At 58.7% G+C, this 461,373-nt stretch carries 410 protein-coding genes, 3 tRNA genes, 1 pseudogene and 1 riboswitch (1 of these 415 cut by a window edge); of the genes and pseudogenes, 186 read left to right on the top strand and 228 right to left on the bottom strand.

Features of this window, described 5'->3' with window-relative positions:
- Positions 1 to 50 carry the final stretch of an adenine nucleotide alpha hydrolase gene (locus I6L46_RS03160; RefSeq protein ID WP_216977379.1) on the top strand. It extends 607 nt beyond the left edge of the window, so 50 of the gene's 657 nt are visible here — the last part of the coding sequence; its start codon lies off the left edge, out of view; it ends in the stop codon at positions 48 to 50.
- Positions 51 to 188: 138 nt separating this feature from the next.
- On the opposite strand, the gene I6L46_RS03155 is transcribed toward I6L46_RS03160, so the two are convergent.
- On the bottom strand, positions 189 to 1,328 hold the full coding sequence (locus I6L46_RS03155) for a M20 family metallopeptidase (RefSeq protein ID WP_216977378.1): 1,140 nt from the start codon (positions 1,326 to 1,328) through the stop codon (positions 189 to 191).
- 134 nt (positions 1,329 to 1,462) lie between these two features.
- A complete protein-coding gene (gene dcuC / locus I6L46_RS03150; RefSeq protein WP_103250482.1) occupies positions 1,463 to 2,839 on the bottom strand; it encodes a C4-dicarboxylate transporter DcuC in 1,377 nt (458 codons plus the stop codon).
- 285 nt (positions 2,840 to 3,124) lie between these two features.
- On the opposite strand from dcuC, the gene I6L46_RS03145 reads away from it, so the two are divergent.
- The 8 genes from I6L46_RS03145 to I6L46_RS03110 all read left to right on the top strand — a co-directional run bounded on the left by I6L46_RS03145 (position 3,125) and on the right by I6L46_RS03110 (position 10,484).
- On the top strand, positions 3,125 to 3,439 hold the full coding sequence (locus I6L46_RS03145; protein ID WP_005337929.1) for a hypothetical protein: 315 nt from the start codon (positions 3,125 to 3,127) through the stop codon (positions 3,437 to 3,439).
- A gap of 319 nt (positions 3,440 to 3,758) precedes the next feature.
- On the top strand, positions 3,759 to 4,109 hold the full coding sequence (locus I6L46_RS03140; protein ID WP_005337930.1) for an ArsC family reductase: 351 nt from the start codon (positions 3,759 to 3,761) through the stop codon (positions 4,107 to 4,109).
- Positions 4,110 to 4,128: 19 nt separating this feature from the next.
- A complete protein-coding gene (gene dapE, locus I6L46_RS03135) occupies positions 4,129 to 5,256 on the top strand; it encodes a succinyl-diaminopimelate desuccinylase (protein WP_216977377.1) in 1,128 nt (375 codons plus the stop codon).
- Entirely contained in the window at positions 5,253 to 5,957 is a 705-nt protein-coding gene (locus tag I6L46_RS03130) for a M15 family metallopeptidase (RefSeq protein WP_185227425.1), read from the top strand. Before dapE ends, I6L46_RS03130 begins: the two co-directional genes overlap by 4 nt.
- Complete coding sequence (locus I6L46_RS03125; protein ID WP_104015276.1) at positions 5,954 to 6,100, top strand: hypothetical protein; 147 nt, start codon at positions 5,954 to 5,956, stop codon at positions 6,098 to 6,100. Before I6L46_RS03130 ends, I6L46_RS03125 begins: the two co-directional genes overlap by 4 nt.
- Before the next feature lie 267 nt (positions 6,101 to 6,367).
- Positions 6,368 to 8,095, top strand: coding sequence for a potassium/proton antiporter (locus I6L46_RS03120; protein ID WP_041208372.1), 1,728 nt, complete (start codon positions 6,368 to 6,370; stop codon positions 8,093 to 8,095).
- 44 nt (positions 8,096 to 8,139) lie between these two features.
- Entirely contained in the window at positions 8,140 to 9,243 is a 1,104-nt protein-coding gene (locus I6L46_RS03115) for a beta-N-acetylglucosaminidase domain-containing protein (RefSeq protein WP_216977376.1), read from the top strand.
- A gap of 32 nt (positions 9,244 to 9,275) precedes the next feature.
- Entirely contained in the window at positions 9,276 to 10,484 is a 1,209-nt protein-coding gene (locus I6L46_RS03110; RefSeq protein ID WP_216977375.1) for a sodium:proton antiporter, read from the top strand.
- A 73-nt stretch (positions 10,485 to 10,557) separates the two neighbouring features.
- On the opposite strand, the gene I6L46_RS03105 is transcribed toward I6L46_RS03110, so the two are convergent.
- A complete protein-coding gene (locus I6L46_RS03105) occupies positions 10,558 to 11,190 on the bottom strand; it encodes a LysE family translocator (protein WP_216977374.1) in 633 nt (210 codons plus the stop codon).
- A gap of 232 nt (positions 11,191 to 11,422) precedes the next feature.
- Between I6L46_RS03105 and I6L46_RS03100 the strand changes: the two genes are divergently transcribed.
- The 3 genes from I6L46_RS03100 (at position 11,423) to I6L46_RS03090 (ending at position 14,044) form a co-directional block, all read left to right on the top strand.
- Positions 11,423 to 13,045, top strand: coding sequence for a methyl-accepting chemotaxis protein (locus I6L46_RS03100; RefSeq protein ID WP_216977373.1), 1,623 nt, complete (start codon positions 11,423 to 11,425; stop codon positions 13,043 to 13,045).
- 175 nt (positions 13,046 to 13,220) lie between these two features.
- Complete coding sequence (locus I6L46_RS03095; protein ID WP_005337948.1) at positions 13,221 to 13,751, top strand: DUF1523 family protein; 531 nt, start codon at positions 13,221 to 13,223, stop codon at positions 13,749 to 13,751.
- Complete coding sequence (locus tag I6L46_RS03090) at positions 13,751 to 14,044, top strand: helix-turn-helix domain-containing protein (protein ID WP_204827381.1); 294 nt, start codon at positions 13,751 to 13,753, stop codon at positions 14,042 to 14,044. Before I6L46_RS03095 ends, I6L46_RS03090 begins: the two co-directional genes overlap by 1 nt.
- 186 nt (positions 14,045 to 14,230) lie before the next feature.
- Here the strand turns inward: I6L46_RS03090 and I6L46_RS03085 are convergent, their stop codons facing one another.
- Together I6L46_RS03085 and rihA are read right to left on the bottom strand one after the other, a co-directional pair.
- Positions 14,231 to 14,698, bottom strand: a complete 468-nt coding sequence (locus I6L46_RS03085; RefSeq protein WP_005337958.1) for a hypothetical protein — start codon at positions 14,696 to 14,698, stop codon at positions 14,231 to 14,233.
- 33 nt (positions 14,699 to 14,731) lie between these two features.
- A complete protein-coding gene (gene rihA, locus I6L46_RS03080; RefSeq protein WP_216977372.1) occupies positions 14,732 to 15,667 on the bottom strand; it encodes a pyrimidine-specific ribonucleoside hydrolase RihA in 936 nt (311 codons plus the stop codon).
- A 239-nt stretch (positions 15,668 to 15,906) separates the two neighbouring features.
- Between rihA and I6L46_RS03075 the strand changes: the two genes are divergently transcribed.
- Positions 15,907 to 16,602, top strand: a complete 696-nt coding sequence (locus I6L46_RS03075) for an RluA family pseudouridine synthase (RefSeq protein ID WP_216978001.1) — start codon at positions 15,907 to 15,909, stop codon at positions 16,600 to 16,602.
- 167 nt (positions 16,603 to 16,769) lie between these two features.
- Here the strand turns inward: I6L46_RS03075 and udp are convergent, their stop codons facing one another.
- Positions 16,770 to 17,525 (bottom strand): uridine phosphorylase, encoded by a 756-nt coding sequence (udp, locus tag I6L46_RS03070; RefSeq protein ID WP_005337975.1) that lies wholly within the window; start codon positions 17,523 to 17,525, stop codon positions 16,770 to 16,772.
- 382 nt (positions 17,526 to 17,907) lie between these two features.
- On the opposite strand from udp, the gene yiaY reads away from it, so the two are divergent.
- A complete protein-coding gene (yiaY, locus tag I6L46_RS03065) occupies positions 17,908 to 19,059 on the top strand; it encodes an L-threonine dehydrogenase (RefSeq protein WP_216977371.1) in 1,152 nt (383 codons plus the stop codon).
- A 49-nt stretch (positions 19,060 to 19,108) separates the two neighbouring features.
- Here the strand turns inward: yiaY and I6L46_RS03060 are convergent, their stop codons facing one another.
- From I6L46_RS03060 to I6L46_RS03000, 13 genes are read right to left on the bottom strand one after another with little or no spacing between them, the layout of a single operon-like run.
- The gene (locus I6L46_RS03060; RefSeq protein ID WP_216977370.1) at positions 19,109 to 20,491 is read right to left on the bottom strand and encodes a vWA domain-containing protein; all 1,383 of its coding nucleotides are present in this window, start codon (positions 20,489 to 20,491) and stop codon (positions 19,109 to 19,111) included.
- Positions 20,491 to 20,982 carry a hypothetical protein gene (locus I6L46_RS03055; protein ID WP_042053982.1) on the bottom strand — a complete coding sequence of 164 codons (492 nt, stop codon included), beginning with the start codon at positions 20,980 to 20,982 and terminating at the stop codon, positions 20,491 to 20,493. Before I6L46_RS03055 ends, I6L46_RS03060 begins: the two co-directional genes overlap by 1 nt.
- Positions 20,979 to 21,452: a TadE/TadG family type IV pilus assembly protein gene (locus I6L46_RS03050; protein ID WP_124929812.1), complete on the bottom strand. Its 474-nt coding sequence runs from the start codon at positions 21,450 to 21,452 to the stop codon at positions 20,979 to 20,981. Before I6L46_RS03050 ends, I6L46_RS03055 begins: the two co-directional genes overlap by 4 nt.
- Positions 21,449 to 22,207: a lipopolysaccharide assembly protein LapB gene (locus tag I6L46_RS03045; RefSeq protein ID WP_216977369.1), complete on the bottom strand. Its 759-nt coding sequence runs from the start codon at positions 22,205 to 22,207 to the stop codon at positions 21,449 to 21,451. The genes I6L46_RS03050 and I6L46_RS03045 overlap by 4 nt, the downstream gene beginning before the upstream one ends.
- Before the next feature lie 19 nt (positions 22,208 to 22,226).
- On the bottom strand, positions 22,227 to 23,111 hold the full coding sequence (locus tag I6L46_RS03040; protein WP_216963705.1) for a type II secretion system F family protein: 885 nt from the start codon (positions 23,109 to 23,111) through the stop codon (positions 22,227 to 22,229).
- A 3-nt stretch (positions 23,112 to 23,114) separates the two neighbouring features.
- Complete coding sequence (locus I6L46_RS03035) at positions 23,115 to 23,999, bottom strand: type II secretion system F family protein (protein WP_216963708.1); 885 nt, start codon at positions 23,997 to 23,999, stop codon at positions 23,115 to 23,117.
- Positions 23,996 to 25,309 (bottom strand): CpaF family protein, encoded by a 1,314-nt coding sequence (locus I6L46_RS03030; RefSeq protein WP_216977368.1) that lies wholly within the window; start codon positions 25,307 to 25,309, stop codon positions 23,996 to 23,998. The genes I6L46_RS03035 and I6L46_RS03030 overlap by 4 nt, the downstream gene beginning before the upstream one ends.
- The gene (locus I6L46_RS03025; RefSeq protein ID WP_216977367.1) at positions 25,309 to 26,442 is read right to left on the bottom strand and encodes a P-loop NTPase; all 1,134 of its coding nucleotides are present in this window, start codon (positions 26,440 to 26,442) and stop codon (positions 25,309 to 25,311) included. Before I6L46_RS03025 ends, I6L46_RS03030 begins: the two co-directional genes overlap by 1 nt.
- 3 nt (positions 26,443 to 26,445) lie before the next feature.
- Entirely contained in the window at positions 26,446 to 26,994 is a 549-nt protein-coding gene (locus I6L46_RS03020) for a pilus assembly protein FlpD (protein WP_216977366.1), read from the bottom strand.
- Positions 26,995 to 27,005: 11 nt separating this feature from the next.
- Positions 27,006 to 28,403 carry a type II and III secretion system protein family protein gene (locus I6L46_RS03015; protein ID WP_216977365.1) on the bottom strand — a complete coding sequence of 466 codons (1,398 nt, stop codon included), beginning with the start codon at positions 28,401 to 28,403 and terminating at the stop codon, positions 27,006 to 27,008.
- 19 nt (positions 28,404 to 28,422) lie between these two features.
- Positions 28,423 to 29,313, bottom strand: a complete 891-nt coding sequence (gene cpaB / locus I6L46_RS03010) for a Flp pilus assembly protein CpaB (RefSeq protein WP_216977364.1) — start codon at positions 29,311 to 29,313, stop codon at positions 28,423 to 28,425.
- Positions 29,314 to 29,322: 9 nt separating this feature from the next.
- Positions 29,323 to 29,736 (bottom strand): prepilin peptidase, encoded by a 414-nt coding sequence (locus I6L46_RS03005; RefSeq protein WP_216977363.1) that lies wholly within the window; start codon positions 29,734 to 29,736, stop codon positions 29,323 to 29,325.
- Positions 29,736 to 29,939, bottom strand: a complete 204-nt coding sequence (locus I6L46_RS03000) for a Flp family type IVb pilin (protein WP_139472945.1) — start codon at positions 29,937 to 29,939, stop codon at positions 29,736 to 29,738. Before I6L46_RS03000 ends, I6L46_RS03005 begins: the two co-directional genes overlap by 1 nt.
- Before the next feature lie 221 nt (positions 29,940 to 30,160).
- Here I6L46_RS03000 and I6L46_RS02995 point away from each other — a divergent pair, with 221 nt between their 5' ends.
- The 4 genes from I6L46_RS02995 to I6L46_RS02980 all read left to right on the top strand — a co-directional run bounded on the left by I6L46_RS02995 (position 30,161) and on the right by I6L46_RS02980 (position 35,137).
- Positions 30,161 to 33,166 carry a DUF1566 domain-containing protein gene (locus tag I6L46_RS02995; RefSeq protein ID WP_216977362.1) on the top strand — a complete coding sequence of 1,002 codons (3,006 nt, stop codon included), beginning with the start codon at positions 30,161 to 30,163 and terminating at the stop codon, positions 33,164 to 33,166.
- 1 nt (position 33,167) lies between these two features.
- Positions 33,168 to 33,872, top strand: coding sequence for a DUF1566 domain-containing protein (locus I6L46_RS02990; protein ID WP_216977361.1), 705 nt, complete (start codon positions 33,168 to 33,170; stop codon positions 33,870 to 33,872).
- Between the two features lie 125 nt (positions 33,873 to 33,997).
- Positions 33,998 to 34,336, top strand: a complete 339-nt coding sequence (gene bamE, locus I6L46_RS02985) for an outer membrane protein assembly factor BamE (protein WP_005337980.1) — start codon at positions 33,998 to 34,000, stop codon at positions 34,334 to 34,336.
- A gap of 171 nt (positions 34,337 to 34,507) precedes the next feature.
- Positions 34,508 to 35,137 carry an NAD(P)H-binding protein gene (locus I6L46_RS02980; RefSeq protein WP_216977360.1) on the top strand — a complete coding sequence of 210 codons (630 nt, stop codon included), beginning with the start codon at positions 34,508 to 34,510 and terminating at the stop codon, positions 35,135 to 35,137.
- 146 nt (positions 35,138 to 35,283) lie between these two features.
- On the opposite strand, the gene I6L46_RS02975 is transcribed toward I6L46_RS02980, so the two are convergent.
- Both I6L46_RS02975 and I6L46_RS02970 read right to left on the bottom strand, forming a co-directional pair.
- Positions 35,284 to 36,978, bottom strand: a complete 1,695-nt coding sequence (locus I6L46_RS02975; protein ID WP_216977359.1) for a pyridoxal-dependent decarboxylase — start codon at positions 36,976 to 36,978, stop codon at positions 35,284 to 35,286.
- A gap of 223 nt (positions 36,979 to 37,201) precedes the next feature.
- Positions 37,202 to 38,218, bottom strand: a complete 1,017-nt coding sequence (locus tag I6L46_RS02970; RefSeq protein WP_216977358.1) for a lipoate--protein ligase A — start codon at positions 38,216 to 38,218, stop codon at positions 37,202 to 37,204.
- A gap of 478 nt (positions 38,219 to 38,696) precedes the next feature.
- Here I6L46_RS02970 and I6L46_RS02965 point away from each other — a divergent pair, with 478 nt between their 5' ends.
- Positions 38,697 to 41,111: a diguanylate cyclase gene (locus tag I6L46_RS02965; protein ID WP_254203151.1), complete on the top strand. Its 2,415-nt coding sequence runs from the start codon at positions 38,697 to 38,699 to the stop codon at positions 41,109 to 41,111.
- Positions 41,112 to 41,161: 50 nt separating this feature from the next.
- Here the strand turns inward: I6L46_RS02965 and I6L46_RS02960 are convergent, their stop codons facing one another.
- The 9 genes from I6L46_RS02960 to I6L46_RS02920 are packed head-to-tail and all read right to left on the bottom strand — an operon-like array spanning position 41,162 to position 50,887.
- Positions 41,162 to 42,361: an ABC transporter permease gene (locus I6L46_RS02960; protein WP_042080309.1), complete on the bottom strand. Its 1,200-nt coding sequence runs from the start codon at positions 42,359 to 42,361 to the stop codon at positions 41,162 to 41,164.
- The gene (locus I6L46_RS02955) at positions 42,361 to 43,575 is read right to left on the bottom strand and encodes an ABC transporter permease (RefSeq protein WP_216977356.1); all 1,215 of its coding nucleotides are present in this window, start codon (positions 43,573 to 43,575) and stop codon (positions 42,361 to 42,363) included. The genes I6L46_RS02960 and I6L46_RS02955 overlap by 1 nt, the downstream gene beginning before the upstream one ends.
- The gene (locus I6L46_RS02950) at positions 43,576 to 44,265 is read right to left on the bottom strand and encodes an ABC transporter ATP-binding protein (RefSeq protein WP_069554752.1); all 690 of its coding nucleotides are present in this window, start codon (positions 44,263 to 44,265) and stop codon (positions 43,576 to 43,578) included. It lies immediately after the preceding gene.
- Positions 44,258 to 45,397 carry an efflux RND transporter periplasmic adaptor subunit gene (locus I6L46_RS02945; protein WP_216977355.1) on the bottom strand — a complete coding sequence of 380 codons (1,140 nt, stop codon included), beginning with the start codon at positions 45,395 to 45,397 and terminating at the stop codon, positions 44,258 to 44,260. Before I6L46_RS02945 ends, I6L46_RS02950 begins: the two co-directional genes overlap by 8 nt.
- Before the next feature lie 27 nt (positions 45,398 to 45,424).
- A complete protein-coding gene (locus I6L46_RS02940; RefSeq protein ID WP_216977354.1) occupies positions 45,425 to 48,601 on the bottom strand; it encodes an efflux RND transporter permease subunit in 3,177 nt (1,058 codons plus the stop codon).
- Positions 48,594 to 49,634 (bottom strand): efflux RND transporter periplasmic adaptor subunit, encoded by a 1,041-nt coding sequence (locus I6L46_RS02935; RefSeq protein ID WP_216978000.1) that lies wholly within the window; start codon positions 49,632 to 49,634, stop codon positions 48,594 to 48,596. The genes I6L46_RS02940 and I6L46_RS02935 overlap by 8 nt, the downstream gene beginning before the upstream one ends.
- 41 nt (positions 49,635 to 49,675) lie before the next feature.
- Positions 49,676 to 50,146, bottom strand: a complete 471-nt coding sequence (locus I6L46_RS02930; protein WP_179214454.1) for a YeeE/YedE family protein — start codon at positions 50,144 to 50,146, stop codon at positions 49,676 to 49,678.
- 13 nt (positions 50,147 to 50,159) lie between these two features.
- Complete coding sequence (locus I6L46_RS02925) at positions 50,160 to 50,573, bottom strand: YeeE/YedE family protein (protein WP_216977353.1); 414 nt, start codon at positions 50,571 to 50,573, stop codon at positions 50,160 to 50,162.
- A complete protein-coding gene (locus I6L46_RS02920) occupies positions 50,573 to 50,887 on the bottom strand; it encodes a helix-turn-helix transcriptional regulator (protein ID WP_005338008.1) in 315 nt (104 codons plus the stop codon). Before I6L46_RS02920 ends, I6L46_RS02925 begins: the two co-directional genes overlap by 1 nt.
- Positions 50,888 to 50,975: 88 nt before the next feature.
- Between I6L46_RS02920 and I6L46_RS02915 the strand changes: the two genes are divergently transcribed.
- The 4 genes from I6L46_RS02915 to I6L46_RS02900 all read left to right on the top strand — a co-directional run bounded on the left by I6L46_RS02915 (position 50,976) and on the right by I6L46_RS02900 (position 54,217).
- On the top strand, positions 50,976 to 51,161 hold the full coding sequence (locus tag I6L46_RS02915) for a DUF2892 domain-containing protein (protein WP_100654141.1): 186 nt from the start codon (positions 50,976 to 50,978) through the stop codon (positions 51,159 to 51,161).
- Between the two features lie 55 nt (positions 51,162 to 51,216).
- Positions 51,217 to 52,488 carry an NAD(P)/FAD-dependent oxidoreductase gene (locus I6L46_RS02910; RefSeq protein WP_216977352.1) on the top strand — a complete coding sequence of 424 codons (1,272 nt, stop codon included), beginning with the start codon at positions 51,217 to 51,219 and terminating at the stop codon, positions 52,486 to 52,488.
- Between the two features lie 377 nt (positions 52,489 to 52,865).
- Complete coding sequence (locus I6L46_RS02905) at positions 52,866 to 53,270, top strand: hypothetical protein (protein WP_216977351.1); 405 nt, start codon at positions 52,866 to 52,868, stop codon at positions 53,268 to 53,270.
- Positions 53,271 to 53,488: 218 nt separating this feature from the next.
- Complete coding sequence (locus tag I6L46_RS02900; RefSeq protein ID WP_123173429.1) at positions 53,489 to 54,217, top strand: MgtC/SapB family protein; 729 nt, start codon at positions 53,489 to 53,491, stop codon at positions 54,215 to 54,217.
- A 90-nt stretch (positions 54,218 to 54,307) separates the two neighbouring features.
- Here I6L46_RS02900 and I6L46_RS02895 read toward each other — a convergent pair whose 3' ends face one another.
- The 8 genes from I6L46_RS02895 to grpE form a co-directional block, all read right to left on the bottom strand.
- Positions 54,308 to 55,318: a LacI family DNA-binding transcriptional regulator gene (locus tag I6L46_RS02895; RefSeq protein ID WP_216977350.1), complete on the bottom strand. Its 1,011-nt coding sequence runs from the start codon at positions 55,316 to 55,318 to the stop codon at positions 54,308 to 54,310.
- 27 nt (positions 55,319 to 55,345) lie between these two features.
- Complete coding sequence (locus tag I6L46_RS02890; RefSeq protein ID WP_216977349.1) at positions 55,346 to 56,761, bottom strand: sucrose-6-phosphate hydrolase; 1,416 nt, start codon at positions 56,759 to 56,761, stop codon at positions 55,346 to 55,348.
- Positions 56,761 to 58,125: a sucrose-specific PTS transporter subunit IIBC gene (locus I6L46_RS02885; RefSeq protein WP_216977348.1), complete on the bottom strand. Its 1,365-nt coding sequence runs from the start codon at positions 58,123 to 58,125 to the stop codon at positions 56,761 to 56,763. The genes I6L46_RS02890 and I6L46_RS02885 overlap by 1 nt, the downstream gene beginning before the upstream one ends.
- An 83-nt stretch (positions 58,126 to 58,208) precedes the next feature.
- The gene (locus I6L46_RS02880) at positions 58,209 to 59,165 is read right to left on the bottom strand and encodes an aminoimidazole riboside kinase (protein ID WP_216977999.1); all 957 of its coding nucleotides are present in this window, start codon (positions 59,163 to 59,165) and stop codon (positions 58,209 to 58,211) included.
- A gap of 115 nt (positions 59,166 to 59,280) precedes the next feature.
- Complete coding sequence (locus I6L46_RS02875; protein ID WP_216977347.1) at positions 59,281 to 60,786, bottom strand: carbohydrate porin; 1,506 nt, start codon at positions 60,784 to 60,786, stop codon at positions 59,281 to 59,283.
- Positions 60,787 to 61,048: 262 nt separating this feature from the next.
- Positions 61,049 to 62,191, bottom strand: a complete 1,143-nt coding sequence (dnaJ, locus tag I6L46_RS02870) for a molecular chaperone DnaJ (RefSeq protein ID WP_005338032.1) — start codon at positions 62,189 to 62,191, stop codon at positions 61,049 to 61,051.
- Between the two features lie 101 nt (positions 62,192 to 62,292).
- On the bottom strand, positions 62,293 to 64,221 hold the full coding sequence (dnaK, locus tag I6L46_RS02865) for a molecular chaperone DnaK (protein WP_216977346.1): 1,929 nt from the start codon (positions 64,219 to 64,221) through the stop codon (positions 62,293 to 62,295).
- Positions 64,222 to 64,519: 298 nt separating this feature from the next.
- The gene (grpE, locus tag I6L46_RS02860; RefSeq protein WP_005338036.1) at positions 64,520 to 65,095 is read right to left on the bottom strand and encodes a nucleotide exchange factor GrpE; all 576 of its coding nucleotides are present in this window, start codon (positions 65,093 to 65,095) and stop codon (positions 64,520 to 64,522) included.
- A 291-nt stretch (positions 65,096 to 65,386) separates the two neighbouring features.
- On the opposite strand from grpE, the gene nadK reads away from it, so the two are divergent.
- From nadK to I6L46_RS02830, 6 genes are all read left to right on the top strand, one after another.
- Entirely contained in the window at positions 65,387 to 66,271 is an 885-nt protein-coding gene (gene nadK / locus I6L46_RS02855) for an NAD(+) kinase (protein ID WP_005338038.1), read from the top strand.
- A gap of 250 nt (positions 66,272 to 66,521) precedes the next feature.
- Positions 66,522 to 68,186: a DNA repair protein RecN gene (recN, locus tag I6L46_RS02850; RefSeq protein WP_216977345.1), complete on the top strand. Its 1,665-nt coding sequence runs from the start codon at positions 66,522 to 66,524 to the stop codon at positions 68,184 to 68,186.
- A gap of 321 nt (positions 68,187 to 68,507) precedes the next feature.
- Positions 68,508 to 69,398 carry a manganese-dependent inorganic pyrophosphatase gene (locus I6L46_RS02845; RefSeq protein ID WP_216977344.1) on the top strand — a complete coding sequence of 297 codons (891 nt, stop codon included), beginning with the start codon at positions 68,508 to 68,510 and terminating at the stop codon, positions 69,396 to 69,398.
- 250 nt (positions 69,399 to 69,648) lie between these two features.
- On the top strand, positions 69,649 to 70,812 hold the full coding sequence (gene macA / locus I6L46_RS02840) for a macrolide transporter subunit MacA (protein ID WP_216977343.1): 1,164 nt from the start codon (positions 69,649 to 69,651) through the stop codon (positions 70,810 to 70,812).
- Complete coding sequence (locus I6L46_RS02835) at positions 70,809 to 72,788, top strand: MacB family efflux pump subunit (RefSeq protein ID WP_216977342.1); 1,980 nt, start codon at positions 70,809 to 70,811, stop codon at positions 72,786 to 72,788. The genes macA and I6L46_RS02835 overlap by 4 nt, the downstream gene beginning before the upstream one ends.
- A 2-nt stretch (positions 72,789 to 72,790) precedes the next feature.
- Positions 72,791 to 74,155: an efflux transporter outer membrane subunit gene (locus tag I6L46_RS02830; RefSeq protein WP_216977341.1), complete on the top strand. Its 1,365-nt coding sequence runs from the start codon at positions 72,791 to 72,793 to the stop codon at positions 74,153 to 74,155.
- A 537-nt stretch (positions 74,156 to 74,692) separates the two neighbouring features.
- On the opposite strand, the gene I6L46_RS02825 is transcribed toward I6L46_RS02830, so the two are convergent.
- From I6L46_RS02825 to I6L46_RS02690, 28 genes are all read right to left on the bottom strand, one after another.
- Positions 74,693 to 75,103 carry an H-NS family nucleoid-associated regulatory protein gene (locus tag I6L46_RS02825; protein WP_005344269.1) on the bottom strand — a complete coding sequence of 137 codons (411 nt, stop codon included), beginning with the start codon at positions 75,101 to 75,103 and terminating at the stop codon, positions 74,693 to 74,695.
- Between the two features lie 606 nt (positions 75,104 to 75,709).
- Positions 75,710 to 77,449: a PglL family O-oligosaccharyltransferase gene (locus I6L46_RS02820; RefSeq protein WP_216977998.1), complete on the bottom strand. Its 1,740-nt coding sequence runs from the start codon at positions 77,447 to 77,449 to the stop codon at positions 75,710 to 75,712.
- Positions 77,450 to 77,570: 121 nt separating this feature from the next.
- Positions 77,571 to 79,646, bottom strand: coding sequence for a YjbH domain-containing protein (locus I6L46_RS02815; protein WP_216977340.1), 2,076 nt, complete (start codon positions 79,644 to 79,646; stop codon positions 77,571 to 77,573).
- Positions 79,646 to 80,392, bottom strand: coding sequence for a capsule biosynthesis GfcC family protein (locus I6L46_RS02810; RefSeq protein ID WP_216977339.1), 747 nt, complete (start codon positions 80,390 to 80,392; stop codon positions 79,646 to 79,648). The genes I6L46_RS02815 and I6L46_RS02810 overlap by 1 nt, the downstream gene beginning before the upstream one ends.
- The gene (locus I6L46_RS02805) at positions 80,389 to 81,060 is read right to left on the bottom strand and encodes a YjbF family lipoprotein (RefSeq protein WP_216977338.1); all 672 of its coding nucleotides are present in this window, start codon (positions 81,058 to 81,060) and stop codon (positions 80,389 to 80,391) included. The genes I6L46_RS02810 and I6L46_RS02805 overlap by 4 nt, the downstream gene beginning before the upstream one ends.
- 90 nt (positions 81,061 to 81,150) lie before the next feature.
- Positions 81,151 to 81,390, bottom strand: a complete 240-nt coding sequence (locus tag I6L46_RS02800; protein ID WP_108613095.1) for a hypothetical protein — start codon at positions 81,388 to 81,390, stop codon at positions 81,151 to 81,153.
- Between the two features lie 96 nt (positions 81,391 to 81,486).
- Positions 81,487 to 82,452: a Wzz/FepE/Etk N-terminal domain-containing protein gene (locus I6L46_RS02795; protein WP_216977337.1), complete on the bottom strand. Its 966-nt coding sequence runs from the start codon at positions 82,450 to 82,452 to the stop codon at positions 81,487 to 81,489.
- 73 nt (positions 82,453 to 82,525) lie between these two features.
- The gene (locus tag I6L46_RS02790) at positions 82,526 to 85,150 is read right to left on the bottom strand and encodes an SLBB domain-containing protein (RefSeq protein WP_216977336.1); all 2,625 of its coding nucleotides are present in this window, start codon (positions 85,148 to 85,150) and stop codon (positions 82,526 to 82,528) included.
- Positions 85,151 to 85,287: 137 nt separating this feature from the next.
- Positions 85,288 to 86,376 carry an LPS O-antigen chain length determinant protein WzzB gene (locus I6L46_RS02785; RefSeq protein WP_216977335.1) on the bottom strand — a complete coding sequence of 363 codons (1,089 nt, stop codon included), beginning with the start codon at positions 86,374 to 86,376 and terminating at the stop codon, positions 85,288 to 85,290.
- Positions 86,377 to 86,429: 53 nt separating this feature from the next.
- The gene (gene rfbC / locus I6L46_RS02780; RefSeq protein WP_216977334.1) at positions 86,430 to 86,969 is read right to left on the bottom strand and encodes a dTDP-4-dehydrorhamnose 3,5-epimerase; all 540 of its coding nucleotides are present in this window, start codon (positions 86,967 to 86,969) and stop codon (positions 86,430 to 86,432) included.
- Between the two features lie 16 nt (positions 86,970 to 86,985).
- Complete coding sequence (locus I6L46_RS02775; RefSeq protein WP_216977333.1) at positions 86,986 to 87,801, bottom strand: sugar phosphate nucleotidyltransferase; 816 nt, start codon at positions 87,799 to 87,801, stop codon at positions 86,986 to 86,988.
- Positions 87,798 to 88,685, bottom strand: coding sequence for a dTDP-4-dehydrorhamnose reductase (gene rfbD / locus I6L46_RS02770; protein ID WP_216977332.1), 888 nt, complete (start codon positions 88,683 to 88,685; stop codon positions 87,798 to 87,800). The genes I6L46_RS02775 and rfbD overlap by 4 nt, the downstream gene beginning before the upstream one ends.
- Positions 88,672 to 89,838, bottom strand: a complete 1,167-nt coding sequence (gene wecA / locus I6L46_RS02765) for a UDP-N-acetylglucosamine--undecaprenyl-phosphate N-acetylglucosaminephosphotransferase (RefSeq protein WP_254203121.1) — start codon at positions 89,836 to 89,838, stop codon at positions 88,672 to 88,674. The genes rfbD and wecA overlap by 14 nt, the downstream gene beginning before the upstream one ends.
- A gap of 64 nt (positions 89,839 to 89,902) precedes the next feature.
- A complete protein-coding gene (locus tag I6L46_RS02760; RefSeq protein WP_216977331.1) occupies positions 89,903 to 90,307 on the bottom strand; it encodes a WbuC family cupin fold metalloprotein in 405 nt (134 codons plus the stop codon).
- A gap of 12 nt (positions 90,308 to 90,319) precedes the next feature.
- Positions 90,320 to 91,468, bottom strand: a complete 1,149-nt coding sequence (locus tag I6L46_RS02755; protein WP_216977330.1) for a glycosyltransferase family 4 protein — start codon at positions 91,466 to 91,468, stop codon at positions 90,320 to 90,322.
- A 56-nt stretch (positions 91,469 to 91,524) separates the two neighbouring features.
- Positions 91,525 to 92,658 carry a non-hydrolyzing UDP-N-acetylglucosamine 2-epimerase gene (gene wecB, locus I6L46_RS02750; protein ID WP_216977329.1) on the bottom strand — a complete coding sequence of 378 codons (1,134 nt, stop codon included), beginning with the start codon at positions 92,656 to 92,658 and terminating at the stop codon, positions 91,525 to 91,527.
- Positions 92,646 to 93,527 carry an SDR family oxidoreductase gene (locus I6L46_RS02745; protein WP_216977328.1) on the bottom strand — a complete coding sequence of 294 codons (882 nt, stop codon included), beginning with the start codon at positions 93,525 to 93,527 and terminating at the stop codon, positions 92,646 to 92,648. Before I6L46_RS02745 ends, wecB begins: the two co-directional genes overlap by 13 nt.
- Positions 93,528 to 93,529: 2 nt before the next feature.
- Positions 93,530 to 94,567 (bottom strand): polysaccharide biosynthesis protein, encoded by a 1,038-nt coding sequence (locus tag I6L46_RS02740; protein ID WP_216977327.1) that lies wholly within the window; start codon positions 94,565 to 94,567, stop codon positions 93,530 to 93,532.
- A 23-nt stretch (positions 94,568 to 94,590) separates the two neighbouring features.
- Positions 94,591 to 95,676: a glycosyltransferase gene (locus I6L46_RS02735; RefSeq protein WP_216977326.1), complete on the bottom strand. Its 1,086-nt coding sequence runs from the start codon at positions 95,674 to 95,676 to the stop codon at positions 94,591 to 94,593.
- A complete protein-coding gene (gene wzy, locus I6L46_RS02730) occupies positions 95,657 to 96,952 on the bottom strand; it encodes an oligosaccharide repeat unit polymerase (protein WP_216977325.1) in 1,296 nt (431 codons plus the stop codon). The genes I6L46_RS02735 and wzy overlap by 20 nt, the downstream gene beginning before the upstream one ends.
- Positions 96,953 to 97,942: a glycosyltransferase gene (locus I6L46_RS02725; RefSeq protein ID WP_216977324.1), complete on the bottom strand. Its 990-nt coding sequence runs from the start codon at positions 97,940 to 97,942 to the stop codon at positions 96,953 to 96,955.
- Positions 97,943 to 97,979: 37 nt separating this feature from the next.
- Positions 97,980 to 98,549: an acyltransferase gene (locus I6L46_RS02720; RefSeq protein ID WP_216977323.1), complete on the bottom strand. Its 570-nt coding sequence runs from the start codon at positions 98,547 to 98,549 to the stop codon at positions 97,980 to 97,982.
- A 3-nt stretch (positions 98,550 to 98,552) separates the two neighbouring features.
- Entirely contained in the window at positions 98,553 to 99,662 is a 1,110-nt protein-coding gene (gene vioA, locus I6L46_RS02715; protein WP_216977322.1) for a dTDP-4-amino-4,6-dideoxy-D-glucose aminotransferase VioA, read from the bottom strand.
- Between the two features lie 32 nt (positions 99,663 to 99,694).
- Positions 99,695 to 101,122 (bottom strand): lipopolysaccharide biosynthesis protein, encoded by a 1,428-nt coding sequence (locus I6L46_RS02710; RefSeq protein ID WP_216977321.1) that lies wholly within the window; start codon positions 101,120 to 101,122, stop codon positions 99,695 to 99,697.
- The gene (gene rfbA / locus I6L46_RS02705) at positions 101,106 to 101,996 is read right to left on the bottom strand and encodes a glucose-1-phosphate thymidylyltransferase RfbA (protein ID WP_216977320.1); all 891 of its coding nucleotides are present in this window, start codon (positions 101,994 to 101,996) and stop codon (positions 101,106 to 101,108) included. Before rfbA ends, I6L46_RS02710 begins: the two co-directional genes overlap by 17 nt.
- Entirely contained in the window at positions 101,996 to 103,081 is a 1,086-nt protein-coding gene (gene rfbB, locus I6L46_RS02700) for a dTDP-glucose 4,6-dehydratase (protein WP_216977319.1), read from the bottom strand. The genes rfbA and rfbB overlap by 1 nt, the downstream gene beginning before the upstream one ends.
- A 584-nt stretch (positions 103,082 to 103,665) precedes the next feature.
- A complete protein-coding gene (locus tag I6L46_RS02695; RefSeq protein ID WP_216977318.1) occupies positions 103,666 to 106,815 on the bottom strand; it encodes an efflux RND transporter permease subunit in 3,150 nt (1,049 codons plus the stop codon).
- Between the two features lie 17 nt (positions 106,816 to 106,832).
- Positions 106,833 to 108,026 carry an efflux RND transporter periplasmic adaptor subunit gene (locus I6L46_RS02690; protein ID WP_021231193.1) on the bottom strand — a complete coding sequence of 398 codons (1,194 nt, stop codon included), beginning with the start codon at positions 108,024 to 108,026 and terminating at the stop codon, positions 106,833 to 106,835.
- Positions 108,027 to 108,166: 140 nt separating this feature from the next.
- Between I6L46_RS02690 and I6L46_RS02685 the strand changes: the two genes are divergently transcribed.
- The 6 genes from I6L46_RS02685 (at position 108,167) to I6L46_RS02660 (ending at position 112,181) form a co-directional block, all read left to right on the top strand.
- Complete coding sequence (locus I6L46_RS02685) at positions 108,167 to 108,805, top strand: TetR family transcriptional regulator (protein WP_216977317.1); 639 nt, start codon at positions 108,167 to 108,169, stop codon at positions 108,803 to 108,805.
- A gap of 105 nt (positions 108,806 to 108,910) precedes the next feature.
- Positions 108,911 to 109,462, top strand: coding sequence for a class I SAM-dependent methyltransferase (locus I6L46_RS02680; RefSeq protein WP_216977316.1), 552 nt, complete (start codon positions 108,911 to 108,913; stop codon positions 109,460 to 109,462).
- Positions 109,463 to 109,654: 192 nt separating this feature from the next.
- Positions 109,655 to 110,836, top strand: coding sequence for a dicarboxylate/amino acid:cation symporter (locus I6L46_RS02675; RefSeq protein WP_005359180.1), 1,182 nt, complete (start codon positions 109,655 to 109,657; stop codon positions 110,834 to 110,836).
- A gap of 224 nt (positions 110,837 to 111,060) precedes the next feature.
- Positions 111,061 to 111,375: a DUF134 domain-containing protein gene (locus I6L46_RS02670; protein WP_005338107.1), complete on the top strand. Its 315-nt coding sequence runs from the start codon at positions 111,061 to 111,063 to the stop codon at positions 111,373 to 111,375.
- Positions 111,372 to 111,953 carry a NifB/NifX family molybdenum-iron cluster-binding protein gene (locus I6L46_RS02665; RefSeq protein ID WP_216977315.1) on the top strand — a complete coding sequence of 194 codons (582 nt, stop codon included), beginning with the start codon at positions 111,372 to 111,374 and terminating at the stop codon, positions 111,951 to 111,953. Before I6L46_RS02670 ends, I6L46_RS02665 begins: the two co-directional genes overlap by 4 nt.
- Before the next feature lie 42 nt (positions 111,954 to 111,995).
- Complete coding sequence (locus tag I6L46_RS02660; RefSeq protein ID WP_139740605.1) at positions 111,996 to 112,181, top strand: hypothetical protein; 186 nt, start codon at positions 111,996 to 111,998, stop codon at positions 112,179 to 112,181.
- A 164-nt stretch (positions 112,182 to 112,345) separates the two neighbouring features.
- Here I6L46_RS02660 and I6L46_RS02655 read toward each other — a convergent pair whose 3' ends face one another.
- Positions 112,346 to 113,470: an HD-GYP domain-containing protein gene (locus I6L46_RS02655; protein ID WP_216977314.1), complete on the bottom strand. Its 1,125-nt coding sequence runs from the start codon at positions 113,468 to 113,470 to the stop codon at positions 112,346 to 112,348.
- A gap of 292 nt (positions 113,471 to 113,762) precedes the next feature.
- Here I6L46_RS02655 and rimO point away from each other — a divergent pair, with 292 nt between their 5' ends.
- A complete protein-coding gene (rimO, locus tag I6L46_RS02650) occupies positions 113,763 to 115,091 on the top strand; it encodes a 30S ribosomal protein S12 methylthiotransferase RimO (protein ID WP_021231199.1) in 1,329 nt (442 codons plus the stop codon).
- An 80-nt stretch (positions 115,092 to 115,171) separates the two neighbouring features.
- On the opposite strand, the gene I6L46_RS02645 is transcribed toward rimO, so the two are convergent.
- Both I6L46_RS02645 and I6L46_RS02640 read right to left on the bottom strand, forming a co-directional pair.
- Positions 115,172 to 115,753, bottom strand: a complete 582-nt coding sequence (locus I6L46_RS02645) for a DUF1349 domain-containing protein (protein ID WP_216977313.1) — start codon at positions 115,751 to 115,753, stop codon at positions 115,172 to 115,174.
- A 225-nt stretch (positions 115,754 to 115,978) separates the two neighbouring features.
- Entirely contained in the window at positions 115,979 to 116,356 is a 378-nt protein-coding gene (locus tag I6L46_RS02640) for a hypothetical protein (protein ID WP_216977312.1), read from the bottom strand.
- Between the two features lie 624 nt (positions 116,357 to 116,980).
- On the opposite strand from I6L46_RS02640, the gene I6L46_RS02635 reads away from it, so the two are divergent.
- Positions 116,981 to 119,368 (top strand): AAA family ATPase, encoded by a 2,388-nt coding sequence (locus tag I6L46_RS02635; protein WP_216977311.1) that lies wholly within the window; start codon positions 116,981 to 116,983, stop codon positions 119,366 to 119,368.
- Positions 119,369 to 119,577: 209 nt separating this feature from the next.
- Here the strand turns inward: I6L46_RS02635 and thrC are convergent, their stop codons facing one another.
- The 4 genes from thrC to I6L46_RS02615 form a co-directional block, all read right to left on the bottom strand.
- A complete protein-coding gene (gene thrC, locus I6L46_RS02630; protein ID WP_216977310.1) occupies positions 119,578 to 120,852 on the bottom strand; it encodes a threonine synthase in 1,275 nt (424 codons plus the stop codon).
- Positions 120,849 to 121,844 carry a homoserine kinase gene (gene thrB / locus I6L46_RS02625; RefSeq protein ID WP_216977309.1) on the bottom strand — a complete coding sequence of 332 codons (996 nt, stop codon included), beginning with the start codon at positions 121,842 to 121,844 and terminating at the stop codon, positions 120,849 to 120,851. The genes thrC and thrB overlap by 4 nt, the downstream gene beginning before the upstream one ends.
- 2 nt (positions 121,845 to 121,846) lie before the next feature.
- Positions 121,847 to 124,306, bottom strand: a complete 2,460-nt coding sequence (gene thrA, locus I6L46_RS02620; protein ID WP_216977308.1) for a bifunctional aspartate kinase/homoserine dehydrogenase I — start codon at positions 124,304 to 124,306, stop codon at positions 121,847 to 121,849.
- Between the two features lie 250 nt (positions 124,307 to 124,556).
- Positions 124,557 to 125,264, bottom strand: a complete 708-nt coding sequence (locus I6L46_RS02615; protein WP_157161155.1) for a tRNA/rRNA methyltransferase — start codon at positions 125,262 to 125,264, stop codon at positions 124,557 to 124,559.
- Between the two features lie 206 nt (positions 125,265 to 125,470).
- On the opposite strand from I6L46_RS02615, the gene aceK reads away from it, so the two are divergent.
- Positions 125,471 to 127,198 carry a bifunctional isocitrate dehydrogenase kinase/phosphatase gene (gene aceK / locus I6L46_RS02610; protein ID WP_216977307.1) on the top strand — a complete coding sequence of 576 codons (1,728 nt, stop codon included), beginning with the start codon at positions 125,471 to 125,473 and terminating at the stop codon, positions 127,196 to 127,198.
- Positions 127,199 to 127,276: 78 nt separating this feature from the next.
- Here aceK and tesB read toward each other — a convergent pair whose 3' ends face one another.
- The gene (gene tesB / locus I6L46_RS02605) at positions 127,277 to 128,143 is read right to left on the bottom strand and encodes an acyl-CoA thioesterase II (protein WP_005338122.1); all 867 of its coding nucleotides are present in this window, start codon (positions 128,141 to 128,143) and stop codon (positions 127,277 to 127,279) included.
- A gap of 190 nt (positions 128,144 to 128,333) precedes the next feature.
- On the opposite strand from tesB, the gene I6L46_RS02600 reads away from it, so the two are divergent.
- Entirely contained in the window at positions 128,334 to 129,062 is a 729-nt protein-coding gene (locus I6L46_RS02600; protein ID WP_216977306.1) for a transporter substrate-binding domain-containing protein, read from the top strand.
- A gap of 155 nt (positions 129,063 to 129,217) precedes the next feature.
- Here I6L46_RS02600 and rluB read toward each other — a convergent pair whose 3' ends face one another.
- From rluB to I6L46_RS02575, 5 genes are all read right to left on the bottom strand, one after another.
- Positions 129,218 to 130,141 carry a 23S rRNA pseudouridine(2605) synthase RluB gene (gene rluB / locus I6L46_RS02595; protein WP_005347347.1) on the bottom strand — a complete coding sequence of 308 codons (924 nt, stop codon included), beginning with the start codon at positions 130,139 to 130,141 and terminating at the stop codon, positions 129,218 to 129,220.
- A gap of 134 nt (positions 130,142 to 130,275) precedes the next feature.
- The gene (gene scpB, locus I6L46_RS02590) at positions 130,276 to 130,848 is read right to left on the bottom strand and encodes an SMC-Scp complex subunit ScpB (RefSeq protein WP_005338125.1); all 573 of its coding nucleotides are present in this window, start codon (positions 130,846 to 130,848) and stop codon (positions 130,276 to 130,278) included.
- Positions 130,832 to 131,701: a ScpA family protein gene (locus tag I6L46_RS02585; RefSeq protein ID WP_216977305.1), complete on the bottom strand. Its 870-nt coding sequence runs from the start codon at positions 131,699 to 131,701 to the stop codon at positions 130,832 to 130,834. The genes scpB and I6L46_RS02585 overlap by 17 nt, the downstream gene beginning before the upstream one ends.
- Positions 131,694 to 132,314 carry an L-threonylcarbamoyladenylate synthase gene (locus tag I6L46_RS02580; RefSeq protein WP_005338129.1) on the bottom strand — a complete coding sequence of 207 codons (621 nt, stop codon included), beginning with the start codon at positions 132,312 to 132,314 and terminating at the stop codon, positions 131,694 to 131,696. The genes I6L46_RS02585 and I6L46_RS02580 overlap by 8 nt, the downstream gene beginning before the upstream one ends.
- Positions 132,315 to 132,539: 225 nt before the next feature.
- On the bottom strand, positions 132,540 to 133,421 hold the full coding sequence (locus I6L46_RS02575; protein WP_216977304.1) for a PHP domain-containing protein: 882 nt from the start codon (positions 133,419 to 133,421) through the stop codon (positions 132,540 to 132,542).
- A 436-nt stretch (positions 133,422 to 133,857) separates the two neighbouring features.
- Between I6L46_RS02575 and I6L46_RS02570 the strand changes: the two genes are divergently transcribed.
- From I6L46_RS02570 to trpA, 6 genes are read left to right on the top strand one after another with little or no spacing between them, the layout of a single operon-like run.
- A complete protein-coding gene (locus I6L46_RS02570) occupies positions 133,858 to 135,492 on the top strand; it encodes an anthranilate synthase component 1 (protein WP_216977303.1) in 1,635 nt (544 codons plus the stop codon).
- On the top strand, positions 135,485 to 136,084 hold the full coding sequence (locus tag I6L46_RS02565; protein WP_005359135.1) for an aminodeoxychorismate/anthranilate synthase component II: 600 nt from the start codon (positions 135,485 to 135,487) through the stop codon (positions 136,082 to 136,084). Before I6L46_RS02570 ends, I6L46_RS02565 begins: the two co-directional genes overlap by 8 nt.
- Positions 136,085 to 136,099: 15 nt before the next feature.
- Entirely contained in the window at positions 136,100 to 137,128 is a 1,029-nt protein-coding gene (gene trpD / locus I6L46_RS02560; protein ID WP_216977302.1) for an anthranilate phosphoribosyltransferase, read from the top strand.
- Positions 137,128 to 138,624, top strand: a complete 1,497-nt coding sequence (gene trpCF, locus I6L46_RS02555; protein WP_216977301.1) for a bifunctional indole-3-glycerol-phosphate synthase TrpC/phosphoribosylanthranilate isomerase TrpF — start codon at positions 137,128 to 137,130, stop codon at positions 138,622 to 138,624. Before trpD ends, trpCF begins: the two co-directional genes overlap by 1 nt.
- A 47-nt stretch (positions 138,625 to 138,671) precedes the next feature.
- The gene (gene trpB / locus I6L46_RS02550; protein WP_005347359.1) at positions 138,672 to 139,865 is read left to right on the top strand and encodes a tryptophan synthase subunit beta; all 1,194 of its coding nucleotides are present in this window, start codon (positions 138,672 to 138,674) and stop codon (positions 139,863 to 139,865) included.
- The gene (trpA, locus tag I6L46_RS02545; protein ID WP_043851420.1) at positions 139,862 to 140,668 is read left to right on the top strand and encodes a tryptophan synthase subunit alpha; all 807 of its coding nucleotides are present in this window, start codon (positions 139,862 to 139,864) and stop codon (positions 140,666 to 140,668) included. Before trpB ends, trpA begins: the two co-directional genes overlap by 4 nt.
- On the opposite strand, the gene I6L46_RS02540 is transcribed toward trpA, so the two are convergent.
- The gene (locus I6L46_RS02540) at positions 140,665 to 140,823 is read right to left on the bottom strand and encodes a hypothetical protein (protein WP_216977300.1); all 159 of its coding nucleotides are present in this window, start codon (positions 140,821 to 140,823) and stop codon (positions 140,665 to 140,667) included. The two genes, trpA and I6L46_RS02540, sit on opposite strands and share 4 nt — an antisense overlap.
- 115 nt (positions 140,824 to 140,938) lie before the next feature.
- On the opposite strand from I6L46_RS02540, the gene I6L46_RS02535 reads away from it, so the two are divergent.
- Positions 140,939 to 142,402 (top strand): ATP-binding protein, encoded by a 1,464-nt coding sequence (locus I6L46_RS02535; RefSeq protein WP_216977299.1) that lies wholly within the window; start codon positions 140,939 to 140,941, stop codon positions 142,400 to 142,402.
- Positions 142,403 to 142,836: 434 nt separating this feature from the next.
- Here I6L46_RS02535 and I6L46_RS02530 read toward each other — a convergent pair whose 3' ends face one another.
- On the bottom strand, positions 142,837 to 143,379 hold the full coding sequence (locus I6L46_RS02530; RefSeq protein WP_216977298.1) for a metal-dependent hydrolase: 543 nt from the start codon (positions 143,377 to 143,379) through the stop codon (positions 142,837 to 142,839).
- A gap of 216 nt (positions 143,380 to 143,595) precedes the next feature.
- Here I6L46_RS02530 and I6L46_RS02525 point away from each other — a divergent pair, with 216 nt between their 5' ends.
- Positions 143,596 to 144,372 carry a BPL-N domain-containing protein gene (locus tag I6L46_RS02525; protein ID WP_216977297.1) on the top strand — a complete coding sequence of 259 codons (777 nt, stop codon included), beginning with the start codon at positions 143,596 to 143,598 and terminating at the stop codon, positions 144,370 to 144,372.
- A 183-nt stretch (positions 144,373 to 144,555) separates the two neighbouring features.
- On the opposite strand, the gene I6L46_RS02520 is transcribed toward I6L46_RS02525, so the two are convergent.
- Complete coding sequence (locus I6L46_RS02520) at positions 144,556 to 144,705, bottom strand: hypothetical protein (protein WP_005338159.1); 150 nt, start codon at positions 144,703 to 144,705, stop codon at positions 144,556 to 144,558.
- A gap of 443 nt (positions 144,706 to 145,148) precedes the next feature.
- Between I6L46_RS02520 and I6L46_RS02515 the strand changes: the two genes are divergently transcribed.
- Positions 145,149 to 147,248, top strand: a complete 2,100-nt coding sequence (locus I6L46_RS02515) for a hypothetical protein (protein WP_216977296.1) — start codon at positions 145,149 to 145,151, stop codon at positions 147,246 to 147,248.
- A gap of 78 nt (positions 147,249 to 147,326) precedes the next feature.
- Here I6L46_RS02515 and I6L46_RS02510 read toward each other — a convergent pair whose 3' ends face one another.
- From I6L46_RS02510 to I6L46_RS02480, 7 genes are all read right to left on the bottom strand, one after another.
- The gene (locus I6L46_RS02510) at positions 147,327 to 148,535 is read right to left on the bottom strand and encodes a NupC/NupG family nucleoside CNT transporter (RefSeq protein ID WP_110302751.1); all 1,209 of its coding nucleotides are present in this window, start codon (positions 148,533 to 148,535) and stop codon (positions 147,327 to 147,329) included.
- A 358-nt stretch (positions 148,536 to 148,893) separates the two neighbouring features.
- Positions 148,894 to 149,319, bottom strand: coding sequence for a glutaredoxin-dependent arsenate reductase (gene arsC, locus I6L46_RS02505; protein WP_216977295.1), 426 nt, complete (start codon positions 149,317 to 149,319; stop codon positions 148,894 to 148,896).
- A gap of 75 nt (positions 149,320 to 149,394) precedes the next feature.
- Positions 149,395 to 150,459 (bottom strand): ACR3 family arsenite efflux transporter, encoded by a 1,065-nt coding sequence (gene arsB, locus I6L46_RS02500; RefSeq protein WP_123173495.1) that lies wholly within the window; start codon positions 150,457 to 150,459, stop codon positions 149,395 to 149,397.
- A 109-nt stretch (positions 150,460 to 150,568) separates the two neighbouring features.
- On the bottom strand, positions 150,569 to 152,332 hold the full coding sequence (arsA, locus tag I6L46_RS02495; RefSeq protein ID WP_216977294.1) for an arsenical pump-driving ATPase: 1,764 nt from the start codon (positions 152,330 to 152,332) through the stop codon (positions 150,569 to 150,571).
- A gap of 27 nt (positions 152,333 to 152,359) precedes the next feature.
- The gene (gene arsD / locus I6L46_RS02490) at positions 152,360 to 152,728 is read right to left on the bottom strand and encodes an arsenite efflux transporter metallochaperone ArsD (protein ID WP_123173497.1); all 369 of its coding nucleotides are present in this window, start codon (positions 152,726 to 152,728) and stop codon (positions 152,360 to 152,362) included.
- A gap of 4 nt (positions 152,729 to 152,732) precedes the next feature.
- Positions 152,733 to 153,101, bottom strand: a complete 369-nt coding sequence (locus I6L46_RS02485) for a helix-turn-helix transcriptional regulator (RefSeq protein WP_005338181.1) — start codon at positions 153,099 to 153,101, stop codon at positions 152,733 to 152,735.
- Positions 153,102 to 153,342: 241 nt separating this feature from the next.
- Positions 153,343 to 153,741: an META domain-containing protein gene (locus I6L46_RS02480; protein ID WP_005359119.1), complete on the bottom strand. Its 399-nt coding sequence runs from the start codon at positions 153,739 to 153,741 to the stop codon at positions 153,343 to 153,345.
- A 157-nt stretch (positions 153,742 to 153,898) separates the two neighbouring features.
- On the opposite strand from I6L46_RS02480, the gene I6L46_RS02475 reads away from it, so the two are divergent.
- Complete coding sequence (locus tag I6L46_RS02475; protein WP_120415110.1) at positions 153,899 to 154,378, top strand: hypothetical protein; 480 nt, start codon at positions 153,899 to 153,901, stop codon at positions 154,376 to 154,378.
- Position 154,379: 1 nt separating this feature from the next.
- Here I6L46_RS02475 and I6L46_RS02470 read toward each other — a convergent pair whose 3' ends face one another.
- Together I6L46_RS02470 and I6L46_RS02465 are read right to left on the bottom strand one after the other, a co-directional pair.
- Entirely contained in the window at positions 154,380 to 154,859 is a 480-nt protein-coding gene (locus I6L46_RS02470; RefSeq protein WP_005338188.1) for a putative 4-hydroxy-4-methyl-2-oxoglutarate aldolase, read from the bottom strand.
- A 42-nt stretch (positions 154,860 to 154,901) separates the two neighbouring features.
- Positions 154,902 to 155,309: a DUF3293 domain-containing protein gene (locus I6L46_RS02465; protein WP_216977293.1), complete on the bottom strand. Its 408-nt coding sequence runs from the start codon at positions 155,307 to 155,309 to the stop codon at positions 154,902 to 154,904.
- A 396-nt stretch (positions 155,310 to 155,705) separates the two neighbouring features.
- Here I6L46_RS02465 and arcA point away from each other — a divergent pair, with 396 nt between their 5' ends.
- Entirely contained in the window at positions 155,706 to 156,425 is a 720-nt protein-coding gene (gene arcA, locus I6L46_RS02460) for a two-component system response regulator ArcA (protein ID WP_005338193.1), read from the top strand.
- Between the two features lie 162 nt (positions 156,426 to 156,587).
- On the opposite strand, the gene I6L46_RS02455 is transcribed toward arcA, so the two are convergent.
- Positions 156,588 to 156,662, bottom strand: a tRNA-Gly gene (locus tag I6L46_RS02455).
- Between the two features lie 15 nt (positions 156,663 to 156,677).
- Positions 156,678 to 156,751: transfer RNA gene (locus I6L46_RS02450), tRNA-Gly, on the bottom strand.
- A 201-nt stretch (positions 156,752 to 156,952) separates the two neighbouring features.
- On the opposite strand from I6L46_RS02450, the gene cydD reads away from it, so the two are divergent.
- The 4 genes from cydD (at position 156,953) to I6L46_RS02430 (ending at position 161,376) form a co-directional block, all read left to right on the top strand.
- Positions 156,953 to 158,722 (top strand): cysteine/glutathione ABC transporter permease/ATP-binding protein CydD, encoded by a 1,770-nt coding sequence (gene cydD, locus I6L46_RS02445; protein ID WP_216977292.1) that lies wholly within the window; start codon positions 156,953 to 156,955, stop codon positions 158,720 to 158,722.
- Positions 158,715 to 160,445, top strand: coding sequence for a cysteine/glutathione ABC transporter ATP-binding protein/permease CydC (gene cydC, locus I6L46_RS02440; RefSeq protein WP_216977291.1), 1,731 nt, complete (start codon positions 158,715 to 158,717; stop codon positions 160,443 to 160,445). Before cydD ends, cydC begins: the two co-directional genes overlap by 8 nt.
- Before the next feature lie 163 nt (positions 160,446 to 160,608).
- The gene (gene rcsF / locus I6L46_RS02435) at positions 160,609 to 160,980 is read left to right on the top strand and encodes an Rcs stress response system protein RcsF (RefSeq protein WP_101529794.1); all 372 of its coding nucleotides are present in this window, start codon (positions 160,609 to 160,611) and stop codon (positions 160,978 to 160,980) included.
- A 9-nt stretch (positions 160,981 to 160,989) separates the two neighbouring features.
- Complete coding sequence (locus I6L46_RS02430) at positions 160,990 to 161,376, top strand: DUF488 domain-containing protein (RefSeq protein WP_058057756.1); 387 nt, start codon at positions 160,990 to 160,992, stop codon at positions 161,374 to 161,376.
- 162 nt (positions 161,377 to 161,538) lie between these two features.
- On the opposite strand, the gene I6L46_RS02425 is transcribed toward I6L46_RS02430, so the two are convergent.
- Positions 161,539 to 162,534: an NAD-dependent epimerase/dehydratase family protein gene (locus I6L46_RS02425; protein WP_216977290.1), complete on the bottom strand. Its 996-nt coding sequence runs from the start codon at positions 162,532 to 162,534 to the stop codon at positions 161,539 to 161,541.
- A gap of 211 nt (positions 162,535 to 162,745) precedes the next feature.
- On the opposite strand from I6L46_RS02425, the gene tsaA reads away from it, so the two are divergent.
- Positions 162,746 to 163,450 (top strand): tRNA (N6-threonylcarbamoyladenosine(37)-N6)-methyltransferase TrmO, encoded by a 705-nt coding sequence (gene tsaA / locus I6L46_RS02420; RefSeq protein ID WP_139428836.1) that lies wholly within the window; start codon positions 162,746 to 162,748, stop codon positions 163,448 to 163,450.
- Between the two features lie 288 nt (positions 163,451 to 163,738).
- Positions 163,739 to 164,287, top strand: a complete 549-nt coding sequence (locus tag I6L46_RS02415; protein WP_216977289.1) for a cytochrome b — start codon at positions 163,739 to 163,741, stop codon at positions 164,285 to 164,287.
- An 87-nt stretch (positions 164,288 to 164,374) separates the two neighbouring features.
- Here I6L46_RS02415 and I6L46_RS02410 read toward each other — a convergent pair whose 3' ends face one another.
- Positions 164,375 to 165,055: a polymer-forming cytoskeletal protein gene (locus I6L46_RS02410; RefSeq protein ID WP_216977288.1), complete on the bottom strand. Its 681-nt coding sequence runs from the start codon at positions 165,053 to 165,055 to the stop codon at positions 164,375 to 164,377.
- A gap of 199 nt (positions 165,056 to 165,254) precedes the next feature.
- On the opposite strand from I6L46_RS02410, the gene I6L46_RS02405 reads away from it, so the two are divergent.
- The 5 genes from I6L46_RS02405 to I6L46_RS02385 all read left to right on the top strand — a co-directional run bounded on the left by I6L46_RS02405 (position 165,255) and on the right by I6L46_RS02385 (position 168,861).
- Complete coding sequence (locus I6L46_RS02405; RefSeq protein ID WP_041201856.1) at positions 165,255 to 165,929, top strand: response regulator transcription factor; 675 nt, start codon at positions 165,255 to 165,257, stop codon at positions 165,927 to 165,929.
- A complete protein-coding gene (locus tag I6L46_RS02400; protein WP_216977287.1) occupies positions 165,929 to 167,314 on the top strand; it encodes an ATP-binding protein in 1,386 nt (461 codons plus the stop codon). The genes I6L46_RS02405 and I6L46_RS02400 overlap by 1 nt, the downstream gene beginning before the upstream one ends.
- Before the next feature lie 183 nt (positions 167,315 to 167,497).
- Positions 167,498 to 167,986, top strand: a complete 489-nt coding sequence (locus I6L46_RS02395) for a TIGR00645 family protein (protein ID WP_040065876.1) — start codon at positions 167,498 to 167,500, stop codon at positions 167,984 to 167,986.
- An 85-nt stretch (positions 167,987 to 168,071) separates the two neighbouring features.
- On the top strand, positions 168,072 to 168,500 hold the full coding sequence (locus I6L46_RS02390) for an N-acetyltransferase (RefSeq protein WP_158112885.1): 429 nt from the start codon (positions 168,072 to 168,074) through the stop codon (positions 168,498 to 168,500).
- Between the two features lie 112 nt (positions 168,501 to 168,612).
- Complete coding sequence (locus tag I6L46_RS02385; protein ID WP_005338226.1) at positions 168,613 to 168,861, top strand: DUF3297 family protein; 249 nt, start codon at positions 168,613 to 168,615, stop codon at positions 168,859 to 168,861.
- 124 nt (positions 168,862 to 168,985) lie between these two features.
- Here I6L46_RS02385 and I6L46_RS02380 read toward each other — a convergent pair whose 3' ends face one another.
- Together I6L46_RS02380 and puuR are read right to left on the bottom strand one after the other, a co-directional pair.
- A complete protein-coding gene (locus I6L46_RS02380; protein WP_216977286.1) occupies positions 168,986 to 170,263 on the bottom strand; it encodes an FAD-binding oxidoreductase in 1,278 nt (425 codons plus the stop codon).
- A 45-nt stretch (positions 170,264 to 170,308) separates the two neighbouring features.
- On the bottom strand, positions 170,309 to 170,911 hold the full coding sequence (gene puuR / locus I6L46_RS02375; protein WP_216977285.1) for an HTH-type transcriptional regulator PuuR: 603 nt from the start codon (positions 170,909 to 170,911) through the stop codon (positions 170,309 to 170,311).
- Positions 170,912 to 171,327: 416 nt separating this feature from the next.
- Between puuR and I6L46_RS02370 the strand changes: the two genes are divergently transcribed.
- From I6L46_RS02370 to I6L46_RS02350, 5 genes are all read left to right on the top strand, one after another.
- The gene (locus tag I6L46_RS02370; RefSeq protein ID WP_202000731.1) at positions 171,328 to 172,791 is read left to right on the top strand and encodes an NAD-dependent succinate-semialdehyde dehydrogenase; all 1,464 of its coding nucleotides are present in this window, start codon (positions 171,328 to 171,330) and stop codon (positions 172,789 to 172,791) included.
- A 124-nt stretch (positions 172,792 to 172,915) separates the two neighbouring features.
- Positions 172,916 to 174,205, top strand: a complete 1,290-nt coding sequence (gabT, locus tag I6L46_RS02365) for a 4-aminobutyrate--2-oxoglutarate transaminase (protein ID WP_118854129.1) — start codon at positions 172,916 to 172,918, stop codon at positions 174,203 to 174,205.
- 366 nt (positions 174,206 to 174,571) lie between these two features.
- The gene (locus I6L46_RS02360) at positions 174,572 to 175,921 is read left to right on the top strand and encodes an APC family permease (protein WP_005359067.1); all 1,350 of its coding nucleotides are present in this window, start codon (positions 174,572 to 174,574) and stop codon (positions 175,919 to 175,921) included.
- 537 nt (positions 175,922 to 176,458) lie between these two features.
- Positions 176,459 to 176,725 carry a hypothetical protein gene (locus tag I6L46_RS02355; RefSeq protein ID WP_021230505.1) on the top strand — a complete coding sequence of 89 codons (267 nt, stop codon included), beginning with the start codon at positions 176,459 to 176,461 and terminating at the stop codon, positions 176,723 to 176,725.
- Entirely contained in the window at positions 176,725 to 178,071 is a 1,347-nt protein-coding gene (locus I6L46_RS02350; protein ID WP_216977284.1) for an APC family permease, read from the top strand. Before I6L46_RS02355 ends, I6L46_RS02350 begins: the two co-directional genes overlap by 1 nt.
- A 94-nt stretch (positions 178,072 to 178,165) precedes the next feature.
- On the opposite strand, the gene I6L46_RS02345 is transcribed toward I6L46_RS02350, so the two are convergent.
- Positions 178,166 to 178,540, bottom strand: coding sequence for a hypothetical protein (locus tag I6L46_RS02345; protein WP_005359057.1), 375 nt, complete (start codon positions 178,538 to 178,540; stop codon positions 178,166 to 178,168).
- A gap of 249 nt (positions 178,541 to 178,789) precedes the next feature.
- On the opposite strand from I6L46_RS02345, the gene I6L46_RS02340 reads away from it, so the two are divergent.
- Both I6L46_RS02340 and I6L46_RS02335 read left to right on the top strand, forming a co-directional pair.
- Positions 178,790 to 179,938 carry a sodium:phosphate symporter gene (locus tag I6L46_RS02340; protein WP_005338243.1) on the top strand — a complete coding sequence of 383 codons (1,149 nt, stop codon included), beginning with the start codon at positions 178,790 to 178,792 and terminating at the stop codon, positions 179,936 to 179,938.
- Between the two features lie 174 nt (positions 179,939 to 180,112).
- Complete coding sequence (locus I6L46_RS02335; protein WP_005338245.1) at positions 180,113 to 180,583, top strand: FKBP-type peptidyl-prolyl cis-trans isomerase; 471 nt, start codon at positions 180,113 to 180,115, stop codon at positions 180,581 to 180,583.
- Between the two features lie 54 nt (positions 180,584 to 180,637).
- Here the strand turns inward: I6L46_RS02335 and ggt are convergent, their stop codons facing one another.
- Both ggt and rdgC read right to left on the bottom strand, forming a co-directional pair.
- Positions 180,638 to 182,419: a gamma-glutamyltransferase gene (gene ggt / locus I6L46_RS02330; protein ID WP_216977283.1), complete on the bottom strand. Its 1,782-nt coding sequence runs from the start codon at positions 182,417 to 182,419 to the stop codon at positions 180,638 to 180,640.
- A 191-nt stretch (positions 182,420 to 182,610) separates the two neighbouring features.
- Positions 182,611 to 183,522: a recombination-associated protein RdgC gene (rdgC, locus tag I6L46_RS02325; protein WP_216977282.1), complete on the bottom strand. Its 912-nt coding sequence runs from the start codon at positions 183,520 to 183,522 to the stop codon at positions 182,611 to 182,613.
- 177 nt (positions 183,523 to 183,699) lie between these two features.
- On the opposite strand from rdgC, the gene I6L46_RS02320 reads away from it, so the two are divergent.
- The 3 genes from I6L46_RS02320 to I6L46_RS02310 all read left to right on the top strand — a co-directional run bounded on the left by I6L46_RS02320 (position 183,700) and on the right by I6L46_RS02310 (position 189,213).
- Positions 183,700 to 184,128, top strand: coding sequence for a GNAT family N-acetyltransferase (locus tag I6L46_RS02320; RefSeq protein WP_005338252.1), 429 nt, complete (start codon positions 183,700 to 183,702; stop codon positions 184,126 to 184,128).
- Between the two features lie 103 nt (positions 184,129 to 184,231).
- On the top strand, positions 184,232 to 185,458 hold the full coding sequence (locus I6L46_RS02315) for an exonuclease SbcCD subunit D C-terminal domain-containing protein (RefSeq protein WP_216977281.1): 1,227 nt from the start codon (positions 184,232 to 184,234) through the stop codon (positions 185,456 to 185,458).
- Positions 185,455 to 189,213 (top strand): AAA family ATPase, encoded by a 3,759-nt coding sequence (locus tag I6L46_RS02310; RefSeq protein ID WP_216977280.1) that lies wholly within the window; start codon positions 185,455 to 185,457, stop codon positions 189,211 to 189,213. Before I6L46_RS02315 ends, I6L46_RS02310 begins: the two co-directional genes overlap by 4 nt.
- 93 nt (positions 189,214 to 189,306) lie before the next feature.
- On the opposite strand, the gene I6L46_RS02305 is transcribed toward I6L46_RS02310, so the two are convergent.
- Complete coding sequence (locus tag I6L46_RS02305) at positions 189,307 to 190,071, bottom strand: class III extradiol ring-cleavage dioxygenase (protein ID WP_216977279.1); 765 nt, start codon at positions 190,069 to 190,071, stop codon at positions 189,307 to 189,309.
- Positions 190,072 to 190,238: 167 nt separating this feature from the next.
- Positions 190,239 to 190,478 carry a hypothetical protein gene (locus I6L46_RS02300; protein ID WP_201991704.1) on the bottom strand — a complete coding sequence of 80 codons (240 nt, stop codon included), beginning with the start codon at positions 190,476 to 190,478 and terminating at the stop codon, positions 190,239 to 190,241.
- 308 nt (positions 190,479 to 190,786) lie between these two features.
- Here I6L46_RS02300 and pykF point away from each other — a divergent pair, with 308 nt between their 5' ends.
- From pykF to I6L46_RS02275, 5 genes are all read left to right on the top strand, one after another.
- Positions 190,787 to 192,199, top strand: a complete 1,413-nt coding sequence (gene pykF / locus I6L46_RS02295) for a pyruvate kinase PykF (protein ID WP_031227651.1) — start codon at positions 190,787 to 190,789, stop codon at positions 192,197 to 192,199.
- A gap of 150 nt (positions 192,200 to 192,349) precedes the next feature.
- Positions 192,350 to 195,679, top strand: coding sequence for a mechanosensitive channel MscK (gene mscK, locus I6L46_RS02290; protein WP_136501503.1), 3,330 nt, complete (start codon positions 192,350 to 192,352; stop codon positions 195,677 to 195,679).
- A gap of 407 nt (positions 195,680 to 196,086) precedes the next feature.
- Positions 196,087 to 196,491, top strand: coding sequence for a hypothetical protein (locus I6L46_RS02285; protein WP_042083678.1), 405 nt, complete (start codon positions 196,087 to 196,089; stop codon positions 196,489 to 196,491).
- A gap of 54 nt (positions 196,492 to 196,545) precedes the next feature.
- Positions 196,546 to 198,576, top strand: a complete 2,031-nt coding sequence (locus I6L46_RS02280; RefSeq protein ID WP_216977278.1) for a M13 family metallopeptidase — start codon at positions 196,546 to 196,548, stop codon at positions 198,574 to 198,576.
- Between the two features lie 340 nt (positions 198,577 to 198,916).
- Complete coding sequence (locus I6L46_RS02275; RefSeq protein WP_139429278.1) at positions 198,917 to 199,849, top strand: GGDEF domain-containing protein; 933 nt, start codon at positions 198,917 to 198,919, stop codon at positions 199,847 to 199,849.
- A 98-nt stretch (positions 199,850 to 199,947) separates the two neighbouring features.
- On the opposite strand, the gene crr is transcribed toward I6L46_RS02275, so the two are convergent.
- From crr to cysK, 4 genes are all read right to left on the bottom strand, one after another.
- Positions 199,948 to 200,457 carry a PTS glucose transporter subunit IIA gene (gene crr, locus I6L46_RS02270; RefSeq protein WP_005338264.1) on the bottom strand — a complete coding sequence of 170 codons (510 nt, stop codon included), beginning with the start codon at positions 200,455 to 200,457 and terminating at the stop codon, positions 199,948 to 199,950.
- 42 nt (positions 200,458 to 200,499) lie between these two features.
- Positions 200,500 to 202,227, bottom strand: coding sequence for a phosphoenolpyruvate-protein phosphotransferase PtsI (gene ptsI, locus I6L46_RS02265; protein WP_005359034.1), 1,728 nt, complete (start codon positions 202,225 to 202,227; stop codon positions 200,500 to 200,502).
- A 46-nt stretch (positions 202,228 to 202,273) separates the two neighbouring features.
- Positions 202,274 to 202,531, bottom strand: a complete 258-nt coding sequence (locus tag I6L46_RS02260) for an HPr family phosphocarrier protein (protein ID WP_005338266.1) — start codon at positions 202,529 to 202,531, stop codon at positions 202,274 to 202,276.
- A gap of 440 nt (positions 202,532 to 202,971) precedes the next feature.
- Entirely contained in the window at positions 202,972 to 203,940 is a 969-nt protein-coding gene (gene cysK, locus I6L46_RS02255) for a cysteine synthase A (protein WP_181269038.1), read from the bottom strand.
- Between the two features lie 159 nt (positions 203,941 to 204,099).
- Between cysK and I6L46_RS02250 the strand changes: the two genes are divergently transcribed.
- The 18 genes and pseudogenes from I6L46_RS02250 to exeN all read left to right on the top strand — a co-directional run bounded on the left by I6L46_RS02250 (position 204,100) and on the right by exeN (position 223,030).
- A complete protein-coding gene (locus I6L46_RS02250; RefSeq protein WP_216977277.1) occupies positions 204,100 to 204,942 on the top strand; it encodes a MoxR family ATPase in 843 nt (280 codons plus the stop codon).
- A gap of 3 nt (positions 204,943 to 204,945) precedes the next feature.
- A complete protein-coding gene (locus I6L46_RS02245; protein WP_216977276.1) occupies positions 204,946 to 206,109 on the top strand; it encodes a VWA domain-containing protein in 1,164 nt (387 codons plus the stop codon).
- Positions 206,110 to 206,163: 54 nt separating this feature from the next.
- A complete protein-coding gene (locus I6L46_RS02240) occupies positions 206,164 to 207,285 on the top strand; it encodes a beta-ketoacyl-ACP synthase III (protein WP_139459968.1) in 1,122 nt (373 codons plus the stop codon).
- A 49-nt stretch (positions 207,286 to 207,334) separates the two neighbouring features.
- On the top strand, positions 207,335 to 208,780 hold the full coding sequence (locus I6L46_RS02235; RefSeq protein WP_216977275.1) for an HD domain-containing phosphohydrolase: 1,446 nt from the start codon (positions 207,335 to 207,337) through the stop codon (positions 208,778 to 208,780).
- A 327-nt stretch (positions 208,781 to 209,107) separates the two neighbouring features.
- Complete coding sequence (locus I6L46_RS02230) at positions 209,108 to 210,676, top strand: ExeA family protein (RefSeq protein WP_216977274.1); 1,569 nt, start codon at positions 209,108 to 209,110, stop codon at positions 210,674 to 210,676.
- Positions 210,676 to 211,368: a GspB family T2SS assembly factor variant ExeB gene (gene exeB, locus I6L46_RS02225; protein WP_216977273.1), complete on the top strand. Its 693-nt coding sequence runs from the start codon at positions 210,676 to 210,678 to the stop codon at positions 211,366 to 211,368. Before I6L46_RS02230 ends, exeB begins: the two co-directional genes overlap by 1 nt.
- 227 nt (positions 211,369 to 211,595) lie before the next feature.
- Positions 211,596 to 212,429, top strand: coding sequence for a GspC family type II secretion system variant ExeC (gene exeC / locus I6L46_RS02220; protein WP_279490970.1), 834 nt, complete (start codon positions 211,596 to 211,598; stop codon positions 212,427 to 212,429).
- 21 nt (positions 212,430 to 212,450) lie between these two features.
- Positions 212,451 to 214,490, top strand: coding sequence for a GspD family T2SS secretin variant ExeD (gene exeD, locus I6L46_RS02215; protein ID WP_201990811.1), 2,040 nt, complete (start codon positions 212,451 to 212,453; stop codon positions 214,488 to 214,490).
- Positions 214,490 to 215,995: a GspE family T2SS ATPase variant ExeE gene (gene exeE, locus I6L46_RS02210; protein ID WP_216977271.1), complete on the top strand. Its 1,506-nt coding sequence runs from the start codon at positions 214,490 to 214,492 to the stop codon at positions 215,993 to 215,995. Before exeD ends, exeE begins: the two co-directional genes overlap by 1 nt.
- Before the next feature lies 1 nt (position 215,996).
- Complete coding sequence (gene exeF, locus I6L46_RS02205; protein WP_005338296.1) at positions 215,997 to 217,217, top strand: GspF family T2SS innner membrane protein variant ExeF; 1,221 nt, start codon at positions 215,997 to 215,999, stop codon at positions 217,215 to 217,217.
- A 97-nt stretch (positions 217,218 to 217,314) separates the two neighbouring features.
- On the top strand, positions 217,315 to 217,746 hold the full coding sequence (exeG, locus tag I6L46_RS02200) for a GspG family T2SS major pseudopilin variant ExeG (RefSeq protein ID WP_216977270.1): 432 nt from the start codon (positions 217,315 to 217,317) through the stop codon (positions 217,744 to 217,746).
- A gap of 38 nt (positions 217,747 to 217,784) precedes the next feature.
- Positions 217,785 to 218,357: a GspH family T2SS minor pseudopilin variant ExeH gene (gene exeH, locus I6L46_RS02195; RefSeq protein ID WP_216977269.1), complete on the top strand. Its 573-nt coding sequence runs from the start codon at positions 217,785 to 217,787 to the stop codon at positions 218,355 to 218,357.
- Positions 218,354 to 218,713 (top strand): GspI family T2SS minor pseudopilin variant ExeI, encoded by a 360-nt coding sequence (gene exeI / locus I6L46_RS02190; RefSeq protein WP_005338301.1) that lies wholly within the window; start codon positions 218,354 to 218,356, stop codon positions 218,711 to 218,713. Before exeH ends, exeI begins: the two co-directional genes overlap by 4 nt.
- A pseudogene (gene gspJ / locus I6L46_RS02185) lies at positions 218,710 to 219,357 on the top strand (type II secretion system minor pseudopilin GspJ); the annotation flags it as partial. The gene exeI and the pseudogene gspJ, both read left to right, overlap by 4 nt.
- A 112-nt stretch (positions 219,358 to 219,469) precedes the next feature.
- The gene (gene exeK, locus I6L46_RS02180; protein ID WP_216977268.1) at positions 219,470 to 220,471 is read left to right on the top strand and encodes a GspK family T2SS minor pseudopilin variant ExeK; all 1,002 of its coding nucleotides are present in this window, start codon (positions 219,470 to 219,472) and stop codon (positions 220,469 to 220,471) included.
- A gap of 122 nt (positions 220,472 to 220,593) precedes the next feature.
- The gene (gene exeL / locus I6L46_RS02175) at positions 220,594 to 221,778 is read left to right on the top strand and encodes a GspL family type II secretion system protein ExeL (protein ID WP_216977267.1); all 1,185 of its coding nucleotides are present in this window, start codon (positions 220,594 to 220,596) and stop codon (positions 221,776 to 221,778) included.
- Positions 221,775 to 222,266 (top strand): GspM family type II secretion system protein ExeM, encoded by a 492-nt coding sequence (gene exeM, locus I6L46_RS02170; protein ID WP_216977266.1) that lies wholly within the window; start codon positions 221,775 to 221,777, stop codon positions 222,264 to 222,266. The genes exeL and exeM overlap by 4 nt, the downstream gene beginning before the upstream one ends.
- Positions 222,263 to 223,030, top strand: coding sequence for a GspN family type II secretion system protein ExeN (gene exeN / locus I6L46_RS02165; protein ID WP_216977265.1), 768 nt, complete (start codon positions 222,263 to 222,265; stop codon positions 223,028 to 223,030). The genes exeM and exeN overlap by 4 nt, the downstream gene beginning before the upstream one ends.
- Before the next feature lie 63 nt (positions 223,031 to 223,093).
- On the opposite strand, the gene I6L46_RS02160 is transcribed toward exeN, so the two are convergent.
- The 4 genes from I6L46_RS02160 to I6L46_RS02145 all read right to left on the bottom strand — a co-directional run bounded on the left by I6L46_RS02160 (position 223,094) and on the right by I6L46_RS02145 (position 226,869).
- Positions 223,094 to 223,738, bottom strand: a complete 645-nt coding sequence (locus I6L46_RS02160) for a 3-keto-L-gulonate-6-phosphate decarboxylase UlaD (RefSeq protein ID WP_216977264.1) — start codon at positions 223,736 to 223,738, stop codon at positions 223,094 to 223,096.
- A gap of 125 nt (positions 223,739 to 223,863) precedes the next feature.
- Positions 223,864 to 224,556, bottom strand: a complete 693-nt coding sequence (locus I6L46_RS02155) for an L-ribulose-5-phosphate 4-epimerase (protein ID WP_216977263.1) — start codon at positions 224,554 to 224,556, stop codon at positions 223,864 to 223,866.
- A 40-nt stretch (positions 224,557 to 224,596) separates the two neighbouring features.
- Positions 224,597 to 225,073 (bottom strand): PTS sugar transporter subunit IIA, encoded by a 477-nt coding sequence (locus I6L46_RS02150; protein WP_071912067.1) that lies wholly within the window; start codon positions 225,071 to 225,073, stop codon positions 224,597 to 224,599.
- 44 nt (positions 225,074 to 225,117) lie between these two features.
- Positions 225,118 to 226,869, bottom strand: a complete 1,752-nt coding sequence (locus tag I6L46_RS02145; RefSeq protein ID WP_216977262.1) for a PTS ascorbate-specific subunit IIBC — start codon at positions 226,867 to 226,869, stop codon at positions 225,118 to 225,120.
- Positions 226,870 to 227,381: 512 nt separating this feature from the next.
- On the opposite strand from I6L46_RS02145, the gene ulaG reads away from it, so the two are divergent.
- The 4 genes from ulaG (at position 227,382) to ulaR (ending at position 231,136) form a co-directional block, all read left to right on the top strand.
- Entirely contained in the window at positions 227,382 to 228,449 is a 1,068-nt protein-coding gene (ulaG, locus tag I6L46_RS02140) for an L-ascorbate 6-phosphate lactonase (protein ID WP_021229099.1), read from the top strand.
- 119 nt (positions 228,450 to 228,568) lie between these two features.
- Entirely contained in the window at positions 228,569 to 229,393 is an 825-nt protein-coding gene (locus I6L46_RS02135; protein ID WP_216977261.1) for a Cof-type HAD-IIB family hydrolase, read from the top strand.
- A 14-nt stretch (positions 229,394 to 229,407) separates the two neighbouring features.
- Complete coding sequence (locus I6L46_RS02130) at positions 229,408 to 230,280, top strand: L-ribulose-5-phosphate 3-epimerase (protein WP_216977260.1); 873 nt, start codon at positions 229,408 to 229,410, stop codon at positions 230,278 to 230,280.
- A 97-nt stretch (positions 230,281 to 230,377) separates the two neighbouring features.
- Entirely contained in the window at positions 230,378 to 231,136 is a 759-nt protein-coding gene (gene ulaR, locus I6L46_RS02125; RefSeq protein ID WP_216977259.1) for an HTH-type transcriptional regulator UlaR, read from the top strand.
- A gap of 114 nt (positions 231,137 to 231,250) precedes the next feature.
- Here the strand turns inward: ulaR and I6L46_RS02120 are convergent.
- A tRNA-Ser gene (locus I6L46_RS02120) sits at positions 231,251 to 231,338 on the bottom strand.
- A 208-nt stretch (positions 231,339 to 231,546) separates the two neighbouring features.
- On the opposite strand from I6L46_RS02120, the gene I6L46_RS02115 reads away from it, so the two are divergent.
- From I6L46_RS02115 to I6L46_RS02105, 3 genes are all read left to right on the top strand, one after another.
- The gene (locus I6L46_RS02115; protein WP_042009855.1) at positions 231,547 to 232,203 is read left to right on the top strand and encodes a Bax inhibitor-1/YccA family protein; all 657 of its coding nucleotides are present in this window, start codon (positions 231,547 to 231,549) and stop codon (positions 232,201 to 232,203) included.
- Positions 232,204 to 232,367: 164 nt separating this feature from the next.
- Positions 232,368 to 234,533 carry a YccS family putative transporter gene (yccS, locus tag I6L46_RS02110; RefSeq protein WP_216977258.1) on the top strand — a complete coding sequence of 722 codons (2,166 nt, stop codon included), beginning with the start codon at positions 232,368 to 232,370 and terminating at the stop codon, positions 234,531 to 234,533.
- Positions 234,534 to 234,557: 24 nt separating this feature from the next.
- Positions 234,558 to 234,908: a TusE/DsrC/DsvC family sulfur relay protein gene (locus I6L46_RS02105; RefSeq protein ID WP_019446869.1), complete on the top strand. Its 351-nt coding sequence runs from the start codon at positions 234,558 to 234,560 to the stop codon at positions 234,906 to 234,908.
- A gap of 111 nt (positions 234,909 to 235,019) precedes the next feature.
- On the opposite strand, the gene I6L46_RS02100 is transcribed toward I6L46_RS02105, so the two are convergent.
- The 3 genes from I6L46_RS02100 to I6L46_RS02090 all read right to left on the bottom strand — a co-directional run bounded on the left by I6L46_RS02100 (position 235,020) and on the right by I6L46_RS02090 (position 237,518).
- Entirely contained in the window at positions 235,020 to 235,934 is a 915-nt protein-coding gene (locus I6L46_RS02100; protein ID WP_111900387.1) for a Gfo/Idh/MocA family protein, read from the bottom strand.
- A 128-nt stretch (positions 235,935 to 236,062) separates the two neighbouring features.
- On the bottom strand, positions 236,063 to 236,314 hold the full coding sequence (locus I6L46_RS02095) for a hypothetical protein (protein ID WP_227342210.1): 252 nt from the start codon (positions 236,312 to 236,314) through the stop codon (positions 236,063 to 236,065).
- A 274-nt stretch (positions 236,315 to 236,588) separates the two neighbouring features.
- Positions 236,589 to 237,518, bottom strand: a complete 930-nt coding sequence (locus I6L46_RS02090) for a transposase (protein WP_216977257.1) — start codon at positions 237,516 to 237,518, stop codon at positions 236,589 to 236,591.
- Between the two features lie 276 nt (positions 237,519 to 237,794).
- Between I6L46_RS02090 and I6L46_RS02085 the strand changes: the two genes are divergently transcribed.
- Both I6L46_RS02085 and I6L46_RS02080 read left to right on the top strand, forming a co-directional pair.
- The gene (locus tag I6L46_RS02085) at positions 237,795 to 239,294 is read left to right on the top strand and encodes a histidine-type phosphatase (RefSeq protein ID WP_216977256.1); all 1,500 of its coding nucleotides are present in this window, start codon (positions 237,795 to 237,797) and stop codon (positions 239,292 to 239,294) included.
- A gap of 587 nt (positions 239,295 to 239,881) precedes the next feature.
- Positions 239,882 to 241,648, top strand: coding sequence for a retron Ec67 family RNA-directed DNA polymerase/endonuclease (locus tag I6L46_RS02080; protein ID WP_216977255.1), 1,767 nt, complete (start codon positions 239,882 to 239,884; stop codon positions 241,646 to 241,648).
- A gap of 64 nt (positions 241,649 to 241,712) precedes the next feature.
- Here the strand turns inward: I6L46_RS02080 and I6L46_RS02075 are convergent, their stop codons facing one another.
- The 3 genes from I6L46_RS02075 to I6L46_RS02065 all read right to left on the bottom strand — a co-directional run bounded on the left by I6L46_RS02075 (position 241,713) and on the right by I6L46_RS02065 (position 248,383).
- Complete coding sequence (locus I6L46_RS02075; protein ID WP_216977254.1) at positions 241,713 to 244,043, bottom strand: YgiQ family radical SAM protein; 2,331 nt, start codon at positions 244,041 to 244,043, stop codon at positions 241,713 to 241,715.
- A 174-nt stretch (positions 244,044 to 244,217) separates the two neighbouring features.
- Positions 244,218 to 247,334: an efflux RND transporter permease subunit gene (locus I6L46_RS02070; RefSeq protein WP_216977253.1), complete on the bottom strand. Its 3,117-nt coding sequence runs from the start codon at positions 247,332 to 247,334 to the stop codon at positions 244,218 to 244,220.
- Positions 247,334 to 248,383: an efflux RND transporter periplasmic adaptor subunit gene (locus tag I6L46_RS02065; RefSeq protein ID WP_069554558.1), complete on the bottom strand. Its 1,050-nt coding sequence runs from the start codon at positions 248,381 to 248,383 to the stop codon at positions 247,334 to 247,336. The genes I6L46_RS02070 and I6L46_RS02065 overlap by 1 nt, the downstream gene beginning before the upstream one ends.
- A gap of 197 nt (positions 248,384 to 248,580) precedes the next feature.
- Here I6L46_RS02065 and I6L46_RS02060 point away from each other — a divergent pair, with 197 nt between their 5' ends.
- Both I6L46_RS02060 and I6L46_RS02055 read left to right on the top strand, forming a co-directional pair.
- Positions 248,581 to 250,119, top strand: coding sequence for a sensor domain-containing diguanylate cyclase (locus tag I6L46_RS02060; RefSeq protein ID WP_216977252.1), 1,539 nt, complete (start codon positions 248,581 to 248,583; stop codon positions 250,117 to 250,119).
- A 46-nt stretch (positions 250,120 to 250,165) separates the two neighbouring features.
- The gene (locus I6L46_RS02055) at positions 250,166 to 251,041 is read left to right on the top strand and encodes a patatin-like phospholipase family protein (protein WP_005338362.1); all 876 of its coding nucleotides are present in this window, start codon (positions 250,166 to 250,168) and stop codon (positions 251,039 to 251,041) included.
- A 72-nt stretch (positions 251,042 to 251,113) separates the two neighbouring features.
- Here I6L46_RS02055 and I6L46_RS02050 read toward each other — a convergent pair whose 3' ends face one another.
- Together I6L46_RS02050 and I6L46_RS02045 are read right to left on the bottom strand one after the other, a co-directional pair.
- Positions 251,114 to 252,454 (bottom strand): APC family permease, encoded by a 1,341-nt coding sequence (locus I6L46_RS02050; protein WP_005338365.1) that lies wholly within the window; start codon positions 252,452 to 252,454, stop codon positions 251,114 to 251,116.
- A gap of 199 nt (positions 252,455 to 252,653) precedes the next feature.
- Positions 252,654 to 252,920, bottom strand: coding sequence for a DNA-binding transcriptional regulator (locus I6L46_RS02045; RefSeq protein ID WP_005338367.1), 267 nt, complete (start codon positions 252,918 to 252,920; stop codon positions 252,654 to 252,656).
- Between the two features lie 258 nt (positions 252,921 to 253,178).
- Here I6L46_RS02045 and I6L46_RS02040 point away from each other — a divergent pair, with 258 nt between their 5' ends.
- From I6L46_RS02040 to I6L46_RS02020, 5 genes are all read left to right on the top strand, one after another.
- Positions 253,179 to 253,775, top strand: a complete 597-nt coding sequence (locus I6L46_RS02040; protein WP_216977251.1) for a hypothetical protein — start codon at positions 253,179 to 253,181, stop codon at positions 253,773 to 253,775.
- Positions 253,776 to 254,083: 308 nt separating this feature from the next.
- A complete protein-coding gene (ompA, locus tag I6L46_RS02035) occupies positions 254,084 to 255,103 on the top strand; it encodes a porin OmpA (RefSeq protein WP_013723997.1) in 1,020 nt (339 codons plus the stop codon).
- Between the two features lie 114 nt (positions 255,104 to 255,217).
- Positions 255,218 to 256,437, top strand: a protein-coding gene (locus I6L46_RS02030) for an IS3 family transposase (protein WP_216975913.1) whose coding sequence is annotated in 2 segments (ribosomal slippage) — positions 255,218 to 255,566 and positions 255,566 to 256,437 — 1,221 coding nt in all. Because the reading frame shifts where the segments join, the coding sequence is not laid out codon by codon here.
- Between the two features lie 298 nt (positions 256,438 to 256,735).
- Entirely contained in the window at positions 256,736 to 257,728 is a 993-nt protein-coding gene (gene ompA / locus I6L46_RS02025; RefSeq protein ID WP_216977250.1) for a porin OmpA, read from the top strand.
- 232 nt (positions 257,729 to 257,960) lie between these two features.
- Complete coding sequence (locus tag I6L46_RS02020; protein WP_216977249.1) at positions 257,961 to 258,998, top strand: OmpA family protein; 1,038 nt, start codon at positions 257,961 to 257,963, stop codon at positions 258,996 to 258,998.
- A gap of 92 nt (positions 258,999 to 259,090) precedes the next feature.
- Here the strand turns inward: I6L46_RS02020 and I6L46_RS02015 are convergent, their stop codons facing one another.
- Together I6L46_RS02015 and I6L46_RS02010 are read right to left on the bottom strand one after the other, a co-directional pair.
- Positions 259,091 to 260,785, bottom strand: a complete 1,695-nt coding sequence (locus I6L46_RS02015) for an NAD-dependent malic enzyme (RefSeq protein WP_216951826.1) — start codon at positions 260,783 to 260,785, stop codon at positions 259,091 to 259,093.
- A 69-nt stretch (positions 260,786 to 260,854) separates the two neighbouring features.
- Positions 260,855 to 261,712 carry an AraC family transcriptional regulator gene (locus I6L46_RS02010; protein WP_005338380.1) on the bottom strand — a complete coding sequence of 286 codons (858 nt, stop codon included), beginning with the start codon at positions 261,710 to 261,712 and terminating at the stop codon, positions 260,855 to 260,857.
- A 120-nt stretch (positions 261,713 to 261,832) separates the two neighbouring features.
- Between I6L46_RS02010 and I6L46_RS02005 the strand changes: the two genes are divergently transcribed.
- Together I6L46_RS02005 and I6L46_RS02000 are read left to right on the top strand one after the other, a co-directional pair.
- Positions 261,833 to 263,212 carry an MATE family efflux transporter gene (locus I6L46_RS02005; protein WP_047435970.1) on the top strand — a complete coding sequence of 460 codons (1,380 nt, stop codon included), beginning with the start codon at positions 261,833 to 261,835 and terminating at the stop codon, positions 263,210 to 263,212.
- A gap of 123 nt (positions 263,213 to 263,335) precedes the next feature.
- Positions 263,336 to 263,584 (top strand): YciN family protein, encoded by a 249-nt coding sequence (locus I6L46_RS02000; protein WP_005338382.1) that lies wholly within the window; start codon positions 263,336 to 263,338, stop codon positions 263,582 to 263,584.
- A 33-nt stretch (positions 263,585 to 263,617) separates the two neighbouring features.
- Here I6L46_RS02000 and I6L46_RS01995 read toward each other — a convergent pair whose 3' ends face one another.
- The gene (locus I6L46_RS01995; protein ID WP_005349944.1) at positions 263,618 to 264,739 is read right to left on the bottom strand and encodes a GGDEF domain-containing protein; all 1,122 of its coding nucleotides are present in this window, start codon (positions 264,737 to 264,739) and stop codon (positions 263,618 to 263,620) included.
- Between the two features lie 246 nt (positions 264,740 to 264,985).
- Between I6L46_RS01995 and I6L46_RS01990 the strand changes: the two genes are divergently transcribed.
- The gene (locus tag I6L46_RS01990; protein ID WP_139443252.1) at positions 264,986 to 266,383 is read left to right on the top strand and encodes a nucleobase:cation symporter-2 family protein; all 1,398 of its coding nucleotides are present in this window, start codon (positions 264,986 to 264,988) and stop codon (positions 266,381 to 266,383) included.
- Between the two features lie 99 nt (positions 266,384 to 266,482).
- Entirely contained in the window at positions 266,483 to 267,199 is a 717-nt protein-coding gene (locus tag I6L46_RS01985; protein ID WP_216977248.1) for a protein ligase, read from the top strand.
- A gap of 114 nt (positions 267,200 to 267,313) precedes the next feature.
- Here the strand turns inward: I6L46_RS01985 and I6L46_RS01980 are convergent, their stop codons facing one another.
- Positions 267,314 to 268,690 carry a sodium:alanine symporter family protein gene (locus I6L46_RS01980; protein WP_021229128.1) on the bottom strand — a complete coding sequence of 459 codons (1,377 nt, stop codon included), beginning with the start codon at positions 268,688 to 268,690 and terminating at the stop codon, positions 267,314 to 267,316.
- A gap of 106 nt (positions 268,691 to 268,796) precedes the next feature.
- A riboswitch (glycine riboswitch) is annotated at positions 268,797 to 268,912 on the bottom strand.
- Between the two features lie 507 nt (positions 268,913 to 269,419).
- On the opposite strand from I6L46_RS01980, the gene I6L46_RS01975 reads away from it, so the two are divergent.
- Positions 269,420 to 270,586 (top strand): type III PLP-dependent enzyme, encoded by a 1,167-nt coding sequence (locus I6L46_RS01975; RefSeq protein ID WP_216977247.1) that lies wholly within the window; start codon positions 269,420 to 269,422, stop codon positions 270,584 to 270,586.
- Between the two features lie 84 nt (positions 270,587 to 270,670).
- On the opposite strand, the gene I6L46_RS01970 is transcribed toward I6L46_RS01975, so the two are convergent.
- Positions 270,671 to 271,639 carry a calcium/sodium antiporter gene (locus I6L46_RS01970; protein ID WP_043818872.1) on the bottom strand — a complete coding sequence of 323 codons (969 nt, stop codon included), beginning with the start codon at positions 271,637 to 271,639 and terminating at the stop codon, positions 270,671 to 270,673.
- Between the two features lie 126 nt (positions 271,640 to 271,765).
- The gene (locus I6L46_RS01965; RefSeq protein WP_216977246.1) at positions 271,766 to 272,239 is read right to left on the bottom strand and encodes a peroxiredoxin; all 474 of its coding nucleotides are present in this window, start codon (positions 272,237 to 272,239) and stop codon (positions 271,766 to 271,768) included.
- A 155-nt stretch (positions 272,240 to 272,394) separates the two neighbouring features.
- Here I6L46_RS01965 and I6L46_RS01960 point away from each other — a divergent pair, with 155 nt between their 5' ends.
- Complete coding sequence (locus I6L46_RS01960) at positions 272,395 to 273,321, top strand: phenylacetate--CoA ligase family protein (RefSeq protein ID WP_216977245.1); 927 nt, start codon at positions 272,395 to 272,397, stop codon at positions 273,319 to 273,321.
- 83 nt (positions 273,322 to 273,404) lie between these two features.
- Here I6L46_RS01960 and yfcD read toward each other — a convergent pair whose 3' ends face one another.
- A complete protein-coding gene (yfcD, locus tag I6L46_RS01955) occupies positions 273,405 to 273,887 on the bottom strand; it encodes an NUDIX hydrolase YfcD (protein WP_139399531.1) in 483 nt (160 codons plus the stop codon).
- A gap of 203 nt (positions 273,888 to 274,090) precedes the next feature.
- Between yfcD and I6L46_RS01950 the strand changes: the two genes are divergently transcribed.
- Positions 274,091 to 274,309, top strand: coding sequence for a DUF1107 family protein (locus I6L46_RS01950; RefSeq protein ID WP_005338403.1), 219 nt, complete (start codon positions 274,091 to 274,093; stop codon positions 274,307 to 274,309).
- A gap of 52 nt (positions 274,310 to 274,361) precedes the next feature.
- Here the strand turns inward: I6L46_RS01950 and I6L46_RS01945 are convergent, their stop codons facing one another.
- The 12 genes from I6L46_RS01945 to I6L46_RS01890 form a co-directional block, all read right to left on the bottom strand.
- Positions 274,362 to 274,676, bottom strand: a complete 315-nt coding sequence (locus tag I6L46_RS01945; RefSeq protein WP_069526295.1) for a DUF2845 domain-containing protein — start codon at positions 274,674 to 274,676, stop codon at positions 274,362 to 274,364.
- A 188-nt stretch (positions 274,677 to 274,864) separates the two neighbouring features.
- The gene (locus I6L46_RS01940) at positions 274,865 to 275,476 is read right to left on the bottom strand and encodes an FKBP-type peptidyl-prolyl cis-trans isomerase (RefSeq protein ID WP_216977244.1); all 612 of its coding nucleotides are present in this window, start codon (positions 275,474 to 275,476) and stop codon (positions 274,865 to 274,867) included.
- 150 nt (positions 275,477 to 275,626) lie between these two features.
- Positions 275,627 to 276,352, bottom strand: coding sequence for a copper homeostasis protein CutC (locus tag I6L46_RS01935; RefSeq protein ID WP_216977243.1), 726 nt, complete (start codon positions 276,350 to 276,352; stop codon positions 275,627 to 275,629).
- Positions 276,353 to 276,393: 41 nt separating this feature from the next.
- Positions 276,394 to 277,296: an ROK family protein gene (locus I6L46_RS01930; protein WP_216977242.1), complete on the bottom strand. Its 903-nt coding sequence runs from the start codon at positions 277,294 to 277,296 to the stop codon at positions 276,394 to 276,396.
- A gap of 108 nt (positions 277,297 to 277,404) precedes the next feature.
- Complete coding sequence (locus I6L46_RS01925) at positions 277,405 to 277,911, bottom strand: GNAT family N-acetyltransferase (RefSeq protein ID WP_216977241.1); 507 nt, start codon at positions 277,909 to 277,911, stop codon at positions 277,405 to 277,407.
- Positions 277,899 to 278,705 carry a M48 family metallopeptidase gene (locus I6L46_RS01920; protein ID WP_005358873.1) on the bottom strand — a complete coding sequence of 269 codons (807 nt, stop codon included), beginning with the start codon at positions 278,703 to 278,705 and terminating at the stop codon, positions 277,899 to 277,901. Before I6L46_RS01920 ends, I6L46_RS01925 begins: the two co-directional genes overlap by 13 nt.
- A 181-nt stretch (positions 278,706 to 278,886) precedes the next feature.
- Positions 278,887 to 279,861, bottom strand: a complete 975-nt coding sequence (locus I6L46_RS01915) for a PstS family phosphate ABC transporter substrate-binding protein (RefSeq protein ID WP_005338411.1) — start codon at positions 279,859 to 279,861, stop codon at positions 278,887 to 278,889.
- A gap of 178 nt (positions 279,862 to 280,039) precedes the next feature.
- On the bottom strand, positions 280,040 to 281,335 hold the full coding sequence (gene phoR, locus I6L46_RS01910) for a phosphate regulon sensor histidine kinase PhoR (protein WP_216977240.1): 1,296 nt from the start codon (positions 281,333 to 281,335) through the stop codon (positions 280,040 to 280,042).
- Between the two features lie 8 nt (positions 281,336 to 281,343).
- Positions 281,344 to 282,033, bottom strand: a complete 690-nt coding sequence (gene phoB, locus I6L46_RS01905; RefSeq protein WP_005338414.1) for a phosphate regulon transcriptional regulator PhoB — start codon at positions 282,031 to 282,033, stop codon at positions 281,344 to 281,346.
- 101 nt (positions 282,034 to 282,134) lie between these two features.
- Entirely contained in the window at positions 282,135 to 282,545 is a 411-nt protein-coding gene (locus I6L46_RS01900) for a VOC family protein (protein WP_162511757.1), read from the bottom strand.
- A 63-nt stretch (positions 282,546 to 282,608) separates the two neighbouring features.
- A complete protein-coding gene (locus I6L46_RS01895) occupies positions 282,609 to 283,889 on the bottom strand; it encodes a GGDEF domain-containing protein (RefSeq protein ID WP_042055267.1) in 1,281 nt (426 codons plus the stop codon).
- Between the two features lie 127 nt (positions 283,890 to 284,016).
- The gene (locus I6L46_RS01890; RefSeq protein WP_216977239.1) at positions 284,017 to 284,841 is read right to left on the bottom strand and encodes a helix-turn-helix domain-containing protein; all 825 of its coding nucleotides are present in this window, start codon (positions 284,839 to 284,841) and stop codon (positions 284,017 to 284,019) included.
- 233 nt (positions 284,842 to 285,074) lie between these two features.
- Here I6L46_RS01890 and I6L46_RS01885 point away from each other — a divergent pair, with 233 nt between their 5' ends.
- Positions 285,075 to 285,974: a DMT family transporter gene (locus I6L46_RS01885; RefSeq protein ID WP_216977238.1), complete on the top strand. Its 900-nt coding sequence runs from the start codon at positions 285,075 to 285,077 to the stop codon at positions 285,972 to 285,974.
- Positions 285,975 to 286,050: 76 nt separating this feature from the next.
- Here the strand turns inward: I6L46_RS01885 and I6L46_RS01880 are convergent, their stop codons facing one another.
- The 5 genes from I6L46_RS01880 to I6L46_RS01860 all read right to left on the bottom strand — a co-directional run bounded on the left by I6L46_RS01880 (position 286,051) and on the right by I6L46_RS01860 (position 291,915).
- Positions 286,051 to 286,746, bottom strand: coding sequence for a response regulator (locus I6L46_RS01880; RefSeq protein ID WP_064337037.1), 696 nt, complete (start codon positions 286,744 to 286,746; stop codon positions 286,051 to 286,053).
- 3 nt (positions 286,747 to 286,749) lie between these two features.
- Entirely contained in the window at positions 286,750 to 288,318 is a 1,569-nt protein-coding gene (locus tag I6L46_RS01875; protein ID WP_021229142.1) for a sensor histidine kinase, read from the bottom strand.
- A gap of 17 nt (positions 288,319 to 288,335) precedes the next feature.
- Complete coding sequence (locus I6L46_RS01870) at positions 288,336 to 289,886, bottom strand: NAD-dependent malic enzyme (RefSeq protein WP_216977237.1); 1,551 nt, start codon at positions 289,884 to 289,886, stop codon at positions 288,336 to 288,338.
- 23 nt (positions 289,887 to 289,909) lie between these two features.
- Positions 289,910 to 291,226 (bottom strand): 2-hydroxycarboxylate transporter family protein, encoded by a 1,317-nt coding sequence (locus I6L46_RS01865; protein ID WP_013724001.1) that lies wholly within the window; start codon positions 291,224 to 291,226, stop codon positions 289,910 to 289,912.
- 518 nt (positions 291,227 to 291,744) lie between these two features.
- A complete protein-coding gene (locus tag I6L46_RS01860) occupies positions 291,745 to 291,915 on the bottom strand; it encodes a hypothetical protein (RefSeq protein WP_162838752.1) in 171 nt (56 codons plus the stop codon).
- A gap of 298 nt (positions 291,916 to 292,213) precedes the next feature.
- On the opposite strand from I6L46_RS01860, the gene I6L46_RS01855 reads away from it, so the two are divergent.
- The 5 genes from I6L46_RS01855 to I6L46_RS01835 all read left to right on the top strand — a co-directional run bounded on the left by I6L46_RS01855 (position 292,214) and on the right by I6L46_RS01835 (position 296,313).
- Positions 292,214 to 292,726 (top strand): MarR family transcriptional regulator, encoded by a 513-nt coding sequence (locus I6L46_RS01855; protein ID WP_005349886.1) that lies wholly within the window; start codon positions 292,214 to 292,216, stop codon positions 292,724 to 292,726.
- 1 nt (position 292,727) lies between these two features.
- Positions 292,728 to 293,783, top strand: coding sequence for an HlyD family secretion protein (locus tag I6L46_RS01850; protein ID WP_216977236.1), 1,056 nt, complete (start codon positions 292,728 to 292,730; stop codon positions 293,781 to 293,783).
- Positions 293,773 to 294,870 carry a DUF2955 domain-containing protein gene (locus I6L46_RS01845; protein ID WP_216977235.1) on the top strand — a complete coding sequence of 366 codons (1,098 nt, stop codon included), beginning with the start codon at positions 293,773 to 293,775 and terminating at the stop codon, positions 294,868 to 294,870. The genes I6L46_RS01850 and I6L46_RS01845 overlap by 11 nt, the downstream gene beginning before the upstream one ends.
- Positions 294,871 to 295,042: 172 nt before the next feature.
- Positions 295,043 to 295,807 (top strand): ABC transporter substrate-binding protein, encoded by a 765-nt coding sequence (locus I6L46_RS01840; protein ID WP_216977234.1) that lies wholly within the window; start codon positions 295,043 to 295,045, stop codon positions 295,805 to 295,807.
- Between the two features lie 149 nt (positions 295,808 to 295,956).
- Positions 295,957 to 296,313, top strand: a complete 357-nt coding sequence (locus I6L46_RS01835) for an MliC family protein (RefSeq protein WP_204481207.1) — start codon at positions 295,957 to 295,959, stop codon at positions 296,311 to 296,313.
- A 56-nt stretch (positions 296,314 to 296,369) separates the two neighbouring features.
- Here I6L46_RS01835 and I6L46_RS01830 read toward each other — a convergent pair whose 3' ends face one another.
- From I6L46_RS01830 to nrdD, 4 genes are all read right to left on the bottom strand, one after another.
- Positions 296,370 to 296,762, bottom strand: a complete 393-nt coding sequence (locus tag I6L46_RS01830; protein ID WP_005358848.1) for a TonB family protein — start codon at positions 296,760 to 296,762, stop codon at positions 296,370 to 296,372.
- A gap of 172 nt (positions 296,763 to 296,934) precedes the next feature.
- Positions 296,935 to 297,105 carry a YqaE/Pmp3 family membrane protein gene (locus tag I6L46_RS01825; protein ID WP_005338440.1) on the bottom strand — a complete coding sequence of 57 codons (171 nt, stop codon included), beginning with the start codon at positions 297,103 to 297,105 and terminating at the stop codon, positions 296,935 to 296,937.
- Positions 297,106 to 297,169: 64 nt separating this feature from the next.
- Positions 297,170 to 297,679 (bottom strand): anaerobic ribonucleoside-triphosphate reductase-activating protein, encoded by a 510-nt coding sequence (gene nrdG, locus I6L46_RS01820; protein ID WP_179903342.1) that lies wholly within the window; start codon positions 297,677 to 297,679, stop codon positions 297,170 to 297,172.
- 100 nt (positions 297,680 to 297,779) lie between these two features.
- Positions 297,780 to 299,897 (bottom strand): anaerobic ribonucleoside-triphosphate reductase, encoded by a 2,118-nt coding sequence (gene nrdD / locus I6L46_RS01815; protein ID WP_216977233.1) that lies wholly within the window; start codon positions 299,895 to 299,897, stop codon positions 297,780 to 297,782.
- Positions 299,898 to 300,343: 446 nt separating this feature from the next.
- Here nrdD and I6L46_RS01810 point away from each other — a divergent pair, with 446 nt between their 5' ends.
- Positions 300,344 to 301,318 (top strand): ABC transporter substrate-binding protein, encoded by a 975-nt coding sequence (locus I6L46_RS01810; RefSeq protein WP_216977232.1) that lies wholly within the window; start codon positions 300,344 to 300,346, stop codon positions 301,316 to 301,318.
- A gap of 83 nt (positions 301,319 to 301,401) precedes the next feature.
- Here I6L46_RS01810 and ligA read toward each other — a convergent pair whose 3' ends face one another.
- The 3 genes from ligA to I6L46_RS01795 form a co-directional block, all read right to left on the bottom strand.
- Positions 301,402 to 303,408 (bottom strand): NAD-dependent DNA ligase LigA, encoded by a 2,007-nt coding sequence (gene ligA / locus I6L46_RS01805; protein WP_216977231.1) that lies wholly within the window; start codon positions 303,406 to 303,408, stop codon positions 301,402 to 301,404.
- Between the two features lie 99 nt (positions 303,409 to 303,507).
- Positions 303,508 to 304,677, bottom strand: a complete 1,170-nt coding sequence (gene zipA / locus I6L46_RS01800; protein WP_040066671.1) for a cell division protein ZipA — start codon at positions 304,675 to 304,677, stop codon at positions 303,508 to 303,510.
- A 15-nt stretch (positions 304,678 to 304,692) separates the two neighbouring features.
- Positions 304,693 to 308,067 carry an AAA family ATPase gene (locus I6L46_RS01795; RefSeq protein ID WP_216977230.1) on the bottom strand — a complete coding sequence of 1,125 codons (3,375 nt, stop codon included), beginning with the start codon at positions 308,065 to 308,067 and terminating at the stop codon, positions 304,693 to 304,695.
- A gap of 213 nt (positions 308,068 to 308,280) precedes the next feature.
- On the opposite strand from I6L46_RS01795, the gene cysZ reads away from it, so the two are divergent.
- Both cysZ and I6L46_RS01785 read left to right on the top strand, forming a co-directional pair.
- On the top strand, positions 308,281 to 309,045 hold the full coding sequence (cysZ, locus tag I6L46_RS01790) for a sulfate transporter CysZ (RefSeq protein WP_005338455.1): 765 nt from the start codon (positions 308,281 to 308,283) through the stop codon (positions 309,043 to 309,045).
- 147 nt (positions 309,046 to 309,192) lie between these two features.
- A complete protein-coding gene (locus I6L46_RS01785) occupies positions 309,193 to 309,807 on the top strand; it encodes a trimeric intracellular cation channel family protein (RefSeq protein ID WP_005338456.1) in 615 nt (204 codons plus the stop codon).
- Positions 309,808 to 309,892: 85 nt separating this feature from the next.
- Here the strand turns inward: I6L46_RS01785 and I6L46_RS01780 are convergent, their stop codons facing one another.
- The 4 genes from I6L46_RS01780 to I6L46_RS01765 all read right to left on the bottom strand — a co-directional run bounded on the left by I6L46_RS01780 (position 309,893) and on the right by I6L46_RS01765 (position 313,243).
- Positions 309,893 to 310,144 (bottom strand): lipoprotein, encoded by a 252-nt coding sequence (locus I6L46_RS01780; protein ID WP_043818905.1) that lies wholly within the window; start codon positions 310,142 to 310,144, stop codon positions 309,893 to 309,895.
- Positions 310,145 to 310,191: 47 nt separating this feature from the next.
- Positions 310,192 to 310,737, bottom strand: a complete 546-nt coding sequence (locus I6L46_RS01775; RefSeq protein ID WP_005338458.1) for a DUF882 domain-containing protein — start codon at positions 310,735 to 310,737, stop codon at positions 310,192 to 310,194.
- Between the two features lie 164 nt (positions 310,738 to 310,901).
- Complete coding sequence (locus I6L46_RS01770) at positions 310,902 to 312,386, bottom strand: murein L,D-transpeptidase (protein ID WP_040066667.1); 1,485 nt, start codon at positions 312,384 to 312,386, stop codon at positions 310,902 to 310,904.
- 92 nt (positions 312,387 to 312,478) lie between these two features.
- Entirely contained in the window at positions 312,479 to 313,243 is a 765-nt protein-coding gene (locus tag I6L46_RS01765) for an ABC transporter substrate-binding protein (protein WP_216977229.1), read from the bottom strand.
- 316 nt (positions 313,244 to 313,559) lie between these two features.
- Here I6L46_RS01765 and I6L46_RS01760 point away from each other — a divergent pair, with 316 nt between their 5' ends.
- The 5 genes from I6L46_RS01760 to I6L46_RS01740 all read left to right on the top strand — a co-directional run bounded on the left by I6L46_RS01760 (position 313,560) and on the right by I6L46_RS01740 (position 319,054).
- On the top strand, positions 313,560 to 314,105 hold the full coding sequence (locus tag I6L46_RS01760) for a hypothetical protein (RefSeq protein WP_041202288.1): 546 nt from the start codon (positions 313,560 to 313,562) through the stop codon (positions 314,103 to 314,105).
- A 55-nt stretch (positions 314,106 to 314,160) separates the two neighbouring features.
- Positions 314,161 to 315,180 carry a glycosyltransferase family 2 protein gene (locus tag I6L46_RS01755; protein WP_021229161.1) on the top strand — a complete coding sequence of 340 codons (1,020 nt, stop codon included), beginning with the start codon at positions 314,161 to 314,163 and terminating at the stop codon, positions 315,178 to 315,180.
- Positions 315,177 to 315,548 carry a GtrA family protein gene (locus I6L46_RS01750; protein ID WP_005338463.1) on the top strand — a complete coding sequence of 124 codons (372 nt, stop codon included), beginning with the start codon at positions 315,177 to 315,179 and terminating at the stop codon, positions 315,546 to 315,548. The genes I6L46_RS01755 and I6L46_RS01750 overlap by 4 nt, the downstream gene beginning before the upstream one ends.
- On the top strand, positions 315,548 to 316,714 hold the full coding sequence (locus I6L46_RS01745; protein ID WP_040066657.1) for a hypothetical protein: 1,167 nt from the start codon (positions 315,548 to 315,550) through the stop codon (positions 316,712 to 316,714). The genes I6L46_RS01750 and I6L46_RS01745 overlap by 1 nt, the downstream gene beginning before the upstream one ends.
- Positions 316,715 to 316,942: 228 nt before the next feature.
- A complete protein-coding gene (locus tag I6L46_RS01740; protein WP_216977228.1) occupies positions 316,943 to 319,054 on the top strand; it encodes an alpha-amylase in 2,112 nt (703 codons plus the stop codon).
- 75 nt (positions 319,055 to 319,129) lie between these two features.
- Here I6L46_RS01740 and I6L46_RS01735 read toward each other — a convergent pair whose 3' ends face one another.
- A complete protein-coding gene (locus tag I6L46_RS01735; RefSeq protein WP_216977227.1) occupies positions 319,130 to 319,756 on the bottom strand; it encodes a glutathione S-transferase in 627 nt (208 codons plus the stop codon).
- A 171-nt stretch (positions 319,757 to 319,927) separates the two neighbouring features.
- Between I6L46_RS01735 and I6L46_RS01730 the strand changes: the two genes are divergently transcribed.
- The 4 genes from I6L46_RS01730 to I6L46_RS01715 all read left to right on the top strand — a co-directional run bounded on the left by I6L46_RS01730 (position 319,928) and on the right by I6L46_RS01715 (position 323,501).
- Positions 319,928 to 320,572, top strand: a complete 645-nt coding sequence (locus tag I6L46_RS01730; protein ID WP_005347836.1) for a response regulator transcription factor — start codon at positions 319,928 to 319,930, stop codon at positions 320,570 to 320,572.
- 113 nt (positions 320,573 to 320,685) lie between these two features.
- Positions 320,686 to 321,282 carry a TetR/AcrR family transcriptional regulator gene (locus I6L46_RS01725; protein ID WP_216954997.1) on the top strand — a complete coding sequence of 199 codons (597 nt, stop codon included), beginning with the start codon at positions 320,686 to 320,688 and terminating at the stop codon, positions 321,280 to 321,282.
- 82 nt (positions 321,283 to 321,364) lie between these two features.
- Entirely contained in the window at positions 321,365 to 322,243 is an 879-nt protein-coding gene (locus tag I6L46_RS01720) for an alpha/beta hydrolase (protein WP_216977226.1), read from the top strand.
- Positions 322,244 to 322,355: 112 nt separating this feature from the next.
- Complete coding sequence (locus I6L46_RS01715; protein ID WP_005347843.1) at positions 322,356 to 323,501, top strand: patatin-like phospholipase family protein; 1,146 nt, start codon at positions 322,356 to 322,358, stop codon at positions 323,499 to 323,501.
- A 28-nt stretch (positions 323,502 to 323,529) separates the two neighbouring features.
- Here I6L46_RS01715 and I6L46_RS01710 read toward each other — a convergent pair whose 3' ends face one another.
- Positions 323,530 to 325,482 carry a monovalent cation:proton antiporter family protein gene (locus tag I6L46_RS01710; RefSeq protein ID WP_216977225.1) on the bottom strand — a complete coding sequence of 651 codons (1,953 nt, stop codon included), beginning with the start codon at positions 325,480 to 325,482 and terminating at the stop codon, positions 323,530 to 323,532.
- Positions 325,483 to 325,600: 118 nt separating this feature from the next.
- Here I6L46_RS01710 and I6L46_RS01705 point away from each other — a divergent pair, with 118 nt between their 5' ends.
- The gene (locus tag I6L46_RS01705) at positions 325,601 to 326,503 is read left to right on the top strand and encodes a GGDEF domain-containing protein (protein WP_216977224.1); all 903 of its coding nucleotides are present in this window, start codon (positions 325,601 to 325,603) and stop codon (positions 326,501 to 326,503) included.
- An 80-nt stretch (positions 326,504 to 326,583) separates the two neighbouring features.
- Here the strand turns inward: I6L46_RS01705 and tilS are convergent, their stop codons facing one another.
- On the bottom strand, positions 326,584 to 327,942 hold the full coding sequence (gene tilS / locus I6L46_RS01700) for a tRNA lysidine(34) synthetase TilS (protein WP_216977223.1): 1,359 nt from the start codon (positions 327,940 to 327,942) through the stop codon (positions 326,584 to 326,586).
- A gap of 180 nt (positions 327,943 to 328,122) precedes the next feature.
- Between tilS and I6L46_RS01695 the strand changes: the two genes are divergently transcribed.
- Positions 328,123 to 330,156: a M13 family metallopeptidase gene (locus tag I6L46_RS01695; protein WP_216977222.1), complete on the top strand. Its 2,034-nt coding sequence runs from the start codon at positions 328,123 to 328,125 to the stop codon at positions 330,154 to 330,156.
- A 58-nt stretch (positions 330,157 to 330,214) separates the two neighbouring features.
- Positions 330,215 to 330,652, top strand: coding sequence for a PliI family lysozyme inhibitor of I-type lysozyme (locus I6L46_RS01690; RefSeq protein WP_058059044.1), 438 nt, complete (start codon positions 330,215 to 330,217; stop codon positions 330,650 to 330,652).
- Between the two features lie 76 nt (positions 330,653 to 330,728).
- Here I6L46_RS01690 and pdxY read toward each other — a convergent pair whose 3' ends face one another.
- The 6 genes from pdxY to I6L46_RS01660 all read right to left on the bottom strand — a co-directional run bounded on the left by pdxY (position 330,729) and on the right by I6L46_RS01660 (position 340,244).
- Positions 330,729 to 331,589, bottom strand: coding sequence for a pyridoxal kinase PdxY (gene pdxY, locus I6L46_RS01685; protein ID WP_216977221.1), 861 nt, complete (start codon positions 331,587 to 331,589; stop codon positions 330,729 to 330,731).
- A gap of 71 nt (positions 331,590 to 331,660) precedes the next feature.
- On the bottom strand, positions 331,661 to 333,793 hold the full coding sequence (locus tag I6L46_RS01680; protein WP_043849356.1) for a lysine decarboxylase CadA: 2,133 nt from the start codon (positions 333,791 to 333,793) through the stop codon (positions 331,661 to 331,663).
- Positions 333,794 to 333,870: 77 nt separating this feature from the next.
- Positions 333,871 to 335,205 (bottom strand): cadaverine/lysine antiporter, encoded by a 1,335-nt coding sequence (gene cadB, locus I6L46_RS01675; RefSeq protein WP_041208134.1) that lies wholly within the window; start codon positions 335,203 to 335,205, stop codon positions 333,871 to 333,873.
- A gap of 817 nt (positions 335,206 to 336,022) precedes the next feature.
- Positions 336,023 to 337,570 (bottom strand): lysine decarboxylation/transport transcriptional activator CadC, encoded by a 1,548-nt coding sequence (cadC, locus tag I6L46_RS01670; RefSeq protein WP_216977220.1) that lies wholly within the window; start codon positions 337,568 to 337,570, stop codon positions 336,023 to 336,025.
- A 392-nt stretch (positions 337,571 to 337,962) separates the two neighbouring features.
- The gene (gene yjeH / locus I6L46_RS01665; RefSeq protein ID WP_216977219.1) at positions 337,963 to 339,243 is read right to left on the bottom strand and encodes an L-methionine/branched-chain amino acid transporter; all 1,281 of its coding nucleotides are present in this window, start codon (positions 339,241 to 339,243) and stop codon (positions 337,963 to 337,965) included.
- A 101-nt stretch (positions 339,244 to 339,344) separates the two neighbouring features.
- Positions 339,345 to 340,244, bottom strand: coding sequence for a LysR family transcriptional regulator (locus I6L46_RS01660; protein WP_216977218.1), 900 nt, complete (start codon positions 340,242 to 340,244; stop codon positions 339,345 to 339,347).
- 155 nt (positions 340,245 to 340,399) lie between these two features.
- On the opposite strand from I6L46_RS01660, the gene I6L46_RS01655 reads away from it, so the two are divergent.
- The gene (locus tag I6L46_RS01655; RefSeq protein WP_203118244.1) at positions 340,400 to 341,416 is read left to right on the top strand and encodes an MBL fold metallo-hydrolase; all 1,017 of its coding nucleotides are present in this window, start codon (positions 340,400 to 340,402) and stop codon (positions 341,414 to 341,416) included.
- Between the two features lie 90 nt (positions 341,417 to 341,506).
- A complete protein-coding gene (locus I6L46_RS01650; protein WP_216977217.1) occupies positions 341,507 to 342,226 on the top strand; it encodes an ABC transporter substrate-binding protein in 720 nt (239 codons plus the stop codon).
- Positions 342,227 to 342,317: 91 nt separating this feature from the next.
- On the opposite strand, the gene I6L46_RS01645 is transcribed toward I6L46_RS01650, so the two are convergent.
- Positions 342,318 to 343,610, bottom strand: coding sequence for an HAAAP family serine/threonine permease (locus I6L46_RS01645; RefSeq protein ID WP_005338498.1), 1,293 nt, complete (start codon positions 343,608 to 343,610; stop codon positions 342,318 to 342,320).
- 498 nt (positions 343,611 to 344,108) lie between these two features.
- On the opposite strand from I6L46_RS01645, the gene I6L46_RS01640 reads away from it, so the two are divergent.
- Both I6L46_RS01640 and I6L46_RS01635 read left to right on the top strand, forming a co-directional pair.
- Positions 344,109 to 345,047 (top strand): LysR family transcriptional regulator, encoded by a 939-nt coding sequence (locus I6L46_RS01640; protein ID WP_042055187.1) that lies wholly within the window; start codon positions 344,109 to 344,111, stop codon positions 345,045 to 345,047.
- Between the two features lie 73 nt (positions 345,048 to 345,120).
- On the top strand, positions 345,121 to 346,533 hold the full coding sequence (locus I6L46_RS01635; protein WP_139746490.1) for an MATE family efflux transporter: 1,413 nt from the start codon (positions 345,121 to 345,123) through the stop codon (positions 346,531 to 346,533).
- Positions 346,534 to 346,649: 116 nt separating this feature from the next.
- Here the strand turns inward: I6L46_RS01635 and alsS are convergent, their stop codons facing one another.
- Entirely contained in the window at positions 346,650 to 348,320 is a 1,671-nt protein-coding gene (gene alsS, locus I6L46_RS01630; protein WP_216977216.1) for an acetolactate synthase AlsS, read from the bottom strand.
- A gap of 18 nt (positions 348,321 to 348,338) precedes the next feature.
- Positions 348,339 to 349,133, bottom strand: a complete 795-nt coding sequence (gene budA / locus I6L46_RS01625; RefSeq protein WP_005338506.1) for an acetolactate decarboxylase — start codon at positions 349,131 to 349,133, stop codon at positions 348,339 to 348,341.
- Between the two features lie 108 nt (positions 349,134 to 349,241).
- On the opposite strand from budA, the gene I6L46_RS01620 reads away from it, so the two are divergent.
- On the top strand, positions 349,242 to 350,177 hold the full coding sequence (locus I6L46_RS01620; protein WP_042055179.1) for a LysR family transcriptional regulator: 936 nt from the start codon (positions 349,242 to 349,244) through the stop codon (positions 350,175 to 350,177).
- A 25-nt stretch (positions 350,178 to 350,202) separates the two neighbouring features.
- Here I6L46_RS01620 and tyrS read toward each other — a convergent pair whose 3' ends face one another.
- Positions 350,203 to 351,402: a tyrosine--tRNA ligase gene (gene tyrS / locus I6L46_RS01615; RefSeq protein WP_005347884.1), complete on the bottom strand. Its 1,200-nt coding sequence runs from the start codon at positions 351,400 to 351,402 to the stop codon at positions 350,203 to 350,205.
- A 109-nt stretch (positions 351,403 to 351,511) separates the two neighbouring features.
- Between tyrS and I6L46_RS01610 the strand changes: the two genes are divergently transcribed.
- Positions 351,512 to 352,837: a peptidoglycan DD-metalloendopeptidase family protein gene (locus I6L46_RS01610; protein ID WP_216977215.1), complete on the top strand. Its 1,326-nt coding sequence runs from the start codon at positions 351,512 to 351,514 to the stop codon at positions 352,835 to 352,837.
- Between the two features lie 313 nt (positions 352,838 to 353,150).
- On the top strand, positions 353,151 to 354,272 hold the full coding sequence (locus I6L46_RS01605) for an anhydro-N-acetylmuramic acid kinase (RefSeq protein WP_216977214.1): 1,122 nt from the start codon (positions 353,151 to 353,153) through the stop codon (positions 354,270 to 354,272).
- Positions 354,273 to 354,294: 22 nt separating this feature from the next.
- On the opposite strand, the gene I6L46_RS01600 is transcribed toward I6L46_RS01605, so the two are convergent.
- Positions 354,295 to 355,167, bottom strand: coding sequence for a hypothetical protein (locus I6L46_RS01600; RefSeq protein ID WP_005338512.1), 873 nt, complete (start codon positions 355,165 to 355,167; stop codon positions 354,295 to 354,297).
- Between the two features lie 1,163 nt (positions 355,168 to 356,330).
- Between I6L46_RS01600 and I6L46_RS01595 the strand changes: the two genes are divergently transcribed.
- Complete coding sequence (locus tag I6L46_RS01595; protein ID WP_216977213.1) at positions 356,331 to 357,596, top strand: RidA family protein; 1,266 nt, start codon at positions 356,331 to 356,333, stop codon at positions 357,594 to 357,596.
- Positions 357,597 to 357,667: 71 nt separating this feature from the next.
- Here I6L46_RS01595 and I6L46_RS01590 read toward each other — a convergent pair whose 3' ends face one another.
- The 3 genes from I6L46_RS01590 to I6L46_RS01580 all read right to left on the bottom strand — a co-directional run bounded on the left by I6L46_RS01590 (position 357,668) and on the right by I6L46_RS01580 (position 360,268).
- The gene (locus tag I6L46_RS01590) at positions 357,668 to 358,390 is read right to left on the bottom strand and encodes a PA1136 family autoinducer-binding transcriptional regulator (RefSeq protein ID WP_216977212.1); all 723 of its coding nucleotides are present in this window, start codon (positions 358,388 to 358,390) and stop codon (positions 357,668 to 357,670) included.
- A complete protein-coding gene (gene hchA / locus I6L46_RS01585) occupies positions 358,387 to 359,250 on the bottom strand; it encodes a glyoxalase III HchA (RefSeq protein ID WP_104015454.1) in 864 nt (287 codons plus the stop codon). Before hchA ends, I6L46_RS01590 begins: the two co-directional genes overlap by 4 nt.
- 145 nt (positions 359,251 to 359,395) lie before the next feature.
- The gene (locus tag I6L46_RS01580; protein ID WP_216977211.1) at positions 359,396 to 360,268 is read right to left on the bottom strand and encodes a LysR family transcriptional regulator; all 873 of its coding nucleotides are present in this window, start codon (positions 360,266 to 360,268) and stop codon (positions 359,396 to 359,398) included.
- 135 nt (positions 360,269 to 360,403) lie between these two features.
- Between I6L46_RS01580 and I6L46_RS01575 the strand changes: the two genes are divergently transcribed.
- Complete coding sequence (locus tag I6L46_RS01575) at positions 360,404 to 361,432, top strand: NAD(P)H-quinone oxidoreductase (RefSeq protein WP_005358734.1); 1,029 nt, start codon at positions 360,404 to 360,406, stop codon at positions 361,430 to 361,432.
- A 233-nt stretch (positions 361,433 to 361,665) separates the two neighbouring features.
- On the opposite strand, the gene I6L46_RS01570 is transcribed toward I6L46_RS01575, so the two are convergent.
- Both I6L46_RS01570 and tkt read right to left on the bottom strand, forming a co-directional pair.
- Positions 361,666 to 362,340 (bottom strand): hypothetical protein, encoded by a 675-nt coding sequence (locus I6L46_RS01570; RefSeq protein WP_100654322.1) that lies wholly within the window; start codon positions 362,338 to 362,340, stop codon positions 361,666 to 361,668.
- 192 nt (positions 362,341 to 362,532) lie between these two features.
- Positions 362,533 to 364,524, bottom strand: a complete 1,992-nt coding sequence (gene tkt, locus I6L46_RS01565; protein ID WP_005338517.1) for a transketolase — start codon at positions 364,522 to 364,524, stop codon at positions 362,533 to 362,535.
- 349 nt (positions 364,525 to 364,873) lie between these two features.
- Here tkt and metK point away from each other — a divergent pair, with 349 nt between their 5' ends.
- From metK to ruvX, 7 genes are all read left to right on the top strand, one after another.
- Positions 364,874 to 366,025 carry a methionine adenosyltransferase gene (metK, locus tag I6L46_RS01560; RefSeq protein WP_005338519.1) on the top strand — a complete coding sequence of 384 codons (1,152 nt, stop codon included), beginning with the start codon at positions 364,874 to 364,876 and terminating at the stop codon, positions 366,023 to 366,025.
- A gap of 68 nt (positions 366,026 to 366,093) precedes the next feature.
- Positions 366,094 to 366,621, top strand: coding sequence for a SprT family zinc-dependent metalloprotease (locus I6L46_RS01555; RefSeq protein WP_216977210.1), 528 nt, complete (start codon positions 366,094 to 366,096; stop codon positions 366,619 to 366,621).
- A gap of 73 nt (positions 366,622 to 366,694) precedes the next feature.
- Positions 366,695 to 367,399 carry an endonuclease gene (locus tag I6L46_RS01550; protein WP_216977209.1) on the top strand — a complete coding sequence of 235 codons (705 nt, stop codon included), beginning with the start codon at positions 366,695 to 366,697 and terminating at the stop codon, positions 367,397 to 367,399.
- 119 nt (positions 367,400 to 367,518) lie between these two features.
- Positions 367,519 to 368,250, top strand: coding sequence for a 16S rRNA (uracil(1498)-N(3))-methyltransferase (gene rsmE / locus I6L46_RS01545; protein WP_216977208.1), 732 nt, complete (start codon positions 367,519 to 367,521; stop codon positions 368,248 to 368,250).
- 114 nt (positions 368,251 to 368,364) lie between these two features.
- Positions 368,365 to 369,315, top strand: coding sequence for a glutathione synthase (gshB, locus tag I6L46_RS01540; protein WP_047435649.1), 951 nt, complete (start codon positions 368,365 to 368,367; stop codon positions 369,313 to 369,315).
- 200 nt (positions 369,316 to 369,515) lie between these two features.
- Entirely contained in the window at positions 369,516 to 370,070 is a 555-nt protein-coding gene (locus tag I6L46_RS01535) for a YqgE/AlgH family protein (RefSeq protein WP_005349793.1), read from the top strand.
- 43 nt (positions 370,071 to 370,113) lie between these two features.
- A complete protein-coding gene (gene ruvX, locus I6L46_RS01530; RefSeq protein WP_005343821.1) occupies positions 370,114 to 370,536 on the top strand; it encodes a Holliday junction resolvase RuvX in 423 nt (140 codons plus the stop codon).
- 57 nt (positions 370,537 to 370,593) lie between these two features.
- Here the strand turns inward: ruvX and dtpB are convergent, their stop codons facing one another.
- From dtpB to I6L46_RS01515, 3 genes are all read right to left on the bottom strand, one after another.
- Positions 370,594 to 372,099 carry a dipeptide/tripeptide permease DtpB gene (dtpB, locus tag I6L46_RS01525; RefSeq protein ID WP_216977207.1) on the bottom strand — a complete coding sequence of 502 codons (1,506 nt, stop codon included), beginning with the start codon at positions 372,097 to 372,099 and terminating at the stop codon, positions 370,594 to 370,596.
- A 717-nt stretch (positions 372,100 to 372,816) separates the two neighbouring features.
- Complete coding sequence (gene yidZ / locus I6L46_RS01520) at positions 372,817 to 373,779, bottom strand: HTH-type transcriptional regulator YidZ (RefSeq protein WP_216977206.1); 963 nt, start codon at positions 373,777 to 373,779, stop codon at positions 372,817 to 372,819.
- An 18-nt stretch (positions 373,780 to 373,797) separates the two neighbouring features.
- Positions 373,798 to 374,970 carry an MFS transporter gene (locus tag I6L46_RS01515; RefSeq protein ID WP_216977205.1) on the bottom strand — a complete coding sequence of 391 codons (1,173 nt, stop codon included), beginning with the start codon at positions 374,968 to 374,970 and terminating at the stop codon, positions 373,798 to 373,800.
- Positions 374,971 to 375,336: 366 nt separating this feature from the next.
- On the opposite strand from I6L46_RS01515, the gene I6L46_RS01510 reads away from it, so the two are divergent.
- The 3 genes from I6L46_RS01510 to I6L46_RS01500 are packed head-to-tail and all read left to right on the top strand — an operon-like array spanning position 375,337 to position 379,254.
- The gene (locus tag I6L46_RS01510) at positions 375,337 to 376,257 is read left to right on the top strand and encodes a MoxR family ATPase (protein ID WP_216977996.1); all 921 of its coding nucleotides are present in this window, start codon (positions 375,337 to 375,339) and stop codon (positions 376,255 to 376,257) included.
- On the top strand, positions 376,257 to 377,252 hold the full coding sequence (locus tag I6L46_RS01505) for a DUF58 domain-containing protein (RefSeq protein ID WP_216977204.1): 996 nt from the start codon (positions 376,257 to 376,259) through the stop codon (positions 377,250 to 377,252). The genes I6L46_RS01510 and I6L46_RS01505 overlap by 1 nt, the downstream gene beginning before the upstream one ends.
- Positions 377,239 to 379,254, top strand: a complete 2,016-nt coding sequence (locus tag I6L46_RS01500; protein WP_216977203.1) for a DUF3488 and transglutaminase-like domain-containing protein — start codon at positions 377,239 to 377,241, stop codon at positions 379,252 to 379,254. Before I6L46_RS01505 ends, I6L46_RS01500 begins: the two co-directional genes overlap by 14 nt.
- A gap of 62 nt (positions 379,255 to 379,316) precedes the next feature.
- On the opposite strand, the gene I6L46_RS01495 is transcribed toward I6L46_RS01500, so the two are convergent.
- Complete coding sequence (locus I6L46_RS01495; protein WP_128815675.1) at positions 379,317 to 380,747, bottom strand: sodium:alanine symporter family protein; 1,431 nt, start codon at positions 380,745 to 380,747, stop codon at positions 379,317 to 379,319.
- 700 nt (positions 380,748 to 381,447) lie between these two features.
- On the opposite strand from I6L46_RS01495, the gene tal reads away from it, so the two are divergent.
- A complete protein-coding gene (gene tal / locus I6L46_RS01490) occupies positions 381,448 to 382,398 on the top strand; it encodes a transaldolase (RefSeq protein WP_147746084.1) in 951 nt (316 codons plus the stop codon).
- Positions 382,399 to 382,557: 159 nt separating this feature from the next.
- Complete coding sequence (locus tag I6L46_RS01485; protein WP_005338547.1) at positions 382,558 to 382,740, top strand: DUF3545 family protein; 183 nt, start codon at positions 382,558 to 382,560, stop codon at positions 382,738 to 382,740.
- 286 nt (positions 382,741 to 383,026) lie between these two features.
- Here I6L46_RS01485 and accA read toward each other — a convergent pair whose 3' ends face one another.
- From accA to rpsB, 17 genes are all read right to left on the bottom strand, one after another.
- A complete protein-coding gene (gene accA / locus I6L46_RS01480) occupies positions 383,027 to 383,977 on the bottom strand; it encodes an acetyl-CoA carboxylase carboxyl transferase subunit alpha (protein WP_005338549.1) in 951 nt (316 codons plus the stop codon).
- 15 nt (positions 383,978 to 383,992) lie between these two features.
- Positions 383,993 to 387,472, bottom strand: coding sequence for a DNA polymerase III subunit alpha (gene dnaE, locus I6L46_RS01475; RefSeq protein WP_216977202.1), 3,480 nt, complete (start codon positions 387,470 to 387,472; stop codon positions 383,993 to 383,995).
- A gap of 38 nt (positions 387,473 to 387,510) precedes the next feature.
- Positions 387,511 to 388,101, bottom strand: a complete 591-nt coding sequence (gene rnhB, locus I6L46_RS01470; protein WP_216977201.1) for a ribonuclease HII — start codon at positions 388,099 to 388,101, stop codon at positions 387,511 to 387,513.
- A gap of 119 nt (positions 388,102 to 388,220) precedes the next feature.
- Positions 388,221 to 389,360 (bottom strand): lipid-A-disaccharide synthase, encoded by a 1,140-nt coding sequence (gene lpxB, locus I6L46_RS01465; protein ID WP_216977200.1) that lies wholly within the window; start codon positions 389,358 to 389,360, stop codon positions 388,221 to 388,223.
- Positions 389,353 to 390,144: an acyl-ACP--UDP-N-acetylglucosamine O-acyltransferase gene (lpxA, locus tag I6L46_RS01460; RefSeq protein WP_005338557.1), complete on the bottom strand. Its 792-nt coding sequence runs from the start codon at positions 390,142 to 390,144 to the stop codon at positions 389,353 to 389,355. Before lpxA ends, lpxB begins: the two co-directional genes overlap by 8 nt.
- Positions 390,145 to 390,149: 5 nt before the next feature.
- Positions 390,150 to 390,611 carry a 3-hydroxyacyl-ACP dehydratase FabZ gene (gene fabZ / locus I6L46_RS01455; protein WP_005338559.1) on the bottom strand — a complete coding sequence of 154 codons (462 nt, stop codon included), beginning with the start codon at positions 390,609 to 390,611 and terminating at the stop codon, positions 390,150 to 390,152.
- A 24-nt stretch (positions 390,612 to 390,635) separates the two neighbouring features.
- Positions 390,636 to 391,655 (bottom strand): UDP-3-O-(3-hydroxymyristoyl)glucosamine N-acyltransferase, encoded by a 1,020-nt coding sequence (gene lpxD, locus I6L46_RS01450; protein ID WP_005338561.1) that lies wholly within the window; start codon positions 391,653 to 391,655, stop codon positions 390,636 to 390,638.
- 3 nt (positions 391,656 to 391,658) lie between these two features.
- Positions 391,659 to 392,171: an OmpH family outer membrane protein gene (locus I6L46_RS01445; RefSeq protein ID WP_005338563.1), complete on the bottom strand. Its 513-nt coding sequence runs from the start codon at positions 392,169 to 392,171 to the stop codon at positions 391,659 to 391,661.
- 149 nt (positions 392,172 to 392,320) lie between these two features.
- Positions 392,321 to 394,858 (bottom strand): outer membrane protein assembly factor BamA, encoded by a 2,538-nt coding sequence (gene bamA / locus I6L46_RS01440; protein ID WP_216977199.1) that lies wholly within the window; start codon positions 394,856 to 394,858, stop codon positions 392,321 to 392,323.
- A 34-nt stretch (positions 394,859 to 394,892) separates the two neighbouring features.
- Complete coding sequence (gene rseP / locus I6L46_RS01435; RefSeq protein ID WP_005338567.1) at positions 394,893 to 396,245, bottom strand: sigma E protease regulator RseP; 1,353 nt, start codon at positions 396,243 to 396,245, stop codon at positions 394,893 to 394,895.
- Entirely contained in the window at positions 396,245 to 397,441 is a 1,197-nt protein-coding gene (ispC, locus tag I6L46_RS01430; protein ID WP_216977198.1) for a 1-deoxy-D-xylulose-5-phosphate reductoisomerase, read from the bottom strand. The genes rseP and ispC overlap by 1 nt, the downstream gene beginning before the upstream one ends.
- Positions 397,441 to 398,298: a phosphatidate cytidylyltransferase gene (locus I6L46_RS01425; RefSeq protein WP_026034918.1), complete on the bottom strand. Its 858-nt coding sequence runs from the start codon at positions 398,296 to 398,298 to the stop codon at positions 397,441 to 397,443. The genes ispC and I6L46_RS01425 overlap by 1 nt, the downstream gene beginning before the upstream one ends.
- Positions 398,299 to 398,325: 27 nt before the next feature.
- The gene (uppS, locus tag I6L46_RS01420; protein ID WP_005338574.1) at positions 398,326 to 399,102 is read right to left on the bottom strand and encodes a polyprenyl diphosphate synthase; all 777 of its coding nucleotides are present in this window, start codon (positions 399,100 to 399,102) and stop codon (positions 398,326 to 398,328) included.
- Between the two features lie 72 nt (positions 399,103 to 399,174).
- On the bottom strand, positions 399,175 to 399,732 hold the full coding sequence (gene frr, locus I6L46_RS01415) for a ribosome recycling factor (RefSeq protein WP_005338576.1): 558 nt from the start codon (positions 399,730 to 399,732) through the stop codon (positions 399,175 to 399,177).
- Positions 399,733 to 399,833: 101 nt separating this feature from the next.
- Positions 399,834 to 400,568 (bottom strand): UMP kinase, encoded by a 735-nt coding sequence (gene pyrH, locus I6L46_RS01410; RefSeq protein ID WP_005338577.1) that lies wholly within the window; start codon positions 400,566 to 400,568, stop codon positions 399,834 to 399,836.
- Between the two features lie 71 nt (positions 400,569 to 400,639).
- The gene (gene tsf, locus I6L46_RS01405) at positions 400,640 to 401,521 is read right to left on the bottom strand and encodes a translation elongation factor Ts (protein ID WP_041208076.1); all 882 of its coding nucleotides are present in this window, start codon (positions 401,519 to 401,521) and stop codon (positions 400,640 to 400,642) included.
- Positions 401,522 to 401,625: 104 nt separating this feature from the next.
- Positions 401,626 to 402,354, bottom strand: a complete 729-nt coding sequence (rpsB, locus tag I6L46_RS01400) for a 30S ribosomal protein S2 (RefSeq protein WP_005303470.1) — start codon at positions 402,352 to 402,354, stop codon at positions 401,626 to 401,628.
- 371 nt (positions 402,355 to 402,725) lie between these two features.
- Between rpsB and map the strand changes: the two genes are divergently transcribed.
- From map to I6L46_RS01380, 4 genes are all read left to right on the top strand, one after another.
- Positions 402,726 to 403,514 (top strand): type I methionyl aminopeptidase, encoded by a 789-nt coding sequence (gene map / locus I6L46_RS01395; RefSeq protein WP_216977197.1) that lies wholly within the window; start codon positions 402,726 to 402,728, stop codon positions 403,512 to 403,514.
- A gap of 85 nt (positions 403,515 to 403,599) precedes the next feature.
- Positions 403,600 to 406,236 (top strand): bifunctional uridylyltransferase/uridylyl-removing protein GlnD, encoded by a 2,637-nt coding sequence (glnD, locus tag I6L46_RS01390; protein ID WP_216977196.1) that lies wholly within the window; start codon positions 403,600 to 403,602, stop codon positions 406,234 to 406,236.
- Between the two features lie 174 nt (positions 406,237 to 406,410).
- Entirely contained in the window at positions 406,411 to 407,238 is an 828-nt protein-coding gene (dapD, locus tag I6L46_RS01385; RefSeq protein ID WP_005338581.1) for a 2,3,4,5-tetrahydropyridine-2,6-dicarboxylate N-succinyltransferase, read from the top strand.
- A gap of 126 nt (positions 407,239 to 407,364) precedes the next feature.
- Positions 407,365 to 407,748 (top strand): DUF3461 family protein, encoded by a 384-nt coding sequence (locus I6L46_RS01380; RefSeq protein WP_005338583.1) that lies wholly within the window; start codon positions 407,365 to 407,367, stop codon positions 407,746 to 407,748.
- A 271-nt stretch (positions 407,749 to 408,019) separates the two neighbouring features.
- Here I6L46_RS01380 and ptsG read toward each other — a convergent pair whose 3' ends face one another.
- The 6 genes from ptsG to I6L46_RS01350 all read right to left on the bottom strand — a co-directional run bounded on the left by ptsG (position 408,020) and on the right by I6L46_RS01350 (position 414,435).
- Positions 408,020 to 409,450, bottom strand: a complete 1,431-nt coding sequence (gene ptsG / locus I6L46_RS01375; RefSeq protein WP_005338586.1) for a PTS glucose transporter subunit IIBC — start codon at positions 409,448 to 409,450, stop codon at positions 408,020 to 408,022.
- Between the two features lie 423 nt (positions 409,451 to 409,873).
- Positions 409,874 to 410,845, bottom strand: a complete 972-nt coding sequence (locus I6L46_RS01370; RefSeq protein WP_216977195.1) for a MalM family protein — start codon at positions 410,843 to 410,845, stop codon at positions 409,874 to 409,876.
- Positions 410,846 to 410,936: 91 nt separating this feature from the next.
- Entirely contained in the window at positions 410,937 to 412,256 is a 1,320-nt protein-coding gene (locus tag I6L46_RS01365) for a maltoporin (RefSeq protein WP_302054294.1), read from the bottom strand.
- 542 nt (positions 412,257 to 412,798) lie between these two features.
- Positions 412,799 to 413,239 (bottom strand): flavodoxin, encoded by a 441-nt coding sequence (locus I6L46_RS01360; RefSeq protein WP_040068416.1) that lies wholly within the window; start codon positions 413,237 to 413,239, stop codon positions 412,799 to 412,801.
- Positions 413,240 to 413,329: 90 nt separating this feature from the next.
- Entirely contained in the window at positions 413,330 to 414,103 is a 774-nt protein-coding gene (truC, locus tag I6L46_RS01355; protein WP_115521382.1) for a tRNA pseudouridine(65) synthase TruC, read from the bottom strand.
- Positions 414,100 to 414,435 carry a YqcC family protein gene (locus tag I6L46_RS01350; RefSeq protein WP_005338596.1) on the bottom strand — a complete coding sequence of 112 codons (336 nt, stop codon included), beginning with the start codon at positions 414,433 to 414,435 and terminating at the stop codon, positions 414,100 to 414,102. Before I6L46_RS01350 ends, truC begins: the two co-directional genes overlap by 4 nt.
- 276 nt (positions 414,436 to 414,711) lie before the next feature.
- Here I6L46_RS01350 and I6L46_RS01345 point away from each other — a divergent pair, with 276 nt between their 5' ends.
- From I6L46_RS01345 to I6L46_RS01325, 5 genes are all read left to right on the top strand, one after another.
- Entirely contained in the window at positions 414,712 to 415,752 is a 1,041-nt protein-coding gene (locus tag I6L46_RS01345; protein WP_040067970.1) for a DUF3549 family protein, read from the top strand.
- Between the two features lie 111 nt (positions 415,753 to 415,863).
- A complete protein-coding gene (locus I6L46_RS01340) occupies positions 415,864 to 416,163 on the top strand; it encodes a DUF3301 domain-containing protein (RefSeq protein ID WP_151286734.1) in 300 nt (99 codons plus the stop codon).
- A 74-nt stretch (positions 416,164 to 416,237) separates the two neighbouring features.
- Positions 416,238 to 416,474: a DUF2789 family protein gene (locus tag I6L46_RS01335; protein ID WP_005338602.1), complete on the top strand. Its 237-nt coding sequence runs from the start codon at positions 416,238 to 416,240 to the stop codon at positions 416,472 to 416,474.
- An 84-nt stretch (positions 416,475 to 416,558) separates the two neighbouring features.
- Positions 416,559 to 416,855, top strand: coding sequence for a hypothetical protein (locus tag I6L46_RS01330; protein ID WP_216977193.1), 297 nt, complete (start codon positions 416,559 to 416,561; stop codon positions 416,853 to 416,855).
- Positions 416,856 to 416,858: 3 nt separating this feature from the next.
- Positions 416,859 to 417,644, top strand: coding sequence for a Zn-ribbon-containing protein (locus I6L46_RS01325; protein ID WP_216977192.1), 786 nt, complete (start codon positions 416,859 to 416,861; stop codon positions 417,642 to 417,644).
- A 91-nt stretch (positions 417,645 to 417,735) separates the two neighbouring features.
- Here the strand turns inward: I6L46_RS01325 and syd are convergent, their stop codons facing one another.
- Entirely contained in the window at positions 417,736 to 418,284 is a 549-nt protein-coding gene (syd, locus tag I6L46_RS01320) for a SecY-interacting protein (protein WP_139732945.1), read from the bottom strand.
- A 204-nt stretch (positions 418,285 to 418,488) separates the two neighbouring features.
- Here syd and queF point away from each other — a divergent pair, with 204 nt between their 5' ends.
- The 7 genes from queF to I6L46_RS01285 all read left to right on the top strand — a co-directional run bounded on the left by queF (position 418,489) and on the right by I6L46_RS01285 (position 427,701).
- Positions 418,489 to 419,337 (top strand): NADPH-dependent 7-cyano-7-deazaguanine reductase QueF, encoded by an 849-nt coding sequence (gene queF / locus I6L46_RS01315; protein ID WP_164537984.1) that lies wholly within the window; start codon positions 418,489 to 418,491, stop codon positions 419,335 to 419,337.
- Positions 419,338 to 419,547: 210 nt separating this feature from the next.
- Positions 419,548 to 421,830: a hypothetical protein gene (locus I6L46_RS01310; protein ID WP_110303305.1), complete on the top strand. Its 2,283-nt coding sequence runs from the start codon at positions 419,548 to 419,550 to the stop codon at positions 421,828 to 421,830.
- 83 nt (positions 421,831 to 421,913) lie between these two features.
- Positions 421,914 to 423,518: a diguanylate cyclase gene (locus tag I6L46_RS01305; RefSeq protein ID WP_216977191.1), complete on the top strand. Its 1,605-nt coding sequence runs from the start codon at positions 421,914 to 421,916 to the stop codon at positions 423,516 to 423,518.
- 148 nt (positions 423,519 to 423,666) lie between these two features.
- Positions 423,667 to 425,022, top strand: a complete 1,356-nt coding sequence (ppnN, locus tag I6L46_RS01300; RefSeq protein WP_216977190.1) for a nucleotide 5'-monophosphate nucleosidase PpnN — start codon at positions 423,667 to 423,669, stop codon at positions 425,020 to 425,022.
- Positions 425,023 to 425,157: 135 nt separating this feature from the next.
- Positions 425,158 to 425,958: a flap endonuclease Xni gene (gene xni, locus I6L46_RS01295; protein ID WP_216977189.1), complete on the top strand. Its 801-nt coding sequence runs from the start codon at positions 425,158 to 425,160 to the stop codon at positions 425,956 to 425,958.
- Positions 425,959 to 426,117: 159 nt separating this feature from the next.
- Entirely contained in the window at positions 426,118 to 427,125 is a 1,008-nt protein-coding gene (locus I6L46_RS01290) for an isocitrate dehydrogenase (protein WP_216977188.1), read from the top strand.
- A gap of 117 nt (positions 427,126 to 427,242) precedes the next feature.
- On the top strand, positions 427,243 to 427,701 hold the full coding sequence (locus I6L46_RS01285) for a hypothetical protein (protein WP_216977187.1): 459 nt from the start codon (positions 427,243 to 427,245) through the stop codon (positions 427,699 to 427,701).
- An 82-nt stretch (positions 427,702 to 427,783) separates the two neighbouring features.
- Here I6L46_RS01285 and rlmM read toward each other — a convergent pair whose 3' ends face one another.
- From rlmM to dinB, 6 genes are all read right to left on the bottom strand, one after another.
- Positions 427,784 to 428,878 (bottom strand): 23S rRNA (cytidine(2498)-2'-O)-methyltransferase RlmM, encoded by a 1,095-nt coding sequence (gene rlmM, locus I6L46_RS01280; RefSeq protein WP_216977186.1) that lies wholly within the window; start codon positions 428,876 to 428,878, stop codon positions 427,784 to 427,786.
- On the bottom strand, positions 428,871 to 429,257 hold the full coding sequence (locus tag I6L46_RS01275; RefSeq protein WP_216977185.1) for a DUF423 domain-containing protein: 387 nt from the start codon (positions 429,255 to 429,257) through the stop codon (positions 428,871 to 428,873). The genes rlmM and I6L46_RS01275 overlap by 8 nt, the downstream gene beginning before the upstream one ends.
- A gap of 51 nt (positions 429,258 to 429,308) precedes the next feature.
- Entirely contained in the window at positions 429,309 to 429,938 is a 630-nt protein-coding gene (locus I6L46_RS01270; RefSeq protein ID WP_216977184.1) for an alpha/beta family hydrolase, read from the bottom strand.
- Positions 429,931 to 430,851, bottom strand: coding sequence for a transcriptional regulator GcvA (locus tag I6L46_RS01265; RefSeq protein WP_005338622.1), 921 nt, complete (start codon positions 430,849 to 430,851; stop codon positions 429,931 to 429,933). Before I6L46_RS01265 ends, I6L46_RS01270 begins: the two co-directional genes overlap by 8 nt.
- Positions 430,852 to 431,135: 284 nt before the next feature.
- Positions 431,136 to 433,277 (bottom strand): methyl-accepting chemotaxis protein, encoded by a 2,142-nt coding sequence (locus I6L46_RS01260; RefSeq protein WP_069529615.1) that lies wholly within the window; start codon positions 433,275 to 433,277, stop codon positions 431,136 to 431,138.
- Positions 433,278 to 433,343: 66 nt separating this feature from the next.
- Entirely contained in the window at positions 433,344 to 434,399 is a 1,056-nt protein-coding gene (gene dinB, locus I6L46_RS01255) for a DNA polymerase IV (RefSeq protein ID WP_031227617.1), read from the bottom strand.
- Positions 434,400 to 434,530: 131 nt separating this feature from the next.
- On the opposite strand from dinB, the gene I6L46_RS01250 reads away from it, so the two are divergent.
- On the top strand, positions 434,531 to 434,737 hold the full coding sequence (locus I6L46_RS01250) for a hypothetical protein (protein WP_005338629.1): 207 nt from the start codon (positions 434,531 to 434,533) through the stop codon (positions 434,735 to 434,737).
- Between the two features lie 111 nt (positions 434,738 to 434,848).
- Here I6L46_RS01250 and I6L46_RS01245 read toward each other — a convergent pair whose 3' ends face one another.
- Both I6L46_RS01245 and I6L46_RS01240 read right to left on the bottom strand, forming a co-directional pair.
- The gene (locus I6L46_RS01245; RefSeq protein ID WP_216977183.1) at positions 434,849 to 435,409 is read right to left on the bottom strand and encodes a DJ-1 family glyoxalase III; all 561 of its coding nucleotides are present in this window, start codon (positions 435,407 to 435,409) and stop codon (positions 434,849 to 434,851) included.
- Between the two features lie 37 nt (positions 435,410 to 435,446).
- Positions 435,447 to 436,400, bottom strand: coding sequence for a ketopantoate reductase family protein (locus I6L46_RS01240; protein WP_216977182.1), 954 nt, complete (start codon positions 436,398 to 436,400; stop codon positions 435,447 to 435,449).
- 200 nt (positions 436,401 to 436,600) lie between these two features.
- Between I6L46_RS01240 and I6L46_RS01235 the strand changes: the two genes are divergently transcribed.
- Positions 436,601 to 437,083: a YajQ family cyclic di-GMP-binding protein gene (locus tag I6L46_RS01235; RefSeq protein WP_005338634.1), complete on the top strand. Its 483-nt coding sequence runs from the start codon at positions 436,601 to 436,603 to the stop codon at positions 437,081 to 437,083.
- A gap of 107 nt (positions 437,084 to 437,190) precedes the next feature.
- On the opposite strand, the gene I6L46_RS01230 is transcribed toward I6L46_RS01235, so the two are convergent.
- From I6L46_RS01230 to I6L46_RS01210, 5 genes are all read right to left on the bottom strand, one after another.
- Positions 437,191 to 438,039: an outer membrane protein OmpK gene (locus I6L46_RS01230; RefSeq protein WP_111899935.1), complete on the bottom strand. Its 849-nt coding sequence runs from the start codon at positions 438,037 to 438,039 to the stop codon at positions 437,191 to 437,193.
- A gap of 156 nt (positions 438,040 to 438,195) precedes the next feature.
- Complete coding sequence (locus tag I6L46_RS01225) at positions 438,196 to 439,575, bottom strand: MFS transporter (protein ID WP_129504581.1); 1,380 nt, start codon at positions 439,573 to 439,575, stop codon at positions 438,196 to 438,198.
- A gap of 172 nt (positions 439,576 to 439,747) precedes the next feature.
- Complete coding sequence (locus I6L46_RS01220; protein WP_042053243.1) at positions 439,748 to 440,335, bottom strand: peptidylprolyl isomerase; 588 nt, start codon at positions 440,333 to 440,335, stop codon at positions 439,748 to 439,750.
- Positions 440,336 to 440,337: 2 nt separating this feature from the next.
- The gene (locus I6L46_RS01215; protein WP_216977181.1) at positions 440,338 to 440,922 is read right to left on the bottom strand and encodes a YajG family lipoprotein; all 585 of its coding nucleotides are present in this window, start codon (positions 440,920 to 440,922) and stop codon (positions 440,338 to 440,340) included.
- Positions 440,923 to 440,939: 17 nt separating this feature from the next.
- Positions 440,940 to 442,073: a methyltransferase gene (locus tag I6L46_RS01210; protein ID WP_216977180.1), complete on the bottom strand. Its 1,134-nt coding sequence runs from the start codon at positions 442,071 to 442,073 to the stop codon at positions 440,940 to 440,942.
- A gap of 204 nt (positions 442,074 to 442,277) precedes the next feature.
- Between I6L46_RS01210 and I6L46_RS01205 the strand changes: the two genes are divergently transcribed.
- The 9 genes from I6L46_RS01205 (at position 442,278) to nqrM (ending at position 450,137) form a co-directional block, all read left to right on the top strand.
- Positions 442,278 to 442,592: a BolA family transcriptional regulator gene (locus I6L46_RS01205; RefSeq protein ID WP_162517600.1), complete on the top strand. Its 315-nt coding sequence runs from the start codon at positions 442,278 to 442,280 to the stop codon at positions 442,590 to 442,592.
- Positions 442,593 to 443,026: 434 nt separating this feature from the next.
- Positions 443,027 to 444,370 (top strand): Na(+)-translocating NADH-quinone reductase subunit A, encoded by a 1,344-nt coding sequence (locus I6L46_RS01200; protein WP_041202293.1) that lies wholly within the window; start codon positions 443,027 to 443,029, stop codon positions 444,368 to 444,370.
- A gap of 3 nt (positions 444,371 to 444,373) precedes the next feature.
- Positions 444,374 to 445,603, top strand: a complete 1,230-nt coding sequence (locus I6L46_RS01195) for an NADH:ubiquinone reductase (Na(+)-transporting) subunit B (protein WP_005338642.1) — start codon at positions 444,374 to 444,376, stop codon at positions 445,601 to 445,603.
- The gene (locus I6L46_RS01190; RefSeq protein WP_005338643.1) at positions 445,593 to 446,381 is read left to right on the top strand and encodes a Na(+)-translocating NADH-quinone reductase subunit C; all 789 of its coding nucleotides are present in this window, start codon (positions 445,593 to 445,595) and stop codon (positions 446,379 to 446,381) included. The genes I6L46_RS01195 and I6L46_RS01190 overlap by 11 nt, the downstream gene beginning before the upstream one ends.
- On the top strand, positions 446,374 to 447,006 hold the full coding sequence (locus I6L46_RS01185; RefSeq protein WP_005338644.1) for an NADH:ubiquinone reductase (Na(+)-transporting) subunit D: 633 nt from the start codon (positions 446,374 to 446,376) through the stop codon (positions 447,004 to 447,006). Before I6L46_RS01190 ends, I6L46_RS01185 begins: the two co-directional genes overlap by 8 nt.
- A 3-nt stretch (positions 447,007 to 447,009) precedes the next feature.
- Positions 447,010 to 447,606, top strand: coding sequence for an NADH:ubiquinone reductase (Na(+)-transporting) subunit E (nqrE, locus tag I6L46_RS01180; RefSeq protein WP_005338645.1), 597 nt, complete (start codon positions 447,010 to 447,012; stop codon positions 447,604 to 447,606).
- 32 nt (positions 447,607 to 447,638) lie between these two features.
- Complete coding sequence (nqrF, locus tag I6L46_RS01175) at positions 447,639 to 448,862, top strand: NADH:ubiquinone reductase (Na(+)-transporting) subunit F (RefSeq protein ID WP_005338656.1); 1,224 nt, start codon at positions 447,639 to 447,641, stop codon at positions 448,860 to 448,862.
- A gap of 3 nt (positions 448,863 to 448,865) precedes the next feature.
- Positions 448,866 to 449,903 (top strand): FAD:protein FMN transferase, encoded by a 1,038-nt coding sequence (locus I6L46_RS01170; RefSeq protein WP_216977179.1) that lies wholly within the window; start codon positions 448,866 to 448,868, stop codon positions 449,901 to 449,903.
- 9 nt (positions 449,904 to 449,912) lie between these two features.
- A complete protein-coding gene (nqrM, locus tag I6L46_RS01165) occupies positions 449,913 to 450,137 on the top strand; it encodes a (Na+)-NQR maturation NqrM (RefSeq protein WP_005338668.1) in 225 nt (74 codons plus the stop codon).
- A 73-nt stretch (positions 450,138 to 450,210) separates the two neighbouring features.
- Here the strand turns inward: nqrM and I6L46_RS01160 are convergent, their stop codons facing one another.
- The 14 genes from I6L46_RS01160 to I6L46_RS01095 form a co-directional block, all read right to left on the bottom strand.
- On the bottom strand, positions 450,211 to 450,750 hold the full coding sequence (locus tag I6L46_RS01160; RefSeq protein ID WP_216977178.1) for a DUF3833 domain-containing protein: 540 nt from the start codon (positions 450,748 to 450,750) through the stop codon (positions 450,211 to 450,213).
- Positions 450,751 to 450,764: 14 nt separating this feature from the next.
- The gene (locus tag I6L46_RS01155; protein WP_216977176.1) at positions 450,765 to 451,307 is read right to left on the bottom strand and encodes a chalcone isomerase family protein; all 543 of its coding nucleotides are present in this window, start codon (positions 451,305 to 451,307) and stop codon (positions 450,765 to 450,767) included.
- Positions 451,264 to 451,485, bottom strand: coding sequence for a TIGR02450 family Trp-rich protein (locus I6L46_RS01150; protein ID WP_005338671.1), 222 nt, complete (start codon positions 451,483 to 451,485; stop codon positions 451,264 to 451,266). Before I6L46_RS01150 ends, I6L46_RS01155 begins: the two co-directional genes overlap by 44 nt.
- Positions 451,482 to 451,958, bottom strand: coding sequence for a DUF2878 domain-containing protein (locus I6L46_RS01145; RefSeq protein ID WP_101530809.1), 477 nt, complete (start codon positions 451,956 to 451,958; stop codon positions 451,482 to 451,484). The genes I6L46_RS01150 and I6L46_RS01145 overlap by 4 nt, the downstream gene beginning before the upstream one ends.
- Before the next feature lie 2 nt (positions 451,959 to 451,960).
- On the bottom strand, positions 451,961 to 453,217 hold the full coding sequence (locus tag I6L46_RS01140) for a cyclopropane-fatty-acyl-phospholipid synthase family protein (RefSeq protein ID WP_042054420.1): 1,257 nt from the start codon (positions 453,215 to 453,217) through the stop codon (positions 451,961 to 451,963).
- Complete coding sequence (locus I6L46_RS01135; protein WP_042054419.1) at positions 453,217 to 453,999, bottom strand: DUF1365 domain-containing protein; 783 nt, start codon at positions 453,997 to 453,999, stop codon at positions 453,217 to 453,219. The genes I6L46_RS01140 and I6L46_RS01135 overlap by 1 nt, the downstream gene beginning before the upstream one ends.
- Entirely contained in the window at positions 453,996 to 455,255 is a 1,260-nt protein-coding gene (locus I6L46_RS01130; RefSeq protein ID WP_216977174.1) for an NAD(P)/FAD-dependent oxidoreductase, read from the bottom strand. The genes I6L46_RS01135 and I6L46_RS01130 overlap by 4 nt, the downstream gene beginning before the upstream one ends.
- The gene (locus tag I6L46_RS01125; protein WP_042054415.1) at positions 455,252 to 455,986 is read right to left on the bottom strand and encodes an SDR family NAD(P)-dependent oxidoreductase; all 735 of its coding nucleotides are present in this window, start codon (positions 455,984 to 455,986) and stop codon (positions 455,252 to 455,254) included. The genes I6L46_RS01130 and I6L46_RS01125 overlap by 4 nt, the downstream gene beginning before the upstream one ends.
- On the bottom strand, positions 455,983 to 456,411 hold the full coding sequence (locus I6L46_RS01120) for a nuclear transport factor 2 family protein (RefSeq protein ID WP_040096496.1): 429 nt from the start codon (positions 456,409 to 456,411) through the stop codon (positions 455,983 to 455,985). The genes I6L46_RS01125 and I6L46_RS01120 overlap by 4 nt, the downstream gene beginning before the upstream one ends.
- A gap of 1 nt (position 456,412) precedes the next feature.
- Positions 456,413 to 457,834, bottom strand: a complete 1,422-nt coding sequence (phrB, locus tag I6L46_RS01115; protein WP_216977172.1) for a deoxyribodipyrimidine photo-lyase — start codon at positions 457,832 to 457,834, stop codon at positions 456,413 to 456,415.
- Positions 457,831 to 458,718 carry a MerR family transcriptional regulator gene (locus I6L46_RS01110; RefSeq protein WP_216977170.1) on the bottom strand — a complete coding sequence of 296 codons (888 nt, stop codon included), beginning with the start codon at positions 458,716 to 458,718 and terminating at the stop codon, positions 457,831 to 457,833. The genes phrB and I6L46_RS01110 overlap by 4 nt, the downstream gene beginning before the upstream one ends.
- 68 nt (positions 458,719 to 458,786) lie before the next feature.
- Positions 458,787 to 459,734, bottom strand: coding sequence for a DUF523 and DUF1722 domain-containing protein (locus I6L46_RS01105; protein ID WP_005343644.1), 948 nt, complete (start codon positions 459,732 to 459,734; stop codon positions 458,787 to 458,789).
- Positions 459,735 to 459,914: 180 nt separating this feature from the next.
- Positions 459,915 to 460,556: an autotransporter gene (locus tag I6L46_RS01100; RefSeq protein WP_042080712.1), complete on the bottom strand. Its 642-nt coding sequence runs from the start codon at positions 460,554 to 460,556 to the stop codon at positions 459,915 to 459,917.
- Between the two features lie 189 nt (positions 460,557 to 460,745).
- Entirely contained in the window at positions 460,746 to 461,318 is a 573-nt protein-coding gene (locus I6L46_RS01095; protein ID WP_216977168.1) for a DUF3157 family protein, read from the bottom strand.
- Positions 461,319 to 461,373: the final 55 nt, after the last annotated feature.

Here is a 461,373-nt window from a genome sequence, read left to right as displayed (position 1 = left end):
AGGTGGCGCGGCAGGATCATCTGGCCTATCTGGCCGAGCCACAGGGGTAACGGCCTCAAGCCATCTGGCCCGCTCACTCAGCGCGCGAAAAATCGAGATAAAAAAACGGGAGGCAACAGCCTCCCGTTTGGATTTGAGCGGACCAGTTTTGAGCGGGCCATGACGACCCGAACAAGGGATAAACCGGCTTATTTCGCCAGCTTGCCCAGCACCCGCTGCAACAGGCGGATGCGTGGTTCGATGCTCTCCAGCAGCAGGAATTCCGCCTCCGAGTGGAAACCACCGCCCATGGGGCCGAAGCCATCCAGCGACGGCACACCCGCGGCGGCGGTGAAGTTGGCATCCGAGCCGCCACCGGCCTCCAGCCAGTTGAAGGGGATCCCCTCCTCGTTGGCTGCCTCCTCTACCAGCGCCATCAGCGCCTCGGTGTCACCGCTCGGGCGCATCGCCGGCTTGAAGGTCTGGCGATCCACCTCGACCCGACAACCCGCGAGGAAGGGGTTGTTGGCCATAAAGGTGAGCCGGTCGTGTACCGCAGCGGCCTCTTCGTTGCTCCAGAAGCGCAAATCCACGATCGCCTCGGCAAAGTCCGGCACCACGTTGACGCCGGTGCCGCCCTGTACCACGCCGACGTTCATGGTGGTGCCCGTGGTCATGTTGACCTGCTCGTTGATGGCCAGCACCCAGTGCGCCAGCTCGGTGATAGCAGAGACACCTTCGGTCAGGGCCGAACCGGCGTGGGACGCCTTGCCGTGGAAGGTGATGCGGTACTTGGCATTGCCCTTGCGGGCGCTGATGAGATCGCCACTCGGGCGAGCAGCTTCAGCCACCAGCACGCAGCCGCTCTGTTTGGCCTTCTCCACCAGCCAATCTTTCGACCAGGGGGAGCCAATCTCTTCGTCGCAGTTGCAGCAGACCAGCACCTTGAGCTTGGCATGCAATGCCGGATCCATCTCTTTGAGGGCATAACAGATAGAGAGCAGGCCGCTCTTCATGTCCGAGACGCCGGGGCCAAAGGCTTGATTGCCTTCGATTTTCAGCGGGCGCTTGGCCGCCGTCCCCTCGGGGAAGACGGTATCCATGTGGCCGCACAGCATCACGTCGTAGTGATCGGCACCCGGCGCATTGGTGATCTCGAGGCAGGGGCCGCACTCTGCAGCGAACTGGTGGCGGGTCACCTGCCAGCCGATGGCCTCATATTTCTCGGTCATGATGTCGGCCACTTTCGCTACCCCGGCCGGGGTGCGAGTACTGCAATCGAGGTTGATGAGCGGGGCCAGATCGGCCAGATAGCTATCGAGGGAAAACGGGCTCTTTACAACTGTCATTATCTTCTCCATGCAACAATCAGCGTTGATGGCCGATCGTCTATTGCAACAATGCGACACAGTGAGAAAAAGGCGGGCAGCCATGCCACCCGCCCGACCGGTAAATTCCAAACACCACTACATAACCCACATCACTACATGAACAGCAGATAATTGAGGGTCAGCGCCGTCACCAGCGCCCCCGCCATCGGCACGCTGGTGCGCTTGACCACGGTAAAGGGCGATACCTTGGCAATCCCCGCACAGGCGATCAGCACAGCCGCGATGGGAGAGACGGTACGGCCGATACTGGAAGCGAGCTGCATCGGCAGCAGCATGGTCACCGCCGGTACGCCAAACTTGGCTGCTACCGCCGGTGCCAGGGTCGAGAAGCTGAGGAACGCCGCGTTGCCGGAGCCCATGATGACCGCCGCTACCATGATCAGCGCCACCATCACCAGCGTCATCAGACCACTGCCGATACCGGCATTGCTGGCAGAGTGCAGCAGGGTATCAATGGCGCCGATGGCCTTGAGGGATTCGGCAAACAGCTCGGCACAGACGATAAGCGCCACCACGGGGCCAAACACCTTGCCCATGCCATCAAGGAAGCTGGAGAGCCCGGCAAAGGCGGTGCGCACCGAGCGGCTACGCAGCAGCTCGCACAGCATGCCGATAAAGACTGACAGCAGCATGGCCACCTCCACGCTCATCTTGATGTCGCTCACCAGCAGCTTGGAGAAGGTCATCATCAGCACGAAGGGGATGATGGGCAGCAGGGCATACCAGGTGGGGGCCTGCACGCTCTCGGTGCCCTGCTCGTCCAGCTCGGCGTGATCGCCACGATGGAGCGCCGGATCCCAGCCATCCTTGCGATCGCAGTGACGCTGCCAGAAGAAGTGCAGCACCATAGTCACCAGCAGCATGGGGGCCACCAGCCAGATCTGGTAGTCAACGAAATAGCTAGTCGGATCCATGCCGGATTGACCGGCGGAGAAGATGGCGTTGGTCTGGGTCGGGCCAATCTCGAACGCCTGGGAGGTGGCGATGACGCCACAAGCGGAGGCCGGGCTGATGCCGAGGTTGCGCATCACCGGATACATGGTGACCATCAACAGCAGACCAAGGCCGGTGGCGGAGGTGACGAACAGGGAGACGAATACCGCCACCAGATAGCAGATGGAGAGCATCAGGTAGCTGGACTGAATGCCTGCCACCGGTTTGACCGCCACCCGCACCAGCGCCTGGGAGGCACCGATATGGGACATGTAGGTGGCAAAGCCGGCCACCGCCATGATGGTGAGGCCGAGGCCCGCCGCACGGTAGGAGAAGATCCCCTTGAACACTTCGAACAGATCGAACAGGGCGAAGCCGGTGCTCTTGTCAGCGGGCAGAATGGGGTGCAATCCCAGCCAGTAGGCCAGGGTGAAAATGGCCATGCCCGCCAGCGCCAGCACCGCCTGCGGGTTGTAATCCTTGATGATGCCGTAGACCACGGCGACCAGAACGAGCAAGACGAATAAAAGTTCCAATATTCACTCCTGATAAATTTATCGAAGAGCGAAATCTAGTGATCTGACCACTGTTTGCCTTTGATCCCTATCAATAAAGGTGCCGTCACCGTGATTCATTAGCATAATATGTCGGCCATGTAACAATTTTTCGTTATTTCAACTACCGAAAAACCTTTATCACCCCATATCCGGGAATTGTGTGACGCGACTCCCCTCTTTTTTGCGTTGGATCAACATATGACGGCGCCGAACTGGCGAAGATGCGCTTCGACATATAGCGACCATTTCGCGCCGGAGAGAGTTATGACAAGCCAAGCCACCGCAGGTGCTTCGACCTGCGACTACAAGCTGTGGGACATCCTCGTCGAGTCTGCAAAGGAACGCACTACCATTCGTTACTCCAAACTGGCCAAGCAGGCCGGGCTGGAGCAGTGCCAGGATGAACTGCGCACCCTGCTGCAACGCATCCGCATGTACTGCACCGAAAACAACCTGCCGATCCTCTCCGCCATCGTGGTGGATGACGTGGGCAAATACACTGGCCTCTCTTCCAGCCTGCCTGATGCACCCTGGGAACGGGCCCGGGTCTTTGACCATGAGTGGACCACCCTGCACTGATTGAGGTGCTTGATGATGCCGACCAAAACGCGCCCGCTGGCGCGTTTTGGCTATCTGGCGTTTGCCCCCTTCTCTTTTTCTCCTGCAATAGTCGATCTTCTCCCGCAATACCCAACCCCATCGGGCACACCAGCCCCACAGCTTCTGACCTTGTGCTCAAAATCGCCGTTCAGGTGTGACCAGTTCCGGTAAAACCCGCGAGCCGGACCATCGGCGTTGCCATGGGATTGCCACAATGCCAGAATCGGGCCCTTGCACTGCGTTGATTCGGATTTTCGGGCGCGGCCCACGGCCAGCGCCCACAAGAGAAGGACTCCCCATGGCCATCACCCTCTATGGCATCAAGAACTGCGACACCATCAAGAAAGCCCGCAAGTGGCTGGATGAGGCCGGTATCGACTACCGCTTTCACGACCACCGCGCCGACGGCCTGAACCCGGACGATCTGGACAGCTGGCTGGCAAAACTCGGCTGGGAAGCCCTGCTCAACAGCCGCGGCACCACTTTCCGTGCCCTGCCGGACGAGGCCAAACAGGGGCTCGACACCGCCAAGGCGCGCGCCCTGTTGCTGGAGCACCCGGCGATGATCAAGCGCCCGCTGCTGGATCGTGACGGCGAACTGACCCTGGGTTTCAAGGCCGATCACTACCAATCCCTCTTCTCCCGTTAAGGACAACTAAGGACAACTGATGTCGGATGTCATCGCACTGGCCAAGGATCTGATCCGCCGCCCCTCCGTTACCCCGCTGGATGAAGGGTGCCAGACCCTGATGGCGGAGCGCCTCGCCAAACTCGGCTTTGTTATCGAGCCCATGGTCTTTGAGGACACCACCAACCTCTGGGCCCGCCGTGGCAGCGAGGGGCCGCTGTTCTGCTTCGCTGGTCACACCGACGTGGTGCCTGCCGGCCCGCTGGAGAAATGGCACTCCCCGCCGTTCGAGCCGACCATCAGGGATGGCGTGCTCTACGGCCGTGGTGCCGCCGACATGAAGGGCTCGCTGGCCGCCATGGTGGTGGCGGTCGAGCGCTTTGTGGCCGAGCATCCGGATCACGCCGGGTCGATCGCCTTCCTTATCACCTCCGATGAGGAGGGGCCCTTTATCAATGGCACCACCCGGGTGATCGACACTCTGGAAGCGCGCCACGAGAAGATCACCTGGTGCATCGTCGGCGAGCCCTCCTCCACCGCCGTGGTCGGGGATGTGGTGAAAAATGGCCGCCGCGGCTCCATCACCGGCGATCTGCTGGTGCGCGGGGTGCAGGGGCATGTCGCCTACCCCCATCTGGCGGACAACCCCATTCATAAAGCAGCGCCAGCGCTTGCGGAACTCGCCGCCACCGTGTGGGATGAGGGCAACGCCTACTTCCCGCCCACCAGCTTCCAGATTGCCAACATTCAGGCGGGCACCGGCGCCTCCAACGTCATTCCGGGCGAACTGCACGTCCAGTTCAACTTCCGCTTCAGCACTGAACTGACCGACCTGGATATCCGCGAGCGGGTCGAGGAGTTGCTGGATAGACACGGTCTCGATTACCAGCTGAACTGGACCCTCTCCGGCCAGCCGTTCCTCACCGATACCGGCAAACTGCTGGCGGCGGCGGTCTCTGCCATCGAGGCGGTCAATGGCCAGCAGCCAGCCCTGCTCACCACCGGCGGCACCTCGGACGGGCGCTTTATCGCCCCCACCGGCGCCGAAGTGATTGAGCTTGGCCCGGTCAACGCCACCATCCACAAGGTGAACGAGTGCGTGAAGGCAGACGATCTGGATCTGCTGGCCGACATGTATCAAGGGGTGCTGGAGCGACTGCTGGCATGACGCAGGAACAACTGATGGGGCTCGACGAGAGCCACCTTATTGTGGTGGGGCGCGGCCCCCACCGCCTGACCCCGGCGGCGGCAGCCTCCTTCAACGACATGCAGGTGGCCGCCGCCCACGCCGGTTTCAACCTGCAACCGGCGTCCAGCTGGCGCGGTTTTGATCGCCAGCTCGCCATCTGGAATGGCAAATGGCGCGGCGAGCGGCCACTGCTCGATGCCAACAGCCAGCCCATTGATGCCTTGCAGCTGAGCGATGAAGAGCGGCTACACGCCATTTTGCGCTGGAGCGCCCTGCCCGGCACCAGCCGTCACCACTGGGGCACCGATCTCGACATCTACGACCCGGACTGCCTGCCTGCCGACACCAAACTGGCGCTGGAGCCCTGGGAGTATGAAGCCGGGGGCTGGTTTGCCGACTTGAGCGAGTGGCTCACCGACCATATGGGGGATTTCGGTTTCTTCCTGCCCTATGCCAAGCCGGTTGGAGCAGGCAGTGGCGTCGCCTACGAGCCGTGGCACATCAGCTTCGCCCCCGAAGCGGGCGAGCAACAGCTCGACCCGGCGGCGCTGGCACTTTGCCTGCAACAGGCGGATATTGAAGGCAAGGCGACCATTCTGGCCAATCTGGACAAGATCCTGGCCCGTTACGTCACCTTGCCATCCACTGAATTGCCCTGCGATGAAAGGAGTAGCACATGAATCTCTGGCTCTGGATAGGGCTGCCACTGCTCTTTCTGCTCGGGCTGTTTCTCAATGCCATCAAAGACATGAAACGGCTGGAGAAGCAGTTGCCCAAATACAAGGACAAGATCCGTGAAGTGAAGGACGATGACGACGACTGAGTCGTGCCATCCGGGGAGCATCAGTGTGCTCCCTTCTCTTTTTCTCCTGTTTATCTCTCCCCCTTGCCTCTACGCCCCCGGCATCAGGTTTCCATCTGACCATCACTGCCAACATCCCCTCTCACCCACTCTGAGGGGTCAGAAGATGGCGCGCGAGTGGTGAAAAAATGTCAAAAGATGCAAATTAATGCACGATTAAACCACACAAGGGGGTCTTAACTGCATATAATGCGCCTACTTTTCCGTTAGTCAGAAAGGAGTTCGCCCTTGGATGCAGTGACCATCAACAGTTTCTTTTTTGTCGGTGCCCTGTTGGTTGGAGCCAGTGTCCTGCTAAGTGCGCTCTCTTCCCGTCTCGGTATTCCCATTCTGGTCATCTTCCTCGCCGTCGGTATGCTGGCGGGGGAAGATGGCCCCGGCGGCATCCACTTCGCCGACTACTCCATCGCCTATCTGGTGGGCAACCTGGCGCTGGCCATCATCCTGCTCGACGGCGGCATGCGCACCCGGGTCTCCTCGTTCCGGGTGGCGCTCTGGCCAGCCCTGTCGCTGGCGACGGTCGGGGTAGCCATCACCACCGGCCTGACGGGGCTCGCCGCCGCCTGGCTGTTTGACCTCAACCTGATGCAGGGGATGCTGATCGGCGCCATCGTCGGCTCCACCGATGCGGCAGCGGTCTTCTCCCTGCTCGGCGGGCGCAGCCTCAACGAGCGGGTGAGCGCGACGCTGGAGATAGAGTCGGGCAGCAACGATCCCATGGCGGTCTTTCTCACCGTCACCCTGATCGAGGTGCTGGCCAGCAGCCAGCAGGATCTCAACGCCGGTTTTCTGCTGCTGCAGCTCATCAAACAGTTCGGCCTTGGTGCCGGGATCGGCCTTGCCGGTGGCTGGCTGCTATGGCGGCTGATCAACACCGCCCGCCTGGCACCGGGTCTCTACCCGCTGCTCACCGTGAGCGGCGGCCTGCTCATCTTCGCCCTCACCACGGCGGTCGGTGGCAGCGGCATCCTTGCCATCTATCTCACAGGTCTGTTGCTCGGCAACCTCTCCCTGCGCAGTCGCAGCACCACCTTGTCGGTGCTGGACGGCCTGACCTGGCTCAGCCAGATCGGCATGTTTCTGGTGCTGGGGCTGCTCGCCTCGCCCCACAAGCTGCTGCCCATCGCCCTGCCAGCGCTGGCGCTGGCGATGTGGATGATCCTGTTTGCCCGCCCCATCTCGGTCTGGATCGGGCTGCTGCCGTTCAAGAACTTCGCCCCGCGCGAACGCTGGTTTATCTCCTGGGTTGGCCTGCGCGGCGCGGTGCCCATCATTCTGGCGGTCTTCCCCATGATGGCGGGGCTGCCCAACGCCCAGCTCTACTTCAACGTCGCCTTCTTCGTGGTGCTGGTCTCGCTGATTTTGCAGGGCAGCTCGCTGCCGCTGGCCTCAAAACTGGCGCGGGTCGAAGTACCGGCACCGCCGTCCCCCATCAATCGCTCGGGGCTCGAGATCGATCTCGACAGCCAGTGGGAGACCTTCGTCTACCAGCTGGGGGAAGAGAAGTGGTGCATCGGCTCGCCGCTGCGGGATCTGCGCATGCCTGCCGGCACCCGGGTCAGCGCCCTGTTTCGCGGCCGCGAGCTGCTCCACCCCTCGGGCAGTACCTGCCTGCAGGCGGACGATATCCTCTGCGTCATCGGCCACGAGCGCGATCTGCCTGCCCTTGGCCAGCTCTTTAGCCAAGCGCCGGAGCAGGATCTCGGCCCGCGCTTCTTCGGTGACTTCCAGCTGGATGCCGCGGCGCGACTGGTGGATCTCGCCCCTATCTACGGGCTGGATGTGAGCGAGGTGGCGGATCAGACACTGGGCGATTTTATTGCCAGCCAGCTTGGCGATAATCTGGTAGTCGGTGACAACATCGAGTGGCAGGGCCTGATCTGGACCGTGGCCGAAATGGATGAGAGCATTCCCGTCAAGATCGGGGTTCGTTTTCAGGAAGAGGATCCGGTCTAGACGACCGGCCCGTATCAAGTCCCCCAGCAAGAAGGGAGAGAGTTATGCCATATCAGAGTTTGCAGTCCGGTCTGCTGCCCCCCTCTGCCAATCTGGGGGTGATCGAGGGCTTTTTTGGCAAGGGATGGAGCTGGCAGGCCCGTGCCCGCTACGCCCAGTGGCTGCCGCGCCACGGCTACGGCTTCTATATCTACGCCCCGAAAGAGGATGGCTATCTGCGCAAACACTGGGCCCTCCCCTGGCCCGAGCAGCAGTTGGCGGATCTCGCCGAACTGGCGCGCCAGTGCCGCGCCAACGGCCTCGCCTTCGGGGTGGGCTTGAGCCCCATGGGGGCGCATCACGACTATGATCGCAAGCGCCCGGCGCTGCTCGAGAAGGTGCGCCTTATCGACGAAGTGCTGCAACCCGACATTCTGGCAGTGCTGTTTGACGACATGAAGGGGGATACCCCGGACCTGGCCCGGCACCAGCTCACCATCGCCCACGACATTGCGGCCCACAGCAAGGCGAGCCGCCTCATCTTCTGCCCCAGCTACTACTCGACCGATCCGGTGCTGGAGAAGGTGTTCGGCGCCATGCCACCGCGCTATCTGGAGGAGATTGGCGAGCAGCTCGACCGCCGCTTCGAGATCTTCTGGACCGGCCCCAAGGTCTGCTCGACCGAGTATCCGGCGGTACACCTCAAGCAGGTGACCGAGCTGCTCGGCCGCAAGCCCTTCCTGTGGGACAACTACCCGGTCAACGATGGCAGCAAGGCGAGCAGCTATCTCTATCTGCGTGCCTTCGAGAACCGCCCCGCCGAGCTGGCGGAGCTGCTCTCCGGCCACGCGGTCAACCCGATGAAGCAGGCGGCGCTCTCCGCCCTGCCGCTCGCCACCCTGCCGATGAGCTACAAGCTCGGCAAGCAGTATGATCCCGACAAGGCGCTGCACGCCTCCCTCAACGCCACCTGTGGCCCGCAGATCTCGGCGATGATTGAGGCCGACCTGCCGCTGTTTCAGGATCTGGGGCTGGCCCAGCTCACTCCCGAGCAGATTGCCGCCCTCAAGGCGCGCTACCTGCCGTTTCGCGATCAGACATGCGTCGATGAAATCGTGCGCTGGCTGGACGGCGAGTATGTGTTCGACCCGGACTGCCTGACCGATTAAACCGCCCCTGCGGGGGGCAGAAAGGAGGTTGTATGGATGCACACCAGCTTTACCAGAATCTGGCGGTGATCGCCGCCTTCTTGCTGATCTACAGTCTGATCGCGGGGCGCTTCGAGTCAAAGCTGGTCAACGGCCCTCTGCTATTTCTGCTGACCGGCTGGCTACTGGGGCCGGGAGGGCTTGAGCTGCTCTCCCTCTCCATCGACAGCGCCGGCATCAAGCTGCTGGCCGAGCTGACGCTGGTCATCGTGCTGTTCAACGATGCCGCCAACACCAACTGGCAGGTATTGCTGACCAACCGCCAACTCCCCATCCGGCTGCTGCTGATTGGCCTGCCCCTCACCCTGCTCTGTGGCGCCCTGTTTGGCCACTGGATCTTCCCCGACTTGCCACTGCTGGAGATGGCCATCCTCTCCACCATTCTTGCCCCCACCGATGCGGCGCTCGGCAAGGCGGTGGTAAGCAACCCCGCGGTGCCGGCACCGGTGCGTGAAGGGCTCAATCAGGAGAGCGGCCTCAACGACGGCATCTGCGTACCGGTGCTGCTTCTGCTGCTGGCCCTTATCGCCCCCACCGAGCAGCACGCAGGCACAGCGACGCTGGCCATCACCCTGATGCTGGAGGAGATCGGCATTGGCCTGCTGGTCGCCTTTGTACTGACCAGCCTCACCATACGGCTACTGAAAATCTCCTATCTCAACGGCTGGCAACTGCCGCTCTGGCGCCAGCTCACCATGCCGGGGCTGGCCCTGCTCTGCTTTGCGCTGGCACAAACCCTGGGGGGCAGCGGCTTTATCGCCGCCTTTGTCGGTGGCCTCTTTATCGGCCACCGCCTCGGCGAGCACAAGCACGCCTATATGGACAGCTGCGAAGGCTACGGCGACCTGCTCTCCGTGGTGATCTGGATGGTATTTGGCGCGACCCTGATGCCCATTCTGCCCGAGCTGCTGCACTGGCAATACTGGCTCTATGCCACCGCCAGCCTTACCCTGCTGCGGATGGTGCCGGTTTGGCTGAGCCTCATCGGCACCGGCCTCAAGCCCGAACTCAAGCTCTTTATCGGCTGGTTCGGGCCGCGGGGCCTTGCCAGCATCGTCTTTGCGGTGATGGTGCTGCAAAACGAGCCTGCCCTGATTGGCCAGCGCCCCATCATCGCCACCGTGCTCTGCACCATCATATTGAGCGTCATCCTGCACGGCCTCACCGCCAACCCCTGGGTCGAGCGTTTCAAGCCTCGCTGAGCCACCCTGCGCCCATTAAAAATGCCACCGACCGGTGGCATTTTTCTTTTGTGGCGAGAGTCACTGACAGCTCTTACCCGAGCGCCAGCCAGACCCCCACCCCCAGCATCAGGGTACCGGCGATGCGGTTCATCAGGGTGACATTGCCGCTCTTGGCAAGGAAGTGGCGCAGGGTGCGGCCACCGCTGGCGTAGAGCAGCAGACAGGAGAACTCGATGACCAGGATCAGCGCCACCAGCGCGCTGATCTGCGGCGCCATCGGCTTGTCGGCAGAGATAAAGGGGGGCAGCAGGGAGATCATGAAGGCCCACCCCTTGGGATTGGCGATGGCGGTGACAAAGCCCTGCAGCGCCAGCCCCATGGCGCTGGTCTGCTGACCGGCCGAGAGATCCGCCGGAATGGCCATCTTCCCCTTGGCCTGCCACATCTGGATGCCGAGCCACACCAGATAAGCGCCCCCCACATATTTGAAGGCGGCGAAGATCTCCGGATAGTTGAGCATGATGGCAGCCACCCCGATCACCGACAGCACCGAGACCAGCCCGACCCCGATCAGCTCCCCCCACATCATGTGCAGGGTTCGGCGCACCCCCAGGCTCATCCCCAGGGTCATCGACAGGGTCATGCACATGCCGGGGGTCACCGAGACAAAGAAAAAGGTCGGGATAAACAGAGCCAGAATGGCCGGATCGATCCAGCTGGACACAACACACCTCCATATGACGAGAGCGGGAAATCACGAAAACGGGACAGGATTGACACAATCCAGCCAGTTGTACCACATATTCAGGGGATAAAGCGCTCAATCATGCCTAAATGGCTCCTTTCTCACAAGAAAAAACCTTTTCTTCAGCACATTTCAGCAATAAAAGCCTGTGACAGCTCCTGACGTGCATGTGTAATATGTCGGCTCCTCCAATTCCGGATTAGAGCCATTTATGTCATTGAATAATCTATCAATACGTGTCCAGGTCTTGATACCTTTGCTGCTGGCCAGCCTGCTGATGATGGTGATGATCGCCATCAGCAAACAGGGTCTGGATGAAGCCATCAATGACATAGATGAGACGACCCAGACCGTGGTCCAGCACAAGGACGATATTGCCAAACTGATCCACGCCACCTACCGGCTGCGCACCAGCGCCATCTATGGCCTCTACGATGCCAAGCTGTTTGCCGCACTGCCCGCAAACCTCAACAGCGCCGAGCAGGAGATCAACGCCATCCTCGGCCGTCTGGTGCTTCCCGGTGCCGAGCAGAATAACCGTCAGGTCGCTGCCGCTCTGCAGGCCTACCTCAACCATACCCGCAGCAACATGCTGCCGCTGCTGGCGCAAAAACATCAGGGTGGCGGCGATCCGGTCGCCTACGAGGCGGCTCGCCTCCATTTCCGCGAGCTGGGTGAACAGCTGATCAAGCAGATCGACAGCATGTCCGCCCACATCAACCAGCTGATCCAGCAAGAGCTGGCCGAAGAGCAGGCCCACTACGACGCCACCCTGCTGCGTACCCTGCTGCTCACCGCCGGTACCCTGCTGGCGGCGCTGATCTGCGGCTGGGTCCTCTCCGGTCGCATCGTCAGCCCCATCGGTCAGTTGCAAGAGGTGATGCACGCCGTGGCGCAAGGGCGCTTCAACGTTCGCGCCAAAGCGGAGGGCAACAACGAGCTGACCCGTCTGGCCAAAGATATCAACCTCACTCTGGGGCAACTTGGTAGCACCATCGAGAACCTGACCGGGATCAGCAACAGCGTCGCCTCCGCCGCTACCGAGCTGGCCGCCGTGATGACCCAGTCCGAGGTCAATGCAAAGCAGCAGCACAGCGAGATCGAACAGGTCGCCTCCGCCGTAACCGAACTCTCCAGCACCGCTGACAACGTCAACCACAATGCAGCCATCGCCGACGAGCTGGCGCGGGATGCCAATGGCCGGGTCGAACAGGGGCTCGCCCTCTTTACCGAAAGCATCGCCGCCAACAGCCGGATGGCGGGCAGTCTGGAAGATGCCGCCGCCATCGTGGCCCAGCTCAAATCCCAGTCCGAGCAGATCGGCAAGGTAATTGAAGTGATTCAGGGGATCTCCGAGCAGACCAACCTGCTGGCGCTCAATGCCGCCATCGAAGCGGCCCGTGCCGGTGAAACGGGTCGTGGTTTTGCGGTGGTGGCCGACGAAGTGAGAATGCTGGCGGCCCGTACCCAGGACTCCACCAAGGAGATCCAGGCCATCATCGAGCGGCTGCAGAGCCAGTCCCAATCCGCCAACAACGGCGTACAGGAGACGCTGGAGATCCTCAGCCATAACCAGCGCTTGTCGGCTCAGGTGCAGGATCTGCTAAGCGGCATTACCGGTGCCGTGCGCCAGATCAACGACGCCAACGCCCAGGTCGCTACCGCCGCCGAGGAGCAGTCCTGCGTTACCGCCGACATCAACCGCAATATCACCAATATTCACGAGATCGTGAGCCAGAGCTCCGCTGGCATCAGCCAGAGCGCCAGTGCCAGCAACGAACTCTCCCAGCTCGCCGAGCAGCAACGCAAACAGCTGGCCCAATTCCAGCTGTAAGCGCACAAAGTGAACCAGACAAAAAGGCCCGCAAGGGCCTTTCTTGTTGATGGAGCAATGGCTTTGTCTCTGTTTTAAACGCCATTTTTTGGCCGTTGGTGCCATAAGGGGCTGGGCTGAGGGGGCAAATGTGAGTATGGTAGAGGCACGTCACTCCCCCTCACGTGAGAACACCATGAGCCTGAGATTCAAGAAACCCGCTTTTATCGCCTTGGGGCTCATCGCCCTCATTTCCGCCGCCTGGCTCGACTACTACCTGCCGGAGCACACCATCGCCACCATCACCGGGGTCGAGGTGAAGCGTACCGACAAGGATGGCCCTATCAGCCAGAAGAACCCGGCTGACGGCCCCACCACCGACGTCTATTACATCTACACCGAGCGCCCCGGCGAGAAGATCCGGGTGTTTCGCAATGAAGATACCGAGTGGGGCTGGCCCTTCTACTTCAAGTTCAACGCCGCCGACGTCCAGGCCAAGGCCAAGTCGATGGAGTTCGAGAAACGCCTGGCCATCATCACCTCCTACGGCTGGCGCGTGAACATGTTCTCCATGTTCCCCAACGTCACCAAGATCGAGAGCACAGAGCCTGACGCCTCCACCTGGAGCTTCTTCCGCTGGTTCTGGTTCGGCCTCTGGGCACTGGTGATGGGCAAGGCAGCCATCGCAACCTGGCGCTACTTCGATCGTCTTGAGGATGAGATCTGATGGAGCCGAGCAAGACCCGCACCAGTTTCTACCGCCGCCTCTACGTGGCCTGGCTGATCAGCCAGGGCACGGATACGGTACCTGCCATCATGGAGGCGACCGGCATGCCGCGCCGCACCGCGCAAGATACCTTGAGCGCGCTGGCCGAACTCGATATCAGCTGCGCCTTCGAGCAGACCGAGGGGGCTCGCCACCTGCAGGGGCACTACCGCATCAGCGACTGGGGGCCCATCAACCCAGCGTGGATCAAGGCTCAACTGCCGCTTATCAAAGAGACGTTGAGCTATCCCTGAAATGATGTCGAGTCAGGCCTGCGACTGGGGAACCTATTGCAATCCGGCATGGATCAAGGCCCAGCTGCCTCTTATCAAGGAGACGCTGAGCTATCCCTGATTAGGGCGCTAAGCAACAATAAAAAAGAGGGGCCAGCCGACAAGACTGTCCCCTCTTTTTTCAGGCCGATGGCGTGACAGGTGGCCCTACTCGGGCATGGCCGAATCCTCAAGCTCCCCGTCTGACTCACCGCGGGTGCAGTCGATGATGGAGCGCTTGGGGTTGTTGGGATCGCGCAGCAGCAGGGGCGCCAACCCCTCGTCATGCTTCTGCTCGTCGCCAAACTCGCTGCCGTAGGCGTTGTGGGTCAACCGGCGGGCATTGGCGATGGGAGTATCGACAAAGAGAGCATGCACTTCGAAGCTGGAAGCGGGCACGATAAAGCCGACCACCGGCAAGCCGTGTAGCTCCTCGTGCACCTTGTACCAGGCAAAGCCGTCGCTCACCTTGTAGGGGGTGTAGTTGGCCAGTTGTAGATTGGCGGGCCTGCCCGTCTCATCTACATAGAGATCGGTAAATTCACAGGTCGCCAGCCCCTGCCACATCCGCTCGAATGGCGTCGCACAGCCTGTCAGTTGCAACCCGGCCAGCAGCACCAAGCCTCTCTTCCACATTCCCCGCCCCTTCTTGCAAAAATGAACCGGCGCTCAGTCAAACGCCCGCAGTCGCGTCACCAGCAGATCGATAAAGCCCGGACGATCCAGCCCCAGCAGCACCAGCGCATTGGCTGGCTTGCCAGTCAGGCCATAACGATCCACCACCGTCATCCCCACGGTATGCCCCCCTCTGGTCTCGATATCGACCCGGCACTCGACCCCGTGGAACAACTCGGGAGCCAGCAACCAGGCAATGGTACAGGGGTCGTGGAGCGGCGCACCAGCAAATCCCCACTTGGGATCCCGATGGTAGATCATGAAAAAGTCGAGCAACCCGGCCACGCACTGGGCCACCGGGTTGGTGATGGCGCGCACCCGTTCGATATCCTCATCCATCACCAGCGCCTCGTGGGTCACATCGAGGCCGCACATGGTAATTGGGATGCCCGACTTGAACACCATATCGGCCGCTTCCGGGTCCACATAAATATTGAATTCCGCCGCCGGCGTCCAGTTGCCAGCCCCTGCGGCGCCCCCCATCAATACGATGCGGGCGATCTTGCCCTTTAGTTCCGGGTGAGCCGCCAGCAGCAGGGCGATATTGGTGAGCGGGCCGGTCGGCACCAGAGTCACGGGCTCCGCGCTCTCGCGCAGACATTTGGCCATCAGCTCGATCCCCGTCATCCCCTGCGGTGCAAAGGCGGGATCCGGCAACTTGGGGCCATCGAGGCCCGACTCGCCATGGACGTTGTCGGCGATGATCAGCTCGCGGGCCAGCGGTTTCGGCGCCCCCGCCGCCACCGGAATATCGTCCCGCCCCAGCAAGGTGAGGATGCGCAGGGCATTGTTGAGGGTCTTGTCCGGCGTCTGGTTGCCCGCGCTGGTGGTAACTGCCAACACGTCAAGTTCTGGGCTGGCCAGCGCCAGAATAAGGGCGATGGCGTCGTCGTGGCCGGGATCACAATCGAGAATAACGGGCAGTGCCATGGAGAGACTCCTTACAACATCAAAGGGAGCCCTACCTTAGCAAGCTCGCAGCGGCTGAACTCGGGAGGGGGTCACAAAACGGTTCCTGATTTTTTTCAATCAGTTACCTTCGCACTGTCACGGCTCGCCAGTAGCAGGTCGCAATGAGGGGATGGTGTGGCGAGCGTATCCGCTACGCCGATTCGCGCCTTACCCGCCACTTGGGTATGATGACCCCCCGTTTTCTGCCTGTGCCCCCTATGTCCGTTATCGTCGACACCTTTATCGCCCCGCCCTGCAATGCCGCCATCGAGACCCTGTTCGAAGATGAGCACCTGCTGCTCATCAACAAGCCGAGCGGCCTGCTGAGCCTCTCGGGCAAGAATCCGCAGAACCTCGACTCGGTGCATTATCGACTGGTACAGGATTTCCCTGGCTGCACCCTGGTGCATCGCCTAGATTTTGGCACCTCAGGCATCATGGTGGTGGCCAGAAACAAGGCCATCAATGCCCTGCTCTGCCAGCAGTTCAGCCAGCGGGCGGTGAGCAAGGTCTACAGCGCCCTGCTCTGCGGTCATTTGATTGACGACGAAGGGGTTATCGACGCCCCCATCGCCAAGGATCCGGCCCTCTTTCCGCTGATGAAGATCTGCGCCGCCAGCGGCAAACCCGCCCGCTCCCGCTATCGGGTGATTGAGCGGCTGGAGTTGCAGATGCAGGGACAGACCGTGCCACTGACTCGGGTAAGGCTGGTGCCGGAGACCGGCCGCACCCATCAGCTGCGCATTCACAGCCAGCTGCTGGGCCACCCCATTCTCGGCTGCGATCTCTATGGCGGCCTGCTGCAACCCGGCTGCGAACAGGCGCCGCGGCTGATGCTGCATGCCAGCGAGCTGGATTTTGCTCATCCGGTGAGCGGCGAGCCGATGCAGATCCGCTGTGCCGCGCCTTTTTAGGGGCAATAGGTAGAGGCAGCCCGCAGAGACAACTAGCGCGAGTGCGGCGGGATCAGTGAAAGGCGTGACGAGAGAGGAAAGGCGGTAAACGGCGGATAAAGATAGGGGCCGCGCTTTCGCGACGGCCCCCACCCCCCACTCGGTACTCTTTGTTACAAAGAGGGCTATCAGATCAGCTTGCGGGCAGCGCCCAGTACGATCTTGATGGCATCAGATTCGGTCTTCGCCATGGTTTCGGCGTTCGGGATCTCTTGCTGGGTACGGTTGACGATAACGCCAGCCACCATACCGGCACGCAGGCCCTGGCTGGAGCACATGGTCAGCAGGGTTGCAGATTCCATCTCATAGTTCAGCACGCCCATGGCTTGCCACTCTTTCATGGAACCCTGGAAACGGCTCACTACGCGGCCGGATACGGTGTCGTAACGCTCCTGACCCGGGTAGAAGGTGTCGGAGGAGGCAGTCACACCGATGTGCAGCTTGGAGCCCATCTCTTTGGCGGTGTTGACCAGCGCGGTGGTGCAGTCGAAGTCGGCAACAGCCGGGAACTCCATCGGTGCGAAGTGCAGGCTGGCACCGTCGAGGCGCACGGAGCCTGTGGTCACGATCACGTCACCCACGTTCAGGTGCGGCTGGATGGCGCCGGTGGTGCCGATGCGCAGGAAGGTGCGGATACCCAGCTGGGCCAGCTCTTCCACTGCGATGGAGGTGGACGGGCCACCGATACCGGTAGAGCAGATGATCACGGCCTTGCCGTCCATCTCGCCACGCCAGGTAGTGAATTCACGATGGCTGGCCAGGTGTACCGGGTTATCCAACAGCTCTGCGATACGCTTTACACGCTCGGGGTCACCGGGGACGATCGCCAGGGTGGCGCCTTGCAGATCCGCTTTCTTCAAACCCAAGTGAAATACATCAGACATATTGGACTCCTGGTTGCCCCCTGCCAGCATGGTCAGGACGCAAATTAAGATGATTCTTTATGATACTTTCAAGCCTTTACCCCCCTCTTCGGGGAGGCGCCAACTATGGTCGAAAGCGCTTTCCAATTCCTTGAAGCGCCTCACACTTCCACGCATTGACAACATCAAAGAGCAGGCAAAACGTTTTCTAACCTGATGAATTAATTGAAAAACGTTTTTCAGGGAATCGGGATGTAACAGGGAAAGTCAAGCCCGGTTCAACGCTTAATTAATGTCCCGTGATCGCCCCCGTAAAGTTGCAAAACAGATGCTTTTGCATCCCCCGCAAGATGGTAACGTGGCAGCCAATTACCACTTAATGGCTAACTATAGGGAGTCCATCATGGCTACATTCAAGTTCTATATTCCTGCAATCAACCTGATGGGTGCCGGCTGTCTGCAAGAGGCCGCCGCCGATATCAAGGGTTACGGCTATCGCAAGGCGCTGATCGTCACCGACAAAATCCTCAACCAGATCGGCGTGGTCGCCAAGCTCACCACCCTGCTGGCTGAACATGGCATTGAAAGCGTTGTTTTCGATGAGACCAAACCCAACCCCACTACCAGCAACGTCGAAGCGGGTCTGACCATGATCAAGACCAACGGCTGCGACTGCGTCATCTCGCTGGGTGGCGGCTCGCCTCACGACTGCGCCAAGGGCATTGCGCTGGTCGCCGCCAACGGTGGCAGCATCAAGGATTACGAAGGGGTGGATCGATCCGCCAAGCCGCAGTTGCCGCTTATCGCCATCAACACCACCGCCGGTACCGCCTCCGAGATGACCCGCTTCTGCATCATCACCGACGAAGCGCGCCATGTGAAAATGGCCATCATCGACAAGCATGTTACCCCGCTGATGTCGGTCAACGATCCCGAGCTGATGCTGGCCAAGCCGGCCGGCCTCACCGCTGCCACCGGTATGGATGCTCTGACCCACGCCATCGAAGCCTATGTCTCCACCATCGCCACCCCGGTGACCGATGCCAGCGCCGTGATGGCCATCGAGCTGATCGCCAAGCACCTGCGCACCGCCGTTCACCACGGCGATGATCTGCACGCCCGCGAGCAGATGGCCTATGCCCAGTTCCTGGCCGGCATGGCCTTCAACAACGCAAGCCTGGGCTATGTGCACGCCATGGCCCACCAGCTGGGCGGCTTCTATGACCTGCCCCACGGTGTCTGCAACGCCGTGCTGCTGCCCCACGTTCAGGCGTTCAACGCCCAGGTGAGCGCGGCTCGTCTGAAGGATGTCGCCCGCTACATGGGGGTGGATGTGAGCGCCATGAACGACGAGCAGGGCGCCGCCGCTGCCATTGCTGCCATCAAGCAGCTGGCGCTGGATGTGAAGATCCCGGTCGGTCTGGAGCAGCTCGGCGTCAAGGCCGATGACTTCGATACCCTGGCCAGCAACGCCCTGAAAGATGCCTGCGGCTTCACCAACCCGAAACAGGCGAGCCACGAAGAGATCGTCGCCATCTTCCGCGCGGCGATGTGACCCTGTTAACACCTTGAATAGCGAGGGGCCGATCAGGCCCCTCTTTGCATTATTTCGTCAACACGACATCGTTGATGGAGCTCGCCAACCGGGTCAGTACAGTACGAATATTGCTTTTGGTTGCTTTGAAGGCCAGGGAGCGATCACTGGCACACTGGGCCACGAAACGGGTATCCCCTTCGAACGCCACCGTGTAGATCTGGATCCCCTTGCGTTTCATCTCCCGGCATAACAGCAACTGCTTGCGATCCCGCAATGCCGCTTCGGTCATGTGTTCCCCATCGGAAAACAGCACCATGATCTTGCGGTTATCCTGTAACCCATATGGGCGCGGCAAAGCTGCCGCCCCCTGCCGCCAGCGCCCCTGCCACTCTGGTGAAAGCAGCCGCCAACCCCACATCACCCCCTCTGCCGTGTTGGTATTGAATGCGGCATAGAGGGTATCAAGCGCCTGACGATAGTCGGCACGGGTCGACAGGTGCGCCTGAATGGGGCTCACCCCGCAATCAGGATCATCGAAGATGCCGAGCTTGTCACGGCGGTTCTCCAGATAGCGATCCAGCGGATTTTCTTTTGGCGCAAAGGCCAGCAAGGGCGTCCCATCGCCATAACTGGCAATGGGGGGAGGCTTGGTGCTGTAAAAAAGATGGGGCCGCAGTTCATCCCGCGGGGCCTGCTCCAGTTTGCGGATCCAGCCGGGTGTGACTTCTGCCACCCGATCGATACCATCAACATGTTCCGGCAATCTGGCACAGAATGCCTTGCGTTGACGCCCTGGCACCTCTCGCGACAACAGATTGAGCCAACCACGCTCCTCTGCCAGCGTCCGCAACCCGAAGGGAATTTCGATGCTTTCGGGATGAAACAGCTCGGGATGATCGCCGATATTGACCAACCCGGTGGCGGGAATGATGCTGACCACCCGATCCTGATTGCGCCGCTCGCGACCAAACAGCACCTCGCCAAACTCGACAAGGCCCTGCTTGATCGCCTTCATGGGTGCACCTGACATGGAATCGGAAATATCCAGCACCAGCGCGACTTCGATCCGGCTTCGTGCACTGCTGGCACGCGCAGCCGCCGCAATCGGCATCCCCTCCTCCCCTTCATCTATCGCCGAGAGATCCATCAGAGCGGGCACTTTTCCCTGCAAGATCACTTGCGCCCCCTGCTCTCCCTGGTTCAGGCGGGGAGTAGCCACCTGCAGGTTACGCCCGCTCAGATTGGCCTGCATCAGCGCCTGGGCATCTTGCAAGGCTGTATCGCTATCTGCCGCAGAGTAGATGACTGCATCGGCAGCGGCGCTGAGCAGACTCTGGCCGTTGTAACCGCGCACCAGCTCGATGGCGACCCCGGTCAGCGCCAATACCCCGACCAGCATCAATGCGAATGCCGGAGATAAGCCGCCACGCTGTTCAGACAATAGTGGCATCAGTGGATCTCCTGAATAAAGTGGGTGGTCAACGCACGATCGCCCCACAGGCGGCGAAACATGCCCCCCCCTTCCAAATCCGGACGATAGCAAAGGGTCACCCGCATCAAGGTGCCAACCCGCAGCGGCGGCCAATTGCCCTGCCCGGCACAGCCACTTCCCTGCAACAGCGGCAACAGTTCACCACTGGCGCTGTTGTACTGCTCTATGGTCAACGCCGCTTGCCCACCATGCAGAGCCGCCAGTTGCTGCTGCACAAATCCTTGATAAAACGCCAGCTGGGAAACTGCCGCCGCATCCTGCGTGACCCCTTGCTGGGTCACGATCTGAGTCACGTTATAGGCCACATTGTGCAACCGCTGTTCAAGGCGCAGCAGTTGCAATGCCTCGTTGCCAAAACTGAGCAGGGCCAACAGCGCGGGGATAAACAGCATCGCCTCGATGCTGATGCTCCCTCTGTTTTGTGCGGGTCGAGAGATGGTTCTGCTCATCCAGCACCACCCGCCGGCAACCGGTCAGTCAGCAACAACAAGGTGCTCTGATAACCCAGCTGGCGATCGGCCACCAGCCAGCTCGGGGTCAGCAGCAAACGGGGGCGAAGTCTGGCAGTCACCTCCAGCACGGGATCGGCAGGCGCACGGGTGTCACTGCCCGGATCCTGCCCTCCCTCTTGTTGCCCCAACATGGCTGCAAGTGACACATGATGCCTGACAGTCACCTCCACCCCGGCCAATTCACCGTGCCCTTGCTTGAGTAACCGCTCCCGAATAGCGCCAGCCAAGGGGATACGCCCAGCGGCCGACTCGGCCTGCAGCTCCCGCAATGCAGCGCGCAGGCCATACTCCAGGGTGCTGTATTGCAGCTGTATCCGCAGCACATCCACCACCAGCAACAACAACGCCAGCAGCAGTGGCAAGATGATCACCAGTTCGATGCTGGCCACGCCACGCTGATGATTCACACAGACTGCCCTCTGAGTTGCGCCTTGAGCAGCCGGATATCGTGTTCCAGCTGGCTGGCACTGAGAAAGCGCGACAGGATGAGGCGAGCCTGAGGTTCATTGCCCTCGGCCAGCAGCAGCAGGGCGTAGTTCATCTCCACCTGGGGTGGCAGGCTCTGATAATGCAGCAGCGGCTCGAAGGCCTGACGAGCTGCGACCCGGTTACCCTCCATCAACCAGCCCAATGCCAGATTGCCGCGATAGTCAGGCTCATCCGGAGCAGCGGCGACCGCCGCCTCAAACAGCGCTCGCCCTTTGGCAAACGCCCCCTGCCGCAGACTGGCTACCCCCAGCCCGTTGCTGAGCCGGGCCCGTGCCAACGGTGTCAGCTCCGGCAAAGCGAGTCCTTGACGATAAGCGGTTGCGGCCTCCTCCGTGCGCCCATCATCGAGCAGGAACTTGCCCAGATAATTGGCCGCCTCCGGTGCCTGCTTGCCAGCGCGGTCGAGCAGCTGTTGCAGGCCATCGCGCGCGGCCTGCTTTTTATCTTGCTGATAACGGGTTCGCGCCAGCATCAGCTGCGCCTCTTCCAGCGAGGCATCACTGCTCAAGAGCGCCAGATAGAGGCGTTCAGCCTTCTCATACTGGGCAGAATCAAAAGCGGCCTTGGCCACCGCCATGCCATTGCTTTGACTCTGTGCCGATACATCACCATGGCTGCTGCATCCCGCCAGCAGAAGCAGCGAGATAAAAATGAGGTAATAGCTTGATTTCATATCCGATTCCATCACCTGCTCAACGCAGGCTGTTGATCAACAAATTGAGGGTGGGGGCAATGATCAGCACCAGCATGGGCAACATGATGAGCGCCATCTGGATGAGGGTGATCTTGCCCGGCAGGGAGCCTGCCTGCTCCTCCAGTGCCAGTCGTCGCATCTGGCGCGCCTCCTGACTGATGGTGCGCATGGTCTCGGCCAATGGCGACCCGTACTGCTGAGCCATCTGCAAGGTGTTGGCGAGACGATCCAGCTCGGGCAAACCGGTCCGCCAGGCAAGCCGTGCCAGACAGCTGGCCTGATCGCCGCGCATCTGGATCTCGGCATGGGTACGCAAGAATTGCCGGGCAAGCCCCGGCTCCAGCGCCTCCAGATAGTGACCTACTCGCAGCAACGCCCGATCCAGCGCAAGCCCCGCCTCGACACTGATCACCAGCAGGTCGATGGCATCAGGCACCACCTTCTGCTGAGCCGCCTTGACCTTGCGGGCCCGCCATTGCAGCCAGCGCTCCGGCAAACCGGCCCCTACTACATAGGCCATCAGTACCCACATCAGGGTGAATCCATCGGCCGGGGCAACCAGCAGGCGCCATGTCAGCACCATGATGGCCAACCCCAGCCCCCCCAGCAGCTTGGCACCCCGTAACCGGTCAAAACCCTGGCTGGCAAAGACCCCGGCTTGCGCCAGTAACTGCTGCAAACGTGCCTGCTCGCGGCCGCCCACCGGATAACCGCGGCCGCACCACGCCAGCCACTCACGCCCCGGCACCTTTGCCGCGGCAAGAGTGGCATAACGGCGACACTGTTGTTGCCACTGTTGTTGTTGCCGGTAACCGTACCAGCCCGTCACAGCGGCAAGCGCAAGCGACAGCAGTGCCAATCCGAATAGTTGGGTAACAGCCATGACCTACCCCTGCAGACGCGTGAGCCGGCGGATAAGCCAGAGCCCCACCGCCACGCTGATTGAGACATACCCCATCACCCACTGGCCGCTGGCCGTGGTCATCAGATAGGTAAAGTGCTCCCGCCCGGTACTGAACAGCACCAGCAGGATGATGACAGGCAGAGCGGCCAATACCTTGGCAGAGTTGCGACTCTCGGCGGTGATGGTCTGGATGCTGGCCGCCAGGGTCTGACGGGCACGCAGGGTTTCGACCAGTTGTGCCAGCACGTCGGAGAGGCGACCACCGGTCTCTTGCTGCAGGCTGAGCACTATGGTCAGAAACTGGAACTCGGCCACCGTGACCCTGCTTGCCGCCTGTCGCATCACCTGCGCTACCGGTTGCCCCACCTGCAACTCGTCGTGCATCTGGGCAAACAGCCGTGACATCAAGCCGCGCTGCTGCCGTGCCACTTGCTGGAAAATATCGGCCAGCGGCGCCCCCACCCGCAGCGCCCGGATCATCCCGTCTATCACCTCGGGCAAGCCAGTGCGAAACTGCTCCAGCGCCCGCTGTTGCAGCTGTTGATAGAGCAGCAGACCAAACAGCAGCGCTCCACCAACCGCCAGCAACAACGCCAGCCAAAGCGGCATGCCATTGGCGACCAGCAAGATGCAGGCAAGTGCAGCGCCTGCCGGCCCCTGCCAGCACCAGCGTGTCAGTTGTTCCTGCCCCACCATGGTCACCATCTGCTGATACCACTGGGGCAAGGGACGCGCCGCCTCCCGGGATTCCGGTTGCCCGCCATAACGCTGGCTCTGTTGCAGCCAGGCTTCACGCCGACTCTGCCACTGCCAGAGCAGCAGACAAGCCGCCCCCCAGCCAAGGCAGACGGATAACAGCATACTCATGCGCCCTCCTCCCCATCTTCATCCATGCACGCCTGCAACTCGGCTAGCAGGCCCGCCTGACGAGCCTTTTCTTGTACCCCGGCCGAGAGCGGATGGGCCATGAAGCGCCCCTGCAACTTGCCATGCAGCTCGGACTCCAGCACGAAACGAAACAACGGTTGCATCCTGATCTGGCCTCCCTCCAGCGCCGTGATTTCACTGATGGCAGTGATGCGGCGCTGACCATCGCGCATTCGCTCCAGTTGCACCACCAGATCCACCGCGCTGGCGATCTGGGCCTGAATGATCTGCTCGGAGAGGCGCTCCGCCCCCATCTGCAACATGTTGGTCAGGCGCAGCAGCGCATCTTCCGGGGTGTTGGCGTGCAGGGTGCAGAGTGAACCGTCATGGCCGGTATTCATCGCCTGCAGCATGTCGAACGCCTCGGCGCCGCGCACTTCCCCCAAGATGATCCGGTCCGGCCGCATCCGCAGCGCATTGCGCACCAGCGCCCGCACGCTCACCTCCCCCTTGCCTTCGGCACTCTCGTTGCGCGTCTCCAGCGGTACCCAGTGCGGCTGTTCAAGAGAGAGCTCGGCAGCATCTTCAATGGTGATGATCCGCTCGTCGTCGTTGATGTGCTTGCTCAGGGCGTTGAGCAGGGTGGTCTTGCCCGACCCCGTCCCCCCCGAGATCAACACGTTGAAACGACTGCGAGCAGCCAGACCGAGAAAGCGGGCCATGGCATCCGACAAGGCACCTTTATCCACCAGATGAGCCAACGTCAGGCGGCTACTCGGGAATTTGCGAATAGAGATGGAGGTGCCGCACAGGGCGATCGGCGGTGCAATGACGTTGACCCGGCTGCCATCGGCCAGACGGGCATCCACCATGGGGGTGGACTCATCCACCCGCCGTCCCACCGCGTTGACGATCCGCTGCGCCACATTGAACACATGCTGACGGTCGCGAAAGCGCACCCCTGATAACACCAGCTTGCCGTGCCGCTCCACATAGACCTTGTCCGGACCATTGACCAGAATGTCCGACACCTCGGGATCATCGAGCAGGGGTTGCAGCGGCCCGACCCCCACCATCTCGTCCACCAGTTGCTGCCCCAGCAGGAGCAACTCCTGACGGTTGTAAGGGAGCATGCGGCGGCTCGAGAGCTGATCGAGAGCATTGGCGACCCGCTCCAGCAATGCATCACGGGGCAAGGTGGCGGCCACCGAGGGCTCCACCAGCTCGTAAAACGCCTCGCGCGCGGCCTCAGACATGGTCAGCAGCGCCCCTTGTACCGACGGCTGCCGATTGCTGGCTTGTCCGAACATCAGCGCAATCCTCCCCGGCGGCGTCCCGCAGGTTGAGTGCCAACCAGCTCGGCTGCCAGCCACTTGATTGCTCGGGCCAGTTTGCTTTTTTGCTTGATAAGCGCCATACCGGCCCGCTCGGCTCGCACAAAGGCGCCGTGGTCATAAGGCAATACGGCTGCATGAGGTTGACCACAGACCCGCTCCAGCTCTGCGGCGGGCACTCGCCCCTCCTTGCCGCGGCAATGGTTGCCTACCAGCAGGTGACGTTGAGCCTGCCCCCCTTTGGGCAAGTTTCCCAGCAGTCGCAATGCCCCCAGACTGAAATCGTGCAACCAGATCACCACATCTGCCTCTTGCAGCAAGGCGCGTAACCCATGGCTGCGCAGGTCCGGCACATCGATAATGAGGGTGCTGTAGTGCTCCGCCATCACATTGACCCCGGCCACCAACTGCTCGGCGCCGAGCACCAGCTCAGCGCCCTGGTCATAGAAAAGGAACAACCGTGACCCGAGTTGATGAGCGGTGTGGGCCAGCAGGGTGCCATCTAACCGATCGGTCGCCTGCCACCACTGCTCGCCGGGCGGGGCATAGTCGCTGCCCAGCAAAATAGGGTGACGGCTGTGATAAAGATTGAGATCCAGCAGGGCCACCTGACGGTGATGCTGCTCTGCCAGCTCCAGTGCCAGATTGGCGCAGACTGTACTGGTGCCCACGCCACCCGCGGCCCCCACGACACAGATCACTCTCCCTTTACGCAAGGAGGTCACCAGCGGCACCCCCAGCAGCCGCAACAGACCTGCACGAAGCGCATCAGGATCCAGCGGCGCCGGGTAGTAATCATCCACCCCCACCGAGATCAACCAGCGAAACAGAGCAACATCTCCCCGCTCCCCCAGCAGCACCAGCCGCATCTGGGGTGGACAACATTCGGCAAGCGCCGCCAGATCGGCCGCCAGCGTCTGCTGATTTTCCACTTCCACCAGCAGGATATCGGGCGCCCCGTGAGCCAGACAGTGCGCTCTGGCCTCCGCCAGAGAGCCCGTCAGTTGCAGGTGCTCCACATCGCTCAATCCGGCCATCACCCGCTCTACCCCGGCACTCAAGGCAGGCTGGCGCGTCACGGCCACCAGCCGTTTGGCTTGTTCACTCATGACTTACTCCCCGGTCGTCTGCTGTTTCTTGGCCGACTTGGCCTTGCCCTGATAGAGGCGCTGTACCGCGCCGGCATCGAGGGCGCTACCACTGCCGTCATAACGGGCACCACGAGCCCAGTGCTCGCCATGGCTTTGGGTACGATATTGATTGCGCAGCACCAGACAGGCGCTGGCAGGGGCTGACACCCCGCCTCTGGCATAACGGCAGCTATCCGGCTGCAAGGTGGCATCGAGTTGCACCTGATAGTCACCTTGCCCGGTCGGGGTGAAGATGAGCCGGGTATCGAGCGCCAGCCACTGAGCCAGCTGCTGGCGCAGCGCCTCCGGCGTTGGCGCATTGCTTGCTGGCTGCGGCCCGCTGATCTGCAGCGTGACGGTGCCTGCCTCCAGCCGATTGGCGATAGGGGCAAGTTGCCATTGCAGTTGCTGCTGCAATTGCGACGGGGCAACCCGGAATTGCAACTGATCCTTGAGAGGGGCAACCGGAGGTGGGGTGGTACAAGCCAGTAACGGCAACGTCATGGCCAGCAACAGTGTCTGTTTCAACATGGTCATCCTCCTCAGTAGCTGTAGCCATAGTTGCCGAACAGGCGGGTCGTCTGCGACGCTGGCAATTGGGTTGACCCCATGTCGGTGAAGAACAGCCGTTCGAAACGGCTCGGTGCCCGATAGTGATCCAGCGGCGTCGACAGAGAGAGGGGATCGCTGGTGGGCTGCACCAGACGGGCGGTGGCGATGATCACCAGCTCGCTCTCCTGATTTTTGAAGCTGTTGCTGCCAAAAAAGGGGGCCAGCCCGGGGATCTCTCCCAGGAAGGGAAGCGCTTCGTTATTCTGGTTGCGATGGCTGCGCACCAGACCTGCCAGCGCAAAGCTCTGGCCGTCAGCCAGCTCGATGGTGGTGGTGGTACGACGCGTCTCGATGCCCGGTACCACGACCCCGGCAATGGTGACGCTGTTCTCCCGGCTCAGGGTCGATACTTCCGGGGAGACCGTCAGGCTGATGCGATTGTTGTCCAGCAGGGTCGGCGTCAGCTCCAGCGAGATACCGAACTTCTTGAACTCAATCTCGGGCCCGTTATCCCCGTTGCCAACCGGAAAGGGGAACTCACCGCCGGACATAAAGGTCGCAGCCTCTCCCGATTTGGCCGTCAGGTTGGGCTCGGCCAGTACATTGACCAGGCTGTTTTCCACCAGCGCATCGATGATGGCGTTGATGTAGACCACATCTTTCTTGCCGGTCCAGCTGCCTCGCTCCAGCGGCTTCGGGAAACGGTTACCCGGCGAGACACCCAACTGCAGATACTCACCCATCGCACTCCAGCGCAGCCCCAGCTGTTCACTGGTAGTACGCTGCATCTCGACGATGCGCACCGATATATTGATTTGATCCGATCCGGCCAGTCGCAGCTGGTTGATGACATTGGCGTACTGACCGCTGCCCCCACCGACAACAGCTGCACCTTCATCCTGGTTACCCGCCGGAGGCGAAGGGGCCATCACTGTACTCTGGGCGACGGATTGCGGTTGCAGTCCCTTGGCAAAGCCTTCCACCATGCTGAGGATTTCGTGCGCCTGCAGCGGGCTGGTCACCTCTCCTGCCACTACGATGGCACCGCCCGACTCGCTAAAGGTGAGTCGACTCTGGGGGAAATGCTGACGGGCCAGCTGTTCAAGCGGTGCGAGATCAGCGACGACAGTTACCCGATAGTGGCCCAGGGTTCGACCATCGAGGGCGGTCACCACCAGATCGGTGTTGCCCACCTTGCGGCCATAGATCAGCAATTGCTGATCAGAGGGGCTGTGTACTCTGACCAACTCCGAATTGGCCACAAAGGCATCCAGCACAGGTTCATCAAAATTGAGCAGAGTGGATTGCTCGGGAGTGAGCGTCAGGCTCTCGGCGGCTGCGGCCCAGAGCGGCAGCATGGCGAGCAATATGGCAAATGTTCGCAACATCATTTCCTTTCTGTGTTGATTAGGGTTGACGGGTTCGGTCGTTACCGTCGCCATAACTGATCTTGACCCCATGACCTGGAATGGCTCTCGGGTTCTGGCCGCGAGCGACCTGTTCAGCCCATATCAGACTCCCCTCCGGCAGCGCCATCGCAGGGTTGCCCGCCGGTGCGCTTTGTGCCGAACGCAGTACCAGAGCCAGCTCTCCCAAGCGATGTGCCAGCAACAAGCGTGCTGCCGCCCGAGGGGGTAACTCGAAGGTCACGGCGACCTGGTCGAAGTTATCCTGTGCCGCAGGATTGCCGTTGAGCGCGGCGATATCGGTCACCTGGGCGTCGATGGCCAGCAGTTTGATATCGGTCAGAATGATCTCGGCCGACTGATTGCTGGTTACCTCTGCCCCTTGGGCATTGTGCTGACGCGCATGCTTGCTGGTGAGGATCACATCCACCCGGTTACCGGGCCGGATCAGGCCGTGGCTGGCCGCCTCCCTCCCCAACGCCAGCGTCACCGCTCGCATGCCCGGCGCCATCATGGCGGAGAGATAGTGACTCTGCTCGGGACGAACCAGATCATCGGCAGAGACTATCTGGCCCGCCTCCAGCGTGCGGGTCACCAGACTCCCCTTGAGGACCTTGGTATCGGTAAAACCAAACAGAAAGAGACCCGGCAGGTTCCTCTCTTCGGCTTCGGGAAGGGCTTGCCAGTGCAGATCTTCGGGATGGATGAAAGAACCGGCCTGCACCCGATGGGCGGCAACCAGTACTTGGGCCACCCGATCCGGCGCTAACGATTCTGCGGGCTGATCCCGTGGGGATGCACCGCTCTGCGGCGCAGGTTCAGCTGGCCACAAGGTAGCCAGCATCGCCGCCAGCACCAGCAGTGCAGCGATAAGCAAAAAGAGTTTCTTCATAAGGTGTGACTACATAAATAGAGGTGTGGTCAGAGCTGCCGCCCAGAGGATGGCAACCCCATAAGGCACAGTAGTTGGATTGGGTGAAGGGCGCAGGCGGCTATGGATCAAACACACCAGGCTGAGCAGGCCACCGGAGAACGCCATCAACAGCAATAATTCGGGCCATTGCTCGCCTGCCCCATAGAGGCAGACCGCCAGCAATTTGCTGTCCCCGGCGCCACACCAGCCTCGGTGATAGGCAACCAGCCCCAACAGCAAGGTCAGTATGGCCAACACCAGTGACAGCGGATTGAACGGCAACAACCAGCCAACCCAGAGGGCCAGTACCAGCACCGCAAGATTGGGGATTCGCCGTTCGAACAAATCACTGACCAGACACCAGCAGGCCATCAATGTGGCGAGCCATTGCCCCCACGCCATCACTTACCAGCCGCGTCCATATTCAACCCGGCAACAATGGCGGTGAACTTCTCTTTCAACGCCGTGATGAAGATCCCGTCCGAGCCAAATATGGCCAGGATCCCGGCCGCCAATCCTGCAGCCAGGATGCCGTACTCAATGGCTGTGGCACCGCTTTCATCCTTCATGTAGTCACGAAGGTAATCCCAAACTCGCATCGTCATTTTTTGTCCCTGTTTTTTTATGCCTGAAATTAAACAACGACAAGATGATATTGAGATCACAAACAAGAATCAATATCATTATCACCAAATGAAATAATTCGCAGAGTGAATTTGACAATTTAACGAATTTAACAGCAAAAGCATCTGCAATGGATTTCATTTACGCGCTAAAAACCGGACTTGGCAGATTAATAATCTAAACAACAATAACGGAGTCGAACGTGTTCAGGACAACGAAACCACTGCTGTTGCTCCTTTGCTGTGCCACATTGCTGGCATGCAAGGCAGAGCTGGGCAGCCCCGATCAGGCGGGAAATAACGCAAGCAACAGCGGAGGAAGCGGTAGCAACCAGCAACCCACCACACCGGATAGCGGAAGTGGCAACAACCCGGGCACAGCTGGAGGTACTGCCAGCGGAGGAAGCACCAGCAGTAGCAGCGGAGGGAGCTCAGGTAGCGGCTCGGGAACAACGTCACCAGACCAATCTGGCCAACCAACAACGGGGACAACACAGCCCGCCCCACCCACCTCGCTGGATCTGGCCGGCGCACTGCCGCTGACTCACGAACAGGGTGGGCAATTTGATATTCAGCTCTGTGCCGACAAGGTCTGCGTCACCCAGAGCGCTCAGGCTGATGGCAGTTTCGGCTTCAAACTGAAATTGAGCCAATGGCCACAAGACAAGGCGCTGCACCTTGTCGCCAGCCACCGTCAGAACAGCGCGCTATCCCTCAGCAGTGAATTGCCTACGCTGACACAACTGCTCAAACAGGATCAAAACGGGGATGGCATCATCACCGAGCAAGAGAGTCCTCGTCTGCACCTTTCCCCCATGCCGCTGGCATATCAGAGCATCATGGCGGCGCTGCAAAAGCAGGAGGGAAAACAGGATGTCTCTGGCCAGCTCTTCAGTGACCCTCATCTCAATCACCGTTTTGCCCGAGATCTCACCGCCTTGCTGCAGTTGACCCTGAACGGCGATATGCCGAACCCGGCCCGGCAGCTCGGTGAGTTGGCAACTGCACTGGTCAACCAGCAACAGTCCAACCCGACATCCACCCTGTTTGAACACCTGACGACACTTGCCACCAGCCAAGGCACAACATTACCTGACGACGCCGAAACCCGGCTTAACGATGCCCTCGCTGCCATGGAGAAACTGGATACCCGCACAGCGACCTACCAGCTGCTCACCACCTTCTATCCACAGCGCAAACTGACCTTGCTGGGACAATTCCCCTCTCGTCTGAGCGAAGCATCGGTATCGGTAGAGATCGGTGCCAAACCCAACCACGATGGGCTCAATGCCCACTATTTCAAACCCGAACGCCCCATTCGGCCACAACGGCTTGCGGTAATGGCCCAGAGTGGTCAGATGCAAGAGTCTCTTCCCATCAAGCAGGGCAACCAGTACAGCATCACTCTCACGCTCGCTGACCTCAACAACAGCTTCGCCAGTTGCAAACCGGGCAGCAGCGAGACCAGTGATGATCTGATGGAAGACACCCTGACCCTGGTGGTACAGGATGCCAAGAGTGAGGTGGAACTGCGCTCGGTGCTCGGCTCTTTCTGCGAGCTGGTCAAGCGCGATGAAAATCGCGATGGCATGCTCGGCGCCAACGAATACCCGCGCCTCAATGTGGGCTATACCACCACGGCGCAGTGGGCTCTGCTGCTCAAAACCACCCTCAGTGCCGGCATGGGCTCTTTCCTGGACTGGCAAGCCTGGACCCTGGCGGAGCTGGATCAAAAACTCAAGGCACTACCGAGGCATCAGGTTGAGCTACTGGCAGCCATGGTTGCCCTGCAGACCGAGGGGGAGCTCTGGCAGCAACCTGTCAACCTGATCGAGGGCACTGATTTTCGCCAGCAACTGCTGAGCTGGCTGGAGATCAACATGGCCAATGAATATTCAACCGTGTCCCGCAACAATCAGATACCGGACCTGTTCAAACTGGAAACCACCATCGCCGACAATAGCGGGCTGGGCCCCCTGTTGAATGCCAATCCAGACAAGAACATCTCCCACATCATCAAGGCGGCGACCGGTCTGATCCGCAACTCGGAAAGCGATGCTCTTCTCTATCCCGGAACCAGCACAGCGGGTAGCTGGCTCACCCCCTACCCCAACAGCCCCATATCCCCTGTCTGTCAGCGTGAGGTGTTGTCAGATCAAGTGATCGGCCTGGCTATTCTGGGTCAGGGCCGTGATCAGGATGGCAGCCACTGGGTCACCCTCGGCTGGCAACCCCAGGAGGGGGTGAGTCAGTATCGAATTGGCTGGGGGAAAACCCCGTTTGAACATATTGAAAACGCCGAACAGCAAAACATCAGCCAGCAGACTCGCATCACCCTCAAGGGTCTCCCTCACTATCAGGACTACCAGATAAGAGTGATGAGCGAGGGTGGCACCATCAGTGCCCCACTGACCTATCGAGCCGGGCAGTTGCATGTGGCCGATACCCGCATCACCCACAGCATGGGGCTGGATGATGGCAAGCGTGGCCGGGACCTGGATAGCCGCTGCGATCCCTTGAGTGGACAAGCGGTCAACAGCAATCTGGATGGAGTGCTCGGCGCTCGCTACATCAAGCTGGACAACCGGGGAGAGCCGCTACCACGCCAGGATCTCTCCTACAAACAGATGCCGTTTGCCTGCGTGGTCGATGCCCTGAGCGGGCTGGTGTGGGAGACCAAGGTACAACACAAAGATGGCGAATCTTCCCTGCACGATGACAAAAGCCTGTTTGCCTATGACGATATCCAGAGCAACAACGCCTTCAACGGCAGCTGCTATGACCCGCAAAGTGGTGCTCTGGCCAGTGACCGCAGCCGCTGCAACCTGAAACGCCAGATAAGCCAGGTCAACCAGAGCAAGCTATGCGGCCTCTCCAACTGGCGCGCCCCCAGCCAGCAGGAGTTCTACGGCCTCATGACCCTGACCCGGGATAACTCCATTGCCCTCGATACCCGCTACTTCCCGCTCAATTCGGGTCTGCAATTCACCCATGGAAAATCGCAGGAGCTGGAGGGGATTTTCCACGGCTTCTGGACCTCGGATGTGATGCCGGTCAGTCGCCCCATCGGCACCTGGAAGAAAGATGACGGCGGACCAGATGCTTACCAGGTTCGCCCAAATACCCAGCTACGTGGCAACATTGCACGCCAGTATCAACCTCACTACGTCATGCTGGTGAGCGATGGCTTCAAGGTCACAGGAGAATAAAATGCACCACTCTCTCTTCACCCTATTACTAGCTGCGGCCCTGTTGCCACTAGCAAGCCAGGCCCGTATATGCCTGCCAGGCTATCAGGACGATGATACCCGTTTCGTTAGCGAACTGATCGACACGGCCGAAGGCAAGCTGCAGGTGGTCAACGACAGAGCCACCGGTCTGCAATGGCTCTACTGCCCCTACGGCCAACAAGTCAGTGATAATGGCTCTGGCTGCGAGGGCATGCCTGAGGTGATCAACAGCAGAGCAAACCCGAGTGACAACCCCTTGATGACCATAATCATGCAGGCCAACGACCGACTGAACACCCCTGCACACCCTTGGCGGGCCCCAGACATCAAGGAGCTGTTTACCCTCTACAACCCTCAGTGCCAACCTGGTACCTACAGCGCAGTGGGCTTTCCAGACCCTCAGCTGGCCGCAGATACTGAAAACCTCAAACAGCGTGCGTGTGAAGCCAGATCTGATCCGGTGACCCATAAATATATTAAGCCGACTAAAGAGCAGGAACAGGCTTGCAACAAGCTAACCCGGCAAAGCTATGCCTTAACCAGGCTCCAGTTTATTTCAGACAGCGCCTCTGGAGATGGATACAACTACCTGCAGTTCGAACCATCACATGAAGTGTTTCATGAAGGCGGTTACAGTGCACCTATGCTTAGGCTCGTCAGGCCAATCCCGAACCACAGTGAATGACGCCGTGCTGGCCAAAGGGGGTTAACTCCCTTTGGCTATTTTTGCCTTGGCTTTTTACTTCCGCCAAGGGAGTAGGTATGATTCGGCCAGCGTAAAAAGACTTGAATGGATGATCTGAACTCGATATGCGGATGAAACACCTGATTGCCGCGGCTTTGACCGCCCTCACCCTCTCCGGTTGCAGCCTGGTCTATCGTATCGATATTCCTCAGGGCAACTATGTGGAACAAAAACAGGTCGACAAACTGCGCCAGGGGATGACCCGCGAGCAGGTCAGCTATGTGCTGGGGACCCCCATGCTGCGTGACGGCTTTGACCCCAACACCTGGTACTACCTCTATGAATTTCAGCCGGGCCACGGCGACAAGGAGCGCAAAGAGCTCACTGTCACCTTCGCCAACGACAGGCTGACCACAGTGACGGGTGACTTCCCGCTGCCAGCAGCTTTCAATACCCCGCTCTGATATCCCGCAAAACCGGCCTCGCGCCGGTTTTGTTTTATCCAGCCCCACGTAATTCATCCTGCCCGACAACACTGAGTCATTCCTCGCCATTGCAGCTGCTCGCAAATTGCCTGATGCTGATGAGCAGCCACCATGGCATCAACACCATCGAATGACACAGGGAGAATCCCCATGAGCCGGATCCTGATTGCCGGAGCCAGCGGCCTGATCGGTCGCGAACTGGTGCAGCAACTGCCTGCCGAACATGAACTGACCCTGCTCTGTCGCAAGCCGGGCAAGGAGGCGCACCACTGGCTGCCGGTCAATTTTGATAATCTGGCCAGCGTCACCCTCTCCCGCCCGGTCGATATCGCCTTCTGTGCCCTTGGTACCACCCGCAAGGAGGCGGGCTCTGCCGAGGCGTTTCGCCGGGTCGATCTCGACTATGTGGTCGCCTTTGCCGAGCTGGCCCGCCGCCACGGTTGTCAACGGCTGATCGTGGTCTCGAGCATGGGGGCCAGCGCATCGTCCCCGGCTCTCTATCCGCGTACCAAGGGAGAGATGGAGCAGGCCCTGCTGGCCCAATCCTGGCCACGGCTCGCCATCGTACGCCCCGCCATGCTGCTCGGAGATCGCCAGCCACCGCGCCTCTCCGAGCAGATCTTTCAGACCATCTACCCGCTGTTTCGGCCACTGCTGGTGGGCAAGCTCGCCCGCTGGCGCGCCATCGAGGCCCGTCAGGTGGCCCACGCCATGATCGCCCTCTCGAAACTGCCCGCCGGGTGCGAGATTGTCGAGAACGAGCAACTGCTGGCCCTCTGAGCCCGATCTTCCCCACTACTTAAGCTCTATGCCGTAAAAACAGCAGGGCAAGCCAACCGGCTTGCCCTTTGTCTATCTGTTGGCGTGATACACCCCAACCACCTCTTGCCACCATTGACCGCGCTCGGCAGTCAGGGCAACCGCCATCAACCGCGAATATGGTCGATAAAGGCGTCAATCTGCTCGCGAGTGCAGGCAGGATTCATAAAGACTGCCTTCTCCCCGGCGATATAGGAGTATTTGCCGCGGGCGTCGTAGTCGGAGTGGGCCACCGCCTCCACCCAGTTGGTGTAGAGCCCCACCTTGCCGCGCCCCTTGAACAGGCTGCGGTGGTAATCGGTATTGCGCTGCAGTCGCGCCTTGTAGGCGGGATCGCTGGAGCGGGCCAGCTCGAAGGCAAATTCGGCTTCCGGGTCACTCACCCACTCGGGGTTGTAGACCTTGAAGCCGACGCTCGGCCCCTGATTCTCCTGCGCCACCAGCTTGACGTTGTCCAGCTGGCTTAACCGGAAGCGGAAGTAATTGGCATTTTGCAGGCAGTGGGCCAGCACGGTGCGATACCCCTCCACCCCCATATAGTTGAGCGCCGCATAGGCACCGAACAGGCCACTCGCGCCGCGGGAGCACTCGATGGTGGATTGCAGGTGGGTCTGGCCCTGAATGTCCCGCTCGAAGTAGGAGAAGTTCTCCGGGTCATTCTCCATCGCCTTGAGGTCATCCTGCTCCTTGATCATCACCAGACTGGAGGTGTAGGGCACATAGCCCCACTTCTGGAAGTCGACGGTGAAGGAGTCGGCATATTTGAGCTCGGCAAAGCGTGCCACGTTGCGCTCGATCCCCGCCAGGGTGGCGCTGTTGATGGCGAGCGGGTTGGCGGCAAAGTCGTAACCCAGGAAGAAGATCATCGACCAGCCGATAGCTGCGTCGACGTGGATATGGGGCTTGACCGCCACCTCGAACTGCTCGCAGAGGCGATTGCGCAGCTCGAACACGGGTTTCACCTGATCCACCCCGAAGGTGTCGGTGGTGCCCATGGTGAGCATGATGGTGGGCACCACGTGTTTCAGGGCAAAACAGGCGGTCAGGGTGCGTTCGAGGTGGTCGAGATCGATGTCGTTGTTCTCGCCGACCTGAATGCGGATAGTCTTGTTCTCGATATCGACCCCGAGCAGGGAGAGGTTGGTGATGTTGGAGTAGTGACCGCCCTGGGAGTTGATGATGCGGTAATCCTGATAGTGGCCGAGCCCCTTGTGCTTGGCCTCCGGCAAGGTTTTGCGAATGCCGAGCAAGTAGCCATAGAGGTTACAGAAGGTCCCCCCCTGGGTGAAGATGCCGGTGGCCCGCTCGGGGTCATAGCCTGCCAGCAGCGCAATCTGGCGCACCACCTTCTTCTCCAGCTCCTCGGCCACTCCGGCGTATTCGGAGTAGACCAGATTGGGGTTGGCCAGAATGCCCAGCTGGGCGCCGTAGATGGCGGGATCCGCTGACATAGTGATGACGTTCTCGACGCTGGAGGGGTTCTCCCAATCCTTCGATAGAGCGGCGGCAAACAGCAGCTCGGCCATCGGCTCGCCCGGGGTGCGCATGGTGGCGGGCACCGGCATGGTCTCGCAGAGATCGGCCAGGCGGGCGCGGCCATCAGGCCAGGCATTCAAACGGGCATCGGGAGCCAGGCCACGGGCCCGAAATTCGTTGAGGGTGGCAAATCCGGGTTCGCGAAAAACGGGCCAGAGATCGGGATTGCGCGAGAAAAAGTTGGCTTTGACGGTGGCGAAACGGGCGGAGAAATCGGGATGGACGGCATTGACGCTTTCGTCTTGCAGATAAACTAAGTCACTCATTTTTATACCATTAGTACAGCAAATGTGCGGCCGTTATACCCCTGTACCAGCGGGGCCGACAGTGACAATATCTAATGGCCTACCCTACTTTTTGTCATGTATCAGCCATCACAAGGGCTGGCAAAAAGGCGCCTTTGAGGCGCCTCTTTATATTTCGTGATCTTGCTCCCATCCTGGCTGACAGAGTCCTTACTACCAGACCACCATCAGCGCAGCGTCCACCTCAACGCAGGGAGGCCAACAGCCACTCGGCAAACTCCGCCAGCTCGCTCTGCTGCTGCGGGAAGGCCGCCAGCCAGGGCTGCAGGCGCGCGGCAACCGCGTCCGGCCGATAGCCGCAACCCGCCAGTTCGGCCGCCAGCAGATCAAACGGGGCCGGCTCCAGAGTATCGCTAAAGAGCTGCGCCCGGGTGATGACCCCTTTCTCCACATCAAAGTGCAGCTCCACCCCGCCCCAGCTGAACCGCTCCTCCAGCAGATGGCTGAACGCCGGGGCATGGCCATAGTTCCACTCCCAGCTGCGCTGGCGGGCGAAGGTCTCGGCACAGCCCGGCAGATCCGGCATCTGCTCCGGGGAGATATGCTCGGGCTCAACTCGCGCGCCGTAATGGTGGAAGAAGGCCTCCTGCAGCGCCTCGCTCACCTGTTGATGGTCGATCCCCGGCAGCAGTTCGCACAGATTGGCCACCCGGCTGCGCACCGAGGTGATCCCCTTGGCCGCCAGCTTCTTGGGGTCGGGGTTGAGATAGTTGGCAAGGCGGCCGAGATCGGCATCCAGCAGCAGGGTGCCGTGGTGAAAACCGCGATCCAGAGTCTCCCGATAGGCCGACCCCGATACCTTGCGCTCCCCGTCCGGGGTGGCCACCAGCAGATCGTTGCGACCGGAGGCAAAGGCCTCGATCCCCAATCGTTTGAGCCCGTCCAGCACAATGGCGGTGGAGACGCTCTTGTCATACTCCGGCTTGCCCGCCATGAAGGTGAAGCAGCTGTTGCCAAGATCGTGGAACACGGCGCCACCGCCACTGCTGCGACGCGCCAGGGTGACCCCGTCCTCTTCCATGCGGCGGGTGTTGCACTCCTTCCACGGATTCTGGGCACGGCCAATCACCACGGTATTGGCATTGCGCCAAAGGAACAGCACCCGCTGACCGGGGTCCATCTGGCGGAAGATGCACTCCTCAACGGCCAGATTGAACAGGGGATCGTGAGAGTCGGAGACAAGCAGACGCAAGCGGGACATAAAAAGACCTTATCCGGAACTGGGGGCAGCATGATAACACTGACGGGGTACCATCACTGAGCTGTCGCATATTAACCGGTGCGCAGCAGCCGCGATACATTTGCGTCACACCTGACCGCCCCCTAAAAGTATCTATTGATATAACGACACAGCTTGACGTGCAACCATGGAAAAAGTGCAGTTTAGCCACAATGATAACGATAAAAACGGGAAAAAGTGGCTAGAATGCGACCACTTCGATAGGCCATATGACTCTCTTATTGGTCACATAACTTGCAAAAAAACGGCATGTATCCATCCCGTGTGATGAACGACACAAAAATGACTTTCCAACCCCCCTATACCCCATTGCAAACGCCTTTTCTCCCCTTGCAGGTGACACAAAATTGCTTGAATCTAGCCTAGACACCGCTCCCGAGAGAAACGTTGTATGACGGAGAACGCAGCCCCCCGCCAGCCCTTCAGCTGGTTTATGCCAATGCTGGTCGGTATGGTCATCGCGACCCTGACCTCTTCCCCCGTGCGAGCCGGCGAGCAGGTCATCGTCCAGTTGCCGTGGCAGCACCAGTTCCAGTTTGCCGGTTACTACGCGGCCATCGCCAAAGGGTTTTATCGGGAGGCCGGTCTGCATGTCACCTTGCGTGAAGCGGACTCCCGCACCGATGTGGTCAGCGAGGTGATCTCGGGAAAGGCCCAGTTTGGCATCAGCGGCAGTGATCTGCTGCTGGATCGGGCTGCCGGTCGTCCGGTGGTGGTGCTCGCCGCCCTGCTGCAGCACTCGCCGCTGGTTCTGCTCACGCTGGATAGGCCAGATATTCGCAACCCGGCCGATCTGGCCAACAAGCGACTGATGCTGGAGCCTGGCTCCAACGAGCTGCTGACCTACCTTTCTCACCAGACCCGCAGCCGCGACTGGGTCACCCTCCCATACAAACAGGGGATACAGGCACTGCTGGCGGGCAAGGTGGATGCCATCAGTGCCTACAGCACTACCGAGCCCTTCTATCTGCAGCAAAGAGGCATCCCCTATCGGGTCTTCAGCCCGCGCACCATCGACTTTGACTTCTACGGCGACAACCTGTTTACCTCCGAGCGGGAGCTGATCACCCGACAGGATCGGGTCTACGCCTTCCAGCAGGCCAGCCTCAAGGGGTGGCGCTATGCGATGGACCACCCCGACGAGATGATCAACCTGATCATGGAGCAGTACCCGACCGGGGCTGGCCGTGAACAGCTGGAGTTCGAGGCTCGCGAAACCAGAGAGCTGATGCAGCCGGATCTGATCGAACCTGGCTACATGCAGCAGGAGCGCTGGCTGCAGATCGCCAAAACCTATCTGGAGGCGGGCATGCTCACGGTATTGCCCAACCTCGACCGCTTTATCTACGACCCGGCGCAGGAGCGGCTGCGCCAGCAACGGCAACTGCTCGACAAGAGCGTGGCGGTGGCCATGCTCATCACCTTTACCCTGATGACCCTGCTCGGCATCTTCTTGCACCTCTATCTGCGCCTGCGCCAGGAGGCGCGGGATCGCCAGCGGCTGACCCGTGAACTGGCCCAGAGCGAGCAACACTATCGCTTCGTGGCGGAGAACAGCGCCGATGTGATCTGGACCATGGATGCCGCCAGCTTGCGCTTTCGCTACGTCAGCCCGGCCATCACTCCTCTGAGCGGCTACGAGGCCCCCGAGCTGTTTGCCCTGCCCCTCAAACAGCTGCTGCCGGATGCCTCAAGGCAGCTGCTGCGCGAGGAGATCTCCGCCACCCTGGAGGCCTGGCAGCGGGGGGAACATGACCAGACCCGCCGGGTCATTCGCACCCAGCTGCGCCACAAGGATGGCCATCTGGTGGCGACCGAGACCATCACCACCCTCCATGGCAACCACAATGCCCAGCCGGAGGCGATCCTCGGGGTCACCCGGGATATCACCGAGCGGGCAGCGCGAGAGGAGATGATGCGCCGCCTCGCCTTCTACGACCCCCTCACCGGGCTGCCCAATCGCCGCTTGCTGCAGCAACGGCTCAAGGAGCTGATGGAGCAGGAGGTGCCCCGTCCGCTGGCATTGATGTTTATCGATCTCGATCACTTCAAGCCGATCAACGACACCTTCGGCCATGAGACCGGGGATATTCTGCTCAATATGGTGGCCGAGCGGATGAGCCACTGCGTGCGCAAACAGGATCTGGTGGCGCGGCTGGGGGGCGACGAGTTCGTTATATTGCTGCCGGAGAGTGGCGACGAAGTGCTGGCGGTGGCCGACAAGCTGCACCAGCAGCTGCGCCATCCGTTCCAGCTGGAGGGGCAGGAGCTGCTCATCTCAAGCAGTATCGGGCTGGCGCTCTATCCCGAGCACGGGGAGGATGCCAAAACCCTGATGCACCACGCCGATCAGGCCATGTATCAGGCGAAGAATCGCGGCCGCGGCCGGGTCTGCCTCTATACCGAAGGCCTTGATCCCGAGCAGGGCGCCCTGCTGTGGCAACCCGGCCACGAGTGCGGTCACCCGCGCATCGATGCCGAGCATCGCCAGCTCTTCGTACTGACCAACCGGCTGCTGGAGCGGATGAAAGATCAGCGCGAGGATCCGGCCCCGTTTCTGGAGAGTCTGGAGAGTCTGTTCGAAATGGCCCGCCACCACTTCGCCTTTGAAGAGCAGATGCTGGCGGAGATCGACTATCGGGAACTCGTCAGCCACCGTCAGGATCACCAGCGCCTGCTCAACAAAGCAAGCCAACTACTGCACGCTGCCAAAGCGGGGACATTGGGCAACGACGAGCTGCTCAACTTCATCATTCAGGAGCTGGTAGTCGGCCATATGAGTCAGGCGGATCGCCGCTACTTCCCCCTATTCAGATCTGAGCGCAGCGTGCCGGTTGCAGAGGGGGTCACCTAGTCCCCCCTGTTCAGACCCGAGCGTAACGCGCCTCTTGCGAAAGGAGCGACCTAATCACCGCGCAGGGCAACTACTGGGTCGAGACGTACTGCCCGCAAGGCAGGTGCGACCCCGGCCAGCAGACCCACCAGGGCGCTGCAACCGAGCGCCAGCAGCAGATAGAGAGGATGGAGGGTGAGCGGCAAGCCAGCCGCCAGCAGGGTGAGCAGCAGCTTGAGCCCGCCGAGCAGGGCCAGCCCCATGGCCCCGCCCAGCAGCGCCAGCACCACGGCTTCGAGCAGGAACAACAATAGAATGCGCCGCCGTGGGCAGCCCAGCGCCATCAGCAAACCCACCTCGGGGATCCGCTCCTGCTGGGCGATGCTCATGATGCTGAAGATGCCGACTGCCCCGATCAGCAGCGAGATGATGCCGAGCCCGCCGACCGCCAGCTTGATGATAGAGAGGATCTTGTCGAGGCTGGTCAGCATGTCCTGCTGGGAGGTGAGGGTGAAGTCCTCGGCGCCGTGGCGGGCGATCAGCACCCGCCGGATCTGGGCGGTGATATCGGCTTCCGTCTGTCCGGCGCGATAGATGACATCGATCTCCTGCAGCCCCTCCTTGTTGAACAGCGCCTGGGCGTGGGCGGCGGGAAGATAGATCATGTCGTCCAGATCAAAGCCGAGAAATTGCCCCTTGGGGGCCAGCACCCCGGCCACCCGAAAACGGCGATCACCGGCACGCAGCAAACTGCCTGGTGCATCGCCACCGGGAAACAGCTCCGCCGCCACCTTGGCCCCCAGCACCGCATAGGCACGGGGCATGGCACTGTCATCCGCAGGCAGAAAACGCCCCTGCACCAGGGTGAGTCGCCAGCCGGAGAGCGCCGCCGGACCTGTGCCCAGAATGGCGGTGCTGCGGGTCAGCCCACGGCTGCGCACCTCCCCCTGCCCCTGCACCACAGGGAGCGCCGCCTCTACCCCTGCCAATCTGGCGAGGGCATCGGCGTCCTCCAGCAGCAGGGGACGACTGCTGGAGAGGATGCCGGGCGGGCCGCCGGCGGTTTCGGTCTTGCCCGGGGTCACGGCGATCAGCCGGGTGCCAAATTGGGAGAAGCTGTCGAGCAGATAGAGCCTGAGCCCCTCGCCGATGCCGGTGAGCAGGGTCACCGAGGCGATCCCGATGGCGATACCCAGCGCCGACAGCAGGCTGCGACTGCGCCCCGCCAGCAAGGCGCGCCAGAGCCAGAACAGCAGATCGGCGGCGCGCATCAGCCACCGCTCCATTGCCCGCTGCGCAGGCTGCTGACCGGATCTTGCCGTGCCGCCAGGGAGGCAGGTAGCCAGCTAAAGAACAGCCCGGTCAGCAGGGCTGCCGGTATGGTGCAGAAAGTAGCGAGCAGAGGGACCGCCGCCGGAAATCCGGGCCAGATCAGCGCGGCAAGGGCCACCAGGGCATAGCCCAACACAGTGCCAAACAGCGCGCCACTGCCGCTCAGCAGCAGCGCCTCCCACAAAAACAGCTGGCGGATCTGGCGACTGTCGGCCCCCAGCGCCTTGAGCAGGCCGATCTCGCCGGTGCGCTGGCGGGTGCTGATCAGCGCCAGATTCATCATCATGATGCCGGAGACCAGCAGGCTGATGGCGCCGATGCCGGCAACTGCCAGGGTGAGAGTCGAGAGAATGGTGGAGAAGGTGGCCAGCATGGCGTCGCGGCGCACCACGGTCACATCGAGCCCCCCGTGGCGCGCCTGCATCAGCTGCTCCAGTCGCTTGACCAGCGGAGGCACCGCTTGCCCCGCCAGCGGCTGGATCAGCAGGCGAAACAGCCCCTCGGTATTGAACAGCCGCATGGCGCTACCGACCGGGATCAGCGCGGCCTCGGCCATATCCATCCCCAGATTGCTGCTCTGGCTGGTGAAGACCCCCACCACCCGAAAGCGGCGATTGTCAAAACGCAGCCACTGTCCGACCGGATCGACCTGACCGAACAGCTCACGGGCCACCTTGGCCCCGAGCAGGACGGCCGGTCGATCCTCTGCGGCATCCCCCGGCAGCCAGCGGCCGGAGAGCAGTTCCAGCCCGTGGGTATCGCGCAGCCCGTTGCTGCTGCCAAGCAGCATGGTCTGGCGCAGCCGCGCCCCCTGTTTGGCCTCGGCAAAGCCCATCACCAGCGGCACCAACCGCACGTTTGGCTGGTGCTGGCCAAGGTAGTGCATATCATCGAGAGTGATCTGCCGCAGACTGTTGCCGGTGACCGGCGGCAGTCCGCCGGTGGTCTCCTTGCGGCCGGGGAACATCACCAACAGATCCTTGCCAAGAGAGCTGAACTGGTCGGCCACATAGCGCCTCGCCCCCTCCCCCAGCGCGGTGAGCAGCAGCACCGAGGTGACGCTCAGACTCACCGCCAGGATCAAGACCAGCGCCCGTGAACGCTGACGCAATAACGCCACGGCGGCAAAGCGGATCACATCGGGGCGCCGCATTCAGCCACCGCCGCTATCAATGTTGATGCGGCCATCGTTCATCAGGATCCGCCTGCCCGCCCGATCACCGAGGCGCGGGTCGTGGGTTACCACCACCAGCGTGATCCCCTGCTCCCGGTTGAGCTCCTCCAGCAGGGTAATCACCTCCTCCCCGGAGCGGGAGTCGAGATTGCCGGTGGGCTCGTCGGCCAGGATCAGCCGCGGCGCCATTGCCATGGCCCGAGCGATGGCCACCCGCTGACGCTGACCGCCGGAAAGCTCGGCAGGGCGGTGTCCGGCCCGGTTTTCCAACCCCAGCTCCCCCAGCAACTGCTGGCTGCGGCGATGGCGCTCGGCGGGGGCGATCCCGCACAGCATCAGCGGCAGCTCGACGTTTTCACGGGCGGTGAGGCGGGAGATAAGGTGAAACGACTGGAACACAAAGCCGATGCGATGGCCGCGCAGCTGGGCCAGCGCAGGTTCTGACAGGGTGGCGGTGTCCTCTCCCCCCAGCCAGTAGCGCCCCTCGTCGGGCCGATCCAGCAGCCCCAGCACATTGAGCAGAGTCGATTTGCCGGAGCCCGAGGGGCCCATCACCGCCAGATACTCCCCCTCGGCAACCCGCAGGGATACGCGATCGAGGGCGGCCACTTCGCTCCCCCCCAGAGTGAAACGACGGCTGACGGCATCAAGGCGAATGAGATCACTCATCCGTCTGCTCCGTGGCGGCGCTGAAAGGGCCCTCCCCGACAATCTGTCCGGGCTGAGCTGCCAGCCGATCACCGGCGGCGAGCCCCTCGGCGACTTCAATCCAGTTCCAGTTCTCCACGCCCCAACGGGGCACCACCCGCACCAGCTTATCCCCTTCCAGCCGCAGTACGCTGCCATCGTCGGCCCGGCTGCTGGCCGCTACCCGCAGCGCATCGGTGGCGCGGGTCACTTCGACCTCAAGGTCAGCGCTGTAGCCAATAAGCAGGGGGACATCGGTGGGCAGGGCAGTGAGCGCCGCCTCCACCTCCACGGTGCGGGCCTGCTTCTCCAGCTCCTTCACATAGGGGGCGATGCGGGTGACGGTGGCGGCAAAATCGCGCCCGGGCATGGCATCGAGCAGTACCCGGGCAGACTGGCCCACCTTGAGGCGGGCGGCATCCACCTCATCGATGGGGGCTGAGACATACAGACAGCGATCGTCGATGAGATCGATAACCGGAGGCATGGCTACTCCGGGCGGTGAGGGGGTCATGTATTCACCCAACTTGCTGTTGACCTCAGCCACCACTCCGGCAAACGGCGCCAGCAGGCGGCGCTCGCTCAAGCGTGCCTCCACCTGGGCGACCTGCGCCTCGTCGACCCGCTCCTGCTGGCGGGATGCCTGACAGATATAGCGGCGGGTATCGGCCAGATTCTGGGCCTGCTCGGCGAGGGTGCGGGAGGTGAGGTTTTTGGCCAGCAAGGTGGCCAGCCTGTTGGCCTCCCGCTCGTAGTAGGCCGCCTCGCTGCAACGCTCCTCGCGCTGGGTCTTGCCAAGGGCCTGCTGGGCGCGGGCCCGGGCGAGATCGGCGTGAATATCGTCACTCCAGAGGGTCAGCAGCAGATCTCCCCGGGCTACCCGCTCCCCGGCCTTGACGGCGATCTGCTCCACCACGCCGCCACCGGGCAGACTGAGTCCGGCTCGCTGACACGATTTGATGGTGCCGGCCCGGGTATTGACCACGGTGACCAGCACATCCCCCCGCCCGACCTCTGCCAGCCTGATCGGCGTCGGCTGCGGTCGCCACCACCATGCCACAGCAGCCACCGCCACCACAACGCCACTTCCCCACCACAACCAACCTCTCTTCATCGCGCATCCTTTCGCTAGTGACTCCCGTCATGTGCGTCGGGAGAGCAGGGCATAATAGAGCAAGGGTATCACCACCAGGGTGAGCAAAGTGGAGACCAGGATCCCGAAAATCAGGCTTATAGCCAGTCCGTTGAAGATGGGATCATCAAGGATAAACAGGGCTCCGATCATCGCCGCCAACGCCGTCAGCATGATGGGTTTGGCCCGCACCTGCGCCGCTTCGATCACCGCCTGCTCGAACGCCACCCCGGCGCTGCGCTGCTGCTCGATAAAGTCCACCAGCAGGATGCTGTTGCGTACGATGATCCCGGCCAGGGCGATCATCCCGATCATCGAGGTAGCGGTAAACTGGGCCCCCAGCAGGGCGTGGCCCGGCATCACCCCTATGATGGTGAGCGGAATGGGAGCCATGATGATGAGTGGCACCAGATAGGAGCGGAACTGGGCCACCACCAGCAGATAGATGAGGATCATCCCCACCCCGTAGGCTAGCCCCATGTCGCGGAAGGTCTCGTAGGTGATCTTCCACTCCCCGTCCCACAACAGCGCCACCTCCCCCAGCTTGTCGGGCTGCTGCACGTAATACTGGGGCAGATCGATGTCGGCACCGGCGGCAAACATGCCGTAGAGCGGGCTGTCGGTATGGCCACCCATGTCGGCCACCACCATCACCATGGGCTGCATGTTCTTGTGCATGATATAGCTGGGGGCCACCTCATCACGGCGACTCACCAGCTCGGAGACCCGCACCAGCTGGCCGCTCTGGCTGCGCACCTTGAGGGCCAGTACGCCCGCCAGATCCCGTTTGTCACCGGGAGCCAGTTCGATGCGGATCGGCACCGGATACTTGGCGCCGTGACCCTGCAGCCAGCTGGCATCCTGATAACCCACCCCGCCATTGAGGGTGTTCACCAGATCCCCGAGATCGACCCCGAGCAGGGCCGCCTTGCTGCGATCCACCACCAGCCGCCACTTGGGCTGCGGGTCGGTCAGATAGATATCCACATCCACCAGATCCGCCGTGGCCACAAAACGGGCCTGTACGGCGCGAGCGGCCGCTTCGCGGGCGGCCTGAGTCGGGCCATAAATTTCGGCAACGATGGGGGACCAGACCGGCGGGCCGGGCGGCACCTCAACGACTTTCAGGTTGCCCCCTGCCGCACTGGCGATGGCCTGCAGCGGCTCCCGAACCGACTGGGCAATCTGGTGGCTACTGCGATCCCGCTCATGCTTGTCCACCAGATTGACCTGAATATCCCCCACGTTGGCGCCGCTGCGGATAAAGTAGTGGCGCACCAGCCCGTTGAAATTGATGGGGGCGGCGGTGCCGGCGTAGACCTGGTAATCCTTCACCTCCTCCACCTTGGCAAGCTCCCGCCCAACCGCCAGCAGGGTGCGCTCGGTCTGCTCCAGGGTCGCCCCCTCCGGCATATCGAGCACCAGCTGAAATTCAGATTTGTTGTCAAAGGGAAGCATCTTGAGCACCACCCACTGCACCACCGGCATGGCGGTAGCCGCCCCGACCAGCAGCAACACCGCCAGCCAGAGCTTGCGTCTGGCGCGCTTGGCGCCATCACCGATCAGGAAAGGGGTCATCAGCCGGTGAAAAAGACCCACCTTGGCCTCGCCGTGGGCACCGTGCACCGAATCCTTGAGCAAATGGCTCGCCAGCCAGGGGGAGAAGATGAAGGCCACCAGCAGGGAGATAAGCATCCCCATGCTGGCATTGATGGGGATGGGGCTCATGTAGGGGCCCATCAGGCCGCTGACAAAGGCCATCGGCAACAGGGCCGCGATCACGGTCAGGGTCGCCAGTATGGTCGGCCCCCCCACCTCGTCCACCGCCCCCGGAATAAGCTCCTTGAGCGACCCCTTGCCCAAACCGCGATGGCGGTGGATGTTCTCCACCACCACGATAGCGTCATCCACCAGAATGCCGATGGAGAAGATCAGCGCAAACAGCGACACCCGGTTGAGGGTAAAGCCCCAGGCCCAGCTGGCAAACAGGGTCAGTGCCAGGGTGATGACGATGGCAACGCCCACCACCAGCGCCTCGCGCCAGCCCATGCTCACCAGCACCAGCAGCACCACCGCCGTGGTGGCAAAAATCAGCTTGCCGATCAAGGTGTTGGATTTGGTCTCGGCGGTGACGCCGTAGTCCCGGGTCACCGTCACCTCGACCCCGGCAGGGATAAGCCGGTTCTGCAAACTTTCGACCCGCGCCTCCACCCGCTTAGCCACATCGACCGCGTTCTGGCCCGGCTGCTTGCCGATGGCCAGGGTCACCGCCGGATAACTGGCCTGTCCCAGCCCCATCCAGCTGCGCTTGGTCGGGGTCTCCTGACCCAGAGAGACCCTGGCCACCTCCCCCAGATAGACCGGCTTGCCGTCGTGCAGCCCCACTACCAGCTCGCGGGCCTCCTGCTCGTTTTGCAGGAACTGCCCCACCTGCACCTTAATCTCACTGTTGTCTTGCTCGATGGCCTGTGTGGTGCCCACCTGATTGGCGGCCGCAAGGCGCTGACTCAGCTCGCCCCAGCTGATGCCGTGGGCGCTGAGGGCCGCCGGATCCGGCATCACCCGCAACACGGCACTCTGGCTGCCCAGCGTGTAAATATCGCGGGTACCGGGAATGCGCTTGAGCTCGGTCTCCAACTCATGGGCGACCCGGGTCAGCTCGGGTGCCCCCAGTTGCTTGCTCCCCTCTTTGCTCCACTCTTTGCTCCATAAGGTCAAACTGACGATGGGGACATCATCGATCCCCCGGGGTTTTACCAGTGGCTGACCGACTCCGATCCCCTGTGGCAGCCAATCGCGGTTGGAGTCGAGCTGGTTGTTGAGATCGACGATGGCCTGCTCACGGCTCACCCCTACCTTGAACACCACCACCAGCAGGGCGCCATCGGGTTGTGAGAAGGAGTAGAGAGTATCAATCCCCTTTATCTGGGAGACCACCTGCTCGGCAGGGGTGGTGACGAGAGAGGCCACTTCAGCCGGGCTGGCTCCCGGGAAGGGAATGTAGACATCGGCGAAGGTGACATCGATCTGCGGCTCCTCCTCCTTGGGGGTCACCAGCACCGCAAACAGGCCGAGCAACAGCCCCACCAGCGCCAGCAGCGGCGTGATGGCCGAGCCCTGAAACAGCGCAGCCAGCCGACCGGCAGGCCCCAGCCTCTCCTTGTTGCCGTTCAGCTCGCTACTCATGGGCCACCTCCTGCTGCTGCGCCCAGGCATCGGGAGCCAGCTTGTCACCGGCTTGCAGCCCGGCCAGGATCTCGCACTGCCCTTCAAAGCAATGGCCGACCCGCACCGGCGTCAGGGCCCAGCCAGCAGGCTGCTGCAGATAGACGCCGTTGAACTCCCCTTGCCGCAGCAGGGCGCGTACCGGCACCTGCAACACCTGACGCTCACCCTGCTTGAGCTGCACCTTGAGCCACATGCCGGGCAATACCCCGGCGGTTTGCGGCGGCAAGTCGAGGCGCAACTTGAAGGCGTGGCTCTGGCTGTCGGCATAGTTGAAGCGGGTCAATTTGACCGGGGTAACAGACTTGCCATCGGGCAGCAGCACCTGCACATCCGCAGGCTCACAAGCCAGCGTCAGGGCGGATTGGGGCAACTCGACCTCCACCCGCAAGGTGTCGAGAGAGAAGCCGGAGAGCAGTGGGGTACCGGGGGCGACAGTCTCCCCCAGCTCTACCAGCCTCTTGGTCACTACCCCGGCATAGGGAGCCAGAATGCGGGTATAACCGTAGGCCTCGCGGGCCTGAGTGAGAGCCGCATCGGCAGCATTCACCTCGGCGCGGGCGGCGCGATCCGTCGCCTGGGCATTATCGAGCTGGGCGCGGGTGATCACCCCCTTGGCAATCAGCGCCTGAAAGCGGGCGAGCTGGCGCTCGGCTTCCACTTGCTGGGCCTGCGCCCGCGCCAGCCGCGCCTGCGCCCCCGTGACGGCGGCAAACTGCTCTTTGCCGCTGATCTCCAGCAGCGGCTGCCCCGCCTGCACCTGATCGTTCACATCCACCAGCATGCGGGAGACCCGGCCGCTGGTCTGGGCCGCCACCGTCCCCTGATTGATGGCACTGACGGTGCCATCCAGCGTCAGCCAGTCGGTCACCGGCTGTGGCGCCACTGTCAACAAGGGCTCTGGCTCCCCGTCCGCGGCAAGGGCCCGGGGGGATGTCATGGCCTGCGATGTCATCACCAACATGGTGATCCCCAGCAACCGGATCTTTTCCATCATTACACTCCTTCCCTGGCGTAATCTGTCACTTCACGGGATCAGGCGGTATGGGACTGGCGCACCTTATCCACTCCCCGAGCTGGCGCCTTGGTCAGCACCCTGGCCAGCCCTCTGTCAAACAGCAAGATCCCGGCCACCATGGCCGCTATAAACAACATTATCATGGGCTGCCCGCTGGAAATGAGACTCAGAGCAGGCCCCGGGCAGATACCCACCAATCCCCAGCCGATACCGAACAGCGCCGCCCCGCCGATCAGCCTGCGCTCCAGCCGAGGGGCTGGTACGGCGGCGATGGGCTCCCCCAGCACACTCTGGCGACGGGGTTTCACCAGCAAGAAGTAACCCGGCATAAAGACCAGCAGGGCGCCTCCCATCACGAAGGCGAGGCTGGGATCCCAGGCGCCAGCCAGATCGAGAAAACCGGTGACCCGAGCGGGATCCACCATGCCGGAGATGGCCATCCCCAGTCCGAACAACACACCCGCAAACAAACTTGTCAGCAACTTCATGGCGATCAGCCCCTTACAGCAGATGATGAGTGACGAAGACGGTGATAAAGCCTGCCGCCATAAAGGTCAGGGTGGCGACGATGGAGCGCAGGGAGAGCCGCCCCATGCCACAGATGCCGTGGCCGCTGGTGCAGCCATTGCCAAGACGGGTACCGACCCCGACCAGCAGACCGGCCAGTAGCACAACGGGCCAGCCGGGCAGCGTGGTGAATGCAGGCATGGTGGCCCAGCCCAGGGTCAGCGCCAACCAGGCACCCGCCCCGAGCCCCAGCAGAAACAGCACCCGCCACGGCGCACGGTGTTGCAGCGCACCGGCCAGAATACCGCTGATCCCGGCCACCCGGCCGTTGAACAACATCAGGAGCAGGGCCGACAGCCCCGCCAGCATGCCACCGCCCAAAGAGAGCAGCCATTGGCTTTCCATCATCAAGATTCCTTATTTTCTGAGTGACAAAAATGGGTTTGCAGCGCGCCCAACACATCGGCGGCCGCCTCGCTCACCAGCGAGTAGTAGATCTGCTGGGAGACCTTGCGCGAACGGATCAGGCCGTAGCGCTTCAATACCGAAAGTTGCTGGGAGAAGGCCGACTGCCCGAGTTGGCTATGGGCCAGCAGCTCCCCGACCCCCTTCTCCCCCTCCACCAGCTGGCAGAGCACCATCAGGCGTTCGGGATGAGCCAACGCCTTGAGCAGGGAGGCGGCGGCTGTCGCATGTCTGTTCATCTCGTCGAATTGGCTCATAAGAGTAAATTAGCAATTGCTGATATTTGTTCTATTGTATAAAACAACACTAAATTAGCAATATCTAAAGTAGATAAGGAGAAGGACCATGACAGTAGATAACGGAGTCAGAATCGTCGCGGGTTGCATGTTGCTGCTCTCGCTGATCCTTACCAGCTGGGTTCATCCGGGCTTTGTCTGGTTGAGTGCCTTTGTCGGGGTCAACCTGATCCAGAGCGCATTCACCGGTTTCTGCCCGGCAGCGATGATCCTCAAACGGATAGGATTTAAATAACAGGGTCGGATGACCTAGGCTCATATGAGCGTGTAATAAACGCAGGAGGCTGAACATGGCAACGGTAATCGTCATCGGCGCGGGTCTGGGGGGCATGTCTGCCGCCTACGAACTCAAGGCTGAACTGGGCAAGCAGCATGAGGTGATCCTCATTAATGACAAGCCGGACTTTGAATTTACCCCCTCCAACCCCTGGATTGCCGTCCAGTGGCGGGAGCGCAAGGAGACCTCGATCCCCATCGAACCCCATGTGAAGAAAAAGGGGATCCGCTTTATCCATGCCGCCCTGACCGAGCTGCAACCGGCGGCGCAGCAGCTCACCCTCTCCGATGGCCAGACCCTGCGTTACGACTTTCTGGCGATCTGCACCGGCCCGGCCCTCGCCTTTGACGAGGTGACGGGGGCTGGCCCCGAATCCGGTGGCACCACCAGCGTCTGTACCCTCTCCCACGCCGAAGAGTGCCGCCACAGTGTCAGTGCCCTGGTCGATGAGCCCGGCCCTGTGATTGTCGGCGCCATGCCGGGCGCCTCCTGCTTCGGTCCCGCCTACGAGTATGCGTTCATCCTCGATCGCCACCTGCGCGACAAGAAGGTGAGGAAAAATGTGCCCATGACCTTTGTCACCAGCGAGCCCTACATCGGCCATCTGGGTCTCAACGGCGTGGGCGACTCCAAGGGAATGCTGGAGAGCGAACTGCGGATGCGCGACGTGCAGTGGATCTGCAATGCCCGCACCGTGGCGGCGCAAGATGGCCAGATGACGGTGGAGGAGCTGGACGATGAGGGCAACATCAAGCGCACCCACACTCTGCCCTACAAACACGCCATGATGCTGCCCGCCTTTGTCGGCATTGCGCCGCTGCGGGGTATCGAGGGGCTGGTCAATCCCCGCGGCTTTGTCATCGTCGACGAACACCAGCGCAACCCCGCCTTCCCGCAGATTTACGCCGCCGGGGTCTGCATCGCCATTGCACCTCCACACAAGACGCCGGTACCAACCGGGGTGCCCAAGACCGGCTATATGATTGAGGCGATGGTGCGCACCCTGAGCCACAACATCAAGGCGGAGCTCAGCGGCCAGCCGCCGGTGACCAAGGCAGTGTGGAATGCCATCTGTCTGGCAGACATAGGGGACACCGGCGCCGCTTTCGTCGCCATGCCGCAGATCCCGCCGCGCAACGTCGCCTGGTTCAAGAAAGGAAAGTGGGTCCATCTGGCCAAGATCGCCTTCGAGAAATACTTCCTGCACAAGATGCAGGTGGGCGATACCGAGCCCATCTACGAGAAACTGATGCTCAAATACCTTGGCATCGACAAGACCGAATGACCCCGCAGACTCGGCCCTCGCCGGGTCTGCTTTTGGCGGCCCTGCGCGGCAAAAACGGGGCTTTCGATTATGTTTCAAGATGTTGCTGCGGGCAGCGCGGGGTTTACCCTGCCTGCCGCCTCGGCTATCATTCGAGCCTCTTATCAATAGCGGAGACCATCAGTGGGCAACTCATCAAGTGACAGTTGTAGACCGACCCTCATCGTCGGTACCAAGGTCGCGAGCTAGCCGCAGGTCTTTCTCTGCCGCCACTCGCAACCCTGCGAGAAGCGGAAATCCACTCCCCTCTTCTCTTTATTTCACACTTGACGTCAGGTGATCTGGCTTTGCCATGGCACCTTGCCTGCATAGTTTCTGCTTCCCACAAGGAGGCTGCTATGCGTTTTATCTCAATCAAACCGGCTGCGGATCGCGCGGTCGCAACAGGTTCTGTTGCTACCCGGGCCCACCCCCTGTTGAGCCGGCTCGGCAGTGGCATGTTGCTACGCTGGCTGGTCGGCAAACAGCGTCAACACCACTACCGGCTGCAGATCCGCTGCGAGGATCGCGCCGATATGGAGCAGGTGCTGGATCTGGTGAACCACACCCTGCAACCGGCCGGGCTGCAACCGATGCAATCGATGAAGCCGGGTCGCGGCGGCGGGCGAGAGCTGGTGCTCAACCTGCAGTGCACCCCGCCCCAGCGACGCTATCTGGTGCAGTTCGTTCATCAGGTCGGAGTAGCACATCCGGTGCGCTGGCAACTGCGCCCACGCATCGACTGCGATCCCAAGCTCAACTGACCGCACACCTGCGTTAACCACTGTGCAGGGGGCCAGCCACGCTGGCCCCCCCTTGTTGCGTCCTCTCCGAGCGTCAGGGCATCTGATGATGCTCGCGCCCCGGGACGCCGCGTTTTGTTTGTCTGCTGGCCATCCGCGCAATCATCCCCTGATCCATCCGCCTCCCGGCGTTTCATCGTGGATTGCACCAAGCCAGCGCTTATCAGAAGGAGTACGCCATGAAGATGTGGCAACAAATTGACATGATCTCCCTGCTCGACACCCTGGCCAGCCTGCTGCTCGCCTTTGTGCTCGGCAGTCTGGTCGGGCTGGAGCGCCAGTACCGCCAGCGTACCGCGGGTCTTCGCACCAACGTGCTGGTCGCCGTAGGGGCCGCCCTGTTCGTCAGTCTGGCCCAGCGTATCTATGACCTGCACGGCGGCAACTACAACGTGGTCCATGTGGTGGCCTATATCGTCTCCGGCATCGGCTTTCTCGGCGCCGGCGTCATCATGCGTGAATCGGGCAATATCCGCGGCATCAACACCGCCGCCACCCTCTGGGGCGTAGCTGCGGTCGGCGCCGCCTGTGGCGCAGGGCTCGCCATGGAGGCAATTCTGGGCGCCCTGTTCGTGCTGGCCGCCAACACCCTACTGCGACCGCTGGTCAACCAGATCAACCGTCGCCCAGTGGACAACACCGACACCGAAGTGACCTACAAGGTGACGGCCCTGACCCAGCGCGAGCATCAAAAAGAGGTGCTGCACTGGCTCGAGGAGATGCTGGAGCAGGCCAACTACCCCCTGAGCGAGCTCGATATCGAGCCGTTTGGCGCAGGGGATCTGGAGATCTCTGCTGTGCTGCTGGCTACCTCCATCGATGGCGACGAGCTGGATGCCCTGATGGTGAAACTCGGCATCCACCCCCATATCAAGCAGGTGTTCTGGCGCACCAGTACCACCGATTGAGCCGTTGGTCAGAGGAACGAACCATCCGCCCGCAGCAAAAAGCCCCGCCAGCAATGGCGGGGCTTTCTCATATGGGATGGGGAAGAGTGGCTAGCGGCGACTGCGCCAGCGCACCCTGGGGGTGATCACCTGGGCAGTCTGCGCCGGGGGATTGCCCGCAATCAGTTGCTGCATCAGCTCGAAAGCGGCGAGGGCCAGCGCCGGACAATCCTGCGCCACCGAGTCGATGCGCATGGGAATGCAGTCGAGCAGGTCGTGATCATCGAAGGTACACAGCCGCATCCCTGTCTCCATCAACCCCGCCTCGTTGAGGTAGCGCAGCACCCCTTCCAGCAGGGTAAAAGAGGCAGTAAAGAGCCCCCTGGGAGGCGCTCCCAGCTCAGCCACCAGCTCAGCCATCAGCTGATAACCGGAGCTCGGCTGGTAGTCGCGATGGCGCACCCGGGCGGCATCGGCTTCAAAACCGGCGCGATGAAGCCCCAGCTCATAGCCCGCCAGCCGGTGACGGCTGGGGGAGAGATCCAGCAAACCGCCGAAGTAGTAGATCTCCTCGCCGCACTCGCTGGCCATGTCCCGCACCAACTCGGCGGTCGCCTTGCAGGCATCGGAGATCACCATGGGCAGGCGCGACTCGCCGATATGGCGGTCGAGCTGCACCACCGGCAGGCGGTCGTGGATGCGGGCATAGATGTCATCGCTGTGGCCGCTGGAGGCGACAATCAGCCCATCCACCTGACGGCTGATGAGGTTGTCCACCACCCGCTGCTCGAGGGCGGGATCATCCTCGGAGCAGGCGATCAGCAGCTGGATGCCCGCCTCCCGGCAGTGCGCCTCGAGGGCGCGGGCGATGCGGGCAAAACCGAAGTTGGTGAGATCGGGGATAACCAACCCCCAGGTGTAGCTGCGGGTCTCGCGCAGGGAGCGGGCATGAAAGCTCGGCAGGTAGTGACACTCCTCCGCCACCGCCTGAATGCGCTTGCAGGTATCGTCGGCAATCCGGTACTCCGCACTCTTCCCGTTGAGCACCAGACTGGCGGTCGCCTTGGACACCCCCGCCAGTTCGGCGATCTGGGCAATCGTGATCCGTTTCTTCTTCTCCACCTGGCCTCCCGGCTGACTAGAACCGGGCTATTGTACTAGGCACGCCGACAGCGGCCAGTGATTGAGGCAAATTTTGCAGCCATCATCGCCGTTACCTGATGAAAGTTGCGGCTTGTCCCCAGGGAAGTAGCGCGCCGACAGGCTGTGTCGCCCCTCATCGATGAAACACTCCAGACTGGAGCGATCGCACAGCACGGTGATCCGCCCGCCAGCCCATGGGCTGCTGCGGGTCTCCCACGCTCCGCTCTGCCAGTTCTGGCGCCGCAAGGTGAGGCGCCCCGGGTGCCACACCAGCTCGGCCACGGCACCGAACCAGAGGCTCCCCTCACCGCAGAGATCCAGATCGAGCCAGGCCGAGTCGATGGCCAGCCCCGGAAATTCGCCAAGCGTCCCCTCGAAACGGGTCAACTCTCCCTTCAATGCCGCGAGCTCGGCCACCGGCCGCTGGCAGAGCCACTCATCCTGCCAGAACAGCTCCCGCGGGCAGCTCATCTGGTGGAGCCAGCCGTGAGCGATCGTAGGCTGGCTCATCTCGTTCTCCTCCGGCAGCCCCAGCCAACCGAACAAGAGGCGGCGCCCCTGACTGTCTCGGGTGGTTTGCGGCGCATAGAACTCGAAGCCCCGATCCAGCTCGTGAAAAGCTCCGTGCTCGAAGCGCTCGCCGTCGAAGTTGCCCGCCAGCCAGCCGCACTGGTAGAGGTTGCGATAATCCTCGCCTGCCGGGGCAATCCCCTGCGGGCAGCTGATCAACACATGGCGCTCCCCCAGCGGGAAGAGATCCGGGCACTCCCACATATAGCCAAACTCACCCAGCCCCCCTCGCCCGCTACCGGCGATGGGGCCCACCCGCTGCCAGCTTTGCAGGGTGTCGCCGCGATAGAGCAGCACTTCGCCCTTGTCATCCAGGGTGCGGGCCCCCAGCACCATCAGCCACTGCTGGCCGTCATGCCACACCTTGGGGTCGCGCACGTGGCCGCTGTAGCCTTCGGGCAGATCCAGCACAGGCCCCAGCTTGGCAAAACTACCCTCACCGTCGGCGCGGGCCAGACACTGATAGGCGGTGCGACTGCCATCCGAGTATTTGACATTGCCGGTGTAGATAAGGGTCAGGCGCCCCTGCTCGTCGCTCACCGCCGAGCCCGAATAGCAGCCGTGGCTCTCATAGGCTTCGGTGGGCAACAGCGCCACCGGCTCGTGCTGCCAATGCAGCAGATCGGTGGAGGTGACATGGCCCCAGCCCTTGTTGCGGTGCTCGCAGCCCAGCGGATTCCACTGGTAGAAAAGGTGGTAGCGCCCGTCGTGCTCGATAAAGCCGTTGGGATCGTTAAGCAGCCCCACCGGGGCTGCCAGATGCCAGCGGGGCCGATGGGGATCGGCCGCCGCCTTGAGCTGTCCGGCCAGCAACGACCGGACAATCTGGTTGAGAAGATCGCTTTCCTTCATCACTCCACCTTGTACTTGAGCAGGTAGGAAACGGCGAAGGCGGCACCAAAGGCGATCACCAGCCCGATGATGTAGTGAATAAGGCTCATGGGCTGGACGATGGCCATGCCGGGAATACCGGTCAGCCCTACCGCCGTCATCCCCACCTTGGCCGCCACCACGTAGGCGCCGCCGCAGGCCCCGCCAAACAGACCGGCGAGGAAGGGTTTGATGTAGCGCAGGTTGACGCCAAAGATGGCCGCTTCCGTGATACCCAGCAGGCAGGACATGGCAGCCGGCACGGTAATGGCCTTGATCTTCACATCACGAGTCTTGAAGTAGACCGCGAGGCAAGCCCCACCCTGTGCCACGTTGGCCATGGCCCAGATGGGCAGCAGGAAGTTGACGCCAATTTGCGGATTGGCCAGCAGCCCCGCCTCGATGGCGTGGAAGCTGTGATGGATGCCGGTGATGACGATAAGCGAGTAAGTGCCGCCAAACACCAGCCCCGCCAACCAGCCCGCCTGCTCATAGAGGGCACTCAGACCGAACGAGATGCCATCCCCCAGCACCCGACCCGCCGGGCCGATAAAGAGCAGCGCCACGAAACCGGTGATGATGACGGTGAGGAACGGCGTGAGGATCAGATCCAGCGCATCCGGAATGCGCTTGCGCAGCTGTTTCTCCAGATGGGACATAAACCAGACTGCCAAGAGCACCGGGAAGACGGTGCCCTGATAGCCGATCATCGCTACATCCAGCCCGAAAAAGTCCATGGTCTTGAAGCCACCGGCCACGCCCCAGGCGTTGGTTAGCGCCGGGTGGGTGAGAATGCCGCCAAGGGTCGCCCCGAGGTACGGATTGCCGCCAAACTCCCGCGCCGCCGTAAAGCCGATGAGGATCGGCAATATGATAAAGGCCGCCGAGCTGAACATGTCGAGCATCACAAACAGAGCGCTGTCGGCATTGGCCCAGCCGTAGGTGCGCACCATGCCGAGCAGCCCCATCAGCAGGCCCGAGGCGACGATGGCCGGAATGATCGGCACGAAGATGTTGGAGAGGGTTCGCGCCAACCGTTGGGCCACGTTGAGCTTGGCCGCCGCCATGTCGGTCAGCTCCGCCTTGCTGGCGGTGCCGGTACCGGTCAGCGCCACAAACTCCGCATAGACCTTGTTGACCAGACCGGTGCCGAAGATCACCTGAATTTGGCCCGCGTTGCTAAAGCACCCCTTGACCCCCTCCAGCTTGTCGATGGCGGCCTTGTTTACCTTGCTGTCATCGGCCAGCACCAACCGCAGCCGGGTGGCGCAGTGGGCAGCGCTGACGATATTCTCCTTGCCCCCGAGCAGGGGCACCAGATCCTTGGCTATCGCACTGATATTCATATTCTTCCTCTTATGACCCGCCACGCTGGCGGGCCCTTGTCACATGAGAGTAGGGGCTGTCGAACCGGGCTTCTAGCCGCAGATCAACAGCCGCTTGCGCTTGATCGCAAAAAGGCATCCAGTTCGGAGCGGGTCGGCAGCGCCGTCATCGCCCCCTTGGCGGTGGTGGCGAGCGCCCCGCAGCCGTGGGCCTGAGCCAGGATGGCGGGTAGCTCGGCCAGAGTCGGCAGCAACGAGCGCCCGGCCAGCGCCACCAGCAGACCGGCGACGAAGGCATCCCCCGCCCCCGTGGTGTCGATGGGCGTCACTTTCTGCCCCACCCACTCCAGCAGCTCGCCACCCAAACGGGCCACCACACCGGCCGCCCCCCGGGTCACCAGCACCAGCGCCGGGCCAGAGAGAGTTGCAAGCCCGGCGACCAGATCGTCCTCACCGCTCAGCAGTTGCAGCTCCTCAATGGAGAGCTTGACCACATCCGCCTGCGCAATGGCATGACGCACCAACGGCAGCATCTCGGCGGGGTTGCCCCACACCTCGGGGCGCAGGTTGGGGTCGAAGCAAACCCGCCCGCCTGCCGTCTTGATGGCCGCCATGGCCTGCAGGCAGCTGGTGCGCACCGGCTCGTTGGCGAGCGCGATGGAGCAGGTGAGCAACCACTGACCGGCATCGAAGTGGGGCAAATCATCCGGGGTGAGGAACTGGTCGGCACTGGGGCGCACCATAAAGGTGAAGCTGCGCTCCCCCTCGTCATCCAGTGCCACCAGCACGGTAGAGGTGCGATGGTCTGGATCGAGCCGCAGCGCACCGATATCCACCCCCTCCCCGCTCAGGGTCTCGGCCATAAAGCGGCCGAACGGATCGGCACCGACCCGGCCGATAAAGGCCGCATCGCCGCCCAGCCGTGCCACGCCAACCGCCACATTGGCGGGTGCGCCACCCGGACACTTGAGGTAGTGCAACGCCCCTTCCGGGATCAAGTCCACCACCGCATCCCCCATTACCCACACACGATTCGTCACCTTGCTACTCCACTGCTGCATCGGATCGACTGTCAAACCCGAACTCTGTTCTGTTGGTCGGCATTATCAGCTAAACCGTTTTAGCAAACCAACAGATCTCGGTACCAGCTGCCATTTTTGTGATCGGGATAACGAACTAGAACCAGGTTTCCATCTGGACGCCAAAGTTCCACTCGCCACCGGCGGTGAAGTTGCTCTGGCCCATGGCATCGTCGCTGGCGTAGTTGTCGAGCTCGGAGGACCAGTCCATCCAGCTGGCGAACACCCGCAGTTCGGGCCGCTCGAAGAATCCGGCGGTCTGCGCCTTGAAGGTGGGGGCGAAAGTGAGCTTGGTGAAGTTGCCGTTCACCGCCTGGCGTCCCTTGTAGCCCTTGGGATCAAGGTCCATGTACTGCCAAGCCGCCTCGTAGACCAGCTCGACGTTCTGGCTCAGCACCTGCGCCACCCGGGTATTGAAGGTAAGCCAGCGGTACTCGTCCCCTTTCACGTAGCGATCCTGACTCTGCTCGGCCAGCAGGGCCGGGGCAAAACGCCAGCGCGAGTTGAGATCGGTGGCGCCAAACACGGCGACCCGCACCGCATCGGCGTCCGGCAACAGCTCGCTGTCAGAGCCCAGCCCCTTGACCTCGGCCCCCAGCCCATGACCATACAACACCGCCGCCTTGGCAAAACCGGGGTTGATGCCGAAGAAGCTCTCGCCATGGTAGGCCAGCAGGGTGTGTGCCCCCTTGTCCGCCGCCTCGCTGCCCGCCCCCTTGTCATTGATGCGGGCGTCATTGTCCTTGGCCGAGAGGCCGTTTACCATCCACTGCCAGTTGCCGACGCGGTTGTTCATAGTGAGGATGTAGCTCTCGATATCGGAGAGACCGCTGGCGCTGATGTCGCCGTAATCGCGGCCATAGAGGGAGAAGTTGGCCTTCCAGCTGTCGGCCAGCTGCACGTCGTAGACGCCGCCGCCGGTACCGGCCAGGAACACCACGTCGGAATCGAGCCAGTGGATGTCGAAGTTGTCGCGGTCAAAGCGCTTGCCCGCCCACAGCACCGCATTCTTGAAGGGGCCGTCGAAGCTCGCCAGATTGCCGATCTCGGCAAACACCTGACGGGTATTGAGGCTCGAATCGCTGGCGGTCCAGTCGTTGCTGGTCTCCACCCCGTCAGCCAGCATCAGCTTGTAGCGGGCCCAGCTGCCATCCTCGAAGGTCTGGGTTTTCAGCAGGTTGGCCTCCATGTAGGTGTCATCCTCGTTGCCAAGGCGACCGACAGCCCCGCCCACCGAACCGGCTGGCGTGATGTAGGGGCCGCCGCGCCCACCGTTGCCATTGCTGTTTACCAACAGGCCCGAGCGAGCGTAACCGTGAAACTCGAAGCCCTGGGCACCAGCGGTCTTCTCATCCACCTTCTGGCTGCGGTTGTTGGCCACCTGCGCCTGTTCGCTCGCCGCGCTCGCCTTCACTTCCGCCTGACTGGCACGGCTCTCTGCCGCCTCGGCTCTCGCTTCAGCCGCCTGTACCCGCGCCTCCAGCGCCGCCAGTCTGGCTTCGACACTCTCACCTGCGACACTCGCCTGCGCCGCCCACAGCGGGCTGCTCATCCCCAGTCCCAGCGCTACCGCCAGCGCCAACTTGCTCTTGAACATCATCATCTTCCTCACCTGTCATCTGTGGCCCGGACGGGCGCTGTTGTTATCGACAGCCAGAGCATAGCTAAACCAGTTTAGCTAACTCAATACGACAACTAAACCGTTTCAGCAACAGTGTGAGCGGGATAACATTTGTACAGCAGGAATTGGCGGGAGTTGTGAGGAGGATCCCTCATCAGGATCCACTCAATAGGGCGGATCCTGGCGAAATACGGGCAAAAAAGAGCCGGCACAAGGCCGGCTCTGTTTATTCGGGTCGCTGAAATCAGCTGGTCAGATCGTCGAAGAAGCGTTTCACCCCTTCGAAGAAGCCTTCCGATTTCGGCTTGTGGGTCTTGGCAGCGGCACCGCTAAACGATTCGTCCAGCTGGCGCAGCAGCTCTTTCTGCTGCTCGGTGAGGTTGACCGGAGTCTCGATCACCACCTTGCACATCAGATCCCCTACCTGGCCGGAGCGTACTGACTTCACGCCCTTGCCGCGCATGCGGAACATCTTGCCGGTCTGGGTCTCCGGAGTGACCTTGAGCTTGACGCGACCATCCAGGGTCGGCACTTCAATCTCGCCACCGAGGGCGGCTGCGGTGAAGCTGATGGGCACTTCGCAGTAGAGGTTGTTGCCGTCACGCACGAAGATCTCGTGCTCTTTGACGTGTACCTGTACGTAGAGATCACCTGCCGGAGCCCCCGCTTCCCCCGCTTCCCCTTCACCGGAGAGACGGATGCGATCGCCGGTATCGACGCCCGCCGGGATTTTCACCGACAGGGTCTTGGTACGCTGGTAGCGACCTTCACCGTGACACTTGCGGCACGGATCCTTGATGATCTTGCCGCGACCGTGACAGTGCGGGCACGCCTGCTGCACCGCGAAGAAGCCCTGACGCATCTGCACCTGGCCGGAGCCGTGGCAGGTCGGGCAGGTCTGGGCACTGCTGCCGGTGTGGGCACCGGAGCCGTTACAGACTTCACAGTGAACCAGGGTCGGCACCTTGATCTCCTTGGAGACCCCGCGTACCGCCTCTTCCAGCGTCAGCTCCATGGTGTAACGCAGGTCGGAGCCACGGGCCGGGCCACGACGGGCACCACCACGGCCACCGCCGAAGATGTCACCGAATACGTCACCAAACATGTCGGCGAAGTCGGCACCGCCGCCAAAGCCACCGTGGCCACCACCACCCTGGCTCGGGTCGACACCGGCATGGCCGTACTGGTCGTAACGGGCACGCAGGTTGGCATCGGTCAGGACCTCGTAGGCTTCCTTGACCTCTTTGAACTTCTCTTCGGATGCGGCATCACCCTGGTTACGATCCGGGTGATACTTCATGGCCAGGCGCTTGTACGCCTTCTTGATCTCGCGATCGTCGGCATCTTTCGCCACACCCAGTACTTCGTAGAAATCGCGCTTCGACATACTCATCCTGTGGTTACGCAGACGGGCGTTGGTTACCCAACGCCCGTGAATTCATTGACCAAGCCGATGGGCGAAGCGGACTCCGCCCATCTGGGTAGGGCTTACTTCTTGTCGTCTTTCACTTCTTCGAACTCGGCGTCGACTACGTCGTCGTCAGCCTTGGCAGAAGAGGAGGACTGACCGGCATCAGCACCGGCTGCACCCTGGGCCTGAGCCTGCTGCTGGGCAATCTCCATCAGCTTCTGGGACGCTTCCAGCAGAGCCTGCTGTTTGGCTTCGATAGCAGCCTTGTCGTCACCCTTGATGGCCGCTTCCAGCTCGCTCAGAGCGGCTTCGATCTTGGCCTTGTCGTCGGCAGGCAGGGCTTCACCGGCTTCGGTGATCTGCTTGCGTACGGAGTGGACCAGACCATCAGCCTGGTTGCGAGCCTGTACCAGCTCTTCAAACTTCTTGTCCTCGGCTGCGTTGGCTTCGGCTTCGCGTACCATGCGCTCGATCTCGTCATCAGACAGACCAGAGGAGGCCTGGATGGTGATCTTCTGCTCTTTGTTGGTCTCTTTGTCTTTCGCAGAGACGTGCAGGATACCGTTGGCATCGATGTCGAAGGTCACTTCGATCTGCGGCAGACCACGCGGTGCCGGACGGATGCCTTCCAGGTTGAACTGGCCGAGAGACTTGTTGTCACTGGCGCGCTTGCGCTCACCCTGCAGCACGTGAATGGTCACGGCAGACTGGTTGTCTTCGGCAGTGGAGAACACCTGGGACTTCTTGGTCGGAATGGTGGTGTTCTTCTCGATCAGCGCAGTCATCACGCTACCCATGGTTTCGATACCCAGGGAGAGCGGGGTAACGTCCAGCAGCAGAACGTCGGTCTTGTCACCGGACAGTACGGCGCCCTGGATGGCAGCACCCATGGCCACTGCTTCGTCCGGGTTGACGTCTTTACGCGGCTCTTTGCCAAAGAACTCGGCAACGGTCTTCTGAACCAGCGGCATACGGGTCTGACCACCAACCAGAATCACGTCGTCGATCTCGCCAACTGCCAGACCGGAGTCTTTCAGGGCGACACGAACCGGCTCCAGAGAGTCCTTCACCATGTCTTCCACCAGGGATTCCAGCTTGGCGCGGGTTACCTTGATGTTCATGTGCTTCGGACCGGTGGCATCGGCAGTGATGTACGGCAGGTTGACGTCGGTCTGCTGGGCAGAAGAGAGCTCGATCTTGGCTTTCTCGGCGGCATCTTTCAGACGCTGCAGAGCCAGCTGGTCGTTGCGCAGGTCGATGCCCTGCTCACGCTTGAACTCGTCTACCAGATAGTTGATGACGCGGTTGTCGAAGTCTTCACCACCCAGGTGGGTGTTACCGTTGGTCGCCAGTACTTCGAAGGTGGTTTCGCCTTCCACTTCGTCGATCTCGATGATGGAGATATCGAAAGTACCGCCACCCAGGTCATATACGGCAACCTTGCGCTCGCCCTTGACCTTGTTCACGCCGTAAGCGAAAGCAGCAGCTGTCGGCTCGTTGATGATGCGTTTTACATCCAGACCGGCGATGCGACCGGCATCCTTGGTAGCCTGACGCTGGGCGTCGTTGAAGTAGGCCGGAACAGTGATAACGGCTTCGGTTACCGGCTCACCCAGATAGTCTTCGGCGGTCTTTTTCATCTTTTTCAGCACTTCAGCAGAGATCTGCGGCGGTGCCATTTTCTTGCCCTTCACTTCAACCCAGGCGTCGCCGTTGTCAGCTTTGGCTATGGCGTACGGCATGATTTTCAGGTCACGCTGCACTTCTTCATCTTCAAAACGACGACCGATCAGACGCTTGATGGCGAACAGGGTGTTTTTCGGGTTGGTGATGGCCTGACGCTTGGCCGGCTGACCAACCAGGATCTCGCCATCATCGGCATAGGCAATGATGGACGGAGTAGTACGATCGCCTTCTGCGTTCTCGATCACGCGAGCAGTGTCGCCATCCAGAATAGCGACGCAGGAGTTGGTAGTACCCAGGTCAATACCGATGATTTTACCCATTTGACGAATCTCCAAATACTTTGAATAAACTGGCGAGGAACTCGCCTTAATGCGTTAACGGCTAGGTGGGGGCTGCCAATCTGGCTTTCAAGCTCCCGGCATCAAATTTTTTGTGCCGCCGCGGCCTTGCTACCTATATGGGGTCGCCAGACGCAGCTTCAAGCCCCAACCCTAAAAAACCACACCCTTTGTCATGGTTGCGCGGTCACGTTGAGCCGTAAAACCGGGCAAGATGAGCAGGTGCTGCACTGCGAAACAAAAAGCCCGCCACAGGGCGGGCTCGGGCACCCACAGCCAATCAGTCGACCGCTTTGGCGATCATCACCATGGCAGGACGGATCACCCGACCGTTGAGGTCATAGCCCTTCTGCATCACTGCAATGACGGTGTTCGGGGCCACATCGGCACTCGGTACCATGCTCATCGCCTGATGGGCGTTGGGGTCAAACGGCTGGTTGATCGGGTCGAGCGCTACCAGACCAAACTTGGCCACGCCGCTCTGCATGGATTTCAGGGTCAGCTCGACACCTTCGATCATTGGCTTGAGGGCTTCGTTCTCCTTGTCGGCCAGTTCGATGGCACGCTCAAGGTTGTCCAGCACCGGCAACAGTTCATTGGCGAACTTCTCCAGCGCGAATTTGTGCGCCTTCTCCACATCCAGCTCGGTACGACGGCGCAGGTTCTCCATCTCGGCGGCGGTACGCAGGGCGCGTTCACGCTCTTCCGCCGCTTTTTGGATGGCGGTTTCCAGCTGCGCTTCCAGTTCGGCAATGCGGGCCTGCTCGGCTGTCACTTCACTGTCTACATCGGTCGGCTCGACTGGCTGGGCTTCCACTTGCTCCATCGCTTCAACCTTTTGCTCTTCGTGGTTCATGACATCTCCAATTCCGGGGTTACTTATGAGGGCCCTGACGTCTGGTTGAGCGACCGGACGACAACAGACCGACTATGCTGGCGCTATTATGGGGATGCATCCCCGGCTTTCAAGGGGTAAAGGACAATCAGGGTTGCTGAATAGCCGCAACCGTCGGTTTATCCGGGTTACCGCTCACCGTTTAACCAGTAGCCTCAAGGGGATAGCCGGCCCCGTCACACGGGAGAGCGTCACAAGCGGAGCAAAGCACTGTATACTGGCCCGCAATACCCATCCCAGATCTGACTGACTATGGATTCTCCGTTCAAAACCATCGCCCTGATTGGCAAACCCCACCATGAGGGGGCCAACCAGACGCTGACCGGCCTGCATCAATACCTGACCGCCCGCGGCTTTCGGGTACTGGTGGAGAGCCGGGTCGCCCAGACCCTGAGCATCCTCGATGAAAACGTGATGGATCTGGTGCAACTGGGCCAGCAGGCCGATCTCGCCATCGTGGTCGGCGGCGACGGCAACATGCTGGGGGCGGCGCGGGTGCTGTCACGCTTCGATGTAGCAGTGATCGGGGTCAACCGGGGTAACCTCGGCTTTCTGACCGATCTCTCGCCGCAGGATTACCTGCTGCCACTGGAGCAGGTGCTCTCCGGCCACTACAAGAGCGAACACCGCTTCCTGCTGGAAGCCTCGGTCTATCGCCACGGCGAGCGCAAGTCGAGCAATCTGGCGGTCAACGAGGCGGTACTGCACCCGGGCAAGATTGCCCATATGATCGAGTTCGAGGTCTATATCGATGGCAGCTTTATGTATAGCCAGCGCTCGGATGGCATCATTGTCGCCACACCGACGGGCTCGACCGCCTACTCCCTGTCGGCGGGCGGCGCCATCCTCACCCCCAAGCTCAATGCCATCACGCTGGTGCCCATGTTCCCGCATACCCTGAGCAGTCGCCCCATTGTACTCGATGCCGACAGCGAAGTGCGGCTGCTGGTCTCGCCGGACAATCAGGACGATGCCATGCAGGTGAGTTGTGACGGTCAGGTGACGCTTGCTGTCCACCCGGGGGACGAGATCCTCATCAAGAAGAGCCACCATCAGCTTCATCTGGTGCATCCGCTCGACTACAGCTACTTCCACGTGCTGCGCAACAAGCTCGGCTGGGGCAGCAAGCTGTTTTAATCGGCGCAGACCGACAACGGTATTGCCACAGAGGGCGCCTGAATTGGCGCCCTTCTCTTTTCTTTTGTGGCAACGTCCCCTGCACTCTCCTATCAGTACCGCGCGCCAATAGTCAGCACAGCATTCTCATAGCTATACCGCACTGGCGCGGCTTTCCTTTGTTAAAAATAACGGAGCCCTCTTTACTGTATATAAGACCAGTATATACTGGATACATACACAGTAATGTTGACCTATACAGGATGAGACCATGCTGACCCAGCTGACCGTCAACAACTTCGCCATCGTCAAGTTTCTCGAACTCGATCTGCAACCGGGCATGACCTGCATCACAGGTGAGACCGGCGCCGGTAAATCCATCGCCATCGACGCTCTCGGTCTCTGCCTTGGAGAGCGGGCCGAAGCGGGCATGGTGCGACCCGATAGCGACAAAAGCGAGGTCAGCGCCCGCTTCCTGCTGGACAACAACCCGGCCGCCCGCGCCTGGCTCGCCACCAACGAGCTGGAAAACGAAGGTGAGTGTATCGTCCGGCGAGTCATCTCAGCCGAGGGGCGTTCACGCAGCTATATCAACGGCGTGCCCGTCCCCCTCACCCAGCTCAAGAATCTGGGCCAGCTGCTGGTCAACGTACACGGTCAGCATGCCCACCAGATGCTGCTCAAACCCGACTACCAGCTCGCTCTGCTCGACGGTTATGCCGGTCACCATCTGCTGCTCGACGAGGTGCGCCAGCACTATCAGCAGTGGCGCCAACTGCAAAACGAGCTGAACCGGCTCAAGGCCGAGCAGCAGCAGCGGGAGGCCCGTCGCCAACTGATCGAGTATCAGGTGCAGGAGCTGGACGAATTCGCCCTGCAGCCGGGGGAGTTTGAAGAGATAGAGGAGGAGCACCAGCGTCTCGCCAACGGCACCGAGCTGATGCAGGAGTGCGGCGCTTGCCTCGATCTGCTCTATGACAACGAAGAGACCACTATCGCAGGGCTGCTGCAATCGGCCGTCGATCGGGCCGAGGGGCTGGTCAGCATGGACAGCCGCCTCAACCCGGTACTGGAGATGCTGAATGAAGCGCTGATCGGGGTGCAGGAGAGCCACAGCGAACTTCGCAGCTACCTCGATCGGCTGGAGCTGGATCCCGAGCGTTTTAACGAGCTGGAGGCCCGCCTCTCCAAGGCGATCAATCTGGCCCGCAAGCACCATGTCAAACCGGCAGATCTGGCCCAGCACCATCAGGAGCTGGCCTCTGATCTTGCTCGCCTCAACTCCGATGAAGAACGGTTAGAGGGGATGGAAGATGAGCTGGCCGAGGCCCGTCAGGCTTTTGTCCAGGCCGCCGAAGCCCTGAGTCAGAGCCGTCAGCGTTACGCCCAGGAGCTGGGCGCCAAGGTGACCAGCAGCATGCACGAACTGGCGATGCCCGATGGCCGCTTTGCCATCGAAGTGCGCCCCGATGCCCAGAGCAGCCTGTCACCACTGGGTATCGATCGGGTCGAATTTATGGTCACCACCAACCCGGGTCAGCCCATCCAGCCGCTTGGCAAGGTTGCATCGGGTGGCGAGCTGTCGCGTATCAGCCTTGCCATCGTGGTGATCAGTGCTCGTAAGGTCTCCACCCCGACCCTGATTTTCGACGAAGTGGATGTGGGGATCAGCGGCCCGACTGCCGCCGTGGTGGGTCGCCTGCTGCGCCAGCTCGGCGAGTCCACTCAGGTGATGGTGGTCACTCACTTGCCTCAGGTGGCAGGCAACGGCCACCAGCATATGGTGGTGAGCAAGCATACCGATGGCAAAACCACCGAAACCCAAATGAGTGCCCTTGATGAGACCGCCCGTCTCAACGAGCTGGCACGCCTGCTCGGTGGCGACCAGATCACCGACAACACCTTGGCCAATGCCCGCGAGCTGCTGCGTCGATGAATCAGGTGATAAAGCCAATTTGCAGCGATGGCGACTGATAGCGCTGACCGAACATGCTGACTGCGCAGGCACAGGCGAGAGCTATGGCCTGCGCAGCCAGTAATAGCCAATAGCCAATAGCCAATAGCCAATAGCCAATAGCCAATAGCCAATAGCCAACTGTGATAACTGAACTCGCGTCAGGATTACCGACCCAGATCAATAAAATGGCGAGTTAGGCGAAGCTGGCAGCAACATGGGCGTGGATCCGGTTGCCTTCATGTGGCGGATTTCGCATAGTGTTGCCCCCCTTTATGGGTATCCAATTGTGAGGCTTTGTCTATGATCCACGTTTTTGGTCACAAGAATCCTGATAGCGACAGTATCTGCAGTGCGCTGGTTATCACCGACTGGCTCAATGGCCAGGGCCGTCAGGCCACCCCATGGCGTCTGGGTGACCTGCGCACTGAAACCCGTTTTATTCTGGAGCAGGCTGGCGTCAGCGAACCCGAGTTGCTGACCAAAGATCTGACCGGTGAAGATGTCTGGCTGGTGGATTTCAGTGATCTGGAGCAGGGCCCCGCTACCCTCTCCCAGGCCAATGTACTGGGACTGGTGGATCACCACCGTCTCGGTACCCTGGTCACCCAGTCTCCGCTGGATGCGTGGATCCGGGCCGTCGGCTGTACCTGCACCATCGCCTTCGATCTGCTGAGCCAGCAAGGTACCGTGACCCGCAGCCAGGCTCGCCTGATGCTGGGTGCCATCATGAGCGACACCCTCTGTCTCACCTCACCGACCACCACCGAGCAGGACAAGATCGCTTGTGAGCGTCTGGCACCGCTGGCAGAAGTATCGCTGGCCGAATTCGGCCAACAGTTGCTGATGGCGAAAACCGACCTGAGCGGCCTGACTCCGGCTCAACTGCTGCAGCAGGATGAGAAAGCGTTCCAGGCGGAAGGTTGCAGCTTCATCATGAGCCAGATCGAAGTGGGCAGCGAACAGCAGCTGGCCGAGCACCTGCCAGCCCTGCAGCAGGAGATGGCCCAGCGCGTGGCGAGCGAAGGGCTCGACTTCTTCGTGTTGATGGTGACTGACCTGACTGCGGCTGCCAGCCGTATCTACTTTACCGAGCACGCCAAAGTACCGGCCGAGTCCAGCTACCACCCGGGCTTTGTCAGCCGCAAGAAGCAGGGTCTGCCCTGGGTGATGGATCTGCTGGCCAAGGCCTGATCCTCCCTCGCCATCACCTATTCCAAAGCCCTGCCTCTGCGCAGGGCTTTTTCATCGCCACCGCCAGCCGCACTCCCCATCCTTTTGCTGATCATCTTGCTCACCACTGCGGTCTCTCGCTTACTCCTTTCACGGCTTATTGACAGTTAACGCCATAACTTTGCTTACATATTTGCGGCTGTTATTTATCAGGGCTTTGCTGCAGGATATTCGCCGCGCACAACCTTTTCCGTTTCCATTCAGGTGATCGATGAACATAACCCCCAAGCAGAGAACACTGGCCATCACCATGCTGATCGCCGTGGTGCTCCTCGGCTGGCTGCTCTGGCCCAGTCAACCACCCAAGGCGATGCTGACCGCTCAAGTGACCCGCGAGGATATTGCCCAAACTGTACTGGCCAGTGGTGTGCTGCAGGCCGTGGAGCAGGTGGATGTGGGGGCCCAGGTCTCCGGTCAGGTTACCAAGCTGGCCGTCGAGGCTGGTGATCAGGTCAAGCAGGGAGACCTGCTGGCCGAGATCGATCCCCTGATTGCCCAGAACAACCTCAAGACGGCCGAGGCGGAGCTTGCCAGCAACCGCGCCCAGCTCAAGATCAAGCAGGCACAACTCAAACAGAACGAGCTCGCCTGGCGGCGCCAGCAACAGATGTTCAAGCAGGAGGCGAGCTCACGGGCCGATCTGGAGAGTGCCGAGGCACTGCTGGCTGTCACCCGCGCCGAACTGCAAAACAGCCAGGCCAATATCGACAACGCCCTGATCAAGGTTGATCGGGCCAAGACCGAGCTGGGCTACACCAAGATCCTGGCGCCGATGGATGGCACCGTCATCAGCATTGTGACCCGTCAGGGCCAGACCCTGGCTGCCAGCCAGACGGTGCCGACCGTACTCAAGCTGGCTAACCTCGAGACCATGACGGTCAAGGCGCAGATCTCCGAAGCCGATGTCACCAAGGTCAAAGCCGGCATGCCGGTCTATTTCACCCTGATTGGCGATCCGGACACCCGCTATCAGGGTACGCTTCGCGCCGTGGAGTTAGCGCCTACCAACATCAACGATCAGGCTACCACAGGCACCACCACCAACAATGCGGCCGTTTACTACTACGCCCTGTTCGATGTGCCCAATCCCGACCATACCTTGCGGGTTGCAATGACCACCCAGGTGACCATAGTGCTCGGCGAGCGCAAGCAGGTGCTCACTGTGCCGCAAACCGCTCTCGGCAAGTCGCTGGGTGACAACGAGTATGAAGTCACCGTGATCAAGGACGATGAAACAACCGACACCCGCCATATCAAGACAGGTATGAAGGATGAGATCCGCATTGAGGTGATCAGCGGGCTGAGTGAGAAGGAGGAGGTACAGCTCAATCACGGAGCCCCCGCCGACAATGATGAGATGGCGGTGATGCTATGAGTGAGCCCCTGAACCAGCTGCCGTTGATCCAGCTGAAAGGGGTCGAGCGACGCTACCAGAGCGGCGACAGCGAAGTCACCGTGCTCCACCCTCTTGACCTCACCATCACGGCAGGAGAGATGATCGCCATTGTCGGCGCGTCCGGCTCCGGCAAGTCGACCCTGATGAACCTGTTGGGTTGTCTCGATAGCCCAAGCAGCGGCCAGTATCTGTTTCGCGGTCAGGACACCGCCACCATGGATGTGTTGGCGCTGGCCCGGCTGCGCTGCCACCACTTCGGTTTTATCTTTCAACGCTACCACCTGCTGCCCCACCTCGATGCCGCCGCCAACGTGGAGATCCCAGCCGTCTATGCCGGCACCAGTCGCCCGGATCGCCAGGCACGTGCACGTCAGCTGCTGGGCAGACTGGGTCTGGCCGATCGCAGCCACCATACCCCGGGTCAGCTCTCCGGCGGTCAACAGCAGCGGGTCAGTATCGCCCGGGCGCTGGCCAATGGTGGCGAAGTGATCCTCGCCGATGAACCGACCGGCGCACTGGATAGCCAGAGCGGCAAGGAGGTGATGGCGATCCTCAAGGAGCTGCACGCTCAGGGCCATACCATCATTCTGGTCACCCACGATATGAACGTGGCCAGCCATGCCGACCGTATCATCACTCTCAAAGATGGTCAGATTGAACAAGATAGCGGCCCCTGCCAAACGGCCGTGTTGGCTCCAACCACCGCCACAACCACAGCCCCTCAAAAAATAGTGCCCACTAAAGGTGCCATGGGCCACGACTGGGATCGCTATCGGGAAGCGGGACGGATGGCGATCCATGCCATGCTCGCCCACCGGATGCGCACCTTCCTCACCATGCTCGGCATCATCATCGGCATCGCCGCCGTGGTGAGCGTGGTCGCTCTTGGTCAGGGGGCGCGCGCCAAGGTGATCGACCAGATCAATGCGATGGGCACCAACACCATCGAGATCTTCCCGGGTAAAGGATGGGGCGATGAGAAGATGGCCAGCATCCAGACCCTCAACAAGGGGGACCTCGATGCCCTGTTGGGGCAACCCTATCTTGCGGGCGCCAGCCCCGAGATCGGCAGCTCAGGGCAGTTGCGCTACCGCAACAAGACCAACAGCGGCAACGTGACCGGGGTCGGTAACGACTATTTCAAGGTGAAAGGGATGACGCTGGTCAGTGGTCGCTTACTGGAGTGGCAAGATATCCAGCAGCGTGCCGCCGTCGCCGTGGTGGACAAGAAGAGCATCACCAGCCTGCTTGGCAAGGAGGATCCTGTAGGCAAGGTAGTACTGGTCGGCACCTTGCCGGTGCGGATTGTCGGTGTAGTTTCGCAGGAGACCGGCTTCGGCCCCACCAGCCAGTCGGTCAATATCTGGCTGCCCTACAGCGCGGTGATGAGTCGTCTCATCTCGCAGCACCACTTCAGCCAGATCACCATCCGGGTCAAGGACGGGGTACAACCGGCACTGGCCGAGCAGGCGGTGATCGAGCTGATCACCAAGCGCCACGGGGTGAAGGATTTCTTCACCTTCAGCAGCGACAGCATCATCAAATCGGTGGAGAAAACCACCGCCACCATGACCCTGATGGTCTCGGCCATCGCAGTGATCTCGCTGATCGTCGGCGGAGTGGGCGTGATGAACATCATGCTGGTGTCGGTGGTGGAGCGTACCCGCGAGATCGGCATTCGCATGGCCGTGGGCGCCCGCCAGTCAGATATTTTGCAGCAATTCCTGATTGAGGCTGTGATGGTGAGCCTGCTGGGGGGGATATTTGGCGTTGGCCTCTCGCTAGGCATTGGCGCGCTCTTTTCACTGCTGGTGGACTCCATCAAGATGCAGTTCTCGCTCTTCTCCATCCTGATGGCCTTTGGCTGCTCGTCACTCATCGGGATCCTGTTTGGTTACCTGCCGGCACGCAATGCGGCGCGGCTCGACCCTGTTGTTGCACTGGCGAGGGAATAACAATGCACAAACTCTCCTGGCTGGCTCTCTCTATGGCCCTCAGCGGCTGCAGTCAGCACAGCACCTATCAAAGACCCGAGCTGGCGATCGCCCCCACATGGCAACAAGCAGAGGGCGCCCAACTGGCTGCGCAAGCCAGCCCTTGGTGGCGGGAATTTCATGATCCCCAGCTCGACAAATTGGTCGAGGCGGTTCTGGCCGCTAACCCGGACATGCATGTGGCGGCCCTCAAGCTCAAAAACGCCAGACTGGGCGCCGAGCAGGCCGATACCAACCTCACCCCCTCGGTCAATGGCACTATCGCAGCCAGTGGCAACAAGGATCTGAAAACCGGCAAAGACACCAACAGTCTGGGCCCCTCGTTGAGCCTCAGTTACGAAGTGGATTTGTGGGGCAAGCTTGCCTCGGTGCGAGATCAGGCAAGCTGGGAGGCGGCGGCAAGCGAGCAGGATCTCGCCAGCACCCGACTGCTGCTGATCGGCAATACCCTGGAGCAGTATTGGCAGCTTGGCTATCTCGGCTCTGCCATCGCGCTCGGAGAACAGCAGTTGGCCAACCTGACCCGAACCGAGCAACTGACCCAGACCAAATACCAGGCAGGAGCCATCACCCGGCTCGATCTGGCGCAGGCACGCCAACTGTTGGCAGGAAAACAGGCTGAACTGGCCTCACTCAAGGCGCAGCGGGAGCAGGCTCGCAATGCCCTGCGTCTGTTGCTGGGCCGCAGCAGCGGGCCGCTGGAGTATGCACCCGCTTCCCTTGCAAAGCAGAGCATTCCTGAACTTGCGGTGGGTATTCCAGCCGATGTGCTGGCTCGCCGCCCCGATGTCAAAGCGGCCGAATTGCGGCTGCGCAAGACGCTGGCAAAGGGGGACGAGATCCGCACCAGCTTCTACCCCAGCCTGACCCTGACCGGCAGCGCCAGCACCGCATCCGATAGATTGGCGCAGGTGCTGCAAAATCCGGTAGGTACGCTGGGAGCCAGCCTCGCCCTCCCCTTCCTTGAATACAACCGCACCCAGCTCGCCATCGAAAGCTCAGAGCTGGATTACCAGATTGCTGAAACCGAGTTTCGCAAACAGCTCTACACCGCACTGGTGGAGGTGGAAGACAATCTGGCCGCACGCCACTATGGCCAGCAGCGACTCGATTATCTGCAGGAACAACTGAGTTATGCCCAGGAGGCCGAACGACTGGCCAAGGCTCGCTTCCAGGCGGGTGCGACCGGCGTGCAAGCCTGGCTTGATGAGCAGAACCGACTGTGGGATGCCCAGCAGAGCCTGCTGGCCCAGCAAAAAGAGCAGCTCACCACCACAGCCAAAATCTATCGCGCCCTGGGTGGCAGCGATAGTGTGACGCCCCGATAGCGCTTCACCTGGCTATTCCCCACTCTGCCTACAGAGTGGGGAATATCATCGCCATAGACCATACCGAATTTCCTCTCCCACACTGCTGCCGAACTTCATTACCCATTATCAGGGGCAGTCATGGCAGCGCAGCCAATTACATGCATCGGCGACCCTGAATATCCCGGCCATACTTTGCGACTCTCTCTATCCCTCACGCCCCCTGATCGGAGATAACGGTTACCGGATATTCCATCAGCAGAGAGCTCGGCTCTTGCCAAGCGGCGCCCCGTGAATCATGAGAGACATATCCGAAGCGCATATCTGCACGACGCATACAAAAAGCGATATCACGCAGTTAATCCTGCACGACAAAATTAATCGCAAACAATGAGTGATATTGAGCAAAGTAACAGTGCTGTGAAACGACGGTAAAAAGGATACAAGCGAGGATGTTGATAACAGTTGGATGGAGAGGCGGATTGGATAACCACGAGTGAAAAGGCAAAAAATAATGCCGCCCAAGGGCGGCATTATTCAATCTCTGAACCTGACGAATTAGATCAGGAAATCGTTCAGGTCTTTACCCAGTGCTACTTGAGCAGCAATGGCTTTCGGCATACGGCCTTGACCGGTCCAGGTTTTTTCCTGACCATCTTCTTCGTACTTGTATTTAGCCGGACGCGGAGCACGCTTGCTCTTGGCAGCGCCAGTCGCAGCAGCCGGAGCAGCGGCAGTCGCCAGCAGCTCGCGAGGATCAATACCAGCCTGCTGCAGCATTTCGGTGAATTCATTCAGCTTGCGCTGACGCTCTTCCTGTTCAGCACGCTCCTGTTCAACAGAATCGGCGCGCTCTTGGTAAACCAGATCAAACTTCTCTTTAGCTTCCAGCAGTTGCTCAAACGGCAGCTCACGAATAGCCGCACGCAGACTGCGAATGTTCAGCAGAACTTTCAGAAACTCGTTCATTATTTCCTCACAAAAAAGTCGGTTACAGGGATACCGTTTCAGAATAGCATGGACAATTCGCGAGAACATACAGTTTTTCTATATTAACGTTCTTTTTTTCTTAAATTTCACCATCAAGATCGAATGCTTGCCACTATCAATAACAAACTGGCTGGAATGCAGATCTTCTGGGTAGAGAGGTGATTACCATCTTGTGTTCAAGAAACATCGGTATTTCAAGACTCATTAATTTCCAGTTCAGCATCCAACAAAACTAACTCGGTAACCTAACTTATAAGCCTGAACGCACACTTCTACCATACGTTCAACATCATGTGACAAGACTACGCCTATCTGTTTAGCAATGAACATGTCTAGATCCTGTCCCGTCCCCCGATGATGAGGGGATATCCCAACTGACTATCAACCCATTCGGCACCACCAATAAAATTACATATTAATCAATTAGTTGAGAACAACGCATGACATTTCAAATATGCTTTTCATAGCCCGTTTGACAGACGTGTGCGTTCGAAAACAGACTGTTCGGATACTGGCAGTCCAGAAGGTAAACAATAAAAAAGCCAGCCGTTTTTAAGGGCTGGCTTTCTATGTAGCCAAATAGCACTATTTATTTTTGGTTATATTCTTGCCTGATTGATCAACACCGGTAATCACTGCCTGTGAAGCAGACCCAGTTAAAAGGGGCTCGGTTGGATAGAGCTTAAGTGCTTCTGCCCGCATCGCATTGGCTTCCTCTGTACGACCCAATGCATTAAGCGCGATCACCATATTGGCGTATATGTTGGCACGCGGTGTATGGCGTACGAATGCCCGCCCCCACTCCAGATAAGCTGCCAGTTCTGTCTTGTTGTTTGTCTGCAGACCCACCATCAGACGAACCGAGTTCACATCAAACTCGACTCGGGTCAACCAAGCCATGGGATTGATGATCTCAAGTAGCAAGGTCGGCTCTTTATACCCACCTCTTTCGTACTTGGTGACTACCCATGCGGTGTGAATTGCTGTGAGCATAAAGGGAACAACCAGCAGCGGGATAGCGATCGCCATAAATCGCAGTAACAGCCATGGGCGGCATTCCATATCCCACCATGATGAGAAACCCTGACTCGCCAGGTTGGTCTCCTCAATTTCGGTATCGATGATATAAATCAGCGTCAGCAACAGCCACCACAACACGATCGCATGGTAGAGCGGGTATTCCGTCTGGGTATGAAGCAATATCGGTGTAACCAGAGCAAGCAGTCCCATGGCATTTACCCAACGCACACTCGCCAGACGCCATAATAATGCTCCCCCCATGATCACCATGCCGACCATGGGTGCAATACCGCCCTCAACAGCCCAATAGAGAAACTCGTTGTGGGGGTGGTCAAGATTGTACTCAATCTGCACCATGGACGGATTCAGCGCTTTATCAGCCATATAGTGATGGAGAAAAACAGATTCAAAACTGCCGTATCCCCAACCGCTCCAGGGAGCCTGTGCAATCAGTTTGGCAGCATAGGGCCAGTAAATAGAGCGCATACCACCGGACTGGTAGATCTCTAATCCGCGCTTTGCTCCAGCCAGCCAATATTGTGATAACAGACCAATCGCTACAGCCAAAATAACCAGACCCAATATCCGCCATAGCAGTCGCTGTCGATAAAGCTGAGGCATCAGTAAAAACAGTGCTAGCAGACTGCCTAACTGCCCAACTCTAGATTGCAAAACAATGAGCAGCAGTGTTGCAGATAGAATGACGCCATAGCGCAACGCCATCAGAAATCGACCACCCTCTTGGCGTAATTCCAGCCAGATAGCAAGGGCAAGGCCAGTTGCCATAAACGTCGCCATCACGTTTGGCTGTTGAAAGATCCCGTATGGGCGATTGGCCTTGGTGTCATAACCAATCCAGTTACCTGGCGTTAAGAGGTAGAACTGAACCAGACCCAGCAATGCCTCCATCGCGATCGCAGTCAGGATGAGATAGAGCAAGCGATCACGCTGCGCCTTATCAAAGCGCCATTGATAGAGTACAAACAAAAACAGCAGACCAGCAAAAAGTCCCAGCAATCGGGGAATGGCATAATCCTTGAGTGCAAAGCCGGGATAGAGCATTGGCAGCAGCAGCAAGAGAGCCCCTATCCATAGAGCTGCTTGTAATGGAGAAGAGAGCAGACGGTGGCGTAAGGTCACCTGCCAAAGCCCCAATCCAATAACCAGCGAGGCAAACACCCATCCCCATGCGTTAAATGGCAAATACAGCCCTGCGCCTCCCGGGTTGTGCATAAAAAAATGCATGCCCAACAACCAATAAGCGATAAAAAGTACGCCAAACAAAACACGTAAGTATTTAATCATCATGCATTCCTAGCATAATTCTGCAGATTGCCATATCTCTTGGGTAGGTAATAAAAGGGCGAGCAGTTTACAACTGCTCGCCCTTTTTGATGAAAAAAGATTAGCTCTATGCAACTTTTTATTACTGCAACTCAGTCAAGCCGTAAAGACCATTCTTGCGGCTCAACATCTGGCCTCCATCCCGTGTCAAAGGAACCCATCCAATGCTTCCTTTCGCGGTTGTTGGCTTGAGCAACATCAAATCAAACGGTATCGTGACATAAATTCCTTTGGTAAAGCTACCTTCACCATACTCGTCTGCAGAAACATTGGTAAATGTTGCATACCCCCCCAAGACAACACCCGAATCAAACCGTTTTGAGAAATCGAATGTAGCACCTTTGTCACCAGCCAAATACTGACCTACGGAGACTTTAGCGGTGACATTACTCATGAATGGTAACTGCCAATATGCAGTAACATGTCCGGTCATCACATCGTAATCAGCCATTTTCAGGGTGTTGTTCCAGTCTCGCTGTTTCACCCAGTTTGCATCAACACCAATAGCCCAAGTCTTACCATATGGACGATAAAGCACCTCACTCCCGACCCCGGCATACATCATCTCCAAATATCCACCATAAGCTTGCCCGTACCAATCTTGAGCAAGTGGTTGCATATGGGTTAACTGCAAGTTGTTGAGTAATACATTAGAAGAATCGACATACTCACGAATCCACGTCCGAACCCGTGGTAAGGCAGCGCCATCTGGAGGAGGAGCTTTATAATTGAACTCATCGTAGTTATTAACCAGATTAACAAACAGCGTACTTTGCAAACTGTTGTTTTCATTTATACGCCAATTAGCATTTGCATTAATGCCTAACTGATACATATAGAAAGACTCAGCACCACCAAATGATTGCGTTAGGTCTGGGTCAAAAGAGTATGAAAATGACTTGCGCTCAGATGAGTAGATAGATTCTCCCTGAATTTTTCCTGCAGCCTGAACCATCGATTTTTCATGTTGTTCTTCTCCCAACACCTGTACCACATTGGCACGACGAACAGATGGGAGATCGATGCGGGTTTCTTGCAACTGGAAGTTCGCCTTACGTTCAACAACATTCAGCTCATCGACCGTACCCGGCAAATAATTTGCGGCTAACAAAGAGGTTCTCTTCATCGCCTCATTCTGATCGCGATACTTGCTCTGCGTGCCGATGACAGTCACAGAATTGGTGGTTGTGTAAAATTCTGTATCCTGCCAACCAGCGTTCTCTTTCAAATCGTCAGTTAGCGCCTTCCACTTCACATCAGTCATAGTGGCTGGAACTTGGTCAGGCTGATAAATGGGTCTCGGCTGATCAATATGAACGGGTTTCATATCATTAAAGTTAGTCCGAAAAGTCACCCCCCACATCAAGGTGTTTCCTCTCTGCCAGCTTAGATGGCTATCCATATTCTCGAAAACTCGGTACACAGCCCCGACATTCCAAGGTGAATCTTGATATATATGGCCAGCGAACTCCTTGCTATAATCATTGCCATCATATTCCAGCTTCAACCTGAGTGGCTGCCATGGTGTTTGATACTCAACACCGCCAAAGAGTGCTGCTGGCCCATGAAACAAGCTATCAAACTCAAACTTACCACCATTACCAGAGAAGCTATTATTTCTTTGACACCAGCTATCTTTATACTCACAAAATGGGTTTTTAATATTATCACTTTCGGCCATATTTCCCCAGCCGATACCGATAGTAAAATCAAAAGGGCCATAGCGTTTGCTAGCCGTCACAAATTCACTATCAAAGAGACCAGTCCCCATTAGATCTCTAAAGCCCAGTGACACCTGTGGCAGATAGTTGGATTCTTGCCAAAGGCGGAACTTGAAATCCATCCCTTTATCTTTATAAGTTTGATCACCACTAAAATCTTCGTAGGGACTGTACTTTTTTGTTCTTACATCGGTATATCTCAGTGTTGCTTCAAACCAGTCAAATGGCTGCGCAGAGATAGACCATCGACGATATTGGTCATTATCAACATAGTTGGCACTGAACTCACCTGTTTTAGCCATTCGTGCGGTAGGCATTTGAAGCAGACCCACACCACCGAAATCACCTTGTGAAGGACCATAAGGATCAATAACAGACTCTGCAGCACAAACAGCTCCTGAAACAAAGATCGCAATATATTTCAATTTAGGCAGCATTATTCTGGTACTCGATTAGCAAGCAGACTGGCAATACGAATATTGATATCTTTATATTGCTCTGGAAGGATTTGGGGATCAAAACCGACAAAGAGCGTAGCACCCGCCATAGGTTCACGATGCAGTTTGTTCCAATTCGCAACAGGAACCTGGCTGATAGAACCGTCAGGCTGGATCAGAAATGCTTCATACTGCGCAGCGCCAGCCAACAAGCGGTAATCCTGCCAATAGCTTGCCAAACTGGCACCAGGCTGAAGTGGCTGTTTACTGCGACCGTTAATCAGTCCCACGAAGTAGATAAAATCGGGCCTTGAAGCAAGGAAAAGGGTGTACTGCCCTTTTAATAGTGGATTACCATGCGGGTCAATTCTGGACTTGGCAGGATCTAATGCGATTGACAAACGGCCACTGACAGGAACTTTGTCCAGCTCTTGTAGTAACTGTTGCGTTGACTGGATCAATGAACCCTTGTCACCTGCTCGCATCCAAAGTACTTGAAGTGCTTTAATATCCTTGAGCAATTGCTCTTTAGTCATCTGAAATTCCGCTATGGTCTTTTCATTCGCAATTTGTGCAGTACGCCAATAGATATCATCTGGTAATTGAACATTAAATAACAGGTCTGCAAGTCTGGAACCATCATGCAACTCAATCTTCGCTGTAGCATGACGCTCAAAAATCACGTTTACATCAGCTTGAGCCAAAGCAAAAAATGGTATGAGACCGATCGTCAGATATCTTTTCATAATGCGTACGGCTTTAATATTGTCATTTCAATCACCGGCAATTCCGGCCCCAATTGCTGCAGGCTTTTTAATACTCTGCCTGTACTAGGCTCAAACCAATAGTAATTATGCCAAGAGTTCTGGTCATGTCCAACACTGACTAACTCGTCAATCAACATAACATCATGTGACTTATCAAGGATTAACAACTTTTCTGGAACAGCAGATATAAACTTAGCCCGCATGTTATATCCACTCACATAATCATTTTCCCATTCTGCAGTATACTGCCAAGACATAGCATCCAGGTTCAAAGATATATCGGGTAAATTTACCATTTTTTGTAATGGATCAGGCCAGGATGATGCCACTAAATAGAGATCATTTTCCAAACCCACCGTCTTGTGCAGTCGACCTGATTTGGTAACAAAAAGCTTATTATCAGAGCTCACCCAGCTCAATGAACCATCAGGATCTGCAAACGCAAGCACTATCAATGCCTGTGGATTATCACCCACTCGCAGATAGGCACTCGCATAAGGTAATTTACGTATTTTTTCAGACGTAACCTCCACATCATCCAGTCCCAAAAGGGCATAGCGGAGAGTTGCATAGGTATCTGAACTGGTGGCGGAACAGCCACTCAAGAGTAATAACCCCAAAGACATAAACAAACGAAGAGAAAACATAGATGGGTTACTCAGTGGAATGGGAAAATAATTGCAAAGCGACAAAAATAAGGCTGCCAATGTGGCAGCCTTATTACAATATCAAACAACTTATTTAGTAGCAGTTGTTGTGTTAGTGCTGGTACTGGTGGAGTCGTCATTGGCATTAGCAACAACAACAGCAGCCAGAGCCGCAGCACCAACGCCCACAGCAACCAGAGTGGTAGTACCTACAGCGGCAGTACCTGCTACGCCAGTGGAACCAGCCGCAGTACCTGCAACTTCTTCAGCTGCAAATGCATTTGAAGAGAGAACCAACATAGCAGCCAGAGTCAACGCTGATTTTTTCATTACAAATTTCCTTATTTAAACATGACTTAAAGTACTAACAGGATATCTTGAAACAGAGCAATTAGCCAGTGTGAGTCGCTCAGATGAGCCCTCTTATCAATGATGAGGTGAACGACCGATTCCATGGCGAACCAATACAATCATAACGCCTAGCATTCCGCCAAGCAGCGTCCCCAATACTACAATCAACGCACGTTTGGGTTTTGCCTTTTCCTCGGCAACCACGGCAGGATCAAGGGTTTTAAAAACGTACTCTTGATTCACTTCAGTCAACATCAAGGTTTTGGTCTGATCCTCTATCAGTTGATAGAACACCTTCTGCATATCTGCGACCGGAGTTTTCTCAAGCTGTGCTTTGAGATAGGTAATGTTACGCGTCGCATCAACTTGATCACGCAGCTTCATGGCCTCGTTGAGGTCGGCCACTAACCAGTCAACCCATTGCTTCGCAGACTCGGGGGAGTAGTACTCTACCGCCACCGTCACCAACCCTGATTTGGCATCCTTATTAATACTGGCAAGTTCACGAAATGCCTTAACCAGCTCCCAATCTGTTGGTTCCACGGACTTGCCAAGAGGCATTTCACGCACCCACTTTTTGCCGGCGACATCGTAGACACCTTCATCAATCACCAATTTACCGGTCGCCTTGTCTGTTTTGGTAACAGCCATCAACGGCACTTCCAACTGATGTTGGCGGATAAAGTGACTTAAGAATTGGCGGGATTTCCCAATTTCGACCGCAATAGCCGTCTTGTCCTGACCACCGCCACCACTGAGATTGACACCAGCCAAGCTAGCAAGACCGCCAAATTGGGCAGCCATTGCAGCAAGTCCACCTCCTTGCTGCTCCGTAGATGGGGCAAGCAAAGCCTCTGAACGATAAATATTTGGCAGAGAGAGTGCAAAAATGACAGCAATAACCGCACCAACCAAGGTACTGGCGACTACCCACCACTTACCACGCCAAAGCGCCGCGAATAATTCACGCAAATCGATTTCATCTTCCTTCCCTCCGTTCATTGCCAAGGTTAAAGGAGGATATTCTTTTACTTGTGCCATAACAAACCAGATCTCAGAAGAGTCAGGTGACCTTCACCACCTGACTGAATGGGTGACCAAATAAACGATGCAATTACTTGATTGCACTCCACGCGACACCCAGTTGATAGAGGACCTGTGTTGCAGAGGTCATGATACTCAGGTTATCCAGATAATCAGAATCAACCGGTACCACTATGGTATCCCCTGGCTCTAGGCCTTTGCGACTACCAAACCAGCTATCACCAGGCAGCATTACACTACCATTTGCTTTGATCACGTAGATACGGTCGGTATCAGCCTGTTTCTTGGTTCCCCCGGCACGGCTCAAGTAATCATTAACACTCAGGTTACCGTCGTAAACGTGCGAGGAGGGGAATTGCACCATCCCCTGAATAGAGACCACATTTTGTAACGCAGGCACATACAGCTTGTCACCATCTTGCAGCATCACGTCAGCCTGCTTGTCTCCAGACAAAATCGCCGGCATATCGATGGTCATGCGACCGACAGCCTTGCTGTTTTCCAGTTGATTAACCACCGTCATCGCCTCTGCAGGCGAGCTGTTGTAGTTAGCGATACTGGATTGACGACGCAGTGTCATCGTCGCGATCTCTTGCTTTAGCTCATCACGCAGCAACGCGATTCGTTCTGCTTCCTGTTTACGCAGTGCTTCACGGGCAAAGACAGAACCATTCGGATTGGCATAGGGGGTAATACCACCAACACGCTGGATCAAATCATGCAAACTTTCTCCACGACGAACCGTATAAGTTCCCGGATACTTCACCTCGCCAAACATCTGTACAGTTGCTTCTTCACGCCACTGAGGATGAGGCAATACGTTCAAACTGTCTTTTGATTGCACCAATGGCGAACCGGTTACCCGATTTGCAGTTGCCAAATCCAGACGTTGATTTTCAATTGCAATATCATTCCCTCGCTCACTCACGCGAGATAACTCAATCACATTTGCCTGTTCGTTAAACCCGCCAGCAGCCATGATCAAATCATGAGTTCGACTATAGGACGTTAAGGGATAAACCCCCGGATATTTAACCTCACCACGCACTTCAGCAATCTGTACCGGTTTACCTTGTGCTGCTTGAGCTTTCAAACGTTCAATAACCGGAGCGAGCAAAGCTTGACGAGAGGCACCAACTAACGCCCCAGTCTTGGTCGTATTAGACACACTAGCCAAAGTCATCTTATCTTCTTTAGTCAGTTGAGCACGACTAACATCGGCACCTGTACTGTCGTCTACAGCGTTGACTTGTTGCTCCATGCGTTGGTTAGCCTGATTGTCAATACTTGTCGACGAACTCTGAGTGCTCGCCAGCTGCTTCAGTCGATCGGTTGCATCATTGCTGAAAATAAGCACCTGATCCCTCGGCTGCAAACGAATGTCGTCTTCCCCACCCGGCATTTGCAACACTCGGCCCAGATTGAATTGCAGCACCTCGATATTACGTTGCGCATCCACCTCACGCACAACCAAGGCATAATTCAAGTCAGTGACCGATGTCAGATCGCGGTCAGCACTTTGCAACACACGACTTATCCGCATTCCCGGCTGGAAGCTGAAAACACCTTCACGAACTACGGCACCTTTTACCACAATCGCTTGACTATATTCGGTGCTGCTCGGCTTGACCGTGACCTTGTCACCATCACGCACGACAAACTGGCGATCATGCTGATTTGACAAGTTCAGGTTAAATACCCGCATCCCGGTTTCGCCATATCGGGTCACCGAAACCTCTTTGAGTGCAGCAGCCTTCATGCCGCCCGCCAACCCAAGCACATTAACCAGGGCTGCGGGACTACTCAATTCATAAATAGCAGGACGTTTAACCAAACCATCGATACTCACTTCACTACCTTTAGCAGGGATAAACACAGTATCACCGGAACGCAAACGGATATCCTGGCTGGTATCGCCCCAGACCAACATTTTGTAGAGGTCGACATCGATCACTTTTTGCCCTGCACGCTTGACCTGGATCTTGCGCAGCGACCCCACAGTATCGATACCACCCGCAGCCTGCAGAGCCTGGGTCACGGTAGCCATTCCATTGACGTTATAGGCGCCGGGGCGATAGGCATCGCCCATCACAAAAACTTGCATGGTCCGTAGAGCACCAAAACTGATAAACGCTTCTACACCGATTTTTTGCTCTTTGATCCGGTTTTCCAGTTCACTGCGTAGTTGCTGGAAAGTCTGCCCACTGGCGGCAATAGGGCCCAGGGAAGGGAAATCGATAAATCCCTCACGGCCAATCGCCAGGGTATAACTCGTATTCTCCTTGCCATAGAGTTGAACACGGATCTCATCACCTGGGCCCATGACATAATCGTCCGCAACCGGCATATCCACTACGGGCGCATCGGTGAGCGGTTCCCCGGCAAAAACGCTATAACCAAAAGGCTGCAACACACCCTCTTGTGCCACGCCTGCAACCAAAGGCCGCTGAGACTCTTGGCTGTAATCCACTTCGCGTGGAGCAGCTACAGGAGCAGTTTTGACCGGAGTGACAATGCTTTGGCTGGTACTCCCTCCCAATTGGGACGAGTCGATACCATACTGAGCAGCCAGCGCCTGCTGCTGGGCAGGAGATAATTGTTTAAATTTTGCCATCATCTCAGGCGTGATTTGTGGTGCAGCCATAACTGGCAAGCCCATCAAAGCCAGTGAGAGAAGCAATCCCTTTTGTTTCATTTTAGTTATTCCACCCAATACCCATAAAAATAAACACCATGATAACCATGAGCAAAAACGGCGGCATGGTAGCATTAAGCACTAACGAAGTCATATCCAAGTGAATAGCATTCAAACTCTATGCTCAAACAAAAACATCATGCCCCTTCTGGTCGATGAAAGGCATGCCGTACCAGCACAATCGCAACGCCTAACATGCCCCCCAGCAGGGTTGCCAATACAATAATTAGAGGACGTTTTGGGTTGTCACGGGTAAACGGTTCTTCCGGTGAGTCGATCATGTTAAACGATGCAAACTCAACATTTTGAAGTTTCAATGCCTTTAAACTACTTAATTGCAGACGAATCTTCCCTAATTCAGGGTTAAGCAGTTCAGGGTCTTTAATCTCATTCAATATGCTCAACTTTTCAGCTAACCCTTTAGCACCTAGCTGAATATTGAAAATTTCTTGGCTATCGATCCGTTCAAGAGGCACATCTACACCGGCCGCCTTACTGATACGCAAACTATATCTAACCCGCTGAAGCTCTTCCTGCCTTTTCAACAAGGTATCAGTTTTGACACTGTCATATTGTGCAGCCAGCGTTTTTATTCTATTCTGCCATATGGATTGTAATTCTGCATTTTTGCGTTTGAGTTGCTGTTGTTGAACAAATTCAATATATTTTTTCAGTCGCTGCAGAGCAAGCGCAGGAGTTTCAGCAGAGACATTTAAAGTTATATCTTGGCTTGTTTTATCCAGAGCCTTAGCAGATATGGAATCAGCTAGCTCACTCATTAACACAAGTTCACTGCGCTTATCAGATACGCCTGCTCTCTCTATTTCGGCCGCGTAGACACCTTCTTGTGTCAAAAATTCCCGCTTATTATTCATGCTATTAAATGCTGAAATAAAACTTTTATAAATAGCGCCTTGCTCAAGCGAGGAAAATACGGCTGCCGATGGAGGGTGCCCGTAGCTGGACATTATTGTTTGTATTTTATCCACAGCCAATTGTAGTGCCGCTACTTGAGATATTGACGGCTCCGAAATAAGGGCATGACTAGTCCATACCTGACGCGCAGTCATGGCGTAAAAAATACCCGCAACAGCAAACGCACCGGTTACCAACAATATCAATGCTTTTTGACGCCACAGCACCAGCAGCAGCTCTCGCAGATCGATCTCGTCTGATGCGGGTGCTTGCACCCATTGGCTAGGAATAACCGGTGTTTTCTCACTCATTTTTTCTCTCTCTCGAATATCTATATTAAAATGACTGACAACTGTAAATAGTACTAAGGCATATCGATGAAATCGGTCGCCAGGCGATCTTTATCAGATAGCAGCAAGGGAAATTGATCAGATAACGGCCATGTTATCGCCAGATGTTCGCTATCCCATCGAATAGTCGCTTCATCACCCGGCAGATAATAATCGGTGCATTTATAAAAAACATCTGCGCAGGTGCTGAGCACATAAAAACCATGGGCAAACCCGGGTGGTATCCACATAAGTTCGCCCGAGGCGGCATCCAGAATATGACCCACCCAATGGCCATAGGTTGGCGAGGTCGGACGCATATCCACTGCTACATCAAAGATACAACCATTGAGTGCCTGCACCAATTTCCCTTGGGGATGAGTCCGTTGATAATGCAGGCCGCGTAAGGTGCCGCCCAGTGAATGGCTCATATTGTCCTGGACAAAATGATAGTGGCCGCAATGATATTCAAACTCGGCTTGACGAAAACACTCACGAAAATAACCGCGCTGATCAAACCATGTTTCTGGCATCAATATCATCACCTCTGCCAGTGCAGTAGGGCGAAATTTCATGGGCAGACTCCTGTCATTACAATTCACCTAAGGAGGATTGGTTGACATTAGTTATAGCAACGCGAGGGATCCAGAAGCGCAGAAAATATTGTCCATAATCACTTTTTGCCAACATCTGAGCCAGCCCGTACAATTGCTCATTATGAAGCCAGACTTGACGCCAGGTAATGGCCAATTTTAGCCCCTGCCATTTTTCTAGGGTCTGAATAAACTGCCCAGCCTCTTGCAAACTACCCGGCGTGCCGGTATCCAACCACACACAATCCTGGCCTAAAAAGGCCACTTGCAGTTGCACCTGCGCACAATAACCATGGTTGATATCGGTTATCTCCAGCTCGCTCCGGGCTGAGGGGGTTAGTTGCTTAGCAAATTCAACGACATTCGCATCAAAGAAATAGAGGTCAGTCACCGCATAATAGCTGGCCGGCTGGGCAGGCGTCTCGATGATCGCCAAGGTCTTGCTCTGCTCATCCGTCATCGCCTGACGTAACTGCATAGGCAATACGGCACCATAAAGCAGATTGTCACTCAGGACCAAACAGACCGGCTCCTCCGCGAGAAAAGGCTCGGCATAAGGGAACATTAACCACCATTGACTTACATCCCCAAACAACTGGCGAAAACGGTGGAGAGCGGCGAGCGTACAAATGACTAGGACATCGCGGATCCGAGCCAATATCAGCACTGACAAGGAGTAATAGCTCATCGGTTTGTCATAGACGGGGAACAACTTTTTACTCACGGCCAGCGTGGTGGGATAAAGGCGTGTCGCAGTTCCCACCACTAAAATAACTCCTTTGCGAGAGACCTTGTTATATAAAAAAGGCATCATGGCTGTTCCTCACATAATGCCTGCAACGTTGTGCTAACCCCCACTCGCCAATCTGGCAAGTGCACGCCAAAACGCTGTGAAAACAGCTGCGTATCTAGCCGAGAATTAAGGGGGCGATTGACCACACCGCCATAATCCACACTAGTGATAGGCTTGAGCCGTGGCACTTTATCTATCAGCCCCAACCGGTATGCCTCACTAAAAATGAAGCGGGCATAATCGAGCCAACAGACGGCACCTGATGCAGCCACATGATAGAGGCCCATCAGTTCCGGCTCATCCAAGATCCTGTCGATGGCTGCCACAGTAACCTCTGCCAACATCATTGCCGAGGTGGGGGCTCCGACTTGATCGCACACCACAGACAACTCATCATGATGTTCCGCAAGCCGCAGCATGGTTTTGAGGAAATTATCGCGCCATGGGCTATGTAGCCAGCTGGTGCGAATGATCAGATAACGGCAACCACTGGCGATGATCGCCTGCTCCCCCGCCCATTTACTCTGACCATAAGCATTTAAAGGGGCCGGGAGATCTGATTCTCGCCAAGGGCAATTGCCAGAGCCATCAAAGACGTAGTCCGTCGAGAAATGCACTAGCAAGGCATCATGCTGCTTAGCCAAAACAGCCAGCTGTGCGACCCCATCACAATTAACCCGCATCGCCTGCGCAGGGGCAAGCTCGGCCCCTTTCACATCCGTGTATGCGGCGGCGTTAAGGATGACGTCAGGGGGTAGATGTGATGCCTGAGAGATAGGCGTCTCAGCCAAAACAATACGCATAGGTGTCACTTTGTACCGATGTCGGTGCGAGGTGAATATTTTTTCAAATCCTTGACCAAGTTGACCACTCGCCCCATAAAAAAATAGGTTAAGTGACCTCATGGGATGAAACTATTCCACGTTTGCGCAACCAAGCCAATATACGCCAGATGGCATTCAGTGCTGAAAAATACAGAAAGAAAACCACCATAAACAATAATAAACTAATTATTTCAGGAATATTAATTGCCTCAATAATTATCCCGCCGGCAGCAAGCAATACCGCTAAAAGACAGATAAACAAGAGGGTTTGACGAGAGGACAACCCGGCCTTCATACAGATATGGTGAAGATGCTCACGGTCTGGTTTAAAGGGTGAGTGCCCCTTACGAACACGACGAACCATAATGGTAACCATATCCATCAAGGGTATAGCAATAAGCCACAGCGCGGTAACAGGATACATCTGGGCTTTTGGGCCCTGAGTACCTTGTAACAAGACCCATATCACAGTAAAGCCGATTAACATACTTCCTGCATCCCCCATAAAGACCTTGCGACGAACATCAAAGGGGAAACCAAGATTAAGAATGATATAGGGAATAACAACAATCATCATCAGCAAACAAAAACGCGCTAATAATAATTGCTGGTCAATATAATTGATATAGGCCAAACCACCAAAAGTAGCAAGGGTCAACCCACCAAGTAGGCCATCAATCCCGTCTACCATATTAAACGCATTGATCGCGCCCAATACAGCAAATACAGTGAAAATATAGCCGAGAGGCCCCAAAACAACCTCGTGACCAAAAGCCAATCCCCCCAAACTTTTTAACGATAACCCAGCACCAAAAATCATAGTGCAAGAAATCAAGATCTGAATAACCAACCGGATACGGTAGTCAACATCATATTTATCATCGATGGCCCCCGTTAATACCAACACAGATGCACACAATACATAAATATCAGAATTAACTAATATATCAGGTTTAATCCATAATACCAACATCAGCGTACAGTAAATTGAAATACCTCCAACCAACGGAATAGCACCTTGGTGGAGCTTACGTTCATTAGGACGGTCTACCAAATTAAATTTTTTCGCAGCCTTTCTGAATAAGAATAAGAACAAAAATGCTAAAGCAAAAAAAATAATATATTCCATTTTATTAATCCGACACAAAGGGGTAATGAAAAGGTAATGAACACCACCTCGAACAAACAATTCAGCAGAGATATAAACTCCATTACCATATACATCCATAGACATGTAGCCTGCTGGCAGCCATAGATAAATACAGCAAGTATATATATTTCACTAGGAGCACATAACTTTAAAGTAATAAAAAACTTTTTGATGTGCGCGCATCAAAAGGTCCCTCTTTTATCTCTAAAAGTAAAGCATAATCTGACAAACATTCCACACTATGTATTTCATTTGGTAAAAATTCAACTAGTGGTAGTGGATCCTGCGCATTAATTATTAATTCATGACGCACATCTCCATTACTTTCATATAAACACACTCTAATCACACCAGATATTAAAGTGAACATCTCCCATTGATGGGGAAACTGATGAAAATGCGGCTCTACATAACTACCTTTCACCATAGCGATCAGCAGCCGCTGCACTTTTTCTGTATGAGATGCATGTAATAAATAGTGCGTACGAAGCCTTTCGGAGGCTGCAGCATCACGATACAGCTGCATCAATAATTGCGATTCTAAAAGCTTCATATTGCGCCTTATCTACAATTTATCAGAGTTCAAGGTTTGCAAAATAGTCTCTGCCGCAGCAGAAACTGAAAATTGTTGCTGCAACAACTGATTGGCATTCTGGCCTGCTCTTTGGCGATATTCCACATCATTCAGTAACTGCTCAGCCGCGGCATGCAAGCCAATATCATCACCATTTACTTTAATAACTCCAGCACCATGTTCATTAACCAATTCCATCAAATCATTACCGTTATTCACACTTCCAAGAATTGGTATGTTTTGCACCATGTACCCGAGTAGTTTTCCTGGAAAGTTATGGCTAGTATGATCAGCAGAAAGAGAAAATAAACCAATATCAACTTCAGCAAGCAGCAGTTTAAACTCCATCTGATTAATCGACGGCAAATAGGTAAAATTGGACAAATTCCACTCACTGGCTAATCGATTGATCAGAGCAACTTCATCTCCTTGACCAACATATAAAAAATGTGCATGGGGATGCCGACTCATAGTCTTGGTCAAACGCATCAAATTGGCCATGTCTTGTGCATGACCAATATTCCCGCCATAAAAAAAGATCACTTTATCTTGCAGGTTTAGGCGCTGGCGAAACGGCATATAATCAGCTGGAAATTGAGTTACAGGTGTGAGAGCGGCCCAATTTCTCAGCATCTCAGTGGGATATGTATTACCCTCTGCTTCAAAAATATTGATGTTGCTATCTGACATCAAGCCAATCATCTTAGCCTGACGATAACTCACATGTTCAAAAAAACGAAAATAGCGGGCAATGAAGGAGCGTTCACCAATCATACCGGCATCAATCGCCCAGCGTGGGAATAGGTCTCGCAACACTAAATAGGCGGGGCATTGGCAGCGCTGGCAAAGCCAGCGCACTAAACCACCGAAAAAAATAGATGGGGAGTAATACACCACTCCATCAAAGCTATGCTTAGTGATATTTGATCTCACAGCCCACCAAGCGCGCAGCGACAACAAACTTTCGTTAATCGCGCGCTTTACTTTTCCAACATTTTTAATTTCGCCACTTTTAAAGCGTAAAATGCTCACCCCATCGAGCTCATCACACACCAGCTTGGTTGCTTGATGAATGTCAGGGGTAATCACCGTGACTTGGTGACCTTGCTGCGTTAAATACACTGCCAACTCGTGAAACATCTTTGAGCCAACTCGCGTGCTATTAGGCAAGTAATCATCAATGATCAGAGCTAACCTCACAGCGACTTTCTCCAAATCACTCGATTGACATAATCGGTATAGCTTAGGATTGTGCGTAGGACTTTGTCAGAAACGTTAGGCGCAATATAATCCGGCACCTTATTTATCAAACGAACAGTACCTCTAGGTTGCTTTTCTAGAATTTCAATGGCTTGTAAAATCCGCTCAAAACTCATACCAGTAAACATCACCGCCCCCTCTTCAAATCCCTCTGGACGCTCTTGGGCTTCTCGGATATTGACCGCAGGAAAGTTCAATATGGAAGACTCTTCTGTAATAGTACCACTATCACTCAACACCACTTTGGCATCCATTTGCAGTCGCACATAATCGCTAAAACCAAGGGGCTTTAACAAATCAACCAAAGGATGGAATCTTAAATTTAACGCTTCAATTTTTTTGCGAGTACGCGGATGAGTCGAAACAATAATCGGATATTGATATTTTTCAGCTAGTTTATTTAAAACTTGCACATAGCTGTGAATATTTTTTTCAGAATCCACATTCTCTTCACGGTGCACACTAACCAAAAAATATTCTTCCTTGGTCAGTGACAGCCGCGATACTACATCAGCAGCGTGAATTTTGTCCTGATAAAAAGCCAGCACCTCATCCATTGGGCTACCGGTCTTAACGATTAAATCAGGTTTAATCCCCTCGTTTAAAAGATATTCACGTGCAATATCGCTATAGGGCATATTCACATCAGAAATATGATCCACAATTTTACGGTTGATCTCTTCTGGTACGCGTAAATCAAAGCAACGATTACCCGCTTCCATATGGAAGATCGGGATTTTTTTACGCTTGGCAGAAATAGCAGCCAAGGCACTGTTTGTATCCCCCAGAATAAGGAGTGCATCCGGCTTTAACTCGGCAAACACCTTATCTGACTTGCTGATCACTTGCGCCATGGTTTCAGCAGCACTGCCACCGGCACACTCTAAAAACACATCTGGCGCACGGATACCTAAGTCATCAAAAAATATTTGATTGAGCTCATAATCATAATTTTGACCGGTATGAACCAAGGTATGGTCACAAAATTCATCCAACTTGGCGATAGTACGCGACAGCCGAATAATTTCTGGGCGCGTACCAACTATGGTCATCACTTTTAGTTTTTGCATGGCACATACCTTATCAAATAATCGTTATGCATAAATTCAATCAACTCACGCCAACTTGGCACAGTCAAATCCAGCGCTTGGCGCAAGCAGCTAGAATCGAGCGAACGGTCGATCACCAATTGGGCTGACTCATTAATCTCAATATTCTTGCCATAAATTTCGGCCACTAATGAGATCAAACTGTGCTTATCAATCGGTTCCGCCGACAGGTGATACAAACCGCAGAGATCAGGCTTGTTCAGAATGTTGTCGGCCAACAGCTTGGCAATATAACAAGTTGGCAAACCAGAAAATATCGCCTTAGAAAAACCCTTCACCGCACCACGTTGGCTTAAAAACCAATCAACCAAGCTCACAGCGGAATCCAGCTCATGACCAATGATCGAGGTACGCAAGGTTAAGTGGCGGCCATAGTTAACCTCACCCAAGCATTTGGATTTGCCGTAGAGATCAGTCGCGGTGGGTAAATCAGCTTCCTGATACATGCCTTGTTTGCCATCAAACACACAATCGGTCGAAAAATGGATCAACCGTGAAGCATATTGGTCGCAAAGGGCAGCCAACTGATGTGGTAATAGTGCATTGATTTCAATCGCCGCCACATGCTGTTTAGCAATATCGTGCTGCTTAATCAACCCTATACAGTTGAACACCACATCAGGCTTGGCTTCTATAATAGCCTGCTCAATGCTAGCAATATCCGTTACATCAATTCCGAGTAATAACTTATCTTGATACTTTTCAAAAAATTCCTGCTTTCCGTCTATATTACGCACAGTACCTTTTACGGTTAACTCTGCATAATCTGCCAGATTGCTAAACAAGCTGTACCCCAACATCCCCGTAGCACCAAGGATCAACACATTCACAGCTATACTCCTTCTGGCACAATGATATTGCCAGCTTCAATTTCTCGAATGAAATCGAGTTTACGAAGGAGTGCTTTCATTCCTTCAACATCGAGACGTTCAGTATTGTGAGAATTATAATCTTCAACCTTAGACAGATCTTGCTCACCTTGTTCGAAATACTTTGAGTAATTAAGGTCGCGATTATCTGCCGGCACTCGATAATATTGACCTTGTTCCTGCGCAACAAACATTTCTTCGCGACTACAAAGTGCTTCAAATTGTTTTTCACCATGGCGTGTACCAATAACATTTACTGGATGTTCAGGCTTATTCATGATCCCCAGTAACGCTTTAACCAATACATCGATGGTCGCAGCTGGTGCTTTTTGTACGAAAATATCGCCGTTTTTTCCTTGCTCAAAGGCATGCAATACCAGATCGACGGCATCATCAAGGGTCATCATAAAGCGGGTCATATTAGGGTCAGTGATAGTAATAGCATCGCCATTGACGACCTGACGAATAAACAACGGGATCACTGAACCACGGGAAGCCATCACATTACCATAACGGGTACAGCAAATGGTGGTCTTGGTGTGCTCCAAATTACGGCTCTTGGCTACAATCACCTTTTCCATCATTGCCTTGGAAATTCCCATCGCGTTGATCGGGTACACCGCCTTATCGGTACTTAAGCAGACAACGCGTTCAACCCCATGAGTGATGGCGGCTTCGAGCACATTTTCCGTACCAAGCACGTTTGTTTTTACAGCTTCTAAAGGATAGAACTCGCAAGACGGCACCTGTTTTAATGCTGCTGCATGGTAAACATAATCCACTCCGCGCATAGCATTGGCAACACTTTGGTAGTCGCGTACATCACCAATATAAAATTTTAATTTATCCGATTGAAAATGCTTACGCATATCATCTTGTTTTTTCTCATCACGGGAGAAAATGCGAATTTCTTTTATATCTGTATTTAAAAATCGGCGCAGCACGGCATTGCCAAACGACCCTGTACCACCGGTGATTAAAAGTATTTTATTGTTAAACATTCCAACCTCAACACAATTAAAATTTAAATAAAATCAAAAAAATCTTTCCATGTTACACGCTGTGCAAATGACAAAGGTGAAAACTGCAATACAATTTTTTGCCCTATAACACATTCCATTTCATCTGCCCATTCAGCTGCATCATGATAATTCAAGAAGCTCGCACCTTGGTAACCTCTCAATACATCCCTAGAATAAGGCAAATCTGCACAGATGATTTTTTTACCTAACACCCCCGCCTCTGCAAGTGGTAAGCCAAAGGTTTCTATATAGCTGGGAAATAACACGGCGTCGGCTGAAATATAATTTTCAATCACATGCTCATAGGGTATTACACCTAAATAGACCACATTTTCATTTAGTCCCAACCGCTCTACTATTTTATCAAATGTAGGGTAATCACCAACGGATAATGTAACCGAGAAACAGACTTTCTTATTTAGCTGTCTGGTTTTAAGCAACGATAACGCATTCAAAATCAATAAGTGATTTTTATAAAACAACGATGATGCTGGATAAAAAAAAGTAATTTGCTCGGTAGTTAACCGGTGCTTTTGTTCTAGGCTTTGAGTTAGATGAGCGTCTGGTAACTTGATATCCGGCGTAAATACTGAAATATTGCCTTCAAACACACCACTTTGCGCTAATGCAGCCTTCATCCACTGCGTTTGAACTACAAAACGCGTCTCTTTGCTGACAAATAAAAAAATAAAAAATTTATAAAACCATTTATATAAAAAAAATTTTACAGTCTCTTTGTTAAAAGAATATTTTACATCTGAAAAAGGGAGAGGCTGATGTAAGTAGATCAATTGTTGACAGCCAACATTCATCGACGTATTTTGCAATGAAATAAATAGCTCAAACTCGAAGTTATGTTGCTTGATATAGCGTTTCAACCCGAAACTATCCCACCAAATCCGTTTCAACCAAGATTTAGTATCCACTTCAATGTACGTAATATTGGCAAAAGCATCGAGTTGCACCCCAACAGGGGAAAATATAATATAATTCTTATCAGTTAATGCCGCATGGGCAATAAATTGCCGAAGAATAGTCAGTGCACCGCCAGAAGATAATGCAGTAGCGTTAACTGCGATTTGTTTCATTATTTTCATTCCGATATTCGCATATTGCTTTATTAAAAGAAATTCCGGACCTAACTCTAAGGAAAAAACATACGATAATCAATGCCTGCATATATAACAAATAAGCATTAAACCAACCATTCATTAGGTATAGGAAGACAAAAAACCATGTTAAAGATTGCACTTCATGCGAGCCTGTCTTTTTTGAAAGATATATAGAAGAAAAAATCAACAACAATATATAAGAAAGATATATAATACTAGTGCCTATATCAAAAAACAACCATGAAACAAAGCCAGTCTGCAATGTTGTTTCTGTAAAATATTTATCATTAACAAAATAACTGTAAAGAAAAAGATGAATATCTTCTCCCGGAGTAATATTGATTAACTTGGAAATTAATTGTGGAAATAGCCCCTCGAAATAAAACATGGCCACTCGATCACTTTGCAAAAAATCCCTAATAATATTTAAATTATCGTATACAAAAACCACATTTGAAAAATGTTGCAACCTAAAGAATAAGGCATCAAAAAAACTCAAAAACACAAAGTTAAAATCTAATTCATTTATAATTCCATATAAAACCGAGAGATCTTGCAAGCTCAAAGCATCACGCATTGCTACTTTTAAATAAACCAACAATGGGAACAGTCCGAGTACTGGGATAAATAATATATATATATAAAATCTTTTTAATTTTAGCCTTATATTACCATCATTTCTTTTAAGCCAGAAACATAATTCGACATATATAAAAACCAAAAGCCAACCGAGCCATCCACGACTTAATTGAGATAAAGCAAAAATAAATAGATTAAATTTAACAAGTTTTGATTTACTGGTTCGTGCAAAAACATAGTAAATATAAAAAATATAATCCACTGGAAGGATTAACCATAAAAATCTAACGACCCCTTCTGGATTTGATGCTCCAGCATAATTAGACCCAGTTGTAAAGTTATAGATAAAATATAGTATCTGTAAAAATAAAACTGACCAGCCAAAATATAGCAACCTATTGACTGAACACATTTTTGGAAATGACGCTTTTATTTTTATACCAAAATTGTAAATCGGGCCGCATACAACGTAATAAGAAAACAAAACCATCAGCAATATAAGAAGCAATGGCATCTTTGTATTTAACGAAAAAGAGTAGTCACCAACATAACGTTCGATATCAACCATCGTTAAATAAGCATATATATTTGCGACTACATAAAGAACTAAGAATAGAATACGAGCCCGACTAGTTGAACTAAAAAAGTCACTCTTTTTTGACCTTGTCGCCAATTAAAAAATTCCTTTTAAAAAACTTTTAAGTAAATTCTTGGTAAGGAAAATTATCTTTACTAAAAGTAAATTGCTCCGACAATAGAACAATGCTCTATGAAATAAGTCATACCAAACAATAGTATATGAATCATTTATATGTCTCTTAAATAAGTCATAATTACCTTCATAAAAATAACCTTGTGCGCATGCATATTCCGCGTGAGCTATTTTGATTCTTATAGACTTTTCATTTTCTGGCATTAATGAAACCAACTTGTTAAGTGATAGTATATTTTTTAGGTAGGTTTTCACAATCTTACCTCCTTTACCCTCACCGGTTAAATTAATTGACCACGAATTATCTGCATCTAATCTATAAACTGACATATATTCATTTATACATGCACACCCATCCATTTTTGATGCAAATACTTCAATATAGTAATCGCCTACTGGCGCTTCACTAAACCAATCAGGGATACTATTAATTATTTCTTTCTTGAAAAAATATGAACTAGTAGGTGCATACTGTCCTTTAGCAGAAAGAATAAATTCTAATTGGTTACTTTTTTGACATGCCCATTCAATTTCTTTATTAAGGCGATTGATTAACACTCTAGCGGGGTGAACAACAAATGAACACCTATGCGTTTCAATGTAATTAAACTGCTTTTGCAATTTATATGTATCACACCAATAATCATCCCCCTCACAAACAGCAATAAAATCTCCCTTGGCAGAGTTAAATACTCTTAAAAGATTGGCATTCGCACCAACGTTATGTTCTGATGTAATTATTTTTATAATATTAGGATAATGTTCTTTATACTCGGTTAAAATTGCTAACGTTCCATCACCGCCACAATCTTCACCAATGACAATCTCAAATGGGAAAGTGGTTTTTTGTATTAAAAAACTTTCAATTGCTTGAGCTATATATTTCTCTTGTTTATAAGTAATACAACAGACACTGACACGAATGGGTTCATTCACTGTCCAGCTAGCCATAATTTCAGCTTCAGTTAAATGAAACACAATATTGACCTTAATTATTAATGGTGGTGAGCAAACGAGCCTCATAGGCGAGTAAATCCCGCTTGCGGTTTTTAATTTTTTTAGCTGGTGCACCTACATACACACCAAAGGCTTCACAGTCTTTCGTGATCATACATAATGATCCGACAGAGACTCCTTCATGCAGGGTGATGCCAGGCAATAAAACAGAGCCTGAGCCTATAATCACATGTTTAGCCAAGGTGACATCTGCATGAGTTACATTGGTATATTCCGCAGGTACCATGGGGTTTGTCATATATTCACCGCTGTAATCATCATTACTAGAGTAAATGGATACTTTAGATGAAATATTTACAAAATCAGCCAACGTTATCTTACCGGCCCCAATTAATGAACTATATACAGCGATATGAATATAACAGCCAATTTCAATCCCCCCTTCACCTGCCGACAGCACACAAAAATCATCGATGCGGACATTGCTACCAATCTTAATGCGGCTAGCACCATAAATAGAGGCTTTATCAGAGATCAAAACATTTCTGCCCAGTTCGGCAAAGCCTATGGCACTTAATTGTTGCTCAGTAAGAAATGCCATTTGTTAATTCCCTTTAATTAGCGTAATAACATGTTTCAGCTGTTCAACCGTTAGCTCATGAAAAATCGGCAAACATAATACTTTTTCAGCTAAGGCATTGGCCTCTGGCAAATGTGAGGTATCGGCACTAGGCAACGCCCGATACATCGGCATATTGCTGATCAAGGGATAAAAATAACGGCGGGATAAAACGCTATTGGCTTTGAGTTTGTCATATAACTCATCACGACTGAGTGGGTAATCTGGCTCAACCAAAATAGGGAAGTAAGAAAAGTTGCTATTAGCATTTCTGTCATGCTGATACAGGGTAATACCGATTACATCTGCCAGTTCGGCGCGGTAACGCGCATCGACAGCTTGGCGTAGCGCCATGGCGTCATCGATATGTTTAAGCTGTACTAAACCAAAGGCCGCATTGATTTCACTCATTTTGCCGTTAATACCAGGGGCAGTGACGGTGAGTTCATCGGCGATGCCAAAGTTTTTTAAGCGATCAATACGCTGCTTAGTTTTGGCATCTGGGCTGATAATTGCACCACCTTCGAAAGTGTTAAATACCTTGGTAGCGTGAAAGCTTAAAATCGACAGGTCACCCCATTTAAGTAAACTCTCACCTTTATATTTCACCCCAAAAGCATGGGCCGCATCATAAATCACCTTCAAACCATAGTTATCAGCAATTTTTTGAATGGCTTCTACATCGCAAGGATTGGAGTAGCAATGCACCGGCATAATAGCGGTTGTGCGTGGGGTAATAGCTGCCTCTATCTTGGCAGGATCAATATTAAAAGTGGTTGGATCAATATCGACAAACACTGGCTCTAAACTATTCCACATGATCGAATGGCTGGTTGCCACAAACGAATAGGGAGTGGTAATCACCTCGCCGTGAATGCGCATAGCCTGCAAAGCAGTAATGAGCGCAATGGTGGCATTATTGAATAAAGAGACATGCTCAACACCCAAATATTCAGCCAACTTTGCTTCTAATTCTTGATGAAACGGGCCATTGTTGGTCAGCCAACGATTATTCCAAATTTTTTCAAGATAAGGTACAAATTCGTCTAATCCTGGCAAAAATGGCTGGGTGACTGGGATTGTTTTATTCGTCATGTTTACATCCAAAGTAATAAATAATTAAACCATTAGCGGCGTAAGGTACTGCGCAGTTGCAACAGCAGTGGCTTTTGTACCAACACTAAATACATACCATAGACAAATAAGGCTACGCTCAAGTTAATCGCTATTTGCAACCAAGCTTGCGGGAAATATAAACCAGCGCCATATCCAACGACAGCAGCAAAAATCACGGCAAACCAAATAGGTAAAATATCTTTACATTGTTGCCATTGACTCAAATGCGTTAACTTGGCGGTGTAATAGGTGTTTAGTAGCAGGGCTAAATAGGACGTCAAGGTAAAACCAAGACACATTGCCAACACGCCATAAGGAATGCTCAACAGCAGCACAGTCACACCAATGACTTTTTTCATAACCTCAAGTTTTAGAAACAGATCGCTGCGACCAGTGACTTGCAACAAATTCAAATTTAGGGAATGAATTGGGTATAACATATAACCCAAACACAACACCGTGAGCAACACCGCAGCCCCCTGCCACTGCTCACCTAATAGACTAGTTAACAATGGCTCGGCAATCAAACCCAAAGCAACTATCAATGGGAAGATCACTAGCGCCGACAATTTTAAGGTTTGTCGATAGGCGTTGGCCATTCGTTCCGGTTCGTCTTGCAGCTGGCTAAATAACGGAAACGTTACCCGCTGAATAATGCTAGTTAACGTCATCGCTGGGAGACTAGTTAATTGATTAGCTTGGCTAAACTGGCCTACCTCAATAGGGCTAAATTTTTTACCTATGATAATTTGATAGAGATTATTGTAAGTCACATCCAGTAAACCAGATAACAATAACTTACTACCGTAACCAAACAAATAATTAAAAGAATTTCTCGTGATGAGACCACGAGGTAACCAAGGCGCAAACAGATTGAATAATAAGGCAGCACAACTAGCATTGAGCAAGGTTTGCGCCACCAACGCCCATACGCCATAGCCATTAATTGCTAATATTATCGCTGTTGGCCCACTGATCAGCACACTCAGTACCGATATTTTGGCTTGAGTTTTAAAATCCATCGTAACATTAAGTTTAACGCGAGGAATTAACGTAAATGCGTTAATCAACACAGCTAAGCCTAATATCCGCAGCAGGGCTTGCAGGTCGGCTTGCAGATAAAAATCGGCAACAAAAGGCGCACTGATATACAAAGCAAAGTAGCACAAACCAGCCATGGCAATGTTGTAATAAAAGGCGGTTACTAAATCACTTTCTGTACGATCTGTTTTACGAATTAACGCCGAAGTGAAGCCACTATCGACAAACACATTGGCGATGGCAATAAACACTGTCAGCATGCCCACTAAGCCAAAGGCGGTTGGCCCCAATATTCTCGCCAAATATAAGGTAATGGCAAGTTGAATACATTGGGTAAGAAGGCGCTCGATAGCGCTCCATTGCAGGCCTTTTTTGGTTTTGCTAGCAAGATTGGTCATAGGGATTAGCCAAGGTTAACAGATATTGGCCATAACTATTTTTACTCATCAATTCACCGCGAGCCATTAATTGACATTCATTTAGCCAACGTTGTAAATAAGCGATCTCCTCTAAACAGGCAATTTTATAACCTTGGCGTTTCTCTAGTGTTTCAACAAATTGTGCTGCTTCGAGTAAGCTTTCATGGGTTCCAGTATCGAGCCAAGCAAAACCACGACCAAGCATTTCTACATGCAAGTTACCTTGGTTAAGGTACATCTCATTTAAAGTGGTAATTTCCAGTTCACCACGATGCGAAGGCTTAACCTGTTTTGCCTGCTTTACCACATTATTTGGGTAAAAATACAACCCAGTCACGGCGTAATTACTCTTTGGTTTTACTGGTTTTTCTTCAATGCTGATGGCTTTTTGGTCTTGATCAAATTCGACTACACCGAAGCGCTCTGGATCTTTAACTTGATAACCAAATACAGTGGCGCTCTCACTTACCTGTGCTCTGGTAACCGCCATTTTCAACTTGGCGCTGAAATTTTGTCCATAAAAAATATTGTCGCCCAGCACCAAACATACAGCATCATTACCAATAAATTCTTCACCAATAATGAAGGCTTGAGCCAAACCATCTGGACTAGGTTGCACAGCATATTCTAGAGCAATACCAAATTGGCTGCCATCGCCAAGTAGACGCTGAAATCCAACTTGATCTTCTGGTGTTGTAACAATGAGAATTTCTCTGATACCAGCAAGCATCAATACTGAAAGTGGATAATAGATCATTGGCTTGTCATATACAGGCAACAGTTGTTTAGAAACCCCCATGGTTATGGGGTAGAGACGAGTACCAGAACCGCCAGCCAAAATAATACCTTTCATTACTTCTTCTCTCCGTACTGCAGATCGATCCAAGATTGATAGGCGCCGCTCTTGACGTTGCTCACCCACTGCTGGTTATCCAGATACCACTGCACTGTTTTGCGGATGCCGGATTCAAAGGTCTCTTCAGGTTGCCAGGCAAGCTCAGCACTCATCTTGCTGGCATCGATAGCATAGCGGCGATCGTGGCCGGGGCGATCCGCCACATAGATGATTTGATTGCGGTAAGAGCACGCTTTAGGCACCATCTCGTCCAGCAAATCGCAGATGGTGTGTACCACCTCCAGATTCTGCTTCTCGTTGTGGCCACCGATGTTGTAGGTCTCCCCAACCAAGCCGGTGGTCACCACCTTGTAGAGTGCGCGTGCGTGGTCTTCCACATAGAGCCAGTCACGGATCTGGTCGCCCTTGCCGTATACCGGCAGCGGTTTGCCATCCAGGGCGTTGAGGATCACCAGCGGGATCAACTTCTCGGGGAAGTGGTACGGGCCGTAGTTGTTGGAGCAGTTGGTGACGACAGTCGGCAGGCCGTAAGTACGGCGCCAGGCGCGCACCAAATGGTCACTGGAGGCCTTGGAGGCAGAATAGGGGCTGCTGGGAGCATAAGGGGTGGTTTCGGTGAATAGCGGCAATGGTTCACCGGCAGCCACTTCATCCGGATGGGGCAGATCACCATATACTTCGTCGGTGGAGATATGGTGGAAGCGGAAGGCCGCCTTGCGCACATCATCCAGACCATTCCAGTAGGCGCGGGCCGCTTCCAGCAACATATAGGTGCCGACGATATTGGTCTCGATAAAGTCAGCCGGGCCTGTGATGGAGCGATCAACATGGCTCTCGGCAGCCAGGTGCATCACAGCGTCCGGTTGATGCTGGGCAAACACCCGATCCAGCTCGACGCGATTGCAGATATCCACTTGCTCAAACACATAACGATCGCTTGTCGATACATCGGCCAAGGATTCCAGATTGCCAGCATAAGTGAGTTTATCGAGATTGATAACGGAATCCTGGGTATCACGGATGATATGGCGCACCACGGCAGAGCCGATAAAGCCTGCGCCACCGGTAACGAGAATTTTCATAGATATGTTATCTCTTGCGAGGAGTTGATATAGATGCGGTTGCGGGCTGAGCCAGAAATAAAAAACTGCTCACAGGGGTCTCTTAACATCACCAGAATGTGTATTGGTGAGTGCTATTTAATCAAGTTGGCGACAAATGCTATGGCTACCGCCCCTGGGTTACAGCCCCCAGTTTGCTGCTTTTAACCTGATTGTATTTGCTGTTGGTCATCATGTCCTCCAGCATTGTTATGTTGTGATGGTGCATCAGCATGTGTTCATTTCGCGTAATACAGCGAAAAAGAGCTTTGCTTGGAAAAACATCGCACCGTACCAGCCCGATAGAACGGAAGATTCTATCTCGATTCCGATAAGACTGCACACCAAAAAATGTTTCAGCATCTCGTTTTTAACCAAGATTCGATAGAAAACCAGAAGAGCTGTATGACCCCAACCCAAGTGCGTTCAAAAATCAACCTGATCTTACTGATTGGAACAAAAATGGGGCAACCATACTGGTTGCCCCATTTGTATTGCTGGTCAGATTTGGCCTGACACTATCTTCATCTTCTGGTCGCGCAAGTTAACTGAGAAAAACACTGCCATCAGTCATGTTTTGACCCATGGGCATGGGTCAGGCGCTCTTCTTTGCTGCTGTGTTTGGTGAAGTAGCGCATCACCAGCACAAAGAAGAGCGGCACGAAGAAGATGGCCAGCACGGTGGCACTGATCATCCCCCCCATCACGCCGGTACCGATGGCGTTACGGCTGCTGGCACCTGCGCCAGAGCTGATTACCAGCGGCAGCACCCCGAGGATAAAGGCGAGCGAGGTCATCAGGATCGGACGCAGACGCAGGCGTGCCGCCTCCACCACCGCCTCACCCAAGCCCATCCCTTTGTCATAGAGCTCTTTGGCAAATTCCACGATCAAAATCGCGTTCTTCGCCGACAAGCCTATGGTGGTGAGCAGACCGACCTGGAAGTAGACGTCGTTCTCCAACCCGCGCAGGGTGGCAGCCACAATGGCCCCCAGTACCCCGAGCGGTACTACCAGCATCACCGAGAACGGAATGCTCCAGCTCTCGTAGAGGGCCGCCAGACAGAGGAACACCACCAGCAAGGAGATGGCGTAGAGCGCAGGCGCCTGTGAACCGGCCTGCCGCTCCTGGAAGGAGAGCCCGGTCCACTCGATGCCCACCCCTTCCGGCAGCTGTTTCACCATCTGTTCGATGGCGGCCATCGCATCACCGGTACTCTTGCCGGGCGCCGCCTCACCGACGATCTCCATCGCCGGCACGCCGTTGTAACGCTCCAGACGCGGCGAGCCGAAGCTCCACTCGGTGCTGGCAAAAGCGGAGAAGGGCACCATCTGACCAGCACTGTTGCGCACATACCAGAGTTTCAGATCTTCCGGGTTCATCCGGAAGGGGGCATCCGCCTGCATGTAGACCTTCTTGATCCGGCCACGGTCGACGAAGTCATTGACGTAGGACGAGCCCCAGGCGGTGGCCAGGGTGTTGTTTATATCCGCGATGGATAGCCCCTGCGCCAGCGCCTTCTCGTAGTCGATCTTGATATCGAGCTGCGGCGTATCCTCCATCCCGTTCGGGCGTACCCGCACCAAAGTGGGATCCTGCGCCGCCATGCCGAGCAGCTGGTTACGCGCCGCCATCAGCTTGTCGTGACCGATACCGCCGCGATCCTGCAGGAAGAAGTCAAAACCGGTCGCAGTCCCCAGCTCAGGGATCGGAGGCAGGTTGAAGGCGAACACTTGCGCCTCCTTGATGCTGAACAGATAGCCCATGGCACGACCGATAATGGCATTGGCGCTGCGATCCGGACTCTTGCGCTCGCTCCAGTCCTTGAGCTTGATAAAGGCCATACCCGCGTTCTGGCCACTACCGGCGAAGCTGAAGCCGGATACGGTCAGTACGGAATCTACGTTCTCCTTCTCGTTTTTCAGGAAGTAGTCTCGCATGTCCGCCAGCACCACCTCGGTACGCTGCTTGGTCGCCCCCACCGGCAGTTGCACCATGGACATGATGACCCCCTGATCCTCTTCCGGCAGGAAGGAGGTGGGCATCCGCATAAAGAGCACTGCCAACACCGCCAGCATGGCGCCGTAGATCAGGCTGTAGCGCACGCCCTGCTTGATCACCTTGCGCACGCCACTCTGATAGCGATTGGTACCGGCATCAAAGGCGCGGTTGAACCAGCCAAAGAAGCCGCGCTTGGCCCCAAACTCGCCATGTTTCATCGGCTTGAGCAGGGTGGCACAAAGGGCCGGAGTCAGGATCAACGCCACCAGCACCGACAGCACCATGGCCGAGACGATGGTCAGCGAGAACTGGCGATAGATGGCACCGGTCGAGCCGCCGAAGAAAGCCATCGGCACGAACACGGCGGAGAGCACCAGGGCGATCCCCACCAGCGCGCCGGTGATCTGGGTCATCGACTTGCGGGTCGCTTCCAGCGGGGAGAGATCCTCCTCGCTCATCAGCCGCTCCACGTTTTCCACCACAACGATGGCGTCATCCACCAGCAGGCCGATGGCCAGCACCATACCGAACATGGTGAGGGTGTTGATGGAGAAGCCAAACGCCGCCATCACCCCGAAGGTACCGAGCAGCACCACAGGCACCGCAATGGTCGGGATCAGGGTGGCGCGGAAGTTCTGCAAGAACAGATACATGACGCAGAACACCAGGAAGATCGCCTCGATCAGGGTCTGCACCACCTCCTCGATGGATATCTTCACAAACGGCGTGGTGTCGTAGGGATAGACGATCTTCATGTTGGCCGGGAAGTAATCCGACAGCTCATTGAGCTTGGCACGCACCTTCTCGGCAGTATCCAGCGCGTTGGCACCGGTCGCCAGTTTGATGGCGACCGCGGCGGTAGACTGGCCGTTGTAGAGCGCATCGGCGTCATAGCTTTCGCCCGCCAGCTCGACCCGGGCCACATCTTTCAGCCGTACCTTGGAGCCATCCTGATTCACCCGCAGCAGGATATCGTTGAACTGCTCCACGGTAGAGAGACGGGTCTGCCCCATGATAGTCGCAGTGAACTGCTGATCTTCCACCGACGGAGTACCACCCAGCTTGCCGAACGCGACCTGGGCGTTCTGCGCCTTGATGGCTGCCTGCACATCACCCGGGGTCATCTGCACCCGGTTGAGCTTGTTGGGATCGAGCCACACCCGCATCGAGTACTGGCTGCCGAACAAGGTGATGTCCCCTACCCCGTCCAGACGGCTCAGGGGCTCCTTGATATTGGAGACCACATAGTCCGCCAGGTCGTCGTTGTTCATGCTGCCATCGCTGGAGATGAAGGCCGCGACCATCAGGAAGCTGCTGGAGGTCTTCTGTACCCGGATCCCCTGCTGCTGAACTTCTTGCGGCAGCAGTGACATCGCTTGCTGCAGCTTGTTCTGCACCTGCACCTGGGCGATATCGGGATCGGTCCCCGGCAGGAAGGTGAGGGTCACCGACACTCGCCCCGCGGAGTCAGACTGGGAGGACATGTAGAGCAGGTGATCCAGCCCGGTCATGTTCTGTTCGATGATCTGGGTTACCGAGTCTTCCACCGTTTTGGCGGATGCGCCCGGATAGCTGGCAGAAATACCGACAGCGGGTGGCGCAATGCTCGGATACTGGGCGACCGGCAACTTGATGATGGCCAGGCTGCCCGCCAGCATGATCACCAGCGCGATCACCCAGGCAAAAATGGGTCTGTCTATAAAAAATCGAGCCATGAAGCGACTACTCCATCCTACTTGTTGGCCGGGGTGTTGGACGCGGCTTGAGCAGACGGAGCATCAGCACCCTGCTCGGCGGGATTGACCACGGCGCCCGGTCGTACTTTCTGCAAGCCAGCCACGATCACCCGCTCGCCGGAGGTGAGCCCTGACTCCACCACCCAGTTGCTGCCGACGACACGGCTCAGCTGCACGTTGCGCAGCTCCACCTTGTTGTCAGCGGTTACCACCATCACGGTGGCACCGCCATTGGGGGTGCGAGTCACGGCAGTTTGCGGCACCAGCAGCCCTTGCGCCCGCTCACCCTCTTGCAGGGTCGCGCGCATAAACATGCCGGGCAGCAGCAGTTGGTGAGGGTTGGGCACAATCACCCGCAGGGTCACCATGCCGGAGGTCTCATCCACGGTCACATCGGAGAACTGCAGCGAGCCCTCTTCGCCGTAAGTGGAGCCATCTTCCAGCTGGAAGGTCACCTTGGCCCCTTTCTGCTCGTCCTGGGTCAGCTTGCCCTCGGCGACCAGTCGCTTGAGGCGCAGCAGATCAGCGGTGGACTGACGCACATCCACATACATGGGATCGAGCTGCTGAATGGCAGTCAAGCTATCAGCCTGCTGGGCAGTCACCAGCGCCCCCTCGGTCACCGCGGATTTACCGATGCGGCCGCTGATGGGGGCGGTGATGCGGGTGTAACCGAGATTGATCTCGGCAGTGCGCAGGGCCGCCTTGCTCGCCATGATCTCCGCCTTGGCCTGCTTCCAGCTGGCGTCGGCGTCGTCATAGTCCTGACGGCTGATGGATTTGACCTTGAGCAGCTCCTGATAGCGCTGCGCCTTGAGGCGGGCACTCTGCTCGTTGGCCTCGGCCTTGGCCAAATTGGCCTTGGCGCTGGCAACTGCCGCCTGATAGACAGCCGGGTCGATCTGATAGAGCAGATCGCCCGCCTTCACATCGCTTCCCTCGGTGAAGAGGCGCTTGAGGATGATACCGCTCACCTGCGGACGCACTTCGGCCACCCGCAACGGGGCGCTGCGACCGGTCAATTCGGTGGTCAACATCAGCGGACCGCTCTGCAGAGTCACCACGTTGACCGCCGCGGGGGGCATGCCGCCCTGTCCCTGGGGTGCGCCCCCCTTGTCACCACAACCTGCCAGCAAGCCTGTAGCCAGCAAGGCAAGACCAACTGAACGAGCAAGAATATGTTTATGCATGAAACACCTGAGCCTTTGCCAGTCAATGAACAATCAGGGCCGCATGGGCCCTGTTGGTAAATAGTCGAAAGATGAGGCAATATACATACATTCATAAATGTATGTAAGTGACTTTTTACTTGCATGAGGCACAAATTTCGATGGCCAGACGAACCAAAGAAGAGGCGCAGCAAACCCGCTGCCACATCATGAGCACGGCGCTGGATCTGTTCTGCTCTCAGGGCCTGGCCAAGACCAGCCTGACCGACATCGCCAGGGCGGCAGACCTGACCCGCGGGGCCATCTATTGGCACTTCAAGAACAAGGATGAACTCTTCATTTCGCTCTGGCAGGAACTCTGTAGCCCCCTCGCCCACCAGCTCGATGCCTGCCTCAATCCAGATGAGCCAGATCCGCTCGGGCAACTGCGCCTCTTCTTCGAAGGGGTGCTCCGCAGCTTCATTCACAATCCGGCCCAGCGGCAGATGTTCACCATACTGTTCAATCTCGAATCGCTGGAGGGGGAAGCCATCTCACTGCGCGAGCATATCCGCAGCCAGTCCGCCAACTTCTTTCGAGACCTGGAGACCACCCTGGCCAACGCGGTACGGCGGGGCCAACTGCCCGCCAACCTCAACCTGCAGCGCGCCGCCACCCTGCTCCACTGCACTCTGGATGGCTACATCATCAACTGGCTCCACTTTCCGGGGCGGATCGACCTGCAGGGCGAATCCGCCTTTATGATAGAGAGCATGTTCACCATGCTGGCCCAACCCCACGGGCCTGCCTGCGGCCGCTAACCGGCTCCGGCAACGTCCTCACATCCAAATCGGGGCCTGACCGCGCGCTTTGGCAGTCAGGCCCCGATTTGTTACCCTGTGCGCCCCCTGCTTGAGGTAACCCCTGTGCCACACTCTGACGCCATCCCCGCATCCTTGCCATTAAACGACCAGCACGCCCGCGCTCGGGCTGCCTTTGTGGCGAGCCTCAAACCCGGTGCTCACCTGCTTAATGGTCAGTGCGGTACGGGGGAGGATCTCTGCTGGCTGCGTGCAGAAGGGTATGTGGTCACCGCCTGTGAAGCGGTACTGGCCGACGCCAAAGTCGCCTCGCAGCAATCCGGGCAAGCAGTGCGGGTCTGCTCGCTGGCGAAGATGCACTCGGTGCTCCCTTACGATGGCATCTGGCTAAGCCACCCGCTTGATAGCGACGCGGCCACCCTTGTCCCCCTGTTGACACAGCTGGCGACCCTGCTCAAAGCGGGCGCTCCGCTCTGCTTCCCCCTGCCGCCAAGCGGCAAGATAAGTCACGCTCAGCTACAACAACTGGTCACCACATCCGGGATAGCGCTGCAACTGGCGCCGATGGAAACCGCCTCGACCAACACGCCATCATGCACAAGTCAACACGCCAGCCAGTACGTCATGTTGCTGCGTGGCGATCATCAGGCCACCTAACGGGCTAATTCATCACGGATTTTCCAGTTCAACGCCAAGCCGACAGCTAGTCGGCGATCCTGGCTTTCGACAATATTTAACTCGGCGTTAACGCAGAAAAGGCAGACATAACACGGCTTACGTGTTAAAAAGTGTGATTAATATCAAATTTTAATAACAAAACAGACAATACAACCAACTCCGGATTTCCTTATGAAACTTGTCCTGAAACTCATTGCTGGCATCCTTGCCGGTCTCTTGCTCGGTCTCTACGCCCCTGAGTGGGTGGCGCGCGTGCTGTTTACGGCCAAGACAGTGATAGGTCAGCTGATCACCTTCACCATTCCGCTCATCATTCTGTTCTTTATCATGAGCGGCATCGCCAGCCTGCCGAAAAACTCCGGCAAGCTGCTGGGCAAAACCGTGGCCCTCTCCTACTGCTCCACCATTCTGGCAGGGCTATTCGCCTTTACCGTGGCGAGCCACCTGATCCCGCAGTTCACCACCGCCGCCGAGCCCACCACGGCCACGGCCATCAAGCTCGCCTCCTACGTCAATCTGGAGATCCCGCCGCTGTTTGGCGTGATGTCGGCACTGGCCGCCGCCTTCGTGTTCGGCATCGGCATCAGCGCCACCCAGGCCACCGATCTGCGCCGGGTCGCCGATCAGGGTCGTGACATCATCGACCGCCTGCTGGCCAAGGTGATCATCCCGCTGCTGCCGTTCTACATCGCCGGGGTCTTTGTCGAGATGACGGTAGAAGGCACCGTATTCGCCACCCTGAAAACCTTCGGCGTGGTACTGGTGATGGCCATCCTGATGCACTGGATCTGGCTCTCCGTGCTGTTCGTGGGTACCGGTCTGGCCCTTGGCCGCTCACCGGCCCAGCTCATCAAGAACATGCTGCCGGCCTACTTCACCGCGCTGGGTACCATGTCGAGCGCCGCCACCATTCCGGTTGCCCTGCAATCGAGCAAGAACAACGGGGTGAGCGACGGCATCGCCAACTTTACCGTGCCGCTGTGCGCCACCATTCACCTCTGTGGCTCCACCATTACCCTGGTCACCTGCGCCACCGCGGTGATGTTCCTCTCCGAGCATCTGGCCATTCCGGGCATCGAGACCATGCTCCCCTTCATCATGATGCTGGGGGTGATCATGATCGCCGCACCGGGCGCACCGGGTGGTGGCGTGATGTCGGCGCTGGGCCTGCTCACCTCCATGCTCGGCTTTGGTGAAGCCTCCATCGCCCTGATGATCGCCCTCTATCTGGCGCAGGACAGCTTCGGCACCGCCTGCAACGTCACCGGTGACGGCGTGATTGCCCTGTGGGCGGATCGCTTCGCCAACGGTAGCGAGAGCGCAGCCCCCGTGGCCGAGGCCGAACAGGCGTAAGCGCGTCGGGAAGGCAACCGCCATCCTCTGCAAAACCGCAGGCCCGAACCATGTTCGGGCCTGCGTCGTTTCTGCCACCTTCACAGCTTTTGTACGTATTCCTCCTCCCTCTCTTTACCCCTCGCTACCGTAAACAGCATGCGCGCAGCTCTCTACACCCGACAAAATTATTGGCATATGCTACATATGGGCGTATAAATGGCTTATGCCAATTAGGAGCCACCATGCCAAGACCCAAGATTGCCCGCCAGATCTGTGGCCGCCCCGCCAACAGCTGCTTCAAACCCAACGGCCGCCCCATGCATCAGCTGGAACAGGTCACGCTGGCCCCTGATGAATTCGAGGCACTGCGCCTCGTCGACCTTCAAGGAATGCAGCAGCAGGAGGCCGCCCTGGTGATGGGGGTCTCCCGCCAGACCCTGGCCAATATCCTGAAAAAAGGGCGCTACAAGGTGGTGGAGTGTCTGAGTCTGGGCAAGGCATTGATGATGCAACCCGCCGAGCCCGACCACCCAACCAGTGGAGAAGAGCCGACATGAATGCTGTCACAACCATGACCACCACCCTCTGCAACAGCGCCCTGATGCTGAGTCAGGGGGTGCTGGCTGGCCACTTTACCCGTGCCGAGCAGCTGCAAATTCTTAACCCCGAAGGGAACGTTATCGCCACCCTGGCTAACCCGGCCGCCGCCGAAGGCTGCCACGGCAAGCAAGCGCTGCTCGACGCCCTCACCCATCATCAGGTGGGTCAGGTGGTGGTGCGCAATATCGGCGAGCGGATGCTGGGTCGCCTGCTGGCGGTCAATATCCGGGTGCTGCAGTGCCGCTCTGCCCGCCTGCCGCTGCCCGCGCTGCTGGCCCCCGCTAATCTGCAACCTCTCACCGAGGCCAGTCAGGGGCGTCCGTCTCGCCGTTATCAGAGCAAATCTGCGATCCGTGCCATCCAGCCCGTCGGCACAGGCCAGAGTCATGCGAATTGTCACGGTGGTTGTAACAGCAGCTCAGGTCACTGTTGCGCCAGTGGTGGCAATCAGGCAGATAGCCCACGGCAAGGCCATACTTGTTGTCAAGGCAGTGAGGGCGCAGGCCAGCAGGGCGGTTGCTGCCATCATCACTGATGCCATCACCGTGCATGTCATCACCATCAAGGAGAAAAGATCATGTCCATCTGGTTGTTGAGCCTGCTCGCCTCGTTTGTGCTGATCCTGGCCATGGGCACCATCATCTGGTGGCGCCAATACCAGCTTGCCCAGAAGCGGGAAGATAAAGAGGTACGCCCCTGCGGCTGCTCCAGCGCCTGCGCGGATCACTTCTACCAGATCAGCGAGCCGACGCCCAAAAAGTAACCTGACCGTAAACGCCATAGCCGCAGAGATAAGGTCGGCAAAATAAGGGCGCGTGGAATCGAGAGGCGCATAAAAGAGAGGGGGCACCTGCTGGTGCCCCCTCTCTATTTACTCCTCGCCATGCTTGAACCGCCTCTTCCCCCCCTTACGCTCATCACACACGCTCAACCCGGCTCGGCGCCGCTGGCCGCCACGCTCGCAGAGCAGGCCGGATCCTGATACTGCTGATAGATGGCATAAAACTCGGCCTTGTTGCGCAGGGCCGCGGCGACACAGGCGGGATCAAACTGGCTGCCGGCATGTTCCTCCAGATAGGCAAACGCCGTCTCGAACGGCCATGCCTTCTTGTAGGGGCGCTCGCTGGTCAGGGCATCAAACACGTCGGCCACCGTCACGATGCGCGCCGCCAGCGGGATCGCCTCCCCCGCCAGCCCCAGCGGATAACCTGTGCCGTCGAAACGCTCGTGATGGCTGGCGATGATGTTGGTCAGCATGTCGGTGTGGTGAATACCATCGAGACCAAACTCGTTGATCATCAGACTGATCATCTCCCGCCCCTTGCCGGGGTGGATCTTCATGATCTCGAACTCTTCCGGGGTCAGCTTGCCCGGCTTGAGCAAAATGGCATCCGGCACAGCGATCTTGCCGATGTCGTGCAGCTCGGAGAAGAGGTAGATAAACTCCACCTCCTCATCGCTCAGCCCGCAAGTCGGGGCCAGCGTCTTGGCAATCAGCCGGGAGTAGGCCGACATCCGGTGCAGATGGTTGGCAGTCTCCTCATCCCGATAACGGCTGAACTCCCGCGCCGTGGTCAGCGCGCCGCCAAGGGTCTGGATGGAGAAAAACTCAACCGCAATGATGGCCGAGAGCGCCTGGGCATAGGCCGACAGCTCGCTACGGATCGGCTCCTCGAAGTATCCCGGCTCCATGGCATCGCAAAACAGAAAGCCAAACAGCTTGCTGTTGAACAGCAGCGGCTCGGTATAGCTGGAGGCATAGCCCGCCTCCAGCACCTTGCGGCTGTGCTCCGACGCAGAGCCACGCAGGGTATCGAGATTGCCGAGCACCCGGGGCTGCTTGTGCTCCGCCAGATAACTCAGGGAGGGAACATCGCTCAGCTTCACCTCATACTGCACCAGTGGCGAGGGCCCCTCGGTGCTGTGGGCAAAGGTCTTGAGCTGATCGGTATGGGGATCGTAAATCGCGATGGCTACCCGACTCAGCTTGTCAAAGCGCTGCCTGAGCGTGGCATGTACGCTCTGCATTTTTTCGCCAAATGAACTTTCCATCGCCTTCTCCAACGGGACCCCGTGATGGAAGTATAGTGACTCCCTTTGACGCTCTCCCCGCCACAGCGTCAAAATTGACAGAAAAATCAACAAAGCAGCTTCCCCACAACAAGCCTGCACGGCAGAGGCAATAGCCCCACCAAGGGCGCGCCATCAGCGACTGTTGGTGCGGCCCAATCTTGCCTGGTCGGAGATATTGTTCGGTTCTGCCATGCTGGCTGTATAGTTTTTGGTTAACCATTCCGGTAAAATCCGCGCCCTTAAAGAAGAGCCACCTAAGAGTGATTGAGCGATGTCCAACACAAAACAGGCCCCCAAAGTAGGATTCGTCTCCTTGGGTTGCCCCAAAAACCTGGTCGATTCAGAACGCATCCTGACCCAGCTGCGTACCGAAGGGTACGATGTGGTGCCCAGCTATGACGATGCCGAGCTGGTCGTCGTCAACACCTGCGGCTTTATCGACAGCGCGGTGCAAGAGTCGCTGGAAGCGATCGGCGAAGCGCTTGCCGAGAACGGCAAGGTGATCGTCACCGGCTGCCTTGGCGCCAAAGAGAACCAGATCCGCGAGATCCACCCCAAGGTGCTCGAGATCACCGGCCCCCACGCCTATGAAGAGGTGCTGGGTCACGTCCACAAATATGTGGAGAAGCCGCAGCACAACCCCTTCACCAGTCTGGTTCCGGCCCACGGCGTCAAGCTGACCCCGCGCCACTACGCCTATCTGAAGATTTCCGAGGGCTGCAACCACCGCTGCACCTTCTGCATCATCCCCTCCATGCGCGGGGATCTGGTGAGCCGCCCCATTGGCGACGTGCTGGCAGAAGCCAAGCGCCTGAAAGAGGCGGGCGTGAAGGAGCTGCTGGTGATCTCCCAAGACACCTCCGCCTACGGCGTCGATGTGAAGCACCGCACCGGTTTCTACGACGGCATGCCGGTCAAGACCAGCATGGTGGCCCTGTGCGAAGAGCTGGCCAAGCTCGACATCTGGGTACGCCTGCACTACGTCTACCCCTACCCGCACGTGGATGACGTCATCCCGCTGATGCGCGATGGCAAGGTGCTGCCCTACCTCGACATCCCGCTGCAGCACGCCAGCCCGCGCATCCTGAAACTGATGAAGCGCCCGGGTACTGTCGAGCGCACCCTGGAGCGGATCCAGAAGTGGCGCGAGATCTGCCCGCAGATCACCCTGCGTTCCACCTTTATCGTCGGCTTCCCGGGCGAGACCGAGGAAGATTTCCAGATGCTGCTGGACTTTATCGACAAGGCGGAGCTGGATCGCGTCGGCTGCTTCAAATACAGCCCGGTCGAAGGGGCGCTGGCCAACGAGCTGCCGGATCCGGTACCGGAAGAGATTCAGGAAGAGCGCTTCCAGCGCTTTATGGAGCTGCAACAGCAGGTCTCCATCCGCAAACTGGCTCGCAAAGTGGGTCAGGAGATGACCGTTATCATCGACGAAGTGGACGAAGAGGGCGCCACTGGCCGCTCTTTTGCAGATGCGCCGGAGATCGACGGTCTGGTCTACCTCAACGGCGAAACCGGCCTCAAGCCGGGGGACATGGTGAAGGTACGGATCGACGAATCCGACGAATATGACCTGTGGGCCAGCCTGATCAGCTAATTGAGGCTCTACCAGCCAAATGAAAAAAGCGCCTGCGGGCGCTTTTTTATTGGCTCAATGTCGCAGGCAAAACCGCTGGCCTAGCTCAAATCATGGAGCGCCTTGCCAAGGGGCGGCGTGAGGCGCAGGTCAGAGAAGCGCACAGCTAACCCCTGCCGCTCAGGCGTGCAACACATCACCCCGATAAAGCAGCGCTCGCTTGGCGGGAACGGAGCGAGGCGCAGCAGCGGCCACACCTTGCCATCGCTGGAGTATTGCAAACGCAGGCAATCGGCCAGCCGGGTCAGCCGCAGCCAGAAGCGGCGCGGATTGCCGGGGAAAATACCGGTGGCCCAGTCAGAGCGCTCATTGGTCAGCACGCTGCCGATCATCGGCTGGGCATCGTTGTACTCGATCCCCGCTTTCAGCCAGTGCTCGTCGTCTTGCAGCAGCATCAGCCCCGCCTGATCGTAGAGGGTGGTGAACTCCCCCTCGACGCAGACCTGAAAGGTAAACTCCCCCGCCACCTCGCAACCATAGAGATGCCCGCTGTGGCGCTCGAAGCCATACCAGGTACTGCGCCAAAAATCGGTCTGCCGGTCTGTCACCACCTGCAAACCGTCGTCTGTCTGGTGCCACTCGGCCGGTTCATTGAGCCAGCGCCATTCTATCCCTTCCATCATCCTGCTTTGCTCCCTTATCGCGCGTAATCCCGCAAAAATGGGGCTCGCCAACGCCTCGTCCGGTCACGACTGGTCATGGCTGCGCCTCTGCGGAATCCATAAAAGGAGTCAATAGTGTCGCTATTGCCGCCCCGATACAAGGCTTGTGCGTTGCGCCATCAGTGCGCCCCAAAAAGCGCGGGGGGCCTGATGGCCCCCCGCAAACACACCGGATGAGAAGATGCCTTACTTGGCGGCGCTATCCTTCACGCACTTCTGGACAAAGCTGTTCTTGGCCGCGCCAGCCAGCTTCTTGTCGGCTGCCGCCTTCTCGCACTTGGCCACCGGATCCACCGCCGCGCCCGTCTTCACGCACTTCTGGATAAAGCTGTTCTTGGCCGCACCGGCCAGCTTCTTGTCGGCGGCCGCCTTCTCGCACTCGCCCGTCTTGGCGCCAGCGGCATCTTTCACGCACTTGCCGACAAAGCTGGTCTTGGCGGCGCCGTTAAGCTTTTTGGCTGCGGCCTGCGCCTCGCACTGCAACTGGGCTGTGTCGTTGGCAAAGACCGGATTGGCCAGCAGCACGCTGCCGCAGAGCAGGCCGAACAGGATGGTACGCTTCATGGGTGATCTCCTCTCTATCTGGTGATGTGTTTGCATGGTCATATTTGCATGACGATGTGTTGCAAATGGCTGTGATTGCAACAGCTGATTGTTGCCGCAGATCCCCCGCCTCGCCAGCTTGGGAGACAGAGCAGAGGGCAACCATCGCCCGCACTATAGCGCCGATTGCCGGAGCGGGATTGCCCCCGTAAAGCCTTCTCCAACAGCAAGCCTGCCCCCTACCTTCCCGCCACACCCGCCAACCCCAATAAAATCAAGGGCCATGGGAATCCAGCGCCCGGTCAGTGAGATTTGTTGAGCCAGCGCAAAAAATCAGTCATTACTGACACTTACGTCACTTTTTGACTGGTGCGACCAGATTCGATTGGCTTAACATCCCCATCCGGTGCCTATTCATCCGTGATGGGCTGCAGCCCTCGCTGGTTAATGGAGCATTTTGGAAGCTGTAATCCACGGGCGGTAGCGTGCGATTTAGTGGCGTTACGTCTTGCCCAAAAAGGTGGGTGTCCCAGATTTTGTTTTACAGAAAGTATTAACACCCCCAAATTAATATCTCGACAAAAATAGAGCCTATAAAAACAAACTAATCACTCAATACTTATTTTATTTTTAGCAAGGTTCAATATGATTACAAAAATAGATATAGAAAACCTAGGTAACTACAAAAATTTCAATTGGGATGCTCACATCAGGTCTGAGAATGGAAATAACGTAATTCATTTTAAGAAGCTCAATATTATTTATGGAAGGAACTATTCAGGTAAAACAACAATCTCAAAAATAATAAGATCATTAGAAACAGGTGAAATACCAAAAAACTATGTTCCGGCCGCATACAAAATATATAAGGATGGCCTGATTTATAACCAAGAAAATTTAAAAGGATGTGATGATGTTCGTGTATACAATAAAGATTTTGTTGATGAAAACCTTAGTTTCTTAAAAGATGATAAAGGTGGGGTTGCATCATTTGCAATAATTGGTGATTCAAATCCAAGTATACTCCATGATATTGAGTCTAAAAAAATAACTCTAGGTTCAATAGAAAGTAAAACAGGACTTGCTTTTGATTATCATCAGGCGAAAGAAAGCCTGGACTCAGCCAAAGTTCAATATGACAAGCACAACAATTCCATTCGCCAGAAACTAAGTAAAAAAGCAACAGACCAAAATATTGGAATAAAATACAAACCTCTCTATAACCAACCAAACTATAACATCACTAGAATACAGGAAGATATTGACCACATCAAAAATAACTCTCTTGGCATTTTAAGTTCCGATGAAAAATCAAAACTAGAAGCTACATTATCAGAGACTCTTAAAAATAAAGTTTTAACGAAACCATCATTCTCAAATAAATATACATCACTCTATGAAAAAGCAAATTATCTACTATTAAAGAAAATTAATATTACTGAGTCATTGGAAGAGCTAGTTAATGATGCTCTATTACAGGCATGGGTCAAAAGTGGTATAGAACTACATAGTAACAAGCGTACATCATGTGGTTTTTGTGGGCAAATTTTACCACATGATTTATGGATTAAATTAAAAAGACATTTCAGTTTGGAATCTCAAGAACTTGAGATAGAGCTTAAATCTCTTACAGGAGAAATTAACTCTGAAATATCTAAGTTAGATAACATTTCCATACCCGACAAAAATGAATTCTACATATCTGAACAAAGTGAGTATGATTCAGTTTTAGCATTGTTCAATGTAGCTAAAGAAAAATATAGATCCGAACTAGAAAAACTAATAGCTCTAATCAGTGAACGACTCAAGAACATATATTTCACTGTAGATATAGGTTCAAGCAATCTCGATAACAGTCTTAATGTTGCAATAGATGAGTTCAATAAATTTATCGATGAATTCAATTCTCGTAATGCAGGCTTCGTACATCAACAGGTCAAGGCAAGGAATGCTTTGCGATTGAATGACATTAATGAGTTTTTACTTAGCATTAATTACGATAAAGATATTGACACATCAACTTCATTAAAAGAAGAGTTATTAACTTTTTCAAGAGAAGTTGAAAAACTAAAGAGTGAAAATACAAAAATCAGTGAAGAAATAGAAATACTACATAGTAAGATAGTAAATGAGAAAGAAGGCGCCGAAAAAATAAATAAATACTTAAATCATTATTTTGGGCATGGTGGCTTGAGGTTGCAAGCAGAAAAACGCTCTGATTTTGATAAAGACTATATTTTCCGAATAATGCGAGGAGATATGGATGCCTATAATCTCAGTGATGGTGAAAGAAGCTTGGTTGCTTTTTGCTATTTTATAGCAAAGCTAGAAGACCAATATAGCAAAGGTAAAAAACTAACTATTTTCATTGATGATCCAATATCTAGCTTGGATAGCAACCATATATTTTTTGTTTTCAGCTTAATAGAGGGGCTATTAACGGCACCGATTATTCATTCAGATCAAACAAAGGAATATAAGTATGAACAACTTTTTGTATCCACTCATAACTTAGAGTTTCTAAAATACCTAAAAAGAATTAGTTCACCAAAAAATGAATGTGAGAAATTTATAGTAGTGCGAGGTCAAGATTCTAGTGCATTACGATTAATGCCATCATATTTAAAAAATTATATTACCGAACTAAACTATTTATTTGGTGAAATATATGCGTGTGCCTTAGATGACACCGACGACAAACATCACAGCATATATAATTTTGGAAATAATTTAAGAAAATTTTTAGAAGCGTTTTTATTCTATAAGTATCCTAGTTCGATAGAGCCATCAAGAGACCATGATGAGCGTATTAAACGCTTTTTTGGTAAGACTGAAAATGCGGGAATATATGTATCTAGATTAACAAATGAGTTTTCACATCTAGTTGAATATCTAGATCGATCATCGCAACCAATAGATCATCAAGAAATCAACAAACTAGCTAAATTTATCTTGAGTGGAATTAAAGATAATGACTTGGAACAGTACCAGTGTTTTCTCCAAAGCATAGGTAAAGAAGATATTATCAAATGAAATATTAATGCCTATGGGAAAAAGCCCCATCACGAGGGGCTTTTTCCAAACTATAAAATACCCCGCACAATCCCACCATCGACCATAACAGTAGTAAAGCGTGGGAAACTAGCCGCAGATAAAAACTTAGTCACCTTTCCAAATCCAGAAAATAAAAATCCCCCGTCACCGGGGGATTTTTATTTCTATCGATTATCTCTAAGCGGCAGTTAGCCCACCAAAAATGCCCTTAACCGGGCAAACTCCGCTGGCAAATTAACGGAGAGCAGCGGCAGCTCGGCATGCTTGGCGAGCGGGCCGGGCAGCGGCACATCCAGACTCAGGATCTCGTCCACCGACTCCTTGAACTTGGCGGGATGAGCGGTGCAGAGGAACACCCCCACTTCGTCCTCGGCCAGCTGTTCCCCCAGCAGATCCCAGGCAATGGCGCCGTGGGGTTCACAGAGGTAATCCAGCTGGTGCAGCCGTTTCAGCGCATCACGGGTCTGGGCGTCGTCACGCATGCCGGAACCTAAGGTCTCCAGCGCCCAGCCTTTGCGACGGCAGAGCTCTTCCACTCGCGGCCAGTTGTTGGGGCGGCTGACATCCATGGCGTTAGACAGGGTGGCCACTGTCTGGTGCGGCTCCCACTGACCGGTTTTCAGGTAGCGCGGCACGGTGTCGTTGGCGTTGGTGGCGGCGATAAAGCGCTTCACCGGTAGCCCCAGCGCCTTGGCAATCAGCCCCGCAGTGAGGTTGCCAAAGTTGCCGGACGGCACGCTGATGACCGCCTTGGCGCGATCGGCTTTCGGCAACTGGGCCACCGCTTCGAAGTAGTAGCAAACCTGCGCCAGCAGACGGCTGATATTGATGGAGTTGGCGGAGTTGAGGCCAATGGCCTTTTTCAGCTCCTCGTCGTCAAAGGCCTGTTTTACCAGCGCCTGACAGGCATCGAAGTCGCCGTCGATGGCGATGGTGCGAATATTGCCGCCGAGGGTGCAGAAGAGCTTCTCCTGCAAGGGGCTGATCTTGCCCTTGGGATAGAGGATCACCACCTCGATCCCCTCCAGCCCGTAGAAGGCGTGGGCCACGGCGGCGCCGGTGTCGCCGGAGGTGGCGGTGAGGATAGTAATTTTGTCGTTGGTTCTAAAGGCCGCGAGACACTGGGCCATAAAGCGGCCGCCGAAATCCTTGAACGCCAGAGTCGGGCCGTGGAACAGCTCGAGGGCATAGGTGCCGTCTTTCAATTTGACCAGCGGCGCCGGGAAGGTGAAGGCGGCGTTGATAAGCTCGCTCACTTTCGCTGCGGGCACTTCGTCCCCCAGCAGGTGGCTCAGGATGCGGGCTGAGCGTTCGGCCAACGGCAGATCCAGCAGGGCATCTACATCGGCGAGCGGTTCGAGTTGTTCGGGGAAGAAGAGCCCCTGTTCGCGACCCAAGCCCTGACGCACCGCCTGCGCGAAGCTCACCTGTTCGCTGTTGTCCTTGATGTTGTAGAGATTCATAGCTCGCTTCCTGTTACCCGTGCCCCGGCCATGTCCAGTTTGCAGACCCGGGCAAATCCATCTTCGTTCTGCACGAAATGTGCTTCCATCCAATCCTTCATCCGCTCGGCCTGCGCAAGATCCTTCATCACCACAAACACGGTGGGGCCGGAGCCGGAGATGCCGGTAGCCAGCGCCCCGTTCTGGGCCGCCTGCGCCCGCACCTCGGCAAAGCCTTCGATCAGCGCCGCGCGGTAGGGCTCGGCAATCACGTCTTTCAATACGCTCGCCGCCAGCCCCTCCTGCCCGGTGTAACTGGCGTGGACAAAGGCAGCCAGGCGGCGGCCATAGGTGAGGCAATCCTGACGGCGATATTGGGCCGGCAGAATGGCGCGGGCCGCGGCGGTAGAGACCACTGTGCCCGGATAGCAGACCACCCAGTACCACTGATCGAACACCGGAATACCCTGACTGATAACGCCGTGCTCTTCCAGCACCAGCTGCATGCCGCCCAGATAACAGGGCGCCACGTTGTCGTAGTGAACGGAGCCGGAGATCTTGCCTTCCATCTCCCCCATCAGCAGCAGCATGTCGTGCTCATTGAGCGGCTCGCCGTGGAAGGCGTTGAGCCCTTCAAGGGCCGCCACCACGCTGCAGGCGCTGGAACCCAGACCCGAGCCCACCGGCAGGTTCTTCTCCAGCACCATTTCGAGGGGCTTGAGTTTAAGGCCGCGCTTCTCCAGCGCCTCGCCATAGGCGACCCAGCAGTCGTGGAGGATATTCTTTTTCGGATCATCCGGCAGCTTGTGGGCGTAGCGGCCCACGGATGAGAGGGCAAAAGGCACGTCAGCCGCTTTTACCTGCACCCGATCGCCCAAGAGGGAGCCATCCACGGGGGCGAGCGCCGCCCCCAGTACATCGAATCCCACGCTCAGGTTGGCGCTGGAGGCGGGCGCGTAGGCGACGACGCTGCCGCCGTCCGTCATATAAGAGGGGTACATGTCTGAACTCATGCTTATAGCTCCTGCTTCCAGTTCTGGGTGCGCAGCACGTCGGCAAAGACGCCCGCCGCGGTCACTTCGGTACCGGCGCCATAGCCGCGCAGCACCAGCGGGATCGGCTGGTAGTAGGTGGAGAAGAAGGCGAGCGCGTTCTCCCCGTCTTTGACCTTGAACAGCGGCTCGTCGGCCCCGACCGCCTTGATGGCCACCTTGCACTTGCCACCCTCGATGGAGCCCACATAGCGCAGCACCTTGCCTTCACGCTGGGCCGCGGCGAACTGGTCGCGGAACCAGCCGTCAGCTTCGGGCAAGCGGGCCATAAAGGCTTCCACGTCGCCACTGACGTCAAAGCCGGGTGGCAGCGCCTGCTCGACTTCCACATCGGAGAGCTCCAGCGCCATGCCCGCCTCGCGAGCCAGAATGAGCAGCTTGCGCGCCACATCCATGCCGTTGAGATCGTCGCGGGGATCCGGCTCGGTAAAGCCGTTGCTACGGGCGATTTGGGTTGCCTCGGAGAACGCCATCCCTTCATCCAGCTTGCCGAAGATAAAGGAGAGGGAACCGGACAGAATGCCGTCGAAGGCACGCAGCTTGTCACCGGCCTTGATAAGGTTTTGCAGGTTCTCGATAACCGGCAAACCGGCGCCGACGTTGGTCTCGTACAGGAACTTGCGGCGAGTCTGGCGGGCAGTGCGGCGCAGCGCCTTGTAGTAATCAAGCGAACCGGTGTTGGCCTTCTTGTTCGGGGTGACCACGTGGAAACCGGCGGCGAGGAAGTCGGCGTACTGGACGGCCACCGCCTCGGAGGAGGTGCAGTCAACGATCACCGGGTTGATGATGTGGCTATCTTCCACCAGCTTTTTCACCCCTTCCAGCGAGAAGCTGTCGCGGGCTTCCGCCAGCTGTTCCCGCCAGTTGACGAGGTTCAGGCCATCCTTGTTGACCGCCATCTGGCGGCTGTTGGCGATGCCGACCACGCGAAGGCCAGTGCCCTGCTCGGCCAGTACCGGTTGCTGGCGGGCAATCTGATCCACCAGCGCGGCACCGACGCCGCCGACCCCGACCACAAAGAGATCGATAAACTGCTGGCTGCCAAAGAAGTTCTGGTGGCACGCCTTGATGGCTTCCGCCACCTTGCGATCCCGCACCACCGCCGAGATGGAGCGCTCGCTAGAGCCCTGCGCGATGGCGACGATGTTGATGGAGGCTTGCGCCAGCGAGGTGAAAAAGCGTGCTGCCATCCCCTTGCTGGTGCGCATGCCGTCACCGATGAGGGAGATGATCGCCAGATCGCTGATGATATCCAGCGGCTCCAGCAGCTGGTTTTTGAACTCCAGCTCGAACTCGCGCTCCAGCACCTTGCGGGTCTTCTCGCTGTCGTAGCTGTGGATACAGAAGCTGACGCTGTACTCGGAAGAGGACTGGGTGATCAGCACGATACTGACCCCGGCGCGGGAGACGGCAGAGAAGATGCGACCGGCCATGCCGACCATCCCCTTCATGCCGGGGCCGGAGACGTTGAACATACACATGCCGGAGAGATCCGAGATGGCCTTCACTTTCAGGTCATCGTCGCCGCTCTCGGGGCCGATCAGGGTGCCCGGCCCTTGCGGGTTGAAGCTGTTCTTGATGAGGCAGGGAATATGGAACTGGGCCACCGGCGCGATGGTTTTCGGGTGCAGCACCTTGGCGCCGAAGTAGGAGAGCTCCATCGCCTCCTTGTAGGAGAGGGTTTTCAGCAGATAGGCATCCGGCACCAGACGGGGGTCGCAGCTGTAGCAGCCTTCGACGTCAGTCCAGATCTCGCAGCACTCGGCATCGACACAGGCAGCCAGGACGGCGGCGGAGTAGTCGGAGCCGTTGCGACCCAGCAGCACGGTCTCGCCCTTGTCGCTGCCGCCGGTAAAGCCCGGCATCAGGTAAAGACAGTCGCTACGCAGCCCCTTGGCGGCAAAACGCAGGCGGGACGCTTCGATATCGACGTGGGCTTCCAGATAACCGCCGTCGGTCACCAACAGCTCTTCCGGTACGATCAGCTCCAGATCCAGACCGCGCACCCGCAGCAGCTCGTGCATAAAGGCGATGGAGAGGTTCTCGCCACGGCTCAGAATGCGCGCCTGCACGTTGTCCGGGCAGAGGCCCAGCAGACGGATGCCCTGCATCAGCCGCTCAACCTGATCCAGCTCGGCGGTGAGACGGGCCAGCAGCGCCTTGTCATCGAGCGCCGGATAGGCCGCCTTCAACCCGGCCAGCAGGCGGGAGAAGATACCGTTGACTTCAAACAGGGTGGAACTGGCATCCATGCCGCGGCTGGTCTGTTCCACCAGCGCCACCAGATGATTGGTCACCTTGGCAGGTGCAGAGAGCACCAGGGCTACCTGAGATTGGCCGTGGGTGTTGACCGCGATATCGGCCACCCGTAAAAAACGTTCTGCATCGGCCAGTGAAGACCCGCCAAATTTCAACACTCTCATCGCTTTCTCTCCCTGTAAATCTATGAAATTCAATCTAAAAACCAGTCCAACAAAAAGGCCCGTACTGGATGGGTACGGGCCTTTTTTGATTTCTGTGCTTGTTCGTCAGCGCATCAACCGGCCCCAGTGCCACCTGTGGTGGTACCGGTAATAATGGTGGTGGTGATGACGTTGGTGAATAACTGCATGACGAACACTCGTTGACGAAGCTGGCTTTTAGCAATACCGCGGCGGGCGATGGGCTGTCAACTTAAACCTCTTTGCCAAGTTTACGCGCAAGGTCTTTGCAGAGCAGGTGGAGCATGTTCAAATCCCGCTGCGGCAGCATGGGTACCCGGTCCATCACCCATTGATGTAGTTTTTCATCCTGCGAAACTCCGATTTCACCCAGCAATTCTGCTGTTTTGCTTTTCAGCACCCGAACCTGCCCAGCGTTATCAAAATTTTCTGCTACCGCAGCAGCACCGTCGGCGTTCAGCTCATCCATCAGCTGACTCATCTCGTAGGCGTAGAGCATGATCGCCTGCCCCAGATTAAGGGAGGGGTAGCTCACCTTGAGGGGCAGATAGCTAATGAGGTCGACCTCGGCCAGCTGCTCGTTGGAGAGCCCCGACTCCTCGCAGCCAAAGACGATGGCGACCTTGTCGAGGGAAGGCTTGCTGCGGATCTGCTCGCGGATCTCCCCCGGGGTGAGGTAGTGCTGGTAACGACCGCGCTCACGGGCGGTGGTGGCGATCACCAGATCCATGTCGGCCAGCGCCTCGGGCAAAGTCTCGAACGCTTCGGCCTGAGTCAGGATCTCCTGGGCGCCGTGGGCCACCCAGCTCGCCTCCTCCTCTTCGTGTACCCGGCTCGCCACCAGTCGCATGGCATCGAATCCCATGGTTTTCATGGCGCGGGCAGCTGCCCCCACGTTCGCAGGTCGGGCAGGTGCTACCAGGACAAAATAGAGCTTCATCGGGTTTCCTCACAGGCCGGACGGCCTCTCAAACAGACAGCAAACAGTCGCTAAACCATCACCAAAACAGGGGCGCAATCTACCGTTTATCCCCGAAAATTGCCACTTGAACAGACGTTTGAATGTTGCGATAGTGGCCAGACGTGTGAACAAATTACACCCAATCCTTCGCGCTATCGGCCCGACAGATCACAAGGAAGAGAGAGATGCAGCAGCCATTGGAACAGGCCGTCGCCGAGACTATCTTGCAACGCTTCGAGTCGTTTTACAGCCGGTTTCTCGAGATAACCCAGGGCAGCAAGAGCCGCTTCGAGAACAGTGACTGGCTGGGGGTGCAGCTCGCTGGACGGGAGCGTATTCGCCTCTATGACCACCATGTGGGGGCTACCGCCAGCTCCATCCGCCAGATGATGGGGGAGCACCACGCCACCCAGGAGCTGCTCAAGCGGGTCAAGAGTGCCTTCAGCGACCTGCTGCCCCGCTGTGACAACTTCGAGGTGGCGGAGTCCTTCTTCAACTCCGTCTATCGCCGGATCTTTCGCCATCGCAATATCCGCGACGAGAACCTCTATATCCACCCCTTTGTCAGCCGTGGCGAAAAACCGGACCTGAGCGCCCTACTGCGGATCTATCGCACCGATCTCGCCCACTTGCCGCAGACTCTAAGCCAGCTACTCGGCGATTACAGCTTCACCCTCCCCTACGAAGACAAGCAGCGGGATATTGTCGACATCCACCGCCATCTTGCCGAGAACGGCCCGCAAATACTTCATGATGAACCCTTTGCCATCGAGCTGCTCAAAGAGGTGTTCTACCGCAACAAGGGGGCCTATCTGGTGGGGCTGATCCGGGTGAAAGATCAGGTCTTCCCCTTTATCCTGCCCCTGCTCAGCACCGGCCAGAGCATCTATGTGGACACCGTCATCTTCGAGCCGGATCTCGCCTCCATCGTCTTTGGCTTCGCCCGCGCCTACTTTATGGTCTATGCCCGCGAACCGGCGCTGTTTGTCGCCTTCCTGCGCCAGATCATGCCCCACAAGCCCGATTACGAGATCTACAACGCCATCGGCTGCCAGAAGCATGGCAAGACCGAGCTCTATCGCCACTACCGCCACCATCTGGCCCAGAGCCGGGATCAGTTCATCATTGCGCCGGGCATCAAGGGGATGGTGATGAGCGTGTTTACCCTCCCCTCCTACGATGTTGTGTTCAAGGTGATAAAAGACGAGTTCACTCCCCCGAAGGATGTGAGCCACGAGCAGGTGAAGGCAAAATACCGGCTGGTTAAACAGCACGATCGGGTGGGTCGGATGGCCGATACCCAGGAGTTCACCAACTTCGAGTTTCCGCTGGATCGCATCTCGCCGGAACTGCTTGCCGAACTCAAGACGGTGGCGCCCTCGGCACTCACCATCAGCGACGACAAGCTGGTGATCAAGCACCTCTATACCGAGCGCAAGATGATCCCCCTCAACCTCTATCTGGACAAGGCGGACGAGCAGCAGACCCGGCTCGCACTGGAGGAGTACGGCAACGCCATCAAGCAGCTGGCGGCGGCCAACATCTTCCCGGGGGACATGCTGTTCAAGAACTTCGGCGTCACCCGTCACGGCCGGGTGGTCTTCTACGACTACGACGAGATCTGCTACATGACGGAGTGCAACTTCCGCCAGATCCCGCCGCCGCGCTACCCCGAGGATGAGTGGAGCGCCGAGCCCTGGTACTCGGTGGCCCCCAACGACATCTTCCCCGAGGAGTTCGCCACCTTCCTGCTGCAAAAGCCGCAGGTGCGGGAGATCATGTTGCAGCTGCACAAGGAGATGTTCGACGCCAACTACTGGAAGATGCTGCAGAGCAACATCAAGGTGGGGGTGTTCGAGGATGTCTACCCCTACCGGCGCAAGAAACGCTTCAAGTACCAGCGCGGCGGCTGATCCCGCAGCGCCCGCGCACATCGCAGCAACGAAAACGGGGTGGCCCAAGCCACCCCGTTTTGCCATCCGCTTTGCGCCTTAACTGCCGCGACGGCGGATCACCCCCTCCTGCATGGTGCTCGCCACCAGCACACCATCGCGGGTAAAGAACTGGCCGCGCACCAGACCGCGACCGCTGCTGGCGCTCGGGCTGTCTACCACGTAGAGCAGCCAGTCGTCGAAACGGAAATCCCGGTGGAACCACATGGAGTGATCGATGGTCGCCACCTGCATATCCGGCTCCCAGTACGACACCCCGTGGGGCTGCAACGAGGTGAGCAGGAAGTTGAAGTCGGAGGCGTAGGCCAACAGGTATTTGTGCACTCGCAGATCGTCCGGCATCTGGCCGTTGGCCTTGAACCAGACGTGGCGCACCGGATCCTGCACCGTCGGCCGAATAGGGTCGACCAGGGTCACCGGGCGCATCTCGATGGGCTGCTCGCAGAGGATCTTGTCCCGCAGGGAAGCCGGGATCAGGTTCTCGTAGGGGCGCACCAGCTCCAGCTCGCTCTTGAGCTCTTCCGGCGGGGTGATACCGGTGGGCATCTGCGCCTGATGCTCGAAACCGTCGGCCGGCACCTGAAACGAGGCGTTGAGATAGAAGATGGGCTTGCCGCCCTGAATAGCCTTGACCCGACGGGTGGAGACGGTCTGGCCATCGCGAATATTCTCAACGTCATAGACGATGGGACGGGTCACATCCCCCGGACGCAGGAAGTAGGAGTGAAAACTGTGAACCTGACGACCGGTCTCGACCGTCTGCTTGGCGGCTGACAAGGCCTGCCCCATTACCTGTCCGCCAAACACGGCCCGCAGACCGAGATCCTGGCTCTGGCCCCGAAACAGGCCCTCCTCGATTTTTTCCAGCGCCAGCAACGCCAGCAGCTCATCAAGTACCTTGCTCATCGTTCACTCCTCTATCAGAGCCGCACAGGCTAACAAGCTCACCGGAGCAGAGCAACCGCCACAACCCCTTCCGCCCGCCAAAGGGAACTTCAAGGGCCATACGCCGCGACCAACAGCATTTATCGAGTCTGTTTTTTCCCTGCCAGAACCGCTACGCTGTCAGCAATCGATAGAGGTGAGGTCACCCGCCATGCACATCCGTTATCCGGTCACGCCCTCTGCCACTTATCGCCTCCGCTCGTCCCTTCGCTTTCTTGCCACCCTGTTTGCTCTCTCGCTGCTCCCGGCCGCCACGGTGCAGAGCGCGGTGATTATCACCGGCGAATTGCCCCCCTACTCTTCAGCGATGCTGGCCAATGGCGGCGAGCTGGCAAGCAAGGTGCTCACCACTCTCAAAGCGGCAGGCCACCCGGATCTGAGGGTCTCCTACCAGCCCTGGCCGAGAGGACTTAAAAACATCGAGCTGGGCAACGCTATCGCCGCCTTCCCCTTTACCTGGACCAACGAGCGCAGCAACACCCTGTTGTTCAGTACCCCCATCGCCTTTGATATCCAGTCCTGGTACACCACGCCCGACAAGAAGGGACTGGAATCCCCGCCCTGGCAGCAGAAAACCGCCTGCGTGCCCAAGGGGTGGTTCTCCGATGCCATCGAGCGAGTGACCATCGAGGAGAAGCTGATCGTCAGAACCACCAACCGCCTCAACCAGTGTGTCGAGCTGCTGAAAAAGGGCAAAGTCGATCTGGTGCCCATCAACGACACCTCGAAAAAGAACCTCTCGGAGGAGGACAACGCCGCCCTCTACCGCCTCTCGCTGTTTCGCCAGAACGTCACCTTCTATCTGGTCACCGCCCGCAATGAAGAGGGAGAGATGTTTATCCGCGACTTCAACAAAGAGTGGATGAAACCGGCCAACTGAGGAGTATGAGAGCAATCATTGCCATATGACCGGAGCCAGCCGGCAGCTGGAGGTCACCCGCTAGAGATGAAAAAGGCCCGCACCATCTGGTGCGGGCCTTTGCTTGGCCGACTGCGCGCCCTTTAACGGCGCGCAGTTCGCAACGGGTTGTCGGCTTACTTGCTGCCGGTACCGGAGTTGCGGGTAGAGGCTTGCGGCTTGCGACGGGCGGTGGTGGCGCGAGCGCGGGGCTCTTTGCCCTGCATCTCTTTGTGACGCTGCACGGCGCGACGGATCTGGGCGGCCTGCTTGTGACGGCTGGTTTTGCCATCCTGCTGCAGATCGACCTTGGATTCGGTCTCCGGCGGCAGGTTGACCAGACCACGCAGGTAGTTCACTTCCGGCAGTTTCAGCTCTTGCCAGCCGCCGCGCGGGATGCCGCGGTCCAGCTTGACGTCGCCGTAGCGGATCCGCATCAGGCGGCTCACCTGCACTTCCTGGGATTCCCACAGGCGGCGCACTTCACGGTTGCGACCTTCGGTCAGGGTGACGTTGAACCACTGGTTCAGACCCTCACCGCCAGCCGGTTTGATCTTGTTGAACTTGGCAGTGCCATCTTCCAGCTGCACGCCCTTGCGCAGACGCTGCAGCATGGCTTCGGTGATTTCGCCAAAGACACGTACCGCGTATTCCCGTTCCACTTCGTGGCTCGGGTGCATCAGACGATTGGCCAGCTCACCATCGGTGGTGAACAGCAGCAGACCGGAGGTGTTGACGTCGAGGCGGCCGACCGCGATCCAGCGGGCACCTTCCATCTTGGGCAGACGATCAAACACGGTGGGACGACCTTCCGGATCGTGACGGGTACACATCTCCCCTTCCGGCTTGTGGTAAGCCAGTACGCGGCAGATCACTTCCTCTGCGGCACGGGTCTTGACCTGGTGACCATCCACCCGGATCACGGCGTTCACTTCGACGCGATCCCCCAGTGTGGCGACCTTGCCATCCACACTGACCCGACCTGCGGTGATCAGGGCCTCCATCTCACGACGGGAGCCGTGACCCGCGCGGGCCAACACTTTTTGCAGTTTTTCACTCATCGGGGTTACCTGATTGTTGATCGCTGCCCACCGGTAAAAGGGGCAACGGGGTTAACTGTAACAAACGCCGGTTGGAGCCTTCGTCACAGTTGAAAAATGTATATCTCGGTGAAATCGGCACGCTTGGGCGCCATTCACCGGGCATCGTTCTCCCCGTCCACCGCAGAGGGCAACAGGGGTTGCAGCTCCGGATCCAGCTCGGGGAGCTGCTCCAGACTCTGCAGATTAAAGTAATCCAGAAACTCTCTGGTGGTGGCGAGCAGTTCGGGGCGACCTGCCACCTCTTTGTGGCCTATGCTGCGCACCCAGCCACGCTCTTTCAGGGTATTCACTATCTGGCTCGACACCGCCACCCCGCGGATCGCTTCTATCTCGGCCCGGGTGATGGGTTGGCGATAGGCGATCAGGGTCAGTGTCTCCATCACGGCGCGCGAATAACGCGGCGCCCGCTCGCTCCAGAGCCGCGAGAGCTCCTCGGCATACTCCTGACGCGCCTGAAAGCGCCAACCGGAGGCGACCTCTTTGAGCTCGACGCCCCGCGAGCTGTAATCTTGCCTGATCTCGGCCAACAGCAGCTGAACATAGCGACTGGTCACCGGATAATCCGCCAGCACGCTACTTTTCAGCTCGCTGACATTGAGCGGACGACCGGCCACAAACAGCGCCGCTTCGATCAGGGTCTTGAGTCGTTCAGTGGGCAGCGCCACGGTTGCCCTCCTCGCTCTGCTCGGCCAATGCGAAATGAATTGGGCCAAGGGGTTCAGCCTGCAGGATCCAGATCAGTTGCTCCTTGCACAGCTCCAGCAGGGCCAGAAACGTCACCAGAACCCCCATGCGCCCCTCTTCGGCACGCAGCACCTGCTCAAGGCGCAGGGTCTGCCCCAGGGTGAGCATGGCAAGGATCTCCGCCATGCGCACCCGGGTCGGGATCTGTTCGCGGCGGATCTGGTGATGTTCGAAATGAGTCGCGCGTTTTACCACACTTTGCATGTAAAGGGCGAGCTCAACCAGCGAAACATCGGGCGCAAGTGGCTTGAGGGCACCAAAATCGGGGGGCAAGGCGGCTGCGATATAAATCTCCCGCTCCACCCGTGGCAGCTCATTGACCTTCTCTGCACCTACCTTGTAGCGCTCGTACTCCTGCAGGCGGCGGATTAGGGTCACCCGCGGGTCTTCCCCCTCCTCTTCATCCTCCAGCTCCGGCGCCTTGGGCAGCAGCAGGCGGGATTTGATCTCCGCCAGCCAGGCCGCCATCAGCAGGTATTCGGCTGCCAGCTCAAGGTTGAGCCCCTGCATCAGCTCCACGTACTCCATGTACTGGGCAGTGATCTGCAGGATCGGCAGGTTGAGGATATCGAGCTGCTGACGCCGGATAAGGTAGAGCAGCAGATCGAGCGGCCCCTCGAAGGTATCGAGGAACACCTCCAGCGCATCGGGCGGGATGAACAGGTCCTGGGGCAGCTCGTGATAGGGCTGCCCCAGGACTTTCGCGATGGGTAGTGCGGCGCCAGTCCCCGTCTCGGCAGCGGGGACTGTCACCGGTTCAGCGACATCACTCAAACGGGGTCGGGTCTCCGGCGCCGCGACGACGCAATACCGGCTCGTCGTCAGAGAAATCGACCACAGTGGTGGGCTGCTCGCCCAGATAGCCGCCGTTGACCACCAGATCGATCTGCTTGCCCAGCTTGTCGAAGATCTCTTCCGGGTCGAACTCGGCCATCTCGGAGTCCGGCAGGATCAGTGTGGTGGAGAGCAGCGGCTCGCCGAGTGCTTCCAAGAGCGCCTGAGCTATCTTGTTGTCCGGCACCCGGATGCCGATGCTCTTCTTTTTCTCGTTCATCAGGCGGCGCGGCACCTCTTTGGTCGCCTTGAAGATGAAGGTGTAAGCGCCCGGGGTGTTGTTCTTGATCAGGCGAAACGCGCTGTTGTCGACCTTGGCGTAGGTGGAGATCTCGGAGAGATCGCGGCACACCAGGGTGAAATCGTGGTTGGCGTCGAGGCGACGGATGCGGCAGATGCGCTCCAGCGCGCCCTTGTCACCCATCTGGCAACCCAGCGCATAACCGGAGTCGGTCGGATAGACGATGACGCCGCCGTTCTGGATGATCTGTACCGCCTGACCGATCAGACGGGCCTGGGGGTTTTCAGGATGTACGTAAAAATGCTGACTCATAGCTTGTTCTCGCAATAGGGGCAGCAATACCTGCCCGCTCGTATGGTCACGGGTCAAAGACCCATGACACTACCTTAACCTGTTTGTGGCCGCTTCGCTGGCGCCGTTAGCGACTCGCCAGCAGCTCGGCATGCTGTTCAGTGGTGAGCCCAAAGTGACCGGGATAGGCCAGCCACACTATGGGAATCCACTCTTGCCGGTTTGTTCCCTATTCCGCTGGCGCCGTTACCGACTCGCCAGCAGCTCGGCATGTTGCTCGGTGGTGAGCCCAAAGTGACCGGGATAGGCCAACCAGACTGGCATGCCTTCCTTTGGCAACCAGAGGTGGCGGCCCAGCTCGGTCCAGTTGGAGGGGAAGTGAAAATCCGATCCCACCGAGATATAGAGGTCGTGATCCTTGGCCCACTGGCCCAGATTGGCCCGCTCCTGCGGGCTCTGCTGAGGCAATGAGACCTCCATGGCATCGCCACCGGCCGCCTTGAAGGCCACCAGCAGCCGCTTGATCCACTTGGCGGTGAGATCGTAGCGGCTGGGGTGGGCCAGCACCGCCAGCCCACCGGCGGCGTGAATGGCCGCGATGGCTTCGCTCATCTCGGGCCACTCGGCCGGGGCATACCCTTTATTGCCACGGCTCAGGTACTTTTTGAATACCTTCTGCATGTTGTCGGCCACCCCGCGTGCCACCAGCACCCGGGCAAAGTGGGCGCGGGTCACGGCAGCATCACCGGCGAGCTGTTTGGCCTCTTCATAGGTGCCGGGGATGAGGCACTTCTCCAGACGACGCCCGATTTCCAGCGCGCGCGCTTCGCGACGGGCCAGCTGACTGGCCAGAAAGTCGGTCAACTGCGGATTTTTTTCATCCACCCCCAGCGCCACGATATGAATTTCGTGATGCTCCCAGCCGGTGGAGATCTCGACCCCGCTCACCAGTCGCAGCGGCAGTTGCTCGGCTTCGATGGTGCGGCGCACCTCATCAAGCCCGGCGAGGGTGTCGTGGTCAGTAACTGCTAACACTTCGACCTGTTTTTCGGCGGCGCGGCGCACCAGTTCGGCTGGGCTCAGCACCCCGTCGGAGGCAGTGGTATGGCAGTGAAGATCGAATCTCATCAGGTTATTCCGCTCTCGTGGTCAGGTCACCATTCATGGCAAATCGGTGAAAGAAGGCTAAAAAGCGACTTGACTTGGCCGCGGCTTTATCGTTTTCTGTAGGCACTTCATTGCAAACATCTTTTTACAGGACTTTATCATGCAAACGACTTCCATCCTGACCATCTGGTGGTGGCACACTCCCTGACATGCGGGCGTGTGGTCGTTGCTGTACCTGTAATCTGACAGCAAATTAAGAACCCAAAGAAAAAGCCCGCTGACCCCAGCGGGCTTTTTTATTATCCGGCAAATGGACCTGTGATGAAACCGAGAATTCAGACAAGCAACCTGACCTGGCGATGGCGCCCCTGAACCAGCCACCCCGGACCAATTAAATTTTCAAGGAATTCAATGTCATGAACATCGGTAAACAGCATCACACGCAAGGGAACGCACTATGACAGCCACACATCGCCTTCCTCTGGGTGAATTCGATACCCTCAAACTCAACGCCCCCTATGTGGCCGACCCGCTGGCGCTCTATACCCGCCTCTGTCAGGGTCGCCCCAACAACCTGCTGCTGGAATCGGTGGAGATCGACTCCAAGGCAGGCAAACAGAGCCTGCTGCTGGTGGATGCCTGCCTGCGCATCGAGTGCCGTGGCCGCACCGTGCGGGTTCGCAGCCTGAACGACAACGGCGCCCAGTTGCAAAGCCTGCTGGCCGAGCGGCTGCCTGCGGTGGTTGCCCGCTCGCTGGTAGATGGCGAATTGCAGCTCGATTTCCCGGCCTCCGATCGGGAGCAGGACGAAGATTCCCGCCTCAAGGGGAGCAGCGTGCTGGACGTGTTGCGCACCCTGCAACGGGAGCTTGATTGCCAGCTCGGCAAAGAAGCGCTCTTTATGGCGGGCAGCTTTGCCTATGACCTGATCGCCTCATTTGAAGATCTGCCTGAAGTGCCACAGGGGAGCAACAGCTGCCCCGACTACTGCTTCTACGTGGCCGAGACCCTGATCACCATCGATCATATCGAACGCACCACTCAACTGCTCGCCTGCATCTTTGGCGGCGACAGCGACGAAAGCCAGGTGGAAGACAGATACACCCGCCTGACCGAACGGCTCACCGACTTCAAACAGATTTGCCAGCAACCCCTCTGCGCCGAGCTGACCACCCAGCCCCTGACCGGTGGCATGAGCGTGGACAAGAGCGACAAGCAGTTCTGCGCCGAGGTGGAGAAGCTCAAGGGCTTTATCCGCCGTGGCGACATCTTCCAGGTGGTGCCGTCCCGCTGCTTCTCCCTGCCCTGCCCGAGCCCCCTGGCCGCCTATCGCCGCCTCAAGCAGACCAATCCCAGCCCCTACATGTTCTACGTGGAGGATGAGGGCTTCACCCTGTTTGGCGCCTCGCCGGAGAGCGCGGTGAAATTCTGCGCCGCCAGCCGCGATGTGGAGATGTATCCCATCGCCGGTACCCGCCGCCGCGGCTTCAACCCGGATGGCAGCATCAACCGGGATCTCGATGGCCGCATCGAGCTGGAGCTGCGTCAGGACGAAAAAGAGGTGGCCGAGCACCTGATGCTGGTAGATCTGGGCCGCAACGACATCGCCCGCATCTCGGAGCCCGGTACCCGCTACGTCAAGGAGCTGCTCAAAGTGGATCGCTACAGCCACGTGATGCATCTGGTCTCCAAGGTGGTCGGCACCTTGCGCTCCGATCTTGACGCCCTGCACGCCTATCAGGCCTGCATGAACATGGGCACCCTGACCGGCGCCCCCAAGATCCGCGCCAGCGAGCTTATTCGCATGGTGGAAGGCAAGCGCCGCGGCAGCTACGGCGGCGCGGTCGGCTACATCAACGGCGCTGGCGAGATGGATACCTGCATCGTCATCCGCTCGGCATTTGTCAAAGATGGCGTGGCCCATGTGCAGGCCGGTGCCGGGGTGGTCTATGACTCCAAGCCGCAAGCCGAAGCGGACGAAACCCGCGCCAAGGCGGCGGCCGTGCTGGCCGCCATCGCCGCCAGCCATGGCACCTCCCTGCAAGCCCTGAGCGCCCAGCAGGAGCAACATAAGGACGTGAGCCATGACTAACATCTTCCTGCTCGACAACTTCGACTCCTTTACCTACAACCTCGTCGACCAGTTCCGCTCCCTCGGCTATCCGGTGCGGATCTACCGCAACAGCCTGCCGGCGAGCCGCATCATGAGCGAGATCGCTGCCTGCGAAGGGGATGCCGTGCTGGTGCTCTCACCGGGCCCGGGCGCCCCCCATGAAGCGGGTTGCCTGATTGATCTGATCAAACTGGCCCGTGGTCAGGTGCCCATCCTCGGCATCTGCCTCGGTCATCAGGCCCTGTGCGAAGCCTACGGTGGCACCGTCGGTGCGGCAGGCGAAATTGTCCACGGCAAGCGCTCCCTGATTGAGCACAACGGCCACGGCGCCTTCGCCGGTCTGCCAAGCCCGCTGCCGGTGGCCCGCTACCACTCGCTGGTCGCTACCTATGTACCGGAAGAGCTGACGGTGATTGCCCACTATCAGGGCATGCCCATGGCCATCGAGCAGCAGGATGAGCGGGTGCTGGGCTTCCAGTTCCACCCGGAATCCATCATGACCTCGGAAGGGGCCCGTCTGCTGACTCAGGCGCTCGCCCATATCACCCGTCCAGAAAGCAGCGTGCGTTAAGGTAAGGAGACCAACATGCATCAACATCTCAACACCCTCTATCAGGGTCAGTCTCTGAGCCGTGAAAGTACCCGTGACGCCTTCGGCCAGGTGGTTCGTGGCGAAGTGGATCCCATCGTGCTCGCCAGTCTCCTGACCGCTCTCAAGATCAAGGGGGAGACCCCGGAGGAGATCGCCGGCGCCGCCGAGGCTCTCTTGGCAGAAGCGCGCGACTTCCCGCGTCCGGACTATGAATTTTGCGACATCGTCGGCACCGGTGGTGATGGCCTCAACACCATCAACGTCTCCACCACCTCGGCGCTGGTCGCCGCCGCCTGCGGCCTGAAAGTGGCCAAGCACGGCAACCGCTCGGTCTCGAGCAAGTCGGGTTCGAGCGATCTGCTCGATAAAATGGGCATCAAGCTCGACATGAGCCCGGCGCAGGCGCGCCGCTGCCTGGATGAGCTCGGCATCTGCTTCCTGTTCGCCCCCCAGTACCACGCCGGGGTGCGCCATGCCATGCCGGTGCGCCAAGCCCTCAAGACCCGCACCCTGTTCAACGTGCTGGGGCCGCTTATCAACCCCGCTCGCCCCACCTATCAGCTGATGGGGGTCTATGCCCCCGAGCTGGTGCGCCCCATCGCAGAAACCCTGCTGGCACTGGGGCTGAAAACCGGTATGGTGGTGCACGGTGCCGGGCTGGATGAGATTGCCATCCACGGCCCGACCCAGGTGGCCCAGATCCGTGACGGCGAGATCCGCGAATTTATGATCACCCCGGCTGACTTTGGCCTGGAGACCTATCCGGTCAGCGCCATTCAGGGCGGGGAACCGGAAGAGAACCGCGCCATCACCGCCGCCATTCTGGAAGGGCGTGGCACCCCGGCCCACAACGCCGCCATCGCCGCCAATGTGGCACCGCTGCTGCTGATGGCGGGCAAGGCGAAGGATCTCAAGAGCGCGGCAGCCGAGGTGCTGGCGGTGCTGGCGAGCGGCAAGGCAGCGGATCTGGCTGCTCGGCTGGCTACTCTGAGCCATCAGGAAGCGGGCCATCAGGAGGCATGATGTCAGCCACCACGTTGCACAACAGTCATTCAGAACGCCCACTGGGCAAGAGCCAGTTTCGCAAGGATAACGAGATGTCAGACCTTATTGCCCCCCATGCTTTTCTGAACATGGCCTCCATCAGCCAGACCATCCTCGGCAAGATCGTGGCGGCCAAGCAGGAGTGGATTGCCGCCCGCAAACTGGCCCAGCCGCTGGCGAGCTTCCAGAGTGCGCTGACCCCCAGCGATCGGGATTTCGTCGGGGCGCTCAAGGCGGGCTCCACCCGCTTTATTCTGGAGTGCAAGAAGGCCTCCCCCTCCAAGGGCTTGATCCGCGGTGACTTCAGCCCGGAGGCGATCGCCGACATCTATGGCAAATACGCCACCGCCATCTCGGTGCTGACCGACGAGAAGTTCTTTCAGGGGGATTTTGCCTTTTTGCCACGGGTGCGCAGCCGCGTCAGCCAGCCGGTGCTCTGCAAGGATTTCATGATTGACCCCTATCAGGTCTATCTGGCCCGCCACTATGAGGCGGACGCCATCCTCTTGATGCTCTCGGTGCTCACCGACGAGGGCTATCGCGCCCTGTTCGCGGTGGCCAAAGAGCTGGGTCTTGGCGTGCTCACCGAGGTGAGCAACGAGGAGGAGCTGACCCGCGCCATCGCGCTGGGGGCGCCGGTGATTGGCATCAACAACCGGGATCTGCGCGACTTGAGCGTCGATCTGAACCGCACCAAACAGCTGGCTAAAGATATTCCGAGCGATCGGGTGGTGATCAGCGAGTCCGGCATCAACCACCGCGCTCAGGTGGCGGATCTGCGCCACCACGCCAAGGGCTTTCTGGTGGGCTCGTCATTGATGGCCGAGCCGGATCTGGAAGCGGCTGTGCGCAAGCTGGTACTGGGCCAGAACAAGGTGTGCGGCCTGACCCGCGCCGAGGATGCCGCCGCTGCCCATCAGGCGGGCGCGGTGTTTGGCGGTCTTATCTTTGTGGCGAAAAGCCCGCGTTATGTGGACATCCCCGCCGCCCGCGCCGTGATGGCGGGTGCGCCGCTCGCCTATGTCGGGGTATTTCGCAACGCCCAGCCCGCCACCATTGCCAAGACGGTGGATGCGCTGGGACTCGCCGCAGTCCAGCTGCATGGGGATGAGGATGCCGCCTATATCGATACCCTGCGCCCACTGCTGCCCGCTGGCTGCCAGATCTGGAAAGCGATTGGCATCACAAGCGGCGAGCCGCTGCCCGCCCTCGACTACCCGGCCGATCGCCTGCTGCTGGATACGAAAGTCGGCAACCAGAGCGGCGGCACCGGTCAGGCGTTCGACTGGGCCCTGTTGGCCACCCTCGATAAAGCCAAGCTGATGCTGGCGGGGGGCCTTAATCCCGACAACGCCCTGCAAGCGGCACAAGTGGGCTGCCTCGGACTTGATTTCAACTCCGGGGTAGAAAGTGCCCCGGGCCAGAAGGATGCGCACAAGATTGCAGCCGCCTTCGGCGCACTGCGCAACCTGTAACGCAACCCTTTTTGATGTTTCGATTTAGCTAATACAAGGAAGAAGCCATGACCCTGCTCAACCCGTTTTTCGGTGAATTTGGCGGTATGTATGTACCCCAAATCCTTATCCCGGCCCTGCTCCAGCTGGAGAAAGCCTTTGTCGATGCCAAGGATGATCCGGCCTTTATCGCCGAGTTTCAGTCCCTGCTGACCGAGTATGCCGGCCGCCCGACCCCGCTCACCCTGACCCGCAATCTGACCAAGGGCACCAAGACCCGCCTCTATCTGAAGCGTGAAGATCTGCTGCACGGCGGCGCCCACAAGACCAACCAGGTGCTGGGTCAAGCCCTGCTCGCCAAGCGGATGGGCAAGAGCGAGATCATCGCCGAAACCGGCGCCGGTCAACACGGTGTGGCCACTGCGCTGGCTTGCGCCCTGCTCGGCCTCAAGTGCCGGGTCTACATGGGCGCCAAGGATTGCGAGCGCCAGAAGCCCAACGTCTTTCGCATGAAGCTGATGGGCGCCACCGTCATTCCGGTGCACTCAGGCTCGTCCACCCTGAAAGATGCCTGTAACGAGGCGCTGCGCGACTGGGCCGCCAACTACGAGTCGGCCCACTACCTGCTCGGCACCGCCGCGGGCCCACACCCCTTCCCCACTATCGTGCGGGAGTTCCAGAAGATGATCGGCGAAGAGGCCAAGGCCCAGTGCTTCGAGAAGGAAGAGCGCTTGCCCGATGCGGTGATCGCCTGCGTCGGCGGCGGGTCGAACGCCATCGGCATGTTTGCCGACTTTATCGATGAGCCGTCGGTGCGCCTCATCGGCGTCGAGCCGGGTGGTCACGGTATCGAGAGTGGCGAGCACGGTGCGCCGCTCGGTCACGGCAGCAAGGGGGTCTTCTTTGGCATGCACTCCTACCTGATGCAGGACAATCAGGGCCAAATTCAGGAGTCCTACTCCGTTTCTGCGGGGCTGGATTTCCCCTCCGTCGGCCCGCAGCACGCCCACCTGGCCGCCATCGGCCGCGCCGAGTACCCCTCGGTGACCGACAAGGAGGCGCTGGACGCCTTCCAGGAGCTGGCCAAATCCGAAGGCATCATACCGGCGCTGGAGTCATCCCACGCGCTGGCCCATGCCCTCAAGATGGCCCGCAGTGAACCGGAAAAAGAGCAGGTGCTCATCGTCAACCTCTCCGGCCGTGGCGACAAAGATATCTTCACCGTCGCTGACATTTTCGAGAAAGAAGGAACCTTGTCATGAACCGTTACGCACAACTCTTCTCCCGTCTGGACGCGGCCAATCAGGGCGCCTTTGTGCCGTTCGTGATGCTGGGTGACCCCACTCCTGAACTCTCCTTGGCCATCGTCGATGCGCTGGTGGAAGGGGGCGCCGATGCCCTTGAGCTCGGCATTCCCTTCTCCGATCCGGTGGCGGACGGCCCCACCATTCAGGGCGCCGCCCTGCGCGCCTTTGCCAGCCACACCACCCCGGACGACTGTTTCGAGCTGCTCGGCCGCATCCGTGCCAAGTACCCGCAGCTGCCCATTGGCCTGCTGGTCTACGCCAACCTGGTCTATGTGCGCAAAATCGATGGCTTCTACGAGAAGTGCCAGCAGGCGGGCGTGGATTCGGTGCTGGTTGCCGATGTGCCGGTGCAGATGTGCGCCCCCTACAAGGCGGCCGCCGACAAGTTCGGTATCGACAGCATCTTTATCGCCCCGCCCAATGGCGACGCCGAGACCCTGAAACAAGTGGCGGAGCTTGGCAATGGTTACACCTATCTGGTGAGCCGCGCGGGCGTGACCGGTGCCGAGACCAAGGCCGGCATGCCGGTGGAAGGTCTCATCAATACCCTGCGCGAGTTCAATGCCCCCCCCGCCCTGCTCGGCTTTGGCATCAGCGAACCGGCTCAGGTGCGTGAGGCCATCGCCGCTGGCGCCGCCGGTGCCATCTCCGGCTCCGCCGTGGTAAAGATCATCGAGACCCACCACCAGAACCCGGAGCATATGCTGACTCGTCTGAAGGAGTTTGTGGAAGGGATGAAGGCCGCAACCAACCGCTAAATAGGTGCAATAGCCTGATCGCCAAAATCAGAATAGAAATGGCTATCATCCCAAGCCTGAATGGTGCCCAATTGGGCGCCATTTTTATGCCTATGCTTTTCAATTAACACAGCAAATTCGCCATACCACCAGTCACGAATAAAATTCGTCAGCATGAAATTTTTCTCTATCCCTCTTTTCCATTTCAAATGGCACCATTAGTATGGTCAAATGGAAACCATTCTTTGTCATGAGACAAAAATATTTTTATTAATATAGGTTCTCTTGAATATGAAAAAATTTGACTTAAATATTGACCGAATGTTGGAAAACTGGGATGCATTTCATGCAATTCGTGAAATTATTGCTAACGCCCTTGATGAACAAGCATTAACCCAATCCCAAGATGTAATTATCACACATAATGAACATGGACAGTGGTGTATTCGGGACTTCGGGCGTGGGCTTAGACATGAACATTTCACCATGAATGAAAATCAGGAAAAGCTTGATCATCCCAATCTCATAGGTAAGTTTGGTGTTGGTTTAAAAGATGCTCTAGCAACATTTGATCGTTTAGGAATTGAAACAAGAATTCGTTCTAAGTTTTGCGATGTGACATTCGATCGCTCAGAAAAACATGACTTCTCAGATATCATAACTCTGCATGCTTGCATATCTGAACCATCAGATCCAACATTTATTGGCACTGAATTCATCTTAACCGGTTGCTCACATGGTGATATAGAAAAAGCAAAGCAACTTTTTTTAAAATTCTCTAGAGAAGATTTGCTTGAAAAAACTAATTATGGAGAGATCCTTAGTAAAAAAGGAAGTGTTTCATACATATACATCAATGGAATTCGGGTCGCTGAAGAAGATAACTTTCTCTTTTCTTACAACATAACTTCTTTAACAGCTGCAATAAAAAAAGCTCTTAACCGAGAAAGAACCAATGTTGGTCGCACCGCATATTCTGAAAGAGTAAAATCTATTCTACTATCCTCATCTTCAGAGGTCATTGCCAAAGCACTTGTTAACGACCTTAGTAACTTTGGACATGGAACACTCCACGATGAAATGAAGTGGACAGATGTATCCGTCCACGCATCAAAGATAACCAATGCTTCTGGAGATGTATTATTTCTCACCAGTGACGATATCATTAATGCCCCTCGTTTCGTTGAAGAGGCTCGAGCATGCGGTCGGCAAATAATTACTATCCCTAGTGTTGTGAAAGATAAGTTATCTGGCCAGATCGATGTAGAGGGGAATAAAATTCAGGATTTAAGCCACTTTGTATCCGAATGGAATGACAGTTTTGAGTTTAAATTCATTCAACCTGACATGCTTACAAAAGAAGAATATTCAATATTCAACATGACACATAAAATTGCTAGTCTTGTTGGCGGGCTCCCAGCTAATGTCAAAGATATAAAGATTTCAGAGACGATGCGTTCTGAGTTCGGTGGATTTTCAGAAGCATGTGGTCTCTGGACTGGCACCGAGATCATAATAAAACGGAGTGAACTTGTTTCTATAGAGCGTTATTCCGCTACTTTGCTCCATGAGGTTGCACATGCCCGTAGTGGAGAGTCTGATATTACTATCGGTTTTGAGCTGGAGTTAAGCTCACTTCTTGGAATGGTTGCCTCTAAAGCACTCCACGGAAGTTATGACTCTAATAAAATAATTAGTGACAGCCATTCACTCTCATCGAAGAAAAAAGGCTTTTGGGCTCGACTGTTTAGCTAAAAAAATGGGACACCAACTTTTATAAACAAGGCATGGCATAGCCAACATTCAAAATGATGGGTGTCCCAGCTCTACCGCATCTCAGTCCAAAAAGTTAACGTTGGAAAATTTGAAAAGTTGCATGACAGAAATCAGCCGAAAAACAAAACAACTGGCCACACTCTGCTTTTCCCTGTTTCTGTTAAGACTCGGATTTCGCGCCTTTGGCTATGTCCAGCTTTATCACAATCCGAATGATCCCTACGGTATATCGGATTTGATTGAAGTGGCGTTAGCCTTCATATATCTGGTGAGTCTGGGTCTCTGCATACTACATGCCCTGTGGATATTACTCCGACACCGGGATCAGGGTGCCTTGGGGGCATCAGCCATGCTCGCCCTCTGTGCCCTCCAGTGGCACAGTTATGACTATCTTCATCACTTGACCGCCAGTCTTAGCATCCCCTAGGACCCCTGCCCCACACCCGCCACCCCATCAATACCAGCATCAATACAACCCCCGGCAGCCAGACCCAGTAGAGCTCGGAGAGGATCACCGCCTCACCTCGGGCGGTGAGATAAGCCTGCAGCTTGAAGGGGGCGACCCGAATCACCTGCCAAGGGGCAAAAAATCGCTCGTCACGCCACGGCCAGAGCCAGCCAACCCCCTTGCCGCCGGTGGTGAGGGAATCGAGCAGGCTATGGGAGAGCAGAGAGACCAGCAGAAACGACCAGACAGTGGCAGCACGGGCCCTTAACTGGCGGTGAAACAGCGTGGCCAGCGTGGGTAGGGCAAAAGCGAACAACAGGGAGTGGGTAAAGCCGCGGTGGCCAAAGACATGGCCATAGGCAACCCCCAGTTTAAAGGCGAGCACATCGGCATCGGGCAGCATGGCGATGGCAACCCCAGCCAACAACAGGCGGGGCGGGATAATCCGGCTGCCAAGCCCGAGTCCAAGGCTGAGAGGGACGGCAGCGTGGGTGACTATGGTGGGCATAGAGTGAAGCTCCAACTGAAAACGTGAGCCTACCCTACCCCCGCTCGGTGAAGTGAAGGTGAAGTGTGCCCACTGTATTGGTTCGCTGTTAGCTAAACGCAGCGCCAATCAGCGTTGGCGCGTTAACTTGAAATGTTCATTTAACTGCGGCTGACATGCAGAACGGGATCGTGATAAGTAGTCTCTTCGGTTCACATCACAGGGAAAGTGGCAGCGATGAATGTACCAAAAAGCGTCATGCAGATTGCGAGCGTTATCAGCCTCTGGTTAATGACAGGGGGCATGGCAGAGGCCGCCTCTGCACAGCCGCAGCAAGAGCCGTACGCACTGATCTATAACGGGCCGGTTTCTGATGGGGATAGCACCAGAGCGATTGCGGATGTGGTCAAGCAGGTGGGCTTGCCGGTCAGGTATCTCTCCAATATCGAGGCGCTGCCCGCAGAGCTCGATAATGCCAGGGTGTTTATCGTTGGCGGCACTGAGGACGATGTTGAGCCGCTCCTCAACGCCTTCACCGCGGACGCTCGTTCGGCGTTAAAAACCTATCTGCAGAACGGTGGCCGCTACCTCGGGATCTGTGGGGGTGCCTTTGTGGCATCCACCGGCTGGTCTGAAGAAGAGGGCTTTGTGCCGGCGCTGGGCCTTGTCCCTGCCACATCCGATGATTATGACGGCGACTTTAGCGCCAGGATCTTCCCGATCAGCTGGCTTGGTGAAGAGCGCCAGATGTATTACCAGGCCGGCCCGCAATTTACGCCGGTGCCAAGCCCAGAGCAGGTCAAGGTCATCGCCCATTTTCAAAACCATCATATTGCCGCGCTGATCAGCTCATACGGCAAAGGCAAGGTGGCCGTTTCCGGGCCACACCCCGAAGCACCCGAATCGTGGAAAGCGAACGCGGTGGACGGCGACAAGATGGAGTCGAATATTCATCTGGCTGCAGGACTCGTTAACGAGTTGCTCTCCGAAGAGCCCGTCACCGATGCGAAGTAGTCACATCCCTACGCCCCTGGATGTGACCCCATTGCTCGGCCCGGAAGTCAGGCCAGCCAATCGGCAGCAATCCATAAAAAAAACCACCGACCTGCAAAAGGTCGGTGGTTTTTTTATCGGTGGTAGATAACGGGTAGCCGATACGAAGGGTTCGCTACCTCAACTTTCGCCCGGGAACGAGTACTACTCTTCCTGCTCCTCCGGCTGTCTCTCCTCACCCCGTATCTGTAGCAGCTCTTCGACCCTGGCTTGCCACTTGTCGTGGGCCTGTTTGCGCTCCTGCTGCATAAATGCTTCTCGCATGGTGTCGATTTTCTGGTCAAGTGTTTCCATCAGAGTGTCTCCTTGTGTGACCGCGTAAAGACTGGCTGACGGCGCGTTGGCCAACCTGCTCCCCTAATCTGACACCGCTAATGCCGTTACTGCCCAATCAAATAATCGATTGGAAGTGCCAAAACCAATCTAAAAATTCTTTTTCATGTATGCGCCACCACGCCAGCGCAAGGGAAACAGGCCGTTCCGAGCGGGATGATCCGGCACGCGGCCAACACGTTGTTGAGTGTGGTCGTCCCCCTTTTCAGGGGAATGGGGCGCCGCTGCCCCATCCGTCCAGTGGGGGAGACCAGCAGATTTCCGGGATGTTGCTGTGCCCATGATCACACAGTCACAACTCTCGCCCTCCTCTCACCGCGCCCCCGCTTTTTATCATCTAGAGTTACCGGGCAGTCCAAAGCTGCTGATTTATATACATTCGCCGCCAAGAGGGATCTTTTTTCATGACCGAGCATATCGATCTGCTACCTATCAGCACGGATGATGAGCAGGACGCAGGTAACCGTTACCTCTACTACACCGAAGGGGATCTGGCCCGCATTCTTGCCAATCTGGAACAACTGCGCCACGCGGTGTTTCCGGCCGCCATCGGAGAGAGCGAAACGGGCGCCGCCGTGCCCCACAGCTTTCCGTCCGTCTGTCTGGTGGGGCTGGGGCGCTGCGGCTCCAACATCGCGCAGGATGTGGCCTCGCTGGTCTACAACGCCCGCAGCTTTTATCTCAATGAATTCAACAGTGAAGAGCAACGCAAGCGGGAGAAGGAGTTTGGCCCGGTAAGCTGGATCCGGCGCAACCTGCGGCTGCCAAACAACGGGGCCCGGCCGGTCTTTCTGATCGAGCCCATGGTGATGTTGGGGGATCTGGACAAGGACATTGATGGCCGCATCCGCCACTCCAATCGCAGCGGCGAAGGTGGCTCCTTGCGTGACTATGCCAAGATGCGGGTGATGGACTTGTCGGAGATCCACGCGGGAGGTGCGGGTAACGCCCCCATCCTTGGCCAGTATCTGGCCAAGATCATCCTCAACAAGAGCCCCCACTACTTCGCCAACTCCGAGTGGCAGGCCATTCATACCTATCTGGTGGACTCCTGCGGCATCAAGGCCAACCAGTCCCGCCTCTATTTCTACATTTTCAGTGCCGGGGGTGGCACCGGCTCCGGCATGGCCTCCGAGTTCGGGCTGGCCCAGCAGTACTCCTACATGAGCAAGACCTTTTCACCCCCGTCAGAAGAGGAGGAGCACCTCTCCCTCGGGGAGCACTTCATGTTCGATCCCATCTTCACCAGCGGCATCTGCATCCTGCCCAATATCTGTGATCGGGGTATCGAGATCTCGGAAGCCCTGCACATCAACGCGGGGCGTTTGCTGTGCAAATACCTGGCCGAGGAGTGGGACTTCTCCTATCACTTCGACAACGAGCAGGCGTGCGATGTCAGCATGCTCAAGCGGATCAGGCCCTGGAATGCCATGATGCTGATCTCCAACGACATCATGCGCTACGCCGAAGAGAGCGACGATGGCGAGATCCAGCATGTTGATGTCAACACCATGGAGAAGTACGCCAACCAGTACATCTCCCAGCAGATCTTCAACATTCTCACCGCCCAGGCCGTCACCACCGACTACGACGAGAACTACTTTCGCCGGGCGGGCATCGACATCAGCGAGACCATTCGGCTCGATGCCAACGACCTCTTTATGAGTCTGGCGGGGCCGGTGGCGGTGGCGTATGCCGAATCCATCTCGCCCCCCGGCGGCCTGTTTGACAAGGAGGACGGGCTCAATGTGGACGATCTCTTCACCCGTTCCATCGAGCTGCCCCACTTCAACAAGATGACCCAGGCCATCGAGGGGATCAGTCTGCTGCCCATCGAGGCGGGCAACTATCGGGAGTATCTGGACGACTATGTGAAAAGTGGCCATGACCCGGCCCACCTCAACGAGCTGCACTTCTTCAAGAACTGCTCCTCTGTGGTGTCGATAATCTCCCTGCCCAAGGAGTACAAGCTCTCCTACATGGATCTCAACCGGCTCAAGTCTCACCTCAACGGGCTCTTCCCCAATACCACCCTCAAGCGCTATGCGCTGGTCATCGGGGCGTCGGCCAACATCTCCCTCACCACCCTGATCGTCAAGAGCCCCTGCCTGAGCGATGACTTCCTGACCCTGATCGTGGCCTTTATCAAGCGCTGCTTTGCCAAGGATCACTATCGCTTCGATGAGCATCTGGACAAGGCGGTGATCGAGATGATCAGCAATGAGGAGTGGAACGACACACTGCTCGACAGCATGCTCAACGAGTTCGAGAACCCGGCCAAGATCCTCGATACCAATTGGTACGCCATCAAGCCCATGTATGAGAAGAAATATCGGGAGCTTATCCGCGAGAAGGAGAAGTTCGTCTCCATCAACGATATTCGCCTCAGCCGTGAATCGGTGAAAAAGGCGCTGCTCTATCTGCGGGAGATCTATCGCCACCGGGTCAGCAAGACCCGGATCCTCTCCCTCAACCCAAGGTTGGGGGAAGCGAACGCTCGCTAGCACCCTGCCCATAAAGCAAAGCGCCCGCCCCAGATGGGGCGGGCGCTTTTTTTACTGGCGCAGCCTCGTTTTATCTCATCAGAGGGAGACAAAGATCCCAGCCAGGGTGGCGCTCATCAGGTTGGCGAGGGTCGCCGCCAGCACCGCCTTGAAGCCCATATTGGCCACATCGTGACGGCGCTCCGGCGCCATGGTGCCGATGGAGCCAAGCTGCACTGCAATGGAGCCCAGGTTGGCAAAACCGCAGAGGGCGAAGGTGATGATGATCTGGGTATGGGCACTCAGGTCAGCCTTGATATTGGCAAAGTCCAGATAGGCGACAAACTCGTTCATGATCACCTTCTGACCAATAAGCGATCCTGCCGCCATCATCTCGCTGGCGGGCACGCCAATCAGCCAGGCCACCGGAGCAAACAGATAGCCCAGCAACTGCTGCAGGGAGAGATCGGCCCAGCCGAACCACTCGCCGACAGTGGTGAGACCAGCGTTGATCATGGTGATGACGCTGACAAAGGCGAGCAGGATGGTGCCGATGGCCACCGCGATCTTCATGCCGCCCATGGCGCCGCCCGCCAGTGCGTCAATGGCGTTGCTGTAGTCGCTCTTGTCGAGGGTGATCTCGGTCTGATCGCTCACCTGCTGCTGCTCCGGCACCAGCAGTTTGGCCATCAGCAGGCCACCGGGCGCCGCCATAAAGGAGGCGGCAATCAGGTATTTCAGATCCACACCCAGACCGGCGTAACCGCCCAGTACCGAGCCCGCCACCGAGGCCATGCCGCAGGTCATCACCGCAAAGAGCTCGGAGCGGGTCATACCGGCGAGGAAGGGGCGAATAAGCAGCGGCGACTCCCCTTGCGACAGGAAGATGTTACCGGTGGCCACCAGGGATTCGGCGCGGCTGGTGCCGAGCAGGCGGTGCACGGCGCCGCCCAGCACCCGGATCACCCACTGCATGATGCCGAAGTGGTAGAGCACGGCGATCAGCGCGCTGATAAAGATCACCAGCGGCAGCACCCGCACGGCGAAGATAAAGCCGTTGCTGGCCAGATCGCCAAACACGAAACGAATGCCGCTGTCGGCGAAGCCGAGCAGGGCGGAGACGCCATTGCTCATGGCACCGAGCATGATTTGTCCGGGGGGGAAATAGAGCACCAGGGCAGCAAAACCGGTTTGCAGGGCGAGCGCACCCAGCACGGTTCGCCAGCGGATGGCTCGGCGGTTTTCACTCGCCAGCCAGGCGATAAACATCAGGGCCAGCATACCGACCAGACTCAATAACAGTGTCATCTTGCACCTATGAAGAGAGGAGTTTCATATGGCAAGTCTGCAGACAGGCGTCGCGGGCGATCCGGCGGGAGAAGTGCCGACCCACGCGACACGCAGACCACAAACCTACAGGTTAGTGGCGGGTCCCATCCTGGGGTCATTCACGTTCCGGGTGACAGCATGTATCGGGTGACGCCAGTGCCGTCGCAGGGGGAGATGCGGCCGGGTGGCAGGTCGGGCGGCGATGGTACAGTGATCATCGTCACAGAAAAAGCGGTAAAACGATTGGCCGGAATAACTTTTTCAACTTGTTCACACAACGAAACAGGGCCAGCGTGAAGCTGGCCCTGTTTCAATCCGTACTTGAGTACTCAGATGATTACTTGAGGCGCTTGCCGCTCGCATCCACCACCTGCTCGCCATCCTCCTTGGCGAAGGCCCCTTTTTGCTGATCGGGCAGTATATCGAGCACCACCTCGGATGGGCGGCACAGCTTGGTGCCGATGGGCGTGACCACGATGGGCCGGTTGATGAGGATGGGGTGGGCCAGCATGGCATCGACCAGCTCATCATCGCTGAAACGATCTTCCGCCAGCCCGAGCGCCTCGTAGGGCGGCACGTTCTTGCGCAGCAGATCGCGCACCGGCATGTCCATGGCGGCGATCAGCGCCACCAGCTGGTCACGGGAGGGTGGCGTCTCCAGATAGTGGATGACAGTGGGCTCCACGCCGCTGTTACGGATCAGCTCCAGGGTATTGCGGGAGGTACCACATTCCGGGTTGTGATAGATGGTGATTGCACTCATTTGCGTGTCTCTCATTAATCAAGTGAATAGAAAATGGATAGCATCAGTTCGCGGCCAGCTGTTAGCGGCCATCAGTTAGCGGCTCAGCCCTGCTTCGTACCAGGGTTTGCTGGCGTTAACCACCCGCACCACCAGCAGCATGACCGGCACCTCGATCAGCACCCCGACTACGGTGGCGAGCGCCGCGCCGGAGTGAAAACCGAACAGGCTGATGGCGGCGGCCACCGCCAGCTCGAAGAAGTTGGAGGCACCGATCAGAGCGGAAGGACAGGCGACCGAGTGCTTCTCCCCCACCTTGCGGTTGAGCCAGTAGGCGAGCCCTGAGTTGAACATCACCTGGATCAGGATGGGCACCGCCAACAGGGCGATAACCAGCGGCTGCTCAATGATGGCGTTGCCCTGAAAGGCAAACAGCAGCACCAGAGTGAGCAGCAGGGCCGCCACCGACCAGGGCTGGATGCGGGTCATAACGCCGTCAAAATGGGCCTCTCCCTTTTTCAGCAAAGCCTTGCGCAACAGTTGGGCAATGATCACCGGAATGACGATATAGAGCACCACTGAAGTGAGCAGGGTATCCCACGGCACTATGATGCTGGAGACCCCGAGCAGCAACGCCACCAGCGGGGCGAAAGCAAACACCATGATGAGGTCGTTCACCGCCACCTGCGACAGGGTGAAGTAGGGATCGCCGTTGGTCAGGCGACTCCAGACAAACACCATGGCGGTGCAGGGTGCCGCCGCCAGCAGGATCAGCCCCGCCACATAGCTGTCGAGTTGATCTGCCGGCAGCCAGTCGGCAAACAGCACGCGGATAAACAGCCAGCCGAGGAAGGCCATGGAGAAGGGTTTGACCAGCCAGTTGATAAAGAGGGTGACCCCAATCCCCTTCATGTGGCCCTTCACCTGATGCAGGGCGCCAAAGTCGATCTTGAGCAGCATGGGGATGATCATCACCCAGATCAGCAGCCCCACCGGCAGGTTGACCTTGGCCACCTCCATGGCACCGATCGCCTTAAAGAGATCCGGCAACCCCTGCCCGAGGCCAATCCCCACCAGAATGCAGAGGGCGACCCAGGCGGTCAGATAACGTTCAAAAAAGCCGATGGCAGGCACGGCCTTGGCATCACATGTTGCAGACATCACAGCTCCCGATGCGGCGCAATTTCGCATCTTCTATTGGTTAAAAACACGGGTTTATAACAAGTAACGGCATATTCAAGCCGCCCCGGCAGCAGGCCGGGGCGGCGACTCAATGGTGCTGGCAGAGACGGCGCAGGGCATCGGGCCCCACCGGCTCCTCGGCGAGCAGCGGCACCACGGCGTAGCGGCTGGCATGTTGCTGCTCGACCGCCTCGATATGGGGCAACTGGCGCTCGGCCCGCAGTTGCAGCAGCGGTGAGCTGACCGCGGCTTGCTGCAAGCTGTGGTTGATAAGCCAGCCCCAGGGCTCGATACCAGCCCGGCGCAGATCGGCCTGCAGATTGGCCGCCTCCTGTACCGGCGTCGGCTCGGGCAACGTCACAATCAGTACCTTGGTCTGCTTGGGATCCTGCAACTGCATCATGGGGGTGGTGAAGTGCAGCCCCTTGTTTCCCATCTGGCGAGCGATCTCCCTGTGGTAGGCGCCGGTGGCGTCCAGCAGCAGCAGGGTGTGGCCGGTTGGGGCGGTATCCATCACCACGAATCGCTTGCCCGCCTCGCGAATGATGCGCGAGAAGGCCTGAAACACGACAATCTCCTCGGTACAAGGGGAGCGCAAATCCTCCTCCAGCAGTGCTCGCCCCTGCTCGTCCAGGGCCGCCCCCTTGGTGGCCAGCACCTGGGCGCGGTAACGCTCGGTCTCGGCGTGGGGGTCGATGCGGCTCACCTCCAGATGATGCAGGCTACCTGCCAGCGTCTCGCTCAGGTGCGCGGCGGGATCCGAGGTGGTGAGGTGCACCGGCAGGCCGCGGCTCGCCAGCTCCACCGCCACGGCGGCCGCCAGCGTGGTTTTGCCCACCCCGCCCTTGCCCATCAGCATAATGAGGCCGTGACCGTCGCCGGCCAGCTCGTCCACCAGCGAACTCAACTCAGGCTGGGCTTGCTTGACAGTGGACGGTGCTGTCGGGGATTTAGCGGCTGTTCCCTCTGATTGCAGCAGCAGACGCAAACTGTCGAGCCCCACCAGATTGGTGGCCAGCAGCGGGATATGATCCTGCGCCAGCCCCTTTATCCCCTGCGGCATCTGGGCGAGAGCCTGTTGCTCGCGCTGCCAGAGCGCCATTGCCAGCGGATCTCCGGCAATAGCCCCCTCGGGGAAGAGGCCATTGATCACCAGTTGCTGGTTCAACAAGCCGATGGCGGCCAGCTCCTCGTGGGTGCGAGCCACTTCCCGCAGAGTGGATTGCTGGGCCCGCGCCACCAGCACCAGACGGGTGCGGGCAGCATCTGCCAGCGCGGCGACCGCGTCGGCATACTGGCTGCGCTGCTTCTCCAGCCCCGCCAGCGGACCAAGGCAGGAGGCATCCCCCTTGCCCTGCTCCAGAAATTCGCTCCAGGCGCCCGGCAGTTGCAGCAGCCGGATGGTGTGACCGGTTGGGGCCGTATCAAAGACGATATGGTCATACTCGGCCAGCAGTGTTTGGTCGGTCAGCAGGGCGGTGAACTCGTCAAAGGCGGCGATCTCGGTGGTGCAGGCGCCGGAGAGCTGCTCCTCGATGCTGCGCACCACGCTCTCGGGCAACTTGCCGCGCACCGGCCCGACAATCCGCTCCCGATAAGCTTTGGCCGCCGCGGGGGGATCTATCTCCAGCGCCGACAAACCGGACACAGCGGCGATGGTGGTGACGCGATTGCCGATCTCGGTGGCAAACACCTGCCCCACGTTGGAGGCAGGGTCGGTGCTCACCAGCAGCACCCGCTTGCCAATATCACACAGCGCTACCGCACTGGCGCAAGCCAGCGAGGTCTTGCCCACCCCGCCCTTGCCGGTGAAGAAGAGAAACGGCGGTGGATTGGTCAGAAAATGGTACATAGCCTCTCCCGAATGGTGCGTCACGACTCAGCAGCAACCGCTGCCAGAGCAGCAGCCGCCCTTGACGATCCCCTTGATGGCCGCTTGTGGCGCAGGCAGCCCGGCATAACGAGCCAGCTCGCTGCGGCTCGGATAACGGCCGGTCAACACCACCTGTCCCTCCACCAGCACCAGCGGCAACCCCTCCTCCCCGGCGTGGGTCAGAAAAGCGCTGACGGCAGGCGTCTCGGCAAACTGCATCGGCTGCTGGGCCAGATTGAAACGCTCGATGACAACTCCCTGCTCCTTGGCCCAGGCAAGGTCGGCTGCGAAGGTGACCAGTGCCTGATCAACCTCGGTACCGCAGACACCGCTGGAGCAGCAGAGGGCGGGATCAAAAATCTGAATGGAGGACATGCCATTACTCCTTGTTGCAGCAGGGCTGCGCAGGCAGAACATGGGGGGAGCAGGCTGACTCGGCACGCATCACGCCGCACGCCTCGGGATGACCGGCGCAGCACTCCTCGGTGAGGTAGGCGATCACATCCAGCATCAGGGGAATATTGGCGCGGTAGCGCAGAAAGCGCCCCTCCTGCTCCACCGACAGCAGACCGGTGTTGAGCATCGCCTTGAGGTGAAACGAGAGGGTATTGGGGGCAATATCGAGCTCGCTGGCCAGTTCACCGGCGACCCGCCCCTCCAGCCCGGCCTTCACCAGCAGCCGCCATACATCGAGCCGGATGCCGGATGCCAGCGATTCAAAGACCTTGGTGGCCATCTCTTTGTTCATCTTTACTCCCCTTGGTGTAACCTTTAATTTCAACTATACAAGAACTATTGAAATGATCAAGATACGTACCGAAGCGAAGATACGAGGTTCTGACATCAAACCGAGCAAAAAGGGGAATCGACGAGTGAACAACCGTTGCGGACGAGCACACAGGGCTCGTCGCAGATAAACAGACGCCCTCCAGAGGGAGGGCGTGTATCAGACAGTCAGAGCTGTCGGTGCAATCAGACGAACGCGTGCCTTATTTGGCAGCTGGCACAGCGTTGAAGGTGAGCAGGGCCGCCTTGTTGGCATCGCTCAGAGTCAGCTGGTTGCCGTTGATGGAGTAGGTTGCCACCTTCTCCAGCTTTTGCAGGAACTCGGTCTCTTTGTTCATGGCGTCGCCGATGCACATCATGCGAGTGGAGCCCATGGCGCCCAGCGTCAAGACACCGTCACCCTGCTTGGTGATGCCGCCAAAATAGCGGTTGCAGCCGCCCTTGCCCGCCACCTTGCCGTCGACCACTTGCAGGGTGAAGGTATCGCCGGTGGCGCCTTGCAGCTGCCAGCTGGATGCTTGCAGTTGAGCCATGCTGGAACCCGTTGCCATTGCGCAGCCTCCCAGTGCCAGCGCGGCCAGCAGAGTCAGTTTCTTGTTCATGGATTCACCTCTTAATGATTAGAGCCATCAATACGGCAGCCTGTTTATCATGGCTGACGCCCATGCCAAAGGATTTTATTGTGATCTCCCTTCACTTTACTACCAGCTGGCATGTGCCATGCTTAGGCTCAGTTCCGGACCCAGGGAGGGGAAACGAATGGTCAAATCACTCATCATCACACTGCTTGCAACCTGCGCCAGCATGGCCGCACAGGCCGCCGATTGGGCAGTGGTTCAGCCGCAATCCAACCCGTCTCTCTATGTCAAAAGTTACTCGGGTGTGTTGCTCAATGGCCATAGCCATCACAGCGACAGTTTTGATCTCTGGCTGGTCAATAGCGGCTATCAATATCCGGTGGTGGATGATGTGACCCTCTTTATGGAAGCGGGCCCGGCGGTGGCGGATCAGAACCGCCAATCAGGTTTCAATATGAGCTCCGGTGTACGCTACCAGCTCTCTCCGGCATTCAATATCGGCAGCCAGATCAAGCATCTCGATCTCAACAAGGCCAGCACCCTGCTGGAGCTCAACTCCAGCCTGCTGCTGACACCCAGACTCTCTCTCACCGCCAACTACGGCGTCAGCGCCATCACTGCCGATCAGGCGCTGAGCCTGGGGGTCGGTTTCAACTTCTGAATCAGATCAGCGGCGTGGCACTCACTACCACGCCGTTGCGATCCGCATAGACGTAATCCCCTTCGTGGATGGTCACACCGGCAAAGCTGACCACCGCCCCCAGCTCTCCCAATCCCCGCTTCTCGGTCTTGACCGGACAGGCCGCCAGCGCCTTGACCCCGAGTGCCAATGTCGCCAGGGTGCCCACATCTCGGGCCGCGCCGTGGATCAGGATACCCTCCCACCCCTGCTCCACCGCCTTGACCGCCAGTTGATCACCCAGCAGCGCACGGCGCAGCGAGCCGCCGCCGTCGATCACCATCACCTTGCCGTGACCGGGGCGGGTCACCAGATCCCGCACCAGACTGTTGTCTTCATAACAGGAGAGCGTTACGGCGCGACCATAAAAGAGGGCCTTGCCGCCAAAATCCTGAAACACCGGGTCGGCCACTTGCAGCAAGTCGCCATGTTGATCGCAGAGGTCGGGCAGGAGATCCAGCATGATTTGATTCCTTTCAGATGCATGAAGGTGTTCATTCTTTCATCAGGCAAGGTTTCTGGCAATCCAGAAGGATTCAATATTGCCCAAGCAAACTGCTGATTTATCCGTCAATACCGGTGTCAGCCAGAGCTGGCCATCCTCCACCCAGTAGATGGCGTTCTGGCCAAAACGCGCAGCCAGCTGACAGGCTTGTGGCAGGGATAGCGCCACCGCCAGCGATGACTCCTGCCAGCGTTCGTCCGGGTCAGATCCCCAAAATGGCCCCACCACGGGCACATGCAAATCCACAGTCAGATGGCGCCACAGCGCCCGTTCCCGCCGCATATTGCGTCGTTCTGTGACCCACTGGCTGGCCGGATTCCAGGCTGTGATGATGGCAAAGGCAGACCAGCTTGGTGGCTCAAATGGCGCGATAAAGCAGATTTTCTTGTAGTTTTCCCACAAATTCATGTCAATCACATGTTACATTCCATTACATTTTATAGGGGCGAAAACCCGGTTCAGGCCAAGTATGATGCTGCTGTACCAGGGTTTGACCTATATCAAATCAGAGTTAAAAAGTTGCTATCTGACGGCAAAGAGTGTTGTTATGCTCCTGTTAACTGATAAAATGCGGCCACTTTCGTAATGGACGACCTTTCCAGGCTCTACTCGACCAGACTTGTCGGGAACCTATAAGTGGCACAGGGATACTTGCCGGTACTGATGCCTAATTCGCGATATTCCGACCTGACTCTCATACCCAGGATGACGTAATAAATTTTCAGGATCAGTCAGGAAATCGGTTTGAAACGCCAAAGAGTGTTAAATTTAAGATAATTAACTGATAAGAATCTGGGAATACTCATGCAAACACCACACATTCTGATCGTCGAAGACGAGCTGGTCACACGCAATACCCTGAAAAGCATTTTTGAAGCCGAAGGCTACATCGTGCTCGAAGCCAACAACGGCGACGAGATGCACCAGGCCCTCACTTCCCACACCATCAATCTGGTGATCATGGACATCAACCTGCCGGGCAAGAACGGCCTGCTGCTGGCCCGTGAGCTGCGTGAGAACGACAACATCGCCCTGATGTTCCTGACCGGTCGTGACAACGAAGTGGACAAGATCCTGGGTCTGGAGATCGGCGCCGATGATTACATCACCAAGCCGTTCAACCCGCGCGAGCTGACTATCCGTGCCCGCAACCTGCTGAGCCGCACCATGAACGTGGCTGCCGGTGGCGAAGAGAAGAAGCTGGTTGAGCGCTACCTCTTCAACGGCTGGGCGCTGGATATCAACAGCCGCGCACTGGTCAGCCCGACTGGCGACATGTTCAAGCTGCCGCGCTCCGAGTTCCGCGCCATGCTGCACTTCTGCGAAAACCCGGGCCAGATCCAGACCCGTGCCGAGCTGCTGAAGAAGATGACCGGCCGTGAGCTCAAGCCCCACGACCGTACCGTCGATGTGACCATCCGTCGCATTCGCAAGCACTTCGAAAGCGTCAACGATACTCCGGAGATCATCGCCACCATCCACGGCGAAGGCTACCGGTTCTGTGGTGAGCTGGAGCAGGAATAAGCTCCCGCTACGCTGTTGATCTGAAAAGGCGCCTTGGGCGCCTTTTCTGTCTCTGCGATTTGCCTTAAAAGCTGAGAAACGGTGAGCGTGACGTCGAACGGCGCACAAGACAGATGAAAAACAAAAAGCCCACTCGCAGGAGTGGGCTTTTTGTTTTTAAGCTGGAGCGGGCAGCGGGAATCGAACCCGCATCATCAGCTTGGAAGGCTGAGGTAATAGCCATTATACGATGCCCGCCTGGCATCTGAAATTTGGAGCGGGTGATGGGAATCGAACCCACGTATGCAGCTTGGGAAGCTACCGTTCTACCATTGAACTACACCCGCGTCAGGGCTCCTACTATATGCATTTTGCCGCCGAGCGCAATGGCGCCTTTGCCACTTTTTTCAATAAATCAATCTGTTCGGACAAGGATTGAACAGACGGTTGCTTTTTCAATCAAACATTTTCAACACAGATAATTTACAAGGTTGCCAAGGCCAAACGGCAAGGATAGTCTTGCGCCACTCGACGCGAGGATGGTGGTAATGGATAAAAAAACGCAAAAACGTCTCTATGGCTGGTTGCGCAAGCAATCGAGTCACGGTCGCCGCTGGATCACGATATCCATCGCTTTTGGCCTTGGCCAGGGCATTCTGATGGTGGCGCAAGCCTGGCTGCTGGCGACCCTGTTGCACGGCTTTATCATCGAAGGCTCAACGCCTGAGCAATCCATCACGCTCTTTATTACCCTGCTGCTGGTGACGCTTGGCAAAGCGGCGCTGGCCTATGGCCGCGAAGTGGCCAGTTTCAAGGCGGGCAGCGCGGTGCGCCAGACCATCCGCCAGCTGGTGCTCACTCGCTTGAGTCGTCTCGGCCCTGCCTATATCCAGCGCCGTCCGGCCGGTAGCTGGGCCAGCCTGTTGCTGGAACAGATTGAAAACATGCAGGATTTCTTCTCCCGTTATCTGCCGCAGATGGCCATCGCCGTCTTTATTCCGGTGGTCATTCTGGTGGCCGTGTTCCCGGTCAACTGGGCGGCGGGCCTGATCCTACTGGGCACTGCCCCCCTCATCCCTATCTTTATGATCTTGGTGGGTGTGGGCGCCGCCGATGCCAACCGCCGCAACTTTCAGGCGCTGGCCCGTCTCTCCGGCCACTTCCTCGATCGGCTGAAGGGGCTGCGTACCCTGCAACTCTTTATGCGTACCCAGGCAGAAGGTGACGCCATTCGCGACGCCTCGGAAGATTTTCGCGAGCGCACCATGGAGGTGCTGCGCCTGGCTTTTTTGAGCACCGCCGTACTGGAGTTCTTCGCCGCCATTTCAGTGGCGCTGGTCGCTGTCTACTTCGGCTTCTCTTATATCGACCATCTGAACTTTGGTAGCTATGGGGTAAAGGTCACCCTCTTTACCGGCCTGTTCGTGCTGTTTCTCGCCCCCGAGTTCTACGCCCCGCTGCGGGAACTGGGTGCCCACTACCACGCCAAGGCGCAGGCTATCGGCGCTGCCGAGCAGTTGCTGGAATTCCTAGAAGCCGAGGTGAGCGAGCCGGCCGCAGGCACAGCGCCGTTCCATGCCGACAGCCCGGTCAAGGTAGAAGCCAAAGGACTTGAAGTGCTGAGCGCCGAGGGCAAGGTGCTGGTCGGCCCCATCGACTTCACTTTGGAAGCCGGTTCGCGCACCGCCCTCATCGGCGTCAGCGGCGCAGGCAAGAGCTCGCTGGTCAACGCCCTGCTCGGCTTTGCTCCCTATCGTGGCGAGCTCAAGGTCAACGGGCAGGAGCTTGCCACCCTCGACATGAGCCAGTGGCGCCTGCAGTTAGGCTGGCTCTCGCAAAACCCGCAGCTGTTCCACGCCTCCTTGCGCGACAACCTGCTGCTGGCCAAGCCAACGGCCAGCGATGCCGAGCTGGAAGATGCCCTGAAACGGGCACAGGCGTGGGAATTTGCCATGGAGAAGGGGCTCGACTATCCGGTCGGCGATCAGGCCGGTGGCCTCTCGGTCGGTCAGGCCCAGCGTCTAGCACTGGCGCGAACCCTGCTCAAATCAACCCAGCTGATGGTGCTAGACGAACCAACCGCCAGTCTGGATCGCCACTCCGAACGCGCCATCATGACCACCCTCGAGCAGGCGATGGCGGGCCAAACCCTGCTGATGATCACCCACCGCCTCGATCAGCTCACCAAGATGGACAAGATCCTGGTGCTGGCCCACGGCCAGCTGGTGGAGCAAGGCAGCTTCCAGCAACTTAGTTCTGGGCAGGGGCCTTTTGCCCGCCTGCTCTCCCAACGTTCCGGAGGTTCTCTCGATGAGTGATCTGTTGCCGTTTCTGCGCCTCTATCGCCAACATTGGCTCAGCCTCACCATTGGTTTGCTGCTGGCGCTGGTGACCCTGGCCGCCGGCATGGGGCTGCTCTCCCTCTCCGGCTGGTTCCTCTCCGCCGCTGCCGTGGCGGGGATGACAGTTGCGACAACCCATGCCTTTAACTACATGACCCCCGCCGGCGGGGTACGCTTCTTCTCCATCATCCGCACCGCCGGTCGCTGGGGTGAGCGGGTGGTGAGCCACGACGCCACTTTCCGGGTGCTGACCCGGTTGCGGGTATGGTTCTGGCAAAAACTCTCGCCGCTCTCCACCGGCACCCTGGCCGGTTTCCGTCAGGCGGATCTGCTCAACCGACTGGTGGCAGACATCGATGCGATGGACCACGTCTATCTGCGGCTGCTCACCCCCATAGGCGCGGCCCTGCTCAGCACAGCCGGACTGGTCTTCTTCCTGTCGTTTTTCGACAGCCGCCTCGCCCTCACCCTGGGTGCCATTCTGCTGTTTGGCATGATTGCCCTGCCGCTGGTGTTCTACTTCCTCGGTCGTCGCCCCGGTCAGGCGCTGATTGCCGAAAAATCGACCCTGCGCACCCGGATGGTGGACTATCTGGATGGTCAGGCCGAACTGCAGATGTTTGCAGCCGCCCCCAAGGCGCTGGTGGAGCTGCAACAGGCCGAACAGGCGCTGCTCACTGCCCAGGCCCGGATGGCCAAGGTGAGCGGGCTGGCCAACTTCTCGGTGCAACTGCTGAGCGGCTGGACCCTGACCCTGATGCTCTGGCTGGCCGGTCATGGCGTGGCGGGCGCGGCCCCCGACCCCATTACCGCGCTGATGGTGTTTGCCACCCTGGCCAGCTTCGAGGCACTGATGCCGCTGGCCGGTGCTTTCCAGCACCTCTCCACCAGCCTCACCTCGGCCCGTCGTTTGAACGAGATCCTGCAAGAGGCAAAAGCCCCCGTGTGGGGCGACGAGCAGACTCACGCCAGCGCTGGCGCACTGCAAATCAACGACCTCTATTTTGGCTACCCGGGCAACCCCCAGCCGGTACTGCGTGGCTGCACCCTGCAACTGCACGCCGGTGAAAAGCTGGCGCTGCTGGGCCAGACCGGCTGCGGTAAATCAACCCTGATGGGGCTGCTGACCCGGGAGTGGAGCCCGCAGGCGGGCAAGATCCTGCTCGATGGCAAGCCGCTCACCGACTACAGCGAAGGGGCACTGCGCGCCTCCATCTCGGTAGTGAGCCAGCGGGTGCATCTGTTTGCCGATACCCTACGCGGCAACCTCAAACTGGCCGCCCCGACCGCCACTGACGAGCAGCTGATTGCGGTGCTGACCCAGGTCGGGCTGGCCAATCTGCTGGAAGATGAGGCGGGCCTCGACGCCTGGCTGGGTGACGGTGGTCGCCCCCTCTCCGGTGGTGAGCGTCGCCGTATCGCTATCGCCCGCGCCCTGCTGCACGATGCGCCGCTCTGGCTGCTGGACGAACCGACCGAAGGACTAGACAATCAGACCGAGCGGGAGATCATGGATCTGCTGTTCCTGCTCGGGGCAGATCGCACCTTGCTGCTCATCTCCCACCGCCTGCTGGGGATGGAGCAGATGGACCGGATTGCCCTGATGGAAGAGGGACAGATCCGCCTCTGCGCCCCTCACGACGAGCTGCTGGCGGATGATTACTACCGCAGCCTCTATCAGCGGCTGGCTCCGGTTTGATATCAGGCTGATGGGGGTCACACCCTGACAACAGGGCGCAAAACGGGGCTGGTCGCCGCAGGCGGCTGGCCCCTATAATGTCCCCCTCATTATTCAACAAGATGCCGACATGGAGCGCCCGCGCATTTCTACTGTCCTCATCACCGACACAAGATACGAGACGATGAAACGCCTGATCCTGATGATGCCCCTGATTGCTTCCGGCTGTGCCAACTACGCCTTCAACAGCAATCTGGATAAAGAGAACTTCGACGAATACTTCAAACCCGGTAGCGTGCGCATCTATGAACAGGATGAGCTGGCTGACCTCAACTACCTCTACCTCGGCACCATCGAGGGTGAATCCTGCCAGGCCGATGCCAACCAGCCGGTGCCCAACGCCGGTGAAGCGCGCACCCAGGCCCGTCGCCGCGCGGCAGACATGGGTGGCAACGGCGTCACCATCGACAAATGCGCCGAATTCAGCGACACCCCGGGCTGCCTGAAACAGGTGATCTGCTACGGGCAGGCGCTGAAAGTGGCCGAAGAGAAGTAACCCGCTGTCATGGCCCTTGCTATCGTTCGCCTTGGCAGCCCGCGCCTGCCCGATGAGGGACTGCGGATCGGCACGGTGCGCCGCCCGCCCCGCGGCGTACCCAAGAGCGAATTTGCCAGCCAGCATTGGTACGATGTCTGGTTCCCCAATCTGGCCCCCAGCAGCGAGACCATGAAGCTGGGGCAGGCAGCCGAGACACCCGCCCAGTGGGCAGCGTTTGGCAAACAGTACAAGGCCGAGATGGCGCAACCTGCCGCGAGGCACGATCTGGCGCTGCTGGCCGCCCTCTCCCACACCACCAATCTGTCGGTGGGTTGCTACTGCGAGCAGGAGTCCCGCTGCCATCGCGCCATCTTGAAAGAGCTGCTGGTAGCCGCTGGGGCCGCCATCCGCTAACTCGGTGAGCGACAGCGATGGGACGGGGAATCGCGTCAGCCTCTATTCGGCAACCATCAGGCATGGATAGACAGAGAGGGCATCCCGCAGGATGCCCTCTCTCGTTATGTTCGCGCTATTGCAGCAATTTTCGACAGCAGCGGCTCGATGCACTCTCTCTTATTACAAACTGGGCTCCAGCAGCTGCTGCCGCAGCAAAGCCTCCTCGGCCTGAGTCATGGCATGTTCCGCTACCCCGGCGGCAGGCTCGATGGCCAGCCAGTGGGCAAGGTCGGCGGCGGTCTCTTCCAGCGGCCGGAAATTCAACCCGTGGACGATGGCCGCCTCGGCGCTTATAGAGCCGTAACCGGCAAACTCCGCCTGCGCGCAGGGCAGCAGGGTGGGATAGCTCTGCCAGGGCTCGATTCCGGCTGCCATCAGGGTGGACCAGGGCAGCCACTCGGGCTGGATGGGGCGGGCGGGCTGCAACCGGGCGCTCAGCCGCTCCAGCCAGTCACTCAAGGTAATGCCTGATTTGAGCAAGTTGAATGTGCCCCCCAACTGCTGCTCGGCCGCACGCAACACAAACTCGGCACAGTCGCGCACATCGAGATACTGCAAGCGATCCTCGCCACTGCCCGGCAGCAACCAGGACCCGCCCTGCTGCACCCGCTTAATCCACCAGGCCATGCGCCCGGTAGGATCATGGGGGCCGCACAGCACGCCCGGGCGCAGGATGCAGAGCCGCTCGCCCCAGCGGGCGCGATACTCCTGCTCGCACAACACCTTAAGGGGGCCATAGTCAGTGGGCATTTCACCTTCGGGGATAGCATGCAGCGGCGCCGACTCATTCATCCCGGGCATTGAGAAATCGCGATAGACGCTGATGGTGGAGATAAAGATCAGCCGCGCGCAGCGCCCGAGCAAGGCGGCCGAGAGGCTTGCCGCCTGCTCGGGGCGATAGCAGCAGGTATCGATGACGAGATCCCACTGCAACCCGGCCCCTTGCAGGGCGCTCAGGCTCTTGTCCCTGTCGCCGGTGAGCTGCACCAGATCGCGCCAGTCCGGATGCTGGTGCAGGCCACGGTTGAACAGAGTCACTTCATGGCCCCAATCCAGTGCCAGCGCGGTAAGGTGGCGCCCCAAAAAGCCGGTGCCACCGATAATCAGCAGTTTCATCCCTCTCCCTCCCTTCGGCGCGAGTGCGCACATTTCATCCTGACACGCCAGTTGCCTCCACCCTACGCAACTTGGTGTGCGGGCACAGCCCCCGACTGGCCGGGATGGGACAGGGATCACGGCAGCGCCGCAGAAAAGGGCGTAATGAGGCCGAGCCTGCGTTTTGGGGCCGTCTGTGCTAAATTGCCGGGGTTTTCAGTCAGGATCCGCCATGAAGTTCGAAATCGACACCCTCGGGATCATCCACTCTCCCTACAAGGAGAAGTTCGCCATCCCCCGCCAGCCCGGACTGGTCAAATCGGCCCGCGCCCGCCTCGAGCTGCTTCCCCCTTACGATCAGCCGGATGTGCTGCGCGGCATCGAGCAGTTCTCCCATCTGTGGCTCAGCTTCGTCTTTCACCAGACCATGGCGCAGGGCTGGCACCCGACGGTGCGCCCGCCGCGCCTTGGCGGCAACGAACGGGTCGGCGTCTTTGCCACTCGCTCCACTTTCCGCCCCAATCCGCTAGGGCTCTCGGTGGTCGAGCTGCACGGGATTGGTCGCGAGCGGGGCAAGCTGTGGCTGGAGCTGGGGGCGGTGGATCTGCTCGATGGCACCCCCATCGTCGATATCAAACCCTATATTCCCTATGCCGACAGCCTGCCGGATGCCCGTGGTGGTTTTGCCCCCGACGCCCCCACGCCGCCGCTGGCGGTGAGCTTCAGTGCCGAGGCAGAGCAGCAGTTGCAACCCTGGCTCAAAGCCCACCCCGAGCTGCGCCAGCTGGTAAGCGAAGTGCTAGCGCAAGATCCGCGCCCCGCTTACAAGAAGGGCAAACCCGATGAGAAGGAGTACGGGGTGCGGCTGTTTGACTGCAACGTCCGTTTTCGCATCAGCGAGCCGGATTGCGTGGTGCTGGCCATCGAGCCCGCCTGAACCTGGGCGGGCCGACATCACTGATGCTATTTCACGCCTTCTTCACGTCACAAGGGGCTTAATGAGCCTGTAAATTGTGTGGCATTGATCAGACTATCCACCCGGTTGCCAGTGATACCATGCAGACAGCAGAGGGGATCTCCTCTCTGACTGATGCCAGCAGCAGACTATCGATGTATGGCAAGCATGGTAGCCCGGCTGTTGCCGCCAAAGGATCTGGCTTCGCCCCGACACACTTGAGTGCGGGGATGCCACACGGATGTGACAGCACTTCGAAGGAACAAACCTATGCTGATGAACAGTGAACAACGTTATGGCACCCTGAATATCGGGCTGCATTGGCTGACCCTGTGGGCCATGATCGCCGTCTACGCCCTGATCGAATTTCGCGATATTTTCCCCAAAGGGGACCCTGGCCGGGATCTGATGAAGGAGTGGCACTTTATGCTGGGGCTGCTTATCTTCGCCCTGGTCTTTGTCAGACTGGCCCTGCGCTGGATGAACCCGACACCCCGCATCGTGCCCGAGCTCTCCCCGGTCATGCACAAGCTGGCAAAACTGGCCCACCTCGCCCTCTACGGTTTTCTGATTCTCACCCCTCTGTTTGGCTGGCTGCTGCTGAGCGCCGCGGGCAAACCAATCCCCTTCTTCGGGCTTGAGCTGCCTGCCCTGCTCTCCCCCAGTCCGGCTCTCAAGGGACTGATCAAGGAGGTACACGAGACGCTGGGTAATATCGGTTACGCCCTGATCGGCCTGCACACGGTGGCGGCCCTCTATCACCACCATATTCTCAAAGACAACACCCTCACCAATATGCTGCCGCCACGCCGCAGCTAACGGGTAACGGGGAAATGCAGAGGGGGCCATTGTGGCCCCCTCTCTGTTTTCCTGAACAACTGTCATCTGCACCGCTGGCAAACGGCATCACGCCTGCTTGGCCAGCTCCTCGGTCGGCTTGCCTTTCGGCTCGTGCGGCAGCTTTTTCACATTGCTCTTGCTCTCCGGCTGCTTGCTCCCGGACGCACTGTTTTCAGACAAGGCTTGCAACACAGGATCGGCCTTGCCGGCCACGGTGGGCTGGGACTGGCCAACAAAGTTGCCGCCCTTGCAGATGGAGAGACTGCCCCCCTTGAAGATCCCCTGCATCTTGCCGCTCTCCAGGATCTCCACCTCAGCGGAGGTACAGGTGCCTTCCAGCAGACCATTGATGATCACGTGGGGCGCACTCACCTCCCCCTCAACGCTACCGCCCTGCATGATGCGCAGCACACCACCGATGAGCTGGATGGTGCCATTGACCTGACCGCGCACCTCCAGATCCCCCTCCACCTGCAACTCGCCCTTGAAGCGGGCACCGGCTGCAATCACGGTGGCCCCCGCCGACCCAGTAGCCGCACCACCTTTGTTTCTTCCAAACATCCGTACTCTCTCCACCAACCACACAAGCAGAACCAGCGGCATCGGCGCCACTGGCCACAAAAAACAGGGCGACCCCAGCACGTAGAGCAGCAAGGCGGCCCCCCAGCAGAGCCAGACAATATAGAGGAGATCGCTGCGCTCACGCTGTTGCAGTCGCGTCAGCAGCCTCCCGGCCATCTCTCTCATCACACCAAACCTTTCGCAACATGGCTGCCGACCAGCAGGCCATCGACAACCCGGACCATGGTTAAACGACCAGTTGGCGCGAACTCTGAAGTCCCGCTGATTCAGTCCCGATACAGCCGGGATGCATTAGGATTCGAATTGACTCGAAGCGACATACACTTTCTAATTGACAGCCTGGATCCCTATGACCGCTCACATCATGAAAATTCTGTTGGTCGAAGACGACAAGCTGCTCAATCACCACCTCTCCTCTCTGCTGACCGAAGCCGACAATCAGGTCTACAGCACCGACCAGGCCGGGATTGCACTGCACTACGCCGCCGACTATCCCATTGATGTGGCCATCATCGACCTCGGTCTGCCCGATATGGACGGCCTGCAACTGATCCGGCAACTGCGTGAACGGCAGATCCCCTTCCCCATCATTGTGCTGACCGCCCGTGGCAACTGGCAGGACAAGGTCGAAGGACTGGAAGCAGGTGCTGATGACTATCTGGTCAAACCGTTCCAGAAAGATGAGCTGCTGGCCCGACTCAATGCGCTGGTGCGCCGCAGCGCCGGTTTTATCTCGCCCAGGGTGAAAGCTGGTGATTACGAGCTGGATCTCTCCCGCAAGGAGCTGACTATCGCCGGTGAAGTGGCTGTGCTCACCAGCTTTGAATACCTCATTCTTGAGTACCTGATGCGCAATGCCCGTCAGGTGGTCTCCAAGCAGCAACTGCTCGACCAGCTCTACGGCGACGGCGAAGGGGACCCCAACACCATCGAGGTGATGGTGAGCCGCCTGCGCAAGAAGCTGGATCCGGAAGGGACGATTCAACCCATCTCCACCATCCGGCGTCAGGGTTACATCTTCAACCTCTCCTGTAACTGATGCAGTTTCATCTGCCGCACCCCATCAAGATGATCCGCAGCTCACTGCACATCAAACTGCTGCTCAGCTCGCTGCTGGTCATCGCGCTGATCATGGGGTTTGCCGTCTACGCCCTCTATCTTGGTCACGTCGAGGAGCAGACCCAGAAGGCCAGCGCCCGGATGCAGGAGAACCTGGCCAAGCTGTTTTCCTCCACCGAACCGGATGACAAGGGATCGAACGTCGAGCTGGGGCGGATATCCCGTGGTGCGGGGGATCGCAACCTCGATACCCTGATCTGCCGCGCCGATGGCGATCTGGTCTGGTCGAGCCTCCATATGCCGGAGGTGATCAAGGCCAAACAGACCATCTGCGGCGACCTGATGAAGTATCTGGGGGGGATGGATCTCGACTACTTCTTCAAGAAGCACACCATCAAGAACGGCGAGAGCTACTTCGTCTACAGCCTGCGGTTTATCCGCAATCCCGGCAGCGGCACCACCGCCTACTATGTGGTGATGATCGACTCGGCCAAACGCTACCACGAAGAGTCCAGCACCTACCTCTACCAGACCGCCAAACAGGCGCTGCTCGCCTATATGCTGCTGGCCGGGCTGCTGCTGCTCACCACCTTCTGGAGCCTCAGCTCCCTGCGCACCATCGCCCGTCAGATCGACGATATCCGGGCCGGCAAGCGCGATGACCTCTCGAGCGATTTTGAGCGAGAGCTGGCCCCGCTGACCGACTCCATCAACCAGCTGCTGGAAAACGAACGCCAGCAGACCCAGCGCTACCAGCACGCCCTCAACGATCTCGCCCACAGCCTGAAAACCCGGCTGGCGCTGATCCAGATCACCACCCGCGAAGTGAAGCTGGGGCGGGAGATCCACGACAACATCAACGAGCAGATCCTCACCATGGATCAGATGATCCAGTATCAGCTCAGACGGGCCGTGACCGGCCGCCAGCGCCTTGCCAGCAAGGGCACCGAACCGGTGCCGCTGATTGAAAAACTGCTGGCCAGCCTGACCAAGGTCTATCGCCACAAGAAGCTGCAAACCCACTTCAAGTTCGACGATGACGCCCTCTTCCACGGCGAACAGGGCGACCTGATGGAGCTGATGGGCAACCTGCTCGACAACGCCTGCAAATTTGCCATCAGCGAAGTGAAGGTGACGGTGCGCCGCCATCTCGAGCGGCTGCGTATCGAAGTGGAAGATGATGGCCCGGGAATCGATCCGGCCAAATCGGAGCAGATCTTCCAGCGCGGCGTGCGGGCAGACAGTTCACCCGGTCAGGGCATAGGTCTGGCGGTGGTGACCGAAATCGTCCACAGCTACGGCGGCCAGATCCGGGTCGATGAATCCCCCCTCGGCGGCGCCCGCTTTACCCTGGATCTGCCCTGACACCGGATAGGCCCGACCACGGGCCCTCTGCCACCCGCTGCACTGCCCTACCCAGGGTTAAAAACTCCTGCCTGACACCACCCAATTCAGCAATATGCTATCGAGATGCTTGAGATGTGAGGCATCTCGGTTAAGCTATGGCCGACTCGTTTGTTAACCATTTGATGGACCTGTAATCGCACTATGGAAAACATGTTTGAAAGATTGATGTACGCATCCCGCTGGATCATGGCCCCCATTTATCTTGGGCTCAGCCTCATACTGCTGGCACTGGGAGTGAAATTCTTTCAGGAGATCCTCCATATCCTGCCCAACATACTGGAGATGAAAGAGGTGGATCTGGTGCTGGTCACACTGTCGCTGATCGATATCACCCTGGTGGGGGGACTTATCGTGATGGTGATGTTTTCCGGCTATGAGAACTTCGTCTCGCGCCTCGATGTCGGGGATGAGAGCGACAAACTGGTGTGGCTCGGCAAGCTCGATGCCGGCTCCCTGAAAAACAAGGTCGCCGCCTCCATTGTCGCCATCTCATCTATTCACCTGCTCAAGGTGTTTATGAATGCCGAAAATCTCCCCAACGACAAGATCAAGTGGTACCTGCTGATCCACATCACCTTTGTCCTCTCGGCATTCGCCATGGGCTACCTCGACAAGCTGACCCGCAAATAGTAGCCAGCCTGCGATAGACGATATGCCCGATAACACGACATGGATCGGGCATATCGTGCGGCCACTCTTCACAGTCGAGGCCACTATGATCCGCCCATTATCTGCCACCGATCTGGATGCCGCCGTCGAGCTCTGGTATCAGGCATCGGTGCAGGCCCACGACTTTATTCCCGCAGCCTTTTGGCATGAGCAACGGGCAGCGATGCGCGATATCTACCTGCCCGCCAGCCAGAGCTGGGGTTATGAGGAGGATGGACAGCTACTGGGCTTTATCTCCTGGTATCAGGGCTCTGTTGCCGCGCTGTTTATTTCCCCTGATCACCAATCACACGGGCTGGGTCGCCAACTGCTCGAACACCTCAAAGCCCAATATGACCGGCTCGAGTTGACGGTCTACGCCGAAAATGAGCAGGCGCGGCGCTTCTATTCCCGCAACGGTTTCAAAGAGGGTGAGCAGCAGCTGTGCGAGCATAGCGGTCGCCCCGAGCTGGTGATGCATTGGCAACGAGGATAAGCGGGTCGCCCATAGCGATGGCGAGCACGCTTTGCCTGTTTTGTGGCCGCCTTGAATGCCATGGCGGCATTCTCTACAATGACCCACTTTTTATTCATTTCGGGTTATATCGATGAGCGATACCAGCACCAAACCGGCTCTGCCGGATCACCTCTCCTGCAATCCACGCAGCCCTCACTATGTGGCCGCCTGCTTCGAGCACCCGATCGGTATTCGCCTGAACGGCAAAGAGCGCACCGATGTCGAGGAGTACTGCATCAGCGAAGGTTGGGTGAAGATCCCCTCCCCCAAAGCGCTGGATCGCCGTGGTCAGCCCATCCTGATCAAACTCAAGGGCACCGTTGAAGCCTTCTACAGCTAAACAACGCTCTGCAGCTTGATAAACAAGGCCACCCTCGCGGTGGCCTTGTTGTTTCTGGTATTGGTGCTGGCGTCAGCGTTATCTAAGCGGCACCCACCAGCCCACATTTCTCGCTGGGCAGCTCTTATACACCCAAGCGGTCGCGCAGGGTGTACCAGGCGGCGCCCGCAGCGGTGAAGGGGATGCGGAACAGGCGGCCACCCGGGAAGGGGTAGTGCGGCAGTTTGGCAAAGGCATCGAAGCGCTCCGCCTGACCGCTCAGCACTTCGGAGAGCAACTTGCCCGCCAGATGGGTGCAGGTGACGCCGTGGCCGCTGTAGCCCTGCATGTAGTAGATGTTGGGGCCGATGCGACCAAACTGCGGCAGCCGTGACAGGGTGAGCAGAAAGTTGCCGGTCCAGGTGTACTCCACCTTGACGTCGGCCAGCTGCGGGAAGGTCTTGAGCATCTTGGGGATGATCAGCCGCTCGATATCCGCCGGATCCCGCGCGCCATAGACCACGCCGCCGCCATAGATCAACCGGTGATCGCCGGAGGTGCGGTAGTAGTCGAGCAAGTAGTTGCAATCCTCCAGACAGTAGTTCTGCGGCAAGAGTGAACGGGCCCGCTCCTCTCCCAGCACTTCGGTGGCGATCACCTGGGTGCCACAAGGCATGCTCTTGGCGGCGAGCTCGGGCACCAGATTGCCGAGATAGGCGTTGCCGGCCACCACGATAAAGCGCGCCTTCACCGCCCCCTTGGCGGTCTTGACCAGTGCTGGTTGACCCGGGGTGATGCTGGTGACGGCGGATTGTTCGAAGATCTGCCCCCCCTGGATGCGGATCGCTTCCGCCTCCCCCAGCGCCAGATTGAGAGGGTGAATATGGCCGCCGCTCTTGTCGAGCAGGGCGCCGACGTAGCGATCGCTCGCGACCACCTCGCGCACCCCCTTGGCATCGAGCAGCTCCAGCTGCTCATTGCCCCACTTCTCCCAGCGCGCCTTCTGCGCCTTGAGCTCGTGCAGCTGCTTCTCGGTCTCGGCGGCAAAGACGCCCCCCTCCTGCAGATCGCACTGGATGTTGTAGCGCTTGATCCGCTCGCGGATGATCTGTCCCCCCTCAAACAGCATGGAACCGAGCAGCCTGGCCTGATCCGGCGGGCAGTTCGCTTCTATGGTGTCGATGTCGCGGCTGTAGGAGTTGACGATCTGACCGCCGTTGCGGCCGCTGGCGCCAAAGCCGACCCGGGCAGCCTCCAGCACCACCACCCTGTAGCCCTTCTCCACCAGATGCAGCGCGCTGGAGAGGCCGGTATAGCCCGCCCCGATGACGCAGACATCGCACTCCAGCTGCTCGGTCAATGTCGGATAGGGCGCGTGTTTATTGGCGCTGGCTGCGTAGTAACTGTTTACATGTTCGGTCATGATCCCTGTTTCCTTACCGGTTCGGTTGCCAAACTACTGTCAGGATTAAAAGCTCGCCGGGGTGTGGGCGCTGACGATGCGACAGGTCTCCCCCGACGGATTGCTGAAGCTGTGGGGCTCGCCGGTGTCGATCACATAGCTGTCGCCCGCCTCCAGCTGATAACTCTGGCCCGCCACCGTCAGGATCACCGACCCCTCCAGCACGGTGCCGACCTCTTCCCCCTGATGGGTCACCTGACCGCCGGTGTCGGTGCCGGGGGGATAGGTCTCCAGCATAAAGCCGAGCTGGCGGCGGTTGTTGCCGTTGTGCACCAGCTTGAGGGAGACCCCCTGACTGCCCAGCTCGATCAGCTGATCAGCCTTGATCACCACTTCCGGAGTGCGGCTCTCCTCCTCGGCGAAGAAGCGCGACAGCGGCAGGCCGTAGATGGTGAGCAGCTTTTGCAGGGAGGCGACCGAGGGGCTCACCTTGTCCTGCTCGATCATGCAGATGGCGCCATGAGTCAGGCCGCTCAACTCGGCCGCCCGCCGCTGGGAGAGCCCCAGCTGATGGCGTACCGCCGCCAGCCGTTCCCCCATGGTGCGCGCCCCAGCATCAGCCTCACTCAACGGTCGAGCCACGCCCTCCCGGCTCTGTGGCCCGCTCACCGCAAGCCTCCTCTTGCTGCGCTATCTCTGCATCCTTGCATCATCAGCCTCTCCTGCTTGCGCGTGATCGCATCGGATCAGGCGCAGCCTGTTTACCCTGCTGGTTAAAATAGCCGACCAGCGTTCCCTTGCCGTTCACTATGTTACACAGCACAGCCGTTCATTATTTTGCACACCTGATTTACCATCTGCCGGTCGTTTGCCCACTTACAGCCTGCAAGCGAACCGGAGAAAGCGCGCTACACAGCCCATTTTCTAGCATGGCGCCCCCCAGCAATTCAAATATATTTAACACTTGAAAAACATTTCAGCTCAAATTATGGTCTTCCTGTGCTTATTATTTTATACGGCAGCGGCGCAGGAAGGGTCGGCTCACTCCGGCAACCAGCTGCTCTGACCCACACTCGAGGCTTCTCATGTCAGGAACAACATCCCACTCCAGCTTGATCACATCCCGCGCCTATATAGATGGACAGTGGTGCGAGGCCGCCAGCGGCCGCACCTTCGAGGTCACCAACCCCGCCAGCGGGGCCGTGATTACCCAGGTGCCCGACATGGATGCCGAGGATACCCGCCGCGCCATCGCGGCCGCCCACGCGGCGCAACCCGCCTGGGCGGCGCTGACCGCCAAGGAGCGCAGCAACAAGCTCTACGCCTGGTTTGCCGCCATCACAGCCCACAGCGACGAGCTGGCCCGCATCATGACCTGCGAGCAGGGCAAGCCGCTGGCCGAGGCCAAGGGCGAGGTGACCTATGGCGCCAGCTTTATCCAGTGGTTCGCCGAGGAGGGCAAGCGCGCCTATGGCCGCACCATCCCGGGCTTTAGCGGCGATCGCCGGCTGGCCACCATCAAGCAGCCGGTGGGCGTGGTCGCAGCCATCACCCCGTGGAACTTCCCCATTGCCATGATCACCCGCAAGGCGGGCCCGGCGCTGGCCGCCGGTTGCACTATCGTCATCAAGCCTGCCGCAGAAACGCCGCTCTGCGCGCTGGCACTGGCGCTGCTTGCCGAGCAGGCGGGCATCCCCGCCGGTGTCATCAATATCGTCACCAGTCATCAGGCGAGCGAGGTGGGCAACGAGCTGTGCAGCAATCCGGTGGTGCGCAAGCTCTCCTTCACCGGCTCCACCCGCATCGGCAAGCTACTGATGCGCCAGTGCGCCGACACCATGAAAAAGCTGTCGCTGGAGCTGGGTGGCAACGCCCCCTTTATCGTCTTTGATGACGCCGACCTCGACGCCGCCGTGGCAGGGGCGCTCGCCTCCAAATACCGCAACGCCGGGCAGACCTGCGTCTGCGCCAACCGGATTCTGGTGCAGGCCAGCGTCTATGACGCCTTCGCCGAGAAGCTGACTGCCGCCGTTGCCGCCTTCAAGGTGGGGGATGGCATGAGTGAGGGCACCCAGATCGGCCCGCTCATCAACCCCGCCGCCGCCAGCAAGGTGGCCGAGCTGGTCCAGCAATCGGTCGCCGCCGGTGCCGAAGTGCTGCTGGGGGGCGAAGCTCACCCCGCTGGCCCCCTCTTCTACCGCCCCACCATTCTGGGCAAGGTGGATAAAACCAACCCCATCCTGCAGGAGGAGATCTTCGGCCCGGTCGCCCCGCTGGTGCGCTTCGAGACGGAAGCCGAAGCCATCGCCATTGCCAACGACACCCCTTATGGCCTGGCCGCCTACTTCTATGGCCGCGATATCGCCCGGGTGTGGCGCGTCGCCGAACAGCTGGAATACGGCATGGTCGGCATCAACGAGGGGATCATCTCCACCGAGCTGGCCCCCTTTGGCGGCATCAAGGAGTCGGGTCTGGGCCGGGAAGGGGCAGCCGAGGGGCTGGAAGAGTATCTCGAGACCAAATACCTCTGCTTTGGCGCCATTCGCTAAGGCTGCAACAGAGAGACAAGGCGCCGCCGAGCTGGCCCGATGGGCTGATCGGCGGTGATGGGCGCCAAAACGCCTGCCACATTTTCAGGGAATATCGGGGGCTGCGGCCCCTCAGGGAGGAAAGATGAGTCAGTCAGAATCAAACAAGGCGTGGCAAGCGCGCCGCGAAGCGGCCGTGGTCAACGGCGTTGGCACCCTGCTGCCGGTCTTTATCGACCGGGCGCAAAATGCCGAGCTGTGGGATGTGGAGGGCAACCGCTACATCGACTTTGCCTCCGGCATCGCCGTGCTCAACACCGGCCACAACCACCCCAAAGTGGTGGCGGCAGTGCGCGATCAACTGGAAAAATTCAGCCACACCTGCTTTCAGGTCACCCCCTACCCGGGCTATATCGAGCTTGCCGAGAAGCTCAACGCCCTGGTGCCCGGCCCGACGCCGAAACGCACCCTGTTTCTCTCCACCGGCGCCGAGGCGGTCGAGAACGCCATCAAGATTGCCCGCGCCCACACCGGCCGCAGCGGCACCATCGCCTTCAAGGGGGGCTTTCACGGCCGCACCATGATGGGAATGGCGCTCACCGGCAAGGTGGTGCCCTACAAGACCGGCTTTGGCCCCTTCCCGGGGGAGGTCTACCACATCCCCTTCCCCGCCGATTATCTCGGGGTAAGTGAAGAGGATGCCCTGCACGCCCTCGAGCTCTGCTTCAGCGCCGACATAGAACCCTCCCGCGTTGCCGCCATCATTATCGAGCCGGTACAGGGCGAAGGGGGCTTCTATCCCGCCTCCCCGAGCTTTATGCAGAAGCTGCGCAGCGTCTGCGACCAGCACGGCATTCTGCTCATCTGCGACGAGATCCAGAGCGGTTTTTGCCGCACCGGCAAAACCTTCGCCACCGAATATGCCGGCATCGAGCCGGACATCATGACCCTGGCCAAGAGTCTGGCGGGGGGCTTCCCTCTCTCGGCGGTGGTGGGCAAGGCGGAGATCATGAACTCGGCCAAGCCGGGGGGACTCGGTGGCACCTATGCGGGATCGCCCATCGCCTGCGCCGCCGCGCTGGCCGTTTTACAGGTGATCGAAGAGGAGCAGCTCAACCAGAAAGCGCTGGATCAGGGGGAGCAGATCAAGGCGGGGCTGGAACGCATAGCCGAGCGTTTTGACTGCATAGGTCAAATTCGCGGCCCCGGTGCCATGGTGGCCATGGAGCTGGTGAAACGCCGTGATGCCAGCCAGCCCGATCCCGACCTTACCAAACGACTGGTGGCCGAGGCGGGCAAACGCGGTCTGGTCCTGCTCTCATGCGGGGTGCGCGCAAATGTCATCCGTTTTCTTGCCCCGCTGACCGCCCCTGCGGCAGTGATTGACGAGGGGTTGCAACTCCTTGAAAAATCACTGGAGGCCGTGCTGGCCTGACCAGCAGGAAAGTGACCACTTACCTGTGCAAATAAATGCAATTTTGCCCCCTTTTTTTCTTGTCAAGGGGGCCCTGCAAATGCACAATGCGCCGCCACTGAAAGAACCGATGTAAAACAATGGCATCGGTTCTTTTTTAGACAGTGAACAAACCCATAAACGAGGCCGGATCACCCCCGGAAAAGATAGCGAGATTGGCAGCAGTCTCCCGACACCAAGTCTAGTGAGGAACAACATGGGGCATCTCAATGCTTTCCAACCGGCCATGGCCGGTGTGCGCCGCCCTGGCGCCCTTGATTCCCGGGCCTCTCTCCCGGTTTCGTTGATGGACCGTGCCACTCTGGCACTGCATGAGGAACATGCATAATGGCGGCCCAGCAGGTTGGTCTGAAAAAGACCCTCAAACTGTGGCAGGTCGTGGTTATGGGACTGGCGTACCTCACCCCCATGGCGGTGTTCGACACCTTCGGCATCGTCACCGAGATCACCGAAGGCCATGTGCCGACTGCCTACCTGTTTGCCCTCATCGGCATGCTGTTCACTGCCCTGAGCTACGGCCATCTGGTGCGCAAGTTCCCGTCAGCCGGTTCCGCCTATACCTATGCCCAGAAGGTGTTTCACCCCTATGTCGGCTTTATGGTGGGCTGGACCTCCCTGCTCGACTACATGTTCATGCCGATGATCAACATGCTGCTGGCCAAGATCTATCTGGAAGCCCTCTTCCCGAACGTAGAGCCCTGGACCTATATCTTCGGTCTGGCGGCGGTGATGACCGCCCTCAACCTGCGCGGCATCAAGCTGGTGGCCAACTTCAACAGCCTGATCGTGGTAATGCAGTTCAGCATCATCGCCATCTTCATCGGCCTGATCGCCTGGGGCGTTCACAACGGTGAAGGGTTGGGGACCGTGGCCAGCAGCCGTCCCTTCTTCTCCGAGCAGATCCAGGTGTCACCGCTGCTGATGGGGGCCTCCATCCTCTGTCTGTCGTTCCTCGGCTTTGACGCCATCAGTACCCTGTCGGAAGAGACCCCGGACGCGGATCGGGTGATCCCCCGCGCCATCGTGCTGACGGCGCTGATCGGCGGTGTGCTGTTCGTCACTACCTCCTACTTCCTGCAGCTCTACTTCCCGGACATCTCCCGCTTCCAGCATCCGGATGCGGTGCTGCCGGAGATCGCCCTCTATGTCGGCGGCAAGCTGTTCCAGGCGGTAGTACTGGTCTGCACCACAGTAGCGGTACTGGCCTCGGGGCTCGCCTCCCACGCCGGTGTATCGCGCCTGCTCTACGTGATGGGTCGTGATCGCGCCCTGCCTGCCCGCTTCTTCGGCTACATCCATCCGAAGTGGCAAACCCCGGCGTTCAACGTGCTGCTGGTCGGCCTGCTGGCCCTCTCTGCGGTGTCGCTGGATCTGGAGATGGCGCTGGCGTTGATCAACTTCGGCGCCCTGGTGGCCTTCACCTTCGTCAACCTGGCGGTGATTGCCCACTTCTATGTGAAGCTGGGCCGCAACAAGTGTCTCAAGGATCACCTGATGTACCTGCTGCTGCCGCTCTGTGGCGCCGCCTGCATCGGGGTACTGTGGCTCAACCTCGAGCCCTCTTCCTTCGAGCTGGGGCTGATCTGGGCGGCGCTGGGGGCCATCTACCTGTTCCTGCGCCTCACCGTGTTCCGCATCCCGCTGCATACCGCCGACAAGGTGGAGATCGCCCAGTAACCGCTGGCCCCCTCCCACCGATAGAGAACAAGGAGCCTGCGGGCTCCTTGTTGTTTTTGCGGTGCGCTGGTTGCCAGCAGCACGGGTTGCCAGATATGCGGTTTCTGCAGGAAGTGTGACTGATTTCAAATAACTACCCAGCCGGGCCGCTCACCGTGCCATGGCCCGAGCCGCGTCGCCTCTTATCCTCAGTCATTAATATGAATGGATATGCAACCACTCTTTTTCCACTTCACCCCCTCCCATCCCCCACCAGCCGATAAGCTCGAAGGACTCGAGCCCGGGGGAACACCGGCAAATATGATCAGGATCAATGTTGAGGCGCTATGCACCCTGCAGCCCCGATTTGCCGATTTTTCATACGCCACGACAGGGTTCTCTTCCCCCCCGAAAAAGGGGGAGCGGCTCGGGGACGGCTGCAGGGGGCGAGTGACCACTTACCTGCCTCGTGCGTATGCAAAAAAATGCGTTAATCCGCCCTTTTTTGCTTGTCAAGGGGGCTGACCGAATGCACAATACGCCGCCAATAAAGGACCGATGTTCACTGCGACATCGGTTTTTGTATTTTTGAAGTGCAGTACAAACCCACCACAAGAGGCCGGAACGTTTCCGGAAGTGATATTCGAGATTGCCAAACAATCTCCCGACGTTGAGAGGATAACAATGGGGCGTTTTAATGCTTTCCTGCCGGTACAGCCCGGTATGCGCCTCCCCGGCGCCCTTGATGTACAGGCTTGCGAATCCATCGTATCCCTGCGCTCGTTGCAAGCACGTGCTGCGGCACTGATTGAGGAGAAAGCGTAATGGCATCGCAAAACGCCAAGCTGCTCAAGACCCTTACCCTGACACAAGTGATTGTGATGGGTCTGGCCTATCTGACCCCCATGGCTGTCTTCGACACCTTCGCCATCGTCGGTGACATCACCGATGGCCGGGTCGCCACCGCCTATCTGCTGGCTCTGGGTGGCATCCTGCTCACCGCTCTCAGCTACGGACATCTGGTACGCAAGTTCCCCTCTGCGGGCTCTGCCTATACCTATGCCCAGAAGGTGTTCAACCCCTACGTCGGTTTCATGGTCGGCTGGTCATCCCTGCTCGACTACATGTTCATGCCGATGATCAATATTCTGCTGGCCAAGATCTACCTGACCGCCATGTTCCCGGGCGTCGAGCCCTGGGTGTTCATCTTCGGTCTGGTGACCGTGATGACCTTCCTCAACCTGCGCGGCATCAATCTGGTGGCCAACTTCAACGGTCTGATCGTGGTGATCCAGCTGGCCATCATCACCCTCTTTATCGGCCTGATGGCGTGGGGCATCTACCACGGTGAAGGGGCAGGTACCCTGATGAGCAGCCGTCCGTTCCACTTCGAGTCAGCACAGCTGGTACCGCTGTTTACCGGTGCGACCATCCTCTGCTTCTCGTTCCTGGGCTTTGACGGTCTGAGCTCCCTCTCCGAAGAGACCCCGAACGCCGGCAAGGTGATCCCCAAGGCGATCGTGCTGACTGCCCTTATCGGCGGCATCATCTTCGTGGTGGTCTCTTACTGCCTGCAGCTCTACTTCCCGAGCCTCGCCCGCTTCCAGCATCCGGATGCGGTACTGCCGGAGATCGCCCTCTACGTTGGCGGCACCTTCTTCCAGTCCGTGGTGCTGGTCTGCACCACGGTCGCGGTACTGGCTTCCGGCATGGCGGCTCACGCCGGTGTGTCGCGCATCCTCTACGTGATGGGGCGTGATCGTATGATCCCGGAGCGGGTGTTTGGCTACATCCACCCGAAATACCGTACTCCGGCCATCAACGTGCTGATGGTGGGCGGTCTGGCCCTCTCCGCCGTGTCGTTTGATCTGGATACCGCACTGGCGCTGGTCAACTTTGGCGCACTGGTGGCGTTCAGCTTCGTCAACCTGTCGGTGATCGGTCAGTTCTGGGTGCGCGAGAAGCGCAACAAGACCCTCAAGGATCACCTCATCTACCTGTTGATGCCGCTGCTCGGCGCCGCCACCATCGGTGCGCTGTGGATCAACCTGGAGCAAAGCTCGCTGGAGCTGGGCCTGATCTGGGCTGGCCTCGGCGCAACCTATCTGTTCCTGCGTCTGGCGGTGTTCCGTATCCCGTTCCGTCAGTACGAGGAAGCGGCTGACGCCTGATCCTTTGCGGATAACGGATAGACAGAAGGGGAGCCATGGCTCCCCTTTTTGCTGCCGGTCTGTGGCCGGTCACACGGGCTTGGGCCCGGTCTGCTTACTGCTTATCCAGTACGGCGGTCGCCGCAGCCTTGAGCGGATCGCGAGCGATGGTCTTGGCATCCTGCTCCGCCTTGTGCAGCTGCTGGTTTGCCTTGTCCATCTTCTGCTGCATACCGTTGCCGCTCTCCTTGAGGTCGGCACGCTTCTCGCCCAGCAGGTCGTTGCGGCCTTTTTGCACCTCAGCTTTCACCTTCTCTTTCTCCTGCTTCACCAGCTTGCTGGTATCACAGTTGCCCTTGACTCCCAGAGTGGCATTCACCGCTTCGTTTTTGAGGGCCTTGTCGAGGTTGCAGTCGGTTTTCAACAGGCTGGCCTGTGCCCCTGCCGAGAGCAGCCCCAGCGACAGAGAGAGGATCCATGCACGCATCATCTTGTTTACTCCTGCTTGCCAATAAAGGGGCGCAGTGTAGCGATCACATTCCGGCTGACAAGGCGGCAGTGCTTTCGTCCCCCCTTTTGCCACCCCAGAGCCAACCGGCTCGGTCAGCGCCTGTCGCCGCAGTTCGTCGTCATAAAAACATCATCGAAATGTCACGTTGTCATATTTCTGTCATTAACCACTGATTAAATGCGCGGGTCATCAACAACCCAAGACGGAACGACCGTCTCAAGAGGCTTTATGCAACACCATCACTCCTTGTCACAGCCGCCCGCGACCCGCGCCCTGTTCAACTGGATGAGTGTCATCGTACTGGTCTACCTGATCCTGGTTGCCGTGGGCGCCATCTCCCACGGCTTCAAAGATTTCTCCGGCGGCGCCGAGGGCGCAGCCCAGATCTTCGCCTTTGCCAACAACCCCTTTGTCGCCCTGCTGCTGGGTATTCTCGCTACCGCGCTGGTGCAATCTTCCAGCACCGTCACCTCGGTGATCGTCGGTCTGGTGGCTGGCGGCCTGCCCATCAGCATGGCCATCCCCATGGTCATGGGTGCCAACCTCGGCACCACCATCACCAACACCATTGTCTCCATGGGCCATGTGCGGGATCGCGCCGAGTTCCGCCGCGCTTTCGCCGCCGCCACCGTGCACGACTTCTTCAACCTGCTGGCGGTGTTCATCTTCCTGCCGCTGGAACTGATGTTCGGCCTGCTGCAACATAGCGCCGAGTGGCTGGCCAACCTGCTGGTAGGCTCCGCCAATATGTCGATGAAGGGCATGGATTTCATGAAGCCGCTGACCGCTCCGGCCCAGCAGCTGATTGACAGCGCCGTTGCCTTCCTGCCGGGCAAGGGCGCCGCCATCGCGACCATCATCATCGGTATCCTGCTGATCCTCGCCTGCGTCACGTATCTCGGCAAAGTGCTGCAACAGGTACTGGTTGGCCGCGCCAAAGAGGTGCTGCACAAGGCGCTGGGCCGTGGCCCGCTGACCGGCATTACCTCAGGTGCGCTGGTGACCATCATGGTGCAGTCCTCCTCCACCACCACCAGCCTGATGATCCCGCTGGCCGGCGGCGGCGTGTTCAGCACCCGTCAGCTCTACCCCTTCACCCTGGGGGCCAATATCGGTACCACCATCACCGCCCTGCTGGCTGCCACCGCCATCAGCGGAGCCGGTGCCCAGCTGGCCCTGACCATCGCGCTGGTCCACGTGCTGTTCAACCTCTTTGCCGTGGTCATCATCTATGGCATCCCCTTCCTGCGCGACCTGCCGGTGCGCGCCGCCGAGGGGCTGGCCCGGGTCGGCAGCGAGAACAAGCTGCTGGCTCTGGGTTATGTGACAGGTCTCTTCTTCGCCCTGCCCGCCCTGATGATGGTGGCCGCCAAGTAAGCTCCGCCGCTATGACGAGGGGCGAGTCACTGACTCGCCCCTTTTTGCGTCCAGCTCGCCGGGCTTTGCCTGCCCGCTCACATCCTCCCGCCCTGTGGCTCGCCATCAGGGGCGGTGCGCGATAAGATGGCGCCCTCATTGCACTTTTTACATGTCATGGAACAGGAAAAACCGATGAAATTCATACTGATCGCGCTGCTCATCGCCGGTGTGGCCTACTACTTCTACTCCAGCAGCAACAACAAGAAGCTGGCGGCCGACAACGTGCGGATTGGCGCCGAGTTCCTCGCCAGCAACAAGGACAAACCGCTGGTAACCACCACCGCCTCCGGCCTGCAGTACGAAGTGCTGACCCCGGGTACCGGCACCGTTCACCCCACCGCCACCAGCAAGGTGAAGGTGCACTACGAGGGCAAACTGCTGGATGGCACCGTCTTTGACAGCTCGGTCGCCCGTGGCGAGCCCATCGAATTTGGCCTCAATCAGGTGATTGCAGGCTGGACCGAAGGGGTACAGCTGATGGTGGAAGGTGAGAAGACCCGTTTCTACATCCCCGCCAACCTCGCCTACGGCGACCGTGCCGCTGGCAAAATCCCGCCGGGATCAGTCCTGATCTTCGACGTGGAGCTGCTGGGCATCCAGTAAACGCACCATCAGCAACAAGGCCAGCATTATGCTGGCCTTGTTGTTATGGGAACCTCACTCCCCCTTGGCGATCCCTTCCCGACGCGGATCCGCTGCGCCAAACCAGCCGCCAGTGTTGCGCTCAACCCCCTGCAGGCCGGAGGTCTGCTCGTTCAGTACCACCTCATGTCCCCTCGCCTTCAATCCCTCGACCACCGACAGGGGGGTGCGTCCCGCTTCCAGCTCGGTGGGGCCGTTGCGGCTGCCAAAGTTGGGCAGGTTGATGGCCTGTTGCAGGTTCAGGCCCCAATCCTGGGTGCCGAGCAGGGTCTTGCCCACGTAGTTGATGATGGCGGAGCCCCCCGGCGAGCCCAGGGTCATGGTCAGCTCGCCGCTTGGTTTGTCAAACACCAGCAGGGGTGACATGGAGGAGCGGGGCCGCTTGCCCGGCTCCACCCGATTTGCCACCGGCAGACCGGCAGCATCCACCGAGGTGAAGGAGAAATCGGTGAGCTGGTTGTTGAGCAGGTAGCCGTTGACCATCTGACGCGATCCGAAACCATCCTCGATGGAGCTGGTCATGGAGATAGCCATCCCCGCCTTGTCGACAATCGAGACATGGCTGGTAGAGGGGAGTTCCGGAGTCGCATCCTTGCCGCGCGCCAGCGCCAGTGGCGGCGTACCGGGCTTGGCAATCCCCATGGAGTGCTGACCGACAAGCTTGCCGCGCTCGGCCAGATAGCCCTTGTCCAACAACCCCTGCACCGGCACGCTGACAAAATCGCTGTCGGCGACGTACTGGTTGCGATCGGCGAAGGCCAGACGCGCCGCTTCACTGTAGAGATGGATAGCCTCACTGGAGGCAGCCAGTCCCCCCTCCTTGGTGGTGATCGGCTTGAGGGCTGCCATATCGCGGCTCTCCAGCATGCCGAAGATCTGGCCGAGCGCCAGGGTGCCGGACGAGGGAGTGGGAAAGCCGCAGATCTTGCTCTGGCGATAGTCAAAGCAGAGGCCATCCCGCAGTTTGGCCTGATAGCTGGCCAGATCGGTGGCCGCCAGTACTCCGGGATTGGTGGGATGCTGGCGTACCTTGGCCACCATGGCATCCGCCAGCGTCCCCCGATAGAAGGCATCCGCCCCCTCTGTGGCCAGAGTGCGCAGCACCCTGGCCAGCGCCGGGTTGGTCAGCCGGGTGCCCGCCGTTTTGGGGCTGCCATCCGCCTGATAGAAGTAGGCTCGCGCCTGCGGATCCCGTGCCAGATAGGGATCCTTGGCCAGCAATGTGGCCAGCCGTGGACTTATCACAAATCCTTGTTCTGCCAGCGTGATGGCGGGCTCGAACAGCGCAGCCCAGGGCAGCTTGCCATAACGCTGATGGGCCAGTGCCAGAGCGCGCAGGGTGCCGGGAACGCCGACCGAGCGACCCCCGACCACCCCGTCATAAAACGCCAGCGGCTTGCCATCTTGCATAAACAGCTGGTCGGTGGCGGCAGCCGGCGCCGTCTCGCGGCCATCCACCGCACTCACCTTGTGGCCATCCCACACCAGCAGCAGCGTCCCGCCACCGATCCCGGAAGATTGCGGCTCTACCAGCGTCAGCACCAGCTGCACCGCAATGGCGGCATCGACGGCACTGCCACCGGCCTTGATGATCTGGTAGCCCGCATCCACCGCCAGCGGGTTGGCGGCCGCCACCATGAAGTCATGGCCCTGCCAGCCCTGTTTGTCGGTCCAGCCACTGGCGGCTTCGGGTGCGATCAGGGTCTGGGCTGGCGGGGTGTAGTGAAAGCCGTTGTCACTGGCACAACCGGCCAGCAGGGCAAGGGCGACAGCCAGCCCCAGAGGTTTGCGCAACATGACACTCTCCTTGTCTGTTTTATGACCATGAAGAGGGACTATGTCACGATTGGCGCTGACAGCTCAAGTTATTGAACCAGATCAATATCTTACTCATCTATCAATAATGGCAATCCGCAATAGATATAAAAAAACCGCCCGAAGGCGGCTTTTACGATGGGATGGCAGAGGCCAAACAGGCGCATGTCCGGTTAGATGGACTGCTCTTCGCCACCCAGGGCGGCAAACAGCGCCGGGATAAACTGGGACAGCTCGGCGGTGACCAGCGCGAAGTCGGCATCCAGACGGGCGGCAGGATCTTCGCTGGTGACGTCGTCGTTCTGCTCGCGCAGCTCTTCGCTGAATTTCAGGCGCTTGATGGAGAGATCATCCCCCAGCACGAAGCTGACGGTCTCGCCCCAGTTAAGGGCCAGCTTGGTCACCAGCTTGTCATTGGCCAGGTGGTTCTTGATTTCATCCGTCATCAGATCCTGCTGCTTGCATCGGATGATACCGCCGTGCTCCATGGCACTGCGCAGCTCGGCTTCATCTTCCAGAGTGAAGGAAGCGGGCAGATTGCCCTCGTTCAACCACTCGGTCATGGTGATCTCGGGCGGGTTCTTGAGAGCCACCGGCACCACCGGCAGGGAGCCGATGGATTTGCGCAACAGTGCCAGCAGATCATCCGCCTTCTTGGTAGAACCTGCGTCCACCACCATCAAATTGTCGGCCGGATTGATCCAGGCGAAGGTCTGGCTGGTACGACTGAAGGCACGGGGCAGCAGAGTGTGGAGGATCTCCTCTTTCAACGCCTCCTTCTCTTTCTTCTTGAGGGCGCGTCCCTGTTCGAACTCGATCGCCTCTACCTTCTCGGCCAGCATCTCCTTGACCACGGTACCGGGCAGCATCTTCTCCTCTTTGCGGGCGCAGATGAGGATGTGGCCGGAAGCAGAGTGGGTCAGGGTTGAGCCGAATTTGCCAAGGGGCTTGACCCACCCGAAACGGGAGATGTCCTGACTGCCGCAAGGGGTGAAGGCACAGGCTTCCAGCTGGGTTTCCAGCTGATCCACGGTCAGGTCAAAGGGGCGGGTAAAGCGATAAATCTGCAGGTTTTTAAACCACATGGCGTCCTCGGTCTCTAGATTGTCCGGCGGGCATTGTACTAGAGAGGCGCTTTGTGATCAGCCAATCATTCTCGCTAAATAAAGGGCGATCGACCTCACAGGGTCTCATTTATGTCACCTGTTTGTTCATCAAGTTCTCCTAGACTGCGAAAGTAAATTGTTAATAAGGATGAAGGTATGTTGCGGCCCAGTCGCCCGGAAGACATGGAAGAGATCGTCGAAATCTGGTTGCTGGCCTCCCTGCAGGCCCACGATTTCGTCGATGCCTCCTGCTGGTGGCAGGCCCAGGAGGATCTGCGTACCCGCTATCTCGATCGCGCCGCCATCTGGGTGTTCGAGGAGCGTGGCGATCTGCTCGGTTTCATGGCACTGGTGGACAACTATCTCGCCGCACTCTTCGTGCGCCCCGACCGTCAGGGCCGCGGCGTCGGCCACGCCCTGCTGCAGGAGGCCAAGCGTCAGGGGGCGTCGCTCCACGCCCGGGTCTTTGTCGAGAATGATCAGGCGGTGCGTTTCTATCGCCGCCACGGTTTTGTCATCGAGGCCGAGGAGTCCGACCCCCTTACCGGCCACCCCCAATACCGGATGTGCTGCGAACCCGCTTGAATCGATGCCAGCCCCCTGTTTTACTTGAAAAAAGCACGGGGCATCCTCATCTTGTCTCCATCGGGTGCCACAGGCACCGTCCCTGCAACCGGGCTGCTTTCCAATGAAAATCCTCCATACCGCCGATTGGCACCTTGGCCACCAACTTCATGGTCATGACCGCCGTTTTGAACACGATGCCTTTCTCGACTGGCTGAGCGACACTCTCAAGGCGCGCGAGATCGACGCCCTGCTGGTAGCGGGCGATCTGTTTGATACCGCAAATCCCCCCGCCAGCGCCTGGCAGCAACTCTACCGTTTTCTGGCGCGGCTGCGCGCCGAGATGCCCCGCCTCAACATGGTGCTGATCGGCGGCAACCACGACTCCCCCTCCAAGCTCGATGCCCCCCACGAGCTGCTGCGCGCCTTTGATCTGCACCTGGTGGGCAGCATCAGCCGCGACAGTGAGGGCAAGCTCGAGACCGACCGTCTGCTGGTACCGCTGCAAGACCGGGAGGGCAACATTGCCGCCTGGTGCGCCGCCGTGCCGTTCCTGCGCAGCAGCGATCTGCGGGTGGAGCAGTTGGCAGAAGGGCAGGACAGGCTGATCGAAGGGGTACGGCAGGTCTATGCCGAGGTGCTGGCCGAAGGGCGCGCTCGCTGCGGGGAGGATCTGCCACTCATCGCCATGGGCCACGCCTATCTGGCGGCGGGCCAGCTCTCCGAGCTGTCGGAGCGGCGGGTGCTCGGCGGCAACCAGCATGCCCTGCCTGCCGAACTCTTTGCCGCAGCCGACTACACGGCGCTCGGTCACCTCCATCTGGCCCAGAGCCCGGCCGAGGGGGTGCACTACAGCGGCTCGCCACTACCGCTCTCGCTTGCCGAAGCGAACTACAACCATCAGGTGCTGGAAGTGACCTTTGCGGAGGGGAAACTGGCTGGGCTGGAGCGGATCCCGGTGCCCCGCGCGGTGGAGATGATCCGCCTGCCCCAGAGCACCCTCGACGACGCGCTGAACGCCATCGCATCGCTCGAACTGCCTGATTGTCCACAAGAGGCACAACCTTTCCTCGAAGTGCGGCTGCTGCTGCCCAAGCCCGAGGCCCGCATCCGCGAACGGATTCTGGCGGCCATCGCAGACAAGCCGGTACGCCTGGCCCGCATCAGCACCCAGTATCAGGGCTCGGGCGAAGGGCTGGCCGATGGTCGCGAGCGGCGCAGGCTCGATGAGCTCTCCCCCACCGAGGTGTTTCGCCTCTGCTATCAGCGCCAGTTTGAAGGGGAGCCCGAGGCTGGGCTGGTTGCCTCGTTTGAAGAGATCCTGGAGCAGGTGAAGGAGTCAAACCAATGAAAATCTTGTCTCTGTCTGGTGAGAATCTGGCCAGTCTGACCGGCACCTTCACCATCGACTTTACCAGGGGGGCGCTCGGCGCTGCCGGCCTGTTTGCCATCACCGGCAATACCGGCGCCGGCAAGAGCACATTGCTCGACGCCATTTGTCTGGCCCTCTACGACAGGATGCCGCGTTTGATGGGAATGCGTCAGAATGTCGAAAAAATTGGTCGTGCCGATGAAGACGAAAAAGAAAAATTAACAGCGAATGACGTTAAAAATATCCTCAGCCGCGGTCACGCCAGCGGCTTTGCCGAGGTGCAGTTTCGCGGCTGTGATGGCCGCATTTGGCTGGCCCGCTGGGCGGTGCGCCGGGCGCGCAACCGCTCGGAGGGGCGTTTTCAGGCACAAGAGCGAACCCTGACCGATGTGGAGTCCGGGCAGGTCTTCTCCGGCAGCAAGCGGGAGCTGCAGGATCGCATTGACGAGCTGGTGGGTCTCTCCTGGGAGCAGTTCCGCCGTGCGGTGATCCTGCCGCAGGGGGAGTTTGCCGCCTTCCTCAAATCGGACGCCAACGAGCGCTCCGCCCTGCTCGAACGGATGACCGGCACCGAGCTCTACTCCGCCATCTCCATCCAGACCTATGAACGGGCGCGGGAGGAGCAGCAGAAGCTGGCCACCATCGCCCAGCGCCTCGGCGACGTGGCGCTGATGGACGAAGCGACCCGCGAGCATTGGGTAAGTCAGCAGGTAAGCCTCTCCACCACCCTCAAGCACGAGCAGCAACAGCAGCAGCTGATGCAGGACTTGCGCGACCTCAATAGCCGCATTGCCGCCCAGCTGCAGGGCTGCGCCGAGGGGCAGGCGGCGCTCGATGCCGCCCTGCAGGCCCACGGCGCTGCGGCCCCCGAGCGCGAGGAGTTTGCCCGTGCCGAACAGGCCCAGGTGGCCCGCGCCGATCACGACGAGCTGGCCCGCCTCACTTTGGAAGTGCAGCAGCAGGAGAAGGTGATCGCCGAGCTTGGGCCGGAGCTGGCCAAGCTCGAGGAGCAGACCCAGCAGAGCGCGCTGACCGAACAGCAGTTGCTGGCGGAGAAGATCGCCGCCGAGCGGGAATGGGGCGCCCTGCAACCCGAACTCAAGCGGGCGCAGGAGCTCGATACCCGCATCCGGGAAAAAGTGCAGCAGTTGCAGAAGATCCAGCAGGAGGGGGCACAGGAGCGAGAAGTGCAACTCACGCTGGAGCAGGGCTGGCGCGAGCAGAGCCGACAGGTAGAACTGCTCAAGCAGCAGCACCAGCAGTGGGGCCTTTGGCTCGAAGAGCACAAGGAGCTGGCACCGGTGGCCCGTCAGTGGCAACCCCTGCTCACCGCCATGCAAGATTGGGCCGAGGATGCCGACAAGCTGCAACAGCTGCTCACCCTGCGGGATCACAAGCTGCGCGCCCTGCAACAGTTGCAGCGCCAGCTGGAGCAAGGCCAGCAAGAGCGCGACTACTGGCAACATGAACAAGCTCGGCTGCAACAGCAACAGAACGAGCTGCAGGAGCAGCAGTGGGAGAGCCGCCTCGCCAAGGCGCAGGAGCAGTGGCAGCAGCAAACCGAACAGCTGGGTCAGCTGCGCCAGCTGCTGGAGCTGGCCGATTATGGCCGCAACCACGGCGAACAGCATGGCCGCTTGCAGCAGGAGATTGCCCAGCTGGAGCAAGCGCTGGGCAAGCTCGCCACCCTTGGCGAAGAGCTGGCCCCCGCCCGCGAGCGGCTCGCCCTGCAGCGGGATGAAGCGCGCCATGCGCTGGAGCAGTCCCGCGCCATCGCCAGCTTCGAGCAGTATCGCCATATCCTGAGCGATGGCGAACCTTGCCCGCTGTGCGGTTCTGGGGAGCACCCCTACAGCCAGAGCCAGCCACAGGTGGCCGGCATTCTTGGTCAACTGGCGGAACGGACCCGCAGTCTGGAGCTGGAGTGGGAGCGGCTCAACCATCAATACATTCAGTGCGAGAGCGAGCGTCAGGAGCTGGCCCGCCAGCTGGCGGTGCGTCAGCAACATCTGCCGGAGCTGGAAGCCCGCGCCGAGCAGCTGACCCAGCGCTGGCAACAGCTGGGGGGCGATACCCTGCTTGGCCATCCGCTGCCGCTGCGCCAAAGCCCCATTGAGTGGAACGAGCTGATGAGCACCCTGCTTGGCCGTGGCCAAGCGCTGGAACAGGGGTTGGCCCAAAGCCAGCAGCAGCTGCGTCAGGCCCAGCTTGGCCAACAACAGCTGCAGGGAGTGCGTCAGCAACTTAGCCAGTTGGCTGCCCAGCACCAGCAGTTTGACCAGCAGTGGCAGGAGGCCGATCGCCAGCGCATCGCGCTGGAAGGAGAAGTGAAGGCAATGGGCGAGCAGGAAGCGACCCTGCGCCAGCGCCTCGAACAGGGGGGCAACCGTCTCGATGAGCAGATGGCTGGCCAACCCTGGCGCCAGTGGCTCGGCAGCCAACAGTGGCACGAGTGGCAGCAGGCCTGCGAAGCCTGGCTGCACGGCCAGAGCGAGTGGGAGCGGCTGGCCAGCGAGATCGCAAGCCTCACCCCGGCACTGAGTGCGCAGGAGGCACGCCTGCAGACCCAGCGCAAGCTGCTGCACAAGCTGGAGCGGGACTACAAGGAGCACGAACAGCAGCGGCAGGGGCTGCTCACCAGCCGCGCCGCCTGTCTGAATGGCGAGGAGATCCCGCAGGTCGAGAGCCGCTGGCAGCAACGACTGCAGCAGCTCGCCAGCGAACTGGAGGCGATGCAACAGAGCGCCCGCGCCCTGCGCGAGCGGCAGACCGAGCTCAAGACCCGTCTCACCCATGTGGAGCAGGAGAAGCAGGTGAGCAGCCGCCGCAAACGGGAGGTGCTGGGCCGCTGGGCTGCCCACGCCAGTACCCTCAGCATCGCCGAATATGACCTTCGCCGCCTGCTCGCCATCACCCCCGATGAACTCAAGGCTCGCCGCACTGCCCTGCAAGGGCTGGAGGATGCGGTTGGCGAGGCGCGCACCCGCCTTGCCGAGCGGCAACGGGCGCTGGCGCTGGAGGAGAGCAAACGGGATCGCTATCGGGAACATCACCCCGAGCTGGCCGCCCTGCCGGATGCAGAGCTGAGCGACCAACTGGCGGCACTCGATGCCCGTTGTCGCGCCCTTGAAGAGCAGCTGTTCGAGTGCAAGAGCAAGCTGGCACAGGCCGAAGCCGCCGCTCTCAAGGCAGGCAGCCTGCAACAGGAGCTGGCCGCCCAGCAGGCGGTGGCCGACCACTGGCAGCAGCTGTGCGATCTGATTGGGCAGGCCAACGGCGCCAAGTTCCGCACCTTCGCCCAGAGCCTCACCCTCGAGCGTCTGCTGCTGGAGGCCAACGCCCAGCTCGCCGAGCTGTCGCCGCGCTACCGACTGGAGCGGGTACCCGGCACCGATCTGGCGCTGCAGGTGGTGGATCTCGATATGGGGGACGAGGTGCGTTCGGTGGACTCCCTCTCCGGCGGCGAGAGTTTTCTGGTGTCGCTGGCACTGGCGCTGGCCCTCTCCAGCCTCTCGTCACGGCAGACCCAGGTCGAGTCGCTGTTTATCGACGAAGGGTTTGGCACCCTGGATCCGGACAGTCTGGATCTGGCGCTCGCCAGCCTCGACTCTCTCCAAGCCGCCGGTCGCCAGATCGGGGTCATCTCCCACGTCCAGACGCTGGTGGAGCGGATTGGCGTGCAGATCAGGGTCGAAGCACTCGGCGGCGGCGAGAGCCGGGTAGTGGTTCCCTGAGAGCCTTCGGCTCAATCACCACTACCATCGGCTAAATCACTACACCGTAAATAACAAGACCCCGCCAATTGGCGGGGTCTTGCTGAGAGGCTATCAACCGAAGCGGTAGGCGCCCATATAGAGGCTGCCGCCATCCCAGCTCTCGTGCAGCCGGGTGGGCGCCACACCATCGGCCGCCCCCAACGCCACAAAGAGCGGGCGCAGGTGGTCGTCGTGGGGATGGGACTCCACCGCACCGGGAGCCTGCTGGCGATAGTCGAGCAGCGCCACCCTATCCTCGTCGGCCATCTTCTCCTCCAGCCAGTAGACAAACTGGCTGGCCCACTCTGGCACCGGCGAGCCTTCCGGTGCCAGCGCCCGCAGGTTGTGGGTGATGGCACCGGAGGCGAGGATGCCAATCCCCTGACTACGCAGCGCCCCCAATACCTCTCCCAACTGCCACAATTGGGCCGGGGTGAAGCTCGCGGGAATGGAGATCTGCACCAGCGGGATCTCGCTGTTTGGGTCGATCAGAGAGAGCGGCGACCAGACCCCGTGATCCAGCTCGCGCCGCACCGGGGTCGCGGTCAGTCCGGCCAGTGCCAGCTGGTCGCTCACCCCCTGCTGCAACCACTCGGGGCTGCTGGCAGGCCAGCGCATCCGGTAGAGGGGCTCGGGGAAGCCGTAAAAGTCGTACATCAAGGCCGGTTTGGGCTCGACGTTGATCTGCAACTCGCGGCTGAACCAGTGGGCGGAGATGACCACCAGCCCCTTGAGCTCACCCAGACGCAAGGTTCGCAGAAAGCGGGTGGCGGGTTGCTCACGCAGCACCAGATCCGGTGCGCCGTGAGAGATAAACCAGACGGGGGCGAGGGACATAAAGCAGACTCCAACAAAGTATCAGGGGGCGATACCGGAGGGGATATCGCTGTTGGAATCGATTATCCTCCCGCCATGAAAGGTGGACAATCCGGCAAGATAGATAAGAACTATCAACTAATGGTTGATAATTTCACGCTTTCACGACCGGTAAGCAGCAATAGATATCAAGGCTGCGACGCTTCCGGCTGCAGTCGGGCTGCGCGAAGCGCCATCCGGGTCGCTGCACTGTGATCCTGCCACTCTCGCCACGCTAATCCCTCGGCCGCCTCCCCTTTCACTGGATGGGAGAAGATCGCCAGCAGTCGCGCATTGTCAGGCCAGTAGCGGGCTGGCAGCGTCTGAACCAGCAGCAGGGCGGCGCCCAGCAAGAGCAGAGCCCATCCGGTTTCATGGCTGTTTTTCATCCCTGCCTCCTTCACCCTTGCGCCAATGAACTAACATTTTTGCGCAAGCCGGTGACAAGACGGTGACAGCGGACGGGTGGTCATTTTACAACATCTGAACCTCAACCCGGCCAAACAACCACAGATGGCAACATTTGTATCCCTTTAGCCCGAACCTGTGGCCGTATGCTCTAAAATGTGACTCACAGGAAAACGTTATCCCTGAAAAGAAAACGTTATCTGGTCAAAACGTTGTTTCTGGATCATAAAAAGATTCCAAAAACTGGTGTATATTGCTCGGCGGAAATTCCTTAACCATGAAGATTGACATGAAAAAGACCAAAATTGTCTGCACCATCGGTCCGAAGACCGAATCCAAAGAAATGCTGGCCAAAATGCTGGACGCCGGCATGAACGTCATGCGCCTGAACTTCTCCCACGGTGACTACGCCGAGCACGGCAGCCGCATCAGCAACCTGCGCGCTGTAATGGCCGAGACCGGCAAGCACGCAGCTATCCTGCTGGACACCAAGGGTCCGGAAATCCGTACCATGAAGCTGGAAGGCGGCAACGACGTCGCGCTGGTCGCTGGCCAGACTTTCACCTTCACCACCGACCAGACCGTGGTTGGCAACAAAGACAAAGTGGCCGTGACCTATGCAGGTTTCGCCAACGATCTGCGCGTCGGCAACCGTATCCTGGTTGATGACGGCCTGATCGGTCTGGACGTTATCGAAATCACCGAGCGCGAAGTTATCTGTAAAGTGCTGAACAACGGTGACCTGGGCGAGAACAAGGGCGTTAACCTGCCGGGCGTCTCCATCAAGCTGCCGGCCCTGGCCGAGAAAGACAAGCGCGACCTGATCTTCGGTTGCGAGCAAGGCGTTGATTTCGTTGCAGCTTCTTTCATCCGTAAGAAAGAAGACGTTCTGGAAATCCGTGAGCACCTGAAAGCCCACGGTGGCGAGAACATCCAGATCATCTCCAAGATCGAAAACCAGGAAGGTCTGGACAACTTCGACGAGATCCTGGCTGTTTCCGACGGCATCATGGTTGCTCGTGGTGACATGGGTGTAGAGATCCCGGTTGAAGAAGTTATCTTCGCCCAGAAGATGATCATCGCCAAGTGCAACAAAGCCCGCAAAGTGGTTATCACTGCCACCCAGATGCTGGACTCCATGATCAAGAACCCGCGTCCGACCCGCGCCGAAGCTGGTGACGTGGCCAACGCCATCCTGGACGGTACCGACGCAGTCATGCTGTCCGGTGAATCCGCCAAGGGTAAGTACCCGCTGGAAGCCGTGACCATCATGGCCACCATCTGCGAGCGTACCGATGCCGTGATGCCGTCCAACCTGTCTGCTGCCAACGACAGCAACAAGCTGCGCATCACCGAAGCCGTATGTAAAGGCGCCGTAGAGACCTCCGAGAAGCTGGACGCCCCGCTGATCGTGGTCGCTACCGAAGGCGGCAAGTCTGCCAAGGCCATTCGCAAGTACTTCCCGAAAGCCTGGATCCTGGCTATCACCACCAACAAGAAAACTGCTGCCCAGCTGGTTCTGACCAAGGGTGTGGTTGCCCACGTGGTTGACAGCATCGCTTCTACCGACGATTTCTATCGCATCGGTAAAGAAGCCGCGCTGGAAATCGGCATGGGTCTGAAAGGTGACGTGGTTGTGATGGTCTCCGGTGCTCTGGTACCGAGCGGCACCACCAACACCGCTTCTGTTCACGTTCTTTAATCAGAGCTGAACGAGTTGAAAACGGCGCCTGCGGGCGCCGTTTTTTTTGTCCCTCCCCCCTGCTTACCTGACAAGCCCGGTGTTAGAATCCACGCGAATTTAATCTATGCGGGAAATCTCCCGAATATCGCGTAATAACCCGGAAGTTATATGCCCTCAATACGTTTTAAAAGAGTCTCGGCCACCCTGTTGCCGCTGCTCTGTCTCCTCGCCAGCCTCTGCGTGCCGCAAGCCATGGCGCAAGATGTCCCCTCTCGCAACGCAGTTCAGCGAGCGCTGGATGGTCTGGGTAAATCAGAGACCCTGACCGTCAGTCAGCAAGCGGATCAGAAGTTGCTGACCGAAACCCTCGGCCTGCTCGACAGCATCGACAAGGAAGAGGCGAAGGCCAAGACCCAGGCCCAGCGGATCCGCAACCTGCCCACCGAACTCAGAGAGATCAGCGCCAAGCTCGATGCCCTGACCAAGGGCAAGAGTGCCGAGCAGATCAAGAGCGAATACGCCAGCATGAGTCTGGCAGAGCTCGACAGCCGTCAGCCGGAAGTGCTGGCCAACATGCAGGCGGCCCAGGAGGCCCTCGGCGCCATCGGCAGCCAGCTCACCAGCTTGCAGACCCTGCCGGAGCGGGCCCAGGCCAGCATGAGCCGTGCCTACCAGCGCAGTCAGGAGATCCGTACCCGCCTCAACGCAGGTGAAAGCGTCTCCAGCGCCGAGAAGATGAAGCTCGGTGCCGAACTGGCCCTGCTCGACCTGCAACTTGCCCACCTGCAAAAGGAGCTGGATAACCGTACCAGCATGCAGGATCTGGCGATCAAGCAGCGCGACTACCAGAGTGCCCGTCTCGCCAGCGAAGAGCAAAAACTGCAGCTGTTGCAGGATCAGAGCAGCGCCAAGCGACTCGGCGACACAGAGAAAACCGCCGAGCAGACCGGTGAACTGGTGGCGACCGAAGACAGCCCGCTGGTGCAAAAAGAGCAGGAACTCAACCACCAGCTCAGCCAGCAGCTGATCGGTGCCACCACCAGCCTCAACTCGCTGGTGCAAAAAAACCTGCAAGCCAAGAGCTGGCTGGAGCGCGGCATCCAGACCGAGCGCAACCTCAATGAACAGGTGCAGATGCTCAAGGGCAATCTGCTGCTGTCACGCATCCTCTATCAGCTCTACCAGCAGCTGGAAGCGGCGCCCACCATCGCCGTCAAAAACCTGGAAGAGCAGATCGCCGATCTGCATCTGGCCCAGTTTGAACTGAGCCAGCAGCGTGACCAGCTGTTCCAGAAGAACCTCTATCTGGACAATCTGATCGCCGGCAGCAAGGATCCGGTCAGCGAGGAGGACAAGCAGAGCCTTGCCAAGCTGCTCGACACCCGCATCAATCTGCTCGATCAGCTCAACCGCCAACTCGACAGCCAGCTCACCAACGCCATCAGCCTGCAGCTGACCCAGCAGCAGCTGGCGCGGGTCTATGCCTCTATCGAATTTACCCTGCAGCAACACATCTTCTGGGTAAGCAGCAACAAGCCCATCGACAGCAAGTGGTTTATCAGCTGGCCCGCCCAGGCCTACAAACAGGCCTCCGACTGGGTATTGAAACCGGACTGGAAACGCTGGCGCGAAGAGCTCTTGGGGATCTCCCTGCTCGCCTTCCCGCTGCTGCTGATCGGCGGCCTGCTGGTCTGGAAACGTCCGGCGCTGGTTGAGCGCGAGAAGAAGATCACCAAGGACCTTGGCCGTTTCCGTCAGGACAGCCAGTGGCACACCCCGCGCGCCCTGCTCTATACCGTACTGCAACGCCTGCCGGGCAGCATGTTCATTCTGGCTGGCGGTCTGCTGCTGACCTACTGCGGTCTGCTCAGTCCCAAGCTGATGTTCCAGATCACCCTGAACCTCGCCCTCGGTTATCTGGTGTTCAGCGTCTATCTGGCGGTGATGCGCCCGGGCGGCATCGCCGAGACCCACTTCCGGATCCCGAAAGCGGAGCTGCAAGCCAAGCGCAACAGCATGCGCTACATCTGGTTGCCACTGCTGCCGCTCATCATGCTCGCAACCAAGGCGGTGGTTGAACCCTCCACCCTGGGCAACGACGTGATCGGCCAGGCCATGACCCTGACCCTGCTGGGGCTGGCCGCCTATCTGGTGTTCCCCATCTCCCGCGCCCGCATCAAGGGCGAGGCGAGCATGCAGAAGTCGCTGATCGCCATCGCCCTGGCGCTGGCACCGGTGGCGCTGATCGTGCTGGCCGTGCTCGGTTACTACTACACCGCGCTGAAGCTGACCGGTCGCCTGATCGAATCCTTCTACCTCATCATCATCTGGAGCCTGGTCTACCGCACCGCCCTGCGTGGTCTGGAGCTAGCAGCACGTCGTCTGGCCTACCGCCGTGCGGTGGCCAAGCGTGAGCACAAATCTTCGGAAGATGCAGAAGGTGGCGAGTCCATCGAAGAGCAGCCCATGGATCTGGAGGATGTCAGCCAGCAGTCCCTGCGTCTGACCCGTACCGTGCTGATGCTGATCTTCGGCGTCGCCTTCTACTGGCTCTGGTCCGATCTGGTCGCGGTCTTCTCCTACCTCGACAGCATGGTGCTGTGGCACCGCAGCGAAGGCACCGGCGCCAACGCCGTGCTGTTCCCCATCAGCCTCAGTGACGTGCTGATCGGCTTCCTGCTGCTCGGCGGTGCATGGTCACTGGCGCGCAACCTGCCGGGCTTGCTGGAGGTGCTGGTGCTCTCCAAGCTCAACCTGGCTCAGGGGACCGCCTACGCCATCACCACCATGCTCAACTACGTGCTGATCGGCTTTGGCTCCCTGACCGCTCTCTCCATGATGGGCGTGCAGTGGGACAAGCTGCAGTGGGTTGCGGGTGGTCTGTCAGTCGGTATCGGTTTTGGCATGAAAGAGATCCTCTCCAACTTCGTCTCCGGCATCATCATCCTGTTCGAGCGTCCGGTGCGGATCGGTGACACCGTCACCATCGGCTCCTTCTCCGGTACCGTCTCGCGGATCCGCATTCGCGCCACCACCCTGACCGACTTCGACCGCAAAGAGGTGATCATCCCCAACCAGCAACTGATGACAGAACGGCTCATCAACTGGTCGCTGAGTGACACCGTCACCCGGGTGATCGTACGGGTGGGCGTGGCGTACGGCTCGGATCTGGAGCTGACCCGCACCCTGCTCAAACAGGCGGCCGACGAAAACAGTCGGGTGCTGAAAGACCCGGCCCCCATCGTCTACTTCCTCACCTTTGGCGCCAGCACGCTGGATCACGAGCTGCGCTTCTTCGTGAGCGAACTGGGGGATCGCAACCCGGCGGTGGACGAGTTGAACCGCAAGATCGACCAGCTGTTCCGCGAGAACGGCATCGAGATCGCCTTCAACCAGATGGATGTCTACATCAAGAACATGCAGGGCGAAGAGCAGAAGGTGGAGTCCAACTCCGCCGCTCTGCCGCCACCCGCGGAAGATGGCAAGCAGCCAGCCTGATAGCGAACTGCACTGATCTGATGGCAACAGCCGCTCACCCAGGTGAGCGGCTTTTTTATGCCCTGTTTATAGCAATAGAGACAGTTCCCCATTCCCAGCATGGCTGGCCGCCGCATAACAGACAGCCACCACTCTTGATAAAATATAAAGAGAAATAAAAGTCTAAAAACAAACACTTGCCCTACATCACTACTTACCGCATGGATGAAACCTGCGCCCTTCTCCCCTCACCGCGCCCCCATACCGCGCTCGCTCCGGCTCCCGGATTTTTATAACTTTTTTTAATTTTATTTGAGTGTCCTCTTCATCCTGACCATTGCAAAGTGGCGCCATTCCAGCGCCGGGCACTGTGACCACCACCCTGCTGACACCGACTTGCTCATTTGATAATTGAAAGGATCCGAGAGATGAAACACCCCTTGATGGTAATGGGAATAGCCACCTGTCTGGCATTAAGCGGCTGCCAGAATATGGACACCAAGAAAGTCCTGATAGGTGCAGCTGCGCTGGGTGCCATCGGCGCTGCTGGCTATTACGCCGGGAAAAAGCACAGCGATAACAAACACGAGCATGATGGCCAGCATGACGATAGCGATGACCAGCATATGGCCACCAGCAAGATGCCCCGTTACTGCTCGGGGGAAGCGGCCAGCAAATTCCATGTCTCCCCCCGCGATATCACCACCGAGTCGGCAGAAGAGAGCGGCCAGAGATACAAGGTCTATGGCCAGTACGAGACCGATGATGATCTGGTCGACTTTACCTGCACCTTCAATCACGACGGTCGCTTCCTCTCGGTCGTTCGCAGCTGAGAGCCCATCGGTTACAGCCAATCCACCACTGGCCCCCAATACAGGACACACACGATGAAACAGCAACGCAGCATGATCGCCAGCCTCATTGCGCTGGCCCTGCTTGGCCTGGCCCCATGCGCCGGTGCCGCCAGCGGCCACTCCGGGGTGGAGCTGGCCAGCATGGATAACAGCGTGCGCGCGGCGGACGATCTGTTTCGCCACGTCAACGGCAACTGGCTGGCACAGACCCGGATACCGGATGACATGCCGGGGCAGACCATCGGCAATCTGTTGGCGGACAAGTCGCTGGAGGATCGCAAGGTGTTGCTGGAGGAGCTGCTCAAGCGCCCGCAACAGGCCGGAACCCCTCGCCAGCAGATCGCCGATCTCTACGCCAGCTATCTGGATCAGGCCGGACGGGATGCCAAAGGGCTGACCCCCATTCAGCCACTGCGCGACGAGATCATGGCCATCCATGATGGCGCCTCGCTGGCCACCTACTTTGCCCGGGTTAACAAGCTGGGGGGCGGCGCTCCCTTTGGTATCGGGTTCATGGCCGACAAGAAGCAGCCTGACCGCTACGGGATCTATCTGCAGCAATCCGGCCTCGGTCTGCCGGATCGGGACTACTACCTGAAAGAAGATGCCGCCAGCAAGGCTCTGCGGGCCAGCTACGAGCAATTCATTAGAGCCCTGCTCAACCATGCCGGCGTCGAGGGGGCGAGCGAACAGGCCCATCGCATTCTTGCGCTGGAGATCCGGCTCGCCAGCCTGCAGTGGGGCAGAGTCAAGCTGCGGGATGACAACCTCACCTACAACAAACTGCCCATCGCCCGCCTCAGTCAGTTGCTGCCCACCCTGGATTGGCAACGCTACCTGACAGAGGCCGGTATCGCCGGGGAAACGGAGATCATCGTCAGTGAGCCGGACTATCTGGAGAAGCTGACCGCCGTGATGCAGGAGACCAGCATCGCGCAGTGGCAATCCTACTGCCTGTTCCATCTGCTACGCACTTATGCGCCCTATCTCGACAGCCAGAGCAATGCCCTGCACTTCGCTTTCTACGGCACGACCCTGAGCGGCATCCCCCGTCAGCGGGAGCCCTGGAAGCAGGCCATGGAGGTGCTGGACGACTATCTGGGTCAGGCGGTGGGCAAACTCTACGTGGAGCGCTACTTCCCGGCCGAAGCCAAGGCACAGATGGCGACCATGGTACGCAATCTGATCGCCGCCTATCGCCAGGAGATCGGTGGGCTCGACTGGATGTCTGCTCCGACCAAACAGCAGGCGCTGGCAAAACTGGAGAAGGTACGGGTCAAGATCGGCTATCCCGACCAGTGGCAGGATTACAGCGCAATCGAGATCCATCCCGATGATCTGGTCGGCAATGCCCAGCGCGCGGCCAGGGTGCGTTACAACGAGCACCTTGCCCGCCTCCATCAATCGGTGGATCGGGAGGAGTGGTTCGACAATCCGCAGACGGTGAACGCCTACTACAACCCGAACAACAACGAGATCGTCTTCCCGGCAGCCATACTGCAACCACCCTACTTCGATCTGAAGGCGGATGATGCGGTCAACTATGGCGCCATCGGCGCGGTCATCGGTCACGAGTTGAGCCATGGTTTCGATGATCAGGGGGCCAAATTCGATGGCAACGGTGCCTTGCACAACTGGTGGGCTCCGGCCGATCTCAAGGAGTTCACCGCCAGAGCGCAAAAACTGGCCAAACAGTACGACCGTTTCGAGCCCATCAAGGGGGAGCATGTCAACGGCCAGCTGACACTTGGCGAGAACATCGGCGATCTCGGCGGCTTGACCATCGCCCACAAGGCGTACCAGCTCGCCCTGGGCAACCACCAACCAGCGGTGCTCGATGGCTTCACCGCCGAGCAGCGATTCTTTATCGGCTGGGCACAGGTGTGGAAAGGGAAGTACCGGCCCGAGCTCGCTGCCGTTCTGCTCAAGACAGATCCCCACTCGCCGCTGGAGTACCGGGTCAATGGCGTCGTCGCGAATATGCCGGCCTTCTATCGCGCCTTTGCCATCAAGCCGGGAGACAAGCTCTATCTGCCACCTTCCGAGCGCGTGAGGATTTGGTGACCACCAGCAGGGGCCCTGGCCCGAAAAGCTCCAGCAGATGGACCACCTCCACCTGAGCTAAAGATGACCGACACAGGGAGTGTCTGTTTTACCCTGCCTGGTTTTTCCCGACCCACATGTGCCTGACCATGTGGGTTTTTTTTGACCCTTTTGCCTCGCCGCTTCTCCTCAGCCTGCCCAGCTTTCACCCGATACGGCCACGGCAAACAACCCCGCCATTTTCTCGCCTTTGCCATTGGCTGAAAAACCGGCGGCGTAACCGCTATAAATCGGTTTACCACCAAACAGGTCTGACCTATGGTAAAGCATGTAAAAGATGCATCGTGGAGCCGCTTTTCCTATGAATGACCGAGAACTGCAACAGATCCTGTTTCGCTCCTTCGATGTGATCCCGCTGCCTATTCTGGTGTCAGAATCCATTGCCCGTCACGATGGCTGCTCACCCGACATGATCCCGCAGCGGCGCCACCGCTTTCTGAATAAAGCCTTTATTGAGCAGCTGGGCTACAACCTTGACGATCTGCCGGACATGGCCTCCTGGTTTCAGGTCGCCTACCCGGATGAAGGATATCGCCGCACCATCATCGACTCCTGGCACTCCCAGGTAGAACAGAGCTTGTCGCAAGGGCTGGAGGTTGCCGAGATGCCTGCGCTGATCCGCTGCAAGAGCGGTCAGTCGCGCTGGTTTATCGTCACTGCCCAGCTGGGAGCCGATGCCATCCCGGATGGCCATATCGTCACCTTTCGCGATATCCACGACCTGCAGTGTATGGTGGAGGAGGTGAGCCGCCTCTCCTGCACCGATCCGCTCACCGAACTGACCAACCGGCGTGGCGCCCAGCAACAGTTGCAGGCCCTCTGGTTGCAAGGTGAGCCCCTCTCGGTGGTGTTGGGAGATATCGACCATTTCAAACAGGTCAATGACCGCTACGGCCACCCTGCGGGTGATGCCGCGCTCTGCGCCGTCGCCCACGCCATGGCGAGCCAGCTGTTGCCGGGGGAGAGTCTGGCCCGTTGGGGTGGAGAGGAGTTTCTGCTGATCCTGCCTGGTTGCGATATTGAACAGGCGGCACGGCGCGCCGAACAGCTGCGCCAGCATGTCAGTACCACCCGATTGCCATGGCAGGGGAAACAGCTCTCCCTCACCATCAGTCTGGGGTGTGCCAGCATGAAGGGGCAGGAGAGCATCGACTATCTGCTGATGATGGCCGATCGGGCCCTTTATCAGGCCAAGGATCAGGGCCGTAACCGGGTTGTCATCTCGACGGAATAGAGTAATAACCAGAAAGAAAAGCCGACTCGCAGCCATAAAAAAACCGAAGCACAAGGCCTCGGTTTTTTACTGCGCAACTGGCGTGAGCCAGCCGGGCATTACTTCTTGATACGGATAACCGGGGTCTCGCCCACAGTCACGGCACCAGTCATTTTGATCAGCTCTTTGATCTCGTCCATGTTGGAGATGACAACCGGAGTCAGGGTAGACTTGGCTTTCGCTTCCAGAACGGCCAGATCGAACTCGATGATGGTGTCGCCGCGCTTGACCTGTTGACCTTCCTGAGCGATACGCTTGAAGCCTTCGCCTTTCAGTTCAACGGTGTCGATACCGAAGTGAACGAACAGCTCGATACCGGAGTCGGATTCCAGAGAGAACGCGTGGTTGGTCTCGAAAATCTTGCCAATGGTACCATCGCACGGCGCAACCATCTTGTTGCCAGCCGGCTTGATGGCGATACCGTCACCAACGATCTTCTCGGCGAAGACAACGTCAGGCACATCTTCGATCGGCACGATTTCGCCAGACAGCGGAGCAAAGATTTCGATGCCGCCGGTGTCAGAGCTATCGTCGGAAACCAGTTTCTTCAGTTTATCAAACAGACCCATATAAAGCTCCTAGAGATGATTTGTCGCTGTTTGCAGCCGATCTTAGCAGACTGCTTTCTGCTTAATAAAGTTATCTACGCACGCTTCGATTTCAGCAGCGGTGGCAAAGCTCAGTGCTTGATCAGCCATTGCCTTCACATCTTCGAAGTTGGTGTTGCGGATAAGCTTCTTGATACGCGGTACAGAGATGGCGCTCATGGAGAACTCATCCAGACCCATACCCAGCAGCAGCAGGGTAGCGCGCTCGTCACCAGCCAGTTCACCACACATACCGGTCCACTTGCCTTCGGCGTGGGACGCATCGATAACCATCTTGATCAGGGTCAGGACGGAGGGTGACAGCGGGTTGTACATGGCGGAGATCATCTCGTTACCACGATCGACAGCCAGGGTGTACTGGGTCAGGTCGTTGGTACCGATACTGAAGAAATCCACTTCCTTGGCCAGATGATGAGCCATCACGGCAGCGGCCGGGGTCTCGATCATGATACCCACTTCGATGGATTCATCAAAGGCTTTGCCTTCGGCACGCAGTTCGGCTTTCAGCGTCTCTACGGTAGCTTTCAGGCTACGGAACTCTTCGACAGAGATGATCATCGGGAACATGATGCGCAGTTTGCCGAAGGCAGAGGCGCGCAGAATGGCCCGCAGCTGAGCATGCATGATGTCTTCGCGGTCGAAGAAAATACGCACGGCACGCCAGCCCAGGAAGGGGTTCATCTCTTTCGGGAAATTCATGTAGGGCAGCTCTTTATCACCGCCAATGTCCATGGTACGCACGATGATCGGCTGATCCGGCATCGCTTCGGCCACTTCTTTGTAGGCTTTGAACTGCTCTTCTTCGGTCGGCAGCGCGTCACGGTCCATGAACAGGAACTCGGTACGGTACAGACCCACGCCTTCGGCGCCATTGCGGATGGCACCTTCGGTATCCTTGACGGTACCGATGTTGGCACACACTTCGACCTGGTGACCATCCAGCGTGATGGCTGGCAGATCTTTCAGCTTGGCCAGCTCATCTTTCTCGGCCTGGAACTGAGCCTGGAACTTCTTGGCTTCGGTCAGCTGTTCAGCGGTCGGATTGATGATGATCTGGTTGTTGATCGCATCCAGCACCAGCATATCACCGTTCTTGACGCGCTCGGTGATGTCGTTGGTGCCTACCACGGCCGGCAGCTCCAGGGAGCGGGCCATGATGGAGGTGTGGGAAGTACGGCCACCGATGTCGGTAACGAAACCCAGCACATATTTCAGGTTGATCTGAGCGGTTTCAGACGGGGTCAGGTCTTTGGCGACCAGGATCACCTCTTCGTCGATGGTGCTCAGGTTGACAACGGCGATGCCCAGCACGTTCTTCACCAGACGGGTACCGATGTCACGGAAGTCGGTGGCGCGCTCGCGCAGATAGGGGTCATCCAGCTCGGCCATCATCTTGGCGTACTGCTCGATCACCTCATAGATGGCTTTGTCGGCGGATGCCTTGTTCTCTTTGATGAAGGATTTGATATCCCCTTCCAGCTCCTCATCTTCGAGCAACATGATGTGGCCTTCGAAGATGGCCTCTTTTTCCTCACCGAAGGTGCGACCGGCCATCTCTTTGATGGCTTCCAGCTGGGCAGCTGACTTGGTACGAGCTTCGAGGAAACGGTTGATCTCGGCATCAATCTGATCAGCAGAAATTTTGCCCTGATTGATAACGATTTCATCTTCTTTAAGAAGAAGCGCCTTACCGAATGCGATACCGGGGGACGCAAGAATGCCAGATATCATAATCCTTCCTATTAAAACGACTGTGGGGGAGGAATCTAAAGCTGGATTACTCCAGCTCGTCCATCAGGGCAACCAGCTTCTCAACAGCTTGCTGGGCATCCGGGCCGTCAGCCTGGATGGTTACGTTGGTGCCCTTGGTCAGGCCCAGGGTCTGCAGCTTGAACAGGCTCTTGGCGCTGGCGGACTTGCCACCGGAGACCACAGTGATCTCGCTTTGGAATTCTTTGGCTTCTTTCACGAACTGAGCTGCCGGACGGGTGTGCAGGCCGTTTTCAGCAGTAATAACAACAGACTTCTCGTACATGGTTTCACCCCATATTATTGATATTTTTTGGTGGATTGGTCGTTTTTGAAGCAACCTGACCCACCGTGTCAGTATGGATATGTTGTAAAGTAACGAAAGCAGACCCGCAATGGTTTAATCCAGGTCAAGTTTCTGTGCAGTAATCGGCGCGCTGGTTGGCAATTTTCAGTTATTGGGCTACAAGCCGCATCAGGACTGGCCTGAAATTATTTTATAACGAAAAATAACACTTTGTTACTTTGTGATACCCAGCCAGCAAACACCGCGTGACGCCGCACAGGATATGAGATTTAGAGCGGAATGTCTGCTTTTTTTCTCACTCCGGAACTTGTTATTTTACCCCAAAAAATAAGGATCAAGTGACACTATCAGGGGTTGAGTCTAGCCCATAAAGAAGCGGCGCTCTTGGGAGCGCCGCTGTTTTGAAAGATTCCGATCAGTTACTGCTGCAGTTCCTGCTCGCTGAACACCCCGGCAAACAGGGCGCTGGAGAGGTAACGCTCCGCCGCACTCGGCAGGATGACCACAATGGTTTTGCCCGCAAATTCCGGCAGCTCGGCCAGACGGCTGGCAGCCACCACCGCAGCACCGGAGCTGATACCGGCCAGGATCCCCTCCTCCTCCATCAGGCGGCGAGCCATCTCGATAGCTTCGTCACTGGTCACCTGCTCGACCCGGTCAATCAGGGAGAGGTCGAGGTTGCCCGGGATAAAGCCGGCGCCGATACCCTGGATCTTGTGGGGGCCCGGTTTGATCTCTTCACCGGCCAGCTTCTGGCTGATGACCGGCGACTCGGCAGGTTCGACCGCAACAGAGACCACCGCCTTGCCCTGGGTCTTCTTCAGGTAGCGGGAGACACCGGTAATGGTGCCGCCGGTACCGACCCCGGCCACGAACACATCCACCTCACCGTCAGTGGCATCCCAAATCTCGGGGCCAGTGGTCTTTTCGTGGATCTCCGGGTTGGCTGGGTTTTCAAACTGTTGCAACAGCACGTATTTGCCCGGCTCGGACTCGAGGATCTCGTTGGCCTTGGCAATGGCGCCCTTCATGCCGAGCGGCCCTTCGGTCAGCACCAGATTGGCACCGAGCGCCTTGAGCAGCTTGCGGCGCTCCAGACTCATGGTTGCCGGCATGGTCAGGGTAATGGGATAGCCGCGAGCAGCCGCAACAAATGCCAGAGCAATACCCGTGTTGCCGCTGGTGGGCTCGATGATCTCCTTACCCTTGGTCAGGATGCCACGCTTCTCGGCATCCCAGATCAGGTTGGCGCCGATCCGGCACTTGACGCTGAAGCTGGGGTTGCGGCTCTCGATCTTGGCCAGCACGCGGCCTTTGGTAACACGGTTGAGACGAACCAGCGGGGTGTGACCGATAGTCTGGCTATTGTCCTCAAAAATTTTGCTCATGGTGCTATCCCTGTGTTTGTTACGACGATGAAACAAGATTACCCTGTGGTTTCTGAATGAGAAGTGACTATTCGTTATAACCATATGGTATTACAACATATAGAGCTTATTCTCTCTGGCCCCTGACTCTGGGCGCCAATCGTCAAAGGAACCGACGTTATGGGATTTTCAGGAAGCAGCCAGTATCTCGCCTCCGATGCATTGAAGATGGCAGTCAATGCCGCCATCACCCTCGAAAAACCGCTGCTGATCAAAGGGGAGCCGGGCACCGGCAAGACGGTGCTGGCGGAAGCGGTCGCCAATCATCTTGGCACCGATCTCATTGCCTGGCATATCAAGTCCACCACCAAGGCCCAACAGGGACTCTACGAATATGATGCGGTGGCCCGGCTGCGCGACTCCCAGCTCGGCGATCCCAGAGTGGCCGATATCAGCCACTACATTCGTAAAGGCAAGTTGTGGCAGGCCTTCAGCGCCGAGCAGCGACCTGTGCTGCTGATCGACGAGATCGACAAGGCCGACATCGAATTTCCCAACGATCTGCTGCTGGAGCTGGATCGGATGGAGTTCGATGTCTACGAGACCGGCGAACGAGTCAAGGCACGCCAGCGGCCGGTGGTCATCATCACCTCCAACAACGAAAAAGAGCTGCCGGATGCCTTCCTGCGCCGCTGCTTCTTTCACTACATCCGCTTCCCCGACAAGGCCGAGATGCAGGCCATCGTCAAACTCCACTACCCCGACCTCAAGGAGAGCCTGCTTGGCGAGGCAATGGAGCTCTTCTTCGAGCTGCGCGAGGTAGAGGGGCTGCGCAAGAAGCCCTCCACCTCGGAGCTGCTGGACTGGATCCGCCTGCTGCTGGCCGACGATATCGCCCCCGAGGCAATGCGTGCCCGCGAGCCCGGCAAGCTGGTGCCCGCGCTATATGGCGCCCTGCTCAAGACCGAGCAGGACCTGCATCTCTTCGAGAAGCTCGCCTTTCTGGCCCGGCGCGGCAGCTGACCCATGCTGATCGACTTTTTTACCCACCTGCGCCGCCACAAGCTGCCGTGCAGCCTGCGTGAGCTGCTGGACTTGCACGCCGCACTGGCTGCCCGGCTGGTCGCTGTCGATATGGAGGAGTTCTACCAGCTCTCCCGCTGCCTGCTGGTAAAAGACGAGGCCCACTACGATCGCTTCGATCGCGCCTTCGCCGAATACTACGAGGGGCTGGAAGCCATCCCCCTGCTGCCGGAAAGCCTGCCCGAGGAGTGGCTGCGCAAGGAGTTCGAACGGCTGTTGAGCCCAGAGGAGAAGGCACAGCTCAAATCCCTCGGCGGACTCGACAAGCTGCTGGAAACCCTTACTCAGCGGCTGAACGAGCAGAAAGAGCGCCATGCCGGTGGCAACAAGTGGGTAGGGACCGGTGGCAGCAGCCCGTTTGGTCACGGCGGTTTTCACCCCGAGGGAGTCCGCATGGGTGGAGAGGGGCTGCATGGCAAGGCGGCCAAGGTGTGGGAGGCCAGACATTATCGCAACTTCAGCGACGACTCACCGCTTGGCCAGCGCGCCATTCAGCTCGCGCTGCGCAAACTCAGACGCTGGGTGCGCAAAGGCAATCCCGACGAGCTGGATCTCGACGACACCATAAAAAGTTCTGCCCGCCAGGGCTGGCTCGATGTGAAACTGCGGCCCGAGCGCCACAACGGGGTGAAGCTGTTGGTTTTCTTCGATGTGGGAGGCTCCATGGATGCCCACGTGGCCGAGGTGCAGCGCCTCTTCTCCGCCCTGCGCCACGAGTTCAAGCATCTGGAGTACTTCTATTTTCACAACTGCCTCTACGACTTCGTCTGGAAGGATAACGCCCGCCGCCTTGAGGAGCGGTTCGATACCCTGCGGCTACTGCGCACCTACGGCAGCGACTACCGGGTGATCCTGGTGGGGGATGCCACCATGGGCCCCTACGAGATCACCTGGCCAGGCGGCAGTGTCGAGCAGTGGAACGAAGAGTCGGGTCAGGTGTGGCTTACCCGCTTGCAGCAGCACTTTCCCAAACTGGTGTGGATCAACCCCACCCCGCGCCGGGAGTGGCTCTGGCATCCCTCCATCAAGCTGATGAATGACGTGGTTGGCGGGCGAATGCATCCGCTGACCCTGGCGGGTCTCGCTGCGGCGATCGACCAGCTGTAACCCTCTCTACCCTATAAACCGACAAGCCGGGAACGCACCCGGCGAGGAGCAAAGATGACCTCTATCGTGATCAGTGGCTCAGGCCTCTATACCCCACCCTTTGCCGTCAGCAATGAAGAGCTGGTGGCTGCCTTCAACCAGTATGTAGATCTCTACAACGAGGAGAACGCCTCTGCCATCGACGCCGGCCAGCTCCCCGCCAAGCAGCACTCCAGTTGCGAGTTCATCGAGAAGGCCTCCGGCATCAAGAGCCGTTATCTGGTGAGCCGCGAGGGGGTGCTCAACCCCGATATCATGCAGCCGCTGCTGGCGGAGCGGCCCGATGAGATGCCCTCCATCATGGTGGAGATGGCGGTGGCCGCCGCCGAGCAGGCGCTGATCGCCGCCGGTCGCGAGCCCGGCGAGATCGATTTGGTGATCGTGGCCGCCTCCAACATGCCGCGCCCCTACCCGGCGCTGGCTATCGAGCTGCAGCACTATCTGGGGGCGAGCGGCATGGCCTTTGACATGAACGTGGCCTGCTCGTCCGCCACCTTCGGCATCAAGACAGCCGCCGACATGCTGGCGGCTGGCACCGCCAATGTGGCGCTGGTAGTCAATCCGGAGATCTGCTCGGGGCACCTCAATTTTCGCGATCGGGATAGTCACTTTATCTTCGGCGATGCCTGCACCGCGGTGCTGCTGGAGCGGGAAGCCGATTGCAAGGTGGCCAATCCATGGCAACTGGTGGCCAGCAAGCTGGTGACCCAATACTCCAACAACATTCGCAACAACTTCGGCTTTCTGAACCGGCTGAGCCCGCGCACCCGCTACGGCGACGACAAGCTGTTTCGCCAGCAGGGGCGCAAGGTGTTCAAGGAGGTGTTACCGCTGGTGTGCGACCAGATTGCCAACCAGCTCGACGAGCAGGGCTGGCCCGCCGAGAGCCTGAACCGGCTCTGGCTCCATCAGGCCAACCTCACCATGAACCAGTTCATCGGCCGCAAGCTGCTCGGTCACGATGCCAGCCAGCAGGAGGCGCCGGTCATTCTTGATAGCTATGGTAATACCAGCTCGGCGGGTTCCATCATCGCGTTTCATCTGTACAATCGCGACCTTCCTGCGGGGGCTCGCGGCGTACTGTGCTCCTTTGGCGCTGGCTACTCCATCGGTAGCCTGCTGCTGCGGCGCCTGTAATAGCGGGTCTCCCGCCGACATAACAATAACCAGCAACATGGGTGGGAATATGCAGAGGATCACGGGGCGTTGCGCCCTGCACTACGGGGTAACCCTGTCACTATTTTGTCTCTATGGCTGGCAGGTTTGCCCGTTTCTCGAGAGTCTCACCCTGCCCCAGTTGCTGGGGCCAACCCTGGTGACCTTCGCCATCATGTTCGCCGTGCGCAATTGGCTGCTCTCAAGGCGGCCCCAGCCGCGCAACGGGCTGGACGGGTTTGGACTGGAGGTCGGTTTCTACCTGCTGGGAGCACTGCTGCTCTCTGGCTACAACGCACTGGCTCACGACTTTCCGCTGGAGAGTCACCTCAAGGTGCTGCTGGGGATGACTACCCTCGGCTTTCTGGTGGCGGCCGATCTGACTCTGGAGCGGGACTTGCATCGGGCCAGAGCACGGCAAGCCGAGCAGAGCCTGGCGCTGAGCCACCCGCTGGCCATGCCGCTGCCACGCAAGTTCACCCTCTTTACCCTGGCGACCCTCACCCTGCTGGGAGGCGTCTTCTTCTTGCTGTTCAACAAGGATCTGGAGTGGCTGGTGACGGTGGAGCGCAGCCTGCCGAGGGTCGATGCCCAGCACTACATCCTGTGGGAGATCGCCTTCGTGATGACGGTGACCTTCTGTTATCTCGCCCTCATCATCCACGGTTATGGTCGCAATCTCGGCCTATCCCTGCGCCACCAGACCAGCACAATGGCCAGAGTACAGTGTGGTGACTTCGACGCCCGGGTGCCGGTCACCCGGGATGACGAATTCGGCCTGATTGCAGCCAGCACCAATCAGATGATCGGCGAGCTGAAATCCCGCAGCGACGAGCTCAACCTGACCCGCGACGTGGCTATCCTCGGCCTCGCCTCGCTGGCGGAGACCCGTGACAACGAGACCGGCGCCCATATCATCCGCACCCAGCACTATGTGAAGGCGCTGGCGCAATACCTCAGTCGCAGCGATTGGGATCGCTATCCGCTCGATGACGCCACCATCGATCTGCTGTTCAAGTCGGCCCCTCTGCACGATGTGGGCAAGGTGGGCATTCCCGATGCCATCCTGCTCAAACCGGGCAAGCTGACCGACGAGGAGTTCGCCATCATGAAGCGCCACCCGCAGATCGGCGCCGATGCGCTGGCGAGCGCTGAGGCGCAGCTGGGCTCCAACTCCTTCCTGCGGCTGGCCCGGGAGATCTCCCTCACCCACCACGAAAAGTGGGATGGCAGCGGCTATCCGGCTGGGATGGCGGGTAAGGACATTCCCCTCTCCGGGCGCTTGATGGCGGTAGCAGATGTCTACGATGCCCTCATCTCGAAACGAGTCTACAAACCTGCTTTCAGCCATGAGGAAGCGAAGGAGATCATCGTGAAGGGGAGCGGCAGCCATTTTGATCCCGGCATTGTCGCGGCGTTTCTCGCTTGCGAAGCGCAGTTCAGGGAGATTGCCGCGCAGTTTCAGGATCACCACTGAGCAAGTACATGCCGACCAGCTTGCCCTGATGGCTGACAGAGCAACAGGCGCCATGAATTGTATACAAACAGGTCTGGCGATCGCCGATTCAGCGCCATGCTGACGGCCTTTGCCAGGCCGCGCCCATATTGATATTTCCCTTTATTTACAGCTATTTTTTGTCATATTGTGATCCGGACTTGTGCCAATGACGCAACCGGGATCACAAGATGGCAGGAAAAGGCCGCAATTTGCCCTTCGGCGCCAATGATGGCTTCCAATGAAAGCGAGGTTTGCTATCATCCGAAGACATTTTTCATCTGTCGCCGGCTACAAAAGAATACCCTCATGTACACACAGTTCTTTGGCCTCTCGGAACACCCGTTTTCCATCTCGCCCAATCCCAAGTACCTCTATATGAGCGAGCGCCACGGCGAAGCCCTTGCTCATCTCAACTATGGATTGCAGGATGGCGGCGGCTTTGTGCTGCTGACCGGCGAAGTGGGCACCGGCAAAACCACCGTCTCCCGCTGCCTGCTGCAACAGCTCCCCGCCGATACCGAGATCGCCTATATCCTCAACCCCTCCCTGACCGAACGGGATCTGCTGGCTGCCATCTGCGACGAGTTTCAACTCCCCTATCCCGAAGATGCCGGGATCAAGCGGCTGTTCGACCTTATTCGCGATCACCTGCTGGCCAACCTGGCGGCAGGCAAGCGCAGCGTGGTACTGGTGGATGAGGCGCAGCACCTGCTGCCCGGCGTACTGGAGCAGCTGCGCCTGCTCACCAACCTCGAAACCGACGAACGAAAACTGCTGCAGGTGGTGCTGATCGGTCAGCCCGAGCTGCAACAGATGCTGCGCCAACCCCTGCTGCGTCAGCTGGCCCAGCGCATTACCGCCCGCTATCACCTGCTGCCGCTCTCTCACAGCGATGTGGATGCCTACGTCCGCTTCCGGCTGCAAGTTGCAGGCTGCGTACAACCCATCTTCACCCCGCGCGCCATCAAGACGCTTCATCGCCTGAGTGGCGGCATCCCCCGTTTCATCAACCTCATCTGTGACCGCGCCCTGATCGCCGCTTTCGCCCGTGGCAGCTACAAGATTGTCCACAGCGATATCAGCCAGGCCGCCTTCGAGGTCAATGGCGTTCGGGACGAAGGGAGCTGGGCCTCCGGTCTGATGGTGACGCTGGCGGGCGCCCTGCTGGTGGCCGCAGGCTGGTGGGGCTGGCAATTTTTCGGCGTGTTCCCCACCCGTCCGGTAGTCAAGGTCGAGGTGCCGGTCACCATCGACGAGACCGCCGAGCAGCAGGAGCAGCTGACCGAGGCGATCAATCAGGCCATCGACCCCGACAGCGCCATGCAGAATCTCTATCGGGTCTGGGGTTATGAACCGGAACCGTTCGAGGCAACCTGTGACAACGCGCCCCGTGCCGGTCTGCGCTGTCAGGAGGGAGAGGCAAGCCTCGACGAGCTGCGCGCCCTGCAGTATCCCGCCATGATCACACTCACTGACCAGACTGGCGGCCTCTACTACGCGACTCTGGTCAATCTGGGGCCGAACAAGGCCAGCCTGATGATAGGTGACCAGAGCTGGCAGGTGGATCGCCAGTGGCTCAGCGACAACTGGGGCGGCAGCTACACCCTGCTTTGGCGCATGCCGAAAGGGGGGGTGAGCCTGATCGCCAGCAATGCCGGTCAGACCCAGATCCAATGGCTCGACAACGCCCTGAGCCGTGCGCTGCAGCAACCCGAGCGCAAGGTGCGCCGCTTCGATGGCGAGCTCAAGAACAAACTGCAGCAGTTCCAGCGGGATCAGGGGCTGACCCCTGATGGCATCGCGGGCAGCAACACCCTGCTGCGTCTCAACGCCCTCTCCGGTGAACCCATGCCCAGACTGGAGGAGGCCTCCTGATGTCTACCCTGCTCAAGGCGCTGCACCGTGCGCAGCAACCGCAACTCTCCGCCCATATTCCGGCCATGGGCTTGCCCATGCCTCGGGAAGAGGAGCGCAGCCCACGCCGCATCGGCTGGCTGCTGGCTCCCCTGGCCCTGTTGCTGGGGGCGGGCGCCAACTATGGCTGGCATCTGCTCCACCTGCGCCCCATCGAGGAGAAGGTGGAGGTGAAAGAGGTGATCACCCCGCCCTTCGTGCGGGTTGAACCCAAGGCAATGGTGACCCGTCCGCTGCCCCCGCCCCTGCCGGAGCCGGTGGTCCAACCCAGAGCAGTGGCCAAAAACGAGGGGACCAGTCAGGGAAATACCCCCGCGCTGAGTCTGGCCGAGCAACTGATGAAAGCCCTCAATGAGACCCCATTGCAGGAGACGCCACACGCCGCCAGCCAGAACGTGCAACCAGCCCAATTGATGGCGCTGGGCTCGGCACCCCAGTCGGTGCGCCAGCAGGTCCCGCAATTGAGCTACGGCTCTCATGTGTTCTCCTCCAACCCCGCCAAGCGGGCCGTGGTGCTCAATGGCCGGGAATACCGGGAGGGGAGCGAAATCGCCCCGGGAGTCGTGCTCGCTACCATCGACCAGCAATACATAGTGCTGCAGGTCGCCGGACAGAGCGTGACCCTCAAGGCGCTGCAGGATTGGCGAGGGTGAGTACGCACCGTACCCTGATGTTCGCTGGCAAGCAGGATGCACCTCACCTGAGTGCCACTTTTGTGAGCATTCAAAGGTTTACGGTGTGATGAAATATCCATTTTTACGGTTTGGCGCGCCCCGACCCGTTGTGTCACAGCACTCCGCCGTACACAATACGCAGCCGCCCCAGAGCCTGGAATTTGTTGATTAATATGACGCTACGATTCAGGGATGACATTTTGACCATGCTGCTGACCCAGTGCCGGCGGCTTCCCATGACCAGAGTCACCCAGGTGGCCTTTCTGGCGCTGCTGATCATGCTGGCCCAGCAGAGCGCCGCCCTCACCTGGCGTCTGCTCACCCTGGCAAGTCCGCAAACCAGCCAACCGTGGCAACCCTCCGCAGTGGCGGTCAACGGCCAGAGCAACCCGCGCCTTGAACTGGGCGAGGTGAGCCGACTGGCGCTGTTTGGCAAGGCGATCCCCAAGGCGCAAGCCAAAGCCGCCGTGGCCGCCAATGCGCCGCGTACCCAGCTCAATGCCCAGCTCAACGGGGTGTTGGCAAGCTCGGATCCCGCCAAATCGATCGCCATCATCGCCATGTCCGGCATCCAGAACTCCTATGGGGTCGGTGACATGATTGACGGCACCCAGGCGCGGATCCGGCAGGTCTATCCGGATCGGGTGATCATCGAGCGGGATGGCCGCGACGAGACCCTGATGCTGGATGGCGAGGAGTATGGCAAGCCACTGCCGCAGACCAACACCGCCCCCCTTGGTTCCCTGCGCAGCGAGCTGATGGCCGATCCGGGCAAGATCACCGATTACCTCAATATTTCACCGGTTCAGGTGGATGGCCGCATGACCGGCTATCGCCTCAACCCGGGCAGCAATCCTGAGTTTTTCAACCAGAGCGGGCTGCAGGCCAATGACCTGGCCATCAGCATCAACGGGCTGGATTTACGGGACAACATGCAAGCCATGCAGGCGATGCAGCAGATGGCTGGCGCAACGGAAATGACAGTGACCGTCGAGCGACAGGGCGAACAGTTCGACATCTATGTGCGCTTGTCAGAATAATGATTTGGAGTCGTACCAATAATGACCACTAAAGGGAAAAGCTGGCGTCTGGCCACTATCGCAGCGGCACTGATGATGGCGGGCTCAGCTTGGGCCACCGAATACTCTGCCAGTTTCAAGAACGCCGATATTGAAGAGTTCATCAATACGGTGGGCAAGAACCTCAATAAAACCATCATCATAGAGCCCTCGGTGCGCGGCAAGATCAACGTGCGCAGCTACGACCTGCTCAATGAGGAGCAGTACTACCAGTTCTTCCTGAGCGTGCTCGACGTCTACGGCTTTGCCGTGGTGCCGATGGACAACGGGGTGCTCAAGGTGCTGCGCTCGCGGGATGCCAAGACCTCCGCCATTCCGGTGGTGGATGGCAGCAACCCGGGCATGGGCGACGAGATGGTGACCCGGGTCGTGCCGGTGCGCAACGTCTCGGTCCGTGAACTGGCGCCACTGCTGCGCCAGCTCAACGACAACGCCGGTGGTGGCAACGTGGTGCACTACGAGCCCTCCAACGTGCTGCTGATCACCGGCCGCGCCGCCGTGGTCAACCGGCTGGTGGAGGTGGTGAACCGGGTCGACCGCGCAGGCGATCAGGATGTGGACATCATCAAGCTCAAGTTCGCCTCGGCGGGTGAAATGGTGCGGCTGGTGACCAATCTCAACAAGGATGGCAACCCACAGGGCGGCACCGCTTCCCTGCTGCTCTCCCCCAAGGTGGTGGCCGACGAGCGCACCAACTCTGTGGTGGTGAGTGGTGAGCCGAAAGCGCGCGCCCGCATCATCCAGATGGTGCGCCAGCTCGACCGCGACCTGCAGAGCCAGGGCAACACCCGGGTCTTCTACCTCAAATATGGCAAGGCCAAAGACATGGTCGAGGTGCTCAAGGGCGTCAGCTCCAGCATCGAGGCCGACAAGAAGGGCGGCGGCGCAACCACAGGTGGCGCCAGCATCGGCGGTGGCAAGCTGGCCATCTCAGCCGACGAGACCACCAATGCGCTGGTCATCACCGCCCAGCCGGACGTGATGTCCGAACTGGAGCAGGTGGTGGCCAAGCTCGATATCCGCCGCGCCCAGGTGCTGGTGGAGGCGATCATCGTTGAGATGCAGGATGGCGACGGCCTCACCCTTGGCGTCCAGTGGGGCAATGCCAACGGCGGTGGCACCCAGTTCACCAACTCCGGTCTGCCCCTCGGCAGTGCCATCGCGGCGGGCAAGGATTACCAGAATGGCAAGACCGACACCGCTGCCGGTCTGCTGAAAGAGTTCAACGGTATGGCCGCCGGTTTCTATCACGGCGACTGGGCCATGCTGGCCACGGCGCTGGCCTCCAATACCAAGAACGATATTCTCTCCACCCCGAGTATCGTCACCATGGACAACAAGGAGGCCTCCTTCAACGTCGGTCAGGAGGTCCCGGTCCAGAGCGGTTCGCAAAGCTCCACCACCAGCGATCAGGTGTTCAACACCATCGAACGCAAGACGGTGGGCACCAAGCTGGTGGTGACCCCGCAGATCAACGAAGGGGATTCGGTGCTGCTCAATATCGAGCAGGAGGTCTCCAGCGTCGCCCAGACCCAGGCGACCGGTACTGCCAACCTTGGCCCCACCTTCGATACCCGTACCGTCAAGAACGCGGTGTTGGTCAAAAGCGGCGAAACCGTGGTGCTGGGCGGTTTGATGAATGAGGAGACCAAGGAGCAGGTCTCCAAGGTGCCCTTGCTGGGCGATATCCCGGTGCTGGGCTATCTGTTTCGCTCCACCTCCAACACCACCTCCAAGCGCAACCTGATGGTCTTTATCCGGCCGACCATCTTGCGTGATGCGGATGTCTATACCGGTGTCTCCAGCAACAAATACTCCCTGTTCCGCGCCGAACAGCTGGATGCGGCTGCCCAGGAGGGCTATCTCACCTCGCCCAAACGTCAGGTATTGCCTGCCTATGGCCAGGATGTGATGGTGTCGCCCGAGCTGCAAAAAGAGATCCAGAAGCAGATCAACGAGATGCGGAGCAGACAGCAAAGCACTGTCGAGACCACCACCCCGTTTGTGCAGAGTAAGCCCTGATGAGTGCCTACCATCTGGATGGAAGCGCCGGGCCTGCGCCACTGCCCGAGCTCCCTTTTGTCTTTGCCCGCAACTTCGGAGTGATCCTGATTGAGCGGGACGGCGCCCCCGTGCTGCAGTGCCGCCCTGGCGTCACCCCGCAGGCCCTGCTGGAAGTGCGGCGGGTCGCAGGTTGCAGCTTCGCGGTGGAGCAGCTCGACAACGAGGCCTTCGAAGAGCTGCTGATGGCTCACTACCAGCGCGACTCCTCCGAGGCGCGCCAGCTGATGGAAGATCTCGGCAACGAGATGGACTTCTTCGCCCTGGCCGAAGAGCTGCCGCAAAGCGAAGATCTGCTGGATGCCGACGACGACGCCCCCATCATTCGCCTCATCAATGCCATGCTGAGCGAGGCGATCAAGGAGGAGGCCTCCGATATCCATATCGAGACCTTCGAGCGGGCACTGGTGATCCGCTTTCGCATCGATGGGGTGCTGCGGGAGATACTGCGCCCCCATCGCAAGCTGGCCTCGCTACTGGTCTCGCGGATCAAGGTGATGTCGCGGATGGATATCGCCGAGAAGCGGGTACCGCAGGATGGCCGTATCTCGTTGCGTATCGGCGGTCGCGCCGTCGACGTGCGGGTCTCCACCATGCCGTCCAGCTACGGCGAGCGGGTGGTATTGCGTCTGCTCGACAAGAACAACGTGCGCCTCGAGCTCAAGCAGCTGGGGATGACCGCGGCCAACCGCACCATCATCAGCGAGCTTATTCGCAAGCCCCACGGCATTATTCTGGTCACCGGCCCGACCGGTTCCGGTAAATCCACCACCCTCTATGCGGCGCTGTCTGAAATCAACTCGCGGGATCGCAACATTCTGACGGTGGAAGACCCTATCGAATATGACCTCGAAGGGGTGGGCCAGACCCAGGTCAACACCAAGGTGGACATGACCTTCGCCCGCGGCCTGCGCGCCATTCTGCGTCAGGATCCGGATGTGGTGATGGTGGGGGAAATTCGTGACCTTGAAACCGCCCAGATTGCGGTGCAGGCGTCGCTGACCGGTCACCTGGTGATGTCGACCCTGCACACCAACACCGCCATCGGCGCCATCACCCGGATGCGGGACATGGGGATCGAGCCCTTCCTGCTCTCCTCGTCGCTGTTGGCGGTGCTGGCCCAGCGGCTGGTGCGCACCCTCTGCCCCGATTGCCGCGCCCCGCGCCCCATCACCGAGCAGGAGCGCCTCGCCATGGGCATCGAGCTGGCTCCCGATCAGCAGGTGTGGCGCCCGGTCGGCTGCGAGCTGTGCAACCACACCGGCTACCGTGGCCGGACCGGCATTCACGAGCTGGTGGTGATCGATGAAGCGGTGCGTGAAGCCATTCACAGCGCCAGCGGCGAGCTCGCCATCGAGCGGCTGATCCGCGGTCACACCCCCAGCATCCGTCGTGACGGTATCGACAAGGTCCTCAGGGGGCAGACCAGCCTCGAAGAGGTGCTGCGCGTGACCCGGGAAGATTGAGATGGCGGCATTCGAATACAAGGCCCTCGATAACAAGGGGCGCAGCAAGAGCGGCGTGATGGAGGGCGACTCGGCCCGTCAGGTACGCCAGCTGCTACGCGAGCAGGGGCTCACTCCCCTCGAGGTGAACGAGACCACCGAGAAGGCGAAACGGGAAGCGACCCGCTTCGCCCTGTTTCGTCGTGGCGCCTCCACTGCCGAGCTGGCCCTGATCACTCGCCAACTGGCGACCCTGGTGGGGGCCGGTCTCACCATCGAAGAGGCGCTCAAAGCGGTGGCCGAGCAGTGCGAAAAAGCCCATTTGCGCTCTCTGGTGGCCACCGTGCGCAGCAAGGTGGTGGAAGGGTATTCGCTGGCCGACTCGCTGGGAGCCTTCCCCCATGTGTTCGACCAGCTGTTTCGCTCCATGGTGGCGGCCGGTGAAAAGTCGGGCCATCTGGAGAAGGTGCTCAACCGCCTCGCCGACTACACCGAGCAGCGCCAGCATATGCGCACCAAGCTGTTGCAGGCGATGATCTACCCCATCGTGCTTACCTGCGTGGCTATCGGGGTTATCTCGATCCTGCTTACCGCCGTGGTGCCCAAGGTGGTGGCCCAGTTTGAACACATGGGCCAGCAGTTGCCGGGCACAACCCGCTTTCTCATCGGTACCAGCGAACTGATGCAGGCCTATGGCCTCTGGTTCCTGCTGCTGATCTTCCTTGGCAGCTTTGTCTGGCGCTGGTGGCTCACCGATGAAAAGCGCCGCCGACGCTGGCATCAGGTGTTGCTCGGTCTGCCGGTGATTGGCCGGGTCAGTCGCGGTCTCAACACCGCCCGCTTCGCCCGTACTTTAAGCATCCTCAACGCCAGTGCGGTGCCGCTGCTGGAGGGGATGAAGATCTCCGGCGAAGTGCTCTCCAACGACTTTGCCAGAATGCGCATTCTCGAAGCCGCCGAACGGGTGCGCGAGGGGACCAGTCTGCGCAAGTCGCTGACCGAGACCAAGATTTTCCCGCCCATGATGCTGCACATGATCGCCTCCGGCGAGCAGAGCGGCGAGCTCGACAGCATGCTGGAGCGGGCGGCGGACAACCAAGATCGGGAGTTTGAATCCCAGGTCAATATCGCCCTCGGGGTGTTCGAACCCATGCTGGTGGTCTCCATGGCCGGGGTGGTGCTGTTTATCGTGATGTCGATCCTGCAGCCGATCCTCGAGCTCAACAATATGGTGAATATGTAAGTTTCCGGTGTTCGGTGGCGCCGCTGGCGGCCCGTCGAACCCACCCAGTGATCACTCTCTGATGGGCCATCCCATCTCATTCGTTACGGAGCAACTCATGAACAAACGTCGTCAATCCGGTTTTACCCTGCTGGAAGTCATGGTGGTCATCGTGATCCTCGGCATTCTGGCCAGTCTGGTGGTGCCCAACCTGATGGGCAACAAGGAAAAGGCTGACCAGCAGAAAGCGGTCTCCGATATCGTGGCGCTGGAAAACGCCCTCGACATGTACAAGCTGGACAACAACCGCTACCCGACCACAGAGCAGGGTCTGGATGCACTGGTGACCAAGCCCTCCATCGACCCGACGCCGCGCAGCTACCGCGATGGCGGCTACATCAAGCGCCTGCCGCAAGATCCCTGGGGCAACCCGTACCAGCTGCTGAGCCCGGGCCAGTTCGGCAAGATCGACATCTTCTCCATGGGTCTGGATGGTGAAGCCGGTACCGATGACGACATCGGCAACTGGAACCTGAAGGATTTCCAATAAGTGATATGTCGCCACCGCACTCCTTGTGAGCTGACTGCATGAAGCGCTCTCTCTCCTTTCATCGCCAATCCGGCTTTACTCTGCTGGAAGTGTTGCTGGTCGCCATGCTGATGGGACTAGTGGCCACCGCCGTCACCCTCAGCATGGGAGGCGCCAGAGGAGATAGGGAGCTGGACAAGCAGGCGCGTCGCCTGATGGCGACGCTGCAGCTGGCGCAGGAGTATGCGGTGATGGATGGTCGGCTGGTAGGCATTCGCATCGAGGATAACGGCTGGCAGTTTATGCAGCGTCAGGCCAAGGATCGCAAGTGGCTGGCCCTGACTGGCGACAAGCAACTTGGGCCGGTGCAACTGGCCGAGAACATGACGCTGGCGCTGGAGCTGGAAGGCTTTGGCTGGCAGCCGGACCCCGACGAGAAAACCGAACAGAAGCGCAACGAGAAGGAGCGCACGCCGCAGCTACTGATCTTCCCGGGCGGCGAGCTGAGCCCGTTCGTGCTCACCTTCACCCAGCAGGATGACGATGCCCGCTACACCCGTATCGTCAAAGGGGACGAGTTTGGCCGCCTCACCCTGCTCACCGGCGATGAAGATGAAGAGGTGAGCGAATGAACGCCCGCGGGATGACCTTACTCGAAGTGATGGTAGCGCTGGCAGTCTTTGCCATCGCGGGGCTGGCGGTAATGAAAACCGCCAGCGAACACCTCTCGGCCCTCAACTATCTAGAGCAGAAGACACTCGCCACCTGGGTGGTAGAGAACCAGCTGGTGCAGCAGAAGCTCGAGAACAAGTGGCCCGGCGACAGCTGGGTGGAAGGGGATGAGCAGATGGCGGGCAGCACCTGGTACTGGCGCTATCGCGGCGTCGCCACCGCCGACAACAACTTTCGGGCACTCGATATGGAAGTGCGTACCGAGGCCAAAGCCGAGAACCCGGTCGCCATGATGCGGACTTATATCAGCCGATGACCCAGCTATCCGCCCGCACGCCTCGCCCCGTCCGTCACGCCGGTTTTACCCTGCTCGAAATGCTGGTGGCGATCGCCATCTTCGCCACTCTCAGCATGGGCGCCTATCAGGTGCTGCAGGGGGTGCTCACCAGCGACGAGGTAGCCAAGCGCAAGGAGGCCCGCCTCAACGAATTGCAGCTCGCCTTCACCCTGCTGGAGCGAGACATCACCCAGATGGTGCCGCGCAGCGGCCGCATCGAGGGGGAGAACAACAAGGTGCTGCTGGCGGCTTCCCGCTTCGGCCAGCAGAGCGATGACTGGGGCATGGCCTTTATGCGCAGCGGCTGGCTCAACCCGGACGGCATGCTGCCCCGCTCCCATCTGCAACGGGTCGGCTGGCGCCTCAAGGATCAGAAGCTGGAGCGCCTGAGCTACCTCTATCCGGATCCGGTGATCGGCACCGAACCGCGCATCCAGCCGGTGCTGGCGGGGGTAACGGCGTTTCGCCTCTACTTCTTCGACAAGGGCAACTGGAAAGAGGAGTGGACCCAGCGCAGCGTGCTGCCCCACGGGCTGGCAGTGGAGCTGGATCTGGAAGATTACGGCACCATTCGCCGCCAGTTCCTGATAGGTGCCGGTGGCCAGCGCGCCGAAGAGAACAGCCAGAGCAGCAACCCCGACCAGGGGGGCGGCAACAACAGCAATAACGGGAACAACGGCGGCAACGGCAATACCAATGGCGGTAATGGTGACAGCCAGAACGGAGGGGGCGCCAATGCGGGCTAATCTCGCCGCTCCCGGTCGCCAGCGCGGCATGGCGCTACTGGTGGTGCTGCTGATCCTCTCGGTGATGGTGATCATTGCCAGCAATATGAGCGGCCGCCTGCAGCTTGAGCTGCGCCGCACCGCCAACATCACCACCGGCAAACAGGCATGGTGGTATGCCCTCTCGGCAGAAGCGCTGGTGAGCAAGGTGCTGACGCAGGATTTCAAGGACAATCCCGAGGTGGTCAACCTCAGTCAGAACTGGGCCCGCAAGAACACTGTCTTTCCGGTGGACGCTGGCCAGCTCAAGGGCGAGGTGACCGACCTGCAATCCTGCTTCAACCTCAACAGCCTGAGCGTGGCCTCCAAGGCGGGGAGCGGCGAGGAGCTGACGCAGCAACCCTATCCGGTGCAAGTGTTTCGCGAACTGCTCAAACAGCTGGCGATGGATGATTACGAGGCGGCCCAGCTCACCGATGCCATCCGTGACTGGACCGACAAGGATACGGTGCTGGTCTCCAGCCTTGGCGCAGAGGACGCCTATTATGAGGGGCTCAAGCCACCCTATCTGACCGCCAACCAGTGGATGCTGGGCAAGGACGAGCTGAGGGCGGTGCGCGGGGTGACGGCCCGGGTCTATGCCAAACTCGCCCCCTATGTCTGCACCCTGCCCAGCGACAAGTTGAAGATCAATATCAATACCCTTGCCCCCCAGCGCCCCGAGCTGCTGGTCGCCCTCTATCTGGGCACTATCGGGCTGGATGACGCCAAGCGGGTGCTGAACGAGCGACCACAGAAGGGGTGGAAAGAGAGCAAGCTGATGACAGACATGCTCGCTCCGGTCGATTCGGTGAAAGGACTGAAAGAGGCGCTGGTGGTCAAGAGCGACTTCTTCGAAGCCCGAGTCGTGGCCGAGGTCGGCGATAACCGGGCCTGGCTCGAAACCCTGTTCCAGCGGGGCAAGGACAATAAACTGGTGATGCTGCGCCGCCTCAGTAGCGGCGCCGAATAAACAGCGCACCTGCAGGCCATCGCCCGCGGGTACGAGAGATGTTGGATGCAGCCTGCGGGCTGCGCACCGGTTGCCAGGGCGCACAACGCCCTTTGCAAACCGGTATCGCAGGAGAGAGATGCGTGAGCGAAAGTCTGGTCATCCGACTGGGGACCAATAAACAACAACCCGTGGCCTGGCTGGTCTGGTCCGGTCAGGAGCAGGAGATCATCGCCTCCGGCACCCTGCCCTCGGCCGATGCCCTGAGCGAGCTGCAGGAGCGGGCCGGTGGTCGCCCCGTGGTCACCTTGGTGCCGGGCAGCGATCTGATCTTCCGGCGCGTCACCCTGCCGGGTCGCTACAACCGCCAGTCGGCAGCGGCCCTCCCCTACCTGCTGGAGGAGCAGATTGCCTCCGATGTGGACGAGCTCCATCTGGTGGTGCTGGCCCATGAGGGCCAGCAGGTGGATCTGATGGCGGTGGATCGGCAGAAGATGGGCGAGTGGCTCGGCTGGCTCGATGCCGCAGGCCTAAAGAGCCTGCACCTGCTGCCCGATGTGCTGGCACTGCCACAGGCCGCTGATGGCTGGTCTGCGCTGCAACTCGGCAGCGAGTGGCTGGTACGCCAGGGCCCCTGTCAGGGGATCGTCGCCGACGAACCGCTGCTGGCTATCTTGCTGGCAACCGAAGCCGAGCCGGTCACCATCCACAGCCATACCCCGGTGCCCGCCATTGCCGCCGCCAACTGGCAGGCGGCGGAGCCCGAACTCCCCATGCTGCTGCTGGCCAAGGGGGCCCTCACCTGCCGGGCCAACCTGCTGACCGGCCCCTACCGGCCGCAGACCGAATATGCCCGCTACTGGTTGCAGTGGCGCAAGGTAGCCATCACCGCCGGTCTGTTGCTGCTGGTGGCCCTCGGCCAGCGCGGGGTGCAACTCTATCAGCTCACCGAGCAGGACAAGGCGCTGAAAGCAGAGATCCGCGCCGTCTATACCCGCATCTTCCCGGGTGAGAGCCGCATCGTGAACGTGCGCAGCCAGATGAACCAGCATCTGCAACAGATGGGACAAGCCCCGCAAAACGGCGTGCTGCTGATGCTCACCGAGCTGGCCCCCACCTTTGCCGAAGTACCCGGTCTGAAACCACAGGTGATGCGCTTTGATGCCAGTCGCCGCGAGCTGAGGCTGCAGGTGACCGCCCCCGGCTTTGCCGAGATCGAGCGGTTCCGTGAGCTGGCCGGCAAGCAATTCGAGGTACAGCAAGGCGAGGTGCGCAGCACCGAGGGCAAGGTAGAGGGCGCACTGGTGCTCAAGGGTAAATCATCATGATGGAAAAATTGCAGAGCTGGTGGCACGGCATCACAGCACGGGAACAGCGGCTGGTGGTCGCAGGCGGCGTTCTGCTGCTGGTCGGTCTCTTCTACTGGATCGTCTGGCAGCCCATCGCCAACCGCATCGCGGAGCGGGAGCGGCAGGTGCAGAACCAGCAGCAGACCCTCGCCTGGCTCAAGGAGAAGGGTGAAGAGGTGCTGGCCATGCAGGGTGGCTCGGGTCGCCAGATCGACACCAGCGGCACCCTTGAAGGGGTTGTCAACCGCACCGCCTTCAACCACAAGATCAAGATTGCCCGGCTGCAACCCCAAGCGCAGGAGCTGCAAGTGTGGATCGACACGGTCCAGTTCGATGACTTGCTGCTCTGGCTCTCCACGCTGGTGGAGCAGCACGGCATTCAGGTTCAAATCATCGAGATCGCCCGCGAGGATCTGGCCCCGGGTCTGGTCAAGGTCAGACGTTTGCAGTTGAGTCGTCCACAATGAAAAAACGCATCCTGATTGCCAGCCTGTTTCTGGCCGCCTATCTGCTCTTCCTGCTGGCCACCCTGCCCGCGGCACTGGTGGCGCGCCATCTTCCGCTGCCTGCCAACGTTGCCAACCTGATGAAACTGGAAGGGGTGAGCGGCACCCTCTGGAGTGGCCAGATCGCCCGACTGCAATATGCCAGCGAATCGGTGAACCAGCTGCGCTGGGATCTCAACGGCTGGTCACTGCTGCGCTTCGCCCCCGAAGTGGCCATTCGCTTTGGCGATCGCAACGGTCTCAATGGTCAGGGCGTTGTCGGCTGGAATGGCGCCGCCTTCGGCCGGGATCTGACCCTCAACGCCCCCGCCCCCTGGTTGCTGAGCCGGGTGCCGATGCGCCTGCCGCTCCCGCTCACGGTCAGCGGCCAGCTGCAGCTCAAAGTGGAGCAATTTGCCCAGGGCAACCCCTGGTGCGACAACCTCTACGGCAACCTCGACTGGTACAACGCCAGCGCCGATACCCCGGCGGGCAAGCTGGATCTGGCTGACCCCGAGCTGAAACTCACCTGCCTCGACTCCAAACTGGTTGCCGAGCTCAAGCAGGGCTCCGATGCGGTACAGACCAGCGGGCGCCTCGAGCTGCAACCCAATGGCCAATACCTGTTTCAGGGCAGCCTGAAACCGGGCCCGGCCCTGCCAGAGCAGATGCAGCAGGGGCTCCCCTTCCTCGGCCAGCCCGACAGTCAGGGCCGCTTCCCCCTGCGCTATCAGGGGCGGATCTAACCACTGCTGCGACAAGGCCCCGGAGTATTTCGGGGGCCTTTATCCGCTAATAACCTGCTCCTGTTACCAATATTTGCTTATCTCTCGGCGCAACGCTTCGGCGGTTGCCTGACCGCTTTCCGATGCCAGTGCCCGCCCGGCGATAAAGGTCTTGGCCCGGATCCCTTCAAACAGATGGATATCTTCCGGCACGATACCGCCTGTGATCGACAGCTCCAGCCCCAGCTCGGAGAGTGCCCGCATTTTGCTCAAATCGGCCTGGGTCCAGCTGACCCCGGCCAGCTCGGCATCCCGCGAGCGGTGATAGATAGCCTGGCTGATCCCCATATCGGCCCACTGTTTGGCATCATCCAGCGTCCAGTTGCCATAGATCTCGATCTGGATCTCCCCGCCAAACTCGTCCGCAACTTTCTTGCAGGCTGCAATGGTAGCAACGTGTGCGGCGGCCGATACCGTGATCCAGTCAGCTCCGGCCGAGAAGGCCATGCGAGCCAGAATGGCACCACCATCTGTGGTCTTCATATCACACACAATAATGTGATCAGGATGACGCTCGCGCATGGTGCGTACCGCAGACATCCCTTCTGCAAAAGCCAGAATAGTGCCGACCTCGATCACCTCGACATAACCGGCAACGCGATCGGCAATATCCACGGCGGTAGCAAGATCGGTAGAATCCAGAGCAATCTGTAACATGGGTTTGGTCATACTATATTTCCTCAATTTAAAACCTTGGCTTAATTGATTGGCCCATTGATTTAAAGTCGATAAAGGGCCGTAACCTGATGTCACTAATATAGATAGATGGGTAATTTAAATAATGGGCCAACTAATTAACGCTGGCCGTAATAGGCATTCTCACCATGCTTTCTGAAATAGTGTTTGTCAGACAACTCCTGCGTAATATGGATGGCCGGGTTCAACGCTCTGGTTGCCAGCGCCATGGTCGCGACCTCCTCCAGCACCAGCGCATTGTGCACCGCATCCACCGCACTCTTGCCCCAGCAGAAAGGGGCATGACCGGTGATGACCACGCCTGGCAAGGCCTGCGGATCCAGATCTCGTCGCTGAAATTCTTCGACAATGACCTTGCCGGTATTTTTTTCATAGTCAATGCGGATTTCATCTTCGGTCAGCGGACGGGTGCAGGGAATATCGCCATAGAAATAATCGGCATGGGTGGTACCCAAGGCGGGAATATCCATTCCCGCCTGCGCCCAAATAGTGCCATGACGTGAATGGGTGTGCACAATACCGGAAATTCCTTTAAACCCTTTATATAAAACCAGATGGGTTGCAGTATCACTGGACGGGGATAAATGCCCATCGACGATCTGGCCTTCCAAATTAACGACCACGATATCGTCAACGGTCATATTGTCGTAAGAGACCCCCGATGGCTTGATGGCCACCACGCCTAGGCTGCGATCAATCTGGGATACATTGCCCCAGGTCAGGGTAACCAGACCGTACCGGGGCAACAGCAGGTTGGCCTCCAGTACCGCCTCTTTCAATGAGTTGTACATTTCGTTCTCCTGGGCCCCTTGCGGAACCCCGTTGGGTGCCTCAGACCACTTGCGCCAGCGCCTGATCAATGACGTTGAATACATCTGCCGTGCTTTGGCACGCTCGCAGCTTGTCGAGGTTGATCCCGCTCTCGCTGTTTTCATCCTCCAGCACCTGAGTCACCTCCATCAGCCCCTCCATGTGTTCATCCGAGGTGCTGCCCGCCAGCGTTACCAGCACGTCCACCGGCTCCTCTTCCCCTTCAAATTTCACCGGCGTGGTCAGGGTGACCAGTGCAAACGCCGTGCGATTGACTCCATCCTCTGGCCTCGCATGGGGCATCGCGAATTGGGGGGCAATCACGATATAGGGCCCCATCTTTTCAATGCTGCCGATGATTGCATCATGGTAACGCGGCTCCACGGCACCGGAGCGGATCAGCATGTCGGTGCCCAGCTTGATGGCGCTGCGCCAGTCGCTGGCGGCCGCATTGAGCAATACAGAGTTGTTTTCCATCAGAGATTGTTTGAATTTCATCTTGTTCTCCTTGCCCGCGGCCACATGCCGCGAGGCTCATCGGCTTAATTTGCAAAGTTGTTCTTGATGATGCCCAGCAGTTCATCACCAAACGAATTGGGGTTGAGCATGTTCTGCACGCCCAGCACGAATTTGCCCTCACCGGGGCTCATCTCGCCGGCCAGATGCTTGGAAGAGACGATGATGTCGGTGGTCTGCAGCTTGGTTTTGTAATCAGCCACGGCGCAGGAGTCCATGACATGGGGCACGCCACGCTGTTCGAGAAACTTGCCAATCTTCATCTTCATCATCATGGATGAGCCCTGACCGTTGCCGCATACCGCCAGGATCCGCACTGCATGTCCCCCTTTGGCACTCTCGGCTGGCGAGGCTGGCTGATCGGCCGCTTCTTCTGCCACGGCGGTACTCGGGACAGCCATATCCTCTTCCATCCGCAGGGTGCGGGAAGCGAAGTACATATAAAGCCCGGCACCAGCCAGTAACACCACGAAGAACAGGGAAGATAGCGAGAGACCCTGCATGATCACCGGGAATACCAGCGCCCAGTCAGCCATTCCCATCCAACCGTTGAAGCTGGTGCCATTGACCGCGAACAGGTGGATAGCCCAGGCAGAGCCAAGCACCTCGATGATCCCCATGACGAAGCAGATCTTCATCACCGCTCGCCAGCCGCCAAAGTGGTTGGCGAACACCCCTATGGTGGCGTTGGAGAAGAACATGGGAATGAAGCCCGGGATAATCATGATGGGCGCCTGGAATGCAAGCAGGGCAAGCACAGCAAGGAACTGACCGATAGCCCCCCACATGAAGCCAAAGACCATGGCATTCGGCGAGTAGGCGTAGATGGCGGCGCAATCGATTGCCAGGACGGCGTTGGGAATGACCCGTTCGGAGATCCCCTTGAATGCCTCGGAGAGCTCGGCAACGAACATCCGTACCCCCACCACGATGACCTGAATGGCGACCGCAAACTTGAGACCGGTTTCGAGAATGTAGATGGACCAGTGAGTCTGACCCGCCATCTGTTGCAGATTATCGAGGCCAAACGAGAGCAGGATGATACCGAAGAAGATGGTCATCACGATGGCGGTCGCCGTGATGCTGTCGTGGAAGATGTGCAGCCACTTTGGCAGCTTCAGGTGATCGACGCTCTCTTCCTTATTACCCAGTTTCGGCGCCACCTTGGTGGCAATCCAGGAGGCGACCTGTTGCTGGTGGCCGATAGAGAACCCCGCACCGCCAGTTACTTCCTGAGTCGGCTTGAACATGATGTTGGAGGAGATCCCCCAATAGAGCGCCATGATAACGGCGGAATAGAGGATGGTTTCCCACATTGAGGCGCCCATCACCATATAGAAGACCGCGATCAGACCCACCTGCTGAAACATGATGTGGCCGGTCAGCATGATGGTGCGGATCCCGGTATAGCGCCGCAGCAACACCAGCAGAATATTGAGGGCAAGGGCCAGCAATACCGCATAGCCGACCCAGGAGTAGTTCTCTCCCATGGTTTCCATGGTCGCCATCATGGTGGTGTAGGGATCAATCACTGAACCGGTGAGGTGATGATATTCCGCAATTTTGTCCACCACCGGCTTGAAGCCTGCCACCAGCGTACTGGCGCCCACCTGCACCAGCATGAAACCGACGATGGTCTTCACGGTGCCCTTGACGACCGTCGTGCCATCCTGCTTGAGCAACAGGTAGCCAATACAGGTCACCAGCCCCAACAGCAGGGGTGCCTTGGTCATCACCTGACTGTAAAAGATGTAAAAAGCGTTGTAGAGGGTTTCCATATTTATGCTCCGTCCAGATGAGGACAACTCATGGCTATTGGATTGGTGCGGACATCTCACCATTCATATGGGCATTGCTTTACCTGACGCCCCGCGAGCAGATTCAACTGCCACCACTCACTATTAAATCCAAAATAATCATACATAATCACATTGTGATTTATTGTGATGAAGATCGAGGTCGGGAGAATCTCTTCTTTCCACCATCTGGATGTGAAATTTCGGTTAAAAGGGTACTCAAAGCTGCATAAAAGGATTCAAATAACCCCTATAAATGGGCGTCAAATAAGTAAATCCAATAAATACAATAAGTTATAAACATACTCATCTCTTGATTGTGATATGCCGCAATTAATCTCACAAAACAATCACTACAATCATTGATAATCACAAGGGCTGGTAATATAGTCACAACCAATCAAAGAAAATCACTGACTCGCAACCATGCAAGTCATGTCATCACCCGATGAATCACCACTGTGTGAACCATCCAAATCAGAAAGGTATGTGAGATGAGCAAGATTGAAGAAATCACCCGTGAATCGTGGATCCTCAGCACCTTCCCCGAGTGGGGCACCTGGCTGAATGAAGAGATTGAGCAGGAAGAGGTCAAACCGAATACCTTCGCCATGTGGTGGCTGGGTTGCACCGGTATCTGGCTGAAGTCTGCCGGCAATACCAACATCTCCATCGACTTCTGGTGCGGCACGGGCAAGCGAACCCATGGCAATCCCTACATGAACAAGCAGCACCAGATGATGCGGATGGGGGGCGTGCGCAAGCTACAACCCAACCTGAGAACCTCACCTTTCGTGCTCGATCCGTTCGGGATTAAAGATATCGATGCAGTGCTCGCTACCCACGATCATGCCGACCATATCGACGTCAATGTGGCGGCTGCCGTGCTGCAAAACTGTGGTGAGCATGTGAAGTTCATCGGCCCGAAAGCCTGTGTCGACCTCTGGTTGCGCTGGGGGGTGCCTGCCGAGCGTTGCGTGGTGGCCCGCGTAGGTGACGAGATCCCGGTGGGCGATATCGTGATCCAGGTACTCGATGCCTTTGACCGTACCGCGCTGGTCACCCTGCCGGCGGGGGTCTCCTCCACCGACAAGAGCATTCTGGATGGCATGGATGATCGGGCAGTGAACTATCTGGTCAAGACATCCGGGGGCAACCTCTACCACTCGGGTGATTCTCACTACTCCAACTACTACGCCAAGCATGGCAATGACTACCAGATCGATGTGGCGCTGCTCTCTTATGGCGAGAACCCCCGCGGCGTGACCGACAAGATGACCTCATCAGACATCTTGCGGGCCGGGGAGTCCCTCAACACCAAGGTGGTGATCCCGTTCCACCACGATATCTGGGCCAACTTCCAAAGCGATCCCCGCGAGATCGAAGTGCTCTGGAACATGAAAAAGGATCGCCTCGGCTATCGCTTCAGCCCCTTCTTCTGGCAAGTCGGTGGCAAGTACACCTTCCCGACCGACCAGAGCAAGCTGCACTACCAGCACCCACGCGGATTCGATGACATCTTCATCGACGAGCCGGAGCTGCCTTACAAATCTTTCCTGTAAGCATGCCCTGTCAGACGTCGGGTAATACGAGGGAGGGCGATGGAGATGAGCCAGCAAGGCGTCATCTCAATCACCCCCTCTATTGCCCCCACCTCACCGGATAACAAGAAGATCAGACGATGCGCTATCACGCCCTGGCCCTCGATCTCGATGGCACCACCCTGACCAGTGCTCACACCATCATGCCGGCCATCAAAGAGGCCATTATGAGGATCAAGGAGCAGACCACCGTCATGCTGGTCACCGGCAGACACCACACGGCCGCCCACCCCTATCACCACGAATTGGGACTGACTACTCCCATCATCTGCTGTAACGGTACCTACGTTTACGACTACGAACAACGTGCCGTACTGGCGGAGAACGCCATTCCCCATCAGCTGGCACAACGCTTTATCGCGCTGGCAAAGGAGCACCGGCTCAACCTCGTCATGTATGTCACTGACCGCATGGTCTACTCCGCTCATCAGCCGGTACGCTACGTGGCGGCCCTGCAGCAGTGGGCCAGCAGCTTTGCGCCGCCTATCCAGCCGCAGGTAGCCAGTGTTGACTCGTTTGAAGAGGAGTTGGCCAACAGCAGCCATGTCTGGAAGTTCGTGGCCGAGGGAGAGATCACCGCCATTCAGGCCTTCTCACATCACCCTTGGGTACGCGAACACTTCAGTGGTGAACAGTCCTGGGCCAATCGGGTTGATTTTGCCCGCCGTGGCAACAGCAAGGGATCGCGACTGCAGGAGTATCTGGACCAGCAAGGGATCACCCCGGCACGACTGGTCGCCATCGGCGACAACCACAACGACACCTCCATGCTCTGCCTCGCGGGGATGGGCATCGCCATGGCCAATGCCGAGCAGGAGGTCAAACAGATGGCCAACCGGGTCACCTGCGAGAGCAACGACGAGGGCGGGATCCTCGAGGTATTGAACCACTATTTCCCTATCTGAATGCAGGAGCTTGTATGCACCACTTTGACCATGCCTTACGCCTCGGCCTTTATGAAAAAGCGATGCCCTCTGCACTGGAGTGGCAAGAGAAAATTCTGTCGGCCAAGGAGCTTGGCTTTGATTTCATCGAGATATCCATTGATGAATCAGATGAAAAACTGCAACGGCTCGACTGGTCAGATAGCGAAATCTATCGGCTTAGACGACTGTGCGAGCAGCACAGCTTGCCGTTGCACTCCATGTGCCTGAGCGCCCATCGCCGCTTTCCGTTTGGTTCGCAGGAGCCGGCCATCCGCAAGCAGGCGGCCATCATCATGGAAAAAGCGATCAATCTGGCGTACAAGCTCGGCATTCGCTGCATCCAGCTGGCGGGCTACGACGTCTATTACGAACCGCAAAGCAACGAGACCCACCGCCACTTCATCAACGGGATGAAGGCGGCAGCAAAAATGGCAGAGCGGGCAGGCATCATGCTGGGCGTGGAGATCATGGACACCCCCTACCTCAACTCCCTCAGCAAGTTCGAGGTGCTGAAAAAGCAGATCCTCTCCCCCTACTTCATGGCCTACCCGGATGTCGGCAATATCACCGGATGGAACTATGACACCTGCACCGAGCTGCAATTGAGTGCAGACCATATCGTGCAGATCCACCTCAAAGACACCCGCAAGGTAACGGCCAGTTGCAGCGGGCAGTTCCGTGATCTGGTCATTGGCGAAGGAGAGGTCGACTTTGCCGCCATTTTCAACACTCTGGCAAAAATCGGTTACAACGGCCCTCTGGTGTTGGAGATGTGGGCCAAGGATGAAGAGTGGGCCAGCAACCTGAAAACGGCCAAAGCGCTACTGGTCGAACACGCTCGGCAAGCCGGTCTGGCGATCGCCTGAACGCCCATTATCAGAAGAGTAAACAAGGTTGCTGTCATCGACACCCATGCGCGATATAATCACCACCCAATCAGATTCAATCATCATCAGGCATGATATGACAGAAGCACATCGCCATAACGCCATTTTGGAACTGCTCAATCAGAAACGTCATCTGTCGGTCAACAGCATAATGCAAGCCTTTGATATTTCTCCGGCCACTGCGCGCCGCGATATCAACAAGCTCAATGACTCCGGCAAGCTGCGCAAGGTGCGCAACGGGGCCGAAGCCCTGATGCAGGCCAGAAAGACCCACTGGTCTCCTCTCGACAGCAATGAAAGCCTCAATCACAGCGAAAAGGTGCGCATCGCCCAGGCGGCGGCTGCGCTGATCAAACCGGGGGAAAGCGCGGTCATCAACTGTGGCTCCACCGCCTTCGTGCTGGGTCAGGAGATCTGCGGACAGGATGTTCAGGTCATCACCAACTACTTCCCGCTCGCCAACTACCTGATCGAGAATGACCATGACGGTGTGGTGATCATCGGCGGTCAATACAACAAGTCGCAATCCATCACCTTGGCACCGCAGGACGAGATCTCCTCCCTCTATGCCGGGCACTGGATGTTTACCAGCGGCAAGGGTGTCACCGCAGATGGTCTCTACAAGATGGATATGCTGACCGCCATGGCGGAGCAGAAGATGCTCAACCACGTCGGCCGACTGGTGGTACTGGCCGACAGCAGCAAGGTGGGACAACGGGCAGGCATGCTGTTTTGCGCCGCCAGCAAGATCGACATTCTGATCACCGGCAAGGATGCGAATAAAGAGGTTATCGAGCAGATCAAAGCCAAAAATGTGCAGGTCATTCTGGTCTAGGACATAAAGTGCCGGGGCGCTTTGTCGGCGCCTTCATTCAAGGCCATTTTCGGCCAGAAATCGCAGATACAAAAAAGCCCAAGCGGCTGACCGCTTGGGCTTTCTCTTTGAATATGGCGGAGGAGGTGGGATTTGAACCCACGGATGGTCGCCCATCGCCGGTTTTCAAGACCGGTGCATTCAGCCGCTCTGCCACCCCTCCGAACGGCGTGCATACTACGCTAAGCCCTTGTTCATATGCAATACATATTTCCTGTGGGATAGTGTGCGGGAGCAAAATGGCAGGTGGCTTGAAATTGTTCCTCGTCATCCCTATTTGTTCTACATACAATGCGTAAACATGCAGTAACAAACAGCGATCACGAGGCGGCTGCTCGCCGTCTCACCCGGACATCAAGAGGACACCCAAGATGGATACCCGTTCTATCTACACTGGCACCCAAAGTGCCGTACGCGATACCAACAAGGTGCTGCGTAACACCTATATGCTGCTCTCCCTCACTCTGGGCTTCTCTGCCGTGGTGGCAGGGGTCGCTACCGTGATGAACATGCCGCCGCTGCACTGGGCCGTGTTCCTGATCGGCGTCTACGGTCTGATGTTCCTGACCGAAAAGAATCGCAACAACGGCATGGGACTGGTCTTCACCTTCGCCCTGACCGGTCTGCTGGGCTATAGCCTGGGCCCCATCATCAACATGTATATGAACAATGGTGGTGGCGAGATCGTGATGACCGCCCTTGGCGGCACCGCGCTCACCTTCTTCGGTCTGTCGGCCTATGCCCTGACCACCAAGCGTGACCTCTCTTTCATCGGCGGCATGCTGTTCGTTGGTTTCTGGGTACTGCTGGTGGCCATGGTGGCCAACATCTTCCTGCAGATGAGCGCCCTGAGCCTGGCTCTGTCCGCCATGTTCATGCTGTTCTCCTCCGGTGCCATCCTGCTGACGACCCAGCAGATCGTGCGCGGCGGAGAGACCAACTACATCTCTGCCACCGTCACCCTGTATGTCTCCATCTACAACATCTTCCTGAGCTTGCTGAGCCTGCTTGGCGGCAACCGCAACTAATCAGAAACCCCGCTTCGGCGGGGTTTTTATTGGCGCTGTTTTTTGTCACGATAAGTTGTAAATCAAGGATATGAAGCGAAGTGGCCCTGATTTGGATCAGGGCCACTTCGCGCTTGGCGGGTTACTATCTCGCTCTCGTTTCGATCAAGGGTTTCACCTGTCTCATGCCGATGGATCTCTCTGGCCTGCTGCGCCGACTGCTGACCGATAGTCACATCTACTTCGCACTCAAGGTGCTGCTGGCCATTCTCGGTCTGCTCGCCTTCACCCTGGTCACCGGCAATATCCAGCTCACCGTACTGCTCTCCCTCGGGGTGGTGGCGGGCGCCATCGCCGAAACCGACGACAGCCTGTGGGGGCGCCTCAAGAACCTCGCCATGACGCTCATCTGCTTCATGTTTGCGTCCCTGTGCGTGCAGTATCTCTACCCCACCCCCTGGCTGTTTGCCATCGGGCTCGCCAGCTCCACCTTTATCTTCGTGATGGTAGGGGCACTCGGCGCTCGTTACGCAACCATCAGTTTTGGCTCGCTGCTCATCGCCATCTACACCATGCTGGGAGCCGCCAAGGCGCCGGATCTCTTCTACCAACCGCTGACGCTCGGCGCTGGTGCCCTCTGGTACGGGCTGGTCTCGTTCATCTGGCTCTGGCTGCTGCCCTACAAAACCCTGCACGAGCAGCTGGCCCAGAGCTACTTCGCCCTTGGTCGCTACCTGCTGGAAAAATCCCGCTTTTTCCCGGCTGACGAGCACGGCGCCCAGGCCATTCGCCACAATCTGGCCCAGCTCAATATCAATCTAGTGAGTGCGCTGACCCTCACCAAGTCGGCCCTCAACGCCCGCCTGAGCCGCCGCCATCCGGCGAGCCCCGAGCTTGCCAGCCTGCTGCGCCTCTACCTGCTGGCGCTGGAAATTCACGAGCGCGCCACCTCCAGCCACTACCCCTACAGCCGACTGGAAGCGGAGCTCAAGCAGGGCATAGTACTGGAAGGATTTCAGGAGGTGTTCCTGCAGCTCTCCGAGGCGTGTCAGCGGCTCGGTTACGCCATTTTGGTACATAAGCCCTATGCCCATAACAAGCGTATCCACTGGACGCTGCAGGCCCTTGGCGATCAGCTGGAGTTCACCCACCTCAAGCAGCACTACCCGAAAACCCTGCTGACGCCGATGAAGTTCCTGCGCCGCAACCTGGCCAGCATCAACCAGCTGCTGGGTAGCGCCGAAGTGCTGCAAAACCCCGAACAGCCGGAGCAGGAGCTGCCCGCATTGGCCAAGCCGCCCCGCCTGCCGCTGCTGACCCAGCTCAAGCAGCACCTCACCTTGCACTCCATGGTGTTTCGCCATGCATTGCGCTTGTCGCTCGGACTAGTGATTGGCTACGGCATACTGCAAGCCTTTGATCTGGAAAAGGGTTACTGGATTTTGCTGACCGTGCTGTTTGTCTGCCAACCCAGCTACAGCGCCACCCGCCGCCGACTGGTACAGCGGATGCTCGGCACCTTTGTCGGGATACTGGTGGGCATTCCGGTACTCTGGCTCTTCCCCGAGCTGCACGTCCAGCTGGTGGTGATGGGGCTGGCTGGCTTCCTCTTCTTCACCCAGGTGCGCAACAACTACAGCGCCGCGGTCTGCTTTATCACCCTCTATGTGCTGATGGCGTTCAACCTGCTCGATGGCATCGGCTTTGCCATTCTGGGGCCGCGGCTGCTCGATACCCTGCTCGGCTGCCTCATCTCCTACGGGCTGGTGGCCTGGCTCTGGCCGGACTGGCAGTACAAGCGGCTGCCGACCCTGATCGCCAACTCCCTGTCGGCCAACGCCCGCTACCTCTCGGCGGTGCTGGGCAGCCTCACCCAGCAGCGGGATGAGTCCATCGACTATCGGGTGGCGCGCAAGAGCGCCCATCTGGCCGACAGCGAGCTGGCCACCGCCTGGCAGAGCATGCTGGTGGAGCCGCAAAAGCGCCGCCGCTTCCTCGATCTCTGCTTTACCCTCACCTGGCGCAACCACGCCCTGCTCTCCTACATCTCGGCGCTGGGAGCCCATCGCGACAAGCTGGAGGCGGTGAACGGGCTGGATGAGCTGCGCCACCATATCTGCCACACCCTGGAGCAGGCCGCTGGCCATCTGGCGGGCAACCCCTCCAGCTCCATCGGTGGTCAGAGCCCCCTTCTTTGCACGGACAGCAGTGCAGACAGCAGCGAGGAGCAGCTGATGCTGACCCAGCAGCTCAACCTGATCAGCGAGCTGGCGGATCAGCTGCTGCATCTGGCCAACGAGAGCCGGTTGCTCACCGGGGATCAAGGCGCTACCATGCCCGCCCAATCCTGATAGCCCCATTAGCGAGGAGCCCTCATGTCTGCGTCCGAAAAACATCAGCTGGAATTCAACGGCCAACTCATCGAGACCGATGCCAAGGGCTACCTGCTCAACAGCAACGACTGGAGCGAGGAGCTGGCGCTGGTGCTGGCCGCGCAGGAGGGGATCACGCTTGAGGAGCCGCACTGGGAAGTGGTGCGCTTTGTGCGCGCCTTCTATCTGGAGTTCAACACCTCCCCCGCCATCCGCGCGCTGGTCAAGGCGATGGAGAAGCAGTACGGCCCCGAGAAGGGCAACAGCCGCTACCTCTACAAGCTGTTCCCGGAAGGGCCCGCCAAGCAGGCGACCAAGATTGGCGGCCTGCCCAAGCCGGTAAAGTGCATCTGATCCCATGCATCTCATCCCATAACAACGGGGGCCGCAACTGCGGCCCCCGTTGTTTTTCATGCGTCTTTCTCACGCACCGCGCATTCATGCCACGCGCACTTCCAGCCAGCCTTATCCCCGCTTGTCAGCCAGCACGACCAGCTGCTCCGCCAGCCGGTGACCGTGCAGGTAGGAGGCGATCAGCTCGCTATCCGCCTTGCCGATTTCAACCTGCTGATACCAGTGCGCCAGCATGGCGGCAAAGCCGCGCTGGGCCAGCACCGGCTGCCAGTCGTTGGGGCTAAGCATCTCGGCCTGCTTATCGCGGGCGATGATGCCGCGAGTGCAGTTCTCAAGGTGCAGGGAGAGGTTGTCGCCGTAGGCATCGATGCGCTCCTCGGTGATCCCGGCGCTGCGGTTCATGCTGCCGCTGATGGCACGATCGCCGCTCTGCCAGCTGACGCTTACCCCAGCCAGCAAGCTGTTGTCCTTCGTATCAGGTCGCAATACCGCATGAAAGTCGCCGCCCGGCACGCCGCCATAGAAGCAGAGGCTGTCGAGCACATGGATAAAGTCGTCGAACAGGAAATCCCGCGCCTTGCCCGGCAGAGCGAAGCGGTGTTTTTGCCAGTTAAGCTCGGTGAGCGGCTGGGCACGGGCAGCATCCATGGCGGGCAGATAGCGGCGGTTAAAGCCGGTAAAGAGGGCGCAATCTTGCGCAATGGCGAGGTTGGCCAGTCCCTCGGCCTCGGCCAGATTGTCGCACAGGGGCTTATCGACAAAGGTAGGGATCCCTGCCCGCAGGCACTGCTCGGCCAGCTCGCGGTGAACGGCGGTAGCGGCGTGGATCATCACGGCGTCGGGGCGACTGGCCAGCATGGCCGCCACATCGGTAAAGCACTCGGCGACCCGATACTGGCGGGCGAGCTTCTCCAGCACCGCCGGATTGCGGGTACAGAGCAGCGGGGTGACCCGCTCGTCGCTCGCCAGCAGCGGCAGATAGGCTTTTTGGGCGATATCCCCCAGACCAATCATGGCAATGCGCATCTCAACTCCTTTTCACTCGATAACGGGACAAGCGGATAACTGCCCGCACCATCGCAGGATTTGTCCCGCAGATCCAGCCTGCCGTTAGCAAACTGGCTGGCGTGCGCAGCTCTGTGCAAACGGCGACGTTATTTAGGCATGGCAAGATCGCAGACCGACTTGATCACCTCGGCCAGCCACTCGATGGCGAGATTGCCCTGACTTTTGCGGTGTCTGCCAACCACCACCTCGAACTGCTGCGGCGCCCCGGCCAGCTCCAGCATGCGAAAATCGCCGAGGGTGGCGATGGCCGACGGAATGCAGGCCGCCACGTCATTGACCGACATAAAGGCTTGCAGCGAGGTGTAACAGGGGAGCGTCGCCGAATCAAATTGGGACACCCACCTTTTTGAGCAAGCCACTATCAGGCTACTTGCAGGCCCAATAAGGGGAACAAATTGGGACACCCACCTTTTGGAGCAAGCCACTATTAGGCTACTTGCAGGCCCAATAAGGGGTGTGTATCCGAGCTGATGCCTGCAAAAGTAGGCTGGTGGGAGAGATTGTCAGGTTTAGAAAGCAACAGCCCCTGCACAGCCATTTATTGGACTATGTGCAATACCCGGAGCTATCAGCAGGGTGGATGCAAAGCTATCACAGCCTTGGTTGATGGCATCATCGCTGGCCACAGTGGCGGGCAAACTGCTGACATTGATATCTGTCTCCCACCACTCTGATCCCTTGTCGCCTGAACAGCGTCACCTGCTTCAACCAGCGAACAGCATCGAGTCCCAATCGTTCCAGAATGGGTCCAAATTGGGCCGGAATATGACCCCGCTTGTCGGGCCGAATAGCACGACCAGTCCAATCAACCAGCATCAGGTAGTCGCTGAAGGCATAAGGCAGCTCTTCAGGCTTACCCTGGCGGGCAAACGGCAGCAAAAGTGGTGGCAAAACCTCAGTAGTAGCAGGCGCGTCAAGGCGCTGTTTGATACTGGTGTATTCACTCTGCTCTGGCCGATCGGTCAACGCAGCTCGTATCGGATTGAGGTCAACATACGCCATACAGGCCAACAAGGCGGATTCGGTGAGCAAAGCCTGACTCTTGAAGCGCCCCTCCCAGAAATGGCCCTTGCAACCATCTTCCTGATTGGCCTGACGGGCCAGATTTTCATTGAGTAGCCGAATAAACCAACTTATGGAGTGAAGCCGCTCCCGCCATTGGGCCAGCAATTGCTGCACGACAGCCAGCTCAGGCTCGATCAACATCTCCCCCTGATACCAGCGCCTGACCAAATGCGGCCACTGGAATAGCGCCGCCCAGCGCTCAGCCACCTCCCGCTCACTCCAGTTGGCTGCGGTATCGGGCTCCACCTTGAGCACCAGATGATAATGATTGCTCATCACCGCATAAGCACAAATGCCAATTGCAAACAGCCGCGATAGTTGCCCCAACTTGTCGACCACCCACTGACGCCGATGCTCATAACTCTGGCCAGAATGGGCATCGTCACCACACAGAAAGGCTCGCCGCACACAGCGGCTGACCACATGGTAGTAAGGCGTATCCTGCAAGCTGATTTGACGTGAACGGGCAATGGTCATGGCACATCCCTCAACGGTGACCTCTTAAGTCAAGAACAGCCCTACGCCACTGTCAAAAAGGTGGGTGTCCCGAAAAAACGCTCACTGACCACTCTGCCGTGACCGGCGCAGTGGTTGGTTGAGCCTCTATTGCCTTCCCTATAGCCATCTCCTGCCCCTCCCCTTGCTTACTGCTTTATCAGAAGTCATCAGCCTGTCATCTGGCTGACATCCCGCGGTCATTTTCAAGTCATAGAGTTTTTCACTTATTTTTCATATGGATAGATAAGGAACATCATGACTTTCCCGCGCTCTTCTTATGTGGCTTTGGCCGTCTCGCTGGTCTTGCTTGGCGGCTGCCAGTCAGAGAATGAATCGTCTGCCGACAGCCAGGGCAAAACCGCCTACCAATACAGCACCAAAGCGGTCTACAGCCCGCAGCAGCAGGCGGAGAGCTACGAGCCAGCGCCTCAGGGGTTCAGCCCGGTCTTTACCGAGATGGTGGCGCGCCACGGCTCGCGCTCCCTCTCCAGCCCGAAATATGACGTGCTGACCAAGCTGGTATGGGAAGAGGCACAGCGCCAAGGGGCGCTCACTACCCTCGGGCAGGGGCTGGGAGGCAAGGTCGATCTGGTGACGGCCGCCAACCAGAAACTGGGTTATGGCCTGCTCTCAGCGCTGGGCAAGGAGGAGCATGCCAATCTCGCCACCCGGCTGGCGGCGCGGCTGCCGACCCTGCTCAACAGCAGCGAGTCCCACTGCATCAAGGTGGTCACCTCGGGCAAGGACAGGGCCAACGAAAGCGCCTTTTACTTTATGGAGAGTCTCAAGCGCAACGTGAGCTATATCAGCGACTCGGCGCAGTGCTACCTCACGCAGGATGACCCCTCGAAGATCGACAAAAAACTGGTCAACAAGTTCGAGCTCTACTTCCACAAGACCACGCCCGAGGGGGATTACGCCCGCTACCTGCCCGCCTATGAGAGTTATCAGCGCTTTATCGGTGACGAAGATGCCGGGATCGCCCCGGCCCCCGAGCTGGCCAGGGCGCTGGATCAACTTAAAAACCTGAGCAAGACCAAAGAGATGGCCCGCAGCATGCTGGAGCGTATCTACAGCAAGGGCTTTGTCGACTATCTGGCGGGCGGCGTCGAGTTTGTCGCCGTCAACCCGGAGGATGGCGGCATGACCTATGTGCGCGACGAAGTGGATGCGGCCCTGATGCTCTACAACCTCTTTATCATCGGCCCCGGCATGATCCGCGAAGCGCAGGCACAGGGCAGCGAACCCTGGGCGCTGGAGCAGTTCCTGACCCCGGAGGAGTCTGCCTGGTTCTCCTACCTCTCCGATGCGGAAGATTTCTACGAGAAGGGGCCGAGCTTTGCCAACCAGAGCGCCCCCTACGCCATTGCCCAGCCGCTGCTCGACGGCCTGTTTGGCGAGGTGCAACGTCAGGTAGTGGAGGGTGAGCAGAGCCGACGGGCCACCCTGCGCTTTGCCCACGCCGAAGCCATTATCCCCCTCGCCGCCCTGATGAAGCTGGAAGGGAGCCGTCAAGGGGCCAGCCCGGATCAGCTGTTCAGCCAGCAGAACAACGAATGGCGCGGCGGCTGGGTCTCCCCCTATACCGCCAATATTCAGTGGGATATCTACCAGAACGGGCAGCGGCAGGTGCTGGTCAAGATGCTCTACAACGAAAAGGAGATCGCCTTTAAAACGGGCTGCCAGCCCTACCAAAGCGGCAGCCACTACTACGACTTCGAGGAGCTCAAACGCTGCTACGGCTATAACGGCTAACCCTTCGCGCGCCGGATATGGCCATAACAAGGGGCGACCAGCAGGTCGCCCCTATTCACTCCCCTTCCCTGCTTGCCAAAACGGGATATGGCGATAAAGCCGCCTTCCGGTTCCATTTGCTGATCAAGCGCAAAAAACGATTAATTTCTGATGGTTATGTCACTTAAAGGCTCGCCTCGGCAGTTTCGTTTGGCTTACCATAGCCATCCAGAACCTGTTGAACTGCGATGGGTTGCTGCCATCGCTGGTCAAGGGAGCATATTGGAAGCTGTAATCCACGGGCGGTAGCGTGTATTTTATATGTTTTAACAAACTGCATGCACAAAAATTTATTTAAGAAGGAAGTATAAATAACTTTTTCGACATCATCTAACGGCCAGTTTTTGTGAGTAAAAACAATTTGTTATTGACTTTCAAATTACATGGCGATATTGTCCACCTCGGCTTATGGGCAGATTTTGGATTGTGTTTCGCAATCAGTGAAAAAAATGTCCCACAGGACTCGCCATATGGCGGATTGACGCAGTGTCGATTCCGAATATAAGTGCATAAGAGTGCCCATAAGCCTTCACTTTAACATAAAAAAAATGTCCAGACTGGCCTTATTAAAGCAAGCAACCACTAAGAGAATGCTTGCAAAAGTACTAGATGTAAATCCCTCCTTCCTTACCAAAACTCTCTATTTGACCAGCGATGAACTGAAATATAAATCTTTTGAAATACCTAAACGAAATGGTGACCCTAGGACAATTTACGCACCAAACAAAGAGTTAAAAGATTTGCAATCTAGGCTTTCTGTTTTACTACTTGACTGTATAGATGAAATAAATAAAGAAAGGAAAATAACACCAAAACTATCTCATGGTTTTGTTAGAAATCGATCAATAATAACAAACGCAAAAAACCACATTCATAAGAAAAATGTTTTAAATATAGATTTAAACGATTTCTTTGGATCATTTAACTTCGGTCGAGTGAGAGGTTTTTTCATAAAAAACCAGCACTTTGAGCTTCATGAACATATTGCAACGGTTATTGCACAAATAGCATGCTATAAAAACTTTTTACCTCAAGGAAGTCCATGCTCTCCAGTAATAACCAATTTAATAATGCATAGTGTCGATATTCGACTTGCTAAGCTTGCTAAGAAAAATAGCTGTACATATACCAGATATGCAGATGACATAACCTTTTCGACACGTGAAAATGTATTTCCAAAAGATATTGCAATAGCAGATAAAAACAAAGTTCATCTCGGCAGAAGGCTTTCAAAAGAAATAACTGATAACGGATTCACAATAAATGAGAAGAAAACCAGAGTTCAGTTAATGGATTCAAGACAAGATGTAACTGGCTTGGTTGTAAACAAAAAAGTTAATATAAAAAGTGACTACTGGAGAATCACTAGAGCTATGTGTCATAGCTTGTTCCAAACTGGTTCATACATAAAATGCGAACAGAATGGACAAGCGGTTGCAGGTACTCTTTATGAACTAGATGGCCGATTAAATTTCATTGATTACATAGATAAATATAATAATGTAAAGGAAAAAGGTCCTATTGATAACCGTTTCTCACTGAGAAATCACGGACTTAATTACAGAGAAAAACTTAATGTAAGAGAAAAAACCTTCAGTCGATTTTTATTTTACAAGTATTTCTTCGGCCATAACAAACCAACGGTACTATGTGAAGGAAAAACCGATAACATTTATATCAAAGCTGCCATACTACGTTTATCTGAAAAATTTGAATTGTTATCCAATGCAAAAACTGATGAAAAAGAATATGAACTCCTAGTTAACTTTTTAGAATACAATAAAAGAACTAGATATCTTCTTGATTTATATGGTGGAGCAAGTTATCTAAAGCGTTTTGTAGAAAGATACCGTTCTGATTATTCTTACTATCGAGCTCCAGCAGCAACGCAACCGGTAATTATTGTTGCGGATAACGACTCTGGTTCAACAGAGTTAATTTCATATCTTGTAAATCATAAACCTCTCTACCCTGAACTAAAAAAAGATAAAGCCGAGTCGAATAAAATAATAAAAGAATCTTCTTTTGTTCATGTTGAGAAAAATTTATATATAGTGTTTACGCCACTTATTGATGGTCGAGATAGCTTCATGGAAAATCTCTTTTTACCTGAAACACTAAATATTGAAGTTGATGGACGAAAATTCTCACCTCAACAAGAAGCTGATACTAAAAACTCCTATGGTAAAAATACTTTTGCGACAAAAGTCGTATCAGCCAAAAAGCATAGCATACCTTTTTCCGGTTTTGAGCCATTATTAACCAGAATGGAAGAGGCTATTATTCACTATCGCACCAAAATTGAAAAAAAATAATGTTAAATAAAAAGGCGACCATCCGGTCGCCTTTTTATTTTTATCGTATTCCAATCAGGAAATATCACCGCGCCGGTCGCTTGGCACCATTCCCTTTGGCAGCTGGCTTGCCGCCCTGATTTGCGGGCTTGGCAGAGCCTGCGCGGGTCGGCGCTTTGCCCTTATGGGCGGGTTTGCCGGCAGGTTTGCTTTTACCCGCACTCTTGCCTTCGGCCGGTTTGCCATTAGCCGCCCCTTTCTGCAACTGGGAGCCCACCGGCTTGCCACCCGTCGGCTTGTTGCCTGCGCCGTTGCCGCGTTGATGGGCAATGTTACTGTGGCGAGTCAGGGCCGGTTTCATGCCCTTGCCGCTGGCGGCGCGCTCGTTGCGACCTTCCGGCGGCACCAGACAGCCGGGGCCGTTGCCAATCAGGTGGCCCTTGCCCATGGCGAGCAGGGCTTCGCGGATCATCGGCCAGCCAGCCGGATCGTGGTAGCGCAGCAGCGCCTTGTGCAGGCGGCGACGGCGCTCGCCCTTGGCGACAAACACATCGCCACCGGTGCGGCTCACCTTGTTTAACGGGTTTTTCTCCGTGTAATACATGGTGGTGGCGTTGGCGAGCGGCGACGGGTAGAAGTTCTGCACCTGATCGAGCTTGAAGCGGTTCTCTTTGACCCAGAGCGCCAGATTGATCATGTCTTCATCGGTGGTGCCCGGGTGGGCGGAGATAAAGTAGGGGATCAGATACTGCTGCTTGCCCGCCTCTTTGGAATATTTGTCGAACAGCTCCTTGAACTGGTAGTAGCTGCCCATGCCCGGCTTCATCATCTTGGAGAGCGGCCCCTCCTCGGTGTGTTCCGGCGCGATCTTGAGGTAGCCGCCAACGTGGTACTTGGCCAGCTCCTTGATATAGCGGGGATCTTCCACCGCGATGTCGTAACGCACGCCGGAGGCGATGAGGATTTTCTTGATCCCCTTGAGGTCGCGCGCCTTGCGATAGAGGTTGATGGTCGGGCTGTGGTCGGTGTCCATGTGCGGGCAGATGGTGGGCCAGACACAGGAGGCGCGACGGCAGGTCTGCTCGGCCTTGGGGCTCTTGCAGCGCAGTTTGTACATGTTGGCGGTGGGGCCGCCGAGATCCGAGATGACGCCGGTAAAGCCCGGCACCTTGTCGCGGATATCTTCGATTTCCTTGAGGATCGACTCTTCCGAGCGGCTCTGGATGATGCGCCCTTCGTGCTCGGTGATGGAGCAGAAGGAGCAGCCGCCAAAGCAGCCGCGCATGATGTTGACCGAGGTCTTGATCATCTCGAAGGCGGGGATCTTCTCGTTGCCATAGGCCGGGTGCGGCACCCGCTGGTAGGGCAGGCCGAATACGCCGTCCATCTCCTCGGTTTCCAGCGGGAAGGCGGGCGGATTGACCCAGACGATGCGATCGCCGTGAGCCTGCGACAGGGCGCGGGCACAGCCGGGGTTGGTCTCGTGGTGCAGAATGCGCGAGGCGTGGGCGTAGAGCACCTTGTCCTCTTTCACCCGCTCGAACGCCGGCAGCTTCACATAGGTTTTTTCCCACGGCTTGGGTTTGGCCGGCTGCACCAGCACAGGTTGGGCCTCCTGCGCGGCAGGGGCCGCGTCGGTGGCGTCGTCCGAGCAGGGTGCCCCTTCCATATAGGGGTTCATGATGGGATCGATGCGGCCAATCTGGTCGAGCTTGCTCGAATCCACCCCTTTCCAGCCCGGCAACGGCTCCTTGCGGATGACGGCGGTGCCGCGAATATCCTGCATGGTGTCGATGCTCTCCCCCGCGGCGATGCGGTGGGCCACTTCCACCAGCGGCCGCTCGGCGTTGCCGTAGATGAGGATATCGGCCTTGGCATCGAGCAGGATGGAGCGGCGGATGGTCTCGGACCAGTAGTCGTAGTGGGCGATGCGGCGCAGGGATGCCTCGATGCCGCCGATAACCACCGGCACCTCTTTGAAGGCCTCCTTGCAGCGCTGGGTATAGACCAGAGTCGCGCGATCCGGCCGCTTGCCGCCCACATCCCCCGGGGTGTAGGCGTCGTCGTGGCGCAGCTTTTTATCGGAGGTGTAGCGGTTGATCATGGAGTCCATGTTGCCCGCTGTCACCCCGAAGAAGAGGTTCGGTTTGCCCAGACGCATAAAGTCATCCTTCGATGACCAGTCCGGCTGGGCGATGATGCCGACCCGAAAGCCCTGCGCCTCCAGCATGCGGCCGATCACCGCCATGCCGAAGCTCGGGTGATCCACATAGGCATCCCCCGTCACCAGAATGACATCGCAGCTGTCCCAACCGAGCTTGTCCATCTCTTTGCGGGACATGGGCAGGAAGGGCGCCGTGCCGTAGCACTCGGCCCAATAGCGGGGATAGGAGAAAAGGTTGGGTACCGGCTGCATTTTGAACACCTGGAAAAATTCGGGTCGCGCATTATACCGGTTGCAGCCAAGGGGGGCGATGGCTTTTTGTCCCTATAGATCCCACGGAATAGGCCGCCGCCCGCAATAGCAAGGGCGCCCGCAGGCGCCCTTGTGATGATGAGGCTGATTTACTGGCCTCCGTCAGGATTGAGGTCAGAGCGCCGGAGGCTGCGACTCCCCTGCCCCCTTGGCGGCCAGCGCTTCGTCTACCTGTTGATCCCGCGCCCCTGTCATGCCGGCGTGACGGGCGATCAGATGGTAGATGGCGGGCACCACCAGCAGGGTGACCAGGGTCGCCAGCGACAGTCCGAAGAAGACCACAGTCCCCACCGCCATCCGGCTCTCGTAGCCTGCCCCCATGGAGAGCATCAGCGGCACAGCGCCGATAATGGCGGTGAGCGAAGTCATCAGGATGGGGCGCAGACGGCGCACCGAGCCTGCGATGATCGCCTCCTCGAACCCTTCCCCGCGCTGGCGCAGCTGGTTAATGAACTCGACGATGAGGATGCCGTTCTTGGTCACCATGCCGATCAGCATGATCATGCCGATCTGGCTGTAGATGCTCATCTCCTGCCCCGTCAGCCAGAGGCCAAGCAGGCCGCCGAAGATGCCGAGTGGCACCGTCACCATCACCACCGCCGGGGTCAGGGTGCTCTCGAACTGGGCCACCAGCACCAGATAGACCACCAGCAGGGCGAGGCCAAAGACCAGCACCATCTCCCCCTGATTGTCGCGGTAATCCTTGGAATCACCGGCGTAATCCACCGTCATGCCGGTGGGCAGGTTGGCGTTGGCCCAGCCATCGAGGAAATCGAGGGCCTCACCCAGGGTGTGGTCGGGGTGCACATCGGCGGTCAGGGTAATCGCTTTTTGCCGCTGGTAGTGGTTGAGGCGGTTGGCGGTCGCCACCTGCTTGACGGTGGCCAGAGTCGAGAGACTGACCATCTCGCCGTTGGCCGCCTTCAGATAGATGCGGCCGAGATCCGAGATGCCGTTGAACTCGGTCTGGTTGCCGCGCAGGTAGACGTCATACTCCTCGCCCCTGTCCACATAGGTGGTCTTGCTCGCCCCGCCCAGCAAGGTCTGCAAGCTGTTGGCCACAGTGGAGACCGGAATACCAAGCTGGCTGGCGCTGTCACGATTGATGGTCACCTGCAGCTCGGGGGTCTTCTCGGCGTAGTCGAGATCCGGGCTCAGCATCAGGCCGCTGCCCTGCGCCGCCTGTTGCAGCGCCAACCCTTGCTGGTAGAGCTCGGCATAGTCGTTGCCCTGCAGCACGAACTGCACCGGCGCGGTTGAGCCGCCGCGAAAACCGGGCTGGAAGGTGCGGATCATCACATCGGGAATGCCGGAGAGCTTGGCACCCAGCGAGCGGGAGAACTCGGTGGCGGTGACGTCGCGCTCGGCCCAGTCGGTGAGCTGGATGATCACCATACCGGTCTGATCGCCGCCACGGCCAAAGGCGGGGGTACTGAAGCTCAGCGCCTGCACCACCCCTTTGCCCAGCATCGGCATGATGGCGGACTCCACCTGCTGCATGTTGCGCTTCATCCGCTCGATGCTGGTCCCCTCTGCCCCCTTGACGAAGACATAGATGACGCCGCGATCCTCGGTCGGGGTAAGGCTGGTCGGCAGCTGGGTAAAGAGGGCACCGATACCGCCCAGACAGAGCAGCAGCACCAGCGGCGTCCAGCGGGAGCGACGCAGCACCCACGCCAGCAGGTGGCGATAGTGCCCCTCCAGCCAGCCGAGCCCGCGATCGAGCCCGGCGGTGAGCCGGTTCGGTTTATCCAGCGGGCGCATCAGCCAGGAGCCCATGGCCGGAGTCAGGGTCAGCGCCACCAGCGAGGAGCAGAGCACCGCAAGCGAAAGCAATATCGCAAACTCGGTAAAGAGCCGCCCCACCATGCCATCCATAAAGGCGATGGGGACAAACACCATCACCAGCACGGCGGTGGTGGCGATGACCGCAAAGCCCACCTCGCGAGTGCCGTGCCAGGCGGCCAGCAGCGGCGGTTCCCCCCGCTGCAGATGGTGGTGGATGTTCTCCACCACCACGATGGCATCATCCACCACCAAGCCGATGGCGAGAATAAGGGCCAGCAAGGTGATGAGGTTGATGGAAAAGCCGAAATACCAGGCGCCGATAAAGGCAGAGATGAGCGATACCGGCACCGTAATGGCCGGGATCAGGGTGGTGCGCCCCTGCCCGAGGAACAGATAGAGCACCGCCACCACCAGCACGGCGCAGATGGCCAGGGTCTCGTACACCTCGTCGATGGCCTGCTTGATAAAGATGGTGGAGTCGTAATCCACCTCGAGCTTGGCCCCCTCCGGCAGGAAGCGCTGCATCTCGCCGAGTTTCTTCTCGATCCCCTGCGCCACTGCCAGCGGGTTGGCGGTGGACTGGGCGACGATGCCGATACCCAGGCTCTCTTTGCCGTTGCGCTGATAGGCGCTGTCTTCGTTCTTGGCTCCCACCTCCACGTCGGCGATATCGGCCAGATAGACGCTCTGGCCGTTGGCGGCGGTGGTGACTTGCAGCTGCTGGAAATCTTCCGCAGTGTGATAGAGACGGGCGATCTGCACCGCCATGGTCATGGAGTTGTTGCGGATCTCGCCCCCCGGCAGCTCGATATTCTCCCGCTTGAGGGCCTCTTCCACATCGCTCACCGTGATGCCACGGGCCGCCATATCCGCAGGCCGCAGCCGCACATACATCACCTGGGTGAGATCGCCGGAGAGCGCCACTTCGCTCACGCCGTCCACCAGACTCAGGGGGTCAACCAGCACCCGGTTGGCGTAGTCGGTCATGGCGGTTCGATCCATCTGGCTGCTGCTGAAGTTGAGCCAGATCGCCACATCGCCGTTGCCACTATCCTTGGTCACCAACGGCTCGTCCACATCATCAGGCAGCCGGGGCCGCGCGCGGGAGAGGGCATCGCGCACATCGGAGATCCCCTCCACCATGTTCCAGCCGAGCTTGAACTCGACGGTGATCATCGAGCGTCCCTTGCGGGTCATGGAGTTGATGTTCTTGATGCCGCTGATGCCGGAGAGCTGATCCTCGATGGGCTTGGTGACCTGACTCTCCATCACCGAGGGGGCGGCCCCCTCATAGGTGGTGGTGATGGAGACCGAGGGGATCTGCACATCGGGCATCTCCCGCACCGTCAACTTGCTGAAGGCGACCAGACCAAACACGGTCAACAGGGCGCTGAGCACCACCGCCACCAGCGGGCGGCGAACTGAGATATCGGAGAGCCACATCAGCCATTCACCTCGGCCAGATCACGCACCAGCACGCCATCACGCAGATTGACCAGCCCCTCGACCACGATGCGATCGCCGACCTTGAGCCCCTCGGTGACCCAGACGGTCTCCCCTTCGGTCTCGCCAAGCACCACAGGCACCCGCTTGACCCGGCCATCGGCCTCGAGACGGTAAACAAAGCGCTGCTCACCGGCGTACTCCACCGACTGGGCGGGGATCAGGGTGAGCTGCTGGGCCGGTAGTGCCAGCTCCACATTGAGCAGCATGCCCGGACGCAACTGGCCGTTGCCATTAGGGATCATCACCCGCGCCTTGATGTTCTGGGTATCGTTTGAAATGCGGCTATCGAGAGTGGTCAGGGTGCCGTTGAATTGCTGATCCGGCCAAGCAGTGCTGGTGGCGGTGACCGCCATGCCCGGTCGCAGCAGGGAGAGGTAACGCTCCGGCACCGCCAGATCGAGGCGCAGTTTGTCGAGTTCATCGAGATGCAGCAGGGTATCGCCGCTGTTGACCAGCGCCCCTTCGCTCAAGTCAATCAGGCTCACGGTACCGGCAAAGGGCGCCTGCAAGGTACGCAGGGAGAGCTCGTAACGGGCGGCATCGAGGCGTGCCTGCACCTGGGCCACGGTGGCCTCCTGCCCCTCCAGCTCGGATTGGGTCACGGCGCCACGGGCCACCAGCTTGCGCATATCACTCAGCTTGCGGTTCTCGTCGCGCAGACTGGCGCTCTGCTCGGCCAGCTCAGCCTGCTGCTTGCCCGCATCGAGCGCGATCAGGGTCTCCCCCTTCGCCACGCTCTGACCAGATTGCACCGCAATCTTGACGATGCGACCGGTCACTTCGGGGCTGATGATGACGGAGCGATTGGCTGCCAGCTTGCCCACCAGCTTGAGAGTCGGCTCGGCCAGACTCTGTTTGACGGTTTGAGTGCGGATATTGACCTGTCTGGTCGGTGCTTTGGCGGCGGGTTCGCTGTGACGCAGCGCCCAGACGCCGGCAACCACGATTAGAAGAAGGCCCAAGCCGAGCCAGATACGCATTTTCATCGAACAGTCCATGAAGAGTGAGAGGGTAAATCCAGATTGGGGCCATTTTAGCCCCAGACTATGCCGTGACTATGTATAAATGTGACAAAACGTAACAAGAGCGGGATAAGCTCACTCTGTTTCAGGTCGCGCCGTTTGTTTTCACGCCACATCGCATACACTAACGACAATTTCCTTCGCAACCCGACTGACTGCCTATGCCCAAAATGTCTGACCACCGCTTTCTCACACGCCTGACCTGGCTCCTGTTCGCCGTGGTCATCCTGCTGATTGGTCTGACCTTGCGGCAAAGCCTGAAACAGATAGAACGCCTCTACCAGAGCGATACCCTCAACAGCGCCATCTACCTGCGGGATCGGTTCAAACAGACCGAAGTATTTCTGGAGGCGATGCGCGGTCAGGCCGAAGAGCGACTGCGCAGCGACCCCCAGTCGGTGCTCACCCGCCAGCTCTATCGCCATATCGAGGCGCTGCCAGAGGGGCTGGCCCTCGACAAGCTCCCCGGCGATTTACCGGCCGGACTGGCGGGCAACCTCACCGGTGACGGCCCGCTGCCGCCCCCCGGCAGTGCGCGGGAGGCGCAACTTCATTTGGCCCTGAGCCTCTCCCCCTTGTTGTCCACCGCAAGCCAGCGCCTAGGCAGCGAGATCGCCTGGGCCTACTTCACTGGCGTGGACAACTTTATCTACCTCTATCCCTGGATCCCCTCCAGCCAGTTTCGCTTTGCCCGCAGCATCTATGACAAGCACTACTGGCAGGATGCACTGATGTCACCCAACCCCAGCCGGGACACCATTCTCTCCCGTCCCTACGAAGATTTTGCCGGACTGGGCACCATGGTCACCATGTCCCAGCCTCTCTACAAGGACGGCTCGCTGGTAGGGATGATCAGCATGGACATCCTGCTTTCACGCTTGCAATCGCAGCTCAATCAACTGGCACCGGCGCTGGGTGAGTATCTGCTGCTCAATCAGTACCATCAGGTGCTGGCCAGCAGTGCACACCAGCCCGTGGTGCCGCAAGACCCCGAGCCGACCGACGAATACCAGTGGCGGCAAGGGGCATTGCAGCTGACCATGGCAATCCCCGATACTCCGTTGCGACTGGTGCACAACGTCACCCTGCTGCCGCTGGTGTGGGCCATGCTCTGCCAGTCCACGCCGACCCTGCTCGCCATCCTCTTTATGCTGCTGGCCGCCCTCTCCAACCTGAGATCCCATCGTCTCAACCAGCGGCTCAATTACCTCTCCTGCCACGATGCCCTCACCGGTGCCTTCAACCGCCACTACCTGGTGCTGCTGGAGCAGGCGGGCGATCTGGCCCGGTTGCAAGCGGGGATCCTGATGTTCGATGCGGATCACTTCAAACGGGTCAATGACAACTTCGGCCATGCCGTCGGCGATATCGTGCTGATCCGGCTGGTGCAGCTCTGCCAGCAGCAGATTAGGCCCACTGATCGCCTGATCCGCTGGGGGGGCGAAGAGTTTCTGCTGCTGATTGGCCGCAGTAACGCCGCACAGATCGGCGAACTGGCGGAGCGGCTGAGAAAAGCGGTGGCAGATCACGACTGGGCCGCCATCGAGCCTGGGCTGGAGGTCACCATCAGCCTCGGCTATCTGCCCCACCAGGAGAACCTTCCCCTGCACGAAGCGGTGCGCCGCGCCGATGTGGCGCTCTATCAGGCCAAGGCCAACGGTCGCAACCGCAGCGAAAGATGGCAGGGTGACGCCTCCTGACTCTCGGAGTAAGCTGACCCCTCAACCCCTTTTTTGGAGGACTGTCGTGCCACGTAAACCCCGCGTAGGGCTCGCTCTCGGGAGCGGCGCCGCCAGAGGATGGGCCCATATCGGCGTCATCCGCGCCCTTGAACGTCTCGGCATCAAACCGGATTTGATCGCTGGCTGCTCCATCGGCAGCTTTGTCGGTGCCGCCTATGCCGCCGGTGAACTGGATCGGCTGGAAACCTGGGTGCGCGGCTTTACCCGCCTGCAGGTGGTCAGCCTGCTCGACCCGGCCCTCTCCGGCGGTCTGTTTCGCGGCGAAAAGGTATTTGGCCTTGCCGCCAGCCATCTGGGGGATCCCGATCTCGAGAATCTGCCCATCCCCTTCGCCTGCATCGCCACCGAGCTCGATACCGGCCGCGAGATCTGGCTACAACAGGGCCCGCTGCGCCAGTCGGTGCGCGCCTCCTGCGGCATGCCGGGGATCCTCACCCCGACGCGGATCAACGACCGCTGGCTGGTCGATGGCGCCGTGGTCAATCCGGTGCCCATCTCGCTGGCCCGCGCCATGGGGGCCGAGGTGGTAATTGCGGTCAACCTCAACACCGATATGCACCAACCCTGGACCGACGAGCCGGATCAACCCGGCAGCGGCGGCCTGCTCAGCCAGTGGCTCAATCGCGGTGAATCCGCGCCAGCCACCCCGGGTCTGTGGAGCGTGATGAGTGGCTCCATCAACATCATGCAGGAGCGGATCACCCGCGCCCGGATGGCCGGTGACCCGCCGGAGATCCAGCTCTGCCCGCGCCTTGGCAGCTTCTCCATCATGGATTTTCATCGCGCCAGCGATGCCATCAACGAGGGGGAAGCCTGCGTCGAGCGCAACCTCGATCAGCTCAAGGATGAACTGGGCCGCCTCGGGTTGCTGGGCAGTTAGTTGTCGACATGCTGTGGTTTACACATGAAAAAAGCGCCATTCGGCGCTTTTTTTTTCAACTTACTTACCCGGTTACTCCTTACGGTAGAAGAGCAACCCGAGCAGAATCACCCCCACAGAGACCAGCAGATAAAGTCCCAGACTGGGATTGGTGATACCGCCATACAGAATGATGAGCGCACCCAGGGTGGCGCAGGTCGGGATCACAAACCGCTTTATCCAGCCCAACTCGGTAAAGGTGCGCATGTACCAGACATAGAGGAACAGATAGAGGCCATAAATCAGCACGATCGGCATCTCGTCCAGAGCGATGTAACGACCGAATGTCTCGTTGATGCTGCAGTACCACAACACTGAGTAGATCACCGACAACAGTGCTGCCGCGAGGGCCGAGTTGATGGGCATGTGGTGATGCGGTTCGATACGGCTCATCCACTTGGGGGCAGGACCCTGATTGCGGATCGCCAGCGAGTAGGGAATACGCATGGTCGCCAACACCAGACCATTGAGGGTTCCGAGGCAGGAGATAATCACGAACACGGTCAAAATGGTCGAGGCAGTCCCGCCAAACAGGCTGGTTGTCGCGAGATTTACCGCGTTATCCCCTTGCGCCACTATCTCGTCCGTCGGCAAGACGCTGGCGATCCCCAGAAAATAGGTGACATAGACCACAAAGACTATCAGGGTGCCAATCACCAGTGCTCTGGGCAGATTCTTCTTGGAATCGCGAATTTCGCTGTTGATGGTCACGGCGGCGATCCACCCCTCATAAGCGAAGGCGGTGGCAACCACGGCCGTGGCCAGAGTGCCTCCGGTGCTTCCTATCCCATCCATTGCCTGCACAAAGTTGGTCACGGTGACACCATTGAGCAAGCCTGAAATGGTGCCCACAATGGCAACCAGGATCAGCGGGATCAACTTGATCAGGGTAGAACCCACTTGCAGCTTGCCCGCCAGGACCGGGGTGTAGAAGTTGATCAGATAGGTGACCGTCATATAGACAGCCGCCAGTATCCAGGTCGCACCAGAGTTGGTCGGATTATCACTACCGAGCAAGATCATGGTGTACAGAGCGGCGACCCAGGCAAGGATGGCGGAAAGAGGGGCGTAATAGAGTACGCCTTTGAACCACCCCACCAGATAACCAAACATTTTGCCGTATGCCGCTTCGGCATAATCGACGATACCGTTGGACTTTTCGATCCGCTGGGCAAACTCGGCAAACACCAGCGCGCCGAAGATCATCGAAAATGCTCCCAGCGCCCATGCCAGCAGCGCAATGGCCAGATTACCGCCAGTCAGACGCAGTACATCATCGGCCTTGAAGAAGACTCCGGAGCCGATCACCACGCCGACCACCATCGCAATGGCAGTCATCAGGCCATAGCGTTTATCCAACTCATTACTGCTCATACCCATACTCCATACCGATTGCTCATATCATCCTGAATGTAATAGTGTTCAGGTGGCCAGATACCACCAGGGGCCCACTTTTCGGGGCCGCTTATTCTCGTTGGCCTACATGGGTAATTCAAAGCGTGTTAGATCAAAATATCGATCGGCGACCCAAAAAAATACCGCCCGAAGGCGGCATTTCTATTCACATCGATGATCACGCCTTGGCGAGGTCATCCGGGCCAATCTGGCCGATTTCGGCGACTTTCTTGTCTGCCAGCAGCCAGAGGGTGAACTTGTGCAGATCCGGGTGGTGCGCCAGGGCAACCAGGAAGGCGCCCCCAACTTCACGGTAACCCAGCTCGTAGTTTTTCAGCGTGGTGGGAGGAACACCCAGCAAATCTGCAAACTTCGGACGGCTCAAACCGACCGCTTCACGGATCTGACGGATCTTCTTGCCAACAGTGACGATATTTGAATTCATAATGTTCCATACTCCGTTTGGCGGATTTACTCCGCCTTTTATTTTTCGCGACGACTCGTAGTCAAGTGTATCAGTTTTGTTCGGACTCGTTATGGTCGAGCCTCTATCTTATGAGCGCCTTTCGGCGACAACCCTTGCCTTCAAGGGGGGATGGTAATCGCTCAGCCGCCTCAGGTAAACAGTCTCGAAAAGAAACCTTTATTGTGGCCCCCCCAATAACTCGTATAATCCGCCGGATACCCATTAAGAGGAATAAGTATGGCGTTTCCCGGCATTATCTCTCGCCTGCACCCCGTATCCAGCACAGAAGAACTGGCACAACAGCGCCTGCAAGGTGAACAATATCGCGCCGAAGCATTCTGGCTTCCGGCCTTGATGTCCAGCCACACCAGCGAACTGCTGGCCGCCCTGCCGGAGAGCTGCAGCCTGTTTCTTGAACAGGCATGCCCGGACCTGGCCTTGCGCAGCCACGACGGCACCCTGCATAACAATGAGCAGCTCATCACGGTAAATGGCCAGTCTATTGCGCTGGCAACCACCCCGGGTGATGGTGGTCTGGTGCCCGAATCGGGCATGTGCGAGATGGCCGACTGGCTGGAGGCGGGACACCGCCACTTCATCTGTTCAGCTGCGGTTCAGCCTGTGGCTCGCGCCATCCTCAACATCTGGCCCCTTGACCCCTATCTGGCCCGACATTTCTTGATGACATTTACCCCCCTGCTGCAGAGCGCAACCCCGGCTGATTACCTCTCGGTCTTTGCCGCCAGAGCGAATCCTGCCAGCCCGCATAGCGACTGGGTTCAGGCTTATATGAAGCTGGAGAAGAAACTGCACAGAGCCTATCTGGATCACTAATTAATCAAAATAAACAGCCAGTTAAGGGCACGACACAATTTGCCACAAGGCTCATTTGTGAGCTTGATCATGTTTTAAAATCGGCATAGAGTGCGCCTCGTCATCGGAATGACATCAGTTGCCTGGCAGTGGTTTCTCACGCATTGCGTGCCATGCCAGCGCACTCGACACACCAGGAGAGTGTGCAACCCGGTTATACCGGGTCATCTGCCAGACTCGACGCCAGCCGTACGGCGGAGCCTGCAGCTTACATAAATTACAAAGTGTGAAGCACGTGAATAACGTGCGATCTCAACGAGGATTTTTTTATGATGAAAATGGCTCCTTCCATGATCGCCATCGCCATGGCTGCTCTGGGTGCTACCGCTGCTCACGCCGCTGACGACATCTACTTCGGTGCCGGTGTCGGTGCTACTCACTTCAACGGCCTGAACAAGCTGGAAAGCACCAATGTAGGCCAGGAAGACGCGGCTGCTGCCAACGCCTTCATGGGTTACAACTTCACCGAAAACTTCGGTACCGAACTGGGCTACCAGTACACCGGTCGTGGCAACACCGACGGCAACCGTTACGAGAGCCAGGGTGCCACCCTGTCCGGTATCGCCCGTATGCCGGTTGGCAACGACTTCTCCCTGTTCGCTGAAGGCGGCGCCTACTGGGGTCACACCGATGGTCTGGGTACCAGCGACACTAAAGTTTCCCCGCTGGCCGGTGCTGGTGTGACTTACAAGGTAAATGACGCGCTGGATCTGCAAGCTCGCTACCGCTACATGTGGGACGTGGCTGACCTGCACGCAAACGGTGAGCGTTACAAAGCCAACCAGAGCATCGCTACTCTGGAAGCGGTATACCACCCGTTCCGTACTTCCTACGTAGCTCCGGTAGCTGCTCCGGTTGTTGAAGAAGCGCCGGCTCCGGCTCCGCAAGTGGTAGAGAAGAACTTCGCCCTGAACTCAGACGTGCTGTTTGCCTTCGGCAAAGACACCCTGAAGCCGGAAGGCGTTGCAGCCCTGAACGGTCTGTATCAGCAAATCGTTGAGTTCCAGCCGAAAGATGGCAACGCTGTTGTTGTTGGTTACACCGACCGTATCGGTTCCGACGCTTACAACCAGAAGCTGTCTGAAGCCCGTGCCCGCACCGTTGCAAACTTCCTAGTAAGCAAAGGTATGGCTGCCAGTAAAGTGGCCATTGAAGGTCGTGGCGAAGCCAACCCGGTTACCGGCACCAAGTGCAACGGCGTAACCGCTAAAGCTCAACTGATCTCCTGCCTGGCTCCGGATCGTCGCGTAGAAGTTCGCGTATCTGGCGTACAAGAAGTTCAGCAATAATCTGACCTCGTTCAGATAGTGCGAAAAAAAGGGATGCTGCGGCATCCCTTTTTGTTTGTCTTGTGCCGTCCTGAATATGGTTTACACCTTTCCCCCCAATAAATGGAGAACCCGATGGGACAAGGTGTGAAACGGACACAGCGCGATTACTCGCTGACTTTTAAACTGGCACTGGTCGAGCAGATTGAAAAAGGCGAGCTCACCTACAAACAGGCTCAGGTGCGTTATGGTATTCAGGGCCGCTCCACCGTTCTGGTATGGTTGCGTAAACATGGTCGGCAAGATTGGAGCCAGGGGGCTTCTGTGCGTGCCGGCAGGAGCATCAACATGCCTGACCCCGACAACCAGACACCCGAACAGCGCATCAAGGAACTCGAGCAACAGCTGGCGCTGATGAGCCAGAAGGCCCAGTTCTTTGAGGCCGTCGTCGATGTACTGAAGAATGACTACGGCGTCTCCATCGTAAAAAAGCGACCCGGCAAGTCCTCTCGCAGCGGCAAGTCGAGAGGCTGACCATTGTCAGGGCTTGCCTGTTTCTGGGGATAAGCCGGCAGGCTTACTACAAGCGCAATCGGGTCGCCGACGAGCGCCATGCCCAAGGATTGCAGGTGGTGCGCTTTGTGCGTCAGGTTAGACTGCGACAACCTCGGGTCGGTACCCGCAAGCTGCATTATCTGCTGCTGGGTCAGGATGATGGCGGGCTCAAAGTCGGGCGTGACAGGCTGTTTCGGATATTGGCCGAGCACCGCTTGCTGGTGCTGCCCAGACGGGCGTATCACAAGACCACCCACAGTTTTCACCGTTTCTACCGTCATCCCAACTTGCTCAAGGCGGGGCCAGAGCAGGTCACGCCGGTGGCCCCGGAGCAGGTCTGGGTCGCAGATATCACCTATCTGCCAGCCAGGAGCGGGCCGCTGTACCTGAGCCTGGTGACGGATGCGTACTCACGCAAGATAGTGGGCCATCACGTGCACGAAGGAATGCATGCCGAATCGGTGGCAATGGCGTTCAAGAAAGCGCTGAAGCAACGACGTGGCGGCGGTGAACTCATCCATCACTCGGACCGCGGCGTGCAGTATTACTCGGGACTGTATCAATCATTACATGAACGGTACGGGGTGAAATGCTCGATGACGGATGGGTATGACTGTTACCAGAATGCGTTGGCGGAGCGGGTGAACGGGATTTTGAAAGGAGAGTTATTGCTGCAAAGCCCGCAGGATTTGACGCAAGCGCGGGAAATGGTGCGTGAAGCAGTGGATATTTACAACGCGGAGCGGCCGCATCATGCGTTGAAATACAGAACCCCCGATGCGGTACATAGGGGGTTCTGAGTAGAGAAATGCTAGTTGAAAATGTGTAAACCTATTTCAGGACTAGACATCTCGTTTTCGCTTGCATCCCTCACTCCCGCCTCCCTGCCCTTGCCTGCCCCGTCTCGAAAGCATAAAGTAGTTGCGCCTGTAAGGTATTGGATAAGCACTAAAAAGCGCTTCTTGTCCGGTCTGTTGTCCATGACGCCAATGCATCATGAGAGTCCAAAGCCTTCGCTATCCACTTTGCTGGCGATTTTTCGCAGCAATAAAAACAAGTGCATTGCCCGACATGGGCTAACACAACGAGGATAAACCGATGAAACTCAAAATGGCTCCTACCCTGATTGCACTGGCGCTCGCCGCCGCAGGTACCACAGCTCAGGCTGCCGATGACTGGTACACCGGTGTTGGTGCAGGTTGGGCATATGCCCACGGTCTGGATGATTTTGGCAAAGACGCTGACAAAGATGCCACCGCGCTGAGCCTGTTCGGCGGTTACAACTTCAACGACTACTACGCAGCTGAGCTGGGCTACCTCTACGCCGGTAAAGCGGGCGTTGACGGCGCCGATTTCAAAACCCAGGGTGCCACCCTCTCCGGTATCGCCCGCCTGCCGCTGGGCGACATCTTCTCGGTGTTTGCTGAAGGCGGTGCCTACTTCAATCACGTCAACGGCAATGGCAACAGCGACAACGGCACTGCACCGCTGGCGGGCCTGGGTCTGACTGCCAAGCTCTCCGACCTTATCGATGTGCAGGCACGCTACCGCTATCTGTGGAATCTGGGTGACGAGCAGAAAACCTGGGAGAGCGACATGAGCGTCGCCACCCTGGAGCTGGTGATGCACCCGAACCGCACCTCTTATGTTGCCCCGGTTGCTGCGCCTGAGCCGGTTCCCGAGCCGGTACTGGTCGACAAGAACTTCGCCCTGAGCTCTGACGTGCTGTTTGCCTTTGGCAAATCCACCCTCAAGCCAGAAGGTGTCGCAGCGCTGAATACGCTGTATCAGCAGATCGTTGATGTTCAGCCGAAAGATGGCAGCGCCGTGGTCGTCGGTTACACCGACCGTATCGGCTCTGACGCCTACAACCTGAAACTCTCCGAAGCGCGTGCCCGTACCGTGGCCGACTTCCTGGTTGGCAAAGGTCTGCCGGCTGGCAAAGTTGCCATCGAAGGTCGCGGTGAAGCCAATCCGGTCACCGGTACCCAGTGCAACAGCGTCAAGGGCAAGGCTCAGCTGATCTCCTGCCTGGCGCCGGATCGCCGTGTAGAAGTACGCGTCACCGGCGTGCAGCAAGTACAACAGTAATCCTGCAGTCCGACATAACAAGGAGGCCACCTGGCCTCCTTTTTCTTGCCGCTTATTTCACCCACCTTGTAACCCTCTTTTGCCCCCTTCCTCTTCCCGTGTCGCGCCATGGTTCACGGCGTGTCGTCCCCCATACCTCTTTGGTGGTTAAAAACAACCCGTCACCTATACATAAGTGTGGGGTTTGACCAGCAGGCAACCTCACTACACCAAACATCGACGAGGATACGCGATGAACATAAGAGTAAAACCTGTGTGGATTGCACTGGCATTGGCGAGCACAGGCGCACAAGCGGAACCGGTTCACGACTGGTATGCCGGGGTTGGCGGTGGCTGGGCCATTGCCCACAATCTGAATGATTTCAGTCAGGATGTCGGCAAGGATGCGACTGCGCTCTCCCTGTTTGGCGGCTACAACTTCACGGAAAATCTGGGGGCCGAGATTGGCTATCTCTCCACCGGTGACTGGGATATCAGCGGCCATGACTTCAACAGCAAGGGAGCCACGCTGTCAGTCATTGGCCGCCTGCCGCTCAGCGAGATGTTCTCGCTCTTTGCCGAGGGCGGTGGCTATATCTATCACGTCGAGTCGGTCAATGGCGGGGACGACAACCTGGCGCCGCTGGCAGGCCTGGGAGTGACGGCCCGGCTCCATGACTGGGTCGATCTGCAGGCACGCTACCGTTACATAGTGCGCGTTGGCGATGATCCGGATAACGGCAAAGCCAACAGCGGTACCCAGCGCTGGGTCAGCGACATCAGCACCGCCACGCTGGAGCTGGTGATCCACCCGAACCGCAGCCAACCCAAAGAAGCAGCCCCCACGCCCGCACCGGTCGTGGTCCCCCCGCCACCGGCCGAACCGGAGGTGGTAGATCAGACCTTCAACCTCAGTTCCGATGTGTTGTTCGCCTTTGGCAAAGCGGACCTAAAACCGGAGGGGATGAGCGCGCTGGACGCTCTCTACCAGCAGATCGTCGATGTACAACCCAAGGATGGCAGTGCGGTGGTGATGGGATATACCGACCGTATCGGCTCGGATGCCAGCAATCAGAGGTTGTCAGAAGCTCGGGCCCAAACCGTTGCCGACTTTCTGATCAACAAAGGGCTGCCTGCCGACAAGGTAAGCATTCAGGGCAATGGCGAAAGCAATCCGGTCACCGGCAACCAGTGTGACGATATCAAGGCCAGAGCCGCCCTCATAGACTGCCTTGGGCCGGATCGCCGGGTCGAGGTGCGCGTCACCGGCGTACAGGGCGCCAGCGAGTAGTTGATCTTGAGGCGATAACCATGTCAGACGTGCAGTAAAAAGGGATGCTTTCGCATCCCTTTTGCTTTGCCGTGGCATTCCCTTCTCCCCAATCAGAAGGAGGTGCGGCGGTAGCGGCGATACTCCGGATGCCAGAAGTTGGCTTCGATGGCCTGATCGATCACCTCGTCCGGGGTCTGCACCGCCTTGCCCTGCAGCATGGCGGTCTTGGCCACCATCTTGGCGATGTAGCGGGAGACCTGATGGATATCCGCCAGGTCCGGCAGCAGGGAGCCCTCCTCCCCTTTCACCAGCGGCGAGCACTCCGCCAGCGCGCGGCTGGCCGACATCAACATGGCGTCAGTCACCCGGGTGGCGCCGGAGGCGATGACGCCAAGGCCGATCCCCGGGAAGATGAAGGAGTTGTTGCACTGGGCGATGACGTAGCGCTTGCCCTTGTACTCCACCGGTGCAAACGGACTGCCGGTGGCCACCAGCGCCTGACCGTCGGTCCAGCGGATGAGGTCTGCCGGCGTCGCCTCGACCCGGGAGGTGGGGTTGGAGAGCGGGAAGATGATGGGACGGGCACAGTGCTTGTGCATGGTCTTGACCACCTCTTCGGTAAACAGCCCCGGCTGACCGGATACCCCGATCAGGATGTCCGGGCGACCGTGTTCCATCACCTCCAGCAGGGATATGTTGTCCCCCACCGGCCAGTCTTTGATCCGCTCCACCGGTTGGGAGAGACGGCGCTGGAAGTCGAGCTGGTTGGGGATCTTGTCGGTGATGAGACCGAAGCGGTCCACCATAAAGACACGGCTGCGGGCCTGGGCATCGGTCAGCCCCTCGGCCTTCATCTGTGCCACGATCTGCTCGGCGATGCCGCAACCGGCGCTGCCCGCACCGAGGAAGGCAACCCGCTTCTCGGAGAGCTTGGCGCCGGAGGCCTTGCAGGCGGCGATGAGGCTGCCCAGGGTCACGGCAGCAGTACCCTGAATATCGTCGTTGAAGCAGCAGAGCTCGTTCTTGTAGCGGTTGAGCAGCGGCATGGCGTTGTTCTGGGCGAAGTCCTCGAACTGCAGCAGGATGTCGGGCCAACGGCGCTTGACCGCCTGAATGAAGGCATCGACGAACTCGGCATACTCATCCCCCGAGATACGCGGATTGCGCCACCCCATATAGAAGGGGTCATTGAGCAGTTGCTGGTTGTTGGTGCCGACATCCAGCACCACCGGCAGGCAGTAGGCGGGCGAGATGCCACCACAGGCGGTGTAGAGGGAGAGCTTGCCGATGGGAATGCCCATGCCGCCGATCCCCTGGTCACCCAGACCCAGGATCCGCTCGCCATCGGTCACCACGATCACCTTAACGTTCTGCTTGGTGGCGTTTTGCAGCATGTCATCGATCCTGTCCTTGTCCGGATAGGAGATAAACAGGCCACGGGCGCGGCGATAGATGTTAGAGAACTCTTCGCACGCCTTGCCGACCGTCGGGGTGTAGATGATAGGCAGCATCTCGGTCAGATGGTTGTGCAGCAGACGGTAGAAGAGCGTCTCGTTGGTATCCTGGATGTTGCGCAGATAGATGTGCTTGTCCATGTCGTTGCCAAACGCCATGAACTGGCGATAGGCGCGCTCGGCCTGCTCTTCGATGGTCTCGATATTCTGGGGCAACAGACCTTCGAGGTTGAAGTTGCTGCGCTCTTCGCTGGTGAAGGCGCTGCCCTTGTTGAGCAAAGGGGTCTCCAGCAGGGCGGGACCGGCGTAGGGAATGTAGAGAGGACGTTTCTGGTTATTATCTTCAAACATGGATCTTGGTACCTAAACGGTTAGCTAGACGCAGGGACCCGCCGATCCTAGGGGCTTGTCTCATTAATTTCAAAGAGTTTGCACATCCGTTGCAAAAGGTTTGCGACCCAGTCGACGAAAGGCGCCGGGGGTCTGACCAGTCAGACGACGAAAGCGGTTGGCAAAGTTGGCCCCATCGCTGTAACCGACCCGGGCCGCCAGCTCGCCAAGTGGCCAGTTGGTATAGAGCAGCAGCTGGCGCGCCTTGTTCATTCTGAGCTCGGTCACTCTCGCCATCGGCCCCATACCGAACGCTTGCTGACAGAGCCGGTGCAGATGGGGCACCGAGCAGGCCATCTGTCGGGCCAGCAGGGCGACACTCCAGGGTTCGTCCAGGCGCGCCTCCACCCGGCGAAACAGTGCCTGCAATCTAAGTTCAGGGGTGCCGCGCACCTCCCCTTGCAGGGTCCGCTCCAGCAGCGCCAGCAACAGGCTGAGCAGTTGAGGTTGCAGCGAAGAGCGAACCCCTTCCCCCTGCATCAGGCTGAGCAGATGGTAGAGCTGATCGCCGCCATCCCCTTGCCAGATACGGTGGCCAAGGCGGTGCAGATGCTGCCAGCGCGGCACGTCATCGAGCAAAATCCAGCTGATCTGCCAGCTTTCGCCAATCAGCTTGAGACCACCGGGCACGGCGGCCGGCAGGAAAATCAGTGACCCGGCCGGAATGGCTTGCTCCCCCTCGTCGGTGAGCAGCGCGCCCCCCTCATCGTGACTCACCATCAGAATGTGAAACTCGGGGCGATTGCGGCGGATCAGGTAGTGATCCCGCACCCGGGAGAGGCCGGTCAGGAAGATCCCCGCCTCGCCGAGCAGGGGCAGCCCTTCACGTCCCAGCATCTGCTCTTCACAGGCTGGCGCTATCTCCAGACACTCGCTGGCAAATGGCATAACACCTCAACAGGATAGTTTTACACAAGAAAATCGAGAGCTACTCACAGTGAGAAGAGCCTCATCAGCCCCTATCATACCCCTGACAAACCTTGCTTTTCTCATACCCGGTTAACAACTATGAATTATTGGCAAGCGATTTTAAAACAAACCACCGATCGCGAGTTCATGACCCGATTGTGGCGGCTGGCCCTGCCTGTCTCGCTGCAATCCATGATGTTCTCCCTGCTCGGCCTCATCGATATCATGATGGTGAGCCAGCTTGGCACCACGGCTGTGGCGGCGGTCGGCTTGGGTAACCGGGTCTTCTTTTTCAATCTGCTGGTGATAGCGGGCCTCGCGGGCGGGGTCTCGGTATTGGCAGCACAATACTTCGGGCGCGGGGAGATGGCCGGGGTGCGCCGCTCCCTGGCGCTGGCCATAGTGGGCGCCTTGCTGGTCACCCTGCCCTTTGCCTTCATCTATGTGTTATCACCGGGCAGCGTACTGGGTTTTGCCAGTCAGGATCCGGCACTGCGGGCACTGGCGGATCAATTCTTGATGATCACCGGCGCCACCATCCTCTGTACCGCCATCGTGGTGCCGCTGGAGTCAGCCCTGCGCTCGGTCGGCAATGCCGCCGCGCCGACCCGCATCGGCATTATCGCCATCATCGCCAACGTCATCCTCAACTACGCCCTCATCTTCGGTCACTTCGGCTTCGAGGCGATGGGGGTCGCCGGTTCGGCCTGGGGCACCACCATTTCCCGGCTGCTGCAGACAGCCCTGCTGTTGCTCTACGTAAAGCGTTATGAGGCTCGCCTGATCCCGCGTGCACCAGACTGGCTAGCCGCCTTCAAGCGCAAGGAGGTGGTGCGCTTTACCCTGATCGCCCTGCCGCTGCTGTTCCATGACGGCCTCTGGGCCTTCGGCATGCTGATTTACGGCTTTCTCTATGCCCATCTTGGCACCGATTCGCTGGCCATCATGACCACACTCGGCACCCTGGAGAGCATCCTGATCTCCCTCTTCTTCGGACTGGCGGTGGCCTGCTCCACCCTGCTCGGCCACCGGCTCGGGGCCGAGGAGTACGAGATTGCCTGGCAGCACTCCCAGCTCTTCCTGCTGCTGGCACCGATTGGCGCGCTACTGGTGGGGATCATCGTCTGGCTGCTGCAAGCCAACCTGCTGCAGTGGGTCGGCAACCTGCCCCCCGAGCTGATGACGGAAGCGGGACAGGTGCTCGGCATCATGTGCCTCGGGATGCTGCTCAAGGTGTTCAACATGGTGGGGATCATCGGGGTGCTGCGCTCTGGCGGCGATGTGAACTACAGCATCTTCATCGATATTGTCGGCATGTGGTGCATCGGCATCCCGCTCGCCTGGGTGGCGGTCACGCTGCTCGGCTGGCCCCTCTCCTGGGTGGTGGCGGTGGTCTTGCTGGAGGAGCTCAGCAAGGTGTTGCTGGTGCAGCGCCGTATTCGCCAACGCTGCTGGTTGAAGAATCTGGTGATCGGATAAACAGCCACAAATCGGGGTCATATCAATGACAGAAAAACCCTGTTTGCAGTATGCTGGGCGCCTCTTCAATCAGAGGCAGGGATCCACGGTTTCCCTGTCCAGTAGTCGTTTAAGGAGACGAGCATGCAACCACAGAAAGAGCTGATCACCGAGACGGCCCTGCTTGAGATGGCCAACAAGATCATCAAAGAGCATGAAGACTTCATCCACGGTATGCGCGCCGATTCGGTGGAGCAGAAGGGGGATATTCTGGTGTTCAAGGGGGAGTATTTCCTGGCCGAAGACGGCACCCCGACCGGCAAGACCATGGCGGTCTTCAACATGTTCAAGCTGCTGGCTCAGCAGCTCTCCGGCAAGTACAAGCTGGCCTGATCGCACCAGCTCATTGCCAACAGGATGCCGCCCTCAGGCGGCATCTGTTTTTGCGCGGTTCTGCCCCTCGACCACCACGCAGTTGCGTCCCGCCATCTTGGCCTGATAGAGGCACTCGTCGGCACGGTTGATCAGAATATCGATGGTGTCATCGGAACGAGCCATGGCAATCCCGATACTCACCGTCACCTCCAGCAATTCGTCCGAGGTGGGGCTCTTCACCAGCCGCGCCTCGACAGCAATGCGCAGCCGCTCGGCCATTTTACTCGCCAGCGCCGGATCGGCGCAGTTGTGCATCAGGATAGCAAACTCTTCGCCGCCATAACGCCCCAGCACCATGTCAGGCTCCAGCTGCTCCCCCAGGGTGGTAGCCACCTCCTTGAGCACCGCATCCCCCGCCAGATGGCCGTAGATATCGTTGATCCGCTTGAAGCGATCGAGATCCAGCAGCATCACCGCAAAGGGCTTCTTCTTGAGTTGCAGCCGGATTCGGGCCTGCTCCAGCTGCTTCATCAGCAGGCGGCGGTTCATCATGCCGGTCAGCTCATCGGTGGTTGATTCCCGATATAGCCGCAGCAGCATGTTGAGTTGGCCGCACTGCACCCAGCAACTGGCCATGGTAAACATGCCGAGCACCCACACCTGATTCAGGGTGGCCTGACTCCAGATGCTCTGGCCCACCAGCAGCCAGTGGCCCAGCAGCATGGTCACCAGTACCACGCCTGCCAGTTGCAAGCCGAGGGAGAGGGGGATGGGGAAGATGGCAAACAGGGTTATCAGCAGATAGGGAAAGGCAGCATAGCCCGCCTGCAACTCCTGTCCGGCGCCAAAGCTGTTAAGGCAAAAGAGGGAGAAGAGCATCATCACGGCCATCAGGTAGCCAAGGGCCAGCTTCATCCGCTCCCGCTTGAAGTGGATGAGATACGAGAGCGGAATAAGTGGCGAGAGCGCCAGGGTGCAGAAGATCCTGGCCTGGAACAGCTGCTCGAAATGAACGGCGGGCAAGGTCAGCCAATCCACCACGGCCCAGGCGGGCAATCCGAGCATCAGCAAGCAGGTCAGCAGGCGCAAACGCACCGTCATAAAGCCCATGCGAGTACGAGTAAAGTCTTCGGAGTGAACCCTCGCACTCCAGAACTCTGACAACTTGAGCATCCAGAGTCTCCACGATGAATACTGAGGGCTCATTCTACACCTACAAAGTGGTAAAAATATCATTAGCGGGGAGAATAAAAAGGAGAGGTCGGTCACACAAACCGACAGATGATAATCGCAGCGCGCAAACGTTTCAACCCATCAAAAAATAAACCTTTTTTTGCATAATTAGCGCTGGTCAGCCTCATTTCAATCACTACAATAGCGCCCAATTTTCTCCCCCTCCCCACACAATTCGAGGTACTTATGGAACAGGCTGCTGTCACACGCGCCAATCGAGAGGCACATCCACCCAGGCGAACCCATAGCGAACTGGTCTATGGCATAGAGGATGTCCCGCCTCTGCCCCAGACGCTGTTCGCCGCCCTGCAGCATATGCTCGCCATGTTTGTCGCCATCATTACCCCGCCCCTGATTATCGCCAATGCCCTCGGCCTCCCTGCCGCCGACACCCGTTATATCGTCTCCATGTCGCTGGTCATGTCCGGCATCGCCTCCTTCATTCAAACCCGTCGCTTCGGCCCCATCGGTTCCGGCCTGCTCTCGGTACAGGGCACCAGCTTCAACTTCCTCGGCCCCATCATCGCCTCCGGTCTCGCCCTCAAGCAGGCCGCCATGCCCACCGAGGATCTGTTGGGCACATTGTTTGGCACCATGATGGTTGCCGCACTCACTATCGTGGTGATGAGCCGCTTCCTCCATCTGGTGAAACGGATCATCACCCCGCTGGTCACCGGCATAGTGGTGCTGCTGATCGGCCTGACCCTGATCAAAGTGGGCCTGATCAGCATGGGCGGCGGCTATGCAGCCCTCTCTGATGGCAGCTTCGCCAGTCACACCAACCTCTTCCTCTCACTGCTGGTGCTCGGCCTGATCGTGTTGCTGCAACGCAGTCGCAACCCCTGGCTGCGTCTCTCCGCCATCATGATCGCCATGCTGGCGGGCTATGCCGTGGCCCTGCTGTTGGGCAAAGTGAGCGCCCCCACCTTCGACGGCCCGCTGGTGATGGTGCCCATTCCGCTCCACTACGGTCTCGGCTTTGACTGGCAGTTGTTCGTGCCGCTCGCCATCATCTTCGTGGTGACGGCGCTCGAAGCGATCGGTGACATGACCGCCACCTCGGATATCTCCGGCGAGCCGCTGGAAGGGCCTGTCTATATGGAGCGGATCAAAGGCGGCGTGCTGGCCGATGGTGCCAACTCCATGCTGGCGGCAGTTTTCTCCACCTTCCCCATGTCCACCTTCGCCCAGAATAACGGCGTCATTCAGCTGACCGGCGTCGCCAGCCGCCATGTCGGGCTCTTTATCGCCGCCATGCTGGCCCTGCTCGGCCTGTTCCCGGCGGTCGCCAGTCTGGTACAGCAGATCCCCGAGCCCGTGCTGGGGGGTGCCACCATCGTGATGTTCGGCACCATCGCCGCCGCTGGCGTGCGCATCATTGCTCGCGAGGAGCTGGATCGCCGCGCCCTGATGATCCTGGCAGTGTCGCTGGCCATGGGGCTGGGAGTCGCGCAGGTGCCGGAAGTGCTGCAACACCTGCCGGAGCTGGCCAAGAGCGTACTCTCCTACGGCGTCGCCACCGGTGGCATTACCGCCATCGTGCTCAACCTGCTGCTGCCCAAGCGCGAAGCGCGCCACTCCTAAGAGATCGCCTACCGATAGCCAACAGCCCCGCACTGCGGGGCTTTACCTTGCCAGTCGCCACGGGTAGTGTGCTGGGCAGCCTTTTTTGAGGATGCCGCCATGCCCTATCGCCTGCTCTCCCCCCTCTCCAATAACGCTTCACCCGCACAGATACTGGCGCAAGAGCAGCACTGGCTGCGCGACTGTGCCCATGACGGCCAGCCCCGCGCTCACCTGTGGCAGGCGCCCCAATGCCTGATTGTCACTCGCAAAGATACCCGCCTCCCCCATTACGAAGCCGCCTGTCAGCAACTTGCAGCTGAAGGCTGGCCGGTACATGTGCGCGACAGTGGCGGTACCGCCGTGCCCCACGGGGCGGGGATCCTCAACCTATCCCTGCTGCTGCCCCGCACCACCACAGATCTCGCCCACTACTACCGGCTGCTGGGGGCGCCGCTGCTGACCCTGTTGGCGGAGTACGGCCTTGAGGGAAGCTATGACTTCGTGCCCGGCTCCTTTTGCGATGGTCAGTACAATCTGGTGATCGGGGGACGCAAGATCACCGGCACTGCCCAGCGCTGGCTGGCGCCGGGGCAGGATCACCAGGGCGCCGTGCTGGCACAAGCCATGCTGCTGGTGGCGGGTGATGTGGATGAGGGAACCAGAATGGCGAGTCGCTTCTACGAGCTGGCGGGCGACGAACTGCGTTTTATGGCGGGAACCTCCACCACGCTGGCAAGCTGCATCGATTGGCACGGTAGCGATCAGGCACTGGTGGATAAGGTGCGAGCACGTCTGGATAGCCTGCTGAGCGAGGGGCTATCCTCCTCATCCTGACCTTATCCCGAAGGGAAAGGGAAAGTCCCCATCCAGAGACACGGCGCACAAAAAAGCCACGACCGGAGTCGTGGCTTGTTCTTTTCAATGGGAACGTGAAACGGGCTGAGGCGTTCAGGCCGTCTGCGGCTCCGGCTCGGCTTCGCTATCCAGATCCCGGCTAAAGTAGGCGCGGGTCTCGGCGATCACCACATGGCGCAGGCCAATCAGGCCGATGAGGTTGGGCACCGCCATCAGGCCATTAACGATATCGGCCAGCAGCCAAATCATGTCCAGATGGAGGAAAGCACCGCTCGCTACCAGCGCCAGATAGACCAGACGATAGGGCTTGATTGCCTTCACCCCGAACAGGTACTCGGTGCAGCGCTCGCCGTAGTAGTTCCAGCCAAGGATGGTGGTAAAGGCGAAGAACAGGAGGCCAATGCTCACCAGATACTGGCCAACATGGGCATCGAGCCCCTGGGCAAAGGCCAGACTAGTCATGGCCGCGCCGCTTGCATCGCCGCTCCACACGCCGGTCACCACCAGGGTCAGGCCGGTCATGGTGCAGATGATGATGGTGTCGATGAAGGTACCTGTCATGGAGACCAGCCCCTGCTCCACGCACGAATCGGTCTTGGCCGCCGCCGCCGCGATGGGTGCAGAGCCCAGACCTGACTCGTTGGAGAAAACCCCGCGCGCCACCCCGGACTGAATGGCCAGCATGATGCTGGCACCGACGAAGCCGCCGGTCGCCGCATGGCCGGTGAAGGCACTCTCGATCACCAGCATAACGGCATCGGGCAGGGCGCTGGCGTTGTTCACCAGCACGCCCAGACAGGCGACGATGTAGAAGATGGCCATGAAGGGCACCACCTTGCTCGACACGCTGGATATCGACTTGATCCCCCCCAGGGTCACCAGCGCCACGATCAGGGTCAGCACTACGGCAGTCGCTTCACGGGGCACCGAGAAGGAGAGACTCATGGCGTCGGAGATGGCATTGACCTGCGGGAAGGTACCGATGCCGAAGAAGGCCACGCCGATACCGAACAGGGCAAACAGCTTGGCGAGTGGCTTGGAACCGAGCCCCTTCTCCAGATAGTACATGGGGCCGCCAGCCATCTGGCCGTTGGCATCCTGCTCGCGGTATTTGACCGCCAGCAGACACTCGGCGTACTTGGTGGCCATGCCGAACAGCGCCGCCATCCACATCCAGAACAGGGCACCGGGGCCGCCGAGCTTGATGGCGGTAGCCACTCCGACGATGTTGCCGGTACCGATGGTGGCAGAGAGGGCGGTACAGAGGGCGCCGAAGCTGGAGACATCCCCCTGCTTGCCATGCCCCTGATCGCGGCCAAAGACCAGCCGCAGAGCGAGCGGCAAGCGCACCACCTGAAGCAGACCCAGACGCAGGGTGAGATAGATACCGGTCCCGACCAGCAGGATCAGCAGGGGTGGACCCCAGATAAAGCTATCGATGGCGGTTAACGCCGATTGAATTGATGACATGCATCCTCCTTAAGAAACAGAAATTAAGGAGGAGAAGGATGATCTTCCCATAGGTGTCGCGATCCCCAAAGGCGATCGGATGCGGGCCAAGCCCAGGTACAACCATCCCATCCCCTCTGTCCTTTTGCCTGAGAGTTTCCGGCGCCAGCCTGCCCTTGCGGCTAGTCATGGTGCCTTGCTCCTTCGGCGCCCGATTTAACGGGTCTCTCCAGAGTATCGTCCAGTAGCAGTCCACACCGGTTGCCCGGTACCTGAAAGATTCACTTCTTCGGTGGATGGTTGCCCATCGCTCTCCTGCTACCTTCATCCGAACTAGTTTGGATTAGGAAGTCGGCATGTTAATCCAAAAAATGTGAGCTGTCTCGCACTTGGCCGTCCCCATTTATATTTTTTTAGTGACCGCCAAAACCGCGGCAAGAATGTTAAATGTTAGTTAACTATCAACAAGTTAGGCTCTCACGAATCAAATGTGGCCCAAACGGGAAAAATGGTGGATAGAGAACAGTGATCCCTCTCGTTTCGCCAAGAAAATCTTGCCGACATATCCAATCAAAATGCTTGCACACAGAATCAATAAGCCGATAATCCGCTGCATAACCAAGCACTTTGCTATCAATTTATGCACTGTGTTCGGTTGGTCCCACCGGACCGCTCGCCTGACCCGGCCGTCGCCGGTTCAATCGCATATGGCTTGGGCATATCACGCCCCCTAAGGATGACCAAAAGAGAATGAACGAGACCCTGGTTGCAAAAGATGTGGTCGCACAAGATTACCGTCAGCTGGTTGAACAATTCGGCTCCCCCCTGCTGCTGCTCGACAAGGCAGCCGTCCGCAAACAGTATCGGGCCCTGGCCGCCGCCCTGCCCGATGTACGATTGCACTATGCACTCAAACCCCTGCCCCATGAGGCGGTGGTCTCTGTCTTGAAGGAAGAGGGGGCCTGTTTCGATCTGGCCACCAACGGCGAAGTGGATCTGGTGCGCAGTCAGGGGGTTCGCCCGGGACGTTGCATTCATACCCATCCCATCAAGCGCGACAGCGATATCCGTTATGCGCTGGAGTTTGGCTGCACCGTGTTTGTCTATGACAACCCGCTGGAGCTGGAGAAGTTCATTCCCTACAAGGACGAAGTGAAACTGCTGCTGCGGGTCAGCTTCCCCAACCCCGAGACCAAGGTCGATCTCTCCAAGAAGTTCGGCTGCACTCCGGAGCAGGCGCTGCCGCTGCTGCAACTGGCCCACGCCAAGGGGATCAAGGTGATGGGGCTGTCGTTCCACGTCGGCTCGCAAGTGCCTCATGCCCGTCGCCATGTGCAGGCCATCGACGCCTGCCGCGAGATCATGGAGCAGGCCTGGGCGCTTGGGCTCAAGCCCTGGGTGCTGGATATCGGCGGCGGTTTCCCGGTGGATTATGAGGGGGGCGAGTTCGATATCGACGGCTTCTGCGCGCCGATCCGCGAAGCACTGGCCAAGCTGCCCGCTACCGTGCAGAAGATTGCCGAACCGGGCCGCTTTATCAGCGCGCCGGCCATGACTTCGGTATCAAGCGTGATGGGCAAGGCCCACCGTGGCGACAAGATCTGGTACTACCTGGATGACGGTCTCTACGGCAGCTACAACGGCCAGCTCTATGACCACGTCACCTATCCGGTGAGCACGCCTTATGCCTGTAGCGAGCAGCACAACTCGGTGCTCTCCGGCCCCACCTGCGACAGCGTGGATGTGATCCGCGATGGCATCATGCTGCCGGATCTGGCTATCGGCGAGTTGGTGGTTGGCAAGGTGATGGGCGCCTACACCTGGGCCTCCGCCTCCACCTTCAACTTCTTTCCCAAGGCCAGCATCCTCATTCTGGACAGCAGCCAGAAGGGGCAGAAGCTGGTGGCAGTAGCCTGAGCACACCGCTCGCCAACAGGTTCACTGGGCAAAAACAAGAGGGGGAAGCTTGAGCTTCCCCCTCTCTCATTTCACCAACCCCTATCAGATAAACTGACTGGTCAGCAGCCAGCCGGTGTAGGCGACGAAGCAGGTGAGCAGCACGCCCCCCTCCAACCGGTTGATGCGGCCCTGCCCCTTGCGGCCCAGACACATCACCAGCAGCAGCAGGGTCAGCCCCATCATGATGCTCCAGTCACGGGTGAGCACTTCCGGCGCCACATCCAACGGATGAATACCCGCCGCGATCCCCACCACCGCCAGGGTGTTGAACAGGTTGGAGCCCAGCACGTTGCCAAGGGCCAGATCATGCTCGTTCTTGCGAATGGCGATCAACGACGAGGCCAGCTCCGGCAGGGAGGTTCCCACCGCGACTATGGTGAGACCAATCACCAGATCGCTGATACCAAGTGCCTGTGCGATGGTCACCGCCCCCCAGACCAGCAGACGGGAAGCGCCGATCAGCAGCACCAGCCCGACCACCAGCCAGAAGATAGCGCTCTTGAGGGACATCCCCTCGCTCTCGATATCCTCGGCGGTCTCGGTATCCAGCGCATCTCCCTTGCCATTCATGCCAGCCCAGATGGACCAGCCCATCAGGGCAACGAAGACGGCCCCCAGAATGACCGCATCCATCCGGCCCAGATGGCCATCCATCAGCAGGGCGCCGGAGAGCAGGGTAATACCGAGCAGGATCGGGATCTCCTTGCGCACAACCTGAGAGGCCACCGCGATAGGGCTGATAAGGGCCGTCAGACCCAGGATCAGCGCGATATTGGTGATGTTGGAGCCATAGGCATTACCAAGCGCCAACCCGGGATTGCCCTGGGACGCCGCCAGCGCCGAGACCACCATCTCCGGGGCCGAGGTACCAAAACCGATGATCACCATGCCGATCAGCAGCGGCGGCATCCCCGCATAACGGGCGGTGGCAGCAGCGCCATCGACAAACTTGTCTGCACTCCAGACCAGCAGCGCCAGTCCGGCAATCAGGGCAACAAAAGCCAGGGTCATAGGATCTTCATCTCTTGTTATCTGCAACAAAGCGCCAGCCCGAACGGGCAGGCACCATGGGAAAGTGGCGCCAGTGTAGCTGTGCCGCCTCCCATTTCAAGGGGAAATCAAACCGTGATTAACATTTCACAGTGCAGCCAGCAGGCTCTCGGCATCGGAGACCTCGAACTTGCCCGGTGCCTCCACAAACAGCTGCTCGACTACACCATCGTTGGCGATCAACGCAAAGCGCTGGGCACGGATGCCCCCAAAGGCGCCGGTATCCTTGGCCAGATCCAGCGCCCGGGTCCAACTGCCATCGCCATCCGCCAGCATGGTGATCGCCTCGGCATTCTGGGCCGTCTGCCATGCCCGCATCACGAAAGCGTCGTTGACCGACAGACAACAGATGGCATCCACCCCTTTGGCCATAAACTGATCGGCCAGCACCACATAACCGGGCAGATGGGCATTGGAGCAGGTGGGAGTAAAGGCGCCGGGTACCGCAAACAGCACTACTTTTTTACCGGCGAACAGCGTCTTGCTATCCCGCTGCTGCTTGCCCTCGGCGGTGATAAAGGTAAATTCGCCAGCAGGCAGGGGTTGTCCTACAGCAATCATGATTTCTCGTCCTGAGTCGTGATGGAAAGTCACCAGTTTATCCCAGAGTGACGATGCCGCCTAACAGCGGCTCTGAGCCTGACCATGGATAGCGGCAGGCATTTTCCCCTTGGGCAGACTACTCTTGAGCTGGTTTCACGGCGCCAGGAGGCCCCATGCAACACTATTACGATGGTCTGGAAATTCGTCCCCCCGCCATGCGCGAACAGCAGCAACTGGACCAGCTCAATCATCAGCTTACCCATGTCAGTCAATATTGCGCCGGTTACTCCAGCGCCTATCGCCAGTGTCGCCTCGAGGATCTGGCAGAGCTGGCCACCCTGCCACTGCTCGACAGCAAAGAGCTCTTTGCCGCCCAGCAGGCTCATCCCCCCTTCGCCGGTCTCACCGGCCGTCCGGCCAGTCAGGCGCTGCGGGTCTTCTCCTGTCCGGGCCAACTGGCCATCCCCGAATATGCCGGGGCAGACTGGTGGGGCGCCGCCCGGGCCCTGTTTGCCGCCGGTTTCAAGTCGGGGGAAGTGATGCTTAACGGCCACGACTATCATGCTGGCCCCACCGCCTTTATCTTCGATAACGGCGCCCGCCAGCTGGGGGCTCCCGTGGTACCCTGCGGCCCCCACGATACACAGCGCCAGCTGGAGGCTCTACTGCGCTATCAACCCACCGGCTATGTCGGCCCGCTGGTGACCCTGCTCGACCTGCTGGAAGCGGCCGAAGCGGCGGAGATCCCGAGCGACTCGCTGCGCCGCGCCCTACTGTGCGAAGCCACCCATCCTGAAACGGCACCACTGCGCGCCATTCATGGCATTGCGGCCCTCAACTGTCTGGTGTGGCAGGATGTGGGGGTGGTGGCCTACGAGAGTCAGCCCGGTCAGGGCTTTATCGTCAACGAGAGCTGCATCGTCGAGATCATCGATCCCGCCAGCGGCAATCCTGTGAGTGGCGACGAGACCGGCCAGCTGGTGGTGACCCGACTCGATCTGGAGTATCCGCTGCTGCGGCTAGCCACCGACTGGCAAGGGCACTGGCTCGCCAAGCCGAGCGCTTGCGGGCGCACCAACCGACGCCTCAAGCTGGTGTAGCAGACCAACTAAATGCACAAAGGCAGACGGGCAGCCATCAGGCTGCCCGTCTTGTCTCTGGAGAAGATAATATATGAAGTTGGTCAGCGCCTTGCCTGCCAGGTGGCGATGGCAAGCAGGGAGTCGGGGGTAAATTCGCTGGCGCGCTCGGCAATCTCGGCCAGGCTCATCCAGTGCACCGCGCTCACCTCTTCGGCCTGCAACTGCAGCGGCCCCTGATAACGGCAACTGAAGAGGCCACCCCAGACCCGGTAGCCCTCCCCTTCCGCATAAAAGCTGCCAAAGCCCTGCAGGGGAACATCCATAATCCCCAGCTCTTCGGCCAGCTCGCGCCGGGCGGAGCGCTCCATCTCCTCGCCGGTGGTGACCACGCCACCGGCGCAGGCATCCAGCATACCGGGGCAGAAATCCTTGCTGAGGGTGCGTCGCTGCACCAGGATCCGATCCGCGTCGTCGAGCACCAGAATATAGCTGGCGCGATGGCAGAGATTCTCCCGCCGCACTTTGGCTCGCTCGGCCACGCCAATCACCCGGTTATTCTCGTCCACCACATCAACCCATTCCACGCACAGGCCCTTTTATTTGTTCCATTTAAGCCCGCAGTATATCGGTGCGGTGGTTTGCCATGGCACAACTTTTTCGATGATGCCGTCAATTTGCCGAGCTCACTGGCAAAATAAGGATTCATGCAAATCTTTATAAACCGTCATATCAGTGTCATCGACCGACACCATAGTGTGCCCTGTCCAGGCAATCAGGGAACCGTGTGATGAAGGTATTCAAGCAGTTATCCCCACGGCAGATCGCTCGTTACATCAAGAGCTTTCATCGAGGCTATTTTGCCATCGAGTCGCTGGGGACATTTGAATTCAACGCGGGCAGGATCAGCCTCCATGGCCTGACCTGCCGCCAGCGGCTAAGACTGGCTCGCCAGATCAATCTGGCTGTCAGACAACTTGGTCACCGCGACCCCTTGCCGGACATGTGAGTCAAAGGGTCTTGCCCTACTGTCTGTTGTGCATCCATGCTTTGCCCGCCGGCTACTGGCCGCGCGGGCCGTTTTCGATATCGGTAATGATGCCGTTGCGCACCGTCACAAAGCGCATGAACTCGTTCTTGCCGAAGTTGTAGGTCCAGCGTTCACCATATTTGACCTGCACCATGTTGCCAAACTGGTTCTCCTCGTTGCGGTTGAGCTCTTCACGCAACATCGGCTCACCGCACTTGAGCAGCATCTCGGCGGTGCTGTCTCCCTCGGTGATCAGGGCGTTCTTGCAGCGCATGGCATCAGCACTGGCCGGAATACTCAGCAGCAACAGAGCAAGCCCCGCTACTTTCTTCATCTTCTTGCTCATCGGGTTCTCCTTATCCTCTCTAATGAGTCGCAGTATGCCTGTTCCCGTTTCTGAAAAAACCAGTAAAAAGCGCAAAAGTGCCGCCCTTTTCTGCTCTCCAGCCCGCTGGTCGCGACAAATGCTGTCTATCACATAGCCCAAAAACAAACGGCGACCCGAGGGTCGCCGTTTGCATCAAGCCAGCAGGATCACAGGATGTCCAGCAGCTCGACTTCAAATACCAGTGCAGAGTAAGGCGGGATGGAGCCCGCGCCACGGGCACCGTAGGCCAGATCGTGGGGGATGTAGAGCCTCCATTTGGAACCAACCGGCATCAACTGCAGCGCTTCAACCCAGCCAGCGATCACGCCGGTCACCGGGAATTCAGCCGGCTGGCCGCGAGCAACGGAGCTGTCGAATACACCACCGTGGGTGAAGGTACCGTGGTAGTGCACACGCACGGACTGACCGGCTACCGGAACGGCACCGTTGCCTTCTACCAGCACTTCGTACTGCAGACCGGAGTCGGTCACCTTCACTTCAGCGCGCTTGGCGTTATCAGCCAGGAAGGCTTCGCCGTCAGCAGCGGCGGCCTTGGCGGCGGCTTCCTGCTCTTCTTGCATACGCGCAGTGATCACCTGGAAGGCATCATTGATATCGTCACGGCTGACCGCGAACTCCAGACCATTCAGGGCATCTGCCAGACCTTGTTGCAGGGCCGGGATATCCAGACCGGCGAAGGCTTGCTGCGCCAGCTGATCACCCATGTTGCGGCCGATGCCATAGCTGGCCTTCTGTTCGATAGAGTCGTATTGGGACATTGAGATGTTGCTCCAGATCCATGTAGTAAAGAGGCGGGATAATATCAGACTTTTGGCCGGGGTGCTGCCGGGGGTGCCCCTGATTTCTCCGTCAGTGGGAGGAACTTCACACAAGATGCGGATGAACGCCGCCCAACGGCGGCGCTCTGCTTAACCGCGATCCAGCAAGGCTCTGACCGCAGCCACCTTGGCGCCATCGGTGATATTGACCCGGCCATCATCCGAGGTGCCCATATTTACGCCATGGGGCACCATGCCGCCGCGCCAGCCCATGCCGGACATATGCACTTCGCTCACTCCGGTGAACTCGATGATGGTACGCACGTTGTCGGCATTGACCCCGGCCCCCGGCATCAGGCTGGCACGCCCCGCCAGCACCTGCTGCATCTCCTGCAGGGTTTCCAACCCAGCCAACGCAGTCGGCGCATGGCCCGAGCTTAAAATGCGCTCGCAACCGGCCGCGACTATGGTCTCCAGATCGAGGCGCCAGTCGGAGGAGAGGTCGATGGCGCGATGGAAGGTGACTCCCAACGGTCCTGCAGCATCCACCAGCTGTTTGAGTTTGGCGGCAGGCACCCGCCCCTCCTCATCCAGCAAACCGACCACCACCCCTTGCAGCCCCGCAGCGCGTGCGGCCGCGATATCTTGCAGCATCATCTCGAACTCGCCGTCATTAAAGCAAAAATCCCCGGCGCGCGGGCGGATCATGGCATAAACCGGCACGCTGGCATGGCGGGCAGCAAGCTGCATAAAACCGTAGGAGGGGGTCAGGCCGCCCAGACCCAGCGCAGAGCAGAGCTCGATGCGATCTGCCCCGGATTGCTGGGCAGTAAACAGGGATTCCAGGTTGTCGATACAGATTTCAAGACGGGTCATGAGGACTCCTTTTTCGGGGAGATCAGACCCCACATCTGATCTCATAGATTGAGCAAGGCTGCGCCGCGCACACCACCGGCACCGCCGAAGCGGGCCTGGCGGATCTCGGGCAGGGCGACCCCGGGCAGCAAGTGACCGGGCAGACGCAGCGGCAGCTGTTCATAGAGGGTGGGCAGGCCGCTCAGGCCCCCCCCCAACACCACCACCTCGGGATCAATCACCGAAATGGCGGTGGCAAGCCCGGCGGCCATGATCTCCAGCCAGCAGTCGACCGTCTCGACCGCATGGGGTTCATGGGCCTCGAAGCGCCCCACAATCTGGTGACCCGTGGCGCGCTGGCCATGGAAATGATGATAGAGACGCTCCAGACCGGTGCCGGAGGCATAGGTTTCAAAACAGACCAGACGGCCGCAGCCGCAACGGGGACGGGGCAACTCGGGGTACTTCATCAGCATGGTCGCGGGCAAGGGGTAGTGACCAATCTCGCCAGCCAGCCAGTTGCGCCCCTGAATAAGCTTGCCCGCCAGATAAACAGCGCCGCCGATGCCGGTACCGATGGTGACACCGAGCGCACTGCCTGCGCCGTCAGCTGCCCCTTGATGCACTTCGGACCAGAGGAAGCAGTTGGCGTCGTTATCCACCTTGACCGGCCGCTCCAGCAGCTCGGCCAGATCGGCGCCCAGATGGCGACCATTGATGGAGGGCAGATTGGCCGCCACTATGCTGTGATCGTGGCTGTTGATGACACCGGGGAAACCGATACCGACCGAGCCCCGTGCGCCGAAGCAGGCATCCGCCTGCTCGACCCGGGAGCGGATCAGCAGCTGCAGCCCCTCATAATCATTGCCCGGGGTGCTCATGCGCTCCTCGTGGCAGAGGTTCAATGCACCGTCATAGACCGCAAAAGCGATCTTGGTGCCACCGATATCAAAGCCGTAATACATGCCAGCACTCCCTTGTCAGCCCGTGTTTATCCAACTCTGTTCCAAGGGGGACATTGTATTAATTCGCAAAAAAAATAAAGTGACCGAAGGCGAAAAACGGGAGAGTGATCAGAGCAAACGGCTCATTTGTCGCTGCAGGCAGGGCTGCCCGAGGCTTATCAGGGTGCGCTCCTCGCCATCAAAGACGAAGCCACGGCGCAGGTAGAACCCCTCGCCGATGTGGTTGCCATCGACCAGCCACAATTTGACGCTATGGCAGCCGGCGCGGCGCATCTGCATCGCCACCGCCTGCCACAGCCGTTTGCCATAGCCTTGTCGCCAATGGTCGGGATGGAGGTAAAAGGCGCGGATCAGGGCGCTGCTCTGCCCCGCTTCCTGCTGTGGTTGCCAGTAGAGCAGGCCAATCACCACCTCATCGAGACAAAGCAGCATGGGCCTTGGGCCCGGCTCGGCCAGACGGCTCTGCCAGATCTGCAGATGAGCGGTGACGTCCAGCTGCTCCAGCAGGTCGGCACCGAGCACCTGGCCATAGGCAGCGAGCCAGCTGGCTCGCTGCATCACCGTCATGGCGGCGGCATCGTCGCTGCGCGCCATGCGCAGGCTTATGCCTTGCATTGGGGCACCAGACCGTTGGCGCGGGCCTGCTCATAGAGCGGCAGCACTTGCGCCTGTTGCGCCTGCAACTCGGCGATCCGGTTCTCGTTGCTCGGGTGGGTGGAGAGCAGTTGCGGCGGGGTGTTGCCACCGGCGGCGGCACTCATGTTTTGCCACAGGGGGATCGCCTCGGCCGGATTGAACCCGGCACGCGCCATCAGCTCAAGTCCGAGCCGATCCGCTTCGCTCTCCTGAGTGCGGCCATAGGGGAGCATCACCCCCACCTCGACCCCGAGGCCAAGGGCGGCCATGGTGGCGCCGCGATACTCGCTGGTGCCCATGGCAATGTCCGCAGCCGCCAGACCGATCCCCGCCAGCTGGCTGCGCGAGAGTCGCTCGTTGGAGTGCTGGGCCAGTACGTGAGTCAGCTCGTGACCGATGACGGTCGCCAACTGATCCTGATTCTTGGCCACCTTGAGCAGGCCGCTGTAGACACCAATCTTGCCGCCGGGCAGGGCGAAGGCGTTGACCTGTTTGGAGTCAAACACCACCACTTCCCAGTTGGTGATGCCATAGCTGGCTGGCACCTGGGCGGTCACCGCCTTGGCAACACAGGAGACATAGGCGTTAAGTTTGGCATCCTTGCTCACCTTCTCCTGCTTCTTCATCTGCTCGAAGGAGTCGGCGCCCAGCTGGTTCATCTGCTGGGGAGAGTAGAGCAGCATCTGGCTGCGGCCGGTCGGCGACTGGGCGCAAGCGACCAACAGGGAACTACAGAGGGCTACCAGGCCAAACTTGGTGAGGGACGCAATCATGAAGGGATCCTTTGCCATAACGTTGCCCTATTCTCGGAAATGCCGCCCTGCTAAGCAAGGGAGCCAGCCCCCGGCTGGCGGAAAAATATCCATCCAGCGCTATTAACAAAACTGACAGCCGCCAAAAACAAAACGAGCCCGCTTGGGGCTCGTTTTATCAGGGCATGCTGACTGCAGGCAGTTACATGATACCCAGCTTTTTCAGGTCAGCCTGTACCACCTTGGCCGGCACCGGCACGTAGCCATCTTTGGCAACGATGTTCTGGCCTGCTTTGGAGAGCATCATCTTGACGAACTCTTGCTCCATCGGGGAGAGCGGCTTGTTCGGATGCTTGTTCACGTAAACGTACAGGAAGCGTGACAGCGGATACTTGCCGGTGATGGCGTTATCGGAGGTCGCTTCGATGAAGGTCTTGCCATCTTTGGAGAGCGGTACTGCACGCACGCCGGAGGTGACATAACCGATACCGGAGTAGCCGATGCCGTTCAGGGAGGCAGAGACAGACTGCACCACGGAGGCAGAACCCGGCTGCTCGTTCACGCCGCTCTTGAAGTCGCCGTTACACAGGGCGTGCTCCTTGAAGTAACCGTAGGTACCGGATACGGAGTTGCGACCGAACAGTTGCAGATCCTTGCTGGACCAGTTGCCATCCAGACCCAGATCAGACCACTTGGTGGCAGCCTTGGCTTCGCCGCACTTGAGGGTGCTGGAGAAGATGGCGTCGATCTGCGGCATGGTCAGCCCCTTGATGGGGTTGTCCTTGTTGACGAACACCGCCAGGGCATCGACTGCAACGCGGATGGCAGTCGGCTTGTAGCCGTAACGCTTCTCGAAAGCTTCCTCTTCACCGGCCTTCATGGCACGGCTCATCGGACCGAACTGGGCAACACCTTCGGTCAGGGCAGTCGGGGCGGTAGAAGAACCGGCGGCCTGGATCTGCACGTTGACGTTGGGGTACAAACGCTTAAATTCTTCGGCCCACAGGGTCATCATGTTGGCCAGAGTGTCCGAGCCGACAGAGGACAGGTTGCCCGAAATGCCGCTGGTCGGTGTGTAATCCGGCAGGTCTTTATCCACACCGGCAGCCAGGGCGCTGACAGAAAACAGGGTTGCTGCGGTGAATCCGATTACACCAGCCAGTTTGTTGAGTTTCATCCAATCTCTCCAAAGTTACAGAAGGTCCGTTCTTAAGACGGCGCCAGTATCTGACCTGGCAGTGACAAATTTATGGATTTAATGTGACACTTTAATGACATGGCGACAGATTTGAACAAATGAAAAGAGGGCCCGTTCAAAGGCCCTCTTTTTGCAGCTAACCCATTGCCAGAAAAGACTATTTAATCACCACCATGCGACTCGGAATGAGAAAGCTGAAGCGGCTGCCAAGGCCGACCCGGCTCTCGATATCGAGCTGGCAGTCATGATGACTGAGGGCATGCTTGACGATGGCAAGGCCCAAGCCTGAGCCGCCGGTGTGGCGCGAGCGTGCCTTGTCGACCCGATAGAACCGCTCGGTCAGCCGCGCCAGATGCTCGGGAGCAATCCCCTCCCCTTCATCGCTCACGGCAAACAACGCCATCGCCCCCTGCTTGCGCCACTCCACGGTAATTTTTCGCCCCGCCGGGGTGTAGTGGATGGCGTTATAGACCAGGTTGGAGACGGCACTGCGCAACTGCTCCTGATCCCCGCGCACCAGCAGATTGGGCTGCACCACAAATTCGAGCTGGTGGGCCCGTTCGCCCGAGAGCGCTCGCGCCTCCTGCTCCAGCAGCCCCAGCATGGCAGGCATGTCCACCAGATGGGAGAGATCCACGGTCGGGGCCGCCTCGATACGGGAGAGGGTGAGCAGCTGATTGACCAGATTATCCATCCGGATGGTCTGCTCCATCATCACCCGATGCGCCTTGGCCCACATGGCGGGCGGGGGCGGCTCCTCGGTCATCTCAAGATAGCCCTTGAGCACAGTCAGCGGGGTGCGCAGCTCGTGGGAGACGTTGGAAACGAAGTGCTTGCGGGTCTTCTCGAGACTGCGCAAGCGGGTGACATCCCGTACCACCAGCATCGCCTGATCCGAGGCGTAGGGCATGATGCGAAACTCGAGAAACTTCTCCTCATTGACCGGGGAGTGCATCTCGAGGGGCTCGTCATACAACCCCTTGCCCAGATAGGCGTTAAAGGCCGGATTGCGAATGAGGTTGCCGATATGCTGGCCGGCATCCTCCGGCCAGCGAAAACCGAGCAGTTGCTCCGCCAGCCGGTTGCACCAGAGGATGCTGCCATCGGTGCGAAATACCACGGCGGCATCGGGCAGCGCCTCGGCACCCTCCCGGAAGCGGCGGATCAGCCCCGCCAGCTCGCGGCGCCGGGCGCGGTGACGCTGCTGCAGCTTGTAGATACCGTTAAAGATGTACTCCCAGCTGCCATTGCCGCTGGGGGGCACCAGGCTGCGGTCGTGCCACAGCCAGTCAGAGAGCCGCTTCTGGAAGCGATAGTGCCAGCCCAGATGCAACACGGCCGCCACCAACAGGCAGAGGGCAAGATGATCAATCAACCAGCCAACCAATGCGAAGGGGGCGTAAAAAAACGCCATTCGCCACAACTGTCGCCGCCAGGCGTAAGGTTGCAACATAACTGCCTCTAGAGACGGGTTGAGAAGCGGTATCCGGCTCCACGCACCGTCTGGATCAATCTGTCGTGCCCTGTCTCTTCAATCGCCTTGCGCAGGCGACGAATATGCACATCCACGGTTCTGTCCTCGACGTACACATTGGTACCCCAGACATTGTTGAGCAGCTGTTCACGGCTGTAGACCCGCTCGGGGTGAGTCATGAAGAAGTGAAGCAGCTTGAATTCGGTCGGCCCCATGTCGAGCGCCTTCTCTTCGGCACTGACCCGGTGGGAGACAGGATCGAGTTTCAGCCCCTGCACCTCGATCACCTCATCCACCGAAGTGGGCGACACGCGGCGCATCACAGCATGGAGGCGAGCGGTCAGCTCCTTGGGCGAGAACGGCTTGGTGATATAGTCGTCGGCACCGGCCTCCAGACCACGCACCTTGTCCTCCTCTTCACCGCGAGCGGTGAGCATCACCACCGGGATCTGGCGCGTCACCTCATCCTGCTTGAGCTGCTTGATAAACTGGATGCCACTGCCGCCCGGCATCATCCAGTCGAGCACGATGAGTTCGGGGTAGGGTTCGCGCACCTTCGCCAGTCCATCGGCGTAATCTTCCGCTTCAATCGTCTCATATCCCTTCTGCTCCAACACGAAGCAGAGCATTTCGCGGATCGGTGCTTCGTCCTCGACCACCAGAATTCGCTTAGCCATTCCCTTCTCTCTCCTCTGTGAAGATGGGTGCGCCAATTATTAGAATTTTCTGTGACACTTTTATGACTTTATGACAGGCGGGATGATAAACGTTTTCAGATTCAGTTGGCAGCAGTACGTTGCAACAAGTCCCACCGGTTGCCGCTGATATCCTCAAATACCACCACGGTGCCATATGGTTCATCGCGGGGCTGTTCACAAAAATGAACACCGTACGCCTGCATGCGCTGGTAATCCCCCCAGAAATCAGTGGTCTCGAGGAACAGAAATACCCGGCCACCGCCCTGCTGGCCGATGGCGGCCTGCTGCTGCGCATTGGCCGCTTGTGCCAGCAGCAGTGCAGAACCGGAGGCGCCTTTGGGGGCAACCCGCACCCAGCGCTTGCCCGGTTTGCCCGGTTCATCAAGAGGAGTGTCCTCCAGGAGCACAAAGCCAAGTCCCTCGGTAAAAAAGCGAATGGCCTGATCGTAATCAGCCACCAGCAGGGTCAGCGCCCCTATGTGTTGTGTCATAACTGTTTGCTCATGTTGAAAGCGATATTGGAATAAAGCACACGGCATCTCGACGCATCGCAGTCAGTGGCTCGCAACCCGGTTGCGACCCTGCGTCTTGGCTTGATAGAGCGCCTCGTCGGCACGTTTGAGCACCTGCTCCGGCGACTCACCCGCCCGCTCAGCCACCCCGAACGAGGCTGTCACCCGCAACCCGGACGGCCAGTGGATATCAGCCTCTAGGGTAGCGCGCAACCGCTCGGCCAGCGCACAGGCCCGCAGCTCATCGTAGTGAAGGCAGACCAGCACGAACTCCTCACCGCCCCAGCGCACCAGATGGCAGAGCGCATCACAATGGCGCAGGATCTCGCTGACCAGATGCTTGAGCACCTCATCACCCACCGGGTGACCGTGGATGTCGTTGATCTGTTTGAAGTGGTCAACGTCGATATAGATGAAGGAAAACGACAGATCAGCTATATCGGCCAGCAGTCGCTCACCACCAAGCCGGTTGAAAGCACCGGTCAGTGGATCATAACAGGCCTCCTCACGGGTGCGGCGATTCTCTTCGCTCAGGGTACGGTTCAGCACCTCCACCTCAAGCTTAGCCTGATGGGCATGCAACAAACGCTGCTTCATGGCGAGGTGGTTAACCAGAAAGACTGCACAGCCATAGATAAACCAGACAAACAGGATCAACCGGTAGAAAAGGGTAGGCTCAAGCCAGTTGCCATGAAACTGCAGCTCCTCGATCACCACACCATACTCACCCGGCGACATATATGACCCCGCAGCAATTTCGATGGCGTAGACCCGGCTCAGATCAGGCCCCTGCAACTGTAACGGCACCTTGTAGCGCTTGATCCACCAGGTTGCCGGGGTAAACACGTCGAGAGGCACCTCGTGGTCCTTGCCGTAATCGGCAGGGCGAAAGATGATTTCGTTGAATTTGGACTGCAATGGGTCATCCATCTTGTCGAAAAGCGGATTGTAGTTGCGCAAGTAGAAACGCCAATCCTGCTCCTCGCCCCCCGTCACGCTCAAGCGAATATGGAGAGTGTTAAATCGGGCAAGATTGATACCCTTTTCGCGCGCGGTCAGGGTGAGAACCAGACCACAGCTGGGATAACTCTCGGGGCTCGCAGTCAGTACACACTTTACGCCGGGATTACCATCGGCCGAGGGACGGTAACTCACCGCTCCCGGTGCAGCATCCACCGCCTTCAACACGCTTACCGAGAGCGGCCACTCCTTGATATCAAGCACCCGCTCGGGGCCAAACTCGAACAGCAGGATGGAGCAGCCAGTCAGCGCCAGCAAATACCAGAACAGCAACTCGGCAAAACGGGAACTGGAAGCGATCATGCTGACCCCATCGTATCAATAGGAATACCCGTGCAACTGGAACAGGCGGTGGCCTCGGATAGCACGCGATAACAAGCCACTATGATAACCCCGTGAATCACAAGAAACATGCCACTTATCAAGGAGTTCACAGCTCTCTGTCACGTTTTTCAAGCGCAGTGCCAACCCGCACTGTCGACTGCTGGCGATAACGCTGGGGGGAGCAGCCCAGCTCCCGGTTGAACATGGCGATAAAGGCCGAGGTGGAGCCGTAACCGAGCCGCCAGCTGATCTCCTGAATGGGCATGTCCCCCTTGAGCCAGGCCAGTGCCTTGAGCAACCGCAGCCGCGCCCGCCACTGGCCGAAGCTCATCCCCAACTCCCGCAGACAGCGCCGCGCCAGGGTGCGCTCTGTGGTGTGCAGTTGTCCGGCCCACTGGGCCAGAGTACGGGGATCGGCAGGATCGCTGTGCAACGCCGCCAGCATGGGAGCCAGCAGCTTGTCCTGACTCATCGGCAGGTAGCTCTCCTGACAGCGAGTGCGCGCCAGTCGCTCCACCAACAACTCGGCCTGGCGCTGATCCCACTCATCCACCATATGGCCTACCCGCCGCTCGCAAAAGTCGCTCAGCAGGGCGCGGATCAGCGGGGTGAGCAGCAGCAATCTGGGCTCTGGCGGCAGCTTGGCCGCCAGCTCGTGGCTGACGTAGATGGAGGTGTAGTCGAGGGTCTGCTCGTTGTAGGAGGTGTGGTCGAGACCCGCCGGTACCCAGATAAGGTAGTCGGCAGGGGCCACCAGTCGCTGATCCCCCAGCTCTATCTCCATGATCCCCAGACTGATCATGTTGAGCTGGCCCCAGGGGTGGGAGTGCAGCACGGTCGCGCTGTCGGCCAGCATCTGCTGGTAACTGAAAAAGAGCGGATTGGGAGCGGGCAGAACGACATCTACCGGCTGAAACTGGTGAGTGGCCATCAGCGCCCCTTGTCAGCGAGAGAGAGGAGCAGGCGTGATGCAACGCCCTGTTGGCTCGGTCTCCGGCACAGGTCAAAAGCAGCCATCAGTTGCGGGCAGACGCAGCCCGTGTGGGCCGGAATAAGGTGCATCAGAAAGAGTTGTCTTTTCTGCTGGGTCATCTGTCTGTTTTACGCTACTTGATAATATAAAGACAAGGGTAGACTTGGCCCCCTGTTAATAAGGAGCCTCTGATGCGAATCTTTTCCCCTCTTCTCTTTCCGCTGATGGCGGTGCTGATCTGGGCTACCAATACCGTGGTGTCCAAGGCGGCCGCCAGCGTGCTCGACCCCGCGGCTATCTCCTTCTATCGCTGGGTGATCGCCGCCCTGGCGCTGACCCCCTTCTGCCTGCCGCAGCTGTGGCGCCGCCGTAGCGAGGTTCGCCCCTGGCTCGGCAAGCTGCTGGTGCTAGCGGCGCTCGGTATGGTGCTCTACCAGTGTCTGGCCTACTACGCCGCACACAGCACCTCGGCTACCAATATGGGGGTGATCGGCTCCCTCATTCCGCTGCTCACCCTGCTGCAAGGGGCGCTCTTCTTCGGCCAGCGTCCCGGCAAACAGGCACTGCTCGGCATGAGTATCTCCCTGTTCGGGGTGCTTTGGCTGCTTGGCAAGGGCGAGCCGCTCGCCCTGCTCCATAACGGCATCAACCCGGGGGATGGCATGATGTTGCTCGGCTCCGCCAGCTACGCCCTTTACGGCCTCTTGATCCGCCGCTGGCACCTGCCGTTTGGCCCCTGGCTCAACCTCTATATGCAGATCCTGCTGGCGGTGCTACTGCTGGTGCCACTCGCTCTCAGCGCCGACTCGATGGCGGTGCCAGCCGAAGGGTGGGGACTGGTGCTCTTTGCCGGGCTCGCCTCCTCTCTGCTGGCGGCTTACTGCTGGATGCGCGGCCTCGCCTGCATGGGCGCCGAGCGCACCTCGGTCTTTATGAACCTGATGCCGCTCTGTACGGCGCTGATCGCCGTCGTCGGCCTGGGCGAGCCGATCCACGGCTATCACCTGCTGGGGGGCGGGCTGATCCTGGGCGGGGTGATGGCCTCCCAGCTGAAGGGGCGTGCGCCGGTAGCCGAACGGGAAGCAGCCTGAAAACGTACATCATCCGGAAACAACAAGGGAGCCCATGGCTCCCTTGTTGTTTCTGCAATACACGCCAGTGAGCATCTCAACCGGCCCGGCGCCAGCGGTAGCGCCGCTCCGGCCGCCCCCGCTGACCATAGTTGAGATCCACATCGACTCTGTCTTCCGACTCCAGATACTCCAGATAGCGGCGCGCCGTGGTGCGGCTGAGGGAGAGTCGCAGCGCCACCGTGTCGGTGGAGAAGACGTTCTCCGGCTCACCAGCCAACAGATCCAGTACCTGACGCAGGGTGATGCTGTCGATCCCCTTGGGGGTGACGCGCATCTCCTTGAGCTGGGAGCGCCCTCCCTTGCCCAGCAGCTTGTCGAGATCTTCCTGCTCCAGCCGACCCCGCTCGCACAGACGGCTGTGCAGTTGCAGGATCTCGTCCAGACTCTGCTGGATGCGAAACAGCCGCAATGGTTTGATGACGTAGTCATGAACCCCCAGGTTGAGGGCCTGCTGGATGGTCTCCACATCCCGCGAGGCGGTCACCATGATGACATAGGCTTCGCGGTTGTGGCTGCGCAGGCGGCTCACCCACTCAAGGCCGGAGCCATCGGGCAGGGAGACATCCACCAGCAGCAGTTGGGGCACCACACCGGCCATCATGGCATCGGCCTGGGCCAGGGTGCCAGCCCGCCCCAGCAGGGAGAAACCGGGTGTCGCCGCTACCAGTTCTGACAAGATGGCACCGATCCGATCGTCATCTTCAATAACAAGCGTGATTATTGGGTCCATGGCTCACATTAATTGGTTTTTATTCAAGTAGATACCAAACAGGGTGGTCTGCTCGGCGGTTCGCCGCCATTCTATCACACCCTCGTGCCGACCCACGGTCTCCTTGACCAGGAACAGACCCACCCCGTGATCGCCGCTCTGGCGACTTACCCCGTAATCGAACAGATGGTCGGCCAACTCCTCGTCGACCCCCTCGCCGCTATCCTCCACCTCGATCACCAGTCGCCGCCCCACATCGCACAGAGAGAGCAGCACCCGCGGCGGCCGCTGCTGGCGGTTGCGCCAGGCTGCCTGCAGGCCGTTGTCCAGCAGGTTGCCAATGAGGGTGATGAGATCGGCCGAAACCGAAGCCGGATACTCCGCCAGCGCCGAGTCGGGATCGAGTTCCAGGGTCACCCCCAGCTCGCGAGCCCGGCTGAACTTGCCGAGAATAAGCCCCGCCACCGGCTTGTTGTCGATCAGCCGCAGCAGCTCCTGCAGCATGGTCTGGCACGCTTCGTTCTCCTGCTGGATCAGCTCCACCGCCTGATCCACATGGCCCAGCTGCAACAGGCCGGAGAGGCTGCTCAGCTTGTTGGCAAACTCGTGGCTCTGCATCCGCAGCATCTCGGCATACTGGCGCAGGTGGGTCACTTGCACCCCCAGACTGGCGGCCACCTCCGGACGGCTGAAGATCAGCAGTCGCCCCGGCGCCTTGCCCTGCACCGCCTGCCAGCGGCCGACGAAGGACTCCCCCTGAATGGTGAAACTCACTTCTCCCCCCTCCTGCTCCAGACAGGGGGCAAGGGGCGGCACCAGCTCCGCCAGCGACTGCCCCTGCAGGGCGTGGCGCCCGGTGACCGGCAGCCGCAACTGATAGCTGGCGGTGCTGTTGATCATGTTGATGTTGCCGCGGCCATCGAGGGCGATGACCCCTTCAGTGATGTGCTCCAGCACCAGATCCTGCAGAGTGAAGCGGCGCACGATCGCCTCCGGCTCCAGATCAAGCAGGGTCTTGCGCAGCAAATATTGCACCCAGAGCGCCAGCAGCAGGCCGCACCCCAGCACCGCCACAATGGCGCTGATGAGCAGGGCCACCCGCTCCATATAGATGCCCTCCACCTGCTGCATCAGATAGCCCACCACCACGGCCCCCATGACGCGCCCATCCCCGCCCACCACCGGGGAGAAGCAACGGATCGCCGGCCCCATGGTGCCCCGATCCTTGGAGCAGTAGCTGCGCCGCTCCTGCAGCGCGGGCCAGATATCCTCACCGCGAAACTTCTGTCCCACCAGCTCGGGGTTGGGGTGGCTGAGGCGGCGACCATGCTCGTCGGTCACCACCATATAGGTGGCATCGGTGCGGTTGCAGACCGCCTCCACATAGTCGCGCAGAGTCGGATCACTGCCCTGACGCAGGGCCTCGACCACCCGGGTATCGGCCGCCATGACCCGTGCCAGATCACTCCCCTTATCCTGCAGGTTGCTCTCCAGCAGATGACGGATAAAGAGGGCCAGCAGGCTGCCCAGAATGAGGATCAGCAGCAGGGAGAGCCCAAGAGAGAGGGTGACCAACTGGTGGCGAAGTTTCATGCACATACCTTAAAACGTCAGGACGCTGCCCAATAGTGCGGATGCCACCAGGTCTGGTCAATCAAAGGTGCCGGATCGCCGACAAAATCGGCCAATCCTTCCTCGCGGGCACAGAGCGCCACCGCTCTGGCGACGGCGCGGGCCACCTCTCCCACCTGCTCGATGGGGGGCAACAGCCGGCCCGCCACCAGCGGATAGGCGCCGACTGCCCGCACCGCGGCCAGCAACATACCATCGCTGATGCGGCGCGCCTTGACGGCGCAGGCTCCGAGACCGATCCCCGGGAAGACATAGACGTTGTTGCACTGAGAGACCCCCCGCCGCTCCCCGGCCACCGTAACCGGCGCAAAGGGGCTGCCGGTGGCCAGCAGAGCGCGGCCATCTGTGGCGGCCCACACCTGCTCGGGGGTGGCCTCGGCGCTGCGGGTCGGGTTGGAGAGTGGCAGGATCACCGGTTGCTCGCACACCTCCCCCATCGCCTGCAACACCTCGTCAGTAAAGAGGCCGCCCTGACCGCTCACGCCAATCAAGACCGCCGGGCGCACCTGGCGGATGGTCTCCAGCAGCGAACTGCTCCCCTCCTCCACGGCACGGGCAAACGGCTGTTGGGCGCGAGTCAAGTTGGGACGATCGCAGCAGACCACCCCATCCTGATCAAACAACCAGACGCCGTCGTGACTCCCCGCCAGCTGGGCCAGCATGGCGGCGATGCCGCAACCGGCAGAGCCCGCTCCGACGATCAGCACCGGGGCATCACTGAGGGTGGTCCCCGCCTGTTGCAGACCGGCCAGCACGCAGGCGGAGGCGACCGCCGCCGTGCCCTGAATATCGTCGTTGAACATGCAGAGCTCATCCCGATAACGGGTCAGCAGATTGGCGGCATGCTTGCCGGCAAAGTCTTCAAACTGCAGCACCACCTGCGGCCAGCGCTTGCGAATGGCGGCCACCACCTTGTCCATGAAGTGGTAGTAGCTCTCGCCGTCGATGCGCGGGGATTGCCAGCCGAGGTAGGAGTCATCCTCCAGCAGCTCGGGATTGTTGGTGCCCACATCGACGCAGAGCGGCAGGGTGCGCGCCGGGTTAATGCCGCCAGCAGCGGAGTAGAGCGCCAGCTTGCCGATACAGATCCCCATGCCGCCGATACCGAGATCGCCAAGCCCCAGCACCCGCTCGCCATCGGAGATGACGATCACGTCCACCTCCTGCTCCACCGACTCGAGGATGTCCTCAAGATCATCCCGGTCGTGCCAGGAGAGGTAGAGGCCGTGGCTGCGCAGATAGAGATCGCTGTGGCGCTGACACGCCTCCCCCACCACCGGGGTGTAGATGATCGGCAGCAACTCAGGCAGATGGTGGCGCACCAGATCGTAAAAGAGTACAGGATTGTCCTCCTGCAGCTGGCGCAGCAACAGATGCTGGTCAAACGGACTCTGCATGGCGCTGACCAGTCGGTAGATCCGGCGCCGCTGCTGGGAGAGGGACTCCTCCTTGTGGGGCATACGCCCCCGCACGCCCTGACGCTTGCGTTCTGCATAGGGCAGGCTGGTGCCCATCATGATGTCGTTCATTTTGTTTGTTCCTCAATCCGGTATCAGGCGAGCAGGGAGATAAGAGCAGTAGCCAGGATCAGCATCACGGCGCCGCCAAGACGGGAGGATATCTGGGCAAAGGGCATCAGCTTCATCCGCTGGGCCGCCGAGAGCACGGCTACGTCGCCGGTGCCGCCCATGTTGGCCATGCAGAGCCCGCCGGTGATGGCCGCCTCAATGGGATAGAAACCGATCATCCGGCCCACCAGCGCCGCGCCGAGGGCACCACCGATCACGGTGACCATGACCAGCACGAAGTAACTGATGGAGAAGGCGCTGATCAGCTCCGGAATACTGGTGTAGGCGACACCGATCCCCACCAGCAGGGAGGGAGTCAGGTTGCTCACCACAAACTGATACCAGTCGGCTGCCGCCTGCTCATAACGGCGCGGCAGCAGGCCACTCACCTTGATAAAGGCGACCGCCAAAATCATCAGGGCGAAGGGGTGCATGGGGATAAAGTTGCCAAGCAGGGAACCCAGCACAAACATGCTGGAGCTGATAAAAAGCCCCATACCCAGACTCTGCAGGGTCGGCGCTTCGGCCTGCTCGTCAGCAATGCTCTGGCTATTCTCTTTGACCATCAGCTTGCCGTTGCCAGTCAGGGAGGGATAACGGCGACCAAGGCGCGCCAGCAGGGAGCCCACCAGAATGGCCAGGGTATTGGCGATCACCACCGCCGGTACCATGCGCGACAAGAGATCCGCACTGGACATCTGCATCGGGCCGGAGAGGATCTCCACCAGGGGCACCGCACCGGCGCCCATGCCACCGCCCATGATGGGCAGGCCGATCAGCAACACCGCATTCTTGAAGCCATACCCCATCAGGGAGCCGACCAGCCCCACGCTCAGCAATGCCAGCGCTACGCCGCCAAGAATGACCGGCAGATAGCGCATGGCGGCATTTTTCAGCAAAGCGCCGCTCATGCCAAACACGGAGCCAGTCACCAGACTGGCGATAAAGAAGTTGAGAAAGCCCCCCTCCTTCATGAAGTTGGTGATGACCTGCCCCGCCTGCACCGGCAACAGCTGATATTCGAACAGGGCGGCGCCGCCGAAGATGGCGAGGATGGTGCCACCCCCCAGATATTCACGGATTGGCATGATCCGCTCACCCAGCTCGGTCAGCAGGGTGCCCAGCACAAACATCAGCGCCAGCGCACCGACCATGCCCAGCGGCAACGAGCCATTCCAGCCGGAAAAGAGAACACAGGTCGCCAGCCCCAGAAATATAAAGAGCGGCATACCGGCAATTTGTTGGCCGCCCATAAAGGCGGCCTTTTCTTGTGTGGTTTGTAGGGGTGAGAGGTTTTTCATTGTTATGTACTCTGCGTGTGATTGTGGCCACTACTTTATTGATCCCCCTCTCCCCTGTCGGTTAGCCAGATTGCAAAGCCATATAAAAACATTAAAAACTTAAACATCATGGTGCCACCAACGCGTGCTGCGCAATAGAACACCAGACATCCGATACCCGACCAAGTCAGGAAATAGGGCGATAAAACGAGCGAGCCCAATGGCGGATATTTGGGTGATCAGCAGTAATAACGATGCGATGATCTCTCCCCCTTCGGGGAAATAACAGAGCCAGATGACAAGCTCTGCGACCATTTATCGCCACAGATCCTGTGAGTGATAATCAGCGGGCAATGTCATCACCATAACGCGAGTGCCACGGCTTGCCACATCAGTGTTTGAGTCGGCGTGCAGGAAGCACGCACGATGAAAAAGGGTGAGGAGAAAGATACAAAAAGGGGAGATTGAAATAGTGATGAGCCAAGCCAGCGAATACCAGAGCACTGGCTTGAACTCACAAGGATCACACATAGTCAGGTCTATTCTGCCAACAGCAATGGAATATTGGCGGGGTCAAAATCATGACTGATATCGGTACTTCTGATTGCGCCTTCCCGATTCACGCCATGGTGTGACTCTGCACCATATTCTCCATCACTCAACAGCGCTTCAATTGCCAGATACACACATCCACTGTCATATCCATCCACAACCCGTTTCCCCCTTGTTTTATAACCCCATCAATATTAGCGGATAAAAAAAGAGCTGCTCACTGAAGCTGAAAATTTCATGAAAATAATCGCCGGATATCCTCCATTCACGGCGCAATATCCGAATCGGCAAGAGAGCCTCGAGTGGATCAGCCCCGAGAATAATATCAGGGGCTCGAATGCTGCTCGCCCTCACCAACGAAAGATCCGACCAGAAACATGATCAGCATCACACTATTTACTTAGCCTGCTAAACAAGTATGATAGTTAGCATGCTAAGTACATTGAGGATGAGAAGATGACGGATCTGGAAAGGTTGCGCGAGCTGTCGCTCGCCGAGCAGATAGCGCGGATGCACCGGCTATGGCGTACTGCCGCCGACCTGGAGCTGGCTCCCCTTGGCCTCACCCATCCCCGCTGGACCGCGCTGTGGAAACTCTCCCGCATGGGGAACCATGTCAGCCAGAAGACCCTGGCCGAAGCCCTCGAGATAGAGCTCCCATCCCTGATGCGCACCCTGGGCCAGCTGGAAGAGCAGGGACTGATTGAGCGCCACTGCTGCAGTCAGGACAAGCGGGCCCGCATCGTCTGCGTGACCCCGGCTGGCCAGACCCTGCTCGATCAGATCGCCGACCGCATCATGAATATCCGCCGGGAGCTGCTGGGGGGCATCGACGAGCAGACCCTACAGCTGTTCGAAGCCACGGTGCAGCGGATCTCGGCCAACGCCCTCAGCAAAATTGAACAACACCACGACCGACAAGCCGGAGGCGATACAAGTCCTCCCGAGACCGACACAGAGAGAGAATAAGATGACCCCGGATCAACAATTTACCCGCTGGATCAAATGGTCCATGGCGGGCTTTGCCACCCTGTTTGCCTATTTTCTGATAGCCGACCTGCTGATGCCCCTCACCCCTCAGGCGATGGCGACCCGGGTGGTCACCAAGCTGGCCCCCCAGGTGAGCGGCAAGGTGATCGAGGTCGCCGTTCACAACAACCAGCAGGTCAAGAAGGGGGATCTGCTGTTCAGGCTGGATCCGGCCCCTTTTGAACTGGCGGTGGAGCAGGCCCGCCTTGCGCTGGCGCAGGCAGAGCAGCAGAACAGTGAACTGGATGCCGCCCTGACCGCCGCCGTTGCCGAGATCAACGCCAAAGAGACCCTGGCCAGCCAGAAGTGGCGCGAGGCTGAGCGGATCGATGCGCTGTACCAACGTCACATGGTTTCGCTGCAACAAAAAGATGAGGCTGACAGCGCCCTGCGCAGCGCCCAGGCCAACCTGCGCGCCAGTCAGGCCAAACTGGCCCAGATCAAGGCCAGTCGTGGCGTGGCCGGTGAGGACAATCTGTTGCTGCGCCAGGCCCGCAACAAGCTGGCGCAAGCGCAGCTGGCCCTCTCTTACAGCCAGGTTCACGCGGATCAGGATGGCACCATCACCAACCTGCAGCTCAAGCCGGGCAGCATCGCCAGCGCGGGCAGCCCGCTGCTGGCGCTGGTGTCGGAACAGGTGGACGTCATTGCCGATTTTCGGGAGAAGAGCCTGCGCCATGTCGGCGAGCAAACCCGTGCACTGGTCGCCTTCGATGGCGAGCCGGGTCAGCTCTATCCTGCTCGGGTAAGCAGTCTGGATGCCGGAGTGAGCGCCGGTCAGTTTGATGCCAATGGTCGACTGGCCGCGCCGGTGGAGTCTGATCGCTGGGTACGGGATGCCCAGCGGATGCGGCTGCACCTCGAGCTGGAGCAGCTCCCCGACCATCTGCCAGCCGGGGCGCGGGCTACGGTGCAACTGCTGCCGGACAATGCCCTGACCGCCATGCTGGCACGGGGCCAGATCCATCTGCTCAGCCTGCTCCATTATGTCTACTAACCACGCCACTCACCCGTCGGCCAATACCGCCGCAGCACACCCCGCCGGTGTTGCTGCCACCCACCTCTGGTATCGGCCCCTCACCGGCAACGAGCTGCGCCAGTGCCTGCGCATCGCCTTTGGCTGCACCACGGGCTTTTTGCTCTGCAAGCTGTTTGGCTGGAATTACGGGGTCTTCTATACGGTCACACCGGTGCTGCTGCTGGGGATGGTGCCAGTGATGAATGGCCATGCCGCACGCCAGCTGATCGCGGCGGCGGTGGTCTGTGGTGTGGAGGTCGGGCTGCTGGGGGGGCTGTTTGGCAGCCATCCGGCGCTGATGACCCCTATCGCCTTTCTGCTGTTTCTCTACCGTTTCGCCGCCATGTCGCGGGGCAGCCTGTTTCTGTTCGGGGCCAACGGGGTGCTGAGCCTCAGCATCATGCTGCACTTTGCCAGCTATCCGCAGACCGACCTCAACGACCTGATCCTCAACAATATCTGGGCGAGCGTGCTGTCGGTGCTGATCGCCTACCTGATGACCATGCTGATCCCGGATGTAGAAACCAGACCCAAGCCAGCCTCGGCCCCCAAGGCGCCGCACCGGATGCGCCATGAAGCTCTGCTGGGGGCTACTGTGGCCACCCTGTCGTTTCTGGTATTTCAGGTGTTTGACCTGCGCGACTCCATGTCTGCCCAGGCTACGACCCTGCTGGTGCTGTTCCCCATGCACTGGAACGGTGCGCTGAATTATGCCCGCAAACGGGCGATGGGCACCTTGCTGGGTGTCACCTTCGGCCTGCTCGGCCAGCTGCTGCTCTATGACTGGTCAGGGCAACTGCTGCTGGTCGCCCCGCTGCTGTGGCTCGGCGCCATGCTGTTCAGCCATGCCCACGTCAAGGAGGCAGGCGGCTCCGGGGTCGGCTTTGGCGCCCTCACTACCCTCGGCATCCTGTTTGGCCAGTACCTCACCCCGGGCAACGATCTGGTGTTCAGCGCCCTCTACCGGGTGAGCAGCATCCTGTTTGCCATCGTGGTCACCCTGCTGGCCTGCTACCTCGTCCATCGGCTGCTCAATCGCTTCGAGGCGACCCGCTTCGGTTATTGATTTCCTGTTGTAAGCACTGTTGTCAGCCCATGGATGAGCTCTCTTTCGCCCCGTCGCCTGCCGGGGCGTTTTTTCTATCGCTCGTTGACTTCCCTCACCAAGACTCCTGCCACTACAAGTCAGCGCAGAAGTGTGGCTATGCTTGTAAGGCTGCTGTCGATGAGGTGTACCTATGGTTCCGTTGTTAAAAAAATGGCTGGTTTGTCTGGTACTGTTGGCTACCAGCCCGCTCGGGGCCACCCCGCTTGTCATTGGTGCCGAAGATGACTGGGCTCCCTACTGCGAGCGCGACAAGGACAATGAGGATGACCAGCCCCACGGACTGGCGCCTGAGCTGGTCAAGGCGGTGTTCGCCGCCGAAGGGATCGAGATAGTCTTTCGCACCCTCCCCTTCGCCCGCTGCATGCACGATGCGAAAAGCGGCAAACTTGCGGGGTGCTTCAACGCCACCATCACCGAAGAGAACCGTTACCAGTACCACTGGCACGATACCCCCATGTTCGAGGAGGATCTCGCCATCTTCGCCCTCGCCAGCGAGCCGCAACGGGATCTCAAGCTCACCTCGCTGGAGGGCAAGCGGGTGGGCATCACCCTCGGCTACACCTACCCCACCGATTTTATGGAGAACCCCAGAATCACCCGCTTTCAGGCCAAATCCGATGCCCAGATCCTCGAGATGCTGGTACGTGGCAGGGTCGACTACATCCTGATGAACGGCATGCCTGGCTACCTCAAGATCCAGCAGAAGCAGCTGACCGGCAAGGTGGTCAAGGTTGGCAAACTCTCCACGGATGGCTTCTGGCTCGCCTTCTCCCGCCACCACCCGCAAGGGGAAGCGCTGGCCAAACAGTTCGAACAGGGGCTGCAGAAGATCAAGAACAACGGCATCTATGAGACGCTGATCCGCCAGTTTGAAACCCGACTCGGCTTGCACTGATGGCGGATGCCTTGCTAACACCGACCCCCTCCTCTCACCCTCGCGACGGGATTCCGGACAGCCAGCGACGCACCGAATGGCCCCGCTGATTGCACAATAACGGCAACCTGTTAGGCTCACGCCCATATGACACCAATGGAGCTGTAATCATGAATAAGGTACATATGATGGCCGCTGGTGCGCTGGCCCTCGGCCTGCTCGCTGGCTGCAATCAGAGCAATACCCTCTCCGTCACTGGTGGCGAACCGGTCAGTTACCAGTGCGAGCAGGGCAAGAAGGTACAGGTGCGCTACTTCTCCCTCTCCGACGAGAGCCTCAACTTTATCAAGCTGTCACTGCCGGACGGCAAGGATTACACCCTGCCCCAGGCCGTCTCGGCCTCCGGCGCCCGCTATACGGACGAACATGAGGCCGTCTGGTGGAACAAGGGGGATGAGGGCTTTGTCGAGCTGCGGGATCAGGATGGCGAGTGGCAGACCGCCTACAACGACTGCAAACAGCAATAAACGTGACCCCGGCCTGGCCGGGGTCTCTCTTTCTCTGGCATCAGAGTGATGGGGGATCAGTTGATCTCGATCTCGAAGCGGTTGGTCACCTCGACCGGAATGGCATCCGGGTTGCCCTCTGCCGGGCTGTAGCGGATCCGCGAGAGGGTCGCCAGCGCGCTCTGCTCCAGCTCGCCGGGGGGCTCGGCCGCCACCACTTCCGGCTTGACCGGCGTGCCGCTGGCGTCGATTTGATAGCGCACTTCCACATACCCCTTGACCGGTTTGGCCGGCAGGGCGGGCTCGTCATTACCAAGCCATGACCACTGCTTCTCCTGAACCCAGTAGCTGGACAACTGCTCGAGAGGGATAGCGATCGGAGCGCGCTCGTGCGCTACCTCCTGACGGGATGAGCACCCCAGCAACAGTGTCACTGCCAGACCTGACCATACTGCGACTTTCCACTTCATGTAACGCTCCTTGTTCTCTGCCGGTGCTTGTTGCCGGACTGCGGGCCGCTCAACGCGCGCCCTTTTGGTCAGTCACCCATCCTAACGAAAAAGTATTCGTATGAACATGAACAAAAGGGCCAACCCCGAGAGGTTGGCCCTTTTATCATCAATAAACTCATTAACCAGCCAATCAGCCGCGCTTGTCGCTCACCACCAGCCAGAGCGCATGCACCATGCCCGGCAGACCGCCCATCAGGGTCAGCACAATGTTGATTAAAAAGTGCAGGCTAAAGCCCACCTGGATAAAAGCGCACACAGGGGGCAGGAAAATGGCCAGCAGGATCTTGAGCAGATTGTTCATCTCGGCTCTCCTTTTCAAAAATGTCGTCAGGATTGGAATGGGCTAACCATAAACATCCCGGACTTCAACTGCAAACCAGACAGGGAATTCGCTCACCCGCATCACGCCAGGCGTTGAGGTCGTGGATCTGCTGATTACTGCTGCCACGCCAGAGCAGGCCCGGGTCTGCCAACTCCTTTTCAAACTTGCCATCCACCAGCACATCCAGCAAGGCCACCAGCTCGCGCTGGGCCTCTGACAGTTCGCCGAGCAGATAACCGGTCCAGCACCAGATATCCTTGCCCGGACACTCGGCGCGCACCCGTTTCACCAGCGCCAGCACGTGGGGCACGTTGGCAGGGTGGAGCGGATCGCCGCCGGAGAGCGACAGACCTCGCCGTTTGATGCGGCTGTCGTTGAGGTCGCTAATGACGCGATCGCTCATCGCCTCATCGAACGGCTTGCCGCCGTCAAGGCGCCAGGTGCTCTGGTTGTAGCAACCCGGGCACTGATGCTCACAACCCGAGACAAACAGGGTGGCACGGGTGCCGGGGCCGTTAATCACATCGACCGGGTAGTATTGGTGGTAGTGCATCGCTTGTTTCCTGCCTCGTTCACGGGACAGCGGCATAACTGCCGTCCTCCAATGAAAATGGCCCCTTGAGTCAGGGGCCAGCTCTTCATCGCCTGTGCGCTTACATATGTTTGACGCGGCGCTTCACCTCTTCCTGCTTGCCCGCATTGAAGGGGCGCGCATCCGGGCTACCGAGGTAGCCGCAGACACGGCGGGTCACCGACACCTTGGCCGGGTCGTGGTTGCCGCAGCGCGGGCAGGTAAAGCCCTTGGAGGTACATTCGAACTCACCGGTAAAGCCGCAGTCGTAGCACTCGTCGATGGGGGTGTTGGTACCGTAGTAGGGCACCTTGTCATAGCTGTAATCCCAGACGTTTTCGAGCGCTTCCAGGTTGTGCTGGATGTTGGGGTACTCGCCGTAGCAGATGAAGCCACCGCTGGCGATGGGCGGATAGGGCGCCTCGAAGTCCAGCTTGTCGTACGGGTTGACCTGCTTCTCCACATCGAGGTGGAAGCTGTTGGTGTAGTAACCCTTGTCGGTCACGCCGGATACCACGCCAAACTCTTTGGCATCGATGCGGCAGAAGCGGGTGCAGAGGTTCTCGCTCGGGGTGGAGTAGAGGCTGAAACCGTAACCAGTCTCCTCTTTCCACTCATCGATGGCCGCCCTGAGACGGGCGATGATGGCGATAGCCTTCTGTTGCAGCTCGGCGCTGTCAAACAGGTGCACCTTGTCACCAAACAGGGCGTTGATGGTCTCGTGAACCCCGATATAACCGAGGGAAATGGAGGCACGACCGTTCTTGAAGATCTCGCTGACGTTGTCGTCCGCCTTGAGCCGCACGCCGCAAGCCCCTTCCATATAGAGGATCGGTGCAACCCGTGCTTTCACCCCGTCCAGACGGGTGATGCGGTACATCAGCGCCTTCTTGGCGACCCGCAGGGAGGCATCGAGACGATCCCAGAAGTCCGCTTCGTCACGGGATTTCAGCGCAATGCGCGGCAGGTTGAGGCTCACGACCCCCAGGTTGTTGCGACCTTCGTGGATCAGCTCGCCATTCTCCTCGTAGGCACCGAGGAAGGATCGGCAACCCATGGGGGTCTTGAAGGAGCCGGTCACTTTCACGACCTGGTCGTAGTTGAGGATGTCCGGATACATCCGCTTGGAGGCACACTCCAGCGCCAGCTGCTTGATGTCGTAGTTGGGATCGCCCTGCTTGTGGTTGAGGCCATCCTTGATGGCGAACACCAGTTTCGGGAACACAGCGGTCTTCTTGTTCTTGCCAAGACCAGCGATACGGTTGCTGAGGATGGCGCGCTGGATCATCCGCGACTCCCAGCTGTCCCCCAAGCCAAAGCCGAAGGTGACGAAGGGCGTCTGACCGTTGGCGGTGTGCAGGGTGTTGACCTCGTACTCCAGCGACTGGAAGGCGTCGTAACACTCTTTCTCGGTGCGAGCCATGGCGTAGGCTTCTACGTCGGCAATGCCCCACTCTTCGGCCACTTCACGGTGTTTCTGCCAGCTGATGGTCACATAGGGGGCCAGCACTTCGTCGATGCGGTTGATGGTGGTGCCGCCATAGATGTGGCTCGCCACCTGAGCGATGATCTGGGCGGTCACGGCCGTGGCGGTGCTGATGGATTTCGGGGTATCGATCTCCGCATTGCCCATCTTGAAGCCGTGGGTCAGCATCCCTTTCAGATCGATCAACATGCAGTTGAACATCGGGAAGAAAGGTGAGTAATCGAGATCGTGGAAGTGCAGATCACCGCTCTCATGAGCCTGAACCACATCACGGGGCAGCATGTGGCTGGTGGCATAGTGCTTGGCGACGATACCGGCCAGCAAGTCGCGCTGGGTCGGGATCACCTTGGAGTCTTTGTTGGCATTCTCGTTGAGCAGGGCGGCATTGGTCTGCTCAACCAGACCGCGGATCTCCTGCGCCAGACGGCCGCGCGCCTCGCGAGCCTGATCCCTGTCGTGGCGATATTCGATATAGGCACGGGCGATGGCCTTGTCATCGGAAGCCATCAGGTGGTTTTCGACCAGGTTCTGGATCTCGTGGATATCAACTTCACCACGCCCTTCCAGCTCCTGACTCACCGCATTGGCAATGCGGGAGGCGAGTGCCGGATTGGCCTGATTGACCGCTTCCGCCGCACGGCTGACCGCCTCTGCAATCAGCTGGGCATTGAATGGTGCGCGACATCCGTCACGTTTGATCACAACCGGTTTCATGGATTTTCCCCGTTAAAAGGCCAGGCATTTGCCTCTGGCTCACCCTTGTTGGGCCCCCCTCCCGGCATCTCGTCCTGGACGCAAATAAATTCAGCCGAGGCTTGACAAGCCTGGGCTGAAGATAGGAGGGGAACAGCTTATACACAGCTTAATAACACAACATATAGGTATTAAAAACGAATGCGTCCCTATATGTGGTGTCTATTAGGCACCAAAGCGCAGCCTCATTTCTTGATCCAGAACAGGTTTTTCAGCGAGCGGGACAGTTCACGACCAACCAAAAACAGCTCCATTCAAATCCAATCTCAGGCAGAGTGCGGGCTGGCGTCCGATCCACCCACCCGAAAAAAAAATCGCCCCCCGCCGCACCGGTTTCGAGATGACAGCGCCAACCAAAACCGCCCATACTGAACAAGAACTCTCTCCCCCTCGACAAGGGACAACCCATGCGCACCCCCCTGCTATTGCTACTGCTATCCACCCTCTCTCTGCCGCTCTGGGCCGCAAACATTCTGGTGATCAGCAGCTACCATCCCGAATACCTGTGGGACCAAAGCTACAACAAAGGGCTGCTCGATGGCTTGCAGGGGGAGCACAAGATCACTCACTTCTATATGGACACCAAACGCCATCCACGGGAGAAGTTCGACGAAATAGCCCAGCAAGCCATCGCCTTTTATCTGAAGAGCAAACCGGATCTGGTAGTACTGGGGGATGACAACGCCATCAACTATCTGGCCAACGAGATCGCCTCGCTGGGCACTCCGGTGGTATTTCTTGGCATGAACGAGAATCCGCGCCTCAAGGGCTTTGTCGGCCACCCCAAGATCACCGGCGTGCTGGAGCGTCCCCTACTCAAGCGCAACATCAGCGAAATAAGCCAGATGATGGGTGGGCTCGACAAGGCACTGGTGCTGTTTGATTCCAGCAATGTGGCCCTCACCGCCATCGAGGATGAATTCAAGACCCAGACCGAGCTGCGAGTCGGCCAGACCAGGATCAACAGCCAGCTGATGGGGGATTACAGCCTCTGGCAAGAGGCGGTGCTCAACGCCAAGAAGAACGGCTATCAGGCAATCTTCCTCGGCCTCTACCACACGCTGGTCGATGACAATGGCAAGCATGTGAGCGAAAAGACGGTGCTGGAGTGGACCAGCGCCAACACGCCGGTGCCGCTCTTCTGTTTCTGGGAATTCACCGTCGGCAAGGGGATGGCCATCGGTGGGCTGGTGCTGGACGGCCACGATCAGGGGATACAGGCAGCCAGCCTCATCAACACCATTCTGGCGGGCACCCTGCCCCGTACCATCTCCCCCCGCGCGGCCCTGCGCGGCGAATATGTCTTCAGCAAGAGCGAGCTGGCCCGCTGGCAGCTCACCGTGCCCGACAAATGGCGCCACAAGATCCTCTGGCGTGAGTGACCGCCGAAACAAAAAAAAGAGAACCCGGCCATGCCGGGTTCTCTTTTATCGGGTGCAGCGGTTAGCAAGCTTGGTGAGGGCTATCAGCCCTGCAACGCCTGTTGCAGCTCCTCTTCGGTCCAGATGGTGATACCCAGCTCCTGTGCTTTGGTCAGCTTGGAGCCGGCCGCCTCCCCCGCCACCAGCACATCGGTCTTGGCAGATACCGAACCCGCTACCTTGGCCCCCAGCGCCTGCAATGCCGCCTTGGCGTCGTTGCGCGACAAGGTGGTCAGGGTGCCGGTCAGCACGAAGGTCTTGCCGGCAAAGGGTTGCTCCGCGGCCTCTTTCTTCTCGATGGCCGGCCAGTGGATGCCGGCAGCCAGCAAGGCTTCCAGCACCTCCACGTTGTGGGGCTGACGCAGGAAGTAGTAGACATGCTTGGCCACCACATCACCCACATCGGCCACTTCGAGCAGTTGCTCCACCGAGGCCGCGCGCAGGGCATCCAGGGTGCGGAAGTGGTTGGCAAGATTGAGCGCTGTCGCCTCCCCCACTTCGCGGATCCCCAGGGCAAACAGGAAGCGCGGCAGGGTGGTGCTGCGCGCAGCATCGATGGCGGCTACCAGATTGAGGGCCGATTTTTGCCCCATCCGCTCAAGACCTGCCAGCTGGATGGCATTGAGGCTGAACAGATCGGCGGGAGTCTTCACCAGTCCCTTGTCTACCAGCTGCTCGACAATCTTGTCGCCAAGGCCGTCCACATCCATGGCGCGACGGGCGGCGAAGTGCTTGATCGCCTCCTTACGCTGCGCCTCGCAGAACAGGCCACCGGAGCAGCGGGCAACAGCTTCCCCTTCCAGCCGCTCGACCGCAGAGCCACAGACCGGACACTCGGTCGGGAAGAGAATTTCGCGCGCATCAACAGGGCGCTGCGCCTCTACCACAGCGACGATCTGCGGGATCACATCCCCCGCCCGGCGCACGATCACCGTATCGCCGATCATCACGCCGAGACGCTCAATCTCGTCGGCGTTGTGCAAGGTGGCGTTGGAGACAGTGACGCCGCCGACAAACACAGGTTTTAGCTTGGCCACCGGCGTCACGGCGCCGGTACGACCGACTTGGAACTCGACGTTCTCAAGCTCTGTCATCTCTTCTTGCGCCGGGAACTTGTGGGCGGTCGCCCAGCGCGGGGCGCGGGCCACAAAGCCCAGCTCTTCCTGCAGGGGGATGGCATCGACCTTGTAGACCACTCCGTCGATCTCGTAAGGGAGCTCGCCACGACGGGCCAGAATGTCGTCGTGGAACGCCTGACAACCGGCGGCCCCCTCTTTGAGCTTCACCTCGGGACTAAGCGGCAGCCCCCACTCCTTGAGCTGATTGAGGCGACCAAAGTGAGAGTCACCGAGCAGCTCGCCGCCAACACCGACACCGTAAGCGTAAAAGCTCAGGGGGCGGCTGGCGGTGATGCGTGAATCGAGTTGACGCAGGCTGCCGGCGGCGGCGTTGCGCGGGTTGACGAACACCTTCTCGCCCGCTGCCAGCGCCTTGGCGTTCATCGCCTCAAAACCGGTCTTGGGCATAAAGACTTCGCCACGCACCTCCAGCCGATCGGGCCAGCCAGAGCCCCGCAATGCGAGCGGAATGGCCTTGATGGTACGTACGTTCTCGGTGATCTCCTCACCGGTGGCGCCATCGCCCCGGGTGGCCGCCTGCACTAGCTGGCCATCCACATAGAGCAGACTCACTGCCAGACCATCCAGCTTGGGCTCGCAGCAGAAGGTGAAACGCACGTCACGCTTGAGGCGATCGCTCATCCGTTGTTCGAACGCCTGCAACTCTTCGCTGCTAAAGACGTTATCCAGACTGAGCATGGGGATCTCGTGGCGCACCTGTTTGAAGGCGGTCAGCGGCTGACCGCCGACACGCACGCTGGGTGACGCCGGTGTTTTCAGCTCGGGATGCTCGGCCTCCAGCGCAATCAGTTCGCGCATCAGGCGATCGTATTCGGCATCCGGCACTGTGGGGTTATCCAGCACATAGTACTGGTGACCATATTCGGTAAGCAGTTCACACAATTGACGGTGGCGGGAGAGGGTGTCGCTCATGAAAAAGTCTCGAAGTGTGATTGAACATACGGCCGGGGTAGAAACAAAAATGCGGTACCAGGGTACCGCACTTTTTCTTCACTCGACCCGCATGGCGTATTAGTCGCGACTGGCCTCGTAGGCAGCCAGCTCGTGACGGTAACGGGCAATGGTCTCGTCGCTCAGCGGGCTGCGATCCATATCTGTCAGCATGGCATCGAGATCGCTGGCTAGCTGATCGGCAGCCTGCAGCATGTCCTCGAAGGCAAACGCGGCATTGCTGCGCAGCGGCAGTTGCATGAACAGGGAGACACCCGGCGTGGTGAACTGCTCCATCCGGTACGGGTTGAAGGTACCCGGCTTGACCATGTTGATCATGGAGAAGAGCACTTCACCCTTGCCGTTGGGATCTTCGTGACGGTGGAAAATATCCATCTCGCCAAACTTGAAGCCCAGCGCCATCAGGGATGAGAGCAGGGTCGCACCTTGCAAGTCGTGACCAGGACGGCCCATCAGGTTGATGACATAGACATCCTGCCAGATCTTCTCGACCGGCTGGGGCGCCATGCGCGGCTCTTCCACCACAGGTGCAGGCGCCACATAGGCTGGCTCTTCATAAACAGGCTCGGGAGCCACATGACGGGGCTGCGGCTGATATTCCGGCTCGGGAGCACGCACCGGTTCGGCACGAACGGTGTCAGCGGTACGGACTGTCTCTGCACGGGCACCAAAAGTCGGGGCGGTCGCGTAAGCGGGCTCGACCAGCGGCTCGTCGTCCAGCGACTGCATCATGGGCTCGCGCTGGGGACGGGAACGGTAGACCGGGGTACGACGATTGACCTGAGCAGGTTTGCGCACCGGCGCGGCGGGCGCCTCGTCGATCTCCTCGGGCAGCGGTTCGTCGAACGCTTCCTCCTCTTCATAGACAGGAGGCGGCGGAACCGGGCGGGCAGCAGGCTTGCGCACTACGGGCGGCGGCAGATCGTCCTCGTCATCTTCATCATCAAAGGCGGGGACGGCAGGGCGACGACCGAGTTCCGGCTGGCGGCTCTCTTCACTGCGCAGCTTGGGCTCGGCACGACGGCCACCACTGACCACGCGTACCTGGCCGATGCCATCGCTGTCGAAGGCGTCGTTATCACGATCCCGCGACTTGGAGTCCATCCGTCCAATCGGTTTCTCTTTGATCGGTGCCTGACGATTCTTTTTGTTGCTCCACAACCCGTGAATGAGCAATGCCGCAATAGCAATACCGCCCAGGGCAACCAAGATGTAACGCAATTCCTGCATTAGCTGCTTCTCTTTCTAGTTTTGCTCAGCCAAAGCGACGGCTTCACCGATATCGACCGACACAATGCGAGAAACCCCGGGCTCTTGCATCGTGACGCCAACCAGCTGCTCAGCCATCTCCATGGAGACCTTATTATGACTGATGTAAACGAACTGTACTGTGCTCGACATCTCTTTGACAAGAGAACAGAAGCGACCGACGTTCACTTCATCGAGCGGTGCATCCACCTCATCCAGCAGACAAAAAGGTGCTGGGTTGAGTCTGAAGATGGCAAAAACCAGCGCAAGCGCGGTTAACGCCTTCTCCCCCCCGGAAAGCAGGGCAATGGTAGCATTCTTCTTACCCGGAGGTCTCGCCATGATGCTCACTCCGGCCTCCAAAAGATCATCGGAGGTAAGCTCAAGCCAGGCACTGCCCCCACCGAACACTTTTGGAAACAGGGATTTTAAATCTTCGTTGACCTTATCGAAAGTGTCCCGGAACCGTATTTGTGTCTCTTTATCAATTCTTTTAATGGCTTGGCTCAAGGTTTCCAGCGCTTGCTCGAGATCCTGGCACTGATTTTCGAGGTAGGTTGCCCGGGTTTTCGCCTCTTCGTACTCCTCCAGCGCCGCCAGGTTGATGGCGCCGAGCGCCTCCACTTGCCCCTCCAGAGTCTGGATCTCCTGCCGCAACTTGCTGCGATCAGCGGCGATCAACACCGCCTGATCGAGATCTACCAGTCGAACCCCCAGCTCTTCGAACTGCTCGTGCAACCCCTGTCGACGGGTGAGGTTGCGTTCGCGCTCAAGGCGCAGGGTTGCCAGCTTCTCTTGCAGAGTCACCAGCTGCTTGTGATCGGCACTTCTGGCCTGCTCCAGCTCACCCAACTGGCGCTCCAGCTCCGCAAGCCGTTGATGGCAGGCGAGTTGCTGTGCCTCCAGATTGCGCTGCTCGGCCAGCAGGGGCGCCAGATCCAGCACCGCTTCGCTATCCGGCCCTTTCAACCCGGCCAGCTCCAGCCCGAGCCGAGCCAGCTCCTCTTCACCCAGGGTAATGAGTTGGCGCAGATTGCCCAACTCCAGTTGCAAACGCTGGCAGGCCGCTTGTTGCTGCTCGCGGCGCACACGGGCCTCGTCGACCGCCCGCTCGCAGCGGGTCAGCAGCTCCTGAGCAAGCTGCAACCCTTGCGTCAGCGGCTCCCCCTGCTCCTGCAACTCGGCAAGGCGCGCCTCATCGAGTTCCAGTTGTTCACGGGCGCTGGCCAGTCGCTCTGCCTCTTCGGCCTGCTCCTGATCAAGCCGGATCAGCTCTTTGCCGAGCTGACCGAGCCGCTGCAACCGCTCCTGCCGCTGACCCTGTTGCAGGCTCCAGGCTTCGCGCAGTTGTTGCCATTTCTGCTCTTGCTCGCGCAAGGTTCGCTGCGACAACTCCTGCGCACTGGCAAGCTGGGCGCGCCGGGCATCGGCTGAGACAAGTTGCTCGCTCAGCTGTGCCAGCCCCGCGGCAACCCTCTCCTGCTCGGTATGCAACCGCTCACGCTCACCCAGCAGCGCCATGGTGCCAAGCGCCCCGCCCTGTCCCAAATCTGCCCAGTTTGGCCCCAGCCAGTCGCCAGCAGGAGTCAGTACCGACTCACCGGCCGCAAGGCTTGGCTGGCGGGCCAATGCGGCCTCCCGGCTCTCCACCAGCCAGATGGCGTTGAGGAAGGCAGGAATATGCTCACCGCCCAGTTGCGCCGCCAGCGTACCGGCAACCGCCAGTTGCGCCGGGCCAATCCAGAGCCCTTCTTGCGCCAGATTGCACTCGTCCGCCGGCGTTGCGGTAAGCCAGCGACCCAGCACCTTGTCGAGTGCCTGTGCCCACTCGGGGGCAACCTGCAGTCGATCCGCCAGGGTCGCCCCCTCCATCTGTTCGCCGAGGATCTGATCCAGGGTCGCCAGCCGCGCCTCCAACTCCCGTTGCAGGCTCAACTGCTGGCCATGCTGCTGCTTGAGTTGTTCATGGGCGTCGACCGCCTGCGCCAGCTGCTCGGTCAGCTCGCCATTGGCCGCCCGCGTCAGCTCCAGCTCACCACTCAGGGCATCGAGGGCCGGTTGCAGGTCATCGGCCTCAGCGCCGAGGGGTCCCGCGCGTTCATCTTCCAGCTTGAGGCGGGCCAGCCGGGTCTTGGCTTGCAACTCCTGCAAACCACCCAACCGGGTACGGGTCTGGTTGAGCTGGCCCTGCAACCCGGCCAACTGTTGCTGCCACTGCTGCTGGCGCAAGCGAGCCTGTTCCAGCTGCTCGCTGGCCTGCTGGCGACCCTCCTGCTGCTCGGTGAGCAACTGCTCACACTGCTCCAGCCGGGCGCTCTCCTGCTCGGCGCGCAATACCCCTTCGGTCAGCTGATCCTGCTGGCTGGCAAGCTGCGCCTTGCAAGTGGCGATCCGCTCGCCCAGCGCCTCTGCACGGGCCTGCCAGTCGCGCCCCAGTTCACTCTGGTGCAGTTGCTGTTGCTCGAGACGGGCGATGGCCTGCCCGCCGAGAAAAATCTGTTGCTGACGGCTCGCCTGCTCGGCTTGCGCCTCTTGTCTGGCGACCGACAGGGTGACGTGGCGCCCCTCATCGGCGGTGCGCTTTGCATCGAGCGCCGCCAGCGCCTGCTCGGCTTGCGCCAGTTCGGTTTTGGCCTCGCCAAGGCGCGTCTCCAGCGCCCACAACTCGGAGCCAATCAGCTCGGCGCGAGCTGCGCGTGAACGACTCTTGAGCTGTTTGTAGCGCTCGGCCGTTTCGGCCTGGGCTTTGAGGTGGTCAAGGCGCGAACCCAGTTCGCCGCGAATATCGCCGAGGCGCTCCAGGTTCTCCTGAGTGTGGCGAATGCGCTGCTCGGTCTCGCGGCGCCGCTCCTTGTAGCGAGAAACCCCGGCGGCTTCTTCCATAAAGAGCTTGAGATCGGCCGGACGTGACTCCACCAGTCGGCTGACAGTGCCCTGCTCGATGATGGCGTAGCTGCGGGGGCCAAGACCGGTGCCGAGGAAAAGGTCGGTCACATCCTTGCGGCGGCACTTCTGACCGTTGATCTGATAGTGATTGGAGCCATCGCGCAGCACTTCACGGCGCACCGAGATCTCGGTAAAGCGACCGAACTCGCCGGGCACCCGGTTGTGGGGATTGTCGAAAACCAGCTCGACCGAGGCGCGCCCGTGCGCACTGCGATTGATGGAGCCGTTGAAGATGACATCGGTCATGTTCTCACCGCGCAGATGGCGAGCGGAACTCTCCCCCAGCACCCAGCGCACCGCGTCGATGACGTTGGATTTGCCACAGCCATTGGGGCCCACCACCGCGGTCATGTCTGCCGACAGTTCGATGCGGGTCGGCTCGACGAACGACTTGAAGCCGGCGAGTTTGATCAGTTTCAGACGCATGGCGACCTGTATCAGTGGCTAAATAAAGAGGATGCGGGCAGGTGACTTTACCAAATCCAGACCCGGCTTTGTTTGTAATATGCAGGCATCATCCCCATTCATGCCCGATTTTTGGTCGCCACGGCACGAAATAAGGAATAGTCGGCGACTTTACCAAATCAAAGGCTTGTTTGTAATATGCTGGCAGTTCTCCCATGCATAGATGGAGCTCACATGAGCCAATCACCCCATATGGTCAAAGATTCAATCAGCGGTGCAGACTATTTCCTGCGCGGGTTTTCCCTTATTCGCCAACCGGGCATCCGCACCTTTGTGCTGATCCCCCTGCTGGTCAACTTCGTGCTGTTTGCCGGGGCCTTCTATGCCCTGCTGCTGCAGCTCGACGGCCTGTTCGCATGGCTCCATCAGCAGATCCCCGCCTGGCTCGACTGGCTGGACTACCTGCTGTGGCCCATCGCTCTCATCACCATACTGGTGGTCTTCTCCTTTATATTTAGCTCGGTTGCCAACTGGGTAGCCGCCCCCTTCAACGGCCTGCTGGCGGAGAAGGTGGAGCAGATCCTCACCGGTCAGCCCGCCAATGACAGCGGCATGCTGGATATCGTCAAGGATGTGCCACGCACCTTCGGCCGCGAATGGACCAAGCTGAAGTATTACCTGCCCAAGGCCATCGGCTGCCTGATCCTGTTTCTGATCCCGGTGGTGGGCCAGACCCTGGCGCCGGTGCTCTGGTTCCTGTTCAGCGCCTGGATGATGGCGATCCAGTATGTGGATTATCCGTTCGACAACCACAAGATCGACTTCATCACCATGCGCGATGCCTTGAAGCAGCGCCGCGGCAAGTGCCTCAGCTTCGGCGCTCTGGTGACCCTCTTCTCCGCCATTCCGGTGGTGAACCTCTTCGTGATGCCAGTCGCCATCTGTGGTGCCACCGCCATGTGGGTCGATCACTACCGGCAGGAGCAGTTGGGGCGCTAACCCTTGAACATTGATTAGAAAAAGGCACCCGAAACGGTGCCTTTTTCGCATTTAGCATGAATTAAATTAATGCATGCATTCGATATGCTTGTCCCATATGACACGAGTTGGTAGGATTCTGGCCTTTCTCGTTCCCTGGGATATCTCATGTTACATGCACTCTTCTTGGTTGGCCTGGTGGCCGAAGGGATGACCGGCGCGCTGGCCGCGGGTCGGCGACGGATGGATCTGTTTGGTGTGGTGATCATCGCCTCGGCGACGGCCATCGGTGGTGGCACCATTCGCGATGTGCTGCTGGGCCACTATCCGCTGCTCTGGATTGAACATCCGGAATACGTGCTGCTGGTTGCCGCAGCTGCGATGGCGGGTGTGGTCTCCGCCCCCCTGATGCGTTACCTCGGCAAGCTGTTCATGGCCCTTGATGCCCTGGGACTGGTGGTCTTCTCCATCTTCGGTGCGGCCCGAGCGCTGGATATGGGCCACGGCGCCGGTATTGCCTGCATCATGGCGGTAGTGACCGGGGTCTTTGGCGGGGTGCTGCGGGATCTGCTCTGCCAGCGGATTCCACTGGTATTTCGTCGCGAGCTCTATGCAGCCATTTCGCTGATCACCGCAGCGCTTTACTGTCTGGCGCTGGATCAGGGCTTGCCGACCAACTGGGCCGCGTTCGGTTCCATCGGGATCGGCTTTGTACTGCGGCTGCTGGCGGTACGCTTCAAGTGGGGTCTGCCTACCTTCAACTACCAGTACGCGACCCACTGAGTACGCCAGCTTCTGGCGAGGCGGGTTGGATTGCGAGCAACAAAAAAGCGCCCAAGCGGCGCTTTTTTCATGGACGGTCTGCGACTCAGTTAATCCCTTCCGAGCTAAAGAAGGTCGCCTTGTCGGCGATAAAGCGGATCTTGATGTTCTTCCCTTCCCCGCCCCAGAGGCAGCTGGTGGTGCCCAGCGCATCATCACAGCGCTCCGCCTTGCCCAGAATGGTGCTGGCCTCGGCGTAACTCATCCCCATCTTCAACTGGTCGTAATTTTCACGGTTGAGCTTGCTGCAACCGGTCAACAACAGGGCGATCAGGCCGCCAATCACTATCTTGTTCATCGCAATCTCCTCTCTGGTGGGAAGAGCTTGGCAGTTTGCCAACCCCTTTACCAGCTGCGCACCGGGCCGGTATCGAGGTGAACGAAGTTGTCACGAGGATAGTAACCAACCCCACCCACCTTGAGCTGGAGCGCCGCCTTGCGCAGATGGGCCAGCTGTACGCCGGGGATCCGCACATCCACCGCCTGCCCCAGGGTGTGGTAGCTGTGCTTGGCCACGCCGCGGCTCTTGTGGCGCTTTTGGCGATTTGTGGCCGGGGCGCGATAGCCGGAGATCAGCTGAATTTCGCTGCGCCGACCCAGCTTGTGCTGCAACAGAAACAGCTGATCAAACAGCTTCTTGTCGATGTTGAACACTTCGTTGCGCCGGTAATCGCGGAAGATGTGGTTGAGCTCGGCCAACCCGTCGCTCAGATAGTGGCCATTCTCCCAATAGCTGGCGCGCACCCGCTCGCCGGTATTGAGATTGAAGAAACTGAGTTCACGCCCGGTGGTACTGCGGCTGGCCAGTGCAGGGAAGGAGATCAGCGAGCTGCCCAGCAGGCAACCGGCTCCCAACAACAGGCGACGTCGACTTATCTCTTGTTCCAGCATAAGGGGTTCGTCCATCGCAGATTCAAGCGAAAATAGTTGAATAAAATCACTGATTGAATGTGATACAGGCGCTTGAAACTACCTTCCGGCGGGGGGGCCTGTCAAACCTCAATCGCCCATAGAAAAGCCCGGCACAGGCCGGGCTTTTCACTCTGTGGCAGGGATCACAGCAGGCGGCTCTGGAAGCTGACCCGATCAAATCCGTAGATGTCGTTGCGCAGTTGCTGGCGACCATTTTCGTCGATCCAGCTGCTCCAGTAGACGGTAAAGACCGGGATCGGCGTGGTGAGCGGCAACCATTTGGTCTGGCTCTCCTTGAGGATATTGGCCACCTTGTCCGGCTGATAGCGGGAGTCCGCCAACAACAGCTCGGCCAGATCGTCCGCATGTTCCACCCGGATGCAGCCCGAACTGAAGGCGCGCGCCCCCTGTTCGAACAGCGCCTTGCGCGGGGTGGAGTGCAGATAGATGGCGTCATTGTTGGGCAGGTAGAACTTGTAGCGCCCCAGAGCATTGTGATCCCCCGGCTTTTGCCGCAGTCGATAGGGGAAACCGGCGGCCAGCGCCTGATGCCACCCCTCTTCGGTGAACTGGACCGGATTGCCCTCGCTGTCGATCACCTCGAACTGCTCGCGACTCAGATAGGCGGGATCGCGACCCAGCTTGGGCAGGATGTCCTTGCTCAGGATGGAGCGCGGCACATGCCAGGAGGGATTGAGCACGATGGAGCGAATTTCGCTGGCCAGAATGGGCGTGGCCCGCTGCTCCTTGCCGACGATGACCCGGCTGGTAAACACCTCGTTGCCGGACTCCACCACACTCAGACGGTAGTCGGGAATATTGACCAGCACGTAGCGGCCCCCGGCGAGTTGATCCACCAGATCTCGACGCCACAGGTTACGCAGCAGCAAGCTGGCGCGCACTTGCGGGCCGGTATTGAGCCAGGAGCGGGTTTGACGGCCGATGATGCCGTCCGCGGTGAGACCGTGACGACGCTGGAACTGCTTGATGGCCTGCTCGGTATCACCATCGTAAATCTGATCACCATGGCTCGGGGCGCTGTCGCCCAGCTCGTTGAGCATGGCGCGGATTTGGCCGAGCTCGGCGGAGCTCTCTCCGGCACGCAGGGTCGGCATATCGAGGGTCGGCCACTTGCTGGCCATCGGCATTGCCAGCAGTTTGTGCACTTTGGCCCGCACCGCCTCGTATTCCGCCACCTGAGGGCGCAGGGATTTCACCTGGGTGAGTAGGTCATCATCGCTGGGTTGGGTCACTACAGGGCGGTTCAAATCGAGCTTGAGGGTCTTCATCTGCTCACGAGAGACCAGATCCATCCCCCGCCAGGCGTGCTGGAAACGACTGAGCTTGGCAAAAATGTCGTCATAGATGGCGCCACGCTTGTCTGCAGGGGTGGCCTGCAGACGCTTCCACAGCGTGAAAAAATCGGGATGCAGCTGGGCAAGCACAGCCTCTTGCAACTGCTGCTCCAGCTCGACACGGGCCTGTTCGGCCTGACTGCCCTGATACCAGTCGTGTCCGGTTTCACTGGCCGCCACCACAACTTGTGCTTCGGTCGCATGTACCGCGCCAGCGGGCAAACATCCCAGCCACACCAGATTGGCAAGGGCCAGCCAATACTTCATCCCCATGGGTACCTCAAAACGGTTTGTTCACTCTGTCAGGCCTGACAAGCAGACCCGATGCTCAGGCCGCTCATGATGCGTGAACGGCCAATACTTTGCTAGCGCCCGGGGGCATAACGCTGCCAGATAATGTCATACGCATCTGTCTCCTTGAACCGCGCCAACGCCTGATTGAATTGTTGCAAGAACTGCGGCGAAAAGCTGCGCTTGCCCAACATAAAAAAGCTCGGCGATTCAGATACCACCATGGGGTGACTGGTGAAAAGACCGCTCATCCCCTCCTTGTTAAGTGCGCTGGGGGTAGCCAGCATGTCACCGAGGAAACCGTCGATCCGACCGCGGGCCAGCTTCTCAAAATTTTGCTGGTCGCTCACCGCACTCACCTGTTTGGCATAGCGAGCGAGCAGCGACATCACTTCATCGCCATAAAAGTACTCTTTGGTGACGCCGAGGGAGTAACCACTGGCCAGCCAGCTCTCCAGATCCTGCTCGGGGTAGTGGCTGCCCTTGCGGATCCACAGCAAGGTGCGCCCCGGGTTGTAGGAGTCGGAAAACCAGGCATAACGGGCGCGCTCATCATTGATATTCGCCTCCATCGCCATGTCTATCTCGCCATGCTCCATCTCGTGCAGTACCCGCTTCCAGGGCAGCTCCACATAGTTGACCTTGCAGTGCATGGAAGTGAGTACAGCCGTCAGCACCTCGGCGGCATAACCGCGCACCTCTTGCGGTGAGTCGGCTTCGTAATAATGGTAGGGTGGCCAGTTATCGTAACCGACCTGAATAGGCTCGGGACACAGGGCCCTGGCCAATGCCATTGGCGCCCATAATCCAAGCAACAGACAGCAAGAGATCCACTTCATATGTCATCCTTGACGAATAGGTGAGTCATCATAAATCGCCCCCTGCAAAATGGCGATAGAGGCCAGATGACTATCGCATCCGCTAGAAAGTGACGCAGCAAAGCACGTCTATTTGCCAAATACCTTGCCGGAGCGCCACTGGCAATCGGCGCCCCGCCAGACCTGTTTAACCGGGAAACAGCAACGTTTGGAACAGGGGTAAAAAGGGGTTAATATGTGACCAAATATTTTTTTGTGATCCACTATGCTTTTTTTGCAATTGGATTAGCATATGCGCGACATCGGCCTACCCATTCTGTCAGGCATAGAGAGTGATATGACGTACAAAAAGTTCGGTTTTTTGACTGCCATTCTGGCGTTAAGCGGTTTTTATCTTTACACCCTCTATCTGGCTGCTCACCCCAACGTGAGCCTGGCCTACAAACTCTACTATCTGGAAGGCAAGACCCGCTTCTGGGAACACAACTCCAGCATGACCTATCAGCCTGGTAACGAACTCAATCTGACCAAGCCGAGCCGCTTCCTCTCCAGCGAAGGCTGGGCCAAGAAGCCGAGCGACGAAGGTACCCTGCTTAGCGGTCAGGGCGGTCTCTACTTTGTGCTGCCCAAGCAGGCGGCCAATCCGGATCAGCTTACCGTACAGGCCCGCATCAACAGCCCGGAAGCCGGCGCTCTGTTGAAAGTGGCGCTGGGTCACGACTTCACCACTACGGTGAAACTGGCCAAAGCGGGCATCAACGAAATCCGCCTCAGTCTGCCCGGTGACTCGCTCACGGCAGATCCCAAGCGCCCCAATTTTCTGGCGCTCTCGGCACCTACTCCCATCAATGTGCAGTCGGTACGTTTGACCGTAGCCCAGTGATCCTTGCCCCGAATACCATTTTATAAAAACAACTATCCCAAATAAGGACGTTCTTATGTCGCATCCAGATTTTCGACTCTCTCTGGTCGTTCCCGTTTACAACGAGGAAGAGAGCATCGATGCCTTCATCAACGCGATAGACAACGAACTGGCCCCGCTGAAAGACCAGCTTGAAATTGTATTCGTCAACGATGGCAGCCGTGACCGCACCCGTGAAGTGGTCGAGCAGGCCATCGCCCGTGACCCGCGCGTGACCCTCGTCAACCTGGCACGCAACTTCGGTAAAGAAGCGGCCCTGACCGCCGGTCTGCATCAGGCCAAAGGGGATGCCATCGTGCCGATGGACGTGGATCTGCAAGACCCGCCCGCCCTGATTCTGGAGTTCGTCAAACTGTGGCAGACCGGTGACTATGACACCGTCTACGGCATCCGCGTCGATCGCAGTGCCGATACCCCGATGAAGCGCCTGACTGCCGGTGGCTTCTACCGCTTCTTCAACGCCCTCTCCACCAGCACCAAGCTGCCGGAGAACGCCGGTGACTTCCGCCTGATCGACCGTCGCGTGGTCGAGGCGATCAAGCTGCTGCCCGAGCGCAACCGCTTCATGAAGGGTCTGTTTGCCTGGGCCGGTTTCCGTGCCGTTGGCGTCCCCTACGAGCGCCCGGCCCGTCACGCCGGTGAAACCAAATTCAACTACTGGAAACTGTGGAACTTCGCGCTCGACGGTCTGCTCAGCTTCTCCAGCTGGCCGCTGCGGGTCTGGAGCTATGTGGGTGTCGGCGTCTCCTTCGTCGCCTTCCTCTACATCCTCAAGATCGTGACCCAGGTGGTCTTCTTCGGCATCGACGTGCCCGGTTACGCCTCACTGATGTCCGTAGTGCTGTTCCTCGGTGGTATCCAACTGTTGTCGCTCGGCATCATCGGCGAATACATCGGCCGCATGTTTGTGGAAGTGAAACAGCGCCCGGTCTACCTCATTGAAGGGGTCTATGGCCAGTATGCCAAGCAGGATGCGGCCAAACCGCAGAGCGCTGACAGCAACCAGCAAGAGCAGCAGGAGCAAGCGCCTCAATGATCTCCCGCGAGGAATTCTGGCGGCTGGTACGTTTCGGTTTTGTCGGCGGGGGGGCTACCCTCGTCGACCTTGGCACCTCCATCGCACTGTTTCATACCTGGCCCACCATCTCGGAGCACCTGGTTACCACGTTGGCTTTTGCCATCGCGTTCTGGTTCTCCTTCTTTGGTCACCGCTACATCACCTTCCAGAAGCAGGGAGCCGCCAGCAAGTTTCTGCTGGTCGCCCTCTTCTCGCTGGCGGTGCGTAACCTGATCCTGAGCGGCCTGCTGTTTGCGGGGCTCTCCGGTCTGCTGCCGGTGGTCATCGCCACCCTGACCGTTACCGTCCTCACTTACGTTCTCTCTCGCGTCTGGGTTTTTGCCTGATGAATGATATGACCAATACTGCCCCGCTAACCGGGGCTGCACTCCCCTATCGCCCGTCACTGCGCATCAGCGGTCGTGACTGGCTGATGATCATCGCTGCCTTCATGCTGAGCCGGGTGGCGCTGTATGGCATGGGCTACTTCGGTGTCCAGCTCTATGGCTCCCCCGACATCGGCCCGCTGCAGGCATATTGTCAGTTCGACTGCGTCTGGTTCCAGCGAATCATCGAGAACGGCTACGATCTCTACCCGCGTTGGCTGAGCAAGGGCAATGCGGCAAACTGGGCCTTTATGCCGCTCTACCCGATGGTCTCCGGTGCCATCTCCAACCTGTTCAATGTCGAGAGCCTGATCGGCCTCATCATTGTTACCAATCTCTCCTTCTTCGCCAGCTTGCCGCTGATGCTGCTGGTGCTGCGTCAGCTAAAGCTGGGTGACGATACCGCCCGCTTCGGCGTCTGGCTGCTGGCCTTCTCCCCCTTCTCCGCCTACTTCGTCTCCGGTTATACCGAGTCGACCTTTATGGCGCTGATGCTGGGGATGTTCCTGTTCGCCTATCGGGAGCAGTGGCTGATGGTGGCCGTGCTGGGGGTCTGTATCTCCGCCACCCGCAACCTGGGGGTGATGATGGTCTTCCCGGTGCTGATCCTGGCGCTGCAAGCCTACGGCTGGCGGGAGTTTTTCCGCTTCACCGAACGCGCCTTCAAGGTGGTGTTCACCCTCTGGATGATCCCGTTTGGCCTGTTTGCCTACATGGTCTACCTCTATCACCTGACCGGCGATGCCTTCGCCTTCAAACACATTCAGGTGGCATGGGGTCGCTACATGGACAGCCCGCTGGACTGGTGGCTGAGCGGTTTCGAGCTGGGCGGCCGCAAGGCTTACCTCTCCATCATGGTGATCTTCGGCTGGTGCCTGAACGGCTACCTGTTCAGCCAGAAACGCTGGGCGGAAGCGACCCTGATGTTCATCTGCTGCACCATCCCGCTGATGACCGGCCTCAACGCCATGCCACGCTATATGTTCGGGCTATACCCGACCCTGCTGGCCATCATTCTGCTGACCCATCGCTGGCCAGCCATCCGCCCTGCTGTGCTCTGCATTAGCGGCATGGTTGCCTCCTTCATCGCGGTGGCCTTCGTCAACTTCAAGTTCTTCACCGTCTGATGTGACGACGATGCCTGATACACCAAATGCCGGTCACCTGACCGGCATTTTTTTATGCCGCTATTTTTATCGGCACAGCATCCCATCTCCTCTCCGTCACACTTTCCTCGGCTTGAAAACGTAACCATTTGAACTGAAGTCACAAATCGGCATTTTGCCGATCCAAGGCGCGCTTTGCTGCTCCTAGAATGGGCCCTTGTCCGAACTGCCCTGCTCAAGGAATGGCTTATGCGTCGTGCTCATCACTTATCCCCTCTCTGGCTTGCCCTGCTGGCCGCCCCTCTGTTCATCCAACAGGCGATGGCCGCCCCCGAGGTTCGCCTCTATGTGGATGGTCAACCGGTGGCGACCCCGATCGTGCTGGACAAGGGCACGGTGGAGCTGACCCACACCCTTGCCAAGGGGAGCCACCAGATCCGCATCAGCGACGCAGACAACAGTTGCGGTACCAGCTTTGGCCCGAGCGAGAGCAAGCCGCTCCCCTTCGGCACCGCCCAGCCCATGGACAAATGCAGCAAGGATCAGAGCTTTACCCTGCGGGTGATGCTGGCCGGGGAGTATCAGTTCACCTTCAACCCGGATACTCCCAGCCTCAAGGTGCTGCGGGCGACCAAGAAGAGCGAGTTCAAGCGCCAGCCACCAGAAGAGCCCTGCATCAGCTGGGATGGCGGCCCGGTCACTGTGTCGCTCAAAGGGGTCTGGCCCGACGGCACCCGACTGCGGGATGCCTACTCGAAACAGGAGGCGGTGGTCAAACAGGGCAAGCTGACCCTGACCCCGAGCAAAGAGAGCGGCGGCCTGCTGCTGCTCGAGCCGGTCAAGGCAGCCAAGCCAGCACCGTTCAGCTGGGATCAGGCGAGCGTCTATTTTCTGCTGACCGACCGCTTCAACAACGGCGACCCCGCCAACGACCACAGCTTCGGCCGCCAGAAGGATGGACAGGACGAGGTGGCCACCTGGCACGGTGGTGACTTCAAGGGGCTGACCGAGAAGCTCGACTACATCAAGAGCCTCGGCATGAACGCAATCTGGATCACCCCAATGGTGGAGCAGGTTCACGGCTTTATCGGCGGTGGCGAGCAGGGCAACTTCCCTTTCTACGCCTACCACGGCTACTGGGCGCTCGACTTCACCAAGATTGACCCCAACTACGGCGATGAAGAGAGCCTGAAAACCCTGGTGGACGAGGCCCACAAGCGCGGCATGCGGATCATCCTCGACGTGGTGATGAACCACGCCGGTTACGCTACCCTCGCCGACTTGCAAGATCTGGGGCTCACCGAGCTAACTCAGAACAGCAGCAAACTGCCGACCGTCTGGAACCAGTGGCGCCCGAGCGGCGGCCTTAACTGGCATGGCTACAACCAGTTCATCGACTATCAATCACCCGCGTGGAACAAGTGGTGGAGTGGTGACTGGGTGCGCGCCGGTCTGCCCGGCTACCCGCAGCCTGGCACCGACGACGTCACCGGCTCGGTGGCGGGGCTGCCGGACTTTCTGACCGAATCGGTCAAACCGGTAGGGCTGCCGCCATTGCTGGCGGCGAAAAAGGATACCCTCGCCAAGGCGCTGCCCGACGCTACCGTGAGCGACTACCTGATCGCCTGGCACACCGACTGGGTGCGCCGCTTTGGTATCGACGGCTTCCGCGCCGACACCGTCAAGCATCTGGAGCCCGAGGTATGGGCCAAGCTCAAGCAGGCGGGCACCGCTGCGCTCAAGGAGTGGAAGACTGCGAACCCGAGCAAGGCCCTCGACGATCTGCCCTTCTACATGGTGGGAGAGGTGTGGGATCACGGGGTGGCCAAGGATTTCTGGTATCAGAACGGTTTCGATTCCCTGATCAACTTCGACTATCAGCGCGAGTTCGCCCTGTCACAGGCTCAGTGCATGGCCAGCGCCGAGCCCACCTATGCCAGCTACGCCAGTCGCATCAATCAGGATCCCGAGTTCAACGTGCTGAGCTACATCAGCTCCCACGACACCAAGCTGTTCTTTGGCGACTATCAGGATGTGCCGCTACAGCGCCGGGTCGCCAACAGCTTTATGCTGCTGCCGGGCGGCATCCAGCTCTACTACGGCGACGAGTCCGGCCGGGGGCTGGCCAAGGATGGAGGGGTGTTCGATCAGGCGTTGCGCTCGGACATGAACTGGCAGGAGCTGGCCAGCGGCGACAAGGCTGAGCTGGTCAAGCACTGGCAGCAACTGGGCCAGTTCCGCGCCGCCCATCCGGCCATTGCGGCAGGCAGCCACCAGAAACTCTCGGATGCCCCCTACGCCTTCGTGCGGGAGAAGGGGGATGACAAGGTGGTGGTGGTCTTTGCCGGTCGGCAGAAGTAACTCTTGGGCCATATATACCAGCAACAGAGAGGGGAGCCACTGGCTCCCCTCTCTCGTTTATCTATCTGCCAAGGCTCACTGTGACTGGCGCGCCGCCACCGGCCACTGCAACCGCGCCTTGAGCAGGGTCTCCTGCCACAGGGGCCAAGAGAGCAGCGCCTGCTGATAGACTCCCGCCTGACCGGGCAACAGGATACCGTAGCTGGCCAGCCGATAGGCCATCACCGCATAGAAGGCATCGACAATGCCCGCCTCGCCAAAGTAGAAGGGGCCCCGCGCCTGCGACCAGATCTCCTGCAAACGGGCCAGCTCACCGACCGCCTCCACCGGGGGATCGATACGGGTTGGCGCCCCAAGAAAGAAGGGGAGCAGAGAACGGATCTGCCGAAATCCCGCGTGCAACTCGGCGCAGAGGCTGCGAGCCAGTGCCCGCTCGGCCAGCGAAACGGGATAGAGCTGGCGCTCGGGACAGAGCTCGTGAACATATTCGGCGATGGCCAGCGAGTCGTGAACCCGCACGCCATCGTGTTCGAGCCAGGGCACCAGACCGGCCGGTGCCAGCCGCTTGAGCCGCGCCAGCGACTTGGCATCCTCCAGATCGAACACCTGCTCCTGCCATGTCAGCCCGCTCATGGCGAGCACCAGTGCCGCCCGCATTGCCCAGGTGGAGCCGGTGCCCACCGCCAATACCAAGGATCCCATCTGTTGCCTCCTGCATGAGTTGCCTGCGACCGGCCTGCCTGCCCTTGATGGCAAAACATCCGATGGTCGCTTCACATTTGCGCACCGGCGGGTTTGACCCTCTTGGTGAGCGATGCTAGTTTGATTTTTCAAAACAATCAGTTAGCAACAATGTGAGCCATTAACCGAAATATGGACAGCCAATTTACCATCGTCATCGCAGATGACCACCCCCTGTTTCGGGGCGCCCTTTACCAAGCGGTGCACATGGCCATCAACGACGCTCAATTGCTGGAAGCGGACTCCATCGACAGCCTGACCAGCCTGCTCGGCGAGCACCCCGAAGTTGACCTGTTGCTGCTCGATCTCAAGATGCCGGGAGCCAATGGATTCGAGGGGCTGGCCCACCTGCGCGGCCAGTATCCCGACCTGCCCATCGTGGTGGTCTCCGCCTCGGAAGATGCGGCCATCATCCAGCAGGTGCTGCGGCTCGGGGCGCTCGGCTTCATTCCCAAATCGGTGCCGATGAAGGAGCTGGTCAACGCCCTCAATACGGTGATCGGGGGGGATAACTGGGTGCCGGAAGGCATCTCGCTCCATCCTGAATCGGAAGACGGCCCCGATTTCGCCAGCAAGCTAGCCAGCCTCACCCCCCAGCAGTACAAGGTGCTGATCATGCTGCGCGATGGCAGCCTGAACAAACAGATTGCCTGGGAGCTCAACGTCTCAGAGGCCACCATCAAGGCCCATATCACCGCCATCTTCAGAAAACTGGGCGTCAAAAACCGCACTCAGGCGGTTATCGCCCTGCAACAGCTCGATATCAAGGAGAACTGACCCCCGCGCGCAGTGACACGCGGGAGACGACATAGCCAGCCATGCTGGCTATTTGTTGCTCGACAATTAGCACGATCGTACTTTATGCTGCCAGCGCCAACGAGGAGAGAGTGATGAGCAAAGGGCGCCTGACCCGGGAAAACATTTTGCAGACCGCCTTTGAGCAAGCGAGCCAGCAAGGGCTGGAGAGCCTGACCATCGGCTCGCTGGCCAGCGCCTGCGAGATGTCCAAAAGCGGCCTGTTTGCCCACTTTCAATCCCGCGACAATCTGCAGATCGCCGTGCTGGAGTACGCCGCCGAAGTGTTTCGGCTGCGGGTGATCCAGCCGGTACGCCAGCAGGAGCACCAGAGCCAGCACGACAAGCTGATCGCCCTGCTGCGCGCCTGGCAGGCGTGGAACCACTGCTTCGCCGGACGCTGCATGTTCCTCGATGCCTGGACCTCGGTGCAGGATGACCATGAGCAAAAGAGCCAGGTGCAGCAAGCCGCCCGTCAACTGGTGCGCTTCTGGCTCGACTATCTGGCCCGTCAGGTGGTGCAGGGTCAGGCCGCAGGCGAGTGGCGACAGGAGATGGATCCCTGGCGCGCCGTTTACCGCCTCTATGGCCTCTATCTGGCGGATCAGGTGTTCAACGATCTCGAACTGTGTCAGGATCCGGCCCGCCACTTCTGGCCCGAGGTGGACGCTCTGCTGAGCAGCTGGCGCTGATGTTTTGGCATCCGTTCAACACAAATTTTTAAAAACCGACAAAAAAGCACGACCGTTCGCACATAAAAACCACAGGATGACCATGAGCAGCAAAATCTACTTCAACACCCGCCGCTTCAGCCCGAGCAAATGGCTGCTGGGGATCGGTACCCGGTTGCACCACAGACTCGCCCCCACCCATGCCAAGCGTACCGCCAGCAAGTTGCTGCTCACCCCCCAGCGCAACCAGCGGAATGCCCACGAGCCAGCGGGCCTGGTGAAGCAGGCCGTCCATACCAGCGAAGGGGTATTGATGAGCTATCGGCTCGGTCAGGGGCCGCTGTGGCTGCTGATGCACGGCTGGTCCGGCAGCGCCAGCCAGTTCTATCCGCTGATGAGCCATATCGCCGCGCAGGGTTTCACCGCCATTGCCTACGATCATCCGGCCCACGGCCAGAGCGCAGGCAACACTGGCCACCTGCCCCGTTTCGTGCGCGCCTTCGACGAGCTGGCAACCAAGCTGGCCAGCGAAGTAGGCCCGCTGCACGGGGTCATCGCCCACAGCATGGGAGGCGCCGTCACCCTCTCCAGCCGTCAGGCGGGTATCGATACCCTGCCGCTGCTGTTGATTTCGCCGGTGCTCGACTACGTGCCCCAGCTCTACGGCATGGTGGCGCGCTCCGGCTACTCCATCCGGCTGTTCGATGCGGTGGTCAAGGAGATTGAGCAGGAGTACCAGCACCCCTTGAGCACGGTTGATCCGCTGGGCCGACTCGCCAGTCGCTGCGGCGCGGCGATGATCGTGCACGACGAGGAGGACAGATTTGCCCCGCACGGCGATTCCTTGCGGGCCAGTCAGGATGGTCATACCCGGCTGGTGAGCACCCGGGGTCTGGGCCACGGTCGCATCCTCGCCAGCGCCCCGGTATTCGCCGCCTTCGATCAGCTGGCTCGACCGGAAAATCCTCACCGCGCCCTTTGACATGGGGCCATGAAAAAAACGGGCAAGCGCCCGTTTTTATATTTGATACAGCGCCTTATAGTTAACTTGTCAGTGGGAACATTCTTGTCAGAACACGATAAGGCGCCAGCATATGGCCAGACCCAATACAGCGTTGTTGCTCACCGGTGGCGGTGCTCGCGCCGCCTATCAGGTCGGCGCCCTCAAGGCGATTGCGGAGCTCTACCCGCGCAATCTCGGCATCCCTTTTCCCATCCTGTGTGGCACCTCGGCGGGGGCCATCAATGTCACCGCGCTCGCCTGCTACGCCTCCTGCTTCCATCTGGGGGTGCGCAAGCTGGAGTGGGTCTGGCGCCGCTTCGAGACCCACCACATCTTCGATTTTCACCCCGGTCGCCTGCTGTGGCGGCTGATGTACGAGGGGTCGGCGGGGCTGATCAATCCCCACACCAACCACGCCTTTCACCTCTTTGACAACGCGCCGCTGCACCGCCTGCTGGATCAACTCATCGACTATCACCGCATCGATGACAACATCCTCTACGGCAGTCTGGAGGCGCTGGCCATCACTGCATCGGATTACGATGACGGCCTCTCCACCACCTTCTTTCAAGGGCGAGCCGACCACCATCCTTGGGAGCGAGCCAGACGGCGCGGGGTACGCACCGTGCTTACATCGGAGCACCTGCTCGCCTCCTCGGCGTTGCCCTTCGTCTTTCCGGCCACCCGGATCGGCGAGAAGTTCTACGGCGACGGCTCCATCCACCAGCTGAGCCCGCTCAGCCCCGCCATCCATCTGGGGGCGGAGCGGATCCTGCTGATCACCCTGGATCCGCCGGCGCACTCGGCGCCGACCCATCATCACGGCCATCTCACCAGCTCCAATATCGCCAGCCATCTGCTCGATACCGTCTTTACCGACACCCTCAACTCCGATCTGGAGCGGCTGTGGCGCATCAACCAGACGCTGGATCTTATCCCTGAGCGGGAGCGCAATCGCCTCAAGCTGAAGCGGGTGGAGACCTGCGTGCTAAAACCGAGTCAGGATCTCGACACCATCGCACTGGCCTACCTGCGCAAACTGCCGCTAAAGTTGCGCCGCCTGTTGCGGGTGCTGGGCGTGAAGGGGGATGAGACCAGCAGTCTGGCCAGCTTTTTGATGTTCTATCCGGGTTATTGCCAGCAGCTGATCAAGCTGGGCTATCAGGACACCCTGAGGGAGCGGGAGCGGGTCGTCGCCTTCCTCGATATCGAAGGGCTACCAAAAGAGCGGGAGTAAAGGGCGCTGCCGATGAGTGCAAGGGGACTCAGCGCCCCTCCAGCAAACGCTGCTCCGCCTGCTCCATCGCCACCACGGTACCAAACAGGATCAGCCGATCGCCAGCCGCCAGCACCAGCTCGGGTCTGGGTTCCAGACTCTGATCCCCGCGCTGCACCTCCTTGATCCGCACCTCATCGAGCGGCAACTCGCGCACTTCATGGCCTACCGCCCACGCCTGATCGTGCAGCAACAGCGGATGGAGGCGTTCAAGCAGCTGATCTGCCTCCAGATTGCTGGCGCTCTGATCCCCCCAGTAGAAGCCATGCAGGAAGCGATACTGACTGCTGCGCTCCAGCTCCATCCGGCGGATCACCCGACCGATAGGGATATCGCAGTTGAGCAGCAGGTGGGAGACCAGCATCAGGGCCCCCTCTTGGGATTCGGGGATCACCTCGAAGGCCCCCGCCTGCTTGTACTGCTCCAGAAAGCTGTCATCGCGGGTGCGCACCAGCACCTTGAGATCCCCCGCCAATTCGCGGATCAGTGCCAGCATCGCCTCCACCCGCTTGCGATCATCAAAGGTGATGATCACCAGCCGTGCCCGCAACAACCCGGCGGCCAGCAGAATATCGCGGCGGCTGGCGTCGCCGAAGGCCACCTGCTCCCCCGCCAGCTTGGCCTCGCTCACCCGCTCGGGGTCGAGGTCTAGGGCCAGAAAGGGGATCTCCTCGATCTTGAGAAAGCGGGCACAGGTCTGCCCCGCCCGGCCAAACCCGGCAATGATGACGTGCTGGTTTTTGCTCAGTCCCGACTGGGCGACTTCGGAGCGGGTCAACAGCGCAGGATCGGTGAGGCTGCGAGCCAGCGAATGGGCCTGGGTCACCAGCCAGGGAGTCATGGCGATGGAGATGATGCCGATGCCGATCAGCAGGGAGACCAGTTGCTGATCCAGCAAGCCGTGGTGCAGTGCCAGTGCCAGCAGCACGAAGCCAAACTCTCCCACCTGACTGAGCATGATGCCGGCGGCCATGCTGTCGCGCTTGCGCTCCCCAATCAGCCGCCCGGCCAGCAGCACCAGCAGGGATTTGCACAGCACCAGCAGCACCACGCAGATCAGTACCTGCCACCATGCCCGCGCCACCAGCTCCCACTCCATGGCCATGCCGATGGTGATAAAGAAGAGCCCCATCAGCACATCGCGAAAGGGCTTGATGTCTACCTCAAGCTGATGACGGTAGTGGGACTCCCCCAGCATCATCCCCGCCAGAAACGCCCCCAGCGCCATCGACAACCCCAGCGAATGGGTCATGTAGGCAGCCAGCAGCGCCACCAGCAGGGCGCTCAGCACGAACAGCTCGTCAGAGCGGGCCCGCGCCACCTCGTGAAACAGCAGCGGCAGCAACCACTTGCCCACCGCCAGCAGAGTGAAGAGGGCAAACAGCCCCTTGAGGGTGGCCCAGGCGATCTCGGCGGCAAGGGCGCTCCCCTGCACTTCCGGCTGGGCGAGGATCGGGATCATCACCAGCAGGGGCACCACCGCCAGATCCTGAAACAGCAGCACGCTCACCCCCAGCTGGGCGCGGCGGGTATGGAGCTGCTTCTGCTCGCCAAGCTGCTTGATCACCACAGCCGTGGAGGAGAGTGCCAACGTTCCCGCCACCACCAGCGACTGGGCCAGACCCAGCCCCCACCACCAGCCGATGGCGAAGAAAAGCAGTGACGTGAGCAGCACCTGCAACATCCCGACCCCCAACACCAATCGCCGCATCGCCAGTAGTTTCGGCAGGGAGAACTCCAACCCCAGCGAGAACATCAGAAAAACGATCCCCAGCTCGGCAATGGTCTGCATGATCGACTGGCCGGTGATCACCGCCAGCCCGTGGGGGCCGAGCAAGACGCCGGCAATCAGGTAGGCGAGGATGACCGGCAAGCCGAGGCGCCGGAAAGTTGCCACCAGCAGGACGGCGGCGAACAGCAGGATCAACAGGTCTGTGTACAAATTTTCCTCTCCTTTTATCGACTTAAGCTTAGTCAGCCGATCTGGCGGGCAGGAAAGATATATTGGGCATGCCAATTGCAGGGAGGAGACAGTAGTCAGGTGTTACAGGTGGAAGACCATGGAAAATACGTCGTCACTTAATGGCTTTAGCCATGGCATCGAGCAGTGGGTTCGCCAGATGGAGCGGCTTACGCCGTTGCCCAGCGTTGAACGCAACCAGTTGCTCGAGCAGTTGTTGGGGCAGAGCGATCTCGGCGGTCTGCTGACAACTTTTGCCGATCGTGCGGCAAGAATTGTCAGGATCCACGGTCTCTACCTCGATTGTGGCCAGCCCCATGTGCTGATCCAGCACCCGCCGCTGGCCACCCTCAACCTGCACAACTATCCGTTCGAACTGCGCGGCCAGCATGGCCAGCTGCTCGGCCAGCTCCACTACGAGCTGGAACATCCGCTGAGCGGCAGCCAGCAACGGGTACTGATGCAATACAATCAGCTGCTCTGCCTGCTGCTGCCCCTCTATCTGCGGCTGGAAAAACTGGATCAGCTGGTCCGGCTCGATCACCTGACCGGCCTTGGCAACCGCTCCTACTTTGACGAGGCTATCGGTCGCGCCATCGAGCAGCACAGCCGCGAGCCCCACGGTCTGGTGCTGGTGCTGCTGGATCTCGATCGCTTCAAGCAGATCAATGACACCTGGGGTCATCCGGTGGGGGATCTGGTGCTGAGCCGCTTCGCCCAGCTGCTCAAGGGGTGCATCCGCAGCACGGATCAAGCCTTCCGGCTCGGGGGAGATGAATTTGCCCTGCTGCTGCAACCGGCCGAACCCGAGGCGTGGCGCCCGGTATGGCTGCGACTGCAGCATATGTTGATGACCAACAAGGAGCTCAGCACCTTCTCGGTCGGATGCAGCCTTGGCGCCGCCAGCTGGCAATCCGGGGTCGATGTGCCGAGCCTGTACGAGGCGGCCGACAGTCACCTCTACGCCCGCAAGAAAGCAGGCAAGGCCAGCCCTAACGAATAATCCCGAACTCTTCTTTGCTCCGGCACATGCGCGCCATGTGACCGGAGCTTCTTTTTTTGGGGAGTTAACCCCCGATCAAGTCAGGGGAGATCCAGCTCAGGCAGGATGGGGGCTGCACCGCTCTCCTGCCAGTGACAGACCAGCCCGGCACTCTGTGCCATAAAACCGTCACAGACAAAGAGCCCCACCACCGCCGCCACCTGCTCGCCATAGTAGAGGATGGGAATGCGTCCCCGTTGCCACGAAGGCACGCCATACTCCTGCAGCAGCTTCTTCATCCGCCGACTACCGCCCCGTCCCACCGGTTTGAGGGGGATCCCGGGCGCTACCTGAAAACGCACCGAGAGGGGCTCATCCGCTCGGGGGTAACGCAGCAGATCCTCGCCGTGCTCCGCCATGCGCACCACCAGCTGACCCAGCCCGTCCGGCAGGGTCAGCTGCTCGCCCACTGTGACCGGCAACACCTGATGACAGGGTTGTAGATCAGGGCTCACCAAATAGAGCCGCTCCTGATAACGGCGACAGCTCTGGCGCCCCCAGTTGAGCTGGGGATTGGCATCGCCGCGCGCCAACGCTACCTCCTGCCACAGCCGGGCAAGCTGCTCACGGGATGGCATCTCCCCCCCCTGACGGCGGATCCAGTAGCGCAGCAGATTGTTGCGCCGGGTAGGTGAAAGGGCGTGCAGCGGGCCGATATGGAGCGCCTCCCCCTCGCCCGCCAGCTGCCAGTCGCTCTCGGCAAGCTCCTCCAGCAGCGCCTCCTGCTCGGCGCACAGGGCCATGCTGCGCGCCGCGGTCTGGGCCATGGCGGGCCAGCGCGCCTTGAGTTGGGGGATAAGCGTCTGGCGCAAAAAGTTGCGGTCATAGCTCACGTCCTGATTGCTCTCATCCTCCACCCAGCCAAAGGGTAGGCTCGCCGCCGCCTCGGCCAGCTCGGCGCGACTCATATCGAGCAGCGGTCGCAGCAACAGGCCGCCAGCAAAGGGCTGGCTTGGCAAGATCCCCGCCAGCCCGCGCAGACCAGCGCCGCGCTTGAGGGCCAGCAGCAGGGTCTCCAGCTGATCGTCCTGATGGTGAGCGGTGAGCAGCCACTCCCCCTCCCGCATCCGGACGGTCAGCCGCTGGTAACGGGCTGTGCGGGCCTGCGCCTCCAGACTCTCGCCATTGCCACAGGCCAGAGTCACCCGCTCGACCAGCAGCTCCACCGCCAATTGCTGACACACGGCTTCACAATGAGCGCCCCACTCATCAGCATGGGGACTGAGGCCGTGGTGCACGTGCAGGGCACGAACTGGCAGGCCATGCTCGCGGGCATACTGGGCCGCCAGCACCAGCAGCAGGGTAGAGTCGAGGCCGCCACTGAAGGCCACCAGCAGACCGGTGGAACCTTCCGGCGCCGGCATAGTCAGACAAAAGCGAGAATAAAGATGAGAAATCATAGGCTTCCCCAAAACGGACCGGCCGATCTTAGCAGAGTCGGGCTTATCAAGCTGCAACCCTGCTGCTAGAGTGAGGCTCGCCCGCCCTCTCCACCAGGCTGGCCGCAAGGCGGTCGCACAACCGGTTGGAGCAAGGAAGATGGGCAGGGAAGCAAACAATCCGAATTGGAATCAAACAAGATGAACAATAAGAAAAGCTTACTGGCCGGCCTGATTGGACTGGCCCTGCTGGCTGGCTGCAGTCAGGTACCGCAAGACTCCCCCAAACACTCCGGGCTGGCGCTGGCCAATATGGACACCCAGGTCAAACCCGGCGATGACTTCTTCCGTTACGTCAATGGCAAGTGGCTCGCCACCGCCAAGATCCCCGACGATCGCCCCGCCGATGGCGCCTTCTACATGCTGCGGGACAAATCCCTCGCCGATGTGCGGGTGCTGGTCGAGGGGCTGGCCAAGCAGGAGGCCGCCACCGGCACGCCGACCCAGCAGATCCGCGATCTCTACGCCAGCTATCTGGATCAGGCAGGCCGTGACGCCAAGGGGCTCACCCCGCTGGCACCGGCGCTGGCCGACATCGATCGGATCGGTGATCAGGCCGCGCTGGCCCGTGCCTTTGCCCAGTCGGGCCGCATGGGCGGCGGCGCACCGTTTGGCATCTGGATCGACGCCGATGCCAAATCCCCCGACCGCTATGCTGTCTACCTCTATCAAGGTGGACTGGGGCTGCCGGATCGGGACTACTACCTCAAGCAGGATACCGAGAGTCAGGCCCTGCGCCAGAAGTACCAGCAGCATATCGCCGCCATGCTGAGCCGCCTCGGGGAATCTGACCCGAGCGGCAAGGCCAAGCGGATTCTGGCCCTCGAAACCCGGCTCGCCACCATCCAGTGGGACAACGTCGCCCTGCGGGATCGGGAGAAGAACTACAACAAGCGCCCCGCCAGCGAACTGGCACGGCTCGCCCCTCATCTCGACTGGCAGGCCTATCTGAACGCCGCGGGCATTGCTGGCCAGCCGGAGCTCATCATCGGTCAGCCGACCTATCTGAGCGCGCTGGATCAGGTGATGGCCCAGACCCCCATCGCCGACTGGCAGGCCTACCTCAAGTGGCAACTGCTGACCGACTACGCACCCTATCTCGACAGCGAGACCGACCGCGCCAACTTCGCCTTCTACGGCACCACCCTGAGCGGCACGCCCAAGCAGCGCGCCAGCTGGGAGCGGGCACTGGGGGTATTGAACGATCATCTGGGTGAAGCGGTCGGCCAGCTCTATGTGGCCCGCTACTTCCCGCCAGCGGCCAAGGAGCGGATGGAGCAGCTGGTGGAGAACCTGCGCACCGCCTACGGCCAGAGCATCAAGGAGCTCGACTGGATGTCGCCCGAGACCAAGGCGCAGGCCCTCGAGAAGCTGGCCAAGTTCCGCCCCAAGATCGGCTACCCCGACCAGTGGAAGGATTACAGCGTCATCACCATCAAACCGGATGATCTGGTGGGCAACCTGCAACGCTCGCAAGCCTTTGAATACGCAGACAGTCTGGCGCGCCTCGGCAAGCCGGTCGACCGGGACGAGTGGCACATGTCGCCGCAAACGGTGAACGCCTACTACAACCCGAGCAACAACGAGATCGTCTTCCCAGCGGCCATCTTGCAGCCCCCCTTCTTCGACATGACGGCGGATGATGCGGTCAACTACGGCGCCATCGGCGGGGTCATTGGCCACGAGATGGGCCACGGTTTTGATGATCAGGGGGCCAAATCAGACGGCGACGGCATGATGCGCGACTGGTGGACGCCGCAAGATCTCAAGGAGTTCCGCTTCCGCACCAGCCGGCTGGTGGCCCAGTACAACCGCTTCGAGCCCATCAACGGTCAGTTCGTCAACGGTCAGTTCACCCTGGGCGAGAACATCGGCGATCTGGGCGGCCTCACCATCGCCCACAAGGCCTACGAGCTGTCGCTGGATGGCAAGGAGGCGCCGGTGCTGGACGGCTTTACCGGCGAGCAGCGCTTCTTCCTCGGCTGGGCGCAGGTGTGGAAAGGAATGTATCGTCCCGAGCTGATGCAGATGCTGCTGCGCTCCGACCCCCACTCGCCGCCCGAGTACCGGGTCAACGGCGTGGTGCCGAACATTCCCGCCTTCTACGAGGCATTCAACATCCAGCCGGGGGACAAGCTCTATCTGCCGCCCCAGAAGCGGGTGAAGATCTGGTAGCAACATCACGGCGGGCTCCCCGGGAGCCCGCACTCAAGAGACAGCAAGAGGTTGCAAGATGAACAGAGCATTGATGATGGCAGGGCTGCTGACCCTGCCGCTGGCGGCACAAGCCGAAGAGGGATTTAGCAAGCAGCTGACCCTCCCCTCCGGGCAGGTGATCCGGGTGGAGCAGGGGGCCGGTGAGCCCGCCTCCATCGGCAGCTATGACGTGCGGCTCTATTCGGGCCAGAACGCCCAGTTTCCACTGGATGAGTTTCAGGATGGCAAGGTGATGGCCCGCAACGGCTTTATCCGGGAGCTGAAACTGGTCGATTTGAATGGCGACAAGCAGCCCGAGCTGGTGGTCATCATCGAGAGCGCCGGCAGCGGCAGCTATCAGGATGCCGATGCCTACACCGTCAGCCCGCAAGGGGAGCTGGAGATCTTCAACCAGGTCAAGGAGCTGGAGCCCAAAGAGGATGTGGTCAAGGCGCTCAAAAGCCCGCAGGACTAAGCCCTCTCCCGACATCTGACATATAAAAAGCCCTGATGATCAGGGCTTTGTTGTTTCTGCTGTTGACGCAAATAGCCTAGAGGCGGGTCGCCCGAATGGAGACCTGCGGCAGCGCCATCTCGTGCTGGGCCGCCACCAGTTGCAGCTCGTAGGCCCCCGTCAGCCAGGTCCGGGACAGCACGGCATCAACGCTGGCGTTGGTAAGTTCGAACGCCGCTACCGGGGTACAACCCGCCAGCAGATTGGCCAGCATGGTGGCGCTCAGCAGATCCCCCACCCCGATGGGGTGGCGGGCAAAAGGGTAGAGCGGGCGGGAGAGGTGAAAAGTCCCCTCATCGCACACCAGCAGCATCTCGAAGCGGTCCATGGCAAAGCCGGCCTTGCCCAGATGCTTGACCATCACCAGCTTGACCCCTTGCGCGCGCAGCTGCTGGCACGCCTCGATAGCCTCCGGCACATTGCGGATATCGCGGCCGGTGAGCTGTTCCAGCTCCAGCAGATTGGGGGCCAGCATATCGGCGCAGGCCAGTGCCCGGTTTTTCAGAAAATCGGCGACGCCGGGTGCCACTATGCACCCCTTGTCCGGGTGACCCATCACGGGATCGCAGAAGTAGAGGGCGCCGGGATTGCATGCCTTGAGCCGGGCCACCGCCGCCAGGATCTCCTCCCCCTGCTTGGCCGAGCCGAGGTAGCCGCTGAGCAGCGCATCGCACTGGGCTAGCACACCGATCTCCGCCAACCCATCCACCAGCTGGGCGATATGGCCCGCCGGCATCACCATCCCCTGCCACCCCTCACTGTACTGGGTGTGGTTGGAGAACTGCACCGTGTTCATCGGCCACACCTCGATGCCGAGGCGACGCATGGGAAAGACGGCGGCACTGTTGCCGGCACAGCCAAAGACCACATGGGATTGAATGGAGAGCACTCGCTTCATGATGACTCACGCAAGAAAAGAGAAATTCCGGAGGGAAAAACGGGCCTTGCGGCCCGTTGTTGTCACTGTGATTAACGCAGCACCTTGACGGTGTAGCTGCCATCGGCCTGACGATAGAGGCCGTGGATGTCGGTCTCGAAGCCCGGGTAGTGGGCGCCGATCTCGCACAGCATCTCGAGGAACTCGAGCACCGGCAGAGAATCCTGGGTCACCATCTCGCCCGGCAGAACCAGCGGTACTCCCGGCGGGTACGGCAGGATCATGTTGGCGCTGATGCGGTCAACCATGTCACGCAGCGGCACTTCCACCACGTTGCCGGCCAGCTCTTGCTGCCATGCGGCGTGCGGAGTCATCTTCATCTCCGGCAGTACGTCGAACGCCTTGAACATCAGCTCCGGCAGACGGTACTTGCTGGTCAGCTCATGAATGCGCTGCGCCAGCTCCTGGATACGCATCCCTTCGTAGAAGCTCGGGTCTTCACGATAGAGGCTCGGCAGGATGCTCTTGATGGTCAGGTTCAGGTCGTAGCCACGCTTGAACTCGGTCAGGGCACGCAGCAGCTGCATCGCCTTGGACTGATCGATACCGATGGAGAAGAGGAACAGCATGTTGTAAGGGCCGGTCTTCTCGACCACGATGCCGCGCTCGTCCAGGAACTTGGAGACCAGAGAGGCAGGGATGCCCTTCTCCAGCAGCTGGCCATCACGGCCCATACCCGGAGTCAGCAGAGTGACCTTGATCGGATCCAGGTACATGTGGTTGTCATCGATGTCCTTGAAGCCGTGCCAGTCATCTTTCGGATCCAGCTTCCAGCACTCGACGGTGTCGATGTTGTCCGGCTGCCATACGTCAAAGAACCAGCCTTCGCTCTGATCACGCAGACGCTTGATCTCTTTGCGGAAGGAGATGGCGCGATCGATGGAGTCCTTGATCAGACGCTTGCCGGTGTTGCCACGCATCATGGCGGCAGAGATCTCGGTAGAGGCCACGATGCCGTACTGCGGCGAGGTGGAGGTGTGCATCATGAAGGCTTCGTTGAAGGTCTCTTCCTCCACGTCACCCTTGATGTGGATCATCGAGGCCTGGGAGAAGGCCGCCAGCAGCTTGTGGGTGGACTGGGTTTCGTAGAACACCTTGCCCGGCATCGCTTCGCCGCTCATGCCGCACTTGCCTTCGTAGATCGGGCTGAAGTTGGTGTAAGGCACCCAGGCACTGTCGAAGTGGATGTAAGGGGTATCCAGACTCTCCTTGATGAAGCCGGTGTTGTAGAGCAGGCCATCATAGGTGGAGTTGGTGACGACGGCGTAACGGGGAGCCTGGGCACCCGGTGTCGCGGCAACCTTGGCAGCGATGGTCTCGCGGCTGAATTCGCTCTGCGGGATACCACCCAGAATGCCGTAGGCGTTGCGGGTCGGACGGAAGTAGATCGGCGTCACGTCGTTCATCATCATCAGGTGAGTGAGCGACTTGTGGCAGTTACGGTCAACCAGCACTGTGCTGCCGGCCGGCGCGGAGTACATGCCGACGATCTTGTTGGCAGTGGAGGTGCCGTTGGTAACGATATAGGAGCGATCGGCGTTGAAAGTACGGGCGATGTACTCTTCGGCTTCCTTGTGCGGACCTGAGTGATCCAGCAGGGAGCCCAGCTCCGGCATGGAGATGGAGACGTCAGCCTTGAACGCGTTCGGGCCGTAGAAGTCATAGAAGATGCTGCCGGCCGGGCTCATCTGGAAAGCGGTACCACCCATGTGACCTGGAGTACAGAAGGTGTATTTACCCTCTTCCACGTACTTGAACAGTGCCTTGGTGAACGGCGGCAGGATGGCGTCCTGATACTCCTGAGTGGCCTGACCCATCTTGAGGGCGATGTCGTCAGCCATGCCGAGACGGTACTCAAAGAAGTGCACGTTCAGACGCAGGTCGGTCAGGTGAATATCCAGAGTGGACTGGTCGTTGGCGAAGGCGAAGATCGGCAGCTTCTCGTTGCGATCGTGGATCTCCTTGCACAGACCCAGAGAGTATTTGTCCCAGTCGAAGATGGCGCCGCAAACGCGGGGGTTCTTCTCAATCAGTTTCAGCAGGTCGGCGACGTCGACCGGATAAACAACCTCGAAACCCTTGCGCTCGAGGGAGGCTTGCAGCTGGCGAATGGGTTCTTCTTTAAAGAAAACGCCGAGGTGGTTGAGGATGGCAATGATATTCATCGTAATGCTCCACACGTAAAGGGGCGCTCTCCATCAGGGATGGTGAGTGAAGAGCGCTCGGAAGATAAAAGGGGAAATCAGTTGCTGGGTTGTTCGTTCAGCAGGGCATCGTGCTGACGCAGACCCAGTTTTTTGGCGTAGAACATCAGGATGATGAGCGACACCACGAAGGTAGCTGTGAGGTTGGAACCCTTGGCGCCCATCAGGGCTACCAGACAGAAGACGCAGGCCACACCGGAGAAGATCATGGCGCCGATGCTGCGGGAGGTCATGCCTTCAAAACGGATCAGGTTAATGCTGGAGTAGAAGTAGGGCAGCATGGTCAGCAGCACCGCATCTGTGGTCAGCACGTTGAAGAGATCGGCAGCGTGAGCGGACTGGGAGGTGAAGGCGGTCAGGCCAATCATCAGGGCAGTCATCTTCAGGGAGCCCAGGATCAGACCCTTCTTGGCCACGCCGTTCTTGTCCACTTCACCGTAGATTTTCGGGAAGTTGCCGTCGTTGGCGGCACGCTTGCCCGCCTCGCCCACCAGCATCATCCAGGAACCGAGCGAGGTGAAGCAGGCCAGGGCGGTGAAGGCAGAGACGAAAGGTGCAGACCAGCTACCGAAGATGGCGGAGGAGGCCATGGCAAACGGGGCGCCGGAAGCAGCCACTTCACCGGCCGGGAACATGCCGCTGATCACCTGGGTAGAGAGGATGTAGATAACACCCGCGATACCGGTACCCAGCATGGTGGCGAGCGGTACGGTGCGCTTGGGATTCTTCACCATGCCGGAAGAGACGGCGGCAGATTCAACACCAACGAAAGACCAGAGGCAGATCAGCACGGCGCTGATGACCGCATGCAGGTCGCTGCCACTGGTGGTGTTCCAGTTCTGGCTGTAGACGGCGCTGTCAAAGTGAGTCCAGCCTACCAGAGCGGTACCCACCACCGGCAGCAGGATCAGTACCAGACCCAGAGTACAGAGTCGGCTCACCCAGCTACCGCCAAGCAGGTTAACAAAGGTGAAAATCCAGACGGCGGCGATGGTGGCTGCAGCGGCCGGGATCGGGCTGTTGAGAATGGGGAAGAAGACCGAAAGGTAGGAGACGCCGGTAATGGCGATGGCCAGGTTACCGATCCAGTTGGCGTGGTAGTAGAGCACACCGGTCTGGAAACCGAATACCGGAGAGATTTCACCGGCGTAGGCAATGGGGCCACCCTCTTGCGGGTTCTTGGTAGCGAGGCGGGCGAAAACGAAGGCGAGGCCCATGGCGCCTACCAGACAGATAGCCCAGCTGAATACAGAAATGGAACCTATGTTGGCCAGTGCCGAAGGCAGCAGTGCGATACCGCTCCCCATCATGTTGCCGGCCACTACACCTGTACAGGCGATAAGGCCGATCTTCTTGCTCGTATCTAGGGACATAAGATCTCCGGGTCTTTAAAAAGGTCGGGTCGTCACATACACAGTTGGCACAACGTCCGGCCAACGAATGGGCACAGACTAGGCCTCTCGTCCCCGAAAAACATAAGGAGCAGCTAACGGATAAAAATATGAGGCAACTTTTTTCACCCCCTTCACCAACTCGATAAAAAACCTTTAAAAACAGTAAATTGATGATGACTATTCGAGCTTTCTTGATAAAACCTTGATATCCAGTGACCCGGTTTTTTCGCCTTGATAACCCCTTTATCTCGCCGTCTTGATATTTTTCCCGCGATAACCCCGGGATAAAGGGGCTCGCACAGAACCGCCCCCGCTCTCGCCCGCCCTGCCCATCTCATCGACCCGGCCAATCCCATCGCCGTCAGTGCCATCTGCTATGGAATTTGCCCTCCCCCTGAATGGCAACAGCTCTGCCGCTCCAGGGTGATCGGCTCGCTCAATTCGCTGTTGGCAACCCGTGCGGCGTCATGGCCACACACGCCAAATGACGCAATCGGAAGAAGTTCACTCCGGCTGGACATAGATAGCAGGAAGCACGGGAATGCAGGAATGCAGGAATGCAGGAATGCAGGAATGCAGGAAATGGATGATGCGAAAAAACGACTAGAACCAACGATGTACCCGGCACGGTTCGCCGGAAGCTCACCCGGGGTAGCTCCCCACGATATGGCTTGCAGATAGCCTCTTTTCAGGAGTCGCAAGCCTGATAAAAGGCGGCCAGAAACGGCTCAGGCCACCCGAAGGTGGCCTGAGAGAAAGGATTGCCGTCATACCGATAGCAACAAAGGAGGCAGGATTAGAAGAGTTTCACCTTGCTCTGACCCAGCGCATCGAACAGTGCCGGGGTGAGGGTCTCCATATTGCTGTAGAAACCGAGCTGCTGGCAGAGCAGATAGGTCTGCTCGGTCGCCTCCATCAGGAAGGCCTGACTGTAGGCGTCCCCCGCCTCTTCCGGACGGCCATCCAGCTCCGCAAGCTTGCCCTGCAGTATGTAATAGAGCACCGAGCGGCCGCGTTTTGCCGCCTGCTCCAGCAGATAGTTCGCCTGTTGCTGCTCGCTGTTGAGCACCGCCTGCAGCGCCAGCGCCTCCCACACCCGGGATGGCAGGGCGCCGCCATTTTGCACCACGCGGGCGAGATGGGTTCCCACCTCCTGCAGTCGCTCACTCTCGGACTTGCCAGCCAGGGTGGCCAGCACCTCACCGGCCAGATAGCGCTCCGCCAGCAGCAGCGGCTGATCAGGCTGGAGCGCCAGCGCCTCTTCGAGCAGCTCGATACCACGCTTGAGGGCGACCGGATCCCGGCTGTTGGTGTAGTAGTGAGCCTCCATCATCGCCATCAGGGAGGCATCATCGGTGGGCCAGCCCATCCCCGGCTCGGCATCGGGTTGGTCGAGGGCGCGCAGCAGATCCTGGCTGCTGGCCTGCAACACACCGTGCACACTGTGGCGACTGAGCTGGTACTGATGGCTGAACAGCACCCGGTTGGTATTGATATTGCGATACTCCAGATCGAGATAGGTGCCACGGGGCTGGCGGGTGACCCGCACACTCAACTCCTTGCCGGGCATGATGCCCCCCATCAGAGTGGTGGCGCCGTACTGCACCCGCAGCGGCGTAGCCACCGCCACCTCCCCCATCAGGGCGCGGGTAATGCCATCGGCGAGGCGCACGTTCTCGTTGTTGTCATCCATACCGGAGTGGAAGCGGAACACCAGCAGATTGGGATCCAGCATGGCGTGTACCTGGGGACTGGTGTGCTGGTAGCTGAGCATGCTGACAATGGCGATCAGCACGATGGCAACGAAGATATCGAAACTCACCATCTTCCAGCGGCTGCGAGCATCCTTGGCATGGGTGGAGATGGCACGGGTCAGGGGCCCGGCGGGAAAAGGGGCGACATTGGGCTGTGCATCATCATCCTGAAGAGCCGCTGGCGGGCTCAGATCGGAGAGCGTCGGGTTGTCGGAGAGAGCGGTATTGACCGCGGGCTGCTCGTCCGCCATCACCACAGAAACCACCTGCAACGGCCGCACCGGTGCCACCAGCTTGTAGCCGCGCTTGGGTACGGTGACGATATAGTCAGTCGCATCGGTGCGACCATCTTTGAGGATCTTGCGCAGTTCGAAGATGGACTGGGTCACCACCTGATCGGTCACCTCGGCGCCATCCCACACCTCGTTGATCAGGGCATCGCGACCAAACACGGTGCCGGCATTGTGGGCCAGAAACCGCAACAGATTGACCAGTCTGGGTTCGAGGTAGACCTCGCGGTCGGGGCGACACAGCATGTTGTCGTCAACGCTCAGGGTCCAGTCGTGGATCTCAAAAACCGATTCGCTCATGATTCACTCGCTGCAGATGGTGACAATGCACGATGAGAGAGACGCAAAACCCGGGCTGACTGAACGGAACAAGGCGCTATCACCACAGGTGACAGATAAAAAGAGAACCGAAGCAATCACATCTCTGAGAGTCAGTCTGGCCAGGCCATCCTGTTTACGTCTGAAGGGCATCCTTGCGGGCATTCCGACCACCGGGATCGGAAGGGATCACTTTAAGCAAAACGGGAGCTGGATCCCACTTTTTTTGGCTATAAATCGCCGTTGAGTTGATCCGACACCGCACTTTTCGGCAAATAGCGTGCCAACTAGTATTCATATGAACATCCCATATGCCGGAATCAAAAAGCCCTGAACATCAGGGCTTTCTCATTTCTTCGACAATCGGGGAGACGTTACTTCGCCAGCGGGAGCGCATCCTGCTGACGACTGCGGCGCAGATGACGCCGCCACAACGAGAAGCCGCCGTAGCCAAGACTGAGCACCACCGCATAGAGCACCTGAGTGGAGAGTGCCACCAGCACCAGAGCGCAGAGCAGTACGCTCACGCCCGCCAGTCCCTTGCCCACCCCGCCGAGCAGACGCCAGCCCGCCGCCATGCAGAGCAGGTAGACCAGCACGAAGTTGCCGTTGGCGTAGCGGATCAGCTCATCGAGCGGCAGTCGCAACCAGATGATGAGGGTGATGCAGAGCAGACAGATGGCGAGCACTAGGCCGAGCGCCCGCAGCGGCGCGCCGCGCGCGGTGAGCACGGCCAGCGAGGGGGGCAACTTGCCTTCCCGTGCCATGCTCCAAATAAGCCGGGCAAAGCCCTGAATGTAGATGTTGATGCTGGCAAAACAGGAGAGGTAGCCGAGCACCGCCACCAGCCACTTGGCGGTGGGGCCGAACAGCAGCGCCAGCAGGGAGGGGATGGCGGTGGCGTTTTTCGCCTCATCGCCGTAGAGGCCATATTTGAGCACCACCAGCGAGTGCACCCAGTAGATAAGCCCCGCCAGCAGCACCCCGCCGAGCAGGGCGATGGGGTAGTCCCGCTCCGGCCGCTTGAACTCCTCACCCATATGGGCGAAGGCTTCCAGCCCGACGAAACACCAGAACATCACCGCCAGCGCGGTGGCCATAGGGGGCCACTCATCCGCGCTAGGCAGCGGCCGGGCCGCATCGCGCCAGCTCACCTCCCCCTTGAACCAGATCAGCAGGGTGAGCCCCAGAATGGCGAGCGCTATCAACAGTTGCAGGTTGCCGGAGGAGCGCGCCCCGCGCAGCCCCAGCAGAAAGACCCCGAGCAGGGTGAGCAACTGGATGGCCCAAAGGGTCCACTCCCCCATCTCGAACAGGGCGTGCCAGAAACCGGCGGCAATCATCAGGGCGGCAGGCAGCCCCACCGGCAGCACAGCCAGAAAGAGGAAGGCGGAGAAGCGCTCGGCGCCGTTGCCAAAGGCGAGGCCGATCAGGTGCGGCGCGCCGCCCGCATGGGGATAGCGACGGCCGAGGCGAGCAAAGGTAAAGGCGATGGGCAGCACCAGCGCAATCAGCAGCAACCAGGCCCAGAGCGAGGCCCCACCCGCCAGCGAGGCGGCGGTCGCCGGTACCACGAAGATCCCGGTGCCAAGCAGCGAGGTGGCGAGCAGCCCCATCCCCTGCCAGAGCCCGAGATCCTTTTTCAACCCAGACATATCCTTTTGTCCCGACTAGAAAAACATCCCGCCATGTTAGGCCTGCTCCGCCCCTTTGTTAAGCACGATGGTTAAGCGCGGTGGCGAGAATATGCAGCCTTTTATTCAGGCTCGGGCTCAGCTTGCAGGGACTCGGCCAGAAAATCCCCCAGCAGGGTGATCTTGAGCACCTGCCGCCGCGCCGCCGGATAGATGAAGTAGAGGGTCTTGGCCGGGCTCTGATAGCGACCAAGCAGCGGCAGCAAACGCCCCGCAGCGATATGCTCACGCACCTGTTCGGCCGGCTGCAAGGTGATGCCAGCCCCGGACAGTGCCGCCGTCAGCAGCGCCGGCCAGTGGTTGATGCGCAGGCGCGAGGCGACCCGCACCTCCTCGCTCTGGCCATCCTCACCGACAAACTGCCAGCGCTCGTGCTCTCCCCAGTTGCCGTGCAGACACTGGTGGCGGGCGAGATCGGCCGGATGACGGGGTACGCCGTGACGATTGAGGTAGTCGGGGGCCGCGCAGAGGCGGTAGTGCTGGGTCAGCAGCGGACGGGCGATCAGCGCCTCATCCTGCGGGCGCAGGGTGCGGATGGCGGCATCGAACCCCTCCTCCACCAGATCGACCCAGCGGGGGGTGAGCTGCAGATCCACCTCCAGCTTGGGATAACGGTCGAGAAAAGCGGGCAACAGCGGCACCAGCCGGTGGTGGCCAAAACTGAGGGGGGCGGCGATGCGCAGCCGTCCGGCCGGCTCGGCCAGCAGGTTCTGGGTGAGTGACTCGGTCAGAGCCAGCTCCTCCAGCACCCGCTGGCAGCGAGCGAGAAAGAGCTGGCCCAGTTCGGTCAGGGTCTGCTGGCGGGTGGTCTTGTGAAACAGCTTGCCCCCCAGCCACTGCTCCAGCCCCAGCACATGCTTGCCCACCATCTGGGCGCTGATCCCCTCTTCGCTCGCCACCGCGCTGTAGGAGCCGAGATCCACCACCCGGGTGAAGATACGCATGCTGGTCAATCGGTCCACAACCCCTCCTTTTTGCCCTTTTCAAGGCCATTTGGCCCGCGACCAGGGCCCTAATTCACAACCTAAAGTTTAGTAAGAAATGAATTCTAGCCAATTTATTCAACCTTTAGTTACCAATACAGTGATGCCGTCCCTTCCCCACAGGATAAATTCCCATGAAAAGCACCTATCTGGCCGCCCTGCTGGTCGGTCTGCTGGCCAGCGGCGCCAGTCAGGCTGCCGAGAGCAGCTTTATCAGCAACCACGCCCCTGCCTCAGCAACTCAAGCCCGGCACGATATCTTTCGGGTCAGCCTGCTCGGCACCGGCACTCCGGTACCCCAGATCAGCCGGGGTGGTTACAGCACCCTGGTCGAAGCGGGCAACCAGAAGCTGGTGTTCGATTTTGGCCGCAACTCCGCCACTCGCCTGTGGCAGCTGCATATCCCCATCGGCCGGGTCAACGCCTTCTTCCTCACCCACTTTCACTCAGACCACACCAACGGGCTGGCGGATCTCTGGTTGACCGGCTGGCTGCAACCGGCCTATGGCCAGCGCCACGCGCCGATGGAACTCTACGGCCCCAAAGGCACCACAGCTCTCGCCCGTGGCTTGCAGCAGGCCTACGCCACCGACATCGCCACCCGGGTCAAGGATGAGGGAACGCCGCTGGATGGGGTGGAGATCAACAGCCACGAGGTCACCGCCGGGGTGGTCTACAACCATGACGGGGTCAAGGTAACCGCCTTTGACAACGACCACGGGGTCAACATCAAGCCGTCATTCGGCTATCGCATCGACTACCACGGCCACAGCGTGGTGCTCTCCGGCGATACCCGCTACAGCCCCGAAGTGGTGAAGCAGGCCAAAGGGGCCGACCTGCTGGTGCACTGCGTCTCCATGACCTCTGCCGAACAGATGAAGGCCAACCCCGGCTACAAGGCGATCGCCGGTCACCTCGCCTCCCCTGAGCAGGCGGCGCGGGTAATGAACGAAGCCAAACCGGCGCTGACCGTGTTCAGCCATATCGGCCTCAACGGCAAGATCAGGGTGAAGGATCTGGCGCAGGATCTGCGCGCCCGCTACTCGGGCCCCTTTGTCATCGGCAACGACCTGATGCAGATTGATCTGCCTACCACGGCCTCCGGCAAGGGCTATGCCCTCTGGCAGTCGGAGAATATCGACAACAAATAGAGGCACGGATGCCGGTCAGCCATGGCCGGCATCCGCAATCGACACCGGGGGCTATCTTTAAGGGGTGTTTGACCACAAGGAGTTATCCCTATGAGCCTGAAATGGAAGCACCTCGCCCTGGCCACTCTTCCCTTGTTCGGCATGTCGGCCGCTCAGGCGGCAGTGTTGACCAGCCTTGAATGGCCCCCTTACACCAGCGCCAGCCTCCCTGAACAGGGCAAGAGCAGTCAGGTGGTGACCGCAGCCTTTGCCCTGGCTGGCAACCCGCTGACTATCAAGTTCTATCCCTGGCAACGGGCCGTGGACGAGGCAACCAACAACCCCGAGGTACTGGGTTATTTCCCCGAGTATCTCGACCCCAAGAGCAGTTGCCTCTTCTCTGACCCCATAGGTAACGGCCCCCTCGGCTTTGCCCAGCGAGCCGATCAGCCAGTCACCTGGCAGACCCTTGATGACCTCAAGGGCAAGAAAATTGGTGTCGTCACCGGCTATGTGAATACCACCGAGTTCGACGAAAAGGTGGCCAGCAAGGCGCTCTCGGCCGACGCCACCAGCTCGGACAGCCAGAACCTGCTGAAACTGGGCAACGGTCGGCTCGATCTGGCGGTCATCGACCAGAATGTGATGACCTATCTGCTGGAGAGCGATCCCCAGCTCAAGGACGTCGCCGCCAACCTCGGCTTCAACGGCAAGATCCTCGAGGACAAGTCCCTCCACGTCTGCTTTACCAACTCCGCCAAAGGGAAAGAGGCACGGGACAAATTCAACAAGGCGCTGGCCAGCGATGAGGTGAAGAAGCTGATGAAGTAGCGATACCGCATCCGCTCGCCGCCCCAAACAGCCATAAAAAAAGCCGCCTCTTGCGAGGCGGCTTCTTCATTCAACTTGGTAACCGGAGTTATCAGGCAATCAGCTTGTAGATGATACCGGACATGGCGATCAGGCCGATGATGGTCACGAAGCCGTTGCTGATGTTGCCAGCGTATTTGCGCATGGCCGGAACCTTGGTGATGGCGTACATCGGCATCAGGAACAGCAGCATTGCGATGATCGGGCCGCCCAGGTCTTCAATCATGCCGAGGATGCTCGGGTTGATGGTAGCGATGGCCCAGGTGGTCAGGATCATGAACACGGCAGTGACTTTGTTCAGCTGCTTGGTGTCAACGTTCTTGCCCTTCTCGCGCAGCGCCTTGGCCATCAGGCCGTTCATGCCCTCTTGCGCACCCAGGTAGTGACCCAGGAAGGATTTGCTGATGGCAACCATGGCGATCAGCGGAGCCACAGTACCGATAACCGGGTTATCGAAGTGGTTGGCCAGGTAGGACAGGATGGAGATGTTCTGTTCTTTGGCAGCAGCCAGGTCAGCCGGGGAGAGGCTCAGTACGCAGCTGAATACGAAGAACATAACGGTCATTACCATCATGACGTGGGCGCCCAGCAGGATGTTGCTGCACTTCTTCTCGGCACCTTCACCGTAACGACCTTTGTTGTCCACCGCGAAGGAGGAGATGATCGGGGAGTGGTTGAAGGAGAACACCATTACCGGGATAGCCAGCCACAGGGTCTTGATGAAGTCACCGTTGAAGGCGTCGGACAGGGCCGGAGCTTCAGTGATGATGGCACCGTTCCAGTGCGGGATCAGGTAGAACGCCAGACCCATCAGGGTGAGCACGAACGGGAATACCAGCACGCTCATCGCTTTGACGATAACCTGGCCGCCCAGACGAACAACCGCCATCAGACCGAGGATCAGGGCCAGTGACAGAACGGCACGGGGAGGTGCAGACATGCCCAGCTGGTGAACAATCACGCTCTCGACGGTGTTGGTGATGGCGACTGAATACATCAGCACGATCGGGTAGATGGCAAAGAAGTAGAGCAGGGTGATGAATTTGCCTGCGGTCTTGCCGAAGTGCTCTTCTACTACTTCAGTGATGTCGCCATCACGGGTAGAGCCGGACAGCACGAAGCGGGTCAGACCACGGTGAGCAAAGAAAGTCAGCGGCAGCGCCAGGATCAACATGGCAACCAGCGGCCACAGGCCACCTACACCGGCGTTGATTGGCAGGAAGAGCACACCGGCACCGATCGCGGTACCGTACAGACCCAGCATCCAGACCACATCGGCCTTGTTGACGCCGCGGGAGGTGTTGCTGGCTAAACGACCATCAGCTGCAATATTCATGTCAGACATACGTTGTTCCTGTCATCTAGGAAAATGGGATTCTTGTTTGGTCGGGCCTTGGCCCGGTTCCATCTCCCTGGAACGCCTGCTGTCCGTCCTTGATATTAACCTCTCGCCCCCCGGCAACCTGGCCATCACTCCTTGTGACAACAGGATTGCAACAAACAACAGTGCGAGATTTTGACCCTGAGGGTCGGCGCCCGTCTCACTTAACAACCGATTAACGTGCGCCACTCTTGATGGGCTGACTTTAATTAAATGCCCTTATTAATCACAGCGTTTTTTTGAATTAATCAACCAAAGTTTGATTTTGGTCGCCTTTCGGACGACCAAGATCACACTCAAAGCGCCTTATTGTGAGTTTTTTTTAACAATTAAACTTAGTTTCACTGGAATCAATGGCCTGCGAGAAGCTACATATTTGCAACAAGCCACCCGTTTAGCGCGGATTGTGTGCAGCACTGCCTTGGCGTACCCTTGTGACTCACGCCTTTTTGTTGATTGATGATGACCATTACCCGTACCGATCTCGCCGAACTGGCGGTGTTTGCCGCCGTCGCCCGTCACCGCAGTTTCAGCAAGGCCGCCCTCGAACTCGGGGTCTCCGCCTCCGCCCTCAGCCATAGCCTGAAGGGGCTGGAAGCCCGTCTGGGGGTGCGACTGCTCAACCGCAGCACCCGCGCCGTGGTGCCGACAGAAGCGGGCCAGCGGCTGCTCAAACAGCTGCTCCCCACCCTCAATACCCTGGAAGAGGCGCTTTGCGAGCTGGCCCGCAACAGCGACGAGCCGGTAGGGCGACTCAAGCTCTGCGCTCCGCGCGGCGCCATCGACAGCCTGCTGGCACCTGTGCTGATCGACTATCTGGCCCGTTATCCGCGGATGCAGGTGGAGGTAGTGGAGCAGGAGCTGATGCCCCGGCTGATTGAAGATGGTTACGATGCCGCGCTCTTTTATGGCGATCTGCTGCCCAAGGAGATGATCGGCATCCCCCTCGGCCCGCCCCAGCGTTATCTGGTGGTGGGCTCCCCGGCCTATCTGGCGGAGCACGGCACGCCCGAGCACCCGAGCGAGCTGAGCCGCCACGCCTGCATCGGATATCGCCTCACCCCGCACCACCACTATCGCTGGGCCTTTGCCGCCGACGGCACCATGCTGGAGATTGAAGTGACCGGGCCGCTGACCACCAGCACCCCTGCCCTCTATCTGGGCGCCGCCGAGGCGGGGCTGGGGCTCGCCTACTGTTTGGAAGAGGAGGTAAGCCAGAAGGTCGCGGAGGGGAAACTGCTCACCGTGCTGGAGCCCTGGTGCCCCACCTTTGCCGGCTTCTACCTCTTCTATCCCAGTCGGCATCAACTGGGCAGCGGCCTGCGCATCCTGATCGACATGCTCAAGGCCCACTACCAAAACCCCGGATTAGTGAGTAATACTCAGCAATTCATCAAGTGAAACCCTGATTATCACCAAATAAGTATTAATCTAGACTAGCTGTTCGATAATCGAACTCCCCGAGAGAACAGATATGTCTGCCTATTTAACACTGCGGCAACGGGCCATGACCCGTCGCTTCTGGGCTTACGCCCTCCCCTCCATTCTTGCCATGCTGGTCTCGGGGGCCTACTACCTCATCGACGGCATCTTCGTCGGCCACTATGTCGGCGCCGCTGGCCTCGCCGGGATAAACCTGGTCTATCCGGTCATCATGGTGCTGATCGGTCTGGCCGCCATGATCAGCATGGGGGCGGCCACCGCCATCTCCTTCCAGCAAGGGGCGAAAAACGACACGCTGGCCCGTCAGGCGCTGGTCAACGCCCTCTGGCTGCTGGCCGGACTCGGGGGCGTTGCGCCGGTGCTGCTCTATTACACCCACACCGATATCCTGCTGGGGCTGGGGATTGAACAGGGCACCGAGACCTGGAAACAGGCGAGCGACTACCTCACCTGGATTGGCGGCGGTACCCTGCTGCTGGCCAGCAATCTGGCGGTGCCCTATCTGCTGCGCAACGATGGTCGCCCGAAACTGGCCATGGTGCTGGTGAGCAGCGGCGCAGTGCTCAATATCATCCTCAACTACATCATGGTGGGTCGGCTGGGGCTGGGATTGATCGGTACCGCGCAAGCCACCCTGATGGCAGAGGGTGCGGTGAGCCTGATCGGCCTTGGCTACTTCTTTACCCCCTGGGCGCGGCTGCGCCTCAGCTGGCGGGATCTGGTGCCCAACCTCCCCGCCATGCCGCACCTGCTATTTACCGGCCTGCCAAGCCTGATTGCCCAGTTCAACCTCGGCCTGCTGCTGATGCTGCACAACAGCCAGCTGATGGTGTATGGCAATGTGAAGGATCTGGCGGGTTTTACCGTGGCCGGTTACACCGAAGCGGTCTTTATCGTCATCCTGCAGGGGCTGGCGTTCGGCATTCAGCCGCTCATCAGCAAAGCGGCGGGGGCCAAGCGCCATCGCAACCTCAAGTACCTGATGGAGATGGGGCTCAAGTTCACCTTTATCTACGGCATGCTGGTGTGGCTCACCATCCAGCTGCTGCCGGGACAGGTCGCCATGCTCTATACCGGCGACAAGGATCCCGAACTGCTGGCCGCCGCCATCAGCAGCCTGACACTCAACCTCGGCGCCATTCCGCTGGAGGGGATCATCATGTTCGGCATCGTGCTGCTGCAATCCATGGCCCGTACCCGTCAGGCGCTGGTCATCTCCATCGCCAAAACCGTGTTGCTGCTGCCGCTCATCTTCCTGCTGCCGCAACTGTGGGGTCGTGATGGCGTGCTGATGGCCCAGCCCGCGACCGTGCTGCTGCTCACCCTGCCGCTCTGCTGGCTGCTGTGGCGCGAGTGGCTGCGCCTGAAAATGGCCTGCGCGCCAAAAGCCAAACAGCGCCCACAACCGGCCCGCGCACGCGCCGCCGTCCAGCTGGCCCGTTAAGGCCACCCATCCCGCGTAGCAATAAAAAAACCGGCATCCATTGATACCGGTTTTTGCTATATGGGCGGGTCTGCCTGCTCTTACACAGGGATTCAGGCCAGCACTGCTGCCCACACTTATGCCAATACTTCTGGCCTGAGCTGGGCCATCAGCCCCGGGTTGTCGGAGTAATCCACCGGGATCGCCACCACCGCAGGCCCCTCCACCGCCAGCGCGGCCCGCAGGGTGGCGCGCAACTCGTCTGCCGAGCGCACCGCAAACCCGGCCGCCCCGAACGATTCGGCATAGCGTTTGAAGTCGATGGGGCCAAAAGAGACGCCGGAGGTGCGGCAATACTTATGCTGCTCCTGCATCGCGACCATGTTGTAGCCGTTATCGACCCAGATGATGTGAACGATATTGCTCTTGAGCCGCACCGCCGTCTCCAGCTCCATGCTCGACTGCATAAAGCTGCCATCCCCCGATACCGAGATCACCTTCTCACCCGGCCGTACCAGCGCCGCGCCGATAGCCCACGGCAGTGCCACCCCCATGGTCTGCTGACCGTTGGAGATCAGCACCTGACGGGCGCGGAAGCTGTAGAGGTAGCGGGCAATCCAGATATGGAAACTGCCCATGTCGACGCAGAGAGTCATGTCATCGCGCACCAGATCCTGCAGCTCGCGCACGATACGCAAGGGGTGAACCGGATTGCCGTGCAGATCGTCGGCCCGCATTGCCAGTCGCAGCCGCTGCTGGCGCACACCTTGCAGCAGCCGATCCACCTCGGGGGGACGGATTTTCGGATTTCCCATGATGCGGGTTAGCTGCAACAGGTTGGCCCGGATCGACCCCACCAGCTCGGCGGTCGGGCAGTAGCTACTGTCGATATCGGCGGGCAGCACGTCGATATGGAGGATGCGCCGCTCCCGATCGCCATTCCACAGCACGGGGTCGTACTCGATGGGGCTGTAGCCGATGCAGATCACCAGATCGGCCCCAGCCAGCAGCTGATCCCCCGGCTGGTTGTTAAAGAGCCCGACCCGTCCTGCAAAGTCATCGAAGTGGCAGCTGTCCACCACCCCGGCAGCCTGATAGGTGCCGGTCACCGGCAGCCGCGCCTTGTCGAGGAAGGCGCGCACTGCCTCGGCATTTTCCGGCCGGCTCGCCATCAGGCCGAGCAGCACCACCGGATTCTGGGCGTTGCGCAGCAGGGTCAATGCCTGCTCCATATTCTGCTCATCGGCGCAGCCCGGCTCCGGCACCTCGCGGGGCACCAGCACATTGCCCTGCACCGGCTTGTTGATGATATCCATCGGCAGGCTGACAAAGGCCGCCCCCGGCCGCCCCAGCTCGGCGGCGCGAAAGGCGTTGGCCATCACTTCCGAGATCGCCGCCCCGCTGTTGACCTGGGCACTGAACTTGGTGACCGGACGACAGAGGTTGACCGTATCCATGCTCTGATGAGTGAGTTTGAGGCCATCGGCACGGCGCACCGCACCGCCCAGCGCCACCATGGGGTCCCCTTCCGAGGTGGCGGTCGCCAACCCGGTAATAAGGTTGGAGCAACCGGGGCCCGAGGTGACCAGCGCCACCCCCGCCTTGCCGGTGAGGCGCCCCACGGCGGCCGCCATAAAGGCGGCGTTCGCCTCGTGGCGCACCACTATGGTCTCGATGGGGGAGTCCTCCAGCGCATCGAACACCCGGTCAATCTTGGCCCCCGGGATCCCGAACACCTGCTTGACCCCTTGTGCCTCCAGATGACGAACCACCAGCTCGGCACCACACTTCCACTGTCTGTTTTCCATGATATTGCTCCTTGTCTATCAGCCTTCGGCGGCCTGAATGGCGCGATCGAGATCGGCGGGGTTGAGGTCGGCCTGCCGGAAAGCGGGATCCGATGGCAGGGCCAGATTGAGGTGACGCACCACAGAAAGTCGCAGGGTGCCGTGGGCCATGGTGTAGTCGAGCAGATGACCGCCCCCCTTGCGATCGGCGGTGATCATGTGCTCGTGAAAGCCCGCTACATTAACTCCCTGCACGAACGGCGGGCAGCGAAAGCCCACCAGAGTTCCCGCCACCGCGGCAAAGCGGAACAGCGGCTGCTGTTCGATGGCTTCCAGCATGGGACGATAAGGGGGCTCCTGACGCGGCACGGTTCGTACCTTGGCCGTCTCAAACTGGCCGTCGAGGCGCAGGGCGACGAAGACGTTGTCGGATCCCACCAGCCGATCCACCCACTGGTGGATCTCGTCACGGCTGAGGGGATGGTCGAAGCGACGCTCCAGACAAGGGCGAAAATGGGTCATCACCGCAAAGGGGGTCTTCTGATCGGCGCGGGCGGGACGGGCCGAGCCATCGGAGCGCAACTGGTGGATCTGGCGCTCGAAGGCGATCAGCTCACCATCGAGGTGATTGAAGGTGCCAAGGCCAAAGTCGCCGTGGCGCAGCAGCTCGCTCATGGTGGTCTCCCCTTCGTAGACCCCCGCCAGCAGGGCGCTCATCAGGGAACTCTGGTAGATCTCGCCACCGTCATGCTGCCTGCGCCAGCGGGAAAACTGCTGGCTCACTTCGAGGGCACAGCTGCACCCAGCACTGTCAGATGTTGCAATATGTTCCATTCGGGTTTCACCTCCACCGTGAATCCTGTTAGCGTTCGGATCCAATGGTGACTTGGTTCACATTTCAACACCAATACGCTGATCCCATGACTTTGAGACTCAATCGATATGGAACTTCGTACGCTCCGCTACTTCATGGCCGTTGTTGAAAAGCAGAATTTCACCCGCGCAGCCGAATCACTCAACATGGCCCAGCCGCCCCTGAGCCAGCAGATCCGCAAGCTGGAGGAGACCCTGGGCACCCCGCTGCTGCGCCGTTTGACCCGCAGTGTCGAGCTGACCGAGGCGGGCGAGAGCCTCTATCGGGATGCGGCGCAGATCCTGGCGCTGGCCGATGCGGCAAAACTGAAGGTAAAGCGGATTGCCCGGGGCGAGCAGGGGGCACTGCGGATCGGCTTTGCCGGTTCCACCGTGCTCCACCCCGCGGTGCTGACCCTGCTGCACGACTATCGGGAGCGCTACCCCGAGGTGGCCCTCAGCCCGCAGGAGGGCACCATGCCGGCACTGGTGGAGGCGCTGCGCAACGATCGGCTGGATGCCGCCATCTTGCGGCTCCCCTGCCGGGGTAGCGAGGGCTTTGCCCATCACCTTATCGAGCAGGAGCCGCTGCTGATCGCCCTGCCGACCAGCCATCCCAAGGCCAAGCCGGGCCCCTTGCCACTGGCCAGCCTGAAGGACGAGAGTTTTATTCTGTTTCCCCACGCCATCGGGCCCGGGCTCTATGACGGCATCGTGGGCCTCTGTCGGGAGGCGGGCTTCGAGCCGATATTGGGGCCCGAATGCCCGCAGGTGATCTCTACCGTCGGCATGGTGCAGGCGGGTTTTGGCGTGACTCTGGTGCCCAGCTCGGTGGCGGCGCTGCGCCCGCTCGGGGTCAGTTATCACCCCATTGAGGGCAACGGCATGATGACCAGCATCAGTCTGGCGACACGGCCACACCCAAGCAGTGCCGTGCTGCGGCACTTCATTGCCCAGATCCGTGCTGCCCAGATACGACAAGGCCTCCCGAAGGAGGCCCTGTTGAACAAGCTTGAACCGGCCTGATGGCCGGCTTGCCTGATGCGACGGCTTATTTGACAGTCACCCGGGCAAACTTGCGCTTGCCGACCTGATAGACGGCGGTACCGGCACCGATGAGTGCCTTGCCATCTTCCAGCTTCTCGCCATCCACCTTGACCGCGCCCTGCTTGATCATCCGCAGCGCCTCGGAGGTGGTGGCCACCAGATCGGCCTCTTTCAGCAGATTGGCAATGGCCAGCCCTTCGCCTTCCAGTGCCAGCTCAATTTCCGGCATCTCGTCCGGAATGGCGTTCTTGGAGAAGCGCTGGGTGAAATCTTCGTGAGCCGCTTCGGCCGCCGCTTCGTCGTGATAACGGGCGATGATCTCTTTGGCCAGCCAGATCTTCACATCACGCGGGTTGAGAGTACCGGCCGCGATACCAGCCTTGAACTCTTCGATTTCAGCCAGCGGACGGAAGGAGAGCAGCTCGTAGTAGTTCCACATCAGATCGTCGGTAATGGACATGATCTTGCCGAACATCTCGCCCGGAGCGTCGTGGACGCCGATGTAGTTGCCTGCGGACTTGGACATCTTCTTGACGCCATCCAGACCCACCAGCAGCGGCATCATCAGCACGCACTGGGTCGCCATGCCGGCATCTTTTTGCAGCTCGCGGCCCATCAGCAGGTTGAACTTCTGGTCGGTACCACCCAGCTCGACATCCGCCTTCAGCGCGACCGAGTCATAGCCTTGCAGCAGCGGATAGAGGAATTCGTGAATCGCGATGGATTGGCCGCCGGTGTAGCGCTTTTTGAAGTCGTCGCGCTCCATCATGCGGGCCACGGTCTGCTTGGCCGCCAGCTTGATCATGCCGGTCGCACCCAGCTCGCTCAGCCAGGTCGAGTTGTACTCGATGCGGGTCTTGGCGGGGTCGAGGATCTTGAACGCCTGCTCTGCATAGGTGAGGGCGTTATGTTTGATGGCCTCTTCGGAGAGCGGCGGACGGGTAGCGTTCTTGCCGGAGGGGTCACCCACCATGGCAGTGAAGTCACCGATCAGCAGGATCACTTCATGGCCCAGATCCTGGAAGGTCTTCAGCTTGTTGAGGATCACGGTATGACCCAGATGAATGTCGGGGGCGGTCGGGTCCATGCCCAACTTGATGCGCAGCGGGCGCCCTTCCTTCAACTTGGCGACAAGTTCTTCTTCAACCAGAATTTCTTCCGCTCCGCGCTTGATCTCGGCTAGCGCCACCTCGAGCTGGGACATTTTTTGACTCTCCATCACGATTCCACAGGGCCAAACATATTACTGGAATGGCGGGCCAATTGGAAAGGCTGTAAAATCCGTCCATTCTGCCCGACTTCATCTGCTTCTCATGGTTATTTGGCACGCCTTCAACGCACTCCCCCACTGGCACCGCAAGATGGTGCTGATCTTGAGCATCATGATCATGATGCTGGCTGCCTGGCCAAGCGAACAGGCAGTGGCAACACGGGTCGATGAAAACGGCAACGAGATTGCCCTGCGGGAACCGGCGAACGACAACACACTGAACGACGAGCTGCCGGCCGAGGCCGCCCAGCCTGTCACCCCGCCCAAGCCGCGTTATATCACCAAGCAGGTGAAAGTACGCCGTGGCGACAACATGGGAGTCATCTTCCAGCGCATTGGCCTGAGCACCACGGATCTGCACCTGATCGATCAGCTCGAGGGCAGCGATCCCTTGCGGATGCTGCAACCGGGGCAGGAGCTCACCTTCAAGCTGACCGAAGATGGCCAGTTGCACAGCCTCTATTACCCCCACAGTCTGGAGCAGGCGCTCAAGGTGAGCCGCAAGGAGGAGACCTTTGTCGCCCGCAACGTCAAGATCGCCCTCGACACCCGCGAACAGGTGAGCAAAGGCGAGATCCGCTCCAGCTTCTGGGGCGCCGCGGTGGATGCGGGGATGACCGAAGATCAGATCATGGACTTGGCCGCCATCTTCGGCTGGGATATTGACTTTGCCCAGGACTTGCAGCCGGGAGACAGCTTCCGGGTGGTCTATGAAGACAAGTTCCGCGACGACGAACGGGTCGCCTCTGGCGATATTCTGGCGGCCGAGTTCGTCAACCAGGGCACTGCCTACCGCGCCGTGCTCAATGAAGATGGCAACTACTACACCCCGGAAGGGAAGGCGATGCGCAAGAGCTTCCTGCGTGCACCGGTCAACTTCAAGTACATCAGCTCCAACTTCAACCCACGCCGCCTCCATCCGGTGACCGGCAAGATCCGCCCCCATAACGGCATCGACTATGTGGCGCCGGTGGGCACCCCTATCATGGCGGCGGGCTCAGGCAGCGTGGTGGCCGCCGGTTACAACCAGTTCAACGGCAACTACGTCTTTATCAAGCATGCTGGCAACTATGTGACCAAGTACCTGCACCTCTCCAAGCGCACCGTCAACAAGGGGCAGCGGGTGAAGCAGGGCCAGACCATCGGCACTCTGGGTGGCACCGGCCGCGTCACCGGCCCGCACCTGCACTACGAATTCGTGGTGGGCGGCATTCACAAGAACCCGCGCACCCTCACCCTGCCGCAGGCAGAGACCCTGAGCGGACGCGAGCTGACCAACTTCAAAAAGCTGGCGATGCCGCAACTGGCCAAGCTCGACAACCCCGAGCTGCAGCTGGCCCAGAACAAGCGGGATAGTCGCGGCAACTAAGTCATCAGGGCTGGCAGGGTGAAGGCCCTGCCAGCCCCTTTTATTGAACCCGCGCCAGCCAATCAGATTGAAACGAGTCCACTTTCGGACATAAGATGAGATGGAACACCGGGAGCGGCATGTGGCACGGAAGCAAGGGCTTATCTATCCTGTCTCTCTCACTCTTTTTCCGGTCCGCATTGAGGATGCAACATGGTTGAGCGTTATATCGGTCTGATGTCAAAGATCACGCCATGTGGCATGGGATGAAAGCCGTTCCCCTCTTCACCCTCTCTGCACACCGTATTTTCGAACAGCAATGTAAGGAGACACCATGGCTGAGCGCTATATCGGTCTGATGTCGGGAACCAGCATGGACGGCATTGATGCCGTGCTGGTGATGATCGCCGGGGATGAACTGCGGGTCGAAGCGGCGCTTTGTCACCCCTGGCCGCAAGAGACCGCATGCACGCTGCATGCCCTCTGCCCCCCGGGCGACAACGAAATCGACCGCATGGGTGCGGCCGATAATCTGGTGGCGCGAGAGTTTGCCGCCGCCACCCACGCGCTGCTGGCCAAGGCGCGGCTTGAGCCCAAAGATATTCGCGCCATCGGCAGTCACGGCCAAACCATCCGCCACCGTCCCCAGCTTGGCTTTACCCTGCAGATCGGCAATGCCGCCCTGCTGGCGGCGCTAACCGGCATCGACGTTATCGCCGATTTTCGCACCATGGATATGGCCCTCGGCGGTCAGGGGGCGCCGCTGGTGCCCGCCTTCCATCAGGCGCTGTTTGCCAAACCCGGCGCCCTGCGAGTGGTACTGAACCTCGGCGGCATCGCCAATATCTCGGTGCTGCCGGGCAATCCGGGCGGTGTCTATGGTTTTGATACCGGCCCGGCCAACACCCTGCTCGATGGCTGGTATCGCCGCCATCAGCCCCACAGCGGCAGCTATGACGCCGGTGGCAAATGGGCCGCCAGCGGCAAGCCCATCCCTGCCCTACTGGAGAAGCTGCTGGCCCACCCCTATTTCGCAGCCCCCGCCCCCAAGAGTACCGGACGGGAGATGTTCACCCTCGATTGGCTCGATGGCGAGCTGGCAGGGACTTCATACGCCCCCGTGGATGTGCAGCGCACCCTGCAGGCGCTCACCTGCTACAGCATCGCCCGCCAACTGCCCGCCCGGCCCGAATCAGTCGGTGCCAGCCAGCCGAAAGCCGAGCTGTTTGTCTGCGGCGGCGGTGCCCATAACGCCCCCTTGCTAAAGGAGCTGGCCAGCCTGCTGCCTGCATGGCGCATCGCCAGCACTGCCGAGCTGGGCCTTGCCCCCGACTGGGTGGAAGGCGCAGCCTTTGCCTGGCTGGCCATGTGCTTTGTTCATCGCAAGCCGGGCAATCTGCCCGCCGTCACCGGCGCCAGCCGTCCGGCTGTGCTGGGTGCCCTCTATCCCGCCTGAGTGATGACAAGGGGGCTGCAGATCAGTGTGCCCCCTTGAACAGACGCACAACCTGTTGCCGGATCGGTGCAAACAGCGGGGGCTTTGGCGGCTCCAGATTGATATGGCGCCGCCCGGCACGGGTTTCACAGCGAAGCAGATTCTGGATGTAGTGGTGGTGGGATCGATGGATCAGCTGTGAGGCCTGATACGCCCACTGTCTGGGCACGCCCCACAGGGTGCTGGCAATCGCCCCGACGATGCAGAAGAAAGCGGGCTCCTGAATTCCCATCCGGCTGGCGTTCTCCAGCGCCTCCTTGAGCGAATTGGAGTGAGCAATACAGGTCATGATATTGACCATGAAGGCGTCGTAATCATCCTCCCCACCCTTGCCAACGCGCGCCGTCAGGGTCGCCGCGGGCTGATAACCAAACTGATGGCCGATATTTTCCAACACCGTATTCCGCTGGCGGATCACCTTGCCATAAAACATCAGCATCACCATGCAGTCGATCGCCTTGCACAGTGCCTCGTAGTGGGGATGGCTCTTCTTGGGACGCGGCGCCGTGGCGAGGGCCAGCTCTTCAGAGATGGCCAAGAGGCCCACAGGTACGGCGGTGCTGACAAACGAGAGATCAATCGACAGCTCCAGCCCCTCCTCCCCTTCCATGCGGGCCACAATCACATGTTCGCCAAACAGCCGACGCTGGCGCTCGATAAAGGCGCCAAAGACCAGATCACGAAACTGCTTTTGCGGATAAGGGGTATCGAGCAGGCTCTCGATGGTCATGATGGCGGCGGATACCCGGCCGCGCAGTCGGTAATCGGCAGGAATGGGAAAGCTCTTTCCCAGGCGAGGAGGTAACCGCTGCCCAGATGTTTGACAATACATATCGCCCAGAACGAAACCCAGCATAAATCCTCCACAGTCAGGTAATGATGATCGCGACGCGATCTCGTTTGCCAATCCTGGGCAATGGCCTGCCGGTGCATCGATGCTCTCCGTCAGGGCTCCTTGATTACCTTATTAATCATACGATTAATAGCGAGTGAAAAAAGCGACCTGACTCGCAATCACGCCACTAATTAACAGTTTCATCAAGAAACCATAAAAAGCGGTCGATAAATCCATTTTTTGACACATTTCCCTTTAAAAACAGCATATTGAAATTTATGCCTGCGAAATCATCTGAACTGTTCCCGAGCCCTGAAAACCATCCCAATCATCACAACCAGCCACAGATAAGAGGGAGCTCGGACAAAGCCACAGAAAAGTGGAAAAAGCGACGACGCGGGGCAACCCCACCCATCGGGGGATGCAACCGGCGTGAAGAGACTCGTATTGCCACCACCGCCCCTCATCCAACGCCACCTCTCATCCAGCACCACAGCTCCTGCAAACCGTCACGCCAATGCCATGCTCCCCACTCCTGTGCAGCAGGAGCAGATCCGCCGTGCAAATTCATGGCATAGCATTTTATGGCGCTAATAACAGATCCAGGCTGCCAGCAAGGCGTCATCGAGTATGCCGGAATAATCGTTAACAGAGAGGAATGCAAAAGCCGTGAATTATATTCCAGAGGTATCTTTAATAAGGTGGATATGCATATTAATGGGAGTTTTCATAGCCCCTTAAAAGAGCTGAAAACAGATATCCATGCACCATAATATGCATTATTTGCACATCAGCGCATAATATTAACCCTTTATTCACACGCCAATATCCCGAAGAGGGGGAGAGCAAACCCAGTCAGGGCAAGGCTGTTCGCCGGTTCGGCACCATTTGCGCACGAATTGGCTACGATTTCGGGTGAATTGAATAGCAATATGATTAAATTTGCGCCCATTGAGCCATCTCATAGAAATGCAATCAGCGGTTTGCAACCCCTGATAGCCACTCATAGAATCGCAGCGTCTGAAATATCTACCCTGTCCTCTTCTCCCTTATTTCTCTCAGTAATTGAGTGGATCACAAATAATAACCGGGGATGCCGCCGCTGGCGCAGTGGCCATGGCGCACAACAAGATGGGGTAAACCTGTACCTGAATGAACAACAAATATTAAAAAGAGGCATATCTATGAGTGGCACCATCATCAAGTCGGCAAGAAATACCCCCCATGCACCCCAGGATCTGGGCCCCTGCACCCAAACGGTGGCGTTTTCTCATTACAACAATATTTCCGCCCAGCTGCCGGTCGATCCCGCCACCGGCAAGATGGTGAGTGGCGATGTCACCGCGCAGGCCAGACAGTGCCTGAGCAACCTCAAGGCAATCATCGAGAGCATCGGCCATGTGATGGACGATATGGTCAAAGCGACCATCTTCCTGAAAGAGATGGCGGATCTTGAGGCGGTCAACGCCGTCTATCGCGAATTCTTCCCGGGCTATCTGCCGACCCGCACCACCCTCGCCGTCACCGCCCTGCCGCTGGGCGCGCTGGTGCAGATCGATGCCATCATCTCCAACGGCGAAGGTACCTTCCCGCAAGATCCTTGCCCGCTGGTTAAACTGGCCCGCAACAGTGACAAGGCGCCGCACAATCCGCTCTCCACCCATACCGTCGCCTTCTCCCACTACAACAATATCGGCGCCCAGCTGCCGGTCGATGCGGCCTCGGGCCAACTGGTTACCGGTGGCATCAAGGAGCAGGCGGGTCAGTGCCTGCGCAATATCAAGGCGGTGCTGGAGAGCATCGATGTGCCGTTTGACGATATCGTCAAGGTCACCGTCTATCTGACCAATCTGGCCGATCTGGAGGCCGTTAACGAGGTCTACACCACCTTCTTCCCCGACTCCGCCATCGCTCGCGCCGTCGCCTATCTGCCTGCCCGCTCTGTGGTCAGTGCCGCCGCCCTGCCCATGGGGGCACGGGTGCAGATGGATGCGGTCATCTCCCACGGTGACGGCACCCCGCCGCAACTGGTGGAAGACAGACACAATCTGGTGATCCGTGCCCGCAATACCGACAAGGCACCGCGCAGCCCGCTCTATTGCCAGACCGTCGCCTTCTCCCACTACAACCATCTCTCTGCCCAACTGCCGATAGACCCCGCCACCGGCAAGATCCTGGCTGGCTGCATCAAGGAGCAGACCGCCCAGTGCCTGAGCAATATCAAAGCGATTGTGGAGAGCATCGGCCATGTGATGGACGATATCGTCAAGGTCAATATCCAGCTCGGCAATATCGCGGATCTGGATGCGGTCAACGCCGTCTACACCAAATATTTCCCGGGTTATCTGCCTGCCCGCACCGTGATTGGCGTGAGCGAGCTGCCCGCTGGCGCCCTGGTGCAAATTGATGCGGTAATGTCCAATGCGGAAAGCACCCCGCCGCAGGCGTAAGGGTTGCAATAAATAAAAAGAGACCGGCTATATGCCGGTCTCTTTTTACATGCCAGACAAAGGGGTGGCCCTCAGCCCTCAATATCGCGGTACCTGATCGCTACTCTGACCGCCTCTGCCGTGGTGGCCACCCCCAGTCGACGGCGGGCACTGCGCAGATGGTTCTCGACCGTGCGCACCGAGAGTTTCAGGGTGGTGGCGATATCGGCATGGCGCCAACCCCGGGAGACCCACTCCAACACTTCGCGCTCGCGCCCAGTGAGGCCACGCTCGTGACCCGCTACCGGCATCTCCATCAGCCGACGAGCTGCATGAAAAGCCGCAGCCGCGATCAGCGCAAGGCCAACCCGAGCGGGAGCGCTGGCATCGATCTGATCGCCGCCAAAGCTCATCGCCCCTTCCAACCCCAGCGGCCCATAGACGGGTACCTGCAAGCCATGTCGGCCCGGCCCCTCAGGCTGGCGAACGATACGGTACTGCTCGCCAACGGCACCAACCGTTTTGCTCCAGAAGAAGGGCTGGTCTCGCTCCCTGATATGCATCGCCATCGGGCACTCGCGCATATAGGCATGCAGGTCGACCGCCTCGCCGCTCTCCAGCCACTCCCCCTCCAGCCAGTAGAGATGCTCGACCACCCCCTCCTCGCTGGCACTGATGGAGAAGAGCGCAAAGCGGTGATACCCCAGCGGGGTGGCAAAAGCGCGCACCAGCTGCTGGATCTCCTCCAGCCGCTGACACCCTTCCAGCGCCACCGCGACCTGCAACGCATTCGCTGGCGATGACGACAACCTCATCGCTTGGCAACCGCCTCCAGCAAGGTGGTAGCGGCCAGCTTGCCGAGGTTATTGCCCGCCAGCGGGCTGTCACCGGTCAGCAGATTGCGATCCCGGCACACCTCTCCCGAGATGCCGTTGTTGACGATCTCGAAGCCTATCTCTTTGAGCTTCTCGCCAAACTTCCAGGTAAGGTGGCCAGGCATATAGCCAATTGCCGGGGTCTGGGCATCCAACTCATCGGGGAAGGCGCAGATCTTGTAGCCCGCGAAGGTCTCTGGATTGGCCACCGCCAGCAACGCAGCAGGCCCGTGACAGAGGGAGATGATGAAGCGATCGTTGGCCATCGCCCACTCCAGCAGCGCTTTCACCTCGGCACTCTCCGGCAACCCCATCAAGGCGCCGTGGCCGCCGGGAATAAAGACGCCGATATAGTCCGAGTCGGCGGCCAGCGCCTCTTTCAGCAGATCGGCCAGCTTGGCCGGTTGGCGGAACTGCGCCTGATATTTGGCATAGAGCCCCAACACCTCTTCATCTTCGCCGGGCATGGCCCACCACTCGAACTTGACCGGATTGCCGGAGAGGGTGGCCACGTCAAAGGCAAAGCCCGCCTTGTCGAGGTGATACATGGGAAGCAGGGTTTCGACCGGATGGTTGCCGGTGGAAAACAGGGTGCCGTTGTCGGTGGGCAGATAACGCTCATCGGCCCCGATCAGCAGGATCTTCCAGCGCCCCTCCCGATAGGGAGCGGGATAGTCGGCCCCGGCAAGGTCAGATTTGCGCGAGGTGAACTGGCTCAGGGAGTAGGGCGACGGGAAGAAGGCATTCTGCTCTGCCGGATCCGGGGTCGGTTGTTTATCGTCAACAAGCATGTCGGTCATGGGTCAGGCTCCAGTAGTGGTGGACTCGGTCTCACAGTATTGACTGTCAGAGACCAAGTAAATGAGGGTTTTCCCTCAACCGCCATGACTATGGCAAGAGGTGTGACCACGCTGCGACAAAACCTGAACAGAATCCCCGCCAGACTTAGGCCATCGCGGCAAATGCCCTGACGATGGCATCCATGACCGCCCTGACTCGCGTGGCATGCTGCACATCCTGATGGGTCACCAGCCACACATCGTAGGATTGCTGTAACTGCCGCTCGGGCCAGACCCGCACCAACCCGGCTTGCTCGGCGAGCGGAACCGCCACCTCGCCAAGCCCCAGCCCCATCAAAAGTGCCTGACGCAGCATCAGGCTGGTATTGACCCCCGCGGCGACCGTGGCCCCCTCGGCCGCCTCTTCGAGCATCATTGGCGTGCGAGCGCTCTGCCAGTGGGGCTCATACACCACCAGCGAATGGCCCGCAAAACCGGTGCCCGCTTCGGGAATGCCATGGCGAGCCAGATAGTCGGCGGAGGCATACAACCCGACCGGCCAGGAGGCCAGCTTGCGAATAATCAGGTCGGGATTGTCCGGCTTCACCGTCCGGATCGCGATATCCGCTTCCCGCAGGGACAGATTGACCACCTGGGTCGAGGTATTGAGGATGACCCTGATATCGGGATAACGCTGATGCAGCTCGGTCAGGGCCGGTATCAGAAAATCCATCCCCAGGGTGTCTGTGGTCGCCACACTGACCTCCCCAACCAGGCGGTTGTCGACCCCTTGCGCCGCCCGCACAAAATCAATGGCTGCCAGCTCCATCTGCTGGGCGCTGGCCAGTACTATCTCTCCGACATTAGTCAGCACATACCCTTTGGATGTGCGGAGAAACAGCGTGGCCGCCAGACGATGCTCCAGTGCGGCAATCCGCCTGCCAATGGTGGCCTGATCGACCCCGACCACACGGGCGGCGCCCCTCAGGCTCCCCTCCCGATGCAACGCCAGAAAAATTTTCGCATCATCCCAGTTCATCACGACTCCCGGTTGAAATGCATTTTTGCATTACAGGTGAGGGATAATACTGCGTTTATTCATCAGCAATCTCCACTATCTTGGTGCTCATCCCACTCGGGGAACCTCATATCACCTCGTTACAAGGAGCCGCTGATGCATAACGCCTATTCCATTCCCGCCACCATGAGCGCGGTAGAAATTACCCAGCCCGGTGGCCCCGATGTCTTGCAACTGACCACCCGCGCCACACCAGCGCCCAAGCCCGATGAGGTTTTGATCCGGCACTATGCAACCGGTATCAATGGGCCGGATGTGATGCAGCGCAAAGGGCTCTACCCGCCTCCGGCAGGAGCATCGGATATTCCCGGGCTGGAGGTCGCCGGGGTCGTGGTCGCCAAGGGGGAGCAGGTTACCCATCTCAAGATTGGCGACAAAGTCGCCGCGCTGATTTCGGGTGGCGGCTATGCCGAGTACAGCGTCGCCCACCAGAGCAATGTCCTGCCCCTGCCGCCCGGATTGAGCTTTGTCGAAGCCGCGGCGCTGCCGGAAACCTTTATGACGGTCTGGTCAAATATGTTTGAACGGGGCCAGTTTAAAAAAGGGGACATTATCTTGATCCATGGCGGCGCCTCCGGTATCGGCACGACCGCCACCATGCTGGCCAAGGCATTTGGCGCCGCAAAAATCATCACCACGGTCGGCTCACCCGAGCAGCAGGCCGCCAGCATCAAGCTGGGCGCGGATGTGGCCGTGCTCTACAAGGAGGAGGATTTTGTCGAGGCAGTGCATGCAGCCACCGATGGCCATGGCGCCGACATCATTCTCGATATCATTGGCGGAGAGTATGTCGCACGCAACTATGCGGCGGCCGCCATCAATGGTCGCATAGTCCAGATCGGCATTATTGCGGGCGCCGCCCCCAATCTGGATCTGTTTCCCATGCTGCAAAAGCGGCTGACCCATATCGGCTCCACCCTGCGCTCGCGTACTCCGCAGGAAAAAGCCGAGCTGATTGCCCAGCTGCAAACTCATGTCTGGCCATTTATCGAACGCGGCGAGGTCAAACCGCAGGTTTACCAGACCTTCCCGCTGCATGAGGCCGCCGCCGCCCACCATTTGCTGGATTCAGGCCGTCATATCGGCAAGCTGGTATTAACCATGGCGCCGTTGTCGTCAGATTGATAAAGCCCATCGTGGAGCAGGCCGAGGTGGATGCGGTGATGTCCAATGCGGACAGTACCCCGCCGCAGGCGTAAGGTTTGTTGAAATAAGAAAGAGACCGGCCATATACCGGTCTCTTTTTTGGTAACAGGAAGGGATATTATTTTTATGGCATCGTCTTAAAGAACGCGAACGTCCGATTACGCTTCGCTAATCGAACCTACGAGCTGTACATGAATCGAACCTACGGACTTTTAATTAACTTTATCCAAGTAGGGGCTAAACTCATAGTTGAAGCTACAAGTTTCATGTGACCGAGAAAAATGAAGATTATCTAAAGCCACACAAATTTCTATACTAAGTAATGCAATAAGCTTCTGTTTAGATGACGATAATGTCATTTTGAATTGAGCAGAATCAACAGCAGTTAAACCGATTAAAATATGATAAATTGCAGACCACATATCAATCGATTTAGGTATTATTCGATGAATATCGATAGCAATCTCTTTCATCTCTTCAGAAGATAACGTTTCAGTGTTACATAACATAAACCTCTCATGAAGCACCGCACGCAATGACACGTCACCAACCAAGGGGTCATCGAGGATAGTCGATAATTGTGACGCATAAAACTCGATATCCTCTCTTGCCTGCTGTAAATAATACTGGTCGTTTACCTGTTCCTGCAAACCAACCTGACGGAGTAAAACAAATAACGTGAGCCCCCCAACTATTGGGGCATAGATCCCACCAATAGCTGAACCAAACTCAGCCCAGCGAGAGTGTTCATGTGATATCCCACCATTAAAAATATTAACATAAATAAATATTGGGGATACAACTATGGTAATGAGTGATGCTATTAGAATACTATTCTTATAATTAGTACTTAATAGTTTTTTTGTTATCAACCGAAAACGGTCCATATTATTCCTTTTATGCATCGTCGTGAATTATTTTTCTATATCTGAACTTACATAATCAAGGATAAAAGCTTTTGATATAACAAATCAACACTAATAAAAATCTCTAATGTGAATAAAAAACGCCCCCCATCTTGCGATGGAGGGCGTTTTATCGTTCCGGCTATTGAGCCATCGTGGCCCAATAGTCAGCTATTACAGGGACTCAGCGGTCGCAACCACGTTTTCCACGGTAAAGCCGAATTCCTTGAACAGCAGCTCGGCCGGTGCAGACTCACCAAAGGTGGTCATACCGATGATCTTGCCGCCGAAACCGACGTACTTGTACCAGTAGTCAGCGATGCCCGCTTCGATGGCCACACGCTTGGTGACGGAGGACGGCAGGACGGACTCTTTGTACTCGGCAGACTGGGCGTCGAACACGTCGGTAGACGGCAGAGAGACCACGCGCACGGCACGGCCCTTGGCAGTCAGCTGCTCATAGGCGGCAACGGCCAGTTCCACTTCGGAACCGGTGGCGATCAGGATCAGTTCCGGCGTACCGGCGCAATCTTTCAGCACGTAGCCACCCTTGGCGGTATCAGCCAGCTGCTGGGCAGTACGATCCATCTGGGCCAGGTTCTGACGAGAGAAGATCAGAGAGGTCGGGCCGTCGGTACGCTCGATGGCGTGTTTCCAGGCGATGGCAGATTCAACCTGGTCACACGGACGCCAGGTGCTCATGTTCGGAGTCAGACGCAGGGAGGCGATCTGCTCAACCGGCTGGTGAGTCGGGCCATCTTCACCCAGACCGATGGAGTCGTGGGTGTAAACGAAGATGGCGCGCTGCTTCATCAGGGCAGCCATGCGCAGGGCGTTGCGGGCATACTCCATGAACATCAGGAAGGTGGCGCCGTAGGGGATGAAACCACCGTGCAGAGCGATACCGTTCATGATGGCGGACATGCCGAACTCGCGTACACCGTAGTGGATGTAGTTGCCGGAGGCATCGTCGTTGGTCAGAGACTTGGAGCCGGACCACATGGTCAGGTTGGACGGCGCCAGGTCGGCAGAGCCGCCCATGAACTCCGGCAGCAGCTTGCCGAACGCTTCCAGAGAGTTCTGGGACGCTTTACGGGTAGCAATCTTGGCCGGGTTGGCTTGCAGGGTTTCGATGATCTTGGCGGATTCAGCAGCCCAGTTGGCCGGCAGTTCGCCAGCGGTGCGGCGCTTGAATTCGGCAGCCAGCGTCGGGTGAGCGGCTTCATAGGCGGCGAACTTGGCAGCCCAGTCGGCTTCCAGTGCAGCGCCCTTCTCCTGAGCGTTCCACTCGGCAGCGATATCGGCCGGGATAACGAACGGCGCGTGGTCCCACTTCAGGAATGCGCGAGCAGCGGCGATCTCGTCGTTGCCCAGCGGTGAGCCGTGGCAGTCGTGAGAACCGGATTTGTTCGGGGAGCCGTAACCGATGATGGTGCGGCAGCAAATCAGAGTCGGCTTGCCGGTCTCGGCCTTGGCGGCTTCGATGGCGGCATTGATGGCTTCGGGGCTGTGACCGTCAACAGCCGGGATAACGTGCCAGCCGTAGGCTTCGAAACGCTTGACAGTGTCGTCGGTGAACCAGCCTTCAACGTGACCGTCGATAGAGATACCGTTGTCATCCCAGAACGCGATCAGTTTGCCCAGTTGCAGAGTACCTGCCAGGGAGCACGCTTCGTGGGAGATACCTTCCATCAGGCAGCCGTCGCCCATAAAGGCGTAGGTGTAGTGGTCAACGATATCGTGGCCCGGCTGGTTGAACTGCTCAGCCATGGCTTTCTCGGCGATCGCCATACCAACGGCGTTGGTGATGCCCTGACCCAGCGGGCCAGTGGTGGTTTCCACGCCCGGTGCATAGCCGTACTCCGGGTGACCCGGGGTGCGAGAGTGCAGTTGGCGGAAGTTTTTCAGATCGTCGATGGAGAGGTCATAACCGGAGAGGTGCAGCAGGGAGTACAGCAGCATGGAGCCGTGGCCGTTGGAGAGAATGAAACGGTCGCGGTCGGCCCACTTGGGGTTGTTCGGGTTATGTCTGAGGTGGCTACGCCACAGCACTTCGGCGATATCCGCCATTCCCATGGGGGCGCCCGGGTGACCGGAGTTGGCTTTTTGAACGGCATCCATACTCAATGCACGAATGGCATTGGCAAGCTCTTTACGAGAAGGCATCTGAATCTCCTGCGATTGCTTCATTTGATGGCCAAGATTAAGGCGCGTTATTGTCCCAGCAGGGCGCGCGGCGTGCAAATATTATCTGGATGAATAAAGTGGCTTTGGGAGGACAATCGCTTTTCTTGCCCTCCATTGGCCAAAGCGACCAGAGAAAAACGTTTGATTCCCATCCCTTTCGGGATAGGAGAGCACCGCTTGTGACCCATTGGACACTGCGCGACAAAATAGTGCTGGCAATCGGGGGGGGCGCTAATTAAAATAGACGTCCAGATGTAGATACCTCTACACCATCCCATTCATCCGGTTATTGCTGTGGCGATAACCCAGACAAGCTGAGACTCTTATCATGGCAAAGCTGTTTACTTCCGAGTCGGTCTCCGAAGGCCATCCCGACAAGATTGCGGACCAGATCTCCGATGCGGTACTGGACGCCATCCTCAAGCAAGATACCAAGGCACGCGTTGCCTGCGAGACCCTGGTCAAGACCGGTATGGTCATGGTGGCCGGCGAAGTAACCACCTCTGCCTGGGTTGATATCGAAGAGATCGTGCGTGATACCGTACGTGAAATCGGCTACACCCACTCCGACATGGGCTTCGATGCTGACTCCTGCGCCGTGCTGAACGCCATCGGCAAGCAGTCCCCGGACATCAACCAGGGCGTTGACCGCAGCGATCCGCTGGAGCAGGGCGCTGGCGACCAAGGCCTGATGTTCGGCTACGCCACCAACGAAACCGACGTGCTGATGCCGGCCCCCATCACCTACTCTCACCTGCTGGTGAAACGTCAGGCTGAAGTGCGCAAGAACGGCACCCTGCCGTGGCTGCGTCCGGATGCCAAGAGCCAGCTGACCTTCGCCTACGACGACGCAGGTAAGATCATCGGTGTCGATGCCGTGGTGCTGTCTACCCAGCACGCCGAATCCATCAGCCACAAGGATCTGGTTGAAGCGGTACGCGAAGAGATCATCAAGCCGGTGCTGCCAGCCGAGTGGGTCAACAAGGACACCAAATACTTCATCAACCCGACCGGCCGTTTCGTTATCGGCGGCCCGATGGGTGACTGCGGTCTGACCGGTCGCAAGATCATCGTCGACACCTACGGCGGCATGGCCCGTCACGGTGGTGGCGCCTTCTCCGGTAAGGATCCGTCCAAGGTTGACCGCTCCGCAGCTTACGCCGCCCGTTACGTTGCCAAAAACATCGTGGCCGCCGGTCTGGCCGATCGCTGTGAAATCCAGATCTCCTACGCCATCGGCGTGGCCGAGCCGACCTCCATCAGCGTCGAGACCTTCGGTACTGCCAAAGTCGCCGAAGAGCTGCTGGTCAAGCTGGTGCGCGAGCACTTCGAACTGCGCCCGTATGGCCTGATCGAAATGCTGGATCTGAAGCGTCCGATCTACCAGGCTACCGCTGCCTACGGTCACTTCGGTCGCGACGAGTTCCCGTGGGAGCAGACCGACAAAGCCGAACTGCTGCGTTCCGCCGCTGGCCTGTAAGGCTCGCTGTTGTGATAAAAGGGGAGCCTGGCTCCCCTTTTGCTTATCCGCTATCTGACGAGATGTTGATGTCTGCCACCCCTGCCCAGCTTGTCGCCCTGCTGCAACAACGCGTAGAAGCCTGCTTTGTGCAGGCCGAGGCGCGCCTTGGCCGCACCTTCCCCCGCCCGCGGATCTACTGCAATATGCGGGGCCGGGCGGCGGGATCGGCGCGGCTGCAAACCTGGGAGCTGCGCTTCAATCCCGCCCTCTATCAGGCTAACCAGCAGGCGTTTCTGGATGAGGTGGTGCCCCACGAGGTGGCCCATCTTCTGGTTCACGCCCTGTGGGGTGAAGGGCGCGGCAAAAACCGGGTCTTGCCCCACGGCCGCCAGTGGCAGTCGGTGATGCGGGAGGTGTTCGGCCTTGAGCCCAGAACCACCCACAGCTTCGATCTGGCGGTATTGGCGCAGCGTACCGTGCCCTATCGCTGCCTCTGCCAGCAGCATCAGCTCTCTATTCGCCGCCACAACAAGGTGGTGCGTGGCGAGGCCCGCTATCACTGCCGCCGCTGCAAGCAGCCGCTGGAGCGGGAACGGCCGGAGCCAGAGCAGTAAGCCAGCTTGTGTCGCGCCCCTGTGGTAGGGTGCCCGCCATCGTTCGTCAATCATCCCGTTTGCAAGGAATCCCATGCGTTTCATCTCCTCCCTCGCCCTGACCCTGCTGGCCGGTTTGCCGCTGCTCAGCGCACCCCTGCACGCCCAGACCTTTCGTGAAGCCAAGCAGGATCTGGTGAAGCTCTATCGCAGCCAGCCTGCGGTCACCACCTTCTACTGCGGCTGTGACATCGACTATCAGGGCAAGAAAATGAGCCCGGATCTCGCCAGCTGCGGCTATGAGCCGCGCAAGCAGACCAAGCGCGCCGCCCGCATCGAGTGGGAACACGTGGTCCCGGCCTGGGAGTTCGGCCACCAGCTGCAGTGCTGGCAGGATGGCGGGCGCAAGAACTGCGAGAAGGTGAGCCCCGAGTTCAACAAGATGGAGGGGGACATGCACAACCTCTTCCCCTCCATCGGCGAGGTGAATGGCGATCGGGCCAACTACCGCTTCTCCGACTGGAACGGCAAGCCGGATCAGTACGGCCAGTGCCAGATGCTGGTGGATTTCAAGGATCGTCGGGTGCAGCCGCCCAAGGGGCCGGTACGGGGCCAGATTGCCCGCGCCTACCTCTACATGAGCCAGCAGTATGGGCTGCGTCTGGCAGCGCAACAGCGTAAACTGTTTGAAGCCTGGGACAGGCAGTACCCGGCAGAAGGCTGGGAGTGCGAGCGCAATCGCCGCATCGGCACGCTGCAGGGCAATACCAATCCCTTTATTGAAAAGCAGTGCCAATAACCCCATTTGACCAGGGAGGGGGATCGCCCCTCCTATCATGAAGCCCTTCCCCACTGCCGCGTGAGCCTTGCTCGGCGCAGGATATGAAGGGTTTCCAAGCAAGAGACTGACAAGCAGCCATGCGCATTCCACGTATCTATGAACCGGCCACCCTGCAAGTTGGCCAGACCATCGCCCTGTCGGAAGACGGCGCCAACCATATCGGCCGGGTACTGCGCATGCAGCCGGGCCAGCAGCTCGAGCTGTTCAATGGCGATGGCAATCAATACCCCGCCACCATCGCCAACGTCGGCAAGAAGTCGGTGGAAGTGACCATCGACCGCTGCGACGTCCAATCAGTGGAGTCACCGCTGGCCATCCACCTCGGTCAGGTGATCAGCCGTGGCGACAAGATGGACTTCACCATCCAGAAATCGGTGGAGCTGGGCGTCACCTGCATCACCCCGCTCTTCTCCGAGCGCTGCGGCGTCAAGCTGCCGGCAGACCGCTTGGAGAAGAAGCGCGAACAGTGGCAGAAGGTGGTGATCAGCGCCTGCGAACAGTGCGGCCGCAACGTGGTGCCAGAGGTGCGCATGCCGATGGAGCTGGACGCCTGGCTGGCGGAAGAGACCAAGGAGCTCAAGCTCAACCTGCACCCGCGCGCCGAGTACAGCATCAACACCCTGCCCGTTCCCGAGCATGGCGTGCGCCTGCTGATTGGCCCGGAAGGGGGATTGTCGAGCGACGAGATCGCCCGTACCGTGCAGGAAGATTTCAAAGAGATGCTGCTGGGGCCGCGGGTGCTGCGCACCGAAACCGCCGCCCTGACTGCGATCACTGCGCTGCAGTGCCGCTTTGGCGATCTCGCTTGATACTATCGGCCGCATCAATCAGCCTCATGGCTGCATCGACGCCGCCGCAAGCGGCCGATTACGCTGCGCTAATCGACCCTACAACCCTATCGAGCCATTAAAAAGGAACAGCGGATGACCATTAAACTCGGCATCGTGATGGACCCCATCTCGGCCATCAACATCAAGAAAGATTCCAGCTTTGCCATGCTCGAAGAGGCGCAAAAGCGCGGCTATGAGCTCTTCTATCTGGAGATGAAGGATCTCTACATGGAAGCCGGTCGCGCCTTTGGCACCATGCGCCCGCTCACCGTCAAATATGACTATGCCGACTGGTACACCCTGGGCGAGGTGGTGGACCAGCCCCTCTCCAACCTCGATGTGATCCTGATGCGCAAGGATCCGCCGTTCGACACCGAATTTATCTACGCCACCTACATGCTGGAGCGGGCCGAGGATGAGGGTTGCCTCATCGTCAACAAGCCGCAGAGCCTGCGTGACGCCAACGAGAAGCTCTACACCGCCTGGTTTGCCGAGCACACCCCGACCACGCTGGTGACCCGCCGCGCCGACAAGCTGCGCGCCTTCCACGCCAAGCACAAAGACGTGATCTTGAAGCCCTTGGACGGCATGGGCGGTGCCTCCATCTTCCGCATGAAGGAAGATGACGCCAACGTCGGCGTGATTATCGAGACCCTGACCGCCCACGGCAGCCAGTACTGCATGGCGCAGACCTATCTGCCCGCCATCAAGGATGGCGACAAGCGGGTGTTGGTGGTGGACGGTGAACCGGTTCCCTACTGCCTGGCCCGCATTCCGGCGCAGGGGGAGACCCGCGGCAATCTGGCGGCCGGTGGCCGTGGTGAAGCACGCCCCCTGAGCGAATCGGACTGGGCCATCGCCCGTGCGGTGGGCCCGACGTTGAAAGAGAAAGGCCTCATCTTCGTCGGCCTCGACATCATCGGCGATCGCCTGACCGAGATTAACGTCACCAGCCCGACCTGCATTCGCGAGATTGAAGCAGCGTTCGATGTACACATCACAGGCATGCTGATGGATGCCATCGAGCGTCGACTGGGCAAATAATCGCCAGGCAGGCTAACCGGCCTGTTCAGGGGTAACCGCCCCCGACAAGCCCGGAAAAAGAGAGGGTGGCCCGGCGCCACCCTCTCTGTTTCAAGACAATCCGGAAAGGGGCGGGATCTCGCCCAGCCCAAAAAGCGGTTTTTCCCATGGGGATCAACTGCCATAATTGACCTCAAATACCTTTGCACTATTTGGCCTCTATGCAAACACTGCAAAATCACTTCCTGCTTGCCATGCCAAGCCTGACGGATCCCTACTTCGAGCGTTCGCTGGTCTATCTGTGCGAGCACAACGAAGAGGGCGCCATGGGCTTGGTCGTCAACATTCCGGTCGAGATGTCGCTGGAAACCATGCTGACCCAGCTCCAGCTCAACCCGCCCAACAACCCGGAGCTCAAGCAACCGGTACTGCAAGGGGGGCCGGTTCACGCCGATCGCGGCTTCGTGCTGCACAGCTTCCGCCCCGGTTTCAACTCCACCCTGCAGGTGGGGGATGAGATGATGGTGACCACCTCCAAGGATATTCTGGAAACCCTGGGTACGAGCGAAGCCCCTGCCCATTGGCTGGTGGCCCTTGGCTATGCTGGCTGGAGCGCCGGTCAGCTGGAGCAGGAGCTGGTGGACGGCGCCTGGCTGGTGATCCCCCCCAATCCGGCTCTGGTGTTCAAGACCCCCATTCACAAACGTTGGCAGCAAGCCGCCGCCAGCATAGGGGTGAACCCGGTTCACCTCTCCAGCGATATCGGCCACAGCTGATCGGCTGGCCCGCTCCGCTCTCTATTTCGAGGATTTATCAGTTATGTCATCACGCAGCATCATGGGCTTTGACTATGGCACCAAGAGCATTGGCGTCGCCATCGGTCAGGAGCTGACTGGCACAGCCCAGCCTCTGCGCGCCCTCAAGGCCAACGACGGCATCCCCAACTGGGACGAGATTGAGAAGCTGCTCAAGGAGTGGCAACCGGACCTGCTGGTGGTCGGTCTGCCGCTGAACATGGATGGCACCGATCAGGAGATCACGGTACGGGCCCGCAAATTCGGCAACCGGCTGCATGGCCGTTTCGGCAAGCCGGTGGAGTTCAAGGATGAGCGACTCACCACCACAGATGCCCGCGCCCGGCTGTTTGAGCGAGGCGGCTATCGCGCGCTGGAGAAAGGCAGTGTGGACGGGGTATCGGCGCAGTTGATCGTCGAAGCCTGGATGGAAGAGCAGTACAACTAAGCCATCAACAGCAAGGCAAGGGTCGCCGCCCTTGCCTAGTCTCGCACAATCCCCTCATTACGCCTGTGATTGTCCCGCTACCAGCCCTTCGGCCTCTGTCGGCGTCGCATTCATCATCCGGTTGAGCCAGGGCACCATCAGCCCCATCACCACCGCAATCAGCAGGGTCGCCATCCCGATCTTGCCAAATACGCCGGTGTAAATGGGCAAAGTTTGCAGCGGATCCGTCATCCCTTGCGGCACGGCGGTAAAGGTCGCCACATAGCCTCCCAGCAGGGACGCCATCGCCTGAGTCAGGAACCACATTCCGAGAATGAAGCCCATCAGGCGTTGTGGCACCAGCGCGGCGACCATCGCCAGTCCCAGCGCACTGATCATCAGCTCGCCCAGACTCTGGAACAGGTAGATAAGCACCATAAACCAGGGGGAGGTAAGCCCCTGCTCATCGGCAAACCACCAGCCGGATGCCGCCGCCGTCAGAAAGCCCAGCGAGCAGAAGAACATTCCGAGGGTGAACTTGAGCGGCATAGTGAGATCCCGCCCCTTGCTGCCCATCCGGGTATAGATCATCGCGAGTACCGGGCTGCCCAGCACCACCCAGAAGGGGTTGAGCGCCTGGAAGCTGATGGGGTTGACGCTCATGCCCAGCATTTCGTGGTGCATGTTGTTGATGGCAAAGAAGTTCAGAGACGTCGGCATCTGGGCGTACAGCACATAGAAGAGCACCGCCTCCAGCATCAGCACGAAGGCCACATACATCTTGTTGCGGCCCACGGTATCGAGCCTGAACGCCTCGCGAAAAAAGAAGATCACCACGGCGATGGTTACCGTCATCAGCACCATGTTGGCGATCACCACGTGGTGCATCAGCCAAGCGCAGAAGAAGACCATGGCTACCGAACCCAATATAACCAGCAGCAGCTTGCTGTAATCGAGCGGCAGGTGATCCGGCTCGGAGCCAATATCCTTGACCATATTGCGGCAGGCAAAGAAGGTGAGCAACGCAATCACCAGCCCCACCCCGCACAGGTTATAGGTCACTGTATAGCCGTAGTGATCGGCAATCACCGGAGCGAGTGAGAGGGAAATAAGGGAGCCGATATTGATCGACATATAGAACAGGGTAAACGCCCCATCCAGCCGCGGATCTTTTGGCTGGTAGCATTTTGACAGCAGGCTGGCCGGATTGGCCTTGAACAGGCAGTTACCAACTGCAATGGTGCCCAACGCATAGAAAATCAGGTCGGGATTGTAGATAGAGAGGCCGGTCATAAAGTAGCCTATCACCAGCACCACGGCCCCCAGCACCATGGTGCGCTTGGTGCCGAGTACATGGTCACCGACATAGCCACCGACCGAGATCAGACCATATACCAGCGCCGAGAAGGCACCGAAAGTAATAAAGGATTGCTCTTGGGAAAATCCCAGTTGCTGTACAAAGAAGACCGCCAGGATCCCCTGCACGCCGTAATAACCGAAGCGCTCCCAGAGTTCGACGAAAAATATCATAAAGAAGGGTTTGGGCTGTTGTAACAACCCGGTCGGTGCTGTTGCTGGACGCATATCAACCTGCCTTTGCTGAGATTTATTTTTATTAATCTGGTGGTGGCTACCGCACTATTTTTTTGCCCGCCATTGCCATAACGGGGAGCACAGTCAGCCTGCCAATCTGGCTATTTTCGGGTGCACGGGCCCCGTTCGATGAAAGGTGTTTTTCATCTAGCCGGTTTCAATTACGGGTTATCGGGGGATGGTGAGTGGCGTCTCCCAGTACAGTTACCGGCTCCGGGTTCTACCTTTGCTGCATCCCTTTACTCAAGCCGGTTTATCAACCTTGATGCTTATTCCCCTCTGCTCCGTCACTCATGGCTGGTGGCCAGATAGCCGGGGCATGATATGGCCACAGACGACCTGTGGGGTGGGGTTGGCTCACTCCGCGCTCTACTGGCTATCACACTACACAGGCGCTATCTAACCCCGCCATTCCAAGGGGTGTCATGCTATATCACTGCAAATACAGGAACTTAATGGTCGATCACACTTTAAAAGTGACCATCAGTGAAGTTTTCTAATGAAACCACATGAATTTTTTTCGTGAAAAGAGCTTCACTCGAGACGTGAAATCAAGGTCAATCTGTGCATAAAGAGAGTTGAATGGCACACAGCTTGAACCCGAACTCGGCACTTAAGTCGTGCCAAAGCCCACTCCTCAGGGCGATACGACAACAAAAAGCCGGAGCAGATGGCTCCGGCTGATCGATGGGCACCGTCACGGCCACATTAGCGTGGCGATTCGTCGTTGTAGAGTCGCCGGATCTCGTTGCGCAGCCACATCACCTTGGCATCCTGATTGTGCCGCTTGTGCCAGAGCAGGATAAATGCGATCTCCAACTGCTGATAGAGTTTCTCCGGCAGTGGCAAGGGCATGGCTATGAGGTTGGCATGGTGCTTGGCCGCATACCCCCCGCAGTAGGAAGGGGCCACCGCAATCAGCTCGTGGCTCGACTGGGAGGCAATATGCAGCGCCTGCTCGAAGCTTGAGACCATGATGGGCACCTCCCGCTTCAGCCCCTCGTCCTCCAGCAGACTGTCGAGGGCCCAGGTATCGTTCGCTTCCCACACCATGCTGATCTGGGGGCAGGCCAGAAAGTTCTCCAGCGACCACTTCTGCTGGAGCAAGGGGTGATCCTTGCGCAGAAAAACCACCGGGCGATCGGTGAACAGCACCTCGTGATCGATGTAGTAGGGCAAGCGGTTGACCTTGGCCCGGGAACGGCCATGGGTCTCGCGGGCACAAAAGCCGAGATCCGCATCGCCATTGACGATATCGTTGAGGGAGTGGTGATCCCACCCCAGCATCCTGACCACCGAGTTGGGGTACTTCTGGTAGATGGTCATGGGCAGATCGCTCAGGAAGCTGATGTAGAAGGGGGACTCCATCACCAGCGTGAAGCGGGCACCGTCGGGGATCGCCTCGCTATTGAGCGAGGTGATGCTGTCGGTGAGCTGGAACCAGACCTTCAGCTCCTCCTCCAGGGTCAGGGAGAGGTTGGTGGGCTGCAACCCCTGCCGCACCCGCACAAACAGGGGATCGTCAAACCACTCCCGCAATTTGGCCAGAGACTTGCTCACCGCCGACGGAGTGACACAGAGCTTTTTGGCCGCCCCTGCCACACTGCGCTCCTGCATCAGGTACTTGAACACCACCAGCAGGTTCAAATCGAGTTCACCCAGATTGCGCATATCCCCTCTCATCTTCCATCAGCCCTGCGACCGCGCTTCACGAAGCGCGAGCCATGGTAACAGCCCTTTGACAGCCAGGTAACTGAGCAATGCCAGCAGCAGGGCGCAGATCAGCATCTCGGACGGAGTAAAGCCAAGTTGACCCAGCAGCCAGATATAGAGGCCGGAGAGGCTGATCTGCATGATGCAGAGCACGGCGCTGGCAAAGGCCACGTTGTGCTGACAACCATCGAGCGCCTCCCCCATCGCCACCCCGAAGCCACAGGAGAAGCCGACACAGACCAGCGCAAACCCCGGTAGCAACAGATGGATATCGCCCCCCGTCTGCCAGCTGCCGAGCAGTGAGCACACCGCCAGCAGATAGGAGAGATGAGACACCGCCAGCACCTTCTGTTTGCCCAGCCAGCGCAACAGCAGCGGCGTCAGGAAGGAGGTGGACATGCTCACGCCAGCCATCACCATCATCACGATAGAATACTGCTCGGTGGTGAAACCAAACTCCTTCATCAGGATCAGCGGTGAGACGCTGACATAGACCAAAATAGAGGTCACGCTGGCACTGGTCAGCAGGGAGAGCAGCATAAAGCGCGGGGAGCGCAGCAGGGCAAAGGGCTGCGCCGCGCCACTGCCCGGTTGCCGCGCCGGGCGGGTCTCCTTGAGCAGAAGCAAGTTCACCAGACCGCTAACGGCCGCCACCAGCGCCATCGCCACGAAGATCCCGCGCCAATCAAAATGTGACAGGATGAGGTAACCGAGCACCGGCGCCAGCACCGGGATCACGCAGATGACCCCGTTGATCATCGAGAGCGCCATCGCCAGCCGCTCCTGACTTAGCACATCCCGCAGCACGGTAAAGGTCATGATATAGAGCGCCCCGGCCCCGATCCCCTGCCAGAAACGGCCGAGGTAGAACTGAGTGATCCCTTCGGCATGACCCGCCACCAGCGAGGCGAGGACAAAAATCAGCGCGCCCCCGAGCACCACCCAGCGCCGCCCGTAGCGATCGGCAATCATTCCCCCCAGCAGCACGGTCGCCGCCATGCCAAACAGATAAATGGAGAAGGCCGTGTGGATCTGCGCCTCGCTCGCCTGCAGGGCATCGGCAATCTTGGGCACGGCGACCAGATAGAGATCGATCCCGATCGGATAGAGGATGATCATCAGAAAAGTGCACAACAGGAATACAGGCATGGATGCTCCATAACAGATTGGCGTGCCGATGCCTGCCAGATCACAACGACAGGCGAACAGTGGCGGGGCCAAGGTGGTGACAAAGGTAGCAACACAGTGCGTCGTAATGGGGGCAACTATATGGGCGCCCAGCGCCCTCACCTAGTGAAGAGATGGCGATCGGTACATTCCAATCAGGAAATATTGTATTGAGTTACGTGCCATAGCGGCCATATTGAATCGAGCAGACTCAGCAATAAACCGCATCACCTCCCGCTCATAACCATCCCTGCACTGCACTTTTACCGCCCGTTAGTTATCCGCCTTCACCCTTGCGGGCGTATAAGCTGTAGGTGCGACGCAATACAGGGAATGTGTATGAAGGGGATGAAGAGAGAAGAGCAGATTGCCGGGCTGCTGGCAGCACTGGAGCAAGTCATTCTGGGCAAGCCGCTGCAACTGAAAATCGCGCTGGTGACCCTGCTGGCGCGCGGTCATCTGCTGATCGAGGATCTCCCCGGCATGGGCAAAACCACCCTGGCCCACGCGCTGGCACAGGTGCTGGGGCTGGCATGCAGGCGGATGCAGTTCACCGCCGATCTGCTCCCCGCCGACCTGCTGGGGCTGCAGATCTTCGACCCCCAACAGCAAACATTTCGCTTTCACCCCGGCCCCATCTTCACCCAGGTACTGCTGGCGGACGAGATCAACCGCGCCAGCCCCAAGGTGCAGAGCGCCCTGCTGGAGGCGATGGCCGAGGGCAAGGTGAGCATTGAGGGGAATACGCATCCCCTCCCCGATCCGTTTTTCGTCATCGCCACCCAGAATCCGGCGGATCAGGCGGGCACCTATCCACTGCCGGAGTCCCAACTCGACCGATTCGCCGTGCGACTCTCGCTGGGTTTTCCGCCGCGAGAAGCGGAGCGCCAGTTGCTGCGCGGCCAACAGCCGAGTGGCCCACTGCCCGCCATGCTGGATGCTGCCGGACTCGCCACCTTGCAAAGCAAAGGGGATGCCATCCATGTTTCGGATACCACCCTCGACTACCTGCTGGCGCTGGTGCACCAGAGCCGCTTTGATGGGGATCTGCCACAGCCCCTCTCCCCCCGTGCAGCCCAGACATTGCTGGCGGTGAGCCGGGCCTGGGCGCTGGTTGCGGGACGGCGCTTTGTCACGGTGGAGGATGTGCAGGCAGTCTTCCCCTATGTGGCCGAGCATCGGCTGCGGGGCAGCTTTGGTGTGCAGCACGGCGAAGCCTGTCCCCTGAGCCAGCGATTGCTGGCCAGGGTCGATCCGGATAATCCCTGATGAGCAAATTGCTAAACCGTTGGCAACAGTGGCGAGCCCGCTGGCAGCAGCGTTGGCTCGATCGCCGCATTCCCCCGGCCCGCCAGATCACACTGGGTACCCGCAGCCTCTTTATCCTCCCCACCCGCATGGGACTGCTCTATCTGCTGGTGCTGCTCGCCATCTATCTGCTCGGCACCAATTACCAGAACAATCTGGTGCTGCTGGTGGCCTACTGCCTCGGCAGCCTGTTTATGGCAGCCATGTGGCTCACCCACCGCAACCTGCTGGGGCTGGAGCTGCTGGGGAGCCCGTTGGTGCTGGGGAAAGCGGGTAGCCAGCTGCCGATCCGTATCTCGGTGCAGAGCCCGCGCCCGGTGCAGGCACTTCACTTTAGCCTCAACGAAGGCACCCTCTGGCTGGCACAGGTCGACGCTGTACCCCGCACCGTTATCCTGCCGGTATCGGGCTCGCGCCGTGGGCCACTGCACCTTGGTCGATTGCGGGTCGAGAGCCGCTACCCTCTCGGCCTGTTTCGCTGCTGGTCCCTGCTGGACTTGCAACTGGAGGGCTGGCTTTCCCCCAAACCGGCATTCGGGGTGCTAAGAGGGGCACATGCGACCCAAAGCGAAGGGCTTCAGGGCCAGCCCACTCCAGCAACTCTCGGTGACTTTGACTCTCTGCGGACACATCAGGCCGGTGAACCCCTAAGTCGAGTCGCCTGGAAGCAACTTGCCCAGGGGCGCGGCTTGCTGACCAAGCAGTTCCATGAACCACAGCAGGATGACAGCCACCTCACCTTGCAGCGGGTCGCGGGTGGGGATCTGGAGCAGCGGCTGGCGGTGCTGGCCTGGTGGTGCGCCGATTACGGCAAGCGGGGCATCCCCTTTACCCTGACACTGGCAAACCAGACGCTGGGGCCCGATAGCGGTGCCGCCTTTGTGCAGCGCTGCCTGCTGGCACTGGCCCAGTTCGATGCCACACCACCGAAGAGCACGCCCGATGCTGCTCGATAACCGCCGCCTGCTGCCACTCATCGCCCTGCAACAGCTGCTGCTGGTCGCGGCGCTCTGGCCCCAGTTGCAGCTCTGGGTGGTGGCGGTAAGCGCCGCTACCCTCGGCGTCCGGGCCATGATGCTGTGGCGCGGCTGGCCGCCCCTGCCTGCCCGCGGGTTGGCGCTGCTGGCCATCACAACCGTGGTGTTGCTGGGGTTGCAGTGGCGCACATTGGGCACCCTGCCCGCCCTGATCAATCTGCTCTGGCTCGGCTATAGCCTCAAGATGATCGAGGTACGGCGCGAGCAGGATATCGAGCTGGTGCTGCTGCTCGCCTTCTTTCTTATCGCGCTGGCGCTGGTGCAGCGACAGAGCATCGGCTGGACGGCCGGAATGACAGTAGCGCTCTGGCTGGCAGTAACCGCGCTAGTGGCCGCCATCGCTCCCGAGCAGAAACGGCCTTGGCGTAGCGCGGGCGGTGCCCTGCTGCTGGCGCTTCCCCTGCTCATCACTCTGTTTCTGCTGCTGCCGAGGCTGCCGCCCCTCTGGCAGATGCCCACCACCAGCCGTGCCCTGTCGGGGCTCTCGGAAGAGCTGGCCCCCGGCGATATCAGCGAACTGGTCAACTCCTCCGAACTGGCCTTTCGGGTCACCTTTGCCGATGGCCCGCCCCCTGTCCGCGAGCGCTATTTTCCGGTGATGCGCCAAGAAGTTTTCGATGGTCAGCGCTGGTTGCTGAGCCCCGAGGTCAAAGCATGGCAACGGACAGTGCCGGTGCAAACCGGGCTCACCCTTCTGGCATCCTCTTCTCAGGCCAACTCTCAACTGGCAGATAGTCCGTTACCCGCCGGGAGCTACGAGGTGATCGCCGAGCCCCAGCGCCACCGCTGGGCCTTTGCCCTGAGTGAACCGCGCCTGCTGGCGGGCCCGGTGCTGCTTACCCCTCTCGACACCCTCTATCGGCAGGGGAGCGGCGAGGTGGCGATCCGCTATCGCATTGGCCGCGGCGAAGCACAGATCGAGGATGATAGCCAAGCCGCCCAGCGCAACCTGCAACTGCCAGCCGGAGGCAACCCGAGAGCGCGAGCTCACGGCCAAGGGCTGGCCGCACGCCACCCGGATCGCGCAGAGCTGGTCGCCGCCCTGCTCGAACAGTTTCGCAGCCAATCCTATTACTACACTCTGACCCCGCCACGGCTTGGCAGTGACGGGGTGGATGAGTTCCTGTTCGATACCAAGCAGGGCTTTTGCGGCCACTACGCCATGGCGACCGCTTTCGTACTGCGCGCCGCCGGTATTCCGGCACGGCTGGTCACCGGTTATCTCGGCGGCGAATGGAATCCCACCGGCAACTATCTGGCGGTACACCAGTTCGATGCTCATGCCTGGGTGGAGTATCTCGATGAAAGAGGAGTATGGCGGCGAATCGACCCCACTGCGGCAGTGGCACCGGAGCGCATTGAAGGTGGCGTGAGGGAGGCGCTGAGCGACGAGTTTACCGCTGCCGACCCGCTCGCTTTGCAGCGTTATCGCAACTGGGCCCTGCTCAATCAGCTGCGCTGGTGGGGCAACAATATCGACTACCAGTGGAGTCGCTGGGTGATTGGTTACGATGCGAGTCAGCTCTGGCAGCAAATCGGCCTGCGCTGGCCCACACTGGCGGGGCACACTCCCTGGTTGATCCTCGCCAGCCTGATGCTGGTCGCTCTGCTGGTGAGCCTGCCCCTGCTGTTGCCCGCCCGCCTGCCGCCAGAGCGGCGTATCTGGCAGCCCCTGCTCAAACGGGGCAAACGCAGTGGCTACCCACCCCAGCCCGCCGAGAGCATGGGGACATGGTGCGAGCGGCTCGCGCGGCTGCGTCCCGACCTTGCCCATCCCCTGCTAAAGAGTGCGTGGCTCTATCGCCGCTGGCGTTATGCCCCCCTCAGCGAACGGCAACAAGGGCGCTGCAGGCGCCAGTTACGACGGCGTGTCAGACAGCTCGTTCGGCGCTGGGATCAGCCGCCGAAGAGCGGCTCATAAAAGAAGGGGGAGCCACCGGCTCCCCCTTCAGGTTTTAATCAAGATGTTTGATTCACCGCTTGTTACTTTTTGGTCGGATTGTCCCAGATCCCCTCTTCCAACTGGGAGCGGATCTCGGGGTATTTGTTGGCATCAAAGGTGGGTACCTTGCCCAGCCGGAGCTGGTCGTTGTAATCCTTGGCCAGCTTGATGGCGACGCTGGAGAGCAGCAGGATCGCCACCAGGTTGACGATGGCCATCAGACCCATGGAGACATCCGCCATCGCCCACACAATCGGCAACTCACCCACGGCGCCGAACATCACCATCCCCAGCACGAACACCCGGAACAGCATCAGGCCGCCCTTGTGGTTGTGCTCGAGGAACACCAGATTGGTCTCGGCATAGGAGTAGTTCGCCACGATAGAGGTGAAGGCGAAGAAGAAGATGGCTGCCGCGATAAAGATGTTGCCACCGCTGCCAATCTGGGAGGAGAGCGCCCGCTGGGTCAGCTCGACACCGGTCACGCCGGAGCCCGGCTCAAACTGACCGGACATCAGGATGATGGCGGCGGTACAGCTGCAGATGACGATAGTGTCCATAAAGACCCCCAGCATCTGCACATAACCCTGGGAGGCCGGGTGCGGCGGATAGGGAGTGGCAGTCGCCGCAGCGTTGGGCGCAGAGCCCATCCCCGCCTCGTTGGAGAAGAGACCGCGTTTGATACCGTTGATCATCGCCTGGGAGATGGCATAACCGAGCGCACCCGAGCCTGCCTGCTCAATCCCGAAGGCGGACTTGATGATCAGCATGAGGACATGAGGCAACTCGGTGATGTTCATCGCCACGATCACCAGCGCCAGCAGGATATATGCCAGTGCCATAAAGGGCACCACCAGCTCGGCAAAACGGGCAATGCCACGAATGCCGCCGAAGATAATCAGGCCGGAGAGCGCAACCAGCGCCAGACCGCTGACCCAGTCAGGAATGCCAAACGCCACCTTCATCGCCAGACTGATGGAGTTGGCCTGCACCGCGTTGAACACCAGACCAAATGCCAGGATCAGGCAGAGCGAGAAGACCACCCCCATCCAGCGCATGCCAAGGCCTTTCTCCATGTAGTAGGCCGGGCCACCACGGTAGTTGCCATCCTCATCCTTGACCTTGTAGAGCTGGGCCAGGGTGCTTTCGACGAAGGCGGTCGCCATGCCGATAAAAGCAATCAACCACATCCAGAAGATGGCGCCGGGGCCACCCAGATAGATGGCGACAGCCACGCCGGCCAGGTTGCCGGTGCCGACACGGGCGGCAAGGCTGGTACAGAGGGCCTGGAAGGAGGAGATGCCCGCGTTGTCCGATTTACGGCTGTTTTTCAGCACGGAAAACATGTGGCCAAAGTGACGGATCTGGATAAAACCCAGGCGGAAGGTGAAAAAGATACCGACCCCGATGAGCAGGTAGATGAGCACGGCTCCCCACATCAGGTCGTTTAGCATCGCAATCAAGGTGTCCATAATTCTCTCGTTGTTATTCACATCCATGGTCAGTCTGCGCTGACCGTTTTCTGTCTGTCGTTTAATTAGCGTTTCACTAAAGGGGCGGAATCTAGCACAGCGGGAGAGCCCGGAATAGTGATCCCGGTCACGCGAGACACAAAAAACGAACGGTAAAAGCCCATAAAGCTCCATTTAAATCGCAAACTTTCAACAAACTCAATAATTCAATCAGACAGGCCACCATTAAGCCCCATAAGAGAACCATTTTGATATATCCCTGATGAGCTATCCGAAAACGCAAACGCTTGCATAAATGGCTTTCAAACGGCGACATTTCGCCAAACGTTTTCGCTGTAATTAAATTTCAAGTACGTAGCGAGATAATTTATGTGATCGACGACACAAATATGGATATTGGCTAAAAAAGTTCAGCTGAAAGCAAACCGGAGTGAGGTCGGAATGAAATGTAAAAAACCTTACTAATCATATAGTTTCAAGCCATAAAACGGGATAACTCAACAGCCTGAATATTTAACAACCAAGCGCCCCTATTGCAGGATGCAGCACATCAGTATTAATTAGGCAGGCAATGACGATGGGCCGCCCCCATCGCGCTTTTCTGAGCCTGAGGCACCAAGATCCTGTAATTTTATTTCAGAACCACCGTCTCAAGCCCGCAACCCAGGGATGACTCCCTCATTAAGAGATGATATTCGCTATGGCCGATAAATTAACCCAGCTGAAAGCCCTGACCACTGTTGTTGCCGACACCGGTGATATCGAAGCCATCAAACGCTATCAGCCCATCGATGCCACCACCAACCCCTCTCTGGTTCTGAAGGCCTCCGAGATCCCCGAGTACGCTCCGCTGATCGAAGACGCCATCAACTGGGCCAAAGCCCAGAGCCAGGACAAGGCACAGCAAATCATCGACGCGGGCGACAAGCTGGCCGTCAACATCGGTCTGGAAGTGCTGAAGATCGTTCCGGGCCGTATCTCTACCGAAGTGGACGCCCGTCTCTCCTTCGATACCGAAGCCAGCATCGCCAAGGCCCGCAAGCTGATCCGTCTTTACAACGAAGCGGGTATCAGCAACGACCGCATTCTGATCAAGCTGGCCTCCACCTGGGAAGGGATCCGTGCCGCCGAGGTTCTGGAGAAAGAGGGTATCCAGTGCAACCTGACCCTGCTGTTCTCCTTCGCCCAGGCCCGTGCCTGTGCCGAAGCCGGTGCCTTCCTGATCTCCCCATTCGTGGGTCGTATCCTCGACTGGTACAAGGCCAAAAATGGCCGTGATTACACCGCCAGCGAAGATCCGGGCGTGGTCTCCGTCACCTCCATCTACAACTACTACAAGCAGCACGACTACCCGACTGTCGTGATGGGCGCCAGCTTCCGCAACACCGGCGAGATCCTGGAACTGGCCGGTTGCGACCGCCTGACCATTGGCCCGGCCCTGCTGGAAGAGCTGAGCAAGACCGAAGGCGCCGTGGTACGCAAACTGGACTACACCGGTGAGCGCAAGGCCAAACCGACTCCGATGACCGAAACCGAATTCCGCTGGGAACTGAACCAGGATGCCATGGCTCACGAGAAGCTGGGCGAAGGCATCCGCATGTTCGCCATCGACCAGGGCAAGCTGGAAACCATGCTGGCAAGCCGTCTGTAATCAGTTCTTTTTTCTGATCAAAACCGGGCCCCTACCAAGGGGCCCGGTTTTTTTCATGGGCTTTTTTAGCGCTGTCATAGAGTCGTCACGAAAACGTTTTAATTTCAGATTCGTTATGTTATACGGGTGGTGAAAACGATAAAAACCAAGGAGGGAGCCATGGAAATGTTCAACTTCGATTATGACGAGGTGGTTGAACTCGGTTCGCGTAGCCGCGGGACAACGGGAAAAAAACGTAAATGGCGTGAAATCGAGGCGTTGAAAGACAAACATCGCCTGCAGAAGGAGCTGCAATCCATCGATATCGCCTATGAAGGTCTTACAGACGAGATTGAACTGTAATACCACCAGACACCTGTAAAAGCGCTCCGCATAGTCGGGGCGCTTTTTTATGCCGCAATCGGATAATCACGTGGCTTGTCATGCCATCGCTAGCGATGCCAAAGGATGCTGCAGGCTACTGACAGCCCTCACCAACAGCGTGGCATACCAACCCTGCCCCTCACCCTAGAAGACTGACCTGCGCTGTTTCAGGGCGCATTGTGGCAATCACCGCAAGACAGGTCTTCAGCAATAAAAAGCCCCCGTCGCTGACGGGGGCCTGAATACTCGGGGGTGACGGCTGCGCTTAGCAGTAGCCGTAGCCCAGCAGACGCTGGTAACGCTGCTCCAGCAGTTGCTCGGTATCGAGCGGACGCAGAGCGTCCAAATCCTGCTTGATGCGAGCCTTGAGGTTTTTGGCCATCTTCTCCACATCGCGGTGGGCACCGCCGAGGGGCTCGTCGATCACGTGGTCGATCAGCTTGAGCTCTTTCAGACGCTGGGCAGTGATCCCCATCGCTTCGGCAGCCACAGAAGCTTTGTCAGCACTCTTCCACAGGATGGAGGCACACCCTTCCGGCGAGATGACGGAGTAGGTAGAGTACTGCAGCATGTTGACGCGGTCACCAACGCCGATTGCCAGCGCACCACCGGAGCCACCCTCACCGATCACGGTGCAGACGACCGGCACAGTCAGACCGGCCATCACCTTCAGATTGCGGGCAATCGCTTCGGACTGGCCACGCTCTTCGGCACCGACGCCGGGGTAAGCACCCGGGGTGTCGATAAAGGTGATGATCGGCATCTTGAAGCGCTCGGCCATCTCCATCAGACGCAGGGCCTTGCGGTATCCTTCCGGACGCGGCATGCCGAAGTTGCGCTTGATCTTCTCTTTGGTCTCGCGACCCTTCTGGTGACCAATCACCATCACCGGCTCGCCGTCGAGACGGGCGATGCCGCCGACGATAGCCTTGTCATCGGCATAGGCGCGATCGCCAGCCAATTCGTCGAAATCGGTGAAGATATGCTCGATATAGTCAAAGGTGTAGGGGCGCTGGGGATGACGCGCCATCTGGGATACCTGCCAGGCACCCAGATCACCGAAGATCTTCTTGGTCAGCTCTTCGTTTTTCTTCTCCAGCCGGCGGATCTCGTCTTTCAGATCCACGGCGTGATTGCCTTCACTCACATGTTTGAGTTCATCAATCTGCGCCTGCAACTCGGCAATCGGCTGTTCAAAATCCAGAAAAAGACTCATAGGGCCTTAGAACCTCTAATCAAAAACCAACTCGACCCGCTCTCGTCCAAGCAGGACGCGCAAGTCATCTAACAGTTGATCGGTGGGCGTCACCCGCCACTCGGTACCGAGCGTCAATCGCACCCGGGAACCGGGGCGACGATAGTTTACCTGAACCGGACAGACTCCGGCACGGGCGGGCTCCAAAATCTCGCACAAACGCGGAAAAAAGCGATCATCGATACGCTGTTCATCGAGGGAGATGCGGATTGCTCTGGCAAAACGCTCCCTCGCATCGTTGATATCCAGTAATTCTCGAGCCGACATTTTAAGGCCACCGGAGAAGTCATCAAAGCTGACCTGTCCAGAAACCACCAAAATGCGGTCTTTTTGCATCAATTCTTCATATTTTTCCAGCGCTTCACTGAACAGGGTCACATCAAGGCGACCGGAACGGTCGTCCAGGGTGAAGATCCCCATCTTGTTGCCACGCTTGGTCACCATGCTGCGAGCCGCGATCACCAGCCCCGCCGCCGTGGTCACAGTATCGCGGGAGGTAGGATGCAGATCACACAAGCGACCCGAGGTATAACGACGCAATTCGCTGCTGTACTGGTTGATGGGGTGGCCGGTGAGATAGAGTCCGAGGGTCTCGCGCTCCCCTTCCAGCCACACCTTGTCAGGCCAGTGCGGCACGTTGGCAAACGCCTTCTTGACGTCGTCAATCTCTTCGGTGAGCACGCCGAACATGTCGACCTGCCCCACCGCCTGCGCCTTGGCGTGCTGCTCGGCGGCCCGCATCGCCTCCTCCAGCGTCGCCATCAGGGCGGCGCGGTGAGGACCGAGCCTGTCCATGGCCCCGGAGAGGATGAGCTTCTCCATCACCCGCTTGTTGAGCTTCTTGATGTCGACCCGGTTGCAGAAGTCGAACAGATCGCGGAACGGGCCGTCCTGATCCCGGGCGCTCAAGATCGCATCGATGGGGCCTTCACCGACCCCTTTCACCGCCCCGATCCCGTAGACGATATGACCATCTTCGTTGACCGAGAAGCGATAGCGGCCGGTGTTCACATCCGGCGGGATCACCGTCAGCCCCATCCGCTGGCACTCATCCACCAGGGTCACGATTTTGTCGGTGTTGTCCATATCGGCGGTCATGACCGCCGCCATGAACTCGGCCGGGAAGTGGGTCTTGAGCCAGAGGGTCTGGTAGGAGACCAGCGCATAGGCGGCGGAGTGGGATTTGTTAAAGCCGTAGCCCGCAAACTTCTCCACCAGATCGAAGATTTTCATCGCCAGTTCGCCGTCGATGCCATTCTTGACGGCGCCCTCCTCGAAACCGGCCCGCTGCTTGGCCATCTCCTCGGGCTTTTTCTTACCCATCGCCCGGCGAAGCATGTCCGCGCCACCCAGCGTATAACCCGCCAGGGTCTGGGCGATCTGCATCACCTGCTCCTGATAGAGGATGATGCCGTAGGTCGGTTCCAGAATCGGTTTCAGGCTCTCGTGCTGCCACTTCTCGTCCGGATAGGAGATCGCTTCATTACCGTGCTTGCGGTCGATGAAGTTATCCACCATGCCTGACTGGAGCGGGCCCGGTCGGAACAGGGCCACCAGTGCGATCATGTCTTCGAAGCAGTCGGGGCGTAGCCGCTTGATGAGATCCTTCATGCCGCGGGATTCCAGCTGGAATACCGCTGTGGTCTCGTAGCGTTGCAGCAGGTCGAACGACTTCTTGTCATCGATAGGGATGGCGGCGATATCCACCGGCGGCTTGCCCTCTTTGGCAAGACGCGGGTTTATCATGCCGAGCGCCCAGTCGATGATGGTGAGCGTTCGCAGACCCAGGAAGTCGAACTTCACCAGACCGGCGTATTCCACATCGTTCTTGTCGAACTGGGTGACCGGGTGATGGCCTTCGTCATCGCAGTAGAGCGGTGCAAAGTCGGTGATCTTGGTGGGTGCGATGACCACGCCACCGGCGTGTTTACCGGCGTTGCGCACTACCCCTTCCAAGCGGCGGGCCATGTCGATGAGGTCCTTGACCTCCTCATCCTGCTCGTAGAGCTCGGGCAGCTTGGGCTCGGCCTCGAATGCCTTGGCAAGCGTCATGCCCGGATCCGGCGGGATCAGCTTGGAGATACGATCCACAAAGCCGTAAGCGTGGCCCAGCACCCGGCCCACGTCCCGCACCACCGCCTTGGCCGCCATGCTACCGAAGGTGATGATCTGGGAGACCGCATCCCGGCCATACATGTCGGAGACGTGCTCGATCACCTCGTCGCGTCGGTCCATGCAGAAGTCGACGTCGAAGTCGGGCATGGATACCCGCTCGGGGTTCAGGAAACGTTCGAACAGCAGGTCAAATTCCAGCGGGTCGAGGTCGGTGATCTTGAGGGCGTAAGCCACCAGAGAGCCCGCCCCCGAGCCCCGGCCCGGGCCAACGGGAATGCCGTTGTCCTTGGACCACTGGATAAACTCCATCACGATGAGGAAGTAACCCGGGAAGCCCATCTGGTTGATCACTTTCAGCTCAACATCGAGACGCTCGTCATACTCGGGACGTCGCTCGGCCCGCACAGCAGGATCCGGGAACAGGAACTCGAGACGCTCCTCCAGACCCTCTTTCGATTTGGCCACCAGAAAATCTTCTGTGGTCATGTCGCCGGTCGGGAAGTTGGGCAGGAAGTACTCGCCGAGACGCACCGTCACGTTGCAGCGTTTGGCGATCTCCACCGTGTTTTCCAGCGCTTCGGGGATATCGGCAAACAGCTCCGCCATCTCCTCCTGACTGCGCAGGTACTGCTGGGGGCTGTAGCGACGGGGACGGCGTTTGTCCATCAGGGTATAGCCATCGTGGATGGCAACCCGGATCTCGTGGGCGTCGAAGTCATCGGCGTTGAGGAACACCACCTCGTTGGTGGCGACCACCGGCAGCTCGAACTCGGTGGCGATGGCCACCGCCATGTGCAGATAGACCTCTTCGTCGGGTCGACCGGTACGCAGCAGTTCGAGGTAGTAGGCATCGGGGAAGTGGGTCTGATAGAAGGCGACACACTGCTCGGTCATCTGCCGGTTGCCCTTGAGCAGGAACTTGCCCACATCCCCCTCGCGGCCACCGGAGAGGACGATCACCCCCTTGGCGTGTTCGGCGAGCCAGCTCTTGTCGATAACCGGCCGCCCTTGCACGTGGCCGCGCTGGTAACCGCGGGAAATAAGCAGGGTGATGTTCTGGTAGCCGTCGTTATCCATGGCGAGCAGGGTGAGACGGAACTGCTCGTCGCCGAGCTCATCGCTCTGCACCCAGAAGTCGGCACCGACGATGGGCTTGATCCCCTTGCCGTGGGCCGCGCCATAGAAGCGCACCAGACCGCACATGTTCATCTGATCGGTCAGCGCCAGCGCCGGCATGTTGTTGGCCGCCGCCGCCCCGACGATGGGATTGATCTTCTGCAGGCCATCGACCATGGAGAAGTCGGAGTGGACTCGCAGGTGGATAAAACGGGGGTCAGCCATCGTCATCTCCTCTCGCTGCTCAAACTAAATGGCATGGTCTACTCGATCCCCAGTGCGCGGCGCACCGGTTTGAAGCTCTTGCGATATTCGGGCAACGGGCCGCGCTCGGCCAGCATGGCGAGATGCTCCGCAGTCGGATAGCCCTTGTGGCGGGCAAAACCATACTCGGGATGACGGCTGTCCAGCTCGGTCATCTCCGCATCGCGGGTCACCTTGGCGAGGATCGAGGCGGCGCTGATGGCGGCCACCAGGCTATCGCCCTTGACCACGGCGCGCGCTTCCATCGGCAGCGCCGGACAGCGGTTGCCATCGATAAAGACCAGCTCGGGGGTGACCTTCAACCCCGCCACGGCGCGCTGCATCGCCAGCATGGTGGCATGCAGGATGTTGAGCTCGTCGATCTCCTCCGGAGTGGCGCGACCGATGGCCCAGGCGAGCGCCTTCTCTTTGATCTCGTCAAACAGCGCCAGCCGCTTCTTCTCGGAGAGCTTCTTGGAGTCGTTGAGCCCCGCGATCGGATTGGCGGGGTCGAGAATGACCGCAGCGGTGACCACGTCACCCACCAGGGGGCCACGACCCACTTCGTCCACACCGGCAACCAGCTTGTCGTCAGGAATATCGATCATCATCTTGTAGCCTTGAATCAAAACAGGCCCCGTGGGGCCTGACAGGGGTCGACTGGCGCGGCATCACCGCTCGGAAAACGGATTAACGGGCTGCTCGGCGCAATCGACGGTCCGAAATAGCGTTATCTGCCGAGCAGATCCGCCACCGCATCGGCAGCCTGCGAGTCGGCATTGCAGCGGATCAGCTGGTGCAGCTCGGTGAAGGTGTTGACCAGCGCACTGTTGTCGTGCTCGAAGTACTTGCTCACCTCTTCCACCAGATTCTCCGGGGTGCACTCGTGCTGGATCAGTTCCGGCACCAGCATGCGACCGGCGAGCAGGTTGGGCAGAGAGACAAATTCGGTCTTTACCAGTCGCTGGGCCAGCCAATAGCTGAAGGGCTTGAGCTTGTAACCCACCACCATCGGCTTTTTCACCAGCATGGCTTCAAGCGCCGCGGTACCGGAGGCCAACATCACCACGTCGGCGGCGATCATCGCCTCGCGGCCCTGCCCTTCCAGCAGCACCATGTCGAGACCCGGCGCTACCTCGGCCTTGATGGTCATAAACTGCTCGCGCCGTTTCTGGTTGACCAGCGGCACAATGAAGCCGAGATCCGGATAGCGCACCGTCAGGTGTTTGCACGCCTCGAGAAACAGGGGGGACATAAAGCCCACTTCTGCGGTGCGGCTGCCCGGCAGCACCGCCAGCCAGCGGCGATTGGCATCGATACCGAGATTGCGACGTACGGCGGCCTGATCCGGCACCAGCGGAATGTCATCCGCCATGGTGTGACCGACAAAACGGCAAGGGGCGTCGAAGCGGTCGTAGAAGGCTTTCTCGAACGGCAGGAAGGCGAGCACCATGTCGGTAGCGGCCTTGATCTTGTGAATGCGGTTCTGACGCCAGGCCCACACCGAGGGGCTGACATAGTGAACCGTCTTGATACCGGCGCGGCGCAGTTTCAGCTCCACTCCGATATTGAAATCCGGTGCATCCACGCCGATGAAGATATCGGGCGGATTGGTAATAAAGTGGCGCAGCAGTTCGCGACGAACCTTGAGGATGCGCGGCAGACGGCCAAGCACCTCGGTGATCCCCATGACGGAGAGCTCTTCCATCTCGAACAGGGCCTTGACGCCGAGGGCCTGCATCCGCGGCCCGGCGATCCCTTCGAACTGCGCATCCGGGTAGCGGGCCTGCAGCTCGCGCACCAGACCGGCAGCCAGAATGTCGCCGGAGACCTCTCCGGCGACGATACCGATACGAACCGGATCAGGCACGGATGATCCCGCGCTCGTTATCTTTGAGGAAGTCCACATAGAGCTGGACGGCCGGTTCGGCTTGCGCCATCTCGATCAGCACCGGCAGCACCTCTTCGATGGTCTTGCCGGAACGGAAGATCTCTTTGTAGGCACGCTTGACGGCAGAGATGGCCTCGGCGCTGAAACCGCGGCGACGCAGACCTTCGGAGTTGACCCCGAATGGCTTGGCGTAGTTGCCGGCGGCCATCACGTAAGGCGGCACGTCCTTGTTCAGGGCGGCGCAGCCACCGACGAAGGCGTGGGAACCGACGCGACCGAACTGGTGAATGGCGGAGAGACCACCAAAGATCACGAAGTCACCGATCACCACGTGGCCCGCCAGGGTCGCGTTGTTGGCGAAGATGCAGTTGTCACCGATGATGCAGTCGTGGGCAACGTGAACGTTGACCATGAACAGGTTGCCACTGCCCACCTTGGTCAGGGATTGATCCTGAATGGTGCCGCGGTGGAAGGTGCAGTTCTCGCGAATGACGTTGTTGTCGCCAATCTCGAGGAAGGTGCGCTCACCGGCGTACTTCTTGTCCTGGCAATCCTCACCGATGGAGGTGTGCTGGAAGATCTTGTTGCCACGACCAATCTTGGTCGGGCCCTTGATCACCACATGGGAACCTACCCAGGTGTTGTCACCGATTTCCACCTCGGCGCCGATGACAGAAAAGGGGCCGATTTCAACCCCTTTACCGATCACGGCAGACTCATGGACGATGGCAGTATCGTGAATGATGGCAGTCTGGTCGATCACGTGTGTTAAACCTCGCGTTTGGCGCACATCAGCTCGGCGGTACAGACCACTTCACCGTCGACGGTGGCGACACCGGTGAACTTGGCAATACCGCGACGCTCTTTCAGGAACTCCACGTCCAGCACCAGTTGGTCACCGGGGCCGACCGGGCGCTTGAAGCGAGCGTTGTCGATTGAGGCAAAATAGTAGAGTTCGTTGGGAGACGGCTTGCCCACCATGGTAAAGGCCAGGATACCGGTGGCCTGTGCCATCGCTTCCAGGATCAGTACGCCAGGAAACACCGGCTTGGCCGGGAAGTGCCCCTGGAAGATCGGCTCGTTGAACGAGACGTTCTTGATGGCGCGCAGAGTTTTGCGCTCATCGCTGATCTCGTAGTCGTCTACACGATCCACCATCAGAAACGGATAACGGTGGGGCAGCAGATCCATGATTTCCTGGATACCCAGGCTCTTCTTTTCAGTAGTCAAAACAGTACCCTATACCAATCGTGATTATTCTTGATCCAGCTTCTTCTCAAGCTTGCTTAACCGCTTGTGCATCTCTTCGATACGCATCACCCGGGCGGCGGTCTTGCGCCACTCTTTATTGGTTTGCAGAGGGATGCCGGAAGAGTAGACACCGGGCTCGGTAATGGGTCGCATCACCATGGCCATACCGGTAACGGTGGCCTGGTCGCAGATCTCCATATGCCCGTTAAAGACGGAAGCGCCGCCAATGATACAGTATTTGCCGACCTTGAGACTACCAGCCATCACGGTAGAGCCCGCCACGGCGGTACCGTAACCGATCTCCACGTTGTGGGCGATCTGGCACTGGTTGTCGATGATGACGTTGTCAGCGATGCGGGTATCTTCCAGCGCACCGCGGTCAATGGTGGTACAGGCACCGATCTCGACCCGGTTGCCAATGGTCACGCCGCCGAGCTGGGGGATCTTGATCCACTCGCCACGTTCGTTGGCATAACCGAAACCATCGGCCCCGATCACTGTGCCGGATTGAACCAGACAGTCGGTGCCCATGGTCACATTGTGATAGAGGGTGACGTTGGCCCACAGCCGGGAGCGAGCTCCCAGCCGGGTGTTCTTGCCAACAAAACAGCCCGGGCCAATGCGTACATCGTCACCCAGCACGACGCCGGATTCGATCACTGCATTGGCGCCGATGGCCACTCTCTCGCCCAGTTGCACGTCAGCCGCGATAACGGCGCTCGGATGAATATCCGTGGCCGGCTGCGGGGTGGTGTCCAGCAGTTGGGCTACCCGGGCAAAGCCCACATAGGGGTCTTTGAGCACCAGGGCATTGGTGGGACAAAATGGCAGATCCGCTTCTGTAATGAGCACGGCGGTCGCCTTGCTCTGCTCCAGATAGTGCCGGTACTTTTTGTTGGACAGGAAGGTAATATCCCCCTCCCCGGCCTTTTCCAGTGTCGCTACCTTGCGGATTTCCAGGGTTCCGTCGCCATGGACCTGGGCCCCCAGTTGCTGGGCCAGCTGTGCGAGAGTGAATGCCATCAATTAGTTGCTCTTGCTTACCTGAGAAATAACCTGGCCGGAGATGTCCAGCTTGCTGGCGGCATACGGGGCGGCATTGCGCTCCAGCACCAGATCGTAACCATTGCTCTTGGCGATGGAATCGATGGCAGCCTGCACCTTGGTCAGGATCTTGTTGCGCTCTTCGGACTGACGGCGACCGTTGTCCTGCTCAAAGGCTTGACGCTTCTGGTTGAACTCCATCTGCAGCTTGGCCAGCTTCTCCTGATTCTGCTTCTTCTGCTCGGCGCTCATGAAGGCTTCATCCTTGCGGAACTTCTCGACCAGCTTCTGGCCTTCCTGTTCCAGCTTCTGCAGCTCACGCATACGCGGCTCGAATTCACCTTTCAGCTTGGCTGCAACGGCTTCACGCTGGGGCAGCTTTTGGAAGACTTCGCCCATATCCACCACGGCGATCTTGGTCTCAGCGAAGGCAGAACCCATGCCGGCAGCCATCAGTGCAAAGCTCAAACCAGCTACTTTCAACGCTTTATTCACACTTACTCCTTGTTCCCTCATGGCGAGGGCTACCTGATTTACCCGATTATGCAAGCGGCGTTAGGACCGTCTTGTTACCTGGTGAGGCACGCATACCGCGCGTCCCATCATTGAAGACCCCCACCTCATGGGTGGGGGCGAAACTCTGCTTAGAAAGTACGACCGATGTTGAAGGAGAAGAACTCGGTGCGATCCCCTTCATATTTCTTGATCGGCTTGGCCAAGGCAAACACCAGCGGGCCCATCGGCGAGAGCCACTGCAGGGAAACACCGGCAGAGACCCGGATATTGCCCGGGTTGGAGTAGTCCTGGCTCAGATAGTTGCAATCAGAACCGGCGGCGCAAGGATATGCTCCGTTGGCAAAATCAGTGCTCCAGACGGTACCTGCATCCATAAAGACGGTGGAACGGATCTGCGGACGATAGGTCTCGGAAACGAACGGGGTCGGGAAGACCAGCTCCAGTGAGGCGACGGCCAGAGCGTTACCACCCACCGAGGTGTCGGAGCCTTCGTACAGACAGCCAGATGGGTTAGCTGGGTCTGGCCGACAAACTGGTGAATTGCCAGGTGTGGGCTTGTCGTAAACCTTATAGATTGCCTTGGGACCAATGGTATTGCTCTTGAAGCCGCGTACTGTATCGAAACCGCCAGCATAGTAGTTCTCGAAGAACGGCAGCATGGCGTCGTCGCCATAGCCGTTACCGTAGGAGACACGACCCTTGCCGATCATCACCCAGCTGTGATCCGCATCGAGCGGGAAGTAGTGGGCATCTTCGGCAGAGAGCTTGTAGTACTGCAGCTCCATGCCCGGTACGGTCACCTTGGCGTTGATACGCTGACGATCACCGGCGGTCGGGAACATCCCCTTGTTCAGGGTAGAGCGGGTCCAGCCAGCGGTGACATCGACGGTCACGAAATCGAGGTTGGAACCATCCTGTGAGTAAGCATTCCAGAACTGATCCATCTGCACCGACTGGCGATTGTCGTTCCACTGATCCCAGCAGTAGTCAGGATTACTCTCATTATCTTTCAAGCACTGTTCATAATTTTGAGCATTGAATGACGGACGACTCAGCTTGGTGCTCTCGATACCGGTACTGAAATCGAGACGGTTGAACTCGTTGACCGGGAAGCCGCTGGAGAGACGGAAACCGATGGTTTCGTTCTCGTAATCAACGATATCGGCATCATCGGCGCGGAACTGGTTGTAGTAGACCCGACCACCCAGGCTGACACCATCCACGGTGAAGTAGGGGTCGTTGTAGCTCAGGTCAACGTTCTTGGAGTAGTCGTTGGTGCTGGCGTTGATGGAGACCTTTTTACCGGTACCCATAAAGTTGTCCTGGGAAATCCCCGCCTGCAGGCTCAGACCCGATTCGGTACCGTAACCGATACCTGCGTTGATGGAGCCTGCTGGCTGCTCCTTAACCTTGAAGTCGAGGTCAACCAAGTCATCGTTGCCCGGCACCCGCTTGGTGTCCACTTCGACGCTCTCGAAGTAGCCAAGGCGGTTGAGACGGCTCTTGGACTGCTCGATGTTGTCGGATGAGAGCCAGGTGCCCTCCATCTGGCGCATCTCGCGACGCAGCACCTGATCTTCGGTAGTGGCGTTACCGCTGAAGTTGATATTGCGCACATAGACGCGCGGACCCGGCTCAACGTTGACGATCAGCTCGACTTCCTTGGTCTTGTCATTGACCTGCGGGAAAGTGACCACTTTCGGATAGGCGTAGCCATAACGGCCGAGGAACTTGGAGAGCACCTCTTCGGTATGAGTCACCTGACTGGCGGAGTAGGTGCTGCCAGCAGCAATCGGGATCAATCCCTTCATCTCGCCACCGCGATCGATCAGGTCACCCTTGAGCTGGACGCCGGAGACCTTGTACTGATCCCCTTCCTTGATGTTGAGGGTGACGTAGACGCCCTTCTTGTCGGGGGTCATGGAGACCTGGGTAGACTCCTGCTGGAAGCGGATATAGCCGCGGTCCATGTAGTAGGAGCGCAGGGTCTCGATATCACCGGCCAGTTTCTGCTTCTGATAGCGCTGATCGGCGGTGAAGTTCCACCAGGGCACTTCGTCGCGCAGGGAGAGCTGGGCAATCAGCTTCTCTTCAGGGAAGACGCTGTTGCCGACGATGTTGATCTGCTGGATCTTGGCCGCTTCCCCTTCCACGAAGGTGAACTTGAGGTCGACCCGGTTGCGCGGCAACGGGGTGACGACGGCCTTGACCTTGGCGGAGTATTTACCCACGCCATAGTAGAAATCTTCCAGTCCCTTCTCGAGGGAAGTGAGTACGGTGCGATCCAGCGGATCACCCACACGGATACCGGAGGACTCCAGACTCTGGGTCAGTTGCTCCTCTTTGATATCCTTGTTGCCGGCAAACTCGATGCTGGAGATAGTCGGACGCTCCTTGACCATCACCTGCAGCACCTGGCCGTCACGGTAAACCTTCACATCCTCGAAGTTACCCGAGGCATAGAGCTTTTTGATGGCGCTGGCCAGAGCCACGGAGTCGACGGTATCACCGACCCGGATCGGCAGGTTCAACAGTGCGGCACCCAGGGTCACCCGTTGCAGACCTTCGACCTGGATATCTTGCACCACAAAAGAGGCAGGGGCCGCCTGGGCCAGGAAACTGGCACCCAGCAGGCAACTCAACACCAATGCTTTTTTAACAGCCATTTTGTTCTTATGTGTCCTTGTTGATGCTCTGGCCTCAGAGGCGAGCGAAATCGTTAAACAGCGCAATGCCCATCAATAACATCAGAATGGCGGCGCCGATCCTGAAACCCACTTCCTGTATTTTCTCTGATACCGGCTTGCCGGTGACCGCTTCGATCAGGAAATAGACCAGATGGCCACCATCGAGCACCGGCAGGGGGAACAGATTGATAATTCCCAGGTTGACGCTGATCAGCGCCAGAAAACTCAAGAAATAGACCAGACCATAGTCGGCACTGCTGCCGGCGCCCTTGGCAATGGAGATGGGGCCGCTCAGGTTGTCCAGCGACACGATGCCACCGATCAACTTGCCAATCATGTCAAAGGTGAGCGTGATCAGGCTCCAGGTCTTGTCCGCGCCATGCCACAGCGCCTGCAAAGGCCCATACTGTAACAGAATTCGATATTCATCCGGTAATGGAACGAGTTGCGGCGAGAGACCGACGAATCCTACCAGCTTGCCCTGCACTTTGCGGCTATCCGGGGTCAGGGTCACGTTGAGATCACTGTTGTTGCGCTCAACCACCACTTGCAGGGGTTCACCCGGTGCCTGCTGCACCAGTTCGACAAACTGGGCCCACGCGGTAATAGGCTGATCGCCGACCTGTTTGATACGGTCACCGACCTGTAGCCCCGCCTTTTCACTGGCACTCTTGGCCACCACTGCAGCCACGACGGGCAGCACTTTGCCACTCAGGGGGACGATCCCCAAGCTGCCAATGGGCGACTCTTTATCCGGATCGAAGGTCCAGCCGGTCAGCGACAAGGTTTTATCGGTGGCATAGCTGGTATTGGGTGCCTGCACCTTGAGAGTCACTGCATCATCACCCAGATGACTGATAAGGGCGTAAGTGACGCTCTCCCAGTCACCGGTCTGCTCATCACCGACCCCGACAATCTCCATCCCCGGTAGCACACCCGCCTCGGCAACGATGGATGCCGGGCGCACTTCACCGATCACCGGCTTGACGCTCGGCACCCCGATGATAAACATCAGCCAGAGGGCAAACAGGGCAAAGACGAAGTTGGCCATGGGACCTGCGGCGACAATCGCCATCCGCGCCCAGACACTCTTGTGGTTGAAGGCATACTGCTCGTCACCGGGCTTGAGTTCATCGACCCGGCCATCGAGCATCTTGACGTAACCACCGAGCGGGATCAGCGCCAGCACATATTCGGTGCCATCCTTACCCATCCGGCGCCAGATCGCCTTGCCAAAACCGATGGAGAAGCGCTCAACTTTGACGCCACAACGACGGGCCACCCAGAAGTGACCAAACTCGTGCACCGCGACCAGCAGGCCCAGCGCAACAACAAAGGCACCGATATTCCACAACACACCGCCCATCAGCCAAGCTCCTCAATCAAAGTGTGAGCACGGGCTCTTGCCGCACCGTCCAGGGCAAACAGATCATCGAGCGAGCCGACGGCGCAGCTCTCCAGCTCCAGCATCACTGCCTCGTTGATCCGGGCAATATCCATAAAGCCGATGCGCCCGGCCAGGAAGGCAGCAACCGCCTCCTCGTTGGCCGCATTGAGCGCAGTAGTCGCCGCTTGTCCCTTCTGGCAGGCATTAATGGCCAGCGCCAGACAGGGGTAGCGATCATAATCAGGCCGGATAAAGCTGAACTCTCCGACACTGAAGAAATCCAAAGGTTCCACACTGGAGGGGATGCGATTGGGATAAGCCAGCGCATGGGCGATGGGGGTACACATATCCGGGTTGCCAAGCTGGGCCAGCACGGAGCCATCCTTGTACTGCACCATGGAGTGGATCACCGACTGCGGGTGGATCACCACCTGGATCTGCTCGGGCGCCGCATTGAACAGCCAGCGCGCCTCGATGTACTCCAGCCCCTTGTTGATCATGGTGGCGGAGTCGACCGAAATCTTGGCCCCCATCGACCAGTTGGGATGAGCGATGGCCTGCGCCGGCGTCACCTTCGCCAGCTCGCTGATCTCGGTGTAACGGAACGGGCCGCCAGAACCGGTCAGCAAAATCTTGCTGATCCCCGCCGCCGCCAGATCGCAAAAACCGGGCTGGCGCTGCACGGCGGTCGGCAGACACTGGAAGATAGCATTGTGTTCGCTGTCGATGGGCAGCAGCTCGGCGCCATGTTCGCGCACGGCCTCCATGAAGAAAGCACCGGACATCACCAGCGCCTCCTTGTTGGCCAGCAAAATACGCTTGCCGGCACGTACCGCGGCCATGGTCGGGGCCAGACCGGCTGCCCCCACAATGGCGGCCATCACGCTATGGGTGTCGGGGTGAGCGGCCACATCGCAGAGGGCTGCTGCACCAGACATGACCCTGGTAGCACTGCCGTGCGCTTTCAGACGGGCAGCCAGTTCACGGGCTGCATCCTCATCGACCATCACGGCAAAACGGGGGGAGAATTCGAGGCAGTCCCGCAACATGGCATCCACGTTGCGGGCGGCGGTCAACGCCAACACTTGCCAACTGCCCGGGTTATGGCGCAGCACTTTCAAGGTACTCTGACCAATGGAGCCGGAGGCTCCCAGAATAACCAGTGACTTGTGCATCAAAACTCCTGACTGAGTAGCAGATAACTGAGCAGAAACACCGGCAGGGCGGCGGTCAGGCTGTCAATCCGGTCGAGAATGCCGCCATGACCCGGCAACAGGGTGCCGGAGTCCTTGATGCCCGCCTCGCGCTTGAACATGCTCTCGGTCAGATCACCGAGCACAGAAGCAAGCACCGCCAACAGAGAGCAAAACAGCACGGTGATCATCTTGGCAGGAACAAATCCCATCGACCAGGTGACACCGATGGCCAGCAGGCTGGCGGTAAAGAGGCCGCCGCACATCCCTTCGATGGTTTTGCCCGGACTCACAGCCGGTGCCAGCTTGTGCTTACCGAACGCCTTGCCGAAAAAATACGCGCCAGAATCTGCCGCCCAGACCAGTCCCATCACGAACAACAGGATCCAGGCGCCCATCATGGGGTCATGGTAAAAGTTGTAACCACGGATGGCGACCAGCGACCAGAAGAAGGGAACCAGGGTCACCAGACCAAACAGCGACTTGAGCCAGATAGACTCTTTCCACAGCTTGGCGCTTTGGGGATAGCGCAGCACCAGCAGCAGACCCAGCAGCCACCAGCTTACCGCTGTCCAGAGCACGCCCATCACGAGGGGGTGCAGGTGGGGCGTCCAGAGTTGCTCCACCGGCAGCCAAAAGAGGCTGGCACCGAGCAACAGACAAAATACGATGGGTAACCATTGCTGCGGAGCAGCAGAGACAAACCCGCTCCATTCGCGACTGGCCAACAAAAACACCAGCGCAGCCAACAGGGCAAAAAATTTCAATGGCAGAAAGAAGAGCGCCCCCAACACCAGGGGGATCAACATCAAAGCAGTAATAATTCGTTGTTTTAGCAAAAGAAACCTCTCTCTTGGGAGCGGGGTTTAGCCGGTCTGCTGCTCGGCGATCAATTCCCGTATCTGTTCACCCGTGCAACCGAAGCGACGCTCGCGGGCAACGAAAGAGGCAACCGCCTCACTGAACTCGGCCTCGTTGAAATCGGGCCACAATACCGGGGTAAAATAGAGCTCGGCATAGGCGAGCTGCCATAACACAAAGTTGCTGATGCGATGATCGCCACCGGTGCGGATCAACAGGTCCACGGGTGGCAGATCGGCCATGCAAACCTCGCGGGTCAACATGGATTCATCAATGTCGTCAGCGGCCAGTTCACCGGCCGCCACTGCTTTAGCCAGCTTGCGGGCCGCCTGGGCGATATCCCACTGGCCGCCATAGTTGGCCGCAATGTTCAGGGTCAACCCCTTGTTATTGGCGGTCAAGGCTTCCGCCTTGGCGATTTTGGCCTGCAACCGCTCACTAAAGCGAGCAGTATCGCCAATCACCTTGAGCCGGATCCCGTTGTTGTGCAGTTTCTGCACCTCACGACCCAGCACTGTGATGAACAGTTCCATCAAGGCACTGACCTCCCCTTCCGGGCGGCGCCAGTTCTCGCTGGAGAATGCAAACAGGGTCAATGCCTCGATCTTGGCACGCGCAGCAAAGGTAACGGCCTCGCGCACTGACTTGACGCCCGCCTTGTGGCCATAAACCCGCATCTTGCCTCGGTTCTGGGCCCAGCGACCGTTACCATCCATGATGATGGCGACGTGACGGGGTAAAGACGAGTTGGCACAATCACCCAACGCAGCCAAAAGCGACATGTAATTCTCCCACAAAGACAAAAGCGCCGTGCAGGGGCACTACACGGCGCTCGTAATATACCTTTCAGACGGTTAGATTTCCATTAGCTCCTTCTCCTTTACGGCAAGGGCCTCATCGACCAGCTTGATGTAGGAGTCGGTCAGTTTTTGGATCTCTTCCTGGGCGCGACGGTCGTCGTCTTCGGAGATCTCTTTGTCCTTCAGCAGCGCTTTCAGGTCAGCGTTGGCGTCACGACGGATGTTGCGCACGGCAACACGGGCATTTTCAGCTTCGGCACGGACGATCTTGGTCAGGTCACGACGACGCTCTTCGGTCAGCGGCGGCAGCGGCACACGCAAGGTCTGGCCATTGCTGGACGGGTTCAGGCCCAGATCGGAGGTCAGGATCGCCTTCTCTACCGCCTGGATCATGGAGCGGTCAAAAATGGAGATGGAGAGGGTGCGAGCATCTTCTGCCACGACGTTGGCCAACTGTTTCAGCGGAGTGGCAGCACCGTAATACTCAACCTGGATGCCGTCGAGCAGGCTCGGGTGAGCACGGCCGGTACGGATCTTGGACATTTGAGTCTTGAGCGCTTCTACGCTCTTGCCCATACGGTCCTTGGCGTCGTTTTTAATCTCGTTGATCACAGTGGTTTTCCTTTTGGCGAACGAGCCGCTACACGGCCCGTGTCTATCTTATTTACTGACGTGATGGATAGGATAAGAGCGCCAGGTGGCTCACTTTTATCTTATTTACCAACGTGGTGGATCAGAGTGCCTTCCGGTTCACCCATGACAACCCGGCGCAGGGCACCCGGTTTGTTCATGTTGAACACGCGGATCGGCAGATCATGGTCACGTGCCAAGGTAAAGGCAGCAAGATCCATCACCTTGAGCTCTTTTTCAAGAACTTCATCATAACTCAGTTCATGATACAGCACGGCATCCGGATTCTTGACCGGATCTTCGTTATATACACCATCAACCTTGGTGGCTTTGAGCACCACGTCAGCTTCGATCTCGATCCCGCGCAGGCAAGCCGCAGAATCGGTAGTGAAGAAGGGGTTGCCGGTACCGGCAGAGAAGATAACGACTTTGCCAGCACGCAGCTGGCTGATTGCCTCGGCCCAGCTGTAGGAGTCACAGACACCCTGCAGGGAGATGGCAGACATCAGACGGGCATTCACATAAGCACGATGCAGGGCATCACGCATGGCCAGACCGTTCATCACGGTTGCCAGCATACCCATGTGGTCGCCCACCACGCGGTTCATGCCCGCCTTGGCAAGACCGGCACCACGGAACAGGTTGCCGCCACCGATGACCAGACCGACCTGAACACCCAACTCAACCAGTTCTTTGATCTCTTGGGCCATCCGCTCCAGCACCGCCGGATCAATGCCGAAACCCTCGGATCCTTGCAGGGCTTCACCACTCAACTTCAGAAGAACACGTCTGTATGCAGGTTTGGGATTGGTACTCATGTCACTGATTCCTGGTCATATAAAGACCGCGACATAAGTCGCGGTCTGGGGAAACGGAAAAACCGGTTCGATTAAGCCTTCTGAGCGGCCGCGATTTGAGCTGCAACTTCAGCAGCGAAATCGGTCTCTTGCTTCTCGATGCCTTCGCCCACTTCGAAACGGGTGAAGGAGACAACGTCAGCGCCTTCTTTCTTCAGCAGCTCGGCAACGGTCATGGAAGGATCTTTCACGAACGGCTGACCAGTCAGGGAAACCTCACCGGTGAACTTCTTCATGCGGCCTTCAACCATCTTCTCGGCGATCTCTTTCGGCTTGCCGGAGTTGATGGCGATGTCGATCTGGATTTCGCGCTCTTTGGCAACGACGTCAGCGGAAACATCTTCCGGCTTGACGAACTGCGGGCTGTTGGCCGCTACGTGCATGGCCAGATCTTTGGCCAGCTCGTCGGTACCGCCAGTCAGCTTGGTGATAACACCAATGCGGGAACCGTGAACGTAGGTACCCAGGTTGTCACCTTCAACCAGCATCACGCGACGCAGGTTCATGTTCTCACCGATCTTGGCGATCAGGTTGGTGATGGTCAGCTCTACGGACTCACCGTTGCCGAAGTCAGCGGCTTTCAGCGCGTCAACGTCAGCAATCTTCTGGGTAGCAGCGATCTCGACGATCTTCTGACCCATGGCCAGGAAGCCGGCATCCTTGGAAACGAAGTCAGTCTCACAGTTCAGCTCGATCATGACGGCAACGTTGCCTTCGGTACGGGCGAAGATCACACCTTCAGCGGCGATACGGCCAGCTTTCTTGGCGGCTTTGGCCTGACCGGATTTGCGCATGTTCTCAATTGCCAGCTCGATATCACCAGCAGCTTCTTCCAGTGCTTTTTTGCAATCCATCATGCCAGCGGCGGTGCGCTCGCGCAGTTCTTTTACCAGGGCGGCAGAAATGTTTGCCATGTCCAGTATCCTCGGTCTTGAATTGACAAGAAACAGGGGCCACAAGGGCCCCTGCTAACCAATTACATCAGCTTGGTTAATAAGGGCTTTGCAGTCCTTATCAATTACTCAGCTTCAACGAAGCCATCTTGTTCAGCTTGAACAACGATGTCCTGAGCGCGAGCTTCCAGTACGGTGTCAGCAGCAGCATTCAGGTACAGCTGAACAGCACGGATAGCGTCGTCGTTACCCGGGATGACGTAATCAACGCCGTCCGGGTTGGAGTTGGTATCAACGATGGAAACTACCGGGATACCCAGGTTGTTGGCTTCTTTGATAGCGATGTGCTCGTGGTCGGCATCGACAACGAACAGAACGTCAGGCAGGCCGCCCATGTTCTTGATACCACCCAGGCTCTTCTCCAGCTTTTCCATTTCGCGAGTACGCATCAGCGCCTCTTTCTTGGTCAGCTTGTCGAAGGTACCGTCTTGGCTCTGGGTTTCCAGATCTTTCAGGCGCTTGATGGACTGACGAACGGTTTTCCAGTTGGTCAGCATGCCGCCCAGCCAGCGGTGGTTAACATAGAACTGGTCGCAACGCTCAGCGGCTTCTTTTACGGCTTCAGACGCGGCACGCTTGGTACCTACGAACAGTACCTTGCCTTTCTTGGCAGCTACGGAGCTGATGAAGTTCATGGCATCGTCAAACATCGGAACGGTTTTTTCCAGGTTGATGATGTGAACTTTGCTGCGGGCACCGAAGATGTAGGATTTCATTTTCGGGTTCCAGTAACGAGTCTGGTGACCGAAGTGAACGCCGGCTTGCAGCATGTCGCGCATAGAAACTTTAGCCATTTTATACCTCTGTATTGGGGTTAGGCCTCCACACATCCCATATAACCGACCCGTTAAGGCACCCCGGCATATGTGTCGATGTGTGTGTGTTGTTTAAGTAAGGGTGATGAAATCGGGACGCAAGTTCCCCATTCCGGCGCGCTTTATACCATAACTTTGTTCAGGACACCACCGGCCGACACCCTAAACAGATGTAAATATGGATCCCGCCAAAGGATGCTGCGACGCCGATTTGACGTTGTGATGACAATCACACTGGAAGTACGCGGGGGTTGCGGATAAAATTTTGCCCTGATTGCAAACGCATCTATTTTTCATTACCTGTCCTGTCTGCCCTCGCAGGCCCAGCGGCAGGCCGCAAGAGAGATCCCATGTCCATTAAAATCAAGACACCGGAAGAGATTGAAAAGATGCGCGTTGCCGGCCAATTGGCCGCCGATGTGCTGGTCATGATTGCGCCCCATGTCAAAGCTGGCGTCACCACTGACGAACTGAACACCCTCTGCCACGACTATATTGTCGACGTACAACAGGCGGTTCCAGCTCCGCTCAACTACCACGGCTTCCCCAAATCCATCTGCACCTCGGTGAACGATGTGATCTGCCACGGTATCCCGAATCACAAGAAGCTGCGCGATGGCGACATCATCAACCTGGATATCACCGTTATCAAGGATGGTTACCACGGCGATACCTCGGCCATGTTCATCGTGGGCGAGACCACCCCGCTGCGCCGCCAGCTCTGCAAGGTTGCGCAAGAGAGCCTCTACGCTGCCATCAAGAAGGTGCGTCCGGGTGCCTGCATCACCGAGATTGGCGCCGTCATTCAACCCATCGTCGAGAAGGCCGGTTTCTCCGTGGTGCGTGACTACTGTGGTCACGGTATCGGTGCCGAGTTCCACGAAGAGCCGCAGATCCTCCACTACCGCAACAGCGGCAAGCTGGAGATGAAAGCGGGCATGTGCTTCACCATCGAGCCCATGGTCAACAGCAAGAAGTATCACTGCAAGGTCAATCCGAAGGATGGCTGGACCGTAACCACCAAGGATGGCGGCGACTCCGCCCAGTGGGAGCACACCCTGCTGGTGACCGAGGATGGCTGCGAGGTGCTTACCCTGCGCCCCGATGACACTATCGACCGCTTCATCAAACACAGCTAACATCGAACCCCGGCCCTGAACTTCCAAAGCGCCGGGGTTTTTACTTCTGTTTCAGCTATTTGCCTGCCACTGTGTGTGAGATGCCATGGACGCCAGCCTGCTTTCCCCCCATTTGTTACCCGATGACCAGCTCACTCGCGACAACTGCAAAGAGTACCTGAGCCGCTTTCTCGGCTGGCTGCACGCCCGTTTTGATGCCGGCGACAACATCATCGAGCTGGTCGCCACCCGCTCCGAGTACATGGATCAGTTGCTCTGCCGGTTGTGGCAGAAGTTCGGCTTTGACAAGAGCGATCTGACCCTGATCGCGGTTGGGGGCTATGGCCGCGGCGAGCTGCACCCACACTCCGATATCGACCTGCTGATCCTCTATGACGGCGACGAGCTGGACGAGGTGTTGGGACTGCGCATCGGCGAGTTCATCACCTTGCTGTGGGATCTCAAGCTTGAGGTGGGTCAGGCGGTGCGCAACGTGGCGGAGTGCCTCGAGCAGGGGCGCGCCGATATTACGGTCGCCACCAACCTCATCGAGGCCCGCTACATCACCGGTCGCCAGGAAGGCTTCCGGCAACTGAAAGAGGCCACCGGCCCCCAGCACTTCTGGCCAAGCGAAGCCTTCTTTCGCGCCAAACGGCAAGAGCAGGCGGAGCGTCATCAGCAGTTTCTCGGCACCGCCTACAAGCTGGAGCCCGATCTCAAGAGCAATCCGGGCGGCCTGCGGGATATTCAAACCCTCGCCTGGGTCGCCCGCCGCCACTTCGGCGCCACTACCTTGTTCGAGATGACCAGCCACGGCTTTCTCAACCGGGCCGAGTACCGCGAGCTGCTCGACTGCCAGAATTTTCTCTGGAAGGTGCGCTTTGCCCTGCATATGGCCATCAACAAGGGAGATAACCGCCTGCTGTTCGATCGCCAGCGCACCGTGGCCCAGATGCTGGGGTTCGAGGGAGAAGGCAACACCCCGGTCGAGCAGATGATGAAGCGCTTCTACCAGACGGTACGGCGTGTCTCGGAGCTTAACGAGATGCTGCTGCAGCTGTTTGACGAGGCGATCCTCGGCAACACCGCCATGGATGTGCGCCGCCTCTCCGACGAGTTCCAGCTTCGTGGCCGCCTCATCGATGCGGTGGATGCGGAGCTGTTTAGCCGTGAACCGGCCGCTATCCTGCGCCTCTTCTATCAGATGGCCCAGCATCCCGAGATTGCGGGCATCCACTCGGCCACCTTGCGCCAACTGCGCGAGGCGCGCCGCAAACTGAACTGCTGGTTGCAGGACTTGCCTGACTGCCGTCGCCTCTTTATGGCGCTGCTGCGCCACCCCAACGGCATCGGCCTGCCGCTCACCCTGATGCACAAATACGGCATCCTCGCCGCCTATCTGCCCCAGTGGAACTTGATCGTCGGCCAGATGCAGTTCGATATGTTCCACGCCTACACGGTGGATGAGCACACCCACCGGCTGCTCAAGAACATTCACCAGTTCCCCAATCCGGCCAGTCGCCAGAGCCACCCGCTCTGCCACGAGGTCTTCACCCGGCTGCGCAAACCGGAGCTGCTCAGCATCGCGGCCCTGTTCCACGACATCGCCAAGGGGCGGCGCGGCGATCACTCGGAGCTCGGCGCCGTCGATGCGCTGGAGTTCTGCCAGCTGCACGGTCTGGATCGCTACGAGAGCCGACTGGTCGCCTGGCTGGTGCGCCACCATCTGCTGATGTCGGTCACCGCCCAGCGCCGCGATATCTATGACCCCGACGTGGTCACCGATTTTGCCCAGAAGGTGCGCGACGAGCAGCATCTCGACCTGCTTTACTGCCTCACCGTGGCCGATATCTGCGCCACCAACGATACCCTGTGGAACGACTGGAAGGGCACCCTGCTGCGGGAGCTCTACTTCGCCACCCAGAAGGCGCTGCGCCAGGGGTTGGAGAACCCGCCCGACATGCGGCTGCGCATTCGCGAAAACCAGCGTCAGGCCAAGCAACTGCTGGCGCAACGGGATGTATCGGAAGAGGCAATCAACCTGCTCTGGGCCGATTTCAAGGCCGACTACTTCCTGCGCCACAGCCCGGAGCAGATCGCCTGGCACTGCCGCCACATCATCGAGCATGGCGACAATCCGGCACCGCTGGTGATCATCGGCAAACATCCGACCCGCGGCGGCAGCGAGGTATTTATCTACTGCCGCGATACCCCGAATCTGTTTGCCACCGTGGCCTCGGCGCTGGATCAGAAAAACCTCAACATCCACGACGCCCAGATCATGAACTCGCGCAGCAACTTCGTGCTCGATACCTTCGTGGTGCTGGAGCCAAGCGGCGAACCCATCAGCCCCAACCGTACCGCCACCATCAAGAAGGCGCTGGAGAAGGCGCTGCAGGAGCCGGGCAAGCTGGTGCTGCGCAACAAGCCGCTGTCGCGGCGCCACCGCCAGTTCAGCGTACCGACCCGGGTAGTCTTTCTGCCCCATAAAGGGGAAAGCCGTCACACCCTGATGGAGCTGACTGCACTCGATACCCCCGGCCTGCTGGCCCGGATCGGTGCCGTTTTCCAGCAGTGCGGGCTGTCGCTGCACGCCGCCAAAATCGCCACTTTCGGTGAGAGGGTCGAAGACTTTTTCAGCCTGACCAGCCTCGATGGCGAACCATTGACCGCCGAGCAGCAAAAACAGCTCGAAGAGCGACTGGTACACCAACTCAATCCCCAACAGTCGGTGCTGGATTAAGCGAAGAGTGACTCGAAAGAGGCTGATTGTCGGACGTTTTTTGCCATGCCAAACAACTGGTTGGCACACACCGGATGAAGAAATGACCGCTGGCCGGAAGAATTCCGGTCAACCCCTTAAAAACAGTCGGAAAAGTGTGATACAACAAACAGAATTTTTTAAAGGAAACCTGTCATGACCGAGTTGCAACAGATCATTGAAGCGGCCTTCGAGCGCCGCGACACCATTACTCCGGGCTCCGTGGATAGCGCCACCAAGTCCGCCATCCTGCAAGCCATCGACCTGCTGGACTCCGGCAAGGCGCGGGTTGCCGAGAAGATCGCCGGTGAGTGGGTTGTCCATCAGTGGTTGAAGAAAGCGGTACTGCTCTACTTCCGCATCAACGACAACGGCATCATCAAGGGCGACGATGCCCAGTACTACGACAAGGTTCCCCTCAAGTTCTCCAACTACACTGCCGAGCAGTTCAAGGAAGCGGGTGTGCGCGTGGTGCCGCCGGCAACAGCCCGCAAAGGCTCTTTTATCGCCCCCAATACCGTGCTGATGCCCTCCTATGTCAACATCGGCGCCTTCGTTGACGAAGGTACCATGGTCGATACCTGGGCTACTGTCGGCTCTTGCGCCCAGATCGGTAAGAACGTCCACCTCTCCGGCGGCGTCGGCATCGGCGGCGTACTGGAACCGCTGCAGGCCAACCCGACCATCATCGAAGACAACTGCTTTATCGGCGCCCGCTCCGAAGTGGTTGAAGGGGTGATCGTTGAGGAAGGTTCCGTCATCTCCATGGGCGTCTTTATCGGCCAGTCCACCCGCATCTATGACCGCGAAACCGGCGAAATTCACTACGGCCGCGTACCGGCTGGCTCTGTAGTCGTCTCCGGCTCCCTGCCCTCCAAGTGCGGCAAGTACAGCCTCTACGCGGCGGTGATCGTCAAAAAGGTCGATGCCAAAACCCGTGCCAAAGTCGGCATCAACGCTCTGCTGCGCTCCATCGACGAGTAATCAGCATTGCTGTGATGAAAGGGCGCCTGATGGCGCCCTTTTCATTTTGGCGCCCCTGTCACAGGCAAGCCATGAGGCATCGGTTAAGATGGATGGGACAGGATCGTTTCAAACCGAGGAAGCCTGATGTACGAGAATCTGAAGAGCCTGGGAATCCAGGATCCCGCCTCCGTCGACAGCTACACCCTGCGCCAGGAGGCCAACCACGACATCCTCAAGATCTACTTCAAGAAGCAGAAGGGCGAGTTCTTCGCCAAGAGTGTCAAATTCAAGTATCCCCGCCAGCGCAAGACTATGCTGGTCGATTCCGGTACCCATGAGTACAAGGATGTCACCGAGATCAACGCCAACCTCAAGTATGTGGTGGATGAGCTGGACAACCTGACCCAGGGCGTCCATCAGCAAGCCGACCCGGACATCAAGCAGAAGATCCTGCGCGACCTGCGCCATCTGGAAAAAGTGGTACAGAACAAGATCAGCGAGATTGAGCGGGATCTGGAGAAACTCTAACCCTCCCCCCTCTTGCTTAAAGAGCGCTCGATGTGGCGCTCTTTTTATTGGCTGACTTTATATGGGTTTATCTGGTGATGACGTGCGATAAGGCACCGCGAGGCACACCAGCAGTTGTGCCGACATAGGGCATCCCGCTATATGTCGCTCCTTGGGCAAAGAGACTCCTGCCGAGATCGATCTACAGCGACTCGCACGCTCCATAACCAGAAATAGCAAGAGGGAGGCTTTCGCCTCCCTCTTCAAACACGCTGATATTCAGACAACAGGATTAGTTGCTCTTCATCCAGATGTCCATGTCGGTTTTCAGGTTGTCGGACTTAGTACCGAAAATGGCTTGAACGCCGGAACCAGCCACTACCACACCGGCAGCACCCAGTTTCTTCAGACCAGCCTGGTCAACCTTGGCAACATCTTTCACACCAACACGCAGACGGGTGATGCAGGCATCCAGAGAAGCGATGTTCTCTTTACCACCGAAGGCGGCAACCAGAGCAGCAGACATCTCGTCTTTGCCTTGGCCAACGGCCTCTTCAGCAGTCTCGTCTTCACGACCCGGGGTTTTCAGGTTCATGGCACGGATAACGAAGCTGAATACCACGTAGTAGATGGCCGCGTAAACCAGACCCAGACCAACCAGCAGCAGCATGTTGTCGGCACGCGGTGATTGCACCACGAAGTCGATGAAGCCGTTGGAGAAGGTGTGACCGTGTACGATACCCAGAGAGTTGGTCAGCACATAAGCCAGACCAGCCAGTACCGCGTGGATGGCGTACAGAACCGGAGCGATGAACAGGAAGGAGAATTCAATCGGCTCGGTGATACCGGTCAGGAAAGAGGTCAGGGCTGCAGAGGCCATGATACCAACGATCTTGGCGCGGTTTTCCGGCTTGGCAGCGTGAGCAATGGCGAACGCAGCAGCAGGCAGACCGAACATTTTGAACAGGTAGCCACCAGCCAGCTGACCAAAGCCGTTACCGGCAGCGCGGGACGCGTCATCAGCAGTCAGGAAGCAGGTCATGATACCGTGAACAGTTTCACCGGCACCGTTGACACAGGTACCAGCCTGATAGAAGAACGGTACGTTCCAGATGTGGTGCAGACCGAACGGGATCAGGGAGCGCTCAACCACGCCGTAGATACCGAAGGCCAGTACCGGGTTCTGGTTGGCAGCCCAGTCAGAGAAGGCACCGATGGCGCCACCCACTGGCGGCCAAATCACGGACAGGATCACACCCAGACCGATGGAGAGGAAACCAGTGATGATGGGTACGGCACGTTTGCCCGCGAAGAAGCCCAGGTACTCTGGCAGCTGGATCTTGTAGAAGCGGTTGAACGCCCAGGCAGCGATACCACCGGCCAGGATACCACCCAGCACGCCGGTTTCGATGGTTTCAACACCCATCACAGGTGCCATGACCTTCAGGGTTGCGACCATGATGCCGTAGCCAACGATGGCTGACAGACCGGATACACCGTCGTTATTGGTAAAGCCCAGAGCAACACCCACTGCGAACAGCAGGGCCATCTGGCCAAATACAGAACCACCGGCTTGCTCCATCAATTGGGAGACAATTTCCGGCATCCAGCTGAAGTGGGCAGCACCCACCCCCAGCAGAATACCTGCGACTGGCAAGACTGATACTGGCAGCATCAGCGCCTTACCAACCTTTTGCAGATTAGAGAAAGCATTTTTGAACATTGTGTGCGCTCCTGAATGGATTGTCGTCCCTGAACGATCTATCTGGATGAAATAAGCACTGATTCATTCAGATATCTTCGAGTCGGGCTTGTTTATTTTGACCATCAGAATATAACCCAGCGGGTCATAAATTGCTGCTTTCGAAGGCGGGGGAATATTGAATTTGGAGGGAAGATCACAACTTGTTTAGCCGCTAAAAAACGCCTCTAATATGGGTTAATAATCCGCATTATCACTTTATTACAAAGACATATAAATAGCAGTTTCACTTTGTATTTTAATAATGCCGTTTACATCTAACGGAAACCAATTGTAACCAAACGTAACAACTTGATTTTTATTTATTACAGTCTACCGATTAAAAAGGCCTCCAACAAGGGAGGCCTCAATAAATATATCTGACCAGTAAATGGTCGTATTATTCTATTTTTGCGACCGCTTGACCGCATCAATAAACACGCTTTTTGCCTTGGTTGAACCAGCCCGCTCGGCCTCGTTCACCAGCTTCATCGCCTTGTCGATATCCCCCGCCTTGACTGCTTTTTCGATCTGGCTCTGATAGAAGGCTTCAGTTTCACTCAGCATGGCAGGAGCAGGTTTGGCTGCGACCACAGCTGTTGCAGTTGTGGTAACGGCTGCGGTAGTCGCTATCGCTGCAGCCTGCTGACCCTGGCTCATGGCCACCTTGTCGGCATATTCGGGTTTGAATACCGCTTCAAGACCACTTCCACGGGCCATATCTTTGACTTTGATCTGCACCAAACCCCAAGGAGAGTGCGGGATCACCGGATCCTTGATATCAGGCTCTACAGTTCCATTTGCTTTCGCGAAGGCCTTGGCTGGATGCAAAATAGTCGTACTGCCAGAGAGTTGGTCCGCAGGCGCATAGACGATCATGTATGTTTCGCTGGCCGGGTTGCCAGGCATGCTGCGGTCAACAAGAACACGTCCTTCGATACGGTCATTATCGAGCAAGTGAGCAGGCTGATAGCTGAATACTGACTCACCCAGGACTCGAGTCACCTTGAACTCGGCATCCAGCATAATGACCTTGGGCACCATCACCGTCTTGCTGACCTGAGATGCAATGCTAATGGCCAGATTGCCGGTGTTGGTTGGCAGGCGATAAGCCGCAAAGTAGCTCATACCATCATCAAACTGAAAAGTGGGCTTTGTGCTATCCAGAGCCAGTAAAGTCTCCCCCTCCGGCAATACCGCATAATTGAAATCACTGAAAGCAGTACAGCAGCTAGTTGTCTGGCCGAGCGCCAGCTTAGCCTGTTCAGCATTACTCAGGATAGACGCATGCTCCTGCACGGGTACAACCATGCTACCGGAACAACCAGACAACAGAGCAGTAATCACGGCTGTGATAGACATCTTTACCAGTTTCATTCTTCCTTATCTCCCTAACCCGATTACCATACTCGGCGAAACAAAACTGCCCCCATATGGGGGCAGTCACTAACTTAACTTAAACTTTTGCTTACCACCAAGCCTCAGCTTGAACACCAAAGTTCACTGTGTCTTTTGATGTATTGCTGTCAAAAGGAGTCTTAGCCATGTCATTTTTATCAAAACCGACATAAGAAGCAAAAACCCGGATTTCAGGACGAGCCCACCAGCTGGCACCAGCAGACCAAGTCTGGGCCAAGGTCAACTTATAACCAGAATCTTCCAACGAAGAACCATTGGTAGACTTGTTCATGTCCTTAAAGTAACCCCCCTCGAACACGGTCTTGTTAAAATCATCCCATTTGTACATCGGGCGCACAACGGCAGACATAGTTTCCCACTTGTCGTTGCCATTCCACATTTCGTTGCCTACACCATAGACCAACTGGTGACCCATCTCCCAAGAGTTGCCCATTGGGACAACACCATGGTTAATGATGCGGAAACCATCAGCACCATCTTTGGCTTCAGCGCCGTACCAAGAGCCATCACCCCAGAAAGCAAAGACTTTGGAATAGCCTTCAGTACCATACTGCACAACGGATTTGTTAAAACCACCCAGCACGCCAGCAGTAAGTTCAGCTGTCAACATTACGCCATCTTTGGCATTTTTATACTGCGCATTACTTGAGCTTTTCTGAGCGTCAGTTGGGTTAGCAATCGCATAGTCAACACCGACTTCCAAAGAGGCGTCTTGCCACATCGGAATACCAGCATAACGCAGGTCGAGGGTATTAACATTCAGCTCATCATTGTAGGTCCAGCCATCATCTGTACCACTACGGTCATTACGAATCCATGCAAAGGAGACTTTACCAGGACCAGCCTGAACACCTTCGATACCAGCACCAGCACCTGAGATATTCCAGTAATAGAAGTCCGAAAGATGGATATCATGACGCTGGTAGTAGCGCTTACCTGCCCACAAAGTGGCTTCGGGTGCAAAATTCAGCAAGCCTTTAGCTTGTACGTTGAACTGGCGAAGAGCGAAGGTTGCATCTTCTTTGTTGTCACACTTTTTCAGCACACCATTGGTGTCAGTACACTGAAAGCGAGATTCTGTAGACTCCCAATCGTTAGAGCCATTAGAAGTCATGGCAAACATGGAGTCGACATAGAAAGTCTTGCCATCCTTATTGAATACTTCCTGACCAAGCTGTACTTCACCGTAGGTATCATCTTCGTGACCCAAACGGCCAACTTTGGTCTTTTTAATAACTGTCTGCATGTCTCCATCTTTGGAAACACCGACGCCGGAACGGAAGTAACCGTGGAAATCTACGGCAAAGGCGGCTTGGGAAGCCAGGGCGGCAGTAACAGCTGCTGCAATCGGGAGCCACTTCATTTTCATTGTCATATTCCTTATTTCCCGCAGTGAGGAGTGTGATCCTGAATATTCAACTTCTTATCACCATGTAATCCTGTTGGTGATAACCGAGGTTGATTATAGGGAGCGTATTTCACGACAAATATGAAGCGACTCACAAAATGGCGACAAATCGCTCGGCAAACGATCGCTACAACACCTACCAGCAAAAAAAACGGCAAGAAGGCAATACCTAACCAATAAAATAGCAAAATAAGCAATCACACCAAACCTGAAAGCGTTACCAGTAATTAATTTGCGACTGAACTAAAGTCGTTATTTTACGATCGAATGACAAAAACATGACTGAGATCGCTTTCAAGATTGAACTTTTATTTGGATGACGGGTCTGCGGTACGCTTGAAACCATTACGCCGATGGAATGCCAAAAGGGGAAAATATCCCTCCGCCACTATCGACAATAAGAGTGGGAAATATGCTTGCTGAGTGAGATGACATTTGTGCAAATAACAATCCCCTGCCGGTTAAGGATCAGGGGATTGATATGGCTCTATTTCAGAGAATATTCAGGGCTGAATATCCCACTTTTTCAGCCAGCTGAGTGCCACCTGTTCGGGTTCATCGTGCACGGTGGCATCCAGCTCCAGCGGGGTAATCACTCGCGTGGCGCCCAGCTCTTGCAGCAATCCGTCCAGCCGACGGCCCGCACCACAAAAATGGTCATAGCTGCTGTCACCCATGGCAATCAAGGCATACCGCAGCCCCTTGAGCCAGGGCGCCTTGTCAGCCAGCTCGCTGGCAAAGGGCTGCAGATTGGGAGGAATGTCCCCCTGCCCTGTGGTAGCACTGACCAGCAATAAAAAACGGCCGGGGTCGATGTCCACCAGCCGTGCTTCTTCGTGCAGAGAACAGTGATGCCCCTTGCGTTCCAGCTCATCTGCCAAGGTCTCGGCCACCAGCATGGCTGCGCCGTAGACAGTTCCTACCACGATATCGATCTGCGCCATTCTCCTCTCCCTGCTTGAGTCACTCTTTTGAGCAACTCTATCAGCAAGGTGGCGTCAGATGCCACCGGTTCATGGCTGAGGATCAGGCGCTTAGTAGTCGCTCTCGCAGGCGGGCCAGCCCAGCTCGGCAAACAAGCGTAACACATCCTGACCGAGCGGCGCCTGGATCCGCATCGGCACCTTGAGCACCGGATGGGTAAAGCTCAGGGTGCGGGCCACCAGCAGCAGCCGCTCGCAGCCAAAGTGCTCACGAAAGAAACGGTTGTGGCGGCCATCCCCGTGGGTGGTATCCCCAACGATGGGGTGGAACAGGTGATCCATATGGCGGCGAAGCTGATGCTTGCGGCCGGTCTTCGGGAACAATCTGACCAGGCTGTAGCGACTGGTGGGGTGCTTCTTGGAGACCGCGTGGGGCAGCTCGACCTGATGCAGGCGACGGAAGGTGGTGACGGCATCCTGCGCCGGGCGATCCGGGTTGCTCATGGCATCGGCAATCTTGTCCAGCTGCTCCTTGAGAGGATAGTCGATCACCCCCTGCTCGGGCGCCCAGCCACGCACCAGTGCCAGATACTCCTTGTGTACCTGACGTTGGGTAAAGGCTTCGGTCAGTGCGCGGGCAATCACCGGATCGAGCGCAAACAGCAGAACACCGGAGGTGGGTCGGTCGAGGCGATGCACCGGATAGACATGGCGACCACCGATGAGATCCCGGGTCATCTGCATGGCAAAACGGGTCTCGCCCTTGTCGAGCCAACTGCGGTGCACCAGCAGACCGGACGGCTTGTTGACCGCCACCAGCCACTCATCCTGATAGAGCAGAGTCAGCTTCAAGTCACTCTCTTCTCGGGTTTGATCTGGCATCATTGTTCGATCACTTTGCCGGAAAGCAGCAGATCGAAGCGGGCGATCAGGCGCAGCAGCGCTTCTGCTTCGGCCAGATCTTCTTTGTAGACTTCGCTGGCCATGGGATAGAGGGAGACGCTGGTCGGCAGCGGGGCCTGCAACATCACCAGCTGCTCCATGCGCGGGATCAGCACGAACTGTAGCCACTGATCAAAGCTCAGGGTATCGACACAAAAAGGCAGGGTGCTTGCCAGGGCTTCGTCACCGGGATGGTCAGCTTGCCAGCGCTCGAGGCGCTGCAACTCGGCGGTGAGTTCCCCCAACAGGCCAGCTACCAGCAAATATTGATTCATCTCGCTCTCTTCCTCATAACCACAGATTGATCCGCTGACCCGACAGGGTCAGCCAGGATGCCGGTACATTCGGTCGCGCAGCACCGGCGATTAAGCCAGCTCGTCGACATACACGGCAGCCAGCGCGGCCTGCCGCCGTTAAAAAAGGGCGATACTATACACCTCCCCCCGCATGGCTGCCATGTTGATATCTGCCGCAACACGCGTCTGCTGCCACTGGCTATCCTCGGCAAGGGCCTTATAATCGGCCCGCATCACCATTAGCCGGATCTCACCATGTCTGCGACGCCTACTGCCATCAATACCTTGACCGAATTTCTGACTCAGGCTGGCACCCAGTTCCAGCTATTTGACATGGGCCGCCAGGTGCGCCCACTGGCAAGCGATACCTTTGTGCGCATCGAACAGCAGCAGGAGCCCTATCCCTGGCCGCTGCAACAGCACGCCTGGCTGGGTGTGCACTTCTTCCAACCGAGCGAGTCTCGCCACTACCTCTGGTTCCTCAAATTCGCCCTCGATGAGCGCGGCCTGCTGATGTCAAACGGCCCCAAGCTGTTCATGGATCAGGTGGTGGAGACCCTGGGCTACAAGCTCACCGGCGATCTGGACGAGGAAAAAGCCCAGCGCTTGGCCGACAATCCCTACACCTTCCGCCCGGCGGAGGCAAAAATGGCCAGTCTGCACGCCAAGCTGGCGCGCCAGCTGGAGCAGGCCCCTTCCGCCTATTACGATGCCCTCTGCCACTATCTGGCCGCCCCCAACGACACCGGTTGGCAAACGCTGGGGCTGCAGGGCTTTGCCGATCTGGCCGAGCGACTCCATGATGAGCGCAATCTGGCGCTGATCTGTAAGGCACTGCCCAAACTGCCGCAAGAGCCGCTCTACGCCCTCTGCCAGAGCCTTGAAAACGCCCCGCTGCCGCCAGCAGTACAAGGCGCCCTGCTTGAGCGGATCGGCAAGGAGCAGGAGTGCGCCGCCCCCAACCCTGAGACCCTGGCCTACCTCTGCCGCGCCATGGCCTCCTGCCCCGGCAGCACTTTGCGCACCAACAAGCTGCTGACCCTGCTGCAAACCCAGCCGAGCCCTGCGCTGCTGCTCGCCATCGCCGGCCGGCTCTGGCCCGATCTGAAAGATGCCAATCTGCTCAGCCACTATCTGGAACAACTGGCACTGCAACCGACCCAGTTCTTCAATCAGGTTTTTGCCGAGTTGGTCACTTTACCGGCCCTGCGCAATGATATGCTGGCCAGACTGCGTGACCCCGAGCGCAGCGATGCGCTGGGCAAGGCCATCGGCCGTCTGTTTGCCTCGGCCTGATCCCTCGCCTCCCCCTCACGCCACGAGGCAACACGGCGGGAAATAGAAAAGGAGATCGGGAGTGCCGAGCAGGACTCCCGATTATCGACATCACGATAAGGAAGCCCGCCTATGGGAGAGATGCTCGGAATTTTGTTGCTGATTGCGATTGCCGGCCTGTTCTGGCTGCAACGCCAACAGGCAGAAGTGGCCTGGCAATACATGCGCCGCTACTGCCAGCACCATGATCTGCAACTGCTGTCGCTGGCCCGCAACCGGCGGGAGCTGGCCCGCAATCCCCTGCGGCTGCTGACCCACTATCAGTTTGAATTCTCCAGCGATGGCGAGAGCCACTATCAGGGCACCCTCAAGATGCAGGGGCTGCACATCGTGGGCGTTGATCTGCCACCCCATCGCATCCCCTCAGCCTGATCTCCAATCTCGTCTCTGCGCCCGATGGCTGTGCCTGTCTATAATCTCAGGGATTAAACAAAGGGAGAGACGAGATGGAACCCCTTGTCCACGATCTGCCAGCCCTGTTTGCCCAGCTCGGGATGGCCAACGACGAGCTGAGCCTGCACCGCTTTGTGCACGACCATCACCTCGACAATGAGACCCTGCTGCCGGAGGCCGGTTTCTGGAACGCCGCCCAGGCCAGCTTTCTGCGCGATGCCCTGTGGAACGACTCCGACTGGTGCGAGGCAATCGACCAGCTCGATGTGATGTTGCGCCAGCCCCGCTAAGCCGCCCGCCCCTTTCCTCCCCTGCTGGCTTTGGTTAAGATCCCGCCCCGATATCGATCCCCCCTTCTCACCCAGAGCATGCTTATGTCCGCCCACGAGATCATCCGAATTGCCAACGAGCTGGCCACCAAGGGCCTGACACCCACCACCGCCATGATCAAGGCCCGCCTCACCCAGCCCGTGCCGATGGCCGAGCTACTGAAAGTGCTGAGCCAGTGGAAGCAGCAGCCCATCGCGACCGCCGAGAGCGAGATCCAGCAAGAGGCAGCCCCTCAGCCAGCACCGGCGCTCACCCTGCAGCAACTCGCCGATCAGCTCGCACGCATCGAACAGAAGGTAGATCGCCTGACCGACATGCTCCTCCAGCAGGGGCAAGGCTGAACCATGTATATCGTCGAACTCTGCTTTGAGTGTTACCGCGATACCTCCCTTGGCGACGCCGAGCGGGCCATCGTCAACTACCTCGACATGCTGCGTTATCAGGGCCAGATCCTCGGGCGGGAGTTCCCCACCAGCATGCACGACGGCTATTTCGTCAGTCGGGTGGTCTGCCCGGAGCAGGATAGCCTGCACCCCGACAACCAGAGCGAGCAGGTCAAACTGGCTGAGCAGCAGCTCAATCAGGCCGGGCTGCTGGCGCCCAAACTCCAGCTGCAGGGGGCGGATCTGCTCTCCGACAGCACAGATCCTTGCGGCACGCAGGGCGAGCGGCCGAGCTGGATGCTGCTCTACACCAGCTTCCTGCACACCTGCTCGCCGCTACGCTGTGGCGACCACTTCGCCCCCATTCCGCTCTACCAGCTGCCCGCGGTCGCCAACGGCGATCAGAAACAGATCATCAAGTGGCAGGAGGATTGGGAGGCGTGCGATCAGTTGCAGATGAACGGCTCCATCGCCGAACATGCGGCGCTGCACGAAATCGGCGAAGTGGGCAGCCGCCTCTACCGGCGCGGCAGCGATCTGGCCAAACGGCTGGAAGTGCTGAGCGGCATCCCCACCTACTACTACCTCTATCGGGTGGGCGGGCTGAGCGCTGCCGAGGAGAAGGCGCGCCCCTGCCCCAGCTGTGGCGGTGAGTGGGCGCTGGCAGAGCCGCTACACGAGATCTTCGACTTCAAGTGCGACAGCTGCCGTCTGGTCTCCAACCTCTCCTGGGATTTCAAGGATTAAGCGCGTTCCCTGTACGCGATGCCATAAAAAGAGCCTTGCCGCATGGCAAGGCTCTTTTCGTTCCGATGAGTAACCATGGCTCGAACAGATGCTATTGCGGCAACGTCTCCAGCCGTTCCAGAAACGCCGGCAAAGAGGGAGCCAGCGTCAGACGGCGGCCAGAATCGAGCCACTCCAGCCACACCTGACCACTCTCGTTATCGAGCGAGATGAGCGTCATCTCGTTGCGGGTGGTAGCAATAAAGATGGAGGGGGTTCGTTTTAGCTTGCGCAACATCAGCAGATGGCCGATGAGGTTCTCCCTGAGCAGGTCGAGATCCGCGTCGTTCCATGGCAAGATCAGTTCAAGGCGCAGCCCCTTGAAAAGGCAGGGGATGGGGCGACTGAACCAGTGCCCGAACAGGGCAATGGCGCTGGGATGAATTGTCAGCTCGAGGGCATCGGCCATGGCTGCAAAGTCGGCGGGCTCGGAGCGATGGTGAGGACGCCAGGCCACCCGACCATCGGCGGGCTCACCAAGCTGGCAGGGGGAACGCCAATCCGCCTCCCACTCGCACAGGGGCAGGCCTCGTCTGGCCTCGCCGTCCCGTTGCCAGCGGGCAAAAAAGTGCTCCAGGGCAGACAAAACTTGATCCGACATCGAAAATCCCCACAATTGCTGGCAAAGTCCGCTATTGCACCACCAAACTCGGTAACAGACAAGGTTGCCAGCCGACCTTGCGACCCGAGAAACAGAACCCGGGATACAGAGAGGCCGACGCCCAAGCCAAACGGCTGCAACCATCCGGCCCAGCAATGGCCTGTTTCATTCCACTCATCATGAGCACATTACGTGAGCAACCCTGTGAGCAAACAAGATAGATACGCCGGGGCCAGCGCCCTGACCGGCCTGAGCCTGGGCCAGCAATCCGATTACATCAGCCAGTACACCCCCTCCCTGCTGCAGCCGGTTCCCCGCAGCCTGAACCGGGATGATCTCCAGCTGGGCGATGATCTGCCCTTTAGCGGTTGCGATGTCTGGACCCTCTATGAGCTCTCCTGGCTCAATGCCAAGGGCAAGCCGATGGTGGCGGTGGGTGAAGTGGCCATTCCGGCCACCAGTGCGAACCTGATCGAATCCAAATCCTTCAAGCTCTACCTCAACTCCTTCAATCAGACCCGTTGCGACTCTATCGAGGCAGTCGCCGCCATGCTGACCAAGGATCTGAGTGCCTGTGCGGGCGAGACCGTCAAGGTGACCCTGTTCCCCCTCGACAAGGCGCCGCACCAGATTGCCCAGCTGCCCGGCGAGTGCATCGACGAGCAGGATATCGAGGTAGACAATTACGAGTTTGATGCGTCCCTACTGCAAGGGGCAGCCGGTAGCGAGCTGGTCGAGGAGACCCTGCACAGCCACCTGCTCAAATCCAACTGTCTGGTCACCAGCCAGCCCGACTGGGGCTCTGTGGTGATCCGCTACAAGGGGCCAAAACTCGATCGGGAGAAGCTGCTGCGCTATCTCATCTCGTTTCGCCAGCACAACGAGTTCCACGAGCAGTGCATCGAGCGGATCTTTATCGACCTCAAGCACTATTGCCAGCCTGAGCAGTTGACCGTCTATGCACGCTATACCCGCCGCGGCGGCCTCGACATCAACCCGTTCCGCTCCGATTTCGAAGCGGTGCCCGCCAACCTGCGTCTGATCCGCCAATAAAGTCGAGTTGCGACAGAGAGGGCAGTCGCACTGCCCTCCATGACGGGCGAAAAGGTTTCAATCGATGCTTTACACAGCAGGGATAAGGGTGCTGGATAATAAAATCCAGACGAAACCCACTTGCTGGCCACCAGCAAACCACAGTAAACGCTGGACTCGCAGGGGGGGGCTTGGATAACATGCCAACACCTCTGCGCCGTCCTTAATCCAATGAATCAACTGTTTTTTCTGGCCATGATGATGTCCTCCCTGTCAGCTCCGAATCTGGATCTGGACAAGGAGCAACTCTCTATCGATCTGCAACAAGCGCAATCGATGGTACTGACCGATCCTGCCAGATGCGTCCAGATCACCACCGCCTTCCTGACGCGCGCAGCCAATAATCCCCAGCAAATCATCAGCAATCGCCAGGAGTTCGGTTATCGCGAACCCATCCTGAGTTACAGCACGGCGGCCCAGACCATAGGCGCCCACCTGCTCAAAGGGGAGTGTCTGCTGCAACTGGGCCAATATCAGGCCACCCAGCAAGCGCTCGACAAGGCGATGGCGCTGGCAGACAAAGAGCGGCAACCGGAACTCAAGGCCCACGGCCTCTATCTCAAAATCCGCAGTCAGGCCCTCAAACCGGATAACCAGAGCACCAGCCGCGCCCTGATGGATCAACTGGACGAACAGTTGGCCGTCCCCACGCTCAAGCAGAGCCAGCTGCAGATTTATGGCCGCCTGCAACGCACCAGCTACGACATCGAGAACCAGCACTTCGATGATGCCAAGGCCCACTTGGCAGATGCGCGGATCTGGGCCGCCAAGACCCCCAATCCTCTCGCCAGTGCCTGGGTCAGCGCCATCAGCGGCGACCTCTATCGCGCGCTGCAGCAGCCGCAACTGGCGCTGGGGGAATATATCGATGCCCAGCAACAGGCCAAAAGCCTCAATGACCCGCTCTTTCTCGGCCTGCTGTCGAACCAGATAGTCAAACTCTACCAGCAGGAGCAGGAGCCCCAGAAAGCGCTGCAGTATGCCAATGAAGCGGCCAACTACTTCCACTCCATCGGCAACCCCTCCCTGCTATGTGACTCCCTGATGGTGCTGGCGCGACTCAACCGCGAGCAGGGCGACCTCAATATGGCGCTGGTCTACTTCTTCAATGCGCTGGATCTGCTCGATGAGGGGAGCAACCGACCGCAAGCCTCCCTGCTCAAATACGAAATCGGCAAAACCTACCTGCAAAGCGGCAACCTCTCGCTGGCCAGCAACTACCTCAATGCGGCCCGCCAGTCCCACGAGCTGAGCGATGCCAAAGAGCCGCTGATCGATACCCTGCTGCTGCTCGGCGAGCTCTATCTGAAGAAACAGGAGGCCGCCATCGCCATTCTGCAGTTGGAGAACGCCCGCGCGCTGGCCAATCAGCTCGGCGATACCCGCCGTCAGTACGAGGTATTCCGCCTGTTGTCGCTTGCCTACGAGCAGAAGGGGTATCTGCGTCAGGCTCTCGACAGCTACAAGCGCTTCCACCGTCTTGGCGAGGAGGTGCGCCAGCAGGAGCAAGCCATGGAGCAGGCGGCGATCCGCGACAACTATGTCCAGGTCGAGCGGGTGCAACATATCAAGGAGCTGGAGCAGCGGCTTAACAATAGCCAGCATCAGCAGGAGCGCTATCTCTGGTCGAGCATCACCACCAGCCTGCTGCTGGCGCTCTTTATCTACCTCTTCTTCACCCTCTGGCTCAAGCTGCGTACTGCCCGCCTGCAACTGAAACGGACCAATGAAGCCCTGCTGATCGAGCCACGCTCGGGGCTGGCCAACTGGCAGCGGCTGATGAACCGCTGGCCGCGGGAGATGGCAAAGCGCCAGCTGAAATCGGATCGCTGGTACCTCAGCGAACAACCCTCCAGCGAGTTCGATGACAAGCTGCACTATCTGCTGTTCCGTGTGCCTTTCCTGGTCAACACGCTGGAGCGCCACGGCTATCAGGCCAGCAGAGAAATCGAGCAGGCCTTCGGTGCCTATATGGACACCCTGACCCCGCAAGATGGCCGTATCTATGACTTGCGTGAAGGACACATGCTCTATGTGGTGCCACAGCGCCACGTCACCAACCTGCATCAACTGGCGGGAGACCTGCTGACCGCCATCGCCGCCTTCCCTTGCAACTATCCGCTGGATCGCCAGATCAGCCTCGGGATTGTCAGTCACCCCTTCCTGCCGAAAGCGGCGACCGCGCTCGATCACAATGGCCTGTTTGACCTCTGCTATCTCGCCCTGTCGGGAGCCATTCAGCTCAGTGAAAAATGCCAGCAAAACGCCTGGTTGGAGCTCGCGGCGATCGATTGCCAACAAGCGGCATTTTTTAATGGAGATGTGTGGCAATGCGGCCTGATGGCAATTGACAAGGGACTGGTAAAAGTCAATTCTTCTCATGAAAAGCAATGGGTTAATTGGCCCAGCCTTGCAAGGAAGCCGGCAGCCGATAACCACCAGGAAACAATGTAGATAACAGGCGAGGATCGAAACCAGGTTCGACCACTGTTGCTATCCAACACCAAAAACAATAATGACAACAGGGCGACCTGATAATGAATGACATCGCTGCCGTAGCAGGACAATTGGCAAGACTCAGGGAATCCCTTCAGCAGAAACAGCTGGAACTCGACGGCGTGCTGTCGTTTTCCGATGCAGAGCGTGCCCGTGGTATCCAGTTTATCAACAAGTTGATGCTCTCCTGCCGTGGCTTCGACCGCGAGCTGGACAATCGCTTCGCCAAGCTCAAGCAGAAACTGGATAACAATCCCGCATTCACCTCGCTGGATGCAGAGCTACTTGCCATCGAGAAGTTGCTGCAGCAGCACAGCAATGCGCTGGAAGAGTCGATCACCCTGACCCAGACCGCTATTGAACTTGGTTCCAAACAGCTGAAAAACATCAAGGGCTTCCCGGAAGAGACCCGCAAGTCCCTCAAGGAATTTCTGGCAAGTCCCGCCGGTTACGGCATTGCCGATCACCAAAAGAAGGTGATCAAGCTGCTGGAGTTCTACCAGCAGGCGATCAAGATCCAGCTGCTGCCAAGCCAGCCCCTGTTGACACCGTCAGGTGCAACTCAACAAGAAAGCGATATTGCCAGCAACGATGTAGACCCGTTTGATCTCAAGGATCACGCCCGTATCGCCGATGAGCTGCAGCGGCTTATCACCGAACTCGACTTTGCTGGCGCCATCGGCGAGAGCCTGAGCGACATCCGCCGCCAACTACTGATCGGGATCAACCCTGCCCTGCTGGCGGAAACCTGCCTGCAGGTGATCGAGCTCATCATCGAAGGCACCCGTGAGGAGCGTAAAGCCTCTCGCGCCTTCCTCAGCTCCCTCAACGAGAGCCTGTCCGCAGTACATGTCGGCTTTACCGAATCCCTCGATGAGGGGCGCGCGCTGCAAAACGAAACCCGCGAGACCCGCGAGGCACTGGTCAACGAGTTGCAGGCGATCGATCACTCCCTGGCCAGCCATAACTCCATCGATGCGCTCAAGCGCGCCATCTCCGGCCATATGGGCGCCATCAACCTGCTGCTGCAGGAGCGTGACAGCACGGCGGCGCGGGAGCGTCACCTGCTCACCCGCCTCTCCACCATGGAGTCCAAGCTGCGCTTGATGAAGGAGGAGACCGCCGAGTACAAGAAGCGGCTGACCATTCAAAAACACAAACTGTTCCTCGACAGCCTGACCCAGGTACACAACCGGGCCGCCCTCGATGAACGGCTGGAGCAGGAATACAAACGTTGGCTTCGTTACCGCACTCCGCTCTGCATGGCGATCATCGACATCGATCACTTCAAGAACATCAATGACAACTACGGCCATATGGCGGGTGACAAGGCACTGAAAGTGGTCGCCAAAGCGCTGCAGAGTGCACTGCGTGACACCGACTTCATCGCCCGGTTTGGTGGAGAAGAGTTCGTGGTGTTGCTGCCCAACATCAACCCGGACAAGTTCCAGAAGCCGCTGGAGACCCTGCGCCAGACCATCAAGAGCATCCCGTTCCGTTTTCGCGATGCCAAGGTGGAGATCACCATCTCCATCGGCGCAACCCTGTTCAAGGATGGGGACAACCCGTCAGATGTGTTTGAACGGGCGGACAAGGCGCTCTACCACTCCAAGCACACCGGTCGGGATCAAGTGACACTGGCCTGACAAGCGGCTAAAAAAACAGCGAACAGTCGTCGCCCTATTTCCCTCCACCCTCTGTTACCACTACTATCGATCTCAGGGGATGCAACATAGCGTCCCCTTTTCTCCCCAGGGAAAAACACAACGATAACAAGTGAGTAAAGGGGAACCTATGATTACGCACATCAATCCCGTCGGCAGCATGGATTTGCTGTCACAGCTTGAGGTGGATCGCCTCAAGCAGACTGCCTCCAGCGATATCTATCAACTGTTTCGCAACTGCTCGCTGGCAGTACTCAATTCCGGTAGCCATACCGACAGCTCCAAGGAGATCCTGGAGCGCTTCAAATCGTTCGATATTCATGTGATCCGGCGCGAGCGCGGGGTCAAGCTGGAACTGTTCAATGCCCCCGAGCACGCCTTTGTCGATGGCGAGATCATTCGCGGCATTCAGGAGCACCTCTTTTCGGTGCTGCGCGACATTCTCTATGTCTCCAATCAGCTCGAGTCCAACCGCCAGGTCAATCTGACCAACTCCACTCATATCTCCAACGTGGTGTTCGCCATTCTGCGCAACGCCAAGGTGATCCTGCCCGGCGCCGACCCCAACCTGATCGTCTGCTGGGGTGGCCACTCCATCAACGAGATCGAATACCAGTACACCCGCGCCGTGGGCAGCGAACTGGGCTTGCGTGAGCTGAACATCTGTACCGGTTGCGGTCCGGGCGCCATGGAGGGCCCGATGAAGGGGGCCGCCGTCGGCCATGCCAAACAGCGGGTGCGCAACGGGCGCTACATCGGCCTCACCGAACCCTCCATTATCGCGGCCGAACCACCCAACCCCATCGTCAACGAGCTGGTGATCCTGCCGGATATCGAGAAACGGCTGGAAGCCTTCGTACGCCTCGGCCACGGCATCATCATCTTCCCGGGCGGGGTCGGCACCGCCGAAGAGCTGCTCTATCTGCTCGGCATCATGATGCATCCGGCCAACGAGCGGCAGCCGATGCCCATCATCCTGACCGGCCCGAAAGAGAGTGCCGACTACTTCCGTGCCATCGACGACTTCATCAAGGCGACCCTCGGTGAATCGGCGACCAAACTCTACCGGATCATTGTCGGCGATGCACCGGAAGTGGCCCGGGTGATGAAGGAGGCGATGCCGAAAATCCGCGAATACCGCAAATCGGTCGGTGATGCCTACTCCTTCAACTGGTCCCTCAAGATTGAGCCGGAGTTCCAACTCCCCTTCGAGCCGGATCACGCCAGCATGGCCAGTCTGGATCTGCACCGCAACCAGCCGCCCCAGTTGCTGGCCGCCAACCTGCGTCGTGCCTTCTCCGGCATCGTCGCCGGCAACGTCAAGGAAGGGGGCATTCGCGCCATCGAGAAGAAGGGCCCCTTCAAGCTGCACGGCGACAAGGAGCTGATGCACCTGATGGACAAGCTGCTGGAAAGCTTCGTCAAGCAGCAACGGATGAAGCTGCCGGGCAGCCAGTATGTGCCCTGCTACGAAATCGTCCGCTAAGGTACAGATACATCATCGACAGAGGGGCGCATCGGCGCCCCTCTTTATTGGCTCAGTGCCTTCCCGACTGCCATCAATCCCCCATAAGGCGAGCGGTTTGTTACAATGGGGCGTCCCGACCGCCAAGAGTGCCCCATGTCAACTATCCGGCCACACCTGCTCATCATCGATGCCCTCAACCTCATTCGCCGTCTGCACGCGGTACAGGCCCAGCAGGCACTGACCCCTGCCCAGGCGCTGGTTGCCACCCGAGCCAACCTTATCAATACCTGCCGCAAGCTGCTGGCCAATAGCGAGCCGACCCATGTGATTGCCGTGTTTGATGGCGAGGTGCATAGCTGGCGCAAAGAGGTCTATCCGGCCTACAAGGAGGGGCGAACTCCCATGCCCCCCGAACTGCGTGAAGGGCTGGCGACCCTGCAGGATGCCTTTTGGGAGTGCGGGGTCGACGCCCTGCTCTCCGAGACCGATGAAGCGGATGATCTTATCGCCACCCTGGCCAGCGGCATCGCCAGCCATGGCCATCAAGCGACCATCATCTCCACCGACAAGGGGTTCTGCCAACTGATCTGCCCGCAGATCCGGGTGCGCGACTACTTCAACAAACGCTGGCTGGATGCCGCCTTCGTCCAGCAGCAATATGGGGTAGCACCTGCTCAGCTGGTCAACTTCTGGGCGCTGACCGGTATCAGCGGTTCCAATATCAAGGGGGTTCCGGGGATCGGCCCCAAGACCGCCACCCAACTGTTGCAGCAATACGGCAATCTGGCAGCCATGCTCGAAGCCTGTCAGCAAGAGGACGCCGCCAAGCCCCTGCTCAAGCTGCGCCAACATCAGGATGAGGCCCTGCTAGCCCAGCGGCTGGTGCACTTGCAGCGGGATATTCCGCTGGGATTCAACCTGCGGGACATCCGCTACCCGCCCCAGCCAGACTAAAGTGCCGAACAAAAATGCAGGCAAGGGCGTGAACCATGACGAGACTCACCCTCGCTGTTGATAAAAGTGAGTAGAATGTAAAGGAATGTGGTTGGTTTGCTGAGTAAATGCTATAAAGCAGCCCCATCCTCCCCTATACCCTGGAAGTGGAACCCTCTCATGTCCAAAAGAAAAATTACCGTGATTCCCGGCGACGGCATTGGCCCCAGCATCATTGAATCAGCCACCCAGATCCTGACCCATGCGGGCTGTGACTTTGAGTACGAATACGCTGATGCGGGTCTGGTTGCCCTCGAGAAGCATGGCGAGCTGCTGCCCCAGGCTACCCTGGATCTGATTGAGAAGAACAAGGTGAGCCTGAAAGGGCCATTGACCACCCCGGTCGGCGGCGGTTTTACCTCCATCAACGTCTCCCTGCGCAAGAAATTCAACCTCTACGCCAACGTGCGTCCGGTCATCTCCTTCAAGGGCACCAGAAGCCGTTACGACAACATCGACATCATCACAGTGCGTGAAAACACCGAAGGGATGTACTCGGGAGCAGGTCAGAAGCGCAGCGATGACAACAAGAGTGCCGAGGCGATGAGCATCATCACCCGCGAAGGGGCCGAGCGCATCGTCAAGTTCGCCTTCGAGCTGGCTCGTCAGGAAGGGCGCAAGAAGGTCACCATCATCCACAAGGCGAACATCCTCAAATCGACCTCCGGCCTGTTCCTCGAAGTGGCACGTGAAATCGCCAGCCACTATCCGGATATACAGAGCGAAGAGATGATCGTCGATGCCGCCTGCATGAACCTGGTGATGTACCCGGAGCGTTTCGATGTCATGGTCACCACCAACCTGTTCGGCGACATCCTCTCGGATCTTTGCGCCGGTCTGGTTGGCGGCCTTGGCATGGCGCCCGGCGCCAACATCGGCGATGGCGCGGCCATCTTCGAAGCGGTCCACGGCTCTGCCCCCGACATTGCAGGCAAGAACATTGCAAACCCCACCTCGGTGATCCTCGCCTCCATCCAGATGCTGGAGTACCTCGGCATGCAGGATAAAGCAGAGCGGATCCGCGAGGCGGTACGAGCTACCATCGAATCTGGTGATCGGGTCACCCGCGATCTGGGCGGCACGGCTTCCACCAGCGAATTCACCCAGGCCATCATCGATCGTCTGTGAGTTAATTCATTGATTTTAAAAGGGAGCTTCGGCTCCCTTTTTTATACTTCCGAATCCTTTGCCACTCCCCAAACAGCAACTATGTTCAATAGAGAAGAAGAACAGGGAGTGTTTTTCATGAAGGGATACGGGTGCTATCTGGTGTCGGGTCTGCTGCTGGTGTGTGGCACTGCCAGTGCTTTCGAGCAGGATCAACAGACCCAAACCGCCAAACTGCCACAGCAGGAAAAACGGACTGCCACCGAGGTATGGCGCTCGAGCCTGAATACCAACGACCTACTCAAGGCACCCAAACCCCTGTCGTTTGGTATTGAAGTCTCCACCGACAACTTTGGCAATCAAAAGATCACCTCCTACCCGCAGCTCAATCTGACCCCGGAAAAGAGCATCAGTCTGTCAATTGAACGCTTCAGACCCAAGGTCAAGTTCAAGGCGGGCGGAATGAACACCGCCCTCAGGCTGAGAGGAGACGGGATAAAGATGCAATTCAATCCGGTCGACAAAACCATCCCGCTGCAGATAGAGATCAAGGTGACCGACGACGAATCCTCCCTGCGCCTCGATTACCGTTTCTGATATTTTCCGGCAGCCGAATAGCAAAAGGCCGACAGGTTTCCCTGTCGGCCTTGGTATTTATCGTACGGGTAGAACTGCTACATCACACCTTGGGCTCGAGTTTGGAGACCCAGTACTTGTTGTAAACATGCACGGTGATCTCTTCTCGATCGTGATAGAGCTGCTTGGCCTGGATCACGAACGCGTTGTCGATCTCCTTGAGCATCTCGCGCAGCACTTCGATGTTGTGTACCGATTCCGCATAACGCTTCTTCATCGGCAACTTGAGGTTGAACATCGCCTCCTGGCAGTCACCCTCACGGAACCAGTCCGCAATCATGTGAACGACCCGCGCCGGTTTATCGACCATGTCGCACACCAGCCAGTAGGTGTTCTTCTTGCTCGGACGCCAGACGAAACCGTCATCCCGGATATGCTTGACCTGACCGGTATCCATCAGGGATTGGGCCATCATGCCGTTGTCGACCGCTGTCACCATCATGCCACGACGCACCAGCTGATAGGTCCAGCCACCCGGGCAGGCGCCCAGATCCACCGCCTTCATGCCTGAGCAGAGACGCACATCCCACTCTTCCCGCGGCACGAACACGTAAAACGCCTCCTCCAGCTTGAGGCTCGAGCGGCTCGGCGCATCGGCCGGGAAGCGCAGGCGCGGGATCCCCATGTGGAATCCGGAGTTGTTGAACGAATAGGAGTAGCCCAGCAACACGTGATCATTGGCCATGAAGAAGGCGTGGAACACCGGACGGTTTGGCGTCTCCTTCTTGGTCAGGATCTCGTTGCTGCGCAGCGCCTGACGCAGCGGCACGGTGAACTTGCGGCAGAAGGCCGACAGCTCTTTCGCTTCGTTGGTATCCGCGGTTTCGACACGCAGATCACCGCAAATGGTGTAGTCACTCACCGCCTCAAGGATGGGGGAGATCCTGTCCGCGACATCCAGCTCCTTCAGCTCATGGGTGACCACCAGCATCTGGCGGATGAAGATGAGCTCCCGGAATGGCAGCTTGCGAGCCAGCAGGTCCGCCTGCTCCTCGTCATACAGTTCGAAGATCACATAACCGCTGTCGTCCTTGACCCGGGCGAAACCGTAGCACTGCATGTTACCGGCACGCTCGGTGATCTCTGCAGCCGCCTCTTTCTCAAAACCGGGGCGGCAATAAAGCAGCAGATTATTCATTTTTTCCTCCAAGACGACAGCCAGCCCAGATCAGGGCCGCCCATCCCAACATAAAACAGAGGCCACCGGCCGGAGTAATCAACCCCAGCCCCTTGCTGCCAAGCAGCACCATGGCGTAAATACTGCCGGAGAATCCGATGATCCCCAGCACAAAAGCGGTGCCAGCCAGCTGGATCACCCTGCTACGCACACCACACCAGCCCAGAACCAGCAGGGCCAATGCGTGAAAAAACTGATATTGCACGGCGGTATTGAATGCCACCAGACGCTCGGGTGTAATGCCGGTCGCCGCCAATCCATGGGCGCCATAAGCCCCCAGCATGGTGGCCGTCAACCCGAAGAGACCGGCCAGTATCAGCCAATGTCGATGGATCTGCATCCTCACTCTCCCTCTCTCATCACGGCTGGCAATAAAACCAACCCTATCGTGCTATCCATGCCGGGCCACAAAATGGCTGATGGCCGCAGCTGCATGCTGCATATTCTCCTGCTCACTCACGCCACTGGCTTTTCGCGGTTTGAAACCATGATCACCATCGGTCAACCAATGGACCGATACGGCGGGTGAGAAGGGGAAATCGGCCAGTTCGGCGCGACTACCGAAGGTGTCGCGCTCCCCCTGCAACAGCAGGGTTGGCACTGCAATATGCTTGAGTACCTCGCCTCGCCAGCTGTCGGGCTTGGCCGGAGGGTGGAAAGGATACCCGAGAATGAGCAATCCTGCAGCATTCATCTCACCCTCGCCTTCGCTATACAGTTCCGCCACCATCCGCCCGCCCATCGACTTGCCTGCCAGAAACAGCCGTGGATGGGCAAACTCGCGGATCATGTCGCGCCAATGGGCGAGCAGCACAGGCGCCCTGTCAGGCGGGCGGCGCTTGCCATCCTGTGCACGCTTTGTCATGTAGGGAAAGTTGAAACGCACCACTTCGATGTCGGGGCCAGCCAGCAGGCGTGACAACTCGGCAAGAAAAACATGATCCATCCCCGCGCCTGCCCCGTGGGCCAGCAAAATGCGAACGGGGGCATCAACTGCCCCCTCGCGGATCACCTCATGCATCGGCGAGCCTTGCCCTGCGACGCGCCTCTTCCTGCTCCACCAGCTCCAGCATCCAGTCGCGGAAGGCAACGATCTTGCCCTGATCCGACTGTTGCTCCTGACACACCAGATAGAAAGCATTTTTGCTCACCAGCACCTGCTCGAATGGGCAGATAAGGCGGCCGGCCTCAATCTCGGGTTGTGCCAGCACGCTGTGGCCAAGCGCCACCCCCTGGCCGTGGATCGCAGCTTGGATCACCATGGTGGAGTGGCTGAAGATGGGTCCCTGATTGACGTTGGGTGCATCGATATCGAGCTGGCGGAACCAGGCCTTCCAGTCGCGGCGGGAGGTATCGTGCAGCAGGGTATGAAGAGTCAAATCTTGCGGCGTACGCAGCGGTTTGGGCCCGGTCAGCAGCAAGGGGGAACAGACGGGGATCAGGTATTCGGTATGCAGCTTGTCCGAGCGCAGACCCGGCCAGTTGCCGCGGCCGTAGTAGATGGCCACATCCACATCGTCGGTGAGCGACCCTTCGTCGAGATCAACCGCCTTGATCCGCACGTCGATATCGGGGTGGCGCTCGCTGAACTTGACCAACCGCGGCACCAGCCACTGGATGGCGAAACTCGGCTGCAAACTGACAGTCAACGCCCCCTTGGCACTGCGGGCCAGCAGCTTGTCGGTCGCCTCTGAGATAGAGGCAAAGATGTCCTTGATATCCAGGAAATAACCCTGCCCCTCTTCGGTCAGCAACAAGGAGCGATTTTTGCGGCGGAACAACTTGATGCCAAGATACTCCTCCAGCGCCTTGATCTGGTGACTGATGGCAGCCTGAGTCACAAACAACTCTTCTGCTGCGCGGGTAAAGCTTAAGTGACGAGCCGCTGCTTCAAAGGCCTTGAGGGCATTGAGCGGGGGTAAACGACGAGACATGACACCAGCCGACGATGAGTTTTTCTAATGGGGCGCATTATAATTTGTCGGTTGCGGGTCGACCAGTGAATAAACATAATTCGCCCAGCAATCAGTCGTCATATGGCTCACATTTTCTACTACGTGTTGGTTTACATGTGTTTTTAGTGAGTCTTTCGACTGCGATTGTGGTGTTGTGTTTCTTCCTCTGCGGGAAGAGGGGCTCAAATCTCACCGGTTTGACCCAGTCTGTCATCTGAATGTGTTTGGCGCCTCCAGCTGGATGGCGCCTTTTTTCATCCCTTCTATACCTTGAACTGCCCCACCAGCTGCTGCTGCTTGTCCGCCAGCGCAGAGAGCTCGCGACCATTTTCGGCGGAGGTCGCCGCCTCGGCCCGAATGGTGTGGCTCACATCGCGAATGTTGCTGACGTTGCGGTTGATCTCGTCCGCCACCCGGCTCTGCTCCTGCGCCGCCCGGGCAATCTGCTCGTTCATCTGATGGATGGTGGAGACCGACTGGATAATCTGCTCCAGCACCTGCACCGAGAGATCCACCTTGGCGAGGGTCTCGTCAGCCTGACCATGACCATCGCGGATCGCCTTGACCACGGCGCCGGTACCGGATTGCAGTTGGCTGATCAGGGTCTGGATCTCGACGATGGCATTCTGGGTGCGACCCGCCAGATTGCGCACCTCATCGGCCACCACGGCAAAGCCACGGCCCTGCTCACCGGCCCGCGCCGCTTCAATAGCTGCATTCAGCGCCAGCAAGTTGGTCTGCTCGGCAATTCCCTGGATCACGGTGAGAATATCGTTGATGTTGTCGCTGTTGGCGGAGAGTCGCTCCACCACCGGCTGGGCATCGTTGATGATGGTCATCAGCTTGCGCATCGCCTCCTGGGTGTCGGCAACGACATATTTGCCCTCTTGCGCCGCGGCATCAGTGGTGTTGGCAGCCGCCACCGCCGAGCCGGCATTACCGGAGACCTGCAACGCCGTGGCGCTCAGCTCCTCAAATGCCGTCGCCACCAGATCGATCTCCTGATACTGGGCCTGCATGCCACTGCTGGTGCGCTCGGCCACTTGCGCGGCTCGCTCGGCACTGTTGCGCGTACCGGAGACGGTATCAATCACCTGACTGATGGTGGATTGCAACTTGTTGAGGAAGCTGTTGAACCACTTGGCCAGCTCGCCGATCTCGTCTTGCCGCTGGATCTCGATACGCTGGGTCAAATCCCCCTCACCACTGGCGATATCCTTGAGGCGGGCAACTACAGCGCGGATGGGTGCCACAATCTGGCGCGCCATCAACCAGATAAAACTCAGGGCAACCAGCGAGATCAGCACCCCGATTGACAGCTGCGAGACCACGCTGCGATTGGCTTCACTGGCCAGCTCATCTTGCAGTTGCTGGGCCGAAGCCAGTACTACGGCCCGTGGCAATTCAATGTAGATGCCCCATTTACGGTCGGTGCCACGCATGGATACCGGGACAAAGGTCTGCAACAAGGCGCCGTCGCTGCTCCAGCGAGTCAGCTCCTGCCCCTGACTGAGCCAGCCTTTCAGCTCGCTGGCCAGCCCCTGATACTTCTGATCCAGTCCACGCCCCATGGTCACATCGAACTCATCGGCTCCCGCCACGCGCCCCTCGTGACTGACCAGCAAGATTCTGCCCTTGCCGTCATAGAGTTCCTTGTCCATGGTACTGACCAGACTCTGCAAAGTGGCCAGCGAGATATCGACCCCGACCATCCCCAGCAAAGTCTCCTGCTCCAGTAGCGGGACCGTCACCGAGGTCATCAATATCTGTTTATCGCCCACATCGTCCAGATAGGGCTCCAGCAGGCAGAGGGCACGGGTGCGAATGCTGCAGCGATACCACTCGTTTTCGATGCCACCAGCCTCGGTCGGGCTCTCATCGGCCAGTACATCCTCATTCTGCACTTCCGGCTCTATCTTGCCGTTGTCATAGGCCCAGTAACTGGAAAAACGCCCCTTGTCGTTGGAACCGAGCGCCGTTGAGCCCTGATAGTTGCTGTCTTCCCCATCCAGCTGATCAGGCTCGAACACCGCATAGACACCAAGCAGATTGGTCGATGAGGCAACGGCATCGTGCAGTTGCTGATTGACGGCGCTGCGCAGCGCCTCCGAATGGACAAAGTTCTCGGCCGCATTCTTGCGCTGGAACAACACGCTCTCCGCCAGCAAACTGGCGCGGAAATAGGCTTCATCGAGATAGCTGGTCACCTTGGCCGCCTGCTCCGAGCCCATCGCCTTCATCCAGTTCTCGGCAGACTGCTGCGCCTCGTGCATGGTGGCTTGCCGCACCTGCTGTTGCATCTTGTTCGCGTTGTAAATCGAAGAGGCAACCAGAGCGGCGGCTGTCACCAACAGACAGCAACCGGCGATCAGGGTAATCCGACCCTGGACAGAAAGAGCGCTCATGCCAATATTCCTACGTCATACAGATATGGATAGATTATCGACTTTATAAACAAAAACTTAACTCTCTCACAGCAAATCCAGCGAGAGTTGATTAACTTCACCCTCTTTTGGCAAACCCACCACCAAGCCCAGCAGACGAACCGAACGCCCTTGCGCCCGCTGTAGCCCCTCTTTGAGCAGGGGAACGAACAAGGCTGGCTGATAGCCACCCTGACTGCGATAGACGGTGGTCTGGTGGAAGTCGGCAAACTTGAGCTTGATTCCCTGACCCATCACCTGCTCGGCAGGGCACGCCAGCTGAAATCGCCGCTCAAGTTCCGGCAGCAGTTGCTGCAATACCGTCAGGCAGGCGGCTTCGTCACAAACATCGCTCGCCAAGGTAGTCTCCACCCCGATGGTTTTGCGGATCCGGTGCGCCTGCACCGGCTGTTCATCCAGCCCCCAGATCCGGGTCGTCAGCATCTCCCCCAGCTTGCCAAAACGGCTGCACAGCTCTTGTGCCGACAAAGCCCGCGCATCCTCACAGGTGTAGAGCCCTTGCGCCTCCAGCCGCTCGGCAGTCTTGCGCCCAACCCCGGGCAGTTTGCCGAGTGGCAGCTGACAGACAAATTCGGCCACTTCGTCGGGACGAATGACAAACAGACCATCAGGCTTGCGCTGCTCCGAGGCGAGCTTGGCGAGAAACTTGTTGGGGGCCACTCCGGCCGAGGCGGTCAATCCCAGTTCGGTGACGATGGCTTGCCGGATCTCTTGCGCCATCAGGGTGGCGCTACCGCCACAACAGCGACTGTGGGTCACGTCGAGGTAAGCCTCGTCCAGCGACAGTGGTTCAACCTGATCGGTATAGCGCAGGAAAATGGCCCTGAGCTGACGGGAGATATCCTTGTACACCGCCATTCGCCCAGGGATCAGTACCAGCGGCGGGCAGAGTTTTTTCGCCAGGGCGCTCGGCATGGCGGAGCGCACCCCGAACCGGCGCGCCACATAGTTGCAGGTCGAGATGACGCCGCGCCGCTCGGAGGCCCCACCGATGGCGAGCGGCACCTCCCGCAACGCCGGATTGTCCCGCATCTCCACCGCGGCAAAAAAGCAGTCCATGTCGATATGGATGATCTTGCGCATACCACTGTATAAATAAACAGACATGGCACCATCTTACCCCAAGGATAATCGCAGCTCTATCTCTCTCGTTGCGGCTAAAATAGTAGACTCCAAGGAGACCTTTACTACCACAATGACAAGGAGCGTTCGGGATGAAATATCTTTGGTTGGGACTCTGTTTGCTACCATTGACCGGCATCGGCAAGAACAACCCGACGGCAGAGTGCCGCTGGCTGTACGACCGGATTGAGATACTGGAACAGGCTATCAAGAAAGGGGACAAGCTCGGCACAGAGCAAGAATTGGCACGCTGGAAAACTGAGTACAACAAAAAACAGTGCTCACAGTACGACTACTGAGCCGGACAAGATGGCGTGACCGACAACGGCAGATAACAAGCGGGCCCCGATCAAGATGACCGGGGCCCGTTTTTCAAAGCATGGCCAGCTGGATTCTGCAGCAGAGTGGGCTCAAGGCAGCACCATAGGGCCAGCGACAGTGGCCGCCACCTCATCCCCACGCAGCGCCCGGACCAGTTCAAGGGCAAACTCGATGGCACTGCCCGGCCCCTGACTAGTGATAAGGCGATGAGCCTCATCCCTGACGACCCGCTCATGTGACAGCTGCGATGTCGGTAGTCGGGGCTGAAAGCCGGGATGACAGGTGACGATGGCACCATCCAGCAGAGCGTGATGTTGCAACACCACCACAGGGGCGGCGCAGATGGCAGCGCGCCAGCGGCCAAGAGCGGCCTGCTCTTTGAGCAGATCGATGGCCAGCGGGGTATCGCGGATCACTTCGCTGCCGGGCAGACCACCGGGTACCACGATGGCTTCAAAATCCCGACGGGTCAGTTCGTCGATATGACAATCGGCCACCAGCTGTACCCCGCGCGATGCCTTCACCTGCCGGGATCCGGCTGGGCAACAAGAGGCCAGCACCACCTCGATGCTGGCGCGCACCAGGGTATCGACAATCGCGACCGTCTCTATCTCTTCCGACCCGGGGGCCACCAGCACCAGTACACTCACGTTCGCCTCCTTGCAGCTTGCTCTGCCATGTAAAAGATCAGACGGCCTGACTCTTCTCTTTAATCGCCTGATAGAGACCCTGATTGACCGGTACGGCAATGCCATGCCGGGCAGCCTTGGCCAGCAGGAAGCCGGTGATGGCCTCAATCTCGGTTTCGCGTCCCAGCTCCATATCCTGATGCATGGAGGAGTAATTGTCAGCGGTCAGCTCCACCACTGTCATCACCCGGCGTTGCAACTCCTCTGCCGTGGTTGTAATCCCTTCGGCACACATCACATCCGCCACTTCCACGCAGATCTGCTGCAGGGCATCGGCAAAACGGGGGCCAGCCAGCTCGCCATTTTTCAGCTTGTAGAGGGCCGTCAGGGGATTGATGGCACAGTTGATGGCCAGCTTTTGCCACTGGCGCGTCAATACCTGCTCATCCCAACCAGCCTGCCCCAGTGCCAGCGCCAGCTCGTCCGCGAGCGCGGCATGGGCCTTGGCGGCATCGTTGATCGGGCCAAGCCAGGTTTCACCCTTGCCAGTATGACGGAAGACAAAATGGCCGCACTGCATGGCGCCATGGCTGGTGACACCGGCAATCACCGGATTGTGCGGGAACATCTCGACCACCTGCTCGGCAATGCCCATCCCGTTGTGCAGCAGCACGATCGGCACGCCGGCATCGAGCTTACCCACCAGCGGCGTCAGTGCGGCAATCATCTGACTGGCCTTGGTCATCACCAGCAGACGCTGGATCTTGCCGGGGTTGCTGACAAATCCGCGTTCGATATTGAGCAGCTGGACATGCCCCTCCAGCGAGGTGAAATCGATCCCCGGATGGAGCGTGGACTTATGATGTTCGCGCAACAAGACACGGGTGGATTGACCACTCTGGGTCAGCAGGGAGGCAAAAACGCCGCCGAGGGCGCCACAACCCAACAGTGACCACTTCGGAGTAACGGGTGGAATAACGGGCTGTCGGGAATTTTTTAATCCGCTTGGCATGGTGTGACTCTGTCAGGGTAAGGGTTGCAATCCTCTCAACCTGTTACCGGGGATAAGTGAAGATGTCGCTGGTGGACACTAACGGGTCCACCCGTCCTGTGCGCAGGGGATTCTAGCAGAGCAACCCCATCAAAATCAGCAAATTTGCCCGTTTTCTGGTAGATTTGCCCCCCGATAACGCAACATGAGGAGCTCCGGCTATGCCGTCATTCGATATTGTCTCTGAAGTCAAAATGAACGAGGTGTTGAACGCTGTCGACAACGCCAATCGTGAACTGGCCACCCGTTTCGATTTTCGTGGGGTAGAAGCCAGCTTCGAGTTGAACAAGGAAGAGGTAAAACTGGAAGCCGATGCCGATTTCCAGCTCAAGCAGATGGTCGAAATCCTGCGCGGCGCCCTGCTCAAGCGCAACATCGAAAACAGCTCCATGGAAGTGGGTGACTCGGTTCACTCCGGCAAACGCTTCCACCTGACCGTAAAATTCAAGCAGGGGATCGAGAAAGAGATCGCCAAGAAGCTGGTCAAGCTGATCAAGGACTCCAAGATCAAGGTACAGGTCGCCATCCAGGGTGATGAAGTACGTGTCACCGGCAAGAAGCGTGACGATCTGCAAGAGACCATGGCACTGGTCCGTGGCGCCGAACTGGGTCAACCGATGCAGTTCCAGAACTTCCGCGACTGATTTATCCACTCAGCCGTGGCGCACTTGATGACTCGCGCCACGCTATCTAAATCGCGGCCATAAAAAAACCGGAGCAGATGCTCCGGTTTTTTGTACCCCAAGTTTTATTAGAACTTGTAGGTAACAGAGAAGTAGTGGCTGAAGCCGGTGCTCTTCCAAGGCGTCGCACCAGGGAAGGAACCAGTGGAACCATCTTTAGTACCGTAAGCATCCATAAAGTACTTCAGACCATAACCAACGGCATAACGATCGGAGTGCCAGTAGATACCGTGGAAAGTGGCCAGGTTATCGCTGGTACGGTCAGCACGATCGTGAGTATCCAGATCGAATTGATAATCCAGATAACCTTGGTAGGAGACAAAGCTGCCATTACCGAAGGTGTAGAAAGGCTTGAACCAGTTCATAGAGAACTGATAACCGTTCCAGTCGCCTTCTTCTTCAGCAAAGAACTGGTTCTCTGTGGAATAACGGGCATACAGGTTCATACCGACCTTGCCAAACCAAGGAACCATCACATCGGCACCCAGACCAATCTGATTTTCCATCTGCTTGTCGCCGACGTTGTTCAGGTTGGCAATGTAGAGCTCTTGCACAGGACCAAAGGAGAGATCTTTACCGGTCAGAGCATCCAGAGACATGCGTGGGGCAAACTTCATGAACAGGTTCTGACCATGGTGTTTGTTGCTGTGGCGGGAGTCGAAAATATCGAATACGTCGACATAGCCGTACAGATCAAACAGGCCGGAGCGACCACCGAATTCCATTTCAAAATAGGTATCGTTGTAGTCCTCTTCACTGGTAGTGAAAGGGCGCTGGTCGATGGTGTGCATTACGTTGAACTGCATCCACTTATAGTCATTCTTGTGGATATCACCGCTGTAATCAGCTGCGAAGGCCGGGGTAGCGGCGGCAGCCAGCAGACCGGCAGCGATCAGAGTCTTGGTAAATTTGGCCATTTTATTGGTCTCTTGTGCGTTAGTTGAGGTTTTCCGTAGCCTGCCCACAAGGAGCGAGAGGGATTCTAATCAAATAAAATTGGGGGTGAAACAACTTCTCGGGAACTTTATCCGGAAGTGTGAATCTAATCACCCCCGATTCTACGCAAACGCTTGCTATTTGTCAGCCGTTGAGAGCAACTCACTCCCTTTTCTGGCGACAAGCACAATCAACAACAACACGGGCAAGCCCAATAAACTGGTTCCGACAAAGAAGGCACTGTAGCCAATCTGCTCCACAACCTGCCCGGAAAAACCGGCCAGCAACTTGGGTAGCAGCAACATTACCGAGCTGAAAAGGGCGTACTGAGTGGCCGAAAATGCCACATTGGTCAGGCTGGAGAGATAGGTCACGAAGGCCGCGGTAGCGATACCGGCACTGAGGTTATCCAGCGAGATGATCAGCGTCAGCAGTTCCAGATTGTGACCAACCTGATTGAGCAGGGCAAACAGCAGGTTGGTGCTGGCGGTGAGCAGCGCTCCCAAGAACAGGATGCGCAGCGTGCCGAAGCGCATCACCAGCACGCCCCCCAGGGCCGCTCCCACTAACGTCATGATGACGCCAAACACCTTGGTAATAGTCGCAACCTCGGTCTTGCTGAACTGCATATCCACATAGAAACTGTTGGACATCACCCCCATCACCACATCGGCAACCCGATAGCAGGCGATCAGAGCCAGGATCAGCAGCGCCGAGCTGCCATAGCGACGAAAGAAGTCGGCGAACGGACACCAGACCGCCTCATAGGCCCAGGCCCCCGCACTCGCCAGCAGCGCAGGCCACCCTTTTTCCAGGAGCTGCGCCTTGCGTTCGGCCTGTTGTTTGCCCTGCTCGGCCAGATCGATATCCGGCTCGTGGCAAAACAGCGTGGTGATGACCCCGAGTGACATCAGACCCGCCATCACCAGATAGGTAATCTGCCAGCCACGATAGTCATAGCCACTATTGCTACCAAACCACGCTGCCAGCGCCAGCGCACCGGCGCCCGCCATGATCATCGCCAGTCGGTAACCGGTCATGTAGGAGGCTGCCATCGCCGCCTGCAGCCGCTCGGGGGCGGATTCGATGCGATAGGCGTCGATGACGATATCCTGCGTGGCCGAGGCAAAGGCCACCAGCAGGGCAAACATCGCCAACTGAGCCAGCTCGGTCTTGGGATCGCAGAACGCCATGCCGACCAGCGCGGCGGCAATCAGCAGTTGGGAGAAGAACATCCAGCTGCGGCGACGCCCCAGCAGCGTGGAGAGCAACGGCAGCGGCATGCGATCCACCAGCGGTGACCACAGCCATTTAAAGCCATAGGCGAGCGCCACCCAGCTCATATAGCCGATATCGGTCAGGCTGACATCGGCCTCGCGCAACCAGAATGAGAGGGTACCGAACACCAGCAGCAGCGGCAGACCCGATGAAAAACCCATGGCAAAGAGAATAAACACCCGAAATTCGAGATAGACGGCGAGGGACTCTCTCCAGCTTGGTTTGCGGATCATGTTCAACTACCTGACGACTTTGGAAAAGTGCGTCATTTTGGCAGGTTGATGGCAGATAGCCAAGGCAAGCAAAGAGATAGGCAAAAGAAGCCCGGATAGAGAAAAGGCCCATCCCGAACGGGATGAGCCTTGTATCGTGACCTGACGAGGCGAGGTGACGAACCGCGTCCGGTGAGGATTACTTGCCCGCTTTCTTGTCGACTTTCTTGTCTGCCGGAGTTTCTGCCAGCAAGACCACCTTCTTCAGAATGATGGGACTGGTCGGCACATCGTTGGCACGCAGAATGGGGCTGTAACCGGTCTGTACCTGAGCCAGCTTGTCCAGCACCTCCATCCCCTGCACCACCTGACCGAACACGGTATAACCCGCAGAGCCACCGGCGTTGAGGTTATTGTTGTCGACCAGATTGAAGTAAAACTGGCGAGTAGCGCTGTCGACCGCCTGGGTGCGAGCCATAGCGATGGAGCCACGCTTGTTGGGCAGACCGCCGCGCGACTCGTTGACCACAGGCTCATAAGTCGGCAGTTGCTGGAACTGCTGGTTGTAGCCCCCACCCTGCACCACGAAATCCTGGATCACCCGGTGGAAGATGCTGCCGTCATAGCTGCCATCAGCCACGTAGCGCAGGAAGTTCTTCACCGTCTGGGGCGCCTGCTTGGACGCCAGCTCCACCACGATATTGCCGTGGTTGGTCTCCATTCTGACTTTCGGGCCCGCGAACGCCAGCGGGGCGATCAGCATGGCCAGCAACCAGAGTTTTTTCATCATCAGACCCCTGCACCGTTCGGTTGACCTTTCAGGTAACCACGCAGCGCATCATCCGCCATGATCTGCTGCAGCACGCTACCCAGTTGCAGGTTCAGTGTAGACTCCAGGTCGGCCATGCTTGGCTCGCTCGGGCTCTCCTTGCTGGAGGACATGTTGAACTGCTTGGTCAGACGGTTGCCCTGGAAATCGGCGATCGCCTGCAGGCTGACGCGGGACTTGGTGACATAGGTAAAGGTCTTCTCTTCCACATTGACTGCGGCGTTGGAAATCACCAGCGTCAGGTTGGTGGTGCCACTGTTGCCCACTTCGAGACCCTGGCTGCGCAGCCCTTCGGCCAGCCGCTCGGCCATCAGCAGGTTGAGCGGACGCTCGCTGTTGACCAGCACGGGGGCTTTCTCTTTATGTTTGATGGAGAAGACGTAGGCAGCCTCACGCTTGTCTACCCCTTCCATGGTGATGCGATTGCCAGAGTAGTATTGCTGGTTGGCGGGGATCACCTGCGGATTGAGCAGCGCTGTCTCCGGCCAATGAGTGGCACACCCGCCCAGCATCAGGGCGGCCAGCAGCAAGAGTGACTTTTTCATCATGGTTTCCTTTGGCTTTAGCGTTTGATGGATTTCAAAATAACGAATTTGCTGTTCGACGCAACGACTTGTGCGTTGGCAAACAAGCGCTTGAGTTTGTTGTGATAGTCCAGATGACGGTTGCCTACTATCCAGAGTTCCCCCCCCTGAGGCAACACCCGGTGCGCATCGCTGAACATCTGCCAGGCGATATGATCGGTGATCGCCTGCAACTGATGGAAAGGAGGGTTGCAGAGGATCCGATCCGCCGAGCCGACCGCCACCCCGTCGAGACAGTTATTGACCATAAAGCGGGCGCGCGGCAGTGCATCGGGCAGATTGTGCTCGACGTTGAGCTGTGCCGAGGCGACTGCCATATAGGATTCATCGATAAAAGTCACCTCCACCTCGTTGTCTTTGGCGAGCAGCGACAGACCCAGCACCCCGTTGCCACAGCCCAGATCGATCACCTTGCGGGCACTGTGGATGGGCAGGTTGTCCAGCATAAAGCGGGCACCGATATCGAGACTGGTGCGCGAGAAGACGTTGGCATGGTTGTGGATGAGCATGCCACTCCCCTCCAGCGGCCAGACAGTCGGGAAGGGGTTGGCCAGCGCGGGACGTACTGCCTGCGGCTCGCAGTGAATGAGGCGCGCCTTCTTCCAGGCCAGCGAGGTACGGGTAGGCCCCAGATACTTCTCAAACAACTTGAGGGTGGAGGTATGAATATCCTTCGCCTTGCCGGCAGCGATAACGCGGGTTGCCGGTGTCACCACCTCCCGCAGCGCTAGCAGTTGCTGCTCCAATAGAGCCTGATATTTGGAGACCTTGATCACCACCAGCGCAGGGGCATCGGGCAGCGGCGCCAGCGCATCCTGCAAGCGGATCCCACCCGCATCCAGCCCATTTTCGGCCAGATTGGCCAGGGTCGCCCGCTCACTGATGTAGGAGTCGGTGACGCAGCAGGGGGAGTGCGGATGCAGATAGGCCGCCAGCGCGCCAAAACCGTCATTCATGATGATGACGGGGCCTGCCTGCTCGAGGGGAGACTCCGCCAGGGTGTTGATCAGGTATTCGTCAGCCGCATCCCAGGCTTGCAGGGTCTCCTGACTCTGGCGCGGATAGCGGTAGAGCGTGAGCTGGCAATGGGGAGTGTCGAGAAGGGTTTGCATAGGAAGAGTCCAACCTCGGCTTTATTCGTGTATACAGGCGCCAGGGGCGACGCAAAGTGGCGCTATTCTAGCGAGGAGCAGGAATTTCACCAGTTCGATGCGCATCAAGGGAGCAACTGACGGGTGATTTCCCTCTTACGGGGGCTTATTCCATCCCGCGACTGCCGATAGAATGGCGCGACATTCACTCTGGAAGCCGATCCGATGACCATCCAACAACTGATTGAAGCCAAGCTGACCGCCGCCCTCTCCCCCTCCGTGCTGGAGGTGATCAACGAGAGCCACATGCACCGTGTGGAACCGGGATCTGAGAGCCACTTCAAGGTGGTGATCGTCAGCGAGCAATTTGCAGGGCAGCGGCTGCTGGCCCGTCATCGTCAGGTCAATGCTGTGCTGGCCGACGAGCTGGCCGGTGCCGTTCATGCACTGGCACTGCATACCTACACCGAGACCGAGTGGCAGGAAAAAGGCCACGCCCCGCGCACCCCGAGCTGCGTTGGCAAACCGTCGCTCTCCTGAAACCGGTTGTACCACAGGATTCCCCTCGAGAACCTGCCAACAAAAATTAAACATATTTCCCCCATTGGCCCCGAAAAGGCTACATCCAAGGGGGTATATTTCGGCATCAAGGCTTTTTGCTGATAGTGGAGACAACAGCAAATACCCCCATCGAGGTATCGAAATAAAAAAACCTTTAAAACCACTACTTACAAGGTGTCGGGGCCTTATTCATTGCAGGTTAATTTTGTGATGGCACGGGGATTTTGCCCATTTGGCATGGCAGAAAATGCACCTTAAGTGGTAAACTCAAGCGCTTTTGAGTGAGCCTGCATGTTGAATAATTGTTGAGCCTGCCCACCTGGCGCAACCACAACATCGACTCATTCAACCACCCGTCGTGATGTATTTCTCGGCGCTAACCAACCTCTCCCGTAACGGTAGTGCAAGTAAGTATGATTACAATCAAAAGAGGACTGGACATCCCCGTGCTGGGTGCGCCAGAGCAAGTAATCTACGATGGCCCCGCCATCACCCGTGTTGCGACACTGGGCGAGGAGTTTGTGGGGATGCGACCTACTATGTTCGTCAAAGTAGGTGATCGCGTCATCAAAGGTCAGGATCTTTTTGAAGACAAGAAGAATCCGGGCGTTAAATTCACAGCTCCTGCCACCGGTGTGGTTTCAGAGATCAACCGTGGTGCCAAACGTGTTCTCCAGTCTGTGGTCATCGACCTCGACGGTTCCGATGAACAGGTGACGTTTGAGCATTTTGCCTCTGCCGAGCTGGCCAAGCTCGAGCGCAGCAAGGTGCAAGAGATCCTGGTCGCATCAGGTCAGTGGACTGCGTTGCGTACCCGTCCGTTCAGCAAAGTCCCCGCGGTAGCGTCTGCCCCGCGCGCCATCTTTGTGACTGCAATGGACACCAACCCGCTGGCAGCCGATGCCGAGCTGATTATCAAGGAACAGCCGCAGGCCTTCCTCGATGGTCTGGCCGTATTGACCCGCCTGACCGACGGCGCCGTCTACGTCTGTAAAGGCGAAGGCAGTCTGCCCCACTCTCCGCTGGCTCAGGTCAAGGAAGAGATCTTCGTTGGTCCGCATCCTGCCGGTCTGCCGGGTACCCATATCCACTTCCTGGATCCGGTCAGCAGCACCAAGGTGCAGTGGCACATCAACTATCAGGATGTGATTGCATTCGGCAAGCTGTTCACCACCGGTCAGATCTGCACTGACAAGGTGATCGCGCTGGCTGGCCCGAACGTGCTCAAGCCGCGTCTGCTGCGTACCCGTCTGGGCGCCTGCATCAGCCAGCTCACCAACAATGAGCTGCGTGCCGACGAAAACCGTATCATCTCCGGTTCTATCCTGAGTGGTGCCAAAGCCGAAGGTGTTCACGACTACCTGGGCCGCTACCACAATCAGGTTTGCGTGCTGGGTGAAGGTCGCGAGAAAGAGTTCCTGGGCTGGATCAACCCCAGCGCCAACAAGTTCTCTATCACCCGTACCACCCTCTCTCATCTGATGAAGGGCAAGCTGATCAACTTCACCACCACTACCAACGGTAGTGACCGTTCAATGGTGCCTATCGGCAACTATGAGCGGGTGATGCCACTCGACATCCTGCCGACCCTGCTGCTGCGGGACATGGTCTCCGGCGATACCGACGGTGCGCAAGCACTGGGCTGCCTGGAGCTGGATGAGGAAGATTTGGCGCTCTGTACCTTTGTCTGCCCCGGCAAGACAGAGTACGGCCCGATCTTGCGTGAGTGCCTGACCAAGATTGAACTGGAAGGTTAAGCGATGAGTTTCAAGCAACTTCTTGAAAATATGGAACACCACTTCGAACCGGGTGGAAAGTACGCCAAGTACTATGCCCTGTTCGAAGCGGCGTACACCCTGTTCTATACCCCGGGTAGCGTTACCCGCAACGCCTCCCACGTTCGTGATGCGCTCGATCTGAAGCGCATGATGATCATGGTGTGGCTGGCAGTGTTCCCGGCCATGTTCTGGGGCATGTACAACGTTGGTAACCAAGCGATTGCCGCCATTGCCCACATGGGCTCGGCTGCTGGTGCCAGCAGCTGGCAATATGCCCTGGCTACCATGCTGGGCGCCTCCCTCGATCCGGCTGTAGCCGGTATCGGCAGCAAGATGCTGATCGGCGCCACCCACTTCTTCCCGATCTACATCACCGTCTTCTTTGTCGGTGGTTTCTGGGAAGTGCTGTTCGCCATGGTGCGCAAACACGAGATCAACGAAGGCTTCTTCGTAACCTCAATTCTGTTTGCCCTGATCGTGCCGCCCGAGCTGCCCCTGTGGCAAGCTGCGCTGGGTATCACCTTCGGTGTGGTGATGGCCAAAGAGGTGTTCGGTGGTACCGGCAAGAACTTCCTGAACCCGGCGCTGGCTGGTCGTGCGTTCCTGTTCTTCGCCTACCCGGGCCAGATCTCCGGTGACGCAGTGTGGGTTGCCGTTGACGGCTTCTCCGGCGCGACTGCCCTGAGCCAGTGGGCCCAAGGCGGCCAGATGGCGCTGATCAACGGTGCAACCGGCCAGGCTATCAGCTGGATGGACGCTTTCCTGGGTAACCTGCCGGGTTCCATCGGTGAAGTCTCTACCCTGATGATCCTGCTGGGTGCCGCCATGATCGTCTACATGCGCATCGCCTCCTGGCGCATCATCGCCGGCGTGATGATCGGTATGATCGCCACCTCCCTGCTATTCAACGTCATCGGTTCCGATACCAACCCCATGTTCAACATGCCGTGGCACTGGCATCTGGTACTGGGTGGCTTCGCCTTCGGTATGGCCTTCATGGCGACCGACCCTGTCTCCGCAGCCTTTACCAACAAAGGCAAGTGGTGGTATGGCGCCCTGATCGGCGTAATGGTCGTGCTGGTTCGCGTGGTCAACCCTGCGTTCCCGGAAGGCATGATGCTGGCCATTCTGTTTGCGAACCTGTTTGCTCCCCTGTTTGACCACTTCGTCGCTCAGGCAAACATCAAGCGGAGGATTGCTCGTGGCGTTTAATAAAGATTCAACCCTCGGCACCGTCAGCGTGGTCACCGGCCTCTGTCTGGCCTGTTCCATCGTAGTATCCGTTGCCGCTGTGGGCCTGCGTTCTACCCAGCAGGAAAACAAGGCGCTGGACAAGCAGAGCAACATTCTCGCCGTAGCCGGTGTGGATGTAAGCGAAGTGGCCAAGCGCGACCTGGCCAAACTGTACGGCGAGAAGATCGAAGCGCGTCTGGTGGATCTGGCGACCGGTGACTTTGTTGACGGCGATGCCGACAACTTCGACACCAAGCAGGCAGCCAAAGATCCGGCCCGCAGCATCCGTCTTGCTGCCGCTGACGACAAGGCCAGCCTGCGTCAGATCTCCAAGCAGATCCCGGTATTCTTCGCCAAGGATGCCGAAGGCAAGATCGACAGCATCATCCTGCCCATCTACGGTCAGGGTCTGTGGTCGACCATGTATGCCTTCGTCGCCGTTGCCGCTGATGGCCAGACCATCAAGGGCATCACCTACTATGACCACGGTGAAACCCCGGGTCTGGGTGGCGAGATCGAAAACCCGGCCTGGCAGGCGCTGTTCAAGGACAAGAAACTGTTCGACCAGAATGGCATGCCGGCGCTGCGCGTCATCAAGGGCCATGCTCCGGCGGGCTCCGAGCACGAGATCGATGGTCTCTCCGGTGCCACTCTGACCGGTAACGGCGTACAGCATACCTTCGACTTCTGGATGGGTCCCAAGGGCTTCGGTCCTTTCCTGGCCAAGGTTCGTGCAGGAGAAATCAACAATGGCTGACAAGAGCGAAATGAAGAAGTTGCTGTTGACGCCTGTGCTGGGCAACAACCCCATCGCCTTGCAGGTGCTGGGTGTCTGTTCTGCACTGGCGGTTACCAGCCAGATGAAAACTGCGTTTGTAATGACCCTCGCGGTCATGGCGGTCACCGCCTTCTCAAACCTGTTCATCTCCCTGATCCGCAACCAGATCCCGAACAGCGTCCGGATCATCGTGCAGATGGCGATCATCGCCTCACTGGTTATCGTGGTTGACCAGGTGCTCAAGGCGTACGCCTATGACATCTCCAAGCAACTGTCGGTCTTCGTGGGTCTGATCATCACCAACTGTATCGTAATGGGCCGCGCCGAAGCGTATGCCATGAAGAGTGCCCCGCTGCCCTCCTTCCTGGATGGTATCGGCAACGGTCTGGGCTATGGTGCCATTCTGCTGAGTGTCGCGACCGTGCGTGAACTGCTGGGCTCCGGCACCTGGTTTGGCATCGAGCTGCTGCCGCTGGTGAACAACGGTGGCTGGTATGTGCCCAACGGCCTCCTGCTGCTGCCGCCGAGTGCATTCTTCATCATTGGTCTGATCATTTGGGGCGTGCGCACCAAGGATCCCAAGCAGGTGGAGGCGAAGGATTAAGGTATGGAACACTATCTGAGTCTGTTGATTAAATCGATCTTCATCGAAAACCTGGCACTCTCCTTCTTCCTGGGGATGTGTACCTTCCTGGCGGTGTCCAAGAAGGTAAAGACCTCCATGGGTCTGGGTATTGCCGTTATTGTGGTGCAGACCATCGCGGTTCCTGCCAACAACCTGATCTACAACTACGTGCTTAAAGATGGCGCTCTGGTATCCGGTCTGGATCTGAGCTTCCTGAGCTTCATCACCTTCATCGGTGTGATTGCAGCACTGGTACAGATCCTGGAGATGGCGCTGGACAAGTACTTCCCGGCACTCTACAACGCGCTGGGTATCTTCCTGCCGCTCATCACCGTGAACTGCGCCATCTTCGGTGGCGTCTCCTTCATGGTGCAGCGTGACTACAACTTCATGGAGTCTGTGGTCTACGGTGTGGGTTCAGGGGCAGGCTGGATGCTGGCGATCGTTGCGCTGGCTGGTATCCGCGAGAAGATGAAGTACTCCGATGTTCCAGAAGGCCTGCGCGGTCTGGGCATCACCTTCATCACCGCCGGTCTGATGGCGCTGGGCTTCATGTCCTTCTCTGGTATCTCCCTGTAATCGGCTTTCCTGCAATCAGAAAGGAACGATAGATGGAAATTATTTTGGGTGTGGTCATGTTTACCGTGATCCTGCTGGCACTGGTGGCAGTCATTCTGTTCGCCAAGTCCAAGCTGGTGACCGCGGGCGACGTGACAATCAGCATCAATGGTGACCCGGCCAAGGCTGTGACCAGCCCGGCCGGTGGCAAGCTGCTCGGCGTGCTGGCTGGCAGCGGTATCTTCGTCTCCTCCGCCTGTGGCGGCGGTGGCTCCTGCGGCCAGTGCAAGGTACGGGTGAAATCCGGTGGCGGCGACATTCTGCCGACCGAACTGGATCACATCAGCAAGGGCGAAGCCCGTCATGGCGAGCGTCTGGCCTGTCAGGTTACCGTTCGCTCCGACATGGATATCGAACTGCCGGAAGAGATCTTCGGGGTGAAGAAGTGGGAATGTACTGTTATCTCCAACGATAACAAGGCCACCTTCATCAAGGAGCTCAAGCTGCAGATCCCCGATGGCGAGAGCGTGCCGTTCCGCGCCGGTGGTTATATCCAGATTGAAGCCCCGGCTCACCACGTGCACTACAAGAACTTCGATATTCCCGAGGAGTATCGCGGGGACTGGGATCGCTTCAAGATTTTTGAGCTGGAGTCCAAGGTCGATGAGCCAATCATCCGGGCCTACTCCATGGCCAACTATCCGGAAGAGTTCGGCATCATCATGCTGAACGTGCGTATCGCGACCCCGCCACCCAGCAACTGGACTGCCCCTCCGGGACAGATGTCCTCCTACATCTTCAGCCTGAAGGCTGGCGACAAGGTGACTATCTCCGGTCCGTTCGGTGAGTTCTTCGCCAAAGACACCGATGCCGAAATGGTATTCATCGGTGGTGGTGCAGGTATGGCGCCGATGCGTTCCCATATCTTCGACCAGCTGCGTCGCCTGAAGTCCAAGCGCAAGATGAGCTTCTGGTACGGTGCCCGTTCCAAGCGCGAAATGTTCTATGTCGAAGACTTTGACATGCTCGCCGCCGAGAACGAGAACTTTACCTGGAACGTCGCGCTGTCTGATCCGCAACCGGAAGACAACTGGGACGGCTACACCGGCTTCATCCACAACGTGCTCTACGAGAACTATCTCAAGAACCACGAAGCACCGGAAGATTGCGAGTTCTACATGTGTGGACCTCCGGTGATGAACGCTGCCGTCATCAACATGCTCAAAGACTTGGGCGTTGAAGACGAAAACATCCTGTTGGATGACTTTGGTGGTTAATCCATGCACAGTGTTGTAAAGACCTGGCTAGCCTTCGGGCTAGCCTTTTTCTTGACTGGGTGCGGTCAGGAGACGGTCCAATCCAAACCGGAGATCCACATCACCGGTAGCACCATGGGCACTTACTACTCAATCAAGGTGGCGGACAGCGCCATCAGCGATCCGGCCAAGCTTCAAGCTGAGGTGGATGTGTTGCTGGAGCGGGTCAACGATCAGATGTCGACCTATCGCCCCGATTCCGAACTGTCGCGCTTCAACCAGAGCCGTGACAACAAACCGGTAGTGGTCTCCCGCGATACCGCACGGGTCGTCACAGAGGCCATTCACATTGGCCGTGAGAGCCAGGGGGCGCTGGACGTCACCGTTGGCCCCTTGGTCAATCTGTGGGGCTTTGGCCCGGACAAGAAGCCGACCAAGGTCCCTTCCGACGAGCTGATCACCCAGACTCGCCAGAAGACCGGTCTGGGCAACCTGCACGTCATCACCTCGGTGGATGCCGATACCCTGCAAAAAGACATTCCGGATCTCTACGTCGATCTCTCCGCCATCGCCAAGGGATTTGGTGTGGACAAGGTAGCCGAGTATCTGGAGTCACTGGGTGCGCGCAACTATCTGGTGGAGATTGGCGGCGAGCTGCGGATCAATGGCGTCAACGGCAAGGGTCACCCCTGGCGCGTCGCCATCGAGAAGCCCACCGCAGGCACCGGCACGGTGCAAGAGGTGATCGTGCCCGGTGACAACGGGGTGGCCACCTCCGGCGATTACCGCAACTACTATGAACTGGATGGTCAGCGCTTCTCCCACACCATAGATCCGCGCAGCGGCAAGCCGATCCAGCACCGTCTGGTATCGGTCACCGTGATCCACCCCTCCTGCATGACCGCAGACGGGTTGGCCACCGTGTTTATGGTGATGGGGACCGAGAAAAGCCTGGCCTATGCCAACGAGCGCGGCCTGGCGATCTTCGTGATCACCAAGACGGACAAAGGCTTTGAAGAGGCTTACTCCGATGCCTTCAAGCCCTATCTGGTCAAGAAGTAAGAGGTAGAGATGCAGATTTTTCTGATCACCTTCGGGGTATTCATGCTGGTGATAGCCGCCATGGCTATCGGTTATATCTTCCAGAAGAAAACCATCTCCGGCTCCTGTGGCGGTCTGGGTAGCGTCGGCATCGAGAAAGAGTGCGATTGCCCGGAACCCTGCGACAACCGCAAGAAGAAGATGGCCAAGGAAGAGGCCCGTCGCAAGATGCTGGAAGAGAACCGCATCATCTGATGACTCTGGTTTTTCGGTAAACAAAAGCGCGCCATCGGCGCGCTTTTTACTGGCCGTTATCTTGCGTTAACGGTCAGGGCTGACGTTCGATATAGAGGATCACTTCACCCAGATGGATACCGAACTTGCTGATCTCGGCACGATTGATCAGACGATCTTCGTCCAGCAGGTACATCCAGTCATCGAAGCTCACCAGCACCACCTCGCCATCCGGTAGCGCCAGATCGAGCTGATAACGCCAGTTGAGGGCGAACCCTTCGCTTTTACCCACCGCCTCTCCCACCACATCGGAAGCAGTACCTCGCCAGTGACCGTCAACCCCCTTGCTCAGATACCAGGTACGGGTCTGCTGGCGGCCATCGTCAAAGTAGAACTGCTCGAACAGCTCTCCCTTGCCATCCTTCCAACGACCCACCATCTCGACCCGAAAGCGACTGGTCACTTCGCCGCTGCGGTCGGTCACCAGGCCGTGAGCCACCAGTTTGCCGTTGAAGAAACGGGCGAGATCCCAGTTTGGCCCCTGCCCCCGATAGTCATCGAGACTGGCACCACAGCCGCTCAGCAGCAAAAAGGGGAGCAACAGCAACCAGCGGTATGCACGATAGAAAAACATTGGAAACTCCATGTTCAGGGTTGGCCACGCAGGCGGCGAGTCAGGGCGGGATCACGGCTGTTGTCAGCCAGCCAGATGGCGAGAAAAGCGGCAGAGAATTGCGGGTCGGCCAGGGTGCCGAGGGGCTTCTCCTGCCACCAGAAGTGGCCTGTCCCGCCCTTGTCGACGTAGAAGGTAAGCTTGTCGCCTGCCTGCACGTCGGGCCAGAGTGCAGCGAGCTGGCCGAGCCAGCGCTGACGTTCGGCGTCGGAGCCAAGACCGAGTCGCTGCCACTCGGCGGCAGTGGCGCTCAGCAGATCTTCCCGCTCGATGGATCTGGCATAGGTGAGGGTCAGGGCCTGCGGATAGTGACCGGGCTGATAGTGCCCGCTTTCACTGTAGAGGGTGGCATCGTAGAGCTTGAACCATAGCCAGTTCATCTCCCCCTGCCCGACCGGGCGCAACTGTTGCCAGGGGGCGGCAGAAGCCTGCACCGCGGTTGCAGCAAAGAGCGCAAACGCCAGCAGCAGCGGGTTAATTCCACCCCATATGCCAGTGGTTGGGGTCTTCCAGTTCATGCCAGTCCATCTCCTGTTCCTGCAGGGTGTTGATATCCTGCATCACCACCTGCACCAGCTGCCCCTGCGCATCCCGCTGGCAGGCAACCACCAGATAGAAGCGATCAGTCAGCTCATGCTGGCTCTCTTTAGTCCATTTGGAAAAAAGCAACGAGTCGGTCGAAAAGGTGTTTGTCATGACTCACCCTCCAGCTTGACCATTACCCACAGGAGTACGGGTAACCACCACATCCAGATCACTGCCAGCAGCGCCGAACTGATCCAGATGCCCCAGGGTAAGTTTACTGCCCCCATGGCGGCCCCTGCCACATAGGAGGAGGCACCGCCAAATACGCCAAACAGTGCCTGCTGCCAGCGAGGCAGGCGCAGCAGCCAGCGCATACCGTGGGCCAGCGTCAGGGCAAAACCGAGCCAGAGCAGCACCAGCCAGAGGGGAAAACCGGACGGGAACCGGAACAGGCCGAGCTGCCAGAGCAGCACATCCAGCAGACAGCCGGCCACCGCAATGGGGAGCAGCCGCCAGTCACGCTGGCGGCTGGGTGAGAAGAGAAAGTGCAGCAGCAACATTGCCAGCAGCGGGCCCGGCTGCTGCCACTTCACCGCCAGCAACCAGTAGAGGTTGAACCCCAGCAGGTGAGCCCACTGCCACATGGTCAGTGACCGCTTACTGGCACATCACCCGACCAGCCAGCCGGACCCGGCTTGGCGGCCTCCAGCTGCACCAGACTGATGGTGCGCTCCCAGAATCCCCCCTCGCAATAGGCAAAGTAGAAGTGCCACAGCCGGATGAAATCCTGGCTGTAACCGAGCTTGGGCAGCTCGGGCGCCAGCGCCAGAAACCGCTCGCACCAGTGAGCCAGGGTACGGGCATAGTGATGACCGTGATCGTGCAACCGCACCAGCTGCATGTCGGTCTCCCGCGCCAGCAACCCCGCCATCTGGGAGACGCTCGGCAGGCAGCCACCGGGGAAGATGTAGCGCTGGATGAAATCGACTCCGCGCAAATACTGGGCATGGCGCTGATCGGCGATGGTGATGGCCTGGATGAGCAGGCGACCACCGGGTTTGAGCAGCCGCGACAGCTGGCGGAAATAGTCGGGCAGGAAAGCGTGCCCCACCGCCTCGATCATCTCGATGGAGACCAGCTTGTCATAGGTGCCCTCCAGCTTGCGGTAATCCTCCAGCAGCAAGGTGATGCGATCCCCCAGCCCCTCCCGCGCAATCCACTCCTTGGCATAGTCATGCTGGGCCCGGGAGATGGTAGTAGTGGTCACCCGGCAGCCATAGTGGCGGGCGGCATAGACGGCGAGGCCACCCCAGCCGGTACCGATCTCCAGCAGATGATCATCAGGTCCCAGCTCCAGTCGCTCGCAGATGGTGCGCAACTTGGCTTGCTGACCCTCTTCCAGAGTGGCCTCGGCGCTCGGATAGATGGCGCTCGAGTACTGCATATGGCTGTCGAGAAAGCCCTGATAGAGGGTATTGCCGAGATCGTAGTGGGCGGCGATGTTGGAGCGCGAACCGGTCAGGGTATTGCGGTTGAGCCAGTGGCGCACCTTGTTGAAGGGGAAGCTGAGCCAGCCGAGGCGCCGTTCGAGGGAGTCGAGCAGGGTCAGATTGCGGGCCAGCAGCCGCACCAGCGCCACCGGGTCCGGGCTGGTCCAGAGTCCCTCCACCCAGGTTTCTCCGGCGGCAATGCTGCCCCCCAGCAACAGGCGACGATAGAAGGCAGGATCCAGCACCACCAGTTCGGCATGCAGATCGGTACCCGCGACGCCAAAGCTGTGGCGCTCACCGCCATCCCGCAGCAGCAGCTGGCCATGTTCGAGGCGACCCAGCAGATTGAGCAGCAGTTGCCTTGCCCCCTTGTCGATGAAAGAGGCAGAGAGGGTTGATTGAGCAAGTTCCATTAGCGGCTCTCCGGATGGGTAAATATCGGGGTTCGTTTGATAAATAGACGCAGGGCCTGCCAGTAGATCCCGAGCAGCACCTTCATGGTCATCCAGGGCCAGCGGGCCAGCAGGGCCACCAGCCCCTTGCGCGACAAGGGTTCGCGAGTGAGCGCCAGGGTTGCGTCAAACAGCTTGGCTTCACCGGATACGGGATGACTCTCGATATGGATCAGTGTCTCCTGTGCGGGCGGCCTGATCCGCCAGTGATAACGCATCGCCAGCCCCATAAAGGGGGAGACGTGAAAATCCTTGTCATGGGGCGCCAGCGCCGCCAGATCCAGCAGGTAGTAGTGACGCTCATTCCAGGGGGTGTTCGACACCTCCGCCAGCAGATAGCGCGCCTCGCCCTGCCGGTAGCAGAAGTAGAAGTTAACCGGGCTGAAGTAGAATCCCAGACAGCGCACATTGCCGAGCAGCAGCACCCGCCCCTCGGGCTCGGCATCGCCACCCAGCTCGCTCACCTTCTGCCACACCGCCTGCTTGAGGCATCCCTCACTCCCCTTGAGATAGTCATGGCGGTGAAACGAAAGCAGTCCCGAGCGCTCCACACCGAACCAGCGCCCCTGATCGAGCTGCGGCAGCTCGTCGAGATCCAGTCCCAGCATAAAGAGGCTGTAGGAGAAGGCGTGAGCCCGCGGTGCAAAACGGCGGTGGCGCACCGAGCCCTGCCAGATGGCGCTGGTCACGCCAGCCAGTTCGTCTGTACGCTCATGTTCGGTGGCCACGGTGGCGCCGTTCATAGCTCGGCTCCGAAGCGCCTGGCGACATCCAGCGCGCTGCGCACCCCATCCTCGTGGAAGCCGTTGTACCAGTAGGCGCCACAGAAATGGGTGTGCTGCTGGCCGCAGATCTCCGCACGCCGTTGCTGGGCGGCGATGGAGGCCTGATTGAACACCGGATGGTGGTAGACGAAGCGGCGCAGCACCTTGCTCTCATCCACCTTGCCCTTGGGGTTGAGGCTGACGCAGAAGGGCTCCGGCGAGTTCACCCCCTGCAGGATGTTCATGTTGTAGCTCACCAGTGGCCGCGCCTCGTCATTGCCATCGAGCTGATAGTTCCAGCTGGCCCATGCCTTGCGGCGGGTGGGCAGGCAGCTAGCATCGGTGTGGAGCCAGACATCGTTGGCCTGATAGGGCATGTCGCCGAGGATGGCCTGCTCCCGCTCGCCGGGATCCGCCAGCAGCGCCAGCGCCTGATCGCTGTGACAGGCGAAGATCACCTCGTCAAACCGCTCCTCACCGTAACTACTCTGGATCACCACGCCATCCGCATCCCGCCGTACGCTCTGCACCGGACAGACGAGGCGGATCTGCGACTGCCAACCCGCGGTAAGGGGGCCGATATATTCCCGCGAGCCGCCCGGGATCACGTACCACTGGGGGCGATTGGCCATATCCAGCAGGCCATGGTTGGCAAAAAAGCGCAGGAAGAAGCCAAGGGGAAAGGCGCGCATATCGGCCAGGGTCGATGACCAGATCGCCGCTCCCATCGGCAAGATGTAGTGGCGGGCGAAGTAGTCGCTAAACTCCCCCGCCAGCAGAAAGTCTCCCAGCGTCAGCTCGGGTCCAGCACCCTGATGTTGACCATCTGCCAGCCAGGCCCGAGCATCCCGGTTGAAGCGCAAAATCTCGCCAACAAAACCGTAGAAACGGGGGCTCAACAGATTGCTACGCTGGGCAAACAGGGTGTCGAGGTTGTGGCCGTTATACTCCAGCCCCTCCGGGCTCTTCACCGAGAAGCTCATCTCGGCCGGTTGCCGCGCCATGCCGATCCGCGCCAGCAACTTCAAGAAGTTGGGGTAGGTGCGATCGTTGAAGACGATAAAGCCGGTGTCGATGGCATAGCTGCGGCCAGCCTGATTCACATCGACGGTCGCAGTGTGGCCGCCCAGAGTCGGCGCCGCCTCGAACAGGGTGATGTCATGGCGTTTGTGGAGCAGAAAACCGGCGGTGAGCCCCGAGATCCCTGAACCGACGATGGCGATCTTTTTCTTCATGAATGGCTTCCTTTCGATACGAGTGCGCGGCCAAGGCGCAGCCAGAGCCCCACCGGCAGCGCACCAAGCAGGCGCAGCAACCAGATGAAACGGCGGGGAAAGTGGATCTGGTGACGACCAGCGGTCAGCCCGTCCATGATGGCGCGAGAGGCCTGCTCCACCGTCACCAGACAGGGCATGGGAAAATCATTTTTGGCGGTGAGCGGCGTCTGGACAAAGCCGGGGCGGATCAGGGTCACCCCGATCCCTTTGCTGGCCAAATCGAGGCGCAAGGTATCCGCCAGATAGTCGAGGGCCGCCTTTGAGGCGCCATAGGCCTCGGCTCGTGGCAGCGGCAGCCAGCTCACCGATGAGCTGACGATGGCCAGCCGAGATCCCGCCCCTAGCAACGGCAAGAAGGCGGCCAGCGCATGGCCGGTGGCGGTCAGATTGGTCTCAATCACCCGGGCAAACAGCTCGCTGTCAAACCCCTCCGCCACATCCATGTACTCGCAGTTGCCTGCGTTGAGGATCAGCAGATCGAGAGATGGCAGCGTAGCAGCCACCCCGCTCATTGCGGCCAGATCACGGGCATCGAACTGCAGCGGCGTGACGCCATCCAGCCCCAGCGCCTGCAGCCGTTCGCCATCGCGGCCACAACCCCACACCTGCCAGCCGGCGCGCCGGTAATCCAGCGCCAACTGGAGACCTATGCCGGAGGTCGCGCCGGTGATAAGCACTCGGCCGCTCATGCGCCAAGCCTCATCTTGATGGTGCGCACCACGGGCCCGAGCAGCGGCAACTGCTCGTAGAGCATGGCGCCCAGGTCAAAATAGTCCCTGTGCTGGCACACCTTGCCCGCCTCGTCGAATTCGAGGCGGGTGGCCCCCTCCACCGTCACCGGCTCACCACCACGCAATCTGGGGTGAGAGAAGGTCATAGTCCAGCCGAGCCAGGCCTGCGGCCCTTGTTGCTGCTGACTGGTGATGACGAAACGGCAGTAGGCGAGGCGCTGATAGAGGGCGGCAAAATAGTCGCCAAGGGCCGCCAGCCCCTCAATGCAGTGAGCCGGGTCGGTAAAGACCACCTGTTCGGCATAGACCTCGGGCAAGCGGTGCAACTGCTGTTTGTCCAGTTGCTGATAGAGGCCAATAAAGCGGGCCAGCGGCTCGTTCATCCTATTTCTCCAGAGAGCGAAACATCTCGATGGCTCTCACCCGGGCAACGGCGTGATCCACCATGGGTGCCGGATAATCCTGTCGCCCCTTGAGTCGCAGCCAATCGTGGGGCTGATGCACATAAGCGGCGGGAATATCGGCCAGTTCAGTTACCCAAGTACGGATAAACTCCCCTTGTGGATCAAATCGTTGCCCCTGAGTGGTGGGGTTGAAGACCCGAAAGTAGGGGGCCGCATCGGCGCCGGTCCCCGCTGCCCACTGCCAGCCGCCGTTGTTGGCCGCCAGATCTCCATCGATGAGCCGACTCATGAAGTAATCCTCCCCGAGCCGCCAGTGGATATGGAGATCCTTGGTGAGAAAGCTCGCCACTATCATTCGCAGCCGGTTGTGCATCCAGCCGGTGGTGTTGAGACAGCGCATCGCCGCATCGACGATGGGGTAGCCGGTTCGTCCCTCGCACCAAGCGGCGAAGGCATCCGGGTCCCAGCTCCACGGCAAGGCCGCCGTCTCGGGCTTGAAGGGGCGATTCATGGAGAGGGTCGGGATCAGCACCAGCAGGTGGCGATAGAACTCGCGCCAGACCAGCTCATTGAGCCAGACAAAGCCGGGCTGGGCCTTCGACTGGGGCCGATAGCCGAGCCGCTGCTGGAGCGCCGCCACACACTGACGGGGACTGATGATGCCCGCCGCCAAATAGGGGGAAAGCATGGACGTGCCCGCGATGGCAGGAAAATCCCGGGTCTCGCCATAGTCGAGCACCGCCTGCTCCAGAAAAATGTTCAAACGACGCAGAGCTTCTGCCTCCCCCACTGGCCAGCGGGGATCCGCCGTCAGCTCGCCGAGCGCCTCATCAACCCACGCCCGCTCAGCCAGCGGCTGCCACGGCAGTGGCTCGCCCCGTGGTGCAGGAGCGCGATGAATGACAAACCCCTCCTCGTCGAGGGCCTTGAGCCAGGCGCGGCTGAAGGGGGTGAACACCTTGAACATCTCACCCGAGCCGGTCAGCACCCGCCCCGGCGGCAATACGCAACAGCCGTTGAGCCAGTGACAACTCACCCCCTGCTCTGCCAGCGCGGCGCTGACGGCGTGATCGCGACGCTGCTCATCGATCTCGATAGCCTGATTGGCGTAGAGCTGGGTCACCCCCAGCTCGCGGCAGAGGTCTGACAACGCAGCGGGCGCCTCGGCAAAAGTCTCCACTCGCAGCAGATGGAGCGGGATGCCAAGGGCCGCCAGCTCGCGGCCCAATTCATCTACCTGCGCCAACATAAAGCGCTGACGGATGGGGGCCATTTTGTGCTGCCGCCACTGGGTGGGGGAGATGATAAAGAGCGCGGCGACCGGTTCATCACCGGCGCAGGCATGCCGCAGTGCCGGGTTGTCGGCGAGGCGCAGATCATTGCGAAACCAGACCAGTTTCATGATTTTTTCCTCCCGCGTCCGCTGGTGTCAGCAGCATCTGGGGCATCCGCTATCAACTCGGCAAGGCTCGCCTGCCAGCCATGGGCTTTAAGCCACTCATCGTCGTAGAGGCGCCCCAGCTCGCCAAACAGGCGTGTGCCTGCGGGCCACCCGGCGGCCAGATCCTGTTTGCCAAGACCGGCTCCCAGCAATACCAGCCAGGGGGTAACGGCACGTCCTTCCAGCAGGCTGGCATGGCGGGGCTCCACCTCCCCCAGCAGTTGCACCTCATAGCCCTGACCGATCAACTCGTAGGCGGCCCAGACCAAATCGAGGGGGCCGACTTGCCCCCAACTCGCCAGCGTGATCGGCACGCCCTTCTCCTGCTCGATCAGGTGGCGGGCGAAGCGGGTATGGAGCCAGTCCAGCCACACCTGTTGCAGCAGCTCGCCATCGGGCCGTTCACGCCACAGCCCCAGCAGCCGCTCCACCAGCGGTTGCAGTACCCGGCTGCGCACCAGCTCGAACGGGTAGCTCGCCAGCAGGTCGTTGAGCTCGGACTCCGCCTTGCGCTGGTTGAAGGCAAGCAGCGCCTGACTGAACTGCTCCAGGGTTTGCTGCCAGTGATCGCTCACCGGCTCGGAATGGGGTTCGCTCAGGAGCCCCTTCACCTGCCCGATACTCACTCCCCGCTCCAGCCAGCTCAGGATCTCGCCGATTTGGCGGATATCCTGCTCGCTGTAGAGGCGGTGGCCCTTTTCGGTGCGGGCCGGTTGCACCAGACCATAGCGGCGCTGCCAGGCGCGCAGGGTCACGGCGTTGACGCCGGTGAGACGGGAGACCTCGCGAATGGGGTAGATCCCCTCATCAGCCAGAGGAGCAACTTCTTGCGATAAATCAGACATGACACGTCCATCAAACAGAGGGGTAAGGCTCCCCGGCGCAAACCATGCGCCGGGGCAACAGAACGGATTCAGAGCCCGTAACGCAATTTCAGCGTATCGGGGTGCGGATTGAGATAAACCTGCTCGGCGAGATAGGGATTGGGGTACTCGCGCAGGTAGTGGCGGATCAGGGTGAGCGGCACCAGCAAGGGGAATATGCCGGTGCGGTACTTGTCGATAGTATCGGCCAGCTCCTGCTTCTGGGCCGGGGTCAGCACCCGCTTGAAGTAGCCCTGCAGGTGCATCAGCACATTGGTGTGGCTGCGGCGGTTGGCTCGCAGGGTCAGCGCCGTCATCAACCCCTTGATGTAGTTGTCGGCCACCTCCTGCAAATTGGTGGACTTGCCCAGATTGCCAAGCAGCTTGCCGAGCGCCCGGTAGTGGGTGGTGGCGTGGGAGAGCACCAGATACTTGTAGCGGGAGTGGAAGCGGATCAGCGCAGAAGCGGTGATGCCGCGGGCGCAGAGCTGCTGCCAGTCGTGGTAGGCGAAGACCCGCAGCACGAAGTTCTCCCGCAGGATGGGGTCGCACAGGCGGCCATCCTCTTCAACCGGCAGCAGGGGGTTGGCCTCCATCAACGCCTTGGCAAAGAGGCCGATCCCCTCCTTGGCGCTCCCCTCGTTGTTGGCGCCATAGACCTTGACCCGCTCCATACCGCAGCTGGGTGATTTGGCACAGAGGATATAACCGGAGATGAAGTCGAGCTGGCGTGCCTTCTGTTCGCTGAAGGCAATCAGCTTTTCGGTGACATCGAAACTACCGTTGCTCGCCTCGGCACGGATCTCGCCGTTGCGCTTGACCAGCCGGATGGCGGCGCGAGGCGCCCCCAGGCCAATGGCCATCTCGGGACAGACGGGGTGATAGTCAAAGTGAGCGCCAAGATCCCGTTCGCAGAAGCTGGAGCGCTTGTGGCCCCCATCGAAACGTACCTCTTGTCCCAGCAGGCAGGCACTGATACCGACTTTAATCTTGTACATGATGACGCTCCTTGTATAAGCATTGATTCAGTTATAGCAGTTATACAAAAAAATGAAAGTTGTATAACTATTTGCGACTGATACGACACAAGGAGAAAAAGAGGATCACCGGAAAAAGAAAAAACCCATGGCGAACGCCATGGGTAAAAATCAAGACACTACGGACTACGGGAAGGGGGATTAGAAGCTGTACTTCACACCCAGGCTGGAGATGGAACCTTTTTGCAGATCCCAGTTGCGATAGGTGTAATCGGCAGTCAGCGCCCAGTTCTGGTTGAGCTTGTAGGCACCGCCCACCTTGAAGTCGTGCATATCGTCGGTCATGTTGGCGTAGCGATAAGCGGTGGAGAGCTCGACATTGCCGATGTCGTAGCGCAGACCCACTTCACCGTACATGCTGCCGCTATCTTTGCGAGCAACAGCATCCCACCCTTTGTTAGCGATATCGCTGGCAAGTTCACGCTCCAGCATGTAGCCGGTCACACCGGTTTCACCATAGAGGTTCAGACCCGTGCTCAGCGGAGTAAAGACACCAACACCGATGCTGGAGATCGACATGCTGTCGTTGCCGTTGCTGCGAGAGGTGTATTCAGTGCTGCCGCGACCATAGAAATTGGAGCCGAAGCTCTTGGAGAGATCCAGGCTCAGACCGCCAAAATCACGGGTTCCTTTGCTGTCATTGCTGAAGGTACCGCTGAGATAGTCGGATTTGGTGTGCGCCCAGGTGGCGGACCCCTTGGCGTAGCTAAAGGCATCCTGCGCCATGACGGAAGTAGAGGCAAACCCGGCCAGAACCAGAAGAGAGACAGTTGCTTTTTTCATGATGATAACTCCATGTGATTGGGCCCGTTGCTAGCGAGCTGGTATGGAGTCATTGTGCGGCGAAGTTCCCGGCTTGCCGAGCTGCAAGCTGTTGCAGAACCATGTCAGATGTAAGCAGATATTGCAGGGGGTGTCAGCGGCAACAAGTTGCCGACCCAAACAGTTTGCATGGGCCGGAACAACGCCAAATCAGCGGAAGACCACCTCGTCAATTTCGACCCGCACCAGCGGCTGACCGGTCAATCCGGCAGGACGGGGGATCTCGAGTGCCAGCGACGGACGGGCTTGCCCCTTGCGCAGATAGGTTTCCGGCAGACGATTCTCGGCAACCCAGAAGCGGGCCTCCTGACGGCTCAGCTGCACCCCGTCAGCACTGAACAGGGTCACCATGCCACGCACCCCGACCACATTGCGGGTGCCGGTATTGCTCACCATAAATGTCAGCACCAGCGGGTCAGATCCCTCGATCTTGTCCAGCTTGACCACCACACCGTCACGCGCCATCTGGGCAAGCAGTTCCGGATTGGCCTTGGCCTGCTCGGTCAGCACCGGAGCAGCGACGGCCACCACGGCACCAGCCTTCCCATCAGCAGCCACGCCCTGCACGGGCTCGGCCGGTTTGACTACCAGATACTCCCAGGTGAAGTCGTCGTTAAGCTGAACCTGCCGACCATCGGGCAGCGTCACCTGAGAAAGAGGGGCAGCCTGCGCCAATACGGGGGAGAGGCACAGGGCAATCAGCAGACGGGAGAAGGGTTTCATAGGGCGAAGCTCGGTAACGGGTGAAAGGGCGACAGTATAAACAGTCCCGTCGCCC

The organism is Aeromonas sp. FDAARGOS 1416, assembly GCF_019048085.1.
Lineage (GTDB): Bacteria > Pseudomonadota > Gammaproteobacteria > Enterobacterales > Aeromonadaceae > Aeromonas > Aeromonas veronii.
Note: the sequence above shows the minus strand (reverse complement) of the source record. Positions and strands in the feature narration are given on the sequence as shown.

Bases quoted from the DNA above. Each gene is read 5' to 3' on its own strand.
- I6L46_RS03155 (WP_216977378.1), bottom strand. From the start codon at position 1,328: ATGACAGTTGTAAAGAGCCCGTTTTCCCTCGATAGCTATCTGGCCGAT.
- I6L46_RS03145 (WP_005337929.1), top strand. From the start codon at position 3,125: ATGACAAGCCAAGCCACCGCAGGTGCTTCGACCTGCGACTACAAGCTG.
- I6L46_RS03140 (WP_005337930.1), top strand. From the start codon at position 3,759: ATGGCCATCACCCTCTATGGCATCAAGAACTGCGACACCATCAAGAAA.
- dapE (WP_216977377.1), top strand. From the start codon at position 4,129: ATGTCGGATGTCATCGCACTGGCCAAGGATCTGATCCGCCGCCCCTCC.
- I6L46_RS03130 (WP_185227425.1), top strand. From the start codon at position 5,253: ATGACGCAGGAACAACTGATGGGGCTCGACGAGAGCCACCTTATTGTG.
- I6L46_RS03125 (WP_104015276.1), top strand. From the start codon at position 5,954: ATGAATCTCTGGCTCTGGATAGGGCTGCCACTGCTCTTTCTGCTCGGG.
- I6L46_RS03115 (WP_216977376.1), top strand. From the start codon at position 8,140: ATGCCATATCAGAGTTTGCAGTCCGGTCTGCTGCCCCCCTCTGCCAAT.
- I6L46_RS03110 (WP_216977375.1), top strand. From the start codon at position 9,276: ATGGATGCACACCAGCTTTACCAGAATCTGGCGGTGATCGCCGCCTTC.
- I6L46_RS03100 (WP_216977373.1), top strand. From the start codon at position 11,423: ATGTCATTGAATAATCTATCAATACGTGTCCAGGTCTTGATACCTTTG.
- I6L46_RS03095 (WP_005337948.1), top strand. From the start codon at position 13,221: ATGAGCCTGAGATTCAAGAAACCCGCTTTTATCGCCTTGGGGCTCATC.
- I6L46_RS03090 (WP_204827381.1), top strand. From the start codon at position 13,751: ATGGAGCCGAGCAAGACCCGCACCAGTTTCTACCGCCGCCTCTACGTG.
- I6L46_RS03085 (WP_005337958.1), bottom strand. From the start codon at position 14,698: ATGTGGAAGAGAGGCTTGGTGCTGCTGGCCGGGTTGCAACTGACAGGC.
- rihA (WP_216977372.1), bottom strand. From the start codon at position 15,667: ATGGCACTGCCCGTTATTCTCGATTGTGATCCCGGCCACGACGACGCC.
- I6L46_RS03075 (WP_216978001.1), top strand. From the start codon at position 15,907: ATGTCCGTTATCGTCGACACCTTTATCGCCCCGCCCTGCAATGCCGCC.
- udp (WP_005337975.1), bottom strand. From the start codon at position 17,525: ATGTCTGATGTATTTCACTTGGGTTTGAAGAAAGCGGATCTGCAAGGC.
- yiaY (WP_216977371.1), top strand. From the start codon at position 17,908: ATGGCTACATTCAAGTTCTATATTCCTGCAATCAACCTGATGGGTGCC.
- I6L46_RS03060 (WP_216977370.1), bottom strand. From the start codon at position 20,491: ATGCCACTATTGTCTGAACAGCGTGGCGGCTTATCTCCGGCATTCGCA.
- I6L46_RS03055 (WP_042053982.1), bottom strand. From the start codon at position 20,982: ATGAGCAGAACCATCTCTCGACCCGCACAAAACAGAGGGAGCATCAGC.
- I6L46_RS03045 (WP_216977369.1), bottom strand. From the start codon at position 22,207: ATGAAATCAAGCTATTACCTCATTTTTATCTCGCTGCTTCTGCTGGCG.
- I6L46_RS03040 (WP_216963705.1), bottom strand. From the start codon at position 23,111: ATGGCTGTTACCCAACTATTCGGATTGGCACTGCTGTCGCTTGCGCTT.
- I6L46_RS03035 (WP_216963708.1), bottom strand. From the start codon at position 23,999: ATGAGTATGCTGTTATCCGTCTGCCTTGGCTGGGGGGCGGCTTGTCTG.
- I6L46_RS03030 (WP_216977368.1), bottom strand. From the start codon at position 25,309: ATGTTCGGACAAGCCAGCAATCGGCAGCCGTCGGTACAAGGGGCGCTG.
- I6L46_RS03025 (WP_216977367.1), bottom strand. From the start codon at position 26,442: ATGAGTGAACAAGCCAAACGGCTGGTGGCCGTGACGCGCCAGCCTGCC.
- I6L46_RS03020 (WP_216977366.1), bottom strand. From the start codon at position 26,994: ATGTTGAAACAGACACTGTTGCTGGCCATGACGTTGCCGTTACTGGCT.
- I6L46_RS03015 (WP_216977365.1), bottom strand. From the start codon at position 28,403: ATGTTGCGAACATTTGCCATATTGCTCGCCATGCTGCCGCTCTGGGCC.
- cpaB (WP_216977364.1), bottom strand. From the start codon at position 29,313: ATGAAGAAACTCTTTTTGCTTATCGCTGCACTGCTGGTGCTGGCGGCG.
- I6L46_RS03005 (WP_216977363.1), bottom strand. From the start codon at position 29,736: ATGGCGTGGGGGCAATGGCTCGCCACATTGATGGCCTGCTGGTGTCTG.
- I6L46_RS03000 (WP_139472945.1), bottom strand. From the start codon at position 29,939: ATGACGATGCGAGTTTGGGATTACCTTCGTGACTACATGAAGGATGAA.
- I6L46_RS02990 (WP_216977361.1), top strand. From the start codon at position 33,168: ATGCACCACTCTCTCTTCACCCTATTACTAGCTGCGGCCCTGTTGCCA.
- bamE (WP_005337980.1), top strand. From the start codon at position 33,998: ATGCGGATGAAACACCTGATTGCCGCGGCTTTGACCGCCCTCACCCTC.
- I6L46_RS02980 (WP_216977360.1), top strand. From the start codon at position 34,508: ATGAGCCGGATCCTGATTGCCGGAGCCAGCGGCCTGATCGGTCGCGAA.
- I6L46_RS02975 (WP_216977359.1), bottom strand. From the start codon at position 36,978: ATGAGTGACTTAGTTTATCTGCAAGACGAAAGCGTCAATGCCGTCCAT.
- I6L46_RS02970 (WP_216977358.1), bottom strand. From the start codon at position 38,218: ATGTCCCGCTTGCGTCTGCTTGTCTCCGACTCTCACGATCCCCTGTTC.
- I6L46_RS02965 (WP_254203151.1), top strand. From the start codon at position 38,697: ATGCTGGTCGGTATGGTCATCGCGACCCTGACCTCTTCCCCCGTGCGA.
- I6L46_RS02960 (WP_042080309.1), bottom strand. From the start codon at position 42,361: ATGCGCGCCGCCGATCTGCTGTTCTGGCTCTGGCGCGCCTTGCTGGCG.
- I6L46_RS02955 (WP_216977356.1), bottom strand. From the start codon at position 43,575: ATGCGGCGCCCCGATGTGATCCGCTTTGCCGCCGTGGCGTTATTGCGT.
- I6L46_RS02950 (WP_069554752.1), bottom strand. From the start codon at position 44,265: ATGAGTGATCTCATTCGCCTTGATGCCGTCAGCCGTCGTTTCACTCTG.
- I6L46_RS02945 (WP_216977355.1), bottom strand. From the start codon at position 45,397: ATGAAGAGAGGTTGGTTGTGGTGGGGAAGTGGCGTTGTGGTGGCGGTG.
- I6L46_RS02940 (WP_216977354.1), bottom strand. From the start codon at position 48,601: ATGAGTAGCGAGCTGAACGGCAACAAGGAGAGGCTGGGGCCTGCCGGT.
- I6L46_RS02935 (WP_216978000.1), bottom strand. From the start codon at position 49,634: ATGGAAAAGATCCGGTTGCTGGGGATCACCATGTTGGTGATGACATCG.
- I6L46_RS02930 (WP_179214454.1), bottom strand. From the start codon at position 50,146: ATGAAGTTGCTGACAAGTTTGTTTGCGGGTGTGTTGTTCGGACTGGGG.
- I6L46_RS02925 (WP_216977353.1), bottom strand. From the start codon at position 50,573: ATGATGGAAAGCCAATGGCTGCTCTCTTTGGGCGGTGGCATGCTGGCG.
- I6L46_RS02920 (WP_005338008.1), bottom strand. From the start codon at position 50,887: ATGAGCCAATTCGACGAGATGAACAGACATGCGACAGCCGCCGCCTCC.
- I6L46_RS02915 (WP_100654141.1), top strand. From the start codon at position 50,976: ATGACAGTAGATAACGGAGTCAGAATCGTCGCGGGTTGCATGTTGCTG.
- I6L46_RS02910 (WP_216977352.1), top strand. From the start codon at position 51,217: ATGGCAACGGTAATCGTCATCGGCGCGGGTCTGGGGGGCATGTCTGCC.
- I6L46_RS02905 (WP_216977351.1), top strand. From the start codon at position 52,866: ATGCGTTTTATCTCAATCAAACCGGCTGCGGATCGCGCGGTCGCAACA.
- I6L46_RS02900 (WP_123173429.1), top strand. From the start codon at position 53,489: ATGAAGATGTGGCAACAAATTGACATGATCTCCCTGCTCGACACCCTG.
- I6L46_RS02890 (WP_216977349.1), bottom strand. From the start codon at position 56,761: ATGAAGGAAAGCGATCTTCTCAACCAGATTGTCCGGTCGTTGCTGGCC.
- I6L46_RS02885 (WP_216977348.1), bottom strand. From the start codon at position 58,125: ATGAATATCAGTGCGATAGCCAAGGATCTGGTGCCCCTGCTCGGGGGC.
- I6L46_RS02880 (WP_216977999.1), bottom strand. From the start codon at position 59,165: ATGCAGCAGTGGAGTAGCAAGGTGACGAATCGTGTGTGGGTAATGGGG.
- I6L46_RS02875 (WP_216977347.1), bottom strand. From the start codon at position 60,786: ATGATGATGTTCAAGAGCAAGTTGGCGCTGGCGGTAGCGCTGGGACTG.
- dnaJ (WP_005338032.1), bottom strand. From the start codon at position 62,191: ATGTCGAAGCGCGATTTCTACGAAGTACTGGGTGTGGCGAAAGATGCC.
- dnaK (WP_216977346.1), bottom strand. From the start codon at position 64,221: ATGGGTAAAATCATCGGTATTGACCTGGGTACTACCAACTCCTGCGTC.
- grpE (WP_005338036.1), bottom strand. From the start codon at position 65,095: ATGAACCACGAAGAGCAAAAGGTTGAAGCGATGGAGCAAGTGGAAGCC.
- nadK (WP_005338038.1), top strand. From the start codon at position 65,387: ATGGATTCTCCGTTCAAAACCATCGCCCTGATTGGCAAACCCCACCAT.
- recN (WP_216977345.1), top strand. From the start codon at position 66,522: ATGCTGACCCAGCTGACCGTCAACAACTTCGCCATCGTCAAGTTTCTC.
- I6L46_RS02845 (WP_216977344.1), top strand. From the start codon at position 68,508: ATGATCCACGTTTTTGGTCACAAGAATCCTGATAGCGACAGTATCTGC.
- macA (WP_216977343.1), top strand. From the start codon at position 69,649: ATGAACATAACCCCCAAGCAGAGAACACTGGCCATCACCATGCTGATC.
- I6L46_RS02835 (WP_216977342.1), top strand. From the start codon at position 70,809: ATGAGTGAGCCCCTGAACCAGCTGCCGTTGATCCAGCTGAAAGGGGTC.
- I6L46_RS02830 (WP_216977341.1), top strand. From the start codon at position 72,791: ATGCACAAACTCTCCTGGCTGGCTCTCTCTATGGCCCTCAGCGGCTGC.
- I6L46_RS02825 (WP_005344269.1), bottom strand. From the start codon at position 75,103: ATGAACGAGTTTCTGAAAGTTCTGCTGAACATTCGCAGTCTGCGTGCG.
- I6L46_RS02820 (WP_216977998.1), bottom strand. From the start codon at position 77,449: ATGATTAAATACTTACGTGTTTTGTTTGGCGTACTTTTTATCGCTTAT.
- I6L46_RS02815 (WP_216977340.1), bottom strand. From the start codon at position 79,646: ATGCTGCCTAAATTGAAATATATTGCGATCTTTGTTTCAGGAGCTGTT.
- I6L46_RS02810 (WP_216977339.1), bottom strand. From the start codon at position 80,392: ATGAAAAGATATCTGACGATCGGTCTCATACCATTTTTTGCTTTGGCT.
- I6L46_RS02805 (WP_216977338.1), bottom strand. From the start codon at position 81,060: ATGTTTTCTCTTCGTTTGTTTATGTCTTTGGGGTTATTACTCTTGAGT.
- I6L46_RS02800 (WP_108613095.1), bottom strand. From the start codon at position 81,390: ATGAAAAAATCAGCGTTGACTCTGGCTGCTATGTTGGTTCTCTCTTCA.
- I6L46_RS02795 (WP_216977337.1), bottom strand. From the start codon at position 82,452: ATGGCACAAGTAAAAGAATATCCTCCTTTAACCTTGGCAATGAACGGA.
- I6L46_RS02790 (WP_216977336.1), bottom strand. From the start codon at position 85,150: ATGAAACAAAAGGGATTGCTTCTCTCACTGGCTTTGATGGGCTTGCCA.
- I6L46_RS02785 (WP_216977335.1), bottom strand. From the start codon at position 86,376: ATGAGTGAGAAAACACCGGTTATTCCTAGCCAATGGGTGCAAGCACCC.
- rfbC (WP_216977334.1), bottom strand. From the start codon at position 86,969: ATGAAATTTCGCCCTACTGCACTGGCAGAGGTGATGATATTGATGCCA.
- I6L46_RS02775 (WP_216977333.1), bottom strand. From the start codon at position 87,801: ATGATGCCTTTTTTATATAACAAGGTCTCTCGCAAAGGAGTTATTTTA.
- rfbD (WP_216977332.1), bottom strand. From the start codon at position 88,685: ATGAGGTCACTTAACCTATTTTTTTATGGGGCGAGTGGTCAACTTGGT.
- wecA (WP_254203121.1), bottom strand. From the start codon at position 89,838: ATGTCTATGGATGTATATGGTAATGGAGTTTATATCTCTGCTGAATTG.
- I6L46_RS02760 (WP_216977331.1), bottom strand. From the start codon at position 90,307: ATGAAGCTTTTAGAATCGCAATTATTGATGCAGCTGTATCGTGATGCT.
- I6L46_RS02755 (WP_216977330.1), bottom strand. From the start codon at position 91,468: ATGTTTCACGAGTTGGCAGTGTATTTAACGCAGCAAGGTCACCAAGTC.
- wecB (WP_216977329.1), bottom strand. From the start codon at position 92,658: ATGCAAAAACTAAAAGTGATGACCATAGTTGGTACGCGCCCAGAAATT.
- I6L46_RS02740 (WP_216977327.1), bottom strand. From the start codon at position 94,567: ATGTTTAACAATAAAATACTTTTAATCACCGGTGGTACAGGGTCGTTT.
- I6L46_RS02735 (WP_216977326.1), bottom strand. From the start codon at position 95,676: ATGAAACAAATCGCAGTTAACGCTACTGCATTATCTTCTGGCGGTGCA.
- I6L46_RS02725 (WP_216977324.1), bottom strand. From the start codon at position 97,942: ATGGCTAGCTGGACAGTGAATGAACCCATTCGTGTCAGTGTCTGTTGT.
- I6L46_RS02720 (WP_216977323.1), bottom strand. From the start codon at position 98,549: ATGGCATTTCTTACTGAGCAACAATTAAGTGCCATAGGCTTTGCCGAA.
- vioA (WP_216977322.1), bottom strand. From the start codon at position 99,662: ATGACGAATAAAACAATCCCAGTCACCCAGCCATTTTTGCCAGGATTA.
- I6L46_RS02710 (WP_216977321.1), bottom strand. From the start codon at position 101,122: ATGACCAATCTTGCTAGCAAAACCAAAAAAGGCCTGCAATGGAGCGCT.
- rfbA (WP_216977320.1), bottom strand. From the start codon at position 101,996: ATGAAAGGTATTATTTTGGCTGGCGGTTCTGGTACTCGTCTCTACCCC.
- rfbB (WP_216977319.1), bottom strand. From the start codon at position 103,081: ATGAAAATTCTCGTTACCGGTGGCGCAGGCTTTATCGGCTCTGCCGTG.
- I6L46_RS02695 (WP_216977318.1), bottom strand. From the start codon at position 106,815: ATGGCTCGATTTTTTATAGACAGACCCATTTTTGCCTGGGTGATCGCG.
- I6L46_RS02690 (WP_021231193.1), bottom strand. From the start codon at position 108,026: ATGCATAAACATATTCTTGCTCGTTCAGTTGGTCTTGCCTTGCTGGCT.
- I6L46_RS02685 (WP_216977317.1), top strand. From the start codon at position 108,167: ATGGCCAGACGAACCAAAGAAGAGGCGCAGCAAACCCGCTGCCACATC.
- I6L46_RS02675 (WP_005359180.1), top strand. From the start codon at position 109,655: ATGAAACTTGTCCTGAAACTCATTGCTGGCATCCTTGCCGGTCTCTTG.
- I6L46_RS02670 (WP_005338107.1), top strand. From the start codon at position 111,061: ATGCCAAGACCCAAGATTGCCCGCCAGATCTGTGGCCGCCCCGCCAAC.
- I6L46_RS02665 (WP_216977315.1), top strand. From the start codon at position 111,372: ATGAATGCTGTCACAACCATGACCACCACCCTCTGCAACAGCGCCCTG.
- I6L46_RS02660 (WP_139740605.1), top strand. From the start codon at position 111,996: ATGTCCATCTGGTTGTTGAGCCTGCTCGCCTCGTTTGTGCTGATCCTG.
- I6L46_RS02655 (WP_216977314.1), bottom strand. From the start codon at position 113,470: ATGGAAAGTTCATTTGGCGAAAAAATGCAGAGCGTACATGCCACGCTC.
- rimO (WP_021231199.1), top strand. From the start codon at position 113,763: ATGTCCAACACAAAACAGGCCCCCAAAGTAGGATTCGTCTCCTTGGGT.
- I6L46_RS02645 (WP_216977313.1), bottom strand. From the start codon at position 115,753: ATGATGGAAGGGATAGAATGGCGCTGGCTCAATGAACCGGCCGAGTGG.
- I6L46_RS02640 (WP_216977312.1), bottom strand. From the start codon at position 116,356: ATGAAGCGTACCATCCTGTTCGGCCTGCTCTGCGGCAGCGTGCTGCTG.
- I6L46_RS02635 (WP_216977311.1), top strand. From the start codon at position 116,981: ATGATTACAAAAATAGATATAGAAAACCTAGGTAACTACAAAAATTTC.
- thrC (WP_216977310.1), bottom strand. From the start codon at position 120,852: ATGAATCTCTACAACATCAAGGACAACAGCGAACAGGTGAGCTTCGCG.
- thrB (WP_216977309.1), bottom strand. From the start codon at position 121,844: ATGAGTTCAGACATGTACCCCTCTTATATGACGGACGGCGGCAGCGTC.
- thrA (WP_216977308.1), bottom strand. From the start codon at position 124,306: ATGAGAGTGTTGAAATTTGGCGGGTCTTCACTGGCCGATGCAGAACGT.
- I6L46_RS02615 (WP_157161155.1), bottom strand. From the start codon at position 125,264: ATGAAGCTCTATTTTGTCCTGGTAGCACCTGCCCGACCTGCGAACGTG.
- aceK (WP_216977307.1), top strand. From the start codon at position 125,471: ATGCAGCAGCCATTGGAACAGGCCGTCGCCGAGACTATCTTGCAACGC.
- tesB (WP_005338122.1), bottom strand. From the start codon at position 128,143: ATGAGCAAGGTACTTGATGAGCTGCTGGCGTTGCTGGCGCTGGAAAAA.
- I6L46_RS02600 (WP_216977306.1), top strand. From the start codon at position 128,334: ATGCACATCCGTTATCCGGTCACGCCCTCTGCCACTTATCGCCTCCGC.
- rluB (WP_005347347.1), bottom strand. From the start codon at position 130,141: ATGAGTGAAAAACTGCAAAAAGTGTTGGCCCGCGCGGGTCACGGCTCC.
- I6L46_RS02580 (WP_005338129.1), bottom strand. From the start codon at position 132,314: ATGAGTCAGCATTTTTACGTACATCCTGAAAACCCCCAGGCCCGTCTG.
- I6L46_RS02575 (WP_216977304.1), bottom strand. From the start codon at position 133,421: ATGAGATTCGATCTTCACTGCCATACCACTGCCTCCGACGGGGTGCTG.
- I6L46_RS02570 (WP_216977303.1), top strand. From the start codon at position 133,858: ATGACAGCCACACATCGCCTTCCTCTGGGTGAATTCGATACCCTCAAA.
- I6L46_RS02565 (WP_005359135.1), top strand. From the start codon at position 135,485: ATGACTAACATCTTCCTGCTCGACAACTTCGACTCCTTTACCTACAAC.
- trpD (WP_216977302.1), top strand. From the start codon at position 136,100: ATGCATCAACATCTCAACACCCTCTATCAGGGTCAGTCTCTGAGCCGT.
- trpCF (WP_216977301.1), top strand. From the start codon at position 137,128: ATGTCAGCCACCACGTTGCACAACAGTCATTCAGAACGCCCACTGGGC.
- trpB (WP_005347359.1), top strand. From the start codon at position 138,672: ATGACCCTGCTCAACCCGTTTTTCGGTGAATTTGGCGGTATGTATGTA.
- trpA (WP_043851420.1), top strand. From the start codon at position 139,862: ATGAACCGTTACGCACAACTCTTCTCCCGTCTGGACGCGGCCAATCAG.
- I6L46_RS02540 (WP_216977300.1), bottom strand. From the start codon at position 140,823: ATGCTGACGAATTTTATTCGTGACTGGTGGTATGGCGAATTTGCTGTG.
- I6L46_RS02535 (WP_216977299.1), top strand. From the start codon at position 140,939: ATGAAAAAATTTGACTTAAATATTGACCGAATGTTGGAAAACTGGGAT.
- I6L46_RS02530 (WP_216977298.1), bottom strand. From the start codon at position 143,379: ATGCCCACCATAGTCACCCACGCTGCCGTCCCTCTCAGCCTTGGACTC.
- I6L46_RS02525 (WP_216977297.1), top strand. From the start codon at position 143,596: ATGAATGTACCAAAAAGCGTCATGCAGATTGCGAGCGTTATCAGCCTC.
- I6L46_RS02520 (WP_005338159.1), bottom strand. From the start codon at position 144,705: ATGGAAACACTTGACCAGAAAATCGACACCATGCGAGAAGCATTTATG.
- I6L46_RS02515 (WP_216977296.1), top strand. From the start codon at position 145,149: ATGACCGAGCATATCGATCTGCTACCTATCAGCACGGATGATGAGCAG.
- I6L46_RS02510 (WP_110302751.1), bottom strand. From the start codon at position 148,535: ATGACACTGTTATTGAGTCTGGTCGGTATGCTGGCCCTGATGTTTATC.
- arsC (WP_216977295.1), bottom strand. From the start codon at position 149,319: ATGAGTGCAATCACCATCTATCACAACCCGGAATGTGGTACCTCCCGC.
- arsB (WP_123173495.1), bottom strand. From the start codon at position 150,459: ATGTCTGCAACATGTGATGCCAAGGCCGTGCCTGCCATCGGCTTTTTT.
- arsA (WP_216977294.1), bottom strand. From the start codon at position 152,332: ATGTACCATTTTCTGACCAATCCACCGCCGTTTCTCTTCTTCACCGGC.
- arsD (WP_123173497.1), bottom strand. From the start codon at position 152,728: ATGTCCTCCATTCAGATTTTTGATCCCGCCCTCTGCTGCTCCAGCGGT.
- I6L46_RS02485 (WP_005338181.1), bottom strand. From the start codon at position 153,101: ATGAACAAAGAGATGGCCACCAAGGTCTTTGAATCGCTGGCATCCGGC.
- I6L46_RS02480 (WP_005359119.1), bottom strand. From the start codon at position 153,741: ATGAACAAGAAACTGACTCTGCTGGCCGCGCTGGCACTGGGAGGCTGC.
- I6L46_RS02475 (WP_120415110.1), top strand. From the start codon at position 153,899: ATGGTCAAATCACTCATCATCACACTGCTTGCAACCTGCGCCAGCATG.
- I6L46_RS02470 (WP_005338188.1), bottom strand. From the start codon at position 154,859: ATGCTGGATCTCCTGCCCGACCTCTGCGATCAACATGGCGACTTGCTG.
- I6L46_RS02465 (WP_216977293.1), bottom strand. From the start codon at position 155,309: ATGAATTTGTGGGAAAACTACAAGAAAATCTGCTTTATCGCGCCATTT.
- arcA (WP_005338193.1), top strand. From the start codon at position 155,706: ATGCAAACACCACACATTCTGATCGTCGAAGACGAGCTGGTCACACGC.
- cydD (WP_216977292.1), top strand. From the start codon at position 156,953: ATGGATAAAAAAACGCAAAAACGTCTCTATGGCTGGTTGCGCAAGCAA.
- cydC (WP_216977291.1), top strand. From the start codon at position 158,715: ATGAGTGATCTGTTGCCGTTTCTGCGCCTCTATCGCCAACATTGGCTC.
- rcsF (WP_101529794.1), top strand. From the start codon at position 160,609: ATGAAACGCCTGATCCTGATGATGCCCCTGATTGCTTCCGGCTGTGCC.
- I6L46_RS02430 (WP_058057756.1), top strand. From the start codon at position 160,990: ATGGCCCTTGCTATCGTTCGCCTTGGCAGCCCGCGCCTGCCCGATGAG.
- I6L46_RS02425 (WP_216977290.1), bottom strand. From the start codon at position 162,534: ATGAAACTGCTGATTATCGGTGGCACCGGCTTTTTGGGGCGCCACCTT.
- tsaA (WP_139428836.1), top strand. From the start codon at position 162,746: ATGAAGTTCGAAATCGACACCCTCGGGATCATCCACTCTCCCTACAAG.
- I6L46_RS02415 (WP_216977289.1), top strand. From the start codon at position 163,739: ATGCTGATGAACAGTGAACAACGTTATGGCACCCTGAATATCGGGCTG.
- I6L46_RS02410 (WP_216977288.1), bottom strand. From the start codon at position 165,055: ATGAGAGAGATGGCCGGGAGGCTGCTGACGCGACTGCAACAGCGTGAG.
- I6L46_RS02405 (WP_041201856.1), top strand. From the start codon at position 165,255: ATGAAAATTCTGTTGGTCGAAGACGACAAGCTGCTCAATCACCACCTC.
- I6L46_RS02400 (WP_216977287.1), top strand. From the start codon at position 165,929: ATGCAGTTTCATCTGCCGCACCCCATCAAGATGATCCGCAGCTCACTG.
- I6L46_RS02395 (WP_040065876.1), top strand. From the start codon at position 167,498: ATGGAAAACATGTTTGAAAGATTGATGTACGCATCCCGCTGGATCATG.
- I6L46_RS02390 (WP_158112885.1), top strand. From the start codon at position 168,072: ATGATCCGCCCATTATCTGCCACCGATCTGGATGCCGCCGTCGAGCTC.
- I6L46_RS02385 (WP_005338226.1), top strand. From the start codon at position 168,613: ATGAGCGATACCAGCACCAAACCGGCTCTGCCGGATCACCTCTCCTGC.
- I6L46_RS02380 (WP_216977286.1), bottom strand. From the start codon at position 170,263: ATGACCGAACATGTAAACAGTTACTACGCAGCCAGCGCCAATAAACAC.
- I6L46_RS02370 (WP_202000731.1), top strand. From the start codon at position 171,328: ATGTCAGGAACAACATCCCACTCCAGCTTGATCACATCCCGCGCCTAT.
- gabT (WP_118854129.1), top strand. From the start codon at position 172,916: ATGAGTCAGTCAGAATCAAACAAGGCGTGGCAAGCGCGCCGCGAAGCG.
- I6L46_RS02360 (WP_005359067.1), top strand. From the start codon at position 174,572: ATGGCGGCCCAGCAGGTTGGTCTGAAAAAGACCCTCAAACTGTGGCAG.
- I6L46_RS02355 (WP_021230505.1), top strand. From the start codon at position 176,459: ATGTTCACTGCGACATCGGTTTTTGTATTTTTGAAGTGCAGTACAAAC.
- I6L46_RS02350 (WP_216977284.1), top strand. From the start codon at position 176,725: ATGGCATCGCAAAACGCCAAGCTGCTCAAGACCCTTACCCTGACACAA.
- I6L46_RS02345 (WP_005359057.1), bottom strand. From the start codon at position 178,540: ATGATGCGTGCATGGATCCTCTCTCTGTCGCTGGGGCTGCTCTCGGCA.
- I6L46_RS02340 (WP_005338243.1), top strand. From the start codon at position 178,790: ATGCAACACCATCACTCCTTGTCACAGCCGCCCGCGACCCGCGCCCTG.
- I6L46_RS02335 (WP_005338245.1), top strand. From the start codon at position 180,113: ATGAAATTCATACTGATCGCGCTGCTCATCGCCGGTGTGGCCTACTAC.
- ggt (WP_216977283.1), bottom strand. From the start codon at position 182,419: ATGTTGCGCAAACCTCTGGGGCTGGCTGTCGCCCTTGCCCTGCTGGCC.
- rdgC (WP_216977282.1), bottom strand. From the start codon at position 183,522: ATGTGGTTTAAAAACCTGCAGATTTATCGCTTTACCCGCCCCTTTGAC.
- I6L46_RS02320 (WP_005338252.1), top strand. From the start codon at position 183,700: ATGTTGCGGCCCAGTCGCCCGGAAGACATGGAAGAGATCGTCGAAATC.
- I6L46_RS02315 (WP_216977281.1), top strand. From the start codon at position 184,232: ATGAAAATCCTCCATACCGCCGATTGGCACCTTGGCCACCAACTTCAT.
- I6L46_RS02310 (WP_216977280.1), top strand. From the start codon at position 185,455: ATGAAAATCTTGTCTCTGTCTGGTGAGAATCTGGCCAGTCTGACCGGC.
- I6L46_RS02305 (WP_216977279.1), bottom strand. From the start codon at position 190,071: ATGTCCCTCGCCCCCGTCTGGTTTATCTCTCACGGCGCACCGGATCTG.
- I6L46_RS02300 (WP_201991704.1), bottom strand. From the start codon at position 190,478: ATGAAAAACAGCCATGAAACCGGATGGGCTCTGCTCTTGCTGGGCGCC.
- pykF (WP_031227651.1), top strand. From the start codon at position 190,787: ATGAAAAAGACCAAAATTGTCTGCACCATCGGTCCGAAGACCGAATCC.
- mscK (WP_136501503.1), top strand. From the start codon at position 192,350: ATGCCCTCAATACGTTTTAAAAGAGTCTCGGCCACCCTGTTGCCGCTG.
- I6L46_RS02285 (WP_042083678.1), top strand. From the start codon at position 196,087: ATGAAACACCCCTTGATGGTAATGGGAATAGCCACCTGTCTGGCATTA.
- I6L46_RS02280 (WP_216977278.1), top strand. From the start codon at position 196,546: ATGAAACAGCAACGCAGCATGATCGCCAGCCTCATTGCGCTGGCCCTG.
- I6L46_RS02275 (WP_139429278.1), top strand. From the start codon at position 198,917: ATGAATGACCGAGAACTGCAACAGATCCTGTTTCGCTCCTTCGATGTG.
- crr (WP_005338264.1), bottom strand. From the start codon at position 200,457: ATGGGTCTGTTTGATAAACTGAAGAAACTGGTTTCCGACGATAGCTCT.
- ptsI (WP_005359034.1), bottom strand. From the start codon at position 202,227: ATGATATCTGGCATTCTTGCGTCCCCCGGTATCGCATTCGGTAAGGCG.
- I6L46_RS02260 (WP_005338266.1), bottom strand. From the start codon at position 202,531: ATGTACGAGAAGTCTGTTGTTATTACTGCTGAAAACGGCCTGCACACC.
- cysK (WP_181269038.1), bottom strand. From the start codon at position 203,940: ATGAGCAAAATTTTTGAGGACAATAGCCAGACTATCGGTCACACCCCG.
- I6L46_RS02250 (WP_216977277.1), top strand. From the start codon at position 204,100: ATGGGATTTTCAGGAAGCAGCCAGTATCTCGCCTCCGATGCATTGAAG.
- I6L46_RS02245 (WP_216977276.1), top strand. From the start codon at position 204,946: ATGCTGATCGACTTTTTTACCCACCTGCGCCGCCACAAGCTGCCGTGC.
- I6L46_RS02240 (WP_139459968.1), top strand. From the start codon at position 206,164: ATGACCTCTATCGTGATCAGTGGCTCAGGCCTCTATACCCCACCCTTT.
- I6L46_RS02235 (WP_216977275.1), top strand. From the start codon at position 207,335: ATGCAGAGGATCACGGGGCGTTGCGCCCTGCACTACGGGGTAACCCTG.
- I6L46_RS02230 (WP_216977274.1), top strand. From the start codon at position 209,108: ATGTACACACAGTTCTTTGGCCTCTCGGAACACCCGTTTTCCATCTCG.
- exeB (WP_216977273.1), top strand. From the start codon at position 210,676: ATGTCTACCCTGCTCAAGGCGCTGCACCGTGCGCAGCAACCGCAACTC.
- exeC (WP_279490970.1), top strand. From the start codon at position 211,596: ATGCTGCTGACCCAGTGCCGGCGGCTTCCCATGACCAGAGTCACCCAG.
- exeD (WP_201990811.1), top strand. From the start codon at position 212,451: ATGACCACTAAAGGGAAAAGCTGGCGTCTGGCCACTATCGCAGCGGCA.
- exeE (WP_216977271.1), top strand. From the start codon at position 214,490: ATGAGTGCCTACCATCTGGATGGAAGCGCCGGGCCTGCGCCACTGCCC.
- exeF (WP_005338296.1), top strand. From the start codon at position 215,997: ATGGCGGCATTCGAATACAAGGCCCTCGATAACAAGGGGCGCAGCAAG.
- exeG (WP_216977270.1), top strand. From the start codon at position 217,315: ATGAACAAACGTCGTCAATCCGGTTTTACCCTGCTGGAAGTCATGGTG.
- exeH (WP_216977269.1), top strand. From the start codon at position 217,785: ATGAAGCGCTCTCTCTCCTTTCATCGCCAATCCGGCTTTACTCTGCTG.
- exeI (WP_005338301.1), top strand. From the start codon at position 218,354: ATGAACGCCCGCGGGATGACCTTACTCGAAGTGATGGTAGCGCTGGCA.
- exeK (WP_216977268.1), top strand. From the start codon at position 219,470: ATGCGGGCTAATCTCGCCGCTCCCGGTCGCCAGCGCGGCATGGCGCTA.
- exeM (WP_216977266.1), top strand. From the start codon at position 221,775: ATGATGGAAAAATTGCAGAGCTGGTGGCACGGCATCACAGCACGGGAA.
- exeN (WP_216977265.1), top strand. From the start codon at position 222,263: ATGAAAAAACGCATCCTGATTGCCAGCCTGTTTCTGGCCGCCTATCTG.
- I6L46_RS02160 (WP_216977264.1), bottom strand. From the start codon at position 223,738: ATGACCAAACCCATGTTACAGATTGCTCTGGATTCTACCGATCTTGCT.
- I6L46_RS02155 (WP_216977263.1), bottom strand. From the start codon at position 224,556: ATGTACAACTCATTGAAAGAGGCGGTACTGGAGGCCAACCTGCTGTTG.
- I6L46_RS02150 (WP_071912067.1), bottom strand. From the start codon at position 225,073: ATGAAATTCAAACAATCTCTGATGGAAAACAACTCTGTATTGCTCAAT.
- I6L46_RS02145 (WP_216977262.1), bottom strand. From the start codon at position 226,869: ATGGAAACCCTCTACAACGCTTTTTACATCTTTTACAGTCAGGTGATG.
- ulaG (WP_021229099.1), top strand. From the start codon at position 227,382: ATGAGCAAGATTGAAGAAATCACCCGTGAATCGTGGATCCTCAGCACC.
- I6L46_RS02135 (WP_216977261.1), top strand. From the start codon at position 228,569: ATGCGCTATCACGCCCTGGCCCTCGATCTCGATGGCACCACCCTGACC.
- I6L46_RS02130 (WP_216977260.1), top strand. From the start codon at position 229,408: ATGCACCACTTTGACCATGCCTTACGCCTCGGCCTTTATGAAAAAGCG.
- ulaR (WP_216977259.1), top strand. From the start codon at position 230,378: ATGACAGAAGCACATCGCCATAACGCCATTTTGGAACTGCTCAATCAG.
- I6L46_RS02115 (WP_042009855.1), top strand. From the start codon at position 231,547: ATGGATACCCGTTCTATCTACACTGGCACCCAAAGTGCCGTACGCGAT.
- yccS (WP_216977258.1), top strand. From the start codon at position 232,368: ATGCCGATGGATCTCTCTGGCCTGCTGCGCCGACTGCTGACCGATAGT.
- I6L46_RS02105 (WP_019446869.1), top strand. From the start codon at position 234,558: ATGTCTGCGTCCGAAAAACATCAGCTGGAATTCAACGGCCAACTCATC.
- I6L46_RS02100 (WP_111900387.1), bottom strand. From the start codon at position 235,934: ATGCGCATTGCCATGATTGGTCTGGGGGATATCGCCCAAAAAGCCTAT.
- I6L46_RS02090 (WP_216977257.1), bottom strand. From the start codon at position 237,518: ATGACCATTGCCCGTTCACGTCAAATCAGCTTGCAGGATACGCCTTAC.
- I6L46_RS02085 (WP_216977256.1), top strand. From the start codon at position 237,795: ATGACTTTCCCGCGCTCTTCTTATGTGGCTTTGGCCGTCTCGCTGGTC.
- I6L46_RS02080 (WP_216977255.1), top strand. From the start codon at position 239,882: ATGTCCAGACTGGCCTTATTAAAGCAAGCAACCACTAAGAGAATGCTT.
- I6L46_RS02075 (WP_216977254.1), bottom strand. From the start codon at position 244,043: ATGCAGCCGGTACCCAACCTTTTCTCCTATCCCCGCTATTGGGCCGAG.
- I6L46_RS02070 (WP_216977253.1), bottom strand. From the start codon at position 247,334: ATGTGGCTCTCCGATATCTCAGTTCGCCGCCCGCTGGTGGCGGTGGTG.
- I6L46_RS02065 (WP_069554558.1), bottom strand. From the start codon at position 248,383: ATGAAAATGCGTATCTGGCTCGGCTTGGGCCTTCTTCTAATCGTGGTT.
- I6L46_RS02060 (WP_216977252.1), top strand. From the start codon at position 248,581: ATGCCCAAAATGTCTGACCACCGCTTTCTCACACGCCTGACCTGGCTC.
- I6L46_RS02050 (WP_005338365.1), bottom strand. From the start codon at position 252,454: ATGAGCAGTAATGAGTTGGATAAACGCTATGGCCTGATGACTGCCATT.
- I6L46_RS02045 (WP_005338367.1), bottom strand. From the start codon at position 252,920: ATGAATTCAAATATCGTCACTGTTGGCAAGAAGATCCGTCAGATCCGT.
- I6L46_RS02040 (WP_216977251.1), top strand. From the start codon at position 253,179: ATGGCGTTTCCCGGCATTATCTCTCGCCTGCACCCCGTATCCAGCACA.
- ompA (WP_013723997.1), top strand. From the start codon at position 254,084: ATGATGAAAATGGCTCCTTCCATGATCGCCATCGCCATGGCTGCTCTG.
- ompA (WP_216977250.1), top strand. From the start codon at position 256,736: ATGAAACTCAAAATGGCTCCTACCCTGATTGCACTGGCGCTCGCCGCC.
- I6L46_RS02020 (WP_216977249.1), top strand. From the start codon at position 257,961: ATGAACATAAGAGTAAAACCTGTGTGGATTGCACTGGCATTGGCGAGC.
- I6L46_RS02015 (WP_216951826.1), bottom strand. From the start codon at position 260,785: ATGTTTGAAGATAATAACCAGAAACGTCCTCTCTACATTCCCTACGCC.
- I6L46_RS02010 (WP_005338380.1), bottom strand. From the start codon at position 261,712: ATGCCATTTGCCAGCGAGTGTCTGGAGATAGCGCCAGCCTGTGAAGAG.
- I6L46_RS02005 (WP_047435970.1), top strand. From the start codon at position 261,833: ATGAATTATTGGCAAGCGATTTTAAAACAAACCACCGATCGCGAGTTC.
- I6L46_RS02000 (WP_005338382.1), top strand. From the start codon at position 263,336: ATGCAACCACAGAAAGAGCTGATCACCGAGACGGCCCTGCTTGAGATG.
- I6L46_RS01995 (WP_005349944.1), bottom strand. From the start codon at position 264,739: ATGCTCAAGTTGTCAGAGTTCTGGAGTGCGAGGGTTCACTCCGAAGAC.
- I6L46_RS01990 (WP_139443252.1), top strand. From the start codon at position 264,986: ATGGAACAGGCTGCTGTCACACGCGCCAATCGAGAGGCACATCCACCC.
- I6L46_RS01985 (WP_216977248.1), top strand. From the start codon at position 266,483: ATGCCCTATCGCCTGCTCTCCCCCCTCTCCAATAACGCTTCACCCGCA.
- I6L46_RS01980 (WP_021229128.1), bottom strand. From the start codon at position 268,690: ATGTCATCAATTCAATCGGCGTTAACCGCCATCGATAGCTTTATCTGG.
- I6L46_RS01975 (WP_216977247.1), top strand. From the start codon at position 269,420: ATGAACGAGACCCTGGTTGCAAAAGATGTGGTCGCACAAGATTACCGT.
- I6L46_RS01970 (WP_043818872.1), bottom strand. From the start codon at position 271,639: ATGACCCTGGCTTTTGTTGCCCTGATTGCCGGACTGGCGCTGCTGGTC.
- I6L46_RS01965 (WP_216977246.1), bottom strand. From the start codon at position 272,239: ATGATTGCTGTAGGACAACCCCTGCCTGCTGGCGAATTTACCTTTATC.
- I6L46_RS01960 (WP_216977245.1), top strand. From the start codon at position 272,395: ATGCAACACTATTACGATGGTCTGGAAATTCGTCCCCCCGCCATGCGC.
- I6L46_RS01950 (WP_005338403.1), top strand. From the start codon at position 274,091: ATGAAGGTATTCAAGCAGTTATCCCCACGGCAGATCGCTCGTTACATC.
- I6L46_RS01945 (WP_069526295.1), bottom strand. From the start codon at position 274,676: ATGAGCAAGAAGATGAAGAAAGTAGCGGGGCTTGCTCTGTTGCTGCTG.
- I6L46_RS01940 (WP_216977244.1), bottom strand. From the start codon at position 275,476: ATGTCCCAATACGACTCTATCGAACAGAAGGCCAGCTATGGCATCGGC.
- I6L46_RS01935 (WP_216977243.1), bottom strand. From the start codon at position 276,352: ATGACCCGTCTTGAAATCTGTATCGACAACCTGGAATCCCTGTTTACT.
- I6L46_RS01930 (WP_216977242.1), bottom strand. From the start codon at position 277,296: ATGTATTACGGCTTTGATATCGGTGGCACCAAGATCGCTTTTGCGGTC.
- I6L46_RS01925 (WP_216977241.1), bottom strand. From the start codon at position 277,911: ATGCAAGGCATAAGCCTGCGCATGGCGCGCAGCGACGATGCCGCCGCC.
- I6L46_RS01920 (WP_005358873.1), bottom strand. From the start codon at position 278,705: ATGATTGCGTCCCTCACCAAGTTTGGCCTGGTAGCCCTCTGTAGTTCC.
- I6L46_RS01915 (WP_005338411.1), bottom strand. From the start codon at position 279,861: ATGAAACTCAACAAACTGGCTGGTGTAATCGGATTCACCGCAGCAACC.
- phoR (WP_216977240.1), bottom strand. From the start codon at position 281,335: ATGTTGCAACCTTACGCCTGGCGGCGACAGTTGTGGCGAATGGCGTTT.
- phoB (WP_005338414.1), bottom strand. From the start codon at position 282,033: ATGGCTAAGCGAATTCTGGTGGTCGAGGACGAAGCACCGATCCGCGAA.
- I6L46_RS01900 (WP_162511757.1), bottom strand. From the start codon at position 282,545: ATGACACAACACATAGGGGCGCTGACCCTGCTGGTGGCTGATTACGAT.
- I6L46_RS01895 (WP_042055267.1), bottom strand. From the start codon at position 283,889: ATGATCGCTTCCAGTTCCCGTTTTGCCGAGTTGCTGTTCTGGTATTTG.
- I6L46_RS01890 (WP_216977239.1), bottom strand. From the start codon at position 284,841: ATGGCCACTCACCAGTTTCAGCCGGTAGATGTCGTTCTGCCCGCTCCC.
- I6L46_RS01885 (WP_216977238.1), top strand. From the start codon at position 285,075: ATGCGAATCTTTTCCCCTCTTCTCTTTCCGCTGATGGCGGTGCTGATC.
- I6L46_RS01880 (WP_064337037.1), bottom strand. From the start codon at position 286,746: ATGGACCCAATAATCACGCTTGTTATTGAAGATGACGATCGGATCGGT.
- I6L46_RS01875 (WP_021229142.1), bottom strand. From the start codon at position 288,318: ATGAAACTTCGCCACCAGTTGGTCACCCTCTCTCTTGGGCTCTCCCTG.
- I6L46_RS01870 (WP_216977237.1), bottom strand. From the start codon at position 289,886: ATGAACGACATCATGATGGGCACCAGCCTGCCCTATGCAGAACGCAAG.
- I6L46_RS01865 (WP_013724001.1), bottom strand. From the start codon at position 291,226: ATGAAAAACCTCTCACCCCTACAAACCACACAAGAAAAGGCCGCCTTT.
- I6L46_RS01855 (WP_005349886.1), top strand. From the start codon at position 292,214: ATGACGGATCTGGAAAGGTTGCGCGAGCTGTCGCTCGCCGAGCAGATA.
- I6L46_RS01850 (WP_216977236.1), top strand. From the start codon at position 292,728: ATGACCCCGGATCAACAATTTACCCGCTGGATCAAATGGTCCATGGCG.
- I6L46_RS01845 (WP_216977235.1), top strand. From the start codon at position 293,773: ATGTCTACTAACCACGCCACTCACCCGTCGGCCAATACCGCCGCAGCA.
- I6L46_RS01840 (WP_216977234.1), top strand. From the start codon at position 295,043: ATGGTTCCGTTGTTAAAAAAATGGCTGGTTTGTCTGGTACTGTTGGCT.
- I6L46_RS01835 (WP_204481207.1), top strand. From the start codon at position 295,957: ATGAATAAGGTACATATGATGGCCGCTGGTGCGCTGGCCCTCGGCCTG.
- I6L46_RS01830 (WP_005358848.1), bottom strand. From the start codon at position 296,762: ATGAAGTGGAAAGTCGCAGTATGGTCAGGTCTGGCAGTGACACTGTTG.
- I6L46_RS01825 (WP_005338440.1), bottom strand. From the start codon at position 297,105: ATGAACAATCTGCTCAAGATCCTGCTGGCCATTTTCCTGCCCCCTGTG.
- nrdG (WP_179903342.1), bottom strand. From the start codon at position 297,679: ATGCACTACCACCAATACTACCCGGTCGATGTGATTAACGGCCCCGGC.
- nrdD (WP_216977233.1), bottom strand. From the start codon at position 299,897: ATGAAACCGGTTGTGATCAAACGTGACGGATGTCGCGCACCATTCAAT.
- I6L46_RS01810 (WP_216977232.1), top strand. From the start codon at position 300,344: ATGCGCACCCCCCTGCTATTGCTACTGCTATCCACCCTCTCTCTGCCG.
- ligA (WP_216977231.1), bottom strand. From the start codon at position 303,408: ATGAGCGACACCCTCTCCCGCCACCGTCAATTGTGTGAACTGCTTACC.
- zipA (WP_040066671.1), bottom strand. From the start codon at position 304,677: ATGCAGGAATTGCGTTACATCTTGGTTGCCCTGGGCGGTATTGCTATT.
- I6L46_RS01795 (WP_216977230.1), bottom strand. From the start codon at position 308,067: ATGCGTCTGAAACTGATCAAACTCGCCGGCTTCAAGTCGTTCGTCGAG.
- cysZ (WP_005338455.1), top strand. From the start codon at position 308,281: ATGAGCCAATCACCCCATATGGTCAAAGATTCAATCAGCGGTGCAGAC.
- I6L46_RS01785 (WP_005338456.1), top strand. From the start codon at position 309,193: ATGTTACATGCACTCTTCTTGGTTGGCCTGGTGGCCGAAGGGATGACC.
- I6L46_RS01780 (WP_043818905.1), bottom strand. From the start codon at position 310,144: ATGAACAAGATAGTGATTGGCGGCCTGATCGCCCTGTTGTTGACCGGT.
- I6L46_RS01775 (WP_005338458.1), bottom strand. From the start codon at position 310,737: ATGCTGGAACAAGAGATAAGTCGACGTCGCCTGTTGTTGGGAGCCGGT.
- I6L46_RS01770 (WP_040066667.1), bottom strand. From the start codon at position 312,386: ATGGGGATGAAGTATTGGCTGGCCCTTGCCAATCTGGTGTGGCTGGGA.
- I6L46_RS01765 (WP_216977229.1), bottom strand. From the start codon at position 313,243: ATGAAGTGGATCTCTTGCTGTCTGTTGCTTGGATTATGGGCGCCAATG.
- I6L46_RS01760 (WP_041202288.1), top strand. From the start codon at position 313,560: ATGACGTACAAAAAGTTCGGTTTTTTGACTGCCATTCTGGCGTTAAGC.
- I6L46_RS01755 (WP_021229161.1), top strand. From the start codon at position 314,161: ATGTCGCATCCAGATTTTCGACTCTCTCTGGTCGTTCCCGTTTACAAC.
- I6L46_RS01750 (WP_005338463.1), top strand. From the start codon at position 315,177: ATGATCTCCCGCGAGGAATTCTGGCGGCTGGTACGTTTCGGTTTTGTC.
- I6L46_RS01745 (WP_040066657.1), top strand. From the start codon at position 315,548: ATGAATGATATGACCAATACTGCCCCGCTAACCGGGGCTGCACTCCCC.
- I6L46_RS01740 (WP_216977228.1), top strand. From the start codon at position 316,943: ATGCGTCGTGCTCATCACTTATCCCCTCTCTGGCTTGCCCTGCTGGCC.
- I6L46_RS01735 (WP_216977227.1), bottom strand. From the start codon at position 319,756: ATGGGATCCTTGGTATTGGCGGTGGGCACCGGCTCCACCTGGGCAATG.
- I6L46_RS01730 (WP_005347836.1), top strand. From the start codon at position 319,928: ATGGACAGCCAATTTACCATCGTCATCGCAGATGACCACCCCCTGTTT.
- I6L46_RS01725 (WP_216954997.1), top strand. From the start codon at position 320,686: ATGAGCAAAGGGCGCCTGACCCGGGAAAACATTTTGCAGACCGCCTTT.
- I6L46_RS01720 (WP_216977226.1), top strand. From the start codon at position 321,365: ATGAGCAGCAAAATCTACTTCAACACCCGCCGCTTCAGCCCGAGCAAA.
- I6L46_RS01715 (WP_005347843.1), top strand. From the start codon at position 322,356: ATGGCCAGACCCAATACAGCGTTGTTGCTCACCGGTGGCGGTGCTCGC.
- I6L46_RS01705 (WP_216977224.1), top strand. From the start codon at position 325,601: ATGGAAAATACGTCGTCACTTAATGGCTTTAGCCATGGCATCGAGCAG.
- tilS (WP_216977223.1), bottom strand. From the start codon at position 327,942: ATGATTTCTCATCTTTATTCTCGCTTTTGTCTGACTATGCCGGCGCCG.
- I6L46_RS01695 (WP_216977222.1), top strand. From the start codon at position 328,123: ATGAACAATAAGAAAAGCTTACTGGCCGGCCTGATTGGACTGGCCCTG.
- I6L46_RS01690 (WP_058059044.1), top strand. From the start codon at position 330,215: ATGAACAGAGCATTGATGATGGCAGGGCTGCTGACCCTGCCGCTGGCG.
- pdxY (WP_216977221.1), bottom strand. From the start codon at position 331,589: ATGAAGCGAGTGCTCTCCATTCAATCCCATGTGGTCTTTGGCTGTGCC.
- I6L46_RS01680 (WP_043849356.1), bottom strand. From the start codon at position 333,793: ATGAATATCATTGCCATCCTCAACCACCTCGGCGTTTTCTTTAAAGAA.
- cadB (WP_041208134.1), bottom strand. From the start codon at position 335,205: ATGTCCCTAGATACGAGCAAGAAGATCGGCCTTATCGCCTGTACAGGT.
- cadC (WP_216977220.1), bottom strand. From the start codon at position 337,570: ATGAGCGAATCGGTTTTTGAGATCCACGACTGGACCCTGAGCGTTGAC.
- yjeH (WP_216977219.1), bottom strand. From the start codon at position 339,243: ATGTCTGGGTTGAAAAAGGATCTCGGGCTCTGGCAGGGGATGGGGCTG.
- I6L46_RS01655 (WP_203118244.1), top strand. From the start codon at position 340,400: ATGAAAAGCACCTATCTGGCCGCCCTGCTGGTCGGTCTGCTGGCCAGC.
- I6L46_RS01650 (WP_216977217.1), top strand. From the start codon at position 341,507: ATGAGCCTGAAATGGAAGCACCTCGCCCTGGCCACTCTTCCCTTGTTC.
- I6L46_RS01645 (WP_005338498.1), bottom strand. From the start codon at position 343,610: ATGTCTGACATGAATATTGCAGCTGATGGTCGTTTAGCCAGCAACACC.
- I6L46_RS01640 (WP_042055187.1), top strand. From the start codon at position 344,109: ATGACCATTACCCGTACCGATCTCGCCGAACTGGCGGTGTTTGCCGCC.
- I6L46_RS01635 (WP_139746490.1), top strand. From the start codon at position 345,121: ATGTCTGCCTATTTAACACTGCGGCAACGGGCCATGACCCGTCGCTTC.
- alsS (WP_216977216.1), bottom strand. From the start codon at position 348,320: ATGGAAAACAGACAGTGGAAGTGTGGTGCCGAGCTGGTGGTTCGTCAT.
- budA (WP_005338506.1), bottom strand. From the start codon at position 349,133: ATGGAACATATTGCAACATCTGACAGTGCTGGGTGCAGCTGTGCCCTC.
- I6L46_RS01620 (WP_042055179.1), top strand. From the start codon at position 349,242: ATGGAACTTCGTACGCTCCGCTACTTCATGGCCGTTGTTGAAAAGCAG.
- tyrS (WP_005347884.1), bottom strand. From the start codon at position 351,402: ATGTCCCAGCTCGAGGTGGCGCTAGCCGAGATCAAGCGCGGAGCGGAA.
- I6L46_RS01610 (WP_216977215.1), top strand. From the start codon at position 351,512: ATGGTTATTTGGCACGCCTTCAACGCACTCCCCCACTGGCACCGCAAG.
- I6L46_RS01605 (WP_216977214.1), top strand. From the start codon at position 353,151: ATGGCTGAGCGCTATATCGGTCTGATGTCGGGAACCAGCATGGACGGC.
- I6L46_RS01600 (WP_005338512.1), bottom strand. From the start codon at position 355,167: ATGCTGGGTTTCGTTCTGGGCGATATGTATTGTCAAACATCTGGGCAG.
- I6L46_RS01595 (WP_216977213.1), top strand. From the start codon at position 356,331: ATGAGTGGCACCATCATCAAGTCGGCAAGAAATACCCCCCATGCACCC.
- I6L46_RS01590 (WP_216977212.1), bottom strand. From the start codon at position 358,390: ATGAGGTTGTCGTCATCGCCAGCGAATGCGTTGCAGGTCGCGGTGGCG.
- hchA (WP_104015454.1), bottom strand. From the start codon at position 359,250: ATGACCGACATGCTTGTTGACGATAAACAACCGACCCCGGATCCGGCA.
- I6L46_RS01580 (WP_216977211.1), bottom strand. From the start codon at position 360,268: ATGAACTGGGATGATGCGAAAATTTTTCTGGCGTTGCATCGGGAGGGG.
- I6L46_RS01575 (WP_005358734.1), top strand. From the start codon at position 360,404: ATGCATAACGCCTATTCCATTCCCGCCACCATGAGCGCGGTAGAAATT.
- I6L46_RS01570 (WP_100654322.1), bottom strand. From the start codon at position 362,340: ATGGACCGTTTTCGGTTGATAACAAAAAAACTATTAAGTACTAATTAT.
- tkt (WP_005338517.1), bottom strand. From the start codon at position 364,524: ATGCCTTCTCGTAAAGAGCTTGCCAATGCCATTCGTGCATTGAGTATG.
- metK (WP_005338519.1), top strand. From the start codon at position 364,874: ATGGCAAAGCTGTTTACTTCCGAGTCGGTCTCCGAAGGCCATCCCGAC.
- I6L46_RS01555 (WP_216977210.1), top strand. From the start codon at position 366,094: ATGTCTGCCACCCCTGCCCAGCTTGTCGCCCTGCTGCAACAACGCGTA.
- I6L46_RS01550 (WP_216977209.1), top strand. From the start codon at position 366,695: ATGCGTTTCATCTCCTCCCTCGCCCTGACCCTGCTGGCCGGTTTGCCG.
- rsmE (WP_216977208.1), top strand. From the start codon at position 367,519: ATGCGCATTCCACGTATCTATGAACCGGCCACCCTGCAAGTTGGCCAG.
- gshB (WP_047435649.1), top strand. From the start codon at position 368,365: ATGACCATTAAACTCGGCATCGTGATGGACCCCATCTCGGCCATCAAC.
- I6L46_RS01535 (WP_005349793.1), top strand. From the start codon at position 369,516: ATGCAAACACTGCAAAATCACTTCCTGCTTGCCATGCCAAGCCTGACG.
- ruvX (WP_005343821.1), top strand. From the start codon at position 370,114: ATGTCATCACGCAGCATCATGGGCTTTGACTATGGCACCAAGAGCATT.
- dtpB (WP_216977207.1), bottom strand. From the start codon at position 372,099: ATGCGTCCAGCAACAGCACCGACCGGGTTGTTACAACAGCCCAAACCC.
- yidZ (WP_216977206.1), bottom strand. From the start codon at position 373,779: ATGCGCAATCTGGGTGAACTCGATTTGAACCTGCTGGTGGTGTTCAAG.
- I6L46_RS01515 (WP_216977205.1), bottom strand. From the start codon at position 374,970: ATGCCTGTATTCCTGTTGTGCACTTTTCTGATGATCATCCTCTATCCG.
- I6L46_RS01510 (WP_216977996.1), top strand. From the start codon at position 375,337: ATGAAGAGAGAAGAGCAGATTGCCGGGCTGCTGGCAGCACTGGAGCAA.
- I6L46_RS01505 (WP_216977204.1), top strand. From the start codon at position 376,257: ATGAGCAAATTGCTAAACCGTTGGCAACAGTGGCGAGCCCGCTGGCAG.
- I6L46_RS01500 (WP_216977203.1), top strand. From the start codon at position 377,239: ATGCTGCTCGATAACCGCCGCCTGCTGCCACTCATCGCCCTGCAACAG.
- I6L46_RS01495 (WP_128815675.1), bottom strand. From the start codon at position 380,747: ATGGACACCTTGATTGCGATGCTAAACGACCTGATGTGGGGAGCCGTG.
- tal (WP_147746084.1), top strand. From the start codon at position 381,448: ATGGCCGATAAATTAACCCAGCTGAAAGCCCTGACCACTGTTGTTGCC.
- I6L46_RS01485 (WP_005338547.1), top strand. From the start codon at position 382,558: ATGGAAATGTTCAACTTCGATTATGACGAGGTGGTTGAACTCGGTTCG.
- accA (WP_005338549.1), bottom strand. From the start codon at position 383,977: ATGAGTCTTTTTCTGGATTTTGAACAGCCGATTGCCGAGTTGCAGGCG.
- dnaE (WP_216977202.1), bottom strand. From the start codon at position 387,472: ATGGCTGACCCCCGTTTTATCCACCTGCGAGTCCACTCCGACTTCTCC.
- rnhB (WP_216977201.1), bottom strand. From the start codon at position 388,101: ATGATGATCGATATTCCTGACGACAAGCTGGTTGCCGGTGTGGACGAA.
- lpxD (WP_005338561.1), bottom strand. From the start codon at position 391,655: ATGGCATTCACTCTCGCACAGCTGGCCCAGCAACTGGGGGCCCAGGTC.
- bamA (WP_216977199.1), bottom strand. From the start codon at position 394,858: ATGGCTGTTAAAAAAGCATTGGTGTTGAGTTGCCTGCTGGGTGCCAGT.
- rseP (WP_005338567.1), bottom strand. From the start codon at position 396,245: ATGGGCGGTGTGTTGTGGAATATCGGTGCCTTTGTTGTTGCGCTGGGC.
- ispC (WP_216977198.1), bottom strand. From the start codon at position 397,441: ATGCACAAGTCACTGGTTATTCTGGGAGCCTCCGGCTCCATTGGTCAG.
- uppS (WP_005338574.1), bottom strand. From the start codon at position 399,102: ATGTCGCTTTTGGCTGCGTTGGGTGATTGTGCCAACTCGTCTTTACCC.
- pyrH (WP_005338577.1), bottom strand. From the start codon at position 400,568: ATGAGTACCAATCCCAAACCTGCATACAGACGTGTTCTTCTGAAGTTG.
- tsf (WP_041208076.1), bottom strand. From the start codon at position 401,521: ATGGCAAACATTTCTGCCGCCCTGGTAAAAGAACTGCGCGAGCGCACC.
- rpsB (WP_005303470.1), bottom strand. From the start codon at position 402,354: ATGGCTAAAGTTTCTATGCGCGACATGCTGCAAGCCGGCGTTCACTTC.
- map (WP_216977197.1), top strand. From the start codon at position 402,726: ATGTCCATTAAAATCAAGACACCGGAAGAGATTGAAAAGATGCGCGTT.
- glnD (WP_216977196.1), top strand. From the start codon at position 403,600: ATGGACGCCAGCCTGCTTTCCCCCCATTTGTTACCCGATGACCAGCTC.
- dapD (WP_005338581.1), top strand. From the start codon at position 406,411: ATGACCGAGTTGCAACAGATCATTGAAGCGGCCTTCGAGCGCCGCGAC.
- I6L46_RS01380 (WP_005338583.1), top strand. From the start codon at position 407,365: ATGTACGAGAATCTGAAGAGCCTGGGAATCCAGGATCCCGCCTCCGTC.
- ptsG (WP_005338586.1), bottom strand. From the start codon at position 409,450: ATGTTCAAAAATGCTTTCTCTAATCTGCAAAAGGTTGGTAAGGCGCTG.
- I6L46_RS01370 (WP_216977195.1), bottom strand. From the start codon at position 410,845: ATGAAACTGGTAAAGATGTCTATCACAGCCGTGATTACTGCTCTGTTG.
- I6L46_RS01365 (WP_302054294.1), bottom strand. From the start codon at position 412,256: ATGAAAATGAAGTGGCTCCCGATTGCAGCAGCTGTTACTGCCGCCCTG.
- I6L46_RS01360 (WP_040068416.1), bottom strand. From the start codon at position 413,239: ATGGCGCAGATCGATATCGTGGTAGGAACTGTCTACGGCGCAGCCATG.
- truC (WP_115521382.1), bottom strand. From the start codon at position 414,103: ATGATGCCAGATCAAACCCGAGAAGAGAGTGACTTGAAGCTGACTCTG.
- I6L46_RS01350 (WP_005338596.1), bottom strand. From the start codon at position 414,435: ATGAATCAATATTTGCTGGTAGCTGGCCTGTTGGGGGAACTCACCGCC.
- I6L46_RS01345 (WP_040067970.1), top strand. From the start codon at position 414,712: ATGTCTGCGACGCCTACTGCCATCAATACCTTGACCGAATTTCTGACT.
- I6L46_RS01340 (WP_151286734.1), top strand. From the start codon at position 415,864: ATGGGAGAGATGCTCGGAATTTTGTTGCTGATTGCGATTGCCGGCCTG.
- I6L46_RS01335 (WP_005338602.1), top strand. From the start codon at position 416,238: ATGGAACCCCTTGTCCACGATCTGCCAGCCCTGTTTGCCCAGCTCGGG.
- I6L46_RS01330 (WP_216977193.1), top strand. From the start codon at position 416,559: ATGTCCGCCCACGAGATCATCCGAATTGCCAACGAGCTGGCCACCAAG.
- I6L46_RS01325 (WP_216977192.1), top strand. From the start codon at position 416,859: ATGTATATCGTCGAACTCTGCTTTGAGTGTTACCGCGATACCTCCCTT.
- syd (WP_139732945.1), bottom strand. From the start codon at position 418,284: ATGTCGGATCAAGTTTTGTCTGCCCTGGAGCACTTTTTTGCCCGCTGG.
- I6L46_RS01310 (WP_110303305.1), top strand. From the start codon at position 419,548: ATGAATCAACTGTTTTTTCTGGCCATGATGATGTCCTCCCTGTCAGCT.
- I6L46_RS01305 (WP_216977191.1), top strand. From the start codon at position 421,914: ATGAATGACATCGCTGCCGTAGCAGGACAATTGGCAAGACTCAGGGAA.
- ppnN (WP_216977190.1), top strand. From the start codon at position 423,667: ATGATTACGCACATCAATCCCGTCGGCAGCATGGATTTGCTGTCACAG.
- xni (WP_216977189.1), top strand. From the start codon at position 425,158: ATGTCAACTATCCGGCCACACCTGCTCATCATCGATGCCCTCAACCTC.
- I6L46_RS01290 (WP_216977188.1), top strand. From the start codon at position 426,118: ATGTCCAAAAGAAAAATTACCGTGATTCCCGGCGACGGCATTGGCCCC.
- I6L46_RS01285 (WP_216977187.1), top strand. From the start codon at position 427,243: ATGAAGGGATACGGGTGCTATCTGGTGTCGGGTCTGCTGCTGGTGTGT.
- rlmM (WP_216977186.1), bottom strand. From the start codon at position 428,878: ATGAATAATCTGCTGCTTTATTGCCGCCCCGGTTTTGAGAAAGAGGCG.
- I6L46_RS01275 (WP_216977185.1), bottom strand. From the start codon at position 429,257: ATGCAGATCCATCGACATTGGCTGATACTGGCCGGTCTCTTCGGGTTG.
- I6L46_RS01270 (WP_216977184.1), bottom strand. From the start codon at position 429,938: ATGCATGAGGTGATCCGCGAGGGGGCAGTTGATGCCCCCGTTCGCATT.
- I6L46_RS01265 (WP_005338622.1), bottom strand. From the start codon at position 430,851: ATGTCTCGTCGTTTACCCCCGCTCAATGCCCTCAAGGCCTTTGAAGCA.
- I6L46_RS01260 (WP_069529615.1), bottom strand. From the start codon at position 433,277: ATGAGCGCTCTTTCTGTCCAGGGTCGGATTACCCTGATCGCCGGTTGC.
- dinB (WP_031227617.1), bottom strand. From the start codon at position 434,399: ATGCGCAAGATCATCCATATCGACATGGACTGCTTTTTTGCCGCGGTG.
- I6L46_RS01250 (WP_005338629.1), top strand. From the start codon at position 434,531: ATGAAATATCTTTGGTTGGGACTCTGTTTGCTACCATTGACCGGCATC.
- I6L46_RS01240 (WP_216977182.1), bottom strand. From the start codon at position 436,400: ATGCCAAGCGGATTAAAAAATTCCCGACAGCCCGTTATTCCACCCGTT.
- I6L46_RS01235 (WP_005338634.1), top strand. From the start codon at position 436,601: ATGCCGTCATTCGATATTGTCTCTGAAGTCAAAATGAACGAGGTGTTG.
- I6L46_RS01230 (WP_111899935.1), bottom strand. From the start codon at position 438,039: ATGGCCAAATTTACCAAGACTCTGATCGCTGCCGGTCTGCTGGCTGCC.
- I6L46_RS01220 (WP_042053243.1), bottom strand. From the start codon at position 440,335: ATGAAAAAACTCTGGTTGCTGGCCATGCTGATCGCCCCGCTGGCGTTC.
- I6L46_RS01215 (WP_216977181.1), bottom strand. From the start codon at position 440,922: ATGAAAAAGTCACTCTTGCTGCTGGCCGCCCTGATGCTGGGCGGGTGT.
- I6L46_RS01210 (WP_216977180.1), bottom strand. From the start codon at position 442,073: ATGCAAACCCTTCTCGACACTCCCCATTGCCAGCTCACGCTCTACCGC.
- I6L46_RS01205 (WP_162517600.1), top strand. From the start codon at position 442,278: ATGACCATCCAACAACTGATTGAAGCCAAGCTGACCGCCGCCCTCTCC.
- I6L46_RS01200 (WP_041202293.1), top strand. From the start codon at position 443,027: ATGATTACAATCAAAAGAGGACTGGACATCCCCGTGCTGGGTGCGCCA.
- I6L46_RS01195 (WP_005338642.1), top strand. From the start codon at position 444,374: ATGAGTTTCAAGCAACTTCTTGAAAATATGGAACACCACTTCGAACCG.
- I6L46_RS01185 (WP_005338644.1), top strand. From the start codon at position 446,374: ATGGCTGACAAGAGCGAAATGAAGAAGTTGCTGTTGACGCCTGTGCTG.
- nqrE (WP_005338645.1), top strand. From the start codon at position 447,010: ATGGAACACTATCTGAGTCTGTTGATTAAATCGATCTTCATCGAAAAC.
- nqrF (WP_005338656.1), top strand. From the start codon at position 447,639: ATGGAAATTATTTTGGGTGTGGTCATGTTTACCGTGATCCTGCTGGCA.
- I6L46_RS01170 (WP_216977179.1), top strand. From the start codon at position 448,866: ATGCACAGTGTTGTAAAGACCTGGCTAGCCTTCGGGCTAGCCTTTTTC.
- nqrM (WP_005338668.1), top strand. From the start codon at position 449,913: ATGCAGATTTTTCTGATCACCTTCGGGGTATTCATGCTGGTGATAGCC.
- I6L46_RS01160 (WP_216977178.1), bottom strand. From the start codon at position 450,750: ATGTTTTTCTATCGTGCATACCGCTGGTTGCTGTTGCTCCCCTTTTTG.
- I6L46_RS01155 (WP_216977176.1), bottom strand. From the start codon at position 451,307: ATGAACTGGAAGACCCCAACCACTGGCATATGGGGTGGAATTAACCCG.
- I6L46_RS01150 (WP_005338671.1), bottom strand. From the start codon at position 451,485: ATGACAAACACCTTTTCGACCGACTCGTTGCTTTTTTCCAAATGGACT.
- I6L46_RS01145 (WP_101530809.1), bottom strand. From the start codon at position 451,958: ATGTGGCAGTGGGCTCACCTGCTGGGGTTCAACCTCTACTGGTTGCTG.
- I6L46_RS01140 (WP_042054420.1), bottom strand. From the start codon at position 453,217: ATGGAACTTGCTCAATCAACCCTCTCTGCCTCTTTCATCGACAAGGGG.
- I6L46_RS01135 (WP_042054419.1), bottom strand. From the start codon at position 453,999: ATGAACGGCGCCACCGTGGCCACCGAACATGAGCGTACAGACGAACTG.
- I6L46_RS01130 (WP_216977174.1), bottom strand. From the start codon at position 455,255: ATGAAGAAAAAGATCGCCATCGTCGGTTCAGGGATCTCGGGGCTCACC.
- I6L46_RS01125 (WP_042054415.1), bottom strand. From the start codon at position 455,986: ATGAGCGGCCGAGTGCTTATCACCGGCGCGACCTCCGGCATAGGTCTC.
- I6L46_RS01120 (WP_040096496.1), bottom strand. From the start codon at position 456,411: ATGAACGAGCCGCTGGCCCGCTTTATTGGCCTCTATCAGCAACTGGAC.
- phrB (WP_216977172.1), bottom strand. From the start codon at position 457,834: ATGAAACTGGTCTGGTTTCGCAATGATCTGCGCCTCGCCGACAACCCG.
- I6L46_RS01110 (WP_216977170.1), bottom strand. From the start codon at position 458,718: ATGTCTGATTTATCGCAAGAAGTTGCTCCTCTGGCTGATGAGGGGATC.
- I6L46_RS01105 (WP_005343644.1), bottom strand. From the start codon at position 459,734: ATGTACAAGATTAAAGTCGGTATCAGTGCCTGCCTGCTGGGACAAGAG.
- I6L46_RS01100 (WP_042080712.1), bottom strand. From the start codon at position 460,556: ATGAAAAAAGCAACTGTCTCTCTTCTGGTTCTGGCCGGGTTTGCCTCT.
- I6L46_RS01095 (WP_216977168.1), bottom strand. From the start codon at position 461,318: ATGAAACCCTTCTCCCGTCTGCTGATTGCCCTGTGCCTCTCCCCCGTA.